Source organism: Zoogloea sp. JDB1, from assembly GCF_056724025.1.
Genome location: NZ_CM161496.1, coordinates 349,801 through 811,173 on the forward strand (window position 1 = coordinate 349,801; position 461,373 = coordinate 811,173).

Annotated in this window: 378 protein-coding genes, 1 tRNA gene, 1 pseudogene, 3 CRISPR repeat arrays and 1 other annotated feature (2 of these 384 cut by a window edge); of the genes and pseudogenes, 203 read left to right on the forward strand and 177 right to left on the reverse strand. The window is 65.3% G+C overall.

Annotated features, from left to right (window positions below; translation table 11 throughout):
• The 3 genes from AC1PPK_RS01635 to AC1PPK_RS01645 all read left to right on the forward strand — a co-directional run.
• Positions 1 to 28: the 3' portion of a hypothetical protein gene (locus tag AC1PPK_RS01635; RefSeq protein WP_481116107.1), read on the forward strand. Its footprint begins 176 nt before the window's first position; 28 of the gene's 204 nt are visible here — the last part of the coding sequence; the start codon falls outside the window, past its left edge; its stop codon occupies positions 26 to 28.
• A 176-nt stretch (positions 29 to 204) separates the two neighbouring features.
• The gene (radC, locus tag AC1PPK_RS01640; RefSeq protein ID WP_481118175.1) at positions 205 to 816 is read left to right on the forward strand and encodes a RadC family protein; all 612 of its coding nucleotides are present in this window, start codon (positions 205 to 207) and stop codon (positions 814 to 816) included.
• 28 nt (positions 817 to 844) lie between these two features.
• Positions 845 to 2,029 carry a tyrosine-type recombinase/integrase gene (locus AC1PPK_RS01645; RefSeq protein ID WP_481116108.1) on the forward strand — a complete coding sequence of 395 codons (1,185 nt, stop codon included), beginning with the start codon at positions 845 to 847 and terminating at the stop codon, positions 2,027 to 2,029.
• Between the two features lie 49 nt (positions 2,030 to 2,078).
• On the opposite strand, the gene AC1PPK_RS01650 is transcribed toward AC1PPK_RS01645, so the two are convergent.
• From AC1PPK_RS01650 to AC1PPK_RS01670, 5 genes are all read right to left on the reverse strand, one after another.
• On the reverse strand, positions 2,079 to 2,336 hold the full coding sequence (locus tag AC1PPK_RS01650; RefSeq protein ID WP_481116109.1) for a helix-turn-helix transcriptional regulator: 258 nt from the start codon (positions 2,334 to 2,336) through the stop codon (positions 2,079 to 2,081).
• A 19-nt stretch (positions 2,337 to 2,355) separates the two neighbouring features.
• On the reverse strand, positions 2,356 to 3,546 hold the full coding sequence (locus AC1PPK_RS01655; protein WP_481116110.1) for a tyrosine-type recombinase/integrase: 1,191 nt from the start codon (positions 3,544 to 3,546) through the stop codon (positions 2,356 to 2,358).
• 167 nt (positions 3,547 to 3,713) lie between these two features.
• Complete coding sequence (locus AC1PPK_RS01660) at positions 3,714 to 4,538, reverse strand: hypothetical protein (protein ID WP_481116111.1); 825 nt, start codon at positions 4,536 to 4,538, stop codon at positions 3,714 to 3,716.
• Positions 4,535 to 6,394, reverse strand: coding sequence for a hypothetical protein (locus AC1PPK_RS01665; RefSeq protein WP_481116112.1), 1,860 nt, complete (start codon positions 6,392 to 6,394; stop codon positions 4,535 to 4,537). Before AC1PPK_RS01665 ends, AC1PPK_RS01660 begins: the two co-directional genes overlap by 4 nt.
• A 60-nt stretch (positions 6,395 to 6,454) precedes the next feature.
• A complete protein-coding gene (locus tag AC1PPK_RS01670; RefSeq protein ID WP_481116113.1) occupies positions 6,455 to 6,700 on the reverse strand; it encodes a hypothetical protein in 246 nt (81 codons plus the stop codon).
• A gap of 59 nt (positions 6,701 to 6,759) precedes the next feature.
• Here AC1PPK_RS01670 and AC1PPK_RS01675 point away from each other — a divergent pair, with 59 nt between their 5' ends.
• Complete coding sequence (locus tag AC1PPK_RS01675) at positions 6,760 to 7,752, forward strand: hypothetical protein (protein WP_481116114.1); 993 nt, start codon at positions 6,760 to 6,762, stop codon at positions 7,750 to 7,752.
• Between the two features lie 313 nt (positions 7,753 to 8,065).
• Here the strand turns inward: AC1PPK_RS01675 and AC1PPK_RS01680 are convergent, their stop codons facing one another.
• On the reverse strand, positions 8,066 to 10,762 hold the full coding sequence (locus AC1PPK_RS01680) for an ankyrin repeat domain-containing protein (protein WP_481116115.1): 2,697 nt from the start codon (positions 10,760 to 10,762) through the stop codon (positions 8,066 to 8,068).
• 151 nt (positions 10,763 to 10,913) lie between these two features.
• Here AC1PPK_RS01680 and AC1PPK_RS01685 point away from each other — a divergent pair, with 151 nt between their 5' ends.
• Positions 10,914 to 11,831 carry a viperin family antiviral radical SAM protein gene (locus AC1PPK_RS01685; RefSeq protein ID WP_481116116.1) on the forward strand — a complete coding sequence of 306 codons (918 nt, stop codon included), beginning with the start codon at positions 10,914 to 10,916 and terminating at the stop codon, positions 11,829 to 11,831.
• A 596-nt stretch (positions 11,832 to 12,427) separates the two neighbouring features.
• On the opposite strand, the gene AC1PPK_RS01690 is transcribed toward AC1PPK_RS01685, so the two are convergent.
• The gene (locus AC1PPK_RS01690; protein WP_481116117.1) at positions 12,428 to 13,312 is read right to left on the reverse strand and encodes a hypothetical protein; all 885 of its coding nucleotides are present in this window, start codon (positions 13,310 to 13,312) and stop codon (positions 12,428 to 12,430) included.
• A 295-nt stretch (positions 13,313 to 13,607) separates the two neighbouring features.
• Between AC1PPK_RS01690 and AC1PPK_RS01695 the strand changes: the two genes are divergently transcribed.
• Genes AC1PPK_RS01695 through AC1PPK_RS01705 form a run of 3 tightly spaced genes read left to right on the forward strand, consistent with a single transcriptional unit; the run spans position 13,608 to position 14,661 of the window.
• Complete coding sequence (locus tag AC1PPK_RS01695) at positions 13,608 to 13,889, forward strand: type II toxin-antitoxin system TacA family antitoxin (RefSeq protein WP_481116118.1); 282 nt, start codon at positions 13,608 to 13,610, stop codon at positions 13,887 to 13,889.
• On the forward strand, positions 13,886 to 14,398 hold the full coding sequence (locus tag AC1PPK_RS01700; protein WP_481116119.1) for a GNAT family N-acetyltransferase: 513 nt from the start codon (positions 13,886 to 13,888) through the stop codon (positions 14,396 to 14,398). The genes AC1PPK_RS01695 and AC1PPK_RS01700 overlap by 4 nt, the downstream gene beginning before the upstream one ends.
• Positions 14,399 to 14,439: 41 nt before the next feature.
• Positions 14,440 to 14,661 (forward strand): hypothetical protein, encoded by a 222-nt coding sequence (locus AC1PPK_RS01705; protein WP_481116120.1) that lies wholly within the window; start codon positions 14,440 to 14,442, stop codon positions 14,659 to 14,661.
• A gap of 30 nt (positions 14,662 to 14,691) precedes the next feature.
• Here the strand turns inward: AC1PPK_RS01705 and AC1PPK_RS01710 are convergent, their stop codons facing one another.
• The 4 genes from AC1PPK_RS01710 to AC1PPK_RS01725 all read right to left on the reverse strand — a co-directional run bounded on the left by AC1PPK_RS01710 (position 14,692) and on the right by AC1PPK_RS01725 (position 17,749).
• On the reverse strand, positions 14,692 to 14,925 hold the full coding sequence (locus AC1PPK_RS01710; protein WP_481116121.1) for a hypothetical protein: 234 nt from the start codon (positions 14,923 to 14,925) through the stop codon (positions 14,692 to 14,694).
• A gap of 412 nt (positions 14,926 to 15,337) precedes the next feature.
• Positions 15,338 to 16,114: a hypothetical protein gene (locus tag AC1PPK_RS01715; RefSeq protein WP_481116122.1), complete on the reverse strand. Its 777-nt coding sequence runs from the start codon at positions 16,112 to 16,114 to the stop codon at positions 15,338 to 15,340.
• A gap of 142 nt (positions 16,115 to 16,256) precedes the next feature.
• On the reverse strand, positions 16,257 to 17,120 hold the full coding sequence (locus AC1PPK_RS01720; protein WP_481116123.1) for an HNH endonuclease: 864 nt from the start codon (positions 17,118 to 17,120) through the stop codon (positions 16,257 to 16,259).
• A 26-nt stretch (positions 17,121 to 17,146) separates the two neighbouring features.
• Positions 17,147 to 17,749 (reverse strand): AAA family ATPase, encoded by a 603-nt coding sequence (locus AC1PPK_RS01725; RefSeq protein ID WP_481116124.1) that lies wholly within the window; start codon positions 17,747 to 17,749, stop codon positions 17,147 to 17,149.
• A gap of 78 nt (positions 17,750 to 17,827) precedes the next feature.
• Here AC1PPK_RS01725 and AC1PPK_RS01730 point away from each other — a divergent pair.
• Positions 17,828 to 19,050 (forward strand): IS3 family transposase gene (locus AC1PPK_RS01730; protein ID WP_481113787.1). Its coding sequence is split into 2 segments (ribosomal slippage): positions 17,828 to 18,110 and positions 18,110 to 19,050, totalling 1,224 coding nucleotides; the frame shifts between segments, so codons are not numbered across the junction.
• Positions 18,106 to 18,222: a sequence feature (AL1L pseudoknot), on the forward strand. Its footprint overlaps the gene before it by 117 nt.
• On the opposite strand, the gene AC1PPK_RS01735 is transcribed toward AC1PPK_RS01730, so the two are convergent.
• From AC1PPK_RS01735 to AC1PPK_RS01745, 3 genes are all read right to left on the reverse strand, one after another.
• Positions 19,032 to 19,913 (reverse strand): hypothetical protein, encoded by an 882-nt coding sequence (locus AC1PPK_RS01735; protein ID WP_481116125.1) that lies wholly within the window; start codon positions 19,911 to 19,913, stop codon positions 19,032 to 19,034. The two genes, AC1PPK_RS01730 and AC1PPK_RS01735, sit on opposite strands and share 19 nt — an antisense overlap.
• Before the next feature lie 965 nt (positions 19,914 to 20,878).
• On the reverse strand, positions 20,879 to 21,307 hold the full coding sequence (locus tag AC1PPK_RS01740; RefSeq protein ID WP_481116126.1) for a hypothetical protein: 429 nt from the start codon (positions 21,305 to 21,307) through the stop codon (positions 20,879 to 20,881).
• Between the two features lie 420 nt (positions 21,308 to 21,727).
• Positions 21,728 to 22,039, reverse strand: coding sequence for a helix-turn-helix transcriptional regulator (locus AC1PPK_RS01745; RefSeq protein WP_481116127.1), 312 nt, complete (start codon positions 22,037 to 22,039; stop codon positions 21,728 to 21,730).
• Positions 22,040 to 22,463: 424 nt separating this feature from the next.
• Here AC1PPK_RS01745 and AC1PPK_RS01750 point away from each other — a divergent pair, with 424 nt between their 5' ends.
• The 6 genes from AC1PPK_RS01750 (at position 22,464) to AC1PPK_RS01775 (ending at position 26,034) form a co-directional block, all read left to right on the forward strand.
• On the forward strand, positions 22,464 to 23,060 hold the full coding sequence (locus AC1PPK_RS01750; RefSeq protein ID WP_481116128.1) for a hypothetical protein: 597 nt from the start codon (positions 22,464 to 22,466) through the stop codon (positions 23,058 to 23,060).
• On the forward strand, positions 23,044 to 23,406 hold the full coding sequence (locus AC1PPK_RS01755) for a hypothetical protein (protein WP_481116129.1): 363 nt from the start codon (positions 23,044 to 23,046) through the stop codon (positions 23,404 to 23,406). Before AC1PPK_RS01750 ends, AC1PPK_RS01755 begins: the two co-directional genes overlap by 17 nt.
• An 87-nt stretch (positions 23,407 to 23,493) precedes the next feature.
• On the forward strand, positions 23,494 to 23,820 hold the full coding sequence (locus AC1PPK_RS01760) for a hypothetical protein (RefSeq protein WP_481116130.1): 327 nt from the start codon (positions 23,494 to 23,496) through the stop codon (positions 23,818 to 23,820).
• A gap of 3 nt (positions 23,821 to 23,823) precedes the next feature.
• Entirely contained in the window at positions 23,824 to 24,027 is a 204-nt protein-coding gene (locus tag AC1PPK_RS01765; protein ID WP_481116131.1) for a hypothetical protein, read from the forward strand.
• A 182-nt stretch (positions 24,028 to 24,209) separates the two neighbouring features.
• Positions 24,210 to 24,815 (forward strand): JAB domain-containing protein, encoded by a 606-nt coding sequence (locus tag AC1PPK_RS01770; RefSeq protein ID WP_481116132.1) that lies wholly within the window; start codon positions 24,210 to 24,212, stop codon positions 24,813 to 24,815.
• Between the two features lie 28 nt (positions 24,816 to 24,843).
• Positions 24,844 to 26,034, forward strand: coding sequence for a tyrosine-type recombinase/integrase (locus AC1PPK_RS01775; RefSeq protein WP_481116133.1), 1,191 nt, complete (start codon positions 24,844 to 24,846; stop codon positions 26,032 to 26,034).
• A 49-nt stretch (positions 26,035 to 26,083) separates the two neighbouring features.
• Here AC1PPK_RS01775 and AC1PPK_RS01780 read toward each other — a convergent pair whose 3' ends face one another.
• From AC1PPK_RS01780 to AC1PPK_RS01810, 7 genes are all read right to left on the reverse strand, one after another.
• Positions 26,084 to 26,341, reverse strand: a complete 258-nt coding sequence (locus AC1PPK_RS01780; RefSeq protein ID WP_481116134.1) for a helix-turn-helix transcriptional regulator — start codon at positions 26,339 to 26,341, stop codon at positions 26,084 to 26,086.
• Between the two features lie 19 nt (positions 26,342 to 26,360).
• Positions 26,361 to 27,551 (reverse strand): tyrosine-type recombinase/integrase, encoded by a 1,191-nt coding sequence (locus AC1PPK_RS01785; protein ID WP_481116135.1) that lies wholly within the window; start codon positions 27,549 to 27,551, stop codon positions 26,361 to 26,363.
• 339 nt (positions 27,552 to 27,890) lie between these two features.
• Complete coding sequence (locus AC1PPK_RS01790) at positions 27,891 to 29,747, reverse strand: DNA polymerase (protein ID WP_481116136.1); 1,857 nt, start codon at positions 29,745 to 29,747, stop codon at positions 27,891 to 27,893.
• The gene (locus tag AC1PPK_RS01795; RefSeq protein WP_481116137.1) at positions 29,744 to 30,604 is read right to left on the reverse strand and encodes a hypothetical protein; all 861 of its coding nucleotides are present in this window, start codon (positions 30,602 to 30,604) and stop codon (positions 29,744 to 29,746) included. Before AC1PPK_RS01795 ends, AC1PPK_RS01790 begins: the two co-directional genes overlap by 4 nt.
• A gap of 72 nt (positions 30,605 to 30,676) precedes the next feature.
• The gene (locus AC1PPK_RS01800; protein ID WP_481116138.1) at positions 30,677 to 30,940 is read right to left on the reverse strand and encodes a hypothetical protein; all 264 of its coding nucleotides are present in this window, start codon (positions 30,938 to 30,940) and stop codon (positions 30,677 to 30,679) included.
• A 107-nt stretch (positions 30,941 to 31,047) separates the two neighbouring features.
• A complete protein-coding gene (locus AC1PPK_RS01805; RefSeq protein ID WP_481116139.1) occupies positions 31,048 to 32,040 on the reverse strand; it encodes a hypothetical protein in 993 nt (330 codons plus the stop codon).
• A gap of 514 nt (positions 32,041 to 32,554) precedes the next feature.
• Positions 32,555 to 33,892 (reverse strand): YopA family protein, encoded by a 1,338-nt coding sequence (locus tag AC1PPK_RS01810; protein WP_481116140.1) that lies wholly within the window; start codon positions 33,890 to 33,892, stop codon positions 32,555 to 32,557.
• 294 nt (positions 33,893 to 34,186) lie between these two features.
• On the opposite strand from AC1PPK_RS01810, the gene AC1PPK_RS01815 reads away from it, so the two are divergent.
• Genes AC1PPK_RS01815 through AC1PPK_RS01825 form a run of 3 tightly spaced genes read left to right on the forward strand, consistent with a single transcriptional unit; the run spans position 34,187 to position 35,930 of the window.
• Entirely contained in the window at positions 34,187 to 35,218 is a 1,032-nt protein-coding gene (locus tag AC1PPK_RS01815) for a restriction endonuclease (protein WP_481116141.1), read from the forward strand.
• 41 nt (positions 35,219 to 35,259) lie between these two features.
• On the forward strand, positions 35,260 to 35,559 hold the full coding sequence (locus tag AC1PPK_RS01820; protein WP_481116142.1) for a hypothetical protein: 300 nt from the start codon (positions 35,260 to 35,262) through the stop codon (positions 35,557 to 35,559).
• Positions 35,556 to 35,930 (forward strand): HVO_A0114 family putative DNA-binding protein, encoded by a 375-nt coding sequence (locus AC1PPK_RS01825; RefSeq protein WP_481116143.1) that lies wholly within the window; start codon positions 35,556 to 35,558, stop codon positions 35,928 to 35,930. Before AC1PPK_RS01820 ends, AC1PPK_RS01825 begins: the two co-directional genes overlap by 4 nt.
• Before the next feature lie 447 nt (positions 35,931 to 36,377).
• On the opposite strand, the gene AC1PPK_RS01830 is transcribed toward AC1PPK_RS01825, so the two are convergent.
• Both AC1PPK_RS01830 and AC1PPK_RS01835 read right to left on the reverse strand, forming a co-directional pair.
• The gene (locus AC1PPK_RS01830; protein WP_481116144.1) at positions 36,378 to 37,076 is read right to left on the reverse strand and encodes a hypothetical protein; all 699 of its coding nucleotides are present in this window, start codon (positions 37,074 to 37,076) and stop codon (positions 36,378 to 36,380) included.
• A 17-nt stretch (positions 37,077 to 37,093) separates the two neighbouring features.
• A complete protein-coding gene (locus AC1PPK_RS01835; RefSeq protein WP_481116145.1) occupies positions 37,094 to 40,300 on the reverse strand; it encodes an ATP-binding protein in 3,207 nt (1,068 codons plus the stop codon).
• A 911-nt stretch (positions 40,301 to 41,211) separates the two neighbouring features.
• Here AC1PPK_RS01835 and AC1PPK_RS01840 point away from each other — a divergent pair.
• The 4 genes from AC1PPK_RS01840 to AC1PPK_RS01855 all read left to right on the forward strand — a co-directional run bounded on the left by AC1PPK_RS01840 (position 41,212) and on the right by AC1PPK_RS01855 (position 43,508).
• On the forward strand, positions 41,212 to 42,162 hold the full coding sequence (locus AC1PPK_RS01840; protein ID WP_481116146.1) for a hypothetical protein: 951 nt from the start codon (positions 41,212 to 41,214) through the stop codon (positions 42,160 to 42,162).
• A 125-nt stretch (positions 42,163 to 42,287) separates the two neighbouring features.
• Positions 42,288 to 42,623 (forward strand): VapC50 family PIN domain-containing toxin, encoded by a 336-nt coding sequence (locus AC1PPK_RS01845; protein WP_481116147.1) that lies wholly within the window; start codon positions 42,288 to 42,290, stop codon positions 42,621 to 42,623.
• The gene (locus AC1PPK_RS01850) at positions 42,620 to 42,931 is read left to right on the forward strand and encodes a DUF5710 domain-containing protein (protein ID WP_481116148.1); all 312 of its coding nucleotides are present in this window, start codon (positions 42,620 to 42,622) and stop codon (positions 42,929 to 42,931) included. The genes AC1PPK_RS01845 and AC1PPK_RS01850 overlap by 4 nt, the downstream gene beginning before the upstream one ends.
• A gap of 154 nt (positions 42,932 to 43,085) precedes the next feature.
• Entirely contained in the window at positions 43,086 to 43,508 is a 423-nt protein-coding gene (locus AC1PPK_RS01855) for a bacteriohemerythrin (RefSeq protein ID WP_481116149.1), read from the forward strand.
• A gap of 72 nt (positions 43,509 to 43,580) precedes the next feature.
• Here the strand turns inward: AC1PPK_RS01855 and AC1PPK_RS01860 are convergent, their stop codons facing one another.
• The 11 genes from AC1PPK_RS01860 to AC1PPK_RS01910 all read right to left on the reverse strand — a co-directional run bounded on the left by AC1PPK_RS01860 (position 43,581) and on the right by AC1PPK_RS01910 (position 59,103).
• The gene (locus tag AC1PPK_RS01860; protein ID WP_481116150.1) at positions 43,581 to 44,177 is read right to left on the reverse strand and encodes a hypothetical protein; all 597 of its coding nucleotides are present in this window, start codon (positions 44,175 to 44,177) and stop codon (positions 43,581 to 43,583) included.
• A gap of 130 nt (positions 44,178 to 44,307) precedes the next feature.
• Positions 44,308 to 45,282, reverse strand: coding sequence for an efflux RND transporter periplasmic adaptor subunit (locus AC1PPK_RS01865; RefSeq protein ID WP_481116151.1), 975 nt, complete (start codon positions 45,280 to 45,282; stop codon positions 44,308 to 44,310).
• A gap of 220 nt (positions 45,283 to 45,502) precedes the next feature.
• Positions 45,503 to 46,993, reverse strand: a complete 1,491-nt coding sequence (locus tag AC1PPK_RS01870) for an efflux transporter outer membrane subunit (RefSeq protein ID WP_481116152.1) — start codon at positions 46,991 to 46,993, stop codon at positions 45,503 to 45,505.
• A 162-nt stretch (positions 46,994 to 47,155) separates the two neighbouring features.
• Positions 47,156 to 47,824 carry an RluA family pseudouridine synthase gene (locus tag AC1PPK_RS01875; protein ID WP_481116153.1) on the reverse strand — a complete coding sequence of 223 codons (669 nt, stop codon included), beginning with the start codon at positions 47,822 to 47,824 and terminating at the stop codon, positions 47,156 to 47,158.
• Complete coding sequence (locus AC1PPK_RS01880) at positions 47,815 to 49,998, reverse strand: UvrD-helicase domain-containing protein (RefSeq protein WP_481116154.1); 2,184 nt, start codon at positions 49,996 to 49,998, stop codon at positions 47,815 to 47,817. Before AC1PPK_RS01880 ends, AC1PPK_RS01875 begins: the two co-directional genes overlap by 10 nt.
• An 84-nt stretch (positions 49,999 to 50,082) precedes the next feature.
• A tRNA-Val gene (locus tag AC1PPK_RS01885) sits at positions 50,083 to 50,159 on the reverse strand.
• 107 nt (positions 50,160 to 50,266) lie between these two features.
• Positions 50,267 to 51,388 carry an HD domain-containing phosphohydrolase gene (locus AC1PPK_RS01890; RefSeq protein ID WP_481116155.1) on the reverse strand — a complete coding sequence of 374 codons (1,122 nt, stop codon included), beginning with the start codon at positions 51,386 to 51,388 and terminating at the stop codon, positions 50,267 to 50,269.
• 66 nt (positions 51,389 to 51,454) lie between these two features.
• Positions 51,455 to 54,199: a response regulator gene (locus AC1PPK_RS01895; protein ID WP_481116156.1), complete on the reverse strand. Its 2,745-nt coding sequence runs from the start codon at positions 54,197 to 54,199 to the stop codon at positions 51,455 to 51,457.
• Positions 54,200 to 54,208: 9 nt separating this feature from the next.
• On the reverse strand, positions 54,209 to 55,078 hold the full coding sequence (locus tag AC1PPK_RS01900) for a phosphate/phosphite/phosphonate ABC transporter substrate-binding protein (protein ID WP_481116157.1): 870 nt from the start codon (positions 55,076 to 55,078) through the stop codon (positions 54,209 to 54,211).
• A 171-nt stretch (positions 55,079 to 55,249) separates the two neighbouring features.
• Positions 55,250 to 57,685, reverse strand: coding sequence for a two-component system response regulator (locus tag AC1PPK_RS01905; protein WP_481116158.1), 2,436 nt, complete (start codon positions 57,683 to 57,685; stop codon positions 55,250 to 55,252).
• A complete protein-coding gene (locus AC1PPK_RS01910; protein WP_481116159.1) occupies positions 57,682 to 59,103 on the reverse strand; it encodes a sensor histidine kinase in 1,422 nt (473 codons plus the stop codon). The genes AC1PPK_RS01905 and AC1PPK_RS01910 overlap by 4 nt, the downstream gene beginning before the upstream one ends.
• A gap of 108 nt (positions 59,104 to 59,211) precedes the next feature.
• Here AC1PPK_RS01910 and AC1PPK_RS01915 point away from each other — a divergent pair, with 108 nt between their 5' ends.
• The gene (locus AC1PPK_RS01915; protein ID WP_481116160.1) at positions 59,212 to 59,541 is read left to right on the forward strand and encodes a YnfA family protein; all 330 of its coding nucleotides are present in this window, start codon (positions 59,212 to 59,214) and stop codon (positions 59,539 to 59,541) included.
• A gap of 17 nt (positions 59,542 to 59,558) precedes the next feature.
• Here AC1PPK_RS01915 and AC1PPK_RS01920 read toward each other — a convergent pair whose 3' ends face one another.
• On the reverse strand, positions 59,559 to 62,972 hold the full coding sequence (locus tag AC1PPK_RS01920; protein ID WP_481116161.1) for a PAS domain S-box protein: 3,414 nt from the start codon (positions 62,970 to 62,972) through the stop codon (positions 59,559 to 59,561).
• Between the two features lie 150 nt (positions 62,973 to 63,122).
• Here AC1PPK_RS01920 and AC1PPK_RS01925 point away from each other — a divergent pair, with 150 nt between their 5' ends.
• A complete protein-coding gene (locus AC1PPK_RS01925) occupies positions 63,123 to 64,064 on the forward strand; it encodes a zinc dependent phospholipase C family protein (RefSeq protein ID WP_481116162.1) in 942 nt (313 codons plus the stop codon).
• Here AC1PPK_RS01925 and fumC read toward each other — a convergent pair.
• The 3 genes from fumC to AC1PPK_RS01940 all read right to left on the reverse strand — a co-directional run bounded on the left by fumC (position 64,004) and on the right by AC1PPK_RS01940 (position 67,205).
• A complete protein-coding gene (gene fumC, locus AC1PPK_RS01930; protein WP_481116163.1) occupies positions 64,004 to 65,395 on the reverse strand; it encodes a class II fumarate hydratase in 1,392 nt (463 codons plus the stop codon). The two genes, AC1PPK_RS01925 and fumC, sit on opposite strands and share 61 nt — an antisense overlap.
• A 73-nt stretch (positions 65,396 to 65,468) precedes the next feature.
• Complete coding sequence (locus AC1PPK_RS01935) at positions 65,469 to 65,993, reverse strand: phosphatase PAP2 family protein (RefSeq protein WP_481116164.1); 525 nt, start codon at positions 65,991 to 65,993, stop codon at positions 65,469 to 65,471.
• A gap of 3 nt (positions 65,994 to 65,996) precedes the next feature.
• Positions 65,997 to 67,205 carry a glycosyltransferase family 4 protein gene (locus AC1PPK_RS01940; RefSeq protein ID WP_481116165.1) on the reverse strand — a complete coding sequence of 403 codons (1,209 nt, stop codon included), beginning with the start codon at positions 67,203 to 67,205 and terminating at the stop codon, positions 65,997 to 65,999.
• Positions 67,206 to 67,347: 142 nt separating this feature from the next.
• Here AC1PPK_RS01940 and AC1PPK_RS01945 point away from each other — a divergent pair, with 142 nt between their 5' ends.
• The gene (locus AC1PPK_RS01945) at positions 67,348 to 67,812 is read left to right on the forward strand and encodes a ribonuclease HI family protein (RefSeq protein WP_481116166.1); all 465 of its coding nucleotides are present in this window, start codon (positions 67,348 to 67,350) and stop codon (positions 67,810 to 67,812) included.
• Here AC1PPK_RS01945 and AC1PPK_RS01950 read toward each other — a convergent pair.
• The 12 genes from AC1PPK_RS01950 to AC1PPK_RS02005 form a co-directional block, all read right to left on the reverse strand.
• Complete coding sequence (locus AC1PPK_RS01950; protein WP_481116167.1) at positions 67,787 to 68,344, reverse strand: Gx transporter family protein; 558 nt, start codon at positions 68,342 to 68,344, stop codon at positions 67,787 to 67,789. The two genes, AC1PPK_RS01945 and AC1PPK_RS01950, sit on opposite strands and share 26 nt — an antisense overlap.
• Positions 68,325 to 68,732, reverse strand: coding sequence for a NusG domain II-containing protein (locus tag AC1PPK_RS01955; RefSeq protein WP_481116168.1), 408 nt, complete (start codon positions 68,730 to 68,732; stop codon positions 68,325 to 68,327). The genes AC1PPK_RS01950 and AC1PPK_RS01955 overlap by 20 nt, the downstream gene beginning before the upstream one ends.
• Positions 68,729 to 69,568, reverse strand: a complete 840-nt coding sequence (rapZ, locus tag AC1PPK_RS01960; RefSeq protein ID WP_481116169.1) for an RNase adapter RapZ — start codon at positions 69,566 to 69,568, stop codon at positions 68,729 to 68,731. Before rapZ ends, AC1PPK_RS01955 begins: the two co-directional genes overlap by 4 nt.
• Before the next feature lie 309 nt (positions 69,569 to 69,877).
• Entirely contained in the window at positions 69,878 to 70,279 is a 402-nt protein-coding gene (locus tag AC1PPK_RS01965; RefSeq protein WP_481116170.1) for an MBL fold metallo-hydrolase, read from the reverse strand.
• Positions 70,280 to 70,288: 9 nt separating this feature from the next.
• The gene (locus tag AC1PPK_RS01970) at positions 70,289 to 70,468 is read right to left on the reverse strand and encodes a DUF1289 domain-containing protein (protein ID WP_481116171.1); all 180 of its coding nucleotides are present in this window, start codon (positions 70,466 to 70,468) and stop codon (positions 70,289 to 70,291) included.
• 9 nt (positions 70,469 to 70,477) lie between these two features.
• Entirely contained in the window at positions 70,478 to 70,678 is a 201-nt protein-coding gene (locus AC1PPK_RS01975; RefSeq protein ID WP_481116172.1) for a DUF1289 domain-containing protein, read from the reverse strand.
• Positions 70,679 to 70,744: 66 nt separating this feature from the next.
• On the reverse strand, positions 70,745 to 71,329 hold the full coding sequence (locus AC1PPK_RS01980) for an LOG family protein (protein ID WP_481116173.1): 585 nt from the start codon (positions 71,327 to 71,329) through the stop codon (positions 70,745 to 70,747).
• A gap of 11 nt (positions 71,330 to 71,340) precedes the next feature.
• Entirely contained in the window at positions 71,341 to 71,943 is a 603-nt protein-coding gene (locus tag AC1PPK_RS01985) for a DsbA family protein (protein ID WP_481116174.1), read from the reverse strand.
• Positions 71,944 to 72,043: 100 nt separating this feature from the next.
• Positions 72,044 to 72,664: a DsbA family protein gene (locus tag AC1PPK_RS01990; protein WP_481116175.1), complete on the reverse strand. Its 621-nt coding sequence runs from the start codon at positions 72,662 to 72,664 to the stop codon at positions 72,044 to 72,046.
• A 16-nt stretch (positions 72,665 to 72,680) separates the two neighbouring features.
• Entirely contained in the window at positions 72,681 to 73,121 is a 441-nt protein-coding gene (locus tag AC1PPK_RS01995; RefSeq protein ID WP_481116176.1) for a PaaI family thioesterase, read from the reverse strand.
• A gap of 111 nt (positions 73,122 to 73,232) precedes the next feature.
• On the reverse strand, positions 73,233 to 74,375 hold the full coding sequence (gene can / locus AC1PPK_RS02000; protein ID WP_481116177.1) for a carbonate dehydratase: 1,143 nt from the start codon (positions 74,373 to 74,375) through the stop codon (positions 73,233 to 73,235).
• 196 nt (positions 74,376 to 74,571) lie between these two features.
• Entirely contained in the window at positions 74,572 to 75,009 is a 438-nt protein-coding gene (locus AC1PPK_RS02005; RefSeq protein WP_481116178.1) for a MerR family transcriptional regulator, read from the reverse strand.
• A 127-nt stretch (positions 75,010 to 75,136) separates the two neighbouring features.
• On the opposite strand from AC1PPK_RS02005, the gene AC1PPK_RS02010 reads away from it, so the two are divergent.
• From AC1PPK_RS02010 to AC1PPK_RS02025, 4 genes are all read left to right on the forward strand, one after another.
• Positions 75,137 to 76,159 (forward strand): MBL fold metallo-hydrolase, encoded by a 1,023-nt coding sequence (locus AC1PPK_RS02010; RefSeq protein WP_481116179.1) that lies wholly within the window; start codon positions 75,137 to 75,139, stop codon positions 76,157 to 76,159.
• A gap of 16 nt (positions 76,160 to 76,175) precedes the next feature.
• Positions 76,176 to 78,002 carry a PHA/PHB synthase family protein gene (locus tag AC1PPK_RS02015; protein WP_481116180.1) on the forward strand — a complete coding sequence of 609 codons (1,827 nt, stop codon included), beginning with the start codon at positions 76,176 to 76,178 and terminating at the stop codon, positions 78,000 to 78,002.
• A gap of 83 nt (positions 78,003 to 78,085) precedes the next feature.
• Positions 78,086 to 78,583 (forward strand): putative toxin-antitoxin system toxin component, PIN family, encoded by a 498-nt coding sequence (locus AC1PPK_RS02020; protein WP_481116181.1) that lies wholly within the window; start codon positions 78,086 to 78,088, stop codon positions 78,581 to 78,583.
• A 61-nt stretch (positions 78,584 to 78,644) separates the two neighbouring features.
• Positions 78,645 to 79,463, forward strand: a complete 819-nt coding sequence (locus AC1PPK_RS02025; protein ID WP_481116182.1) for a mechanosensitive ion channel family protein — start codon at positions 78,645 to 78,647, stop codon at positions 79,461 to 79,463.
• Positions 79,464 to 79,476: 13 nt separating this feature from the next.
• Here the strand turns inward: AC1PPK_RS02025 and AC1PPK_RS02030 are convergent, their stop codons facing one another.
• Complete coding sequence (locus tag AC1PPK_RS02030) at positions 79,477 to 80,298, reverse strand: helical backbone metal receptor (RefSeq protein WP_481116183.1); 822 nt, start codon at positions 80,296 to 80,298, stop codon at positions 79,477 to 79,479.
• Positions 80,299 to 80,398: 100 nt separating this feature from the next.
• On the opposite strand from AC1PPK_RS02030, the gene ald reads away from it, so the two are divergent.
• From ald to AC1PPK_RS02055, 5 genes are all read left to right on the forward strand, one after another.
• On the forward strand, positions 80,399 to 81,514 hold the full coding sequence (gene ald / locus AC1PPK_RS02035; protein ID WP_481116184.1) for an alanine dehydrogenase: 1,116 nt from the start codon (positions 80,399 to 80,401) through the stop codon (positions 81,512 to 81,514).
• Positions 81,515 to 81,619: 105 nt separating this feature from the next.
• Entirely contained in the window at positions 81,620 to 82,102 is a 483-nt protein-coding gene (locus AC1PPK_RS02040) for a MarR family winged helix-turn-helix transcriptional regulator (RefSeq protein ID WP_481116185.1), read from the forward strand.
• A gap of 109 nt (positions 82,103 to 82,211) precedes the next feature.
• Complete coding sequence (locus tag AC1PPK_RS02045; protein WP_481116186.1) at positions 82,212 to 83,633, forward strand: efflux transporter outer membrane subunit; 1,422 nt, start codon at positions 82,212 to 82,214, stop codon at positions 83,631 to 83,633.
• 23 nt (positions 83,634 to 83,656) lie between these two features.
• A complete protein-coding gene (locus AC1PPK_RS02050; RefSeq protein WP_481116187.1) occupies positions 83,657 to 84,907 on the forward strand; it encodes an EmrA/EmrK family multidrug efflux transporter periplasmic adaptor subunit in 1,251 nt (416 codons plus the stop codon).
• Positions 84,908 to 84,910: 3 nt separating this feature from the next.
• Complete coding sequence (locus tag AC1PPK_RS02055) at positions 84,911 to 86,464, forward strand: DHA2 family efflux MFS transporter permease subunit (RefSeq protein ID WP_481116188.1); 1,554 nt, start codon at positions 84,911 to 84,913, stop codon at positions 86,462 to 86,464.
• A gap of 21 nt (positions 86,465 to 86,485) precedes the next feature.
• Here AC1PPK_RS02055 and AC1PPK_RS02060 read toward each other — a convergent pair whose 3' ends face one another.
• The 4 genes from AC1PPK_RS02060 to argS all read right to left on the reverse strand — a co-directional run bounded on the left by AC1PPK_RS02060 (position 86,486) and on the right by argS (position 90,517).
• Positions 86,486 to 87,253, reverse strand: coding sequence for an SDR family oxidoreductase (locus AC1PPK_RS02060; RefSeq protein ID WP_481116189.1), 768 nt, complete (start codon positions 87,251 to 87,253; stop codon positions 86,486 to 86,488).
• A 73-nt stretch (positions 87,254 to 87,326) separates the two neighbouring features.
• Positions 87,327 to 87,968 carry a thiol:disulfide interchange protein DsbA/DsbL gene (locus AC1PPK_RS02065; protein ID WP_481116190.1) on the reverse strand — a complete coding sequence of 214 codons (642 nt, stop codon included), beginning with the start codon at positions 87,966 to 87,968 and terminating at the stop codon, positions 87,327 to 87,329.
• Positions 87,969 to 87,997: 29 nt separating this feature from the next.
• Positions 87,998 to 88,765 carry an SPOR domain-containing protein gene (locus tag AC1PPK_RS02070; protein ID WP_481116191.1) on the reverse strand — a complete coding sequence of 256 codons (768 nt, stop codon included), beginning with the start codon at positions 88,763 to 88,765 and terminating at the stop codon, positions 87,998 to 88,000.
• 18 nt (positions 88,766 to 88,783) lie between these two features.
• Positions 88,784 to 90,517, reverse strand: a complete 1,734-nt coding sequence (argS, locus tag AC1PPK_RS02075; RefSeq protein WP_481116192.1) for an arginine--tRNA ligase — start codon at positions 90,515 to 90,517, stop codon at positions 88,784 to 88,786.
• A gap of 154 nt (positions 90,518 to 90,671) precedes the next feature.
• On the opposite strand from argS, the gene AC1PPK_RS02080 reads away from it, so the two are divergent.
• The 5 genes from AC1PPK_RS02080 to AC1PPK_RS02100 all read left to right on the forward strand — a co-directional run bounded on the left by AC1PPK_RS02080 (position 90,672) and on the right by AC1PPK_RS02100 (position 96,953).
• Positions 90,672 to 91,328, forward strand: a complete 657-nt coding sequence (locus tag AC1PPK_RS02080; RefSeq protein ID WP_481116193.1) for a hypothetical protein — start codon at positions 90,672 to 90,674, stop codon at positions 91,326 to 91,328.
• Positions 91,329 to 91,400: 72 nt separating this feature from the next.
• The gene (gene ubiB / locus AC1PPK_RS02085) at positions 91,401 to 92,936 is read left to right on the forward strand and encodes a ubiquinone biosynthesis regulatory protein kinase UbiB (protein WP_481116194.1); all 1,536 of its coding nucleotides are present in this window, start codon (positions 91,401 to 91,403) and stop codon (positions 92,934 to 92,936) included.
• Positions 92,937 to 93,074: 138 nt separating this feature from the next.
• Positions 93,075 to 95,204 carry an ornithine--oxo-acid transaminase gene (gene rocD, locus AC1PPK_RS02090; protein WP_481116195.1) on the forward strand — a complete coding sequence of 710 codons (2,130 nt, stop codon included), beginning with the start codon at positions 93,075 to 93,077 and terminating at the stop codon, positions 95,202 to 95,204.
• Positions 95,201 to 95,551 carry a YajD family HNH nuclease gene (locus AC1PPK_RS02095; protein WP_481116196.1) on the forward strand — a complete coding sequence of 117 codons (351 nt, stop codon included), beginning with the start codon at positions 95,201 to 95,203 and terminating at the stop codon, positions 95,549 to 95,551. Before rocD ends, AC1PPK_RS02095 begins: the two co-directional genes overlap by 4 nt.
• Before the next feature lie 139 nt (positions 95,552 to 95,690).
• A complete protein-coding gene (locus tag AC1PPK_RS02100) occupies positions 95,691 to 96,953 on the forward strand; it encodes an Hsp70 family protein (RefSeq protein WP_481116197.1) in 1,263 nt (420 codons plus the stop codon).
• Between the two features lie 137 nt (positions 96,954 to 97,090).
• On the opposite strand, the gene accC is transcribed toward AC1PPK_RS02100, so the two are convergent.
• The 4 genes from accC to scpA form a co-directional block, all read right to left on the reverse strand.
• Positions 97,091 to 99,094, reverse strand: a complete 2,004-nt coding sequence (gene accC, locus AC1PPK_RS02105; protein ID WP_481116198.1) for an acetyl-CoA carboxylase biotin carboxylase subunit — start codon at positions 99,092 to 99,094, stop codon at positions 97,091 to 97,093.
• A 20-nt stretch (positions 99,095 to 99,114) separates the two neighbouring features.
• On the reverse strand, positions 99,115 to 100,650 hold the full coding sequence (locus tag AC1PPK_RS02110; RefSeq protein WP_481116199.1) for an acyl-CoA carboxylase subunit beta: 1,536 nt from the start codon (positions 100,648 to 100,650) through the stop codon (positions 99,115 to 99,117).
• A gap of 36 nt (positions 100,651 to 100,686) precedes the next feature.
• Entirely contained in the window at positions 100,687 to 101,679 is a 993-nt protein-coding gene (gene meaB, locus AC1PPK_RS02115) for a methylmalonyl Co-A mutase-associated GTPase MeaB (protein ID WP_481116200.1), read from the reverse strand.
• 67 nt (positions 101,680 to 101,746) lie between these two features.
• Complete coding sequence (scpA, locus tag AC1PPK_RS02120; RefSeq protein ID WP_481116201.1) at positions 101,747 to 103,909, reverse strand: methylmalonyl-CoA mutase; 2,163 nt, start codon at positions 103,907 to 103,909, stop codon at positions 101,747 to 101,749.
• Positions 103,910 to 104,193: 284 nt separating this feature from the next.
• Here scpA and AC1PPK_RS02125 point away from each other — a divergent pair, with 284 nt between their 5' ends.
• Complete coding sequence (locus tag AC1PPK_RS02125; protein ID WP_481116202.1) at positions 104,194 to 104,862, forward strand: GntR family transcriptional regulator; 669 nt, start codon at positions 104,194 to 104,196, stop codon at positions 104,860 to 104,862.
• Between the two features lie 128 nt (positions 104,863 to 104,990).
• On the opposite strand, the gene AC1PPK_RS02130 is transcribed toward AC1PPK_RS02125, so the two are convergent.
• Together AC1PPK_RS02130 and AC1PPK_RS02135 are read right to left on the reverse strand one after the other, a co-directional pair.
• Positions 104,991 to 106,655 carry a cation acetate symporter gene (locus AC1PPK_RS02130; protein ID WP_481116203.1) on the reverse strand — a complete coding sequence of 555 codons (1,665 nt, stop codon included), beginning with the start codon at positions 106,653 to 106,655 and terminating at the stop codon, positions 104,991 to 104,993.
• On the reverse strand, positions 106,655 to 106,990 hold the full coding sequence (locus AC1PPK_RS02135; protein WP_481116204.1) for a DUF485 domain-containing protein: 336 nt from the start codon (positions 106,988 to 106,990) through the stop codon (positions 106,655 to 106,657). Before AC1PPK_RS02135 ends, AC1PPK_RS02130 begins: the two co-directional genes overlap by 1 nt.
• A gap of 225 nt (positions 106,991 to 107,215) precedes the next feature.
• On the opposite strand from AC1PPK_RS02135, the gene AC1PPK_RS02140 reads away from it, so the two are divergent.
• Both AC1PPK_RS02140 and AC1PPK_RS02145 read left to right on the forward strand, forming a co-directional pair.
• Positions 107,216 to 107,998, forward strand: a complete 783-nt coding sequence (locus AC1PPK_RS02140; protein ID WP_481116205.1) for an enoyl-CoA hydratase/isomerase family protein — start codon at positions 107,216 to 107,218, stop codon at positions 107,996 to 107,998.
• A gap of 228 nt (positions 107,999 to 108,226) precedes the next feature.
• The gene (locus tag AC1PPK_RS02145; protein WP_481116206.1) at positions 108,227 to 108,688 is read left to right on the forward strand and encodes a bacteriohemerythrin; all 462 of its coding nucleotides are present in this window, start codon (positions 108,227 to 108,229) and stop codon (positions 108,686 to 108,688) included.
• Positions 108,689 to 108,794: 106 nt separating this feature from the next.
• On the opposite strand, the gene AC1PPK_RS02150 is transcribed toward AC1PPK_RS02145, so the two are convergent.
• The gene (locus AC1PPK_RS02150; protein ID WP_481116207.1) at positions 108,795 to 109,598 is read right to left on the reverse strand and encodes a sulfite exporter TauE/SafE family protein; all 804 of its coding nucleotides are present in this window, start codon (positions 109,596 to 109,598) and stop codon (positions 108,795 to 108,797) included.
• Between the two features lie 16 nt (positions 109,599 to 109,614).
• On the reverse strand, positions 109,615 to 110,091 hold the full coding sequence (locus AC1PPK_RS02155; RefSeq protein WP_481116208.1) for an EVE domain-containing protein: 477 nt from the start codon (positions 110,089 to 110,091) through the stop codon (positions 109,615 to 109,617).
• Positions 110,092 to 110,289: 198 nt separating this feature from the next.
• On the opposite strand from AC1PPK_RS02155, the gene AC1PPK_RS02160 reads away from it, so the two are divergent.
• From AC1PPK_RS02160 to AC1PPK_RS02250, 19 genes are all read left to right on the forward strand, one after another.
• Positions 110,290 to 110,523 carry a hypothetical protein gene (locus tag AC1PPK_RS02160; RefSeq protein WP_481116209.1) on the forward strand — a complete coding sequence of 78 codons (234 nt, stop codon included), beginning with the start codon at positions 110,290 to 110,292 and terminating at the stop codon, positions 110,521 to 110,523.
• Positions 110,520 to 111,377, forward strand: coding sequence for a DMT family transporter (locus tag AC1PPK_RS02165; protein WP_481116210.1), 858 nt, complete (start codon positions 110,520 to 110,522; stop codon positions 111,375 to 111,377). Before AC1PPK_RS02160 ends, AC1PPK_RS02165 begins: the two co-directional genes overlap by 4 nt.
• A gap of 13 nt (positions 111,378 to 111,390) precedes the next feature.
• Complete coding sequence (gene ruvC / locus AC1PPK_RS02170; protein WP_481118176.1) at positions 111,391 to 111,945, forward strand: crossover junction endodeoxyribonuclease RuvC; 555 nt, start codon at positions 111,391 to 111,393, stop codon at positions 111,943 to 111,945.
• A 171-nt stretch (positions 111,946 to 112,116) separates the two neighbouring features.
• A complete protein-coding gene (locus AC1PPK_RS02175) occupies positions 112,117 to 112,686 on the forward strand; it encodes a Pvc16 family protein (protein ID WP_481116211.1) in 570 nt (189 codons plus the stop codon).
• Positions 112,683 to 113,687 (forward strand): hypothetical protein, encoded by a 1,005-nt coding sequence (locus AC1PPK_RS02180; protein WP_481116212.1) that lies wholly within the window; start codon positions 112,683 to 112,685, stop codon positions 113,685 to 113,687. The genes AC1PPK_RS02175 and AC1PPK_RS02180 overlap by 4 nt, the downstream gene beginning before the upstream one ends.
• A gap of 26 nt (positions 113,688 to 113,713) precedes the next feature.
• Complete coding sequence (locus tag AC1PPK_RS02185) at positions 113,714 to 115,672, forward strand: phage tail sheath family protein (protein ID WP_481116213.1); 1,959 nt, start codon at positions 113,714 to 113,716, stop codon at positions 115,670 to 115,672.
• 77 nt (positions 115,673 to 115,749) lie between these two features.
• Positions 115,750 to 116,184 carry a phage tail protein gene (locus AC1PPK_RS02190; protein ID WP_079435316.1) on the forward strand — a complete coding sequence of 145 codons (435 nt, stop codon included), beginning with the start codon at positions 115,750 to 115,752 and terminating at the stop codon, positions 116,182 to 116,184.
• A 32-nt stretch (positions 116,185 to 116,216) separates the two neighbouring features.
• Positions 116,217 to 116,660, forward strand: a complete 444-nt coding sequence (locus AC1PPK_RS02195; RefSeq protein ID WP_481116214.1) for a phage tail protein — start codon at positions 116,217 to 116,219, stop codon at positions 116,658 to 116,660.
• Between the two features lie 13 nt (positions 116,661 to 116,673).
• On the forward strand, positions 116,674 to 116,835 hold the full coding sequence (locus tag AC1PPK_RS02200) for a DUF5908 family protein (RefSeq protein WP_481116215.1): 162 nt from the start codon (positions 116,674 to 116,676) through the stop codon (positions 116,833 to 116,835).
• Positions 116,836 to 116,838: 3 nt separating this feature from the next.
• Entirely contained in the window at positions 116,839 to 117,507 is a 669-nt protein-coding gene (locus AC1PPK_RS02205; RefSeq protein WP_481116216.1) for a CIS tube protein, read from the forward strand.
• 73 nt (positions 117,508 to 117,580) lie between these two features.
• The gene (vgrG, locus tag AC1PPK_RS02210; protein WP_481116217.1) at positions 117,581 to 119,275 is read left to right on the forward strand and encodes a type VI secretion system tip protein VgrG; all 1,695 of its coding nucleotides are present in this window, start codon (positions 117,581 to 117,583) and stop codon (positions 119,273 to 119,275) included.
• 19 nt (positions 119,276 to 119,294) lie between these two features.
• Positions 119,295 to 119,567, forward strand: a complete 273-nt coding sequence (locus AC1PPK_RS02215) for a PAAR domain-containing protein (RefSeq protein ID WP_481116218.1) — start codon at positions 119,295 to 119,297, stop codon at positions 119,565 to 119,567.
• Positions 119,568 to 119,578: 11 nt separating this feature from the next.
• Positions 119,579 to 120,004: a GPW/gp25 family protein gene (locus tag AC1PPK_RS02220; RefSeq protein ID WP_481116219.1), complete on the forward strand. Its 426-nt coding sequence runs from the start codon at positions 119,579 to 119,581 to the stop codon at positions 120,002 to 120,004.
• A 6-nt stretch (positions 120,005 to 120,010) separates the two neighbouring features.
• Positions 120,011 to 123,106, forward strand: a complete 3,096-nt coding sequence (locus AC1PPK_RS02225; protein WP_481116220.1) for a hypothetical protein — start codon at positions 120,011 to 120,013, stop codon at positions 123,104 to 123,106.
• Positions 123,106 to 125,814: a hypothetical protein gene (locus AC1PPK_RS02230; RefSeq protein WP_481116221.1), complete on the forward strand. Its 2,709-nt coding sequence runs from the start codon at positions 123,106 to 123,108 to the stop codon at positions 125,812 to 125,814. Before AC1PPK_RS02225 ends, AC1PPK_RS02230 begins: the two co-directional genes overlap by 1 nt.
• The gene (locus AC1PPK_RS02235) at positions 125,807 to 128,557 is read left to right on the forward strand and encodes a hypothetical protein (RefSeq protein ID WP_481116222.1); all 2,751 of its coding nucleotides are present in this window, start codon (positions 125,807 to 125,809) and stop codon (positions 128,555 to 128,557) included. Before AC1PPK_RS02230 ends, AC1PPK_RS02235 begins: the two co-directional genes overlap by 8 nt.
• A gap of 13 nt (positions 128,558 to 128,570) precedes the next feature.
• The gene (locus AC1PPK_RS02240; protein WP_481116223.1) at positions 128,571 to 130,406 is read left to right on the forward strand and encodes a contractile injection system tape measure protein; all 1,836 of its coding nucleotides are present in this window, start codon (positions 128,571 to 128,573) and stop codon (positions 130,404 to 130,406) included.
• Between the two features lie 10 nt (positions 130,407 to 130,416).
• Positions 130,417 to 131,811 (forward strand): ATP-binding protein, encoded by a 1,395-nt coding sequence (locus AC1PPK_RS02245; protein WP_481116224.1) that lies wholly within the window; start codon positions 130,417 to 130,419, stop codon positions 131,809 to 131,811.
• A gap of 107 nt (positions 131,812 to 131,918) precedes the next feature.
• Entirely contained in the window at positions 131,919 to 135,098 is a 3,180-nt protein-coding gene (locus AC1PPK_RS02250; protein WP_481116225.1) for an eCIS core domain-containing protein, read from the forward strand.
• 3 nt (positions 135,099 to 135,101) lie between these two features.
• Here AC1PPK_RS02250 and AC1PPK_RS02255 read toward each other — a convergent pair whose 3' ends face one another.
• Positions 135,102 to 135,860: a sulfite exporter TauE/SafE family protein gene (locus AC1PPK_RS02255; protein ID WP_481116226.1), complete on the reverse strand. Its 759-nt coding sequence runs from the start codon at positions 135,858 to 135,860 to the stop codon at positions 135,102 to 135,104.
• A gap of 178 nt (positions 135,861 to 136,038) precedes the next feature.
• Here AC1PPK_RS02255 and AC1PPK_RS02260 point away from each other — a divergent pair, with 178 nt between their 5' ends.
• The 4 genes from AC1PPK_RS02260 (at position 136,039) to AC1PPK_RS02275 (ending at position 142,687) form a co-directional block, all read left to right on the forward strand.
• The gene (locus AC1PPK_RS02260; protein ID WP_481116227.1) at positions 136,039 to 138,927 is read left to right on the forward strand and encodes a CHASE domain-containing protein; all 2,889 of its coding nucleotides are present in this window, start codon (positions 136,039 to 136,041) and stop codon (positions 138,925 to 138,927) included.
• 53 nt (positions 138,928 to 138,980) lie between these two features.
• Entirely contained in the window at positions 138,981 to 140,273 is a 1,293-nt protein-coding gene (locus AC1PPK_RS02265) for a cyclic di-GMP phosphodiesterase (protein WP_481116228.1), read from the forward strand.
• Entirely contained in the window at positions 140,270 to 142,195 is a 1,926-nt protein-coding gene (locus AC1PPK_RS02270; protein WP_481116229.1) for a PAS domain-containing hybrid sensor histidine kinase/response regulator, read from the forward strand. Before AC1PPK_RS02265 ends, AC1PPK_RS02270 begins: the two co-directional genes overlap by 4 nt.
• Positions 142,196 to 142,375: 180 nt before the next feature.
• Positions 142,376 to 142,687, forward strand: coding sequence for a hypothetical protein (locus tag AC1PPK_RS02275; RefSeq protein WP_481116230.1), 312 nt, complete (start codon positions 142,376 to 142,378; stop codon positions 142,685 to 142,687).
• Here the strand turns inward: AC1PPK_RS02275 and AC1PPK_RS02280 are convergent.
• From AC1PPK_RS02280 to rarD, 4 genes are all read right to left on the reverse strand, one after another.
• A complete protein-coding gene (locus AC1PPK_RS02280; RefSeq protein ID WP_481116231.1) occupies positions 142,653 to 143,024 on the reverse strand; it encodes a hypothetical protein in 372 nt (123 codons plus the stop codon). The two genes, AC1PPK_RS02275 and AC1PPK_RS02280, sit on opposite strands and share 35 nt — an antisense overlap.
• Positions 143,025 to 143,117: 93 nt before the next feature.
• Positions 143,118 to 143,798, reverse strand: a complete 681-nt coding sequence (locus AC1PPK_RS02285) for an MOSC domain-containing protein (RefSeq protein WP_481116232.1) — start codon at positions 143,796 to 143,798, stop codon at positions 143,118 to 143,120.
• Positions 143,795 to 144,712: an ROK family protein gene (locus tag AC1PPK_RS02290; RefSeq protein WP_481116233.1), complete on the reverse strand. Its 918-nt coding sequence runs from the start codon at positions 144,710 to 144,712 to the stop codon at positions 143,795 to 143,797. Before AC1PPK_RS02290 ends, AC1PPK_RS02285 begins: the two co-directional genes overlap by 4 nt.
• 59 nt (positions 144,713 to 144,771) lie before the next feature.
• Entirely contained in the window at positions 144,772 to 145,665 is an 894-nt protein-coding gene (gene rarD, locus AC1PPK_RS02295; protein ID WP_481116234.1) for an EamA family transporter RarD, read from the reverse strand.
• 10 nt (positions 145,666 to 145,675) lie between these two features.
• On the opposite strand from rarD, the gene AC1PPK_RS02300 reads away from it, so the two are divergent.
• Positions 145,676 to 146,125: a DUF1840 domain-containing protein gene (locus AC1PPK_RS02300; protein WP_481116235.1), complete on the forward strand. Its 450-nt coding sequence runs from the start codon at positions 145,676 to 145,678 to the stop codon at positions 146,123 to 146,125.
• Between the two features lie 64 nt (positions 146,126 to 146,189).
• Here AC1PPK_RS02300 and AC1PPK_RS02305 read toward each other — a convergent pair whose 3' ends face one another.
• Positions 146,190 to 146,789 (reverse strand): cysteine hydrolase family protein, encoded by a 600-nt coding sequence (locus AC1PPK_RS02305; protein WP_481116236.1) that lies wholly within the window; start codon positions 146,787 to 146,789, stop codon positions 146,190 to 146,192.
• Positions 146,790 to 146,912: 123 nt separating this feature from the next.
• Between AC1PPK_RS02305 and AC1PPK_RS02310 the strand changes: the two genes are divergently transcribed.
• Entirely contained in the window at positions 146,913 to 147,800 is an 888-nt protein-coding gene (locus AC1PPK_RS02310) for a LysR family transcriptional regulator (protein WP_481116237.1), read from the forward strand.
• On the opposite strand, the gene AC1PPK_RS02315 is transcribed toward AC1PPK_RS02310, so the two are convergent.
• A complete protein-coding gene (locus AC1PPK_RS02315) occupies positions 147,773 to 149,563 on the reverse strand; it encodes a serine hydrolase domain-containing protein (protein WP_481116238.1) in 1,791 nt (596 codons plus the stop codon). The two genes, AC1PPK_RS02310 and AC1PPK_RS02315, sit on opposite strands and share 28 nt — an antisense overlap.
• 164 nt (positions 149,564 to 149,727) lie before the next feature.
• Between AC1PPK_RS02315 and AC1PPK_RS02320 the strand changes: the two genes are divergently transcribed.
• Positions 149,728 to 150,543 carry an EAL domain-containing protein gene (locus tag AC1PPK_RS02320; protein WP_481116239.1) on the forward strand — a complete coding sequence of 272 codons (816 nt, stop codon included), beginning with the start codon at positions 149,728 to 149,730 and terminating at the stop codon, positions 150,541 to 150,543.
• Positions 150,544 to 150,555: 12 nt separating this feature from the next.
• Here the strand turns inward: AC1PPK_RS02320 and AC1PPK_RS02325 are convergent, their stop codons facing one another.
• The 4 genes from AC1PPK_RS02325 to AC1PPK_RS02340 all read right to left on the reverse strand — a co-directional run bounded on the left by AC1PPK_RS02325 (position 150,556) and on the right by AC1PPK_RS02340 (position 156,563).
• Complete coding sequence (locus AC1PPK_RS02325; RefSeq protein ID WP_481116240.1) at positions 150,556 to 151,977, reverse strand: hypothetical protein; 1,422 nt, start codon at positions 151,975 to 151,977, stop codon at positions 150,556 to 150,558.
• Positions 151,978 to 152,016: 39 nt separating this feature from the next.
• Positions 152,017 to 153,306, reverse strand: a complete 1,290-nt coding sequence (locus AC1PPK_RS02330) for a cytochrome-c peroxidase (protein WP_481116241.1) — start codon at positions 153,304 to 153,306, stop codon at positions 152,017 to 152,019.
• Positions 153,307 to 153,696: 390 nt separating this feature from the next.
• On the reverse strand, positions 153,697 to 155,538 hold the full coding sequence (locus AC1PPK_RS02335) for a nitric oxide reductase activation protein NorD (RefSeq protein WP_481116242.1): 1,842 nt from the start codon (positions 155,536 to 155,538) through the stop codon (positions 153,697 to 153,699).
• A 242-nt stretch (positions 155,539 to 155,780) separates the two neighbouring features.
• Positions 155,781 to 156,563 (reverse strand): 3-hydroxybutyrate dehydrogenase, encoded by a 783-nt coding sequence (locus AC1PPK_RS02340; RefSeq protein WP_481116243.1) that lies wholly within the window; start codon positions 156,561 to 156,563, stop codon positions 155,781 to 155,783.
• A 186-nt stretch (positions 156,564 to 156,749) separates the two neighbouring features.
• Between AC1PPK_RS02340 and AC1PPK_RS02345 the strand changes: the two genes are divergently transcribed.
• From AC1PPK_RS02345 to cas7c, 5 genes are all read left to right on the forward strand, one after another.
• Positions 156,750 to 157,727, forward strand: a complete 978-nt coding sequence (locus AC1PPK_RS02345; RefSeq protein ID WP_481116244.1) for a helix-turn-helix transcriptional regulator — start codon at positions 156,750 to 156,752, stop codon at positions 157,725 to 157,727.
• A gap of 136 nt (positions 157,728 to 157,863) precedes the next feature.
• Positions 157,864 to 160,401, forward strand: coding sequence for a CRISPR-associated helicase Cas3' (cas3, locus tag AC1PPK_RS02350; RefSeq protein WP_481116245.1), 2,538 nt, complete (start codon positions 157,864 to 157,866; stop codon positions 160,399 to 160,401).
• Complete coding sequence (gene cas5c, locus AC1PPK_RS02355; RefSeq protein ID WP_481116246.1) at positions 160,394 to 161,191, forward strand: type I-C CRISPR-associated protein Cas5c; 798 nt, start codon at positions 160,394 to 160,396, stop codon at positions 161,189 to 161,191. The genes cas3 and cas5c overlap by 8 nt, the downstream gene beginning before the upstream one ends.
• Positions 161,188 to 163,137, forward strand: coding sequence for a type I-C CRISPR-associated protein Cas8c/Csd1 (cas8c, locus tag AC1PPK_RS02360; protein WP_481116247.1), 1,950 nt, complete (start codon positions 161,188 to 161,190; stop codon positions 163,135 to 163,137). The genes cas5c and cas8c overlap by 4 nt, the downstream gene beginning before the upstream one ends.
• A 24-nt stretch (positions 163,138 to 163,161) precedes the next feature.
• Entirely contained in the window at positions 163,162 to 164,025 is an 864-nt protein-coding gene (gene cas7c / locus AC1PPK_RS02365; protein WP_481116248.1) for a type I-C CRISPR-associated protein Cas7/Csd2, read from the forward strand.
• Positions 164,026 to 164,143: 118 nt separating this feature from the next.
• Here the strand turns inward: cas7c and AC1PPK_RS02370 are convergent, their stop codons facing one another.
• The gene (locus AC1PPK_RS02370) at positions 164,144 to 164,392 is read right to left on the reverse strand and encodes an addiction module protein (protein ID WP_481116249.1); all 249 of its coding nucleotides are present in this window, start codon (positions 164,390 to 164,392) and stop codon (positions 164,144 to 164,146) included.
• Positions 164,393 to 164,439: 47 nt separating this feature from the next.
• On the opposite strand from AC1PPK_RS02370, the gene cas4 reads away from it, so the two are divergent.
• From cas4 to AC1PPK_RS02395, 5 genes are all read left to right on the forward strand, one after another.
• Positions 164,440 to 165,075 carry a CRISPR-associated protein Cas4 gene (gene cas4, locus AC1PPK_RS02375; RefSeq protein ID WP_481116250.1) on the forward strand — a complete coding sequence of 212 codons (636 nt, stop codon included), beginning with the start codon at positions 164,440 to 164,442 and terminating at the stop codon, positions 165,073 to 165,075.
• 3 nt (positions 165,076 to 165,078) lie between these two features.
• Positions 165,079 to 166,107 (forward strand): type I-C CRISPR-associated endonuclease Cas1c, encoded by a 1,029-nt coding sequence (cas1c, locus tag AC1PPK_RS02380; RefSeq protein WP_481116251.1) that lies wholly within the window; start codon positions 165,079 to 165,081, stop codon positions 166,105 to 166,107.
• 10 nt (positions 166,108 to 166,117) lie between these two features.
• Entirely contained in the window at positions 166,118 to 166,408 is a 291-nt protein-coding gene (gene cas2, locus AC1PPK_RS02385; RefSeq protein ID WP_481116252.1) for a CRISPR-associated endonuclease Cas2, read from the forward strand.
• Between the two features lie 186 nt (positions 166,409 to 166,594).
• Positions 166,595 to 173,317: direct repeats of the CRISPR family, unit length 37 nt; unit sequence GATTCGTCCGTTAGCAATAACGGACGTGGATTGAAAC.
• Positions 173,318 to 173,458: 141 nt separating this feature from the next.
• Positions 173,459 to 174,583, forward strand: coding sequence for an ISAs1 family transposase (locus AC1PPK_RS02390; protein ID WP_481113589.1), 1,125 nt, complete (start codon positions 173,459 to 173,461; stop codon positions 174,581 to 174,583).
• 40 nt (positions 174,584 to 174,623) lie between these two features.
• A CRISPR array of direct repeats spans positions 174,624 to 176,830; the repeat unit is 37 nt; unit sequence GATTCGTCCGTTAGCAATAACGGACGTGGATTGAAAC.
• Between the two features lie 878 nt (positions 176,831 to 177,708).
• Complete coding sequence (locus tag AC1PPK_RS02395) at positions 177,709 to 178,254, forward strand: hypothetical protein (protein WP_481116253.1); 546 nt, start codon at positions 177,709 to 177,711, stop codon at positions 178,252 to 178,254.
• Here AC1PPK_RS02395 and AC1PPK_RS02400 read toward each other — a convergent pair.
• Together AC1PPK_RS02400 and AC1PPK_RS02405 are read right to left on the reverse strand one after the other, a co-directional pair.
• Positions 178,215 to 180,632 carry an EAL domain-containing protein gene (locus AC1PPK_RS02400; RefSeq protein WP_481116254.1) on the reverse strand — a complete coding sequence of 806 codons (2,418 nt, stop codon included), beginning with the start codon at positions 180,630 to 180,632 and terminating at the stop codon, positions 178,215 to 178,217. The two genes, AC1PPK_RS02395 and AC1PPK_RS02400, sit on opposite strands and share 40 nt — an antisense overlap.
• Positions 180,629 to 181,498 (reverse strand): PhnD/SsuA/transferrin family substrate-binding protein, encoded by an 870-nt coding sequence (locus AC1PPK_RS02405; RefSeq protein ID WP_481116255.1) that lies wholly within the window; start codon positions 181,496 to 181,498, stop codon positions 180,629 to 180,631. Before AC1PPK_RS02405 ends, AC1PPK_RS02400 begins: the two co-directional genes overlap by 4 nt.
• 264 nt (positions 181,499 to 181,762) lie before the next feature.
• On the opposite strand from AC1PPK_RS02405, the gene AC1PPK_RS02410 reads away from it, so the two are divergent.
• Positions 181,763 to 182,572, forward strand: a complete 810-nt coding sequence (locus AC1PPK_RS02410) for an alpha/beta hydrolase (protein WP_481116256.1) — start codon at positions 181,763 to 181,765, stop codon at positions 182,570 to 182,572.
• 28 nt (positions 182,573 to 182,600) lie between these two features.
• Here the strand turns inward: AC1PPK_RS02410 and AC1PPK_RS02415 are convergent, their stop codons facing one another.
• The 5 genes from AC1PPK_RS02415 to queF all read right to left on the reverse strand — a co-directional run bounded on the left by AC1PPK_RS02415 (position 182,601) and on the right by queF (position 186,104).
• Positions 182,601 to 183,083, reverse strand: a complete 483-nt coding sequence (locus tag AC1PPK_RS02415) for a hypothetical protein (protein ID WP_481116257.1) — start codon at positions 183,081 to 183,083, stop codon at positions 182,601 to 182,603.
• Positions 183,084 to 183,113: 30 nt separating this feature from the next.
• Positions 183,114 to 183,473 carry a cupin domain-containing protein gene (locus AC1PPK_RS02420; protein ID WP_481116258.1) on the reverse strand — a complete coding sequence of 120 codons (360 nt, stop codon included), beginning with the start codon at positions 183,471 to 183,473 and terminating at the stop codon, positions 183,114 to 183,116.
• Between the two features lie 88 nt (positions 183,474 to 183,561).
• Positions 183,562 to 184,128: a hypothetical protein gene (locus AC1PPK_RS02425; RefSeq protein ID WP_481116259.1), complete on the reverse strand. Its 567-nt coding sequence runs from the start codon at positions 184,126 to 184,128 to the stop codon at positions 183,562 to 183,564.
• An 81-nt stretch (positions 184,129 to 184,209) separates the two neighbouring features.
• Positions 184,210 to 185,262 (reverse strand): UDP-N-acetylmuramate dehydrogenase, encoded by a 1,053-nt coding sequence (murB, locus tag AC1PPK_RS02430; RefSeq protein WP_481116260.1) that lies wholly within the window; start codon positions 185,260 to 185,262, stop codon positions 184,210 to 184,212.
• Complete coding sequence (queF, locus tag AC1PPK_RS02435; RefSeq protein ID WP_481116261.1) at positions 185,259 to 186,104, reverse strand: NADPH-dependent 7-cyano-7-deazaguanine reductase QueF; 846 nt, start codon at positions 186,102 to 186,104, stop codon at positions 185,259 to 185,261. Before queF ends, murB begins: the two co-directional genes overlap by 4 nt.
• A 118-nt stretch (positions 186,105 to 186,222) precedes the next feature.
• Between queF and AC1PPK_RS02440 the strand changes: the two genes are divergently transcribed.
• Positions 186,223 to 186,618, forward strand: a complete 396-nt coding sequence (locus AC1PPK_RS02440; RefSeq protein ID WP_481116262.1) for a response regulator — start codon at positions 186,223 to 186,225, stop codon at positions 186,616 to 186,618.
• On the opposite strand, the gene AC1PPK_RS02445 is transcribed toward AC1PPK_RS02440, so the two are convergent.
• Both AC1PPK_RS02445 and polA read right to left on the reverse strand, forming a co-directional pair.
• Positions 186,541 to 187,803, reverse strand: a complete 1,263-nt coding sequence (locus AC1PPK_RS02445; RefSeq protein WP_481116263.1) for a lytic murein transglycosylase — start codon at positions 187,801 to 187,803, stop codon at positions 186,541 to 186,543. The two genes, AC1PPK_RS02440 and AC1PPK_RS02445, sit on opposite strands and share 78 nt — an antisense overlap.
• Before the next feature lie 127 nt (positions 187,804 to 187,930).
• On the reverse strand, positions 187,931 to 190,654 hold the full coding sequence (gene polA, locus AC1PPK_RS02450; RefSeq protein WP_481116264.1) for a DNA polymerase I: 2,724 nt from the start codon (positions 190,652 to 190,654) through the stop codon (positions 187,931 to 187,933).
• A 60-nt stretch (positions 190,655 to 190,714) separates the two neighbouring features.
• On the opposite strand from polA, the gene AC1PPK_RS02455 reads away from it, so the two are divergent.
• Together AC1PPK_RS02455 and AC1PPK_RS02460 are read left to right on the forward strand one after the other, a co-directional pair.
• A complete protein-coding gene (locus tag AC1PPK_RS02455) occupies positions 190,715 to 191,440 on the forward strand; it encodes an LOG family protein (RefSeq protein WP_481116265.1) in 726 nt (241 codons plus the stop codon).
• A 46-nt stretch (positions 191,441 to 191,486) separates the two neighbouring features.
• A complete protein-coding gene (locus tag AC1PPK_RS02460) occupies positions 191,487 to 191,825 on the forward strand; it encodes a DUF2782 domain-containing protein (RefSeq protein WP_481116266.1) in 339 nt (112 codons plus the stop codon).
• Between the two features lie 78 nt (positions 191,826 to 191,903).
• On the opposite strand, the gene sppA is transcribed toward AC1PPK_RS02460, so the two are convergent.
• Complete coding sequence (gene sppA, locus AC1PPK_RS02465) at positions 191,904 to 193,739, reverse strand: signal peptide peptidase SppA (RefSeq protein ID WP_481116267.1); 1,836 nt, start codon at positions 193,737 to 193,739, stop codon at positions 191,904 to 191,906.
• An 87-nt stretch (positions 193,740 to 193,826) separates the two neighbouring features.
• Between sppA and AC1PPK_RS02470 the strand changes: the two genes are divergently transcribed.
• The 5 genes from AC1PPK_RS02470 (at position 193,827) to AC1PPK_RS02490 (ending at position 197,763) form a co-directional block, all read left to right on the forward strand.
• On the forward strand, positions 193,827 to 194,240 hold the full coding sequence (locus AC1PPK_RS02470) for a CoA-binding protein (RefSeq protein WP_481116268.1): 414 nt from the start codon (positions 193,827 to 193,829) through the stop codon (positions 194,238 to 194,240).
• A complete protein-coding gene (dapF, locus tag AC1PPK_RS02475) occupies positions 194,237 to 195,076 on the forward strand; it encodes a diaminopimelate epimerase (protein WP_481116269.1) in 840 nt (279 codons plus the stop codon). Before AC1PPK_RS02470 ends, dapF begins: the two co-directional genes overlap by 4 nt.
• A gap of 31 nt (positions 195,077 to 195,107) precedes the next feature.
• Positions 195,108 to 195,758 (forward strand): DUF484 family protein, encoded by a 651-nt coding sequence (locus tag AC1PPK_RS02480; protein ID WP_481116270.1) that lies wholly within the window; start codon positions 195,108 to 195,110, stop codon positions 195,756 to 195,758.
• Between the two features lie 171 nt (positions 195,759 to 195,929).
• Entirely contained in the window at positions 195,930 to 197,114 is a 1,185-nt protein-coding gene (locus tag AC1PPK_RS02485) for a class I SAM-dependent rRNA methyltransferase (RefSeq protein WP_481116271.1), read from the forward strand.
• A gap of 118 nt (positions 197,115 to 197,232) precedes the next feature.
• Complete coding sequence (locus tag AC1PPK_RS02490; protein ID WP_481116272.1) at positions 197,233 to 197,763, forward strand: hypothetical protein; 531 nt, start codon at positions 197,233 to 197,235, stop codon at positions 197,761 to 197,763.
• Here the strand turns inward: AC1PPK_RS02490 and ruvB are convergent.
• From ruvB to AC1PPK_RS02525, 7 genes are all read right to left on the reverse strand, one after another.
• Positions 197,760 to 198,836 (reverse strand): Holliday junction branch migration DNA helicase RuvB, encoded by a 1,077-nt coding sequence (gene ruvB / locus AC1PPK_RS02495; RefSeq protein ID WP_481116273.1) that lies wholly within the window; start codon positions 198,834 to 198,836, stop codon positions 197,760 to 197,762. The two genes, AC1PPK_RS02490 and ruvB, sit on opposite strands and share 4 nt — an antisense overlap.
• Positions 198,833 to 199,912 carry an AI-2E family transporter gene (locus AC1PPK_RS02500; RefSeq protein WP_481116274.1) on the reverse strand — a complete coding sequence of 360 codons (1,080 nt, stop codon included), beginning with the start codon at positions 199,910 to 199,912 and terminating at the stop codon, positions 198,833 to 198,835. Before AC1PPK_RS02500 ends, ruvB begins: the two co-directional genes overlap by 4 nt.
• Before the next feature lie 121 nt (positions 199,913 to 200,033).
• Positions 200,034 to 200,624, reverse strand: a complete 591-nt coding sequence (ruvA, locus tag AC1PPK_RS02505) for a Holliday junction branch migration protein RuvA (protein WP_481116275.1) — start codon at positions 200,622 to 200,624, stop codon at positions 200,034 to 200,036.
• Positions 200,625 to 200,655: 31 nt separating this feature from the next.
• Positions 200,656 to 201,267: a glutathione S-transferase family protein gene (locus AC1PPK_RS02510; RefSeq protein WP_481116276.1), complete on the reverse strand. Its 612-nt coding sequence runs from the start codon at positions 201,265 to 201,267 to the stop codon at positions 200,656 to 200,658.
• Complete coding sequence (locus tag AC1PPK_RS02515) at positions 201,264 to 201,611, reverse strand: hypothetical protein (protein ID WP_481116277.1); 348 nt, start codon at positions 201,609 to 201,611, stop codon at positions 201,264 to 201,266. Before AC1PPK_RS02515 ends, AC1PPK_RS02510 begins: the two co-directional genes overlap by 4 nt.
• A complete protein-coding gene (locus tag AC1PPK_RS02520) occupies positions 201,611 to 202,297 on the reverse strand; it encodes an HAD family hydrolase (RefSeq protein ID WP_481116278.1) in 687 nt (228 codons plus the stop codon). Before AC1PPK_RS02520 ends, AC1PPK_RS02515 begins: the two co-directional genes overlap by 1 nt.
• Positions 202,294 to 203,256, reverse strand: a complete 963-nt coding sequence (locus AC1PPK_RS02525; protein WP_481116279.1) for a UbiA family prenyltransferase — start codon at positions 203,254 to 203,256, stop codon at positions 202,294 to 202,296. Before AC1PPK_RS02525 ends, AC1PPK_RS02520 begins: the two co-directional genes overlap by 4 nt.
• A gap of 139 nt (positions 203,257 to 203,395) precedes the next feature.
• Here AC1PPK_RS02525 and AC1PPK_RS02530 point away from each other — a divergent pair, with 139 nt between their 5' ends.
• From AC1PPK_RS02530 to AC1PPK_RS02555, 6 genes and pseudogenes are all read left to right on the forward strand, one after another.
• A complete protein-coding gene (locus AC1PPK_RS02530) occupies positions 203,396 to 205,801 on the forward strand; it encodes a hypothetical protein (protein ID WP_481116280.1) in 2,406 nt (801 codons plus the stop codon).
• A 135-nt stretch (positions 205,802 to 205,936) separates the two neighbouring features.
• Positions 205,937 to 206,344: pseudogene (locus AC1PPK_RS02535) on the forward strand (acetyl-CoA C-acyltransferase); the annotation flags it as partial.
• Positions 206,345 to 206,382: 38 nt separating this feature from the next.
• Positions 206,383 to 207,234 (forward strand): 3-hydroxybutyryl-CoA dehydrogenase, encoded by an 852-nt coding sequence (locus AC1PPK_RS02540; RefSeq protein WP_481116281.1) that lies wholly within the window; start codon positions 206,383 to 206,385, stop codon positions 207,232 to 207,234.
• 76 nt (positions 207,235 to 207,310) lie between these two features.
• Positions 207,311 to 208,090 carry an enoyl-CoA hydratase/isomerase family protein gene (locus AC1PPK_RS02545; RefSeq protein WP_481116282.1) on the forward strand — a complete coding sequence of 260 codons (780 nt, stop codon included), beginning with the start codon at positions 207,311 to 207,313 and terminating at the stop codon, positions 208,088 to 208,090.
• Between the two features lie 208 nt (positions 208,091 to 208,298).
• Positions 208,299 to 209,882 (forward strand): tetratricopeptide repeat protein, encoded by a 1,584-nt coding sequence (locus AC1PPK_RS02550; RefSeq protein ID WP_481116283.1) that lies wholly within the window; start codon positions 208,299 to 208,301, stop codon positions 209,880 to 209,882.
• Positions 209,883 to 209,970: 88 nt separating this feature from the next.
• A complete protein-coding gene (locus tag AC1PPK_RS02555; RefSeq protein ID WP_481116284.1) occupies positions 209,971 to 212,946 on the forward strand; it encodes a PAS domain-containing hybrid sensor histidine kinase/response regulator in 2,976 nt (991 codons plus the stop codon).
• On the opposite strand, the gene AC1PPK_RS02560 is transcribed toward AC1PPK_RS02555, so the two are convergent.
• The 11 genes from AC1PPK_RS02560 to AC1PPK_RS02610 all read right to left on the reverse strand — a co-directional run bounded on the left by AC1PPK_RS02560 (position 212,943) and on the right by AC1PPK_RS02610 (position 225,949).
• Positions 212,943 to 213,851 carry a Pnap_2097 family protein gene (locus AC1PPK_RS02560; RefSeq protein WP_481116285.1) on the reverse strand — a complete coding sequence of 303 codons (909 nt, stop codon included), beginning with the start codon at positions 213,849 to 213,851 and terminating at the stop codon, positions 212,943 to 212,945. The genes AC1PPK_RS02555 and AC1PPK_RS02560 overlap by 4 nt on opposite strands.
• Before the next feature lie 29 nt (positions 213,852 to 213,880).
• Complete coding sequence (locus tag AC1PPK_RS02565; RefSeq protein ID WP_481116286.1) at positions 213,881 to 215,185, reverse strand: MSMEG_0569 family flavin-dependent oxidoreductase; 1,305 nt, start codon at positions 215,183 to 215,185, stop codon at positions 213,881 to 213,883.
• Between the two features lie 64 nt (positions 215,186 to 215,249).
• The gene (locus tag AC1PPK_RS02570) at positions 215,250 to 215,543 is read right to left on the reverse strand and encodes an MSMEG_0570 family nitrogen starvation response protein (protein WP_481116287.1); all 294 of its coding nucleotides are present in this window, start codon (positions 215,541 to 215,543) and stop codon (positions 215,250 to 215,252) included.
• Positions 215,536 to 216,777: an MSMEG_0565 family glycosyltransferase gene (locus tag AC1PPK_RS02575; protein ID WP_481116288.1), complete on the reverse strand. Its 1,242-nt coding sequence runs from the start codon at positions 216,775 to 216,777 to the stop codon at positions 215,536 to 215,538. Before AC1PPK_RS02575 ends, AC1PPK_RS02570 begins: the two co-directional genes overlap by 8 nt.
• Entirely contained in the window at positions 216,774 to 217,769 is a 996-nt protein-coding gene (locus tag AC1PPK_RS02580; protein WP_481116289.1) for a sll0787 family AIR synthase-like protein, read from the reverse strand. The genes AC1PPK_RS02575 and AC1PPK_RS02580 overlap by 4 nt, the downstream gene beginning before the upstream one ends.
• Positions 217,766 to 218,326 (reverse strand): MSMEG_0567/Sll0786 family nitrogen starvation N-acetyltransferase, encoded by a 561-nt coding sequence (locus AC1PPK_RS02585; RefSeq protein WP_481116290.1) that lies wholly within the window; start codon positions 218,324 to 218,326, stop codon positions 217,766 to 217,768. Before AC1PPK_RS02585 ends, AC1PPK_RS02580 begins: the two co-directional genes overlap by 4 nt.
• Positions 218,323 to 219,432 (reverse strand): MSMEG_0568 family radical SAM protein, encoded by a 1,110-nt coding sequence (locus AC1PPK_RS02590; protein ID WP_481116291.1) that lies wholly within the window; start codon positions 219,430 to 219,432, stop codon positions 218,323 to 218,325. Before AC1PPK_RS02590 ends, AC1PPK_RS02585 begins: the two co-directional genes overlap by 4 nt.
• Entirely contained in the window at positions 219,392 to 220,405 is a 1,014-nt protein-coding gene (locus AC1PPK_RS02595; protein ID WP_481116292.1) for a Nit6803 family nitrilase, read from the reverse strand. Before AC1PPK_RS02595 ends, AC1PPK_RS02590 begins: the two co-directional genes overlap by 41 nt.
• 22 nt (positions 220,406 to 220,427) lie before the next feature.
• The gene (locus AC1PPK_RS02600; protein WP_481116293.1) at positions 220,428 to 220,910 is read right to left on the reverse strand and encodes an MSMEG_0572/Sll0783 family nitrogen starvation response protein; all 483 of its coding nucleotides are present in this window, start codon (positions 220,908 to 220,910) and stop codon (positions 220,428 to 220,430) included.
• A gap of 428 nt (positions 220,911 to 221,338) precedes the next feature.
• Entirely contained in the window at positions 221,339 to 222,736 is a 1,398-nt protein-coding gene (locus AC1PPK_RS02605) for an aminotransferase-like domain-containing protein (protein WP_481116294.1), read from the reverse strand.
• Between the two features lie 75 nt (positions 222,737 to 222,811).
• Positions 222,812 to 225,949 (reverse strand): ATP-binding protein, encoded by a 3,138-nt coding sequence (locus tag AC1PPK_RS02610; protein ID WP_481118177.1) that lies wholly within the window; start codon positions 225,947 to 225,949, stop codon positions 222,812 to 222,814.
• A gap of 263 nt (positions 225,950 to 226,212) precedes the next feature.
• Here AC1PPK_RS02610 and AC1PPK_RS02615 point away from each other — a divergent pair, with 263 nt between their 5' ends.
• Positions 226,213 to 226,539, forward strand: a complete 327-nt coding sequence (locus AC1PPK_RS02615; RefSeq protein ID WP_481116295.1) for a hypothetical protein — start codon at positions 226,213 to 226,215, stop codon at positions 226,537 to 226,539.
• Positions 226,540 to 226,682: 143 nt separating this feature from the next.
• On the opposite strand, the gene AC1PPK_RS02620 is transcribed toward AC1PPK_RS02615, so the two are convergent.
• Positions 226,683 to 227,129: a bacteriohemerythrin gene (locus AC1PPK_RS02620; RefSeq protein WP_481116296.1), complete on the reverse strand. Its 447-nt coding sequence runs from the start codon at positions 227,127 to 227,129 to the stop codon at positions 226,683 to 226,685.
• A 110-nt stretch (positions 227,130 to 227,239) separates the two neighbouring features.
• A complete protein-coding gene (locus tag AC1PPK_RS02625; protein ID WP_481116297.1) occupies positions 227,240 to 228,700 on the reverse strand; it encodes an NAD-dependent succinate-semialdehyde dehydrogenase in 1,461 nt (486 codons plus the stop codon).
• Positions 228,701 to 228,832: 132 nt separating this feature from the next.
• On the opposite strand from AC1PPK_RS02625, the gene AC1PPK_RS02630 reads away from it, so the two are divergent.
• Both AC1PPK_RS02630 and AC1PPK_RS02635 read left to right on the forward strand, forming a co-directional pair.
• Entirely contained in the window at positions 228,833 to 230,035 is a 1,203-nt protein-coding gene (locus AC1PPK_RS02630) for a response regulator (protein ID WP_481116298.1), read from the forward strand.
• Positions 230,036 to 230,181: 146 nt separating this feature from the next.
• Entirely contained in the window at positions 230,182 to 231,048 is an 867-nt protein-coding gene (locus AC1PPK_RS02635; protein WP_481116299.1) for a hypothetical protein, read from the forward strand.
• Positions 231,049 to 231,078: 30 nt separating this feature from the next.
• Here AC1PPK_RS02635 and AC1PPK_RS02640 read toward each other — a convergent pair whose 3' ends face one another.
• The 3 genes from AC1PPK_RS02640 to AC1PPK_RS02650 form a co-directional block, all read right to left on the reverse strand.
• Positions 231,079 to 231,411, reverse strand: coding sequence for a zinc ribbon domain-containing protein YjdM (locus AC1PPK_RS02640; RefSeq protein ID WP_079435169.1), 333 nt, complete (start codon positions 231,409 to 231,411; stop codon positions 231,079 to 231,081).
• A gap of 27 nt (positions 231,412 to 231,438) precedes the next feature.
• Positions 231,439 to 232,533: a tRNA (uridine(54)-C5)-methyltransferase TrmA gene (gene trmA / locus AC1PPK_RS02645; RefSeq protein WP_481116300.1), complete on the reverse strand. Its 1,095-nt coding sequence runs from the start codon at positions 232,531 to 232,533 to the stop codon at positions 231,439 to 231,441.
• A 166-nt stretch (positions 232,534 to 232,699) separates the two neighbouring features.
• Complete coding sequence (locus AC1PPK_RS02650) at positions 232,700 to 233,305, reverse strand: TetR family transcriptional regulator (RefSeq protein ID WP_481116301.1); 606 nt, start codon at positions 233,303 to 233,305, stop codon at positions 232,700 to 232,702.
• Between the two features lie 107 nt (positions 233,306 to 233,412).
• Between AC1PPK_RS02650 and AC1PPK_RS02655 the strand changes: the two genes are divergently transcribed.
• The 11 genes from AC1PPK_RS02655 (at position 233,413) to AC1PPK_RS02705 (ending at position 257,484) form a co-directional block, all read left to right on the forward strand.
• The gene (locus tag AC1PPK_RS02655) at positions 233,413 to 234,630 is read left to right on the forward strand and encodes an efflux RND transporter periplasmic adaptor subunit (protein WP_481116302.1); all 1,218 of its coding nucleotides are present in this window, start codon (positions 233,413 to 233,415) and stop codon (positions 234,628 to 234,630) included.
• 13 nt (positions 234,631 to 234,643) lie between these two features.
• Positions 234,644 to 237,772, forward strand: coding sequence for an efflux RND transporter permease subunit (locus tag AC1PPK_RS02660; protein ID WP_481116303.1), 3,129 nt, complete (start codon positions 234,644 to 234,646; stop codon positions 237,770 to 237,772).
• The gene (locus AC1PPK_RS02665) at positions 237,769 to 239,175 is read left to right on the forward strand and encodes an efflux transporter outer membrane subunit (RefSeq protein ID WP_481116304.1); all 1,407 of its coding nucleotides are present in this window, start codon (positions 237,769 to 237,771) and stop codon (positions 239,173 to 239,175) included. The genes AC1PPK_RS02660 and AC1PPK_RS02665 overlap by 4 nt, the downstream gene beginning before the upstream one ends.
• 72 nt (positions 239,176 to 239,247) lie before the next feature.
• Positions 239,248 to 239,829 carry a YkgJ family cysteine cluster protein gene (locus AC1PPK_RS02670; RefSeq protein WP_481116305.1) on the forward strand — a complete coding sequence of 194 codons (582 nt, stop codon included), beginning with the start codon at positions 239,248 to 239,250 and terminating at the stop codon, positions 239,827 to 239,829.
• 313 nt (positions 239,830 to 240,142) lie between these two features.
• Complete coding sequence (cas1f, locus tag AC1PPK_RS02675; RefSeq protein WP_481116306.1) at positions 240,143 to 241,120, forward strand: type I-F CRISPR-associated endonuclease Cas1f; 978 nt, start codon at positions 240,143 to 240,145, stop codon at positions 241,118 to 241,120.
• Positions 241,117 to 244,473, forward strand: a complete 3,357-nt coding sequence (gene cas3f, locus AC1PPK_RS02680) for a type I-F CRISPR-associated helicase Cas3f (RefSeq protein WP_481116307.1) — start codon at positions 241,117 to 241,119, stop codon at positions 244,471 to 244,473. Before cas1f ends, cas3f begins: the two co-directional genes overlap by 4 nt.
• Before the next feature lie 277 nt (positions 244,474 to 244,750).
• Positions 244,751 to 246,061: a type I-F CRISPR-associated protein Csy1 gene (gene csy1 / locus AC1PPK_RS02685; protein WP_481116308.1), complete on the forward strand. Its 1,311-nt coding sequence runs from the start codon at positions 244,751 to 244,753 to the stop codon at positions 246,059 to 246,061.
• Positions 246,054 to 247,109, forward strand: coding sequence for a type I-F CRISPR-associated protein Csy2 (csy2, locus tag AC1PPK_RS02690; protein WP_481116309.1), 1,056 nt, complete (start codon positions 246,054 to 246,056; stop codon positions 247,107 to 247,109). Before csy1 ends, csy2 begins: the two co-directional genes overlap by 8 nt.
• A gap of 2 nt (positions 247,110 to 247,111) precedes the next feature.
• Positions 247,112 to 248,170, forward strand: coding sequence for a type I-F CRISPR-associated protein Csy3 (gene csy3 / locus AC1PPK_RS02695; protein WP_481116310.1), 1,059 nt, complete (start codon positions 247,112 to 247,114; stop codon positions 248,168 to 248,170).
• An 11-nt stretch (positions 248,171 to 248,181) separates the two neighbouring features.
• Positions 248,182 to 248,745 carry a type I-F CRISPR-associated endoribonuclease Cas6/Csy4 gene (cas6f, locus tag AC1PPK_RS02700; protein WP_481116311.1) on the forward strand — a complete coding sequence of 188 codons (564 nt, stop codon included), beginning with the start codon at positions 248,182 to 248,184 and terminating at the stop codon, positions 248,743 to 248,745.
• Positions 248,746 to 248,876: 131 nt separating this feature from the next.
• A CRISPR array of direct repeats spans positions 248,877 to 256,779; the repeat unit is 28 nt; unit sequence CTTCACTGCCGAATAGGCAGCTCAGAAA.
• A 438-nt stretch (positions 256,780 to 257,217) separates the two neighbouring features.
• Entirely contained in the window at positions 257,218 to 257,484 is a 267-nt protein-coding gene (locus tag AC1PPK_RS02705) for a hypothetical protein (RefSeq protein ID WP_481116312.1), read from the forward strand.
• Between the two features lie 20 nt (positions 257,485 to 257,504).
• Here AC1PPK_RS02705 and AC1PPK_RS02710 read toward each other — a convergent pair whose 3' ends face one another.
• The 6 genes from AC1PPK_RS02710 to cobA form a co-directional block, all read right to left on the reverse strand.
• Positions 257,505 to 261,299, reverse strand: coding sequence for an ATP-binding protein (locus AC1PPK_RS02710; protein WP_481116313.1), 3,795 nt, complete (start codon positions 261,297 to 261,299; stop codon positions 257,505 to 257,507).
• Between the two features lie 69 nt (positions 261,300 to 261,368).
• Positions 261,369 to 262,394 (reverse strand): diguanylate cyclase domain-containing protein, encoded by a 1,026-nt coding sequence (locus AC1PPK_RS02715; protein WP_481116314.1) that lies wholly within the window; start codon positions 262,392 to 262,394, stop codon positions 261,369 to 261,371.
• An 86-nt stretch (positions 262,395 to 262,480) separates the two neighbouring features.
• The gene (locus tag AC1PPK_RS02720) at positions 262,481 to 263,398 is read right to left on the reverse strand and encodes a transglutaminase family protein (protein ID WP_481116315.1); all 918 of its coding nucleotides are present in this window, start codon (positions 263,396 to 263,398) and stop codon (positions 262,481 to 262,483) included.
• A 7-nt stretch (positions 263,399 to 263,405) separates the two neighbouring features.
• Entirely contained in the window at positions 263,406 to 265,934 is a 2,529-nt protein-coding gene (locus tag AC1PPK_RS02725; protein WP_481116316.1) for a circularly permuted type 2 ATP-grasp protein, read from the reverse strand.
• Positions 265,935 to 266,083: 149 nt separating this feature from the next.
• Positions 266,084 to 269,464, reverse strand: a complete 3,381-nt coding sequence (locus tag AC1PPK_RS02730; protein WP_481116317.1) for a transglutaminase family protein — start codon at positions 269,462 to 269,464, stop codon at positions 266,084 to 266,086.
• 252 nt (positions 269,465 to 269,716) lie between these two features.
• Entirely contained in the window at positions 269,717 to 270,622 is a 906-nt protein-coding gene (gene cobA / locus AC1PPK_RS02735) for a uroporphyrinogen-III C-methyltransferase (RefSeq protein ID WP_481116318.1), read from the reverse strand.
• A 152-nt stretch (positions 270,623 to 270,774) separates the two neighbouring features.
• Here cobA and AC1PPK_RS02740 point away from each other — a divergent pair, with 152 nt between their 5' ends.
• Together AC1PPK_RS02740 and AC1PPK_RS02745 are read left to right on the forward strand one after the other, a co-directional pair.
• Positions 270,775 to 272,496: a cytochrome D1 domain-containing protein gene (locus tag AC1PPK_RS02740; protein WP_481116319.1), complete on the forward strand. Its 1,722-nt coding sequence runs from the start codon at positions 270,775 to 270,777 to the stop codon at positions 272,494 to 272,496.
• A gap of 62 nt (positions 272,497 to 272,558) precedes the next feature.
• Complete coding sequence (locus AC1PPK_RS02745; RefSeq protein WP_481116320.1) at positions 272,559 to 272,873, forward strand: c-type cytochrome; 315 nt, start codon at positions 272,559 to 272,561, stop codon at positions 272,871 to 272,873.
• Positions 272,874 to 272,928: 55 nt separating this feature from the next.
• Here the strand turns inward: AC1PPK_RS02745 and AC1PPK_RS02750 are convergent, their stop codons facing one another.
• Positions 272,929 to 273,540 (reverse strand): IMPACT family protein, encoded by a 612-nt coding sequence (locus AC1PPK_RS02750; protein ID WP_481116321.1) that lies wholly within the window; start codon positions 273,538 to 273,540, stop codon positions 272,929 to 272,931.
• 151 nt (positions 273,541 to 273,691) lie between these two features.
• Here AC1PPK_RS02750 and AC1PPK_RS02755 point away from each other — a divergent pair, with 151 nt between their 5' ends.
• From AC1PPK_RS02755 to ahbB (AC1PPK_RS02775), 5 genes are read left to right on the forward strand one after another with little or no spacing between them, the layout of a single operon-like run.
• Positions 273,692 to 274,039 carry a c-type cytochrome gene (locus AC1PPK_RS02755; protein ID WP_481116322.1) on the forward strand — a complete coding sequence of 116 codons (348 nt, stop codon included), beginning with the start codon at positions 273,692 to 273,694 and terminating at the stop codon, positions 274,037 to 274,039.
• Between the two features lie 2 nt (positions 274,040 to 274,041).
• A complete protein-coding gene (locus AC1PPK_RS02760) occupies positions 274,042 to 275,220 on the forward strand; it encodes a cytochrome D1 domain-containing protein (RefSeq protein WP_481118178.1) in 1,179 nt (392 codons plus the stop codon).
• Between the two features lie 14 nt (positions 275,221 to 275,234).
• Entirely contained in the window at positions 275,235 to 276,224 is a 990-nt protein-coding gene (ahbB, locus tag AC1PPK_RS02765) for a siroheme decarboxylase subunit beta (protein WP_481116323.1), read from the forward strand.
• A complete protein-coding gene (locus tag AC1PPK_RS02770) occupies positions 276,221 to 276,700 on the forward strand; it encodes an Lrp/AsnC family transcriptional regulator (protein WP_481116324.1) in 480 nt (159 codons plus the stop codon). Before ahbB (AC1PPK_RS02765) ends, AC1PPK_RS02770 begins: the two co-directional genes overlap by 4 nt.
• Positions 276,697 to 277,194: a siroheme decarboxylase subunit beta gene (gene ahbB / locus AC1PPK_RS02775; RefSeq protein WP_481116325.1), complete on the forward strand. Its 498-nt coding sequence runs from the start codon at positions 276,697 to 276,699 to the stop codon at positions 277,192 to 277,194. Before AC1PPK_RS02770 ends, ahbB (AC1PPK_RS02775) begins: the two co-directional genes overlap by 4 nt.
• A gap of 143 nt (positions 277,195 to 277,337) precedes the next feature.
• Here the strand turns inward: ahbB (AC1PPK_RS02775) and AC1PPK_RS02780 are convergent, their stop codons facing one another.
• Positions 277,338 to 279,266, reverse strand: coding sequence for an AsmA family protein (locus AC1PPK_RS02780; RefSeq protein ID WP_481116326.1), 1,929 nt, complete (start codon positions 279,264 to 279,266; stop codon positions 277,338 to 277,340).
• A gap of 138 nt (positions 279,267 to 279,404) precedes the next feature.
• Here AC1PPK_RS02780 and AC1PPK_RS02785 point away from each other — a divergent pair, with 138 nt between their 5' ends.
• On the forward strand, positions 279,405 to 280,799 hold the full coding sequence (locus tag AC1PPK_RS02785; protein WP_481116327.1) for a CHASE3 domain-containing protein: 1,395 nt from the start codon (positions 279,405 to 279,407) through the stop codon (positions 280,797 to 280,799).
• A 28-nt stretch (positions 280,800 to 280,827) separates the two neighbouring features.
• On the opposite strand, the gene AC1PPK_RS02790 is transcribed toward AC1PPK_RS02785, so the two are convergent.
• Positions 280,828 to 281,463 (reverse strand): response regulator, encoded by a 636-nt coding sequence (locus tag AC1PPK_RS02790; protein ID WP_481116328.1) that lies wholly within the window; start codon positions 281,461 to 281,463, stop codon positions 280,828 to 280,830.
• A gap of 218 nt (positions 281,464 to 281,681) precedes the next feature.
• On the opposite strand from AC1PPK_RS02790, the gene AC1PPK_RS02795 reads away from it, so the two are divergent.
• The 3 genes from AC1PPK_RS02795 to AC1PPK_RS02805 all read left to right on the forward strand — a co-directional run bounded on the left by AC1PPK_RS02795 (position 281,682) and on the right by AC1PPK_RS02805 (position 282,768).
• On the forward strand, positions 281,682 to 282,023 hold the full coding sequence (locus AC1PPK_RS02795; RefSeq protein ID WP_481116329.1) for a BON domain-containing protein: 342 nt from the start codon (positions 281,682 to 281,684) through the stop codon (positions 282,021 to 282,023).
• 67 nt (positions 282,024 to 282,090) lie between these two features.
• Entirely contained in the window at positions 282,091 to 282,348 is a 258-nt protein-coding gene (locus AC1PPK_RS02800; RefSeq protein ID WP_481116330.1) for a hypothetical protein, read from the forward strand.
• Positions 282,349 to 282,357: 9 nt separating this feature from the next.
• Complete coding sequence (locus tag AC1PPK_RS02805; RefSeq protein ID WP_481116331.1) at positions 282,358 to 282,768, forward strand: response regulator; 411 nt, start codon at positions 282,358 to 282,360, stop codon at positions 282,766 to 282,768.
• A gap of 231 nt (positions 282,769 to 282,999) precedes the next feature.
• Here AC1PPK_RS02805 and AC1PPK_RS02810 read toward each other — a convergent pair whose 3' ends face one another.
• From AC1PPK_RS02810 to AC1PPK_RS02820, 3 genes are all read right to left on the reverse strand, one after another.
• Positions 283,000 to 283,311, reverse strand: coding sequence for a BON domain-containing protein (locus AC1PPK_RS02810; RefSeq protein ID WP_481116332.1), 312 nt, complete (start codon positions 283,309 to 283,311; stop codon positions 283,000 to 283,002).
• 177 nt (positions 283,312 to 283,488) lie between these two features.
• Positions 283,489 to 284,373, reverse strand: a complete 885-nt coding sequence (locus tag AC1PPK_RS02815; protein ID WP_481116333.1) for a ketopantoate reductase family protein — start codon at positions 284,371 to 284,373, stop codon at positions 283,489 to 283,491.
• 5 nt (positions 284,374 to 284,378) lie between these two features.
• The gene (locus AC1PPK_RS02820; RefSeq protein ID WP_481116334.1) at positions 284,379 to 286,772 is read right to left on the reverse strand and encodes a penicillin-binding protein 1A; all 2,394 of its coding nucleotides are present in this window, start codon (positions 286,770 to 286,772) and stop codon (positions 284,379 to 284,381) included.
• 316 nt (positions 286,773 to 287,088) lie between these two features.
• On the opposite strand from AC1PPK_RS02820, the gene AC1PPK_RS02825 reads away from it, so the two are divergent.
• Positions 287,089 to 287,976 (forward strand): tetratricopeptide repeat protein, encoded by an 888-nt coding sequence (locus tag AC1PPK_RS02825; protein WP_481116335.1) that lies wholly within the window; start codon positions 287,089 to 287,091, stop codon positions 287,974 to 287,976.
• A gap of 199 nt (positions 287,977 to 288,175) precedes the next feature.
• Positions 288,176 to 288,400 (forward strand): hypothetical protein, encoded by a 225-nt coding sequence (locus AC1PPK_RS02830; RefSeq protein ID WP_481116336.1) that lies wholly within the window; start codon positions 288,176 to 288,178, stop codon positions 288,398 to 288,400.
• A gap of 158 nt (positions 288,401 to 288,558) precedes the next feature.
• Here AC1PPK_RS02830 and trxA read toward each other — a convergent pair whose 3' ends face one another.
• A complete protein-coding gene (gene trxA / locus AC1PPK_RS02835) occupies positions 288,559 to 288,885 on the reverse strand; it encodes a thioredoxin TrxA (protein ID WP_481116337.1) in 327 nt (108 codons plus the stop codon).
• Positions 288,886 to 289,003: 118 nt separating this feature from the next.
• On the opposite strand from trxA, the gene AC1PPK_RS02840 reads away from it, so the two are divergent.
• Positions 289,004 to 289,933 carry a LysR family transcriptional regulator gene (locus AC1PPK_RS02840; protein ID WP_481116338.1) on the forward strand — a complete coding sequence of 310 codons (930 nt, stop codon included), beginning with the start codon at positions 289,004 to 289,006 and terminating at the stop codon, positions 289,931 to 289,933.
• Positions 289,934 to 289,969: 36 nt separating this feature from the next.
• On the opposite strand, the gene AC1PPK_RS02845 is transcribed toward AC1PPK_RS02840, so the two are convergent.
• Positions 289,970 to 291,055 (reverse strand): zinc-dependent alcohol dehydrogenase family protein, encoded by a 1,086-nt coding sequence (locus tag AC1PPK_RS02845; protein ID WP_481116339.1) that lies wholly within the window; start codon positions 291,053 to 291,055, stop codon positions 289,970 to 289,972.
• The gene (locus AC1PPK_RS02850) at positions 291,052 to 293,739 is read right to left on the reverse strand and encodes a cation-translocating P-type ATPase (protein ID WP_481116340.1); all 2,688 of its coding nucleotides are present in this window, start codon (positions 293,737 to 293,739) and stop codon (positions 291,052 to 291,054) included. The genes AC1PPK_RS02845 and AC1PPK_RS02850 overlap by 4 nt, the downstream gene beginning before the upstream one ends.
• Before the next feature lie 292 nt (positions 293,740 to 294,031).
• Here AC1PPK_RS02850 and AC1PPK_RS02855 point away from each other — a divergent pair, with 292 nt between their 5' ends.
• The 4 genes from AC1PPK_RS02855 (at position 294,032) to blaOXA (ending at position 298,829) form a co-directional block, all read left to right on the forward strand.
• Positions 294,032 to 296,071, forward strand: a complete 2,040-nt coding sequence (locus AC1PPK_RS02855; protein ID WP_481116341.1) for a methyl-accepting chemotaxis protein — start codon at positions 294,032 to 294,034, stop codon at positions 296,069 to 296,071.
• Between the two features lie 47 nt (positions 296,072 to 296,118).
• A complete protein-coding gene (locus AC1PPK_RS02860; protein WP_481116342.1) occupies positions 296,119 to 296,556 on the forward strand; it encodes a hypothetical protein in 438 nt (145 codons plus the stop codon).
• 42 nt (positions 296,557 to 296,598) lie between these two features.
• Complete coding sequence (locus tag AC1PPK_RS02865) at positions 296,599 to 297,825, forward strand: hypothetical protein (protein WP_481116343.1); 1,227 nt, start codon at positions 296,599 to 296,601, stop codon at positions 297,823 to 297,825.
• 230 nt (positions 297,826 to 298,055) lie between these two features.
• Positions 298,056 to 298,829 (forward strand): class D beta-lactamase, encoded by a 774-nt coding sequence (gene blaOXA, locus AC1PPK_RS02870; protein ID WP_481116344.1) that lies wholly within the window; start codon positions 298,056 to 298,058, stop codon positions 298,827 to 298,829.
• A gap of 90 nt (positions 298,830 to 298,919) precedes the next feature.
• Here the strand turns inward: blaOXA and AC1PPK_RS02875 are convergent, their stop codons facing one another.
• Positions 298,920 to 299,195, reverse strand: coding sequence for a hypothetical protein (locus AC1PPK_RS02875; protein WP_481116345.1), 276 nt, complete (start codon positions 299,193 to 299,195; stop codon positions 298,920 to 298,922).
• Between the two features lie 970 nt (positions 299,196 to 300,165).
• Between AC1PPK_RS02875 and AC1PPK_RS02880 the strand changes: the two genes are divergently transcribed.
• The 3 genes from AC1PPK_RS02880 (at position 300,166) to AC1PPK_RS02890 (ending at position 305,259) form a co-directional block, all read left to right on the forward strand.
• Positions 300,166 to 301,149 (forward strand): restriction endonuclease, encoded by a 984-nt coding sequence (locus tag AC1PPK_RS02880; protein WP_481116346.1) that lies wholly within the window; start codon positions 300,166 to 300,168, stop codon positions 301,147 to 301,149.
• A gap of 172 nt (positions 301,150 to 301,321) precedes the next feature.
• Positions 301,322 to 302,101: a hypothetical protein gene (locus AC1PPK_RS02885; RefSeq protein ID WP_481116347.1), complete on the forward strand. Its 780-nt coding sequence runs from the start codon at positions 301,322 to 301,324 to the stop codon at positions 302,099 to 302,101.
• Between the two features lie 8 nt (positions 302,102 to 302,109).
• Complete coding sequence (locus AC1PPK_RS02890) at positions 302,110 to 305,259, forward strand: DEAD/DEAH box helicase (RefSeq protein WP_481116348.1); 3,150 nt, start codon at positions 302,110 to 302,112, stop codon at positions 305,257 to 305,259.
• Positions 305,260 to 305,429: 170 nt separating this feature from the next.
• On the opposite strand, the gene gstA is transcribed toward AC1PPK_RS02890, so the two are convergent.
• Complete coding sequence (gstA, locus tag AC1PPK_RS02895; protein ID WP_481116349.1) at positions 305,430 to 306,035, reverse strand: glutathione transferase GstA; 606 nt, start codon at positions 306,033 to 306,035, stop codon at positions 305,430 to 305,432.
• 307 nt (positions 306,036 to 306,342) lie between these two features.
• Between gstA and AC1PPK_RS02900 the strand changes: the two genes are divergently transcribed.
• From AC1PPK_RS02900 to AC1PPK_RS02915, 4 genes are read left to right on the forward strand one after another with little or no spacing between them, the layout of a single operon-like run.
• Positions 306,343 to 308,508: a TonB-dependent receptor gene (locus AC1PPK_RS02900; RefSeq protein ID WP_481116350.1), complete on the forward strand. Its 2,166-nt coding sequence runs from the start codon at positions 306,343 to 306,345 to the stop codon at positions 308,506 to 308,508.
• A 52-nt stretch (positions 308,509 to 308,560) separates the two neighbouring features.
• The gene (locus AC1PPK_RS02905) at positions 308,561 to 308,833 is read left to right on the forward strand and encodes a hypothetical protein (RefSeq protein WP_481116351.1); all 273 of its coding nucleotides are present in this window, start codon (positions 308,561 to 308,563) and stop codon (positions 308,831 to 308,833) included.
• Between the two features lies 1 nt (position 308,834).
• Positions 308,835 to 309,125 carry a hypothetical protein gene (locus AC1PPK_RS02910; protein ID WP_481116352.1) on the forward strand — a complete coding sequence of 97 codons (291 nt, stop codon included), beginning with the start codon at positions 308,835 to 308,837 and terminating at the stop codon, positions 309,123 to 309,125.
• A 14-nt stretch (positions 309,126 to 309,139) separates the two neighbouring features.
• Positions 309,140 to 310,795 (forward strand): PepSY-associated TM helix domain-containing protein, encoded by a 1,656-nt coding sequence (locus AC1PPK_RS02915; protein WP_481116353.1) that lies wholly within the window; start codon positions 309,140 to 309,142, stop codon positions 310,793 to 310,795.
• A gap of 33 nt (positions 310,796 to 310,828) precedes the next feature.
• On the opposite strand, the gene AC1PPK_RS02920 is transcribed toward AC1PPK_RS02915, so the two are convergent.
• Complete coding sequence (locus AC1PPK_RS02920; RefSeq protein WP_481116354.1) at positions 310,829 to 311,680, reverse strand: SDR family oxidoreductase; 852 nt, start codon at positions 311,678 to 311,680, stop codon at positions 310,829 to 310,831.
• A 91-nt stretch (positions 311,681 to 311,771) separates the two neighbouring features.
• On the opposite strand from AC1PPK_RS02920, the gene AC1PPK_RS02925 reads away from it, so the two are divergent.
• Positions 311,772 to 312,200 (forward strand): winged helix-turn-helix transcriptional regulator, encoded by a 429-nt coding sequence (locus AC1PPK_RS02925; RefSeq protein ID WP_481116355.1) that lies wholly within the window; start codon positions 311,772 to 311,774, stop codon positions 312,198 to 312,200.
• Positions 312,201 to 312,203: 3 nt separating this feature from the next.
• Here the strand turns inward: AC1PPK_RS02925 and adeC are convergent, their stop codons facing one another.
• Genes adeC through AC1PPK_RS02940 form a run of 3 tightly spaced genes read right to left on the reverse strand, consistent with a single transcriptional unit; the run spans position 312,204 to position 317,982 of the window.
• Entirely contained in the window at positions 312,204 to 313,601 is a 1,398-nt protein-coding gene (adeC, locus tag AC1PPK_RS02930) for an AdeC/AdeK/OprM family multidrug efflux complex outer membrane factor (protein WP_481116356.1), read from the reverse strand.
• Between the two features lies 1 nt (position 313,602).
• On the reverse strand, positions 313,603 to 316,767 hold the full coding sequence (locus AC1PPK_RS02935) for an efflux RND transporter permease subunit (RefSeq protein WP_481116357.1): 3,165 nt from the start codon (positions 316,765 to 316,767) through the stop codon (positions 313,603 to 313,605).
• A 12-nt stretch (positions 316,768 to 316,779) separates the two neighbouring features.
• Complete coding sequence (locus AC1PPK_RS02940; RefSeq protein ID WP_481116358.1) at positions 316,780 to 317,982, reverse strand: efflux RND transporter periplasmic adaptor subunit; 1,203 nt, start codon at positions 317,980 to 317,982, stop codon at positions 316,780 to 316,782.
• 206 nt (positions 317,983 to 318,188) lie between these two features.
• Here AC1PPK_RS02940 and AC1PPK_RS02945 point away from each other — a divergent pair, with 206 nt between their 5' ends.
• From AC1PPK_RS02945 to AC1PPK_RS02955, 3 genes are all read left to right on the forward strand, one after another.
• Positions 318,189 to 318,851 (forward strand): TetR/AcrR family transcriptional regulator, encoded by a 663-nt coding sequence (locus AC1PPK_RS02945; protein ID WP_481116359.1) that lies wholly within the window; start codon positions 318,189 to 318,191, stop codon positions 318,849 to 318,851.
• Positions 318,852 to 318,950: 99 nt separating this feature from the next.
• Positions 318,951 to 319,445, forward strand: coding sequence for a phasin family protein (locus tag AC1PPK_RS02950; RefSeq protein ID WP_481116360.1), 495 nt, complete (start codon positions 318,951 to 318,953; stop codon positions 319,443 to 319,445).
• A gap of 302 nt (positions 319,446 to 319,747) precedes the next feature.
• The gene (locus AC1PPK_RS02955) at positions 319,748 to 321,727 is read left to right on the forward strand and encodes a multiheme c-type cytochrome (protein ID WP_481116361.1); all 1,980 of its coding nucleotides are present in this window, start codon (positions 319,748 to 319,750) and stop codon (positions 321,725 to 321,727) included.
• 165 nt (positions 321,728 to 321,892) lie between these two features.
• Here AC1PPK_RS02955 and AC1PPK_RS02960 read toward each other — a convergent pair whose 3' ends face one another.
• Together AC1PPK_RS02960 and AC1PPK_RS02965 are read right to left on the reverse strand one after the other, a co-directional pair.
• A complete protein-coding gene (locus tag AC1PPK_RS02960) occupies positions 321,893 to 322,339 on the reverse strand; it encodes an SRPBCC family protein (protein ID WP_481116362.1) in 447 nt (148 codons plus the stop codon).
• Positions 322,340 to 322,402: 63 nt separating this feature from the next.
• The gene (locus AC1PPK_RS02965) at positions 322,403 to 322,642 is read right to left on the reverse strand and encodes a hypothetical protein (RefSeq protein WP_481116363.1); all 240 of its coding nucleotides are present in this window, start codon (positions 322,640 to 322,642) and stop codon (positions 322,403 to 322,405) included.
• 300 nt (positions 322,643 to 322,942) lie between these two features.
• On the opposite strand from AC1PPK_RS02965, the gene AC1PPK_RS02970 reads away from it, so the two are divergent.
• Entirely contained in the window at positions 322,943 to 326,089 is a 3,147-nt protein-coding gene (locus tag AC1PPK_RS02970) for a hybrid sensor histidine kinase/response regulator (protein ID WP_481116364.1), read from the forward strand.
• On the opposite strand, the gene AC1PPK_RS02975 is transcribed toward AC1PPK_RS02970, so the two are convergent.
• Both AC1PPK_RS02975 and AC1PPK_RS02980 read right to left on the reverse strand, forming a co-directional pair.
• Positions 326,079 to 327,734, reverse strand: a complete 1,656-nt coding sequence (locus tag AC1PPK_RS02975) for a response regulator (protein WP_481116365.1) — start codon at positions 327,732 to 327,734, stop codon at positions 326,079 to 326,081. The two genes, AC1PPK_RS02970 and AC1PPK_RS02975, sit on opposite strands and share 11 nt — an antisense overlap.
• A 653-nt stretch (positions 327,735 to 328,387) precedes the next feature.
• Positions 328,388 to 328,588: a hypothetical protein gene (locus AC1PPK_RS02980; protein WP_481116366.1), complete on the reverse strand. Its 201-nt coding sequence runs from the start codon at positions 328,586 to 328,588 to the stop codon at positions 328,388 to 328,390.
• A gap of 196 nt (positions 328,589 to 328,784) precedes the next feature.
• Between AC1PPK_RS02980 and AC1PPK_RS02985 the strand changes: the two genes are divergently transcribed.
• Both AC1PPK_RS02985 and AC1PPK_RS02990 read left to right on the forward strand, forming a co-directional pair.
• A complete protein-coding gene (locus AC1PPK_RS02985) occupies positions 328,785 to 329,423 on the forward strand; it encodes a hypothetical protein (protein ID WP_481116367.1) in 639 nt (212 codons plus the stop codon).
• A 153-nt stretch (positions 329,424 to 329,576) separates the two neighbouring features.
• Positions 329,577 to 330,185 carry a hypothetical protein gene (locus AC1PPK_RS02990; protein WP_481116368.1) on the forward strand — a complete coding sequence of 203 codons (609 nt, stop codon included), beginning with the start codon at positions 329,577 to 329,579 and terminating at the stop codon, positions 330,183 to 330,185.
• Between the two features lie 58 nt (positions 330,186 to 330,243).
• On the opposite strand, the gene AC1PPK_RS02995 is transcribed toward AC1PPK_RS02990, so the two are convergent.
• Entirely contained in the window at positions 330,244 to 330,624 is a 381-nt protein-coding gene (locus AC1PPK_RS02995; protein WP_481116369.1) for an Hsp20/alpha crystallin family protein, read from the reverse strand.
• Positions 330,625 to 330,642: 18 nt separating this feature from the next.
• Positions 330,643 to 331,074 carry an Hsp20/alpha crystallin family protein gene (locus AC1PPK_RS03000; protein ID WP_374479361.1) on the reverse strand — a complete coding sequence of 144 codons (432 nt, stop codon included), beginning with the start codon at positions 331,072 to 331,074 and terminating at the stop codon, positions 330,643 to 330,645.
• 182 nt (positions 331,075 to 331,256) lie between these two features.
• On the opposite strand from AC1PPK_RS03000, the gene AC1PPK_RS03005 reads away from it, so the two are divergent.
• Positions 331,257 to 332,408: a S1C family serine protease gene (locus AC1PPK_RS03005; RefSeq protein ID WP_481116370.1), complete on the forward strand. Its 1,152-nt coding sequence runs from the start codon at positions 331,257 to 331,259 to the stop codon at positions 332,406 to 332,408.
• 40 nt (positions 332,409 to 332,448) lie between these two features.
• Here the strand turns inward: AC1PPK_RS03005 and nfsB are convergent, their stop codons facing one another.
• From nfsB to AC1PPK_RS03035, 6 genes are all read right to left on the reverse strand, one after another.
• Complete coding sequence (gene nfsB / locus AC1PPK_RS03010; protein ID WP_481116371.1) at positions 332,449 to 333,102, reverse strand: oxygen-insensitive NAD(P)H nitroreductase; 654 nt, start codon at positions 333,100 to 333,102, stop codon at positions 332,449 to 332,451.
• A 234-nt stretch (positions 333,103 to 333,336) separates the two neighbouring features.
• On the reverse strand, positions 333,337 to 333,966 hold the full coding sequence (locus tag AC1PPK_RS03015) for a response regulator (protein WP_481116372.1): 630 nt from the start codon (positions 333,964 to 333,966) through the stop codon (positions 333,337 to 333,339).
• A complete protein-coding gene (locus AC1PPK_RS03020) occupies positions 333,941 to 337,555 on the reverse strand; it encodes a PAS domain S-box protein (protein WP_481116373.1) in 3,615 nt (1,204 codons plus the stop codon). The genes AC1PPK_RS03015 and AC1PPK_RS03020 overlap by 26 nt, the downstream gene beginning before the upstream one ends.
• Positions 337,556 to 337,639: 84 nt before the next feature.
• Positions 337,640 to 339,052, reverse strand: coding sequence for a sensor domain-containing diguanylate cyclase (locus tag AC1PPK_RS03025; protein ID WP_481116374.1), 1,413 nt, complete (start codon positions 339,050 to 339,052; stop codon positions 337,640 to 337,642).
• 174 nt (positions 339,053 to 339,226) lie between these two features.
• Entirely contained in the window at positions 339,227 to 339,757 is a 531-nt protein-coding gene (locus tag AC1PPK_RS03030) for a hypothetical protein (RefSeq protein WP_481116375.1), read from the reverse strand.
• A 76-nt stretch (positions 339,758 to 339,833) separates the two neighbouring features.
• Positions 339,834 to 340,088: a hypothetical protein gene (locus AC1PPK_RS03035; protein ID WP_481116376.1), complete on the reverse strand. Its 255-nt coding sequence runs from the start codon at positions 340,086 to 340,088 to the stop codon at positions 339,834 to 339,836.
• 376 nt (positions 340,089 to 340,464) lie between these two features.
• Between AC1PPK_RS03035 and AC1PPK_RS03040 the strand changes: the two genes are divergently transcribed.
• The 8 genes from AC1PPK_RS03040 (at position 340,465) to AC1PPK_RS03075 (ending at position 348,282) form a co-directional block, all read left to right on the forward strand.
• Positions 340,465 to 340,704 carry a hypothetical protein gene (locus tag AC1PPK_RS03040; RefSeq protein WP_481116377.1) on the forward strand — a complete coding sequence of 80 codons (240 nt, stop codon included), beginning with the start codon at positions 340,465 to 340,467 and terminating at the stop codon, positions 340,702 to 340,704.
• Between the two features lie 497 nt (positions 340,705 to 341,201).
• Positions 341,202 to 344,057: a TonB-dependent receptor plug domain-containing protein gene (locus AC1PPK_RS03045; RefSeq protein WP_481116378.1), complete on the forward strand. Its 2,856-nt coding sequence runs from the start codon at positions 341,202 to 341,204 to the stop codon at positions 344,055 to 344,057.
• Positions 344,058 to 344,390: 333 nt separating this feature from the next.
• Complete coding sequence (locus tag AC1PPK_RS03050; protein ID WP_481116379.1) at positions 344,391 to 344,819, forward strand: DUF6152 family protein; 429 nt, start codon at positions 344,391 to 344,393, stop codon at positions 344,817 to 344,819.
• A gap of 19 nt (positions 344,820 to 344,838) precedes the next feature.
• On the forward strand, positions 344,839 to 345,342 hold the full coding sequence (locus AC1PPK_RS03055; protein WP_481116380.1) for a DUF6644 family protein: 504 nt from the start codon (positions 344,839 to 344,841) through the stop codon (positions 345,340 to 345,342).
• Between the two features lie 5 nt (positions 345,343 to 345,347).
• Positions 345,348 to 345,821, forward strand: a complete 474-nt coding sequence (locus AC1PPK_RS03060) for a DUF6644 family protein (RefSeq protein ID WP_481116381.1) — start codon at positions 345,348 to 345,350, stop codon at positions 345,819 to 345,821.
• Between the two features lie 11 nt (positions 345,822 to 345,832).
• Positions 345,833 to 346,432 (forward strand): hypothetical protein, encoded by a 600-nt coding sequence (locus AC1PPK_RS03065; protein WP_481116382.1) that lies wholly within the window; start codon positions 345,833 to 345,835, stop codon positions 346,430 to 346,432.
• A 53-nt stretch (positions 346,433 to 346,485) separates the two neighbouring features.
• Positions 346,486 to 347,274, forward strand: a complete 789-nt coding sequence (locus tag AC1PPK_RS03070; RefSeq protein WP_481116383.1) for a hypothetical protein — start codon at positions 346,486 to 346,488, stop codon at positions 347,272 to 347,274.
• Between the two features lie 18 nt (positions 347,275 to 347,292).
• Positions 347,293 to 348,282, forward strand: coding sequence for a hypothetical protein (locus AC1PPK_RS03075; RefSeq protein WP_481116384.1), 990 nt, complete (start codon positions 347,293 to 347,295; stop codon positions 348,280 to 348,282).
• 7 nt (positions 348,283 to 348,289) lie between these two features.
• Here AC1PPK_RS03075 and AC1PPK_RS03080 read toward each other — a convergent pair whose 3' ends face one another.
• A complete protein-coding gene (locus tag AC1PPK_RS03080; protein ID WP_481116385.1) occupies positions 348,290 to 349,756 on the reverse strand; it encodes a sensor domain-containing diguanylate cyclase in 1,467 nt (488 codons plus the stop codon).
• 241 nt (positions 349,757 to 349,997) lie between these two features.
• Positions 349,998 to 350,177 carry a hypothetical protein gene (locus AC1PPK_RS03085; protein ID WP_481116386.1) on the reverse strand — a complete coding sequence of 60 codons (180 nt, stop codon included), beginning with the start codon at positions 350,175 to 350,177 and terminating at the stop codon, positions 349,998 to 350,000.
• 384 nt (positions 350,178 to 350,561) lie between these two features.
• On the opposite strand from AC1PPK_RS03085, the gene AC1PPK_RS03090 reads away from it, so the two are divergent.
• From AC1PPK_RS03090 to AC1PPK_RS03100, 3 genes are read left to right on the forward strand one after another with little or no spacing between them, the layout of a single operon-like run.
• Complete coding sequence (locus AC1PPK_RS03090) at positions 350,562 to 350,900, forward strand: P-II family nitrogen regulator (protein ID WP_481116387.1); 339 nt, start codon at positions 350,562 to 350,564, stop codon at positions 350,898 to 350,900.
• A 10-nt stretch (positions 350,901 to 350,910) separates the two neighbouring features.
• On the forward strand, positions 350,911 to 352,404 hold the full coding sequence (locus tag AC1PPK_RS03095) for an ammonium transporter (protein WP_481116388.1): 1,494 nt from the start codon (positions 350,911 to 350,913) through the stop codon (positions 352,402 to 352,404).
• A gap of 58 nt (positions 352,405 to 352,462) precedes the next feature.
• The gene (locus tag AC1PPK_RS03100) at positions 352,463 to 354,208 is read left to right on the forward strand and encodes a methyl-accepting chemotaxis protein (protein ID WP_481116389.1); all 1,746 of its coding nucleotides are present in this window, start codon (positions 352,463 to 352,465) and stop codon (positions 354,206 to 354,208) included.
• Positions 354,209 to 354,308: 100 nt separating this feature from the next.
• Here AC1PPK_RS03100 and AC1PPK_RS03105 read toward each other — a convergent pair whose 3' ends face one another.
• The gene (locus AC1PPK_RS03105; RefSeq protein ID WP_374479395.1) at positions 354,309 to 354,911 is read right to left on the reverse strand and encodes a helix-turn-helix domain-containing protein; all 603 of its coding nucleotides are present in this window, start codon (positions 354,909 to 354,911) and stop codon (positions 354,309 to 354,311) included.
• Between the two features lie 146 nt (positions 354,912 to 355,057).
• Here AC1PPK_RS03105 and purU point away from each other — a divergent pair, with 146 nt between their 5' ends.
• From purU to folB, 11 genes are all read left to right on the forward strand, one after another.
• Positions 355,058 to 355,918: a formyltetrahydrofolate deformylase gene (purU, locus tag AC1PPK_RS03110; protein ID WP_481116390.1), complete on the forward strand. Its 861-nt coding sequence runs from the start codon at positions 355,058 to 355,060 to the stop codon at positions 355,916 to 355,918.
• A 24-nt stretch (positions 355,919 to 355,942) separates the two neighbouring features.
• A complete protein-coding gene (locus AC1PPK_RS03115) occupies positions 355,943 to 357,184 on the forward strand; it encodes an FAD-dependent oxidoreductase (RefSeq protein WP_481116391.1) in 1,242 nt (413 codons plus the stop codon).
• Positions 357,185 to 357,213: 29 nt separating this feature from the next.
• A complete protein-coding gene (locus AC1PPK_RS03120; RefSeq protein ID WP_481116392.1) occupies positions 357,214 to 357,471 on the forward strand; it encodes a sarcosine oxidase subunit delta in 258 nt (85 codons plus the stop codon).
• The gene (locus AC1PPK_RS03125) at positions 357,468 to 360,368 is read left to right on the forward strand and encodes a 2Fe-2S iron-sulfur cluster-binding protein (RefSeq protein WP_481116393.1); all 2,901 of its coding nucleotides are present in this window, start codon (positions 357,468 to 357,470) and stop codon (positions 360,366 to 360,368) included. The genes AC1PPK_RS03120 and AC1PPK_RS03125 overlap by 4 nt, the downstream gene beginning before the upstream one ends.
• On the forward strand, positions 360,368 to 360,970 hold the full coding sequence (locus tag AC1PPK_RS03130) for a hypothetical protein (protein WP_481116394.1): 603 nt from the start codon (positions 360,368 to 360,370) through the stop codon (positions 360,968 to 360,970). Before AC1PPK_RS03125 ends, AC1PPK_RS03130 begins: the two co-directional genes overlap by 1 nt.
• A 35-nt stretch (positions 360,971 to 361,005) precedes the next feature.
• Entirely contained in the window at positions 361,006 to 362,334 is a 1,329-nt protein-coding gene (glnT, locus tag AC1PPK_RS03135; protein ID WP_481116395.1) for a type III glutamate--ammonia ligase, read from the forward strand.
• Between the two features lie 24 nt (positions 362,335 to 362,358).
• Complete coding sequence (locus tag AC1PPK_RS03140) at positions 362,359 to 363,267, forward strand: class II glutamine amidotransferase (RefSeq protein ID WP_481116396.1); 909 nt, start codon at positions 362,359 to 362,361, stop codon at positions 363,265 to 363,267.
• Entirely contained in the window at positions 363,255 to 363,944 is a 690-nt protein-coding gene (locus AC1PPK_RS03145; protein WP_481116397.1) for a protein glxC, read from the forward strand. The genes AC1PPK_RS03140 and AC1PPK_RS03145 overlap by 13 nt, the downstream gene beginning before the upstream one ends.
• A 97-nt stretch (positions 363,945 to 364,041) precedes the next feature.
• Positions 364,042 to 365,403, forward strand: a complete 1,362-nt coding sequence (locus tag AC1PPK_RS03150; protein WP_481116398.1) for an FMN-binding glutamate synthase family protein — start codon at positions 364,042 to 364,044, stop codon at positions 365,401 to 365,403.
• Positions 365,404 to 365,495: 92 nt separating this feature from the next.
• Positions 365,496 to 366,413, forward strand: a complete 918-nt coding sequence (gene folD / locus AC1PPK_RS03155; protein ID WP_481116399.1) for a bifunctional methylenetetrahydrofolate dehydrogenase/methenyltetrahydrofolate cyclohydrolase FolD — start codon at positions 365,496 to 365,498, stop codon at positions 366,411 to 366,413.
• A 69-nt stretch (positions 366,414 to 366,482) separates the two neighbouring features.
• Positions 366,483 to 366,878: a dihydroneopterin aldolase gene (folB, locus tag AC1PPK_RS03160; RefSeq protein ID WP_481116400.1), complete on the forward strand. Its 396-nt coding sequence runs from the start codon at positions 366,483 to 366,485 to the stop codon at positions 366,876 to 366,878.
• Positions 366,879 to 367,036: 158 nt separating this feature from the next.
• Here the strand turns inward: folB and AC1PPK_RS03165 are convergent, their stop codons facing one another.
• The gene (locus AC1PPK_RS03165) at positions 367,037 to 367,489 is read right to left on the reverse strand and encodes an SRPBCC family protein (RefSeq protein WP_481116401.1); all 453 of its coding nucleotides are present in this window, start codon (positions 367,487 to 367,489) and stop codon (positions 367,037 to 367,039) included.
• Positions 367,490 to 367,643: 154 nt separating this feature from the next.
• Here AC1PPK_RS03165 and AC1PPK_RS03170 point away from each other — a divergent pair, with 154 nt between their 5' ends.
• A complete protein-coding gene (locus AC1PPK_RS03170) occupies positions 367,644 to 369,377 on the forward strand; it encodes a sensor domain-containing protein (RefSeq protein WP_481116402.1) in 1,734 nt (577 codons plus the stop codon).
• A 17-nt stretch (positions 369,378 to 369,394) separates the two neighbouring features.
• Here AC1PPK_RS03170 and AC1PPK_RS03175 read toward each other — a convergent pair whose 3' ends face one another.
• Positions 369,395 to 370,030 carry a MarC family protein gene (locus AC1PPK_RS03175; RefSeq protein ID WP_481116403.1) on the reverse strand — a complete coding sequence of 212 codons (636 nt, stop codon included), beginning with the start codon at positions 370,028 to 370,030 and terminating at the stop codon, positions 369,395 to 369,397.
• Positions 370,031 to 370,210: 180 nt separating this feature from the next.
• Here AC1PPK_RS03175 and AC1PPK_RS03180 point away from each other — a divergent pair, with 180 nt between their 5' ends.
• Positions 370,211 to 370,975, forward strand: coding sequence for a metallophosphoesterase family protein (locus AC1PPK_RS03180; RefSeq protein WP_481116404.1), 765 nt, complete (start codon positions 370,211 to 370,213; stop codon positions 370,973 to 370,975).
• Positions 370,976 to 371,000: 25 nt separating this feature from the next.
• Here AC1PPK_RS03180 and AC1PPK_RS03185 read toward each other — a convergent pair whose 3' ends face one another.
• The 5 genes from AC1PPK_RS03185 to AC1PPK_RS03205 form a co-directional block, all read right to left on the reverse strand.
• Positions 371,001 to 371,942, reverse strand: coding sequence for a c-type cytochrome (locus tag AC1PPK_RS03185; RefSeq protein WP_481116405.1), 942 nt, complete (start codon positions 371,940 to 371,942; stop codon positions 371,001 to 371,003).
• Positions 371,943 to 371,991: 49 nt separating this feature from the next.
• On the reverse strand, positions 371,992 to 372,729 hold the full coding sequence (locus AC1PPK_RS03190) for a c-type cytochrome (RefSeq protein WP_481116406.1): 738 nt from the start codon (positions 372,727 to 372,729) through the stop codon (positions 371,992 to 371,994).
• Between the two features lie 109 nt (positions 372,730 to 372,838).
• Positions 372,839 to 374,899 carry a c-type cytochrome gene (locus AC1PPK_RS03195; protein WP_481116407.1) on the reverse strand — a complete coding sequence of 687 codons (2,061 nt, stop codon included), beginning with the start codon at positions 374,897 to 374,899 and terminating at the stop codon, positions 372,839 to 372,841.
• A gap of 95 nt (positions 374,900 to 374,994) precedes the next feature.
• Positions 374,995 to 375,630: a response regulator transcription factor gene (locus AC1PPK_RS03200; protein WP_481116408.1), complete on the reverse strand. Its 636-nt coding sequence runs from the start codon at positions 375,628 to 375,630 to the stop codon at positions 374,995 to 374,997.
• Positions 375,627 to 377,435: a sensor histidine kinase gene (locus AC1PPK_RS03205; protein WP_481116409.1), complete on the reverse strand. Its 1,809-nt coding sequence runs from the start codon at positions 377,433 to 377,435 to the stop codon at positions 375,627 to 375,629. Before AC1PPK_RS03205 ends, AC1PPK_RS03200 begins: the two co-directional genes overlap by 4 nt.
• Before the next feature lie 184 nt (positions 377,436 to 377,619).
• Between AC1PPK_RS03205 and AC1PPK_RS03210 the strand changes: the two genes are divergently transcribed.
• The 5 genes from AC1PPK_RS03210 to AC1PPK_RS03230 all read left to right on the forward strand — a co-directional run bounded on the left by AC1PPK_RS03210 (position 377,620) and on the right by AC1PPK_RS03230 (position 388,058).
• Positions 377,620 to 378,954 carry an amidohydrolase gene (locus tag AC1PPK_RS03210; RefSeq protein WP_481116410.1) on the forward strand — a complete coding sequence of 445 codons (1,335 nt, stop codon included), beginning with the start codon at positions 377,620 to 377,622 and terminating at the stop codon, positions 378,952 to 378,954.
• A gap of 368 nt (positions 378,955 to 379,322) precedes the next feature.
• The gene (gene sbcD / locus AC1PPK_RS03215; protein WP_481116411.1) at positions 379,323 to 380,549 is read left to right on the forward strand and encodes an exonuclease subunit SbcD; all 1,227 of its coding nucleotides are present in this window, start codon (positions 379,323 to 379,325) and stop codon (positions 380,547 to 380,549) included.
• The gene (locus AC1PPK_RS03220; protein WP_481116412.1) at positions 380,546 to 383,995 is read left to right on the forward strand and encodes an AAA family ATPase; all 3,450 of its coding nucleotides are present in this window, start codon (positions 380,546 to 380,548) and stop codon (positions 383,993 to 383,995) included. Before sbcD ends, AC1PPK_RS03220 begins: the two co-directional genes overlap by 4 nt.
• Before the next feature lie 138 nt (positions 383,996 to 384,133).
• Positions 384,134 to 387,043, forward strand: a complete 2,910-nt coding sequence (locus tag AC1PPK_RS03225; RefSeq protein ID WP_481116413.1) for an MHYT domain-containing protein — start codon at positions 384,134 to 384,136, stop codon at positions 387,041 to 387,043.
• Positions 387,036 to 388,058, forward strand: a complete 1,023-nt coding sequence (locus tag AC1PPK_RS03230; RefSeq protein ID WP_481116414.1) for a response regulator — start codon at positions 387,036 to 387,038, stop codon at positions 388,056 to 388,058. The genes AC1PPK_RS03225 and AC1PPK_RS03230 overlap by 8 nt, the downstream gene beginning before the upstream one ends.
• A 1-nt stretch (position 388,059) precedes the next feature.
• Here AC1PPK_RS03230 and AC1PPK_RS03235 read toward each other — a convergent pair whose 3' ends face one another.
• The 3 genes from AC1PPK_RS03235 to AC1PPK_RS03245 all read right to left on the reverse strand — a co-directional run bounded on the left by AC1PPK_RS03235 (position 388,060) and on the right by AC1PPK_RS03245 (position 391,470).
• Entirely contained in the window at positions 388,060 to 389,100 is a 1,041-nt protein-coding gene (locus AC1PPK_RS03235) for an NAD(P)H-dependent flavin oxidoreductase (protein WP_481116415.1), read from the reverse strand.
• A gap of 12 nt (positions 389,101 to 389,112) precedes the next feature.
• The gene (locus AC1PPK_RS03240) at positions 389,113 to 390,375 is read right to left on the reverse strand and encodes an HD-GYP domain-containing protein (RefSeq protein WP_481116416.1); all 1,263 of its coding nucleotides are present in this window, start codon (positions 390,373 to 390,375) and stop codon (positions 389,113 to 389,115) included.
• 75 nt (positions 390,376 to 390,450) lie between these two features.
• On the reverse strand, positions 390,451 to 391,470 hold the full coding sequence (locus AC1PPK_RS03245) for a quinone oxidoreductase family protein (protein WP_481116417.1): 1,020 nt from the start codon (positions 391,468 to 391,470) through the stop codon (positions 390,451 to 390,453).
• 101 nt (positions 391,471 to 391,571) lie between these two features.
• Between AC1PPK_RS03245 and AC1PPK_RS03250 the strand changes: the two genes are divergently transcribed.
• Positions 391,572 to 392,489 (forward strand): LysR family transcriptional regulator, encoded by a 918-nt coding sequence (locus AC1PPK_RS03250; protein ID WP_481116418.1) that lies wholly within the window; start codon positions 391,572 to 391,574, stop codon positions 392,487 to 392,489.
• A 156-nt stretch (positions 392,490 to 392,645) separates the two neighbouring features.
• Here the strand turns inward: AC1PPK_RS03250 and AC1PPK_RS03255 are convergent, their stop codons facing one another.
• Entirely contained in the window at positions 392,646 to 393,134 is a 489-nt protein-coding gene (locus tag AC1PPK_RS03255) for a DUF3617 domain-containing protein (RefSeq protein ID WP_481116419.1), read from the reverse strand.
• Between the two features lie 388 nt (positions 393,135 to 393,522).
• On the opposite strand from AC1PPK_RS03255, the gene AC1PPK_RS03260 reads away from it, so the two are divergent.
• Positions 393,523 to 395,658 carry a methyl-accepting chemotaxis protein gene (locus AC1PPK_RS03260; protein ID WP_481116420.1) on the forward strand — a complete coding sequence of 712 codons (2,136 nt, stop codon included), beginning with the start codon at positions 393,523 to 393,525 and terminating at the stop codon, positions 395,656 to 395,658.
• A gap of 21 nt (positions 395,659 to 395,679) precedes the next feature.
• Here the strand turns inward: AC1PPK_RS03260 and AC1PPK_RS03265 are convergent, their stop codons facing one another.
• Positions 395,680 to 396,348, reverse strand: coding sequence for a hypothetical protein (locus AC1PPK_RS03265; protein ID WP_481116421.1), 669 nt, complete (start codon positions 396,346 to 396,348; stop codon positions 395,680 to 395,682).
• 5 nt (positions 396,349 to 396,353) lie between these two features.
• Positions 396,354 to 396,860, reverse strand: coding sequence for an acyl-CoA thioesterase (locus AC1PPK_RS03270; protein WP_481116422.1), 507 nt, complete (start codon positions 396,858 to 396,860; stop codon positions 396,354 to 396,356).
• A 190-nt stretch (positions 396,861 to 397,050) separates the two neighbouring features.
• Between AC1PPK_RS03270 and AC1PPK_RS03275 the strand changes: the two genes are divergently transcribed.
• Positions 397,051 to 398,340 (forward strand): ATP-binding protein, encoded by a 1,290-nt coding sequence (locus AC1PPK_RS03275; RefSeq protein ID WP_481116423.1) that lies wholly within the window; start codon positions 397,051 to 397,053, stop codon positions 398,338 to 398,340.
• Positions 398,341 to 398,423: 83 nt separating this feature from the next.
• Here AC1PPK_RS03275 and AC1PPK_RS03280 read toward each other — a convergent pair whose 3' ends face one another.
• Positions 398,424 to 399,305 (reverse strand): TorF family putative porin, encoded by an 882-nt coding sequence (locus tag AC1PPK_RS03280; protein WP_481116424.1) that lies wholly within the window; start codon positions 399,303 to 399,305, stop codon positions 398,424 to 398,426.
• A 184-nt stretch (positions 399,306 to 399,489) separates the two neighbouring features.
• Here AC1PPK_RS03280 and AC1PPK_RS03285 point away from each other — a divergent pair, with 184 nt between their 5' ends.
• From AC1PPK_RS03285 to AC1PPK_RS03320, 8 genes are all read left to right on the forward strand, one after another.
• Positions 399,490 to 401,178, forward strand: coding sequence for an APC family permease (locus AC1PPK_RS03285; RefSeq protein WP_481116425.1), 1,689 nt, complete (start codon positions 399,490 to 399,492; stop codon positions 401,176 to 401,178).
• Between the two features lie 11 nt (positions 401,179 to 401,189).
• On the forward strand, positions 401,190 to 401,771 hold the full coding sequence (locus tag AC1PPK_RS03290) for a dimethylamine monooxygenase subunit DmmA family protein (RefSeq protein ID WP_481116426.1): 582 nt from the start codon (positions 401,190 to 401,192) through the stop codon (positions 401,769 to 401,771).
• On the forward strand, positions 401,768 to 402,718 hold the full coding sequence (locus AC1PPK_RS03295) for a PDR/VanB family oxidoreductase (protein ID WP_481116427.1): 951 nt from the start codon (positions 401,768 to 401,770) through the stop codon (positions 402,716 to 402,718). Before AC1PPK_RS03290 ends, AC1PPK_RS03295 begins: the two co-directional genes overlap by 4 nt.
• Positions 402,719 to 402,749: 31 nt before the next feature.
• Positions 402,750 to 403,826: a heme-dependent oxidative N-demethylase family protein gene (locus AC1PPK_RS03300; RefSeq protein WP_481116428.1), complete on the forward strand. Its 1,077-nt coding sequence runs from the start codon at positions 402,750 to 402,752 to the stop codon at positions 403,824 to 403,826.
• Between the two features lie 56 nt (positions 403,827 to 403,882).
• A complete protein-coding gene (locus AC1PPK_RS03305; RefSeq protein ID WP_481116429.1) occupies positions 403,883 to 405,265 on the forward strand; it encodes an acyl-CoA dehydrogenase family protein in 1,383 nt (460 codons plus the stop codon).
• A 14-nt stretch (positions 405,266 to 405,279) separates the two neighbouring features.
• Positions 405,280 to 405,810: a flavin reductase family protein gene (locus AC1PPK_RS03310; protein WP_481116430.1), complete on the forward strand. Its 531-nt coding sequence runs from the start codon at positions 405,280 to 405,282 to the stop codon at positions 405,808 to 405,810.
• On the forward strand, positions 405,807 to 407,711 hold the full coding sequence (locus tag AC1PPK_RS03315; RefSeq protein ID WP_481116431.1) for a DUF1989 domain-containing protein: 1,905 nt from the start codon (positions 405,807 to 405,809) through the stop codon (positions 407,709 to 407,711). Before AC1PPK_RS03310 ends, AC1PPK_RS03315 begins: the two co-directional genes overlap by 4 nt.
• A gap of 484 nt (positions 407,712 to 408,195) precedes the next feature.
• Positions 408,196 to 408,639 carry a GNAT family N-acetyltransferase gene (locus AC1PPK_RS03320; protein ID WP_481116432.1) on the forward strand — a complete coding sequence of 148 codons (444 nt, stop codon included), beginning with the start codon at positions 408,196 to 408,198 and terminating at the stop codon, positions 408,637 to 408,639.
• 304 nt (positions 408,640 to 408,943) lie between these two features.
• Here AC1PPK_RS03320 and AC1PPK_RS03325 read toward each other — a convergent pair whose 3' ends face one another.
• Together AC1PPK_RS03325 and AC1PPK_RS03330 are read right to left on the reverse strand one after the other, a co-directional pair.
• A complete protein-coding gene (locus AC1PPK_RS03325; protein ID WP_481116433.1) occupies positions 408,944 to 409,783 on the reverse strand; it encodes an HDOD domain-containing protein in 840 nt (279 codons plus the stop codon).
• A 189-nt stretch (positions 409,784 to 409,972) separates the two neighbouring features.
• On the reverse strand, positions 409,973 to 410,764 hold the full coding sequence (locus AC1PPK_RS03330; RefSeq protein ID WP_481116434.1) for a helix-turn-helix domain-containing protein: 792 nt from the start codon (positions 410,762 to 410,764) through the stop codon (positions 409,973 to 409,975).
• A 74-nt stretch (positions 410,765 to 410,838) separates the two neighbouring features.
• Between AC1PPK_RS03330 and AC1PPK_RS03335 the strand changes: the two genes are divergently transcribed.
• The 7 genes from AC1PPK_RS03335 (at position 410,839) to AC1PPK_RS03365 (ending at position 420,047) form a co-directional block, all read left to right on the forward strand.
• Positions 410,839 to 411,702: a bile acid:sodium symporter family protein gene (locus AC1PPK_RS03335; protein WP_481116435.1), complete on the forward strand. Its 864-nt coding sequence runs from the start codon at positions 410,839 to 410,841 to the stop codon at positions 411,700 to 411,702.
• A gap of 323 nt (positions 411,703 to 412,025) precedes the next feature.
• Positions 412,026 to 413,849: a DUF1302 domain-containing protein gene (locus AC1PPK_RS03340; protein WP_481116436.1), complete on the forward strand. Its 1,824-nt coding sequence runs from the start codon at positions 412,026 to 412,028 to the stop codon at positions 413,847 to 413,849.
• Positions 413,850 to 413,871: 22 nt separating this feature from the next.
• A complete protein-coding gene (locus tag AC1PPK_RS03345; RefSeq protein ID WP_481116437.1) occupies positions 413,872 to 415,617 on the forward strand; it encodes an arylsulfatase in 1,746 nt (581 codons plus the stop codon).
• A gap of 19 nt (positions 415,618 to 415,636) precedes the next feature.
• On the forward strand, positions 415,637 to 417,856 hold the full coding sequence (locus AC1PPK_RS03350) for an ammonia-forming cytochrome c nitrite reductase subunit c552 (protein ID WP_481116438.1): 2,220 nt from the start codon (positions 415,637 to 415,639) through the stop codon (positions 417,854 to 417,856).
• 160 nt (positions 417,857 to 418,016) lie between these two features.
• The gene (locus AC1PPK_RS03355; RefSeq protein WP_481116439.1) at positions 418,017 to 418,571 is read left to right on the forward strand and encodes a cold shock domain-containing protein; all 555 of its coding nucleotides are present in this window, start codon (positions 418,017 to 418,019) and stop codon (positions 418,569 to 418,571) included.
• Positions 418,572 to 418,600: 29 nt separating this feature from the next.
• Positions 418,601 to 418,927, forward strand: a complete 327-nt coding sequence (locus AC1PPK_RS03360) for a hypothetical protein (RefSeq protein WP_481116440.1) — start codon at positions 418,601 to 418,603, stop codon at positions 418,925 to 418,927.
• Between the two features lie 25 nt (positions 418,928 to 418,952).
• Positions 418,953 to 420,047, forward strand: a complete 1,095-nt coding sequence (locus tag AC1PPK_RS03365; protein ID WP_481116441.1) for a GNAT family N-acetyltransferase — start codon at positions 418,953 to 418,955, stop codon at positions 420,045 to 420,047.
• A gap of 556 nt (positions 420,048 to 420,603) precedes the next feature.
• On the opposite strand, the gene AC1PPK_RS03370 is transcribed toward AC1PPK_RS03365, so the two are convergent.
• Complete coding sequence (locus tag AC1PPK_RS03370) at positions 420,604 to 421,353, reverse strand: SDR family NAD(P)-dependent oxidoreductase (RefSeq protein WP_481116442.1); 750 nt, start codon at positions 421,351 to 421,353, stop codon at positions 420,604 to 420,606.
• 163 nt (positions 421,354 to 421,516) lie between these two features.
• On the opposite strand from AC1PPK_RS03370, the gene AC1PPK_RS03375 reads away from it, so the two are divergent.
• Positions 421,517 to 422,422 (forward strand): LysR family transcriptional regulator, encoded by a 906-nt coding sequence (locus AC1PPK_RS03375; protein WP_481116443.1) that lies wholly within the window; start codon positions 421,517 to 421,519, stop codon positions 422,420 to 422,422.
• Between the two features lie 253 nt (positions 422,423 to 422,675).
• Here the strand turns inward: AC1PPK_RS03375 and AC1PPK_RS03380 are convergent, their stop codons facing one another.
• From AC1PPK_RS03380 to AC1PPK_RS03420, 9 genes are all read right to left on the reverse strand, one after another.
• Entirely contained in the window at positions 422,676 to 423,197 is a 522-nt protein-coding gene (locus AC1PPK_RS03380) for an IS4 family transposase (RefSeq protein ID WP_481118179.1), read from the reverse strand.
• Positions 423,198 to 424,055, reverse strand: a complete 858-nt coding sequence (locus AC1PPK_RS03385) for an HNH endonuclease family protein (protein WP_481116444.1) — start codon at positions 424,053 to 424,055, stop codon at positions 423,198 to 423,200.
• Positions 424,052 to 425,656 carry an AAA family ATPase gene (locus tag AC1PPK_RS03390; protein ID WP_481116445.1) on the reverse strand — a complete coding sequence of 535 codons (1,605 nt, stop codon included), beginning with the start codon at positions 425,654 to 425,656 and terminating at the stop codon, positions 424,052 to 424,054. The genes AC1PPK_RS03385 and AC1PPK_RS03390 overlap by 4 nt, the downstream gene beginning before the upstream one ends.
• A complete protein-coding gene (locus AC1PPK_RS03395) occupies positions 425,646 to 427,226 on the reverse strand; it encodes a restriction endonuclease subunit S (RefSeq protein ID WP_481116446.1) in 1,581 nt (526 codons plus the stop codon). The genes AC1PPK_RS03390 and AC1PPK_RS03395 overlap by 11 nt, the downstream gene beginning before the upstream one ends.
• A complete protein-coding gene (locus AC1PPK_RS03400; RefSeq protein ID WP_481116447.1) occupies positions 427,219 to 428,295 on the reverse strand; it encodes a PDDEXK nuclease domain-containing protein in 1,077 nt (358 codons plus the stop codon). The genes AC1PPK_RS03395 and AC1PPK_RS03400 overlap by 8 nt, the downstream gene beginning before the upstream one ends.
• A complete protein-coding gene (locus AC1PPK_RS03405) occupies positions 428,292 to 429,875 on the reverse strand; it encodes a class I SAM-dependent DNA methyltransferase (protein ID WP_481116448.1) in 1,584 nt (527 codons plus the stop codon). Before AC1PPK_RS03405 ends, AC1PPK_RS03400 begins: the two co-directional genes overlap by 4 nt.
• A gap of 17 nt (positions 429,876 to 429,892) precedes the next feature.
• Entirely contained in the window at positions 429,893 to 433,303 is a 3,411-nt protein-coding gene (gene hsdR / locus AC1PPK_RS03410) for a type I restriction-modification system endonuclease (protein ID WP_481116449.1), read from the reverse strand.
• Positions 433,304 to 433,648: 345 nt separating this feature from the next.
• Positions 433,649 to 433,939, reverse strand: a complete 291-nt coding sequence (locus AC1PPK_RS03415) for a hypothetical protein (RefSeq protein ID WP_481116450.1) — start codon at positions 433,937 to 433,939, stop codon at positions 433,649 to 433,651.
• 384 nt (positions 433,940 to 434,323) lie between these two features.
• Positions 434,324 to 435,859, reverse strand: coding sequence for a diguanylate cyclase domain-containing protein (locus AC1PPK_RS03420; protein ID WP_481116451.1), 1,536 nt, complete (start codon positions 435,857 to 435,859; stop codon positions 434,324 to 434,326).
• A gap of 483 nt (positions 435,860 to 436,342) precedes the next feature.
• Between AC1PPK_RS03420 and nirB the strand changes: the two genes are divergently transcribed.
• From nirB to AC1PPK_RS03460, 8 genes are all read left to right on the forward strand, one after another.
• Complete coding sequence (nirB, locus tag AC1PPK_RS03425; RefSeq protein WP_481116452.1) at positions 436,343 to 438,880, forward strand: nitrite reductase large subunit NirB; 2,538 nt, start codon at positions 436,343 to 436,345, stop codon at positions 438,878 to 438,880.
• Positions 438,881 to 438,891: 11 nt separating this feature from the next.
• Positions 438,892 to 439,230 (forward strand): nitrite reductase small subunit NirD, encoded by a 339-nt coding sequence (gene nirD, locus AC1PPK_RS03430; protein ID WP_481116453.1) that lies wholly within the window; start codon positions 438,892 to 438,894, stop codon positions 439,228 to 439,230.
• Positions 439,231 to 439,260: 30 nt separating this feature from the next.
• Positions 439,261 to 440,073, forward strand: a complete 813-nt coding sequence (locus tag AC1PPK_RS03435; protein WP_481116454.1) for a formate/nitrite transporter family protein — start codon at positions 439,261 to 439,263, stop codon at positions 440,071 to 440,073.
• A gap of 28 nt (positions 440,074 to 440,101) precedes the next feature.
• A complete protein-coding gene (locus AC1PPK_RS03440; RefSeq protein WP_481116455.1) occupies positions 440,102 to 441,823 on the forward strand; it encodes a bifunctional protein-serine/threonine kinase/phosphatase in 1,722 nt (573 codons plus the stop codon).
• Between the two features lie 28 nt (positions 441,824 to 441,851).
• The gene (locus AC1PPK_RS03445) at positions 441,852 to 442,529 is read left to right on the forward strand and encodes a L,D-transpeptidase family protein (protein ID WP_481116456.1); all 678 of its coding nucleotides are present in this window, start codon (positions 441,852 to 441,854) and stop codon (positions 442,527 to 442,529) included.
• Positions 442,530 to 442,620: 91 nt separating this feature from the next.
• Positions 442,621 to 443,871, forward strand: coding sequence for a nucleoside recognition domain-containing protein (locus tag AC1PPK_RS03450; RefSeq protein WP_481116457.1), 1,251 nt, complete (start codon positions 442,621 to 442,623; stop codon positions 443,869 to 443,871).
• A gap of 77 nt (positions 443,872 to 443,948) precedes the next feature.
• A complete protein-coding gene (locus AC1PPK_RS03455; protein WP_481116458.1) occupies positions 443,949 to 444,569 on the forward strand; it encodes a glutathione S-transferase family protein in 621 nt (206 codons plus the stop codon).
• A gap of 106 nt (positions 444,570 to 444,675) precedes the next feature.
• The gene (locus AC1PPK_RS03460) at positions 444,676 to 445,368 is read left to right on the forward strand and encodes an MgtC/SapB family protein (RefSeq protein WP_481116459.1); all 693 of its coding nucleotides are present in this window, start codon (positions 444,676 to 444,678) and stop codon (positions 445,366 to 445,368) included.
• A 5-nt stretch (positions 445,369 to 445,373) separates the two neighbouring features.
• Here the strand turns inward: AC1PPK_RS03460 and AC1PPK_RS03465 are convergent, their stop codons facing one another.
• Positions 445,374 to 445,973 carry a response regulator transcription factor gene (locus AC1PPK_RS03465; protein WP_481116460.1) on the reverse strand — a complete coding sequence of 200 codons (600 nt, stop codon included), beginning with the start codon at positions 445,971 to 445,973 and terminating at the stop codon, positions 445,374 to 445,376.
• A complete protein-coding gene (locus AC1PPK_RS03470) occupies positions 445,970 to 448,108 on the reverse strand; it encodes a sensor histidine kinase (protein WP_481116461.1) in 2,139 nt (712 codons plus the stop codon). Before AC1PPK_RS03470 ends, AC1PPK_RS03465 begins: the two co-directional genes overlap by 4 nt.
• A 198-nt stretch (positions 448,109 to 448,306) precedes the next feature.
• Here AC1PPK_RS03470 and AC1PPK_RS03475 point away from each other — a divergent pair, with 198 nt between their 5' ends.
• Both AC1PPK_RS03475 and gshA read left to right on the forward strand, forming a co-directional pair.
• A complete protein-coding gene (locus tag AC1PPK_RS03475) occupies positions 448,307 to 449,665 on the forward strand; it encodes an MFS transporter (RefSeq protein ID WP_481116462.1) in 1,359 nt (452 codons plus the stop codon).
• A gap of 294 nt (positions 449,666 to 449,959) precedes the next feature.
• Positions 449,960 to 451,546 carry a glutamate--cysteine ligase gene (gene gshA / locus AC1PPK_RS03480; RefSeq protein WP_481116463.1) on the forward strand — a complete coding sequence of 529 codons (1,587 nt, stop codon included), beginning with the start codon at positions 449,960 to 449,962 and terminating at the stop codon, positions 451,544 to 451,546.
• A 136-nt stretch (positions 451,547 to 451,682) separates the two neighbouring features.
• Here gshA and AC1PPK_RS03485 read toward each other — a convergent pair whose 3' ends face one another.
• Positions 451,683 to 454,412 (reverse strand): M16 family metallopeptidase, encoded by a 2,730-nt coding sequence (locus tag AC1PPK_RS03485; protein ID WP_481116464.1) that lies wholly within the window; start codon positions 454,410 to 454,412, stop codon positions 451,683 to 451,685.
• Between the two features lie 217 nt (positions 454,413 to 454,629).
• On the opposite strand from AC1PPK_RS03485, the gene AC1PPK_RS03490 reads away from it, so the two are divergent.
• The 5 genes from AC1PPK_RS03490 to AC1PPK_RS03510 all read left to right on the forward strand — a co-directional run bounded on the left by AC1PPK_RS03490 (position 454,630) and on the right by AC1PPK_RS03510 (position 457,600).
• Positions 454,630 to 455,025, forward strand: coding sequence for a c-type cytochrome (locus AC1PPK_RS03490; RefSeq protein WP_481116465.1), 396 nt, complete (start codon positions 454,630 to 454,632; stop codon positions 455,023 to 455,025).
• 73 nt (positions 455,026 to 455,098) lie between these two features.
• Positions 455,099 to 456,028, forward strand: coding sequence for a metallophosphoesterase family protein (locus AC1PPK_RS03495; protein ID WP_481116466.1), 930 nt, complete (start codon positions 455,099 to 455,101; stop codon positions 456,026 to 456,028).
• Positions 456,025 to 456,399: a cupredoxin domain-containing protein gene (locus AC1PPK_RS03500; protein WP_481116467.1), complete on the forward strand. Its 375-nt coding sequence runs from the start codon at positions 456,025 to 456,027 to the stop codon at positions 456,397 to 456,399. Before AC1PPK_RS03495 ends, AC1PPK_RS03500 begins: the two co-directional genes overlap by 4 nt.
• Before the next feature lie 6 nt (positions 456,400 to 456,405).
• Positions 456,406 to 456,942 (forward strand): sigma-70 family RNA polymerase sigma factor, encoded by a 537-nt coding sequence (locus AC1PPK_RS03505; RefSeq protein WP_481116468.1) that lies wholly within the window; start codon positions 456,406 to 456,408, stop codon positions 456,940 to 456,942.
• 1 nt (position 456,943) lies between these two features.
• A complete protein-coding gene (locus AC1PPK_RS03510) occupies positions 456,944 to 457,600 on the forward strand; it encodes an anti-sigma factor family protein (protein ID WP_481116469.1) in 657 nt (218 codons plus the stop codon).
• Here AC1PPK_RS03510 and rtcA read toward each other — a convergent pair.
• From rtcA to AC1PPK_RS03530, 4 genes are all read right to left on the reverse strand, one after another.
• Complete coding sequence (rtcA, locus tag AC1PPK_RS03515) at positions 457,597 to 458,634, reverse strand: RNA 3'-terminal phosphate cyclase (RefSeq protein ID WP_481116470.1); 1,038 nt, start codon at positions 458,632 to 458,634, stop codon at positions 457,597 to 457,599. The two genes, AC1PPK_RS03510 and rtcA, sit on opposite strands and share 4 nt — an antisense overlap.
• Positions 458,635 to 458,661: 27 nt before the next feature.
• The gene (locus AC1PPK_RS03520; protein WP_481116471.1) at positions 458,662 to 459,477 is read right to left on the reverse strand and encodes a nucleotidyltransferase domain-containing protein; all 816 of its coding nucleotides are present in this window, start codon (positions 459,475 to 459,477) and stop codon (positions 458,662 to 458,664) included.
• A 53-nt stretch (positions 459,478 to 459,530) separates the two neighbouring features.
• Positions 459,531 to 460,757, reverse strand: a complete 1,227-nt coding sequence (locus tag AC1PPK_RS03525) for an RtcB family protein (protein ID WP_481116472.1) — start codon at positions 460,755 to 460,757, stop codon at positions 459,531 to 459,533.
• A gap of 401 nt (positions 460,758 to 461,158) precedes the next feature.
• Positions 461,159 to 461,373, reverse strand: partial view of a vWA domain-containing protein gene (locus AC1PPK_RS03530; protein ID WP_481116473.1) — the 3' end only. 1,360 nt of this gene lie beyond the right edge of the window; the window shows 215 of its 1,575 coding nt (coding positions 1,361-1,575); its start codon lies off the right edge, out of view; its stop codon occupies positions 461,159 to 461,161.

Sequence of the window (461,373 nt, forward strand, 5' to 3'; positions counted from 1 at the left end):
CGAACGCCGGAAGAGCTCACCGCGATAGCGCCTCAGGCGTCGCCCGAAACACCAGACATGGACCAGCGCACGGCGTCGGTCCATCCCACCTTCAACGACGAATCCCACGATGCCTTGCCCCGCCTCGATTCATGCGGGTCTGCGGCAGGCGGCAATGGCCTGCGCCGGGGATTCGTACTTCTTCGCACCGTTTTTGTGAGGAGCATCGCCATGACTTCAACACCGCTCCGGCACTGGCCGGACTTTGAGCTGCTGCGCCTCGTGCTCGGCGATGAGGCGGCAGCCACGCTCACCAATCTGCCGCTTGCCGACCTCTTCCATCTCCATGCCGGCACGGCAGCCCTCCAGGAAGGCATCGCCCATTACGGACCGCTTCGCATCCTCGACGCCGCCCAGGAGTTGATGGCGCGCGCGCTGACCTGCCACTTGGCAGATCGGGATTGCCTGACCAGCCCGAGCGCCGTTCGGGATCTGCTGCGCATGAGGCTGGCAGGACTACCGCATGAAGTGTTCGCGGTGCTGCTGCTTGATGCGCAGCACCGGCTGATCGACTGCGTCGAGCTCTTCCGCGGGACCTTGACCCAGACCTCCGTCTATCCGCGGGAGATCGTAAAGCTCGCGCTGCAGCACAACGCAGGCGCCGTCATCTTCGCCCACAACCACCCGTCCGGGAGCGTCGAGCCGAGCCAGGCCGATGAAGCGCTGACGCGGGCCTTGAAACAGGCCCTGGCGCTGGTGGACGTGCGGGTGCTCGATCACTTCATCGTCGGCGGCACGACGACACCCCTCTCCTTCATGGAGCGGGGCCTGCTGTAACCCCAATCCTCACCCGGAGCCCAACACCATGAAACGTCAGTTCCGATTCACAAAACGCAGCCTCGACGCCCTACCGCCGTGCCCGGCCGATTCGGCCAGCAAGGAGGTGGAATACTCCGACCTCGACATCGGCGGCCTGCGGGTCCAGGTCAATCGGCAGGGCAGGAAGAGCTTCCTGTTCCGCTACCAAATCCACGGCAGAAAGCGTGCGATGAAGGCCGGCGGCTATCCCGAGACGAGTATCGAGGCAGCCCGCCAGCAGGCCATCGAGTGGAAGGCGCTGCTCGCCAAGGGCATCGATCCGCAGGAGTCGCGGGACGCACTGCGCGAAACGAGCATCACTTTCCAGGCATTCTTCGACCAATACCTGTGGCCGCACATCGTCAGCACGAAGCGGAGCGCCCGGGCGGACGCCAGCCGCTTCCACAATCACATCCTTCCGGCCTTCGGCCACCGGGAGATGGCGAAGATCACGACGCTGGAGTTGCAGCGCTTCCATAACGACAAGAAGGGCGAACTGGCGGTGGCGACCAGCAACCGAGTCTTCGAGCTGATCCGCCACGGCTTCAATCTCGCCCTGAGCTGGGGCTTGATTCCACCGGGGGTGAGGCCCTGTGATGGGATCAAGCTGCACAAGGAGAACAACAAGCGGCAGCGCTACATCGACCCCGCCGACGAGCTCCCGCGGCTGATGAAGGCGCTGGACGCCGAGCCGTCCCGCGCGGCGGCGGATCTCTTCCGCTTCCTGCTGGCGACGGGTGCCCGGCGGGAGGAGGCCGTCCAGGCGAAGTGGGAGCACATCAGCCTGGAGCGGCGGCAGTGGCGCATGCCGATGAGCAAGTCAGGGATGGCCCGCGTCGTGATCCTCAACGACATGGCGCTCGACATCCTGGCAGGCAGGCCGCGTATCCGGGGCAATCCCTTTGTCTTCACGGGGAAGCTGCCGGGGCGACCGATTTCCAACCCGACGCGCGCCTGGAAGCGGGTGCTCAAACGGGCGGGCATCGATCCGAAGACGACCCGCCTGCATGATCTTCGGCACACGCATGCGTCCTACCTCGTCGGCGTCGCCAGCCTGCACGAGATCGCGGGCATCCTAGGTCACAGCAACACATCGACGACCCAACGCTACGCGCACCTCAACGACGACCGGCTTCGGGCCGCCAGCAACCACGTGGCCGACCTGATGCGCTCGGCGGCGGAGAACCGCTAAACGCGCAAAGCCCGGCTTCGGCCGGGCTTCGCGCTCCTTCATTTTTTGGTCACTCTGCCGCAGGGACAGCGCGGGACCCATCGATCTGATACGCATGGCGGTCGAGCCATTGCTCCACGTCACCGCGACGGTAACGGATGCTGCGCCCAACCTTGATGAAGGGCGGGAAGTCGCCGATGCGGGTCGAACGGGCCTTTTCCAAGGTACAGCGGCGAATGCAAAGCCACGTAGCAACCTCGTCCGTGGTCAGGAGTTTTTCGGGAGTATCGGCAGTCGTATCCAACTGCGCGCGGTGCGGACTGTTCATCGTTACTCTCCTCTAAGGATCAAGCGGCTTTCGGCGGCATGAAGAGGCCGGCAATCAGCTCATTGGCCGCCGTCAAATTTTCGAGTTGGGCATGGGAGTAGATACGCGTCACGACGGGGCTGGAGTGCCGGGCGCCCTGGCTCATGATCTCGAGGGGGACCCCCGCATTGACCCCGGCGGAAATCCATCCATGCCGAAGATCATGAGGCCGGTACCCATCGGGGATCCCCGCTTGTTTGCACAGGCGACGAAATACCCGGATGCCGCGGCCGGAGCGCTCGTTTCCACGCTGACCGGGGAAGACAAAATCGTTGCAACGAAATGCCTCCATACGCCGGATCACATCTTTCGCAGCCGAGGAAAGGTAGATCTCCCCGGGGCGACCTGATTTCTGATCGGGCAGGCTCCAGATACCCGCCTCCAAATCGATCAGATCCCATCGGCAGTAATCGGTGAGCTCTCCCTGTCGTGCGCCAGTGAGCGCCGCCAGCACCAGCTTGGAACTAGCGATGACATTCGGGTCGTTTTGAGCGGCTGCACAGAACGCCCTGATCTGGTCGGCAGTGAGGAACTTTTCGCGACGATTGTTCACTCGGGGAGTACGTACCCCCCGAGTAGGGTTGCGGCTGATGATGTCGAGATCAACCGCCAATCCGAGGACAGTTCGAATCTGCCCCACAATGGTACGGATCGTGGACGGGGCAAGACCGGCCTCGATCATTTTGACCACCAGTTGGTGGATATGCGACTTGTTGATCTCAGTGACGGCGAGATCGTCGAGGGCAGGGCCAATCCAGTTTTGGTGTCGGGAAATGTCCGTATCGATCGTTTTTTTGCCTCGGCTGCGACATTGAACGACGTAGTGATCCCAAAACAAGGTCTTGAAAAGCATCGGACGCGTCTTGGGCTGTCGCGGGTTTGTACCCTGAGCAGCAAGAACGCGGTTAGCCCGATGCTGTTGCTTGGCTTGCTCAATTGAAATGAGGCCAAGCTCGCCCAGTTTGACGCGGTCGGTGACGCGAAGAAGCGAATAGCGAGAGTAGAAGACGACTTTGCCCGTACCGTAGATCATGGCCTGCAGGCCGGGCTCGGTGTCGCACGTGAACTGGACTTGCGTTAGTCCGAGGTCACGAACTCGGACAGCCTCCTCACGCAGTCGGCTGACCGTAAACGGGATACGCGTCGGAAACGCGTGCTTGCGGAGTTTCATGCGGCGACCGTTTGATTCTCAACAGGGGTTACATACGGGCTTACGCATATGCGTAAGCCCTACCTAGGCAACGTGGGCGCTGCTCTGCGAGCACCGCCCACGTTGCGGTGGCGGTCTCGATGGGAGACTTCAAATCGAGGCGGCGGCGTGCGCCTGGAACGCTGTATTCACCCCTCGAAAAAGAAGGGCTTGACCGACAGCCCCGGGAAGCGTCGAGTCAGCTTCTTCCACATCAGCTGAGTTCGCGGAGTTCGGGGAACGACTCCCGGGATCAACGCACCTTTGCGAGCGTTCTTCACATCGAACAGGCTGGTGTCGCACCCGCAAGCCGTCACGTGTTCTGCGAGGTCGCTATCCGACAAGGACCGCTTCAATCCCCACGCCCCGCGAACATAGGCCCGCAGGAAAACCCGCTGGAGAATGCCGACGCTTCCCGTTTTCGTGACCTGCAGTCCGTGGCGACGGCCTAGGCGCTTCGACAGCATCAAGGCACGGTGCGCCCCATAGAAGTCCTCCCAGTCCGCCCAGTCGTCGAGCGTCTTCAAACAGCGCGCCTTCCGCCATATATCGAAGAGACCGCGGGCGAGTTCCGCCTCCATCACATTGGGCCAAGGCACCGTAGCAAAGGCCAGATGTTCGCCGCCCGGGTACGTCACCATCCGGGGATTGATCGGCCGGCGTTTGAAGTCGAACTCGAGGTTCATCGTCGTCAGTCGTTCCAGACGAACCACATCGCGACCATGGACCATTTGATCGCGGATCGATACAAAAGGCCGCGTCATGGTTTTCTGGCCGGCCTGACGATTGGCATAGAGCTCGACCATGTAGGCATTCCGGTCCGTCACGGAATCAGGCGGCGAGATCGACCCCTTGGCAAGCAGCGCGCCGTACCTCTCCTTGTCCGCGGCGTCGATCATCAGGGTCGCGACAGCCCGAGTGCGCATCGGCAGAACCTGGATCGCCGAATGCTTGACCTTCAGCATCTGAGTCACGCTTCCACCCTCCGACACAGGTCGAGATAGCGCTGGCAAAGCGGACCCGACAGATCGATTTCATCCTCACGAGCATTGGTCAGAAAGCCATCTGTCGTGGCCGAGGCCACCAAGCGGTGCTCCGGAATGCCATGCAACATTTCGCCGATGACGGCGCGAACAAACCCCGTCACATGGGCGGCAATGGGCGCATTGGTGATCGCGGAGGGACCGATCTTGCGACCATTAAGCGCACTAATGTCAAACGCATTTCGATCACGCAAATTTTGTGCCCCCTTGCCGAAAACGGAATTCCCCAGCAACTTGCTGTATTCGTCGAAGACGGCGTCGTCCGCGTATGCTTTGCGCAGCGCCCGTATCTCGCGGACAAATGGCTCGAAAATTCTAACGTCATCATGATCATCCTCCCACGGCCAGATGACCCCTCGGCGAATCTTGATCTGGCAGCCCTGACGGACGGCCAGGGCAATTTCCGGCGCCGTCGCGTAGGTCTGGCCAGCAAGCGGGTAGATCAGACCACGTTCGTCCGATCGCACCGCCAAGCCCGGGAAACGCAGCGGCTTCGGATAGCGGAAGTCGATCCATGCCACACCCAGCGCATCCTCAAGGAAGTCCTTCAACCGCCGGGTTTCAAATGACTTCCGGAAAGCGATACGGCGAACCGAGACCATGCCGGTCGTGTAAGCACCAACCATATCAACGTCAATCCATCGATCGGGGTCGCTCGGTCCGCAGAGGTAACACTCGTTGCGCCCACCGTGGAAGCCTTCCACGGCGAACTGCTCATGAAAAGCGCGATCCGCGCCGACGACCATTTGTTTCCGGGTACGGCGGCGGTTCGTTGTCACATCCCACTCGATGACGTCCTTTTCGTGGACATCAAAGATCGTGGCGTAGTCGAGGCCTGCTTCAGCCATCGTCTTGCGACAGAGTTGAACGGCGAGTGCCCCAGCCGACACGGGGGCATCGTCAACCTCGACGACCTCCTGAGCAAAAGCAACGATACGCAGCCAGTAAAGCAAGGTGATCTCTGCGTCGCGCATGCCGTAGCGGCGGAAATAGTCAAAGTGATCCCGCCGGACGAGGTCCATGCGCGACTTCGTATATCCCGGCAGATCGTTTTCGAGATCGAGCTTCTTTACGCCGAGCGTCTCGCCCAGCTTCGCCAGCGCCGTTCGAGGCGGGGCATGCAAGCTGATGTCGACGAAACGGGTCGAGACGACGAAGGAGGCCTCGCCCTGCTGAACACTCAAAGCGGGCGGCGTCATCAACCTTCTGACATCTTCAAGCTTGTGGACGACCTCGAAGTCGACACCCCTTGCTGCAGTAGCGACCTTCCCCCCAACGTTGGTCAGTTGGCGTTTGTAGGCCGGCAGGTCCGCAGTGACCGCAAGGTCACTGCGGAGCGTGAAGCCCGCGACTACCTGCTTCCTCGGGATGGAAACGATGCAGCCGGTTTCCAGAGACAGTCTCACGACCTCACCGAGCATCTCCACGAGGGTAAGCCGGTCCTCAAGGGCGGACGAGTTCGGGTAGCAGATGACAGCCAAATCGCCACCGGGACCGCAGCCATAGAACTGGTACGACTCGACACCAAGCACGCTGTCCGTGACCGCGGTCCATTCCGCATCGTAACCAACGTAGAAGATCTCGCCCGTACCGAGGAGCGGGTGACTGGGATCGGGTCGGTCAATTCGCGCCTCAGCCTCCGCCATATAGCTCATGGCAAGGACTTCGAAAACCACATCGTCAGCGAGACGATCAAGCGCGTTGGGGTGACTCCCTTCGCCAACGATCAAGCAATAGTCGATGGCAAAGGGCTTGTCGGTTTTGGATTCAATCCGGGTAAATTCCACGATGTATCTCCAAGAGCCCCCCCTGTGCCCATTCGAGCACAGGGGGCTGGTGTCGTCCGCCTATTCGGTGACACTCCGGATCAGCTTGTCGAAGTCCGGCTGCTTGAAGCCCTTGCCAGCGTCGAGGCAGTCCATGATCGCCTCGGAAACGCGCTGCTGAGCGAGCGGATCAGACGTCTCGACCTTGCCGAGCAGGTTGTTGTTGCTGTCATAACAAGCAACCCCGCCGTCGTCGATCGTCACTTGAGCGATCACCCAGGTACGGCACCCGCTGCCGTTCGGAAAACGCAAGATGCAGATGGCCATCGGCCTATCTCCCAATGCGGAAAGAGCTCCGCCAGGCCACCCCCCGAAGAAGTCAGGAGGTGGCGCAAAGATATCGACGTTGGAACTTCGCAGAGAAAGCTGCCAAACTCGCCAAAAAGTTTGACAGCTTGAGATCAACGACCAAATCTGTGATAAGCGACCTGAACCCTCATTACGACGTGCGCGACCTTGAAACAGATGCAGACCGCGTGCTGAACCCTGTCTGGCGAGACGCATTTCTAGCGTTCATGAACCTATCCCATCTGCCACCCGAACGGCTTCTGGTATGGGCACAGGCAGCGTTACAGGCCTATCCCGCAAATCCGATGGAGGTTGACCGCCGTTATCCGGTTTCCGTCGAAGAGCTCGCACGCTGGGCGAGCAAGATGCGCACATGCCGGAAGAGCACCGAGCACTACGAGTGGGCGGCAAAGATGGAAGAGACGAAGGCGTTCGCGTGTTTTATCTCCACGGTCCCGATCATCTGGAATCACGAAGACGGGGATTACACGCTGGGGTCGCTAATCGTCGCATTCGAGCGCATGAGCGAAACCTTGGTTCACCACATCGTTCGCCATACAGTGACCGCCGGCGACGTGATGCACGTCGCACAAAAGTTGGTGGAGAACGCGTCAAAAAAACTTGCATCAGATCGCTTCGAAGTACCACGCTACTTGTTGCTACCCGACATCGGCTGGAATAAAGACTGCTACAAGGAATTGCGTCAATTATTCAGAATGAACTTGCAAGAGAAGAAGCACCCGACACAGACTTTGTGCTTGCCATCCGGCTTCACCCTGATTGAGCGCTCTCGGGTGCTGGAGATCAGTCTGCAGGGCCGTCCGTTCAGGACAAGACACGATCTCTGGTTGCCTTTCGACTACACGGTTCGCCACCCACCGGAAGAGATCAATTGCTCGAACGAGCATGGCTGTAATGCCGTGCACGATTTGCTTGCAAAGGCCTCACGGACGATGCGGCGTTTGATGAAAAAGCTAGTGGGTACCGGAGCCTGCCCCCCGACTTGGCACGGGCTCAGTCGATCGCGGTAGTAGCCAGCCGCATAGACAGCGGGTTACCTACCGATCAGGGAGAATGCAATTTCGAACGGCAGGTACAGGGAACAAATCCGGCATTGGAGAGCGCAAATAGAAGTGCCCGGCTTCTCCTATTCCTAGACATGCCCACCTACGATTTCCACCGGCGCAGCTCGCGCCAAAGGGGGCGGAGCCGCCGTTCAGGAGGAGTAACTTTCTTGTTCTATCCCCCACAAACAGGATCACTCCCTAAATCCACACCTCTCGCATGCCCCTCCCTAGGGAGGGGCTGAAACGAGGGAGCTTCAAACGATCTCAGCTCCCCTCTTTATACCAGCCCAAGTTCGACCGCACATGTCCGATAGTCGGCATCTGTCCCGGTCTTCCGTCTCTTTCTCCGCATCACATCCCGCCAGCCAGAGAGATCGCCAAGAATATCAACCATCATCTGCCCAGGAGTCAGGTCAGCGTGATTGGTCTGCTTAACGAGCTCAGGCGTATTCAACAGCCGCACAATGGCGGGGTATCCCATCCTGACGGCCGTGTGAAGCACGCTATTACCCTCGGCCGTCGATACCCGGGTGAAGTCAGGTTCCCTAGCGAGACAGGCTGACACACAATCCGGAGAACCCCCAGTGACCGCCGAATGAAGCGCAGTCCGGCCGAGATAGTCCTGGAGATCCAAGTCCGCTCCAGCCTCAAGAAGAACCTTCACCATCGACAGGTCACCTCGGTCTGCTGCAAGCATCAGCGGTGTCTGTCCCTTGAAATCTTGCAGGTTCGCCTGCTCAGGCCAATTGTCGATCAGCAGATAGATAGCCTGACGCCACTTGACGGTGTGCGCCCTCATCTTGGCTACCTCCCCTTGAGTCTCCCAAGGCACCAGAGCGGCCAGCTCGGGCAATTTATCTTCAACCATATGGAGCATCTTCAGCCAGATCATCAAGAGGCTATCGCCGCGCACATCCCTGAGCTGCCTCTTGCGGAAGTGCCCGGCGTTGCTCTTCAACCAGACGCGCAGTCCCTCCCAGTCTGCACGCGCGATCAAGTCCATGGTTTCGCCGACGATCTTTTTGGCCTGTGCCACAGCTATCGGCCTCTTAGATGGGTAAGAAGGATAGGGCCGGTAAAGTGTATCCCAGAAGTGCTCGGCGGCTCCCGCCGCAACGTTCTCAAGGCATGCCTCTTCGCCCTCGACCATTCCGTTCACGAGCATGTGACGATAGGGCTTTTCGTGGTTACCCGGAACGAGCCGACTATCGGCCACTTCGACGCCCAGCAGATCCCGCGCGATTTCGCCACGCGACGAACCAAACTGCTGGCCTGCTCCCACATCGAGCGCCTCGCGGAACAACTTCTTCGCAGACTCGAAATCATTGCGCGCGAGATGATGCTTGGCTTGGTACTGCAGCAGGACAGAAGCGTACTCTTGGCAAGCCGGATTGGCCTCGGCCTCGGAAAGCAGAGCCGCTACGCGGTGTTCAAGGTCTTTTGGCCGGTTACGGCCCTCAGTATCAAACGCTATATGAAGTTCGATGAAAACAGCGCCAATCGCATGCCAGGGCGTCGATGCCAGTTCGCGCATCCGCTGGGTAGCTGCCGCACGAGCCTTGGCCGGCAGGCTTGCTGTTTGCGCCACTTGGCTGACAACCCAATAGTTGTCCACCGAATGAAGAACGCGCCATGCTGACGAACGGCGAATACGGCCCAGCACCTCCTCAAACTGCTGACTCTCGTCCACATCCGATTCAAACTGTTGTGATCGATACGTAAGGATTCGCGGCAAGTCCGCCTCGGCCACGGGCACCAGATCCATCAGCGGCGCATTGGGCTCCAGTTCTGCAAAACGCCGGGTCAGGAACCCGCCAATCTCCCGGTAGGCCGTGCCGAAACGAGACGGCAGGATCGAGAGGAATAAGGTGGCCGCGTCCAGAGGCGCGATCTGCGCTTCAAACCACTCATTCTCCTCTTGTACGTTTTCACCCCGTTTGTGGGCTTCAAGCGTCAAGTTGAAGACCATCTTGAAGAGCTCCAGCAGTTGCAGCACCTTGTTGCGGTACGGATCGGGGCAAGTCGTCTCCACCCCGGGGCACAGGAATCCGACCAAGCGTTCATAGGCATCTTGCATCATGCGCGCGACGCGTAGCCGCTGGCGGACAGTGCGCATCGCCGGCCTGGCATAGCGCGTGGCAAGGCGATCGACAAAGGTCTGCTGCTCATCGTCTGCCGCGATACCGGCCAGGATTGCCTCGAGCCGGCCAGGCTGAGTCATCGGGATCTGAGACCTCAGCGTCTCCGCATCCAGGCCCTTCCGCTCCACAAAAGCCAGTGCGGCACCAAACCGCTCGGCATCCGTCAGTCCGGACGCCAGTTCGAACACACCGTCAAAACGCAACACCGCATCGTCGGGAAAGTATTTCTCGATGGACTTGGTATCCAGAGCCTTGCCGGCCTTCCAGTTGTAGATTGAGCGTTCCATCGAATCGTGGGCATCAGCGCGCTTGGCCCGCGCTCCGCCAAGATCCTTTTTGATTTCATCCATGGGCAACCCGAGGAGATCCATCAACCAAGCCAGCACATGCTGCACCGGCAGGCTGACCCCTCGCCGGTCCTCGTCCAGCATGGGCAGAAACCAGAACTCCCCGCCAGGCATACCGGGGTCAAACGCTTCCCCCAGATTCCAGTTGGCGACCAACCTTCCCAGCGCAGGGGCATAGATGTAGGCGCTCATATGCCACACGACCTGTTGCAAGCTCGCCCGACAGGTCCAGATATTCTGGGCTACGGCCTGATTGAAACTCGCCCAATTAAGAATGTTGAAACTGATATCCCGCCGGGCTGCGGGGTCCATCTCGAGGACCTCGAAGACGGCGTCGAACTCAGCGGCCATCATTGTGCGGTGAGTTGCGAGCGACAGACCGTAGTCACGGAAATCATCGTTCTTATCAGTGGAGTAACGGTTCTTGAGCCCAAGACTCTTCCTGATCTCCAGCAGGAGGGCTTCAAGATTCGGGATGGCAGCCATGATGAAATTAGGGTGTATTGATGACGTTAAGAAGTATGTTGGGCCCGCCCGCTTCGAGCCAGTGAAACGTCACGTCCCTCCCTAACGGTCCGGTTGAGGCAGCCGAAGACCCCCGGCACAGTGGGGCTTCGATCAACACAGGACTCCTCTCGTGCCCCTCAACTCTGCCCCTGATAACGAACTCGTCATCAACTGGCACATCACCGAAGCTTGCAACTATCGCTGCCGTTACTGCTACGCAAAATGGGACAAGGCAAACGACCAGCGCGATCTGATCCACGACCAAGCACGCAGCACGAAGCTGCTGGAAGCATTGGCAGTCTTCTTCAGTCCCGGCAATTCGCGCAATCCGCTGAGTCAGGCTCTGGGTTGGAGATCCCTGCGCCTTAACCTCGCGGGCGGCGAACCTCTGCTGTACCCCCGGGAGGTGCTGCACATCACCCACGAGGCGCGCCGGCTGGGTTTTGCTGTCTCGATCATCACCAATGCCAGCCGCCTGGACCACGATCTGATGGGTAAGCTGGCAGGCCAGCTATCGGTGCTTGGGATCAGTATCGATTCGACGGACGCTCTGCGAAACCAGCAGATCGGCAGGATGGATCGGCATACTCAACGCCTGGAGACCGCCGCGCTCACTCGGGTCGTGGCCCTCGGCCGCCAGCTGAATCCCGCACTGCACCTCAAGATCAACACCGTCGTCAATACCCTGAACCACAGCGAAGACATGGCGCCACTGCTCCACACACTTGCTCCGGAGAAGTGGAAAGTTTTGCGGATGTTACCCAGCGTCACCGACGAACTTGCCATCTCCACGGCACAGTTCGACGCCTTCGTGAGTCGGCACCGCTCGGCCGGCCTCCCCATGTATGTCGAAGACAACACCGACATGAGAGAGTCATACATCATGATCGACCCGGGGGGACGCTTCTTTCAGAACTCTCCGACTCGTCGCGGCTACCGCTACAGTCCGCCAATTTTGGATATCGGCGCGGCCGCGGCCTTCAATTACATCCAGCTGACTCCTGCCAAATACCTTCAGCGCTACAGATCGGCAGAGACTTCCAAATAAGAGCCGCGCCAACAATCATACCCTCAAGGCCCCCGGTCACTGGGAATCAGCAAGCAAGGCCTCAAGGTCACTACATGTTCAAGTCACCCCACCGAAAAATGCCTCCACAGTCGCCACAACATCCTTCGGCGCGCGTCGTTCGACTTCATTTAAAGGGGCTGGTAACAGGTCGGACGTACTACCCCAAACCCGTGAGTGCATTTACCAGATGACCCCCTTCCCAGCCGATACCTCGGTTGCGGTGCTGACGCTTGCCGGTGACGCGGTGTCGTAGGTCCTAGATGCGGCCGAGCGTGCATAACAAGCGAGGCCGGCCGTTACGGCCGGCCTCGCTGGCGTATCGCCTACATCAACAAGTCATTCATCATTACTTGCTTGAGCTTCACCGGAACCGCCACAATCTGGACACACGTCCAAGGTGACCACGCCTTCGCCATAACACTCGTGGCACTGCGCGAAGGGATTGTCTTCATTCGGGTCATACCCGGTGCCTGCACAACCTGGGCAGGTGACGTCAACATCGCAGCCTCGGCCATGACATGAGGGGCAACCGGAGTTCAAGCGGTTTTCATTGAAATTCATCATCGGCCCCCGAGTCATGCAAACCACGTGCGATGGAAGTCCGGGCTCCTGTCGGACAGGTATTGCGACGTAACAATACCAGCCCCCTTAAGTGGGCCTTCATAAAGGACGACCAAGATCCCTTCGTCATTGACGTCAACATAAAAAGACTTTCGCTCGTCGGTCACTCGGCAAGTCATGAAGCGCTCGATCACAAAAACAGACTCCCGCTGGAGCAAATCGCGCTTTGCTTGAAGTTCATCTAATGCAGGACGAGCACTCGACTGAGCCGCATGAACCTCAGACAAGTGATCCATGTAGCGAGTAGCAACGCAGATCGTGGCGTACGAGGGGAACCCCATGTCTATGGCTTCATCATCCAAGCGGTGCACGAACGCCTTGAGCGCCTCTACATTGGGGAACCCAAGGTGGCGGGCAAAGTGGTTCAGCTGTCCCGAATGTCCAAGCACGAAGAATTCGCGATCAGCCTCATACTCCAACGCGGCTTTAGCGATAGCGGTTCCACCCAATCCGAAGCGCTCGAACTGCTCCCGTGTGAAGGGATCGTTGTCATCAAGGACAATCGTTATCCCGCCGCCAAACATCCTGCCCACCCGCCGCTGCTGGTCGTTAAAGGCCAAGGCCACCTCGGCAAACCTCTTGATGCGTGCGGAGAGCGTCTTAGGGTACGGCCCATCCTTTTTGACGCGATCTTTGATCGTACGCTCGTCGAACGGGTAGATGACGTGCCCATGCATCGCAGCCAAGCAAACGTGCCGCGGATCCTTTGCGGAAAAAACGGACGGGGATACCAGGGAGGCTTTGGACAAGCCCATCAGTCCTTGGTTGTACGGAACGCTAACGTAAGCTTCGTAGAACTCGTCGTAGCCGAAATCGATACTATCTTGAGATGTAGACATATTTTCTCCATGCAAAAACACCACTCCAACGGAGAGCGGAAAGTTTTAGCTGGAGCAAGTGTCCTTGGCAACCTCAGACGAACGGAGGTTGAGACGGCGCGCTTATCAGCACCGGGATCGAATTATAGCAGGAGACATCGGCCTGCTCATGTTCATGAGTTTACGCTGCAAAGTAAGGCTTGGACACCCCTACGGCGGGAGTTGGACAATGGCCACTGGCGGGATCGGAGCAGCGCCAACAGATGAAACGTACGGCAATTTGCCGTATAATTCCCCCCAAAGGAGAAACAACGCCATGCCCGCAGCCAACACCACCGCCCGGCTTGAAGCCAGAATCAGCACCGACCTACACACGATGCTCAAGCGCGCCGCTGAACTGCAGGGGCGAACCATGACCGATTTCGTGGTTTCCGCCGTGCAGGACGCTGCCCAGCGTGCCATCGAACAGGCTGAGGTCGTCCGGCTTTCACTGGCAGACCAGGAGTGCTTTGCCCAGGCGCTACTGTCGCCGCCCCAATCCGCGCCGGCCCTGGACCGTGCCTTTGAGCGCCGTCGCAAGCTCCTGCAGGCCGAATGAGCGGGCCCCCCTTCCGCGTCGCGCCGCTCGATGCAGCCCATGAGCGCGAGGAATTCCGCTGCGGTTCCGCTGCGCTCGACCGGTATCTGCGAGAGCAAGTCACCCAGGATATCCGGCGCCGCATCGCTGCTTGTTTCGTTGCGCTGACCGGTGAGCAGCGCATCGCGGGCTACTACACCCTCGCATCAGCAAGCCTGCTGCTGGCCGACCTGCCCCCGGGCATCGGCAAGAAGCTGCCCCGCTACCCGACCGTGCCGGCCATTCGCATGGGGCGCCTGGCGGTCGATGAAGCCTTCACTGGGCAGGGCCTGGGCGGCGCACTACTCGCCGATGCACTTGAGCGGGCAATCCGCTCGGAGATTGCGGCCTACGCCCTGATGGTCGATGCCAAGGATGACAAGGCCGCCACCTTCTACCGACACCACGGCTTCATCCCGCTGCCAGACACGCCATTTACGCTGTTTCTTCCGCTGGCAACCGCGCAGGCATCGCGGAAAAGGGGCGACTAGACGCACTGATCTGCGCGCGGTTCAAACCGGATCCGGCAGACGTGGTGAAGCTGATCACCACCGCACGGCTGGCCCTGTTCCATGCCATCATCTCGGAGCGCCTCCACTGCGACCGGAATGCGGTCAAGCGCGATGTGGATGAGTCGGCGCGGGCGGGGCTGGTCACTGTCTCGGAGAAGGTGCTGCCGGGCCACGGTCGGATGAAGGAAGTCCGGGCGGACAGCGCAGCGCAGCGCATCAGCCTGATGGCGGAAGTCGCCTGACGGGCAGACCAAGCGGGACCGTCCGTCTGGTCACGTTCTGGTCACCGCTGCGTCAAGCTCAAGCAATCCAGATCCGAAACCAGAGTCCATGGAGCGACGATCCGGAGCTTGCCCCTTCTCGGTAAAACCGTTGAGGATCAAGGGAAAACCGATTAAAGTCTCGCCCCGGATGCCGGTCATCGGGCCTCGAAGCATGCTCTGCTCCACGTTTTCGATTCCCATCGCCCGCTCCACATCGAATTCCGGCAGGTCGTTGATCTGCAAGCAAAAAAGCCAACCGAGACCGGTTGGCTTTTTTGTTGTCTGGTCGATATCTGGTCGGAGGTGGGTAGGGTTCGGTCGAGACCCATCAAGCGCGTTCCAACAGGCCGGTCATCGGCCAATCCGGACGTTGGCCGATTGCGGTGCGTCAGGCCGCAATGTGACGCTTACCTGCCGTTGGGGTGCGGATCTGCCCTGAACGTGAGCTTCCCGAACGGCCGAATACACCTTGCCGACCCAAAGCGGAACTTAGATGCACTGTCTTAGCGTGTCTGCTTGAATGGTCAGTTTACCGGCTGCCGGAGACCAACAGACGGGGCCGAAACTGTCCTGTATTGTAAAGGGGCGACCTACCTGCTATCGATCAGGTTTGTCCATTTCGCTAAGTTAACGGCATTACCTACCAGGTGCTTTTCTACCAACCAACAAATGACGATAGATGAACTTCAGGGTAGTTGTATTTCAGAAACTGCAAAAATTCATAGTGTCTTTTACTGAAAATTATTAGACGTTGGTGAACCTCCTGCTCGACCTCTTGTCGTTGCTCGTAGCTCAAATCCCGCGATAGATAGAGGTTGTTGGAATATCCGCTATCGCTGGTGCTATAGAGTGCTTTGCCGTTGTAGTTGGTCGCTCTAATGTAGTTATTCAAATGACAAAGATCAGACCAGAAACCATAGAAGTGATTTTCCAAGTTCGGATCAAAGAAGGGCCGGCAGTGAGGAAAATCTTTGCCAAAGTTCTCACAAGTTTCTTCAACGTAAAACAGATTCATGTTGAAGCTTGTCGCCAACCCATTAAGCATTCCAGGAACTTGAGTAAGCGGTAGGTATTGCATTAAGCCCACAAGGGCGCCGATATCCATTTCGCGCGCTTGCGATTGACGCTTGAAAACTTGGTCGACATAGTATTCATGCTCGTTCTTTAGACGATGCAGCTTCTCAGGAGGGTAGCTAGCTTCGTCGTTATCTACTTCTGTATGGTGGTTAGGGCACAGAAGAATAAGGTTCTCATAGCCGTCCCTGTGGCCTACCAAGGGAAGGCTTCCCCGCGTCCCAGCTGTGCTCTTGGCAATGATGTGAGCCATCTCGCCAATTTTTACGCGCCGTTCAACAACGGGAATCTTGCAGATGCTGCATCGTCCCGCTGCCAAGCCAAATAGTTTGGAGACCGTATTATTTGTTAGAGCCACTATTCAACTCCTATGCTCCGAGATTTTCTTGCAAACGGCAGTTAATCGACGTATTGCAGCCTATCGATGGCCAGAGCCACAAGGTCAGCTTCAGGCTTATCTGCGTCTTTCATGTTCAGCGGGCCAATGACTGCTGAGGTCATCACCTGCCATTCACCGGAACGACCGTGACTCGTCGCGCTATCAGTGGTATCGACGCTCGCAAGGCCTGATACATGCCTCTTGACCAGTGATTGACGAAAGGTGCCTTCCTCTCACCCGGATCCAAAATGGTCCTGACGATAAACGCATCGTCAAGCCCAGCCTCTCGCAACGCCTCAATCTGATCCAACGTCACACCCACCATCTCAGCTGCTTGAGTCGCGTACTTGTCGGCAACTCCGAACTCTTCAAAGTGTCGCTGCGCGCGCGCCTTGTCAACCGCAGGCCAGTTGCCAGGTGGGCTGACGCAGTACTCAATATGGCTCGGCTTCGAGCCCTGCGCAGGAACAAACATTCCTGAGATCCACTGCTCATCAAAAAACCGCGCGTGGTCAACGTAGGGTTGGATGATCTGTTCCGACTGCACGGCGGCGTAGCTATCTGGTTCGCCATCCATGTTGCAATCCCGACAGGCTGGGACAAGGTTGAGAGGCAAGATCGAGAACTGCGGGAAAAAGGCGATCGGCAGGTGATGATCGAGATTCCGCGTAGCGCCCAATCCACCGCAGTAGGGGCACTTTCCACCTGCTGCGCTCATGATCGCGTTGTAGATGGCGCGTCCATCGACCTTGCTACGAAGGTAGTAGTCGTAGAGCTTCTTGAAGTGAGACTTGCTTAGCGTCCCGACGATGATTGGGTCGCCGGCTGTCAGCAATGCGGGAATCGTCGCCAGTCCTTCCGCGGCGACGATGGTGGAGTATTGAGTTTCCAGCGCAACCAGCCACGCAGTGTTCGCTTGCACGCCGTCTCTAAGAGCGTTGTTTCCCGTTATTCCCTTGAGGCACGCGACGACTGTAGTGGCCATGTCGTGAGGAGGTCGCTCCAATCGCATCATGAGTTGGCCTTCTTTCGATCCCGAGCCGCGATCAAGATGCCAAGAATGGTGCGGCCTTCCACGCCGAGTTGATCCGCATACGAATCGACAATGTCCTCATACGAGCCGCCGGTCTCCACATCGTGCTGAAGCATCGCGTGAAAACCTGATTGCCTGACCTCAAGGTTGAACACCTCACTGGTCAGCTGCCCGACGTTCTCCGCGAAGGTCTCAATGCTGGGGCGGCGTGTCAACAAGGAATCGCCGAACCGATCGAACTTCCAAACACATGCTGCGGGAATCTCCTGCAGGACAACGGGCGAATGCGTGGCAATGATTGCGACGCCGTTCAAATCGAGAAGCAGATCCGACAACGCCCGGATGAACGCTGAGAGCAGCGGCGGGTGAAGATGACTCTCCGGCTCGTCCAATATCACAAGCGTCTTCTCTTCAATGGTTGCCACCAGGCGCGTCATCGTCAGCAGGATGATTGCGTGGCCCGAACTCATCTGCGCAATGCGCGGCTGCACGCTAGTAATGAAGCGCTGGCTGAGCTCCTCTTCGGCCGTAGTGCTTTCCAGCAAATCATCGAAGATCTCGGCGAACTGTTTGAGCAGCATCCGCTCAAAGTTCTCGTCCGAGCTGAGCTGAATCGCCCCGGGTTTCGCGGAGGCTCCTACTCTTGAGAAGATGGAGCCATGAAAAAGACAACGAAATACGCCCCGGAAGTACGTGAGCGTTCAGTGCGGATGGTGTTCGAGCAGCGCAGTGAGCACCCGTCGCAATGGGCAGCGATCCAGTCGATTGCAGCGAAGATCGGTTGCACGGCCCAGACACTGCACGCCTGGGTTCGGCAGCACGAGCGGGATACCGGACAGCGGGACGGGGTCAGCAGTGCCGAGACCGCACGGATCAAGGAACTGGAGCGGGAGGTTCGGGAGCTGAAACGGGCCAACGAGATCCTGCGCCTGGCTAGCGCATATTTCGCGCAGGCGGAGCTCGACCGCCGCAACAAGTGACCCACGACTTCATCGACATGCACCGGGAGCGTCTCGGGGTCGAGCCGATCTGCAAGGTCTTGCAGGTTGCCCCGTCGGCGTATCGACGCCGGGCGGCACGTCGGCGCAACCCTGATCTGCGTAGCGCCCGGGCGCTGCGCGACGAACGCTTGATCGGGGATATCCAGCGGGTCTGGCAGGCCAATCTGCGGGTGTATGGCGTGCGCAAGGTGTGGCGGCAGTTGCAGCGGGAAGGCATCGAGGTGGCTCGCTGCACCGTCGAACGTCTGATGCGGGCCGAGGGACTTGTCGGCGCCCGGCGTGGAAGCGCCGTCCGCACGACTCGCGCGGATCCCGCTGTGCCTTGTCCGCTGGACCGGGTCAATCGGCAGTTCGTGGCCGAGCGCCCGAATCAGCTCTGGGTCTCCGACTTCACGTATGTCTCGACCTGGCAGGGATTCGTGTACGTCGCCTTCGTCGTCGATGTGTTTGCCCGCTACATCGTCGGCTGGCGCGTCAGCCGCTCCATGCACACCGAGTTCGTGCTGGACGCACTGGAGCAAGCCTTATGGGCACGCCAGCCCCAGCGGGATGCCCTGATCCATCATTCGGATAGAGGGTCGCAATACGTGTCCATCCGCTACACCGAGCGACTCGCCGAGGCGGGCATCGAGACGTCGGTTGGCAGCAAGGGGGACAGCTACGATAACGCCTTGGCCGAGACGATCAACGGACTCTACAAAGCAGAGTTGATCCATCGCCGTGGCCCATGGAAAAGTGCTGAAGCGGTGGAACTGGCAACCCTCGAGTGGGTGGCCTGGTTCAACCATCATCGGCTGCTCGCCCCTATTGGCTACATGCCGCCGGCTGAAGCTGAGGCAAACTATCACCGCAGTCAAACCGCTCAGGCTGTCATGGCCTGACTTAAACCAAATGGCCTCCGCGAAACCCGGGGCGATTCAAGCTTGTCAATCGCTTCCAGCCACCGAACCCGCTTCTTGCTGTGGCGGAGGCATTGGATGAGGGCAGCAATACAGTCAGAGTGCAATTCAGGAATCGTGAGGTGTCGGTCGCTTTCAGAGCTCTTCAGGCCGATGTAGTGATAGCAAGTCCCCTTTGACGGGTCAGGCTGATCCAGTGGCGGAGTAAATGGGTCGAAGGCGCTGAAGGAAACGGATACCAAACTGCTGAAGTAGCCACTGTCAATCGGAGCGTCTCCAGAACCGAGGTCCCTAAACTCTCCTGCTTGCTTGGTTCCGGCGATCGCATCGATCATCCCGTTCAGCAAAGTCGTCTTTCCAATGCCATTGCGGCCGATCAATGCGTGGATGTTGGTGCTGGGCCGCGAAGCAACCTTGACCTTGAACGTCAGATCAACGGCACTGCGCTCATGTGTGGCTGGGCGTACGAACTTGAATTTGAACGGAGTCTGCTTGGAGAGCCCATTCATCGCACGCGAGAATTGGCCCTGGATCGACGTCAAGCTGACTGTCCGAAGGAGAGACCTGTTGAAGACTGTCTCCGAAGAAGCCTCGGTAAGGATTGCCGGTGTAGCAACCACGTCCCGCAGTGCCTCCAAGACTTCCCTGCCTTTGTCGGCCGGCAACTTGGCCAGAGTCTCGTAGTAGCTGACGTCCTGACCGACTGAGAAGAACTCGGAATCAAGCGGTCCGAAATATCCCTGTGGAAGCTTCTGGTACGTGTCAATGGCGATGGTCTGTCCCTTGAAACCAATCTTCACCGCGCCAACTTGCGTGATGCTGTCGTCCTTCAGACGCACGCTCATGTCAAACTGCGTAATGAACGAATAGTCGTTCCACCGGTCTACGGACAAGCAAATGGAGTCGTCCGCATGGCTCCAGTCGGTCCCATGTCCATCAACAAATATTTTCATCGCCTACCAATCAATGGTTTTCCCTGAAGCGCCACCGGGGTGGATCACCTGACCCGATTCCAGGGGCGCGGTACGTCATTTTGCTATAGAGCCGAATCTGCAGTCTAAACTCCATTCTACGCACGCAGAGGAGTCAAGCTGGGGGTCCGACCGGATGTGGATCAGGAGGACCCACGCATTCGTGCCGACAGCGAAGATGATGAGAACCGCTGACGGCATGTACCGCGCGCGAGCATCATCTGTCAGGGTGATCGTTTGCTAGCTCGACAAAGAGGTCCACCAGGGTGGCAGCTGACAGGCGGTTCAGGAATGCTGAGAGGTCTTCTCGAGCAATCCTGGCTTCGAGGCACGGTTCGCAGGCCAATGTGGGGCCGCCAAGGCTGATCTGAGTGGTTCGTGCCGAGGCATTGGACGACAGCAACCTCGCTGCCCCGACATTGATCGCCAGCAGCGTCGATGACCGGTGGACAGTCGACAGTGTGACTTGAGCGTCGTAGGGCGAAGGACCGCACCCGCTTCAAAGCAGTCTTTACCCATCGAAGACTGAATGGCCGCAATGGGTCGGGTCCGGCTGTAGTGTCGATCAAGATGCGGTCGTTCAACGCCATCAGAGACTGAAGGGCGGCTTACCTTCCCATTGCCACCCGACACCGAGCAAGTGGCCAGCGGCAGCAAAGGCCGATGAACGGCCGATCCGATCAATAGCCCATAAGAACCCCGCCTTCCCCAAGACGGGGAAAGCGGGACTCTGAAGCTGTCGCCTAATCAATCCTCAGCTGCGACCAACACGCTGATCAAGCGCTTCCGAAAAGCGCGTCGCTCGCCCTAGTCGAGCCCCCTCCACGTCGAAGACCCTTCTAATAAGAAACGTCCTCGATTTCCATGTTCTTCCGCAGGTCCACGACCAAGCAATTCACCTCATAGGGCTCAAGCCCAAAAAACTTCGGCACCACGGCGTAGTCGATCGGCGTATCGAGCAAGTCCTCGCCCAGCGGGATCCCGCTCTGTTGGAGCACCGCACGGACATGGTCCAGCATCTGCTCAGCCACAGCCTCGCGGTACGCAGCCCAAGACCGCTCCACGAGCAGCATTTTGTAGATATTGAGAACCTTCTTACCCCGCGCGGGATCGCCAGCCACTTCTAGCACGAGCTCTTCGACAGGCCATTGCAGCGCGTTTTCAGCCGCATGGTGCGCCCACAAGAGCCATTTCAAACTGCGCCGGTACTCCACGAGACTTTCATCGGGGAACGCACCTTCGGCGCCCGGAACCAACCCTAACGTCATGATCAAGACTCCTTGAGAATGGAGGACGGGAAACATCAGGCCACCAAGAGGACACCCACTCAAAGCGACTGCGCGGGTCGATCCTCCCGGAGACGGTGCCGCTCCTCCCAGCGCGGCGTCACTCATATCCCCTTGGCAAAGCCACTTTGGACTGGCGGGAACGAGACATCGCGGAGGCAGATAGCGGCACGCATCGGTTTGTTCGCACCGGTGGGGGCACTTGAGGGGCAAATCACCAATCCGCAGGTGACTCGGGATGCCGGTCGGCCTGATCTCATCGACGCCATCGCGATTCCTCTCCTCCTCGGGCTGACTCCCCCAAGTGACCCACGGCACAACGGGACACCAGTTCCCGTGCGCGTCTAGATAAGCTGCCTTTCCCCTAAAGGGGAAAGGCAGCTTATCTATACAGCATGATGCTCAGTTAGCGCTGGCGACCGCCGGGACAACGCGCCCCTTGCCGATCCATCTGCGCAGCGCCTCGGAAGGCGGGGATGAAGGGGCGGCCGCCATCGCCTCCTTGACGACCGGCATCTCGCCTACAGAAGCCTGCATCCGGGCCTCCAGCCAGGCCTCAACGACCGCTTCGTCATAGCGGATCGTCTGCGGGCCGATGACGACATGAGGTGGGAGATTGCGGTCACCGCGGGCGCGCAGGCGCTCGATGGTGGAAACCGAGAGTCCTAGCCGCTGGGCGAGCCAGCGTGTGGGTTGAAGCGAGCGGATGGGCATGGACAACTCCTGATGGACAGTTGCGGGGGTCTCTACTCGATTGTTCGCACCCGTGCCGACCGCTGCGGACACTTGCGAGCAGCCTGTTTCGACCGTCACAGCCCCTACCCTGCCCTGCATATCATGACCTTGGGATTTGATCGGCTGCGACAGCATCGATCAACACGACCACCCTGACCATCACGAGGAGATTCACCATGCTGAGCACCGTACTTGAGAACTGGCCCGACCTGACCTTCCCGGACACCTTCGACTTCGATCTGGAAATGCACATCCATATCCAGCGCTGACGACCACACACACACCTCTCAGGCGTTACGGGGACCGCATGGACGCCATCGCCTGACAGTGCTGCCGACCTTCTCGATGGGCCCTCGATCTTCACGGATCGAGGGCTCTTCTCTTTTGTGTCACGGAGACCTTCATGTTCGACCCGATCACCTATCTGTGCATCCGTACCGGCACGGCCCGCAAGGCCGGCCTCAACGCCACCGGCACCTTGAGCTACGCGATCCTGAAGGACGCGGATTCGACGGAAGCCTATTTCATCGTCACCGGCAACAGCAGCTCGGGCTACTACTCCCGGGTCGCCGTCCCCTTCTCCGGCATCGAGGCCAGCCTCGCCGCGCTCACCGAGGATCAGGCCTTCCCGGCCAAGACGCTGAAGCCGGCCTTCCCCAGCGGCAAATCCGCCAACGACGCCGGCTTCCTGCTGGCCCTCCTCAGGCACGAAGGCCTGCTCGCGCCCGCGCCGGAAGGCGCGCACCTGAATGTGCGTTCCGGCGACTGGTCGGCATGGCGGGACGCCGTGCTGACCGAAGCGGGCGAGCCCTTCGAACTTCCCACCAAGCAGATCAAGACCGCCATGAACACGACCGAATCCAGCACGACCACGTCGATCACCGCCGCGCCGCCCGTCGTCCTCCACAAGGGCAAGAAGGGACGCAAGGATCGGCCTGCCGACCATGTCCATCCCGAGATCAACGCCAGCGAGGAGGACAAGCATGATTCACCTACGTGATCCGGGCGACCTGATCCTCATCGTCGATACCACGCTCGAAGCGCTGATCGCCCAGCGCTTCGAGGACTTCGCCCAGGGCGAACCCTATGATCCGGAGCTGCATGCCCAAGCTTTCCTGGCGCAAGCGGGCGACACCGTCGAGGCCCTCGAAACGGCTGCGGGCTGCCACATCACACCGGAGCGCTTCGACGTGCTGGAAGAGCACGACACCTGCTTCGAGCTGGTGTTTGCCGAAGGAGACGCCGGCACGGTGATCTTCATCCCGAAGGCGGCCGGTATCGATTCGGCCTTGCTCGCCTTCTGCCAGTGTCACGCAGTCCCCGCACCGGACCTCAACGCCGCCTGACGTTCGCCCTCATCACCCTACAAACCCTCGCCGCAGCCGGAGCCCTCCATCGGAGGCTTCGGCTGTTTTGCTTTCTGGAGCCCAATCATGCAAACCCGTCACAACGAAGATCCCATCGGGAGCCCGCCCCCGCCCAACGTCACGCCGAAGTTCGATCTCGGGCAGGTCGTCGCGACGCCTGCCGTCCTCGATACGCTGACCGAACACGGCGTCACGCCGATCAGCCTCCTGTCGCGTCACGTCGGCGGCGACTTCGGAGACATCGACGCCGAGGACTGGCAAGCCAACCTCGCCGCGTTGCGATACCGCAATCGGATCGTCTCGGCCTACGCCCTCGCCCCCGATGCCGTCATCTGGATCATCACGGAGGCGGACAGGTCGGTGACCACCCTCCTCCTGCCCTCGGAGTATTGAGCCGTGAGCGGCCCGACATACAAGGCGCCCCTCAACCCGCAGATCGCCCAATGGCTCGCCGGACTCGATGACGACGCCAATGAGTTCTTCCAGGAGCGGGCGGCCATCCGGGAGCACATGGGCGGCTTCAAGCGGGAGGAAGCCGAGAACCTCGCCTGGGCCGAGACCCAGCGCTACGTCGAGCGCCGGAAGGCCTCGCCGCGATAGCGCCTCAGCCGTCGCCCGAAACACCAGACATGGACCAGCGCACGGCGTCGGTCCATCCCACCCTCAACGACGAATCCCACGATGCCTTGCCCCGCCTCGATTCATGCGGCTCTGGGGCAGGCGGCCATGCCCTGCGCCGGGGATTCGTACTTCTTCGCACCGTTTTTGTGAGGAGCATCGCCATGACACCCACCCCGATCCGGCATCTGTCGGACGCGGATCTCCTGCACCTCGTCCTGGGCGACGAGGCCGCCGCCACGCTCACCAATCTGCCGCTCACCGACCTCTTCCGTTTCGATGCCGGCACGGCAGCCCTCCAGGAAGGCATCGCCCATTACGGACCGCTTCGCATCCTCGACGCCGCCCAGGAGTTGATGGCACGCGCGCTGACCTGCCGCTTGGCGGATCGAGATTGCCTGACTAACACGAGCGCCGTTCGGGATCTGCTGCGCATGAGGCTGGCAGGACTGCCGCACGAAGTGTTCGCCGTGCTGCTGCTCGATGCCCAGAACCAGCTGATCGACTGCGTCGAGCTCTTCAGGGGGACCTTGACCCAGACCTCGGTCTATCCGCGGGAGGTCGTAAAACTCGCGCTGGAGCGCAACGCGGGCGCCGTCATCTTCGCCCACAACCACCCGTCCGGGAGTGTCGAGCCGAGTCGGGCCGATGAAGCACTGACGCGGGGCTTGAAACAGGCCCTGGCGCTGGTGGACGTGCGGGTGCTCGATCACTTCATCGTCGGCGGCACGACGACACCCCTCTCCTTCATGGAGCGGGGCCTGCTGTAACCCCAATCCTCCCCCGGAGCCCAACACCATGAAACGTCAGTTCCGATTCACAAAACGCAGCCTCGACGCCCTACCGCCGTGCCCGGCCGACTCCGCCAGCAAGGAGGTGGAATACTCCGACCTGGACATCGGCGGCCTGCGGGTCCAGGTCAATCGGCAGGGCAGGAAGAGCTTTCTGTTCCGGTACCAGATCCACGGCAGGAAGCGTGCGGTGAAGGCCGGCGGCTATCCCGAGACGAGTATCGAGGCGGCCCGCCAGCAGGCCATCGAGTGGAAGGCGCTGCTCGCCAAGGGCATCGATCCGCAGGAGTCGCGGGACGCACTGCGCGAAACGAGCATCACCTTTCGGGAATTCTTCGACCAATACCTTTGGCCGCACATCGTCAGCACGAAGCGGAGCGCCCGGGCAGATGCAAGTCGATACCGCAATCACGTGCTTCCGGCCTTCGGTCACCGGGAGATGGCGAAGATCACCACGCTGGAGCTGCAGCGCTTCCACAATGACAACAAGGCCAAGATGGCCCCAGCAACCAGCAACCGGATCTTCGAGCTCATCCGCCACGCTTACACCCTGGCGGGAAGCTGGTCCCTGCTCCCGCCGACGGTTCGCCCCTGCGACAGCATCCGCCTGCACCGGGAGAACAACAAACGGGAGCGCTTCATCGAGCCCGGCAGCGAGCTGCCGCGACTCCTGAAAGCACTCGATGCGGAGCCCTCGAAGTCAGCAGCTGACCTCTTCCGCTTCCTGCTGGCAACCGGCGCCCGCCGGGCGGAAGCCATGTATGCGAAATGGGAACACATCAGGACCGAGCGGCAGCAGTGGTACTTGCCCACCAGCAAGTCCGGCAAGGCGCGGATCGTGATCCTCAACGAGGTGGCGATGGAGATCCTGAACGGGCGACCGCGCATCCGCGGCAACCCGTACATCTTCACCGGCACGCGGCCCGGGCAGCCCATCGGCAACCCCACCCGCGCCTGGAAGCGGATTCTGCGACGGGCAGGGATCGACCCGAAATCGACGCGGATCCACGACTTACGCCATTCGCATGGAAGTTATCTGGTCGGCGTGGCGAGCCTGCAGGAGATCGGGGGCATTCTCGGCCATGCCCAAGGATCAACGGCCGTGACGGCAAGGTACGCTCACCTCAATGATGATCGCCTGAGGCAGGCCAGCAACCATGTGGCTGACCTGATGCGAGCCGCTGCGGAGAGCCGCTAAAAGCACAAAGCCCGGCTTCGGCCGGGCTTCGCGCTCCTTCATTTTTTGCTCACTCTGCCGCAGGGACAGCGCGGGACCCATCGATCTGATACGCATGACGGTCGAGCCATTGCTCCACGTCACCGCGACGGTAACGGATGCTGCGCCCAACCTTGATGAAAGGCGGGAAGTCGCCGATGCGGGTCGAACGGGCCTTTTCCAAGGTACAGCGGCGAATGCAAAGCCACGTAGCAACCTCGTCCGTGGTCAGGAGTTTTTCGGGGGCATCGGCAGTCGTATCCAACTGCGGGCGGTGCGGACTGTTCATCGTTACTTTCCTCCAAGGATCAAGCGGCTTTCGGCGGCACGAAGAGGTCGGCAATCAGCTCGTTAGCTGCGACCAAATTCTCGGGCATAGCATGACTGTATATGCGAGTGACATTAACACTTGAATGACGATCGCATTGACTCAAAATTTCGATTGGAATTCCCGAGTTTGTCCCGGCCGATATCCAGGCATGCCGTAAATCATGGGGTCGAAATCCATCGGGGATGCCAGCCTTCTTACATAGGCGGCGGAAGACCCGGATGGCGCGGCCAGAACGTTCATTACTGCCTTGGCCGGGGAAGACGTAATCATTGCAACGGAACGCTTCCATGTGTCGAATCACATCTTTGGCAGGGGACGAGAGATAGATCTTGCCCGGGCGCCCGGATTTCTGATCGGTCAGCGACCAGATTCCGGCCGCCAGATCGATCTGATCCCATCTGCATTGATTGGTCAGTTCTCCCTGGCGGGCACCCGTCAGGGCCGACAGCATCAGCTTGCGGCTACCAATAACGTTCGGATCATTTTGAGCCGCCTCGAAGAACGCTCTGACCTGATCAACCGTCAGGCACTTTTCGCGACGATTGTTCACTCGGGGGGTACGTACCCCCCGAGTAGGGTTGCGGCTGATGATGTCGAGATCAACCGCCAATCCGAGGACGGTTCGAATCTGCCCCACGATTGTGCGGATCGTGGACGGGGCAAGACCGGCCTCGATCATTTTGACCACCAGTTGGTGGATATGCGACTTATTGATCTCAGTGACGGCGAGATCGTCGAGGGCAGGGCCAATCCAGTTTTGGTGTCGGGAAATGTCCGTATCGATCGTTTTTTTGCCTCGGCTACGGCATTGAACGACGTAATGATCCCAAAACAGGCTCTTGAAAAGCATCGGACGCGTCTTGGGCTGTCGCGGGTTTTTACCCTGAGCAGCAAGAACGCGGTTAGCGCGATGCTGTTGCTTGGCTTGCTCAATTGAAATGAGGCCAAGCTCGCCCAGTTTGACGCGGTCGGTGACGCGAAGAAGCGAATAGCGAGAGTAGAAGACGACTTTGCCCGTACCGTAGATCATGGCCTGCAGGCCGGGCTCGGTGTCGCACGTGAACTGGACTTGCGTCAGTCCGAGGTCACGAACTCGGACAGCCTCCTCACGCAGTCGGCTGACCGTAAACGGGATACGCGTCGGAAACGCGTGCTTGCGGAGTTTCATGCGGCGACCGTTTGATTCTCAACAGGGGTTACATATGGGCCTACGCATATGCGTAAGCCCTACCTAGGCAACGTGGGCGCTGCTCTGCGAGCACCGCCCACGTTGCGGTGGCGGTCTCCATGGGAGACTTCAAATCGAGGGGGCGGCGTGCACCTGGAACGCTGTATTCACCCCTCGAAAAAGAAGGGCTTGACCGACAGCCCTGGGAAGCGTCGAGTCAGCTTCTTCCACACCGCACGCTCGGCGGACCGTTATCGCCATTGATCTGAGGCCCCGTCGCCCCTCCAGCGGTTGAGGAGTCAGTGTAACTAGGCTGTTTACCATTCCCCTTCCCCCGAGTTACACCGCCACCGGCAAGGCCGGCAATTCAACAGCCTCGCCGACAAACTTCGCCACGTCGAGATCGGGGAACTGGCTACGCAACACTGCGAGCAGCAGCAGGACGTCATCAGTCACCGAAACAACGTTCTCGACGAGCTTGGCACGGCCCGCGTTCTTAAGCTCCATCACGGTCGTTGGATACCCGCTCTCGGTCAGCCAGAGCGACAGCTCAAGGTAGCTCAACGTACGCGTCACCCCCCAAGCCTGCTTGGCGTAGGCCCGCAGGAAGACCCGGCGCAAGACGCCGACTTCCCCCTCATCGGTCCGCCGGATACCCGCACCTCCGGTCTTCCGGTGCCCCCGGCGCTTGATCACCCCAGCGGCGAAGTCCCACCAGTGCCGCCAATCCTCCAGGTTCTTGAGGCAATGCTGACGGCGCCAGCCCGTGAAGACCGCACGGACCTTCTCAGCTTCTTCCATGGTGTCCCACGGAACCGTATCAAACGCGATATGCGCCCCCGCGCCGACCTCGACCATGCGCGCCTCAACCGGCCGCCGCTTCATGTCGAATTCCAGCCCGAGACGGACCGAGCGCTCAACGCGGAAGACATCCAAATCCTCCAGCCACTGCTGTCGCAAGCTGATGAAGGGCCTCATGACCGTCTTCGATTCGGGCGTGCGGCTCAGGTACAGATCGACCATGTACTCGTTCTGCAGGCGCTTGATCTGGTCTTTTGTAACCCCGTCCTCCGGCAGCGTGATCGCAGGCGTGACGTTGCCCTTCGCAAGCACGATCCGCGCATCCGCCTTAAGTTGCGGGTCGGGATCGGTCTGGGTCGTGAATTGGGCGCGGATGCGTGCAGAGAGGATTTGTTGAACCCGATGCTTCACCTCCAGGATCGGCTTGCCCGGGGCTACACGCTCGGTAGCAGCCTTGAACCGACTGGAGATCGGGCCAGACTGATCCACCTCTTCGAGGGGTGCATCAGTCAGGAAACCGTCGGTCGTCACGCTGACGATCCGGCGGTGGCGCGGAACACTATTCATCAACTCTGCGATCAGGGCTCGTACGAACCCCATCACAAAACTGAAAAAGAGTTCGTTAGTCACGGGCGATTCTTCAAGCTCAATGCTCCGCATCTCCCCGGCATCAAAAACCCGCTTCTCCTTTAGGCCCTGCCCGGTCTTACCGAAAAGGCCGTTGCCGACGAGCTTGATATATTCATTATCGAAGCTCCCCTTGGGATGCTTGGCCCGCTCGTCGCGGATCGTTGTGACGAAGGGCTCGAAGGGCCGAACGTTCTCGTCGAGCCACGGGTAGATCACCCCATGAAGGATATCGACCTCGTAGCCGAGACTAAGGGCGACTTCGATCTCGGCCGCCGTGCAGTACGACATCCCAGTGCGGACAAAAAGAAGGTTTTGACCGTTCCCCTCCATCGGAAAAACCGGGTAGCGAACCTCAGCCGGGCAGTGCTTGATGTCGACCAGCGCGAAGCCGAGGACATGCCCCCGGAAGGCCTCGGGATCGAGACATACTCGTGGATGGTCATAGTCAACCAGTCCGAGCATGCTCAGAACCGTGGTATATGCGCTGGCAATATCGATGTCGTAGTAGGTGCCAATCGGCGTCGGACCCGCGTAGTAACACTCACCGCGGCCGCCGTGCGCGGTCCGCGTGATGAAGTCCGAGAAAATCGCCCGCATCGGCACAGGCTGCTCCTCTTTGACGGTCACGAGCTTGCCAGCCCCGTCATTCCAGAAAGTCTGCGCCTGAGACTCCTTCCCGAAGACCATCCGAAAGGCGAGTCCACGCTCATCCAGGGTCTTTTTGAACAGGCTTACCGCCACGCCACTGCTGGTCAACGGGATCATGTGCGCGTCTCCAGAAGGCCACCGATAACCTCCTTCACGCGATGCAGGAAGTAGACCGCGATGAGGGCATCCTGCGCGGCATACTCGGCATAGCGCTCGGGATCTTCTGCCAGCAGTCGGTCCATGTGCTCGATAGCACCCGGCGGCAGTTCGATCTTAGGCTGGCCAAGCAGCGCACCAACGTCCGCTAGAGTGGTACCGACCGGCACATGGCGGACAAGGTCGATGAACTTCACCCGCAATTCACGGCTGTAGTCCTCCACATGGGCGACAAAGCGCCTCGCCTTGGTGAGCCGCTCGATATCCCGGGGCTCAAACGCCACGTCAAACGAGATCCCATCGCTCCGAGTGCCGACGCTGCGCCCGACGGAATCCAGGCGGGTCTTAAACTGAGCAAGATCGAAGGCAGTCAAGTCCGCCCTGAGGAAAAAAGCAGCGGCGTTTACTCTCGCAGGCCACTCCAAAACAGCACCGTTCTCAACCGCCATCGCAATGACCTTGGCGAGGAGTTTGGCGAATTCCGGGCGGTCTTCACGGCCCGCCTTCAGGTACTCGATATGAGAAAACTCGCCGCACTCGCCGACCACATGGAACTGGATCGAGAGGATGCGGTTGGTGCGCGTGACCGGATCATGGACCCACTCAGCATCGAGCCCGATCGACACATCCGGACCGGTACCCGGCACAGGCGTGCCAGGCGGAGTAGAGAGGAAGGCCTCCAGTTCCCGATGTTCAGCTTCGCATTGACGCTCAAACATCTTCTCGGGGTCATGGACGATGTCGGAGACGGGCGGGGAGTAAGGCTTTTCGGTGCCGGCAGGGACGTTCGAGCACGTTTGAGTTTCGTTACAAACCATGGGGTTTCTCCGCAATATGGAAAAGTAGGCACGGCGGTCAGGCCGTGCCCAGTGACTTAGTGCGGAAAAAACTCAGGCGGACAGCAGAGACCAGTCCGGGTCGGGCGCGTTCTCAGGATCGAGGAGAATGCGGACCAGTTCGTCCTGAATGTAGCGCAGCTTTTCAGGCGACCAGCCCTCGTAATAAGCGACGATCCGGACACCTTGTTTAATGACAACAGCACGATCCTTGATCATGCCGATGCTGAGTCCCTCATTCAGGGACACGACCCCTCCATCGGGGCCAAGGACAGGACGGGAAAAATGCTTGGGGCGGTGATGCGGTTGAAAGGACATGTTTGTGCTCCGGCAAAGGGTTGAGGGACATCGAACGGCCTCATTGCCCATTCGATGGAGCGAGTATCCCCATCACTCCCCCGTGCCTTACACCGCGTTTTCGGCCCCTAACTACCCCTCGAAACGCGCTTGACAGCACCACTACGATGAGCAGTTGCCCGCCACGTCCCGCGCCATGGGGAATCCGTGACACAGGGTCGGTATGGATCCTCCAGACGGGTTAGTGGCAACCGCGGATAAAACTCGTATCGCTTGTGCTCATACCTTTCCACCCTCTCACGCGCCTTTTTCGACTGCTCCCCGTACCACTTGTTGTCGAGTTCCTCCTTAGGCCCCTCCAAATCAGAGAGAAGCACAGACAGTACCCCCGCACCACAGTGACCCAAGTGCCGCCAGGCAAGCTCAGCCACGTCCTGCGCCACCGTCCGGAACTTCATGTCACCGCTCTTGTTTTTGTAGGGGTAGAGTTCGCTCGCATCCACTACCTCAAAAGTCTCGATCAACCCTGGAAGCGCTTCGTGTAGCATTTGCAACATCGGCACCTCCTGCGGGGCCAGCGCCATCAGCATACGGGGATCAACCAGCAGGGCACTCAGTGCGTTTTGGACTTCCGCAGCACCTGCGACGAACTTCTGGGCAGCAAGTTGCGCGGTTTTCGGCACCTTCAGCACCGTATCATCGGAGAGAATCTTGTCGCAGGTTAGGGCGTACTGGCTCCAGAACCGCCAGGCCCTTTCCTTCCTCATGAGTGCCTGCACTGCGTCGGACGTTGCCCACGCCTCTTGCACCCACCCTTTTTCCAAACTCTTGACCCACACCGCATTCAACGCCTCGTCGTTGCGACACTTTCCGACAACCCATTCGCACACTGGCTGTGCCTTAACCCCACTAAGGCGATTATCGGCGTCAACAAAGCCACCCTCCTTGTCTACCTGGGGCGGGATCATCACATCGTCCAATATCTTCTTCACCTCTGGAGGATATGGCTCTCCCGCCTCCTGACGTGCTTGAGAAATATCCCAAAGGCTTCCGTCGAACAGATTGCAGAATTGCTCAAACTCAGTGGCGGTGTAGCAGCAAGGAAAGGTTTTCGTAGTCATACGCGGTCTTAGTTAACTGGATCCAAACCGAGGTTATCGGCCGCGGAGCCCGCGCTCTTGACGAGGGCATCACCCCCCAGGGCGGAACGGCACAAGTGGTAAAAGAACGCAGAGCGGATCTACGCCCGAGCGCTTTCAGCGCACGGGCTACTTAGGCCAAGCGCGCGCCGCTCAATGAGCGGCGTGCGCCCGGCGGGTCGTCGGCAACCCCAACTTTCAACGGAGCCCCTACAGCTACCCTAGGCGTCAGGCTGGCCGGAGCGGTGTAAGTGCGCTGTATACCATCCCCTTCCAACGAGTTACACCATCATCGCATTGGAACTTTCGGCACCTTCCGACAAGTCCCTAGCAATACCAGTCACGCCCGGCGCAGGTCCCTCCATCCTGCGCCGTGCTTGGGGAAGAGATGGATATGATGGTGCTGAGGGTGACCGAGTCGGATGGAGCAAGGGCTCCAACTTTGGCGGCTATACGCCCCTACGGCGGGAGTTGGAGGACGGTCAGACCATGTCGCTCATCCTGCGTTTCCCCATGGCACTCGCTCTGATTGGGTCACGTATTTCGCCGTCAATCGACTGGTATAGGTGTCGTTGTAGCCGCACAAGGCCAGCACAGACAACTCCAGGTACCACAGGCTCAACTTCCATGCGTCAATGAAGCAATCGGAAACCTGCTTCTTGCTGGCCGGATGAACCAGTTCGTTACGGATGTCAGTCAGGGCATGAGGCGCATCCACCCACTTGCAGCTCGGTGCAGCCTTCTGAATGTCTAGCGTTGCGGCACTAATCCCGACAGGAAGATTCAAGCTGGAAAAAAGCAGCCGCAAGCGGTCAGACGCCTTCAGTCGATCGAGCCCTTCGAGGGAGATCATCTTCCTGTCAACGACCAAATGGTGATGCGCCAATCGCTCCAAGGCGGATTGCGCCAGAATGATAGCCGCATCGATGCCTGGCGAGCTCCCATTCGTGTTGGCCTGCACATACCAGTAGATAGCCGAACGCAGACAATCCTTCCATTCCTCCGACTGCTGCCAACGCTTCACGAATAGGGGAAACAGGACCTCAGCCTGGCTCGCCTTGAATGGGGTAAACCACGAATATGGCGGGTTGCTGACGTATGGGGAAGCAAAGGTCTCCCAGGTTTTTTCGCCCGCCGCATCGAATCCCACTTCACACGAGGTCGAGCACCGCCCACCCTTAGTGAATGAGAGGAAGTTGGCCAGGAGAAGGCGTTGCTCGCGGGCCTCTTCCCCGGAGAAAGGCTTGCCGTCCTTTCGCTCCAACTTCGCCACATGTGTCAGATAACAGCCGCCTTCACTCCTTATTCGCTCCCATGCCTGACAGGTGGCGTCGTTCGGCAATGATTGGAGGGAAACGCGCCACTCCTCTGACTCCAGCACAAGCAACGCACACTCCGCAGGAGCTGCAGTGGCTTGATGCTGCCCACCCTGGAAGTCAGGGAAGTTAAAGAGGTGAAGGATTGCCGCAACTGAAGTCTTGGACTGCATGTCACACAACACCACAGGCTCGGATTTGGGGTGCCAATCCAATGCCAAGATATCGGAATTAGCCCTCCACTTTCCACGGAATCCTTCTATCTTGTGGCCGTTGAATAAGAAGTACGAAGGATCGTCTGGGGTGTAGAAGAACAAGGGAAACCCTGACTCTCGCGCCCCTTGGACACTTGCGTGAAAAACAACCCGCGGGCTGGGAAGAAATCTCAGCAGCAGATCAGCCGTCCCGGAAAAACGGTCATCACCAAAGCCCGCTTCCGCTGTTCCCTCAAACAAGCAGACAGGTTCAGGTGCAGAGGAGAAGTCGTACGCTGGCTGCAAAGGTTCAGGTCGGTTCATGCTTTTTTCCTTGAAGTGCTCTTCTTCGCCGCTTCTTCAGTCATTTTCAAGCAAAGATTGAACTCCAGAACAATGCGTGACTGAGAAAACCCTGCTTGCGCTTTGGCCTAGCCCGGCAGGACACCCGGACGCCTCGCGATAAAACCGCCCATCACCGGTCACCTCCAGAGTACTGCAGAGGTGATTGCCCACTGCTCCGCTGAGTAAAACGTCGAGCATAAGGGCTCGGGAGAGCGATCTCCTAAGCCCTCTTCTTTCAGTCTCATGTAAAGGCTCCCGCTCGAAGGAAACACGATGCGGGCGCTTGCGCTACCATCCGTGATGTCTGTGGATGTTGAATCCATAAATACCCTACCATCATCCATGTTCGTTATGGCCATCCCCGACTATCAAACCTTGATGCTTCCGCTCTTGAGGCTGGCCGCTGACGGCAACGAGCATCGTTTCCGCGATGCAGTCGAGCAGCTGGCGGCTAAGTTCGAGTTGTCCGATGAAGAGCGTGCCACGATGCTTCCCAGTGGTACGGCACCGATGTTTGACAACAGGGTCGGGTGGGCGAAGACCTACCTTAAGCAAGCTGGTTTGATCGATGCAACTCGACGAGGCTACTTCCGGATCACGCTGCGGGGCTCCGAGCTTCTCGGAACAAACCCGATCCAGATCGACACCTCTACGCTTGAGAAGTATCAGGAATTCCGGGCATTCAGGTCACGCAGAAGTGAGGGTAACGGCGCGCAGCAACCAGACCTCCCAATCACCTTGCCGTCTCCGTCCCAGATCACGTCATCGCCGGCACCAGAAGCCACACCAGAGGAGCTTTTCTCACAGGCTTATCAGCGCCTGCGCAGCAATCTGGAGGCCGAGGTGCTGGAGCAGGTCAAGGCCACCACACCGGCCTTCTTCGAGCGCCTGGTCATCGATCTGCTGGTCGCCATGGGCTACGGCGGCTCGCGCCAAGATGCGGGCAAGGCGGTAGGCCGAAGCGGCGATGGCGGCATCGACGGGATCATCAAGGAGGACAAGCTGGGGCTCGACGTGATCTACGTGCAGGCCAAGCGATGGGAGGGGACCGTCGGGCGTCCGGAGATACAGAAGTTCGCTGGAGCCCTTCAAGGACAGCGTGCGAACAAGGGGGTTTTCATCACCTCATCAGGATTCTCGCGAGAGGCCCACGAATACGCGGGGATCATCCCATCGAAGATCATCCTTGTTGGAGGTGAGCAGTTGGCCGCCTTGATGGTCGATCACAACGTCGGGGTTTCACCCGTCAGCCGCTTTGAGATCAAGCGGGTTGACTCGGACTACTTCGAGGGGGACACCGTCTGAGTGTGACCGTCCCAGCAAAGCCAGCCATGCTATATTAAGTCATGGCTGATACGAAGATCATCGATGAGTCCCACAAGATTTCCGACAAGCGGGGCAACGGCAAGCTGCGCCGGGAGATCTGGGTCGATTCGATCACGGGCAAGGTCACCCGCTACAACCTTGCGTACATCAACCACAGGCTGTACGCGGGAGACAACGGACGCGTCGTGGGTTACGACAACGCCCACGATGGTCACCACCGCCATTACTTCGGGGTGGTGGAACCCATCGACTTCGTGAGCTTCGAAGACATCGAAGAGCGCTTCGAGCAGGACTGGATCATCTTGAAGGATTGCAAATGAGCAAGCTGACGATCAAAACGGGAACCGAAGAGGATTTCTTCCAGCGAGGCCGGCAACTGGCACGCGCAGCGGATCGCGGCGAGGCGCTGCCCAGCGAGAGCACGATCAGTTTCGAGGACCCGGCAGACGTCGTGAAGCTGATCACCACAGCGCGGCTGGCCCTGTTCCGTGCCATCAAGGAGATGCCCGGCTCAATCACTCAGATCTCTGAGCGCCTCCACCGCGACCGTAGTGCGGTCAAGCGCGATGTGGATGAGCTGGCGCGGGCGGGGCTGGTCACTGTCTCGGAGAAGGTGCTGCCGGGCCATGGCCGGATGAAGGAAGTCCGGGCAACAGCGCAGCGCATCAGCCTGATGGCGGAAGTCGCCTGACGGGCACACCAAGGGGGACCGTCTGATCACGTTCTGGTCAGCGCTCCGTCAAAGCCGGTCCAATCAGATCCTGATGCGGGGACTGCTGGAAGCAAAGATGCGCCTGTCCGCGCCGACTACGCCTGCCTGCATAACCCTGTTGCGGACCAAATTGCGATACGGTTACTCAAAATATGTCAATGTCACAATATTGGAGCACAAAGCTCAATTGAGAATAACCAGCCGGGGGTTCTTAATTGACTTCGTGGGTGGCGTGCTGGGCCACCGAAAAACTCACCTTGCTAAGCAAGCGCTGCCCAACTAGCCCCAGACTGTTAAGCTTTTGGCCGAGCCGCATCCCATCACCAGCATTGCCAGCAGCAGCGAAGCGTTACGACGGGATGGGCGCTTAGTCCGGCATAGTGCGATGGGATATCGATGATCGCGAGTCAGCCACCAAATTATCATTTACTTTAGCGTGGGCAGTCTCAGATAGTGCCGCAGCGCGTGAAGGACCTCAACGAGGTCCTTCACGTTCGCTAGATCCGCGTGCCTATTGCAGAACCGCACAAGTTGGCTCTTGCCGTCGCGTGTGAGTTCGCGGTGGATAGCGCCTGATACGTTGTACTCGCGCACCATTGCTGTTGGGTACTCCTTCAGAAACCGCATCATAAGAGGCTCGCCGATGAGGTCTTCAAGTTCCCAGGTCAAACCTTTGAACGCTACATTCTCCTTATCAAAGCTCCGCTGAAGTGCTGCAAGGTCGAGGCTGCCACTCGTCGGCATGACCGGTCGAAGTCGGAAGACGTCACGATACTCAAGGATTGAGGCGTCGAACGTTCGTGCGCCAGTCACTGCCTTTTGCCCCGCCGTGTCATTGTCGAACAGCCCGATTATGCGATAAACCGGATGCCCCGCCGGCGACAGGTAAGCGGTCACCAAGTTGTGGAGGACCCCAAGTTCGCGAACGACACCATGCGTGCCGCCGCGGTCGCCCTCCCCGGCTGCGATAATCGCAAGGTCGGCAAGAAGGTTCTTGCCTGAATCCCGGCGGAAGTGGTCAGCCGCTAGCTCAAAGAGCGACACATCAGATGTGCCCTCCACTAACACCGATCGGGGTAACAGGCTCCAGCCCTTCGACGCACCGTACCGAGCGACGATGTCCATCTCCTTGTCCGCCATATTCAGTGCCGCGGCGCGTTGACAGGCCGGAGGAACGGCCCGTTGTGACCGAACGATACGTGCGCGGAAAACACCGTCCCCGATCGGTGCTCGCGTACGCCGAACTCCTGCGGCCGGTAAGGCACATCGAAGCGAGCGAACTCGCGAACCCGCGCCATTGCCCTATGGCCGTGATCATAGGAGGAGACTGCGGTCACCACACGCCTCTGATCGCTGCCAGGCTGAAGGAGCCAGCGAAGGCGATCCGGAACCTGTGCGAAGATGTCCGTCTCGTGCCACAGCACGCGAAGCGTTTTGAACTGGCGGTCGGCCTCTTCCGTTCGCATCTGCTGGAACAGTAGCAGTGCATGCTCAAGTCGGAGTTGCGGCGGCAACCGGTAGTCCGTAGCGACCAGCAAGTCGAGCACCTGAAGTTGACCTTCGAAGTCGAGCGGAGCCACAGCCACCAACACTTGGTAGCGTAGCCTAGCAACCTGTGCGTTACCGGCCCCGGCCGGGTGGTCGAGTTTGCGCAAAACCTCCGTCAGCACGTCGAACGGGGCCTGGTCAAGCGACACCGGTGCGCGGCCATCGAGGGTCGCAGCCAACGCGATCCAGGCATCCAACAACACCTCCGTCGGGCTCCCAGGTTCCCCACTGCGGCGACTCCCAGTGCCTGTCGCCATTAGGACAACCACGGCGCGGTCCGCGAGTGCCGCGAGCGCATGTCGGCGGAGCTCGTTGCGATCATTACGAATTGCCTCGTACACGATCTCGAGCGCCTCTATGCAATATCTTGGGGCCGTCTCCTCCGACTCCTCGGCTGAAGCTATGAGGCTCTTCACATGCGTCTCGACGACGTAGGGGCTGGACGGGCTCTGCTCATACGCGTGGCGCGTCGCGTCTGACGCTAACCCCCTCAGTTCGGCAAGTTCCTCGCTAGGTGCACCTTGGTCGGCACGAACCCGCGCGAGATCGAAGTAGGCGTTGGCGAGCGAGTTGTAGAGATAGACGTCCGGCTCGTCGCTAGATGTCCCGTCGATCGATTGGAGCGCGTAGGAGATGTCGGCGGCGGCCCGTTCAAGAAGGGCCACCTTATCGGCGCCCGACACGCCGTAGGCAGCCTCGTCCAGCCACGCGATACGTCGACGAGATATTGCAGTGTGGTGCCTAAACACGCGGCTGCTGTTCCTAAGAGCAGCAGGCATATCGTCGAGCGCACCGAGCACTTCGCGCCAGAGGTGAGTCCAACTGCCCCGGCCCCGATCAGGGTCAACTTTAAAGATCGTGGTGGCAAACTCCTCGCCGAAGTCGCGTTCCGCGGCCTCTCCGAGCACCGGCTTGCACGAAACCTCCCGTAGGATGAGGAAGCGCAGGTGCAGAGCGTCCCTCGCGTCCGCAAACCCTAGTGAGCAGCGAGCATCGTGGTCGTAGAAGAGAGCATTGATGAGGAGGCGGCCTAGAATGTCATGCGCCATGGCCCAGTATTTCCTCCCGGCATTCGAAAGGCGCAGGAGCCCGAGCGAGGAAAGATCTCCGCGCCTATCATCGAGCAACAGAGAAACCGGCCAAGTGCTCCCCCCCTGTTCAATGAGAGATTCAGGCATCGGCAGACGCTCCGCACCAAGCGCAGCTATCTGCACAATTGCCCTTCTAACGTCGGGGGTGTCCGCGCACTTCTTGAACGCCCGGTAAACCCAATCCTGGATCGAATCATTGAGATCGCACTGGGTCTGTAACCAGAAGGCCAAGGTAATCCAGAAGGTCGCCAAACCCTCCAAGTAACGCACCGAGTGTGCTTCCTGGAAATTGCGCCATTGCCACTCCGGACGTTCTTTACGGTAGCCACGCAAGAAGCGGTTCAAGTGCCGCCCCAACCCCAACGTCTCTTCTTGGTCGAGCACGTGGTGGAGTTCCGCCAATTGCTTGAACCGGGACTCGTCGAAATACAAGAGTTCCCTCTGAGGCCCAGTCACTACCAGTATGCAGACCGGACGCCCCGCCCGCTCGATCTGCTGCAGAAAACGGCGCAGTTCGGCAGCGCGGAATTCCCAATGAACACGGTCGAAGACGAGCAGCCATGGCGTCTCATACAAACGTGCGTCCGGCTCGGCACGCTCCTCAGACTTGAGTTCTTCACTCTTCTGCTTGACGCGCGTGAGAAAGTTGATAAGCGGAAGGGCGTCAGGGGTGAAAGGAATTCCCTTCGCAACGAGGGTTGGATAGCCTGCCCGCGCAGCAGTAAATGCCAGATAGCGGGCGAGCGTCGTCCCCCCAGCTCCGGCCTCCGAAACGATATAGGTTATCCGGCTCTCCGATGACCCGGCTGCATCAAGGCGCCTAAGCTGGGCCTGCAACCCACGCCACGTACTATCATCACGGATCCACGGCAGGCCGGCTGCGAACGCACGCCAGTCAACGAACTCGCCCCGGAAGAAAGCGTTAAACGCGTCTTCGGAAAGCTCGTCCGTCCCTGCCGAGACAAAGTCTCGGTCCAGGATGAGGTCGTAGCTCTCAAGGAGGGGGCGTTCGGGATCATCAATGTCGGTGAAGTCAACTTGGCAGATGGTGCCAGTCTCATCGCGCTGACGGACGATCAAATGCTCGTCCTCGTAGGAGGAGGCAAACGAAGCAGTAAGCCTCCGCGCGAACTCCTCCACAGAAAAAGAGACGATGGAAGCTGTCGGACCTTGGCCGTTCTCGTCGAGCCACTCTCCGAGCTGTCGTGTCGCGTCGGCGTCCTCATCGACCACAACCAGACGGGTACGAAAACCGGAGGCCCAGATATCATTGAGGGCGGTGGGAGCCGCGCTGTCCGCATTACCGACTACGACGAGCTGTCGCACGCAAGACCGCCGCAACTCCTCCAGCATCGTCATCCCCCGCAACTGCCGCTCAAACCTCGAGCCCTGCCCGGTTCGGCCCGCCATCAAGAAAATCGGCAGCGCCCGCGCAGGCAGATCCATCCGGGAGGGGTCGGAGTCAATGACGTGAATAAATCCACGCCGCCTAACTAGCGAACCGCTATCCGGCAACTCGAGCGCCACTACAAGTCGCGAGTCAGTCTCCTCGACGAAGACATGCTTCCAGGGCAGACGCAGCATGGAGGCCAAAGCTTCGATCTGGGCAGCACTGTCCACCGATCCGCGCACCCAGATAGAGACGTCGCGATCAGCCAACCCCGCGATAAGACTGTCCGGAATGGACTCACAATGTGGCACTATCTGCACGTTTCTCTCCAATATTCCCATGTGTGCGTCTGGCATGGGAGCCCTGCGAATGAATCTTTTCAGCATAAAATATTAGGAACGAAGCCACAAGGTGAGGGATGTTGGAAACCCACTGCCCAGTAAAGAAAGAGGGTGATCACAGCTCTCTGGTCACGCTCTGGTCACCGCTGCGTCAAGTTCGAGCCATCAAGATCCGAGACCAGAACCCCCATAGTTGAACCGCGGAGAGGCAACCCATCCGGCAAATCCGTTGAGTGCCAACGGAAAACCGGCTAAAGTAAGGCTGGCGATGGAAGTGATGAGGCTGCGAATAATGCACTGCTCCACGTTTTCGATTCCCATCGCCCGCTCCACATCGAATTCCGGCAATCGTTGATCTGCAAGCAAAAGGGCCAACCTGAAGAGGTTGGCCCTTTTGCTTTTTGGTCAATATCCGGTCGCGGGCGGATAGGGCCAGATCAAGTAGTGGCCGGTACGACAAGGCCTGTCGCCTCAAATACCTTTCATGGTCGTCTCCGGCGACACCCCCCCTTACTTCACCGTACTGGCCACCTTCGTGTCGGAACCCAGCGATGAGGCCGCCCTCCTCTTCCGACCCGGAAATATTCCACTGCAATGATGACTACCAAGACCGAAGATGTGACACCCCATCCAAAAGCAATATGCCTTTGAATTCATCAGCTGCAATACACAGATTCCTGCTTCAATCTCGGGAGATTGGAAGATTGTTCCGCTCGATATTTCTGGCCCTCGTAATGACGGCCGTGCTTTCGGCATGTGGCGGTAGCGACTCCGCGCAACAGGTAGCTTCGACACCTCCTCCGGCAGCGCCCGCTCCATCGACACCTGCTCCGGAAGCACCTGCACCATCGGCTCCAGCTCCGGAAACGCCTGCTCCAGAAGCGCCATCGGTGACCGAATACATGGCCTTGCTGAGCGAAGCTGCCCAAAAGCAGGCGGAAGTGGAATCCCTCGTGAGCACCACCCCGTGCACGGCGTCATCGCAATGCAGCACCCTGGTTCTTCGCGCCCAGACCCGCCCCTGCCCCTTCACTCAGCGCTACGACTACTCCCTGGCCTCGACAACCGCAGCTGCGGCCCGTGCCGCTGCTGACGCATACAACAAGCTCTCTGTCCAGGCTGCCGCCATCGAGCCACCGAACAATCTCAGTGGCACCTGCTTCGAAATGGTGGATTTCACACCCCTGAGTTGTGTCGCCAATAAATGCGTGCGGCAGTTCGTATTCGACGGCCCTCCCGCCGGTCCACCACCGGAGGGAATCTGGGTTTCGGGAACTCTGCAGCTCTTTGTCTCCGTGGCAGACGTCGTCTGGGCCGTTGACACGGCTGCGGCCACGCCGACGCTCTACACAGGTCCCTTGGCGCGACAGGGGACGAATCTGACGGCAACGCTGAGTCAGATTGTCGGATCCAGCGAAACGAAATCAAGCCTGGTGGCGACAATTTCGAACACCCCGACCTCATCGATCCGCATCGAAAGACTCGACGGAATCACACACCTGCCTATGACGCTCGCCCCGGTCACGAGTTACTTCTCGCCCTCCACCCTAAGCCAGATCGCGGGCAACTACGACCTCAGCTCTGGGGAGCGAATCGTTGTCGACGCGAACGGCGGCGTTCGCAGCACGGAGCCGGGGTGTACGATCCAAGGAAGCATCGAGGCCCCCTGGACAGATCGCAATGTCTATTATCTTGGAATCACCTTTGGGCCGGCACCCTGCAAGACCCCCATGGCCTTCATCGAGGGAATCCTCGCACCACGTCCTGACGGCCAATTGTTTGCAGCAATCCGGCGCGTGGCCCCTGATGTTGCAGCCCTGAATATGGCCCGCGTGAATTGACCGTCACGCATCCAGGCTTTTGGGATCCAGAGAGTCGCCGCGGCACCTTGCGAGCACACGAACGGAATCGTTCAGCCAATCTGACAAATTTTCCAGGCGAGTTGATCGACCCATACGATATCGAAGTGATCGATCCAGATCGCTTCATCATCAATCACCGGGGGTTTGACCCGATTCACGCTATCGCAGCCGTCAATGCCATGCGCACCAGATGGAAGCGAACGGGGGCCTCGCCCTGGGATTTCGCCGCAGCCTTCGATCAGTCCGGCCTCTTTGCAATTGCCCAAGGGCTTCGAGAAGTAGCTGGAACGTCATTAGCGCCACGGAAATCGGACATGGCAAGGTCCGAGTCTGGTCATGTTCTGGCCTTCTGGCTGTCCGTAGCCGGGACGGAGGTCATGACGATTCGCCCGAGTCCTGTCAGACTGAGCAGCCCATCGCCACTACATGACGTGCAATGAGAACCAACCTGAAGGTGCCCTTCGCCGAGAAGGACGACGCCAAGCGCCTTGGCGCGCGCTGGGACCCGGCCAACAAGACTTGGTACGTGAAGGACGCCGAGGATTTGACCAGCTTCGCCCGCTGGCTCCCCGCGCCCGGGGAAGCCGCAGCCACGCCACCGACATCCCAGCCTGCCACCCGCAGCAGGCCCGCCACGGCGGCGGCCATGGTGAAGGTCGGGGCGCGCTACTTCGAGCTGGCCTGCGACTGCCTGCCGTGGGAAGGTTGCGCGACGTGTCGAGCCATTGTCGCCGCGAAGGATTGGTGAAACGACGCCGCCGCCGGCGGCTCTGAACGCTCAGTAACGCGTCCACGCCCAAATTGTCCATTTTCGGTACAAATCCATCTGCCCCGTGGATTTGTATCCCTGTATCCTCACGTGAAAGAATGAGACACACCAAAACAAAAGAGGGGACAAGCAAATGGAGATCGTCAGACCGGGATTGATCACCGGAAACCAGGTCATTGACCAGCAACACCAGGAGATATTGACCCTTGCCAAGGAGGCCATGAGTCGCTTCGACGAAAGCCGTGGCGGCAACTCGAGCGAGTTTCACACCCTGCTCAACAACCTCGCCACGCTGGCAGCCAGGCACTTCCAAACCGAGGAAGCTTTTCTGCGTCGGAATGGCTGCCCGACGCTGGAGGAGCATCAGAAGGAACACGCCGCTTTCAGCGAGCGGATCCTCGACCTGTTGATGAAGGCCATGGCCGGAAACCTGGACCGCGGCGGGCTATTGAGCGTCATGGAAGACTGGACGACCCATCATCTGCTGGTGTCGGATGCCGCCTGCAGCCCGTACCTGCAGGAGCGCAAGCGAAGCAGCTCCGCCCGCACCGAGTAAAGACGTATCCGGAAGCAGCCTCTGCAGGCACGCCGCTTCCGTGATCTGCGCAGCCCTGCCCGGGCAAACGACCTACATCAACACCGGCTCGATGCGTTCGCCGGTCGACTCCATGCGTGCGGCTACCTGGGCCTTGGACGGCGCGGGCTTCTTGCTGGTGTCTTTCGACTCCGCCGGAGACTTCATGCCGCGCCCCAGGCGCGCACCGAAAAAGCCGAACAAACCACCGAACACGCTGGCCACCAGCGAGCCGATGATCGGCACCGGCGAGGCCGGCAGGACGGCCGGAGTCACCGGTGCCGCATGGGCTCGTTTCAACTCGGAATGGGCCTGGCTGAGGCCGCTCAGCTGACGCCCCAGCTCCTCGACCCGGCCCTCCAGTTGCCGATTGGAGTTTTCCAGTTCGGTCATCCGCCGGATGACTTCCGGCGGAATCACCGGGGCCGGCGCCGGCGTACTCTTCCTGGCGACGGGCGGCGACGCCTTTTCCTTGTGCTCCTTGTGGAGAGCGAGCTTCACGGCAGCCTTCTTTGGTCCAGCCTTGGCGGTCTTGCTAGCCGAAGCACTCTTGGCTGCGGGAGCCGCGTGATGCGCGGTTTCATGCGGAGCGGCCTGGGCGCCAAGGGAAACGGCCAGCGCCAGGCCCGGAAGGAAGTGACGATAAAGCATGGACTTCTCGTGCAAACGTTAGATGCGGGCCGCCGGACCTGCCTGGAACAGGCCCCGAGCCACGAATGTGACGTCCATTCCCGTACAGAACGCGGGCGAACGCCGGAAGATTGGTTGCGAAGACGTGATTCTAAGCCTGATCATCGGACACCGGCTTGACCACATCGCCGACGTGGAGCTCACTCTGGGATTTGATCACGACGCGGCTGTGCTCATCGACCCCGGAGGTGATTTCAACCCAGTCGTCCCTGGTCCGGCCGAGGCCGACTTCGACCGCCTGGATTCTATTGTCCGCATCGACGACCAGTACCCGCGCGCTGCCTTTCTGGCGCTGCACCGCTGCAACCGGCACGGCGAGAACCTTGCGGCGGCCGAGCAGGATGCTGCCGGAGACGTTCAAACCGGCTTTGAGATCGGTATCCGCCGGCAGATCCACATAGACAAGGCCGTTGCGGCTCGTCAGGTCGATGGTCGGCGACACCAAGCGGATGCGCCCCTTCACGTCGGGCCCGAGGGGACTGTCGACGGTGACCTCCTGCCCGCGCGCCAGCTTGCCGAGCAACTCGCCCTTCACCTCGGCGCGCCATTCCAGGCGCCCCTGACGGATCAGGCGGAACAACTCGCTACCGGCCTGCACGATGGTGCCCTCGTTGGCGAAGCTGGCCGAGATCAGGCCATCGTCCGGCGCCAGCAGCGTCGCGTACTGCATGCGCAGTTGCTGGCGCCGCTCCTGCGCCCGTGCGGCATTCACGCGGGCCTCGGCGGTGTGTTTCTGGGTTTCGTAGAGCGTCAGCTCCTGCTGGCTGACGCCCCCCGACGGCGCCAGACGCTTGCCGCGCTCCAGCGTCGCCACCGCCTGGGCCAGCGTCGCCTCAGCCTCGGCCACCTGGGCCTTGGCCGCATCGATGTCGGTTTCCACCGTGGCCGTATCCAGGCGCGCCAGCACCTGCCCCTTCTTGACCTGGTCCCCGACATTGACCAGCACGCTGGACAGGCGCAGCCCGCCCACTTCGGCGCCGATGCGTGTCTCCTGCCACGGCATCACGTTGCCGCTGGCGTGGATCAGGTCGGGCCACACGGCGGACTTGGGATTCAGCCAGGACACCGCACGCGGCGGCGGAGGTGGGGGTGGTGTCTGAACCACCGGCGGCGCTGCAGGTGCTTTAACCGGCGGAGCAGGACTCGCGGGCTGAGGTGTAGCTACCGGCTCCGCACTCGAGAATGACGCGGAACCGAGCAGCAAAGCCAGCGGCGCGGCCAGAGCCAGCGCAGAGACCGTACATTTCTTCAGGAAAGATTGATTCGTGAAAGACAACATTGGAACCTCAATTCGGAGCCGGCGCGTCAGCCGCCGCGGTGCGGTGGGTCGGCTCGGCCGCGGACGCATAGTGCGCCCCGCCCCCGGTCGCCCGGTTCAGCGCGATCCACGCTTGCAGGCGTTCCTGCTGGACGCTCAGATAGGTTTGCTGGGCATTGAGCATGGAGCGCCGGGCATCCTCCAGCTCGAGCAGATTACTGGCCCCCTCGCGGAAGCGGACTTCGACGGATTCGAAGAAGCGCTGGTACTCGCTGCCGGATATGCGTGCATTTTCTGCTCTTTCATGGGCCGCCGCATACCGGGTAAGGCCATCTTCCATCTCCTGGATGGCCAGGCGGATCCGCGCCTTGTAGTCGGCCAGCGCCTCGTCGTAGCGGGACTTGGCCAGCTCCACCGCCGCCTTGCGCCGCCCGCCGTCGAAGATCGGCAAGCTAACCGAGGGCCCGAAGGACCAGGACCCGAAGGACACGCTGCCGGAGCCACCGCCCTTGTTCGTCGTGAAGCCAAAGTCCCCGTTAAGGGTAAGGCGCGGATAACGATCCGCCTCGGCCAGGCCGATGTCCGCCGACGCTGCCGCCAGGCTGCGCTCGGCGGAGCGGACGTCCGGCCGCTGCATCAACGCATCGCGGGGAATCGAAATATCGAAATGCTTGGGCACTGGCAGGCGCTCCAGCCCGGTCGGCTTGTCGGCCATCGCCAGCATCAGCTCCGGCCGCGGAATGCCGGTCAGGCGCGTCAGCTGGTTTTCCAGGCGCTCGCACTGGGCCCGCGTCGCCGCCAGCTGGGTGCGTGCCTCGGCCACCGACGCAGTGCTGCGGATGGCCTGATAGGGCGCGGTGAAGCCTTCCTTCACGCTGGCCTCGGTCAGCCGTGCAGTAGCCTCCCGCGAGGCTACGTCCTGCTCGCTGAGCGCCGCGTAGGACTGGCAGGCCCGGTAGCTCAGGTAAGCGTCCGCCACATCCGCGGCGAGGCTGACCCGCGCATCGGCCAGCGTCGCCGCCTGGGCTGCCTCCCGCGCCAGCGCCCCTTCCCGGCCGCGGCGCACGGCGCCGAACAGGTCGATCTCCCAAGAGGAATTCATCGACAGCCAGGACTGAGTGAAGCTCCTGCTGTTCGACGCGCCGGAGGCTTGCACGCCGCCGGAGCCATCTACTGTCGGCCCCGCCGCCGCATTGGCCTGCCCGGTCAGTGAGCGGGACTGATTGAGCTTGGCCATCGCCGCCTCCAGTGTCGGGCTGCCCGCAAAGGCCTTCTCGACCATATGGTCGAGCACCGGGTCGGACAGCTCCGCCCACCAGTTGACCGGCATGTCCTTCACCCCGGCGCCCTTCACGGACGCGGGCGCCGGCACGTCCGAGCGGGACGTCCATTTGCTCGGCACGTCCGCTGTCGACAGCTCTGGAGACATGTAATTGGGCCCTACCGCCGTACATCCGCCGAGCACGCACAAGCAGGCCAGCGAGGTCCAGCGAATGTCCTTCAGGGCTTGAAACAGCATGTTCTTGAACTTCTTACCTTCGACTGCGCCGGGGTCAGGGCCCGCTCGCCAATGCGCGGGAAAACTACCCCGCGCCAGACCGGCGAGAGTGCTAGCCCCCCCTCCCTGCTTCAAGTGAACTTTTGAAACAGCATGTGTCGGACTGGTGGGAGGGAAATGGGTTCAAAACGGCACCACGCTCTCGAAGCCCAGCGGCACGCGCCGCTGCGGGTGGATCAACGTAATGGCGGCGGCGTGCAGATGCAGGCGGCGGTGGCGCTCGGCGCTGTCCGGCGGCGCATAGAGGGGATCGCCGAGGATGGGATGGCCGAGGGACTGGAGATGCACGCGCAGCTGGTGGGTGCGCCCGGTGACCGGTTTCAGCTCGACTCGGGTGACGGCGTCCGGCCCGGCGCCACCGCGTTCGACGACCCGGTAGCGGGTCAGCGCGCGGCGGCCATGCTGCCGGTCGACGATCTGGTGCGGATTGCGCTGCGGGTCGGCGGCCAGCGGCAGGTCGATCTCGCCGGCGTCCGGCCCTATATGCCCATGCACCAGCGCTTCATAGCGCTTGCCGACGATGCGCTGCTCGAAGGCGAGGTTCATGCGGCGCTGCATCTCGGCACCGCGGGCCAGCAGGATCAATCCGGAGGTCGCCATGTCGAGGCGATGCAGCGGCAGCGCATCGGGAAATTTCGCCTGCACGCGGGCCACCAGGCAATCCTGCCGGTCCTCGCCGCGGGCCGGCATGGACAGCAGGCCGGACGGCTTGTCGGCGACGATCAGCGCGTCGTCGGCATGCACGATGACGACGACGAGCGGCGGCACCAGGTCCGCGTCCCTCAGTTCCATTGGCCGGTGGCCAGCTGGTGGCGGCCGCGCAGCACGGCCTTGTCGATGCGCATCGCCTTCACGTAACGGCTGACCCGCTCGGCCGCCTCCGGCACATAGAGGTGCAGCTCGTCGCGGGCGCGGGTGACCGCCACGTAGAAGCGGTTGCTCTCCTCCTGGGCATCGCTGCCGGCCAGCGGAAAGGCGCCTTCCTCCAGGAAGGGCAGCAGCACAGCCTCGAATTCCTGGCCCTTGGCCGCCTCGACGGAGCACAGCAGCACGGTGTCGGACTTGCGCAGGCGCTCCGCCTTGGTCTCCGCCTTGTGCAGCCAGCGGGCGAAATCGCGTAGCGGCAGGTTCTGGCGACGGGCCACGTCGATGAAGCCGTCGATGGAGCGGGCCACCAGCGCCGCCGTGGCCGGCGCCAGGAACAGCCGGCGGGCCACGCCCTTCAGGTCGAGCAGGCTCACCGTCTGTTCCAGCAGCGTCGCCACTGGGGTCTCTGGCGGCGCGGCGCGCAGCGTGGCCAGCGTGTGGCCGAGGCGTTCGCGGGCGCTGCGCTGGGCCGGGCTTTCATCGACGGTCTTCGCTTCCGCCTCGCGCAACTGCTGCAGCGCATTGGCCTCGTGGTGCTGGCCGCTGTGGCGCAAAGCCTTCAGCTTGTCGAGGAAACGGAACTCCTCCTGCAATTGCGCCTCGCCGGACTGGCCGGCGGCGCGCTTGTCGGCGCGGGTCTGGGGCTTCAGCAAGGTGCCGTCGAGGAAGGCCTCGAACAGCGAGGGCTGGGCGGCGGCGATCTTCAGCGCCTCGTCGTCCAGGCGTTCGGCGCCCCATTCGAACTGCTGCCATTGCAGCAGGGCCCGCAGCACCTGCAGGCGCTTGTCGACACCGGGGATGGACTCGTAGTCCTGCAGCGCGAAGGCGATGACGCCGCGCAGCATCAGCACCTCGGAGCGCAGCAGGTAGCTCGTCAGACCTTCCATACGCCAGCCGATGCCGGCCTCCAGCAACGCGTTCTCGATCGGGATCGACTGGTAGGGCGCGCGCAGGATCACCGCGCAGGCAGCCGGACGGCCGCCATTCTTCTTCCACGCGGCCAGATCCGCCGCCACCTGCGCGGCGACGGCCCGGTGGTCGACGCAGGGCTGCACGCGCAGCACCGTCTCGTGTTCGCGCCCGGAATCCACTGCCTTGTCCTTCAGCGCCGCAGTGGCCGCCGCCAGCGGCGGGCCGTAGCGGTAGCTGCGGGTCAGCGGCAGGCGCACGACGCCCGGCCAGCCCTGGCCGAAACGGGTGTGCAGGAAATCGGTGCCGGCGCCGGCCCAGCGGTGGATCACCTGGTCGAAGTCGCCGGCGCCGGTGAAGAAGGCCTTGCCGCGCATCAGCAGGGCTTCCAGCACCGCGTAGCTGGCCGGGTTCATGTCCTGCAGCTCGTCCACCACGACGATGCGGTAAGCGGGAAGATCAATCGGGCGATCGGTATCGCTCAGGCGGCGGGCCAGGTCATAGGTCGCGTCGAACTCGGCGCGCCAGCGCGGCACATCCTCAAGGCCCGAGCGCAGCGCCTCCAGCGCACCGTGCAGCAGAAAGGCGGCCAGCGGTACACCGAAGCGTTCGGCGCACTCCTCGACGCTTTCCTCCTCTTCTTCGTCGCCGCCTGGCGGCACCAGGCGCGCCTTGAGGCGGCGCGACAGCTCGAGGAATTCGAAGATCGGTTCGTTGTGCTCAGGCAGCCACAGCTCCCGCGGATGGCGCCGCGCCGCATTGTCGGCCTGCAGCCTTGCCGCCGCAATGCGCACCTGGGGCGCCAGGGCTTCCGGCGTATCGAGCCGCGGCGCCTCCGCCCCTTCGGCCTGCAACAGCACCTGACGGGCAAATGCATCGAAGCTCAGGCATTTGACGCGCCGCGCCGTGCGCTCGTCCACGCCGATGTCCACCAGGCGGGCCTGCAGCACCCGCGCCGCCTCTTCGGAAAAGGTGAGGGCCAGAATGCTCTCCGGCCACACCCCGCGGGTGATGGACTCGGCGATGCGCAGCGCCAGCGTGGTGGTCTTGGCCGCCCCGGCATTGGCCATGGCGATCACGTAGCGCGCGCGGCAGGTCTGGATCTCGCGCTGCTCAGCGGTGGGAACGATGCCGACGGGCACGAACTGGGGCGCGGAAGGCGGGCTCGGCGAAGTCGAAGTACGGGTCATGGCGGATCGTCGGCAGGGCCGTGGCGGAGACGGAACCGGACTGTAGCGGGACGCGTGTTCGGGGGAAAGCGGGACAGAAGAGAATGGTGCGTCCTGACGGAGTCGAACCGCCGACCTCCACGATGTCAACGTGGCGCTCTAACCAACTGAGCTAAGGACGCATACCCTGGCAGTGACTGCCTGTGCTTGGCGCTGACGGCCTTGCACTGGGGAAGGGCGCGCATTATAGCCGCTAAATGCTGCTTTGCAAGCATTCTGCCGAAAATTTTCAGCGACTGAACCCCGCGTCCTTGTGACTCAAGGCAATCTGCTCGAACTGATCGGCGACCCGCAGGAAGGCGTCCACCATGTCCGGATCGAACTGCCTGCCGCGCTCCCCGGCTATGATCGCGACAACCTTGGGATGCGGGAAGGCCGGCTTGTAGACCCGTCGCGAGATCAGTGCGTCATACACGTCGGCCACCGCCATCAGGCGTGCCGATAGCGGAATCTCCGCACCTTTGAGGCCCTGCGGATAGCCCTCGCCATCCCAACGCTCGTGGTGGCTGTAGGCGATCTCCAGCGCATAGTCGAGGTAGGAACGGTTGCCGGCGGTAGCACCGGTAATCGCCTTGGCAATGGCGTCACGCCCGTAGGCGCAGTGGCTCTGCATGATCAGCCGCTCCTCGGCATCCAGGCGCGCGGGCTTGAGCAGCACCGCGTCGGGAATCGCCACTTTGCCCACATCATGCAGCGCAGCCGATTTGGTGATCAACGCAATCGCCTCGTCGTCGAGGAGGGGCGCAAAGGCTGGATGGCCCTGCAGCGCCCGCGCCAGCACACCGACGTAGGCCTGGGTACGCAGGATGTGGTTGCCGGTTTCGTTGTCGCGCACCTCGGCCAGCGTGCACAGCGCGGTGATGATCGCGTCCTGGGCGTCGATCAATTGCTGGCCGCGGCGTACCACCTCGCGGGTGCGTTCAGCGACCAGTTCCTCCAGTTCCTCGTTGCGCCGCAGTAGTTGCCGGCTGGCATCCGCGAGAGCCAGATGATTGCGCACCCGCGCCAGCACCACCGGCGGCGAGAAGGGCTTGTGGATGAAGTCCTCGGCGCCGAGGGACAGGCCGTAAGCCTCGTCGGTATCGCTTTCGAGACTGGACAGGAACAGGATTGGTATATCGCGGGTCGCCGCGTCGGCCTTCAACTGGCGACACACCTCGAAGCCATCCACCTCCGGCATCATCACGTCGGTCAGCACCAGGTCGGCGCGGCCTCCGTCCTTGACGTAGTCGAGCAGGCCACGGCCGTCGGCAAAGGCATGCACCTCGAAACGTTCCTCGAGCATTTCTTCGAGCACCAGCAGGATGGCGGGCTGGTCATCGGCGATCAGGATGTGGCGCTTGTAGGGCATCACCGATTCTCACGAGGCACGGACACAATCAGCTTTTTTGCCAGTATACGCCCGACCCAGGCCCCATCAGCCTTGCGGCTGGCTGGATTCGGCAGCGCCGTGTGTCAAATACACGCCGATCTCGACTTGCAGGCGCTCCAGGCGCCGGGCCAGCGCGAGCGCCAGCTCCAGCGCTTGCGGATTACCGTCGCGTGCGGCCAGCTCCGTCTCCCTGGCCTGCTTGACGAGCGGGTCCAGCAGGATGCTGCCGGCCATGCCTTTCAGGCCGTGGGCGGCCTTGGCCAGCGCGACCAGATCCCGTGCCTCGACACACTGGCGCAGCCGCGCAGCATCGCCCGGCAATTCCTGCTGCACGGTACCGAGCAGCCTGGCAACAAAGGCCGGTTTGGCCTGGTAACGGGCTTCCAGCTTGCCGAAATCCGCCTCGCCGGCAGGCATTGCGACGTCAGGAGGCGGTTCGGACGGGGCCGGCGCGGCGAGCGGCAGCCACGCGGACAGGATCGTGTACAGCCGATCCGGCTCGACAGGCTTCGGCACATGGCCGTTCATACCGGCGGCGAGGCACTCTTCCCGGTCCTCTGCAAAGGCGTTGGCGGTCATCGCCAGGATCGGCAGGCTGCGCCCTGCCTCCAGCTGGCGAATGCGCCGGGCCGCTTCCAGCCCGTCCATTACCGGCATCTGGATGTCCATCAAGATCAGGTCGAAATGGGCACCGCTGGCCATACGCTCGACGGCCAGCGCACCGTTGTCGGCCACCTCGACCTGCAGTCCGACCTCTTCCAACAAATCCCGCGCCACCTGCTGGTTCACCACGTTGTCTTCCACGAGCAGGATGCGCGCCCCGGACTTGGCCGCGTCGAAGCCGGCGTCGACCGAAGCCTTCACGCCCTCTACTCCGCCGGCATGGGGCGTCAGGACCCGCGCCAGGGCCTCGGTCAGCTGCAGGCGCTGCACGGGCTTGGCGAGCACGCCGTCGAAATGCACCGCGGAGACCCCATCGGGCGGCAGTTCGGCACCGTAGGCGGTCACCATCAGGATCAGCAGCGGCGCCCCCAGCGGCAACTCACGGATCCGCGCGGCCACCTCGTAGCCGTCCATGCCGGGCATGCGCCAGTCGAGCAGGGCCACGCGGTAGGGCACGCCGGCACTGTCGGCGGCGGCGATCAGCTCCAACGCCTCGGGCCCCGAGGCCGCCGTATCGACCTGCAGGCCCAGGCTTTCGAGCAGCACCTGCAGCATCTCGCGGGCATCAGGCAGATCGTCCACCACCAGCACACGTTCGCCGGCAAAGTGCACCAGCCTCACGATGGCCTTACCGTCCCCCGGCTGCAGGTGGATCACGCACCAGAAGGTACTGCCTTCTCCCGGCGTGCTGTCCACGCCGACCTCGCCGCCCATCAGCACGGCCAAGCGCTTGACGATAGCCAGCCCGAGGCCGCTGCCGCCATAGCGGCGGGTCGTGCCGCTGCTGGCCTGCTCGAAGGCCTGGAACAGGCGTGGGCGCAGCTCCGCCGGTACGCCGACGCCGCTGTCCTGCACCTCCAGGCGCAGGCCGAGCAGCTCGCCGCGCCGCGACTGCAGGCGGGCGCGGAGCGCGATGCTGCCGTGCTCGGTGAACTTGACCGCATTGTTGGCGAAATTCAGCAGGATCTGCGCCACCCGCAGCGCGTCGCCGCGGAGCACTCGCGGGATGGCCGGGTCCACCTGGCAGACCACCTCGACACCCTTTTCCGCCGCACGGGCCCCGATCAGCGCGGCGGCGTTCTCGAAGATTGACTCCAGTTCGAAGTCCGCCGATTCCAGCTCGATCTTGCCGGCCTCGATCTTCGAGAAATCGAGGATGTCGTTGAGGATACCGAGCAGGTTCTGGGCTGAGTCGGCGATGGTGGCAAGCTGCTGCAGCTGACGCGGCTCCTGCACATGGCGCTGCAACAGGTGGGTGAGGCCGACGATGGCGTTCATCGGGGTGCGGATCTCGTGGCTCATCGTGGCCAGGAAGACGCTCTTGGCACGGCTTGCCGATTCTGCCGTCTCCTTGGCAGCGACCAGCTCGGCAGTCCGTTCGACGACCTGCTCCTCCAGGTGCTGGCGATGCTCGCGCAAGGCCTGCTCGACCTTCTCCCGCTCACCGATCTCGCCGAGCAGCTCCTCGTGATAGGCCTGCAGTTCCTCGCGCATCGCGGCGAAACTGGTCACCAGATCGCCCACCTCGTCGCGCCCCGCAGGCGGCAAGGCCACATCGACCCGGCGCTGGGCCAGCGCCTTGGCCGCCCTGGAGAGGCGCAACAGCGGGCGCAGCACGATGCCCTCCACCATCACACTCCACGTCAGACCCAGCAGGGCCACGCAGCCGGCCAGCATCAGGCTCAGCTGGCCATGCTGAGCATGGCGTTTGGCCAGCCAGCGGCTCAGGTCGATCTGCACCCGCAGGTGGCCGGCCGGCACACCCAGGTAAGCGATGTCCTTGTCCATCACCTGCATGGCCGGATGGGCGGTGATAGCCGGCGGCATACCGAGCATCGGCGGGTAGATCTGCCGACCACCTGCATCGCTCAGGCGGATCTCGTGCCAGTCTGGGTTCTTCTTCTGCAGCTCCCCCAGGTTCTCGGTAATGATGTCGAGCTGGTTGGCCAGCATCAGCGGGATCAGGCCCTCGATGACGCTGTCCAGGTGGTGATTGACCTCCTCCAGGTACTCGACGCGCTGGTCTTCCAGGTAGCGCGGGGTCCATACGAAGTTGAGGCCGGCCAGGATCACCACACTGCCGAGCAGCAACGGCAACAGCAGTTTCCAGCGCAGGGAACGGCTCACGGCGGCGACCTATTTGCGATCGGTGATCCAGTATTTTTCCAACCCCCATTGGCGCATCGGCAGATAGTCGTCGAGGGAGGTCGTCACCGGCCGCGGCATCGGAATGTCATCGAGCAGCGCCTTGCCGGTCGGGCTGGCGCCGATGGCCAGCAGGGCCTGGCGCACGGCATCCCGCACCGTGGGTGGCACGCGCGGATGGGCGGCGACCGGATGGGACGGCATGTCGCGGGTCGTGTACAGCACCCGCAGCTGGGCCTGGATCGCCGGCGCCTGCTCGGCGAGGGTCTTCTGCACGCCGCCGCCGGCTTCGGTGAGGCCATTGAGCACGTGCAGATAGACGGAACTGTGGGTCTTCACGTTGAGCATCTGCACGCGCACCCCATGCAGGCGTTCCAGTTCGGCACGCGCCAACAGGCTCGCCCCCACGGAATTCGGCGACGGCACTGCAAGGGTCTTACCGTCCAGTTCCTTCACGCTCTTCAACGGACTGTCCTGGCGCACCACGATGATGCCGCGCAGCGCCTCCTCGTCACGAACCAGCGGAATATAGCCCTGGGAATCCCGCACCTTCAGAATGTGATAGGGGTTGGCATACACGAAGTCGAAACTGCCCGCCTCCACGGCGGCCTCGAACTCCGGCACTGACAGGGTCACCACGAGCTTGAGATCGAGCCCGGTACGGCGGGCCAACTCATCAATGAGCGGTTTCCAGATCGCGAACAGCTTGCGCTGCTCGAACTGCGGCACGACGCCAAACGTGTAGGTGGTGCCCGCAACGGCCAATTGCGGCACTGCCAGGCCGGTGGCGGCCAGCGCCGCCAGCACGTGCAGGCAGCGGCGTCGGCCGGGCCGATGACTGTGGTCATGCAACGGACTCATGCCGAACTCCCTGGATCCAGCCATGGCGTCGGACAAGGCACAATCTGTCGGGCTGGGCGCCATGGCCCACGTGTTTTTTTCTCGTGTGCCTGGGCCGCATGATGGCACTTTGCCCCGTCCGCGTACACGAATGCGCGGACGGGGCAGCACACCGCAGTGTGCGGCGGGATTTCAGTCTGGACCTGCCAGCAGGTCGAGCAATTGCAGATGGGGCACCGGACGGCTGAACAGGTAGCCCTGCCCACCACCGCAGCCCAGCCCCAGCAGCAGCGTCGCCTGCTCGCGGCGCTCGATGCCTTCGACGATGATCTCCATGCCGAGGGAGCCGGCGAGGGCCACGATGGCCTCGATGATGGCCATCCCTTCGCGCCTTTCCGGCAGATGGACGATGAAGGAACGGTCGATCTTGATGCGGTCGATCGGCAGGTCGCGCAGTACGCTGAGGGACGAATAGCCGGTGCCGAAATCGTCGATGCTCACTGCAATGCCATGCCCCTTGAGGGCAGCCAGAATCTCCGTGCTGCGCTCAATCGTCTGCAGCGTGCTCTCGGTGATCTCGAGCTCCAGCGCCGAGGCCGGAAAACCGGTCCGCTCCAGCGTGGCCAGCACGCTGGCGATGAAGTCCTCGCGCATGAACTCCCGCGCCGACACATTGACGGCCAGGCGCAGCTGCTCGCCGCTGCGCTGGCACAGGCCGGCCACCTCGCGGCAGGCCCGCTCCAGCACCCAGCGCCCGAGGCTGTCGATGACGCCGCTCTCCTCGGCCACCGGAATGAAGCGCACCGGCGGAATCATGCCGTGCTGCGGATGGTTCCAGCGCACCAGCGCCTCGACGCCGACGATGCGCCCGTCGGCCAGTTCAACCTGCGGCTGGTAGTGGAGCAGCAGCTGGTCCTCCTCGATGGCGCGGCGCAGGCCCTGCTCCAGGTTCAGGCGCTCGTTGCTGCGCTCGGCCATCTCCGGCGAATAGAACTGGTAACGGTTGCGCCCTGCAGCCTTGGCCGAATACATCGCGATGTCGGCAGCCCGCATCAGCGCGTGGCGGTCGCTGCCATCCTCCGGGTAGACGGCAATACCGATGCTGCCTGACACGGTGATGCTGTCCCGCCCGAGGCGGACCGGCGCGCTGACGGTCTGCAGGATCTTGCTGGCCAGTTCGGCGGCGTACTCGGGGCTGCTGCAGCCGGTGAGGATCACGAACTCGTCGCCACCCAGCCGGGCAATGGTGTCAGTACCGCGTAGCGCACCGCGCAGGCGGCCGGCAACGATGCTCAACAATTCGTCGCCGACCACGTGGCCGAGGGTGTCGTTCACCACCTTGAAGCTGTCCAGGTCGAGGAACAGCAGCAGGCAGTGCTGCTGGCTCCGCCGTGCCTGCTCGATGATCTGCTCGATGCGGTCGTCGAACAACAGGCGGTTCGGCAGGCCGGTGAGCGGATCGTGGTGGGCCAGGTGGTGCAGCTTCTCCTCGACGACATGCATCTCGCTGACGTCGGAGAAGGCGATCACGTAATTGCCGACCTGCGCCTGGGCATCTCGCACCACGCTGAGGCTCTGCCAGGCCGGAAAAGCCTCGCCGCCGCGCCGCCGGCAACTCACCTCGCCCTGCCAGTAGCCTTCCGGATTGGCCGCCAGCTCAGCGAAGAAGGCGCCGCTGCCCTGCTCTCCGCGATGGATGCGGAGCAGCACGTCCAGGTCGAAGCCACGCGCCTCGGCCTCGTTGTAGCCGGTGATGCGCGTGAAGGCGGGATTGACGGCGCAGATGCGCCGCTCCCGGTCGGCAATCAGGATTGCCTCGGCCGCGGTATGGAAAACCACGCTCGACTGGCGCAGGCGTTCTTCGGTCTTGTGTCTCTCGGTCACATCCTGCAGCACACCGACCACCCTGCGCACCGGCCGCGACGCGTGCCCCTTCACGTGGGCCTCGATGTAGTGGGCCTCGCCGTTGTCACGGGCGGTCCGGAACTCGATGCACCGCGCGTCCTCGCTGAGCAGGGCGGCCTGCAGGCCGGCGGCCACCCGTTCACGGTCATCGGGGCTGACGCGTGCCAGGAAGGACGCCTCCCGATCCCCCTCTGCAACCAGGCTGCCCTCGCCGAACAGGGCACTGGGGCAGCCGTCGCCCTGGACGCGGTGCTGCGCGGGCTGCCATTCGAATACCCCCAGCGCCGCCGCATCCAGGGCCAGCTTGAGGCGCAGCTCGCTGCGCTCCACGGCCACCTCCACTTCCCGGCGGGCCAGTGCCATCTGGATCGAGGCGTGTAGTTCGCGCACGTCCCAGGGCTTCACCAGGTAACCAAAGGGCCGGCTGTCGAGGGCCCGGCGCAGGGTGTCATCTTCGGCAAACGCGGTCAGGTAGATCACCGGGATCCGGTGGCGGACCTGGATCTCGGTGGCCGCCTCGACCCCGTCCATGTCCCCCTCCAGGTGGATGTCCATCAGCACCAGATCGGGCGCCACATCGGCCACCTGGAGCACCGCCTGTTCACCGCTCCCCACCATCGCCCCCACGCGGTAGCCGAGGGCTTGCAACTGGTTCTTGAGGTCGAAGGCGACGACGCGTTCGTCTTCGACGAGCATCAGGTTGATCGGCTTGTCGGCAATCATCGGGTTCTCCGGATCGGCAGGGCCAGCGGGAAGCGTAGCGCGAATCGGGCCCCCTCGCCGCTCCCCACGGTAAACCGGCCACGCAACTGGTCCGCCAGCAGCGGCACCAGCTGAAGACCGAGGGACGTCACGCCGGCGAGGTCGAAACCCTCCGGCAGACCGATGCCATCGTCGGTCACCGTCAGGTCGAGCTCTGTGCCCACCGCCTTCAGCTCGATCTGCACGGCGCCTTCCCGACCAGCCGGGAAGGCGTGCTTGAAAGCATTGGTGACCAGCTCATTGACGATCAGGCCGCAGGGCACCGCGCGCTCCAGGTCGAGGAATTGCGGCTCGCCCGGCAGCACGCAGCGCAGCGCGATGCGGGCGCTATCTTCCCGGTAGCTGCCGAGCAGCAACTGGGTGAGGCGGTCGAGGTATTCGCCCAGGTCGATGCGCGAGAAATCCTTGCGCTCATACAGCAGCTGGTGGGTCAGGGCCATCGCCCGCACGCGGCGCTGGCTCTCGGCCAGGATGTTGCGCAAGCGCGGATCGCTGGCGTGGGTGGACTGCAGGTTGAGCAGGCTGGAGATAACCTGCAGGTTGTTCTTGACCCGGTGATGCACCTCGTTGAGCAGCACCGTTTTTTCCTGCAGCGCATTCTCCAGGGTCTGCTGGACGCGGCGCCGCTCGGTGATGTCCACGATGGAGGCCAGCACCATCGGCCCTTCATCGGTATCGATGGGGTTGAGGCCGATTTCCACCGGGAACTCGGAGCCGTCGGCGCGCCGCGCGAACAGGTCTCGGCCAACCCCCATCGGCCGGGCCAGCGGCGCGTGAAAGAAACCGCTGCGGAACTGCCGGTGCTCGCCGCGCAGGCGTTCGGGCACGAGCATCTCGACGGCCTCGCCGATCAAGACCTCGCGGGAATAGCCGAACAGCTGCTCGGTCTGGGCGTTGACCAGCACCATGCGCCCCCCCCGATCCACCATCACCATCGCGCTCGGCGCAAACTCGACGACCCGCCGGAAACGTTCTTCCTGCCGCTTGCGCTCGGTGATGTCCACCACCGCCGCCAGCACCATGAAGCTGCCGCCGGCCTCGATGGGCGTCAGGCCGATCTCCACCGGAAACTCGCTGCCATCCCGGCGCCGCGCGAACAGATCACGCCCGCTGCCCATCGGCCGCGAATGCGGATCGGCAAAGAAACTGGCCCGATAGGCGGGATGATGGCCCGCCATGCGGGTCGGCACCAGGCGGTCCACGGACTCGCCCAGCAACTCGTCGCGGCTGTAGCCGAACAGGCGCTCCGCCTGAGCATTGACCAGCACGATGCGGCCTTCGCGGTCCACCATCACCATGGCGGTCGGCACCCACTCGACAACTCGGCTGAAGTATGCATCGCCGGCCGGAAAGGGCTCGCTACGGGAATTCTCGTTCATGGACGACTCTCCGATGGGCCAGCCTGCAGGAATTGGATCGTCGCCGAGGGACACGGTTCCTGCTGTGACGGGTTACGCTGTGATCCACATTCATCCCCCCAGTTGACCATGTCCGAGCTCAAGACCCTGGCCCTGTTCACCCTCACCGCGCTGGCCGAGATCCTCGGCTGCTACCTGCCCTGGCTGTGGCTGCGGGAAGGCCGTAGCGCCTGGCTGGTGCTGCCGGCCGCGCTGAGCCTGGCCGCCTTCGCGTGGCTGCTGACCCTCCACCCCACCGCCGCCGGTCGTACCTACGCGGCCTACGGCGGCGTCTACATCGGCGTGGCGCTGCTGTGGCTGTGGGCGGTGGACGGCATACGCCCGACCCTCTGGGACGCCGTCGGTGGCAGCGTTGCGCTGGCCGGCATGGCGATCATCATGTTCGCGCCGCGCACCTAGAGGCCGCCCCCGGCGGCCTATAGCGTTGCGACCACAGACGGTCGGGCATGTCTGAGGATTACCCTCACCAACAGTTCCGGATCCACCGGTTTAGCGATATGGGCCACCATCCCCGCCTCCAGGCAACGTGCCTTCTCTTCTTCAAAGGCATGCGCGGTCTGCCCGATGACCGGCAGCGTGGGCGCCAGCGCATGAATTTCACGGGTCGCCGCGTAACCATCCATCACCGGCATCTGGACGTCCATCAACACCACCTGGAAGGCCGCGTCACCGCTGGCGCGCACCCGTTCCACCGCCTCCCGGCCATTGCTCGCCAGCGTGACGCAGGCGCCTTCTTCCTCCAGCAGGGCTTCCAGCACCATCTGGTTGACCTCGTTGTCCTCGACGACCAGCACCGGCATGTCCACCAGGCGGGTACCCGGCAGCACATCCTCGGCCAGCAAGGGCTGCGCCGGTCCCATTCCAGGCGGCAGCGGCTCACAGGGAAGACGCACCTCGAAGGTGCTGCCACAGCCCGGCTGGCTGTCGACCCTGAGCATGCCGCCCATCAGCTCAACCAGCCGATACGTGATCGCCAGCCCCAGGCCGGTGCCGCCGAAACGGCGGGTCACCGAGTTGTCGGCCTGCTCGAAGGGCGCGAAGACCTTGGCGATCTCCTCCTCACTCATGCCGATGCCGGTGTCGCTGACCCTCAGTATCAGCTGCCCATCGGCAAATTCGGCGCTCAGCGTGACGCTGCCCTTTTCGGTGAACTTGATCGCGTTGGACAACAGGTTGAGCAGGATCTGCCCAATCCGCAGCGGATCAGTGACGCAGCGCTCCGGAAGCGGCGTGCCCCGGCGGAAGCGCAGCACCAGGCCCTTGGTCTGGGCCCGCGCCTCCATCAGCGCCAGGCTCTCGCCAATGACGCTGGCGAGCTCCACCGGAATCGCCTCGATATGCAGCTTGCCGGCCTCGATCTTCGAGAAATCGAGGATGTCGTTGATGATGCCCAGCAACAACTGGCCGGACGCCACGATGCGTGCAAAAGTGTCCCGCGCCCGGTCGCGGCCGCGGCTCTCCCGGTAACCGACATGGGCCAGGCCGAGCACGCCGTTGAGGGGGGTGCGGATCTCGTGGCTCATATTGGCGAGGAACTCGCTCTTCGCTTGCGCCAGGCGTTCGGCTTCCGCGCGGGCAGCCACCAAGTCGGCGGTGCGCTCCGCCACCAGTTCCTCTAGATGATCGCGATAGCGTGCCAACTCCTGGTCCTTCAACACCCGCTCGGTGATGTCCTGCAGGATCGCAATGCCGCCGACCAGCCCGCCGGCCGGATCGCGTAGCGGCGAACAGTGCATCGCGATGTTCAGTTCCTTGCCTGCAAAGGTCGTCCGGTAAGGCCCCTCGTATTCGCCGAGACGCCCCTCCAGCGCCGCCTGCAACGCCGGCAGCACGCGCTGGTCGCTGAGCTTGCTGCAATCCACGTGCACCATATAGTCGTAGGGCACCTGCATGATCTCGGCAAACTGGACGTTGCAGTAGCTGACCTTGAGTTCGGTGTCGTACTGCAGGATGCCCACCGGGGAGAACTGCAGCAGCAGCCGGTAACGCGCCTCACTTTCGCGCAGCGCCAGTTCGGCGCGCTTGCGGTCGGTGATGTCGGACTGCACCCCCTCCCACAGGATGTCGCCATCCGGCAGGCGCGTCGGGCGCGACAGAAGCGACATCCAGCGTAGCTCGCCATTCACCTCCACGCGCCCTTCCCAGTCGAAGGGCCCCGGCCGTTCTCGCACGGCCCGGCAGCGCGCCGCGTAGCCGGGATAGTCGTCGGGATGGATCTTCCGCGTGACGCTGCGGGGATCGGCCAGGATCGTCTCCTCGTCGATGCCGATCTGTTCGCAGAAACGCGGACTCACGTAGATGAAGTGGAAGTCCCCGTCAGCGCACACCCGCTGCTTGAAGACGCCAGCGGGCATGCGCTCCACCAGCTTTTCGTATTCGTTCAGGGCGTCCTGCAGGGAGGCCTGTACCTGCTTGCGCTCGGAGATATCCAGCGAGACCCCGTGCACGCTGACCGGCCGACCATCGGCATCCAGGTCCACCCCGCCAATGCCGTGGATCCAGCGGATAGCACCGTCGGGCAGCCGGATCCGGTATTCCTCGTCGAAGGGTTCGCCACGCTGCATCAGGCCCTCGCGGAAGCGGGACACGACCCGCTCCCGGTCATCTGGATGGAGGCGCTCGACCCAGCTGTCGACACTCAGGACTTCATCCGCCTGTCCGCCCAGGATCCGGCGCAACTGCGCGGAGCTGTAGGCCTCGCCGCTATGCAGATCGATGGAAAACACGCCCAGGCCGGCGACCTGCTCGGTGGCGCTGAGCACCTGGTCGCGACTGCGCAGATCGGCGAGTGTCTCCTCCAGGCGGGCATGGCTCTCCCGCAGCTGTTCGGCATTCAGGAACTGGTGGCGGTACAACCGGCCGATCAGCACCGCAGAACCCAGCGACACCAGCAGAAAGACCGCAAGCAGTTCGACGGTATGGCGTACCGCCTCCTTCCAGTCGGCCAGGTAGTCGTCGGTGGCCATACCGACCACCAGCACCAGGGGCAACCCCTCGACCCGACGGAAGGTGTTGAGGCGCTCGATGCCATCCGACGCGGTGACCGTGCGGTAGCTTGCCTCCGGCCGCCCGCTGGCGACGAGTGCCCGCAGCTCATCGGATACCGCGGTGCTGCCGATCATCCCCGCTGGCCCGGGAATCGACGGCACACGCATGATCAGACTCAGATCTTCGTAGCGCAGCGTGGCGCCGCCCTGGGGGCCGAGTTGCTGCCGGGGCAACAGCCGGTTGAAATGTTCGAGCGGCACCACCGCAGTGACAACGCCCGCAAAGGTCCCGTCCTCATGCCGCAAGCTGCGTGCGAAGGTGATCACCCAGGTGCCGGTCACCCGGCTCAGCACCGGGCGAGCAACGAACAGGCCGCGCTGCGGATCGTCGCGCTGCACCTTGAAGTAATCCCGGTCGGACACGTCGATGCCGGCCGCCGAACCGCTCCGGCTGAACCACCAGCGCGGCCGCCCATGGCTATCGTAGACGCGCAGGCCGTCGATCTCCGGCAGCCAGGATTTGTAACGCGCCAGCAGGTCCAGCAACTCGGCATTGGACAGATGGCCGGCGCCCCCGCGCTCGGCCCGCTCGATCTCGTCCACCAAGGCCAGCAACACCACATCAAGGGTGCGGGCGGTGCTGACCAGGCTGTGCTCGACGGCTTCGACCAGGTTGCGGGTCGTCAGCGTCGCCAATGCCTCCGCCTTGTTCTGGCTCTGGTTAAGGTTGAAGATCGCCAACGCAATGGCCGCCATATTGGTCAGCACCACGGCCGTCAGCAACAGGCGCTGGAACCGACCTGGAACGGAAGCGGAGAAGAACGCGAACGACGGCAATTTCATGAACGGACCCAAAAAGCGCCGCAACTGAAGAACATCAAGAACGGCGTGACAGGCGCTAACGGCAGGCACCCGCCAGTCTGAAGGCAGCTGTCACGGCATTGACACCCCGACTCCACGGTTTCGTCACAACCAGCGTGCACATTGTCACGCATGGACATCTTCCCCCTGCGCTCCACCCGCCGGCGGCTCGCCACGCACACGCTGCTGTGGCTGCCGGCCCTGCTGCTGACCAGTGCCGACGCGCTGGCCTGGGGGCTGTACACCCATGTCTATTTCGCCCAACTGCTGCTGTGGGCGATTCCCCTCGCCGATCCGGCCCTGCGCCGTCTGGCGCGCCGCCACCCGAAGCTGGTGATGGCCGGCGCCTGCCTGCCCGATGTGGCCCTCACCGCCCGCAGCGCCGGCGCCGAGGCGCTGGCCACCAGCCACCGCTGGCCCCAGTTGCACGCGCTGATGGACGCCGCCCGCGGCGACGCCGAACAGGCCGCGGTACTCGGCTACGCCAGCCACCTGATGGCCGACATCATCGCCCACAACCATTTCGTACCTGCCCATGAGCGGCTGTGGTTCGAGTCGGAGCTGGCCACCCACGTGGCCGTTGAATGGGCCATGGACCGCCACGTGGCATCCCAGCTGTTCGCCCGTCCGGCGGACCTGATGCGCAGCGAGCGTGACGTTCTCTCACCACTGATGGGCCGCGCCTTCCACTGCCATCCGGATAAGGTCGGCCAAGCCCTGGCCACCCTCACCAAGGGTGAAACCTGGCTGCGCAACAGCGGCCTGCACGCCGGCCTGTACCACGCGGCGCGCTTCATCGACCGCCGCGTGCAGCGCCGCTTCAACCTCTACCTCGGCCACACCGGCCGCCGCCTCGGCCAGCTCGGTCGCCTGCTGGAGGGCGAGCAGCCCAGCTGGCTGGCCGAAGTCGAACCGATCGAAGCCCGCGCCAAACTGATCACCGCGCCGCGCCGCCTGCTGCGGGCCTGTCTGCCGCTGCCGGAAGACCTGTTCGTCGCCCAGGCCCACGCGAGCTACTGCCCAACCATCGCCTCTGCCCGCACCCACGCGTCGAACTCCTCCGCCGTCACGTAACCCAGCGCCAGCGCCGCCTCGCGCAGCGTGGTGCCGCGGTGGTGGGCCAGCTTGGCGATCTCACTGGCGCGGTCGTAGCCGATATGTGGGCTCAGCGCCGTCACCAGCATTAGCGAACGCTCCACCAACTCGGCGATGCGCGGGCGGTTCACCGCGATGCCCCGCGCGCAGTGCGCGTCGAAGCTGGCCATGCCGTCCGCCAGCAGGCGCGCGCTGCCGAGGAAGTTGTGAGCGATCAGCGGCTTGAAGACGTTCAGCTCGAAGTTGCCGGAAGCGGCGCCGAGCGTCAGCGCCACGTCGTTACCGAAGACCTGGCAGCACAACATCGTCAGCGCCTCGCACTGGGTCGGGTTGACCTTGCCGGGCATGATCGAGCTGCCCGGTTCGTTCTCCGGGATCAGCAGCTCGCCGAGACCAGAGCGCGGCCCCGAGGCCAGCCAGCGCACGTCGTTGGCGATCTTCATCAGCGCCGTGGCGAGCTGCTTGAGGGCCCCGTGGGCGCCGACCAGCGCGTCGTGGCCGGCCAGCGCGGCGAACTTGTCGGGCGCGCTGCGGAAGGCCAACCCGGTACGCCCGGCCAGCTCGGCGGCGACCCGCTCGCCGAAGCCCGGCGGCGCATTGAGCCCGGTGCCCACCGCAGTGCCACCGACGGCCAGCGCCTGCAGTGCCGGCAGGCTGGCGGCAATGGCCTCCTCCGCAAGGTCGAGCTGGGCCACCCAGCCGCCCATCTCCTGGCCAACCGTCAGCGGTGTAGCGTCCTGCAGATGGGTGCGGCCGATCTTGACGATGTCGGCGAACTCCACGGCCTTTGCGGCCAGGGTCGCCGACAGCGCGCGCAGCGCCGGCAGCACGCCGTCGGCCATCATCTGCACAGCCGCCACGTGCATCGCCGTCGGGAAGACGTCGTTGGACGACTGGCTCAGGTTCACATGATCGTTCGGGTGCACCCGCCGCCCCATGCCGCGCTCGCCACCGAGCAGTTCAGAGGCGCGGTTGGCGAGCACCTCGTTCATGTTCATGTTGGTCTGGGTGCCGGAACCGGTCTGCCACACCGATAGGGGAAAGGCGTCCGGGTGGTCGCCGACCAGCACCTCGCCGGCCGCCGCGACGATAGCCGCGGCCTTGTCGGCGGCCAGCACGCCGAGTTCCCCATTGACCACCGCGCAGGCGCGCTTGACCTCGGCCAGCGCGGCGATCAACGCGGCCGGCATGCGTTCGATGGAAATCGCGAAATGGTGCAGCGAGCGCTGGGTCTGGGCGCCCCACAGGGCGCTAGCGGGAACATCGATGGGACCGAAGGCGTCCCGCTCTGATCGGGTCGGCGTGCTCATGCGCATCTCCTGGCTGCCGGGGATGCTTCCAGTCTAGTCCCTCGCCGGCAGCATGGCCGGCGGCGAACCTGCTTTAGAGCAGCGTGATGGCGCCGTAGGCCAGCGTGGCGCCAATCGCGCCGCCAGCCAGCACGTCGCTGGGGTAGTGCAGGCCAAGCACCGGGCGGGACACGGCCACCAGAGCCGCGAAGCCGAACACCGCCGGCGCCAGCAGCGGGAAATGCTGGGCCAGCACCAGGGAGAAGCTCACCGCGTGCAGTGTGTGGCCGGACGGGAAGCTGAACTTGTCGAGGGGCGAACCGGCGCACACCACGTCGCGGACCACCTCGAAGGGGCGCGGGCGCAAGGTGCGGATCTTGAGGATCTTGTAGACGATCACCCCGACCACGCCGGCCGCCAGCATCTGGCGCAGGGCCGGCAGGGCCTCGGCGCCGAACAGCGCGAACAGGCAGGCCGCCAGCGTGTACCACGCCACGCCGTCGCCGAGCCGGCTGACTGCACGCATCAGGTCGCGCAGCCCGCGGTAACGGGACAGGCGGTTGGAGCGGACCGCCAGGCGGTCATCGAGCAATTGCAGGCGGGCGGGCAACACGAACATGGTTTACCTCCGGGCGGCGACGGGGGAACTCAGGATGACCTGGCGCTGCAGGGCGACCAGGCTATCGACGATGGCGTGCCAGGCCAGGCGGGCTACCCGCTCCCGCGCAGCGAGACGCTGGCGGGCGCGCAATTCGGGGGCATCGGCGAGGGCCACGGCGCCTTCCACGAAGGCCGCCTCGTCACCCGGCTCAGCCAACCAGCCATGGACATGATGACCGACCAGCTCCTGGGCGGCGGCGTCCCGGTAGGCAACCACCGGCAGGCCGCTGGCCAGCGCCTCGGCGACCACATTGCCGTAAGTCTCGGTGAGGCTCGGAAAGAGGAACAGGTCGCCGCTGGCGTAGTGCTCGGCCAGCGCCTCGCCAGTCTGCGGGCCAGCAAAGATGGCCCGCGGCTGGCGTCCCCGGATGGCGGCCATGGCCGGGCCGCCGCCCACCATGATCAGGCGGGCCCGCGGCTGGCGGGCGTGGATCGCCTCGAAGGCTTTTTCCAGCAGGGCCAGGTTCTTTTCCGGGGCGATCCGGCCGACGTACACCACCGCCAGATCATCCGGCTCCAACCCCCAGCTGCGGCGCAGCATGCCGCTGCGACGGGCTGGATCGAACAGGCGCGTATCGACGCCGCGGGACACCACATCCACCCGCGGAATGCCCTGCCCGGCCAGTTCGTGGCACAGGGCGCGGGTCGGCACCAGGGTCAGGTCGGCCCGGTTGTGGAATTTGCGCAGATATGCGGCGATCGGGCGCTTCAACCAACCGACGCCGTAGTGGCCGCTGTAGCGATGGAAATTGGTGTGGAACTCGCTGATCACCGGCAGGTTCAGCTTGCGCGCCGCGGTCAGCGCTGACCAGCCCAGCGGGCCTTCGGTCACCACCTGCACCACGTCCGGGCGCTGATGGGACCAGCGACGCAGCAGCACCTTGCGGGCTGGCAGGCCGAGCTGCAGGTTGGCGTAGCGCGGCAGCGGAATGCCACGGGACAGCATCTCCTCGACTCCGTCGCCACCGCCGGCGATGGCGCCGCCCTCATGGGCCTGGCGCGGGCGGATCAGATCAACCCGATGGCCCGCGGCGACGAGGCCATCGACCATGCGTCCAGTGGTCATCGCCACGCCGTTGATTTCGGGTGGATAAGTCTCGGTCACCACGGCCACCCGGAGGGAGGTCAGATGACTGGCGAGTTCCTGGCAGATAAGTCCGGCGTGGTCCATCCCGCAAGTGTTGCGGCGGCATGCTGCACCGGTGTTACGACGAAGTGATGGGTGGATGACGAACGGCAGCCTTTTCGCCCACGCCAATTTGCCGCATGCTGACGGCCCGGCCTCCGCGGGTGAAGGAACCCGCCCCCATCCCATGGACTCGCCCCCTCACCTCACCACCAAATGGCAGCTCTGGTTCGACGGCTCGGCCTACCCCAATCCGGGGCGGCTGGGACTGGGAGTGATCGTGCATGGCCCGGACGGGCAGCACATCGAGTTGTCGACCACCGCCCACGGCACAGGGTGCAACAACGAAGCCGAGCTGCTGGCCCTCGAACAGGCCCTGCTGCTGGCCCGGGAGGCAGGCGCCACCCATCTGAGGGTGCGCGGCGACAGCGACTTCGTGGTGCGCCACCTGAACGGCGACGCCCATACGGACATCGCCCGCCTCGGCGCCATCATCATGCGGCTGCGGATCCAGCTGGATGCTTTCGCCAGCGTAAGCCTGGAATGGGTACCGCGCCACCGCAACCCGGATGCCGACCGCCTCTCACGGGCGGCCCTTGGCCTGCCGGATAAACCGGCGCCGCGCCCTATTTCGCGACGTCGGCGGCGCTGACGCCCTCCTCAGACAACTCCTCTGACAACAGGCGGGCGGCGATCAGACCGTTGGCGAGGCCGAACACCGTCGCCGCCAGCGCAAACACCGGCACCAGATAGAACACCCCATCGTGGGGCACCAGCCACACGCGGGCCACCAGCACCTGGCCGCCTATGTGGGCAAAGGCCGCTAGCACGCTCTGGCTGACCGGACCGAACCAGCGCTTGGGCAGATGCATCGCGACGCCCAGCACGACCAGGCTCATCACGCCGCCGGTCAGGCTCAGGAAGAAACCCGGCGCCAGAAACTGGCCGAGCAGCAGGCTACCGACCAGCACCCGCAGCAGCGCCACCCAGGCGGCCTCGCGCCAGCCCCAGCGGGCCAGCACGACCAGCGTGATGATGTTGGCGAGGCCCGGCTTGATGCCCGGCAACGGCAGCGGGATGGCCGCTTCGGCGACGGTCAATACGATGGCCGCCGCGGCATGGCGGGCCACCCGGTGGTCGTCCGCGGTCGGCTTGAGTTCGATCTCAGTAGTTGAGGGAGTCATAGTCGGCATTGCGTCCAGACAAGGACAGGCTGACTTCGTTGGGGGCGCATATCGCCACCGCGCCGGCGCTGTTCAGCCAGCCCTGACGCACGCAGTACTGGCGCGGGCCGGGGTCGGACGCGACGCGGGCACGGCCCGGCTGCACCTCGATGCGGGTGGTGCCGATCGGGCCCGGCACGTCGACGATTCGCGGCGCATTGAGATCCACTTCAGCAAAGACGCGGCCGCCAGCGCGGATGACGGCCTTGTCCGGATGGCCGCCCTGCCACAGGGTCAGCGCCGACAGCACGCACACCGCCAACGCGCCGCCGAGGACAAGGAAGTCGCCCGCCCGCAGGTAGACCGCCCAGGCGACCAGCCAGCGCTGCAGGGCGACGACCCGCTTCATTTGAAGGACCGGTGGCGTATCTGCACCCGCACATTGTCCTGGAAGCGCGCGGCCAGCTGCTCGGCCACATACACCGAGCGGTGCTGGCCGCCGGTACAGCCGATGGCGATGGTCAGGTAGCTGCGGTTGTCATTGACATAGGCCGGCAGCCAGGACGCCACGAAGGCATAGATGTCGTCCACCATCTGCCCCACTTCAGGCACTTTCTCGAGAAAGTCGATGACCGGCTGGTCGCGCCCGGTCAACGGCCGCAGCAGCGGGTCGTAATGGGGGTTGGGCAAGCAGCGCACGTCGAATACCAAGTCGGCGTCCACTGGAATGCCGTGCTTGAAGCCGAAGGACTGGAACAGCACGGCGATCTGGCTACCTGCTTCCAGATCCATGAAACTCTTGATCCAGTTGCGCAGCGTGTTGGCCGCCAGGTCACTGGTGTCGATGCGCTGGCCCAGCTCGGCGATCAGCGCCAGCTCCTCGCGCTCGCGGGCGATGGCTTCCCCGAGGGTGCTGTAAGCGTCGCCAAGGGGGTGGCGGCGGCGGGTCTCCGAGAAGCGCGCGATCAGCACGTCGTCACGGGCATCCAGGAACAGGAAGCGCAGGTCGTCCACCATGCCGCGCAGCGCCTCGACCTGTTTCGGTAGCGAGGCGATACCAGCCCCCGAGCGCACGTCGACAGCCACCGCAATACGCTGGTAGCCAGCACCCCGCAGGTGAGACACCAGTTGCGGCAGCAGCGCCGACGGCAGGTTGTCCACCACGTAGTGGCCACAATCCTCCATGACATTGAGCGCGACACTCTTGCCGGAACCGGACAGACCACTGATCAGAACGAGTTGCATGACTTCAGACAATCCTGTTTCTAGAACGACAAGGGGCTGCGGAGCGCAGCCTTACACAGCTTCATGACGGGAAAATCATGGATACAAAAATAGCATAAACAATTCCCAGCACGAGAACCACGTCTATTTTGTAGATTTCGTCAATTTTGACAAATCAAAACGCATACAGAAGCTATCCCTCCAGCGTCGCGACGCCGGCACCCAGAAGCTCACGCAGCAACCATTCGACCAACTCCCCGAAGCTTAGACCGAGAAAGCGCTCATTGGCTTCCTGATAAAGCGGCACGCTCGCCAGATAGCCCCGGCAGGCTATCGATATCCAGGCTCCGTCGCTCCAGCAGCGTGAAGGTGAAGCACACGCGGACGCATTGCGGGCCATCCGCACGCCATCGTCTGCGAAGGCACGCAGGCGGGCGAACGCGGACTCCAGCGTGGATCGCGCGCCCTCCAACCCGCCACCGGCACGCCGAAGGCGCGCTGCACCGCGGCATTGTCGCCGATGTGCTCGGAATAGGAATGGGTGCTGATGAGGCGGCCGAGGTGCCGTCCGTCCAGGGCCTCACGCAGCAGCGCGACGGCCTGCTCGGAGTGGGTCACGTAGCCGCGGTCCACCAGCGTCGCCGTGTCCCCGTCGAACAGCAGCACGTTGTTGGCGGACAGCCAGCCCCGCTCCAGCACCCGGTTGCCGGGCGGCAAGGGACAGGCGGACATGCCCGGCCCTCAGTCGGACTCGTCGGCCGGCTGGCCGGCGACAGGCTTCAGGCTGCCGGTCGCGCTGTCCTGCCCGTCGGCAGAAGAGTCGGTCTCGCCGAAGATCTCGTCGGCACCGCGACCGCAGCCGATGCAGTAGCCGCTTTCGTCGATCTGGCAGATGCCGACGCAGGGATTGTCGTCGCTCATCGTGGTCTCTCAGGCGGGCTGCGCACTGGCCGTCGGACCATCGAACAGGGCCGCCTGGCGCACAGCGATCAGGTCCAGGATCTCCTGCTTGCGGGCCTCGCTGGCGCCGCTCCATTCGGTGATCTCGGGAATGGTACGGAAACAGCCTTCGCAATAGGCGTTGGCCTCATCCATGCGGCAGACGTTGATGCAGGGGGAAGGAATACTCATGGAACACTCTCTGGGTAAAGACATGCCCGCCACTGCGTGGCGGCGGGTCGTGGTTGGGGTAGCCGTTTACAGCTGCTTTTCGTCGCGGATGCGCTTGCCGACGGCCGGCGGATGGTGCTGGCCCATGGCCCGCAGCAGCGCCACGACGTTGTCCTCGATCTGCAGCAGGCCGCGGTTCTCGGCCTTCATGAAACCCTCGGCAATGCCGCGGTCGAGCATCTGGATCAAGGGCGAATAATAGCCGTCCACATTGAGCAGACCGACCGGCTTGGCGTGGAAGCCCAGCTGGGCCCAGGTCAGGATCTCGAAAAGCTCCTCGAAGGTGCCCAGTCCACCGGGCAGCGCGATGAAGCCGTCGGCCAGTTCGGCCATCCGCGCCTTGCGGGTGTGCATGGAGTCCACAACTTCCAGGCGGGTCAGGCCCTCGTGGCCGACCTCCCATTCCAGCAGCGCGCGCGGGATCACCCCCACCACCTTGCCACCGGCGGCCAGGCAGGCATCGGCGACGGTACCCATCAGGCCGACATTGCCGCCGCCATAGACCAGCTCGATGTTTCGTTCGGCCAGGGTCTGGCCGAGCGTCTCAGCCACGTCCCGGTATACCGGCCGGCCCCCCATGCGGGAACCGCAGAATACGCAGAGATGCCGCATCTCCCTGCTCCTCAATACGGCCCCTTGGCCAGCCAATGCTCAAGTTGGGGCAGGCGGTCGTTGCCCCAGAAGCCCTCGCCTTCGACGATGAAGAAGGGCGAGCCGAACACGCCGCGTGCCTCGGCCAGATCGATCTCGGCCTTCAGGCGGGCCTTGGTGCCGGCGTCCGCGAAGGCCGCCGAGATGTCATCCCGGTCGAGGCCCCGTGCATCGGCGATCTCGACCAGCACCGCGGTCTCGGCAATGTTGCGGCCGTCTACGAAGTAGGCGCGATACACCGCGTGGGCGAACTCCCGCGCTTCATCCGGGTTGCGGTCACTGAGCCACTGGAAGGCGCGGGCCGCATGTTCGGTGTGCAACGGATAGGGGCTGGGCTCCTTGAACGGGATCTCGAAGAAGGCCGCTGAACGCTCCACATCGCGCCGCACGTACTCGGAGCGCATCAGCGCGGACGGAATGCGCATGCCGCCCTGGGGCTGGTAGTGAGCGTCGAGCACGATGGCGTGCCACATCACGGTACGACCGTACTTTTCCGCGATGGCATCGATCTGTTCGGAAGCCAGATAACCGTAGGGTGAGGAAAAGTCGAAGTAGAAATCGATCGGGGCGGACATCCAGGTCTCCGGGGTCGTGGGGCGGTGTTCAAGGCCCCGCATTATCCATGGCCGGCGCCTGAAGATTGGCAACAGGCCCGCGGCCAAGTTCCATGCGGATTCAGAATCCGCCTTCGGCGAGCCATTTCTCGATCTGCGACAGGCGGTCGGCGCCCCAGAAGGCCTCGCCGTCCACGAAGATGTAAGGAGAACCGAATACGCCACGGGCAAGCGCCAGTTCGCTCTCGGCGATCAGGCGGGTCTTGATCTCGGCGCTGCCAAGCACGGCGGACAACTCGTCCCGATCCAGGCGCAGGCCGGCGGCGACATCGAGCACCACCGCCAGGTCGGAGATGTTCTGGTCATCGACGAAATAGGCGCGGTAGATCGCCAGACCAAACTGCCGGGCCAGCGCCGGATCCCGGTCGTTGATCCACAGGAAGGCGCGGGCGGCATGCTGGGTCGGCAACGGGAAACTGCTCGGCTGGCGGTAGGGCAGGCCGAAGTAACGCGCCGAGCGCTGGATGTCGTGCAGGGAATAGGCGCCCTTCAGCGGGATGCTGGGCAGAGGCCCGAGGCCGGTGACCTTGAAGGTGGCGCCGAGCAGGAAGGGATGCCACAGCACGCTGCGCCCATAGCGGGCGGCCAACTCGTCGATCTTCTCGGCAGCGAAGTAACCGTATGGGGACGAGAAGTCGAAATAGAAATCCAGCGGGGCGGCGGAACGTTGCGGAGTATTCACGACAAGGCTCTCCCGTTCAGGCGGCCTTCGGCCACAGGATCATCTGGGTGCAGCGGAACAAGGCCAGGCGCCGGTCGCTGCCGCCACTCCGCACTTCGGCATCCCACACGTGGGTGTTGCGGCCGAGATGCACGGCCGTCGCATCGCACAGCAGCATGCCCTCGGTCTGGGTGCCCAGGAAATTGCTCTTCAGCTCAATGGTGGTGAAGCTCTGCGCCCCATCGGGCAGATGGGCGACGGTGGCGTAACCCGCCGAGGTATCGGCCAGCGCGATGATCGTCGCGGCGTGCAGGAAACCGTTGGGCGCCAGCATCTCCGGACGGATCAGCAGCCGCGACGACAGCTTGCCGGGCTCCAGCGCCACGGCCTCGAAGCCGAACCAGCCCGGCAGATGGCCGACACCGCGGGCGTTGAGGGATTCCAGACTGATGCCTTCGCGTAAGCGGATTGCGGCCATGCGTGTTCTCCTCCCGTATCGGCCGGCTGTCCCGGCTCCTTGTCGTTCAGTTCGTCGTGCCAATGCTGCCGGTGCATCGCGGTGAATGCGCCAGCAGCCCGCGGGTGAGGCTCAGCCGTCCAGTGCCTCGAGGGCAGCCAGATAGCGCGGTGTGAGGTCTTCCGGCCGACCGACATTGATGCCGAGGTCGCGGATCAGACCGTCCTTCAGGCCGTAGGCCCAGCCATGCACGGTGAGGGATTGACCACGCCGCCAAGCGTCCTGTACGACGATAGTCTGGCAGACGTTGACCACCTGCTCCAGCGCGTTGAGTTCGCACAGGCGATCCTGGCGCAGTTCCGGCGGCAGCGCATCGACGCGCCGGGCGTGCTTCACATGTACGTCCTGCACGTGGCGCAGCCACAGGTCCACCAGGCCGACGCGCTCGCGGCGCAGCGCCGCACCGACGCCCCCGCAGCCGTAGTGGCCAACCACCATGATGTGCTTGACCTTCAGCACCTCGACGGCGAACTGGATCACCGACAGGCAGTTGAGATCGGTGTGCACCACCACGTTGGCGACGTTGCGATGGACGAAGACTTCGCCCGGCAACAGGCCGATGATCTCGTTGGCAGGCACGCGGGAGTCGGAACAGCCGATCCACAGGTATTCGGGGGCCTGCAGCGTGGACAGCTTCTCGAAGAAACCGGGGTCCACCTGGCGCATGTGTCTGGCCCAGGCCTGGTTGTAGTCGAAGAGATGGAACAGGTTCTCGTTCTTGACCTCGGCCTCGTTCCAGTTCTCGAGATCGAGAGCGAAGAACATGGTGCCTTCGAATGGCGCCGGGTAATAGGCCGGCGCTTCCATGAAGCCCAGCTCACGGTATAACTTGACGGCGATGCGCATCGCCGGCTGGGTGTCGAGCAGGATCCGGCGATAGCCCAGGCTCTTGGCCGCCTTGATGGCCGCCAGTGCCAGCTCGCGGCCGACGCCATTGCCGCGGAGCTCGGGCTCCACGTACAGGCGCTTCATCTCGCAGACGCCCTCGGTGAAGGGACGGATACCGACGCAACCGGCAGGCTGGCCATCGAGTTCGGCGAAGAACAAGCGGCCGGCCGGTGCCGAATAGGCACCCGGCAGGCTGGCCATCTCGTCACCGAAATTCTGGAACGCCAGATCCACCCCCAGCCATCCGGCATAGTTGCGGAAAAACTGGCGGACATGTTCAAGTTCGGCGGTGTTATCGGAGCCGAGAACGCGGAGGGTTACTGCCATCGATCTTATCTTCCTGTGAAAACGGAACTGGCCGATACGATACCCGTCCTCGCCCCCTGTTTCACCTCTGCAGCCCTCAGGTAGATGCGTCAAAAAAACTCACCTGCTTCGCCGCACAAGGCCGGTATCACTTACTGGGCAAGGGTTTCGACACAATAAATTACGCTTACGTTAACGTAATTTTCCTGCTAAAAATTTATGGTGCGTCGCGCAAACGTGCTGCCAGCTCCGCCCGTGCCGCCGCTGCACCGGCAGGGTTTTCGGCAAGGAGCTCGGTACATTGCTTTTCGAGCATGGCAATTTCTCCCAGCACGGCCTCAATGTCTTCGCGCTGCTGTTCGATGGCCCGGCGCCGGTCAGCCAGCACGTCGAGAAAGCGCTTCAGCTGGGGAGCGGAATTGCGCACGCCGTCGTACATGCCGAGCAGTTCGCCGATCTCGGCCAGCGACAGGCCCAGGCGCTTGCCGCGCAGGATCAGGCGCAGCCGGGTACGGTCGCGACGCACATAGATGCGGTTGCGGCCGGCACGGGTCGGCGCCAGCAGGCCTTCGTCCTCGTAGAAACGGATTGCCCGCGGGGTTATCCCGAACTCGCGGGCAAGATCGGTGATGGTGTAGGTTTGTTCCTGGCTCATGAGTCGAGTCGGACGCGGCATACGGCGTCAGGGCACGGAATGGCGCGCAGTAGATCAGATTTCACCTGTGCGGGCAACGCGGGCAATTCCCAATAAACATTACAAGACCCAACTAGGAGAAAAGCATATGAGCGAGACGCTGGAATATCCCTTCGACACGCTGCCGGCCGAAGGGGCTACGCTGGAGGTGGCACCCGGAGTGCATTGGATCCGGATGCCGCTGCCCTTCGCCCTCAACCACATCAACCTGTGGCTGATCGAGGACGGCGAGGGCGTGGCGATCGTAAACACCGGCTTCGGCCTGGAAGCCACTCAGCAAGCCTGGCAGCGCATCCTGGCGGACGTCGGCAAACCGGTGACGCGGATCATCGTGACCCATTTCCACCCGGATCACTTGGGCCTCGCCCAGTGGCTGTCGGACCGGACCGGTGCCGACATCACGATGACCCACGGCGAATACCTCAGCGGCCACGCGGTGTGGCACCAGCTGGGCGGCTACGGCACCGTACCGATGGTGGCCCAGTTCCGCCGCAACGGCCTCGACGAGGAACGCTGTCAGGCCCTCGCCGACCGCGGCAACGCCTATGAACGTGGCGTACCGTCGCTGCCGTCCCACTACGAGCGCGTGGTGGACGGCGAGCACCTCCATATCGGCGGCCGCGACTGGGAGATCATCGTCGGTTACGGCCATTCGCCGGAGCACATGTCCCTGTATTGCGCGGATGCCGGCATCCTCATTTCCGGCGACATGCTGCTGCCACGGATCTCCACCAACGTCAGCGTTTTCGCAGTCACGCCGGATGACGATCCCCTCGGCCGCTTCCTCGATTCGATCCGTAAGTTCAAGCGATTGCCGGTAACAACGCTCGTGCTACCATCACATGGCAGTCCTTTCCGCAATATTGGTTTGCGCGTGGTTCAGCTCGTCGAGCACCACGACGCCCGCTGTGCGGAACTGCTCGATGCCTGTGACGTGCCACGCTGCGCGGGGGAATTGCTGACGACGCTGTTCCCGCGGCCGCTCGACACACATCAGGTCATGTTTGCCATGGGGGAAGCCATCGCCCACCTGAACCATCTCGAGCGCAAAAGGGAGGTGTGCCGGTCGGTGGATAGCGATGGGATAGTCCGTTTCGTCAAAAGCCAATAACCAGGAGAGCCCACGAATGGCTGCGCCAGAAAAAGAAACCGTCAAGTCCGAACTGCCGGACCCCAAAGAAGTCGCCAAGACCTACGCCGAAGTCGCGCAGCGGGCCTCCAAACTGCTCGCCGACCATATCCAGAAGCAGGTCAAGAAGGGCCTCAGCACGCCGTCCGACGAACTGGGCATTGCTCAGGCCTTCATGGACATGATGGGCAAGCTGCTCGCCAACCCGTACCGGCTGGCCCAGGCCCAGATGAACCTCGTCTGGGACTACTTCTCCCTGTGGCAGCACTCCGTCATGCGCTTCACCGGCATGGGCGGCAGTCCCGTGGTCTCGCCGGCCAAGGACGACAAGCGCTTCAAGGACGAGGAATGGCAGGAGCACTTCCTGTTCGACTTCATGAAGCAGTCCTACCTGATCGCCGCCCGTCACATCCATGACACGGTCAGCAGCGTGGACGGCCTCGACGACCAGAGCCAGAAGAAGGTCAACTTCTACACCCGTCAGTACATCGACGCCCTGTCCCCGTCCAACTTCGCGCTGACCAATCCGGAAGTCTTCCGCGAAACCGTCAAGAGCCATGGCCAGAACCTCATCAAGGGTCTGAACAACCTGCTGCGCGACGTCGAGGACGGCGATGGCAACCTGCGCGTCAAGATGACCGACACCTCGGCCTTCGAGCTGGGCAAGAACGTCGCCACCACGCCAGGCAAGGTCGTCTTCCAGAACGACATGATGCAGCTGCTGCAATACACGCCGAGCACCCCCGAGGTCTCCAAGCGTCCGCTGCTGATCGTGCCGCCGTGGATCAACAAGTTCTACATCCTCGACCTGCGCGAGAAGAACTCCTACATCAAGTGGTGCGTGGACCAGGGCCACACCGTGTTCGTGATCTCCTGGGTCAACCCGGACGAGCGCCTGGCCGAGAAGAGCTTCGACTCCTACCTGCTGGAAGGCACGCTGGCCGCGGTGGACGCCATCGTCGAGCAGACCGGCGCCAAGGAAATCAACGCCGCCGGCTACTGCCTGGGCGGTACCCTGCTTGCCACCACGCTGGCCTACATGGCCGGCAAGCGTGACAAGCGGATCGCCTCCGGCACCTTCTTCACGACCATGACCGACTTTGCCGATCCGGGCGAGCTGGGCGTGTTCATCGACGAAGGCCAGGTCTCCAGCCTCGAGAAGAAGATGTTCGAGCGCGGCTACCTGGAAGGCTCGGAGATGGCCGGCACCTTCAACATGCTGCGTGCCAACGACCTGATCTGGTCCTTCGTGGTCAACAACTACCTGATGGGCAAGGATCCCTTCCCCTTCGATCTCCTGTACTGGAACTCCGATTCCACGCGCATGCCGGCGAAGATGCACAGCTTCTACCTGCGCAATATGTACATGAAGAACCTGCTGAAGGAAGCGGGCGGCATCGAAGTCGGCGGCGTCGCCATCGACCTCGGCAAGATCAAGGTCCCGACCTACTTCATCTCCACCATCGAAGACCACATCGCCCCGTGGAAGAGCACCTACTCGGGTGCGCGCAACTTCGGCGGCCCCGTGCGCTTCGTGCTGGGCGGCTCCGGCCACATCGCCGGCATCGTCAACCCGCCGGCAGCCAACAAGTACGGTTTCTGGACCAACTCCAGCGCCAAGTTGCCCGACACCGCCGACGAGTTCTTCACCGGCGCCGAGCAGCAACCGGGCTCCTGGTGGACCGACTGGCAAGCCTGGCTGCTCGGCCAGGACGCCAGCAAGGTTCCGGCCCGCGACCCCGTCAAGGGCACCCTCAAGGTCCTCGAGGACGCACCGGGCTCCTACGTCAAGACCCGTCTGGACGCCACGAAGAAGGCAGCCTGAACGGACGTGTAGCACCGTAACGACAGGAAGGGGGCTTCGGCCCCCTTCCTGTTTTATCCCGCCCCTCTGCTCCGCCCCTTTCCGTGGCCACCTATCCCCTAGAAGCCCCCCTGCCCCATGGCCTGCCGGTCGTCCTCGACACCAACGTGGTGCTGTCCCTGTGGATGTTCGAAGACCCCAGCCTGGTCCGCCTTCGCGCAGCCGTCGAGAGCGGCGCACTGCGTCCCGTCAGCCGCGAGGACTGCCTCGACGAACTGGCCCGCGTGCTGGCCTATTCCCAGTTCAAGCAGACACCGGAACACCAGGCGGAGATCGCCGCGGCCTACCGGGCCCGCTGCATCCTCATCGCACCGGCAGCCCCACCCGCCTGCGAACTCCCGAAATGCCTCGACCGGGACGACCAGAAGTTCCTTGAAGTCGCCCGGGACAGCAGCGCCCGGGCCCTGCTGTCCCGTGACAAGCTGGTCCTCAAGCTCGGCCGCCGCCCGGCGATCGCCGCCCGCTTCGCGATCCTCACACCGGAAAAACTGCAAACCCTGCTGCCTGACGACGGCACGCCACAAAAAATTAATCCGGCATGACCGCAAATGCCATGCCGTAAGGCTAGACTGGCTCTACACCTGTTCATTACGGAGTATGACCATGGCGCTCGACAGCGGTTTCGATCTCGGCAGTCTCGTCACCAACTATCTCATTCCCTTCGGCTGGAAGCTCGCCGGCGCCATCGCCTTGTGGATCATCGGGGGCTGGCTGATCAACGCCATCGGCAATCTGTCGAGCCGCAGCATGACTCATCAGAAGGTCGAACCGACCCTGATCCGCTACGTGGAGGCCACGTTGCGGGTCATCATGCGCATCGTGCTACTGATCGTCATCCTGTCGGTGTTCGGCATCGAGACGACCAGTTTCGCGGCGCTGATCGCCGCCGCCGGTGTGGCCATCGGCGTGGCCTGGAGCGGCCTGCTGTCCAACTTCGCGGCCGGCGCCTTCCTGATCATCCTGCGTCCGTTCAAGGTCGGCGACTTCATCAGCGGCGCCGGCATCACCGGCACGGTGAAGGAGATCGGCCTGTTCGCCACCACCATCGACCAGCCCGACGACGTGCGTACCACCGTCGGCAACAACAAGCTGTTCTCCGACAACATTGTGAACTACACCGCCAACCCGTCCCGCCGCGTCGAACTGTTCGCCCAACTGGCCCACAGCGTCGCGCCGCAGCAGGCGATGGAACTGATCCGCAACCGCGTCGCGCAGATCCCCAATGTGCTCGCCACGCCGGCACCGGACGTGGAAATCCTCGAATTCAACGCCGCCGGCACGCGTCTCGTGGTGCGCCCCCATTGCCACAACGACCATTACTGGCAGGTGTACTTCGACACCAACAAGATGCTGGCCGAGATCGGCAGTGCCAACGGCTGGCCGGTACCCGCGCCGCACCAGGTGCTGCGCCAGCAGGTCTGACGCACGACCGTCGTCAGGCGGCCAGCTCCCGCCGCAGCGCTGCCAGGTAGCGCAGCCCGGCGGCGGCGCGGCTGCCATACCAGGACGTCATTTCCCCGTCGATCAGCCTGGCCGGCCGACGAGCCAGTCCGGCCACCTCGTCTACGTGCTGGTCGCCAAACCGATAGGGCTCCGACGACAGGAACACCCGGCTCACTTCCGCCAGCCACGGCGCGTCCCAGTCGAAGGCCGGATAACGCACACCGTCTCCGAGTGCCGGCCAGCAGTCCCAGCCGACCAATGCCAGGCTCGCCGCGATGTAGGTGTCAGGCGCCACCGTCATCCACGGTTCGCGCCAGATCAGGTACAGGATCTTCTCCCGCGGCAGCTCACGGCCGGCCGCCTGCGCCAGTGCGATCGCCTCCACCAGCCCGGCAGCCAGCTCAGCGGCCTGTTCCTCACAGCCGAACACCGCACCGAACAGGCGGTACAGCGGCAGGTTGTCCTCGGGCCGGCACGGATGAGTGACGATCACATTGGGCACGAAGCGGGCGATCTCCGCCACGCAGTCCTTGCGGTTCTCGTCGATATTGACGATCACGTGAGTCGGCGCCAGTTCCCGCAGGCGGGCGAGGTTCACGTCCTTCGTCCCCCCGACTTTAGGGATACCCTTCAAGGTCACACTCGGATGAATGCAAAACCCGGTACGCCCAACCAATTGGTCAGCCAGCCCGAGCGCACACACCAGTTCGGTCAGCGACGGCACCAGCGACACGATGCGGGCCGGCCCCACCCACGGACGGTGGCGCTGCCCGGCCGCATCCACCAGGAAATCGACATCATTCTCGTTCATCATCCGTCTAGTATCTCAAGACCCGTATCCTTGTTGGAAGCCGGCGCAAGTCGCGGTAATCTCGGGCGCTAAGCAGCAGCCGCACCATATAACGGAGAAAATCATGAAAGTCGGCGTCCCAAGGGAAACCAAGAACCACGAATACCGCGTCGGCCTGACCCCCGCTTCGGTCCGCGAACTCGTCGCCCACGGCCACGAGGTCTTCGTCGAGTCCGGTGCCGGCCACGGCATCGGCGCCAGCGACAACGACTACGAGCGGGCGGGGGCCAAGGTAACCCTGAGTGCCGACGACGTCTTCGGGGAGGCCACTCTGATCATCAAGGTGAAGGAGCCGCTGGCCGAAGAGCGCGCCCGACTCAAGCCCCATCACGTGCTGTTCACCTATCTGCACCTGGCGCCGGACCCGGGCCAGGCCGAAGACTTGATTGCCAGCGGTGCCACCGCCATCGCCTACGAGACCGTCACCACACCCGGCGGAGGCCTGCCGCTGCTCGCGCCGATGTCAGAGGTCGCCGGTCGGATGAGCATCCAGGCCGGAGCCGCGGCCCTCGAGAAATCCCACGGCGGCCGTGGCGTGCTGCTCGGCGGCGTGCCGGGCGTTGAGCCGGGCCGCGTGGTCATCCTCGGTGGCGGCACGGTCGGCAACAACGCTGCGCATACAGCGGTCGGCATCGGCGCCGACGTGACCATCCTCGACAAATCCCTGCCGGTACTGCGCCACCTGGACGAAGTCTATGGCGGCCGCGTCAAGACGCTGTATGCCACCCGCGACGCCATTGAACGCCAGGTCCTGCAGGCCGACCTGGTGATCGGCGCAGTGCTGATCCCTGGCGCTACCGCCCCCAAGCTGGTGACCCGCACGATGCTCGCCGCGATGAAACCCGGAGCGGTCATTGTGGACGTGGCCATCGACCAGGGCGGCTGTTTCGAGACCTCCCGGCCGACCACCCACGCCGACCCCACCTACCTGGTGGACGGCATCGTCCACTACTGCGTATCCAACATGCCCGGCGCCGTGGCCCGCACCGCCACCTACGCACTCAACGCCGCCACGCTGCCCTTCGTACTGGCCATCGCCGACAAGGGCTGGAAGGAAGCCCTCAAGGACGACGCCGGCCTGCGCGCCGGCCTCAACATCTGCGCCGGCAACGTGACCCACCCGCAAGTCGCCGAAGCCCTCGGCAAGAAGTACCTGCCGGCCATCACCCAGCTTGCCTGAGTTTCCCCGATTACCGTCACGGGTCTTTCCCCGTGACGGCCACCTGTTGACATAGGCGGGAAAAAGGCGAACTATCTGCCTATGCAGTAATTGCCTTTGCCGTAAATGCCCAATACAAGCAATCCATCCCAGGCCCAGCCCTACACCGTCGAGAACTACAGCCAGGAGGACAGCCTCGGCTTCCTGCTGCACCAGGCCAAGATCCGCCTGGCCCAGGCCCTCGACGACCGGATCGGCGACCTGGACATCACCTCCGCCCAATGGACGGTGCTCAAGCAGGTCGCCCTGCGCAACGGAGAAACCGCCTCGGCCCTGTGCAAGTGCATGGGCTGCGACACCGGCTCGATGACCCGCATGATCGACCGCCTCGAAGAGAAGGCACTGATCCGCCGGGAACGCAGCACCACCGACCGGCGGGTCGTGCAGCTGCATGTGACGGACAGCGGCAAGGCCCTGCTCCCGCTGATCGTGCCGCGGGTGGTGGACGTCCTCAACCAGGCACTGACCGACTTCACGCCCGAAGAGGTCGCACTGACCAAGCAAGTGATCACACGCATCGTCGCCAACCTGGACAAGCGCGACGAGTGAGCCGGACTGCGCTCCGGCGACGCGGCGGACTCCGCCGCTTTTTTTGAAATAAATATCTGCCTTGGCAGATACAGCACAGACAGTCTCAGCCCAATACAGGAAATTCCGTATGAAGCGACATCTTGCCCTCCTGTTACCGCTGCTCGGCCTGCTTGGCGCCTGCGCCAACCCTGGCGGGCTCGCCCCGCACACCGCGCCCCTAACGCCGGAGCAGCTGGCTGGCCAGCGCAGCCTGGCCGCGGCCGCCGTTGGCAACTGGCCCACGGACGCCTGGTGGACCGCCTACGGCGACCCGCAGCTCGACCGCTTGGTTACCGACGCGTTGCGCGACAGCCCCAGCCTGGCCCTCGCCCGGGCCCGCCTCGACCAGGCCCGCGCGCTGGCCGACCTGACGGCCTCCGCCGAGGGTATTCAGATCGGCGCCAACGCAGAGGGCGCCCAGCAGCGCCTGTCGGAGAACTACATCTTCCCGCCCGGCCTGGGAGGCCGCTACACCAGCCTCAACCGGGCCGCGCTGGATTTCAGCCTCGATCTGGACTTCTGGGGCCGCAACCGCGCCGCACTGGACGCCGCCATCGGCCAAGCCCGCGCCGCCGAAGCTGAAAGCGAAGCCGCCCGCCTGATCCTGAGCAGCGCGATCACCCGCGCCTACCTGCAGTTCGACCGCCTGCACCAACTCCGGACCATCGCCGACGCCACCGTCACCCAACGCGAGAAGCTGCAGGAGCTGGTCCGTCTTCGCCTGAAGGCCGGCCTTGAGAACCAGGCCGACCTGCGCCAGGCCGACGGCAGCATCTCCGCCGCCCGGGCCGAACGCAGCGCCCTCGACGTGCAGCTGGCGCTTGTCCGCAACCAACTGGCCGCCCTCGCGGGCCACGGCCCCGACGCCGGCCTCGACCTGACCCCGCCGGCCTTGCGCGACGTCGCCGCGGCGCTGCCGAGCCAGCTGCCGGCCGACCTCCTCGGCCGCCGGCCCGACGTGAATGCCCAGCGCTGGCGCGTCGAGGCCAGCCGGCGCGAATCCGACGCGGCCCGCGCCGACTTCTACCCGAACGTGAATCTCAACGCCTTCGTCGGCCTGCAGTCCATCGGCCTGTCGAACCTGTTCGAAGGCGGCAGCCGCATGCTCGGCATCGGCCCGGCGATCCACCTGCCGGTGTTTGACAGCGGCCGCCTGCGCAGCCGCCTGGCCGCACGCAACGCCGAACAGGACGCGGCCATTGCCCAGTACAACGCGACCCTCGTCGACGCCCTGCGCGACGTGGCCGACCAGCTCGCCAGCTGGCGCGGGGCCGACATCGAAGGGCGCGACCAGCAAGCCGCGCTGGCCCGCTACGAAGACGCCTGGCGCCTCACCGAAGTGCGCTACAAGGCTGGTCTCGCCAGCTACACGGCGGTCCTGGCCGCCGAAACCCCCTTGCTCGCCCAGCGGCGCCTCACCGCGGAGCTGCGCACCCGCCGCCTCGACGCCAGCGCCGGCCTCGCCCGCGCGCTGGGCGGCGGCTACCTACCCTCCGACACGTCCCACTGATCCCGCCAAGAAGGAGCCGGACCATGACCACCCCCGACAGCAGCACCGCTGCAAACGCCACCAACGGCAAGCGCAAGCGCAGCCTCGTCACCATCGCCGTCGCCTGTGCGCTGGCCGGCGCCGCCTGGGGCGGCTGGTGGATGACCCACGGCCGCTACCTGGAACACACCGACGACGCCTACGTGGCCGGCAATGTCGTGCAGATCACCCCGCAGGTGGCCGGCACGGTGGTCGCCATCGACGCCGACGATACCCAGCTGGTGAAGGCCGGCCAGCCGCTGGTCCGCCTCGACGACGCCGATGCCCGCGTCGCGCTGGAGCAGGCCGAGGCCCAGCTCGGCCAGACGGTGCGGGAAGTGCGCGCGCTGTACGCCGGTGGCGGCGCCCTCGATGCGGCCGTGAAGCAAAAGGAGGCCGACCTCGCCAAGGCCAGGGACGACCTGGCCCGCCGCCAGCAGGTGGCCGGCACCGGCGCCGTCGCCGCCGAAGAGATCGAACACGCCCGCGCCGCCCTGCGCGCCGCCGAAACCGCGGTGCAGACGGCCCGTGAGCAGCTCGCCACCAACCGCGTGCAGACCAGTGGCACCCGCGTCGAAAGCCACCCCAACGTGCTGCGGGCTGCCGCCAAGGTCGAGGAGACCTACCTGGCCTTCGCGCGCAGCGTGGTGCCGGCGCCGCTTGGCGGCCTCGTCGCCCGCCGCGCGGTGCAGGTCGGCCAGCGGGTGGCCGCCGGCGCGCCGCTGATGGCGGTGGTGCCGCTCGAACAGGTGTGGGTGGACGCCAACTTCAAGGAAAGCCAGCTCGGCCGCATGCGCATCGGTCAGCCGGTCAGCCTGAGCGCCGACGTGTACGGCTCCAAGGTGGAATACCACGGCAAGATCGCCGGCCTGGCTGCCGGCACCGGCGCCGCCTTCGCGCTGCTGCCGGCCCAGAACGCCAGCGGCAACTGGATCAAGGTGGTGCAGCGGGTGCCGGTGCGGATCAGCCTCGACCCTCAGGAACTCGCCGCCCATCCGCTGCGCATCGGCCTGTCGATGCAGGTAGAAGTAGATCTCCACGAGGACGGCGACGGGCCTCTCGGCGTCGCTCCAACCGCGCCGGTCGCCCAGACCGACGTTTTCGCCGACTTGGGCAAGGCCGCCCACGAACGCATCCGCGCGATCATCTCGGCCAACAACGGTGGTCAAGCCGCCGAATTGCAGCAGCCCGAGCTCACGTTGCCGAGCATCCCCCCGGCGGCGGCCCTGGCTACCCCGCGCCGCACCCGGGCCTGAGCCATGAGCGCCGCCCCCGCTCCGCTGCCGCCCCTTGAACCGGGGGCGCGCCGGCTGGCCACCGTGGCCCTGTCACTAGCGACTTTCATGAACGTGCTGGACACCACCATCGCCAACGTGTCCCTGCCCAACATCGCCGGCGATCTGGGCGTCAGCCCGACCCAGGGCACCTGGGTCATCACGTCCTTCGGCGTCGCCAACGCCATCGCGGTACCGCTGACCGGCTGGCTCAGCCAGCGCGTCGGCCAGGTGCGCCTGTTCGTCGCCTCGGTGGTGCTGTTCGTGCTCGCCTCGTTGCTGTGCGGTCTGGCCGGCAGCCTGGAGGTGCTGATCGCCGCACGGGTGCTGCAGGGCGCCGTCGCCGGGCCGATGATCCCGCTGTCCCAGGCGCTGCTGCTGCAGGCCTACCCGCGGGAGAAGTCCGGCATGGCGCTGGCGATGTGGTCGATGACAACCCTGGTCGCGCCGGTGATGGGCCCCATCCTCGGCGGCTGGCTGTCGGACAACCTGTCCTGGCCGTGGATCTTCTACATCAACGTGCCGGTGGGCATCGGCGCGGCCTGGATGAGCTGGCAGCTGCTGAAGCACCGCGAGACGCCGACCCGCAAGCTGCCCATCGACAAGGTGGGCCTGGCTCTGCTGGTAATCTGGGTCGGTGCGCTGCAGATCATGCTCGACAAGGGCAAGGAGCTGGACTGGTTCGAATCCGGCGAGATCATCGCGCTGGCGGCGGTCACGGTGGTGGGTTTCGCGCTATTCGTCGCCTGGGAGCTGACCGAGGAACACCCGGTGGTGGACCTCACCCTGTTCGCCCGCCCCAACTTCCTGTTCGGCGTCATCGCGCTGGCCACCGCCTACGGGGTGTTTTTCGGCAACGTGGTGGTGCTACCCCTGTGGCTGCAACAGTACATGGGCTACACCGCCACCTGGGCCGGGCTGGTGACGGCACCGATCGGCATCCTGGCGCTGCTGCTGTCGCCGGTGGTCGGCAAGATTCTGCCGCACACCGACCCGCGCCGCCTGGCCACCGTGGCCTTCCTGGTCTTCGCGCTGGTGTCCTTCATGCGCTCGGGCTTCTCCACCGACATCGCGCCGGGCAGCATCGTCGTGCCGCAGTTGATCCAGGGCATCGCGATGGCCTGTTTCTTCATCCCGCTGGTGTCCATCACCCTGTCGGGCCTGCCGATGGAGCGCGTGCCATCAGCGTCGGGGGTGTCGAACTTCGTGCGGATCACCTGCGGGGCCTTCGGCGCATCGCTGATGACCACCCTGTGGGAGCGCCGCGCGGCGCTGCATCACGAACAACTGGCGGCCCAGGTCAGCGCTTACAACCCGATCGCCAGCGAGACCCTCGGCCAGCTGCAGGCCCAGGGTTTCGATCTGGCCCACGGCCTCGGCGTACTGGAACGGCAAGTCAATGTGCAGGCCTTCTCACTGGCCGCCAACGACGTGTTCTGGGCGTCGGGCTGCCTGTTCCTGCTGCTCCTCGTCAGCGTGTGGCTGACCCGTCCGGGCCACAGTCGTCCGGCCGCAGCCAGCGGCGACGCAGCGCATTGACCCCGCGGCGACCGGCGCAGGCTACAGCGGCAAACCCCGCGGCTTGCGTCCGGCCCGCGCGAACAGGCGGTCGAACAGCGGATTGGGCAGAAGGCGCAGCAGCTTGGCCACCACGCCCATCTGCCAGGGGATGACGGTGTAACCGACGCCCGCCTCGATGGCCCGCGCAAAGCGCCGCGCAGCCTCGTCGGCGGGCAGCAGGAAAGGCATCGGATACGGGTTGATGGCGGTCATCGGCGTGTCGATATAGCCGGGAGCGATGGTCACCACCTTCACGCCGCTGCCATGCAGTTCGACGCGCAGGCTCTCGAGATAGGCGATCGCCGCCGCCTTCGACGCACTGTAGGCACCGGCGCCGGGCAGACCGCGGATACCGGCCACCGACGCGATACCGACCAGGCGCCCGCGGCCACAGCGCCGCAGAGGCGCGACAAAGGGCTGGAAACTGGCAACGATACCCAGCACGTTGGTGCGCAGCACGCGCTCGAAGGCCGCCAGATCGTCAGCCTCCTCGGTCAGCGTCCCTACCGATACGCCGGCGTTGGCAATGACCACGTCGGGCACGCCGAAACGGACCATGAAATCCGTGGCGGCATCTGCCAGCGCCCCCGCCTCCGCCACGTCGAGGCAATACACGGCATGCGTGCCAGGCAGGCTGGCAGCCAGCCCGTCCAGCGCGTCGCGACGCCGCCCGACCAGGCCCAGGCTGGCCCCGGCTGCGGCGTAATGGCGTGCCAACGCGGCACCGATGCCGCTGGAGGCGCCGGTGATGAAGACGCGGAGAGCCACGGAAGAGAGAAAGGGAGAAGGAAAGAAGGCTGAGGCCGCGGCACGATCGCACCGCGGCCCGAATGAAAGGAGCTTACTTGCGGCCCTGTTCGCCGCGGGCGCGGACGATCAGCTGGTCGGCCACCTTCAGGGAAGCCTCGTGGGAGCCGGCGATGGAGGCGGAAGTGAAGTACTTGCCGTCGATCGCAAGGGTCGGCACGCCCTGGATCTTGTAGTCGCGGCCGAGCTTCTCGACACGCTGCAGGCCGACCTGCACGCCGAAGGAGCGGTAGGCATCGAGGAACTTCTTGCTGTCGACACCCTTCTTGACCGCCCATTCCTGCGCGCCAGCCTCGGTGTGCAGCGGCTGCTTGTCGGTCTGCACCGCCTCGAAGACCTGCCCGTGCAGGCGGGCCAGATCGCCGGTGGCCGCCAACGTCAGGTGCAGGCGGGCCAGACCGGTCAGCTGGGGATTGCCCCAGGTCACCGGCACGCGGTGGAAATACACGTCGCCGGGCAGCTTCTTGACCCATTGCTCCAGCAGCGGATCGAAGGCGCGGCAGTGGGGGCAGCCGTAATGGAAGAACTCGATCACCTCAACCTTGCCCTTGACTTCGGTCGGCTGCGGCGGCGAAACCAGTTCGAAACCGCTGCCGCTCTGGGCCAGGACGGGCCGCCCAACGAGGCCGATGGCCACTGCGGCGGAAAGCTGTTTGAGGACATCACGACGCTGCATTACGGTTTCTCCTTGAAGCGGCAAAGCTCTCATTGAGCAGTGGCGGCCGGCTTTGGTTCCTTGGGTTTGATGCGGACGATGGCGGCGTTGATGCCGCCGGTCGCCAGCTGCTGGCGGGCCTTGTTCATTTCATCGGCACCGAGGTAGGGACCGGTCCGGACCCGGTGTACGGTGCCCTTGTCAGGCACGTCCACCTTCTGCACGCTGGCCTCCACACCCATCAACGCAAGACGCGCCTTCAGGTTGTCAGCCTCGGATGGATCTTCGAAGGAGCCCGCCTGCAGATAGTACTTCTCGGGCGCCAGCGGCCTGTCGAGCAGCGCCGCCTCGGCCTTGGCATGCTCGGCGTCGGCCTTGGCCTTGTCGCCCTTCTGTGCCTCTTCCGGCTTGGTCGTGGCAGGCTTGTCGGTCTTGGCCGGCTTGTCGCTCTTTTCGGGCTTGGCCGGCTTGATGTCCTCGGTGGTTTCCTCTGGCTTGCCCGGTGCCGGCAGCGCATCGGTGCCCTTGGGCAGCACGTTGTAGAAGTCGAAGCGCGGCTTCTCCACCGGCTTGTCGCCGGCCTTGCCGGGCAGCGCGATGGGTTCGCTGCTCTGCGGCTTGGGCGGCGGCGGCGGAGCCACCGGCTTTTCTTCCTGCTTCGATTTCTGGAATGGCGACGCCGACGTGAAGTACAGCGCGATCCCCGCCGCGACCAATGCGCCGAGGATCAGCCCAACAAAGATGCCGACCAGGGTGCTGCCCCGGCTACCCGATTTCGGTTTGTTGGTCTGCAGACGAGGTTTCAGATCACGGCTCATGAACGACGGGTCCGGCAATTACATGGATTCAGGGGCGGAGACACCAAGCAGACGCAGGCCGTTGCGGATCACCTGGCGCACCGCGGCAGCCAGGGCCAGGCGGGCCAGCTTGAGGCCTTCGTCGTCCACCAGCATGCGCTCCGCGTTGTAGTAGCTGTGGAACTCGCCAGCCAGGTCCTTCAGGTAGAAGGCGATCTGGTGCGGGGCGTAGTCGGCGGCGGCGCTGCGGATAATCTCGGGGAAGGCGGTCAGACGCGCGCAAAGGGCCAGCTCGCGCTCGTTGTCGAGGCGGGCGAGGTCGGCCTCGAGCAGGTCAACCGGCGTGCCGTTCCACTGGTTGAGCACCGAGCACTGGCGGGCGTGGGCGTACTGGATGTAATACACCGGGTTCTCGTTGCTCTGGCTCTTGGCCAGGTCGAGGTCGAAGTCCAGGTGCTGATCGGCCTTGCGCAGCACGTAGAAGAAGCGGCAGGCGTCGTTGCCGACCTCCTTGCGCAACTCGCGCAGGGTGACGAACTCGCCGGAGCGGGTGGACATCGCCGCCTTCTGGCCGTCACGGTAGAGCACCGCGAACTGCACCAGCGCCACGTCGAGCTTCTCCGGCGGCAGGCCGAGGGCCTGCAGGGCACCCTTCACGCGCGGGATGTAGCCGTGGTGGTCGGCGCCCCAGATGTCGATGATGCGGTCGAAGCCGCGCTCGTACTTGTTGGCGTGGTAGGCGATGTCGGACGCGAAGTAGGTGTACAGGCCGTTCTCGCGCTGCACGACGCGGTCCTTCTCGTCACCGAAGGCGGTGGAACGGAACCACTTGGCGCCGTCCTGCTCGTACAGGTGGCCGCCGGCTTCCAGCGCGGTGACGGCCTTCTCGACCAGGCCGGTATCGAACAGGGAGCGCTCGGAGAACCACTTGTCGAAGCTCACGCCGAACTCGGCGAGATCCTCGCGACCGTCGCCGAGCTGCTCGGTGAGTGCAAAGCCATGCACCCACGCGTAGTCGGAGCCGAGCAGGTTCTTGGCGTTGGCGATCAGCGCATCCAGGTGGCCTTCCTTGTCGACCTCGACGGACGGCGCACCGGCCAGCACGTCGGCGGCGGACACCTTGGCGAAGCGGTCTGCATGGGACTCCTTGATCTGCGCCGCCATGTCCTTCACGTAATCGCCCTGATAGGCGTTGGGCGGGAAGGCCACGGCGATGCCGAACAGGTCGAGATAACGCAGCCAGGTAGATAGCGCCAGAATGTCCATCTGCCGGCCGGCATCGTTGATGTAGTACTCGCGGGTGACTTCGAAACCGGCGAAGTCGAGCACGTCGGACAGGGATGCTCCGTAGGCCGCACCGCGGCCATGGCCGACGTGCAGCGGGCCAGTCGGGTTGGCGGAGACGAACTCCACCTGCACCTTGACGCCGCTCTTGTCGCCGCGGCCGAAAGCCTCGCCGCGCTCCAGCACGCTGCGCACAACGGCAGTCTTGGCGTCGGAAACCAACGTGAAGTTGATGAAGCCGGCTCCGGCCACTTCGGCCTTGGCTATCAGGTCTGACTTGGGCAGCTCGGCCAGCAGCAGGTTGGCCAGTTCGCGCGGATTGCGCTTCAGCGGCTTGGCCAGCTGCAGCGCCAGGTTGCTTGCAAAATCACCATGGCCTGCCTGCTTCGGGCGTTCCAGGTTGATGGGGGTTTCGGCCTGTTCGGGGGCGACGCTCAACAAGGCGGCGCGCAGGAGGTCGGCAAGCTGGGTTTTGGAATCGGCGCTCATGGCAAACACTGCGACTAAAAGCACAGGATTATATCCAAGCAGGCGTTACCACGGCGGGACGCCGGTGCGGCGGCGGTAACAAAGTACGACCGGCATGGCAAAAAAGATGTCCTTGCCCTATCTTTGCACCCTGTATGCGCTGCCGGAACCGACCGTGAGCCTCTTCCGACCGACCATCCTCCTCGCCAGCCTGCTGGCCGCCGCGGCTGCCCGCGCCGAGCCCGCCACACTGCACTGGCCGGTGCCGATGCCGGCCGGTGCGGGCTGGCGCATCGTCGATCTGCGCGAAGGCCAGGGCATCCGCCACGAGGAATACCTGCCCCGCGGCCAGGGCCTGGAAGACTATCGCGACCGCATCTTGGTGCAACGTTTCGCCGCCCAGGACATGAGCCCTGACGCCTACCTCGCTACCATCGCCGCCGGACTGGCCCGGCATTGCGCGGGCTTCACCACCAGCGGGATGGTCAGCAGCGTCCGCGATGGCCTGCCCAGTGCCACCCGCACGGCCTATTGCAGTAACTTCCAGAACCGTCCCTACGGCTATGTCATCACCCAGAAGGCGATCCGCGACGGCGAGCACCTGTTCGTCGTTGAGCGGGAGTGGCGCGTGCCGCCCTTCTCTATCGACGACGCCGGCATGGCCAGCCTGAATTTCGGCAGCCCGGCCGAGGACGAGGCGCTGAAGCGGGAAATTCATGCGGCAACCCGCTGGCTGCTGGAGCAGGTGCAGCTGGGCCGCAGTGCCGCTGCACCGATCGCGACGCCACCCACGCCGCCAACAGCACCGACGCGCCCCGCCAAGCGGCGCTGACGAGGGGCCTTGCCGGCTTTCGTCGCCCAGTCTTTCCGGGCACAATCCGCGTTTTCCTTTTCTACTGCCGCCGTGCGTCTCTTCCGACTCGTCAAGATCGTCTCCGTGAGCCTGAAATACGGGCTCGACCAGATGGTCCTCTCCAACGAGCCGACCGGCCGCCTGGCCTGGCTGGCCAAGCTCACCCGCTTCCGCCGGACCTTCAACGAACCTTCCGGCGTACGTCTGCGCCAGGCCCTCGAATCCCTTGGCCCGATCTTCGTCAAGTTCGGCCAGATGCTGTCCACCCGCCGCGACCTGCTGCCGCCGGCCATCGCCGAAGAGCTGGCCCGCCTGCAGGACCGGGTGCCTCCGTTCTCCAGCGCGGAAGCCCTCGCCCAGCTGCAGGAAGCCTACGGCAAGCCCGTGGACGAGGTCTTCGCCCGCTTCGAACGGGAACCAGTCGCCTCGGCATCCATTGCCCAGGTGCATTTTGCCGAGCTGCCCGACGGCACCGAAGTTGCGGTCAAGATCCTGCGCCCCGGCATCGCCCCGGTGATCGCCCACGATCTGGCCCTGCTCGACGCGGCCGCCACGGTGCTCGAGAAGGTGTGGCCGGAAGGCCGCCGCCTCAAGCCGCGGGAAGTGGTCGCCGAGTTCTCCAAGTACCTGCGCGACGAGCTCGACCTGATGCGTGAGGCCGCCAACTGCTCCCAGCTGCGGCGCAACTTCAAGGACTCCGATCTTCTCGTCGTCCCCGAGGTGCACTGGGACTTCTGCTCCACCAACGTGATGGTGATGGAGCGCATGAAGGGCATTCCGATCTCCCAGCTCGAGGCCCTCAAGCAGAACGGCATCGACCTCAAGCACCTGTCCCGTGCGGGCGTCGAGATCTTCTTCACGCAGGTCTTCCGCGACGGCTTCTTCCACGCCGACATGCACCCCGGCAACATCTTCGTGGCCACCGACGGCCCGGCCCGCGGGCGTTACATCGCGCTGGACTTCGGCATCATCGGCACCCTCAACGACTCCGACAAGAAGTACCTGGCCACCAATTTCCTGGCCTTCTTCCAGCGGGACTACCGGCGCGTCGCGCTGGCCCACATTGAGGCCGGCTGGGTACCATCACACACCCGCGTGGACGAGTTCGAAGGGGCGATCCGTGCGGTCTGCGAGCCGATCTTCGACCGCCCGCTGAAGGACATCTCCTTCGGCAAAACCCTGCTGCGCCTGTTCCAGACCGCCCGCCGCTTCGAGATGGAAGTCCAGCCCCAGCTCGTGCTTCTGCAGAAGACCCTGCTCAACATCGAAGGCCTCGGCCGCCAGCTCGACCCCGACCTCGACCTGTGGAAGACCGCCAAGCCCTTCCTCGAACGCTGGATGAACGACCAGATCGGCTGGCGCGCGCTGCTGCGCCACATCAAGGACGAAGCCCCGTCGTGGGCTGCCACCCTGCCACAGCTGCCGCGCCTGATGCACAAGGCCCTGGCCCAACCGGTGGCGGAGGACCATCGCGCCGAACTGGCCAGACTCGTCGTCGAAAGCCGACGCACCCGCTACTGGCTGATCGGCTGCACCGTACTGCTGACCGCGCTGGCCGCCATCGAAGCCTGGCACCTGCTGCATTGAACGGGGGCGCAGGGCATGGCGGCGCAACTCCATCACACCCCGCACTCCGCCTGCCGCGGCGACGCTGAACGAAGCCACCACTGCCCGCTCAAACAGGCATGACGGCCATCTCGGCCCAACCGCCTTCGGAGGAAGACCATGCCCGCCCCGCTCGCGCCCGTCCGCCCGGTCAGCATCATAGGAGTCGGATCCTGCCTCGGCGCACCGATCTTCGGCCCCGCCGCCGGCCCGCGCACCCTCAAGGATCTCGGTCTCGACGCCCAGTTGCGCAGTCGCGGCATCCCGGCCCGCTGGCAGTCCCTTCACGAACCGAGCGCCCCAAAGCCGCCTCGCGCATCGCTGCCGGAACGGCTTGGCAACGTCAGCGCGCTGCTCCATGATCTGGCCGACGAAGTGGCGGACCTGTGTGCCGACGGCACGGTACCGCTGGTGCTCGGCGGCGATCACGCGATCGGCGCCGGCACCTGGCGCGGCGCCTCACGGGCACTGGAAGGGCGCGGCAAGCTGGGCCTGATCTGGATTGACGCCCATCTGGATTCGCACACCCCGCAGACCAGCCATAGCGGCAACATCCACGGCATGCCGCTGGCCAGCCTGCTCGGCATCGGCGACGCGAGCATGACCGACATCCCCGGCCCCCATCTCGATCCGGCCCATGTGACCATCGTCGGAGCACGCTCCTGGGAAGCGGAAGAACTGGCCCTGCTCAAGCGCCTCGGCGTACGCATCTTCTTCATGCCCGAGGTCAAGCGCCGCGGCTTGCCGGCCGTGCTGTGCGAGGCGATGAGCATCGCCCGCGAGGGCACCGCCGGCTTCGGCGTGTCGGTCGACCTCGACTCCGTCGATTGCGCGCTATTGCCAGCCACCACCTGTCTGGAACCGGGCGGCCTCGACCCGCAGGAGCTCGCCGACAGCCTGCACGGTCTGCGCAGCTGCGCAGACCTGGTAGCGCTGGAGATCGTCGAATACGTGCCCGAGCGGGACCGGGACGGCAGCGGTGCAGCCTGGGTGCGGGATTTCGCGGCAGCGGCCCTCGGCCCGACCACCACCAACCTGCTGGCCCGCGAGCACGCTTTCGGCGCCCACAACTACGCTCCGCTGCCAGTCGTATTCACCCGCGGCGAAGGTGTCTGGCTGTGGGACGTGGAGGGCCGGCGCTACCTGGACATGATGAGCGCCTACTCGGCGGTCAGCTTCGGTCATAGCCACCCGCGCCTGGTCAAGGTGCTCACCGACCAGGCCCAGCGCCTGGCGCTGACTTCCCGCGCGTATGCCAACGACCGTCTGCCGCTGATGCTGGAGCGCCTGTCGGCGCTGCTCGGCTACGACCAGGCTCTACCGGTGAACACCGGTCTGGAAGCCGTCGAAACCGCCCTCAAGGCGGCCCGCAAATGGGCCCACAAGATCAAGGGCGTGCCAGAGGGACAGGCCGAGATCATCGTCTGCGCCGACAACTTCCACGGCCGCTCGACGACCATCATCGGCTTCTCGTCGGAGGCCCAGTACCGGGACGGCTTCGGCCCCTTCGCACCGGGCTTCCGCAGCATCCCCTTCGGCGACGCCGAGGCCCTTGCTGCAGCAATCACACCACGCACCGCCGCCTTCCTGTTCGAACCGATACAGGGCGAGGGCGGCATCCACGTGCCGCCGGACGGCTGGCTCGTCCGCTGCGCCGAGATCTGCCGTGCCAACAACGTGCTGCTGATCGCTGACGAGGTGCAGACCGGCCTCGGCCGCACCGGCCGCCTGCTGGCCTGCCAGCATGACGGCGTGCGCCCCGACGGCGTGATCCTCGGCAAAGCCCTCGGCGGCGGCCTGCTGCCCGTATCGGCCTTCCTCGCCGACGAGGCGGTGATGCGGGTCTTCCGCCCCGGCGACCACGGCTCCACCTTCGGCGGCAATCCGCTCGGTGCAGCCGTCGCCGCCGAAGCCCTGGCCCTGCTCAGCGAGGAGAAATTGGTCGAACGCGCCGACCGCCTCGGCGCAGCCTTCATGGCCCGCCTGCAGGCCATCCGCAACCCGCTGATCCGCGAAGTGCGCGGCCGCGGCCTGCTGATCGGAATGGAGCTGGACATCCGTCGCGTCAATGCCCGCACCGCGGCAGAATGGCTGCTGGCCCGCGGCCTGATGACCAAGGACACCCACGACTCCGTGCTGCGCTTCGCCCCACCGCTGGTGGTGACCGAAACCGAGCTGGACTGGGCGGTCCGCGTCATCGAAGATGCGCTGGCCGACCTCGAAACACGCCTTTCCGGAAACAAACCATGAGCGACAAACTCGACCGCCTCGTCCTCGAAGCCCGCCGCGCCGCCGACAAGCGCGCGGAGGGCTACCGCGAGAAAGCCCTGAAGATCTACCCGTGGGTGTGCGGCCGCTGCGCCCGCGAATTCACCGTCACCAACCTGCGCGAGCTGACGGTGCACCACCGCGACCACAACCACGACAACAACCCACCCGACGGCAGCAACTGGGAGCTGCTGTGCGTGTACTGCCACGACAACGAACACCAGCGCCAGCTCGAAGCCACCCAGGGCAACGTGGCCGCCAAACAGCCCGGCAAGGCCGCCACCCATTCGCCATTCGCTGGGCTGGGGGCACTGATCAAGAAAGACTGAACCCGGGGGGCGCAAACGCCCCCACAGCGCAACTTCGCCGACGTGCGGTATCGGCCACCCCGACCGACCGCTATCGCCGTCTTCACCCCACCCGCCAACGGGCGTAGCATTCGGCCCCTTGTCTTCCCCCCGCGTCACCATGAGCTCCAGCCCTGCCCGCGCCTGCGGCATCGACTTCGGCACTTCCAACTCCACCGTCGGCTGGCTGCGACCCGGCCTGCCGACCCTGCTGTCCCTTGAAGACGGCAAGGCGACGCTACCGTCCGCCGTGTTCTTCAATGCCGACGAGGAAACCACCCATTACGGACGGGATGCGCTGGCGGAATACCTGGAGGGCTACGAAGGCCGCCTGATGCGGGCCATCAAGAGCCTGCTGGGCAGCAACCTGATGGACGGCAGCACCGAGGTCGGCGGCCGCGCGCTGCGCTTCCGCGACCTGCTGGCGAGCTTCATCGGCGAGCTGAAGAGCCGCGCCGAGGCTGAGGCCGGGCGCAGCTTCGAGCAGGCGGTGTTCGGCCGCCCGGTGTACTTCGTGGACGATAACCCGGCCGCCGACCAGCGCGCCCAGGACACCCTGGAGGCGATAGCCCGCCAGGTCGGCTTCAAGGACGTCAGCTTCCAGTTCGAACCGATCGGCGCGGCGCTGCACTACGAGGCCGGCCTCGACCGGGAGGAGCTGGTGCTGATCGCCGACATCGGCGGCGGTACCGCCGACTTCTCGCTGGTGCGCCTGTCGCCGGAACGGGCCCGGAGCGTCGACCGCCGCGAGGACCTGCTCGGCAATGCCGGCCTGCATGTGGGCGGCACCGATTTCGACCGGGCGCTGAGCCTGGAATGCGTGATGCCGCTGCTCGGCTATAAAGGGCTGATGAAGAACGGTGCCGAGGTGCCATCCGCCCTGTTCTTCCAGCTTGCCACTTGGCACACCATCAACTTCGCCTATACGCGGCAGGCCTTCGCCGACTTCCAGGCCATCTACCGGGACGCGGCGGCCCGCCAGGAGCTGGACCGCCTGGCCCGCCTGATCGGCCAGCGTGAAGGCCACTGGCTGGCCCTGCAGGTCGAACAGGCCAAGATCGACCTGTCCGCTGCCAGTACGGCCCACATGGAGCTGGACCGCCTGGAACCTGGGCTCGCCCACGAGATTAGCCGCGAGGCCTTCACACTCGCCACCCGCAGCCTGGTCGAGCGCGTCGCCGCCACCGTCGGCAAGCTGCTCGACGAGGCCGGCGTGGGCCGCGATCGGGTGGACACCCTCTATTTCACCGGCGGCGCCAGCGGCGTGCCGCAACTTCGCGAGCGCATCGCCGCCGAACTGCCCAACGCCCGTGCGGTGGAGGGCGATCTGTTCGGCAGCATCGGTGCCGGCCTGGCCGTGGAGGCGGCGCGCCGCTACGGCTGACAAAAAAAGGGGCCGTCCTGAGACGACCCCGCTCCCTCGACAGGAACCCGCTTTTCGAGCGGATCTCCCTCCCCATCGAACGAAAACCAACTGTGACCGCGCCCGGCCGGGAGAGCCTGAGCGCGGCGTTGAATGGCTTACTCGAACTCGATGATGACTTCGTCCACCGACAGGCTTGCACCGGCTGAGGCGGAGATCTTCTTGACCTTGCAGTCCTGCTCGGCCTTGAGGATGTTCTCCATCTTCATCGCTTCAATGACCGCCAGCTTCTCGCCGGCCTTCACTTCCTGGCCGACCTGCACGGAGACTTCGCGCAGCAGGCCCGGCATCGGGGACAGCAGGAACTTGGACAGGTCGGGCGGCAGCTTCTCGGGCATCAGCGCCAGCAGTTCGGCGGCACGGGCGCTCATGACCATGAAGTCGGCGCGGGTGCCCCAGTGGAACAGGCTGTACTTGATCTTGTGGCGCTCGACCTGGAGGGTGAACTCCTCGCCGTTGCAGGTGCCGTTGAACAGGGACTCACCGAGCTTCCAGTCGGACTTGATCTCGTAGCTCTCGCCCTTGTATTCCACGTGGTAGCCGCCGTCGATCGGACGGGCGACGACCGGGTGATGCTCGTTGCCGTCCTTGTTCAGGCGGATCACCATCCAGTGGTCGTCCACGATGCGCTCATGGCCTTGCAGCTGGCCGGTGATCGACGCGGAACGGTCGGTGAAGGCGCGGTACACGTAGGCCGCGACGGAGACCAGCAGGGCCGGATCGTCGTGGGGCACCATCGAGGCGTCGAAGCCCGTCGGGTAGTGCTTGGGGATGAAGCCGGTGTCGAAGATGCCGGAATGGAAAACCGGATGCTGCATCAGCGCGGCCTGGAACGGGATGTTCGAGGAGATGCCGCGAATGACGAAGCCGTTCAGCGCGTCACGCATGCGGGAAATCGCCTGCTCGCGGGTAGCGCCGTGCACGATCAGCTTGGCGATCATCGAGTCGTAGTACATCGAGATCTCGCCGCCATCGTACACACCAGTGTCCACGCGCACCTGGCCCGCCACTTCCTTCGGCGGCTGGAACTTGACCAGACGACCGGTGGACGGCAGGAAGCCACGGAACGGGTCTTCGGCGTTGATACGGCATTCCATCGCCCAACCGTTGATCTGCACGTCGGCCTGGGTCAGCGGCAGCTTCTCTCCGTAGGCGACGCGGATCATCTGCTCGACCAGGTCGAGGCCGGTGATCAGCTCGGTGACCGGGTGTTCCACCTGGAGACGGGTGTTCATCTCGAGGAAGTAGAACTCCTTGGTCGCGCCGGACACCACGAATTCGACGGTACCCGCGGATTCATAGTTCACCGCACGGGCCAGGGCCACGGCCTGCTCACCCATGGCCTTACGCATTTCGGGATCGACGAAGGGGCTCGGCGCCTCCTCGATGACCTTCTGGTGACGGCGCTGGATCGAACAATCGCGCTCGTTCAGATACACGTAGTTGCCGTGGCTGTCGCCGAGCACCTGGATTTCGATGTGGCGCGGCTCGAGCACGTACTTCTCGATGAAGACGCGGTCGTCGCCGAAGGAGTTGCGCGCTTCGTTGACGCAGGAAGAGAAACCTTCATGCGCTTCGGCGTCGTTGTACGCAACACGCAAGCCCTTGCCGCCGCCGCCGGCGGAGGCCTTGATCATCACCGGGTAGCCGATCTTCTTGGCGATTTCCACAGCGGCATCGGGGCCATCGATGGCGTCGTTGTAGCCAGGGATGGTGTTGACCTTGGCTTCGATGGCCAGCTTCTTGGACTCGATCTTGTCACCCATCTTGGCGATGGAGTAGTGCTTCGGACCGATGAACTTGATGCCTTCCTCTTCCAGACGACGGGAGAACTCGGCGTTCTCGGACAGGAAGCCGTAACCGGGGTGGACCGCTTCGGCACCGGTCTGCTTGCAGGCGGCGATGATCTTGTCGGCGACCAGGTAGGATTCCTTGGAAGCCGCCGGCCCGATGCACACGGCCTCGTCGGCCAGGTCCACGAACAGGGCATCCTTGTCGGCCTCGGAATAGACGGCGACGGTCTTGATGCCCATCTTGCGGGCAGTCTTGATGACGCGGCAGGCGATTTCGCCGCGGTTTGCAATCAGGATCTTGGTAAACATGTCTTGGGCGTCCTCGGCGATCACAGCGGAATGTTGCCGTGCTTGCGCCACGGGTTATCGAGCTGCTTGTCCTTCAGCATCGCCAGCGAGCGGGCGATCCGCTTGCGGGTGGCATGCGGCATGATGACGTCGTCGATAAAACCGCGGGCGCTGGCCACGAACGGGTTGGCAAACTTTTCCTTGTACTCGGCTTCGCGCTCGGCGAGCTTGGCCGGGTCGTTCTTTTCTTCGCGGAAGATGATCTCCACGGCCCCCTTCGGGCCCATCACCGCGATTTCGGCGGACGGCCAGGCGAGGTTCACGTCGCCGCGCAGGTGCTTGGAGGACATCACGTCATACGCGCCGCCGTAAGCCTTGCGGGTGATCACGGTGACCTTCGGTACGGTACATTCAGCGTAGGCGTAGAGCAGCTTGGCGCCGTGCTTGATGATGCCGCCGTATTCCTGGGCGGTACCCGGCATGAAGCCCGGCACGTCCACGAAGGTCACGACCGGAATGTTGAAGGCGTCGCAGAAACGGACAAAACGGGCGGCCTTGATGGCGCTCTTGATGTCGAGACAACCGGCCAGCACCAGCGGCTGGTTGGCGACGATGCCCACCGGGCTGCCGTCGACGCGGCCGAAACCGATGATGATGTTCTTGGCGTAGTCGGGCTGCAGCTCGAAGAAGTCGCTGTCGTCGACAACCTTGACGATCAGCTCCTTCATGTCATACGGCTTGTTGGTGTTGTCCGGCACCAGGGTGTCGAGGGAGTAGTCGTAACGGGCGACCGGATCGTTGGTCGGCGTGACGGGAGGCAGCTCCCGGTTGTTGGCCGGCAGGAAGTTCATGAAGCGGCGCAGCATGGACAGCGCCTCGACATCGTTCTCGAAGGCCAGGTCGGCCACGCCGGACTTGCTGGTGTGGGTGATCGCACCGCCCAGTTCCTCGGCGGTGACGTCTTCGTGGGTCACGGTCTTCACGACTTCCGGACCGGTCACGAACATGTAGGACGAGTCCTTCACCATGAAGATGAAGTCGGTCATCGACGGGGAATACACCGCACCACCGGCACAGGGGCCCATGATCATGGAGATCTGCGGCACGACGCCGGAGGCCATCACGTTGCGCTGGAACACATCGGCATAGCCACCGAGGGAGGCTACGCCTTCCTGGATACGGGCGCCGCCCGAGTCGTTGAGGCCGATCACCGGGGCACCGACCTTCATGGCCTGGTCCATCACCTTGCAAATCTTCTCTGCGTGGGTTTCGGACAGGGAGCCACCGAACACGGTGAAGTCCTGGGAGAACACGAAGACCAGGCGACCATTGATGGTGCCGTAGCCGACGACCACACCGTCACCCGGGGTCTTTTCGGCTTCGTTCATGCCGAAGTCGACGCAACGGTGCTCCTTGAACATATCCCATTCCTCGAAGGAATCCGGGTCGAGCAACAGCTCGATACGTTCGCGGGCCGTCAGCTTGCCCTTCTTGTGCTGGCTGTCGATACGCTTCTGGCCGCCACCCAGGCGGGCCGCTTCGCGCTTCTTTTCCAGCTGGTGGATGATGTCGTGCATTTACAGCCTCCAGTCAAAAATCGGGATTTATTTGTTTCAGCCCAGATAGCCCAGCAGCCGCTGCGCGGCCGCCGAAGGCGTCGTCTGGCCGGCCTCGACGGCCGCTTGTAAACCGGGCAGGTCCTGTTGCACCCGGGCGTGACTTGCAAACCGGGCCCGCAGGCCCTGGTCGATGAGTTCCCACATCCACGCGCGAGCCTGTTGGCAACGGCGGGCCTCGAACTCCCCGCTCCGTTTCATGGCGGAACGGTAATCGTTGATGGTATTCCAGAATTCGGCGATACCCTGCTTCTGCAATGCAGAAAGCATCAGCACCGGCGGCGTCCAGTTGGGCGACGCATGGCGCAGCATGCCCAGTGCGCTCTTGATCTGTCCGCGTGCCACGTTGGCGGCCTGCGGGTTGATGTCGGCCTTGTTGATGACGATCAGGTCGGCGATCTCCATGATCCCCTTCTTGATCGCCTGCAGGTCGTCGCCGGCGTTGGGCAGTTGCAGCAAACAGAAGATGTCGGTCATGCCGGCGACCGCGGTCTCGGACTGGCCGACGCCGACCGTTTCGATGATGATCACGTCGAAACCAGCGGCCTCGCAGACAAGCATCGCCTCGCGGGTCTTCTCGGCGACACCGCCGAGGCTGCCGGCCGACGGGCTCGGACGGATGAAGGCCTCGGTCCGCTGGGACAGCAGCTCCATGCGGGTCTTGTCGCCGAGGATGGAACCGCCGGTGACGCTGGACGACGGATCCACCGCCAATACCGCCACTTTGTGGCCCTGCTCGATGAGATACAGGCCGAGGGCCTCGATGAAGGTGGACTTGCCGACGCCGGGCACGCCGGAGATGCCGACGCGCATCGACTTGCCGGTGTGCGGCAGCAGGCCTTCCAGCACGTTGCGGGCACGCTGCTTGTGGTCCGCGCGCTGGGACTCGATCAGCGTGATCGTCTTGGCCAGCGGGCGCAGCTGGTGCTTGAGGACACCATCGACCAGGGCCTGGTCGGCAGCATCCCGTTGCGGAAGATCGGCGGGCATGTTCATGGGCTCGATAATGACCTGTGCGCCGGCCATGGCCGGCGCACTTGCGGACTTCGGTCGCGGATCAGGCCTTGCGGGCGGCGCGGATCTGCTTCAGCACTTCACGGGCGGCGGTCGGGATCGGGGTACCCGGTCCGAAGATGCCGGCCGCACCGGCCTGGTACAGTGCGTCGTAGTCCTGGGCCGGAATCACGCCACCCACGAAGGTGATGATGTCGTCGGCGCCCTGCGCCTTGAGGGCCTTGATGACGGCCGGCACGAGGGTCTTGTGGCCGGCGGCGAGGCTGGAACAGCCCACTGCATGCACGTCGTTCTCGATGGCGTGGCGGGCGGCTTCTTCCGGAGTCTGGAAGAGCGGCCCGATGTCGATGTCGAAGCCCAGATCGGCAAAGGCGGAGGCCACCACCTTGGCGCCACGGTCGTGACCGTCCTGGCCAAGCTTGGCGATCATGATGCGCGGACGGCGGCCTTCCTCGGCGACGAAGGCGTCGATGTCGGCCTTCAGGGCCTGCCAGTCTTCGTTGCCTTCGACCACCGAGTTGTAGATGCCGGTGACGGCCTGCGGGTTGGCGCGGTAACGGCCGAAGACCACTTCCAGCGCGTCGGACACTTCGCCGACGGTGGCGCGCAGACGGATCGCCTTGACGGTCAGGTCGAGCAGGTTGCCTTCGCCGCTCTTGGCGGATTCGGTCAGCGCGGCCAGCGCGGCATCGACGGCGGCCTGATCGCGGGTGGCACGGATGCGCGCCAGGCGCTCGATCTGGGCTTCACGCACGACGTGGTTATCGATATCGAGAATGTCGATCGGGTCTTCCTTGGCCAGCTTGTACTTGTTGACGCCGACGATGACGTCCTTGCCGGAGTCGATGCGGGCCTGCTTCTCGGCGGCGCACTCCTCGACCTTCATCTTGGCCCAGCCGGATTCGACGGCCTTGGTCATGCCGCCCATCGCCTCGATCTCCTCGATCAGGGCCCAGGCCTTGTCGGCCATGTCCTGGGTCAACTTTTCCATCATGTAGGAGCCGGCCCACGGATCGACCACGCTGGTGATGTGGGTTTCTTCCTGGATGATGATCTGGGTGTTGCGGGCGATACGCGCCGAGAACTCGGTCGGCAGCGCGATGGCTTCGTCCAGCGCATTGGTGTGCAGGGACTGGGTGCCGCCGAACACCGCCGCCATCGCCTCGATGGTGGTACGCACGACGTTGTTGTACGGGTCCTGTTCGGTGAGGGACCAGCCGGAAGTCTGGCTGTGGGTCCGCAGCATCATGGACTTCTGGCTCTTCGGCTCGAACTGCTTCATGAGGCGCCACCACAGCATGCGCGCGGCGCGCATCTTGGCGATCTCGAGGTAGAAGTTCATGCCCACCGCCCAGAAGAAGGACAGGCGGCCGGCAAAGGTGTCCACGTCCATGCCCGACTTGATACCGGTGCGCACGTATTCGACGCCGTCGGCCAGCGTGAAGGCCAGCTCGATAGCCTGGTTCGCGCCCGCTTCCTGGATGTGGTAACCCGAGATCGAGATGCTGTTGAACTTGGGCATGTTGGCCGACGTGTACTGAAAGATGTCGGCGATGATCTTCATCGACGGCGTCGGCGGGTAGATGTAGGTGTTGCGGACCATGAACTCCTTGAGGATGTCGTTCTGGATGGTCCCGGACAGCTTGTCCTGCGAGACGCCCTGCTCCTCGGCGGCGACGATGTAGCCGGCCAAGATAGGCAGTACGGCGCCGTTCATGGTCATGGAGACGGAGATCTTGTCGAGGGGGATCTCGTTGAAGAGGATCTTCATGTCCTCGACGGAGTCGATCGCCACGCCGGCCTTGCCGACGTCACCGACCACGCGGGGATTGTCGGAGTCGTAGCCGCGGTGGGTGGCCAGGTCGAAGGCCACCGACACGCCTTGGCCGCCGGCGGCCAGGGCCTTGCGGTAGAAGGCGTTGGAGGCCTCGGCCGTGGAGAAGCCGGCATATTGGCGGATGGTCCACGGACGGGCCGCGTACATGGTGGCCTGGGGGCCGCGCAGGAAGGGCTCGAAGCCAGGCAGGGTGTTGGTGTACTTGAGGCCTTCGAGGTCGGCTGCGGTATACAGCGGCTTGACCGTGATGCCTTCCGGCGTCACCCAGTTCAGCTTGGCGACATCGCCTTCAGGAGCCGATTTGGCGGCAGCCTTGTTCCAGGCGGCCAGATCAGGTTGCGGGAAGGTCGGTTCGGTGTTGTTCGCCATGGCTTTTCTACCCTCACGTAGCTGGGCTGTTTACTGCAACCCTTGATAATTAGTGACGTCAGTACCGGCCGTGACCCCTGGCCACGGCCGGCTGCCGTGTCCCGCGCAGGGAAGTTTTCTCCCTCCCTCTGTTTTTGTGGCCCGCCGGCCTTTCGGCGGCGGATCCGCACAAGGGTTACATCCTGCGCAGGAACTTGACTTGCTGTCTTGTAGATAATACTTTATCCATAATTATGGATGCAACCACTGCCGACAACGCTCTGACAAAACTTTCGACCGAACCCATGAATGCCGGCCGGATCGCCCCCCTCGCCCTGTACCAGGAAGTCGCGGAACGCCTGCGCCAGCGCATCTTCTCCCACGAACTGCCGCCCGGCACCTGGGTGGATGAGCAGGCGCTGGCAAGCCAGTATGGCATTTCGCGCACCCCGCTTCGTGAAGCTTTGAAGGTGCTCGCCGCCGAAGGCCTGGTGACCCTCAAGCCGCGCCGCGGCTGCTACGTGACGGAGATTTCAGAGCGTGACCTGGACGAGATCTTCACCGTGTTGGCCCTGCTCGAGGGACAGTGCGCGGTCAACACTGTGCATAAGGCCAGCGAGGCCGACCTGAAGCGCCTGGCCGCGATCCACCAGGACCTCGAACGGGCCGCCGCCGCCAGCGACATCGACGGCTTCTTCGAGGCCAACCAGGCCTTCCATCAGGAAGTCCAGCTGATCGCCGACAACCGCTGGCTGACCCAGGCCATCACCGACCTGCGCAAGGTCATCAAGCTGTCGCGCCATCACTCCCTGTTCATAGAAGGCCGGCTGGAACAGTCTCTCGCCGAGCACCGGGCCATCCTCGATGCCCTTGATCAGCGCGATGTGACGGCCACCGAACTGGCGATGCGCGACCATATCTCCAGCGGCCGCGCAGCCCTCGCCAAGCTCGCCCACCGGGACAAATCGGCCTGAGCATCTCACCGGGGCAAACCTCACCGCAGGGCCGAGTGGATTCGCCCCAACAATGAAAAACCCCCGACCGGGCGAGCCCGAGCGGGGGTTTTTCGTTTCAGCCCGGCGCCCCGCAGGGCGCAGCGGCATCAGTGGGCGCTGGCTTCAGCGGCACCGAAGCCGGTCTGGGCACGCACGTACTGGTCGTCGAACTGCGCGCGTTCGGCCTGGGCCTCGGCGCTGTTGTCGAGCTTGGAGATGATGATCGTCACCAGGAAGGCCAGCGGCATCGAGAACAGGGCCGGCTGGTCGTACGGGAACAAGGCCTGGGCGTTGCCCAGCACGGTGACCCACACGGACTTGGACAGCAGCACGAACAGCACCGCAGCCACCAGGCCGGAGTAGCCGCCGACCACTGCGCCACGGGTGGTCAGGCCCTTCCAGTACATGGAGAGGATCAGCACCGGAAAGTTGGCGGACGCGGCGATGCCGAAGGCCAGCGCAACCATGAAAGCCACGTTCATCTTCTCGAAGGCGATGCCGAGGATGATCGCCACGATGCCCAGGCCGATCGAGGACAGCTTGGAAACGCGCAGTTCCTCGGTCTCGGTGGCCTTGCCCTTGCGGAGCACGCGGGCGTAGATGTCATGGGAGATCGACGCCGCGCCGGCCAGCGCCAGGCCGGACACCACCGCCAGGATGGTGGCGAAGGCCACCGCCGACAGGAAGCCGAGCAGCAGGTTGCCGCCCACCGCCTTGGCCAGGTGCATGGCGACCATGTTGCCACCACCAATGATCTTGCCGCCGATGTTGCCGCCTTCGAAGAACTCGGGGTTCTGGCCGACGATGATGATCGCCGCGAAGCCCATCAGCAGGATCACGTTGAAGAAATAGGCAACGAAGCCGGACGCGTAGAGCACCGACTTGCGGGCTTCCTTGGCGTTGGTCACAGTGAAGAAACGCATCAGGATGTGCGGCAGGCCAGCGGTGCCGAACATCAGGCCGAGGCCCAGGGACAGTGCGGTGACGGGATCCGGCAGCAGGGAGCCGGGGAACAGGATCTTCTCGCCCAGACTGTGCACCGAGATGGCCTTGGTCATCAGGTTCTCGAAGCTGAAGCCGAACTGTGACATGGCAAGGATCATCACCAGGGTGCCGCCAGCCAGCAGCATGCAGGCCTTGATGATCTGCACCCAGGTGGTGGCAACCATGCCGCCGAAGGTCACATAGACCATCATCAGCGCGCCGACGACGAACAGCGCAATGGTGTAGTCGAGGCCGAACAGCAGCTTGATCAACTGGCCGGCGCCGACCATCTGGGCCACCAGGTAGAAGCACACCACGGTCAACGAGGACACCGCCGCCATCGTCCGCACCTTGCTCTGGTTGAGGCGGTAGGAGGTGATGTCGGCAAAGGTGAACTTGCCCAGATTGCGCAGGCGCTCGGCCATCAGGAACAGGATGATGGGCCAGCCGGCGAAGAAGGCGATCATGTAGATGTAGCCATCGACGCCCTTCGCATACACCATCGCGGTGAGGCCCAGCAGGGTTGCCGCCGACATGTAGTCGCCGGCGATCGCCAGACCGTTCTGGAAGCCGGTGATACCGCCACCGGCGGTGTAGAAGTCAGCCGCCGACTTGGTGCGCCCGGCTGCCCACTTGGTGATGCCCAGGGTCATGCCGACGAAAACCACGAACATGCCGATGGCGTGCAAATTGAGGGGTTGCTTCTCGGTGGCGGAAATCGCGTCACCGGCGAAGGCCAGGGCCGGCGCCAGCAGGCCCAGCAGCAGAACATTCAGACGGGCCAGCATCACTTCACCTCCTTGGACGCGTCACGGATGATTTCGGTGGTGATGTCGTCGAACTCGCCATTCGCGCGCTTTACGTAAACGGCAGTCAGCACCCAGAAAAAGATGAACATGAACAGCTCGGCGGCAATGCCGACCGTCACGTAGGAGCCCTCGGACAGGCGCTGGCCGATCACCTTCGGCGTGAAGGCCACGACCATGAAGAAGCCGTAGAAGATCGTCAGGACGACCACCGACAGCAATGTGGCAAAACCCTGGCGCTTCGAGACCAGCTCGGCGAAGCGCGGGTTGCTCCGGATACGTGCGTAGACCGCACGTTGAGATGAAGTGCTCGACATGAATTCCCTCCCTAGAGAACGTCAGTGGATGCGGCGCGATCTGCCTGTTGGTGTTGTAATGCGGCGATCGGTATAGCTTTTTTAGTGTGGCGCCTCGGCGGACGAAGCCGCGCCATTACTTCGCCCGATGCGATGATATAACATATATATGACTCCATACCACAACGTACGGCGGGTTTTTTGCGCACCGCAACAAAAACCTACTGCTCCACTATGGAAACCCCAATGCCCGGTGAAATCCTCTTCAGCCAGGATGGCGGTGTCGCCACCCTGATCCTTTCCAATCCCGACAAACTCAACGCCGTCGATGCTGGCATGTGGCGCGGCCTGCATGCCCGCATGACGGCCGTCAATGTGGATCCCGACGTGCGTTGCGTGATCCTGCGTGGCGCAGGTGAAAAAGCCTTCGCGGCGGGCGGGGACATAGAGGAATTCATTACCGTCCGCGCCACCGTCGACGACGCCCTGCATTACCACGAGGAACTGGTCGCCGCGGCCCTCGACGCGGTGCGCGCGTGCCCGGTGCCGACGGTGGCGATGATCCGCGGCGCCTGCGTCGGCGGCGGCCTGGAGATCGCCGGCTGCTGCGACATCCGCATCGCCGGTGAATCGAGCCGTTTCGGCGCGCCGATCAACAAGCTGGGTTTTTCCATGTACCCCGGCGAGATGGCCGGCCTGCTCGAACTGGTCGGCCCGGCAGTGCTCCTCGAGATCCTCCTCGAAGGCCGTATCCTCGGCGCCCGCGAGGCCTTGTCCAAGGGCCTGTTGACCCGCGTGGTGGACGACGAGGAAGTGGAGAAGGAAGCCCTCGCCACGGCCGAGCGCATCCTCAAGGGCGCGCCGCTGGTGGCGCGCTGGCACAAGCAGTGGGTGCATCGCCTGATGCAGGGCCAGCCTCTCAGTAACGCGGAGAAGCGTGCCGCCTTCGACTTCCTCGCCACCGAGGATTACCAAGAAGGTCTGGCCGCCTTCCTCGCCAAGCGCACGCCGGTTTTCAAGGGACGCTAAGCCCCCTGCCCGAGCACCGCGGACACTCGTTCCGCGGCGGCCGACTACCCTGCTCGGGAAACTTTCCTTGCACTTTGTCTGTCACTCGGTAGGCATAGGCGATTAACATACTGCCCTGCACTCCCCAGCAGATACTCCCCGCACGACCGCCCCTCGACCCACAAAGCCGTCCCCATGCTCCGGACGGCATGTCGCCATTGGTGGCGTGCGCCCGCACAAGGAAAAACAATGGCATATCTCTCGTGGTCTCCCGACCTGGACACCGGCATCCTGGAGATCGACAACCAGCACAAGCAGATCATGGATTTCATCAACCGCCTGCATGACGCGCGGCAGCACGCCGACCGCCTCGGCGTCATCGCGGTGGTGGACGACCTGGTGGAATACACCCTGTCCCACTTCGCCTTCGAAGAATGCCTGATGGAAGACGCCGGCTACGAGTTCGTGCGCGGCCACAAGAAGGTGCACGAACTCTTCGTGCGGCGTGTCAGCGGCTTCCACGAGCGCATGAAGAAGGGCGAGGACATCTCCCACGAACTGCACAGCCTGCTGCACCGCTGGCTGTTCAGTCACATCCGCCACGACGACCACGCCTACGTCGCTGCCGTGCGCCCACAAATGAAAGCCCTTGCCGAGGAAAGAACCCCTGAAGGCTGGTTCAGCCGCTCGCTGAAACGCTTTTTCGGCTGACCGACCTTCGGGCGCGTGAATCCGCCACAAAACGGATAGATGTCCTGTCCGCTACCGCCCCCTCACGGGGGCGAATACCTTGCCTCACCCCGCCGCTGTACGCTCCTCAGCCCAGCACCGTGTGCAGCATCTTCAGGGACAGCAGCACCAGCAAGCCGGCAAAGATCTTCTTCAGCGTCGCCACCGGCAGGCGATGGGCCAGGCCGGCGCCGATCGGCGCGGTGAAGGTGGACACCAGGCTCACCAGCACCAACGCCGGCAGGTTCACGAAGCCCACCGTCCATTCGGGCAGGCCGGGAGCCCCCCAGCCATTGATCAGGTAGCCCAGCGCGCCGGCCAGCGCAATCGGCAGGCCGATGGCCGCCGAGGTGCCGATGGCGTTCTGCATCTTCACGTTGCACCAGGTCATGAAAGGCACCGACAGGGAGCCGCCACCGATCGCCACCAGAGCCGAGATGCCGCCGATCACCCCGCCGACCCCGGCCAACCCGGCCGCACCGGGCAACTCCCGCGACGGCTTGGGTTTGACGTTGAGGATCATCTGCACCGACACATAGGCCATGAAGCAGCCGAAGAAGATCGCCAGCGGCGCTGTCGCCACCCGCGACGCGATGAAGGTGCCGCCGAAGGTGCCAGCCAGCACGCCCGGGGTGATGCCCTTCACGATGTCCCAGCGCACGGCGCCATGGGCGTGGTGGGCGCGCAGGCTGGAGATGGAGGTGATCACGATGGCCGCCATCGACGTGCCGAGGGCCACATGCACCAAATGCTCGCGCGCAAACCCTTGGGCGGCGAACAGCGTGGTCAGCATCGGCACCATGATGCCACCACCGCCCACGCCGAGCAGTCCTGCAAAAAATCCCACGCAGCCCCCCAGAAGCAGGTAGGCCGCCAGCCATTCGATACCCATGGTCAGCTTGTCGTATTCAGATCAGATCGATTGCGCCGAGCAGTTGCCCGACGATGAAACGCCACTCGGTCGGCTCCACCGGCGTGATCGACAGCCGGTTGCCGCGGGCGAGGACGCGCATGTTCTCCAGTTCCGTGTGGCGGCGCAACTCGGGCAAACCCACAAGCCGCGTCTTGCGCACGAACTGCACGTCCACGTGCAGCCAGCGCGGCTGCTCCGGCGTTGCCTTGGGGTCGTAATAGCGGCTGGCCGGATCGAACTGGGTCGCATCCGGGTAGGCGGTGCTGGCCACCCTCGCGATGCCGGCGATTCCCGGCTCGGCACAGCCGGAATGGTAGAACAGCACCCCGTCGCCAATCTGCATGCCGTCGCGCATGAAATTGCGCGCTTGGTAGTTGCGCACGCCATACCACGGCACGGTCTGGTCCGGGCGCTTCTGCAGGTCGTCGATGGACACGTCGTCCGGTTCGGACTTCATCAACCAGTAACGCATGATTCTTCACTCCACGAGCGGCGCCCGGCCGGGCACAGAAGTCCGCATATTGCCCAGCCGACAGCCCCGCGCCAAGCCGGAACGCCCCGCCCGCGGCGGGGACGGGCCGGCGCCGGGCCCGGCAGCCCAGGCCGCCTGAGGTATCATCGGGACCTGCCCGCACACTCCATCTTCCCGCCGATCCCCTGGAGCCCCCGCATGAACACCCCCGTCGAACGCCGTAAGAACCTCAGCCTGCGGGAGCTGGTCGACAAGGCCTACGTCCTCATCGAGCCTTTCTTCGATCCGGCCAACGCCTGGAACGGCCAGACCCTGGAACACCTCGCCTACCGCGTGCTGCGCGAGCAGTTGCCGGGCATCCCGGCGCAGGACGCACAGATCATCGTCTCCACCGCCACCCGCATCTACCGCAGCAAACACGGGCAGCAATGACGCGTCTGTATCCGCTGCTCTTCGTCGTGCTGTGGAGCACCGGCTTCATCGGTGCCAAGTACGGCCTGCCCTATGCCGAACCCCTCAGCTTCCTGTGCGCCCGCTACGGGCTGGTGATCCTGCTGATGGGACTGGTCGCCGTCGCCACCCACGCGCCGTGGCCGCGGGAGCCACGCCAGTGGCTGCACATCGGCGTCAGCGGGATGCTGGTCCATGCGGTCTATCTGGGCGGCGTATTCACCGCCATCCGCCACGGCCTGCCGGCCGGCATCACCGCGCTGGTGGTCGGCCTGCAGCCGCTGCTCACCGCCCTCGGTGCTGGCGCGCTGCTCGGCGAAAAGGTGCTGCCGCGCCAGTGGGCAGGGCTGGCCCTGGGCTTCGGCGGCGTCGGGCTGGTAGTCGCCCACAAGGTGGCCGCCGCGGCCGGCACGCCCGAGCTGGCGGCCATGCTGCTGCCGGCCGTCGCCGCCCTCCTCGGCATCACCGCCGGCACCCTGTACCAGAAGCGCTTCTGCCCAGCCTTCGACCTGCGCACCGGCTCAGTGATCCAGTTCCTGCCCACCCTCGCCCTGTCGCTGCTGGTCGCCAGCCGGACCGAAACGATGGTCATCGACTGGAGCGCCCCCTTCGTCTTCGCGCTGCTGTGGCTGGTGCTGGTTCTATCGGTCGGCGCGATCAGCCTGCTCAACCTGCTGATCCGCAGCGGCAGCGCGGTGAACGTGGCCAGCCTGTTCTACCTGACCCCGCCCACCACCGCGCTGATCGCCTGGGCCGCCTTCGGCGAGACCCTCACCGGTCTGGCCCTGGCCGGCATGGGGCTGACGGTCTTCGGCGTGTGGCTGGCCCGCAAGTGAGGGGCCGGTGAAGATCAACGGCCCCTCCGCGTCGGCCAGCGTCGCGACGCGCATCCTCGGCATCGACCCGGGCCTGCGCAGCACCGGCTTCGGCCTCATCGACACCCTCGGCAGCCAGCTGCGCTACGTCGCCAGCGGCTGCATCAAGACTGGCGAAGGCAGCCTGCCGGAACGCCTGAAGATCATCCTCGACGGCATCCGCGAGGTGATCGCCACCTACCAGCCCGACCAGGCGGCGGTAGAGATCATCTTCGTCAACGTCAATCCCCAGTCCACGCTGCTCCTCGGCCAGGCCCGCGGCGCGGCAATCTGCGGCGCCGTATCGTGCGACCTGCCGGTGGCCGAATACACCGCGCTGCAGGTCAAACAGGCGGTCGTCGGCCACGGCAAGGCCGCCAAAGAGCAGGTCAGCCACATGGTGCAACGCCTGCTCACCCTCGAAGGCGCCCCGTCGTCGGACGCCGCCGACGCCCTTGCCTGTGCAATCTGTCACGCTCACGGCAGCCGCGGGCTGGCGGCAATCGCCGGCGTCGGCACCCGCAAGCGCGGCGGCCGCCTGACCGACTGAGCGTTCCACGACTGCAGCGCACCACACCCTTCATTGCAGGAAATCACTGGAGATCCGCATAAAGACATTGTGATTTTTGTCACACATGCCATAGTGAAGCGTACGACGGTTTCGCTTTTGGCATAGGGACGGCATAGATCGCCCCGCCTGAACGGGAGGAGGGACGCGACGATGATCGATGTTTCGCTCAAGTTCCTCGTCGACGAAGTCAACACCTACCTGCAGCGGAGGCTCAACTCCGACTTCGGCAAGGTCGAGCTCGGCGCCCTGGTCGATGACAAGGGCAACTGGGTCGTCACCAAGGACAGCGTCCGCCTGACCCTCTTCCAGATCGAAGAAGAACGCCACGCCCGCGCCCAGGTGCCTCAGCAAGTCATCGTGGACGGGCGCAGCGTAAGCCTGCCACCGCCGCTGGCAATCAACCTCGTCATCCTCTTCGCCGCCAGCTTCACCACCTACGGCGAGGGCCTGCGCCAGCTGTCCCTGCTGCTGACCTTCTTCCAGGCCCATCCGCTGTTCACGCCAGCCGACTACCCGGCACTGCCGCCCGGCGTTGACCGGCTGGCCGTCGAACTGGTCAATTACGGCCCCGAGCAGGCCAACCAGATGTGGACCTGCCTCGGCGCCAAGCACCTGCCGTCGGTGGTCTATCGCATCCGCATGCTGGTGCTGCAGGACCAGGAGCCCGGCGCCACCGGCACGCCGATCCTCGACATCCACACCCACGCGGGCCTGAAATGAACAGCGCCTTCCGCCGTCTGTGGACGGTGGCCGTCAGCCATGATTTCCGCGGCGGCCCCTGCGACGATCTGGCCTTCGTGGTGCCGCCAGCCACCCGCGACGCACTGGCCGGCATGCACGCACTGGTACGCGAGTTCGACGGCGTACTGCACGTGCTGATCGCCGTGGACGAGGACGGCAACCCGCTCGGCGACTGCGTCGGGCGGCGCCTGCTGTTCGGCCTCGCGCCGCGCAGCCCGAGCTTCACGCAATACACGCAACTGCCGGCCCTGCCGCCCGGCGAGACGCCGCTGTTTGCCAACGAGGCATCTGCCGACGCTCTCGACGCGATGCCCCGCGGCGTCGAACTGGCCGGCCCCGCCGCGCCAAGCATCGCACCGCGCCTGGCAGCCCGCCCACTGGATCTGACCATCACCCGCCCGGACGGCACGCCGCTGGCCGGCGCTCGCCTCGGCCCGACGGACACAGGCTGGGTGTTCCGCTGCGCCGACGCGGGTGAGTTCGTCGTCAGCGAGAGCGCCGCCAGCGGACTCACCGCCAACCGCCGCCTGCTCGTCGACGCCGGCCTCGCCGCCGAGGCGCCGTGGGGCGTGCTGAGCCTCACCGCCAGCGCCGGCCACGTCGCCAACGGCCACGCCTTCACGCTTGCCTTCGCCGCCCGCAGCGCGCTGCTGCGCTACTACGTGGTGGTCAAGCCGGCCAGCGAGGCGGACTTTGCCAGCATCCAGGTGGAAGACCATGGCGCCGCCGGCGACGCCCGCCCGCCGGTCGCCTTCACCCGCCTGCTGCCGCCCTTCGGCGGCGACCGGCTCGCCCCGGCCCTGCTCGACCCGGGCGGAACCCGCAGGATCGTGCTCTTCGAAGCCCAGACCCCGGTAGCCCGGCGCGCCGCGGGGCCGCACGGATTCGAGCTGCACCGCAACGGCGAGGTGCTCATCGGCAACCTGCCGCAACCCGGCGCCGAACGCAGTGACGCCCAGTTCGTCGTCCACCTGAGATAAAGAACTTAGAGAGGAGCGAAGCCGCCATGCCCACCTACCGCACGCCCGATGTGTACGTCGAAGAGATTTCGGTGTTTCCCCCCTCGGTCGCAGAGGTGGAAACCGCGGTGCCCGCCTTCGTCGGCTACACCGCCATGGCCACCCGCATCACTGCCAGCGACCTGAAGAACGTGCCGACCCGCATCACCTCGCTGCTCGAATTCGAAACCCTGTTCGGCGGCGCGCCGGAACTCGACCTCGACCACGTGGACCTGGACGCCGGCAACCGTTTCCAGAGTGCCACGCTGGCCGCCACCAACACCAAGTACCTCTACGACAGCCTGCGCCTGTTCTTCGACAACGGCGGCGGCAAGGCGTGGATCTGCGCGGTCGGCAAGCACACCGACGCGGTAGACAAGACCCAGCTGATCGCCGGCCTGGCGCGCATCGCGACGGTGGACGAACCGACCATCCTGCTCTTTCCCGATGCCGCCGGCCTGCCCGCCGACGACCTGGCCGCCGTGCAGATGGCGGCCCTCAACCAGTGCGGCAAGCTCGGCGACCGGGTCGCCGTGCTCGATACCCGTCTCGCCACCGACAAGACCGGCCACACCGCCGTGGTGGAAGAGCTGCGCAACCGCATCGGCATCAACAGCCTCAAGTACGGCGCCGCCTACGCGCCGTGGCTGCAGCTCAACTACCCGAAGAACGTCGGCTACGCCGACATCAAGAGCAAGCTGAAAAAAGGCGGCGTAGCGGTGACGCTGAACGCGCTAACCGGCGACGCTGGCGTGCTGGCGCTGCTGCAAGGCCTCGACCAGGCTCTGATCGACCTGGCCGGCCTGCCGGCCCGCCATGCCACCGTCAGCGCCACCGCCGACAAGGCCATCTCGGACACCTTCGGCGCCACCCTGCTGGCCTACCTGGGCACCCCGGATTCCACGCACATGCAGGACCTGTTCGCCTTCGTCTACAAGATCGCCCCGCTGGTGGACGGCATGGCCAGCGGCGCTGGTTCCTTCACCCATGCGGGCCTGAAGGGCGACGCAGGCAGGGCGATCACCCACAGCTTCATCCCGGCGATGAGCGAACTGATCGCCCTCGAGCGAGAACTCGACGGCAAGCTCACCGCCGCCTATGTCGCCCAGTACACTGCCATCGGCGCCCTCACCACCGCCGGCTGGGCGACCCTGTTCGGCGCCGATGCACCGGTTGCCTCCACCACCGCAATCAGTGCCGCGGCCGACGACGTCGGCCGCCTGGCCGCCGCGCAGGCGGCGATCCAGCGCATCTTCGGCACCCTGTCGTCGGCACTGGCCAACCTCGACGACGCGGCGGGCGCCTACGCCGCCAACATCGAGGCCAACCTGCTCGACAGCTTCGCCACCTACCGGGACATCGTGCGCGGCGTGAACAACACCCTCACCTTCTGCCCGCCGTCCGGCGCCATCGCCGGCATCTATGCGCTGGTGGACGGCCAGCGCGGGGTCTGGAAATCCCCCGCCAACGTCAGCCTGACCGGAGTCATCGCCCCCAGCTACGCGCTCGACAGCGACGACACCGACAACCTCAACGTGGACACCACCGCCGGCAAGTCGGTCAATGCGATCCGCAGCTTCGTCGGCAAGGGCACCCTGGTGTGGGGCGCCCGCACGCTGGCCGGCAACGACAACGAATGGCGCTACGTGTCGGTGCGGCGCTTCTTCAACATGGTCGAAGAATCGGTCAAGAAATCCACCTACTGGGCGGTCTTCGAGCCCAACGACGCCAACACCTGGGTCAAGGTGCGCGGCATGATCGAGAGCTACCTGACGCAGAAATGGCGCGAGGGCGCGCTGGCCGGCTCGACCACCAAGGATGCCTTCTTCGTGCGCTGCGGGCTCGGCACCACGATGAGCAGCCAGGACGTCCTGGAGGGCCGCATGTACGTGGAAATCGGCATGGCGGTGGTCCGTCCGGCCGAATTCATCATCCTGAAGTTCTACCACAAGCTCCAGACGTCCTGACCGGCGCTGCCGGGGCCGCGCCCGCCTGAGCCCCCCGGCCCGCCCGCATCCCGCCACCGAATGCGAAAGGAACCGACATGCCTGCCCAGTATCCCCTGCCCGTCTTCCACTTCACCGTCCAGTGGGGCGGCACCCGCATCGGCTTCTCCGAGGTCACCGGCCTGACCCAGGAGAACCAGGCCATCGAGTACCGCGACGGCTCCTTCCCCGAGTACTCGTCGATCAAGATGCCGGGGCTGCGCAAGTTCAGCAACGTCACCCTCAAACGCGGCATCGTCAAGTCGGACAACGACTTCTTCAAGTGGCTGTCGACGATCAAGCTCAACACCGTCGAGCGCCGCGACCTCACCGTCAGCCTGCTCAACGAGAGCCACGAGCCGGTGATGGTGTGGAAGGTGCACAACGCCTTCCCGGTCAAGGTCGAGGGGCCGCAGCTGAAGGCCAGTGCCAACGAGGTGGCCATCGAGTCCATCGAACTGGCCCACGAAGGCCTCGAGCTGCAGAACGAGTGAACGCCACCGGAGCGCGCCGCTGAGGCCCCGCCATGTACACACCCCCCGTCGGATTTCACTTCAAGGTGGAAGTCCTCGGCCTCGATCGCGCCGTCGATGACGACGTGCGCTTCACCGACGTGGGCGGCCTGTCGCTGGAAGTCGCCACCGAGGAGGTGCCGGAAGGCGGCGAGAACCGCTACATCCAGCGCTACCCGGTGCGCAGCAAGTACCCGGATCTGGTCCTCAAGCGCGGCTTGCTGAAGGACTCGGCGATCTGGGACTGGATCCGCGACGGCATCGAGAACCTCGACATCAAGCCGAAGAACGTGGACGTCAAGCTGCTCAACGACAAGCACGAGCCCCTCGTCACCTGGCACCTGGTCGGAGCCTGGCCGGTGAAGTGGGCGGTCAGCGACCTGTCCGCCAGCGCCAACGCCATCGTCGTCGAGAGCCTGCAGCTGGCCTACCAGTACTTCACCGTGGACAAGTCCTGAAACGGAGCCCGTCATGCCCATCATCATCGATGAAGTGGTGATCTCGGTGGAAGTCAGCAATGCCGACTCCGGCGGCGCGGCCAGCCAACCGCCAGAGCAGCTCGATAAGCAAACCCTGATCGCCGAATGCGTCGCCCAAGTGCTGGAGATCCTGCGCCAGCAACAGGAGCCCTGAGCCATGCCGGAACGCGGACAGCTCGAGCGCCTGCGCATCGACGCCTACACCAAGCCCGACTACAGCGGCGCCGCCATCGGCAGCTTCGAGGCCTATGTGAACCCGGCCGAGATCACCCTCGCCTACGAGATGGAATACGACAGCGGCCAGGGCAGCGGCACCACCGGCAGCCGCATGGACTTCAAGAAGGTCAAGCCGGGCGACCTCAACCTGGTGTTCTTCCTCGACGGCACCGGCGCCAACGGGCGACCCCTCGACGTGCAGCAGAAGGTCGAATCCTTCCAGACCGTCACCGGCTACAACGGCGACATCCACCGCCCCAACTACCTCAAGGTGATGTGGGGGCGCATCCAGGTGAAGCGCTGCGTGCTCAAGAGCGCCTCCATCGTCTACAAGCTCTTCAAACCCAGCGGCGTGCCGCTGCGGGCGGTGATCACCGCGGTGTTCACCGACAACTCGGACGACCAGACCCGCGTCGCGCTGGCCCAGGACGCGTCCCCCGACCTGACCCACGTGCGCATCGTGCACGCCGGCGAAACCCTTGCCGCGCTGTGCACCGCCATCTACGGCGATCCGCGCTACGCCCCCTGCGTGGCGCGGGCCAACGGGCTGGACGGCTTCCGCCACCTGCCGGCGGGCACCCGCGTGGTCTTCCCGCCCCTGGAGAAGTGAAATTTCCCCCGCCCGCACTCTCCCCATCGCCGCGGACCACCGGGAGTTCACCATCAAGGTGGGCGGCAGCCCCGTGCCCCGCAGCCACCAGCTGCTGTCGGTGAGCGTCGTGAACACCGCCAACCACATCGCCTTCGCGCGCCTCGCTTACCAGGACGGCAGCGCCTCCGGCGGCGACTTCCCGCTCAGCAACGACGCGCTGTTCACCCCCGGCGCCGAGGTCGAGGTGCTGGCCGGGGCCGGCAACCAGCCCGACCTGCTGTTCAAGGGCCTGGTGGTACGCCAGCGCCTCAAGGTGCGCGAGGGCAGCCCGCCGCAGCTCATCGTCGAATGCCGCCACGCCGCCACCAAAATGAGCCTCAAACGCCGCGGCGCCACCTACCTGGACATGCAGGACGGGGACGTGATCGGCCAGCTGTGTTCCGACGCCGGCGTCAACATGACCGCCGCCAGCACCACGGTCAGCCACAAGCACCTGGTCCAGTACGACTGCACCGACTGGGACTTTCTCGTCACCCGCGCCCAGGCCAACGGCCAGTTGGTGCTGACCCGCGGCGCCGACCTGGAAACCCGCGCGCCGGACGCCAGCGCTGCCGCCGTGGCCAGCCTCGCCTACGGCGCGACCCTGCTCGAATTCGACGCCGAGGTGGACGCCCGCCAGCAGACCCAGGCGGTCAAGACCCTCACCTGGAGCGCCGCCGACCAGGCCGTGCACAGCCTCGACGCCAGCCCGCCGTCCTTCAGCGGCCCTGGCGACCTGAAGCCCGACGACCTCGCCTCCGCGATGGGCGTGGACACCCTCGAACTGCGCCACACCATGCTGCCCGACGCCGAGGCCACCGCCGCCGCCGCCGCCCGTTTCGCCCGCGCCCGCCTCGACCAGGTGAGTGGCCGCGCGATGTGCATCGGCCTCGGCCAGGTGCAGCCCGGCGACGTGGTCGAACTGGCCGGCGTCGGCCAGCACTTCAGCGGCAAGGTACTGGTCACCGGCGTGCGCCATGAGATGGACACCGTGCAGGGCTGGCGCACCCACCTGCAGTTCGGCGGCGTACCGGAGGACCCGGCCCGCCGGGAACGCCTCGAGGCGCGCCGCAGCACCAGCCTGCTGGCGCCGGCCCACGGCCTGCAGATCGGCGTCGTCACCGACAACGAGGACCCGGAGAACGAGTTCCGCGCGCGCGTGCGCCTGCCCCTCGTCGATCCGTCCAGCGACGGCGTGTGGGCACGGGTCGCCGCCGGCGATGCTGGCGACCAGCGCGGCGTGATGATCCGCCCGGAGATCGGCGACGAGGTGGTGGTCGGCTTCCTCGACGACGACCCGCGCGCCGCGGTGATCCTCGGCATGCTCCACAGCAGCGCCAAGGCCGCGCCCCTCACGCCGAGCAACGACAATCACGAGAAGGTCTTCGTCAGCCGCAGCGGCATCAAGCTGCACATCAACGATGACAAGGTGGTGCTGACCATCACCACCCCCGCCGAGCAGCAGCTGGTCTTCGACGACGACCAGGGCTCGGTGCTGCTCAAGGACAAGAACGGCAACAGCATCAAGCTCGACAGCGACGGCATCACCGTCGAGAGCGCCAAGGCCCTCAACATCAAGACCGGCACCGACACCAAGCTCGACATCGGCGCGGCCGGCGAGATCAAGACCGCCGCAGCCCTCGACATCAAGGCCGGCGCCGCCCTCAAGCTGGAAGGCAGCGGCGGGCTGGAAGCCACCACGCCGGCCATCGCCAAGCTCAAGGGTTCGCTGGTGCAGATCAACTGAACGCACGCCCGAGGACACCATGCCCAATGCAGCCCGCGTCACCGATCTGAGCGTCCATGGCGGTACCGTCACCGGCCCCGGCGTGCCCACCGTGCTGATCGGCGGCCTGCCCGCCGCCGTGCTCGGCGACCTGCACAGCTGCGTGATCCCGCCGCCGCACCCGCCGGTCACCCCCTTCGTGGCCGGCAGTGCCACGGTGCTGATCGGCGGCAAGCCGGCCCTGCGGGTCGGCGACAGCTGCGGCTGCGGCGCCAGCCCGGCCATCGGCGAGCCGACGGTGCAGATCGGCTGAGGAGGCCCGCGATGAGCGATACGCCCTCCTTCCTCGGCCGCGGCTGGTCCTTCCCGCCGGCCTTCGCCAACGGCAGCGTGCGCATGACCGAGGACGAAGCCGACATCCAGGCCAGCCTGCACATCCTGTTCGGCACCACGCCGGGCGAGCGCTTCCTGCAGCCCAAGTACGGGCTGGACATGCACGAGCTGATGTTCGAGCCTCTCAGCACCACCCTCGTCAGCGTCCTCAAGGATCGCATCCTCACCACCGTACTGGTCTATGAGCCACGCATCCGCGTGGACGCGCTGGACATCGACGACAGCCGGCTGATGGAAGGCGTGCTGACGATCCGCCTCGACTACCGGGTGCGCAGCACCAACTCGCGCTTCAACCTGGTCTTCCCGTTCTACCAGGGCGAGGCCAGCGAAGCGCTGCGCGCGGTCCGCCGGGGGTAAACGACCATGGCCCGGCACGAGATCCTCGCCGCCCTCATCGCCGCCGCCGGCACCCGCCAGGCGGACCGCCGCGACCCGCATCTCGATCCGGCCTCGGCGCCGCTGGACAACCGCGACGTCGGCGGCCTGCTGCGCGCCGCCGCCGCGCTGGCCGGCCATCTCAACTACTACGGCGCCGACCCGCGCCTGCCATCCGGCGACTGGAGCGACTTCCTGCCGCAACAGGCCAGCGGCGAAAGCGACGCTGCCTACGAGGCCCGCCTCGCCGCGCTGGCCGACGACGACAGCGGCACGTTACCGCCGCATCTGGCGCTGCTGGTCGCCGCCTTCCAGGTCGCCGCCCACCCGCGTGCTCTGCTCAACGACTTCACCCGCAAGCACCTGGATTTCCAGATGCAGACGGTGCTCGGCCTCACGCCGCGCCCGCCGGTGGCCGACCACGTACATGTGCTGGTCGAGCTGAAGAAGGGCGCAACGCCGCTGGAGATCGGCACCGACGCGCGGCTGGCGGCCGGCAAGGACACCCGCCAGCAGCCGCTGTTCTACCGGCCGGTCCGCACTATGGTCGCCACCCAGGCGCGCATCGCCAGCCTGCGTAGCATCGCCCTCGGCAGCGACGGCCGGCTGCGCTTCGCGCCGGTGGCCGATTCCGCCAACGGTCTCGGGGCCAAACTGGCCACCGATCCGCCCAGCTGGCACCCCTTCGGCGTGCGCCACGGCATTGATGCCGCGCTGCCCGACGCGCCGGTCGGTTTCGCCCTCGCCTCGGCGGTGCTGCGCCTCGCCGAAGGCAGCCGGCAGATCGACGTGAGCCTGGAGCTGGACGGCATCGACTCAAACCATAGCGGCGAGCAGCTCGCCGACGCCTTCGAGGCGCGCCTGTCCGGCCCCAAGGGCTGGCTCGGCCCCTTCCCCATCGCCCGCGCCGACTCCACCCTGGCCGCCGGCAGCTGGACCTTCAGTCTGCGCCTCGACGCCACCCAGCCGGCCATCGTCAACGCCAGCCCGGCCCTGCACCAACAGGCCTTCCCGGCCGGGCTGCCGGTGCTGCAACTGATGCTGAAGGAAGGCTCCGCCGCCTTCGGCCGCCTCGCCGGCCTCAAGCTGCGCCGGGCGCGCATCAGCGTGAAGGCGGACGGCCTGCACGGCCTCGCCCTCGAAAGCGATTTCGGCCAACTCGACCCGAAGAAGGCCTTCCTGCCCTTCGGCCCGCAGCCCGGCGTCGGCACGCGCTTCTACGTCGGCTGCGCGGAAGCCCTCGGCAAGCGCCTGTCGGCCCTCAGCCTGCAGATCGGCTGGCAGGGCGCGCCGACCACCCAGGCCGCGCTGACCGCGCTTTATGCCCACTACTCCGGCCAGGGCAATCTGGCCAGCGGCGTGTGGGCCCAGGCGGAATGGGCCGACGCCGCCGGCGCCCATCCCGCCGGGCGGGTCTGCCTGGCGCCGGCCACCGGTGGCCGCGCCACGCTGGACCTGAGCACCAGCAGCCGCGCCGGCCTGCCCCGCCCCTACCGCTGGCTCACCGTCTACGAAGCCTTCGCCCGCGCCGGCAGCGCCTATGCCCGCCGCGAAGCCGGCTTCCTGCGCCTGCGCCGCGGCGTGGCCTCCGACGCGCCGGCCGCCAGCGCGCCGCGGGCCGGCTTCATCACCCTGGCGCTGGACACCGATCTGCTCCACGCGGCGTGGCGCAGCGAGGCCGTCGCCGGCCTGCTCGCCACACCGAAAGTGATCCTCGGCGAACCATGGACACCCAAGGCCCAGGAGATCAGCCTGTCCTACCAGGCCGACGCGGGGCCGAGCCGGGTGGACGACGACAGCGATGCCAGCTTCGCCAACGCCGAGGTGGAGTTCTTCCACGTGGACGCCTTCGGCGTGTCGCGGGAGCATGCTTGGCTCACGGGTCGCCACCCGTGGCTGGCGGCCGGCGCTACTGGCACCATCCCGCTGCTGCCGCCCCACCGGGACGCCGGCGAGCTGCTCATCGGCCTGTCCGGCCTCGCCCCCGGCGATCCGCTGAGCCTGCTGTTCCAGGTCGCCGAGGGCAGCGCCGATCCCCTCGCCAACGCCCAGCCCCTGAGCTGGGCGGTGCTCGCCGACAACGCCTGGCGGCCCCTCGCCAGTGGTGCCGAGCTGACCCTCGACACCAGCCGCGAGCTGCGCGCCAGCGGCCTCGTCAGCCTGGTACTGCCCACCGACGCGACCACCGACAACACCCGCCTGCCGGCCGGCCTGATCTGGCTGCGGGCCGCCATCGCGGCACAGCCGGAAGCCACCTGCCGCCTGGTCGGCGTGCATGCCAACGCCTTCGAGGCGGTTTTCGAGGACCACGCCAACGCGGCCGACCATCTGGCCAGCGCACTGCCGGCCGGCAGCATCACGCGCTTCGTCGCGCCGGCGCCGACGCTGAAGGCGATCAGCCAGCCCTACGCCTCCTTCGGCGGCACGCTGCAGGAAGACGCCACAGGGCTGGCCCGCCGCGCCGCCGAACGCCTGCGCCACCGCAACCGGGCCATCGCCCGCTGGGACTACGAGCGTCTGGTGCTGCAGGCCTTCCCGGCCGTCGAGCGGGTCAAGTGCATCCCCCACGCCAGCGATACCTCCTGGCTGGCCCCCGGCCACGTGCGGGTCGTCGTGGTACCGGACCTGCGCAACCGCAACGCGGTGGACCCGCTGCGGCCGCGGGTGGACCTCGACACGCTGGAACGGATCAAGGCCTTCCTGCTGGCCCGTGCGCCGATGGGGCTGGACGCCACCACACTGGCGGTACGCAACCCAGCCTACCGGGCCGTGCAGGTGGATTTCAAGGTCGCCATGCGGCCCGGCTACGCCTTCAGCTACTACCGCGCGCAGATCAACCAGGCCCTGCTGCATGCCCTGTCGCCGTGGGCCTTCGACGCCAGCACAGCCCTCGAATTCGGCGGCCGCGTGCTGCGCTCGGCGCTGGTGGATTTCGTCGAAGGCCTGCCGTGGGTGGATTACGTCACCGACTTCCGCCTGTGCTTCGCCGACCGCCCGGATGAAGACCGGCCCGAGCTGGCCCCCGACACGCCGGACATGATCCTCGTCTCCGTGCCCGAACACCTGATTGCCGAGGTGAGCTGATGGCCGCCCTCCTGCCCGCCCCGACCACGCTACCCCGCGCCCCCGAGCCGGCCGGCCGCGACGCCCAGGCCCTCTACGACGAGGGGCTGGCCCTGCTGCGCCGCCTCGCCGGCGCGACGTGGACCGACCACAACCTGCACGACCCGGGCATCACCATCCTCGAACTGATCACCTGGGCCCAGTCCGAGCTGGGCTACCGGGCCGAGCTGCCGCTGGAAGACCTGCTGACCCCGCCGCCCGGTGCGCCGCTCGCCCTCGCCGACCGCTTCCACCGGGCCCGGCAGGTGCTGCCGACACGCCCGCTGACCGCCCTCGACTGGCGCAAGCAACTGATCGACCTGCCCGGCGTGAAGAACGCCTGGGTCATGCCCGCCGACGCGCCGCCCCTGTACGCCGACCTGCTGCAGCGCCAACTCGCCCGTACCCCACCGGCCCACGGCCACTACCGGGAAGTGCGCATCAGCGGCCTGTACCGGGTCGCCATCGATTTCATGGACGCGGTGAACACCCAGGCCGAGCGCGAGCCGGTGCTGCGCGCGGTACGCGCCACGCTGGAGGCCAATCGCAACCTGTGCGAGGACTTCGTCGCCATCGAACCGGTGCCGACCGAGAGATTCGCCCTGTGCGCCGAGCTGGATCTGGAAGCCACCGCCGACGTCACCGAGACCGCCGCCCGCCTGCTGTTCGCCGCCGCCCAGGCCATCGCCCCGCCGGTGCCGAGCTACAGCCTGGTGCAGATGCGCACGCGCCCACTGGCCGACGGCCGCCCGCGCGGCGTGGACGACATCTTTGACGGCCCGGCGCTGCAGGACGGCTTCATCGACGAGGCCGACCTGACGGCCTCCGAGCTACCCGCCGAGCTGCGCCTGTCCGACCTGATCGGCGTGCTGATGGACGTGCCCGGCGTCCGCGCGATCACCGACATCGTCCTCAATCCCCTCGACAGCAGCGGCAACCCACAGCCGGTGCCCAACCGCTGGCGGGTGCCGGTCAGCGCCGGCCACCTGCCGCGCCTGGCCATCTCCACCGACGGCGAGACACCGGCCGGCCGGCTGGTGTTCCGCAAGCGCGGCCTGCCGGTAGCCGGCTGGAACCTCGCGCAGATGCCCACCGCCGTGCGCGAGCGCCTCGACGCGCTGCTCGACGCCGCCCGCCAGGCCGTCGAAACGCCGCGCGCCGAAGACCTGCCGGTGCCCGACGGGCGCTGGCGCGAGCTCGCCGCCTACCGCTCGGTGCAGCTCGACTTCCCGCCCCTCTACGGCCTCAGCCAAGCCGGCCTGGGCGGCACCCCGGACGCCCAGCGCCAGGCCCAGGTGCTGCAGCTGAAGGCCTATCTCAGCTTCTTCGACCAGCAGATCGCCAACGACCTGGCCCAGCTCGCCCAGGCCGCCAGCCTGCTGTCGGTGGCGCCAGCCGAGCTCACCGCCACCGCCGACCGCTTCGACGGCCTGCCCGACGACGCCCACGTGCTGGCCGCGCAGACGGTGGACAGCATCGTCGGCCACGACCAGGTGTACGCCGCCGACGTCACCCCGACCCTGCTCGCCAACCTGCAGGAGACGCCGGCCGAGGCGGCCATCCGCCAGCACCGCCTGCTCGACCACCTGCTGGCCCGCCTCGGCGAGGACTTCTCCGAGTACGCCGCGGCGATGGCCTCCGCCTTCGCCCACACCGACGACGAGGTGATCGCCGACAAGTGCGACTTCCTGGCCGACGCCGCCGAGCTGTCGGCCAACCGCGCCGGCGCCTACGACCAGAGCCTCGACGGCCCCACCGACCTGTGGAACAGCCTCAACGTCAGCGGCCTCGAAGAGCGTCTGGCGCGCCTCTTGGGCATCGCCGACTTCAGCCGCCGCAACCTCGGCGCGGTGTCCTACGAGACCTACGCCGAGATCGACACCACCCCCGGCGACGAATTCCGCTTCCGCATCTATCGCGCCAGCGACAACAAGATCCTGCTGTCGTCCACCGCCAACTTCACCACCCGCGAGGACGCCCGCGCCCGCATGGTCGCCGCGATCATCCGCGGCCAACAGGCCGACGACCAGCACTACCGCATCATCCAGGGCAACGACCAGCGCTTCTACTTCAGCGTCATCGACACCGACGGCCAGCGGCTGGCGCGGCGCGTCGAGGGCTTCCCCAGCGAGGCGGTAGCCCGCAACGTGATCGCCGACCTGGCCGACTACCTGCGCGAGCACTACAGCGGCGAGGGCCTGTACCTCATCGAGAACCTGCTGCTGCGCCCCGGCCAGGACGACGACCCGCTGCTGCCGATCTGCGTGGACAGCGACTGCAGCGACTGCGCCGACGCCGACCCTTATTCCTGGCGCCTGCAGATCGTGCTGCCGGCCTACGCCGGGCGCTTCCAGCAGATGGATTTCCGCAACTTCGCCGAGCACGTGATCCGCAGCGAAGTGCCGGCCCACCTGCTGCCCAAGATCTGCTGGGTGAACGCCGACGACATGGCCCGCTTCGAGCTCGCTTACCGGGACTGGCTGTCCCTGCACGCCGGCGTCACCAGCGCCGACCGGCAAGCCAAGCTGCAGGCGCTGATCGACGCCCTCACGACGATGAAGAACATCTACCCGCAGCGCACCCTGTTCGACTGCTTCGCCGAATCGCCCAAACCGCCCTTCGTCCTCGGCAGCACCGCCCTCGGCAGCGCCCCCGACCACGTCATCAACCAGGAGACGGACCATGGCTGATCCGATCAAGGTCCTGCAAAGTCTCGCCGCGCCCCTCGCCAGCCAGTACGCGGTCTTCGAGCGCGACCAGGTCCTCACCCACACCCAGCTCAACGAAGTCACCAGCTGGCTCGACCAGCAGGACCGCCTGTCCCGCGTCACCCTGGTCGGGGCCGGCATCGTCGCCGGCTTCGCGGTGAGCAGCGACGGCGCCAGCGTGACCGTCGGCGCCGGCCTCGGCCTGACCTGCGACGGCGACCTGGTCCGCCTCGATACCGCCACCACCTATCCGCGCCTACGTCCTTACGACGCCACAGCGCCCCGCTACGAGCCTTTCTTCGATACGGCCAGCGGCGTGCTGCTGATCAGCGGCGAGCTGACCTCCGGCGACGACCCGCTCGGCGTACCGCTCACGGCCGGTGCGCTGGACGGCCAGGCGGTGATCCTGCTGGCGGAAACCACCGTCAGCGACCCCGACCTGTGCACCGGCGCCGACTGCGACAACCTCGGCCGCGAGCGCCAGCAACGCCTGCTCGTGCTGCTCGCCAGCCGCGACACCGCCGCCCGCCTGGCCGCCGGCCCGCTGACGCTGGCCGAACAGGCCCGCGAGTTGCCCGAGCTGATCGCCTGGCGCCCACAGCTGGGCAGCGACCTGGCCACCGCCGAAGTGCTGATCGCCCGCTACCGGGACGCCGCCGGCAAGACCCTGGCCGGCCTGGTGGACGCCCTGAAGAACTTCGCCGAGGGCTTCCCCGGCGTGCTCGCCACAGTGTTCCGGCGCAATCCCGTTGCCGACTGGATCGCCACACTGCAGCGCCAGCAAGACACCTCGGCCGGCGCGGTGCTGCCCTTCCACGATTTCCTGAAAGACCTGTGTGAAGCCTGGAACGCCGTCCGCGACGTGCTGCTGGACGCCGACGCGCTGCCCGCCGGCCCGCTGCCGGCAGCCTTTCCCAAGCACCTGGCAGCCGGCACCCTGGCAGCCCCCGACGACACCCGCACGGGCTTCTACCCGGCCGCCGCCGACGGCTACAGCCGCAGCACCGCCGCCGAGCTGGGCCTGCTGCTGAGCCGCTTCGACCAGCTGATCGCCAACTACGCGCCGCCCGCCGATACCACGCTGCGCGTGACCCCCAGCCACGGCGAAGAGCGCCCCCTCGGCGAACGGGCCATCCCCTGGTACTACACCGCCGCTATGAGCGCCGCCTGGAACCCGCGCCTCGCCGCCCGCCGCCTCGGCAACCACAACCTGGGCTACCGGGCCGCCGAGTACCAGGGCAGCCCGCGCGCCCTCGATCCGCTGGCCGGCAGCATCGCCGCCCACGACTTCTTCCGCGTCGAAGGCCACCTCGGCCGGCCGGTGGACGACGTGCGCACCGAGCTGAAGAAGCTCATCGCCGACCGCAACCTGCCCTTCGAAGTCCACGCGGTGCTGGTGCATAACCGCAAGGAGCTGATCAAGATCCGCCCCGGCATCCGCTACACCGACCTGCACCGCTTCCACTATCTGCTGCGCCAGGACGTGTCCCTGCGCCTCGACGAAAGCGACATCTTCTCCGGCCAGTACCTGGACAACCTGAAGTCTGCCATCGACAGCAAGGACATCCCCGACCAGACCGACACCGGCGTATCGGTCATCGCCGCCGCCAGCGAGGCCCGCAGCGCCGTCAGCAGCCTGGCCGACAACGCCAGGCCGGCCCTCGACCAGCCCACCTACAGCGCCTACCGGACCACCACCGAAAGCAGCCGCTGGAACAATGGCATCGCCGAAACCCTGCGCACCGTCGGCACCGCGCGGGTCAACCTGGGCAAGCTGTCGCGCAGCGACTTCGTGTCGCCGGTGGACTCCCTGATCCAGACCACCCACCCGATCTGGCTGGACTGGCTCGACAACCTCATCAAGGCCAAGGACGACAAGGCCGACGACAAGCTGTTGCTGGCCCGCTTCGCCACCGACAACCCCGGCCTCGACCACCTGGGCGGCGTGTGGCGCGGGGGCTGCTTCGTGCTGGCCTACGACGACAGCGGCAAGGTCGTCGCCGACTTCACCCTCGCCTACCCCTGCGCCGAGGTGGACGAAGCCGAGCCCGTCGAGCCGCCGCTGCCGCGCCCGCCGCAGCGCAGGCCGCCCATTGATGTCCTCCCGATCAAGGTCGTCAGACCGGTGGACCTGGTCGTGAGCACCCTGGTCGGCAGCGTGGTCAGTACCCAGTTCGACACCGCGCGACAGGCCCTCGCCGCTGACCTGAAGGCCGTGCAGACCGACATCCGGGCCAGGCTGGACACCCAGACCGCCAACGTGGAAGGCCTCGTCAAGGGCGCCTTCAGCACCAAGGACGCCACCGCCGCCGGCACCGTCGGCATCAAGACCGTCGCCACCGGCGACGTGGTGCTCGACCAGATGGTCAAGGACGTGGAGTACAAGCGCCAGACCGTGCAAAACCTGGTAGACATGGTCAGCCAGGGCAACCTGTCGGACGACAACCTGAAGCAGGCCCAGGCCATGCTCACCAAGGCCCAGACGGAACTGGGCGATGCGGTCGCCGACACCACTACGCGGGTCGTCACGCAGAAGGTGGACACCTCCACCGGCGCTGCCGCCGGCGTGGCTTCGGTGCTGGCCAACAGCACGGTGTATGTCACCGACGCAGCCGTCGCCGCCAATCTGGGCAACAAGCTGGAGGCCCTCAAGGGCAGCGCCGCGGTGCCGGCCCAGGCGGTGCTGATCAGCAATCTGCAGAACCTCAACCGCCTGAAGCGCTGACGCGGACACCGCCATGAGCAACATGCCCTTCCCCCACCGCATCCGCCGCCTGCTGTGGCTGGCGCGGGCGCCCACGCCGGCGGCAGCCTTCACGCTGCGCGGTGTTCTGCGGGATGCTGCCGAGCCGGTGCTGGCAGCCCTCGCCGACAGCCTGTCGGCCCACGCCCCCGACGACCGGGTGGTCCGCCTGCCACGCCTGGAACTGACGCTGCAGCTCGACAGCACATCGGGTGCGGACGCGCTGCCGGCCCAGGTTGCCGCCGCCGCCAACGCCGCCCTGGCCGGGCTGGCCCTGCAGCAAGCCGAGACACCACCAACCGGCCAGCCCGACCCGACCGACCGCACCCCGCCGACCGCCGCCCCCGGTAGTTTCCCCAGCCGTGCCGAATCCAGCCCCGCCGACACCGCGCCGCTGCTGCTGGCCTGGCGGTACAACGCGCTGGGCGAGCTGCGCACGGCAGTGCGCACCGCCCTCGCCCGGGTCGATGCCGAAGCCGGCCATAGCCAGCCACCGCCGGGCGCGACGCTGGACCTCGGCGGCGAGCCGCTGCCCCTGCCGGTCCCGACGCTGCGCGAGCTGGCCCGCCAGCTGGACACCCTGCCCACCGAAGACCACGCCCCGGCGGCGCCCCTTGGCACGATCGATCAGCCCCCCGCCCAACCGGCCGCCGCCGACATCCAGGCCCAGGCCGGGCTGGCCGCCTACCTGCATCACGGTAGCCCGGACTGGCCGCTGGCCGGCCTGCCGGACGACAGCCTGCGCGCGCTGCTGGCCGAAGCCGCGCTGGCCTGGGCCAGCCTCGGCTGCGTGCCGCCGGACATCCATGCCCAGTCCCGCACCGAACGGCTCGGTGGCCTGAGCCGCTGGCTGGCCTTGCTGCCGGCGGCCTGGCGCCGGCACGTGGTGAGAACCCATGCAGCCACCGCGCCCCACCATCCGCTGAGCCGCGCCCTGCTGGCCCTGCTCGCCGCCACCGCCGACCGGGACGACGGCGACAGCCTGTATGCCCAGGCCCTGTGGCTGGCGTGGACGCTGGAGGGCGAGCAGCCCACCGCCGACGGCCGCCACCCCTGGCTGCCGGTCGCCCGCGCCTGGCTCAGCGCACTGTTCGCCGCACGCACGCCGGAACTCCACTGGCAGGCCGTCCTCGACCTGCTGGCCGGGACGCCATTCCCGTCGGACAAGCCGGCAGCGCCGGTGCAGTCCATCGACACGCTGCCAAGCCAGGCCCCGCAGGCATTGGCCGCGTCCCGTTTGGCCTCCGTGCTCCCAATGCCCGCGGCGCCAATCGGCGCTCCCCTCGATTTCGACCAGCGCCCGGCCGCTCGCAGCACCGCCGGCCTGCTCGTGCCTGAGGCCGGGCTGGTGTTGCTGCATCCCTACCTACCACGCCTGTTCGAAGCCACCGGGCTGGTGGCTGCCGGTCACCGCGGGCCCCTGCCCGATGCCGTCGTGCCGCGCGCCGCGGCACTGCTGCACTGGCTGGCCAGCGGCACGGCGGCCCTCGAATTCGAACTGCCCTTCGCCAAGCTGCTGCTCGGCCTCACACCGGACACACCGTTCTCCCATGCGCTGCCCGGCCTGACGGAGGCCGAGCGTACCGAGGCCGAGGCCCTGCTGGCCGCCGTGCTGGTCCACTGGCAGGCCCTGCGCGGCACTACCACGGACGGCCTGCGCACCGCCTTCCTGCGCCGCCGCGGCCAACTGCGTCGGCAAGACGAGGCCTGGAAGCTGCGCGTCGAGCCGGAGCCCTTCGACATGCTGCTGGGCCTGCTGCCGTGGAGCATCGGCCTGGTCCGCCTGCCGTGGATGCCGTGGCCGCTGCTGACCGAGTGGGACACGCCATGAGGGGCGCCCGATGAACAGCCACGATCTGCCCTGGCGCCCCACCGATGGAGAGCCGGCGGACAGCCTGCTGCAGGCCGCCGCCGCCACGCTGGAGGCCGAGCTGGAATGGCTGGCCGACAGCCTGCGCGTCCGCCTGCAGACCTACTTCGGCCAGCCGCCCGGCTCGCCGCCGCTGCCCGCCGACGCCCCGCCCCTGGACCGGGCGGGCTGCCCGTATGCTGCCGCCGTGCGCCGCCGCGGTCTCGACCCGGCCGACCGGTTGCTCGTCGCGCTGGCCCTCGCCCCGCTGCTGCGCCCGCAGCTGCTCGATGTGCTGTGGTCGCGCAACGAGACGACCCAGCGCCCGTTTACCGAGTTCGGTGGCCGTGCCGACGGCGCCAGCTTCCAGCCCAGCGGCGAGACGGCCTGCTTCCTGCTGGCCGGCGACGCCCTCGAGCTGCGCCTCGCCGCGATCCGCCGCCTCGCCCCGGAAGGCCGGCTGGCGAGCGAGGACGTGCTGCGCCTGAGTCCGGCGGCGGCCGGTGACGGGCCGGCCAGCCCCTTCGGCGGCCCACTGCTGCTGTCGCCGCGTTTCCTCGCCGAAGCCCTGCCCGGCCTGCCGCTGCCCACCGGCGGCGAAGCTGGCATCCCGGCGCGGCGGGTCTTCACTGGGCTGGACTGGAGCGATCTGGTGCTGCCCGCCCAGACTCTCGCCCAGCTCGAGGACATCGGCCTGTGGCTGGTCCACGGCCGCACGCTGATGGAGGACTGGGGCCTGGGGCGGCGCATCGCACCGGGCTATGTGAGCCTCTTCCACGGCCCGTCCGGCACCGGCAAGACCCTGTCGGCCTGCCTGCTCGGCCAGCGCTGCGGACGCGAGGTGTACCGGGTGGACCTGTCCCAGGTCAGCTCCAAGTACATCGGCGAGACCGAGAAGAACCTCGCCCGCCTGTTCGAGGCCGCCGAGCAGGCCGGCTGGATCCTCTTCTTCGACGAGGCCGACGCGTTGTTCGGCAAGCGCAGCAGCGTCTCCGATGCCCACGACCGCTACGCCAACCAGGAAGTGAGCTACCTGCTGCAGCGCATCGAGGCTTTCACCGGCGTGGTGATCCTCGCCTCCAACCTGCGCCACAACATCGACGACGCCTTCCTGCGCCGCTTCCAGTCGGTGGTGGCCTTCCCGCTGCCGCGCCCGGCCGAGCGCCTGCGCCTGTGGCGCGAGGCCTTCCCGGCCCCGGTGCGCCTCGACCCGGCCCTAGACCTCGCCCAGCTGGCCCGCCAGCACGAGATCTCCGGCGGCACAATCATGAACGTGGTGCGCTACGCCTGCCTGCAGGCCCTCGGCCGCGGCGACGGCTCGGTGAGCGCGGCGGCGGCGGACGAAGGCCTGCGCCGCGAACTGCTGAAGGAGGGCCGGGCCAGCTAGGCCGGCGGCGCGATGCGCACCCCGCCGGATCTCCGCTGCCCGGCTACCGCCCCAGGCGTCACCTGTGGAGGTGAATCCGTCCCCGCACCCACTGGCGGAACGCAGCCATGAACGCGCCCCTGTCCCGCCACATCCTGCGCACGCCCGAGCACCGGGCCATGGCGGCGCCAGTCAGGACGCCGGCGCCCGTCATGCCGCAGCGTGCCACGGTCGGCGGGCTGATGGTGTCCAGCCCCCACGACGCCGCCGAGCGGGAAGCGGTGCAGGTCGCCCGCCGGGTGGTCAGCCTGCCGGCCGTGCCGGTGTCGGCCAGCGCCACCCGCTTTACCGGCCTCGTGCCGGCGTCCGCCCAGCGCACACCGACTGTGGCGGCTGCGGCGACCGCCGCCGCACCACGGCCGCCCCCCGCTGCGGCCGCCCTGCCCACCGGCGGCCAGCCGCTGCCGCGCAGCCTGCGGGATTTCATGGAGCCGCGCTTCGGCGCCGACTTCTCGGCGGTGCGCATCCACACCGGGCCGCAGGCGGCCCAGGCCAGCCGCCAACTCAATGCCGCCGCCTTCACGGTCGGGCGCGAGATCTTCTTCGGCCGCGACGCCTACCAACCCGACAGCAGCGCCGGCCGCGAGCTGATCGCCCACGAACTGACCCACACCATCCAGCAGGGCGCCGCACCGCAGGCACCGGCCCAGGTGCGGCGCAGCCTGCTCCCCGGCGTGGTGGAGCACAGTCCACCGGCAGTGCAGCGCCTCGGCATCAGTGATGCGCTGGACTACTTCGCCGACCACGCCAACAACCTGCCCGGCTTCCGCATGTTCACGCTGGTGCTGGGGGTGAACCCGATCAACATGCGGGCCGTCGAGCGCACCCCGGCCAACCTGCTGCGGGCGGTGGTGGAACTGATGCCCGGCGGCGCGCTGATCACCCAGGCCCTCGACAACCACGGCATCATCGACCGGGTCGCCGTGTGGGTGCAGCAGCAGATCGCCACCCTCGGGCTGATCGGCAGCAGCATCCGCCAGGCGGTGGACCGCTTCCTCGACAGCCTGGGCTGGCGCGACATCTTCGACCTGGGCGGGGTGTGGGAACGGGCCAAGCGCATCGTCACCGAGCCCATCTCGCGCATCACCAGCTTCGTCGGCAACCTGGTGTCCGGCGTGCTGCAGTTCATCCGCGACGCGATCCTGCGCCCGCTGGCCGGGCTGGCCGCCGGCACCCGCGGCTGGGACCTGCTGTGCGCGGTGCTTGGCAAGAACCTGATCACCGGCGAGCCGGTGCCGCGCAGCGCCGAAAACCTGATCGGCGGCTTCATGAAGCTGATCGGCCAGGACGAGGTGTGGGAGAACATCCAGAAGGGCAACGCCATCGCCCGCGCCTGGGCCTGGTTCCAGGGCGCGCTTGCCGGGCTGATGGGCTTCGTCACCGCGCTGCCGGGGATGTTCATGGACACCCTGCGCAGCCTCGGCGTGGCCGACCTGCTGACCCTGCCGCAGACCTTCGTGCGCATCGCGCGGGTCTTCGGCGACTTCGCCGGGCGCTTCTTCAGCTGGGCCGGCCAGCAGGTGATCAGCCTGCTGGAGATCATCTTCGAGGTGGTCGCCCCCAGCGTGATGCCCTACCTGCGCCGCACCGCCGGCGCACTGCAGAGCATTTTCCGCAACCCGATCGGCTTCGTGCGCAACCTGGTACGGGCCGCCAAGGCCGGCTTCGAGGGCTTCGTAGACCGCATCGGCACCCATCTCAAGACCGGCCTCATCGAATGGCTCACCGGCTCTCTGCCGGGCATCTACATCCCGCAGAAGCTGGAGTTGCAGGAGATCCTCAAGTTCGTGCTGTCGGTGCTCGGCCTGACCTGGCAGAACATCCGCCAGAAGCTCGTCACTGCCGTCGGCGAGCCGGTGGTGAAGGCCATGGAGACCGGCTTCGACGTGGTCGTCGCGCTGGTCACCGGCGGGCCGGCGGCCGCCTGGGACAAGATCAAGGAAATGCTCGGCAACCTGAAGGACATGGTGATCGGCGGCATCAGCGACTTCGTCATCGACATGGTGGTGAAGAAGGCCGTGCCCAAGCTGGTGGCGATGTTCATCCCCGGCGCCGGCTTCATCTCGGCGATCCTGTCGATCTACGACACGGTGATGGTCTTCGTCAGCAAGCTGGCGCAGATCGCCCAGACCGTGAAGGCCTTCGTGGACTCCATCGTGGCCATCGCCGGCGGCGCCATCGACGCGGCGGCCAAGCGCGTGGAATCCACATTGGCCAACCTGCTGTCCCTGGCGATCAGCTTCCTGGCCGGCTTCATCGGCCTCGGCAAGGTGGCCGACAAGGTGATGGCGGTGATCCAGAAGATCCGCGCCCCCATCGACAAGGCCCTCGACTGGCTGGTCGGCTGGATCGTCAAGATCGGCCAGGCGCTGTACGGCAAGGCCAAGGCGGCGGTCGGCAAGGTCGTCGAGTGGTGGAAGGAACGCAAACCCTTCCGCACCGCCGGCGGCGAATCCCACGAGGTGTATTTCAGCGGCGACGAGAAGAAGCCGGTGCCGATGGTGGCCAGCAAGGATCCCAAGCCGATCCTCAGCAAGCTCGACCAGTACGCGGCGATGGCCAAGGAGGCCGACGCCAGCAAGGCCCGCAAGAACGCCGTGGCGGTGATCGGGCGGGTGCGCCAGACCCTCGCCACGACGCCGGAAGCGCCGACCGTGGTGGCCGACATGAAGACCCTCTTCGAGGCCTTCGAGGAGGTCGGCACGCCGAAGAAGACCAGCTTCCTGAGCCAGGTGCAGACCGGCCTCGGCGGCAGCCAGGTGGCGGTGCACATGAGCGTCGACTGGCTCGACGCCAAGTACGCCGGCGCCCACGGCAGCGGCCCGGCCTCGTCGGCGCTAGCGACAGTGATGAACCAGCTGGTCACCGATCCGGGCGAGAGCGCCGAACGCAAGTACATCAAGGGCCACCTGCTCAACGACAAGCTGGGCGGCGAAGGGGACGACAAGAACCTGTTCCCGATCACCGCCATCGCCAACAGCCGCCACCGCTATTCCACCGAATCGACGGTGCTCGGCTGGCTGAAGAAGAAGAACAGCTGGGTGTGGTACGAGGTGAAGGTCGGCATCGTCGCCTCCAGCTTCCCGGTGCCCGGCAAGAAGAGCCTGCGCAACTTCGTGAACGCCGACTTCAACTGCTACGCGATACGCAAGAACGAGGATGGCGAGCAGCAGGAGGCCTTCACCAGCACCATCGCATCGCGCCAGGGTGCGCGGCCGGAGGCGGAGGTATTCGACCTCGGCAAGTAAAGCTCAGCCGGCCAACGCATCCCACAGCAGCTTCACGCCGGAAAGGCCCAGCGCCGCCGTGGCGAACAGGTAGAAGCCGCGCTCCGGCAGCCTGGCCAGCACGCGCATGCCGGTCCACACGCCGATCGGCACCAGCGGCAGCAGCATCGCCGACATCAGCAGGGTGTCACGGGAGAACAGGCCGAGTCCCAGGTAGAAGGGCAGCTTGGCCAGGTTGATGAAGGCGAAGAAGAACACCGAAGTGGCCACGAAGACCTGGCGCGGCTGGCCGCGGCTGAGCAGATAGACCATCACCGGCGGCCCTCCTGCGTGGGCCAGCGTGCTGGTGAAGCCGGCCCCGGCGCCGCACAGCCACGCAAAACCGCGGCGCGGCGGCTGGCCGCCCGTGCCGGCGGCCGGGCGATTGCGGCGCAACACGCGATCCGCCGCGAAAGCCACTGAGATCAGGCCCAGCGCCCCTTTCACCATCGTCTCCGACATTACCCCGAAGGCCAGCGTGCCGGCGGCAATACCGACCACCGCGGCGGGGATCAGCAGGCGCAGGTCGGCCCAGTCGGCTTTTCCACGCCACGCGCGGATGCCGACCATGTCCATGCAGATCAGGATAGGCAGCATCACTGCCACAGCGTCCCGCGGCGACAGCCACATGGACATGAAGGGCACGGCCAGCCCGCCGAGGGCGCCACCGAGACCGGATTTCGAGATGCCGGTGAGCAGGACGGCGATCGCGGTGACGATCCAGCCGGCGGCATTCATTTCCATCGGAACAAGGGGCAACGGATCGGGGAAGGGAGCGCCGCAGCATAGCAGGCAATGTGAATCCATGTTGCAGGACAGCACCGTCCCCCCCAGCCTATGCCTTAAGTAGTACATTTTCCACTTCCGGCCGGTTTGTTCAGGCCAACTGATCCGCCGCCTCCCTCGTGGCCCCTGTCCGAAGATGTTGAACGCCACGCCCAGCAGACTCCTGCTCGTTGCCGCCGGCTACCTGGCCCTCGGTGGACTCGGGCTTCTGTTCGCGATTGCCCCCGGCTACGCCAGCCCGATCTTCCCGGCCTCTGGCCTGGCCCTGGCGGCCGCCCTGTGCTTCGGCCGCAGCGCGCTGCCGGGCATCTGGCTCGGCTCGGCGAGCCTCAACCTGGGTCTGGCTTTCCTCAGCCACACGCTCGATCCGCGGACGGCCGTCGCGGCGAGCCTGATCGCCTGCGGCGCGACCGCCCAGGCCTGGCTTGGCCAGGCCCTGGTGCGGCGCTGGGGCGGCAACAGCTGGCATGCGCTGGAGCACGAGCGGATGGTGCTGCACTTCCTGCTGATCGGCGGCCCGTTGTCCTGCCTGGTATCGCCGTCCATCGGTATCGGCAGCCTGGCGGTGCTGCAGGTCATGGCCACACCTCAGCTGGCCTTCGCATGGTGGAACTGGTTCGTCGGCGATGCCCTCGGCGTGCTCACCTTCGCTCCCCTGTGCCTGTGCTTCTTGATCCGCTCCAACCGCCTGTGGCAGACCCGCCGACGCCAGATCAGCGCGCCGATGCTGCTGACCCTGCTGTTCGTAGGCATCGCCATCTACGCCACCGCACGCTGGGAACAGAACGGCCAACAGCGCCGTCTGGAGGCCGACGGTGCACAGATCCAGAAGCGCATCGAGGATCGCCTGCAGACCCACCGCGAAGCCCTGCTGTCGCTGCGCCGCCTGCTCGAAGTGACACCCAACATCGGTCCAGCCCAGTTCGAGGCCTTCACGCTGTCCACGCTACAGGACAACCCGGACCTGTCGGCCTTCAGCTTCAATGCCTACGTGCTCAACGCAAACCGCTCCAGCTTCGAACATGGCATGCAGCAACGTCTGCACGATGCCGACTTCGGCATCCACGAAAAGAACGCGCAGGGCCAACGCATCCCGGCCTCGCGGCGCGAGGCCTACGTGCCGGTGACCTACATCTCGCCGGCGCCCCCGAACCGGCTCGCCCTGGGCTTCGATCTTGCCTCCGAGAGCGTGCGCCGGGACGCGGTGCGCCGCAGCCGGGAACGGGATACCGAGATTTCCATCAGCGCACCGCTGAAGCTGGTCCAGGACAATACCGACGGGATCGCCGTGCTAGCCCTCGCCCCGGTCCATGGGCACGGAGAACAGCCGGTCAGGACGGACCCGCTGCGTGGCTTCGCCGTCGCGGTCATCAAGATGGACCAGCTGGTCGCCACGGCCATCGGCGACGGGCTGCCGCCGGGGCTGCACCTGGAACTCGTCGACCCCGCCGGCAGCCACGGGCCGCAGCGCCTCGACAGCCCCAACACGCCCGTCGACGCGACGGGTACCCGCGCCGTGTGGAGCGGTCAGATCCACACCGGTGACCGGGAGTGGTCGCTGCGGGTCTTCGCCGACGACCACTACCTGGCCCTCAACCGCCCCTGGATCGCCTGGGGCGTCGGCGTCGTCGGCCTGCTCTTTGCCACACTGCTGCAGACCCTGATGCTGGGCATGACCGGCCGCACGGCCATCATCGAACGCCGCGTCGAGCGTCAGACCCAGGATATCGCGGCGGCCAACATGGAGCTGGCGCGCCACCGGGACCATCTGGAAGAGCTGGTCGCCGCCCGCACCGCCGACCTGTCCATCGCCAAGGAGGCCGCCGAAGCCGCCAACCGCGCGAAGAGCAGCTTTCTGGCCAACATGAGCCACGAGCTGCGCACGCCGATGAATGCCGTCATCGGCCTCACCCACATCCTCAGCCGCAAGAACGCCGACCCCGACCAGCGTGAGCGCCTCGGTCGCATCTCCCGCGCCGCCGGCCACCTGCTGCAACTGCTCAACGACGTGCTGGAACTGTCGCGCATCGACGCCGAGCGGCTGCCGATCGAGGAAGTGCCCTTCCAACTGAAAACCGTGATCGCCAATGTGGACAGCTTGGTCGGAACCGAAACGGCCACGCGTGGCCTGCAATTCCACGTAAACCTGGCGCCGGGACTGGCCGAACTGCCGCTGCTCGGCGATCCCCTGCGCCTGCAGCAGGTGCTGCTCAACATCGTCGGCAATGCGATCAAGTTCACTCCGCAGGGGAGCGTCACGCTGGGCATCAGCAGCACCGATGAAGACGCGGACGGCCTGCTGCTGCGCTTCGAGATCCGCGACACCGGCATCGGGATCCCCGCCGACGCGCAGCAACGCATCTTCCAGCCCTTCGAGCAGGCCGACAGCTCCACCACCCGCCGCTTCGGCGGCACCGGCCTGGGGCTGACGATCTGCCAGCGCCTGGTGCGCCTGATGGGCGGCGAGATCGGCGTGGCCAGCCAGCCCGGCGAAGGCAGCACCTTCTGGTTCACGTGCCGCGTACGCCGCACCACGCACACCGTCGAGACCGCCGAAACCCCGCTGCCGGACGGCACCGACGCTGAACAGCGACTGCGCGCCCGCTTCGGCGACCGGCGCATCCTGCTCGCCGAGGATGACTGGGTGAACCAGGAGGTTGGCCTGGAGTTGCTGCGCGAGGTCCTTGGCCTCTCCGCAGATCTGGCCGAGAACGGTGCGGAGGCGCTGCAGATGGCCGAGCAGACGCCCTACGACCTGATCCTGATGGACATCCAGATGCCGGTGATGGACGGTCTCGCCGCGGCCCGTGCGATCCGCGCGCTGCCGGCCCACCGCCACACGCCGATCCTGGCGATGACCGCCAACGCCTTCGAAGAAGACCGGCTGGCCTGCCGCGCAGCCGGCATGGACGACTTCATCGCCAAGCCCGCCGACCCGGACCTGCTGTTCCGCGCCCTGCTGCGCTGGCTCGAAAAACGGCCTGAACTACTGAACACGGGAGCCACCGATACGCAAGGCGGCTAAACTTCGTCATTTGCCGGCCGAAATAGCAGGAACCGTCCGCCGCCTGACCTCCGATGCCAGACACCCCGTCCCAGGATTTCGTCGTCACCCCTGACCAGCTCTGCATAGGGTTGTTCATCCATATCGACCTGCCCTGGTTCAGCCACCCGTTCAGCTTCAACAGCTTCAAGATCCGCAGCGCCGACCAGTTACAGACCCTGCGCGCGCTGGGCCCGAAGCACTTCCGCTACGACCCTGACCGCTCGGACGTGCTGCCGCGGGGCATGGTGACGACTCTGCCGGTGGAGCTGCCACCCGCCGCGCCACCCGTCGAGGATACGACCACCAACGCCGCGCTGGCCAGCAAGCATGAGCGCATCGCCCGCCTGGCCCAGCGCAAGCGCCAGGTCATCGAAGTGGAGAAGGCCCTGGTCAAGGCCGCCGGCGTGATGCGCAACATCAACAAGAACCTGTTCGCCCGCCCGAAGGAATGTCTGGAGGAAGTGGACGAGCTGGTCAATCAGATGGTCACCGCGTTCCTCGACCAGCCCGACGTGGCGCTGCACGTGATCGGCGAACACGCCGGCGGCGAGGAAACCTACTATCACGGCCTCAACACCTCGATCCTGTCGATGATGCTGGCCAAGGACCTGGGCTTCAACCGGCCCGCCTGCCAGTTGCTGGGGGTCGGCGCGCTGCTCCACGACGTCGGTCTCAGTGACGTGCCCGACCGCATCGCACGACCGCGCCAGGAACTCACCACACCGGAGCGCAACCTGCGCCAGTTGCATTGCGAATACGGGCTGCGCATGGGCAAGCAGCTCGGCCTGCCCGAACCGGTGCTGCGCATCATCCTCCAGCACCACGAACTGTCGGACGGCAGCGGCTACCCCAACAAGCTCAAGGGCGACCAGATCGATCCGCTGGCGCGCATCGTGTCGCTGGTCAATTACTACGACAACCTGTGCAACCCGCCCGACCTGGCCAAGGCGATGACGCCCCACGAGACGTTGTCGCTGATGTTCGCCCAGCGCCGCGCCAAGTTCGACGGCAAGGTGCTGCAGGTGATGATCCGCTGCCTGGGTGTCTATCCGCCGGGCACCGTGGTCAAGCTGTCCAACGACGCGCTGGCGCTGGTGTCCTCGGTAAACCCGGCCAAACCGCTGCGCCCATGGGTCACCGTCTACGATCCCAGCATTCCGAAGGACGAAGCGATCCTGCTCGACCTGGAAGAAGAGCCGGACATCAACATCGCCAAGGCCCTGCGCCCGATCCAGCTGCCGCCCGAGGTCTATGAGTACCTCAGCCCGCGCAAGCGCGTGACCTACTATTTCGACTCAGATTCGCGCAAAGGGCGCCGGCAATGAGCGACCGCTACCAGGACCTGCTGTTCGCCGCTGCCGAGGAGATCCTGCTCCTCGTCGACCCCGAGTCCCTGGTCATCCTCGCCGCCAATCCTGCTGCTTCGCGCCTGCTCGGCTACCCGGCCGGCAGCCTGCCCGGCCAGTCGATCACTGACATCGAATGCGCACTGACCGACCTGTTCTTCTGGGAAGAGATGCGGGCCGGCGGCGGCACCGAGGATCAGGTTCTGGAAGGCCTCTACCGGCGCGCCGACGACAGCCTGCTGTCGGCCCGCAAGACGGTGCGGCGGATTGCCGAGGGCATCCTGGTACGTGCCACCGACATCGGCGCGCAGAAACGCGCCGAGGACCAACTGGCGCTGATGGCCTCACGCCTGCGGGCGACGCTCGAGGCCACCGCCGACGGCATCCTGGTGCTCGACCGCAGCGGTCACGTCACCAACATGAACCGGCGCCTGGCGCGCCTGTGGAACCTGCCCGAGGAACTCCTCGCCCGCCACGACGACAATGCAATCCTTCAGTACATGGCCAACGCGGTGGAAGGCGGCACCGACCTGCACGCGCTACTGACCCGTCACAGCCAGGACCTGAAGGAGACCTTCGACATCCTGCCGCTGCGCGACGGCCGTATCTTCGAGGCCAGCTCACGGCCGGCCCGCCACGACGAGGAGGTCATCGGCCGGGTGTTCTGCATTACCGACGTCACCGAACGCCACAAGGCCGAGCAGGCCCTGATCGCCGCCCGCGACGCAGCGAACGCCGCCAACCGGGCCAAGAGCGACTTTCTGGCGATGATGTCCCATGAGATCCGCACCCCGATGAACGGCATCATCGGCATGGCTCAATTGCTCGAGATGTCGCCGCACACACCCGAACAGCAGGAATACATCGCCACCATCCAGAGCAGCGGCGACGCGCTGCTGGGCATCATCAACGACATCCTCGACTACTCGAAGATCGAGGCCCGCAAGCTGAGCCTCGAGAAGATCGGCTTCGACCTGCGCCCGCTGGTCGCCGACGTGGAGAAACTGTTCCGCGCCCGCGCCGCGGAAAAATCCATCGTGTTCACCGCGACGGTGGCCGACAGCGTGCCGCGGGTGGTTGTCGGCGATCCGACCCGCCTGCGCCAGATCCTCATGAATCTGGTCGGCAATGCCTTCAAGTTCACGGCCCACGGGCAGATCGGCGTACATGCCACCTCTGCGCCGCTCGGGCCCGGCCGGATCAGCCTGCGCGTCACCATCAGCGACACCGGTATCGGCATCGCAGCGGACAAGTGCACGCACATCTTCACGCCCTTCGAGCAGGCCGACATGTCCACCACCCGCCGCTACGGCGGCACCGGGCTGGGCCTGGCGATCTGCCGCATGCTGTGCGAACTGATGGGCGGCCAGATCGGCGTGGACAGCCAGGAAGGGGCCGGCTCACGCTTCTGGTTCACCGCCGAACTGGAAACCGGCATCGGCGAGGAAACCCACACCCCCGACGCGCCTCGCGCAATCCTGCGCAAGAACACGCGCATCCTCGTCGTCGAGGACAACCCGATCAACCGCACCGTGCTGGCGCGCATGCTGGAACGATTCGGCGCCCAGGACGTGGCCTTCGCCGAGGACGGCGAGGACGCGCTGGCCCGCTGCGCCGCGGCCGACTACGAGCTGATCTTCATGGACGCCCGCATGCCGCGCCTGGACGGCCTGGTTGCCACCCGCAGACTGCGCGAGCAGGGCTACAAGGCCTACATCATCGGCGTCAGCGCCGATGCGATGCCGGAGGAGCGCCGCGATGCGCTGGCCGCCGGCATGGACGACTACGTGATCAAGCCGATTGCCCGTGACGCACTGGCGGCGGCCATCGAGCGCTGGCGGCAGACCCTGATCGCCGCCTACCGGGCCGGCCTGGCAATCAAACCGCCCGAGGAAGTGTAAGCGGGCATCCGGGCAGCATCGGCCCGCCACAGCAAGAAGCCCCGCGAATGCTGGTTTTCTCCGCTGGAAGCCACAGTGCAGGCGCATAAATTTTCTTACAAAGCCATGCAAGGACAGTGCAAGGCCAGCAGCTATCCTTGAAACGTACCGCGCTCCCGCGGGCGCGCCAAGGAGAACACCATGCTGAATACCCGCCAATGGATCACCGCTGCCCTGATCGGCATTGCCGGCCTGGGCCTGTCTGCCACCGCCAGCGCTGACCGCGGCGAAGGCCACGGCTGGGGCCACCGCGGAGAATGGCACGGCCACCACCATCATCACGGCGGCCGCGGCTACGGCCCGGTGTATTACGCACCGCAGCCCGTCTATGTGGCGCCCCCGCCGGTCGTCTATGAACGTCCAATCATCTATGCGCCACAGCCGGTATATGCCTACCCGAGCCGGCCATCAGTGGTGGTCAGCGTGCCGCCGCTGGTCTTCCCGCTGCGCTGACACACCCGATCTTCGGCACCGCCTGCCCCCGCAGACAGCACAGGTAGGCGGCAGTCAGTTCGTCCAGGTAGTTGCGATAGATCGTCGCCCAGCCTTCCGCCCCCGCCTCGAGGAGCAGATCGAGGCGGGCTTGGTGCGTGACGCGATCGCGCTCGTCGAGCACATCGTCCCGATTCAACGCCTGCGCGCGCAGGCGGTTTTCCGCCGTCCCCACGATGAGACGGCTGCCGAGGAAGTGCATGCGCTGCACCACATCGGCGTGGGCCAGCCACAGGCGCCCCAGCAAGGCCCCCTGGCAGAGGGTGGCGCAGCTCAGCGCCGTCGGTAGGAATCCCATTTTTGTAGTCGCTCTCTGTTGAGGCGGGCATCGTTGCCGACCTGTCTATCGTTTTAGCCGAGCAGTCAGCAGACGCAAGTTTTGGCCCCAGCTTCAGCAGGGCGGCACATCCTGGCTGAGCAACCAGGCGGCCCGGTCGCGCAGGCGCCGGCTCCACGCATCGTTGAGGCCCGCCGCCGCAGCGAGAAGCTGCAGGTCCCGCGGGTCGGCCCGGTGCTGCTGGCAGACCGCCCACAGGCGCGCCAGGCTGCATTCCGGCGCCGGCCGCTCGACCAGTTCGAGCACGTCACCGGCAGCCATCTCCCCTTCCTGCAGCACGCGGAAATACCAGCCGGTCCACCCCTTCGCAGCGATCAGCCGGGACATCGGTGGATGATCCAGCTTGTGGCTGATCTTCCAGCACGGCTGGCGCGGCTGGCTGACCTGCAGACGGCAGCTGCCCAGCGCAAAGACATCGCCGATGCACACGTTCTGCTCGGTAAGCCCCTGGGCCGACAGGTTTTCGCCGAGGGCGCCGGGGTGCAACAAGCCGGCTCGCTCCGGCACCTCCGCCGCCAGCCCGGCATAGTGTTCGGCGGGGTAGTAATGCACGGCCTTCTCGGGCCCGCCATGGACCCGGCGATCCGCCTGGGCATCGCCAGCCAAGCCTTCCCGGCCGACCGCCACGCGTCCCGCGACAGCGTTCTTGAAGATGCCGGTCTGCTGGCCCTCCGGCGGCAAGGGGCGCAGGCGGCCGGTGTACACGGAATCGACGACGGCTTTCACGAAGATCATCCCTCCCAGGTTTGCCCGGCCACCGGCCATAGCCAGGCCGCCCCGCGCACGCCCGACGAATCCCCATGGACGGCCGGGCACAGGCGGGTCGCCACCGCGTCGGAGAAAACATGTTGTGCCCACAGCAGCGGCACCTGCTCGTACAACCGGCCGAGGTTGGACAGGCCGCCGCCGAGCACGACCACGTCCGGATCGAGGATGTTGATGACACTGGCCAGCGCCCGCGCCAGACGCTTCTCGTAGCGCTGCAGGCTGGCCTCGCAGGCGGTATCGCCGGCCAGCGCGGCGGCAACGATGGCTTCCGGCGCCAGCGCCACGCCGCTGCTGCGCAAATGGTCGGCCGCCAGTCCTGGCCCGGACAGATAGGTTTCGACGCAGCCCGCCCGCCCGCAATAACAGGCCGGCAGCGGCAGATCGGCGCCCTCCGGCAGGGGCAGCGGATTGTGTCCCCACTCGCCGGCAATCGAATTGATACCCGACAGGAGTTGCCCGCGCACCACGATGCCGCCGCCGACGCCGGTGCCGAGGATCACCGCGAAGACCACCTCGGCCCCCGCCGCTGCGCCGTCCACCGCCTCGGACAGGGCCAGGCAGTTGGCATCGTTGGCGGTACGGACCTCGCGGCCGAGCAGGCGGCGCAGGTCATCAGGCAACGGCCGGCGATTCAGGCAGGTGGAATTGGCGTTCTTCATCAAACCGCTGGCTTTGGACACCGCGCCGGGCGTGCCGACGCCGACGGTGCCACGCCGGCCGAGCTCGGTCTCGATCGCGTCGACCAGCCCGGCCACCGCCTGCAGCGTGGCGGCGTAGTCACCCTGCGGCGTGGCCACGCGGCGCCGGGCCAACGTGTGGCCCGCGTCGTCGAGGGCGATGATTTCGATCTTGGTGCCGCCGAGGTCGATACCGATGCGCAAGGGGAAGCTCCGCCGAAAGATGGCCTGTATTGGGGCCAATGATAGCCCGCGGCGCGCCCTCAGTCCGGCTTGGCCTGGCGATACTTGGTCCACCCGCTCCAGCTGTACAGCAGCAGGCCGGCCCAGATCAGCCCGAAGGTGCCGAGGCGGGCCGGCTGCAGCGGCTCGTCGAAGATCAGCACCGCGGTGAGGAACTGCAGCGTCGGGTTGATGTACATCAGCATGCCGACGGTGGCCAGGTTGAGACGCTGGGTCGCCGCGGCGAACAGCATCAGCGGCAGCGCGGTCAGCCCGCCGGCAGCGACAAGCAGCACCTGAGTGAGCCCGTCGAAGCCAGTCAGCACACCATGGCCGTGGGCCGCCTGCCACAGGGTATAAGCGCCGAGCAGCGGCATCAGGGACAAGGTCTCCAGCCACAGCCCGGAGATCGCATCCACCGCCACCTGCTTGCGCACCAGCCCGTAGAGACCGAAGCTGCCGCCGAGGAACAGGGAGATCCACGGCAGGCTGCCGAGGGTGAAGAACTCGTTGCCGACCGCCGCCACCGCCAGCGCCACCGAGCCCCATTCCTTGGCGTTGAGGCGCTCCTTCAGCACCAGCATGCCGAGCAGCACATTGACCAGCGGCGTCAGGAAGTAGCCCAGGCTGCAGGCCACCACCTGGCGCTGATCCACCGCCCACAGGAAAGCCAGCCAGTTGGCACCGACCAGCAGCGCAGCCAGCGTCAGGCGCCACAGCGTACCGGGGCGCCGCGCCGCCGCCAGCGTGCTGGCCCAGTGGCGGCGCGCGGTAAGAACCACGCTGACGAACACGCAGCCCCATACCGCCCGGTTGCACAGCAAATCGAGAGGTGCCACGTGGCCGAGCTGGCGGAAAAACAGGGGAAAGAAGCCCCAGATACCGTAAGCACCGAGGCCAAAGCCGATGCCGGCGAGGGTCTTGCCTTTATCCACGGGAAGAATCGTGCATACCAAAAGCCTGCACGGTAACACCGCCTGCTGCACCGCACCCTTGGGGTTTTCCGCCGCCACCACCCGGCGGCGCGCCTACAATGGCGCCATTCCCATCCGAAAGACAGGCAAGACGATGTTGATCATCTTCAAATCCCCCGCCAGTGGCGACGTGATCATGTTCGGAAAGAACGGTAAGGAGATGCTGGAAGTGCTCGGCAAGGACAAGGAGGACGCCAAGGGCATCTTCACCGTCGAGCAACTGCCCGCCGCCATCGACACCCTGAAGGCCGCCATCGCCGCCGACAAGGCGCACCAGACCGACAAGGACGACGACAATGAGGACGAACAGGACGTGAAGCCCGGCGGCAGCGGCGTGAGCTTCTTCCAGCGCGCAGTACCGCTGCTCGAACTGCTGGAACGCTCGCTGAAAGACAAGGTGCCGGTGACCTGGGGCGTCTGAGCGGGAACACCACAACCCACCCGGCGCCGGCGTGGGCTGCACCTGTCAGCCCCCGGCCCTGTCATCAGTCCGGAATCTCTTCCCCGCTCACCACGACCACGCCAAACATGTCGGCCAGCGTCGCCAGCACCGAGACCTGCAGAGCCTCGGCAGTCACCACGCCGCCGCCGAGGGCAGGCAGGCTGCGGGTGGCCGTGCAGTCGGCCGGCACCGTCACCCCGTAGCCCAGGCTGTAAGCGCCGCGGGCGGTGGAGTTGACGCAGTTGTGGGTCATGAAGCCGATGATCAGCAGGTTCTTCGCCCCCTTTTCCTTCAGCAACACCTCCAGCTCGGTGCCGACGAAGGAATTTGGGAAACGCTTCACCACCACCGGCTCGCCGTCCACCGGCGCAACCTTGTCGGCAATCGCACCGATCTCGGCGCGGATGTCGAACAGGCTGCCGGGACCGGCATCGTGCTGCACGTGGATGACCGGCACGCCGAGGCGGCGGGCGCGGGCCAGCAGGCGCGCGCAGGCGTCGAGGGCCGGCTCGATACCTGTCAGTTCCATCGTGCCGCCGCGGTAGGTGTTCTGCGCGTCGATGATGATCAGCGCGGTTTCGGACAGTTGCGGCGGCGTCATCGGTTTGCCGGCGAGCTGGCGGAGCAGGAAGGGTGCGGACATGGATTTTCTCCAGAACGTTTAGAGGTGGAGCCAGCTTAGGCCGCTGGAATACCTGCGTAAATCGACATACATGCAACCCATTCCTGCAAAAATGCAGGCCATCATGAATCAGCGGAATACGCAATGAACTGGGACGACCTGCGCTTCGTCGTCGAGATCGGCCGCGCCGGCACCCTCGCCGCCGCGGCCCGTCGCCTGAAGGTGGATCAGACCACCGTCGCCCGCCGCCTGCGCGCGCTGGAGGAAGAACTGGGCGCAGCCCTCTTCGAACGCGGTGACGGACACTGGCAGCCGACCGCCGTCGGCAACGCCGTGCTGCAGCGCGCCGGACGCATCGAGGAGGACGTGAGCGCCCTGCTGCGCGTAGCGGAAGCCGGTGCCGGCGCGGTGAGCGGCCTCGTGCGCGTCACCGCGGTCGGTACCCTCATCGGCGACTACCTGGCGCCGCGGCTGGCCGGCCTGTACGCTCGCCACCCGAACCTGAGTGTCGAGCTGATCGCCAGCAACGACAACTTCAACGTAGCCCGCCGCGAAGCCGACATCGCGATCCGCCTGGCCCGCCCGACGCGGGGCGACTTCCTGATCCGCAAGCTGGCCGACAGCGGCTTCGCGGTCTATGGTTCGGCCAGCCTGGGCGGTGAAGCAGCGAACGACTGGGTCGCCTACCTGGACGACCTCGCCCACACACCGGAGATGCAGGCGCTGGAAAGCCTGCGCGGCGGCGGCCGGATCCGCCTGCGCTCGGGCAACATCCGGGGCCTGATGCGGGCCGTCGCCGCCGGCATCGGCTGCGGCATCCTGCCGTGCTTCCTGGCCGACCCCGAGCCGGGAGTACAGCGCCTGTCCGGCCCCCAGCCGCTACTGAGCCGGGAGATCTGGCTGCTGGTGCATCCGGACGCCCGCCAGCAAGCCCGCGTCGCAGCCACCGCCGACTGGCTGGCCGAGTGCTTCGCCAACGACGCAGCGGCCTTCCGCGGCGAGCTTCAGTCGCCGACGCGGGTCAGCACATAGCCGGCGAAACGGCACTCCACGGTGGCGTCGGCTTTCCGGCAATGCACCGTCTCACCGCTGTCCGCCAGTTGACCAAGAATCAGGGCCTTGTCCTCGCCCTGGGGCAGCAGCACCTGGCGCACCGGCGGCCCTTCCAATACCTGTACCTCCAGTAACGGATAGCCATTGCTCTCGCGGACCCGGATCTCCTTGAACAGCAGGACGTCCTTGCCCTTGTTGCTCAGCGCGTAGCGCCCCAGGTAGGGCCGGACCCAGCCGGGCCGCGTCGGCGGCGGCAGCTTCTCGCCGACCAGCGCCTCGCTCCCCAGGCGCTCGCCGACCAGCACTTCCCGCCCGGCGACCGTGCGCCGGCTGATGCCATACTGACCGATCTCGCCGAGGCCGATCGGGAACAGGCCGAACAGGCGATAACCCAGCCCCAGACGCCCGTCGGCCCGCGGCTCCAGGTCGAGGCGCGTGCCCAGCACGTCGGCCGCCAGCGCGTTGCCGCGGCGTTCCACGTGCACATGCCCGAACAGCGTGGCGTAGTCCCCTTCCCAGCGGACCGCCTCGGCCTCCGCCAGAGGCGCCGCCGCCGCGGGCACCGTGGCGGGCGGCGGCCGCAAGCCGCTGCGGGCCTCCAGCGCCACCGACAACACTTCGGTAGCGATCCGTTCCACCACCGCCCCCGACCCGGCGCTGTTGCTGAGCACCACCACCGCCAACTTGTGTTCCGGCAAGGCCACCAGCGACGAATGGAAGTTATAGGTTGCGCCGCCATGGAGTATGACCTTGCCACCGTGCTTGAGCGGCGGCCGGCCGATGAACCAGCCGATGCCGACGCGGCCGTCCAGGTCCAGCGGCACGTCCGCATTCTGCGGGCGCAACATCTCGGCCACCGTTTCCGCCTTCAGCACCCGCCCGCCGCGGACGTCGCCGCCAGCAAAGAACATCGACGCGAAGCGCGCCAGGTCCGCCACGCTGGCGTTCAGGCCGCCCGCCGGCACGTCGCGCAGGGCCGGCTCGTCCCTCACGTTCCCCTTGTGATAGCCGCGGGCCATCAGCGGCGAGGCGGACGGCCCGGCACTGAAGGATGCGGAGCTCATTCCCAGCGGCGTCAGCAGGGCTTTCTGCATGTGTTCGGCGAAAGGCTCGCCCGCCGCCCGCTCCACCGCCGCGCCGACCAGCGTGATGCCCAGGTTGGAATAGGACAGCACGGTGTCCGGCGCATAGGCCATATCGGTATCGGCCAGCAGCGGAATCACGCTGGAGAAGGGCGGCGGCGTCTCGGTGAAGAAATCCTTCAGGTAGTCCCGCGGCAGGCCGGCGTGGTGGGTCATCAGGCGGCGCAGGGTGATCGGCGGCGCGTCGGCGAAGCGGCTGCGGATCGAAAAGCCCGGCAGCGTGCGGGCCAGCGGCGCGTCGATGTCGAGGCGGCCCTGCTCGGCCAGCCGCATGGCCGCCGTGTCGGTGAACAGCTTTGAGATGGAGCCGACGCGATACAAGGTATCCGGCGTCGCCGGAAGCGCCTTTTCCTTGTCGGCGAAACCGAAGCCCCGCGCCCACAACAGCTGCTGGTCGTCCACCACGGCCACGCTCAGGCCGACGATGGCCTGCTGGCGCATCTCGTACTCGATGAGGCGGGTCGCGTAATCCTGCACCCGCGCATCGTCGTTGCGCGCCAGCTGCGGCGGACGCGACGGTGCCGCGGCACAGCCGGCCAGCAGCGCAACGGCCACCACCAGGGTTCCGGCTCTTGCCGGGGAGAATCCACATGCAGCCATCGAAATCATTCCTTTGGAATACAAAGGAATGACCCTAGCCTATTCGACAGCCCACCATCAAGCCCCGGCGGGGACACCATGAAGCGTCACAAAAGCTTAATTCAAATGGCGTGAATCGCTGACCACAATGGCGGTATTACGTTCTGCCAAGCCGTCCCGCCACCATGTACCTCAGCGGTCTGATCGTTCACCTCCGTGAACTGCTCGCCAGCGAAGCCCTCAGCTGCGTCTTTCAACCGATCTTCGATCTCCGCCGGCGGACCGTGCTGGGCTACGAAACGCTGATGCGTGGCCCGGAAGCCTCCCCGCTGCACACCCCCGAACAATTGTTACGCGTCGCCCGCGAGGCCGACCTGGGCCTCGAGCTGGAGCGCCTGGCCACGCGCCTGGCGGTCGCCGCCTTCGTGACCGCCAAGCTGCCCGGCCGCCTGTTCATCAACCTGAGCATGGCGATGGTCGCCGACCACGTGGAAAGCGGCGATCTGCCGAAGCTGCTGGCCGACGCCGGACTGACGCCCGACCGGCTGGTCATCGAACTGCGCCAGCAGTCGGACGACGACCGCAGCCGCCTCACCGCCACGCTGGAGGCCATCGCGGCGCAGGGCATCGGCTTGGCCTTCGACCGCCTCGCGCCGGCCACCGACAACAGCGCGCCACGGCCCGACTTCATCAAACTCAGCCCGCTGCAGGTCCGCCAGATCCACACCAACCTACCGCGCCAGCAGGAAGTGGCGGCCTGCCTCGAACGGGCCGAGGCGCTCGGCGTGCAACTGGTCGCCGAAGGCGTCGAGGACGCCCGCGAGCTGGCCGCCCTCAACGCGCTGGGCTGCGCCTTCGCCCAGGGCTTCCTGCTCGGCCGGCCGTCCACCGAGCCCTTCCGCCAGCTGTCCCGCGGGGTCAGCGGCATCCTCGATGCGCAGCACCAGTTGTCGCACGTGCACCTGCCGTCGGCGGCCCCCGCGACCACCTTGCTGCACTGAGTTCCTCCGGCCTCAGTGGGCCATGCTGCCGCTGCCGCCGGCATAGACGACGGTGATCGACTTGATGCCCTGCTGCAGGCGCTCGCCCACGTCGATCCACGGGTTGCATTTCCACACCAGGCTCGCGCAGTTGGACGGCATCGGATACCAGCGCCCGAAGGGAATGAAGGGGAGCTTGTCCTCGGTGGAGACCAGCGCGATGAACTGGTAGTTGATGCGGTCGCCGTTGGCATCCATCGCCACCGTGTAGCCCAGCGCATCGCCGGCATTGGTCTTGGTGCAGGTGCTCAGGTCGTTCCAGCAGGTCATCATCATGTTGTTGCCGGTGCCCTGGCGGAAGTCGTCGGTGACCAGCAGCACACCCTTCGAGCGGCCGCGGTTGCCCACTCCGGCGAGCCCGTCGCCGACGCCGACCTGGGAGTTGTACAGCTCCCCGCAGGAAAAGGTGGCGTGCTGGTTGTTGGCGTTCTTGATGACCACGAAGCAGCGGTTCTTCTCGTTGGGGTAGGCCAGGCCGGCGGTGTCGAGCACGTCGGTCAGGCGGATGCCCTGGCCGAACCAGTAGTTCATGTGGCGCGGTCCGTACTCCTGGAAGTAGTAGGTGGGGAAGGCGCTGGTCGCCTTGCTGCCGATGCGGTCCACCGCGTAATAGCCCTGGGACGAGCTGGCCGACAGGGTGGCGGCGGACACGGTGATCGGCGTGGCCACGTCGCCGCCGACCTGGAAGGCGACATCGCCGGGCTGCAGCGCCGGAGAGGTGGCCGCCGAGGCAAGCGTGTAGCTGGTGGCCTCGAAATCGTTGCGCACGTGCAGTTCGGACAGGCGTGGCGTCTTGCGCAGGGCCGGGTCGGTGTCGTTGCCGGCGATGACCTCCATGCTGCCCTCGCTGTCCGGCAGCGCGCTGCCGTTCTTCTCGTAGGCGACGATGGTCTTGTCGCCATTGCCGGTGCGGATCAGCTCGGTGAACGAGAAGGCCGACATGCGTCCGTCCAGGCCGACCGCGATCACCGCGGTGGTGGCTCCGAAGGCGCCGGTGTTGTAGTCGGCCGGGCGGAATCTGGTGGCCCGCACGATCACGTCGGCGAGGCGGTAGCCCTTGTAGGTGTCGCTGCCGACCGTGACCAGCACCGGGTTCTCGACGGCCGGGAAGGTCGTCGCGTCGTTCATCAAGGTCTTCAGGTCGGTGACGGTGATCCCCGCCCGGGCCTGAAAATAGGGCGTCGAGCCCGACGGGCTGTTGACCGGGTTGGTCGGGTCCTGGGCGGTGGACAGATCGGCCGGCATCAGGCTCTGGGTGCCACCCTGCTTGATGTCGAAAGACGCCGACGGCTTCAGCGGCGTGCTGCCCCCACCACCACCGCCGCTTCCGCAGGCATTGAGGAACACGGCGGCCGTCAGCGGCACGATCAGCGTCCGGATGAAAGATCGGTTCACGGGATGACTCCTTTCTGATTTTTGAGTGGGCGATGGCCCTCAGCGCACCGAGTTGTTGCTGCCGTTGGTGAGCTGGTTGAGGAAAGCAATGAGGTCGGCGAATTCACTGTCGCTGAGCTTCGGGGGACTCTTCAGCGCTGGATCGAGGCGGGCCACCAGGTCCGCGTAGAGCACTGGTGCCGTCGTGCTGTCCTGGCACGGCACCACGTTGCCGCCGCTGCGCAGCGCGTCGCTGCAGCGGAAGGCCATGGCCGAGGCGGCCGGGTCCAGGTGATGGCGGACCGCCTCTTCCAGCGTTGCGAACACGCCGTTGTGGAAATACGGCCAGGTGTTCTTCACCTCCCACAGGGACGGGGTCAGAAAGGCGTACTTGTCCGCGTCGCTGCCGGTGACGCCATGGCGGCCCAGGTCGCGGGGCGGCGTCATCGCGGCGCCGGCACCAAAGCCGGGACCGATCTGCGGGACGGCGAGGTTGTGGAATTTCTGGTCGCTGAGCAGCGGGCCGCCATGGCATGCGGCGCACCCGGCCTTGCCGAAGAACAGCAGCCCGCCGCGCTTGGCGCTGTCCGGAATGTCGAGCACACCAGCCATGTAGCCGTGGAAATAGGTCTTGGTGCCGAAGGCGTACCAGCGGCGGGACTCGAAGGCCGCCAGCCCGTTTCCAACGGCCGAGATGCCGATGGCGGACAGCGGCGTATCCGGATAGGCCTGCTGCAGCAGGCCTGCGATCTGCGTATCGGCGCGCAGGCGGGCCATGATGCCGTTCCAGACGGGCAGCGGGTCCTGTTCCACCGTCGCGCCAGCCGGGTTCAGGTCGGCCAGTTCGTTGGCATCGGCCGGGTCGTTGTAGCCCAGCATCTCGGGGCGGGACAGCAGCGGGAACAGGGCCTGGACCGCGGCCAGGCTGCCGAGCCCGACGGGCAGCGCAGCGCCGGCCGGGCTCGCATAGACACCATCGCTGACGCTGACCCGACCGTCCCAGAACATGAAGCGCGGATTGCCGACCACCTTGTTGAGCAGGTCCGGCGCGTTGCGGTGGATCAGCGGCGAACCGGTACGGTTGGGCGGCGTGCCGCTACCGTTGACGCCGATGGACAGCACCAGGTTGTCGAGGCCTGCATTTCCGATGGGATGGCAGCTGGCGCAGGACACGCTGCGCGTACCGGACAGCAGGGTGCTCTGGAAGAGCACCGAACCCAGGTTGTACAAGGCGTCGGAAACCGCCGGCTCGGCTGGCGCGATGACGCCGTTACTGGCCAGGTAGGCACGCAGCGGCGTATCCAGGTCCATCGCCGTGCCACTTGTCGTACCCGTGCCTGTGTTTGTCAACGTTCCCGCCGATGTCCCGTCAGCACTGCCCCCACCGCAACCCGCGAGTTGCACAGCGAGGGCCAGCGCGCCGCCCATCCACAATTTCCGCATATCGACTCCCTGCCGCCTCGCGGACGGCAATTCACTATATCTTTTTGTATATAACGACAGTCACAAAAACCCTGTCAGAACGATGCAAGGATAGTGAATGCAATATCCGTACCGGCCTCTGGGATACGGGAAGAGGAACAAGCGGAATCAGGTGAAAACGGGTCATACATCAGTGACAGCCTGGCGCGGCGCGGCACTTCCAGCGGTACCGAACGGCATCGCATGGAAAATCATCGTTGTATTATTAACTACACAACGAATCAGGTCGTCGTAAGCACGACACCCCTGCGGCAGACCTCAAACGGCCGTCAGCTGGGCATACAGCTTGGGCAGGCGGGCCGGCAGTTCGGCCGGATTGCGCAGGATGGTGTAACCGGCCGGGCCGAACAGGTGCGGCAGATAGCCCTGGCCTTCCTTGTCGATGGTCACGCAGAACGGCCGCACGCCCTCCTGGCGGGCGGCGTTGAGGCTCATCCGGGTGTCCTCGATACCGTAGCGCCCCTCGTAGTGGTCCACGTCGTTGGGCTTGCCGTCGGACAGGATCAGCAGCAGGCGCAGCGCCTCCGGCCGCTTGGCGAGAATCTGCGTGGCGTAACGGATGGCGGCCCCCATGCGGGTGTAGAAGCCCGGCTTGAGGGCGCCGATGCGGCCGCGGATGCGGTCGTCCACCTTCTCGCCGAAGTCCTTGATACGGTGGAAACGGATGTGGTCGCGCCGCCGCGACGAGAAGCCGTACAGGCCAAAGGGATCGCCGGTGGCGCCGAGGGCCTCGGAGAACAGCCACAGGCTGTCGCGGATCACGTCGATGACGCGCTGCTCGTCGCTGACCCAGGTGTCGGTGGACAGGGACAGGTCGGCCAGCACCAGGCAGCACAGGTCACGCTCGCGGCGCTCGCAGGACAGATAACCGCCGCTCGCCGCCACATGGCCGGTGCGCCGGTCGGCGAAGGCCCGCACACAGGCGTCGATATCCAGCTCGGGGCCGTCGGGCTGATTCTTCAACCAGCGCCTGGCCGGGGTCAGCGCCTCCAGTTGACGGCGCAGGCGCCGCGCCGGGCGCACCAAGTGTGCCGGCAAAGGGCCGGGCGTCGCGTCGCGGGGATCGAGCAGCATCACGCTGCACATGTCGCGCTTCAGCACCTGTTTCTTCCAGTCCCACTCGGGCAGCAGGATGCCCGTTTCCAGCGGCACGTCGTCGGCCGCCGCGGACGGCAGATCCAGGTCGAAGCGCACCTTGGAGGCGGTGTCGTGGCCGTCCTGGGCCACCGCGATCTTGTCCATCTCGCTGGCCGCCCGCGGCGCGTCCTCGCCATCGCCCTCCTCGTGGCCGCGATTGACCTTCACGTATTCGGCGAAGGACAGCAGGCTCTCGGCGCGGAAGGGCAGGATCAGGCCGTTGCGGCCGTCCGGCATGTCCTCCCGCTGGGCCTGGCGGCGTCTCTCGGTGGCATCCTCGGTCTTGCCTCCTTCCCGCTGTTCGGCCGGCGTCTGATTGGCCGCGTTCTGGCGACGATCGATGGCCACCGGCGCCGGGTACAACCACAAGGCCACCGGAACCGGTGGACGGCGTGTCGTCGGCAACGCGGCGACGCTACCCGGTTCGACCAGCGCACGCCGGATCGCCGTCTCCACCGCCGCCTCGTCGGCCGGCAGCTTGCGCGGATCAGGCCGCTCCGCAGTGATCGCTTCCACCAGCCGCCGGTAGCGCGAGCCGAAACCGGGAAAGGCCGCCAGCGTGGCCGCGCTGGCCTGCTGGTTGGCGACGATCCAGTTGTCGGCAGCCAGGTCGGCATGGTCCAGCGCCGCGCCCTGGGCGATCAACCACAGGTAAAGGTCACGGTTGAGGGCCCGCTCGGGGAACAGCGCGATCTCCGCCGGCAGGCGCAGGGTTTCTTCGTCCCGCGTCGCATGGGCAATCTTGTCGCCAGTGTGGGCAATGCGTGCCAGCCAGCCGCGCCGGGCGCCATGTTCGGTCTCGGCGGCCGGCGCCACGCGCAGGCCTGGATCGCCACCCAGCGCACGAAACAGGATGCCGGCGCTGCGCTCGATGTCCGCCAGCCGCACCGCCGCCTGCGGATACGTGCGCGTTGCCGCCCGCGTGATGAAACGGTGCCACAGGCCACCGACAAACTCTTCCATGTCCGCCCTCCGCCAAGACTGTCACCGGCTCCCGACGTCGATACGACAGCGCGGGAAACCGGGACGACCCCGACTGTACGGGGCACCCCGGCAACGCGTCCCTGTCCTGGCTCAATTTCCGGCGCAGGCCGCTGCCGGTGCCGCCCGTGGGAGCGGATACACTCGCCGGGGGGACTTGCTCAACCGGCTGTGTGCGGGCGAATCCGCCTCCGCACAAGGACTGAATCAGGGCAGCACGGAACTTAGCGGGCCGTCCACCCGCCGTCGATCAGCTGCACCGAGCCGGTCACCGACTTGGCCGCATCGGAGCACAGGAACACCGCGAAGGCCGCCACCTCGTCCGCTTCGACGAACTGCTTGGTCGGCTGGGCGGCGAGGATCACCTCGCGGATTACCCGGTCTTCCGGCAGGTTATGCACCTCCGCCTGGTCGACCACCTGCTTCTCGATCAGCGGCGTGCGCACATAGCCCGGGCACAACGCGTTGCAGGTGATGCCCTGCTCGGCCACTTCCAGCGCCACCGCCTTCGAGAAACCCACCACCGCGTGCTTGCTGGCCGTGTAGGGTGCCTTGAAGGGCGACGCGACGACACCATGCGCAGAGGCAATATTGACGATGCGCCCCCAGCCCTGCTCCTTCATCCCCGGCAGCGCCGCCTTGGTGGTGTGGAACACCGCCGACACGTTGATCGCCATGATCTGGTCCCAGCTCTCGTCCGGAAAGGCATCCACCGCCGCCACATGCTGGATGCCGGCATTGTTGATGAGGATGTCCAGGCCCCCAAAAGCCGCGACGGTGGTTTCCACCAGCCCCCGCGCCGAAGCCGGATCGGCCAGGTTGGCCGGCGTATAACCCACCTCCACGCCGGACTCGGCCGCCAGTTCGGCCCGTAGCGCCTCCGCCTCGGCCGCCGGCCGCGAACCGTTGAGCATCACCTTCGCGCCGGCCTTCGCCAGGGCCCGCGCAACAGCCAGCCCGATACCCGAAGTGGAACCCGTCACCAACGCCGTCTTGCCTGCAAGCATCACCGCTCTCCTCTGTTGTGTTGTTGATTGCATGCGGGGCGAATGCACCCGTCAGGCAGGGATGCTAGCGCAGCAACAATTTGCCAACCACTTCACAGCCACCGAGCGCCCCGCATCACAAATCGGCAGCATGCACATGGCTATGATCGAACACGCGTTCAACATATGCCCAATGCGAGCACTTGCGTGATTCCAACCGACCGTCTGCACCAACTACTGCGCCTGCTCAGCCACCGCCGGGCAATTCCCGCCAATGACCTGCTGTACGAACTCGGCATCTCCCGCCCGACCCTCACCCGCTATATCCGGGACTTGCGTGACGCGCTCGGCGCACCGGTCGAGTTTGACCGGGAACAAGGCGGCTACCGCCTCACCCACGACCGCCACCAGCTCGGCCCGCAGTTCGAGCTCCCCGGCCTGTGGTTCACCGCCGAGGAAATCCACGCCCTCCTCACCATGCAATACCTGCTTGCCAACCTGGATACCGGCGGCCTGCTCGGCCCGCATATCCGTCCGTTGCAGACCCGCCTCGGCCACATCCTCGGCAGCGCCGACGATTCCGCCACCGAGGTCGCCCGGCGTATCCGCATCCAGACCGTTGGCGCCCGCAGCTTCCGTCTCGAACACTTTCAGGCGGTGGCCTCCGCCACCCTGCGTCGACGACGTCTGGTCATCGAATACCACGCCCGCGGCAAGGACCAGCTCACCCGCCGGGAGACCTCGCCACAACGCCTCATCCATTACCGGGACAACTGGTATCTGGATGCCTGGTGCCACCTCCGAGGCGAACTGCGCAGCTTCGCCGTGGATGCCATCCAGCGGGCGGAAATCCTCGATCAGCCGGCCCGTGACATCGACGACGCCACCCTCGACCGGGTGCTCGGCAGCGGCTACGGCATCTTCGCCGGTGCCGACGTGGAATGGGCCGTGCTGCGCTTCAGCCCCGAACGCAGCCGCTGGGTCGCCACCGAGAAGTGGCATCCCGACCAGCAAGGACGCCCCCTCGACGAAGGTGGCTACGAATTGCGCGTCCCCTACAGCCAGGAACCCGAACTGCTGATGGACATCCTGCGCCACGGCCGCCACGTGGAAGTGCTCGAACCGGCGGCTTTGCGGGAGGCGGTCCGACGGGAGCATGAAATAGCGGGAAAGAACAATTCATGATGATCAGGTTTTGAGCATGGGGAAGATGAAAATGGCGTCACCTACGGAAGCAACATAAATTTTTCTGCATGACCGGCATGCATTGCTTCACAAGAGACGAACATCCGGAATAAAGCATCGGCCGAAAGATATTGCGATGAGTGAAACAAAAAACATTTCAGAGACGAACAACCCAACCATCCCAAGAGACCATGGTGGCCGGGCAATCGCCCACTGGAGACAGTCAGATCAAACTCCTCAATATCTGTCCTGCCATCTAGAAAACGTCGCAGCACTTTCAAGGAACTTCAGCAGAAAGCTTCGCTTCGAAACCGCGGGCGAACTAATTGGATTGCTTCATGATCTGGGCAAGTACAGCGATGAGTTCCGCGCCTACATTCACTCCGCTCTCGGCCTACTTGATCCGGACGAAGACGATTACGTCGATTCGACGGCACTGAAAGGCAAGGTTGATCATTCATCGGCTGGCGCCCAATTCGCTTGGAAGGAGTTGGCCAAGAAAGGAGCGCAAGGCGCCCTCATTGGCCAGTGGGTAGCACTCTGCATTGCATCCCATCACTCAGGCTTAATCGACAGCCTAGCCCCTGAAGGGATCGACGTCTTCGGCAAGCGCATGCAAAAACCAGAAGTAAAAGTTCATCTTGACGAGGTGAAGCTGCACGCAGAAAAGGAAATACTTGATCGAGCACATGCATTGCTTGACTCGCCCGCACTGATCGATGAACTACGGCGTCTGCTTTCAAGCATCAAGCACTACGAGAAAAATCCAAGACCTCTAAGTCAGCATCTTGGTCTAGCACTCCGCTTTTTATTCAGCAGCCTGATTGACGCCGACCGAATCGATACCGCTAACTTCGAGCATAAGAAAGTGGCCTCCTATCGCCCACAAGGGGATTACGTGCCTTGGCAGGTACTTATCGAACGTTTGGAGAAAAAACTATCCGCATTTACTCCACGTCATCCGATTGATAATTTGCGGAAAAAAATTTCCGATGAATGTCTTTACGCGGCCAATCGAGCGTGTGGGATTTATACGCTAACCGTCCCTACCGGAGGTGGGAAAACCCTGGCCAGTTTGCGCTTTGCTTTACATCATGTCGCACATCGCAAGTTGGAAAGAATCATCTACATCATTCCCTTTACATCCATCATCGATCAAAACGCCACTGTCGTACGCAACATTCTTGAGCCCGAGGATTGTCCGCGGGATAGAGGTAGAGTCGTTCTGGAACATCACTCTAGCGTCACACCAGAAGTACAGACTTGGCGCGAAAAGATTCTCTGTGAAAACTGGGATGCTCCTGTGGTTTACACCACCATGGTTCAGCTACTGGAAAGTCTATTTGGAAGTGGTACGCGCGGAGCACGCCGCATGCATCAACTGGCCAATGCCGTTCTAATATTCGACGAGATTCAAACAATTCCCATCCGCTGCGTTCATCTCTTCAATAACGCGATCAACTTTCTTAGCGAACAGTGCAACAGCACCGTGGTGCTGTGTACAGCCACACAACCTTTGCTAAACAAGGTGGCAATAAACGAAGGGGCCATTCGTCTCTCAAGCGGGCATGAAATAGCTAGCAATGTGCGACAACTCTTTACCGACCTCAAACGCGTAACCATTCACGATCAACGCCGTACAAACAGCTGGAGCTTTGAAGAAGTAGCCAATCTGGCCCGGAATGAAATTCAGCAGGCAGGAAGTTGTCTAGTCATCGTTAACACGAAAGATGCGGCAAAGCAGATTTTCTTGGCCTCCAAGACATCAGACTACTCCAGCGACGCCTTATTCCACCTCAGCACCGACATGTGCCCAGCACATCGCAAAGCCGAATTGGCAACCGTGAAATCACGGCTCGAAGCTGGATTGCCGACACTTTGCGTATCCACACAATTGATTGAAGCCGGAGTTGACGTGGACTTCGGCGTTGTAATTCGCTCCATGGCGGGGCTGGATTCCATCGCGCAGGCGGCTGGACGCTGCAATCGCAATGGCCGACCTGAACCCGGGCGTGTCCATTTAGTCAATCTGTCAGAGGAACGAGTAACACGTGAAACCCTACTGGACATCGCCATCGGGCGTGAAAAGGTCGCCACGATTCTCGACTCCTTCCGTGACAATCCGGCTCGTTATGACCATGACTTGCTCGGCCCACAAGCCATGACTGATTACTACACCCACTATTTCTTTGAGCGGCAGTCCGACATGGCTTATCCAGTTTCCGAAAAAGAAACGAAGGATATCGGTCGTCATGACTCTCTGCTGAGCCTTCTATCGGAAAACAGGCTATCCCTCGAGGAATCGGTTCGCAAAGGGAATCAACCTCCTTCGCATGGTCTACTGAACCAGTCATTCATGTCGGCCGCCAACGCCTTCAAAGCTATAGATTCGCCCACCCAGGGGATCATCGTGCCGTTCGATAAAGCCGGGGCCAATCTGATCAGCGAACTATATGCGGCATACGATCTTTCTCTTGAATTCGACTTGTTGCGCAAGGCTCAGCAATTCACCGTCAACGTTTTCCCTCATATATTTAAGAGGCTATCTGACGCCGGGGCCTTACATGAAGTTAAGGATGGCCTGCGTATCTACAGCCTCGACTCCCGCTACTACAGCAAGCAGTTTGGTCTTTCGACCGAACCGGTTTCTTTGATGGAGACACTCAATGTCTAACACCCGGCGCAACAGTATCGAATTTCGTCTATGGGGCCGATACGCCCTGTTTACCGATCCACTGACCCGCGTCGGCGGCGAAAAGTGCTCATACCACATCCCGACCTATGAAGCCCTTAAAGGAGTTGCCAAGTCGATCTATTGGAAACCGACGCTTATATGGGTCATTGACGAAGTACGGGTGATGAAGCGTATTCGCACCCAAACCAAGGGCACCAAACCACTAAATTTAAGTGGAATATACCCTCGGGAGCGAGACTCTTCAAAGAAAGAGGAACCTTTTAATACGCTAGCGATTTATACCTTCCTCTCCGACGTAGAGTATCAAGTACGAGCCCATTTCGAGTGGAACATGCATCGTCCAGAATTGGCGGATGACCGCATAGAAGGCAAGCACTACGACATCACGAAACGTATGTTGGAGCGAGGAGGCAGACAAGACATTTTTTTAGGAACCCGCGATTGCCAAGGCTATGTCGAGCCATGCGAGTTCGGCTCAGGCCCCGGGGATCTCGATGCCGATGGCGAGCTCGGGTTCGGTCTGATGTTCCACAGTTTCGATTACCCCGACGAAACCGGCCCAGATATGGACGGAAAGCACAAGCTTTTCACGCGTAGTTGGCAGCCGAGGATGGTGAATGGTGTGATCCGTTTTGATCGACCGGAGGATTGCAAGGTACGTCGCTTTGTCCGTGAAATGACTCCAAAGGTCTTTGAACTTAGTCGGAACCATCACCCTATTGGTGATGAGGAGGCTAATTTGGCGCTGCCACTCGAGGGACGGCCATGAGTTGGATCGATAAGCTTTATAAGACTTACGAATATTGCGTTGGACATGAGCCGGAAGGATTCACTCCATTGATGCCCATTTGCCATACCACGCAACAAGCTCAGATTGAAATCGTGCTTGACGCACGCGGTTACTTCAAACGAGCAGTTGTGCTCGAAAAATCTCAAGCCACAACACTGATTCCCTGCACCGAAGCTTCTGCCGGACGTACAGGTCAAAAACCAACCAACCATCCTTTTGCCGACAAACTGCAATACATCGCCGGAGATTTTTTATTCTATGGCGGAGCCGTGACGTCAGGTTTTGCCAAAGAACCGGAAGTTCCTCATCAGGCCTATCTGACTACTTTACGCAACTGGGCAAAGTCAGAATGGCCACATCCCAAGCTAAACGCTATTTTGGCCTACGTAGAAAAGGGGAATATCGTCCAGGATTTGGTTCGAGCTGATATTTTACCAACTGGGGCGGACAGCAAACTCCTCAAAAAGTGGAGTGATGAGCAACATCCGGCACCTGCCATTTTCAAAGTCATCCAAAACACTCAATCCCCGGAAGATGCCTTTATCCGCTGGAGAGTGGAAAGTTCGCCTGAAGACCCTTTATCTGCACCGTGGCAAGACACGGCTTTGATTGCCTCGTGGATTGCATATTACCAACACACCCAATCATTATTTGGGATATGTGCCGTGACCGGACAAAAAAGTTCACTCGCACTCCAGCACCCCGCAAAGCTGCGTCACTCAGGAGACAAAGCTAAGCTGATTTCTGCCAACGACAATTCCGGCTACACCTTCCGTGGGAGATTTCTAGAAGCAGAGGAGGTCGTATCGGTTGGGTTCGATGTCACCCAGAAAGCGCACAACACCTTGCGTTGGCTACTTGCACATCAAGGGTACCGAAAGGGTGACCAGGCCATTGTGAGTTGGGCTGTCTCCGGAGCCCAACTTCCCGATCCGATCAAGAACTCTTTTGAACTATTGGAGCTTGATACGTCTGACATCGTGACCACCACCAGTACCGTCAGCACAGATCAAAATTTTGCGCTCCGTCTCAAGAAGGCCATCGCCGGCTATGGCTCCAAGCTCAGCCCCAACGAAGATGTCATGGTTATCGGACTGGACTCGGCTACACCTGGACGCATGGCGATCAGTTTCTACCGGGAACTGAAGGGCTCCGACTTTCTTTCTCGCATAGAGGCCTGGCATACCCGTTATGCCTGGCACCAAAACTATGGCAAGGATTCGCACTTTATTGGGGCACCGGCACCTCCCGATATTGCCGAGGCAGTCTATGGCCGCCGCTTGGACGAAAAGCTCAGAGGCTCAACGGTTGAACGCCTTCTACCCTGCATCATCGATGGCTGGAATGTGCCACTTGATCTTGTTCAAAGCCTGGTACGACGAGCAAGCAATCGGGTCGGGCTGGATCATTGGGAGTGGGAAAAAACGCTGGGAATCGCATGCGCGTTGTTTAGGGGATATCACACACAAAGGAACTACCAAATGAGTTTGGATTTGGAACGAGCGAGCCGCGATTACCTGTATGGGCGCTTACTGGCGATTGCGGACAGCATTGAAGGCTATGCGCTGTCATTGACAGACGAAAGCAAAAAGCGGGAGACCACAGCGGGACGACTCATGCAGCGCTTTGCAGACCGCCCCTTCTCAACCTGGCGGACCATCGAACTGGCGCTCAAACCCTACGAGGCCAGGATGCAGGCGGGAAGCGATAGATCGGTTGCCACCTTGGTAAAACGCCGCAAGTTACTCGATAACGTCATGAGCTTACTGGACTCAATCGAGGGCAGAACCAGTGATGCGCCGCTAAGTGGCGAATTTCTGCTCGGCTACCACTCACAACGCAAGGATTTCTGGCCATCGGCTGACTCGGACAAGAAGTCCGACGAGAGCGAAAGCTCTGCTGATACCAGCGTTCAAAATAGCTAACAGTCTTTCTAAAAGGAAACTCATATGAGCCCCCTACAAAACAAAATCGATTTCGCCCTTATTATCCGCGTACATCATGCGAATCCGAATGGCGACCCACTCAACGGAAATCGACCGCGTACTGACTACGGAGGTTTCGGGGAAATTACCGATGTATGCCTCAAGCGAAAATTGCGTGACCGGCTGCAGGAATCTGGTCATTCCATTTTTGTGCAGTCAGATGATAGAAAAGTGGACGGGGAAAGCAGCCTGCGTAATCGTGCCGAGTCGGAAACCAATGGCTTGGGAAAGGACGCCTGGAACCCGAAGAAATCAAAAAAAGACGAAACCGCAAGAAAGGCCTGCGCCAAGTGGTTTGACGTGCGGGCATTCGGTCAGGTTTTTGCCTTCGGTAAAGAAGGTGACGCCAGCGGAGTCTCCATTCCTGTTCGTGGTCCGGTGACAGTGCAATCCGCTTTCAGCAAGGAAATCGTCAACATCGCCAGCACCCAGATTACCAAGAGCGTGAGTGGTGAAGGTGATGGCAGCAAGCGTGGCTCGGACACGATGGGCATGAAGCATCGCGTCGAGTTAGCCGTTTATGAATGTTATGGCAGCATCAATCCGCAACTCGCAGAACGAACCGGCTTTGGCGATGCCGATGCAGAGATACTTAAGAGCATTCTTCCCAAGATTTTCGAGAACGATGCTTCCTCAGGGCGTCCGGACGGCAGCATGCGAGTGTTGAATGTTGTCTGGTGGAAGCACAACTGCAAGGCAGGGCAATACTCCTCCGCTAGGGTCCATGACTCTCTGAGGAACTTACTCAAGAACGATGGCAGTTTTGATCGAGACACCTTATTGCAGGCTCTTCCCGGACTGACTCCGGAAATCATCGAAGGCTTTTGAGACCACGTTGCTCAGCGCCGCCCTCCCCAATAGCCCGGGCGGTGGCGCTGATGATGACTTCTCCCGCAGCGCGAACCGCCTCCTCAAGCGCCAGCGGATGAAAGGAGAAACGCATGCATCAGCGCGAGCCGATAGCCGCAGCACGCAGGCGTGCAAGCGCCTCGTCACCGTCGACCCAGGCGACTTCTCCTCGCTCCATTGCGTCGACACGGCGTTCGGCCTCCTCGGCCCAGGCCGTTTCGATCTCTTCAGGCGTAACCCCCGGATCGGCATCACGATGCGCGAGCAGGCTCACGATGAGCGCATCCAGATCGTCCAGCGGGAGTTGCAGGGCTTCGGCAACCAGGGCCTGCAGGGGCATGCTCATGACAAATCCTCGACGTCGATAACGACTTCAATCTTAGCAGCCACCCCATGCCGGAACCACTCGACCCCATTCCCCTCTCCGCCCTCCAGCACTGGGCCTATTGCCCGCGCCAGTGCGCGCTCATCCACCTCGAACAAGCCTTCGAGGACAACGTGTTCACGCTACGCGGACAGGCCGTCCATGCCCGTGCCGACCAGCCCGGCGTGGAGGTGCGTGCCGGCTTGCGGGCCGAGCGCGCGCTACCGGTGTTCAGCGACCGCCTCGGTCTGATCGGCAAGGCCGACGTGGTGGAGCTCCAGCCCGACGGCACACCCTACCCGGTGGAATACAAGCACGGCTCGCGCAACAAGAAGGCGGCCATTGCCGCCTGCGACGACCTGCAACTGGCCGGGCAGGCCCTGTGCCTGGAAGAAATGAGCGGCAGAGCGGTACCCGAAGGGGCACTGTTCTACGCGACCTCCAAGCGCCGCCGGGTCGTACCGATCACGCTGGCGCTACGCACCGCCGTCGAGACCGCCGTGATCGAGATCCGCACCATGCTGGCCGGCGGCCAGACTCCGCCCCCGGTTAACGACGAACGCTGCCATGCCTGCTCCCTGCGCGACCTGTGCCAACCAGCAGCACTGTCCCACACCGCCGAACGGGATGCCCTTCACCAAGCCCTCTTCGACCCGGATACCTGACCCATGCAACTGCTCAATACCCTCTACGTGACCCTGCCGGAGAGCTATCTGCATCTGGAGAACGACACTCTGCGCATCGAGGTGGAGCACGAAACCCGCCTGCGCGTACCGCTGCACCATGTGGGCAGCGTGGTGTGCTTCGGCAACGTCAAGTTGTCCACACCGCTGATGCACCGGCTGGCCGACAGCGGTATTGGACTGGTCCTGCTCGACGGCAATGGCCGGTTCAAGGCCCGGCTGGAAGGCCCCGTGTCCGGCAACGTGCTGCTGCGCCAGGCCCAGCATGAACGCAGCCGCGACGCAGGTTTCGCCCTCTGCATCGCCCGCTGCTGCGTGGCCGGCAAGATCAAGAATGCCCGCCAGGTGCTGCAGCGCGGCGCCCGGGAAGCCAAGGAGCCTGCCGATGGGGCCAACCTGACCCGCGCCGCGGATGACCTCGCCGCCGCCCTGCGTGCCCTTCCCGCCGCTACCGACCTGGACACCCTGCGCGGCATCGAGGGCGAAGCCGCCCGCCAGTATTTCGCCGGACTCAACCTGGTCGTCCGCCCCGAAGCCCGCGCCGCCTTCCAAATGGATGGCCGCAGCCGGCGCCCGCCCCGCGATCGCATGAACGCGCTGCTGTCCTTCCTGTATTCCATGCTGATGAACGACTGCCGCTCGGCCGTCGAAGCCGCCGGCCTCGACCCGCAGGTGGGCTTCCTGCATGCCTTGCGTCCAGGGCGTGCGGCCCTGGCCCTCGATCTGATGGAGGAATTCCGCGCCGTCGCCGACCGTGTCGCGCTGACGCTCATCAATCGCGGTCAGATCGGCGCCGACGACTTCGTCGAGCGGGAAGGCGGCGCCGTACTGCTTGAAGGCGACGCCCGCAAAGCCGTGGTTGTCGCCTGGCAGGAACGGAAACAGGAAGAACTGACCCACCCACTCCTCGAACAAGCCATTCCACTCGGCGTCGTCCCCTTGGTCCAAGCCCGCCTGCTGGCACGCAGCCTGCGCGGCGAAATGCCCGAATACCTGCCCTTCGTGATCCGCTGAAAGTACCGCCATGCTCGTCATCGTCTGCTACGACGTGAATACCGAAACCAAGGCCGGCCGCCGACGCCTGCGCCGGGTTGCCAAGGTCTGCGAAGGCATCGGCCAGCGCGTCCAGAAATCCGTCTTCGAATGCCAGGTCAACCTGATGCAATTCGAATCCCTCGAACGGGAACTCCTTGCCGAAATCGAATTGACCGAAGACAATCTCCGCCTCTACCGCCTCCCTGAAAGCCGCGGCGCCGAAGTCCGCGAACACGGTACCTTCCGCTCCACCGACTTCAACGGGCCTCTGGTGCTGTAACATCCCAAACGCGAACCCCAAGCGCCCATCGTTTCCCCGCCGGGTTCGCGCACGTACCAAGTGTTTGTATTGGAAAGATAAGCCTTTAAGCATTCCCTCCATGAAACGCCAGCCATCGCACCCTACGCGCAGGTTCGCGCAAAGCGACCTTTTTCCCGTGATGGCTCAGACCTTTGCGCGCGAAGGGATTCGTCCGTTAGCAATAACGGACGTGGATTGAAACACGCCGGACCAGCCGACGACCTACACAGCCGGGGGATTCGTCCGTTAGCAATAACGGACGTGGATTGAAACAGCTCTGCGCTTCTCCCACATCCGGTTTGCCTTCTGATTCGTCCGTTAGCAATAACGGACGTGGATTGAAACATCCAGTCGTCAGTGCCCAACGCGTTCATGTCGCGATTCGTCCGTTAGCAATAACGGACGTGGATTGAAACTCTTCGCGGAACCGCTCTACCCACCGGGACAGCAGGATTCGTCCGTTAGCAATAACGGACGTGGATTGAAACATCCCAAGGCTTAGGCAGGCGCGGCATCCATGCCGATTCGTCCGTTAGCAATAACGGACGTGGATTGAAACCCGCAAAGCCGACTCATAAGACACATCGAACACCGATTCGTCCGTTAGCAATAACGGACGTGGATTGAAACTTGCGGAAGGCATCCTTTGGCATGCGATCAACAACGATTCGTCCGTTAGCAATAACGGACGTGGATTGAAACCGTCTTGCGCCCCGCGCAGTTGCAGGCAGCCGAGATTCGTCCGTTAGCAATAACGGACGTGGATTGAAACCGGGTCTATCGAGCGCAACGATCCCAATGCTAGCTGATTCGTCCGTTAGCAATAACGGACGTGGATTGAAACTTGCTATTGGCGTGGCACTCTACCTGGCTTCCGAGATTCGTCCGTTAGCAATAACGGACGTGGATTGAAACCTGGCTCAAGGTTTCGAGCTGCTGAATGGGCTTTGATTCGTCCGTTAGCAATAACGGACGTGGATTGAAACAACTACCACAAGGGCTCGACCAACAACGTCGAGGCCGATTCGTCCGTTAGCAATAACGGACGTGGATTGAAACCACCATCGTGCCGTACTTCCCGTACTTCCGGCGCGGGATTCGTCCGTTAGCAATAACGGACGTGGATTGAAACTGGACGACGCGCGGCCTGTGCCGGGCGGCGCCCTGATTCGTCCGTTAGCAATAACGGACGTGGATTGAAACTTGTCGACGATGTCGAACTTGGCGCCGGTCAGCGGATTCGTCCGTTAGCAATAACGGACGTGGATTGAAACGACTTCGATGCTAAGGAAGCGCAGGCCGCCGAGGGATTCGTCCGTTAGCAATAACGGACGTGGATTGAAACGACATCGGTGTGTCCGTCGATATGCTGGGAAACGGTGATTCGTCCGTTAGCAATAACGGACGTGGATTGAAACCACCCGAGGCCATTGATCCCGACGCGGCCGCCGGCCGATTCGTCCGTTAGCAATAACGGACGTGGATTGAAACAAGGGTGTGCGTGTCTAGTAAAACTTAGCCTGTCGATTCGTCCGTTAGCAATAACGGACGTGGATTGAAACGACCCTTTACACGCTCTTTCCGGGGTGTCGGGTTCGGATTCGTCCGTTAGCAATAACGGACGTGGATTGAAACATTCAATCCCACTTCGCGTTCTCATTGGCCAATGGATTCGTCCGTTAGCAATAACGGACGTGGATTGAAACACGCCGGACTGACCACCATGGAAACCGCAGCCCTGATTCGTCCGTTAGCAATAACGGACGTGGATTGAAACGAGCCTATAGGCGCCACTTACAATCAATTCACGAGAGATTCGTCCGTTAGCAATAACGGACGTGGATTGAAACGTCGGTAGAGCACGGGCGGCTCCTGATGCGGGACGGATTCGTCCGTTAGCAATAACGGACGTGGATTGAAACTCGTTCCTGTCGTTGTCGGGGCTGGAAAAGCCAACGATTCGTCCGTTAGCAATAACGGACGTGGATTGAAACAGCTCGGCCGGCACATCGTCCTCATAGGTATCGACGATTCGTCCGTTAGCAATAACGGACGTGGATTGAAACCCACCGATCATGGCCATCATCCCAATGCGTCGCGCGATTCGTCCGTTAGCAATAACGGACGTGGATTGAAACCCGATCACTGACGCCAGCTTCCCGAATGGCCTGCCGGATTCGTCCGTTAGCAATAACGGACGTGGATTGAAACATGTCAGCGAGCGCGGTACCGAGTTGATCGTCGAGATTCGTCCGTTAGCAATAACGGACGTGGATTGAAACCTTATTTCATAAGGTGTTTTGATGGGTAACACAAGCGATTCGTCCGTTAGCAATAACGGACGTGGATTGAAACCTCCATGTGACCGCGATAAAGAGTTCGGACCGGGGATTCGTCCGTTAGCAATAACGGACGTGGATTGAAACACGGGTTCATGGCACCGAATCCGGGCGTGATGCCGATTCGTCCGTTAGCAATAACGGACGTGGATTGAAACACCGAGACGAACAAGACGGTCTCGCTGGGCAACGTGGATTCGTCCGTTAGCAATAACGGACGTGGATTGAAACAACGAGCCACAGATCGGCGCCAGGAAGACCCAGCCGATTCGTCCGTTAGCAATAACGGACGTGGATTGAAACCGCTGCGATCTTCTGCAGCTCCTCGAGCGTCTTCGCGATTCGTCCGTTAGCAATAACGGACGTGGATTGAAACCTGCGGCTTGAAGTGGTGGCGGATTTCGGCGATGGGGGATTCGTCCGTTAGCAATAACGGACGTGGATTGAAACTGGAAACAACCTGATGTTGCCGGCTACACCGGCCGATTCGTCCGTTAGCAATAACGGACGTGGATTGAAACCACCACCAGGGTCGGCTGCGTGGCATAGGCGTCGAGATTCGTCCGTTAGCAATAACGGACGTGGATTGAAACGACTCCGCCACCGGTCTTCCACCACTCCGACTGCTGATTCGTCCGTTAGCAATAACGGACGTGGATTGAAACGATTCGGGATGTGGCGCTCACAGCACACCCCCAAGATTCGTCCGTTAGCAATAACGGACGTGGATTGAAACATCGTGTAACGTTACATCGTCGTTACTGCAACGCAGGATTCGTCCGTTAGCAATAACGGACGTGGATTGAAACCGGCTCGGCGTCGCCGATGTGGCGCCAGTGCTCGGGATTCGTCCGTTAGCAATAACGGACGTGGATTGAAACATATCCTTGGTCTGGTGATCAGCGCGGACGCTGGCGATTCGTCCGTTAGCAATAACGGACGTGGATTGAAACAACGCGGGTGCGCTCACCCTCGGCACCGCCCACACGATTCGTCCGTTAGCAATAACGGACGTGGATTGAAACAGATCATTGATGTGCCCGCAACGTGGGCACTTGATGGATTCGTCCGTTAGCAATAACGGACGTGGATTGAAACCTTCATCGGCCTTGCGGAGGGCCCAGATGGAGCCGGATTCGTCCGTTAGCAATAACGGACGTGGATTGAAACGTCCGAAGAGCCCTACCTGCGCTGCAGCTGGTGGGATTCGTCCGTTAGCAATAACGGACGTGGATTGAAACCCTGCGTCGCCAGGGCAGCAATGCGCTGGCTGAAGATTCGTCCGTTAGCAATAACGGACGTGGATTGAAACCGGCATCACGCTGCGCTGCGAAATCGACCGGCTGCGCGATTCGTCCGTTAGCAATAACGGACGTGGATTGAAACAAGGTCTACGGGAACGAGGCGACGGCGCTCTCCATGATTCGTCCGTTAGCAATAACGGACGTGGATTGAAACAAAGCCGACGCCAGCGCCAACATCTCCAGCGTCACACCGATTCGTCCGTTAGCAATAACGGACGTGGATTGAAACGATCTGGTCCCGCTTGGGGTTGTCGATGATGGTCGATTCGTCCGTTAGCAATAACGGACGTGGATTGAAACGTCGGTCACATCTCTTCCGACCCATTCAAGGAATGATTCGTCCGTTAGCAATAACGGACGTGGATTGAAACGTTTATCCGGCACGCCGGAGATAACTCCTTCCCTGGGATTCGTCCGTTAGCAATAACGGACGTGGATTGAAACTTTGGGCGCGACTATGCCCACACGGGAAATTCTAGATTCGTCCGTTAGCAATAACGGACGTGGATTGAAACAAGGTTGGCAATCGCTTCAAGACGCTGGGCGAGGCGATTCGTCCGTTAGCAATAACGGACGTGGATTGAAACGCAATGGCCGTTTTCGCGTAGGGCAGAATCAGCGCGGATTCGTCCGTTAGCAATAACGGACGTGGATTGAAACGCCGTCGCCACCATCGAGCAGGTCAACTACCGCGGATTCGTCCGTTAGCAATAACGGACGTGGATTGAAACCTCGCTAGTCAGACGGTGCCCGTACCATTCGACCGATTCGTCCGTTAGCAATAACGGACGTGGATTGAAACTGACATCACGGTGGCGAACTTGTAGAGCGCCTCCGATTCGTCCGTTAGCAATAACGGACGTGGATTGAAACGGCCTGCGCCGCGCGGGCCTGCTCTGCGACCTGTGATTCGTCCGTTAGCAATAACGGACGTGGATTGAAACGAACGTCAGCCCGTTGTCGGACTCATGGACGATTGATTCGTCCGTTAGCAATAACGGACGTGGATTGAAACGGCGATGGTGAAGGCCGGAACGATCCAGCCTGATGGATTCGTCCGTTAGCAATAACGGACGTGGATTGAAACAAGCGTGCAAAGCCGATTGATTCGGAGGGCGCGGGATTCGTCCGTTAGCAATAACGGACGTGGATTGAAACTGATGATTGTTGTCGAAATGGTGCACTTCCTGATGATTCGTCCGTTAGCAATAACGGACGTGGATTGAAACGGCGTCAAGGACGACACATCAATGTCGTCACCAGCGATTCGTCCGTTAGCAATAACGGACGTGGATTGAAACTTTGGTCTTTACACGGTAGCCAAAACGCTTGGCTTTGATTCGTCCGTTAGCAATAACGGACGTGGATTGAAACGTCATAACAAACCCTCCTAGGGCGGTGCCTCACCAGGATTCGTCCGTTAGCAATAACGGACGTGGATTGAAACCGGCGCAAGTACTACCTCAACGGGAGCCATGCGGGGATTCGTCCGTTAGCAATAACGGACGTGGATTGAAACTCCCTTGGCCTGCGCCCCTTCTTCGGCGGCGACGGATTCGTCCGTTAGCAATAACGGACGTGGATTGAAACCTGCGCTCTTCGGCGCCGCCTGCTCGACATCGCCGATTCGTCCGTTAGCAATAACGGACGTGGATTGAAACAGCTCACAGACATCGATGTTGCCCAACTCACCGAGGATTCGTCCGTTAGCAATAACGGACGTGGATTGAAACTCACGAGCCTGCTCAACCTGGAGGCCCGCGGGGTGATTCGTCCGTTAGCAATAACGGACGTGGATTGAAACTGCTCGATGGCGTCCCAATGACTGTCGCGCCACAGAGGATTCGTCCGTTAGCAATAACGGACGTGGATTGAAACCATTACGAGTACCAGGGCGAGGGCGAGCAGCTCATGGATTCGTCCGTTAGCAATAACGGACGTGGATTGAAACTGGGCGTCTATACGCCCGACGAGATTGAAACGATCGATTCGTCCGTTAGCAATAACGGACGTGGATTGAAACAGTTTCAAGCGGTCGCGTGCTTACCAGAAACGCCGGATTCGTCCGTTAGCAATAACGGACGTGGATTGAAACAAACGGCCCGGCCGTGGACAGCATCGCTGGAAGCGATTCGTCCGTTAGCAATAACGGACGTGGATTGAAACGGTAATCAGTCGATGGGCGGAAACGGGACTTTCGATGATTCGTCCGTTAGCAATAACGGACGTGGATTGAAACCTGATATGGCCGGTTGTCCATCTGGAGCACTGTCGATTCGTCCGTTAGCAATAACGGACGTGGATTGAAACCCTGAACGCCGCGCTTGAGCAAGCGGCCGCCATCGATTCGTCCGTTAGCAATAACGGACGTGGATTGAAACGACAATGTGTCGAACAAATACGCTGTCGCAATCCGATTCGTCCGTTAGCAATAACGGACGTGGATTGAAACAGCTTGCGCGCCTTCGTCAGCGCATCGGCTGGGTGGATTCGTCCGTTAGCAATAACGGACGTGGATTGAAACCTTGGGGTGCGTGACGCGGCGATCATGGGGCTGCGATTCGTCCGTTAGCAATAACGGACGTGGATTGAAACGGGTTGAGGGCACGGCCAGCTCCCCCGGCAATGGATTCGTCCGTTAGCAATAACGGACGTGGATTGAAACAGCGTGAAGAACACAGCCGGCACCACGACCTATGGATTCGTCCGTTAGCAATAACGGACGTGGATTGAAACACCGAGGAGATCGAGGCCGCGAAGGCCTTGATCAACGATTCGTCCGTTAGCAATAACGGACGTGGATTGAAACTCGGGCTTGGGCCGAGGAGATGGCGTGGCGCGTGTGATTCGTCCGTTAGCAATAACGGACGTGGATTGAAACTCGATGGTCAATGACCGCCTCCAGGCGGCAGCCAATGGATTCGTCCGTTAGCAATAACGGACGTGGATTGAAACCGGGTCTGGAGGGTGAGTTCGTAAACATTCGAGAAAGATTCGTCCGTTAGCAATAACGGACGTGGATTGAAACTGGCTGCGGTCGATCAGGTGATCGACACCGGTCGGATTCGTCCGTTAGCAATAACGGACGTGGATTGAAACCGCCATGGGATGTGGCTGAAGCTCGGCTGGCCGGCGATTCGTCCGTTAGCAATAACGGACGTGGATTGAAACAGGTGCTGACCGAAACCATCCAGTCCGACGCCGGCCGATTCGTCCGTTAGCAATAACGGACGTGGATTGAAACACCAACAGCGGTGGCCCCCCCACCACAGGGCAATCGCACCTACTTTGCATAGTGAAACGCCCCTCTTAAAACGCAACAAATTCGTGACGTGACTGTTCACCGCGGCCCAAATTGTGTAGTTTCCTGCCTTTTTGGGCATCCGATGAAAATGGGAAACGTCATGCCGCTGACGCAGGTATTCGTCTCGATCTCCGACCCGCGCAGTGCGCGCCATACCCGCCATGACCTGGCCGAATTGCTGACGGTGGCGGTCTGTGCGGTGCTCTCGGGCGTGGACGACTTCGTCGACATCGAGTTGTGGGCCGAAGCCAAGCTCGACTGGTTGCGCGGGTTCATCGCGCTTGAGCACGGCATCCCGTCTCACGACACGATGGGGCGCGTGTTCGGCATGATTGCCCCCGACGAGTTCGAATCCGCCTTCCGACGCTGGGTCGGCATGGTGGTGCCCGCATTGGCCGAAGAGACGGTTGTCGCCATCGACGGCAAGACCAGCCGGCGCACGGGCAGCAAGACGAAAGCCGAGGCCGCTCCGCTGCATCTGGTCAGCGCGTTCGCCGCCGGCATGGGCGTTGTATTGGGCCAGATGGCCACCGACGAGAAGTCCAACGAGATCACCGCCATTCCGGAACTGCTCGCCAGGCTGGCACTCGAGGGCTGCGTGGTGACGATCGATGCGATGGGAACGCAGACAAAGATCGCGCGCACGATTCGCGAACGGGGCGCCCACTACGTGCTGTGCGTGAAGGAGAACCATCCGAATCTGTACGATTCGATCCTGTTCGCCGGCCTCGATCCCCGAGCCCCCCTAAGGCCCCATTCCACACACGAAACCACGACCCAGGATCACGGGCGCATCGAAGTACGCCGATGCCGGGCTTATGAGGGCGTCGGCCGGCTCTACCAGAGCGACGCCTGGCAGGATCTGGCCAGCTTTGCGGTGCTCGAACGCGAGCGCACGGTCGGTGGCCACACCAGCACCGAGCGCCTCTTCTACATCAGCAGTCTGCCCGCCGATGCCGAGCGCATTGCACGGGCCGTGCGCAGTCACTGGGAGGTGGAGAATCGGCTTCACTGGTGTTTGGATGTGCAGTTCAACGAGGATCAGTCACGCGTACGCAGCGGCTACGCCGCCAACAACCTGGCCATCGTCCGCCACATCGTCATGAACCTGCTGCGACTCGATACGACGCGCAAGGCCAGCATCAAGTCCAAGCGCATGCTCGCAGCCACTGTCGATGCGTTTCGCGCCCAGCTGCTGGGGGTATGACGTTAAGGTGCGATTGCCCTGCCCCCCACCATGCGTTGCGGATTCGTCCGTTAGCAATAACGGACGTGGATTGAAACTCGATGATCTGCAGGCGGATGACGGTCGCGTCGTCCGATTCGTCCGTTAGCAATAACGGACGTGGATTGAAACTGACGCTGAATGCTCGCCTCGACGATCTGCGCCAGGGATTCGTCCGTTAGCAATAACGGACGTGGATTGAAACACGCAGAGGGCGGTGGCACAAACTACGGCCCATTCGATTCGTCCGTTAGCAATAACGGACGTGGATTGAAACTTGCGATGCGCTGCCATTTTGAGCACAGCCAGCAGTGATTCGTCCGTTAGCAATAACGGACGTGGATTGAAACTCATGCAACGACGCCCGCCACCGGCAGAAGCCTTGATTCGTCCGTTAGCAATAACGGACGTGGATTGAAACACATCAATGCCTTTGGCAGCCCGTGTCAGGTAGCGATTCGTCCGTTAGCAATAACGGACGTGGATTGAAACTCGAGGATCTTCTGCCCGCACTTGAGAACGCGGCGGATTCGTCCGTTAGCAATAACGGACGTGGATTGAAACTAGATGTATAAACAGGATCTGTTCCACTTGGGATAGTGATTCGTCCGTTAGCAATAACGGACGTGGATTGAAACCTCTTATCAGTCAGGATCAGCAGTTATCAATGCCGATTCGTCCGTTAGCAATAACGGACATGGATTGAAACGTCATCGATGCACATCGTCCCGACGTGGATAGCGAGGATTCGTCCGTTAGCAATAACGGACGTGGATTGAAACCCTGCAAGCTCCAGGCGCAGCACCCGCGCCCGGAGTGATTCGTCCGTTAGCAATAACGGACGTGGATTGAAACCGAAGCGCAAGCGTGGATACAGCGTCGGCGTGACCATGATTCGTCCGTTAGCAATAACGGACGTGGATTGAAACATCTTCCGAAGCTGGCGTCGCAAGCGGCAGTCGAAGGATTCGTCCGTTAGCAATAACGGACGTGGATTGAAACATGGGACGAGTGACGGCGGATCACGGCCGCAAACGATTCGTCCGTTAGCAATAACGGACGTGGATTGAAACTTCGCCGTCACCCAGCCATACCCAGCGTCCGCATCACCGATTCGTCCGTTAGCAATAACGGACGTGGATTGAAACTCCAAGGTCGGCAACGTCCAGGACTTCACGCCCGGATTCGTCCGTTAGCAATAACGGACGTGGATTGAAACCGGCAATGGCCAGGTACATGGCACCGCTGCCGGTGATTCGTCCGTTAGCAATAACGGACGTGGATTGAAACTATTGAAGATACTGTAAAGACTTTTGAAAAGATTAAAGAGGATTCGTCCGTTAGCAATAACGGACGTGGATTGAAACTATGAGTCGTCTGCAGGGCTTGGACTCAAGAAAGATTCGTCCGTTAGCAATAACGGACGTGGATTAAAACGGATCCGATCGCCTGCAGCTCATCGCCGAGGGCGATTCGTCCGTTAGCAATAACGGACGTGGATTGAAACTGCGACGACGAGCCAGGTCACGACAGGCAGCACTTGATTCGTCCGTTAGCAATAACGGACGTGGATTGAAACCGAGCGGCGCAAGGCTGCCGGCTACAGCAGCGGCGCGATTCGTCCGTTAGCAATAACGGACGTGGATTGAAACCTGCAGCAGATCAACATGGTCGGCGTCACCGAACGATTCGTCCGTTAGCAATAACGGACGTGGATTGAAACATGTCGGTAGCTGGTGCGGCTGTCATGATGGGCGGTGATTCGTCCGTTAGCAATAACGGACGTGGATTGAAACAGCAACTCAACGCCCGCTACAGCGCTGCCGCCATTGATTCGTCCGTTAGCAATAACGGACGTGGATTGAAACATTTTTGCCTAAATGCTCTCGGGTCCGGCTACCCGATTCGTCCGTTAGCAATAACGGACGTGGATTGAAACGGCGAGCAGCACGCTCACCTGGTTGAGCGCCTCGGAGATTCGTCCGTTAGCAATAACGGACGTGGATTGAAACGAGTTCGACCTGGGCGAGGCCGAAGATCTCGCGCGATTCGTCCGTTAGCAATAACGGACGTGGATTGAAACGAAGACGTGCAGCTGGCAATGATGGAGGCGCCAGGGGATTCGTCCGTTAGCAATAACGGACGTGGATTGAAACATCGCCCAGGCCATGCCGTGGATCGATCCGCTCAAGGATTCGTCCGTTAGCAATAACGGACGTGGATTGAGACCTGATGGGCTACCAAGGAAGGGCCCTGCGCCCCGCCTGCTACGTCTGCGCACCCTGATCGACCGGGACGACGACACCGAATTGGTCCTCGGAGCGACAGCATGAGCGCCGCCTACGACGGCTTACGCTCCCGACGCCCTCAAGGCGTCCATGCAGACCCGCCTCTCCCGCAAGCCGCGCAGCGGCGCCGGGCCGGAAGCCTGATCGCCCCTCCGCCAGCCGGCCGTCCGGCGCACCCTGCCGCCACCCACGCTCATCCGCCCGCCCCCCGCCGAAGCGCTCCGCACAGGCAGTCCGCCCCACCGGACACCCCCGGTAGCCGATCCGGCAAGCGCGAACCCCGTCCCGACTATCCGGAAGTTCCTCGCGAGGAGCCCGGCAAGTGTCCTGCCCCATCCGCGAGTCCCTCGCGAGTACCTCCGGGACAGACCGTCCCAATCCCGCCGAGACACCCACCCTGTCCGGGAGCTCCTCGCGACGAGCCCGGAGATACTCGCGAGAGTCGCCGGGATAGGGGCCGCCTGTCCGGGAGAGGGTGCCGAGCAGCCCTGAGACAGCCCTGTCCTATCGTCCATACTCAAGCGAGAGCTTCCGCTACAGGACGGACCACCCCGGCGAGGGTCGCGAGTATCTCCGGGATGGTCGCGACTACCTCGGCAGGGGTCGCGAGTCATGCGGCGGCGGGGAAGAGCGTGGCGTCAAGACTGAGGAGAACCTCCATCTGGCGGCCGGGCAAGCCCGCGCACAAGCCGATGAGCCGGATGGCCGGCGCGACCTCGTCGCGCCCGCTGAACGCCGGCAGTCCAACACGACAGGCCCCGATGCAAGCTTTTTGCGTTATACCTGCCGCTCCCTCTGACTGGCTCGCCGGAGTTGCTCGTGAATCCGCTCCTCAGTATCGCCCTCGCCCTGGGTCTTGCCGGGCTCTTGTTCTTTGCCTATCGCCGCATCGGCGCCGCCTACGGCCTGCGCGGCGGGCTGGCGCTGATTGCGCTGGTGCTGCTGGCCGTCAATCCGCTCTACCGAATGGCAGCGGTCGGCTATCTGCAGGTGATCGCCAACCAGCATCCGGCCATCGTGGCCAATCCGTACTGGGATCTCTACTACACCTTCACGATCTTCCTGACCGCGGCGGCGCTGGTGCTCAGCGTATACGGCGGTGTCGGCGTGCTGACCGGGCGCCGACGCTCGATCGTGTGGCGTGCGCTGATCGCGCTGTGGGTGTCGGGGCCGCTGGTGAATGCGCTCTACCTGTTCGTCGCCGGCCGGGTGGCCGTGCTGGCGGCCGTGCCGGCGCCGGACTTCATGCTGGGCATGCTGCCGCCGCTGGCCACCAGCCTGCTGGCGACGGCCTACCTGCTGGCGGCAGCGCAGGTACGAGCGGTCTATGCCGACGCGGCCGAGATCGAGACACCTTCGGCCTGAAGCGCCACCGCGTCGAACACCGGCACGGTTTCCGGCAGCGGCGACGGCACATGCACGGCGAAGCCCTGGGCGTAATCCACGCCCAGGCTCTGCACTACATCAAGGACCGCCTCGCTGCCGACGAATTCGGCGATGGTGGCGAGGCCATGCACCTGGGCGACCCGCACCATCGATTCGACCACCGCGTGGTCGGCGGCGTCGCTGTCCGCGTGCTTGACGAACATGCCGTCGATCTTCAGGTAATCGACCTTGAACTGCTTGAGGTAGCCGAAGGACGACAGGCCACTGCCGAAGTCGTCCAGGGCCAGCGCGCAGCCCAAGCTGTGGGCGAAGTCGATGAACTCGAAGGCCCGCTCGACGCGTGCGATGGCGCAGCTCTCGGTGATTTCGAAGCTGATGCAGGCCGGGTCGATCGCATGGCGCGCGAAGGTATCACGGATGAAATCCGGCAGCTCCTCGTCAGCCAGCGTCGCACCGGAGAGGTTGATCGCCACCCGCGGCAGCGCAGTGGCGCCAGCCGCCACCCAGCCGGCAATGGCGCGGCAGGTGTTCTCGATGACCCAACGGTCCACGAATGGCATCAGGTTGTAGCGCTCGGCGGCCGGGATGAAATAAGCCGGTGCGATGATCCGGCCATCCTCACCGACCATGCGGACGAGGATCTCCAGGTGGTCCCGGTGCCCCGGCCGCAGGGAACGGTAACGCTGGTGATACAGCGCAAAGCGGCCCTGCTCCAGCGCCGCCGAGATCTGCGGCAAGGACATGAACTCCGCTTGCCGAGCACGGAAGTAGTCGTCGGTCGGCACGAAGACCTGCACCCGGTTGCGGCCGCGCTCCTTGGCCGCGTAGCAGGCGGTATCGGCGGCGATCAGCAGATCGGTGATGGTGGCGAGGCTGGGTGAGGATTCGACGATGCCGACACTGGCGCCGATGCGGAAGACCTTGCCTTCCCACGTGAAGGGTATTGCGCGGATGTCATCGATGATCAGCTGGGCGCGACGCACCGCTTCGTCGAGGCTCACGTCGCGCATGATCAGGCCGAACTCGTCGCCGCCCAGGCGGGCCAGGTAGCCGAAGGAGAAGCGGGTCTGCATCGCCTGGGCCAGGTTCTGCAGCAGGCTGTCGCCGGCCGAATGGCCGCAGGCGTCGTTGACGGCCTTGAACTGGTCCAGGTCGATGTAGACCAGGATCACCTTTTCGCGGCTGTGCGCCGCCTCTTCCAGCGAGCGGGTCAGCTGGTTCTCGAAGGCGCGCCGGTTGTAAAGCCCGGTCAAAGGATCGTGGGAAGCGTGGAAGGCCAATTCCTCGGTGACGAAGTGCTGCACCGTGATGTCGCGCAGGCTGGAGCGGTAGCCCAGGCTGCTGCCGTCGTCGGCATGGATCGGCTGCCAGGACATGGCCACCCAGATCACCTGGCCATCCTTGCGCTGCACACGGAACTCCAGGTCCTGCCCGGTCTGGCCGGCGAGCGCCCACTGGTGCTGGTTGTGCACCAACTCTCGGTCGTCCGGCAGCACCAGCGGCAGCGGGAAATTCTCCAGCGCCAGACATTCCGGCGGCGTGTAGCCGGTCAGGCGCTCCACCGCCGGGTTCACCCAGCGCAGCCGGCCATCAGGCCCAAACCAGTTCTCCCATGCATAGGTGTGGTCGGCAATGGCGCGGAAACGCTGCTCGCTGTCGCTCAGCTCGGCGATGCGTTGGCGCACCGCATCGGTCATCGCATTGAAGCTGTGGGCCAGCAGGCCCACCTCGTCGCGGGTGCGGTAATCGAGCCTGACACTGAAATCCCCATCCGCCACGCGTGCGCTGGCCTCGGCCAGATTGACCAGATGGCGGGTCAGCCAGTAACCGGTGGCAAGCAGCAGCAGAAAGCTCAGGCTCAGTTCGACCAGCGCGATCAGACTGCCCTGACGGAATAGCGCCGCCTTGGCTGCCTCGATGTAGGACGTGGACAGACCGTAATGCACTGCTCCATAGACCTGCCCTTGCAGCTCTACGTCGAAGACCACGTGATAAACGCCGCTGCCATTGAAGTCATGCGACGCCTCCGGCAAGCCACCGGTGCCATCCCAGCCTGAAGCGGCCAGCACCTGACCGCGGGGGTCCGTGACGGCCAGGTAGCTGACGTCGGCGGAGACCTGCCAGCCGTCGAGGATGTCGCGCAGCGTGGCGTAGTCGCGTGCTGCCAGCGGCACCGCAACCGCCGTTTTGTAGGCCAGCTCGATGGCCTGGATGCGCACTTCGAGCTGGTGTTCCAGCTGGGTCTCGATCAGGCGCACGCCGTTGCCGACCAACAGCGCCAGCATCGTCGCCTCGATCAGCAGGCTGGCCAGCAACAGCTTGCTGCGCAGGGAGCGGAAGAAAGGCACGCGGATCATTGCGGACGGCTCTGCTCCATGAGCTGTCGCAAGGTGGCCAGGTAGGGCTTATAGACCGCCAGTTCGCCGGCATCCAGGTCTTCGAAACCGATGTAGGAAGTCTCCCGGAAGAAGGCCTGGCCCTCCGGCGCGCTCTCGAAGGCGCGCAGCGCGTCCTTGAGGCGCTGCAGCTCGGCCGGCCCCAGCCGCTTGTGGGCCATGAACAGCACATGGGGCAGCCGGATCTCCGACGAGAAGTAACGCAGGCGCTGGCGCACGTCCTCCGGCACCTGGCCGAGCAGCGTCGTCGTCGTGATCGCGCCATCCGCATCGCCGACCGCCACCGCGGCGATCGCCGCGCCATGGGTGGGACGCTCCTGCAGCACGAAGTCCTTGTCCGGGCGCATGCCCTTCTCGCCCAGCCACTTGAGGCCGGCGATGGAGGCAAAGGCGATGCGGTTGGCGATCGCGATACGCCGTCCACGCAAACCCTTCGCGTCGGCGGCCGCATCGTCCTTGCGCACCACCATGATCGGCTCCATACGGGCCTTGTAGTGGTACAGCGGCACATAACCCTTGTCGAGCGCCATCAGACCGAAATGCGGCGGGGTGATCATCAGGTCGTAGTGGCCGTCCAGCTGTTCGCGCAGGAAGCTCTGATAGTCCGGTGCGGTGAAGATTTCAACCGGCCGCCCGAGGCGCGTCTGCAGGAACTGGCGCAGGGGCTGGTGGGTCTTCATCAACGCCAGCGTGCTGTTGAAGGGCAGGATGCCGAAACGCAGGGCCGTCCCGTCGACGGCCAGCGCCGGGACGGCCAGCATCATGAAGACCAGCAGTAGCCACGTACGCCAGACCTTCGCACATACCCCACTGCATTGCGCTGTCATCTCGCCACACTCCATTCGTACAATGGGACTCACTCGAGGGGTCGCAGGACCGCTGCGTCCGAAAAACAGACATGCAAGGCCTATCGGCCGGGCCGCTTGCAACTTGATTGCCGTAACGGCAATTGCTGCAGTGCAACCGCGCGGCATCCGTCATGGCGCGCAGCTTACCGATTCGGCCTGCCACCCCCCATGCAGGAATCCACGACCGGCACGATTTACCTGCCGGCTACCGACTTTTCGATGCCATCCGGACCATTCATCCCCATGTACCCACGTCGTCTGAAAATCCACCACCATCCCGCAACGCACACCACGACCCGTCCGCCGCTGCTGTTCGTGCACGGCGGGTATACCAACGCCCTGTGCTGGGAACACAATTTCATTCCGTATTTCAACCAGCGTGGTTATGACGCCTACGCGCTGGACCTGTCCGGCCACGGTGGCAGCGAAGGGCGCGAGCGGCTGGACGAGTTCAGTCTGGCCGACTTCGCCGACGACCTGGCCCAGGCGGTGGAAAGCCTGCCCGCCACGCCGGTTCTGATCGGCCACTCGATGGGCACCCTGGTGGTGCAGCGCTACCTGGCCCACGGCCCGGCGGCCGGGGTGGCGCTACTGGCGCCGGTGCCACCCACCGGCACCGGCGGCTCGGCCGGACGGCTGGCCCTGCAGCAGCCGGATTTCTTCCGCGAGCTGCCCAACGTGGTGGCCGGCCGGCCGACGGAGCACACGCTGCGCATCATGGCGGAGGTGTATTTCTCGCCCGACATGCCACGCCAGGACGTGCTGCAGTACATGCCGATGATCCAACCCGAATCGGAACAGGCGATTGCCGAGATGGTCGCGCTGCCCTTCACGCCGGCGGGGCGCCGGCCGGATATTCCGGCGCTGGTGATGGGCGGGCGGGAGGACGCGGTGTTTCCGGCATCAATGCTGTTCTTCACCGCACTGCAGTGGAAAGCCCGCCAGGTGGTCATCGACGGCGCCGGCCACATGCTGATGCTCGACCCCCAGTGGCCGCAGGCCGCTGCGGCGCTCGGCGACTGGCTGGACACGATTCCGTCGGCACAGGCTTGAACCCGGCCGGCGGACTCCGCGCAGGAATCTACGGACGGAGGAAACCGCCCTCGACCCAGGCCGCCGCACTGGCCCGGTTGAGCTTGAAGCCGGCCTCCACGCGCACTTCGGCGATCACTTCGCCGAAGGCGTCGTGGGCGGCCAGCGTGGCATAGGGTTCGTAGTCGTCGGGCACGATGTCGAGGGTCACCTCCACCGGTCCGTCCCCGGTGCTCACCGTCATGCGCTTGTGCAGCAGCGCGTGCAGATGCTGCTCATGGCGGCGCAGCACCTCGGAGGCGGTCTTGACCAGGGTGTTGAAGGCGGTGGCGTCGAGGGGCTTGGGGTTCTTCTTGTCGCGGCCCATGGTCCACGGCCCGACCAGCGCCGGCTCGGCCTCGCCATGCTTGATCATCGCCACGGCCCAGCCGTCGTCGTCCTCGTTCTTGATGACCTTGGCGGTCCATCCGTTGTCGCACCACAGGCGGTCCTCCCGGACCACCTCAGGCAAATCGTCAGCATCGTGTGTCATCGGCGCATTTTAGCCTGCGCCGGGCCGCCCTCAGGCGCGGTCGAGCATCACGTAGCGCTTGCTGACCCGCTCCAGCACCTCGAAGGTGCCGGTAAAGCCAGCAGGGATGATGCCGGCATCGCCGGGGCCGAACTCCCGCGCCACACCTTTGGCATCGACGATGCGCAGGCGACCGCTGATCACCTGGAAGAACTCGTGGCGCCCGGGATGGAAGGCGATCCGCCAGGCGCCCGGCTCGCAGCTCCAGTCGCCGATGGACAACGCGCCGTTGTCGGCAACATAGCGCTCGGCGGTCAGGCGCCGCGGCGGCATGCCGATTGCACGCTCGGCGGCGGGATGGTCTTCGACCGCGGCGGGTGCCGGGTCGGCAAAATGGATCACGGACGGCACGGGAGATTCTCATGTGCAGGCGGGTTCATTCGCCCGCTGGCGGGTCAAGGGGAAATCCGATGGCGCATGGATTCACCCCTACGGGTGTTCAGAACAGTTCGACGTCGTCGCCCTTGTCCTTCATTTCGGCCTTGTAGTGGCTCAGGGCTTCCTTCACCGGCACGCCCTGCATCACCGCGTTGAACATCTCCACCTCTTCGCGGGTGGAATACTTGGCGCGGATCTTCTCCTGCAGCGCAACCCACTCGAAGGGGTTGTAGAGCTTGCGCTGGTCGGTGACGAGACTGGACAGGGCCTCCAGGCTGTGGGAAACGTGGGCCAGGCGCTGGCTGAGCTTGTCGTAGAACTGGAAGGCCATGATGGACTTCTGGACGCGCCCCGCCACCTCGCCGGCATGGCCGATGAGGGATTCCTTCAGTTGGGCGGTGGCCGGCGTGTCCGGCAGTTGCTCGAGGGCGGAACCCATCATGCGCATGTAGCCGGCCATCGACGTGAAGGAGTCGGTCAGCACCTCCACCGAGCTGTTGCCTTCCTTCATCGCCGACTCGATCTGCCCGACGGCCAGTTCGAGCAGCAGCACCGTCTCTCGGACCTGGCTCCAATCCAGGTCGGGGGCATGGGCGCTGGTGCCGCGGCGTTCTTCTGGTGCAGTCATGACATTCTCCGGAGACCGGTTAATTAATGGCGAATATTCGGCACGGCGCCGAAAAGCTTTAGGACAGGCAGGGCGGGGATGCTACGCCGAAGCGCCGGCAAAGACCGGCTCCGGCTCCAGATTCACTCCGAAACGGGCCAGCACATCGGCCCGCACCGCGTTGCTGATGGCAACCACGTCGGCACCGGTGGCCCCTCCGTGATTCACCAGCACCAGCGCCTGCTTCTCGTAGCAGCCCACCGGGCCGAGGCGGCGCCCCTTCCAGCCGGCCTGGTCGATGAGCCAGCCGGCTGCGAGCTTCACGCGGCCATCGGCCTGCGGGTAATGGGGCAGGCCGGGATGCCGCTCCGCCAGGCGCGCGTAGGTTTCGGCGTCGACCACCGGATTCTTGAAGAAGCTGCCGGCGTTGCCGATCTCGGCCGGGTCGGGCAGCTTGTGGCGGCGGATCGCGATGACCGCGTCCGACACTTGCAGCGGAGTTGGCGAGCTGATGCCCTGGGCGTCGAGCTCCTTCGCCACGTCGGCATAGCCAGTGACGGCCTTCCAGGCCTTGGGCAGGCGGAAGGTGACGGCGGCGATCAGATAGCGACCCTTGCCGGCCTGCTTGAAGAAGCTGTCGCGGTAACCGAAAGCGCAGTCGCGCTTGTCGAAGCCCACCGTTTTGCCGGTTTCCAGGTCGTAGGCGCGCAGGCTGTAGAAGTGCTCGGCCATCTCGAGGCCGTAGGCACCGATGTTCTGCACCGGCGCGGCACCGACGGTGCCGGGGATCAGCGACAGGTTCTCGAGGCCCGGCCAGCCCATCTCCAGCGTCCACCGCACGAAATCGTGCCAGTTCTCGCCGCCACCGGCACGGATGTAGAAGGCGTCAGCGTCCTCCTGCACACGGCTGCGGCCGTGGAAGGCCACATGCAGCACGAGGCCGGGGAAATCGCCGGTCAGCACCAGATTGGAGCCGCCCCCAATGACCAGTTTCGGCAGGCCGGCGATGCGCGGATCGTCGAGCACCGCGCGCAGCGCATCGACGTGGTCCACAGCAGCGAACCAGGCCGCGCGGGCCGGCAGGCGCAAGGTGTTCAGCGTATCGAGGGAAACGTCCTGGCGCAGCAGGTCGAGGGCGTTGGTGACGTGGCTCATTGGCGGACCTCGGCGACGGGCGCCGGCGCCAGCAGACCCGGCGTGCGGCGGTAGGGATTGATGTCCAGCCCGCCGCGGCGGGTGTAGCGCGCCCACACGGACAGCTTGGACGGCCGGCACTCGCGCAGGATGTCCACGAAGATCCGCTCGACGCACTGCTCGTGGAACTCGTTGTGCTGGCGGAAGGACACGATGTAGCGCAGCAGCGCCTCCCGGTCGATCGGGGCGCCGTAGTAGCGCACCACCACCATCGCCCAGTCGGGCTGGCCGGTGACCAGGCAATTGGACTTGAGCAGGTGGGAATACAGGGTCTCGCCGACCTCCGGCGCGCCGTGGTCGGCCTTCAGCAGGGACGGATCGGGCGTGTAGCGGTCGATATCGATGTCGAGGGTGTCGAGCAGCACGCCGTCGGGATAGCCAATGGCCCGTTCCGGGCGGGTACTGAGGGGCTCGACCTGCACTGTCACCTGCGCGCCGACGGCGTCCGACAGATCGCGGGCCAGGGTCTTGCCGAGGTCGGCAACGCTGTCCACACGGGTCTGGTTGAAGGAGTTCAGGTACAGCTTGAAGGACTTGGACTCGACAATATTCGGCGAATCGGCCGGCACGCGGAAGCTGGCCAGCGCCACCACCGGCTTGCCGCGGGGGTCGAGCCAGGACAGCTCGTAGGCGTTCCACAAGTCTTCGCCGACGAAGGGCAGCGCGCCGTCGGCCAGGCCGATCTCGTCACGCTTGCCCTGGCGGGCGATGGGGAAGAGCAGTTCCGGCGCGTAGTGCTCGGCGTAGGCCACCGGCTTGCCGAGGGGCGACGCGTCGGGATGGGCGGGGTGTTTCGTAGACATTCTCGTATTGTACTGGCTCAGGCCAGCAGCAGCCGGCCGGGAGAGCAGGACACAATCTTTTCAAGCTCGGCCGCCACGGCTCCGTTAATGTGGCAAATCCGCCTACCTGCTTCACAGAATGACTTACAAGGTCCTCATCGTCGACGACGTTGCGACGATCCGCGGCTTCGTGCGGGCTGCCATCGCCCCGCTGAACTACTCGATCCTCGAAGCCCACAACGGGGCACGGGCGCTGGAACTGTGCCGGCAGGAACAGCCCGACCTGGTCGTCACCGACTGGAATATGCCGGGCATGCGCGGCGACGAACTGATCAAGCACATCCGCGCCGAGGACCCGGAAACCCACATCATCGTCCTCACCGCCGAAGGGGCTCGCGGCCAGGTCAGTGCGATGCTGGCCCTCGACATCCAGGGCTATGTGTTGAAGCCCTTCCAGCTACCGGCCCTGCGTCGGCGCATCGAGGCCGTCCTGTTGCAGCGGCTGCCCCGCGCTGCCTTCCCGTCGCAGGGCTGACAGCAGCTTCTGGCCGCCGCGCCCATCCACCGGCTGACCGAGGCGCTGCTGCTCGATGCGGATCGCAGCCCGGCTAGCGTCGCCGAGCATGCCGTCCACGGTACCAATGGCGTGGCCACGGGCGATCAGCAGGGTCTGCAGCTCGCGCCGCTCGGCGCGGGACAGACCGGCGTCGTCGGTCGGCCAAGGCGTAACAAAGGGCCCGCCGCCGCGCAGGCGATCGGACAGATGGGCAATGGCCAGCGCATAGCTCTCGGCGGCGTTGTAGCCGTAGATCGCATCGAAATTACGGAACACCAGAAAGGCCGGCCCCTTCGGCCCTGCCGGCAGCAGCAGGCCGGCGTTGCCGGCGCCATCCAGCGGCGTGCCGTCGACACGCTTCACCCCGCGGGCGCTCCACGCCGCCAGCGGCTGCTTGTTGCGCCGCCCGGCACCGCTGGCGTCGAAGCCATCCGGCAGACGCACCTCGTAGCCCCACACCTCGTCTTCGCGCCACCCCGCCTTGCGCAGGAAGTTGGCGGTGGACGCCAGCGCGTCGGGAACGCTACCAACCAGGTCCCGACGGCCGTCGCCATCGAAGTCGACAGCCAGACGCAGGAAAGTGGACGGCATGAACTGGGTGTGACCGAAGGCCCCAGCCCACGAGCCGGTGAGCTGCTCGGCGCTGACATCACCGCTATCGACGATCTTCAGTGCGTCGTAGAACTCGCCGCGGAAGTAGGCCTGGCGCCGCCCGTAGCAGGACAGCGTGGATAGCGACGTGAGCAGAGGACGGGAACCGAAATTGCGGCCGAAGTTGCTCTCCACGCCCCACACCGCAACGACCGTGGCCGGGTCCACATGGAAGCGCGCCGCCACGGCCGCCAGCGTGTCGCCCCACTGGGCGAGCCTGGCCTGGCCGTCGGCGACGCGCTCGTCGTCCACCAGGCCGGCGAGGTAGTCCCAGATCGGGGTGCGGAACTCCGGCTGGTAGTCGAGCAGATCCAGCACCTTCATGTCCGGCACGAGGCTGACTGTGAGGCGCTCATAGCCTTCCGGCGACACGCCGCGGGCCACTGCTGCGGCCTTCAGGCCGGCCACGCAGGGCGCGAAGCTGGCCGGATCGGGCGCGGCCTGGGCATGGGCGGTGGCCGTCACCGCCAGAATGAGCAACGGCACGGCAAAGATGGCAAACCGGGTGCTCACGCAGGCACCCGCGGATTTATTTCGTTTCATCGATCAGCGAACACTGTTTGATGGGAGGACGATTGAGCCGACCGCAGCGATCACCTCGTCACGCGCCTGCCAAACGCCACGAGACATCCACAAGGGATCAGTGAGCCTCATCCCAGTTGGCGCCGACACCCACTTCGGCCACCAAGGGCACCGAAAGTTGCGCCACGCCGGCCATCAGCTTCGGCAGCTGGACGCGGATCAATTCCACCTCGTCGTCCGGCACTTCGAGCACCAGTTCGTCGTGGACCTGCAGGATCAAGCGCGACTTGACGCCGGCCTCCTTCAGCCAGGCCGAGGTGGCGATCATCGCCTTCTTGATCAGGTCGGCGGCGGTGCCCTGCATCGGCGCGTTGATCGCCGCCCGCTCGGCGGCCTGGCGGCGCCCCACCTGCTGGGCACGGATGTCCGGCAGGTGCAGGCGGCGGCCGAACACCGTCTCGACGTAGCCCTTGGTCTTGGCCTCCAGGCGGGTGCGCTCCATGTAGGCGGCGACGCCGGGATAGCGCGCGAAGTAGCGGTCGATGTAGTTGGCCGCGGCGGCCCGCTCGATGCTCAGGTTCTTGGCCAGGCCGTGGGCGCTCATGCCGTAGATCAGGCCGAAGTTGATCACCTTGGCGTAGCGGCGCTGCTCGCTGCTGACTTCCAGCGGGGTCACGCCGAAGATCTCGGCGGCGGTGGCGCGGTGTACGTCCTCGCCGTGGGCAAAGGCATTCAGCAGCCCCTTGTCGCCGGACAGGTGGGCCATGATGCGCAGCTCGATCTGCGAGTAGTCGGCCGACACGATCTTGTGTCCGGCCGGGGCGATGAAGGCGGCGCGGATGCGGCGCCCTTCCGGCGTGCGGATCGGGATGTTCTGCAGGTTGGGCTCGGAGCTGGCAAGGCGGCCGGTAACCGCCACCGCCTGGCTGAAGCTGGTATGCACACGGCCGGTCTTCGGGTTGACCATCAGCGGCAGCTTGTCGGTGTAGGTGTTCTTCAGCTTGGCCAGGCTGCGGTGCTCCAGCAGCAGCTTGGGCAGCGGGTAGTCGTCGGCGAGCTGGGACAGCACGTCTTCGTCGGTGGACGGCTGGCCGGTGGCGGTTTTCTTGACCACCGGCAGACCCAGCTTGGTGAACAGGATTTCGCCGAGCTGCTTGGGCGAGCCCAGGTTGAAGGGCTGGCCAGCCAGCTCATGGGCCTGCAGCTCCAGTTCGTGCAGGCGGCGGCCGAGCTCCTCGGAGTGCTGGGCGAGCAGGAAGTCGTCGATCAGCACGCCGTTGCGTTCCATCTCGAAGAGCACCCGCGCGGTGGGCAGCTCCACTTCCCGGTACAGCGCTGCGAGGCCCGGTTCGGCAGCCAGCTGGGCGGCCAGCGCGTTATGCAGGCGCAGCGTGATGTCTGCGTCCTCGGCGGCGTACTCGGTGGCGCGGGCCAGCTCGACTTCGCCGAAGCCGATCTGCTTGGCACCCTTGCCGCACACCTCGGCGTAAGTCAGCGTCTTGAGGCCCAGATGGCGGCTGGCCAGGGAATCCATGTCGTGGGACTTGTCGCTCTCCAGCACGTAGGACTCGAGCAGCGTGTCCTCCGCGATGCCGGCAAGCGCGATGTCGTGGTTGGCCAGGATGTGGGCGTCGTACTTGAGGTTCTGGCCGAGCTTGCGGTGGGCGTTGGACTCCAGCCAGGGCTTCAGCTTCGCCAGCACCTCGGCCAGCGGCAGCTGGGCCGGCGCGTCGGCGTAGGTGTGGGCCAGCGGCAGGTAGGCCGCCTCACCCTCGACCGTGGCGAAGGACATGCCGACCAGGGTGGCGACCATCGGGTCGAGACCGGTGGTCTCGGTGTCGAAGGCGGTGAGTTCAGCGGCGGAGATTTTCGCCAGCCAGGCGTCGAAAGCCGCCCAGTCGAGCAGCGTCTCGTAGCCCATGCGGTGGGCGCCCGGCTCGCCCTGGGGTGCGACGGCCTCGGGCGCCTCAGCGGCGGCCGGTGCGGCGCGATGCACGCCCTGCTCCAGCTCCTTCAGCCAGCCCTTGAATTCCATGCGCCGATAGATCGCCGCCAACGCCTCCTTGTCGTCCTCCCGCGCCGGCAGGTCGGCGGGGCCGACCGGCAAGGGCAGGTCGGTAACTACGGTGACCAGCTTGCGCCCGAGGGGCAGGAAATCCAGGTGCTTGCGCAGGTTCTCGCCGACCTTGCCGCCGACCTTGTCAGCGTTGGCCACCAGGTTATCCAGGTTGCCGTACTCGGTGAGCCACTTCACCGCGGTCTTGGGGCCACACTTCTCGACGCCGGGCACGTTGTCCACGGTGTCGCCGATCAGGGTCAGGTAGTCGACGATGAGATTCGGCGGCACGCCGAACTTAGCGGTCACGCCGGCCTCGTCGAGAACCTCCTCACTCATCGTGTTGACCCAGCGCACGCCGGGCTGGACGAGCTGGGTCAGGTCCTTGTCGCCGGTGGAGATGACCACCTCCCAGCCGGCCTCGACGGCGCGGCGGGTCAGTGTGCCGATCACGTCGTCGGCCTCGACGCCCTCCTCCATCAGCAGTGGCCAACCCTCGGCCTTGACCGCTTCGTGCAGCGGCTCGATCTGGGCGCGCAGGTCGTCCGGCATCGGCGGGCGTTGGGCCTTGTAGTCGGGGAACCAGTCGTCGCGGAAGGTCTTGCCCTTGGCATCGAATACGCAGGCGCGGTATTCCGCCTTGTAGTCGGATTCGAGCCGACGTAGCATGGAAAGGACTCCGCGCACCGCGCCAGTCGGTTCTCCCGACGAATTGCGCAGGTCGGGCAAGGCATGAAAGGCACGGTACAGGTAACTGGAACCGTCTACGAGCAACAGGGTCGGCATGGGTTCGCGAGGCAGAGCAGGCGGAACCTCACCCCTCACCCCTCACTCCTTACAAGAAAAATGACTGCAAAAGACAAACTCCCCCGGATGATGCCGAACACGGCAGCGCAGAACTTCACGGCCAGGGAGTCGTGGCGGATTTTCGGAATTATGGCAGAGTTCGTCGAGGCCACTGAGCGCCTCAAGCCGATCCGCCCGGCCGTCTCGATCTTCGGCAGCGCCCGCACCAAGCCCGACCATCCGTATTACGAGAAAACCGAACGCATCGCACGCCTGCTGTCCGACGCCGGCTTCTCGGTGATTTCCGGTGGCGGCCCCGGCATCATGGAGGCCGCCAACAAGGGCGCCTATTTCGGCAAGTCGCCGAGCGTCGGGCTGAACATCCAGCTGCCGATGGAACAGCAGGCCAACCCCTATCAGGACATCTCCCAGACCTTCCAGCATTTCTTCGCGCGCAAGTTCATGTTCGTGAAGTTCGCGGTGGCCTACGTGGTGATGCCCGGCGGCTTCGGCACGCTCGACGAACTGCTTGAGGCGATGACGCTGATCCAGACCGGCAAGAGCCGCAATATCCCGGTGATCCTGGTCCACGAGCCTTTCTGGCGCGGCCTGATCGACTGGTTCAAGGACCGGCTGGTGGAGGAAGGGATGATCAACCCGGACGACCTCAACCTGGTTCAGGTCATCGACGAACCCGAGAAGGTGGTGGACGCGATCTTCACCCATTACCAGAGCCGCGGCTTCCTGCCGCTGCCGGAAGAGCACGAGCTGATGCTCAACCTCTGACGGCCGCCGCCGCAGCTTACAATCACGGCATAGTCAGGAGACCTTCATGCCCCGCGTTAGCCATTTCGCCACCCTGCTGATCGCCGTCACCGCCTCCGCATGGGCCCAGCAGCCCCCGAAACTCGAACCCCTGCCCGAGCCGCCCCCGCCGCCGCCCGGCATGGAGCTGGACCAGGAGCAGGAGCCCCAGGTCACCATCGTCAAGAAGGGCGAGGACACCGTCGAGGAATACCGCGTCAACGGCCAGCTCTACATGATCAAGGTGACGCCGCCCAACGGCCCGTCCTACTACCTGTACGACGACGTCGGCCAGGGAGACTTCACGCGCCGCAGCGCCCAGGACAGCGGCCTGCGCGTACCGAAGTGGGTGATCAAGCGCTGGTAAGGCGCCCAAATAGCAAAGCACCAGAAAAAACGGGGCAGCCAGCAGGCTGCCCCGTTCCGCATTTAACTCCTGCCGCCCTTACGGCGCGTCGCACAGGCAATGCAGATAGACATGGCCAGGGTCGTTCCACAGGGCCAGGCCGGCCAGTTCGCTGCGGATCTTCGCCACGGCCTGGTCCACCACCGACGCCGGGCGCGTTACGCCGCGGGCTTCTTCCTCACCACTGTCGAGCAGGCGCAGCAGCAGCTGGTCACGGGGCGACAGAGGCTTTTCCACGTAGCTCACGTCATAGTCCTTCAGACCGGCCCGCGCGGCGGCAGCCTTGAGGGCTGCGTCGAAGTTGCCGAGCTTGTCCACCAGGCCTTTTTCGCGGGCCTGGCTGCCCATCCACACCCGCCCCTGGGCGACATGATCCACCGCCTCGACCGTCATCTTGCGGTTCTTGCCGACCAGTTCGACGAAGCGCCGGTAGCCGAATTCGATGTTCTGCTGCAGCAAGTTGGCGACCTGCGGGTCGAGGGGCCGGCGCGGGTCGAGGCCGCCGGCCAGCACGGTGGTGCCGACGCCATCCACCGTCAGGCCCAGCTTGGCCATCGGGCCGGAGATGTCCGGCATCATCGCGAAGATGCCGATCGAGCCGGTGATGGTGGTCGGGCTGGCCCACACTTCGTCGGCCGCCATGCTGATCCAGTAGCCACCGGACGCCGCCACCGAGCCCATTGAGACAATCACCGGCTTGCCGGCCTCGCGGGTCAGTTCCAGCTCACGGCGGATCACTTCGGACGCCGTCGCGCTGCCGCCCGGACTGTCCACGCGCAGCACCACCGCCTTGATCGCCTTGTCCTCGCGGGCCTGGCGGATCAGGCCGGCCAGCGTGTCTCCGCCGACCACGCCGGGCGGCTGCTCGCCATCGACGATCGCACCCTGAGCGACGATCACACCGATCTTGTCGGCCGGGTGCGGCTGCTCGTCGCGCACACGGGCCACATAGGTGGCCAGATCCACGTGGCGATAACCCTTGTTATCGTCCGTCGCACCGATCTGCTGCTTCAGGAAGTCGCGCCACTGGTCCGCGGTCTTCAGGCCATCCACCAGCCCGGCGTTGTGCGCCATCTTGGCCGCATCGCCGCCGGCTGCCGCCAGTTGTGCCGGCGCGTCGCCGATGTAGGCGGCCAGGTTGGCCCCCGCCTTCGGACGGGCCGCGGCGATATCCGCTTGATAGGCCTGCCAGGCCGCGTCCAGGTAAGCCTTGGTGGCCTCCCGGTCCTCCGGCGACATGTCGCCGCGAGTGTAGGGCTCGACGAAGGACTTGTAGGTGCCGACGCGGAAGACCTGCATCTTCACGCCGACCTGGTCGAACAAACCCTTGAAGTAGGTCGGGAAGCGCGCGAAGCCGGACAGCAGCACGTAGCCGTCGGGGTTCACGAAGACCTCGTCGGCCCGGGACGCCAGGTGGTACTGCCCCTGATCGAAGCGCTTGCCGTAGGCATAGACCTTCTTGCCTGCCTTGCGGAACTCGCCGATGGCCGCGGCGATCTCCTGTAGCTTGGCCAGCCCCGCACCGGACAGGCCGTCGGTCTCGATGACCAGCGCCTTGATGCGCGAGTCGGTGGCGGCAACACGGATGCCGTCCACCACGTCGCGCAGCAGCACCTGATGGATACCCTCGACGCCCTGCAGCACGCCCATCGGACTGCGCGCGCTGCGCTGTTCCACGAGCTGGCCGACCGGCGCCACCAGCAGCGCCGCATCGGTGGGCAACGGAGCCGGCCGGGCCGCCCACCAGCCGCCCACCACGAACACCACCACGGCGATGAACAACACGTTGAGACTCACCTGCCGCAGGCGGTCCACCGCCCGCCAGACCGACGAGAATCCCCTTCTCACGACACCAGGCCGTGCATTGCGCTCCATTGCATTCTCCAAACCGGGCCACCTGGCCCTATTCCCTGCGGACATCCGCAGGCTTTCTGCACCCCACCAATCCGGTAGAATCCCGCCATGTTTACCAATCCCCCGCCCGACCAGATCCGCCGCCTGCTGCAGGAAGTCAAGACGATCGCCGTGGTCGGCCTGTCGCCGCGTCCGGATCGCCCGAGCCACAGGGTAGCCAAGGGCATGCAGGGTTTCGGATACCGAATCGTACCGGTTCGGCCGGCCGTTGCCGAAGTTCTCGGTGAAAAGGCCTATCCGCACCTCTCCGACATTCCCCACCCGATCGACCTGGTGGACGTGTTCCGCGCCGCCGACCAGATCGACCCGATCGTCGATGAGTGCATCGCGATGGGCGTCAAGCGCCTGTGGCTGCAGGACGGCGTGATCAACGAAAAAGCCGCCGAGCGGGCCTGCGCGGCGGGCATCGTCGTCGTGATGGACCGCTGCGTGTGGCGTGATTACCTGGATCTTATCCCATGAGCAAGAAACTCGCCTTTACCAAGATGCAGGGCCTCGGCAACGACTTCGTGATGATCGACGCCGTGCGCCAGGACATCCAGCTCACCGAGGAACAGGTCCGCCACCTGGCCGACCGCCACTTCGGCGTCGGCTGCGACCAGCTGCTGGTCGTCGAACCAGCCCAGGCGCCGGGCGTGGACTTCCGCTACCGCATCTTCAACGCCGATGGCGGCGAGGTGGAACAGTGCGGCAACGGCGCCCGCTGCTTCGCCCGCTTCGTTTTCGACCAGGGCCTCACCGACAAGCGGGAGATCCGCGTCGAGACCAAGAAGGGCATCATCGCGCCGCGTCTCGAAGCGGACGGCAACGTCACCGTCGACATGGGCGTACCGGTCCTCAAGCCGGCCGACGTGCCCTTCGTCAGCGACTCCGACGCCCACGTGCAGCCCCTCGACGTGGCCGGCACGGCCGTCGCCATCACCGCCGTCAGCATGGGCAACCCCCACGCGGTGCAGGTGGTGGCCGACGTGGATACCGCCCCGGTGGCCGTCCAGGGCCCGCTGATCGAAAACCATCCGCGCTTCCCGGCGCGGGTCAATGCCGGTTTTTTGCAGGTCGTCGATGAACATCGGGTACGCCTGCGGGTCTACGAACGCGGCGCCGGCGAAACCCTGGCCTGTGGCACGGGGGCTTGCGCCGCGGTGGTGGCGGGCATCCTGCGCGAGCTGGTGGTCTCTCCCGTCACCGTCGAAACCCGTGGCGGCGAACTCACCATCGCGTGGAACGGTGTCGGCACCCCGGTCCTGATGACCGGCCCGGCCGTCACCGTCTTTTCGGGTGAGCTGACGCTCCCCTGAACCCTCACCTGCGCCCTCCGGCCCGAACGCCATGAACCCTTCCGACGTCGTCCAGTTCCTGCAGGAGCATCCCGACTTCTTCGACGAACACTCGACCCTGCTGACCGACCTGACGGTGGGCCACCCGCACACCGGTCACGCGATCTCCCTCACCGAGCGCCAGTTGATCGCACTGCGCGACCGCATCGCCCATCTGGAGGACAAGTTCGCCGAGCTGCTGGCCTTCGGTGAGGAGAACGACGGCATCAGCGCCAAGGTCCACCGTCTGACCGTCTCGTTGCTGGAGGCCGAGGATTTCGAGGCAATCCGCCGGGTCATCTACCTGCACCTGCAGGAGGACTTCGCCGTGCCCCACGTGGCCTTTCGCGTGTGGAACAGCGTGCTGACGCGCAACGGGCCGGAGTTTCTGCCGGTCGGCGAGGAAGTCCGCTTCTTCAGCGGCGACCTCATGCAGCCCTACTGCGGCACCCCGGCGCTGCGCGAGGCCACCGGATGGTTCGGCCCGGCCAGCCGACTGATCCGCTCGGTGGCGCTGGTACCCCTGCGCCGCGATGAGCAGACCTTCGGCATGCTCGCAATGGGCAGCGAAGACCCGGAACGGTTCTATCCTGAGATGGGCACGCTGTACGTCACGCGCATCGGCGAGATGGTCAGCGCAGCCCTCATTCGCCAACTGGGCTAGGGGGCATAAGGCTACTGCGCCACCCGATCTCGCAACTGCGATGCTCGCCGTACTCTAGTACGGCTGCGCTTCTCGTTGCGACCTCGGGCGGCTCGCTACGCCTTCTGTCCCCCTAGCCGGGGACTATTGTTTTTTCTCTTTGTCTTTTTCCTCTTTCACTGCGCCACTGTCATGACCGATCTCATTCTCAAGCCCGGCAAGGAACGTTCCGTGCTCCGTCGCCATCCCTGGATTTTTGCCGGCTCTGTGGATCGGCTGGAGGGGCGGGCTCGGCCGGGGGATACGGTGCTGGTGAAGGACGCCGACGGGCGGGCGCTGGCGCGGGCGGCGTGGTCACCGGAATCGCAGATCCGTGCGCGGGTATGGACCTTCGACTGCGATCAATCGGTGGACCATGCCTTCATCAAGCGCACGGTGGCCGCATCGGTGGCGCGACGGGCAACCCACCCGTGGCTGGCCGGACAGGACGGCGTGCGCCTGATCCACGGGGAGTCCGACGGGCTGCCGGGCGTCATCGCCGACCGTTTCGGTCCCGTCGTCGTCGTCCAGCTGACCAGCGCAGGTGCTGACAAATGGCGCGATGCGATCGTCGCCGGCCTGGTCCAGGCCACCGGCTGCAGTACCGTCTATGAGCGTTCCGACTCCGACGTGCGCAAGCTCGAAGGCCTCGGTCCGGTCACCGGCCTGGCCCATGGCGAGCTGCCGGCAACCCTAAGCATCGTCGAGAACGGCGTGCGCATGGAGGTGGACGTGGTCGGCGGTCACAAGACCGGCTTCTATCTCGACCAGCGTGACAACCGCCTTCTCACCGGCCAGCTGTCGGCCGGCCGCGACGTGCTCAACTGCTTCTGCTACACCGGCGGCTTCTCGCTGCAGGCGCTGGCCGGCGGCGCGAAGAGCGTGATCTCCATCGACTCGTCGGGCCCGGCGCTGCTCACCGCAGCCCGCAACCTGACCCTCAATCCGCAACTAGACGCCAGCCGCGCCGAATGGCGCGAGGACGATGTATTTCAGGCCCTGCGCAGCTTCAAGGCCGAAGGTCGCAAGTTCGACCTGATCGTCCTCGATCCGCCCAAGTTCGCGCCGTCCGCCGCCCACGCCGACCGGGCCGCCCGCGCCTACAAGGACATCAACCTGCTGGGCTTCCGCCTGCTCAATCCGGGCGGCATCCTGATGACCTATTCATGCTCAGGCGGCATCGGCCAGGAACTGTTCCAGAAAATCGTTGCCGGAGCAGCTGCAGACGTCGGCGTCGAAGCGCGCATCCTGCACCGCCTTTCCGCAGCCCCGGACCATCCCATCGGGCTAGCCGTACCCGAAGGCGAATACCTCAAGGGACTGGCCTGTCAGATATAGAAAAACCCAAAACGGGTAGTTTTTCGGCATACGAGTGGCAAGAGGTGTGTATGCTCAAGCCACTGAAAAGTTAAATAGTGTTTCAGCATTCCGATTGACTATTCCGATGGAGCTACCGATGGACACCCCCTTGCCCCCTGGCTCCCGCGAGTCGATTTTCCTCGCTCCCCCCATGGCGAGCGATGACGGGGCCCTCGCAGGCCCCGACCGACGCGCCGCGGCCCTCCTGCTTTCCCGCTACAACCTGCGCTACCTGGTGCGCCTGTATGCTGCCTTCGACGGCGATCTGCTGCTGCCGATCGTCCTTGGCGAAGTCGGCCTCTACAACATCGGCGGTCTCGGCCTGGACGACCAGACCCTGACCTCGATCATCCGGAGCACCGCCGACGACGACTTCCGACAGTTGCCATTGCGCCCATGCAATGCATTCTCGATCAGCTCGTCCACCGGCATCCCACGGGAAACCGTGCGCCGCAAGGTCAGCAACCTGATCCAGCAGGGCTGGATCTCCCGGGATCAGAAAGGCGGCCTGACGATCACCGCCAAGGCCGCCAATCTGTACATACAGCCCCTCGACCAGGAAAACCTCGACGACTTCCTGAGCACCGCCGAACGGGTGCACACCACCCTGGACCGTTCCGACGGCTAGGCTTCGCCCTCCCACAGGCTGCCGCTGCCCGCTGCGCCGGGCGGCAGCAGCCCGAAATGCTGCCAGATCGACGCGGTGGCCATGCGGCCCCGCGGCGTACGCTGCAGGTAGCCCTGCTGGATCAGATAGGGTTCCAGCACGTCCTCGATGGTGTCGGACGATTCGCCGATCGCCGCCGCCAGGTTGTCCAGGCCCACTGGGCCACCACCGAACTTCTCCAGCATCGCCCCCAGCAGCTTGCGGTCCATCAGGTCGAGGCCCAGGTGGTCCACGTCCAGCATGGTCAGCGCCGCATCCGCCACCCCGGTGGTGATGCGGCCGTCGGCGCGCACCTCTGCATAGTCGCGCACCCGGCGCAGCAGGCGGTTGGCGATGCGCGGCGTACCACGCGCGCGGCGGGCGATCTCGAAGGCGCCGGTGTCCTCGATCTCCACCTCGAGCAGGCCGGCCGAGCGGCTGACGATGTAGGACAGCTCCTGCGGCGTGTAGAACTCCAGGCGGGCGACGATGCCGAAGCGGTCGCGCAGCGGGTTGGTCAGCATGCCGGCGCGGGTCGTCGCGCCGACCAGCGTGAACGGCGGCAGGTCGAGCTTCACCGAGCGGGCCGCCGGGCCTTCGCCGATCATGATGTCGATCTGGAAGTCCTCCAGCGCCGGGTAGAGGATTTCCTCCACCACCGGGCTCAGGCGGTGGATCTCGTCGATGAACAGCACATCGTGAGGTTCGAGGTTGGTCAGCAGCGCCGCCAGGTCGCCGGCGCGCTCCAGCACCGGGCCGGAGGTCTGGCGCAGGTTGACGCCCATCTCGGCGGCCACGATGTGGGCCAGCGTGGTTTTGCCGAGGCCCGGCGGGCCGAACAGCAACACGTGGTCAAGGGCCTCGCCGCGCCGCTTGGCGGCTTCGATGAAGATGTCCAGCTGGTCGCGGATTTTCTGCTGGCCGACGTAGTCGTCGAGCCGCTTGGGGCGCAGCGCGCGCTCCAGCGCCTCTTCCTGGTTGCTGGCGCGCTGGGCGGTGATCAGGCGGGCGGAAGGATCGGGCTGGCCGCCCTTGATATCGTCGGTGTGGATCATGAACGGCCCTCCGGGGCCTCTGCGGGTTCAGCGGCCGGCACATCAGCCGACTGGCTGACGGTCCAGCTGGTGAACAGGGCCTGACCGAGGGCCAGGAAAGTGGGTCCAAGGAAGATGCCGATGAAGCCGAAGGCCAGCACGCCGCCGAAGGCTCCGAGGGCAATCAGCAGGATCGGCAGGCTGGACGTACGGCTGATCAGGATCGGCTTGAGGAAATTGTCTACCGAACTGATCGCCAGCAGGCCCCACAACACCATGAAGATCGCCCAGCCGTTCTCGCCCTGCTGATACAACCAGAAAGCCGCGCCGCCCCACACCAGCGGCGGCCCCACCGGCACCACAGACAGGAAGAACACCCCCGCCGCCAGCAATAGCGCGCCCGGCACACCGGCCATCAGGAAACCGACCAGGGCCACCAGGGCCTGGGCCGCGGCAGTGCCGACGATACCGATCATCACCGCCTTGACGGTGCTGCCGGTCAGATGCAGCAGGTCGCCCCATACCGGCCCGCCCAGGCGCGCCGCGCCGATTTCAAGCTGGGCCTCAATGCGCGCCCCGTCCCGGTACAGGAAGAAACCGATGAACAGCACCAGCGAGATCTGCAGCAAGCCTTGGCCGACCACGCCGCCGAGGCCCAGCGCGAACTTGCGCGCCGGTTCGATGGCCTCCAGCGCCAGCTTGCGCACCTCGGTCTGGCTATGGGCCAGCTTGCGCACATAGGCGTCGATGTCGTGGCCGACCAGCGGGATGTCCTTCAGCCAATGCGGCGGCTGGCCATCGGACTGCTCGATGAGGCCGCGCACGTAGTCCACCAACGTCACCACCGAATCGGTCAGCGACGCGGCCAGGCCGATCATCGGCAGCAGCAGCACCGCAGTCAGCAGCAGCGTCATCGTCAATGCTGCCAACCCGTCGCGGCGCCCAAGGCGCCGGTGCAGGGCCTGGTACAACGGCCAGGTGGTCACGCACACCGTGCCGGCGAACAGGATGGCCGCGAAGAAGGGGCTGAGCACGAGGGCGCAGCCGAGGATCAGCACGGCGGTGATGGCCAGCTGGGCAGTGCGTCGGGGAGTCATGGGCGCCCTCTCGGATGGAATAGCGGAATTATCCCTGATCTTTTAGACAGTGCCACGTCCACCGTTCCTGGGCGACCTCGCCGCCCGCAAGGGTCAGAGCCCCGCGCCGCCAGCCGCGGCGTCAGGCCTTCGACAGGCCCTTCAGCGCCTGGCGGATGCCGTCCGAGACGCCGACGCCTTCCGGCAGGTTCTTGACCGCGCCGAGCGCTTCCTTCTCGTTATAACCGAGGGCCAGCAGCGCATTGATGATGTCGGCCCGGTCGTCGCCGGGCAGGCTGGCGGCGACGCTGCCGGCCACCGTCGGCAAAGCCTTGGCGAGCTTGTCGCGCAGTTCCAGCAACAGGCGCTCGGCGGTCTTCTTGCCGATGCCGGGAATCTTCACCAGGCGGCCGCTCTCCTGCAGTGCCACCGCCTGGGCCAGATCGGCCACCGACAGGCCCGACAGCACCGCCAGCGCGGTGCGCGCGCCGATGCCGGCCACCTTGAGCAACTGGCGGAAGGCAGCCCGCTCGTCCTCAGTGGCGAAGCCATACAGGAAATGCCCGTCCTCGCGTACCGCCATGTGGGTGGACAGGCTTACGGCCTGGCCGGTGGCGGGCAGGCCGTAGAAGGTGCTCATCGGGACTTCCAGTTCGTAGCCGACGCCATTCACGTCGACCAGGATCTGCGGCGGGTTCTTTTCGGCCAGGCGGCCGGTGATACGTCCGATCATCGAATCTCGCGGGGAAAGGGGGTCACTGAAGTTAGCTGTAGTCGGCCGCCATGAAGGCCGGCAGGGCCTCGGCGTTGGCAGCCAGCGCGGCGAGGGCCGGGTAGTCGCTGTCGGCAACCAGGCCGGGGGCCGAATAATGCGTGAAACGCCAGGCCACCGCCACGGTGATGTCGGCCTGGGTCGGCCGCGCGCCGCACAGCCAGTCACCATCGCCGACGTGCTGTTCGAGCATGCCATATGTGTCGCGGATCTGCCCTTCGACACGACGCAGCCAGTCCGGGTCGCGGTAGTCCTTCGGGCGCACCTTCATCTCGTAGACCCGGTGCACGCTCTTTTCGGCCGCCGCCAGCCCCAGGCTGGTGAGCTGCAGGCAGCGCCGCAGGCCGGCCGCATCGGACGGCATGAGGCTGTTGCCCGGAGGCGCGATACGCTCCAGCCAGGCGATGATGTGGGTGCTGTCCACCATCACCTCGCCGTCGTCGAAGACCAGCGTCGGGGCCTTGACCAGCGGGTTGATGGCATGGAATTCGTCGAAATTGCGGAAGACCGACAGGGACTGGTGCTCGAAGGGGATCCCGAGCATCCGGGCGGTAATGAAGGTTCGTCGTACGAAGGGTGAATCCAGCATGCCGATGAGTTTCACGGAGTTCCTCCCAGGTTGGCCGAATTGGCCGGGTTGACTGAATGTGATCTGGCACAGGCAGCGGCCGTACGGCGCAGGCTGGCGAAGAGCGCATCGCTCTCCTCGCGCCCCTTCACCGGGATGCGCGCCTCATGGCCGCTGCCCAGGTTGCCGCCGCAAAAATAGATCCGGACCTCGTCGGCGCGGACATCCAGGTACTGCACGATGCCCAGGTTGATCCAGCGCTGCACGCCGCTGTCGGACGGCAGGGGAAACAGGCAGAAGGCCGTCGACGCGGCATCGTCCGCCAGCACGGGCAACGCCGGCAGGCTGGCCGCCAGCAGTAAAAGGACTCGACGCATCATCAGCCGCTCCTCGTCACCAGAAAGCCGGCAATGTCGTGGAGGCTGGCCGCCACCGGCACGCCGGCCGCCCGCACGTCGTCGGCGGGCTGCAGCAGGTCGGGCACCATCACTACCCGCGTGCCGGCCGCCAGCGCACCACGCACGCCCGCGTTGGAGTCTTCCAGCACCAGGCAGTTCGCCACCGGCACGCCCAAACGCTCGGCCGCCGCGAGGAAGATGTCCGGCGCCGGCTTGCCGCGACTCACCTCATCGCCACACACCATACCGTGCACCCGCGGCAGCAGGCCCACCGCCGCCAGCTTGGGCTCGGCACGGGAACGACGCGTCGAGGTGGCGACCACGCGGCCAAGGGACAGGCCGTCGAGCACGTCGAACAGCTCCACCACGCCGCTCTTCAGCGGAATACTGCCGGCGGCGATGGCCGCTTCGTAGATGCGCCCGAAAGCATCGTAGAGATCGGCCACCGGATAGTCCTCGCCCAGGTGGCGGCGGATCACCTTCGGGCCGTCCTGCGAGTTGAGACCAACCATCGCCAACCCCACTTCGGCACGCCATTCCAGCCCCAGCTCGGCTGCCGCTGCGGCGACGGTGGCGAGGGCCACGCGCTCGCTGTCCAGCAGCAGGCCATCCATGTCGAAGATGATGCCGTGAATGTCCGCGGCAGCGAAGGGTAGCTCGAAACTCATGACAGGGCTCCCGGCCAACGTCCGAACGCCAGTGTGGCGGCGAGGACCAGACCGTGCAGGTTGGCGGCGACGATGGTCAGCTTGAGGGCTGGCGCCAGCTCGACCGGCTCACTGGCATGGATCAGCAGATAGCGGGCGGCGCGGAAGGAAAAGATCAGCGTCAGCGCGGCCGCGGCGGCGCCTCGCGGCAACACATTCTGCCCGACCATCAGTACCAGCCAGCCGTAGGCCAGCAGTACCAGGCCGAGGTAGGCCCACTTGGCAGTGTGCGGCCCGAGGCGGACCACAAGCGTGCGCTTGCCGGCCGCTTCATCACCGCGCCGATCGGGGAATTCGTTGATGAACAGGATCGCCGCCACCAGCAGCGCATAGGACAGGCCGGCGATGGCAGGCACGAGGGAAAAACCGCCACGCTGCACGAAGTCAGTGCCGACCACCACGATCAGCCAACCCGCAGCTACCGCCAGCTCGCCCAACCCACGACAGACCAGCGCCAGCGGTGGCGCGGTATAGGCCCAGCCGAGAAACAAGCCGGCCAGGCCGATCAGGATCAGGCCCGGCGCCGATGACCAGGCCAGCCACAGCCCGGCCGGCACCACCGCGGCCAGCAGGCCGAAGCCCAGACGCCCGGCCTCGGCCTCGGACAGCACACCGTTCTGGATGAAGCGGCTACCACCGGTGAAGGGGAACAGGCGCTCCTCATTGGCCGCGTCGGCACCACTGCGGGCGTCGTAGTAGTCGTTGAGGACATTGATGCCGGCATGGGCGACGAGAGCGAAGAAGATCGTCAGCCCGGCCTTCAACCCGTCGATAGCGACGCCATTACCGTGGGCCACCGCCAACCCGATCAGGCAGGCAAACAGCGTCACGCCGAGAAAGGCTGGGCGGGTAGCCTGCACCCGCATCAGCAGGGGCCGGCAACGCAGGGCGGGGGTAGGTTCCAGGGGTACGGACGACATGGTTCGAAACATGGGGTGACAGGTCGCCATGCTGCGGCGCTCAGGCGGACCGGTCAAGGACGGCAACGCCCCGACAGACGGGACAAGCCCGCGGTCAATCAGTTAGCATCCGGCCGACCGGTTCCAGCCCTCATCCATCGTGCCTCCTGCTGCTGTCCGCCCCGTTCCCGCCCGGGCGCGCCTGTACGGCGTGCTGATCGCCCTCCCAGCCCTGGCCGGTCTGACCGCCTGGCTGTACACCTACCCCCTTGCTCCCCTGCTGGCAGGCGGCCTGCTGGCCGCCTACATGGCTGCGGTAACACGTTGGCCGGGCCTGTGGCTGACCCTGCTGCCCGCCCTCTGGCCAGTGGCCGACCTAGCGCCGTGGAGTGGCCACATCTATGCGACCGAAAGCGATGCACTACTCCTCGCGACCCTGGCAGCCCTGGGCCTGCACGAGACGTTTGCCGCCCAACCGAGTACCAGCAGCGAGTCAGCGCCCGTCCGCCTCAACCCGGGCGCCCTCGCCAGTTTCGGGCTGCTGGCAGCCAGTGTGGGCATTTCGGGCGTGCTTGGTCTCCAGGGAGTCGGTGGCGCCGACCCGGGGGACCTGATCAGCTACGCCTCCCCCCTCAATGCCTTGCGGATCGGCAAAGGCTTCGTGCTGGCCTTCCTGCTCATCCCTTTCCTGCACCTGAGCATCCGCCGGGAAGGCGAAACCGCCCTGACCCGCTTCGCCCTGGGCATGACCCTCGGCCTGACCACTTGCAGCCTGGCCGCCCTATGGGAGCGGATCAGCTTTCCGGGCTTCACCAATTTCTCGGCGGATTACCGGAGCAGCGCGTTGTTCTGGGAAATGCACGTAGGCGGCGCACTCCTCGACGCCTGGCTGGCCCTGACCCTGCCCTTCGCCCTGCTGCTCACCACCCACCGCCATCCAGCCCTCCGCATCGTCGCAGCGGTGGCCTCCACGCTGGGGATCTATGCGATCTTCACGACTTTCTCGCGGATCGTATATGCCGCGGTCGGCCTGTCCCTGCTCATCATGTTCGGGATGCAGCTGCTGAGCCGGCGCCCTGCCCGTCAGGACGCGCCACGGCTCCACCTGCTCCCGACGCTGCTGCTGGCCGGACTGGTGGTCGCGGGCTGCCTGGGCAGCTTCAGCGGCGGCGGCTACCGGGGTCTGGTGGCCTTCGTCGGCCTGGTCGTGCTGGGCCACCAGGCCGGCGGTGCCATTCACCGCATGTCGCCGGGACCGCTCGTTGCCAGTGTGCTGGCCGGCCTGGCACTGCTGGCGCTGACTCCGCTGGCCCAGTTCTGGTTGCCCAAGGGCGTCTATCTGGCCTACCTGCTGGCGGCGGGCACGACCGCCACGGTCCTGTTGCTGCAACGGCGCAACGGCCCGAGTCCGGCCCTGATGCTCGCCCTGCTGACCTGGACGGCCGGCAACACCGCCTGGGTCAGCATCCATTGGGGCGGTCCGGCGGCCCTGCCCGGCGCTGCCCTGGCGGCCGGGGGCGCCTTTGCCGTCCTGCTGTGTCAGGCCCGGCTGCCCCGCCCCCTGTGGCTTCCGAGCACGCTCCCGCTGCCCACCGTGCTGGCCTTCACGGCCATCGGAGGCCTTGGCGTGGCCACCATCACCAGCTCCTACATGGGCGAACGCATGGCGATGAGCAGCCAGGACCTCAGCGGACGCATGGCTCACTTCCGGGCCAGCGCAAACATGGTCCACAGCCCGCTGGAGCAGCTCGTCGGCCTGGGGTTGGGACGGTTTCCCGAGGCTTTCTTCTGGAATCTTCCCGACGAGGGCCTGCCCGGCACGGCCCATCTGCGCCGGGACGCCAGCGGACGTCAGCTCGAACTGGGGGGGGCCCGTCACACGATCGGCTACGGGGAAGAGTTGCGTGTGTCCCAACGGGTCGCTACGGACGCTACGGTCCCGTTCCGCTTCCGGCTAAGGGTGAAGAGCAGCGCGGAGGCCACCCTGCTGATCAGCCTGTGCCGGAAACACCTGATCTATTCCGCGGACTGTGTGGGCCACGGCTTTACGGTCAAGGGCAAGGACGGCTGGCAGACCATCGAAGGCGTCTCCGACCCCGGAACCCTTACTCCTGGCTTCCCGCCGCGGCCGGCCGTGGCATCCCTGTCCCTGTCCTCCCCGGGACGGGTACTGGTGGATGACCTTGAGCTCATCGCCGCCGACGGCCGCTCCCTGCTCGCCAATGGCGACTTCGAGCATGGGGTCGACCACTGGTTCATCACCTCCGACCGGGACCACTTGCCCTGGCACGCCAAGAACCTCCTCGTCCATCTGTACGTGGAGCAGGGCTGGCTGGGCATCGCCGCGCTGCTCACCGCCCTGGCTTTCATCGGCCTGCGCCTGCTCCGCAGCACCACCCGCGCCATGCCCTTCGCCCGGGCACTGATGGGCGGGCTGAGCGGACTGATGGTCGTGGGGATGGTGGACAGTCTGCTGGACATGCCCCGCCTGAGCGTCTTCGTCTGCCTGGTGCTGTGGCTGGGACTGACCCTCAGCCCCAGCCCCCCACGTCGGTCACCGGGCTGAACGACTCCCGGTTTCAGCATCACCAGCCTTTTTCAGGATGTGCCGCGCCAGGCTCCAGCAGTGCACTTCCAGCGGACCGTCGTCGATGCCGAAGGCCTGGCGCTTGCGCGCATAGGCGGCCTCTACATCGTGGGCGCGGTGGGCCTGACCGAGGCGAAACGCGCGGCAGCGCTCGGTCTCAAGCCGCTGACCCGACTTGTCGGGTATGCTCACGCCGGCGTCGAACCGCTGTACATGGGTATCGGCCCCGTTCCCGCCACCCGCCTGGTGCTCCAGCGCACCGGGCTGTCCGTCGCAGATCTGGACGTCATCGAGGCCTTCGCGGCCCAGGCCTGCGCCGTGACACGGGAACTGGGCCTCGATCCGGCCCGCGTCAATCCCAACGGCTCGGGGATCTCCCTGGGCCATCCGGTGGGGGCGACCGGGGCCATCATCACCACCAAGGCCATCTACGAGCTCCACCGCACGGGGGGCCGTCATGCCTTGGTGACCATGTGCATCGGCGGTGGGCAGGGCATCGCCGCCATCTTCGAACGCGTTTAAAAAAGTCTTTAAAAAACTACGCAAACAGGAGCAACAGCATGGCAATTCAAAACATCGGCGTGATCGGCGCCGGCACCATGGGCAACGGCATCGCGCAGGTCTGCGCACTGGCTGGCATCAACGTGGTCATGGTGGACATCTCCACCGAGGCCGTCGAGCGCGGCGTCAAGACCGTCGCCGGCAGCCTCGACCGCATGGTCAAGAAGGAAAAGATCAGCGCCGCCGACAAGGACGCCGCACTGGCCCGCATCCGCGGCACCACCGCCTACGCCGACCTGGCCGCCACCGAGCTGGTCATCGAGGCCGCCACCGAGAACGAAGGTCTCAAGCTGCGCATCCTCAAGGAAATCGACGCAATCGTGCCGGCCACCACGCTGATCGCCACCAACACCTCGTCGATCTCCATCACCAAGCTGGCCGCCACGGTGTCGTCGCCGGAGCGCTTCATCGGCATGCACTTCTTCAACCCGGTGCCGATGATGGCCCTGGTCGAGCTGATCCGCGGCCTGCAGACTTCCGACGCGACGCTGGCCACCGCGCAGGAGTTCGCCACCGCCATCGGCAAGACCCCGATCACCGCCAAGAACAGCCCGGGCTTCGTGGTTAACCGCATCCTGTGCCCGATGATCAACGAAGCGATCTTCGCACTGCAGGAAGGCCTCGCCACCGCGGAGGACATTGACGCCGGCATGAAGCTCGGCTGCAACCAGCCGATCGGCCCGCTGGCCCTCGCCGACCTGATCGGCCTGGATACCATGCTGGCCGTGATGGAAGTCTTCTACGACGGCTTCAACGATCCCAAGTACCGCCCGGCCCCGCTGCTGAAGGAAATGGTGGATGCCGGCTACCTGGGCCGCAAGAGCGGCCAGGGCTTCTACAAGTACGACTAAGCGCGTCACCGGCGGACGCCGGTCGATCCTTTCGGTCGGCGCCCGCTGCAAATAAAAAAATATCAGGAGACAAAGCATGAGCAGCCCCCCGATCATCGAAAGCCGCGACGGCGGCATCCACCGCCTGCACTTCAACCGCCCGAAGGTCCTCAACGCCATCGATACCGCCACCGCCCAGGCGCTGCTGGCTGCCCTGCAGCGCCTGCAGGACGACCCGGCACTGCGGGTGCTGATCCTCAGCGGCGAAGGCCGCTCCTTCATGGCCGGCGGCGACATCGCCCAGTTCCGCGACGATCCGGCGGCGGTACCGAACACACTGATCGCGCCGCTCAACGAGAGCATGCAGATCATCGCCGGGCTGCGCGCGCCGGTGATTGCCAGTATCCAGGGCCCGGTGGCCGGCGCCGGCATGAGCATGGCGCTGGCCTGCGATTTGGTCGTCGCCGCCGACACCACCCGCTTCAACTTCGCCTACGTCAATCTGGGCACCTGCTGCGACCTCGGCGCATCGTGGAGCCTGCCGCGCACCGTCGGCCTGCACAAGGCTCTGGAGATCGCGCTGCTGTCCGACCCTATCGATGCCACCGAAGCCCAGCGCCTGGGCCTGGTGAGCCGCGTCGTGACGGCCGATCAGTTGACCGAGGAAACCGACAAGCTGGCCCGCCGTCTGGCCGCCGGCGCACCGATCGCCCAGGGCACGCTCAAGCAGCTGATGCGCCGCTCCATTGAACGGGACTTCGCCGGCCAGCTGGAGGCCGAACGCCAGGGCTTCGCCACCTGCGCGGCGACAGAGGACTTCAAGGAAGCGGTCGATGCCTTCCTCGAAAAGCGCCCAGCCACCTACACGGGGCGCTGAGATCACCCTGCCCATACGCCGACGCGCCTGGCAACGAGATCGGCCCGCTCATGCGGCACCGCCAGGCGCCCGCTGGGCGGAGTGAATTCCACCCCATGGGGTGGGGCCTGCCTTGCTTGTTTCGTGCTCGACCGCACCCGCTTGGCAGCACGGCGTCCACTTCCTATGCTGTGCGTCCCCTTCACTGTTCCCGCACCGGGCCCAGCCCATGGACAACCCCTTCGTCGCCCAGGCGGAACTCGCGCTGCTGGCAGACAACCCACGGGACGCGCTGCGCATCGCCCGCATGGGCCTGAGTCTCGGTGGCGACGACCCGGCGCTGCTCCAGATTGCCGCCGAAAGCGCCAGCCAGCTCGACCAGAACACCGACGCCGCCCACTACTGGCAGCGCCTCGGCGAACTCGCGCCGGACGATGCCCAGGCCTGGAACGGCCTCGGTATCGCGCTGCAGCGCCTCGGCGCCGTCGATGAAGCCGAAGCCGCCTGGCGCCGGGCCCTCGCGCTGCTGCCGGACGACGCCAACCTGCACACCAACCTGGGCCTGCTGCTGGAGGAACGCGGCGCGCTGGCCGAGGCCGAGCAGTACCAGCGCCGCGCCGTGGCCCTCGCCCCCGACTCGGCGCCCATCCTCACCAACCTCGGCGACCTGCTCGCCCACCACGGCCGGTCCGACGAAGCCCACGACCTCTATCGCGCCGCTCTCGCCCGCGCCCCGGACTTCGCCACCGCCCACTGCAACCTGGGTGTTCTACTCGCCGACCAGAACAATGCCGCGGATGCAGAGGCAGCCTTCCGCCACGCCCTCGCACTACGGCCCGACTTTCCCCAATGCCGCGTCAATCTGGCCCAGCTGCTGCTGGTCCAGGGGCGCTTCGACGAAGGCTGGCCGCTCCATGAAAGCCGGCTCGCCCGGGCCCGACAAAAGGGCGAAGTCCCCTCCTCCGCCACACGCCAATGGCAGGGCGAGCCGCTGCAGGGACGCACGATCATCGTCCTCCCCGAGCAGGGCTACGGCGACGAGATCCAGTTCTGCCGCTATATCCCGTGGTTGAAGTCGCTCGGCGCAAGCCGGGTCACGCTGGCCTGCCGCCCGGAACTCACACCCTTGATGCAGACCCTCGCCGGTGCCGACCAGGTGGTCGACCAGGACCAAGGCCTGGCCCTGCTCGACCAGCACGATTACTGGACCGTGCTGCTGAGCCTGCCGCTGCATGCCGGAACCCGGCTGGACTCCATTCCCGCCGGGCAGCCCTACCTGCATCCCGATCTGCAGCGGGTCCGGCGGCTGGCCCCGCTACTGGACGCGGCCAGCGACGACGGCGCCCTGCGGATCGGCCTCGTGTGGCGCGGCAATCCCAATCACCGCAACGACGAAGCGCGCTCCCTGCCGACCCTGGACACCCTCGCCCCCTTATGGACGGTGCCGGGCGTCCGCTTCTTCAGCCTGCTGAAAAGCCGCCTGCCATTGCCGACCGCCCCGCAGGCGCTGCCGCTGGTCGATCTGGCGCCCCATCTGGGCGACTTCGCAGACACCGCGGCCCTGCTCGCCGGCCTCGACCTGCTGATCAGCGTGGATACCTCCGTCGCCCACCTGGCCGGAGCCCTCGGCCGCCCCTGCTGGGTTCTGCTGCCGGCCCGCAAGACCGACTGGCGCTGGCTGCACGCGCGCACCGACAGCCCCTGGTACCCCACCGTGCGGTTGTTCCGCCAGCCGCAGCACAGTGACTGGCACACACCAGTGGCAGCGCTCGCTGCCGCGCTGGAACAACTTCGCGCAGCGTGGAAAACTTGATTGAAGTTTGCGGCCGACCTGCCGATGATGGCCCCGGTCGGCATACCGACCGCCGTGCCTCCAGACACCGTTTGCTGCCGAGATTTCCATGACAGGACCCCCAGCCGAAGAACGCCCGCACATCCTGAAAGTCGTCGCGATCTACGTCCTCTTCGCTTCGGCGTGGATCCTGCTGTCCGACAAGGCGCTGGAAGCCCTGCTCACCGATCCCACGCAGATGACCTTCGCCAGCATCGTAAAGGGCTGGGTCTTCGTCGCAGTCACCGCCGTGCTGCTGTACACGCTGATGCAACATGCCTGGCAGCGCACGTCCCGCGCCCGCAGCGAGCGCCAGCAGACGCTGCAGCTGCTGGAAGCGATTGCCGAGAGTTCCCAGGACGCGATCTTCGCGAAAGACCTGGAAGGCCGCTACATGTTGATCAACCGGGCCGCCAGCCAGATCCTCGGGCATCCCGCCACCAGCGTGCACGGCCAGAACGACTACGCCTTCTTTCCTCCCGAGCAGGCAGAGCGCCTGATCGCCATCGACCGGCAGATCATCGCCACCGGTGAAACTCGGACCTACGAGGAGAGCGTTGCAACCCCGCTGGGCATACGCGTCCTGCATGTCACCAAGGGGCCCCTGGGCGGCCCCGACGGCCGCGTGATCGGGGTCTTCGGCATCTCCCGCGACATCACCGAGCGCCAGCACACCGCCGACACCATCCGCCAGCTGAATGCCGAGCTGACCGCCACACTGCAGGCCATTCCCGACCTGCTCTTCGACATCGACAGCGAGGGCGTCTACCGGGGCATCTGGGCCCAGAACCCGGCCCAGCTGGCCGACCAGAAAAGCCGCCTGCTCGGGCGCAAGGTCACCGACGTGCTGCCCGCCGATGCCGCTGCTGGCGTGCTGGCGGCGATCCGCGAAGCCATCGCCAAGGGCCACTCCTATGGTCAGGTGATCCGCCTCGGTCGCGGCAGCAACAGCAAATGGTTCGAGCTGTCGGTCGCCCGCAAGGGCAGCAACAGCGGCCCCGACGCGCACGTCATCATCCTGTCCCGCGACATCACCGAGCGCTACCGGGCCGAAGCGGCACTGATGGAAAGGGACTTCAAGTTTGGCGCGATCGTCCGCCACAACCCATCAGCCCTGACCCTCAAGACGCCGGACGGCCGCTATGCGCTGGCCAACCCCAATTTCCAGGCCATCCACGGGCGCAGCGAGGACCAGATCGTCGGCAAGACCGATTTCGATCTCTACCCGGCGGACACCGCCGAGATTTTCCGCGCCAACGACGCCCGCGTGCTGGAAACCCTGCAGCCCCATGCGATCGAGGAGAACATGCTGGTGGACGGCCAGCCGCACACCTTCATGTCGCACATGTTCCCCATCCTCGACGCATCGGGCGCGGCCCGCTTCGTATGCCGCATCTCGCTGGACATCACGGAGAGCAAGAAGGTCGAGGAGCAGCTACGGAAGCTGGCCCAGGCCGTGGAGCAGAGCCCGGGCAACATCTTCATCACCGGCCTGGACGCCTGCATCGAATACGCGAACGAAGCCTTTCTGCGCAACACCGGCTACAGCCGCGACGAAGTGCTGCACCACAACCCGCGTTTCCTGCAGTCCGGCCGCACGCCGCCGGCGACCTTCCAGTCCCTGTGGCGCGCGCTCCAGCATGGCGAAACCTGGAAGGGCGAGCTGTTCAATCGCCGCAAGGACGGCAGCGACTACACCTCCCTGTCCATCATCACCCCGATCCGCCAGGCCGATGGCCGCATCAGCCACTACGTGGCGGTACAGGAAGACGTCACCGAAAAGCAGCGCAACCTGGAAGAGCTCGACCGCTACCGCCACCATCTGGAAGAGCTGGTCGCCACCCGCACCCTTGAGCTGGCCGAGGCCAAGTCCGCCGCGGAGACTGCCAACGTCGCCAAGACGGCCTTCCTGGCCAACATGAGCCACGAGATCCGGACCCCGCTGAGCGGCATCATCGGCATGGCCCACCTGATCCGTCGCAGCCACGTCAACAAACGCCAGGCCGAACAGCTCGACAAGATCGCCGCCTCCGGCAGGCACCTGCTGCAGATCATCAACGACATCCTCGACCTGTCGAAGATCGAAGCCGGCAAGCTGGCCCTCGACGAACGGGACTTCCGGCTGCACGACATGCTCGACGCCACGCTGGCGGTCACCGGCGACGCGGTGGCGGCCAAGGGGCTGCAGCTCCACACCGACTTCACGGGCCTGCCGGAGGTGCTGCACGGCGACCCGACGCGCCTGTCCCAGGCGCTGGTCAATTACATCGGCAATGCGCTGAAATTCACCGAGCACGGCACGATCAACCTGCGCGGGCAACTGCTTGCGGAAGACGCCAGCGGCTATCTGCTGCGCTTCGAGGTCAGCGACACCGGCATCGGCATGTCGGCGGAACAGCAGGCCAACCTCTTCGAGGCCTTCGAGCAGGCCGACAACTCCACCACCCGCAAATATGGCGGCACCGGCCTGGGCCTGGCGATCACCCGCCACATCGCCCAACTGATGGGCGGCGAAGTCGGCGTACGCAGCGAGGCGGGGGCCGGCAGCACCTTCTGGATGAGCGGACGCTTCGGCAAGCCCGGCGACATGCACCCCGTCGCCGCCAGCCCCTCCGACAGGCATCTGGAAGCCAGGTTGAGCCGGAACCATGCGGGCACCCGCGTGCTGCTCGCCGAGGACAACCCGGTGAACCAGGAGGTCGCCCTGCTGCTGCTCGGCGACGCCGGCCTCAACTGCGACCTGGCCGAGGACGGCGCCGAAGCCCTGCGGCTGGCCGGCGAGCAGGATTACGCGCTGATCCTGATGGACATCCAGATGCCGGTGATGGACGGACTGCAGGCCACGCGGGCGATCCGCAGCCTGCCCGGCCACCGCGCCGGGGTGCCGATCCTGGCGATGACTGCCAACGCTTTCGCCGAGGACCGGGAGAACTGCCTGGCCGCCGGCATGAACGACTTCATCGCCAAGCCCTTCGAGCCGGACGCCTTGTACGCGATCCTTCTCAAATGGCTGGAGCAGCCGGCCGCGGCTGACGCAGCCTCCTAGCGGCCCGGTTCGAACAAGGTTTCGAGAAAGTCGCCCTGCTCCCGGCGCGGACTGCGCCGCGTGAACACGTCGGCGAGGGGGCGCTTGTCCGCCTGGGCCAGCAGCTGGCAATGGTGATGCAGGCCCGCCGCCCCCTGCTCCACGGCACTCAGCTGCACCGACAGCGCGCCGCCCACGTCGGCATTGCCGTGATACAGCAGATGCCTCTCGGTCGTCACGCAGGCCGCCGCGCGCGGGCCGAACCAGCCCCATTCGGCCTGATCGACCAGCTCATGGAAGCGCGCGAAATACAGGAAGCCCGCCCCGTTGAAATGCAGCGACGGACAGGGATGCAGGGTAAACGGCGCATAGCTGTGCCCGCCACGCGAAGAGCGACCCGGCTCCCGCTCCTGCGGCGCCTGGGCCACGCGCCGGTTGAGCTCGGCAAAGCGCAGCCCCTCGTCAAGCGCCGGCACATGCTCCAGCCCCGCCACCGGGCTGCGCACGGCCGAGGTATTGAGCCCGGCCGTCTCCCGCGCGACGAACACCGACTGCATCTCCACCACCGCGCACAGGCCGCTGCCGGCCGACACCAGGTGCTTGCTGTAGAACTGGGTGCGGCTGACCCGCCCGAGCTGGCTGGCGAACACCAGCTCGTCGTCCTCCGCCACGCTGCCAAGGCGGCCATGGCGCAGACGCACCGCGCGGAAGGCCGGATAGACCCGCCGTCCGCCGCCGTCGCGCAGGCGGGACACCGGCATGCCGGCCGCGGCGGCCAGCAGCTGCCAGTGGCGATCGCCGCAGTCGGCGAGCAGCCAGCTCTCGGACAGGCCGTTCAAGGCCAGCTGCGGCATGCCGACCCGCTGCCGGCCGCGCAGGGCCGGGGCGCTCGGGCAGGATGCGGCGGACAGGGCGAGATCGAGCATGGGCTCCCTCCTTTCGCGGCGGCCGCGACTCAGGCCACCGCCGCTTCGGGCGGCACAGCCTCGGCCCCTTGTGCGACGCGCTCGGCGATCACCACGGCCAGGTGGCGGGCATCATCGGCGATACCCAGGAAACGCCCGGAACCCCAGGTGTGCAGCCACGGCAAACCCAGGAAGTACAGCCCCGGCACCGGCGACACGCCGCGCTGGTACTTGGGATGGCCGCGACCGTCGAAGGCCGGCAGCTCGATCCAGCGGTAATCGGGGCGGAAACCGATGGCCCACACGATGGTGGTGATGCCGGCCGCCGCGCAGTCCAGGCTCAGCGGATCGGCCTCCGGCACCCACGCCTTGGTGAAGGCCGGCTCTTCCGGCGCGTCGATGCCGTGGGCGGCGATGTACTTGTCGATGTCGTTGCGGATGCTGACATACACCTCGTCGGCGTCGTCCAGGTTGGCGGTCAGGTCGGGCAGGAACTCCAGCGTGCTCCCCTGGATGTTGGCCAGGCTGCCGTACAGCCTGACCCCGTCCCGTGCGAACTTGCGCAGGTCGATCTCGTGGCCGCCGTCGCGCCCGGTCATGTAGTGGTTGGTCTTCTCGCGGGCCTTCTCGCCAAGGGGGTGGCGATCCACGGTCAGCTCGTAGTAGCCCATGTCCATCAGCCACTCGGTCGCCTCGCGGCCGCGATAGACGCGCGGCGAGCGCGGCGCCGGACCGACGCACAGGTGCACCTTGCGGCCGGCCAGATGCAGGTCTTCCATGATCTGCACGCCGGACTGGCCGGAGCCCACCACCAGCACCTCGCCCGCCGGCAGGGATTCCGGGTTGCGGTAATCCACCGAATGGACCTGGTGGATGTGGGCCGGCAGGCTGGCCGCGTAGGCCGGCACGATGGGAATGTCGTAGCCGCCGGTGGCCACCACGATATGGTCGGTGGTGAAGTGGCCGGCGCTCGTGCTCACCTCCAGCCGCCCGGACGGGCCGCGCACAACGTGGTTGACCGCCACACCCTCGACGATGGGCGGCGCGATCTTGCGGGCAAAGGCCTCCACGTAATCGACGATCTGGTCCTTCAGCATGAAGCCCTGGGGGTCGTCGCCCGGGTAGGGAAAATCGGGCAGGCGGCACTGCCAGTTGGGCGTGACCAGGCAGAAGGTGTCCCAGCGGTCGTTGCGCCAGGAATGGGCGACCCGGTTCTTCTCGAAAATGATGTGGGCGATGCCGTGCTGTTGCAGGAAGTGGCTGGTGGACAGGCCGGCCTGGCCGCCGCCGACGATCACCACGGGGTAATCGCGACGGGCCAGCAACTGGGTGGATTGGGGAAACAGGGTGTTCATGACGGCTCCTTGAAAATTGGCTGGAATGCGGGGATGGATGCGAAAGACGGGAACGGGCGGCGGCTCAGCGCGCGCCGGGCTGGAAGGACTCGACCTGCACCGCGCCGTCGGTGCCTTCGAAACTTCGGGCCACCTCGTGGATGCGCCCGAGCTGGTCCATGGCGCTCGAGCAGAAGTAGCCGTACTTCTGCTGAACCCGCGCGCTGGCCTCGCCGAGGGCCTGCTCGCAGCGCTGCACGAAGTCGGCCACTGGATAGCTGTGGCCGGGCTGCAGGAAATCGCCGATCACCAGCGACGGCGAGTAGCAGCGCTCCTCGCGGCCGTCGGGCCAGCGGACGTGGAAGTACATTTCAGGCATGGTTGAACTCCTTGGAGGGGTGGGAGACGGGGAGCGGCAGGCCGGCCACCGCCCGGTAGGCCGGCAGGTGGCCGCGGGCGCAGGTCGGCCAGTCGTGGCGGGCGGCCACCTGGAAGCCGCGGGCAACGATGCGCTCGCGGGTGCCGGGCATCAGCGCGCGGCACATGGCCTTGGCAATGGAGTCCGGATCGTCGGGGTCGGCCCACAGGCAGTCCCCGTCGGCGAGGAAATCGGTGAAGGGAGCGATCTGCGATACCACCGTCGGCGTGCCGCAGGCCATCGCCTCGACGATGGCGAGGCCGAAGCCCTCGACGCGGGACGGAAAGACCAGCGCGTCGGCGAGCCGGTACAGCGGCGCCATATCGGCGTCCGGCAGCACGCCGGCGAGGATCACCGGCACGTCCGGCGGCAACGGCATACCGTCGTCGGGCAGGCTCGCCGCGGCGAGCCCTTCCCGCACCAGCACGGCGTCGAAGTCGCGCCGGCAGGCACCGTGGTCGAGCAGGCTGGCGCCGCCGGCTACCACCAGTTGGGCCTTGCCGAGGGTGGCGCGCAGGCGGGCGAAGGCGCGCAAGGTGGCGACGGTGTTCTTGCGCGCCTCGATGCCGCCGACGGCCAGGAACACCGGCCCGCCGCCGAGGCCCAGGCGCAGCCTCAGCAGGTGATCGCGGGCCCCCGCGGCGGGGCCGAAGCGGCGCAGGTTGACGCCGTTGCCAACCACATCCGCCGGCCGCCCGCAACGCTCCGCCAGCCGCGCCGCCCAGCTCGGGCTGACGCACAGCAGGCGTACCGCGCCGGCGATGGAGCGGCGTTCGAGGAAGTCCAGGCGCGCGTCGCCGTAGCTGTCTTCCAGGTGATGGACGGTGCGCACGTAGCCCGGCAGCACGCCGCGCGCCTGCAGCGCGTACAGCGCGTTGGCGCCGATGCCGTCGTGGGCATGGAAGACATCGAAATCAGCGTGGCCGGGCTGGGAAAACCATTCGGTAAAGGTGGCGATGCGCCGCTCGACGCGCTCGCGCAGATCGCCGCCGGCCGGTGTCTCGGGGATCAGGCACAGCTGCGCGGCGGTGCTGCGGAACAGGCCGGCGCCGGGCGCGGCCGGTGCGTGCAGGGTGACCTGATGGCCGAGAGTGACCAGCGCGTCGGCCAGTTCCACGCAATGCACGACGCCGCCGCGCGGGTTGGTGGAATGAGTCAGCAGCGCGATGCGCAGCGGGCGGTTCTCGTGCTTCATGCCGCGCCTCCCTGTGCCACGGCGCCGGGCTGCGGCCCGACCCCCATCAAGGGCTCGACGGCCAGATCGCGGAACAAGCCCTCGGCCTCGCCCTGGCCCAGCATCAGGCGGTGGCCGTCAGTCAGCGTGCCGATACATGCGGCGGCGATGCCGCGGGCGTGGAAACGCGCGCACAAGGCCTCCGTCTGCGCCGGCTGACAAGCCAGCACGTAGCCGAAGCTCGGGAAGGAGCGCAGCCAGCGCGCCAAGTCCACGCCGGCCGGGCGCGGCACGGCGTCCAGGTCGACGCGGGCACCGACCGCGGAACACTCCAGCAGCATCAGCACGGTGCCGAGCAGGCCGGCCTGACTGATGTCCTTGGCGGCGTGGGCGAGGCCGGCCTCGGCGATCTCTGGCAGCAGCGCCAGGTCGCCGCGCAGGCGGGCGGGGTCGGCGGCGGTGGCCGCGTCCCAGTTGTCGAAGGGTTCCCGGTAGGCGCCGCGCAGGTCCACCGCCATAACCAGGCTGTCTCCAGGCCGGCCGGCGAAGCTGGTGAGCAGGCGCGTCGCCTCGCCGAGCACCGCCACCGCCAGCTGGGCACGGTCGCAACGGGTGTTGCTGTGTCCGCCGACCAGCGGCACACCGAAAGCCGCCGCCGCGTCGGACAGGCCGCGCATCAGGGCCTGGGCCTGGGCCTGGCCGTCGCTCCACAGGGCGTCCACCACCGCCAGCGGGCGGCCGCCCATCGCGGCGATATCGCTGAGGTTGACCATCACCCCGCACCAGCCGGCAAACCACGGGTCGTGGGCGACGAACTCGTTGATGAAGCCTTCGATGGCGAACAGCAGGTGGCCGTCGCCGCGAGGCAGCGCGGCGCAGTCGTCGCCGAGCCAAGCAGCGGCCTCCGGCAGGTGGCGGCCGGCCAGGGCCGCCAGCACGCCGTCGATGTCGCGCTTGTGGGCAATGCCCTTGTGGCCGCGCAGGGTGTCGATGAGGGCAGGCAGTTCCATCATGCCACCCGCTTCACGTGGACCTGCATGGCTTCACCGGCTGCGAACGGCGGGTAGTGGGCCAGGTCGGCTTCCATCAGGTGGTGGGGACGCCCGTGCAGCACGATCTCGCCGGTGCTGCGCCAGTGCAGGCGCTGGAACAGCGGCACGTTGGCAGCCTGCACCTGGGCCACGAAGCGCGTGCAGCCCAGCGTGGCGGCGCTGCGCACGGCGAGCTGGATCAGCGCGCCGCCAAGGGCACCGACGCGCCGGTACTCGGCGGCGACGGCCAGCCGCGAGCCCTGCCAGACGTCCGGCGCGAGGCGGTGGATGCGTACCGTGCCGACCACCGGCGCCGGCCCGCCACTATCCACGCCATCCAGGCAGGGGCGGGCCACCAGCAACAGCGCGTCGGCGTCGATGGCGTCCGCGTCGCTGCCATCGAACAAGCCCTGCTCGGCACAGAACACCGCCCGGCGCAGGGCCAGGGCCTCGATACGGGCGGCCGCATTGGCATGCTCCACGCGGTAGTGGCGCGGCAGGCGCAGCCGCGCGGCGAGGGCGGGCAGCGCGGCGTTCATGGCCGGGCCTCGTAGCGGGACTGGGCCGAGCAGGCACCGCATTTGCCGCAGCCGGCCTTCATCGCCACGCCGCTTAGGCCGCCGGCCTGGAGCAGCCCGGCCAGCGGGGCCAGCACAGCGTCCATGAAGGCGGCGTCGGGCGCCGGGTGGTCTTCCAGTGGCGTGCCGGAGATCGGCACGAAGGGCACCACGAAAGGGTAGACGCCGAGGTCGATCAGCCGCGCGCAGGCCGTCAGGATGGTCTCGCGACTGTCGCCGAGGCCGGCCAGGATGTAGGTGGACACCTGGCCGCGGCCGAAGACCTCCACCGCCGCGGCGAAGGCCTCGTCGTAGCGTTCCGGCGGGATCGCCGCCTTGCCGGGCATCAGGCGCTGGCGCAGGGCCGGGGTCAGCACTTCGAGGTGCATGCCGAGGCTGTCCACGCCGGCCTCGCGGACGCGGCGGAACCACGCGAAATCGTCAGGCGGCTCGAACTGGGCCTGCAGCGGCAGATCCACCGCGGCGCGGATCGCCGTCGCGCTGTCGCACATCACGCGGGCGCCGCGGTCGGGGGTCGGCGGCGTGCCGGTGGTCAGCACCATATGGCGCACGCCGTCGAGCAGCACCGCTGCGCGGGCCACCTCGGCGAGCTGCTCCGGCGTCTTGTGGGCGATGGTGCGGCCGGCCGCCAGCGACTGCCCGATGCTGCAGAACTGGCAGGCCTTGGCGCGGCTCTGGTAGCGGGTGCAAGTCTGCAGCACGGTGGTGGCCAGCACGTCGGTGCTGTGCAGCGTGGCGATGTGGCTGTAGGGCACGCCGTCCAGGGTCTGCAGGCGGTAGAAGCGCGGCTGGCGGGCGAAGGCGATGCGCGCCACGGGCTGCCCGTCGCGGCTGAGGGTGGCCTCGCCGGCGGCATCCGGGCGGGACGCCACGAAGGGCGAGTGCAGTGCCCGGCCGGTGTGCAGCGGCACCATCGCCGGCTGGCCGTCGATGAGGATGGCCGCGTGGTCCGACGGGCCGGCGCCACCGCGCCGGCTGTGCAGGCCGCCGGCCGCGGCGTCGAGCCGGAAGCCGTGGCTCTGCAGCTCAGAGATCAGGTGTTGCGGGCGCAGCGCTGTCATGGACATGATCGACTCCTGCGGTTGCGGGGAAGGGGGAAAGCGTGTCGCGCGAGCCCTGCAGCGGCGCCTTGGGCGCCAGGTCGGCCTGCAGGGACAGCAGCTCGGGGCGGGCGTAGTGGCCGACCGAGTCCATCATTCGCTTGCGCTTGGTGATGAGGGCCATGTCCAGGTCGGCGATCAGCATGCCCTCGCCTTCCCGCAGGGGTTCGCCCAGGTAGTTGCCCTCGGGCGTCACGATGGCGGTGTGGCAGCCGCCACGCAGGGCCCGCTGCATGGCCGGGTCGGGGGTGATCGCGGCGACCTGCTCGTCGCTCAGCCAGCCGGTGGCATTGACGACGAAGCAGCCGGACTCCAGCGCGTGGTGGCGGATCGTCACGGCGATCTGCTCGGCGAAGATGTTGCCGACCATCGAGCCGGGGAACTGGCTGGCGTGGATCTCCTCGTGCTGGGCCATCAGGGTGTAGCGGGCCAGCGGGTTGTAGTGCTCCCAGCAGGCCAGCGCGCCGATGCGCCCGATGCCGGTGTCCACCACCTTGAGGCCGCTGCCGTCGCCCTGCCCCCACACCATGCGCTCGTGGTAGGTCGGGGTGATCTTGCGACGCTTGAGGATCAGGCTGCCGGTTTCGTCGAAGACCAGCTGGGTGTTGTAGAGGGAACCGTGGTCCCGCTCATTGACGCCGAGCACGACGACCGCCCCCGCCCGCCGGGCCGCCTCGCCGACGGCTTGGGTCACCGGCCCCGGCACCGTGACGGCCCGCTCGTACAGCTTGAGGTGCTCCCCCCCCATCGCCACCGCCGGCTGGACGAAGGAGAAGTACGGGTAATAGGGCACGAAGGTCTCCGGAAAGACCACCATCCGGGCCCCCTTCTCCCCCGCCTCCAGGATGGCGCGGCAGACCTTGTCCACCGTGCCGGTGGCGGACGTGAGGTCCGGGCTCATCTGCACCGCGGCCACGCGGACGATTCGTTCGGTCGTCATGCTCGTCTCCTTGGCGTGGCGCTCAGAGCGTCCAGCTGTTGATGACGAAGGCGTTGTCGCGCTTGTGGAGGAGCTGGATGTCCATCACGTCGAGCGGGCTGATCGGGCGGATGCCGGGGATCAGCGAGGGTTCACCGTGGCCGTACAGGGCCTGCAGCGCGAAGCGGCACGCATAGACCTTGCCGCCCTCCTCGATGAACTTGGCGAGCTGCTTGTTCATCGCCAGGTGACCCGGGAAGGCCTCGTCGCCGAGGCGCGGGAAGCCGCGTTGCAGGCCGAGGGTGACGCCTGGGCCGTAGAGCAGGATGGTGGTGTCGAAGCCCTTGCGCAGCAGGCGGGTGGCCTGCAGCAGGTTCACCAGGCCGATGGAGCCTTCGAAGGCGACGGTGTGGAAGGTGACCAGGGCTTTCTGGCCGGGTTCGGCCTTCACGTCTTCGAAGACCTTCTCTTCGTAATCGACGAAGAAATCACCGGTGGTGTGGGGGGGCAGGGTCACAGCGGGCATGTCAGATTCCTCATGGTTGGGATTCGAGATGCGCACCGCGGGGTGTCATGGACCTCTGTACCGATGTCAACCGCCGGTGGTGCGCAGCATCAATTCAGCAACAGACGTGCCATCAATTTACTTTTATTGTATGCATACAATAAAAGTACGAAGAATCATTTTCTTGGATTTAAAGGGTGGTTTGGGGCGCTGCACAACAGCGGTAAAATGCTGACAGATCAACGCACTTGGCCAGTGCGTCGACAGCATGGCGCGCACCCGCAGCGTGCATGCATTGAATGCATACAATGTGCAAAAAGTGTGTCACCCACGCTCAACGGCTCGCAGGGGAGCCATCGGTAGACAGGGCGTGGAGAAGAGGCGTCCGGACGGACGGCGGATGGTCCGCGCCACCGGGACGCAGGCGCGTCCACGGCGGCCAGACGCACTCAGACGATGGAGGAGTAAATCGCCGGCGGGTGGGACAGGGCCGCGCCGACCAGGTCCATGGCGTGCTGCACGTCGTCGCGGCTGGCGGCGCCGCCGAGGCAGATGCGGACCGCCTCCACCGCCGCGCCGCCGACCAGAAAGGCGTCGCTGGTCACCACACCGATACCGCTGTTGCGCAGATGGGTCGCGAAGCTGACCCGGCTCCAGCCCTCCGGCAGCGGCAGCCACAGGTGAAAGCCGTCGGGCGAGGCCTGGAAGGTGGCCGGGCCGAGGGCCGCCGCGGCCAGTTGCTGGCGCACCCGCGACTCCTCGCGGATGAAACGGACCAGCTGCTCGGCGGTGCCGTCGAGCACCCATTCGGTGGCGATGGCCGTCGAGATCGGCGGCGTCATCACCGACACCGCACGCAGGATGCCGCTGACCCGCGGCAGCTGGCGGGCGTCCGGCAAGGCCAGGTAGGCCACCCGCAGACCGGCACCGACGGTCTTCGACAGGCCGCAGACGTGGTAGGTGAGCTCCGGCAGCAGGGTCTTGAAGCTCGGCGGCGGCGCCTCCGGCAGCAGGCCGTAGGGGTCGTCTTCGATCACCGCCACCTGGTGGCGGGCGGCGATCTCGGCGATCGCCTCGCGGCGCGCGGCGGACATCGTGGTGGTGGTCGGATTCTGGATCGTCGGGTTGAGGTAAAGGGCCGCCGGCTGGTTGTCGCGGCAGCAACGCTCGAAGGCATCGGGCAGGATGCCGTCCGCGTCTGACGGCAGGCCGAGCAGGCTGACCCCGTGGATCGCCGCCAGCGCGCGGATGCCCGGATAGGTGATGTTGTCGCAGCAGATGCGGCCGCCGCCGGTGCCGACCAGGGTACTCAGCAGCGCATTGAGCACGCTGTGGGTGCCCGGACAGACCAGCACCTTGTCGCTGCTGGTCGCGATGCCACGCCGCGCCAGCCAATGCATGGCAGCCTCCCGGTCCTCGGTGCTGCCGCCGAAGGGCTGGTAGCGCAGCAGTGAATTGATGTCGCCGCACAAGCCGCGCAGGCCGGTTTCCATGCGGGCCAGCAGCTCGGGCTGGTCGGGCTCCGGCGGCAGGTTCATCGACATGTCGATCAGCCGCGCACGGGCGGCGGCGTGGCGGACCCGCGGACAGGCCTCCGGACGCACGCGGGTACCCTGCCCGACCCTGGCATCGAGCAGGCCGCGACGCTGGGCCTCGGCGTAGGCGCGGCTGATGGTCGTGAAATTGAGGCCCAGCACGTGGGCCAGCTGACGCTGCGGCGGCAGCCGGGTGTCCGGGGCCAGGCGGCCGTCGCGGATGTCCGCGGCGATGGCGTCGGCGATGGCGATGTAGGCAGGTTTGTGCGGGTCGAGGTCGATCGGCCGCCACGAAGGCGTGTTGGAGGGCATGGGATCAATCCAGGTCGTCGGAGCGAGGATTGTATGCATTCAATCCACCGCCGTCACGGCGCCGCCTGAGCGGGCTCAACGCGCCGCCAGCCAACGCAGCAATACCGCGTAGAACACCGCCGGCTCGACCGGCTTGGCGACGAAATCGTTCATACCGGCAGCGAGGCAGTGCGCGCGGTCGTCGGCGAAGGCATTCGCGGTCATCGCCAACACCGGCAGCTTGGCCTTGCCCGGCAGCAGGCGGATGCGACGGGTCGCTTCGAGGCCGTCCATCACCGGCATCTGCATGTCCATCAGCACCAGCGCGAAGTCTTCGACAGCAACGCGGGCCACCGCTTCCGCGCCGTCTCCGACTGTGGTCGTCTGCAGACCGCATTCGTCGAGGAAGAAGCGGGCGACCTCCTGGTTCAGTGGCTCGTCCTCCACCAGCAGGATACGGGCACCGGCGTGATCGCGGCGCAGGATGGCTTCAGCCGGCAGGTTTTCCCCCGACGCGGCATCGACGGAAGAAGCCGCCGACGCGTTCGCGCGGCGGAGGCGGGCCGTGAGCCAGAAAATGCTGCCGGCCCCCGGCGTACTGCTGGCACCAGCCTCGCCTCCCATCAGGCGGGCCAGACGGCGGGTGATCGCGAGCCCCAGGCCGGTGCCGCCATATTTGCGCGTCGTCGAATCATCGGCCTGTTCGAAGGCCGTGAACAGGCGCGGCAAGGCCTCGGCGGGAATGCCGATACCGGTGTCCACCACGTCGAAGCGCAGCAGCAACCCCTCGCTGCCCTCCTCCACGATCCGCACGCGCAGGGTGATGCCGCCGCGCTCGGTGAACTTCACCGCGTTGCCCAGGTAGTTGAGCAGCGCCTGGCTCAGACGCACCGCATCGCCGTTGAGCCAGCCGAGTCCGGCGGGAGTGTCGAAGACCAGGTCCAGGCCCTTTTCCCGCAGGCGCTCGCCGAGCATCGAGCGGATGCGCGCCAGGATCGCCTCGAACTCGAAGTCGGCACGTTCGAGGACCAGCTTGTCGGCTTCGATCTTGGAAATGTCCAGGATGTCGTTGATGACGCCCAGCAGGTGGTCGGCGGAACCCTGGATCTTGTCCAGCATGCCGGCCTGCGCCGCGTCGATGCCGGTACGGCGTAGAGCGTAGGTGAGGCCGATGATGGCATTCATCGGAGTGCGGATCTCGTGGCTCATGTTGGCGAGGAACACGCTCTTGGCGCGGGTGGCGCTCTCCGCCTCGGCGGCGCGGCGGGCAAGCTCCTGGTTCAGCGCCTCGATCTCGCTCTCCTTCTCCTTGGCTGCGGTGATGTCCGAGGCCAGCGCGAAGAAACCACGCACGACGCCCTCTTCGTAGTCGGGGATGTACTGCACCTGCGTCCATCGCCGCACGCCGCGGACATCAACCAGCGGGCGCTCGAAGGCGCGCCCTTCGCCGCGCAACACCGCATCCAGGTGGGGGCGGGTCATCTCGAAGGCCTCGGCGCCGATCACCTGCCGCAGGTGCAGCCCCTTCAGTTCCGGCGGCCTCAGTCCGAACATGGCCTCGAAAGCGTTGTTGGCAAACTCGTTGTGCAGGTCCCGGTTCCAGTAGGCGATCAGCGCCGGCACGTTGTCGAGCACGCCGTGCAGCAGCGCCTCGCTCTTGCGCAGCGCCAGCTCCAGCGCCTTGCGCTGGCGGTTGTCGAAAACGGTGGTGCGCGACGCCACAAAGCGCCCGGCCGCGTCGCGGATCGCCGTGGAATTGATGAGCACCGCCATCGTGCCGCCATCCTTGCCCCGCAGCTCCCACTCCAGATCCCGCACGAAGCCGTCCCGCTGAAATCTGCCGAAGTAGGCTTCGAAACGTCGCGCCAGCTCGGGGGGAAGAACGTCGGTCAGGCGCAGCTTGCCGACAACCTCTTCGCGCTGGTACCCCAGCCACTCCAGTTCCGTATCGTTGATGCGCAGGAAGACCCCGTCGCGGTCCACCGAGTGGTAGCCGCAGGGCGCCCGGTTGTAGAGGTCCTCCACCTCCGCCGAGCGCTGGCTCAAGGCCGCATTGACGGCCCGCAGTTCGGCAGTGCGCACCGACACCTCCCTCTCCAGGCGATCCCGCTCCTTGCCGATAAAGTCCTGTTGTTCGGCAACCCGCGCCTGCAGCACATTGAAGTTGTGCAGCAACAGGCGGATCTCCCGGCTGCCGGCCTCTTCCAGTTGCACGGCCGGCAGGTCACCGGCAACGGACTCGCCGATCCGCTGCGTCGCCCGCTCGAGGGGAATCAACGCACGGCGCAGGCCAAACCAGATCAGCAGGCCCGCCAGCAACGCAGCCAGCGCCGCGCCGCCATAGATGCGCGTGTTCGCCGCCCGCAGCGGCGCGAAGGCTTCGGCGGTAGGCAGGTAGGACACCACCAGCCACTGCCCGTCCATCACCGGCGCCGCGGCGCTGATCAGGTCCACCCCTTTCGAATCCACCGTACGCCCCGGCGCCAGATAGCCCCTCAAGCGGCGGTCGAGCAACGGATTGACGCCCTCCTCGGGCAAGGGGCGCAGAACCCGGCTCGCATCCGTGCTGGCGGCGAAGATGCGCTGCTCCAGGGCATACACGTGGAAGCCGCCGGTCTGTCCATTCCGGACCTCCTCGGTGAGGTGAAAATGGCTACCTTTCTCGATCAGCTCGGCCCCGCACATTGCACCGAGCAGATTTCCGTGGCGATCGATGATCGGAACGACAACCAGCAACACAGGCTGCTGTGCAAAACGTCCGAACCAGACACGGATCACCGGCTTGCGACTCGCCATCAGGCGGGTGAAATAAGCCGCATCCCGATACTGGCTGCCGACATGCCCACGCACCGGGCTCTCGGCGATACGCTCCCCGTCGCTCCGGATCACATAAACATCGCGGGTGAACAGGCGGTTGGCCATCGGCTGGGTCAGCAGATAGTCCTGCACGGCGCGGGGAGACGGCTCCGGCAGCGCGGCGATGTGCTCCGCCATCACCTTGAGCGTATCGAGGCGGAAACGCAGCTCGGCATCCAGCGTACGGGCCAGGAAGCCCGCTGCGGTGGCCTGCTCATGGCCGATCAGGGCTTCGAAGTCCTCGTGCAGACCGCGGGCCACATCCCAGGCCAGCGCCCCGATCCCGGCAGTGAAGACGAGCACCGACAGCAGCGCAGCCTTGATCTTCAATGGCAGGGCCGAGAACGCATCTGTCCAGACGCCGGCTCGCAGATGCATCGACACGTTGCGTCACTCCCCCACCTTCGCCTCCGCACGCCTGCGCCACGGATGGGCTTAGCCAATACAATGCGGAAGCAACCAAGCCCGCACTTTCACGTGCAGAGAGACTCTCCCAGGTGCTTGGCCAACGCTATGCGACACTTCACAAACCACCGGGTTGCGACATTTTTTTGCCAGCATCCTGCGCGAGGATGAAGATTCCACGCACAACCGTGCCAGCACGCCGGTCCCGCCAATCAATTCAGATCGACACACTGCCCATGGACCTGCAAAAGCAATTTCGCGATGACGAGCTTGAAAAGATCGTCGACGAGGCCACGCTGTACATGTGTGCCTGCCCTGGGCAAGTAGCTTCGGAACTCTTCAGCCTGCGCGACCTGATCCGCTACCAGCGCAAATGCCTCGAGAACAGCGACACGGCGCCGGCGGCCCATCACACGATCGCCGATGCGGCGCTGCAGGCACACCAGTTGATGGAAGACTGCCTTGCACGCGTACTGGAACTGGAAGGCTGGGACCGGGAAACCCTGACCATGCCGGAAGGTCTGCGCCAACGCCGCAACGCGCTGATCGACAGCAGCGACTGACCCTCAGGAGATCATCCGACGCCCAGTGCGACAGGGCCCGTCGGTACGAGGCCAGTCCGACGTGATGTCCATCACGGCGCCAGGGGCGACGGACGTGATGGCCCCCCCTTCGCAGGTCGGGCAGTTCGCCTGCCGGGCTTGCCTTACTCGCCCAGCGTCACCTTCCGCCGCAGCACCACCGGCTTGCCGCCGGCGCTTTTCTTGACCAGCCAGTGGGCCAGCGCGGAATCCAGGTAATCGGCGTGACCGGGGAACCAGCGCGCCAACTCGGCCGCAAACTCGCGACCGATCTCCAGGTTGCCGGCCGCCACAAGCGGCTCGACCTCGCGGGCCGAAGCCAGCACCGCGTTGTGGTCGTCCACGTGGCAGTCGGTAGCCGGGAAACCGCTCGCCTCCATCCACGCCTTCTCGTCGGCAAAGTGTTTCTCGGCATGCTCGACAAAGGCCCGCACGCGGCTGGCCAGCTCGGCGTCGGTACAGGTGAGCATCGCGTTCACCACGTCCACGAACTCCCGGTGGGTGTCATCCATTGGCGTGTAGCCGAGCAGGTAATTGTCCGTCCAGGGCAGGCCGCTCGTTTCGTCGCTCATTGCTGTCTCCGTTTGATCTTGTGTTGTGCTTTACGGCCTCAGTATCCCAGAGCGGCCAGTTCCTTGACCAGTTAGGGCAAGCCTCGACCGCACACAGCGGCCGGCGCCGCTCACGGCCGCTGGCCGCCCATGCACAGGTACTTGATCTCCAGATACTCGTCGATGCCGTGGCGGGAGCCTTCCCGGCCGACGCCGGATTCCTTGATGCCGCCGAAAGGCGCCATCTCGTTGGAGATCATCCCTTCGTTGATGCCCACCATGCCGTATTCCAGCGCCTCGGCGACGCGCCACACGCGGTGGATGTCGCGGGAATAGAAGTAGGCCGCCAAGCCGTAGGGCGTGTCGTTGGCCAGTGCGATGGCCTCCTCCTCCGTCGAGAAGCGGAACAGCGGCGCCACCGGGCCGAAGATCTCCTCGCGGGCGATGCGCATGTCGGCGGTGATGCCGGCCAGCACCGTGGGCGTGTAGAACAAGCCGCCGCGCGGGTGGGGCGTGCCGCCGGTTACGAGTTGGGCGCCCTTGGCCAGCGCATCACCGACCAGGCCTTCCACCTTGGCGAGGGCGGCGGCGTTGATCAGCGGGCCGACCTGGGCGCCGGCAGCCAGGCCGTCGTCCACCTGCAGCGCCGCGGCGGCCTCGGCCAGGCGCGCTGCGAAGGCGTCGTAGATGCCGTCCTGCACCAGGATACGGTTGGCGCACACGCAGGTCTGGCCGGCATTGCGGTACTTGGAGGCCATCGCGCCGGCCACCGCGGCGTCCAGGTCGGCGTCGTCGAAGACGATGAAGGGCGCGTTGCCGCCGAGTTCCAGCGACAGCCGCTTGACCGTGTCGGCACACTCGGCCATCAGGCGCTTGCCGACCGGCGTGGAGCCGGTGAAGGACAGCTTGCGCACCACCGGGCTGGCGGTGAGCACGCCGCCGACCGCTGCCGGTCGCGCGGTGGTGACGACGTTCAGCACGCCGGCCGGAATGCCGGCCCGCTGGGCCAGTTCGGCCAGCGCCAGCGCGCACAGGGGCGTCGCCTCGGCCGGCTTGACCACCGAGGTACAACCGGCCGCCAGCGCTGGCGCCGCCTTGCGGGTGATCATCGCGATCGGGAAATTCCACGGCGTGATCGCCGCGGTGACGCCGACCGGCTGGCGGATGGCGATGAGGCGCTTATCCGGCGTCGGCGCCGGGATCGTCTCGCCATACACGCGCTTGCCCTCCTCGGCGAACCACTCGACGAAAGACGCGCCGTAGGCCACCTCGCCGCGCGCCTCAGCCAGCGGCTTGCCCTGTTCGCTGGTCATCAGGAGCGCCAGGTCTTCCTGGTTGGCCAGGATCAGCTCGTACCAGCGGCGCAGCAGCACCGCCCGATCCTTGGCCGAGCGGGCACGCCAGGCCGGCAGCGCCCGCGCCGCGGCATCGATGGCCAGTTCGGTCTCGTCGGCCCCCATGTCGGGCACCCGGGCAATCTCGGCGCCGGTGGACGGATTCACCACCGCATGAGTCGCCCCATTGAGCGCGTCGGCCCAGGCACCGTCGATGAAAGCCTGCTGCCGCAGCAGGGACATGTCCTTGAGTTTCATTATTTTCCTTTCGCGAGATGCAAGCGCATTAGCACATGCAGCGAATGTGATACACGCACTCTTTCCGTGCACGTCACCCCATTAAAATCGGTGTCGATTGTCCAACGAGAAGAAACGCAAGGAAACAGCGCCATGCACAGATATGCTCCCGGCAGGACCGACGCACAAGGCCAGGTGGTCGATGAAGGCGAAGAACCCGGCGGCCGCGTGCTGGTCGTGGACGACGAAAGAGTCACCCGTGCCCTCCACCGCGCCATCCTGGCCCAGCAGTTCGACGTGCTGACAGCCTCATCCGGCAGCGAGGCACTGGAACTGTGCGCCGGACAGACGCCGGACCTGATCGTGCTCGACGTGGAGATGCCTGGCATCGACGGCTACGAGACCTGCCGCCGCCTGCGTGCCTTCACCAGCCTGCCGATCGTTTTCGTAACGGGTCACCAGTCTCTCGAAGAGCACCTGAAGGCCTTCGATGCCGGCGGCACCGACCTGATCACCAAGCCGGTCAACGCCGAGATCTTCCAGCGCAAGGTGTCCGTGGCGATCCGCCAGTACCGCGCCGCCGCCGCGCTGGCCGACGAGAAAAAAGCCCTCGAGCGGATGGCGATGGGCTTTCTGTCGAGTGTCAGCCAGACCGGCATCCTGCTCGACTTCATGCGCAAAAGCATCGCCAGCCACGACTACCACGCGCTGGCCGACAGCCTGCTGTCCGCGATCCAGGAACTCGGCCTCAAGTCCTGCGTACAGGTTCGCCACCTGGACGGCCCAGCCACTGCGGTAACGGACCATGGCGAACCCACGGCCCTCGAGCAATCCATCCTCGATCACGTCTCGGAGATGGGCCGCCTGTTCCAGTTCAAGAAACGCCTGGTCGTGAATTACGACCGCGTGTCTATCATCGTCTCCAACATGCCCGACGAGGCGGAAGAGCCAGAGCGGGCCGGCATCCTGCGCGACAGTCTGGTAATCCTGGCGGAATCGGCGGAAGCCCTGTCCGTCAATGTGGACATTCGCCAGGAAGGCCAGAAGCGCGCCGAACAGTTGCAGATCGCCCTCAGCGAGGCAGAAGTGGCGCTGACGGACCTCGGCGAACAGAACAAGGCCGCAATGCGCGACACCCGCCTGCTGCTGCAGGAGATGGTGGACAACATCGAAAAAACCTACGGCTGGCTCAACACCAGCCAGACTCAGGAATCGACGATCACCTCTGCGATGGAGCAGGCGATCCAGCGCATCCTCGAACGCCTGGCCAGCGGCGGCGACTTCGACACCCAGTTCGCACAGGTCATGCAAGCCCTCAACGCCGGCCGCAGCCACAACGCGGTGGAGTTGTTCTAGGCGGGCGACACCGCATCATCGCAGGGCCCGGAAGATACGCCTCCATCCCACGGAGCGTTCCGCACAGTCGTTTTCTCTTACCTGGATCAAACCCGCAGCAGACCTTCCTTGACGGGGGCGCATTAGCATCCTAGCGTTACCCCATCATGACACTCAGCGTATTTTCGTGGTGGTCGCTGCTGTGCGCAGTGGCCGGGCTCAACATCCTGGCCTGGCTGTGGTCTGCAGCAGCCCTCAACCGGCGCCAGGGCCTGCTGTCGGCCGAGGCCTATGGCTGGCGACGCTGGCAGCTGCTGCTGTCGGCGGGCTATGTGTTCGGCTGCGCCTACCGCTCCTTCCTGCCGGTCTTCGACGTGCCACGCCTGTGCCTGTTCGACTCCTGGCTGTCCAGCGTGATCGTCGGCCGCTCGGTGGCGACCATCGCCGAGCTGTGCTTCGTCACCCAGTGGGCGCTGATGCTGCGCGAAGCCTCCCAGGCCACCCGCAGTGCGCCCGGCCGGCTGGCGTCGAATGTCATCGTGCCGCTGATCGTGGTAGCCGAAACCTGCTCCTGGTATTCGGTGTTGACCACCGCCAACCTCGGCCACGTCATTGAGGAATCCCTGTGGGGCGTCAGTGCGGCGCTGCTGGTAACCGGTCTGCTGACCGTGTGGCCGCGCCTGGCCGTGGCGCAGCGGCCGCTGCTGGCCCTGTGGTGCGTGGCCGGCGTGGGCTACGTGTTCTATATGTTCGGCGTGGATGTGCCGATGTACTGGGCCCGCTGGCTGACCGACGAAGCCCACGGCCGTCCCTACCTGAGCCTCGCCCAGGGCGTGCTGGATGCGTCCAGCCGCTGGGTGGTGTCCCACCGCTTGGCCGACTGGCACGGCGAGATGGTATGGATGTCCCTCTACTTCAGCGTCGCGGTGTGGCTCAGCATCGCGCTGATCCACGCCCCGACGCCGGCCCCGGCGCGCGCCCTGCTGCGCCTGGCGGCGAGCCGGCATCCAGTGGGGCGGGCGCTGCGCTACTGACGGCCGTAACGACCGTCAGTCAAGCCCCATTCAGGCTTTCTTCACAAACTCCGACTTCAGCTGCATCGCGCCGAAACCGTCGATCTTGCAGTCGATGTCGTGATCGCCGTCCACCAGGCGGATGTTCTTGACCTTGGTGCCGACCTTCACCACCGAGGACGAGCCCTTGACCTTCAGGTCCTTGATCACGGTGACGCTGTCGCCGTCCTGCAGCACGTTGCCGTTGGCGTCACGGACGACCTTCTGTTCCTCGGCCGGGGCCGCCTGCGGCCATTCGTGGGCGCATTCGGGGCACACGAAGTTGGCGCCGTCCTCGTAGGTGTATTCGGAGCCGCACTGGGGGCACTTGGGCAGACTGCTCATGGAAATTTCCTGTATCGGTTATGGAGTTCAGGCGCTGCGCTTCTTCAGCAGCACGCCGCACTCCAGGTGGTGCGTGTAGGGAAACTGGTCGAAGGCCGCGGCGGCGGCGATCGCGTGACTGTCCTGCAGCGCGGCGACATTGTCGCGCAGGGTCTCCGGGTTGCAGGAGATGTACAGGATGTTGTCGAAGCCGCGTGCCAGCTCGACGGTCGGCGCGTCGAGACCGCTACGCGGCGGATCGAGGAACAACGTGGTGAAGTTGTAGCCCGCCAGGTCCACGTCCTTCATGCGGCGGTATTCGCGGCCGCCGGCCAGTGCATCGCTGATCTCGTCGCTGGACATGCGCACCATCGCCACGGTGTTGATGGCATTGGCTTCGAGGTTGTAGTGGGCGGCATGCACCGACGACTTGCTGACCTCGGTGGCCAGCACGCGGCCGAAATGGGGCGCCAGCGCGATCGTGAAATTACCGTTTCCGCAGTACAGCTCCAGCAGGTCGCCGCCCAGCCCGCGGGCCTGGGCGCAAGCCCAGCCGAGCATCTGGCGATTAACGCCGCCGTTGGGCTGCGTGAAGCTGCCCTCGATCTGCTTGTAGCGCAGCGTGCGGCCGTCCAGTTCAAAGGATTCGAGCAGCCAGTCGCGGCCGATGACGATCTTCTGCTTGCGACTGCGGCCGATCACCTGCACGCCCATATCGGCGGCCAGCTCGCGGGCGGCGGCTTCCCAGGCTTCGTCGAGGGGGCGGTGGTAAACCAGGCAGATCATCAGCTCGCCGCTCAGCGTGGCGAGGAAGTCCACCTGGAAGATCTTGCGCTTGAGGGCCTCGCTGGCCATCAGGTGCTCACGCAGCACCGGCATCGCACGGGCGATGGGCTCACAAGCCGGCGGGAAGTCGTCGATGACCACCGGCACCTTGGGTGCGTCCGGGTCGAACATCGCGTAATCCACCCGCGGCCCCATGTGCCACATGCGGAACTCGGCGCGCAGCCGGTAGTACAGCGGCGCGGAGCGGAACACGTCCGGCTCGGGCAGGCCGAAGGGCGCGAAATCCTGCTTGAAGCGCGCGACCTTGGCGGCCAGCTGGGATTCGTAGTCAGCGGGGTTGAAACTGGGCAAGGGCATGGTGTTCGGGCACGTCCAATACGCCCCGGCCATGGGCCGGCCGGTAGCGGAGGACGGACTATACGCCTGTACCCCTGCCCAAGGTAGGGTCAGCGAGCAAGCCGAGCGATCAGCCGGCCAACGGCTCACTGACCTTGCGCAACAAGGAATCCAGGGTAGATAAGCTTCAGGCGCGGCGTAGCGCAATATGGGTGCAGATCAGTGCCAACGCACCGGCCCGGAAGCACTCGTCCGGCTCGCTGCACAGCCAGTGCTTGATGAGCCCACCGACGAACACGAAGGTATCCTGGGCGACGATCGTCGGATCGAGACCGGCCCGCAGCAGGCCCTTCGCCGCGGCACGCTGGTAGGCAGCAGTGAGGCCGGCCAGGAACTCCAGTTGGCCCTGCGTGCGCTGGCGCAGACCACTGAACTCGTCCACGTACTCGCACTTGAAACTCAGGATCTCGATGGTCTCCCGCGTCTCCGGCTCGTCTTCCATGATATGGATCATCTCGCCCAGCGCACGCTCGATGCCCTGCAGCGGATCAACATCAGCCTCGTCGAAGATCATCCGGTCCACGAAAGGCAGGATGGCCTGCTCGCGCATGGCAAAGAAAAGATCCGTCTTGTTCCTAAAATGCCAATAGACTGCACCACGCGTCACCCCGGCTGCAGCCGCAACCTTCTCGAGGGTGGTCCGCGCCACACCACACTCAAGAAAAACGCGTCGGGCAGCGTCGAGGATATGGCGTCGGGTGAGCTCCGCTTCTTCTTTTGTCTTACGAACCATTCGGGTTATCCGATATCTGAAATGAGACGCGGCGCTATTTACATACATCCGTGATTGTATAAACTTTTCACAATCAAGACCAAAAATCCAGCCCCCGGAATTCATCCATGAACGCCACCCCGACCGCTTCCTGTACGTTCGCGCGCCGCGCGACCCTGCCCACCCTCGTTGCCACAGTCCTGCTGCTGGGCGCCTGTACGAGCAAGGACCAGCAGGCCGGCCCACCGCCGGGTGCCGGCCAGGCCCTGCCGGTGACGGTGCTGGCGGTGCAGCCGACCCGCATCGAGACCAGCGTCGAAGCGGTGGCACAGACCGAGGGATCGAAGGAAGTCGAGGTGCGCGCCCGGGTCGGCGGCATCCTGACCAAGCGCATCTATGAAGAAGGCACTGCCGTGAAGGCCGGCCAACCGCTGTTCCAGATCGACCGCGAGCCTCTCGACGTGGCGGTTGCCCAGGCCAAGGCCCAACTCGCCCAGAACAAGGCCCGTCTCGAACAGACCGCCCGCGAGGCGGCCCGCCTGAAGGCCCTGCTCGCCCAGCAAGCGATCAGCCAGCGCGAATACGACACCGCCGCCTCCGACGACGCAGCAGCTCGCGCCGCCGTCCAGGCTGCCGACGCGGCGCTGCGCCAGGCCGAACTGAACCTCACCTGGTCGTCGGTCACCGCGCCGGTGTCCGGCATCACCGGCCGCGCCGCGGTGTCTGAAGGCAACCTGATCAGCACCGGCGGGCTGCTCACCACGGTGGTTCAGGTGAACCCGATGTGGGTGCGCTTCTCGGTGGCGGAGAACGAACTCAACGCGGCGATGCCCGGCGGACGCTTCAAGCCCCAGGCGGTGCGCGGCGTCGAGTTGGTGCTGCCCGATGGCAGCACCTACCCGGTTCGCGGCAAGCTCAACTTCGCGGCCAGCCAGATCAACCCCGGCCTCGGCACGCTGCAATTGCGCGGCGAGTTCCCCAACCCGGACGGCAGCCTGCTACCCGGCCAGTTCGTGCGTGCGCGCCTGCTCACCGGCGAACGGGACGGCGTCTTCAAGGTACCGCAGAACGCGGTGGTGCAGACCGACAAGGGTGCCGTCGTGATGCTCGTCGGCGCCGACAACAAGGTCGAGCCGCGCCCCGTGCAGACCGGTGCCTGGAGCGGCAATGATTGGATCATCCTGGGCGGCCTGAAGGCCGGCGACAAGGTCATCATCGACAACCTGATCAAAGTCCGTCCGGGCGCCCCCGTCGCCCCCCACGCGCCAGGCGAAGGCCCCGGCGCCGCCGGCAAGCCGGGCGCCTCCCCTGCCGCTGCACCGGCAGCTACGCCGGCCAAGGGTTGAGGGGGCACGGTCCATGTCGCGTTTCTTCATCAGCCGTCCGATCTTCGCATCGGTCATCTCGATCGTCATCGTGATCGCCGGCCTCATGGCCTCGCTCACACTGCCGGTCGCCCAGTACCCGGAGATCACACCGCCGACGGTGATCATCTCCGCCACCTTCCCCGGCGCCAACGCCGAGACCCTGTCGCGCACCGTCGCCGCCCCGATCGAGGAGCAGCTGTCGGGTGTCGAAGGCCTGCTGTACTACAACTCCCAGAGCACCTCGAACGGCACGGTCAGCATCACCGCCACCTTCGAGGTCGGCACCAACCCGGACACCGCGCTGATCGCGGTCAATAACCGCGTCAAGGTGGCCGAGCCGCGCCTGCCGGACGACGTGCGGCGCACCGGCGTGCTGGTGCAGAAGCGCTCCAACAACATCCTGATGTTTGCGGCCCTGCGCTCTCCCGACAACAGCTACGACGCCCTGTATCTGGCCAACTACGTCGCCATCAACGTCATCGAGGAAATCCGCCGCATCCCCGGCGTCGGCGATGCCCAGCAGTTCGACCCGCTGTACGCGATGCGGGTGTGGCTGAAGCCCGACGTGATGGCCAAGCTCGGCGTCACCACCACCGACGTGGCCAACGCGATCAAGGTGCAGAACACCCAGAACGCAGCCGGCAAGATCGGCGCCGAACCGGTGGTAAACGGCCAGCAACTGACCTACACCGTATCCGCCAAGGGCCGCCTGCTGACGCCAGAGGAGTTCGGCAATATCGTGCTCAGCGCCAGCGGCCCCAATGGCACGGTACGCTTGAAGGACGTCGCACGCCTCGAACTGGGTGCCGACAACTACGACCGCAATGCCAAGGTGAATGGCGCGCCGGTATCCGGCATGGGCATCTACCTGCAATCCGGCGCCAACGCGCTGGAAACGGCCAAGGCCGTGCGGGCACGCCTGGACGAGATGCAGAAGCGCTTCCCCAAGGGCGTCGAGTATTTCGTGCCTTATGACACCACCCGCTTCATCCAGGAATCCGCCAAGGAGGTGGTGCACACCCTGATCGAAGCCGCCATCCTGGTGATCGGCGTGGTCTATCTGTTCCTGCAGAACTGGCGCGCCACCTTGATCCCGATCGTGGCGGTGCCGGTGTCGCTGATCGGCACCTTCGCCGGCATGTGGCTGTTCGGTTTCTCCATCAACACCCTGACGCTCTTTGCGCTGGTGCTGGCCATCGGCATCGTCGTGGACGATGCGATCGTCGTGCTGGAGAACGTCGAGCGCCTGATGAGCGAGCAGAAGCTCTCACCGAAGGATGCCGCCATCGAGGCGATGCGCGAGGTGTCCGGTGCGGTGGTGGCCATCGTGCTGGTGCTGTGCGCGGTGTTCATCCCGGTAGCCTTCCTTGGCGGCATCGCCGGCAAGCTCTACCAGCAGTTCGCGGTGACAGTCGCAGTCGCGGTGGTGATCTCGGGCATCGTCGCGCTGACCCTCACGCCGGCCTTGTGTGCGCTGCTGCTCAAACCGACCCACGAGGAGAAGCCGCTGTTCCGCCCCTTCAACCGGCTGTTCGAGCGCTTCACCCGCAGCTACACCAACACTGTCGGCCTGACCCTGCGCCATGGCGTCATTGGTGCCCTGGTGTTCGGCCTGACCATTCTGGCCGCCGCCGGCCTGCTGCGCACAGTACCGGGCAGCTTCGTGCCGGCCGAGGACCAGGGCTATCTGTTCGGCTTCGTGACGCTGACCGACGGCGCCTCGGCGCAGCGCACCGGCGTGACCGCCGAACAGATGCGCCAGCGCATCATGTCCGACGACATCGAGAACATCTTCTTCATCAACGGGGCCGACTTCATCACGGGTAACAACCGCGCCAGCGTGGCGACGACCTTCATCGTCTTCAAGCCTTGGGATCAGCGCCAGGCAAGCACCACCGACATGGTCGGCAAGTTCATGGGCATCGGCATGAGCCTGTCCGACGGCCTGGGCCTGGTCTTCAACCCGCCGCCGATCCAGGGCCTCGGCACCGCCGGCGGCTTCGAGGTGTACGTGCAGAACCGTGCCGACGGCGACCCACGTACGCTGGCAGCCGTCAGCGCCCAATTTGTGGAAGCCCTCAAGAAGCGTCCCGAGCTGACCGGCATCAACACCTTCTTCCGCGTCTCCGCGCCGCAACTGTATGTGGAGGTGGACGAACCGAAGGCGCTGGCAATGGGCCTTCCGCTCGATTCCATCTATGCCACGCTGCAGGCCAGCACGGGTACCTTGTACGTCAACGACTTCAACCGCAGCGGCAAGACCTTCAAGGTCCAGGTGTCGGCAGATGCCGCTTACCGCATGAAGCCGGACGACCTGCTCAAGCCTTATGTGCGCAGCACGAGCGGAGCCATGGTGCCCTTGTCGGCGGTGGCCACCGTCAAGACCATCACCGGCCCCGAGATGGTGGAGCGCTTCAATGGCTTCGTCGCCGCCAAGGTGCTCGGCAACTCCGCTCCCGGCTACAGCTCCGGCGACGCCATCAAGGCTGTGGAGGAAGTGGCGCAGGCCGCCCTGCCCGAAGGCTACCGTGCAGAATGGGTCGGCCAGGCCTTCCAGGAGAAGCGCACCGGCACGGCCTCGATCATCGCCTTCGTGTTCGGCATCATCATGGTGTTCCTGATCCTCGCCGCCCAATACGAGAAGTGGTCGCTGCCGCTGGCTGTGATCATGGCGGTGCCCTTCGCGATGTTCGGCGCGCTGATTGCAGTAATGATCCGCAACATGCCCAACGACATCTACTTCCAGATCGGCCTGGTTGTACTCGTCGGCCTGGCGGCCAAGAACGCGATCCTGATCGTCGAGTTCGCCGCCCAGAAACAAGCCGAAGGCATGAAGATCGTCGATGCGGCCATCGAGGCGGCGCGCCTGCGCTTCCGCCCGATCGTGATGACCTCGCTGGCCTTCGTGCTCGGCGTGCTGCCGCTGGCCATCTCCTCCGGGGCCGGCGCCGGCGCGCGCCGTTCGATGGGTACCGGCGTGGTCGGCGGCATGCTCGCCGCGACCTTCATCGCGACGATCTTCATTCCCCTGTTCTTCAAGTGGCTCAGCCGCGGCAAGGTCCGCCACCCGGCCGGTGACCTGCCGAAGAACCACTCCACCCATGACGAGGTGAAGCCATGAACCGCCCCCGACTGACCGGCCTGCCGCCCCTGCTGGCGCTGGCCCTCGCCCTCGGCGGCTGCGCCCTCGGCCCCGACTACGTGCGCCCCGATGCCGCCGTCGCGCTGCCCGAGGCCTACACCGCCGCCGCGCCGGTGGCCCAGAGCCCCAGCGTAGCCAGCAACTGGTGGACCCTGTTCGGCGACAGCCAGCTCGACGAGCTGGTCAAGCAGGCCCTGGCCAGCAGCCCTGACGCCCGCCTCGCTGCCGCCCGCATCGAGGAGGCCGACGCGGTGCTGGCCCAGGTGGACGCCGCGCTGCTGCCCCAGGTGGACGGCAACGCGTCGAGCACCCGCAGCCGCACCGTACTGCCCAACACCCACCCAGCCCAGAACCTGACCCGCACGGTCAACAAGCTCGGCCTGTCCACTTCCTTCGAGCTGGACGTGTGGGGCAAGCTGCGCCGCGCCTCCGAAGCCGCCCGCGCTCAAGCCCTCGGCACGCGCTACGCCAGCGACACCGTATCGCTCAGCCTGGCCGCCTCGGTGGTGCAGGCCTACCTCAACCTGCGCGCCATCGATGCCCAGCTGCTGGTCACCCGCGACTCCCTCGCCGCCCAGCAGCGCAGCACCGAACTCACCCGCAACCGCTTCACCGGCGGCATCGCCTCCCGCCTCGACGTGGAACAGGCCGAAGGCGCGCTGGCCAGCTACACGGCCACGCTGGTGCAGCTCGACAAGAGCCGCGCCCTCGCCGAGAACCTGCTCGACCTGCTGGTCGGCCAACCCGGCCTGAAGGTCGCATCCGGCGATCTGCGCAGCCTGCCGCTGCCACCGGTGCCGCCGGCCGGCCTGCCGTCGAGCCTGCTCGAAGCCCGGCCCGACGTGCAGCAGGCCGAAGCCACGCTGATCGCTGCCAACGCCAAGATCGGCGTCGCCAAGGCCGCCCTGTTCCCAAGCATCACCCTCACCGGCAGCTTCGGCCGCGAAAGCTCGGACCTCTCCAAGCTGTTCGATGCGCCGGCCTCCGTGTGGTCCTTCGGTGCCGGCCTGACCCAGCCGATCTTCGAGGGTGGCCGCCTGCGCGCCCAGGTGGATCAGGTCACCGCCCAGCAGAAGCAGAGCCTCGAAAGCTATCGCAAGGCAGTGCAGACCGCCTTCCGCGAAGTGAACGACGCACTGGTCAGCGTGCGCCAGAACGGCGAAGCCGAAGATGCCTACACAAAGGCGATGGAAGCCGCCCGGCGCGCCCTGCAGCTGGCCCAGACCCGCTACGAGCACGGCTATTCGGCCTACCTCGACGTACTGGTCGCCCAGCGCACCGCCAACGACGCCACGCTGGCCTGGGTGCAGAACCGCCAGGCCCGCCTCAGCTCGACGGTGGACCTCTTCAAGGCCCTCGGCGGCGGCTGGAAGGCTGGCTGACCGCCAGCACCAAGCCGCACGACGGAAAGGCCAGGGCCCGCGCCCTGGCCTTTTTGTTGGCCGACGGGACGCATGCCAGAATGGCGTCCCGCCACCGCCACCGACACCCGCTCAGCCCAGCCCATGTCCGCCGACCGCCCCGCCCTCGTCCAGCTTCACACCGACATCGACACCCGCATCGCCGGCATCCGGGCCGACCACCCCGACTGGCTGTGCGCCAAAGGCTGTGCCACCTGCTGCCGACGCCTCGCCGACGTCCCACAACTCACCGCCGCCGAATGGACCCTGCTGAAGGAAGGCCTCGCCGCCCTGCCAGCCGAGCGCCAGCAAGGCATCACCACCGCAATCGCCGCCCTCGGCGACCACCCGCCGCGCCCCGTCACCTGCCCGCTGCTCGACCCGGCCACCGACGCCTGCCTCGTCTACGCCCACCGCCCGGTGGCCTGCCGGACCTACGGCTTCTACGTGCAACGGGACAAGGGGCTGTATTGCAAGGACATCGAAACCCGCGCCACGGACGGTGCGCTCGACAACGTCGTGTGGGGCAACCACGACGCGGTGGACCGGCAACTCACCGCGTTCGGCGAGAGCCGGGGGCTGACGGAGTGGTTCAGGGAGTGGAGGGACGATTCGGATAACGAAGGCCCGTGCTGAGGCTGGCCAGAAAAGGATATTTCCGCGCAGTCCGATCCAACGGACTCCTGAAGATGCTCCTATCCCTTCGCAATACCGGGCCATACGGAAAGTGATGCAGTTCGCTGCATAGCGGAGAGCCTGCCGTCATGCTGACCAGAACATTTCTGGAGCATGGCCTTATGCGCAGAACCGGACAGATTCAACGCACACTTCCCACGTCGGCTCAAACCTTCCCTCCATATCACCCTCGTATCCCGAAGGCACTGACAACTGCATTGCTGCACGGCCCTGCCGCTGATCGCAGCTCACCATAAAGTCAAGGACCACCTTTATGGATCAGTTCACGCCGTCCGACCTCAAGACGATTCTCCATTCCAAGCGGGCCAACCTGTATTACCTCCGGCATTGCCGGGTACTGGTGAATGGAGGCCGGGTCGAATATGTGACCGACGAGGGCGACCAGTCCCTCTACTGGAATATCCCCATCGCCAATACCACCGTGCTGCTTCTCGGCACCGGCACGTCGATCACCCAGGCCGCCATGCGGGAGTTGGCCAAGGCCGGCGTGATGGTTGGATTTTCGGGCGGCGGGGGCACGCCCCTCTACAGTGCCAACGAGATGGATATCGAGGTCGCCTGGTTTTCGCCGCAAAGCGAATATCGCCCGACGGAATACCTGCAGCACTGGGTGCGCTTCTGGTTTGACGATGCCCTGCGCCTGGACGCGGCCCGCGCAATCCAGCGCGCCCGCCTGGGCCTCATCGCGGACTACTGGATCGATAACCGTCAGCTGACGGACAACGGTTTCACATTGCCCGCGGACCGATTGCGCTCGGCCCTGGATGCATCCCGCGCGCAGATCGATCTGGCCCCTGACAACACGGCCCTGCTGACCGAGGAAGCACGCCTCACCAAGAAGCTCTTCAAACTCGCCTGCGATGCCACCGATTACGGTGATTTTGTCCGGGCCAAGAATGGGGGCGGTACCGACGCAGCCAACCGCTTTCTCGATCACGGCAACTATTTGGCCTACGGCCTCGGAGCCACCGCCGCCTGGGTGCTCGGCTTGCCCCACGGTCTCGCGGTACTGCACGGCAAGACCCGCCGCGGCGGTCTCGTCTTCGACATCGCCGATCTCGTCAAGGACGCCCTGATCCTGCCCCAGGCCTTCGTCTCGGCGATGCGGGGCGATGACGAGCAAGGTTTCCGGGACGCCTGCGTGACCCGTCTGGTTCAAGCCGAAGCGCTGGACTTCATGATCGACACCGTGAAGTCCATTGCCCTCGACCTGGGCCGGCGGGCGCAATGAACGTCCTGCTGATCTCCCAGTGCACCAAGAATGCGCTCCTCGAAACCCGGCGGATCATCGACCAGTTCGCCGAACGCCGGGGAGAGCGCACCTGGCAGACGCCCATCACCCAGGCCGGCCTCGACACCCTGTATCGCCTGCTGCGTAAGACCGCCCGCAAGAACACCGCCGTGGCCTGCCACTGGATACGCGGCAAGGATCACAGCGAATTGCTGTGGGTCGTTGGCGATGCCCGTCAGTTCAACGCCCAGGGCGCGGTGCCGACCAACGCAACCAAACGCAACATCCTGCGCAGCCACGACGAGAACGACTGGCATTCTGGCGAGGACATCCGCCTGCTGGCCCGCCTGGCGGCCCTGTTCCACGATCTGGGCAAGGCCAACCAGGCCTTCCAGGACAAACTCGCCAGCGGTCTGCCCATCGCCGACCCGTTTCGCCATGAATGGGTGTCCCTCCGCCTGTTCGAAGCCTTTGTCGGCAAGGACTGCAGCAGCGACCGGGCGTGGCTGCAACGTCTGATCGACCTGGACGGTAAAGAATCGGCTCAGATTCTGGCGACGCTCCTGAAAGACGGCCAAGGCAGTCCGATGGGGCCCTTCGCCACCCTGAAGTTGCCCCTGGCCCGGATGGTCGGCTGGCTGATCGTCAGCCACCATCGCCTGCCCACGCCCGTCATCGACAACGATCAAGAACGGCTGCTCAAACCCCAGGGCCTAAACGCGCTGCCGGGCGGCATCGCGCATGGCTGGTGCGGCAGCCGGCTCGACGACACCGACGCCAAGTTGCAGGCCGCCTGCTGGCGCTTCAAGGCCCTGCCCTTCGACAGCCGCCATTGGCGGGAACACGTTGGGAAAACCGCTAGCGCCATCCTCAAACGGCCCACCTTGCTGGATGCCGGTGCCGAAGCAAGCCTGGCCAGCCCCTATGTCATGCATCTGGCACGGCTGGCCCTGATGCTGGCCGACCATTACTACTCCTCCCAGCCAAGCCACGCCCGCTATGGAGACCCGCTCCGCCGGGGCAGCAAGCCCCTCTACGCCAACACCCTGCGCGAGGAAGGCGCCCCGCCCCGTCTCAACCAGCGCCTCGACGAGCATCTGATCGGCGTCGGCGTCAATGCCAGCCGGCTCATGCACAGCCTACCGAGGATGGAGCGCAGTCTTCCGCGCATCGCCCGCCACAAGGGCTTCCGGGGGCGCAGTGCCGGCGCCTTCCGCTGGCAGAACGCCGCTTTCGATCTGGCAGAAAGCCTGCGCGACAAGTCGGCTGAACACGGCTTCTTCGGGATCAACCTCGCCTCCACCGGCTGCGGCAAGACCTTCGCCAACGCCCGCATTCTGTACGGCCTGGCCGACCCACAGCTGGGGGCACGCTTTACCGTGGCGCTCGGCCTGCGCAGCCTGACCTTACAGACGGGGGACGCCTACCGGGAACGCCTCCGCCTCGGCACGGAAGATCTGGCCGTACTGGTCGGCGGCGCGGCCAGCCGTTCCCTGCACGAGTATTACAAGGCCCGCTCCCGCGACCTTGCCGCTGGCGGCAGCGAATCCGCCCGCGAGCTGTTGCCGGAATACAACCACGTCCGCTACGAAGGCAGCCTTGAAGATGGACCGCTCAAACGCTGGCTGCAGCAAGGCCGACAAGGTGCCCAGGCAGGCAGCCTGCTGAATGCGCCAGTCCTCGTGTGCACCGTCGACCACCTGATGCCAGCCTGCGAGAGCACCCGCGGCGGACACCAGATCCTGCCGATGCTGCGTCTCATGTCGTCGGACCTGGTGCTCGACGAGCCCGACGACTTCGACGTGGCGGACCTGCCCGCGCTGACGCGCCTGGTCCACTGGGCGGGCATGCTGGGCAGCCGGGTTCTGCTGTCGTCGGCCACCCTGCCGCCAGCGCTGGTGCAGGGCCTGTATCTCGCCTACTGCGCCGGCCGTCGCGAATTCCAGCGCCACCGGGGACGCCCCGGCCTCGGGTCGGACGTATGTTGCGCCTGGTTCGACGAATTCGGCGCCACGACCAGCAGCCACGGGGAAGATCCAGATGGCACGGGTTTCCTGGGCAGTCATACGACCTTTGTCAGCAAGCGCATCGCCCGCCTGGCCGCCGCAAAGGAAGTGCGCCGCCGCGGCGCCATCCTCGATCTACCCGCGATCCCGACTAAGGCGCTGGACCCGGCTGGCCGTCAGGCCGAAATCGCCCAGCAGCTCGCCGCCATCCTCCGCGACGAAGCGCTGGCGCGCCACCATCACCATCACGACAGTGACGCTGCCACCGGCAAGCGGGTGAGCTTCGGCCTCATCCGCATGGCCAACATCGACCCACTGTTCGACGTGGCCCGCGGCCTGTTTGCACTGGGCGCGCCCACGGATTGCCAGATCCACCTGTGCGTCTATCACGCCCGCCATCCCATGCTGGTCCGGGCCGAGATCGAGCGGGAACTGGACGTCACGCTCAAGCGGCATCAGCCCGAAGCGGTCTTCAGCCTGGCTGGCATCCGCGACAAGCTGGACGGTAGCGCCGCCACCGATCACCTCTTCATCGTGCTGGCCACCGCGGTGGCGGAAGTCGGCCGCGACCACTGCTACGACTGGGCCATCGTCGAACCGTCGTCCATGCGCTCCATCATCCAGCTGGCCGGCCGGGTCAAACGCCATCGCCCTTTCGACTGCCCGCCCGAACACGCAAACATCCTGCTGCTGGACAGCAACTTCAAAAGTCTCAGGCAGGATGGCGCAGGCCCCACGTTCTGCCAGCCGGGCTTCGAAAGCCGGGAGTTTCCCCTCAAGACCCACACCCTGCGCGAGCTGCTCACACCCGAGCAATGGCAGACCATCGACGCCCGCAGCCGTATCCAGGCCCGCGCAGCACTCGACGCATCGGGCAGCCTGGTCGATCTCGAACACGCCCGCCTCGCCGACCTCATGCTGGGCACCAGAGACACTGCTCAACGACAACTCCCGGTCCACTGGTGGTGGACAACCCGTGCCCACCTCTCCGGCGCACTGCAGAAGAAGACCCGCTTCCGCGCCGATCCCGAGGGGCATCAGACCTTCTTCCTGAAACCGGATGAAGACGGCGACCGCACCGAGTTCACATGGCTGGAACCGACAGGCAAGGAACTCCCGGTGGAGTCCAACCTGCTCCAGCTTATCGCGGATGCCGACTTGCGAAGCGGCACCGGCATCGACTGCTGGGCCACACCCGACTACCTGAGCGCGCTGCAAACCCTGGCCGAAAACCTCGGCATGGACCCGCTTGATTGCGCCCGCCACTTCGGCACGGTCGACCTCCCTGGCCGCCAACCCAAACGCTGGCGATACCACCCGGCACTGGGATTCAGCCGGGCTGGGTGATTGTAGAGATGGCGCTGAAGCCTAAGGCCTCAGCGCCACATGCTGCCTATCCGGCAGTAAAGGAAGTTGCCACCTAGTAACCACTATTTCTGAGCTGCATCTCTGCAGTGACGGAATTATCACACTCACTCTTGCAAGGGTGTTCGCTCGACAAACCCCTTGCCTCTCGGAAAAGCACTGAGTTATAGTCATCCATTAACCAACTAGTAATCACTAGGTAAAAAATTAAGAAGAATGTTGCAGCCCGGTCAAACAGACTTTGGAAGGAGCCCCCACTATGGCCTTATCTCAGATTGCTATCAGCGAACCCGCTCGTATCAAACAAGCCATCACCGAGTTTCTGCAAGGCCGTCTCCAGCCCAAGCTGGACAAGCTGAAAGCCGACGATGACGGCGCGCGGCAGAAGCTGCTGGTCGAACACCAGTTCGACACCTGGATCGCGGATGCCGCCCGGCGGGTGGGACAAATCCAGCAGGTCACGCATGCCATCAAATTCACCCATCCGTCGGCCGATGGCGCCAGCCTGTCGAGCCGGGGCAATTCGGCCGCTGGAGACGGAGAAGTCGGCACCCACGTGCTTGGCGACAGCATGGCGGCCGACGTGGTGGGCAATGCGGCGGCACTCGATGTCTATAAATTTCTCCGGCTTGCCGTCGATGGGCGCAGCTTGCTGGAGCGGGCGATCGCACACGATCCGGCCTTCGCTGAAGCACTGTCTGCCGACCCCGGGACCGCCGCAGCTTTGATGGAAGCCTTTGCCGGGCTACCGGAACCGAAAGGCTCCCCTGCTTCCCATAAGCTCGCCAAACAACTCTACTGGCCCGTACAAGAAGGCACGTATCACCTGCTGGCGCCGCTGTTTTCCTCATCGCTGGCCCATGCGGTCTACAAGCGCATCAACGATGACCGCTTTTCGGACGAAGCCAAAGCCGCGCGGGACGCCCGACGAAACAAGGAACTCTTTTCCGGCACCAGCCGCGACTATCGCAACCTGGTCATCCAGAGCTTCGGGGGCTCGAAGCCGCAGAACATCAGCCAGCTGAACAGCGAACGCCGGGGTGAGAACTACTTGCTGGCGTCCCTCCCCCCAACCTGGGAGTCGCCTGCCCTCCGCGCTCCCCTCAAAATCGACACGGTCTTCTCCCGCTATTTCGAGCAGCGACGGGAAGTTCGCCGTCTGACCGAAGCCCTCCGCGACTTTCTGAAGCGGGTGGCGAAGGCCGACAGCAATCTGCGCATCCGGCAAACCCGTGCCGAACTGGTCGCTGATCTGTGCGGCGAGGTCCTGTACTTTGCCGCCGAGTTGCAGCGTTACCTGGAACCCGGCTGGTCTGCCTCCGCTGACTGCCGGCTCAACCTGGCCGAGCGCTGCTGGCTGGACCCCGTACGCAGCCGGAACGATGAGGACTTTGCCGCCCATCGCCGGCAAGGGGACTGGAAAGACGAGGTCTGCCTGCGCTTCGGCAACTGGCTCAATGCCCGCCTGCAAACTGACCAGACCCAATTCGGCGCCCCGGAGGCCCTCGCCTGGCAGGCCGTTCTGGGCAGCGAACTCCAACTGTTGCGCGAGGAATTCGATGATGAGTGACCCCTTCGCCCAGCCCGACGGGCTGCTGGTCCTGCCCCGCCTGAAGGTCCAGAACGCCAATGCCATCTCCAGCCCCCTGACCTGGGGCTTTCCGTCACCAACCGCGTTCCTCGGTTTCGTCCACGCACTGGAACGACACCTCGCCGCGGCATTCAATGTGACTTTCGGCGGAGTGGGCATCGTCTGCCATGCCTTCGAGGCCCAGACCTTCCAGCCGAATCGTCGCCAGCACCGGGTCTTCACTCAGACCCGCAACCCGGTTTACCTGAAGCGCGACGCGGGCAAGTTCATCGCCGAGGGCACGCCGGCAGCCATCGTCGAAGAAGGCCGTGCTCATCTCGAAGTGAGTCTGGTCATCGGCGTGCAGGGATACTTCGAGGAAGCACTGCAGGAGCAGGCGTTTGCGGACGCCGCATACGACGCGGCCCTGGACATGCGGATCGCGGGCGGCAGCGTACTGCCCACATCCGGCACTCGAGGCAGCCGCCCCGAATGGATGAGCTGGCCTGCAGTGGAGGAGAACCGCCGCAAGACCTTTGCACGCTTGCGGCGGCGCCTTCTGCCGGGCTTCGCTCTGGTCCACCGGCCCGACCTACTGGGCGAACGCCTGGATGCGCTACGCCAAACCGACGCACAAAACACCGCACTCGACGCCCTGCTCGATCTGACGCGTCTCAACTACACCCCTGCGCAGCCGGCGGACGGAGCCCTCGCCAATGACGGCAAAGTGGAATGGCTGACGGAAAAGCGACCTGGCTGGCTGGTTCCGCTACCCATCGGTTACGCCGGAATCTCCCAACTCTACGGGCCGGGAGAAGTGGGCAGTGCCCGTGACGACACGACGCCCTTCCGCTTCGTGGAAAGCCTGTACTCCCTCGGGCAGTGGATCGGTCCCCATCGCCTGAACCAGCTCGACCAACTGCTGTGGCATAGCGACGTCGAGCCCGAAGCCGGGCTCTACCGCTGCGTCAATCGCTACGCCAACCTGATCGAAACGCCCCCTGCCGTCCCCGACGCCCCCGAATCCAATCCTCTTCAAGGAGCTTAAGCATGGCCAAGACCGAACTCTCCACCGCCTCCGTTCTCGCCTTCGAACGCAAGCTCGACCCTTCCGACGGCCTCTTCAGCGCCGGACGCTGGCATGACGCCGCCAATGGCGCCCAGTGGCCGGCCGTGGGTATCCACGAGAAATCCGTGCGCGGCACCATCTCCAACCGTCTGAAGACCAAGGATCAGGATCCGGCCAAGCTCGACGCCTCGATCCAGTCACCAAACCTTCAGACCGTGGACGTGGCAACCCTGCCCAACGACGCGGACACCCTGCGCCAGCGCTTCACCCTGCGGGTACTCGGTGGCGCCGGCGTTCCCGCCGCATGCAACAACGCCGCCTACCAGGCCAAGCTGGAGACCACCCTGCAAAGCTACAAGGACGCCCCCGGTTTTGGCGAGTTGGCCCGCCGCTATGCGATCAACCTGGCCAATGGCCGCTTCCTGTGGCGCAACCGGGTCGGAGCCGAGCAGATCCTGGTCGAAGTCCGCCATCTGCATCAAGGCCAGGTCCGGCAAGCATGGTCCTTCGACGCCCTGAACTTCAGCCTGCGGGATTTCAGCGTTCCGAATGGCGCGGAAGACGCCATCACCCAACTGACAGCTGTCATCGAACAAGGCCTTGCCGGCCAGGGTCATACACTGCTTGAGGTCGTGGCCTACGCACGCGTCGGCGACGGGCAGGAGATCTACCCGTCCCAGGAGTTGATTCTCGATAAGGGCGACAAGAAAGGACAAAAGAGCAAGACCCTCTACGCCGTCGGTGACGGCAAGAACCGTGTAGCCGCCATGCACAGCCAGAAGATCGGCAACGCCCTGCGTACCATAGACACCTGGTATCCCGTGGAAGACGGTGAAACCCTGGGGCCTATTGCCGTGGAGCCCTACGGCTCGGTGACGAACCAGGGCAAGGCCTATCGGCAACCCAAGGCCAAGGCGGACTTCTATTCGCTACTCGACGGCTGGGTCCTGAAGGACAAGGCACCCTCAGAAGGCGACCGGCACTTCGTCATGGCAATCTTCATCCGTGGCGGCGTCTTTGGCGACAGCGACAAAGAATGACGGAGGCACCAATGGATGCTTTTGTTGACCTCCGTCTTCTGCCCGACCCGGAGTTTCCAGCCACAACACTGATGAACGCACTATTCAGCAAGTTTCACCGGGGCCTCGTACACTTTGGCGAGGGCAGCATTGGCGTGAGCTTTCCTGAGGTCGGGGACGGCGCCCGCAGCCTCGGCACCCGGCTGCGCCTGCACGGCAAAGCGGACGCATTACAGCGCTTCATGGACAGCAACTGGATGCAAGGCATGCGTGATCACGTTCAGATCGGCAGCCCCGCGCCGGTTCCAGCTGGCGCATACCACCGCATCGTGCGACGCGTGCAGGCCAAGAGCAGCCCAGAACGGCTACGCCGACGCCTGATCGCCCGCAAGGGAATCTCGGAAACCGATGCCCATCTAGCCATCCCGGACAGCGCCGCCGAATCCCTTGCATTGCCCTTCGTCCTGCTCAAGAGCCAAAGCACCGGCCAGCAGTTTCGACTGTTCGTAGAACACCTGCCCCTGCAGGAGCAAGCCCAGCCTGGAGTATTCAGCGCCTACGGCCTCAGCACCAACGGAACCATCCCCTGGTTCTGACCCTTTTTTTGCCCCCTCCAGCAAGCCATTGATTTTAAATGCCTTACTGGAGGGCATTTGTCTTAGGGGTAACGAGGCAAACGAACGGGTTTTTCTTTAAAAATCAGGATCAAAGGCTGAGGTAACATCTACTTCACTGCCGAATAGGCAGCTCAGAAAATGACGCCCGAGACGAGCTTGCTCACACCCAACTTCACTGCCGAATAGGCAGCTCAGAAATTTCGCCACCACGCACAGCCCAAGGTTGCTCGCTTCACTGCCGAATAGGCAGCTCAGAAATACAGCCGCGAACCCATCGTCACTACCAGGAGCTTCACTGCCGAATAGGCAGCTCAGAAAAAGGTCGCCGCCGAGCACATCAGCCGGAAATACTTCACTGCCGAATAGGCAGCTCAGAAACTGCTGTACGGAGATACTCCCGTCTAACAGACCTTCACTGCCGAATAGGCAGCTCAGAAAAGGGCGGCGGATGCCCTGGGCGGCCGATCAACCTTCACTGCCGAATAGGCAGCTCAGAAACAGCGTATTCTCCGACCATGGGATATGTATAACCTTCACTGCCGAATAGGCAGCTCAGAAACCAGTCCACTTCGTGCGCGGCGCGCGTGCTGGTCTTCACTGCCGAATAGGCAGCTCAGAAATGGTACGCGGCCCCGTCCGGGGCCTCGCCCTCCTTCACTGCCGAATAGGCAGCTCAGAAATTCAAGGAACTGGGCATCAAGACCAAGGACGCCTTCACTGCCGAATAGGCAGCTCAGAAACTTGGCCCTTGGGATAGTGAGGAACTTGTCATCTTCACTGCCGAATAGGCAGCTCAGAAATAATATTCGGGAATGACTTACGACCAAGCCATCTTCACTGCCGAATAGGCAGCTCAGAAATGATGAGAAACGCCGCGCAGCGATAGCGTGAGCTTCACTGCCGAATAGGCAGCTCAGAAAACCGGCATCCGGCTTCACGAAGGCATGCTCGGCTTCACTGCCGAATAGGCAGCTCAGAAATACGGCGCCAAGCTGCCCGATGCCCGGCTCGACTTCACTGCCGAATAGGCAGCTCAGAAATTAACGGGGTCCATGGTCTCGGTGTCCGGCTTCTTCACTGCCGAATAGGCAGCTCAGAAATGACCCATTATCTGAATATTGGTTTGGCCCGGCTTCACTGCCGAATAGGCAGCTCAGAAACATCTCGTTGGGCTTCAGCGACAGCATCGCCATCTTCACTGCCGAATAGGCAGCTCAGAAAAATGAGGACCGGGCCTCCGTGGCGCGCAGTCTCTTCACTGCCGAATAGGCAGCTCAGAAAAGTACGGGTCGATCGCCGACGAGCTGGGTGTCCTTCACTGCCGAATAGGCAGCTCAGAAATGACGCATCACGCAAAATCTGTAGGCCTACAACTTCACTGCCGAATAGGCAGCTCAGAAATAAGATCCCGACCAAAACCAAAAGCCCGGCATCTTCACTGCCGAATAGGCAGCTCAGAAAGTTTAGCGCGCCCAGCATGGTGATGCTGGCGACTTCACTGCCGAATAGGCAGCTCAGAAATTCGGGAAGAGTGGCGCCAGCACGTCATACGTCTTCACTGCCGAATAGGCAGCTCAGAAATCGAGGAGTTTGCTGACTTCGCTCTGTGCCAGCTTCACTGCCGAATAGGCAGCTCAGAAAAAGATGGCCGAGACTTCCGTCAAATATCTTCACTTCACTGCCGAATAGGCAGCTCAGAAATTGCCGGCCTCGAAGCCGCGCATCAGGCTGTCCTTCACTGCCGAATAGGCAGCTCAGAAAGCATCGGCCGAAGCCGACCTGGTGCAGTTCACTCTTCACTGCCGAATAGGCAGCTCAGAAAAAATTGCTGACTTGTGTCGGGCTTGGTCGCATCTTCACTGCCGAATAGGCAGCTCAGAAAGCCGACGCCGTTGGGGTCGGTCATCTGGCCGTCTTCACTGCCGAATAGGCAGCTCAGAAAAATCTCCGCATCGCAATAAACCGAGTTCGCCCCTTCACTGCCGAATAGGCAGCTCAGAAAAATAACAACATGCGCCAGACCCACGGCGGTTGCTTCACTGCCGAATAGGCAGCTCAGAAACGTGGAATGGCCGGTGGTCGTGAAGATCCCGAACTTCACTGCCGAATAGGCAGCTCAGAAAGTGGCCTAGACGCTCGCGAAGGCCGATACAGACTTCACTGCCGAATAGGCAGCTCAGAAAAACGAGGACCGGTCCTACGTGGCGCGCAGCCTCTTCACTGCCGAATAGGCAGCTCAGAAAAGAAGATCAGCGACTCCGAGCTGTTGGCCCGCCTTCACTGCCGAATAGGCAGCTCAGAAAAACGAGTGGGCCTGGAACAAAGACCCGACAGGCTTCACTGCCGAATAGGCAGCTCAGAAACGAACAGATCCCACTTGCGCGCGATGACGCGCCTTCACTGCCGAATAGGCAGCTCAGAAAAGACGCGTAGGACACGCCCACGTACTTCCGGACTTCACTGCCGAATAGGCAGCTCAGAAAGTGCATCTCGCACGTCGCCACCTCTTCGGCGACTTCACTGCCGAATAGGCAGCTCAGAAACCGATGCTGTTGGCTGTTGCCGTACGCGTCACCTTCACTGCCGAATAGGCAGCTCAGAAAGACAAGATCACAGGCGCCCTGTACCACCCGGACTTCACTGCCGAATAGGCAGCTCAGAAAACAACACCAGCCGCCACCGGCCGGCCCGCGTCCTTCACTGCCGAATAGGCAGCTCAGAAAGCTTCGGCCATCTTGCTGATTGCTGATTTGATCTTCACTGCCGAATAGGCAGCTCAGAAACTGTTCCGCCGCTGATGCTGATCGAGGACGGACTTCACTGCCGAATAGGCAGCTCAGAAAAGACGCTGTGGGGCATCAGCACGGTCCTCTCTCTTCACTGCCGAATAGGCAGCTCAGAAAGCCGAGGCCGACAGCATCATGGATGCGGTCACCTTCACTGCCGAATAGGCAGCTCAGAAAAGCGGCGCCTGGCGCAGGCGGGCAGGCCAGGGCTTCACTGCCGAATAGGCAGCTCAGAAATTGTCCGTGCTGGCCTTCAGGTCCACGCCAGCCTTCACTGCCGAATAGGCAGCTCAGAAATCAAGGCTTGCGCCGTGTATCTAGAATATGTTCTTCACTGCCGAATAGGCAGCTCAGAAAATACCGACGCCCGGGCGCAAGTGCCGCCCGACCTTCACTGCCGAATAGGCAGCTCAGAAACGCGCCGAATCCACCAAGCAAAAGAGTTTCCTCTTCACTGCCGAATAGGCAGCTCAGAAAAAGAACCTCAACCTGAATGTGGCCGACGAGGTCTTCACTGCCGAATAGGCAGCTCAGAAATTTGCCTTGCCACGCTTCTTCGGCTTGTCGGTCTTCACTGCCGAATAGGCAGCTCAGAAATTGGTATCGACTCGAAGCCTTCGGCGTTGCTGTCTTCACTGCCGAATAGGCAGCTCAGAAATGGTACGTCGTTGCAAAGTCGTCCTGCCACCACTTCACTGCCGAATAGGCAGCTCAGAAAAGGAGTAATCCATGTCCAACATATTGGCCTCGCTTCACTGCCGAATAGGCAGCTCAGAAATGTTCGATGGGCGCGAAGCCGTGGCCAACACCCTTCACTGCCGAATAGGCAGCTCAGAAAGACAGCAAGTATTACGGCGTACAAGATGCCGACTTCACTGCCGAATAGGCAGCTCAGAAATCGTCTCGGCTGCGGCCAACGCCCCGGGCAAGCTTCACTGCCGAATAGGCAGCTCAGAAAAACCGATATGCCTCTGCCTGGCTCTTCCCTCCCTTCACTGCCGAATAGGCAGCTCAGAAACTCCGGACGGCCTCATCGCGGTGGTGTACTCAACTTCACTGCCGAATAGGCAGCTCAGAAAAGCAGCTTGCCGATATCACGAAACGGCCCGTCCTTCACTGCCGAATAGGCAGCTCAGAAACGTGTAAATCTGCATACGAAAGCCCTTTCCAGCTTCACTGCCGAATAGGCAGCTCAGAAAGAGATCGAACGAGGCCGCGGCGGTCGGCGAGGCTTCACTGCCGAATAGGCAGCTCAGAAATGTTCCTGCTGGCGAGATCAATAAGCTGGAGACTTCACTGCCGAATAGGCAGCTCAGAAACGCACGCATCTCCGACGCATACCGCTCAGTTCCTTCACTGCCGAATAGGCAGCTCAGAAAACATCCATTCCGGCTGCGGCAGCGGCCGTCGTCTTCACTGCCGAATAGGCAGCTCAGAAATCGGCGCGATCAATATCAAGGCGCTAAATCGTCTTCACTGCCGAATAGGCAGCTCAGAAAAGCAAGATCACGACCATGTCCACGGAGCGCTTCTTCACTGCCGAATAGGCAGCTCAGAAAGACATCGATGCCGCGAAGACAGGCGCTGTCGTCTTCACTGCCGAATAGGCAGCTCAGAAATTCTCCGCGAGGCACTCCGGGCAGGTAGCGCCCTTCACTGCCGAATAGGCAGCTCAGAAATTCGCCATCTCGTTGAGCTGCCCCGTCGTCGTCTTCACTGCCGAATAGGCAGCTCAGAAAATCCGGCAATGTCGGAGTGCGTCGCCGACTTGCTTCACTGCCGAATAGGCAGCTCAGAAATGGTGTTGCCGGATCGGTGAGCTCCGTTATGTCTTCACTGCCGAATAGGCAGCTCAGAAAACGCAGACCCGCAACAGCATGGTCGCAGCCAACTTCACTGCCGAATAGGCAGCTCAGAAACGGCATTACGAATAACAAGTTGTATTTCATCGTCTTCACTGCCGAATAGGCAGCTCAGAAATGTACGCCGCGGCCAGCGGGGTAGCCCGCATGCTTCACTGCCGAATAGGCAGCTCAGAAAACGAGCAGCCGGTATCCCGCAAACGGAAGGTCCTTCACTGCCGAATAGGCAGCTCAGAAACTTCGGCGGCCTCATACATTCGGGCCTCGAGACTTCACTGCCGAATAGGCAGCTCAGAAATACGGCCAGTCCCGTGGCGGAATCAGTATCCCCTTCACTGCCGAATAGGCAGCTCAGAAATTCACGCGCGCCGTCACCCATGACTACCCGGCCTTCACTGCCGAATAGGCAGCTCAGAAATCAACGCCGGCCCCGAGTGGGCTGGTGTGCTGTCTTCACTGCCGAATAGGCAGCTCAGAAATATCAAGCTATGGGCCTGTCTAACAAGGCTGATCTTCACTGCCGAATAGGCAGCTCAGAAAGGGACCGTACGGACACTGCACCTGGCATTGCCCTTCACTGCCGAATAGGCAGCTCAGAAAACGCACAGCCCAAGATCGCTCGGGTCGCGCGGCTTCACTGCCGAATAGGCAGCTCAGAAAAGCGCCCGCACCGTGTCCTCGGAGAACTCCTGCTTCACTGCCGAATAGGCAGCTCAGAAATGGCTGCCGGGGATGTAGGCCCGCAGGCCAACCCTTCACTGCCGAATAGGCAGCTCAGAAAGACGATCCACGTAGGCAGCTGCACGCCAGGATCTTCACTGCCGAATAGGCAGCTCAGAAAGGATTCGGCCAACCGCCGCATCCACCGCCTAACTTCACTGCCGAATAGGCAGCTCAGAAACTGCGTCGCGCCGCGGGGGCACACCTCGAAAACTTCACTGCCGAATAGGCAGCTCAGAAAACACGCGAGCGGCTGTTCCAGATTGCCAGCCGTCTTCACTGCCGAATAGGCAGCTCAGAAAGCTGCTCGAGAAAGGTGTTGGTGCCGTGCTGGCTTCACTGCCGAATAGGCAGCTCAGAAATTCTGCGAAGGCGCTGATGATTTCCCGCTCCGCTTCACTGCCGAATAGGCAGCTCAGAAAAAGCAGCGAGGGAACAGCCTTCGTCTTGTCTCCTTCACTGCCGAATAGGCAGCTCAGAAATCGGGGTCACACCGGTCTGCGCTGTCGAGTACCTTCACTGCCGAATAGGCAGCTCAGAAAAAAGACTGGGCAGCGCTTTCCGTTGCGCGGGCCTTCACTGCCGAATAGGCAGCTCAGAAAATCCCGGATACGCATGGGTGACGATAGCGTCCCTTCACTGCCGAATAGGCAGCTCAGAAATTCTCGACGGCATGCTGCACGACGGTTATCCCCTTCACTGCCGAATAGGCAGCTCAGAAAAGCAGACCCGAAGCCCATCTGAGCGCGGACGGCTTCACTGCCGAATAGGCAGCTCAGAAAAGGCGGGCCTGCGCATCACGATTGCCGTAGGCCTTCACTGCCGAATAGGCAGCTCAGAAATAGATCACACGATGATCGAGCCGGGCTCTGTACTTCACTGCCGAATAGGCAGCTCAGAAAGTCAGCGGTCTCGGTCATCTTTTTCGCGGCAACTTCACTGCCGAATAGGCAGCTCAGAAAAGCTCCGCACCGTCATGCAGATCGATGGCCGGCTTCACTGCCGAATAGGCAGCTCAGAAATATTTGCTTTACTTCTGCTAGACGAATAGCCGACTTCACTGCCGAATAGGCAGCTCAGAAAGAAATCCCGCTTGCTGTCGGCTTGAGCAAATGCTTCACTGCCGAATAGGCAGCTCAGAAAAAGGAGCGGGCCGATGCGCCGCGGCCCCGATCGCTTCACTGCCGAATAGGCAGCTCAGAAACAAGGCCTTGGATTCTGCCGATCTGGCCACTACTTCACTGCCGAATAGGCAGCTCAGAAAGAGGTGGGTCGGCGGATACGTGATCGGGTGCTCTTCACTGCCGAATAGGCAGCTCAGAAACGCAAGTCTGGGCAACCGCGCTGCCTTGTGATCTTCACTGCCGAATAGGCAGCTCAGAAACCCATCTGGTGCTCATCACCCGCGCCTCGGCCCTTCACTGCCGAATAGGCAGCTCAGAAACCCAATCCACCGCAGAACGGCTGGCAGCAGAGCTTCACTGCCGAATAGGCAGCTCAGAAAGTGCGCGTGCGGGTGACGTATGACCCGTTATGCTTCACTGCCGAATAGGCAGCTCAGAAAACGCCACGCCGGCCCCTTCGGGGGAATACCTCCCTTCACTGCCGAATAGGCAGCTCAGAAAGCTGCCGATTCAGATCGCGATTGCCTCTGACGCTTCACTGCCGAATAGGCAGCTCAGAAATAACCGGCCGTATGCCTGTGTCTCGCGGAGGTCTTCACTGCCGAATAGGCAGCTCAGAAAAGGTAAGCGTCCACAGCAGTGGTGACGCTCTTCTTCACTGCCGAATAGGCAGCTCAGAAAGGGGGCGGCGTGGGCCTTGTCTGTGTCGTCGGCTTCACTGCCGAATAGGCAGCTCAGAAAGTGGAGGCGCAGACGTGGGAAATGATTTCGCCCTTCACTGCCGAATAGGCAGCTCAGAAAGCCTGCGAGCCGTGCAATCTCGGGAAGGGTGCCTTCACTGCCGAATAGGCAGCTCAGAAAAGCTGCTCCGCCGGCTGCAGGAACGCCGAATCCTTCACTGCCGAATAGGCAGCTCAGAAAATCACGCTGAGGTCGTCATCTGGAAAGACCCGCTTCACTGCCGAATAGGCAGCTCAGAAAAAGGTGGCGCGCAATCTGCACCAGCGCATGACCTTCACTGCCGAATAGGCAGCTCAGAAAATCGTCAAATACAATCCCCCCATCCCCGGAGCCTTCACTGCCGAATAGGCAGCTCAGAAATGGTACAAAGCGTTGGGTGGCACCGGTAAGGACTTCACTGCCGAATAGGCAGCTCAGAAATTCACAAGAGGCTGTTGCTGCTGGGCAAAATGCTTCACTGCCGAATAGGCAGCTCAAAAAAGTCTGCGGCGGTCGCCTGCCTGCCGGAAGCGCTTCACTGCCGAATAGGCAGCTCAGAAATCACCGATGGTGACCGTGCTCACGCTGACCGACTTCACTGCCGAATAGGCAGCTCAGAAACAACGCTCCGGCGCCGCCTCCTCACCCAGAGACTTCACTGCCGAATAGGCAGCTCAGAAAAGCCCAGGGCCGGGCGAGTATGTGGCGTCGTTCTTCACTGCCGAATAGGCAGCTCAGAAACACCGGCAAAGCAATTGTCGCGATGCCAAAGACTTCACTGCCGAATAGACAGCTCAGAAAATATCCGGTGCCGGACAATCCCACACGGATGACAATCGAAGACCTTGACCCCCGCCTCCGCCCGAGCCGATACTGCACCCGTCACCCAAACAACGGTGACCGGGTGTGGAAACCCGGAACGACATAGGCCGATACGATCAGGCCGCGCCATGCGCGGTCTTCTCATTTCGGCGCATGGCTACGCCTGTTCAATGGCGGTCCGTGCGGGGCAGCCGCGAGGCTGGCCGGTTCCTATGTCCCGGTATTTCCACCCCCGCACGGTTCCGCCGCCCACCGTGGAAAGTGGGTCGCGGAGATGCAGACCGCTGACATAGGAGCCACCACCATGCACTACTTCACACCGGACCGAGTTGTCCAAGCCACGTCTCTTTGCGCCTGCCAACCTGCCATTGCTGTCCTGGCAGCACCTCGTCCGGCCATCCGCGGAAGGAGTGCCACATGAGCACCCCGATGCGTTTCCCCGCCACAACCGATCCGCTCTATCTGCTCAACGACGATGTTGGCGCCATGGCCCTCATCGACCAGCTCTCCGCCCGGCAGATGCAGCTCCAGGCGCTGCTTGCGCGGACCTTCGGCGACTCGGGCGACGCCTTCCGCCGCCTGAATCCCACCCTGCAGGACAATTACCTGTGGGCCTGTTTCATGATCGCCGAGGAGATGCGGGGGCTGTCCGAGGCGCTACGGGCACGGAACCACGGGGCATAGGACGCGAGCCTCGCCTGGCCTCAGGCGTGGGCGCGCAGCCGCGCTGCCGCCTCGGCAAAGCGCAGGCTGTCGATGAGCTGGCCCAGCGCATCGACTTCGTCGGCGCCGACGCGCGTGGCGAGGGCGGAGCGGAGGTCATCGAAGATCCGCAGCGCATCCACATCCTGCTCAGCCAGGGCGGTGAGCAGGGCCTGCAGTGCGTCGCGATCCAGCCCGGCGGGGCGCCGCTTCTCCGCCTCGCCGACGACCTCCGCCGGGGCATCCAGCAGCGGCGCCAGATCCGCCTGCAGCCGGGCCATCTCGCTCTCCAATGCGTCGAGCAGGGGTGCCGGGTCGGCAGGGGACGCTGCTCTGAAGAGGGATTCCAGCTGCCCGGCCAGTCCGGACACCGCCTTGGCCGCCATGTTGCCGGCCAGGCCCTTCAGCTTGTGCGCCCGCTGGGCCGCCGCCTCCCGGTCGCCGTGGGCCAGATCGGCGCGCAGCCGGGCGACCACGTCGGAAAACTCATCGCGCAGGCCGCGCAAGGCCCACAGGAACAAGTCGCGATCGTCGAGGAAGCGGCCTCTGGCCTCCACGTCGTCGATACCGGGAATGACCGGGAAGGCGTCACCTGGCACCAGCGCAGCCGGCGGCGCGGCGATGGCGGCCGGGGCCGGTCGCTCCCGGCGGACCTTGTCGCCCACGTGGCGCAGGATCGCCGCGACCATCGCGTCCAGCTCGAAAGGCTTGGTCAGGAAACCCGACATCCCGGCTGCAAAGGCGCGCTCGCGCTGGCTGGGCAACACGCCGGCGGTCAGCGCGATGACCGGCAGCTCGGTGAGGCCGAGATCGCTACGGATCCGCCGCGTCGCCTCCAAGCCGTCCATGACGGGCATCTGCACGTCCATCAGGACCAGATCGAAGGCGGCCGGCTCGACGCCCAGCAGGGCGACGGCGGCCTCGCCGTTGTCCATCACCTCCACCGTAGCGCCCTCGAACTCCAGCAGGCGGCGGGCCACGTCCTGGTTCACCGTGCTGTCGTCCACCACCAGCACGCGCAGGCCGCCCAGCCGCGCATGGGCCGGGCCGCTCGGGCCGGGCTCTTCCAGCACGTCGGCCATTTCGGCGATGTCGAAGGGGAGCTCGAACCAGAACTCGCTGCCCTCCCCCGGCTGGCTGTGCACCCCGATCTGGCCGCCCATCAACCCCACCAGCTGGCGGCAGATCGCCAGCCCCAGGCCGGTGCCGCCAAACTGCCGGCTGGTGGACGCATCGGCCTGCACAAAGGCGTCGAACAGGCGCGCAATCTTGTCGGCGGGAATGCCGATGCCTGTATCGCGCACCGTGAAGCGCAGGCGGACATGCCCGGCGTCCCGGCTGATGACGCCAACCGCCAGCACGACCTCGCCGACGGCCGTGAACTTGATCGCGTTGCCGGCCAGGTTGTGCAGGATCTGTGACAGGCGCTGGGCGTCGCCGACCAGCGCATGCACATCGGCCGGCAGCGGCGCCAGACGCAGGGTCAGCCGCTTGCCAGTCGCCGAGGCGGTGAACACGTCCACCACGTGGCTCATTACATTGGCCAGCACGAAGGGCTCCGGCGCCAGTTCGAAATGGCCGGCCTCGATCTTGGAGAAATCCAGGATGTCGTTGATCACTGCTACCAGGCCGCGGCTGGCGGTCTGGACAGTGCTCACCAGATGGCGCTGCTCGGCGTCGAGCCGCCCCCGGGCCAGCACCTGCACCGTGCCGACGATGGCGTTGAGAGGGGTACGGATCTCGTGGCTCATGTTGGCGAGGAAGTCGCTCTTCGCCCTGTTGGCGCTTTCGGCCTGCTGCCGCGCCTCCTGCAGGCCCCGCTCGGCTTCCCGGTGCTCGCTGATGTCGGTATAGGTCAGCAGCGTCCACCCGTTGGGCAGCGGCGTCCCCTCGATTTTCAGCGACACGCCGTTGAACTGGGTCCGCTCGAAGACCACCGGCTGCGCACCCTCCATGGCCTTCACGAAGCCCGCCAGCACCTGCTCCCCATCCGCCTCCCCGTGGTCGCCGCGGGCCACGTTGAACCGCACGAAATCGTCGAAGCGCACGCCGGCACGCCCGCACAGAGCCGGCGGATAGACCAGCAGCGACGCGAACAAGCGGTTCTGCAGGACCAGATTGCGCTGTTCGTCGTACACCACCAGACCGAAGGGCAGGCTCTCGATCACGCCCCGCAGCAGGCTGGTCTGCCGCTCCAGGCTGCGATTGGCCTCCTCGCTCTCCAGGCCGCGCACGCGCAACTCGGCATTGGCTGCTTCCAGATCCTTCTGGACGTGCTTGAGGTCGCTCACGTCGACGAAGGTTGCCAGGAAGACGCCATCCAGCGACACGCCCGACACTTCCACGTCGCGCTCGCTACCATCCAGGCAACGCACGCGGATCTCCAGCGGCGTGGTGGCGCGCTGCTCGGCGAGGCCCTGCTGCACGGCCGCCGCCCACCTCGCCCGCGCCCAGGCCTGGTAATCGGGATCGGGCACCGCCTGGCGCCACCAGTCGTCGAGGCTGCGCACCTGCCTCTCGGTGTAGCCGAACAGGCGCATGAACTGCTCGTTGCGCATGGTGATGCGCTGGTCCTCGATCAGACCGATGGCGATCGGGGCGCACCGGATGAAGTTGCGGAAACGGTTACGCGCGTCCTCCAGCTCCCGGGTCCGTTCGGAGACCCGCGTCTCCAGGCCTGCCGCAGCCTCACGGAGCGCCTCCCGCCGGGTCAGCAGGCTACGGGTCATCGCCTGTACCGCATCGGCCAGGTGGCGGACCTCCGTGGTGCGCGAACGCACTTCGGGCAGCAATTCCTCCTCGCCCTGCTGAACGCGCCGGGCAGAATCGGCCAGTTGCTCCAGGGGCTGGCTCAGGCGGCGGGCGAACAGGAAGACGACGCCCCCCAGGCCCAGCGTTGTCAGAACGGCCAGCAGCCACTGGGCCTGGCGCAAGGCGGCAACCGGCGCCAAAGCCTTGTCCACCGGCTCTCGCACCACGATCTTCCAGCCGAGGGATGACGCCACGGGGCTCGGCAGCAAGGCGGCAGCGGTGAAGAAACGCCCCTCCCCGCCCCACGCCACCTGGGTATAGCCCACGTCCCTGGGCAGCTCCAGCGGCACCTCGCCGGCACCGACCGCCTGGTAGGGGTACAGCACGGCGTTGCTGCGGCTGAGGACATACACCTCGACCCGATCGTTTACGGCCTCCGCCGGCAGGGCCGTGGCAATGATGTGTTCGACCCAGCTCCAGTGGGAATGGCTGGCCAGAATGCCACGCCACTCGCCCCGCTCGTCATAGATCGGCGCGGCGAAGTCGATGAAGCGCAGGGGCTCGCCGGAGCGCTGCTGCGGCAGGTGCTTGGCCAGCAGCAAGGCTTCGTGGATGTCGCCGATGTAGGCCCGCTTCTGGCCCTCGATGAACCACGGGCGCTTCTGCACGTCTGCACCGGCCAGCACCCCATCCGCGGAATTGAGCACGACGCCATCGGGGCTGGCGACGCCGATCCACGCGTACTGCGGGTGGGAGTGCTTCATGCGCTCCAGCACGCCGCGCAGGTCGCCCGCCTGCAGGCTGCCGCGGGTCATCGCAGGCGACTGGGCCAACAGGGTGATTTCCCGCGCCCGCTCCTGGATGTTGCCATCCAGCTGGACCGCGATCGCATGGGCCAGATCGCGCAGCGCAGCACCCCGTTCCCGGGTCAGTGCCGCCGTCGTGATCTGCTCCAGATAGAGGCTGTGCCCCAGCGCGACGGCCAGCGACAAGCCACCGAACAGCAGCGTCAGACGGACGCGGAAGGAATAGAGCCAGGCTGGCATGGAGCTCCGAACATTAAGGGCGAGGCATGGCCGACAACCCGTCGCGCCATGATCTCAGCATAGCCTGGATCAGTCACCCGATTCGATCAGGGAATCCTCATCGTAGCCGGGCCCGACGGTCCCGACCCGGTTGACGACCCGCGCCCGACCCGCGGCCTTGGCGGCGTACAGGGCTTCGTCGGCCAGGGCCAGCAGCGCCTCCGGCGCGGCCAGGCGGCGGGACGGCTCCACACCGTCGCAGGGCAGGACCAGCGTGGCGACCCCGACACTGACGGTGACGTGCGCAGCGACGGCCGACGCGGCATGCGGGATTGCCAGCGCCGCCACGCTCTGGCAGAGGCTCTCGCCGAGGCGGAAGGCGTCGGAGGCATTGGTGGCCGGCAGGAACAGCGCGAACTCCTCACCGCCGTAGCGCGCCACCAGGTCGCCGGCCCGCCGGGCGATGCCCGCCAGCACGCGGGCCACCGCACGCAGGCAGGCATCGCCGGCCGGATGCCCGTAAGTGTCGTTGAAGCGCTTGAAGTAATCCACGTCCACCATCAGCAGCGACAGCGGCGCATGGCTGCGCAGCGCGCGCCGCCATTCCAGTTGCAGACCGTCGTCGAAGGCGCGCCGGTTGGCGATGCCGGTCAGCGCGTCGGTGGCGGTCAGGCGGCGCAGTTCGTCGCTCTGGCGCTTGAGGGCCAGATGGGTGCGGACCCGTGCCTGGACCACCGGCGGGTTGAGCGGCTTGGGGATGAAATCCACCGCACCGATCGTGAGGGCATGGGTCTCCGACGCGGTGTCGGTGTGAGCGGTGACGAAGATCACCGGCACATGGGCCAGCGCCGGGTCGGCCTTGATCCGGCGGCAGGTCTCGTAGCCGCCCAGACCGGGCATCTCGGCATCCAGCAGCACCAGGTCCGGCGGGTTCTGGCAGATCTGCAGCAGCGCGTCCTCGCCGCTGGTGGCGAAATGGATGCGCGCCATTCCGGTCAGCAGGCGGCTCAGGAGGCGAACCATGCTCGGGTCGTCATCGACGACCAGCAGGCGTTGCGCGGGATCAGCGGGTTCCGGGTTCAGTCCATCCACGACCAAGGTTCTCGTCTGGCTCATCGTCAGACATATCGTAGCGGAAGCGGGACCTGCCGACAGTCAGGAATATCCGATGTGTCGTCCTCTGCGGCAGGCGGGCACAGACACTAGACAGGTTCGCCCTGCTCGGCGTCCGGCATCACGGTGACGCGAACTTCCGGCGCCTGGGCCAGGCCGCCGAGGATCACGCCGCGCAGCGGCGACACGTCCTGGAAATCGCGCCCCCAGCCGAGGGTTACGTGGCGCAGGTCGGGCTGGATGCCGTTGGTCGGGTCGTATTCGACCCAGCCGTTGTGCGGGCACCACACCGCCACCCAGGCATGGGAGGCGTCGGCGCCGATCAGGCGCGGCTTGCCCGGCGGCGGATCGGTGAGCAGATAGCCGGACATGTAACGGGCCGGCAAACCGGCGGACCGCAGCGCGGCGATCATCAGGTGGGCGAAATCCTGGCAGACGCCGCGCTTGCGCTGCAACACCTCATGGACCGGGGTGTTCACCTCGGTGGCTTTGGCATCGAAGGTAAAGGTCTCGAAGATCAGCGCCATCAGCGCCTGCGCGCCGGCGAGCACGGGCACCCCCGGCTTGAAGGCTTCGCCGGCAAAGGCCGCCAGCGCGGCGCTGCACGGAACCCGCGGCGAGGCGTACAGGTAACGCAGCGCGTCGAGGGAGTCCGCATCGCGCGGCTCCGGGTGGTAGCGCAGGCTGTCGCGCACCGTCTCCCATGGCGGCGAATCCTCTGGGTCCGGCAATTCCCGGCTCATCACCGTGACATGGCTTTCGGCGCGCACCAGCAGACCGTCGTGGGGCGTGTCGAGGGACAGCCAGGCGACCGGGTTGCCGAAGGCGTCCTCGCCCTCGGTCAGGTGGGCCAGGTCCGGTTCGACAACGATGCGCCCGGATTCGCGGCTCTGCCACGGCAACTCGCGGGGAATCAGGTGCAGCAGGTGCTGGGCCAACGACACCGGCACGCCGCAGGGGGCGTACTCGGTTTCGTGGAGGATGGTGTAGGCGGCGGAACGAGTCATGGGGCCTTCAGGCGGCAAAGGTGGCCTGGCCGGTCTGGCCGACGTGGCTGAAGAAGCGCATCGCCAGGCGGTCGGACAAGGTGCGGCCGGCGCTGCCGAGACGGTCGAAGAGCCCGGCCAGCTGCTGGCTGGCATCGACCCGCTCGAGGGCCGGACAGACTGCCTCCAGGCGCCCCCACGGGAAGGCGCGGATTGCCGCGAAACTGGCCTCCAGCTCGGCCACGCCAAGGTCGACCTTCTCGTCGGCTTCGAAACGGGCCAGGTAATTGCTGGCCATGCGCACCTGGAAGGCCAGCGCATGGGGGTTGCCGTCGTCCGTCGTCAGCATGTGCAGCGCCGGCAACAGCTCGGGCTGGGCGCGGTAGCGGGTACGGTAGGTGATGATCGAATCGCACAATTCCAGCAAGGCCTCCACCGCCAGCTCCCGCTGCAACGGACCGTTGATGTCGCCATAGGCGCGCAGGAAGCGCGCCAGCGTGCGGGCCAGGTAGTCCAGGCGCTCGACGCGGCGGCCGACGATGTGCAGGCGCCAGCCGGTGTCTCGGGTCATGTTGTCCATCGCGAAGCCGGACAGGGACACGAAGGTGGTCAGCGCGCCATCGAGGAATTCGAGCAGCGCCGATACATCGGTGACCGTCGCGCGGGCGGCCTCCAGCTCAGAGGACAGGCGCTTGAGGGCGTGCCAGTGGTCGAGGGACAAGTGCTCGCGGGCCTGCGTGGCACACCACATGAGACGTTGCAGGTTGGCTGCCAGGCCGCTGTCGGAGCGGCGATCGAGCACTGCGCGGAACAGATCCAGCTCGGCCTTGGCGATCGGCAGGTTACCCACTCGGGATTCGATCAGGCCGGCCCCCGCTGCCAGTTCAAGCATCATCGTCAGGGCGCCGGCACGCTCCGAGCGCCGCCCCTCCGAGAGCCGCGACAAGGCCAGGCGGGCCAGACGTGCGACGGCATCGCAGCGTTCACCATAGCGGCCGCACCAGAACAGGTTCTCGGCCAGACGCGACGACAGGGTGCCGGTTTCCTTGATCAGATCGCCGACGCGGATGTTGTTGTTGAGCAGGCTGAAGCTGGCCACCGGGCCGTCGGACAACACCCAGGTGTCCTTGCTGCTGCCGCCCTTCTGCATGGTCAGGATGCGCGTGTTGTCCACCCCGGCGACGCGCGCCAGCCCGCCGGGCAGCACGTTGTAGCCTTCCGGCGTGATCGCCGCGTAGACCCGCAGGCCCATCGAACGGGTCAGCAGCTTGCGGCGCTGGCCGCCGCCCCAGGCCGGCGCACGGGACAGCTTGACCAGTTCCTGGGCGACGAAGGCCGAGGGTTCGGCCTCGATGCGCCGGGTGACCTCGTCGAACTGGTCCTCGGCGAGCTGGTCGCCGAAGATGACCTCGTTGCCGCCGCCTGGAAAGGTCTGCTTGATGACCAGGCTGCGCAGGTTCTCCAGCACCTCCTTGCGGGCCGGCCCCTCGCCGCACCACCAGGTGGCCACCGACGGCATGGCAATCTCCTCACCGAGCAGGTGGCGGCAGATGCCCGGCAGGAAGCCCGGCAGCGCCGCCGATTCGAGCAGGCCGCTACCCAGCGCGTTGGCCACCAGCACACGGCCGGCGCGCACCGCACCGAGCAGGCCGGGCACGCCGAGGGCCGAGTCGGCACGTAATTCCACCGGATCGCAGAAATCGTCGTCGAGGCGGCGCAGGATCGCATGCACGCGCTTGAGACCGGACACGGTCTTCAGGAAGACCGTATCGTTGCGCACTGTCAGATCCTGCCCCTCGACCAGCGGGAAACCCATGTTGCGGGCCAGGTAGACGTGCTCGAAATAGGTTTCGTTGAACGGCCCCGGCGTGAGTAGCACCGTCAGCGGCGGCTCGCCGTCGGTCGGTGCCTGGTTCGCCAGACTGCGCTGCAGGCCACGGAAGAAGCCCGACAGGCTGCGCACCTGCATGTCGCGGAACAGGTCAGGGAAGGCCCGCGACACCAGCTGGCGGTTCTCCAGCGCGTAGCCGGCGCCGGACGGGCTCTGGGTACGGTCGGCGATGACCCACCAGCGGCCATCCGGCGAGCGGGCCAGATCGGCAGCATAGAGGTGCAGGTAGGCGCCACCGGGCGGTTTGAGGCCGGAGCACGGCCACAGGAAGCCCTTGTGGCCATACACCAGCTCCGGCGGCAGCAGGCCCTCGGACAAGGTCGTCTGGGCGCCGTAGAGGTCGCCGAGCAGCGCGTTGAGCAGGCGCGCCCGCTGCGTGATCGCCGCCGAGATGCCGCGCCACTCGTCGGCGGGCAGGATCAGCGGCAGCAGATCCACCGACCACGGACGGTCGGTGCCGCGAGGGTCGGCATAGACGTTGTAGGTGACACCGTTCTGCTGGATGCCGCGGGAGAGCTGGGCAGCCCGCAGCTTCAGGGTGTCGGCACTGGATTCGTCGATGTGATCGAGGAATTCCTGCCAGTGCGGGCGCACGCCATCTTCACCGAACAGCTCGTCGTAGCTGTCGGGTCGATAGGGGTAATGGGCAAGGATGGAGCTGGACATCTTGCGAAACTAGCACACACCGACCGGACCTCCGTGCTACGGACGGCACGGAAGTTGTTGATTTTGGTAAAGCGGGCAGGGGCCACCGTGGGAGCGAACGAGTTCGCCCCCAACGTTTGAATCCCCCCGAAGAGACCGGGAAGCCGCCGTCAGCGCCGCAGATCAAGCGTGAAGGGGAACTCCTTCTCCACCGGCGAGACCTGCACCGCCGGTTCGCCCGGCGTGTGGCCCATGCGGAAGAAACGCGCCAGGCGGCGGCTCTCCGCCTCGAAGGCGTTGATCGGGAAGGTCTCGAAGCTGCGCCCGCCCGGGTGCGAGACGTGGTACTGGCAGCCGCCGAGGGAGCGGCCGGTCCAGGTATCCACCAGATCGAAGACCAGCGGCGCGTGGGACGGGATGGTCGGGTGCAGGCAGGACGGCGGCTGCCAGGCCCGGTAGCGCACGCCGGCGACGTGCTCGCCGACGGTGCCGGTGGGCTGCAGCGGGATCGTGCGGCCATTCACCGCCAGCAGGAAGCGGTCGTCGGACATGCCGGAGACCTTCACCTGCAGGCGCTCGACCGACGAATCGACGAAGCGCACGGTTCCGCCGATGGCCCCCTCCTCGCCCATCACGTGCCACGGCTCGAGGGCGCCACGCAGCTCCACGTCGATGCCGCGCACCGCGAAGTCGCCGATCTTCGGGAAGCGGAATTCCAGATGTGGCGCGAACCACTCCGGCTTGAAGCCGAGGCCGTGGTCCTGCATGTCCTCCATCACGTCGTTGAAGTCCTGCTCGACGAAGTGCGGCAGCAGGAAGCGGTCATGCAGCTCGGTGCCCCAGCGCACCAGCCGCTGCGGCTGGTAGGGGGTTTCCCAGAAGCGCGCCAGCAGGCCGCGCAGCAGCAGTTGCTGGGCCAGCGACATGCGCGCGTGGGGTGGCATCTCGAAGGCACGCAGTTCGAGCAGACCGAGGCGGCCGGTGGGGCCATCCGGCGAGTACAGCTTGTCGATGCAGAACTCGGAACGGTGGGTGTTGCCTGTTACGTCGATGAGCAGATTGCGCAGCAGGCGGTCGATCAGCCACGGCGGCACCTCCTCGCCGGCCTTCGGGAACTGGCGGAAGGCGGTCTCGATTTCATACACCGAGTCGTTGCGCGCCTCATCGATGCGCGGCGCCTGGCTGGTCGGGCCGATGAACAGGCCGGAGAACAGGTAGGACAGGCTCGGGTGGTTGTGCCAGTAGGAGATCAGGCTGCGCAGCAGGTCCGGCCGGCGCAGGAAAGGCGAATCGGACGGGGTGGCGCCGCCGAGCACGAAGTGGTTGCCGCCGCCGGTGCCGGTGTGGCGGCCGTCCACCATGAACTTCTCGGTGGTCAGGCGCGAGTAGTGGGCCGCCTCGTAGAGGTGGGTGGTGCGGTCCACCAGCTCTTCCCAGTTGCTGGCCGGATGGATGTTCACCTCGATCACGCCGGGGTCGGGGGTGATGCGGAAGTGGGTCAGGCGCGGGTCGGACGGCGGCTCGTAGCCCTCGATGACGACCGGCGTGCCGAGTGCCTCGGCGGTCGCCTCCACGGCGGCGACCAGCTCCAGGTACTTCTCCAGGCTCGACAGCGGCGGCATGAAGATGTGCATCGTGCCGTTGCGCGGCTCGGCGCACATGGCGGTGCGGACGATCCAGTCGGCGGACTTGAACGGCTCCGGCTTGCGGTCGGTGGGGCTCAGCTTCTCGGCGTCGCGAGCGGCCTTCAGCGCGGCGGCGGCGCGCGCCGCGGCGGACGAACCGAAACCGGCCTCGCCATCCTTCAGCGCGTTGAGCACGGCGGTCTGGCCGCCCGGCAGCTGGCGGCGGATCGCGGCGTACTCCGGCAGCGGCGGGAAGACCTGGTGGTGGTCCGGCGGATTGACGTAAGGGTAGTCGCCCTTGGCCACCCACGGCTGAGAGTCCAGCGGCAGGCGGTAACCCACCGGCGAATCGCCGGGGATCAGGTAGCAGCGCTCTTCGCGCAGGAACCACGGCCCGGTCTGCCAGTCGCCCGTGTAGCTGTTGAGGCTGACCGGCAGCACGTAGCCGACCGGGTTGGGCAGGCCGTGCTCATAGACGCGGCGGATGCGGTCGCGCTCCAGCGGGTCGTCGAGGCGGGCGTCGAAGGGGTCCACGTTGCCCGGCAGGCGGCGCTCCCGCCACAGGTAGTAGAAGGCATCCTCGTAGGCCGGGAAGACCCGTCGCGGGTCCAGTGCCAGCCGTTCGGCAATGCCGGCCAGGAAAGCGTTGGCCTGGGCGGCATCCACGTCGCCCGGCGCCGACGCGTCGGCGATCAGGTCCGGGTTGGTCCACACCGGCTGGCCGTCCTTGCGCCAGAAGCAGGTCAGCGACCAGCGCGGCAGCTGCTCGCCCGGATACCATTTGCCCTGGCCGAAGTGGGCCAGGCCGTGGGGGCCATATTTCTCACGCAGGCGGTGATAGAGGTCTTCGGCACGGACGCGCTTGGTCGGGCCCATCGCCTCGGTATTCCACTCGGCGCCGTCCGGATCGTCGATCGACACGAAGGTCGGCTCGCCGCCCATCGTCAGGCGCATGTCGTTGGCGTCGAGATCGGCGTCGATGAGATGGCCGAGGGCTTCGATCTCGGCCCACTGCTCCTCGGTGTAGGGCTTGGTGACCCGCGGCGCTTCCTTCACGCGGGTGACCTTCATGAGGTGCTCGAACTCGCACTCGCACTCGTCGATGAGGCCGGAGATCGGCGCTGCCGACGACGGGTCGGGGGACGCGGCCAGCGGGATGTGGCCTTCCCCGGCGAACAGGCCGGAGGTCGGGTCGAGGCCGACCCAGCCGGCGCCCGGCAGGTAGACCTCGGTCCACGCGTGCAGGTCGGTGAAGTCCACCTCGGTGCCCGACGGACCGTCGAGGGATTTGACGTCGGCCTTCAGCTGAATCAGGTAGCCGGACACGAAGCGCGCCGCCAGGCCCAGGTGGCGCAGCAGCTGGACCAGCAACCAGGCCGAGTCGCGGCACGAGCCGGTGCGCTTGGCGAGCGTCTCTTCCGGCGTCTGCACGCCCGGCTCCATGCGGATCACGTAGCCGATGTGGTTTTGCAGGTCGGCATTGAGCTTGACCAGGAAGTCCACCACCCGGGTCTTGTCGCGGGAGATGCCGTCCAGGTACGTCTTGAATTCGGGGGTGAGCTCTTCCTTCAGGCGGTACGGGGCCAGTTCGTGGCTGAGGGCACCGGCGTATTCGAACGGGAAGTTCTCGGCCTCAGGCTCCAGGAAGAAGTCGAAGGGATTGATCACCGACATCTCGGCGACCAGGTCCACCTCCACGCTGAACTCGGTGACCTTCTCCGGGAAGACCAGGCGCGCCAGGTAGTTGGACTGCGGGTCCTGCTGCCAATTGATGAAATGGGGCTTGGGCAGCACACGCAGGGAGTAGGACAGGATGCGCGTGCGGCTGTGGGGGGCGGGCCGCAGACGGACGACTTGCGGGCCGAGGTTGATCGGCCGGTCGTACTTGTAGGAGGTCAGGTGATTCAGGGCGACATGGATGGTCACGGGATACTCCGTTCTTGGGGCGCGGTTTGCAGACTAGTTGTCTGAGTTAGCAAGCTTCACGCCAAGCGGTTTACGCCGCTCCTGTTGCGTGGATGTTGCGATCCTGCATCAAACCAAGGCTTTTGGAGTATCAAAACGGGGATGGGACGTGCTGACCCGGCGACAGCCCACCGTGCACGCACCAAAATGGACACCGGGATATGCACCAATAATGTGCATATCCCGGTGAGAAGGTCGCGGAAGCTTATGGCGCTAGGCCACGACGGCGGTCCCGGCATCCGCCATGGCACCGTCGAACCAGGCCAGCTTGCCGGCCAGGCTGACCACCTCGCCGACGATCAGCAACGCCGGCGGCTTGATGCCGGCAAGCAGTGCCCTGTCCGGCAGCGTCTCGAGGGTGGCGGTGACGATGCGCTGGCGCGGCGTGGTGCCGTTCTCGACCAGCGCCGCCGGGGTCTGCGGGGAACGACCGTGGGCGATCAGCGCCGCGCAGTGGGACAGCAGCATGCCGACCCCCATGTAGATCACCGCGGTCTGGTGCGGGCGCGCCAGCGCCGTCCAGTCCAGCGCCGATTCGCCGGCGCGGCGATGGCCTGTGGCGAACACCACCGACTGGGCGTAATCCCGGTGGGTCAGCGGAATGCCGGCATACGCCGCCACGCCGCAGGCGGCGGTGACGCCCGGCACTACCTCGAAGGGGATGCCGGCGGCCAGCAGTTCCTCCAGCTCCTCGCCGCCGCGCCCGAAGATGAAAGGGTCGCCGCCCTTCAGGCGGACGACGCGACGGCCGTCGCGGGCCAGCTCGACGAGCAGGCGGTTGATGTCTTCCTGCGGCAGGGTGTGATGGCCGGCTTCCTTCCCGACGTAGATGCGCTCCGCATCGGGCCGGGCGAAATCCAGCACGCCGTCGCCGACCAGGTGATCCACCACCAGTGCGTCGGCCTCGCCGATCAGGCGCGCAGCACGCAGCGTCAGCAGCTCGGGGTCGCCCGGCCCGGCCCCGACCAGTGCCACCCTGCCCGGCGGGCGAATGCCGGTGGCAAGCGGCTTGAACGTCTCGGCCGGAGCGCTGCCGCGGCCACCGACGAGCTGGTCGACAAAGGCACGCAGGGTGCCGGCGGCAGGCAGGCCGAAGCTGGCGGTGGCAGATGGAGGCATGGCGGAACTCCCGGAATCATGACGACCGCAATCTATCAGCCGGCCACCTTTTTCGAACTTGACCCGAGTCAAGGAAGGGGAATAGCCCGGAAGCGCACTCTTCGCCGCAAGCGGGATAGGCCGCTCGTTGGGTTCATAAAGGGAGATGCACGATGAGTATGTGGAAAACCGGAGCGATTGCCGTGGCCTTGCTGCCGCTGGCCCTGTCGCACGCCTTCGCGGAAGAACCGAAGACATCGACGAACGATCCCGCCGCCAAGTACCAGGCGGCCGGATCGCCGCTGGCCAACGTGGAGATGTACCAGGACATCAACCCGAAGGCCCCGCCGATGAGCAAGGCGGAATTCGACAAGGCACGCCAGATCTACTTCGAACGCTGCGCCGGCTGTCACGGCGTGCTGCGCAAGGGCGCCACCGGCAAGCCGTTGACGCCGGACAAGACCCTGGCCGCCGGCACCGACTACCTGAAGGTCTTCATCAAGTACGGCTCTCCCGCCGGCATGCCCAACTGGGGCACCTCCGGTGAATTCGACGATGACACTGTCAACCTGATGGCCCGCTACGTCCAGCAGACGCCTCCGCAGCCGCCGGAATACGGCCTGAAGGAAATGAAGGCGACCTGGAAAGTCATCATTCCGCCCGAGCAGCGGCCGAAGAAGAAGATGAACAGCTACAACATCGAGAACATCTTCTCGACCACCCTGCGCGACGCGGGTGAGATTGCGCTCATCGATGGTGACACCAAGAAGATCATCAACGTCATCAAGACCGGCTACGCGGTGCATATCTCCCGCGTCTCCGCCTCCGGCCGCTACCTGTTCGTGATCGGCCGCGACGCCAAGATCAACATGATCGACCTGTGGATGGAGAAACCCGACAACGTCGCCGAGATCCGCACCGGCCTGGAAGCCCGTTCGGTCGAGACCTCCAAGTTCAAGGGCTACGAAGACAAGCTGGCCATCGCCGGCTCCTACTGGCCGCCCCAGTACGTGATCATGAACGGCGACACCCTCGAGCCGCTGAAGATCATGGCCACCCGCGGCATGACCGTCGGCGATCAGGAATACCACCCCGAGCCGCGCGTCGCCTCCATCGTGGCGTCCCACTTCAAGCCCGAGTTCCTGGTCAACGTGAAGGAAACCGGCAAGACCCTGCTGGTCAACTACACCGACCTCAATGCCGTCTCCACCAAGGAGATTCCGGTCGCCAAGTATCTGCATGACGGCGGCCTGGACAGCAGCAAGCGCTACTTCATGGTGGCCGCCAACCAGTCCAACAAGATTGGCGCGATTGACATGAAGGACGGCAAGCTGGCCGGCCTCATCGACGTGGGCAAGATCCCGCACCCGGGCCGCGGCGCCAACTTCATCCATCCGAAGTACGGCCCGGTGTGGTCTACCGGCCACCTGGGCGACGACAGCATCGCGCTGATCGGTACCGACCCGGCCAAGCACCCGCAATACGCCTGGAAGATGGTCGAGTCACTGAAGGGCCCGGGCGGAGGCGCGCTGTTCATCAAGAGCCATCCGAAGTCCAAGCACCTGTACTCCGACGCACCGCTGAACCCGGATCCGAAGATCTCCCAGTCCATCGTGGTGTATGACGTCAACAACCTGGCCGCCGGCTACAAGACCCTGCCGATCGGCGAATGGGCCGGCCTGAAGGACGACGGCGCCAAGCGCGTGGTGCAGCCCGAGTACAACAAGGCGGGCGACGAGGTGTGGTTCTCGGTGTGGAGCGCCAAGAACAAGGAATCGGCAATCGTCGTCGTGGATGACAAGACCCTGCAGCTGAAGACCGTCATCAAGGATCCGCGCATCATCACGCCGACCGGCCACTTCAACCTCTACAACACGCAGCACGACATCTACTAAGCATCCTGCCCCACCGCCCCCGGAGCGTCCGAGGGGCGGTGCCTTCGCCAAGGAGACAAGAAATGAAGAAACGCTTCCTGCTGCTCGCCCTGATGACTACCGCCGCCAGCGGCAGCGTCTTCGCCGACCCGGCTGCGTCGGCCCAGAAGGCCGGCTGCCTGGCCTGCCATTCGATGGACAAGAAGCTGGTAGGCCCGGCCTTCAAGGACGTCGCCGCCAAGTACAAGGGCCAGGGCGACGCCATCGCCAAGCTGACCGACAAGGTTCGCAAGGGCGGTTCCGGCAACTGGGGCCAGATCCCGATGCCGCCCAACCCGGCCGAAAAGATCAGCGACGCCGAACTGAAGGACGTGCTCGGCTGGGTCCTGAAGGGCTGAGCAGGCTCGTAACCAGGGGATGGGGTGACTTGAGGGGGCGCATTCATGCGCCCCCTCAATCATTTCCTTCCTGCCCCGGATCCTCGCCCAGCCACGCCAGACGCCCATGGCAGGCTTCGTCGAGGCGGGCCACCAGTTGCGCCGCCGCATCCACGGGCAGGCTGAAGGCGAATTCGACCTGTTCTCCGTGGCTCACACCGAGCAGCACCGCCCCGACGCCCTCCAGCGCCCGCCGTACCTGCCCTTCCTGCGCATAGGGCACCGTACAACGCAGGGACGTGCTGCGCACGATGGCCACCTTTTCAGCCACCAGCAGCGCCTGCGCCACGCTGTCCGTATAGGCCCGCACCAGGCCGCCAGCCCCCAGCTTCACGCCGCCGTAGTAGCGCACCACCGTCGCCAGCACGCCTTCCAGATCCTGGTGGCGCAACACGTCGAGCATCGGCCGCCCGGCGGTGCCGCTCGGCTCCCCGTCGTCCACCGCCGCCGACTGTCCGCCGGCCAGCAAGGCCCAGCACACGTGGGCGGCGCCCGGATGTTCCGCCTTCAGCGCCGCCACCACGCGTTGGGCCTCGGCGCGGTCGGCCATCGGCTGCACGCAGCCGAGGAAGCGGCTCTTCTTGATCAGCAGTTCACTGTGGGCGGGCGCGGCGAGGGTCTGGGGCATCGGACGACAACAAGGGCAGGCACGGGAACGAGGGCGCAAGGATAAGGCCAAGCCCGACCGGGCGCACGGCGGCCCGGCCTTCTTGATGCCCATCAATGACCCTGCCGGCGGGTCAACCTACTGTGAGGGCGTCGTCAAAAGGAGTTCTGCGATGGACCGCTCGTTGTTGATCCACGTGGCCGTGCTGCTCGGCCTGACCGCCCTGGCGGTGAGCGCCGCCCCCGCCGCCGAGCCGGCACCGACGCCGGAGCGCCAGCAGACGCTGGTACACATGGTCCGTCAGGACTGCGGCTCCTGCCACGGCATGCGCCTGGCTGGCGGCCTCGGTCCGGCCCTGCTGCCGGAACGGCTCGCCGAACTGCCCGATGATGCCCTGGTTGCCACCATCCTGAACGGCCGCCCCGGCACCGCGATGCCCGGCTGGAACCGCTTCATGGACGAAGCGGAAGCCAGCTGGATCGTCGCCCGCCTGAAGGAAGGCTTCCCGAGCCTGCAATGACCATGCGCATCCTCTCCTCCCTCAGCACCCTCGCAGCCGCCCTCGCCCTCACCGCCTGCGCCAGCGCACCCACCGAGCTGCGCGGTACCGGCGACCTCGGGGTGGTCATCGAACGCGCCGCCGGCCGCGTGCAGATCGTCGAACACAGCCACGACAGCAGCCTTGGCAGCGTGGACGGCCTCGGCGACCTGTCCCACGCCCACGTGGTCTTCTCCCGCGACGGCCGTTACGCCTACGTGTTCGGCCGCGACGGCGGGCTGACCAAGGTGGATCTGTTGACCCGCCGGATCGCCAAACGCATCATCCAGGCCGGCAATTCCATCGGCGGTTCGATATCACAGGACGGTCGCCTGATCGTCGCCCAGAACTACGAGCCGGGCGGCATCAAGGCCTTCGACTCCGACACGCTGGAACTGCTCGCCGAGGTGCCCGCCGAATACGCGCCGGGCAAGTTCTCCCGCGTCGTCGGGCTGGCCGACGTGCCGGGCCAGCGCTTCGCCTACGCGCTGTTCGACGCGGGCGAGATCTGGGTCAGCGACTTCAACGACCCGCGCAAGCCGGTCACCACCCGCTACCCGGCCGGCAAGCAGCCCTACGACGGACTGGTCACCCCGGACGGCCGCTACTTCCTGGCCGGCCTGTTCGGCGAGGACGGCATCTCCCTGCTCGACCTGTGGCACCCGGAAGCCGGCAGCCGCAAGATCCTGTCCGGCTACGGCCGCGGCGAGGAGAAGCTGCCGGTCTTCAAGATGCCCCACCTGCGCGGCTGGTCGCTGGCCGCCGGGCAGGCCTGGCTGCCGGCCGTCGGCCGCCACGAGGTGCTGGTCGCCGACGCCCGCAGCTGGCAGGAGACGGCGCGCGTCCCGGTCAAGGGCCAGCCGGTGTTCGTGATGGCCCGCCCCGACGGCCGCCAGGTATGGGTGAACTTCGCCTTCCCCGACAACGAGTGGGTGCAGGTCATCGACACCGTCGAAAAACGCGTGATCCACACCTTCAGCCCCGGCAAGGCGGTGCTGCACCTGGAATTCACGCCGCGCGGCGAGGAGGTCTGGCTGTCCTCGCGGGACAGCAACCGGGTCACGGTGGTGGACACCGCCAGCTTCGCGGTGCGCAAGGAGCTGCCGGCCGACGCCCCGTCGGGCATCTTCTTCACGTCCCGCGCGCAGCGCATCGGCTTTTGACCCGGAGCCTGGCCATGATCGCCGCCGACCCGCGTGACTTCCAGCTCCTCAACGACTTCCAGCGTGGCTTTCCACTCGCCCCGGAACCCTGGGCGGCGGTCGGCGCGCAGGTCGGCTGCAGCGCCGACGAAGCCATGGCGCGCCTGGCCTGCCTGCGCAACGCCGGCAAGATCAGCCGGGTCGGTGCAGTGTTCGCGCCGCGCCGCCTCGGCGCCAGCACCCTCGCCGCGATGGCCGTGCCCACCGACGCGCTGCCCCGCGTGGCGCGCATCGTCAGCGCCTTTGCCGGCGTCAATCACAACTACCGGCGCGAGCACCGCTACAACCTGTGGTTCGTCGCCAGCGCCCACGACGAAGCCGCGCTGGCCGACCTGCTGGTCGAGATGGGCGCCTCCACCGGCTGCCCACCGATCGCGCTGCCACTGCTCGAAGAATTCCACATCGACCTGGGCTTCGACCTGGCCAACGGCCGGCGCACCCGCCACGCCGCAGCGGCCAGCCCGCGCCAGCCGCTGGGCGATGCCGACTGGCGCCTGGTGGACGCCCTGCACGACGGCCTGCCATGGGTCGCCCGCCCCTTCCGCGCCCTCGGCCACGCCGCCGGCCTTGGCGAAGACGCCGTGCTCGACACACTGGAACACTGGCTTGCCGACGGTACGCTGCGCCGCTTCGGCGTCGTCGTGCGGCACCGGGAACTGGGCTGGCAGGCTAATGCGATGTGCGTTTGGGCGGTACCGGAAGCGCAAGTCAGCGCCCTCGGCCACGCCCTCGCCGGCCAGGACGGGGTGAGCCTGTGCTACCGTCGGCGCACCGCCCCCGACTGGCCCTACAACCTGTTCTGCATGATCCACGGTCAATCCCGCCCTGCCGTCGAGGCGCGCCGCGCCGAGCTGGCCGACGCCGTCGGCCTGGCCGCCTTCCCGCACGCGGTGCTGTTCTCCACCGACTGCTACAAGCAATGCGGCGCCCGCTACCAAGCGCCGCAAGGCCTCGCCGCCGCATGAACGCCCCCTCCCGTCGCCCGGCGCCGGCCGTCCTCGACGAACTCGACCGGCGCATCATCAACGCGCTGCAGGGCGGCTTCCCGATCGGCGACGAACCCTACCGGGAGGTCGCCGGACAACTCGGCACCACCGAGGCCGACCTCCTCGCCCGCCTGCAGCGCCTGCTCGACCAACGTGTGCTGACCCGCTTCGGGCCGATGTTCCAGATCGAGCGCCTCGGCGGGCGCTTCGTGCTGGCCGCACTGGCGGTGCCGGAAGAACGCTTCGACGAGGTGGCGGCGGCGGTCAATGCACTGCCCGAGGTGGCCCACAACTACCGCCGCGAGCACCGCCTCAACATGTGGTTCGTGCTCGCCACCGAGACGCCGGACGGCATCGCCGCCGCGACGGCACGCATCGAGGCCGCCACCGGCCTGCCGGTGTTCGCCTTTCCCAAACGGCGGGAGTTCTTCGTGGACATGAGGCTGAAGGCATGAGCAACGCCCCGCCCCCGGACGATTTCGAGCGCCGCCTGATCATCGCAACCCAGGCCGGCCTGCCGCTGGTACCGCGCCCCTACGATGCGCTGGCCGAACAGCTCGGCGTCGATGCGGAACGGGTCAAGGCGCAGCTCGCCGCCATGTTGCAGGGCGGCCGCATCCGCCGCATCGGCGCGGTGCCCAATCACTACGCCCTCGGCTACACCGCCAACGGCATGTCGGTATGGGACGTGGACGACGCCCGCATCGGCGAACTCGGCGAAGCGGTCGGCCGGCTGGACTTCGTGACCCACTGCTACGAACGCCCGCGGGCCCTGCCCGACTGGCCCTACAACCTGTTCGCGATGGTGCACGGACGCGACCGCGACACCGTGCTGGCCCACGTGGAGGAGATCGCCACGCTGCTCGGCGCCGCCTGCCGCGCCCGCGACGTACTGTTCTCCACCGCCATCCTCAAGAAGACCGGCCTGCGCATCGGCGGCGACGGCTGAGCCTGTCGACCACGCGTGGCGTACCTTCAAGCCCGTCAGCCAGGCATGCCTTCCGGCCAACCAGGCCGGCATCTCCTGAAGCCGGCCCCGGCGCTGGCTTGCTCTCGAACCGACCCTTGCAGCTGACGCACCGCCAAGCCGGCTCAGGGCTGACGCACTTTCGCACCGACCCGCGCGAGCATCGTTCCGCAGGGGCTGCTCCCCTTGCCAATTTCGCCAATCTCGACCAACGGCAGCAGGGCCAGCGGCGGCAGCACCAGACCGAGGCCCACGCTGGCCGCAATGCGCCCGCCCAGCGGCAGCGGCTCCGGCGCCACCGACGGCGCGGCGAAGCTGCCCTCCACCTTCAGCGGCCCGCGCAGGGCCAGCAGACTGCCGTCCTTGCCGGCGGCGCGCAGGCGCAGGTCGAGGGCCTCGTCGCGCAGGCTGATCGTTCCCTCGCCGCGGATCAGCATGCGCTGGCTGTCCATCAGCAGGTTCTGGGTCTTCAGCACGCCGGCCTGGGCGCGGAAGTCGCCGATCACGCAGTGGATGTCCTCCCGCTGGCCACCGGCCAGCCAGGCCATCAGCCCGTTGGCCACGTCCAGGTTGGCGAGGCGGACCAGCAGCAGGCTGGTGCTGCCACCATCCATCACGAAGGCCGCCTCCCCGTCGGCGCTGCCCAGCAGCTCGGCCACCGACACGCCGCGCATGGCAAGCTTGGCCCGCCCGCCGAGCAGGCCGGTGGTGAGCTTGCGGGTGTCCTCGGCGGGCATCAGGTCGCGCAGGCGCAGACGCGACGCCTGCACGTCGAGGTGGGCCGACGGCACGGCCTGGCGCGTGTCGAGCTCAAGCAAACCTTCCACGCGGCCATGGGCCAGCCCCAGCTTAAGGGGTGACAGGCTGACCAGGCGATCGTCGATGCGCAGCCGGCCCGCCGCCGTGTCGAGGGGCAGGCCGCTGCTGCGGATCTCGTCGGCGACGAATTCCACGTCCACGTTTGCCGCAGCAATCTTCTCCAGGCCCAGCGGCCGCGACGGCAGGACCTTGCCCGGCCGCGGCGCGACAACCTGCCCGGATTCGCGGCGGGCGCCGATGAAGCCGGACAGGTCGGCCAGGTCCAGGCGGCGGAAACGCAGCGTACCGGCGATGCGCTGGCGCGACGCGCTGCGGTCGATGCTCAGCGTACCGGCCATGTCGGTGCGCCCGACCCGCCCGTCGATGTCGCGGAACGTCCATAGCTTATCCTGATGGAACAGGCGCGCCGCCAGCCGGAACGGCGGTGTGGCCGGCAGCGGCACCCCGGTCGGGGAGTACAGCTCCGCCAGGCTGCGCCCGGACAGGCTGAAATCCACATCCAGCCCAGCCAGCGCCAGCAGGTTGGTGACGCGGCCGTTGAGCGTGAAGCGGGTTTCCCCCATGCTGCCCTTCGCCTCGACCGGGTAAGGCTGGTCAGCGCGCTCCAGGTCCAGCAGGCTGCCGGCCTGCCCCTCGGCCTGCACGGCCTGACCGCGCCAGTGGCCGGCAAGGCCGAAACGCACGCGGCGGGCCACTACGTCGGAGGCAATGCTCATCTGCAGGTCGGTCTGCAGCGACGGCAGCATCGCCGACACCTCGCCGTCGCGGATCAACAGCGTGCCGACGCGGAGCCTCGGCGCAACCGGCGTGGCATCGGCATGAGCGCCCAGCCGCCAGTTGCCCTGCCCGTGGGCATCCTCTTCCAGTTGCAGGCGCGGCCCGTCGATCTCCAGCCGCGGCAGCACCAGCTCGCCGCGCAGCAGGCGGATGAGGTCCACGCTCACCGTCAGCTCCCGCACCGTCAGCATCTGCGGCGCCTTGCCCCAGCTCGCGTTGTCCAGCTGCACGTTGCCGGCCGACACCGACGGCGTCAGGCTCCACAGTTCCACGTCCAGCGGTCCGGCGATGCGGAAACCGCGCTGCAGGCGGGCCGACACCATCTCGCCAATGGGCCCGCGCAACATGTTCCAGTCGAACAGGACCATCCCCAACAGCGCCGCTGCCAGCACGGCCAGCCCCCACCGGCGGCGGCGTCGGCGCGGTGGCGGCAGATCGTCACGTTCGGTTTCCGTCATTTGCATTTCCCTCGTCCCGTCCCACCCGGCCGCGCGGCAGCCCGACAGGAACCGTCACGCCGCCGGTACTGTCCGACATGCACGCGCACGATGGCAGGAAAGCCCGCCCCGCACCTCCTCCAGCCGGCTGTAGAAATCATGCCCAATCCCCTTTCCAGCGGAAAACCCCGTTTCGCCGACCTGCGCGCGCACATGCGGGCACTGCGCTACTGGCCCTTCGCACTGCTGCTGGCCGGCTGCACCATCGTGCTGACGCTGCTGGCGACCAGCCGCGACCACTCCCGCCTGGGCCTCGAAGCCGTCCACACCGTACAGGAGAACCGCGCCCGACTGGACCGCCTGGACCTGTTGCTGCTGACCATGGTGGATGCGGAAAGCAGTGTGCGCGGCTACATACTGACCCACAACAACGACTACCTGGAACCCTACCGGGACAGCGAAACCCGCGTCGACCATCTTCTGGCCGCGATGGAAGACGACTTTCCAGCCGACAGCGCCGACCGCGACGAGTTCGAGGTACTCAAAAAACTGGTCACCCTCAAGCGCCAGCACCTCGCCCAGGCCGTCGCCTCCGGCGACATCGAGGACACGGGAAGCCCCGAGCAGGCCGGCCCCGGCAAGGCCTTCATGGACCAGATCCGCCTGTCGATCGCCACGCTGCACGAGCGCCGCGCGGTCAGCAACGCACAGCTGACCCGCGACTCCCTGCAGCGCCTGCAACACATGCAGACGGCCGTCACGGCCCTCGCCGTCGGCGCCCTCGGGCTGCTCATCATGCTGTTCGGCGTCCAGCAGCAACAAGCCCGCCTGCGCGCCCGCATCGCCCGGCTGCTGGCCGACGAAAACAGCATGCTCGAATCGACGGTCAGCCAGCGCACGCGGGAGCTGAGCGACCTGGCCAGCTACCTCACCAATGCCCGCGAAGCGGAGCGCGGCCGGTTGGCGCGGGAACTGCACGACGAGCTGGGCGCCCTCCTCACCGCCGCCCGCATGGATGCGGCATGGCTGCTGCGCAGCCTCGGCCCGACCGCCGGGCAGGACATCCGCGACCGTTTCAAGCGCCTCATCGACACCATCGGCTCCGGCATCACCCTCAAGCGGCGCCTCATCGACGACCTCCGCCCGCCACTGCTGCAGGGCCTCGGCCTGGTGGAGGCGTTGCGCGCCCTCGCCGACGACTTCAGCCGCGAAGTCCCGGTGGAACGCCTGCTGCCCGACACCGATCCCGACCCGACCGAGGACCAGGCCCTGGCGGTGTTCCGCATCGCCCAGGAAGCCTTCACCAACATCCGCAAGTACGCCCATGCCGCCCACGTGGAACTCGGCCTCGACGTGGCGGACGGCGAGCTGCAGCTGTGGATCCGCGATGACGGCGTCGGCTTCGACGCCGACTCGCCGATGCTCAACCGCCATGGCCTGGCCGGCATGCAGCACCGGGTGCAGATGTTCGGCGGCCGCCTGACGGTGACGGCGGCACCGGGCAAGGGCTGCACGATCGAGGCCTGCATGCCGCTGCAGCCCCGCCCGGCCTGACACGGCGGCGTGCCGCAGTCGCACCCCGTCAGGCCACCATCAGGCCGTGCTGCAGCGCGTAGGCCGCCAGCTCGGCGTTGCTGGCCAGGGCCAGTTTTTCGAGCAGGCGCGAGCGATAGGTGCTGACCGTCTTGACGCTCAGGTTCAGCGCCTCGGCGATGCCCGATACCGATTCACCGCGGGCCAGCCGCAGGAAGACCTGCAGCTCCCGCTCCGACAGGCTCTCGTGGGCCGGCGCGGAGGACTCCCCGGCCAGGTCGTCGGCCAACAGTTCGGCGGTGCGACCCGAAATGTAGCGCCGCCCCCGTGCCACCGTCTGGATGGCCTTCAGCAACTCGTCCCGTTCGCAGTCCTTGCACAGGTAGCCGTTGGCCCCGTGGCGGAGCATCGGCAGCGCGTAGCGCTCCTCCGGAAAACCGCTGAGCACCAGCACCTTCAGGTCGGCGTGGCGCTGGCGCACCACGCGCAGCACATCGACACCGCTCTTGCCGGGCAGGGACAGGTCGAGCAGCAGCACATCGCACTCCTGCTCGCGCAGCTTCTCCAGCGCCTCCTCGCCGGAGGCCGCCTCGAAGGCAATGTGGACGCCCAGTTCGTCCACCAGCATTTCCCGGAAGCCGGCACGCACAATGCTGTGATCATCGACGATGGCCAAGCGGAGCATGGTGTCCTTTCAGCATATTCAACAGTTTCCATTGTAGTCAGCCCGCACCCACGGCACAGCCCATGGACTCCGACATGCGTGCCAGCGCAGTCCTACACGGCCTTCCGCCCTTGTCGGACAGCCCGCTGCGCAACCGCCGCATAAAGTGGAAACCGTGGAAGCGCGGCAGTCCCGGCCGCCTCCCGGACATACCCACTCGATATGCAAGGAGAACCGCCATGTACAGCAAGCCCTTCGCCCGACTGCTCGTCGCCACGACCCTGAGCCTGGCCGCCGCCGGCCTCGCCCAGGCCGCCGAACCCCAACCGGTCGCCCACGAGACGGACAAGTCCTCTACGGCCCAGTTCATCGACGACGCGTCTATCACCGCCAACGTCAAGGCCCGCCACGCCGAGGACAAGACCGTGCGGATCACCGCGATCGGCGTCGAGACCCACAACGGCGTGGTCCAGCTGTCCGGCTTCACGCCATCGGCCAAGGAGAAGATGCGCGCCGAGGAAATCGCCCGGAGCACCCAGGGCGTGAAGGACGTCAGGAACGACATCATCATCCAGCGTTAAACGCGGCGGCCGGCCAGCCCGGCCGCTTGCCGTCCCCGTCCCCGTCCCATTCTTCCTGGAGACGACCATGATCCACGCCACTTTCCCCCGCCTCGAACGCGGCCATGCCTGGGCTCCGCCCGGCGAATGGGACTGGACAGTACACGCCTGCCTGCTCGGCAGCCTGCTACTGTGCGGCGGCATGTTGTTCGGCAGCAGCCGTCATATGCCCGCCACGAACCCACCGGAGCCCTGCGTGCGTGACATCGGCGCGGTGTACCGCATGCTCGGTCCATCGGCCTGGAGCGTGCTGCAGGAATGCCGCTCACCTGGGGCCCTTTACTGAGCCGCCATCATGGCCAGCGCCCACAGACCCGTGCGGGTCGTGCTGATCGAGGATTCGCTCGCCCTGCGCGACCTGCTCGCCGAGATGCTGGCGGACGCCGGCGGCGTCGAGATCATCGGCTCCGCCGACAATGAGCCGGCGGCCATCGACCTCCTGCGCCAACTCCACCCCGATCTGGCCATCATCGACCTGGAGCTGCGCGGCGGCACCGGCCTGAAGGTGCTCGCCGCGCTGCAGGGCATGCCGGCCTGCGCGGACGTGCCTCGCGCCGTGGTGTTCTCCAACCATACCCACCCCCTCGTCCGCGAACGCTGCCGCATGCTCGGCGCACAGGCCTTCTTCGACAAATCCTTCCAACTCGACGAACTGCTCGCCTACGTGCACGCCGCCGCCGACGAGCCCGGCTCCCATCCTGGCTGATCGACGCATTCCCCCTTACTCCCCCTTACTCCCCTGTGGGGGCAAGTTCACTCGCCCCCACAGGGTCCTTGTTCATAGTCGCCACCTTCGGCGCCCTGTGCCGCTCGGGGCTGACCCACGGCACGCTCCTGGCTGCCCCCAAAAAAGCGCCGGCGACTCTTCGAGCGCCGGCGTCCTTATTTGGGGGCCTTCCACAACCTGGAGCGATCAGGCCGCCCCAGGCTGGAAGCGTCACGGCTTGATGACGATGTCGTTGATCACGCCCTTCACGCTCGGCGTACCACGCGCGAGCTCTTCGGCCCGGCCCCGCTCGACGGCGGTTTTGGCGAAGCCGGACAGCTGTACGACACCCTTCAGGGTTTCCACCCCGATAGCCATGCCGCTCACCTTCGGATCCTCGGCGAACTTGGCCTTGACGCGGGTGGTGATCGTTGCGTCGTCCAGGTATTCACCCACGGTGGATTGTTCACGGGTCACCGCGCAACCCACAGCGGTAATACCCAGCAGGCCGGACAGTACAAGCGTGGCGATGGTGTGCTTCATTGCTGCCTCCTTGGAATGTGGCATCGCGGAGCGCCGGGAGACGAATGTACCCGGCACGCGATGCCGGTCAGGGTGACTTGAATATAGGGCCTGGCGTAGCAATGCCCTGTCCGACGCAGCCGATAGCGATGTAGGAGGAGTCCTGCCTGTACGGCGGCCGCCAGTGGCCCCGGAGACTCAGGAGAACGCCGGAGGGCGACCTTCGAGGCGCTTCACCAGCGTGAATACCGCCTGATGGGTCGGCACCTGGATGCCTTGTGCCGCCGCCATGGCCAGTAACGTGCCGGTGATCGCGTCGATCTCGGTGCGCCGGCCGGCCAGCACGTCCTGCAGCATGCTGGCCCGGTTGCCGGCGGTGGCCGTCGCCACGGCGTGGACCCGCGCGCGTGCAGCCGCCGGGTCAAATTGCAGGCCGACAGCGCGCAGCACCGGCCAGGCTTCGTCCACCAGCGCGTCGAGCAGCACCCTGTGCGGCGCCTCCAGCAGCGCGCCGTTGGGCACCCGGAACAGGGCTGCCAACGGGTTGATGGCCACATTCACCAGCAGCTTGGCGAGGCGCGCAGCGGCGATGTCCGGCTCGATGCGGGCGCTGAAGCCGGCTGCCGCCAGGGCCGCCGCAACTGCCTCGAAGCCCGGCGGCAGCAGGGTTTCCCCCGCGCCGGACGGCACCACGCGCTCACCGTCGCGGAAGGCACCCTCGGTAGTGATGCCCTGGTCGGCCGGGATGGCACCGCAGCCCGCGGCCAGCATTTCACCAATCAGTCCGTTCTGCAGGGACAGCACGCCCCGCGGTGCCATCGCCCGCGCCGTACGGGCCGCGTCCGCCGTGTCGGCGGCCTTGACGAGCACCAGCACCCAGTCGGCGGCGGGCGCGTCCTCCGGTGCAAAGACGTCCGGCACGTAACGCTGTGCGCCGATCTCCACGCCGGCCCGCAACACGGCCGCCCGCTGCTCGTTGCGCGCAACGACGGCGACCGGCCCCTGCGCCGCCAGGCGGGCCGCGAAATGCAGGCCCAGCGCGCCGGCACCGATGATCGCAAGGGGAAAACGGAATGTGCCCATGCCGCTCAGTGCCCGGACGACGGGTCGAGGCTGGGCACCGTCGGCGGCGGCGCTGCCGGCGTGTCGGCAGGCGGCGCGGGCGGTGTGCTGTCCGGCGACGGCTCCGGCAAGGCCGGCACGGGCAGCGGCTCATCGGGCGGCGGCACCGCTGGCACCGGCGGCGGGGCCTCCGGCTCGACCGGCTTGATGCGGTGCGGCGGTGCCTCGGGCGCTGGCTCGGGCCGCTTGAACAGGCCCTGCCACCAGTCGCGCAGCCCCGTCGACAGCCACTCCCAGGCCCGCGCCAGCAGGCCCGGCTGGGCCTTCGACTCGAAGCGCTCCTTCGGGTCGATGAGGCGGCTGCGCAGCGCGTAGCCGAAGGTATCGCCGACTATCGGCAGCGCGCTGTGGGCGCCCTGCCCCCAGTAGTCGCTGCGCAGGGTCACCCGATTGTCGTTGAAGCCGACCCAGGCACCGGCCACCAGTTGCGGGTGCATCAGGATGAACCAGCCGTCGGTGTTGTCCTGGGTGGTGCCGGTCTTGCCGGCCACGTCGGCGCGGATGCCGAACTGGTTGCGGATGCCGACGCCGGTGCCGCGGTTCACCACGCCGCGCATCACGTCGATCAAGGTGTAGGCGGTGGCCGGCGGCAGCACCTCCTGCGGCGTGGCCGGGGCGAACTCCTCCAGCACCTTGCCTTCGCTGTTCTCGACGCGGGTCACCAGCATCGGCTCGATGAAGCTGCCGCCGTTGGCGATGCTGCCGTAGGCCGTGACCATCTCCTTCAGCGTCACCGGGCTCGTGCCGAGGGCCAGCGACGGCACCTCTTCCAGCGGGCTCTGGCGCACGCCCATCGCCCTGGCGAGCTTGGCCACACGGGCCGGGCCGACCTTCTGCATGAGCTGGGCGGTGATGGTGTTCTTCGAATAGGCCAGACCGTCGCGCAGGCTCATGGCCCGCCCGCTCGGTGCCCCATCGTCGCTGGGCCGCCACACCTCGCCGCCGGGCAGCGGGATCTCGACCTCCTGGTCGACAATGGTGTCGTCCGGGCTCATGCCCTTGTCGAAGGCCGCGCCATACACGAAGGGCTTGAAGGTCGAGCCGGGCTGGCGGCGCGCCTGGGCCACGTGGTCGAAGGGGTCCTGCACGAAGTCGCGGCTGCCGACCCAGGCACGCACCTGACCGTCCCGCGGGTCGAGGGCCATGAAGCCGACCTGCACGCGGGTCTTGTCCCGGCGCAGGGCGTCCATGAAGGCGCGGTCGGCGCGCAGGCGCTTTAGGGCATCCTCCGGCGCCTGGCCGGCGGCCAGCGCGCTGCGGTATTCCTTCGACTCCTTGATGAAGGCGTCCACCAGCTCCGGGCTGCCGGTCCAGCCGCGCCGACCGCTCCAGGCCTGATCGGCCAGCACCTGCAACTGGCGGCCGCGACGCTGCACAGCCTGGTTGGCCTGGGCCTGCAGGCGGGAATCAATGGTGGTGCGCACCACCAGGCCGTCGGCGTAGACGTTGTAATCGTTGCGGTCGGCCCAGGCGATCAACCACTTGCGCAACTGCTGGGCGAGGTGCGGTGCGGCGCCGGGCGCCTCCAGCTGGCGCTCGAAGTCGAGGCGCAGGGGCTTCTTCTGCAGGGCGGCCAGGCGGTTCTCGTCGAGCTTGCCGTGCTTGACCATCTGCGCCAGCACGGTGTTGCGGCGGGTCGCTGCGCGCTCCGGGTTGATCACTGGGTTGTAGTAACTGTTGCCCTTCAGCATGCCGACCAGCGTCGCACTCTCGAGCACATCGAGGCTCTTGGCCGACTTGTCGAAGTAGGTCCGCGCCGCCATCTCGATGCCCCACGCGTTGTAAAGGAAGGGCACGGTGTTGAGATAGGTCTCGAGGATCTCGTCCTTGGAGTACAAGGCCTCGATCTTCAGCGCAGTGATCGCCTCCTTCAGCTTGCGGGTCAGCGTCGGCGCACGGCCGATGTCGTCAGGAAACAGGTTGCGGGCGAGCTGCTGAGTCAGCGTCGAGCCGCCCTGCTTGTCACCGGAGAAGGTGCGCAGCGCCGCACCGCCGAGACGGTAGAAGTCGATGCCGTGGTGTTCGTAGAAACGGTGGTCCTCGGTGGATATGAGGGCCGCGGTAACCTGCGGTGAGATGTCAGCCAGCCCCACCCACTGGCGGTTGGCCCACTTGAACACTGCCAACTCCTTGCCGTCCGCCGACAGCACCCGCGCCGGCTGCTCCACCTTGGCCTTGCGGATGTCGCTGATGCCCGGCGTGAAGGGGATCAGGATCAGCGCGTAGGCCAGCAGCAGCGCCGGCGGTGCAGCCACCGCCAGCAGCACGCCACGACGGGTGGGATGGCGCAGACGTTCGACGAGGGGACGGACACGGGCGACGGCCTGCGTCAGCAAGGCGGAAAGAGCGGGTAGAGGCATCAGGGGCGAATCACGGACTGTGCTCGGGTGGAACGCGTTTTAACACAGATCGGGCACCCCTTCGCCGCCCATGTGTGGCGGAAATGAGGCGCCGCCGAATTCACTGCCATCCCATGCTGCTGGCTGCCCATGGCGCGTTCACACGCCAGCAGGCGCACTGCCCACCGCATTGCAGCACACGTTTTGTTGCAAAACCCATCTTGAGTCCGGCTCCTTGCGTCCTTATTTTGCGAAATGCACGGTACCGTCGGTTGACGATGCCCTCGGGCGCCACGCTGCGCCCCCGCGAACCCGGAACGACAGGAAGGAAACCTCGATGTCCCGAAAAACCCTGATCGGCCTGATGATGCTTGCCGCCACCACCTTCATGAGTGGCACCGTCCTAGCCGCTGAACCCAGCCTGCACCAGGTTTACCAGGCCGCCGAAGCCGGCAAGCTGGACGACGCCCAGTCGATGATGCGCGAAGTCCTGCAGGCTCACCCCAACAGCGGCAAGGCCCACTACGTGGAGGCCGAGCTGCTCGCCAAGCAAGGCCAGCTGCACAAAGCCGAGAGCGAACTGCAGACCGCCGAGAAGCTGGCCCCCGGCCTGCCCTTCGCCAAACCCCAGGCGGTGCAGGAGCTGAAAGGCATCCTCGGCGGCAGCCACAAGACGATGGGAGGTGGCGCCAGCGCCGCCCCGTTTCAGCCGGCCGCGCCCGCCGTCGCCCACTCCTCCGTCCCGTGGGGGCTGCTGCTGACCGGTGTCGGTTTGATCGCCTTCATCGTCTTCGTGGCCCGCTTCATGGCACGCCGCAACGCGGAGCCCGCCATGGGCGGCGCGGCCTACGGTGGCGGCTTGCAGCCCTATGGCGCAAGTGGCGCCCCCTATGGCGGCGGCGGCGGAGGCTATGCCGGCGGCTACGGCGGCGCCCCGGCACCCAGCCAGCCCGGCCTCGGCTCGCGGGTCATGGGCGGCCTCGCCACCGGCGCGGCGGTCGGTGCAGGCATGGTGGCCGGCGAGGCGCTGATGCACCACTTCCTCGACAAGGACGGCAAGCCCGTGTCGCGCGACCCCGCCGTGTCGCCGGACAACAGCAACCTGGGCAATCTGGACCTGGGCACGCCGGAGGTGGACCGCAACGACATGGGCGGCACCGACTTCGGGGTCTCCGACAACTCGTCGTGGGACGACAGCTCGGGCGACGACAGCGACTGGAACTGAGCCCCCGTGGGGAGGCAAGGAAACCTGGGGCGGCCCGACGTTGCCATGAGAGGCATGCGGCCCGCTTATGACGCGATCTGCCATTTCAATGAAAAAACGGCCACATTCGTGTCAACGTCAGTCACCCAGGCGCGTTTGAACAGGCAGGCACCGCGTTTCGACGGTGCCACAAAAGATCAACCGTTCAAGGAGAACTTCCATGATCAACAAGCTCGTCGCTCTTGCTATCGCCGCTGCCTTCTCTTCCGTCGCCCTGGCTGAAGCCCCCGCCGCTGCCCCGGCTGCCGACGCTGCCGCCGCCGCTCCGGCTGCTGCCCCGGCTCCCGCCAAGAAGGCCCCGGCCAAGAAGAAGCACAAGAAGGCTGCTGCGAAGAAGGCTGAAGCTGCTGCCCCGGCTGCCGCTCCCGCCGAAGCTGCCAAGTAAGACAGCTTGTACCGCGGGTTTTGCGGGAGATCCTCCCGGCAAGACCCGCTGGAAGAACAAAGGCCCGTCCATTCGACGGGCCTTTGTTTTTTTGTGCTGCCTGCGGCCACCCACGGGTAGCCGCGATCGGCGGGCCATGGCCCGCCGGCCAGCCAGTCTTACAGGTTGGCTTCGATGAAGGCAGCCAGCTGGGACTTGGACAGCGCGCCGACCTTGGTCGCCACGACCTGGCCTTCCTTGAACAGCATCAGCGTCGGGATGCCGCGCACACCGTACTGGCTGGGGACTTGCTGGTTCTCATCGATGTTGATCTTGGCGATGTCCAGGCGGTCGGCGAAGGTCACGGCCGCATCATCCAGTGCCGGGGCGATCATCTTGCAGGGGCCGCACCACTCGGCCCAGTAATCGACCAGAACCGGCTTTGCCGACTGCAGGACATCGGCTTCGAAGGAAGAATCGGTAACGTGCTTGATTGCGTCGCTCATGCTGTACTCCGTTGAAGAGGGGGAACCGGTGTCTTGAACCGGAAGGCCCCCAGTCTATTGTTCGTGTTTTATCGATTCAACAGGCAAAACCCGAATTGATCATTCAAAATACTGAACAATGAACAAGCTGCAGGCCATGGAAGTCTTCGTCCGCGTCGTCGAAAGCGGCGGTATCACCCGTGCCGCCGACAGCCTGCGCCTGCCCAAGGCGACAGCGACGACGCTGATCCAGAAGCTGGAAGCGACCCTCGGCGTCAAACTGCTCAACCGCACGACGCGCCAGATCAGCGTGACACCGGACGGTGCGGCCTATTACGAACGCTGCGTGGCAATCCTCGCCGCCGTGCACGAGACCGAGGAATCCCTGGCCCAGCGTCACGCCACGCCGAGCGGGCAGCTGCGCGTCAACGTGCCGACGCTGATCGCGCGCTCGGTGATCGTGCCGGCGCTGCCCGGCTTCTTCGAGCGCTATCCGGAGATCGAGCTTGAGCTGGGCTGCAGCGAACGCCGCGCCGACCTGATCGAGGAAGGCATCGACTGCGCGCTGTGGACCGGCGAACTGGAAGACTCCAGCCTCGTCGCCCGTCGCATCGGCGAACTCTACTTCGCCACCTGCGCGGCGCCGTCCTACCTGGCCAGGCACGGCACGCCACGCCATCCGGACGACCTGACGCAGCACCGCTGCATCAACCACTTCCTGCCGCGCACCGGCAAGATCATCGACTGGGTCTTCGCCAAGGGCAGCCAGCGCATCCAGGTGTCCCTTGATGGCCATATCGCCCTCGACGACGAGAACAGCTACGTGGCGGCCGCCGAGGCAGGCCTCGGGATCGCGCAGATCCCGGCCTTCGTACTGAAGGACGCGATGGAGCGCGGCAACCTGGAGCTGGTGATGGCCGACTGGTTTCCCGAGCCGGTGCCGCTCAACCTGGTCTATCCGCAGAACCGCCACCTGTCGGGCAAGATTCGTGTCTTCGTGGACTGGATCGCCGAACTCTTCGGCGAGCACGACGGCATCCAGCTGCGCTCCACGCTGCGCCGGCCCTGAAACGGCGGGGAACGCGGCGGGCCGGCCTTCCCTCCGTCAGTCTTGCAGCCTCAACACCGCCGCACCCTGCAGCTCGCCGCGGCGCAGGCGCGCCAGCGCCGTATTGGCCTCTTCCAGCGGAAACACCGTCACCGCCGTCTTCACCGGAATGCGCGGCGCCAGTTCGAGGAATTCGAGGCCGTCCTGGCGGGTCAGGTTGGCCACCGAGCGGATGAGCCGCTCGCCCCACAGGTCGGCATACGGAAAGCCGGGGATATCGCTCATGTGGATGCCGGCGCAGACCAGCCGCCCGCCTTTCTCCAGATGACGCAGCGCCGCCGGCACCAGTGGCCCGGCCGGCGCAAAGATCAGCGCCGAATCCAGCGGCTCGGGCGGCATCTGGCTCGCGTCGCCGACCCAGCTCGCGCCGAGCTGGCGCGCGAAAGCCTGGCTGTCCACATCACCGGGGCGGGTGAAGGCGTAGAAGCGGTGCCCCTGGTGGCGGACCACCTGGGCGATGATGTGGGCCGCCGCGCCGAAGCCGTAGATGCCGACCCGCTCGGTGTCGCCGGCCAGGCGCAGCGCCCGGTAACCGATCAGCCCGGCGCACAGCAGCGGCGCCAGATCGGTGGCTGCCGGCAACACCGCCGTGTCGGCCAGCGGGAAGCAGTAGCGGGCATCGGCCACGGTGTAGTCGGCGTAGCCACCGTCGATCTGGTAGCCGGTGAAGCGCGCCGCGTCGCACAGGTTCTCGCGGCCGCTGGTGCAGTAGCGGCAGGTGCCGCAGGTCCACCCCAACCACGGCACGCCGACCCTTTGGCCCGCCTGGAAGCCCGCCACGCCGTCGCCGGTCAGCACCACGCGGCCGACGATCTCGTGGCCCGGCACGATGGGCAGGCGCGGCTCGGGCAATTCGCCGTCGATCAGGTGCAGATCGGTGCGGCACACGCCGCAGGCTTCCACGCGGATCAGGATCTGCCCTGGGCCGGGACGCGGCACCGGACGGCGCTCCAGACTCAGCGCCTCACCGGGACGGTGCAGGACCATGGCGCGCATGGTGGCGGGAAGGAATTCGGTCATCGCGATGGCCTCCAGATCATGAAGGGATAAGACGGACAAGGACGGAGCGAGCACGCCGCTCATGGCAGTTGCCGCAGCGCCAGCCAGCGGCGGAGCGCGTACTTCCGGACCTCCTCCACCACCAGCATGCCGGCAGCCCACGGCAGCAGATCCAGCCACACCGGCCAGGGCAGCGGCGCAGTGCCGAACAGCGCGTTGCCCCATGGCGTGCAGGCAATCAACGCCAGCAGGCCGGCCTCCAGCGCCACGCCCCACAGGATCAGCGGATTGCCGCCGAGCCCGGTGGCCCACACCGAGCGCACCGCGCTGCGGCACAGGAAGACGTTGACGATCTGCAGCAGCACGATGGTCGCCAGGCTGGCGGTGGTGGCCTGGCGGTACAGCAGACTGCCGGCCGGCAGCTCGACGCCATAAGTCCACCCGCCGCCATGCAGCACCTGGAAGAACACCGCGAGCAGCGCCGCGGCCTCGAACAGGCCAAGGAACAGGTAGGCGCGCAGCGCCACGGCCAGGCTCAACAGGCGTTCCTTGCGGGAGCGTGGCGGATGCTGCATCAGAAAGGGATCGCCGCGCTCGACGCCGAGGCCCAGCGCGGTCAGCGAGTCGGTGCCCATGTCCACCGCCAGCGCCTGCACCGGCGTCAGCGGCAGCGGGATGCGGAACAGCGCAAAGGCCAGCGTCGGCACCAGCTCGGCCACGTTGTGCACCAGCACGTAGGTGAGGAACTTGCGGATGTTCTGGAACACCGCGCGGCCTTCCTCGATGGCATTCACGATGCTCGCGAAGTGGTCGTCGAGCAGCACCATGTCGGCGGCCTCCTTGGCCACGTCGGTGCCGCTGCGCCCCATCGCGATGCCAATGTGGGCAGCGCGCAGGGCCGGCGCGTCATTGACGCCGTCGCCGGTCACCGCCACCACCTGGCCCTTGGCCTTCAGGGCCTCGACGATGCGCAGCTTCTGGTCGGCGGCGACGCGGGCGAACAGGATCTCCGGCGCGTCAAGGGCCAGCTGCAGCTGGGCCCGGTGCAGGCGGCGCAGCTCGGCGCCGGTGACCACCCGCGGGGCCTCGCCGCGCACCAGGCCGATGCGCCGCGCGATGGCGAGGCCGGTGGAAGGATGGTCGCCGGTCACCATGATCACCTTGATGCCCGCCGCGTGGCAGGTGGCGATGGCGCTGTCCACGTCGGTCCGCGGCGGATCGGCGATGCCGGCCAGGCCGGCAAATATGAGCTGGCTCTCCATCTCGTCCCGCGGGCAATCCGCCGGCGGCCGGCGGAAGGCCAGCGCGATGACCCGCAGGCCTTCGCCGGCAAGGGCCTCCTGGGCACGCTGGATGGCGGCGCGGCCAGCCTCGTCGAGGGGCGACCCGCCGTCCGCCCCGTGGATCTCCGAGCACAGAGGCAACACGCTTTCCAGCGCCCCCTTGCACACCAGCAGGCGGCCGTCCGGCGCATCGAACAGTACCGCCTGGCGCATGCGCTCCGAATCGAAGGGCCATTCGTCGCTGCGCAGCGATGCGGCGGGCTGGGGCGCGTGGCGCTCGGCGAGCTCGGCCAGCGCGATCTCCAGCGGGTCGCCGCTGAAGACCGGCACGCCGGCGCCGCGGCTTTCACCCAGATCGTTGCACCAGCGCGCAACACGGAAGAACAGCGCGTGCCCAGCCACCTGGCCCGGTGTCAGTGCATCCAGCGGGATGATCTGCCCGCCGAGGTACAGACGCTCGACACGCATGCGGTTCTCGGTGAGCGTGCCCGTCTTGTCCGTGCAGATCACCGTCACCGAGCCCAGCGTCTCCACCGACGGCAGATGGCGGATCAGCACGTTGCGCCGCGCCAGGCGCTGGGCGGCCAGCACCAGCGCCAGGGTCAGCGTCGGCAGCAGGCCCTCCGGCACCAGCGCGATGATGATGCCGAGGGACAGGATGGTGTCGCGCCAGAAGGGCACGCCGGTGATGCGTCCGACTATAAAGAAGCCGGTGCCCATGGCCAGCGCCAGCAGCGCGATGCCGCGGCTGAGACGGGCGATCTCCCGGCGCAGTGGCGAATCTTCGCCGACGCCCGACTGGGTCAGGTGGGCGATGCGCCCGAACTCGGTGTGCCCGCCGGTCGCGTAGACCACCGCCCGCCCCTGCCCGGCCACTACCGAGGTGCCGGCCAGCAGGATGTTGCGCGCGTCGAAGGCCTGCTCCTCGGTGGACGGCCCGGGCTCGCAGCTGCGCGGGCGCGACTCGCCGGTCACCGTCGCGCGGTTGAGGCGCAGGCCGAAGGCTTCGATGAGGCGGCAGTCGGCCGGCACGTTATCCCCCTGGGCGAGGGCGATCACATCGCCGGGCACCAGGCTTTCGGCCGGCTCGCGGACGAGCTGCCCGCCGCGCAGCACATCGACCTGCTGCGGCAGCAGACCCTGCAGCGCCGCCAGCGTGCGCTCGACGCGCAGTTCCTGCCAGAAGGAGAACAGCCCCGACACCAGGATCACCAGCACCACCGCCCAGCCGACGCGGGCCATGCCCTGGCTCGGGTCGAACCAGTCGGCCAGGAAGGCCAGCCCGGCGGCGACCCACAGGATGATCGAGAACAGGTGCGTGAATTCCTTCAGCAGGCGCAACCAGGCCGGCTCCGTCGCCAGCGGCTCGACCCGGTTCGGACCGTACTCGGCCAGCCGCAGCGCCGCCTCGGCCGCGTCCAGCCCCTGCGCCGAACTGCGCACACTGGCGAGGGCATCGGAAACGGACAGTTGATGGATTTTCATCGCAGGCGCACCGGACGGGAGCGGACCAGCGCCTACTTTACGACTAGCCGCACGCGGCCGATACGACCTGCGTCAACACCGCAAAGCCTCGTGTACGACATATTCCCGGGTCGCGTGAATTTCCGATAAATACGAAGGAAATGCTAAAGGTGACAGTTTCACTGCCGAAAAAGCGCCGGGCAGTGAGCTTGCGGCAGGTAATCCAGCCGCAGATTCCTGTAGGGGACAGGAATTCGCCACGCAGCGACAGGCACGCCGACAACATAGAAAGAACAACACGATGCTTGCACGAATGAGTCTGCGTCAGAAACTGCTGACGCTCGGGGCGGTGGCCATCGTGGCCCTGATCATCGCGGTCCTGACCGGCCTGGCAGGTATCCGCGAAGGCGTGAGCGGCGTCAAGGAGCTCGGCCGCCAGCGCCTGCCGGCGGTGATCGCCATCCAGGGCCTGCGGGAGGTCCAGGTCGCCCTCAAGTCGAGCACCTACGAAGTCGCGCTGTGGGAAAGCGATCCCGACGCCCAGGACCAGTTCGAAGCCATCGCCCGCGACAAGCAGACCCTGTGGGCCAACGTCGAAGGCGTCTGGAAGCGCTACGAGGCGATTCCCCGCTCAGCCGAGGAAGAAGCCCTGTGGCAGGCCTTCGTGAAGGAATGGACGGCCTGGAAGAAGGTGGACCAGGACATCATCGAGCTGATCCGCACCCTTGCCGCCAATCACGACGCGGCACGCCAGAAGGAACTCTTCCAGAAGTACTACCTGCTCGGCGGCGCCCAGCGCAAACCCTATCTGGCCGCCGAAAAAAACCTGATGCAGCTGGTGGACATCAATGCCCGCAATGTCGCCAGCCAGACCGAATCGGCCGAACGGGCCACCGAACTCGCCCAGCAGGGCATGCTCGCGGTCGGCGCAGGAGCGACGCTGGCCGTGTTGGTACTCGGCGCGCTGGTCGCCATCAGCATCCTGCGCCAGATGGGCGGCGAACCGGCCTACGCGGCCGAGATCGCCCGCCGCATCTCGGAGGGGCAACTCGGTGTGGACGTGCAGATCGGCCGCGACGACCGCAGCAGTCTGCTGTTCGCCATCAAGACCATGCGCGACCGGCTGGCCGGCATCCTCCGCGAGATCGAGGAATGCAGCCGCCACATGGGCCAGTCGGCCTACCAGATCTCCAAGATCTCCAACGAAATCTCCGGCGTCAGCCGCCAGCAGGGCAGCCGCTCCGACGAAGTGTCCGGCGCCATGCTGCAGCTGCACCAGATCTCCGCAGAAGTGCGCAGCCAGGCCAGCCAGGCCGCCGAGCGCGCGTCGGTGGTCGAAGCCCTGTCCCGCGACGGACTGGCCAGCGTGCGCCAGAACATCAGCTCGATGCAGCAGACCACGGCGCAGGTCAGCCGCGCCGCCGGCGAGATCCTCGAACTCGAAGAATCCGCCCGCCAGATCCACTCCATCGTCAACACGATCAAGGAAATCGCCGCGCAGACCAACCTGCTGGCCCTCAATGCCGCCATCGAGGCCGCCCGCGCCGGCGAGCAGGGACGCGGCTTCGCCGTCGTCGCCGATGAGGTGCGCAAGCTGGCCGAGCGCACCACCGCGTCGGCCAGCGAAGTCGGCCTGATCATCGACCAGCTGTCCACCAAGGTGCAGCAAGTGTCGGGAACGATGAACGAGGTCGTCCAGCAGGTGGACCTGACCCAGGACGAGGCACACAAGACCAGCGGCTCCATCGAGGGCATGGCCAGCAACGCGGTGGATTCGGCGCAGGCGATCCAGGGCATCGCGTCGTCCAGCCACCAGCAGCTCGACCGCTTCTCGCTGCTCGAATCGACCACCGAGACCCTCTTCTCGACGCTGCGCGAGAGCGCCACCAAGGTGGACACCACGGCGGCCATCGGTGAAGACCTCCGCGACGTAACAAGCCGCCTCACCGACATCATGGCCGGCTTCAGCTTCGCCAGCGGCACCCAGATCCTGCCGGTGGAGAACGAGCAGCGCCGGGCTCCACGCGCACGCCATGGCCTGCTGATCAAGGTCGAACAAAGAGGCGTCCGCCAGGAGGGCGTCTGTGCCGATTTCTCCCTCGGTGGCCTGCGCCTCAGCCTGAGCCAGGCGGTTGACCCGCAGCAGCCGGTGAGCCTCGGCCTCTTCGTACCCGACGACAACCTGGAGCGCTACGCCAGCCAGGCGCCGGTGCGCCTCACCGGACGCATCGTGCGTAGCGGCCGGGATGGTGCGAAGCACGAGTACGGCATCGAATTCACCGGGGTCGGCGAAGCGGAACTCGACACCATCCGCCGCTGTTTCGACTTCTTCAAGAAGAACGCCAGTTTCTGATACCAGCCTGCCCGCGCGGGCAACAACAACGCACACAAGGGAGTGTCATGTTTCTAGACGGATTGCAGCGCAAGCTGCAGACGGGCCTGTGCCTGCTGGGCATTCTTGCCGCCCACGGCGCCGCGGCCGAAATGGTGGTGATCGTCGGCAAGGGCGGCCCCGATGCGATGACCAAGGAGCAGGTCGCCGATGTGTTCCTCGGCAAGGCCGCCAGCCTGCCCGGCGGCGCGGCCGCCGCACCGCAGGACCAGCCCGAGGCGAGCCCGCTGCGCGACGAGTTCTACACCAAGATCACCGGCAAGTCCGCCGCCCAGGCCAAGGCCTACTGGTCCAAGCTGGCCTTCACCGGCAAGGGCACGCCACCGCCCGAGGCGGCCAACAGCGCGGCGGTCAAGAAGGCCGTCGCGGCCGCCCCCGGCGGCATCGGCTATGTCGAGAAAGCCGCCGCCGACGCCACCGTCAAGGTCGTCCTGACCGTCCACTGAGGCCGCGCCGCGTCCTTTACCGAATTCGCATCTGGAGGTTCCATGTCTTTCCGCAACATCCCCTGCGCCGCGGCCCTGTCCGTGGCGGTACTGCTGTGCGCCAGTGCGCCGGCGTCGGCCGTCGAAGTGGGCGGCGTCGATTTCGCCGGCTCCGGCTTCATGACCCTCGGCCTGGGCCACATGCTGGGCGGCACCCCGGGTACCGTCAGCGACTTCAAGAAGCCGGTCTTCGTTTCCGACTACGCCCAGGGCGGCGTCTATGAGGGCAAGGGCGGCGTGCAATGGAAGCCCGACTCCAAGCTCGGCGTGCAGGGCGTCGCCACCTTCCCCGACCGGCGCTTCTCGGTCACCGGCCAGCTGGTCTCCCGCGGCGCCCGCGAGGGGGCCATCAACCTCGAATGGCTGTACGCCAGCTTCAAGGTGAACGACAGCTTCACGCTGCAGGCCGGCCGCAAGCGCATCCCGATGTTCTACTACTCGGACACCCAGGACATCGGCGTGGCCCTGCCGTGGACCCACTTGCCGCCGCAGCTGTATGGCTGGGAAGCGGTCAACTACAACGGCATGAACCTGGCCTATCGCGGCCAGTGGAGCGGCTGGGACGCCAACGCCAACCTGCTCGCCGGTTACGAGGCGAAGGACCGCAGCGGCTACTGGAAGGTCTACCGTGGCCGCAACAACCGCACCGATGTGCGCTGGGACAACATCGTCGGCGGCGACCTGACCCTCACCAAGGACTGGTTCGAGACCCGCCTCGTCTATCTGCAGTCGAAGGTCCGCCAGAAGAACGTCAGCGGCTCCCTCGACGCCGATCCGAGCTCGCCGACCTTCGGCAGCTACATCGACGCCGATACGTCCTTCAGCTCGCCGGCCGGCAAGCAGCAGATCTACGGCGTGAGCTTCAACGTGGATTACGAGAACGTGCTGGTGCGCAGCGAGTTCATCCGCATCGCCCACAACGACGTGATGGGCTACACCGACCGCGCGCAGATCCTCGGCGTCGGCTACCGCCTCGGCAAGTGGACGCCGATGGTCACCGTGTCCAACTACCGCAGCCAGGCCGAGATCTCCGCCGGCGCCGACCCGGACGGCCAGGAAGCCCACCGCACCGAGTCCCTCACGCTGCGCTACGACCTGACCACCTCCAGCGCCGTCAAGGTCCAGCTCGACTTCCAGAAGGACCGCAGCGGCCCCAACTACACCGTGGACGGCTTCAACCGTTTCGGCAACGCGCGCCTGCTCACCGCAACCTACGACGTGGTGTTCTGATTCGACGCCCCCGGCAACGCGCCGATCGAGCGGCTACACGCCTCAAACCAGCCCGAGCTGCAGCGCAAAGCGCGTCAGCCCGGCGCTGGAGGCGATGGCGGTCTGAATCCGGGGGAGCCGCGTCGGACATGCACGCCTCCAGTCAAATCGGCAAAATGTGAACTGTTCCGTAGCGGGCGCGCCGGATGCCGTGCGATACATCCCCGATCGCCACGACATAGCCGTACGCAATGAAACCCCTGCTGCTGATGTTCGCCCTCGCACTCCCCATGCTGGCCCAGGCCGAAGACGAGGGCATCGCCAGGATCTTCCAGGCCCACGGCGTGGAAGGCACGATGATCGTCACCGCCCTGCCCAGCGGCCAGACCTACATCCATAACGACGCCCGCGCCGCCCGGCGCTATCCACCCGCCTCCACCTTCAAGATCCTCAACACGCTGATCGCCGCCCAGGAATGGGTCGTCGCCGACCGCGACACCCCCTTCAAGTGGGACGGCCGCGAGCGCGAGATGCCCGACTGGAACCGGGACCAGACCCTCGCCTCGGCCTTCAAGGTCTCCTGCGTGTGGTGCTACCAGGGCATCGCCCGCAAGGTCGGCACCGACACCTACCGCCGCTACCTCCGCCAGGTCGGCTACGGCGTTCTCGCCGAACCCTTCGACCTCACCACCTTCTGGCTGACCGACCAACTACAGATCAGCGCACAGGAACAAGTCACCTTCCTGAAAAAAGTCTCGCAACGGCAACCCCCCTTCGGCGCCCACGCCTACCAGGTGCTGCAGGACGTGATGCTCGTCGAACGGGCCCCCAGCTACCGCCTTTACGCCAAGACCGGCTGGGCCGCCCGCAGCCAGCCGCAGATCGGCTGGTACGTGGGCTACGTGGAACGCCAAGGCGAAGTCTGGCTGTTCGCTACCAACCTCAACCTGCGTTCCGACAAGGACCTGCCCCTGCGCCAGGCCATCACCCGCGCCGCGCTGGAGGAAAAGGGCGCCTTCCGCTGATGGCGGGCGGATGCTCTCCGCCCACCCTGCAGCCCGCGGCGCATCGATTGCAGATGCCCGCGCACCGCGCCAATCCCGGCCCTCTGCCGGTCAGTCGAGTGGATCTCCCGACTGCCTCGCCCGCAACGCAGCAAACAGATCCCCCACCTCCCGGGCCATCATCGAGCAGGCCCACAGGTAATTGTCCTGCAGCGTCGGATTGAGCCGGCGGAAGGCGTCGCCCGCATCGCCATAGGTCATCGCCAGCAGGGACTGCAACTGCACCTGACGGGCGGACAACTGATCGACGAGGGCCAGCGCATTGGCATCCTCTGCCAACAGGTAGAGCGGACCGGCAGGCGCCGGAAAACTGAGCGGCGTACTCATCGCAGCGCTCTCCCCTCGCTCCACACGCGTTGCCGAGGCAACGGGAAAATTACGAAGGCATGATGCACGGGCGCGTGCGGACCGGCGCACGCCGAGATGGACAAAGCCATGATGCGGGACTCCTAGGATATGGATTCATCCGCCTCCCGCTGCGAAACGGGGGGCGGGCCAAAGCGGGGTTCGCAGACCGGCATCCTAGGAACCGGCAGGCCGAAGCCTCCCCGCCCGGCCCGCCATTGAGGGCGCACCAAGGGCGTACGAACGAAAAAAGCCGCGGCGCGGCTTGAATTGTCCGCCTAGGAATGGTCGGGCTGCGAAACCCGTTCGCTGTTGTCTCAGCGACGGCCGGAGTATCGGCCGGGGATCGCCGAAGCGTCAAGGAAAGGTGCGGACAGGTTTCGGCGCCCAGTGAGGTGCACGCCGTTCCGATTTGAACTCTCGCCCCTCCGGGCACCGAGAGTTCAAATCGGCGTTGAACCGGTTCAGCCCGCACTTGAACCGGTTCAAGTCCGGACTGCACAAGTTCAAATCACCGCATCGACAGTTCAAATCCACGCCCCGCGGGTTCATGTCGGCGCTGCGAAAGTTCAAGTCCGAGGGACGAAAGTTCAAATCGGAGGGACAAACGTTCAAGTCCGCGCAGCTCAAGCTCAAATCCCGGCATCAGAAGTTCATCTCTGAGCACCGACAGTTCAAATCGGCGCATCAAACAGCCCACAGCGCCCCTCGCGAGGACGACGAAAACACCAAACCCCTGCCGTCTCTGCCAAATTCAAGAAATGTGAAATGTTCCGTAGCGAGGCGACCGCATGCCGTGCGATATCTCCCCCATCGCCACGACATACCCGGATGCAATGAAAGCCCTGCTGCTGCCGCTCGCCGCCCACATCACACTGCGCTCCGAGCAGGATGCGCCCCTGCGGCAAGCCATCACCGGCGCCGTGCGGCGGAGAAAGGGAATCCTCCGCTGATGGCCCGCAAACGCTACCGCAAACACTCCGCGCTGGCAGACCTGCTCAACGCCCCATGGCCGGTGAGTGCGGTACTGGCCGTGGTGGTCTATGCCGGCCTCAAATGGGCCCTGCCCGCCTACGGCGCCGGCAACATGTTCCTCCAGCCACTGGCCCTGGCCTTCTCGTCCTTCGCCGAACTGGCCGGCGGCGCCCTGCTGCTGATTTCCCTGCTCGCCTATATCCGCGCCGTCATCATCGCGAAGAAGGCCGCCGAAGCCGCCGCTCCCACCCCCGCGCCGAAGCCGGCAAGCGGCCCCGTGCATGCGCGAGTCTTCTACCATAAGGAGCCCAGCCTCCAGCACCCGGCCACAGAGGACGACAGCCCCGTCATCTCCGCCACCGCGCTGGAACCCCAGGCTGCCGACGCCTGCCCCACCGCCTGGAGCATCGGCCTGATCCGCGACCTGGAATGGAAACGCTTCGAGGACGTCTGCCAGCGCTTCTACGCCGGCAAGGGCATCCGCAGCGCCACCACGCCCCTCGGCCCGGACGGCGGCATCGACATCCGCCTCTTCCAGAACGCCACCGAAACCGATAAAGGCAAATGCACCGCCATCGTCCAGTGCAAGGCCTGGGGCGAACGCCTCGTCGGCGTCAAACCCGTGCGCGAACTGCTCGGCGTGATGACCCACGAAAAGATCCCCAAAGCCTTCTTCATGACCAGCGGCGGCTTCACCCCCGACGCAAAAGAAATCGCCAAAGCCAACCGCATCACGCTGATCGACGGCGAGATGTTCCTGATGATGATTCTTCGCTTACCGGAGGGTGTGCGGCAGGAGCTGCTTAATTTCGCAATTGAAGGGGATTACAAGGTGCCGACCTGCCCGAGCTGCGGGATAAAGATGCGGGCGGTGGCGGGGAGCAAGGGGAAGGCGGGGTTTTGGGGGTGTTTTAATTATCCGCGGTGTCGGCAGACAATTGGGATGAGGAGGGAGAGGTGAAGGGAGAATCAGATGGAGTCCGATATTCGGCCTAAGCAACCATTTGTCGCATTCATGATTGGCTTCCGCTTAGCTTAAGTTCTCAGACGCACGCTATTTTGAGTCTTTTGACACTCAGAAGCCCTAAAAAATCACCACTCGATAAACAGCTACTTGGTAACATTGTGGGATTATGCGTACCCCAATTTATGGAAACTCCATTAATACAACAAGTTGGCAAGGGCTGCAGCTTGACGATGGGGAGGAGTTCGACAAATTCATAGCGAATGAGGTCAAGCCGCGCCTGCATGATGACATTGGCAAAATTGATTTCGCCACGCACTTGAATAGTCTTGCCTCTACTGGATTTGCACATGACAGTCTGCAAGTCATATTGGAAGCCGAACAACCCGAAGAGCGTGACTGGGCGGTAGGCGAGGCTGTGGCCGAGGCTTGGCTTAGCCGCGAACATCGTATGGTCTGGCCATGGAATATGGAGCGCGATAAACGTACGCCACTGGCGAGCCTTCCCGGCGCTGACCTGGTGGGATTCGTAACCTATGGTAGTGAGACGCGACTGGCGTTGGGCGAAGTTAAATGCTCTTCCGACAGCAGTACTCCACCGAATGTCATGACTGGTCGCCATGGCATGCCCCACCAGTTAGAAAGTTTGGTAACGGATATCGGCATATTGCATACGCTGATTCGATGGTTGCAGCCGCGCTGCCGTGGCAATGACAATGAACCCCACTTTAATGCGGCGGTCAGTTTGCTGCTTCAGTCTGGCAATAAGGCAATGTCGCTATTTGGCGTATTGGTGCGTGACACCCTGCCCGACGAAAAGGATCTTCACAGTCGCGGCAAGCATTTGGGAGCCATCGTCAAAGAACCCGCCAAGTGTCATTTGCTGGCGCTTTATCTTCCTTGCACGATTGCCAGCCTTCCTACTCGGATTCAAGGTGGCGTGTTATGAGCCACTGGATGCTCGAATCTCTCGGTGAAATGCGAGGAAAAGCCTTGCACGAGGCTGCACGCGCGCAAGTCTTGATTGAACTTGCGAGCTTGCCGCAGGAGTTCGATTACGTATTGATCGAGCGCGTTGCCCTGACCATGGAAACCGTGGTGATGGACTTGCTACTGAACCCCGCAGCCGAGGTAGCACAATTGAGTACGCTACGGCAATGTGCTGCCGATGCTTATCGGCTCTATCGCGTACTACCCGCAAAGGATGCCACGCTGCTTGAGGCCGAACTGCGCTTGCGGCAGTCTGCGTTGGCCGTGTTGGGCGATCTGGGCGCAGATGCTGCGCGCAACTTGCGCGAGCGGCCTTGGCCGACATTAGAGCTTGAGTCGCAGGATTGGCGGATGCGCACATTGAGTACGATCTCCGATATTTGGCTGCGATTGATTCGCAAGCGAGGGTGGGAAGACCGGGATGCTGTACTGGAACGCATCAAGATATTGCGCCAGGCGCAGGGAACTTTCGAGTCGACCTATCTCAATGGCGCCGAGGCTCACGGAGCCAAAGCCGCAGCACTGGAATTGATGGCGCTGTATCACCTGGCGAAAGCGGCAGAAATACTTGCCCTCTATGTAACCGATGGCGTCGTTGAGGGTAATTATCAGGTTCACAATCTCCTCGATATGCACTTCGACCGCGCCATAGCGATATGCGAGCGCGGCACACCTTTTCAACTGGAGCCTCTCGCCCGTTTGCTGGCAGCAACAGCGCGACAACTAGCAGACAATTCCATCTGGACAGTCACTCGCGCGGTCAATTCGCGTGTCACAAAATTTGTCCGCAGCCTTGTTGAAAAAGGTAGAGGGGACAAGGTGTTGTTTGACGTCTTACCGCCTCAGCGACGTGCATTGGCAGAGCAGGGTTTGCTTGGTTCTAGTCGCCGTGCCGTAGTGGTAAGCCTGCCGACATCCAGCGGGAAAACTTTGATCGCCCAGTTCCGTATTCTGCAAGCGTTGAACCAGTTTGATCTTGAACGTGGCTGGGTAGCTTATCTTGCACCCACACGCACCTTGGTTCGTCAGGTTGCACGAAGGCTCCGGCGTGATTTTGAACCGCTCGGGGTGGCGGTAGAGCAAGTTAGTCCGGCGCTTGAGGTTGATGGGGTGGAGTCGGAATTGCTTTGCGAAAGGGACGAAGCTCGCGAGTTTCGTATTCTTGTAACTACGCCCGAAAAGCTTGACCTCATGTTGCGTCAGGGATGGGAAGCAAAGATAGGCCGTCCGTTGACGCTCGTGGTGGTAGATGAGGCTCATAACATTCAGGAAGGAGCACGAGGCCTCAAGCTGGAGTTGTTACTGGCAACGATCAATGCTGAGTGCCGGATGGCCCAGTTTCTGTTATTGACCCCATTCATCCGCAATGCCCGCGAAGTGGCTCGCTGGCTTGGAGATACTAATTCAGACGACATCAGCCTCGCTATGGATTGGCAGCCGAATGATCGAGTCATCGGTGTTGTGAAACCCGAAAAAGGTGCTCTCCTGAAAGGAAAAAGCTACGACTATCAGCTCAATCTGGAGACGGTGCATACCACTCGTGCCACATTGGCGATTGATGAGTTGATACCGTTAGATAAAGATCCGAATTGCAAAAAAACTTTCCGTCAAATTTCAAGCCAGACTGAAGTGGCGGTAGCTGCCGCACACCAACTCAAGAAGCGAGGCCCGGTAATTGTTATGCACTCGCGGCCTGACTGGGTTTGGTCGTTGGCCATAGCCATGAAGAACGGCGCAAACCGTCGCCCAGCACCTTCTGAACAGGTGAAGTTGGTGCAGGAGTTTCTTGCGCTGGAAATGGGGCAAGACTTCCCGTTGGTGGATTTGCTCAGCCATGGCATAGGTGTGCACCATGCCGGTTTGTCTGACGACACGCGGGCATTGATGGAATGGTTATTTGAAAATGAGGAGCTGGATTATCTGGTAGCAACGACGACGATTGCCCAAGGCGTCAACTTCCCTGTATCAGGAGTTGTCATGGCGTCGCACCAATATCCATACGGGCAAGATATGCCTCCGGCAGATTTCTGGAACATTGCGGGTCGTGCAGGTCGTGTTGATCAAGGCAGCCTAGGGGTGGTTGCTCTAGCAGCAGATGGTGACGTCAAAGCCACCAAACTTAAAGACTTTATATGCGCACAAACCGGCGATCTTAATTCGGCGTTGATTAAACTTGTGGCAGAAGCCGGAGACCTTCTTGATGACCTCGGCCTCATTGTTTATCACAAGCCTGAATGGTCGGCATTCGTTCAATATCTGGCGCATACCTATCAGCAAATGGGGTGCCCCCAATCCTTCCCCGATCAAATGGAGCAGATTTTGCGTGGCACATTTGGGTTCGGAAAACTTAGGGCAGCGAATGCAAACCAGGCCACGCGCTTACTTGACAGCATCCGCACCTATGCAGATTATTTGAGCCAGCCACGACAGCCCTTGAAGTTGGTGGACAGCACGGGGTTTTCATTGCAAAGCATTAAGACGGCAATGAGCGCAGCTGGACAAGAGGGTATTGGAAGGGATGCCTGGAACCCCCAAACATTGTTTGGAAGCGGGAGCGATACGCTAGAAAAAATGATGGGTGTATTACTAAAGATTCCAGAGCTGAGGGGTAACCTTGAAGAAGTAACTGGCAGCACAGGGCCGAATGGGGATAAGTTAGCTTTGATTCTCAAGGACTGGGTGGGAGGCTCAACGTTACCCGATATTGCTCAGCGACATTTCTCCAAAGATGGGCGAGACGAGATCGAAGCGCTAACCAAATGTGGGCAGAACCTATTTGGCAAGCTTACGCAAACCGCAGCATGGGGATTGGGTGCGCTATTGTCTATCACTGGTGGTGACATACCCGAAGGTGAGCGGCAACTATTGAATAACCTAGCTTCGCGAGTTTATTACGGAGTATCTGACGAGGATGCCATCGCTTTACGATTACTGGGTATCCCACGCATGGCAGCGGAACCCTTGGCTTTTCAGATGAGGGCTAACGGCCATCGCCCACTGACTGAAGTTCGTGACGTACTCCGCAGTTCTGATGCATCCTTCTGGACTAGTGCCCTTGGCTCAGACAAGGGGCGAGTCTATCGAAAGATATGGCGCATTCTGGAAGGCTTAGATTGACAAGTAGGAGCGCTAAATTGGTTCCAGTTCGCTAAATACCTACTCCTGACAGTCCGGAATTTTGTGTAAAGCAGCCATGGTCAGCCGTATTTTGGAAAGTCCGTTCAAGCCGAGAACCCACCATTTCCCAAAAAGCCGGCGCTTCCGCGCCGGCTTTTTCATTCCTTAAATCAAACCAACCCTTCCGCCTTCATCGCCGCCTGCACGGCAGGACGCGCACCCACACGTTCCTGAAACGCGATCAGGTTCGGATACGGGCTGAGGTCGAAGTTGATGATCTTCATCCAGCCCAGCACGGTGAACAAATAGCCGTCGGCGACGCTGAAGTCTTCGCCGAGGAGGTAGGGCTTGTCGGCGAGTTGTTCGTTCAGGTAGCCGAAGCGGCGTTCCAGGTTGAGCTTGGCGGCGGCTTTCCAGTCGTCCTTGCTCAGCGGGTTGAAGAAGGCGGTGGCGGACTTGTGGAGTTCGGTGCCGATGAAGTTGAGCCAGCCTTGCAGGCGGTAGCGTTCGATGCTGCCGTTGGGGGGCGCGAGCTTCTTTTCCGGGGCGAGGTCGGCGATGTACTGGACGATGGCCGGGCCTTCGGTGAGGACTTCGCCGGAGTCGAGGAGCAGCGCGGGCACGTAGCCCTTGGGATTGACTTCGAGGTAGTTGGCGCCGCTGCCGGTGACCTTGGTGGCGAGGTCGACGCTTTCGGATTCGTACCGGAGGCCGGCTTCTTCGAGGGCGATGTGCGGGGACAGGGAACAGGCGCCGGGTTTGAAATAGAGTTTCACTTAGTCTCCTTGGTGCGCGCGGGGCGCGGTTTTTGTGGTTTGGGATTGGAACCGGCCGGCCGCCATCCGGATGGGATGCGCAGCCGACCGGCGCCTAAGATAGCAGCGGATCGGGGCGCGGTGCAGACCACAACGCTTGCCAGGCCGTAAGCGCGGCGACATCCGGGGCTTTTGTTGATAACTATTCTCGTTTAGAATCTTCGCATGATCTCTGACGGTCATCGACCGGGACATCCAATCTGAACAGGTAACCACAGCACACAAGCCAGCCCTCGCCAGCCAGTGTTTATTCAACAGGAGAAACACGATGCGGCGAATGACTCCGCTCGCGCTGGCCATGAGCATGCTTGCGCAGTCCCCCTGGGCGGCGGCACAAGCGCTCCCCAATGCAGTTACGGAAAACGAGGCGACGCTGCCGGCGGTGAAGGTTGCCGCCAGCGCGGAACGCCCGTCCGACACGCCGACGCCCTACACCGGCGGCCAGGTGGCCAAAGGCGCCCGCCTGGGCGCGCTGGGCAACCAGGACGTCATCGATACGCCGTTCAACATCACCAGCTATACCGCCGAGCTGATTGCGAACCAGCAGGCGCGGACCCTCTACGATCTGATGGCCAACGATCCCTCGGTGCGCTTCACGACATCGAACGGCCACGCCTATGAGAATTTCCGGGTGCGCGGTTTCGACGTCAATTCGTCCGACCTCGCCATCAACGGCATGTTCGGATTGGCGCCGGTGGGCCATGCGCCGCTGGAGGCCGTCGACCGGGTCGAAGTGCTGAAGGGCCCCAGCGCGCTGTTCGGCGGGATGCCGCCGGGCGGCGGCGTCGGCGGGGTGATCAACCTGGTGCCGAAACGGGCGACCGACGATCCCCTGACGCGCCTGTCCGTGGGCTACCAGTCCGAGGGGCAGTTCGGCACCAGCATCGATGCCGGGCGCCGCTTCGGGGAGCGCAAGGCGCTGGGGGTGCGCATCAACGGCGCTTTCAGCGACGGCGATACGGAGCTGGACGGCCAGTCCAAGAAGCGCGAGTTCCTGTCGGCGGCGGTGGATTACCGCGGCGACGCGCTGACCGCGTCCCTCGACGCGTACTACAGCAAGGAGTCGTTTGCGGGCGGCACGCCGGCGATGTACTGGTTCCAGAACACGACCCGGGTGCCGAAGGCGGTCGATCCGCGCACCAACCTGTTCCGCGGCGCGAGCGGCACGCTGGAGAGCAAGGCGGCGATGGCCCGCGCGGAATACGCGTTCAGTCCGCAGCTCTCGGCCTTTGCCGGCGTCGGGGTGCTGAACTTCGAGTCCGCGGGCTTCATCAACGGCACCCATGCGCGGACGATCGCCGCCAACGGCAACTTCACCGCGGCGACCAACGGCACGCGGAGCTACACCGACAGCGTCTCGGCCGAGGCCGGGTTGCGCGCGCGCTTCGGCACCGGCAGCGTGGCCCACGAGCTGGTCCTGCACGCCACCAACCTGGAGCAGGAGAGCGGCTCGGCCACCAACTCGGCCAGCGCCACGTCGAACATCTACAACCCGGTCACCACGCTGGCGATGCCGACGCCGCCGGGCGTGGCGCCGAAGACCAGCGACACGACGCTGTCCAGCCTGGCCCTGATCGATACGCTGTCGCTGCTGGAGGACCGCCTCCGGCTGACCGTGGGCCTGCGCAACCAGAGCATCAAGACCACCAACTACAACGCCACGACGGGCGCGGTGAGCGCCCAGTACGACAAGAGTGTGGTGACGCCGGCGCTGGCCGTCGTCGTCAAGCCGTGGGGGCCGGCGGTCTCGCTGTACGCCAACTACGTGCAGGGCCTGAGCAAGGGCGACACGGTCACCGATACGCTGGCGACCAACCGGAACTTCGTGTTCGCACCCTACAAGACAGACCAGAAGGAGGCCGGTGCCAAATGGGATGCCGGCGCCTTTGCCTACACCGTCAGCCTGTTCGAGATCACCAAGCCCTCGATGGTCGCGCTCGGCAGCAGCAGCAACCCGACCTACACCGACGACGGCGAGAAGCGGGTCCGCGGGCTGGAGTGGAACACCTTCGGCAGCTTGACGCGTACCGTCCGCCTGCTCGGCGGCGCGACCTACTCGCAGGGCGAGCAGACCAAGACCGCCTACGGCCAGTACGACGGCAACGTGGCCATCGGCACGCCCCGCTGGCAGGGCAACCTGGGCGCCGAGTGGGACGCGCCGTGGCTCGCCGGGCTGACCCTCAGCAGCCGCGTCGTCAGCACCAGCAGCCAGTATCTCGATGCCGCCAACCGGCAGCAGATCCCCAGCTGGACCACCCTCGACGTCGGCGCGCGCTACGCCACGACGATGGACGGCCGCAAAGTGGTGCTGCGCGTGAACATCAACAACCTGTTCGACAAGCACTACTGGTCGGGCAGCTTCAGCGACAGCTATTCGATTGCGACCCTGGGCGCGCCGCGGACGATCTCCGCGTCCGCGACGATGGACTTCTGACGGCCGCCAGGCCCTCGACGAGCCGCTTCGACCCACGGCCGACACACTCACCATGCAGACATTCACCTTGATCGGCCTGGCCGCGGCGCTGCTCGGCTGCGCCGGCCTCTACCTGGCCTCCCCCAACCAGCGGCTGCTCGCGGCGCGCTGGCCGGCCCGCCCGACGCGGATCGCCGGTGCAGCCTTGCTGGCTGCCGGCTGGCTGGGCTTGGCCCGCGACATGCAGGCCCTCACCGCCACCTTCACATTCGTGGTGGTGCTGATGCTGGCGTTCGCCGTGCTGCCGTATGCCGGCGCGCTGCTGGGCAGCGGGCGGGGGCGCTGAGATGGCCGCCGCGAACCTTCCACCGATCCGCCGCGACTGGCTGTCCAAGACCCTCGCCGGCTTCGTGCTGGGCGCCGTGCTGGCGCTCGGCTGCAGCGGCCTGTTCCTGCAGTTCAACGCCGACATGCCGCTCTCCGTGCGCGGGCAGCTGGCCATGTGGATGGTGCCCCCGGTCTGGCTGGGCGTGCTGGGTGGGGTCTTCTTCTTCGCCAGTGGCCTGCGCGCCTGGCTGTGGCTGGGCGGCGCCGGGGCGCTGGTGCTGGGCGCCCTGTCCGCCCTGCGTCTTTCCTGACCGGACATCACACCATGAGAAGCGAGTTCGTCCGCATCTACAAGGCGGTCCATACGTGGACCGGCATCGTCGCCGGGATGGCCTTGTTCATCGCCTTCTACGCCGGCGCCCTGACCGTCTTCAAGGAGCCGCTCACGCGCTGGGCCTCGCCGCCGGGTGAAGTCCGCCCGGTGGCGCTGGCGGACGCGCAGCAGCTGATCGTCAAGACCCTGGCCGCGCATCCGGACGCGGCCAAAGACTTCACCCTCTACGTGCAGGACGCCGAGAACGTGCCGGCCCGCCTGGGCTGGCAGGTACGCAGCCCGGACGCCGACGAGCACGACGACAACCAGGTCCGCCACTACGCGGCGACGCTGGATGTGCACGGCGCGGCGCAGGTGGCGGAGACCCATCCGTCGCGGCTGGCGGCCTTCATCGACACGCTGCACCGCGTCGTCGGCCTGCCGGTGGATAGCGATCCGAATCGCTGGGTGATGGGCGTCATCGCGGCCCTCTACGCGCTGGCGCTGGTGTCCGGCGTGGTGGTGGTGCTGCCGTCGCTGGTCAAGGATTTCTTCGCGCTGCGGGTCGGCAAGAACCTGAAGCGCATGTGGCTGGACGCCCACAACGTGGTGGGCATCGTCAGCCTGCCCTTCCATCTGGTGATGGCGCTGACGGCGGTGGTCTTCGCCTATCACGACGGCATCTATGCGGTGCAGGACAGGCTGCTGCACGACGGCAAGTGGTCGACCGCCTTTCAGCGGCAGCGTCCGGCGCCCGGCGCCGCCGAACGCGATCCGGCGACGATGCTGCCTCCGCTGGAGATCCTGGCCCGGGTGCAGGAACAGGCGCCCGGCTTCGAGCCCACCCTGCTGCAGTACCAGCAGGCCACCGGGCCGCGCGCGGTGGTGCGGGTATGGGGCAAGGATGCGGCGGCCGTCTCGCCGCGGGCGCGGGGCGGGTTTGCGGCGGTCGATCCCTACAGCGGCAAGATGGTCGGCAGCGATTTCCTGCCCGGCCGGCAGAGCACACCGAACCTGTTCGTCAGCAGCTTCTTCGCTCTGCACATGGCGGCCTTCGGCGGCACGCCGGTGCAGTGGATGTACTTCCTGCTCGGTCTGGCCGGCGCCTGGCTGTTCTACAGCGGAAACCTGCTGTGGGTCGAAAGCCGCCGCAAGAAGCAGGCACGCCAGGGCGGGGAACTGCCCGTGCAGCGGCTGGATGTGCGCTTGATGGCCGCCGCCACCGTCGGCGTCTGCCTGGGCTGCGTATGCGGTGTCTCGCTGGCGATTGTCGGTAGTAAATGGCTGCACGGCCTGGCCGGCAATGCGAACGCCTGGCTGCCCGCGCTGTATTACGGCGCCTTCTTCGCCAGCATCGGCTGGGCCTTCCTGCGCGGTGCGGCACGCGCGTCGGTCCATCTTCTATGGCTGGCGGCGGCGCTCACCGCAGCCATTCCGCTCACCTCGCTGCTGGCGTGGAGCCTGCCGTCCCTGGGCCTGTGGGCGCACGGCTCGGCGGCAAGTCTGGGTGTGGATGCCACGGCGCTCGCCGGTGCCGGGGCCTTTGCGTGGATGGCCCGCGCCACCGCGCGGCGCGTCCGCTATGGGACGCCGGACAGCGTGTGGTCCGCCAGCGGCGTCCAAGCCAAGCCGACGGCCGGCGTGCCGTCGGTGCAAACACCGCGCTGACGGGCCGGCGCGGACACCGGCCCGCGGCGCGGCTTATTGCAGCGCAGCCTTGACCAGGCTTGCCAGGCCGATGGTCGGGCGGCCGATCAGCTGGCTGAGCTGGTGGCCGTCGTCGAACAGGCCGCCCTTGGAGGCACCGATGTCGGACTCGGCCAGCAGCGCGGCGAGGCCTTCCGGCAGACCGGCGCCGAGCAGCGCGGCCTTGAAGTCGGCTTCGGGCAGGTTCTGGTAGGCCACCGCCTTGCCGGACTGGCGGGCGATCTCGGCGGCCAGCTCGGCCAGGGTGTAGGACTCGTCGCCGGCCAGTTCATACACCTTGCCGGCCTGCCCGTCGCGGGTGAGGACGGCAGCGGCGGCGGCGGCGTAGTCGGCACGGGCGGCGGAAGCGATGCGCCCTTCGCCGGCGCTGCCGAGCACCACGCCGTATTGCAGCGCGGGCGGGATGCTGGCGAGGTAGTTTTCGGTGTACCAGCCATTGCGCAGCAGCACCGCCGGCAAGCCGGCTTCGGCGATGAGCTGTTCGGTGGCCTTGTGTTCGACAGCCAGCGGCAGCGGCGAACTGTCGGCGTGCAGCAGGCTGGTGTAGGCGATCAAGCCGACCTTGGCACGCTTGGCGGCGTCGATCACCGCACGGTGCTGGGGCAGGCGGCTGCCCACTTCGCTGGAGGAGATCAGCAGCAGCTTGTCGGCGCCGGCAAAGGCGCTGTCGAGGGTTTCGGGGCGGTTGTAGTCGGCCTCGCGGACCTGCACGCCGCGGGCGGCGAGGTCGGCAACCTTGGCTGGCGTACGCACGGCGGCGACGATCTCGCCGGCGGGAACGGTCTGCAGCAGGTTTTCGATGATGAGGCGGCCGAGCTGGCCGGAGGCGCCGGTAACGACGATCATGATGCGACTTCCTTTATCTGGGAGGGAGGAAGCGGCAGAATATCCGCCTGACTAACTTTTAGTAAGTACGCACCAAAAGGTAAGTTCCATCATGAACACAGACCACGACGACGGGGCCGAGGCCCGCCCGACCCTGGCCGAGATGATGCGGCGCGGCGACGTGTTCGCCGAGAAGTGTCCGTCCCGCGAGGTGCTGAAGCACGTGACCAGCCGCTGGGGCGTGCTGCTGCTGGTCGGCCTGCTCGGCGGCATGCATCGCTTCAGTGACCTGCGCCGCAAGGTGAACGGGATCAGCGAGAAGATGCTGGCGCAGACGCTGCAGCAGCTGGAGAGCGACGGCTTCGTCGCGCGGGTCTCCTACCCGGTGGTGCCGCCTCACGTGGAATACACGCTGACGCCGCTGGGCGAGCAGATCGGCCGCAAGGTCGAGGCGTTGGCCGACTGGATCGAGCTGAACCTGCCGGAAATCCTGGCCGCCCAGCAGGCACGGGCAGGCCAGGAAGAAGGCGTGGCGGCCTGAGGCTTACCTGGCGCCGCCGCCGAGCACCTTGTACAGCGTGACCTGATTGCTCAGCCCGGCCAGCCGGACGGTGATCAGGCTCTGCTCGGCGCTGTACTGGGCGCGCTGGGAGTCAAGCACCGCCAGGTAGCTGTCCACGCCCTTGTCGAAGCGCGCCTTGGACAGCCGGTAGCTGGCCGCGGTGGCATCGACGAGGGATTGCTGGGCGGCCAGCTGGCCTTCCAGCGGGGTGCGCAGCAACAGCGCATCGGCGGCTTCGCGGAAGGCCGTCTGCACGGCCTTTTCGTACTGGGCCAGGCTGATCGCCCGGTCCGTCTCGGCCACCTTGAGGTTGGCGCTGATCCGCCCGGCGTCGAAGATTGGCAGGCTGATCTGCGGCGAGAAGCTCCACGCACCGGCGCCACCCTTGAACAGGTCGGACAGCTGGCTGCTGGCCACGCCGCCCTTGGCGGTCAGCGTGATGCTCGGGAAGTAGGCCGCCCGCGCCGCACCGATGTTGGCGTTGGCGGCCTGCAGCGTGCGTTCCGCCTGCAGCACGTCGGGGCGCCGTTGCAGCACGTCCGCCGGCACGCCGTCGGGCACGCCGGCCAGCGCCGAGACGCTGCCCAGCCCGCCCGGCTGGGCCAGCTCGTCGGGCAGCGGCCCGCCGAGCAGCAGCGCCAGCGCGTTGCGGTCCTGGGCCAGCTGACCGGTGTAGCGGGCCACGTCCACGCGCGCCGAGTCGACGCTGGTCTGGGCCTGGCGCAGGTCCAGCTCGGACGCGCTGCCGAGCTCGAAGCGGCGCTTGGTGAGGTCGTAGGAGCTCTGCTGGCTGACGCGGGTTTCCTCGGCCAGCTTCAGGCGCTCGTTGTCGGCGACCAGCGTCAGGTAGGCGCTGGCGACCTCGGCCACCAGGCTGATCTGCGCGCTGCGCCGGGCTTCCTCGGTGCCGAGGAACTGGTACAGGGCCTGGTCCTTGAGGCTGCGGATGCGGCCGAAGAAGTCCAGCTCGTAGGACGCGAAGCCGAGGCCGGCGGTGTACTGGTGCGTTGTCATCGCCTGGCCGGTGGTGGACAGGCTGGCCGGCGTACGCTGGCCGGTGCCGCCGGCCGTCGCCTGCACGGTCGGGAACAGATCGGCCCTCTGGATCTGGTACTGGGCGCGGGCCTTCTCGATGTTGAGGGCAGCGACGCGGAGATCCCGGTTGTTGTCCAGGGCCAGCGCGATGAGCTGGCGCAGGCGGGCATCGGTGAAGAAGTCCTGCCAGCCGATGTCGGCGGCGGTGGTGCCGGTGGCACCCGCGTCGGCCGGCCATTGCTGCGGCACCGGCGCGGCCGGCCTGGCGTAGTCGGGGGCCAGCGTGGCGCAGCCGGCCAGCACGGCGGAGGCCAGCGCCGCGGCGAGAAGAGTCATGCGGGGCATCTCAGCGCACCTCCTGGGCGGGGATGGATTCGGCCTGGGCGGTGTCCGTGGCAGTCTTGCCCTTGAACACCCGCCGCACGGCCACGAAGAACAGCGGCACGAACAGCACGGCCAGCACGGTGGCGGACAGCATGCCGCCGATCACGCCGGTGCCGATGGCGTTCTGCGCCCCGGAACCGGCACCGTTGGAGAGGGCCAGCGGCAACACGCCGAGGATGAAGGCCAGCGAGGTCATGACGATCGGGCGCAGGCGCAGGCGCACCGCTTCCAGCGTCGCGTCGATGAGGCCCTTGCCGTGCTCCATCTGCTCCTTGGCGAATTCGACGATCAGGATCGCGTTCTTCGCCGACAGGCCGATGGTCATCAGCAGGCCGACCTGGAAGTACACGTCGTTGGACAGCCCGCGCATCATCGCCGCCAGCAGCGCACCGATGATCCCCAGCGGCACCACCAGCATCACCGCGAACGGGATGGACCAGCTCTCGTACAGCGCAGCCAGGCACAGGAACACCACCAGCAGCGAGATCGCGTACAGGGCCGGCGCCTGGGAGCCGGACAGGCGCTCCTGGTAGGACAGGCCGGTCCATTCGAAGCCGATGCCGTCCGGCAGCCTGGACGCCATGTCTTCCATGGCCACCATCGCCTCGCCAGTACTGTGGCCGGGCGCCGCGGAACCCATGATCTCCGCCGACGGCAGGCCGTTGTAGCGCTCCAGGCGCGGCGAGCCGTAGGTCCAGTGGGCCGACGCGAAGGACGAGAAGGGCACCATGTCGCCGTTGCTGTTGCGCACGTACCACTTGTTCAGGTCCTCCGGCTGCATGCGCGCCGACGCGTCGCCCTGCAGATAAACCCGCTTGACGCGGCCCTTGTCGATGAAGTCATTGACGTAGGAACTGCCCCAGGCGGTCTGCAGGGCGTTGTTGATGTCGGCCAGCGAAAGACCCAGCGCGCCGGCCTTGGCATGATCGATGTCGAGCTTGTACTCGGGGGTGTCGTCCTGGCCGTTGGGGCGCACACCGACCAGCAGCGGGTTCTGCGACGCCATGCCGAGCAGCTGGTTGCGGGCGTCGATCAGGGCCTGGTGGCCGAGGCCGGCGCGGTCCTGCAGCTGGAAGTCGAAACCGCTGGCGTTGCCCAGCTCGACCACCGCCGGCGGCGCGAAGGCGAAGGCCATCGCATTGCGGAAGGTGGAGAAATAACCCATCGCCTTGCCGGCCACCGCCGTCACTTTCAGGTCGGGGCGCTTGCGCTCGCTCCAGTCCTTCAGGTTGATGAAGGCGATCCCGTTGTTCTGGCCGCTGCCGGCGAAGCTGAAGCCGGTGACGGTGAAGATGGACTCCACGGCCTCCTTCTGGTCTTCCATGAAGTGGTGCTCGACCTTCTCCATCACCGCCAGCGTGCTTTCGGCGGTGGAGCCGGCCGGCAGGATCACCTGGGACATCAGGAAGCCCTGGTCTTCTTCCGGCAGGAAGGCGGTTGGCAGACGCAGGAACAGCGCGCCCATGCCGACCACGATCAATGCGTAGATCACCAGGTAGCGCTTGCTGCTGCCCAGCATGCGGGCGACGACGGAGCGGCTGCCGGCGTTGCTGCGCTCGAAGGCGCGGTTGAACCAGCCGAAGAAGCTGCCCAGCAGGCCGCCCTCGCCGGCCGTGTGGCCCTGGGCCACCGGCTTCAGCAAGGTTGCGCAGAGGGCCGGCGTGAGGATCAGCGCCACCACCACCGACAGCACCATCGACGACACGATGGTGATCGAGAACTGGCGGTAGATGACGCCGGTGGAACCGCCGAAGAAGGCCATCGGCACGAACACCGCCGACAGCACCAGGGCGATGCCGATCAGCGCGCCGGTGATCTGGTTCATCGACTTGCGGGTCGCCTCCTTCGGCGACAGGCCTTCCTCGCTCATCACCCGCTCGACGTTCTCCACCACCACGATGGCGTCGTCCACCAGCAGGCCGATGGCCAGCACCACGCCGAACATGGTCAGCGTGTTGATCGAGAAGCCGGCCGCGGCGAGCACGCCGAAGGTGCCGAGCAGCACTACCGGTACCGCGATGGTGGGGATCAGCGTGGCGCGGAAGTTCTGCAGGAACAGGTACATCACCAGGAAGACCAGCGCGATGGCTTCCACCAGGGTCTTCACGACCTCCTCGATGGAGACCTTCACGAAGGGCGTGGTGTCGTAGGGCGTCACCGCCTTCACGCCCTGCGGGAAGAACTTGGACAGCTCGTGCAGCTTGGCCTTCACCGCATCGGCGGTATCCAGCGCGTTGGCGCCGGTGGCCAGTTTGACCGCCAGGCCGGTGGCCGGCTTGCCGTTGTAGCGCGCCACCACGTCGTAGGATTCGCCGCCCAGCTCGATGCGCGCCACGTCGCGCAGGCGCACGGAGGCGCCGTCGGCGGTGGTGCGCAGCAGGATCGCGCCGAACTGCTCGGGCGTCTGCAGGCGGCTCTGGGCGGTGATCGTCGCGTTGAGGCGCTGGCCCTTCGGCGACGGCATGCCACCGAGCTGGCCAGCGGAGACCTGGGCGTTCTGCGCGGTGATCGCGGCGCTGATGTCGGCCGGGGTCAGCTTGTAGTTGTGCAGCTTGGCCGGATCGAGCCAGATGCGCATCGCGTACTTGCTGCCGAACAGCTGGGTCTCGCCGACGCCGTTGATGCGCGAGACGATGTCCTGCACGTTGGAGGCGACGTAGTCACCCAGGTCGATGTCGCTGAGGCTGCCGTCTTCGGAGACGAAACCGACCACCATCAGGAAGTTGGTGGTGGCCTTGGCGACCTGCACGCCCTGCTTCTGCACTTCCTGCGGCAGCAGCGGGGTGGCCAGCGCCAGCTTGTTCTGCACCTGCACCTGGGCGATATCCGGGTCGGTGCCGGCGTCGAAGGTCAGGGTGATGGTCACCGAGCCCGACGAGTCGCTGGCCGACGACATGTAGGTCAGGTGGTCGATGCCCTTCATCTTCTGCTCGATCACCTGGGTGACGGTGTCTTCCAGGGTCTTGGCGGACGCGCCGGGGTAGGTCGCGCTGATCGACACCGCGGGCGGGGCGATCGGCGGATATTGGGAGATTGGCAGCGTGCGGATCGCCAGCACGCCGGCGAGCATGATGACGATCGCAATGACCCACGCGAAGATGGGCCTGTCTATGAAGAAGCGGGACATGCGCGTACTCCCTTAGCCTGCGGTGGCAACCGCTGCCGCCTTGGCGGGGGCTTCGGCCTTCGGCGCCGTTGCCGGCACCGGCTTGACCGGGGCGCCCGGATGGATCTTCTGCAGGCCGTCGACGATCAGCTTGTCGCCAGCCTTCAGGCCATCGCTGACCAGCCACTTGTCGCCGAGCGTGCGGCTGGTCTTGAGGGTGCGCAGCTCCACCTTGCCGTCGGCGCCCACCACCATCGCGGTCGGGTTGCCCTTGGTGTCGCGGCTGACGCCCTGCTGCGGCACCAGGATGGCCTGCTCGTCGACGCCCTCTTCGAGCACCGTGCGCACGTACATGCCGGGCAGCAGGTCGCCCTTCGGATTGGGGAAGACCGCGCGCAGCGTGATCGTGCCGGTGCTCTGGTCCACCGTCACGTCGGAGAACTGCAGTTTGCCGGCCAGCGGATAGGCGCTGCCGTCCTCCAGCACCAGCTTGACGGCTGCCTGGCCGGCACCGGCCTTCTTGAGCTGGCCGCTCGCCAGGTCGCGCTTGAGGCGCAGCAGCTCGGCGCTGGACTGGGTCACGTCCACATAGATCGGATCGAGCTGCTGTACGGTGGCCAGCGCGTTCTGCTGGCTGGCCGTCACCAGCGCGCCCGGCGTCACCGTCGAACGGCCGATGCGCCCGGCGATCGGCGAGGCGACCTTGGTGTAGGCCAGGTTGATGCGCGCCGTCTCGACCGCCGCCTTGGCCGCCGCCACATCGGCCTGGCCCTGCTTGAGGGCGGCCTGGGTGTCGTCGTAATCCTGCTGGCTGACCGCCTTGATGGCCACCAACTCCTCATAGCGGGACGCCTTGCTGCGCGTGCTCGCCAGGTTGGCTTCGGCCTTGGCGAGGCTGGCGCGGGCACTCTCATAAGCCGCCTGGTAGGTGGCCGGATCGATCTGGTACAAGGGCTGGCCGGCAGCGACGTCGCCACCCTCGGTGAACAGCCGCTTCTGGATGATGCCGCCGACCTGCGGCCGCACCTCGGAAACCATGTAGGCCGCGGTGCGGCCGGCCAGCTCGGTGGTCAGCGCGACTTTCTGCGGCTGGACCTCCACCACGCCGACTTCGGTCGGCCCCATCGGGTGCTGTTCACCGGCGGCCTTCGGCTCGCCGCAACCGCTCAGGATGACGCTGCCCAGCGCCAGCAGAAGCCCGGCGGAACACACCGCCTTGTTCATTTCGATCTGCATATTCAAAACCTTTCCTGCCTAGAGTGGGCACGAAACCAGCCCGTTGGGGAGAGCAAAATGTATTCGGCGCACACAAAAGAATGAACGCTCATTCTAGTTTGAGCGCTCATTCTATATTAGAATCTGCCGTATAAGCAAACGCCTGCAGATGGCAGACCCTCAACGCAAGGGTTGCCCCAGGACGCCAGGATGAGGAGAAAACAGCCATGAACACACAGACTTACGCCCAGCAGGAGCAACCCCGCGCCGAAGCCCGCAAAGCCCAGGTGCTCAACGCCGCCACCAACTGCTTCCGTCGCCAGGGCTTCCACGGCGCCAGCATGGCGCAGATCTCGAAGGCCGCCGGCATGAGCGTCGGCCACATCTACCACTACTTCGAGAACAAGGAAGCGATCATCGCGGCGATCGTCGAGCGGGATTTGCTCAACCTGCTGACCATCACCCAGCGCATCCGTTCCGCCAGCGCCGACGGCGACATCCTGCGGGCCATGGTGGACGACGTTCAGCACTGCACCGCGGACCTCGACAACGACGACGCGCCGTTGATGCTCGAGATCGTCGCCGAGGCGGCGCGCAATCCGGGTGTCGCCACCATCGTGCACACCGCCGACCGCACGGCCCGCGAGCGCCTCGTCGAACTCATCCGCGAAGGCCTGCAGTTCCGCGGTGTGAGCTGCACCGACGCCCAGATGGAAGGGCCGCTGGAAGTGCTGTACGCGGTCTTCGAGGGCCTCACGGTGCGCATGATCCGCAACCCGGACCTCGATCCGCAGATCCTGCTGGCACCGCTGCGCAGCGTGATGGAACATATCCTCGAAGAACTGATCGTCAAGGCCGCCAGCAAGACGGCCGGCGGCGAAGGAGCCTGAGCTGAGGCGTGGCGCGCACGCTCATTGATATCGAGCAAGCACCGCCCATCGGAAAGCGCGTAGCGTGAGGGCTCCCATGCTCACATCGCGGAGGTGCCCATGTTTCCGCTACCGAACGTCCACGCGCACGCTGGCGCGGGCCGGCACAACGATCTGTTGTCCTTCTGCCAGGGTTCGCTCGTCTGTGCGCAGCGCCTGGTCTCCCTCAACCTAAAGGCTGCGCAGTCGCTGATGGAAGGCAATCTGGAAACCGTCCAGACCCTCGCCCGGGCCCGCGACCTGCAGAGCTGGAACGAGGCCCAGCTGGCGCTGACCAAGCATGTCATCGACCAGGTCATCGGCTACGCCGGCGATTTCAATGAAGTGGTCGCCGCCAACCAGCACGAGATGGCCGAGCTGCTGAACCTCAACGCCGATACGCCGGCCAAGACGCAAGCCACACCGCCACTGGCGCTGGCCGCCGGCCCCGCCTTCGTCGGCGAGATGTTCCGGACCCTGCTCGACGCCGCCGTCAAATCCCGCGACGCGATGCTCGACATGGCGCTGCAGGCGGATGCCAGCCTGCAGCGCAAACCGGCCCGCAAGCGTTCCTGATCGCACCTCTGAAAGCGTGGTGAGTGAGCCCTGGCGGTTCCACTTGCCAGCTTCAATTGTTACCAGATATTCAGAATATAAGAATATTTGTAATTACGATTGAACCAAATTGAGCGCACATCTAAAATCAACACCACACTGGCGTCATGGTATTGATTTTCACTGCTCAAGTGGATTTACCACCTGACTTCAGCTGACAAGAAGGCTTGAACGCTGAAGTCACGACCGTGTCACTCCGTCGTGCGCCGCCACAAGCCCGTTCGAATCCATTGCGATCCAACCAGCCAAAGGCGGGAGCATCCATGCACACGACAAATCCACCGGCGAGGCGCAAGCGGCACCTCGGCATCACCCTGACCTTTCTTGCAGCCAGCACACTGGGCGGCCTGGCCTACGCAGACATCACATGGCTGCAAACGCTGTTCACCAGCACCGGCGTGCAGCAGACTCAAACCTCGGAACGCGGTGCCCGGACGAGCGGCACCACGACAGCGAGCAGCAAGCGCAGCGACGGCGCCTCCAGCAACAACTGGTCCGGCTCCGCCAACCCCTTCCTCGGGACCACGTCGGTCTCGTCGGCGGGCGCAACCACGCTGAGCGCCAGCAGCACGACGACCACTGTCACCGCGGCTGCCACAACCGGCAGCTTTGCGTCCCGCTACGCGCTGCTGGCCTGGAACGACCTGGGCATGCACTGTGTGGACGGCAAGGACTACTCGATCATGTCCATCCTGCCGCCCTACAACAACCTGCACGCCCAGCTGATCGACCGTCAGTCCGGCAAGCAGGTCACCTCCGGCGTGACCTTGAGCTACGAGTCGCTGCGCGATCCATCGGGCTCCATCAACACCTCATCAGCCGGCAAGACCAACTTCTGGCAATACGTCAAAGCCCTCTACGGCGGCGCGCCGGCACCCAACCGCGGCCTCAATTTGAGCAACCCGGCGGTCAGCAACCCAACGCCGAGCACCCAGCCAGCCGCAATGAGCTACAACCAGGTGCAGAGCTGGTACGAGGCCGAAGGCCTGCCCATCCTGCCCTACGACGACACCCTGACCAGCAACGGGTACAACAAGAACTACTACCCGATGGTGAAGGTCGTTGCCAAGAGCAGCACCGGCACCGTGCTGGCCAGCACCCAGACCGTGCTGCCGGTGTCCGACGAGATGACCTGCATCAGCTGTCACGCCAGCAATTCCAACAAGGATGCGGCCAAGCCGCCCCTGCGCGGTTGGGCCAACTACAGCGCCGATCCGGAAAAGGACTGGAAGAAGAACGTGCTGCGCCTGCACGACGACAAGCACGCCAACGACCCGGTCTACCAGGCTGCCCTGCTCAAGCTGCAGCCAGTGGCCAGCGGCGGCCTCGCCCAGCGTGCCGACCAAGGGACGCCGACCCTATGCGCCTCCTGCCACGGCTCCAACGCCCTCGCCTCACCGGGCTTCACCGTCACGGCCAACGGCCAGAGCGTGAAGATCTCCGCCCTTACCTCGGCGATGCACCGCATGCACGGCCAAGTGAAGGACCCGCTCAAGCAGGTCACGCTGGACAGCATCGGCAACCGGGACTCCTGTTACCAATGCCACCCGGGCTCCGTCACCAAGTGCTTGCGCGGCGCGATGAGCGACACGCCGGGCCTCGACTGCCAGAGCTGCCACGGCAATCTGGGCGCGGTCGGCAAGGCCAGCCGGGTCGGCTGGCTGCAGCAGCCCAACTGCCAGGCCTGCCACCACGACGGCAAGCGTGAAACGGCCGCCGTCACCGACGTGACGACCGGCGCGCTGCGCGTGGTCACCGACACCCGCTTCGCCACCAATGCCAACACGCCGAAGACCGGCTTCTCCCTGTTCCGCTTCAGCGTCGGCCACGGCAAGACCCAGTGCGAAGCCTGCCACGGCTCCACCCACGCCGAGTACGCATCGAAGAACCAGACCTGGGCGAGCAGCCACGACAACGACCTGCTGCAGTCGAAGGCCATCCAGGGCTACGCCGGCACGATCACCGAATGCACGGTGTGCCACGCCAAGGTGCCACTGACCAAGAACGGCGGCCCCCACGGCATGCACACCATCGGTCAGAGCTGGGTCGATGCCCACGGCGACATGGTCGAATCCGGCGGCGCATCATCCTGTACTGCCTGCCACGGCAACGACTACCGCGGCAGCCCGCTGTCCCAGGTGAAGATCGCCAAGACCTTCACCCACGACAGCAAGTCCTACGCACTGGCCGCCGGCACCAAGGTCGGCTGTTACACCTGCCACAACGGTCCGAAGGGAGACTGAAACCCGCTCTTGCCTTCCACCGGTCAGCACAAGGGGCGCGCAATGCGCCCCTTTTTACTGGCCTGCCGTCACCGCGGCCTGACCGGCACGCACACCTGACAGTCGAAGATGCCAGCGGCCGGATCGTAATTCGAAGAAAAAAAGCAGCGGCGGCCCAGCGCGGAATCAGCCGGGGATATCGGCTTCGACCAGCTGCGCGAGCAGTTGCAGCGACTCCTGCCAGCCCAGGTAGCAGGCCTGCGCAGGGATGATCTCGGGGATGCCTTCCTGCACGATGTTCAGCTCGGTGCCGCAGAACACCGCGCTGAGCACGACCGTGGTCTGCATCTGACCGGGCAGGTTCGGATCGTCGAAGACCGCCGTGTAGCGGAGCCGCGCCGCCGGCTCCAGCTCCAGATAGGTCCCGCCGAAGCTGTGGCTGTGCCCGTTGCCGAGGTTCGTGAAGGACATGCGGTAGGCGCCGCCGACCTGCGCATCGAGCTGATGCACGGTGCCGGTGAAGCCATGGGGCGGCAGCCACTTGGCCATCGCCGCGGGATCGAGAAAAGCCCGGTAGATGCGCTCCGGCGGCGCGCGCAGCACACGGTGCAGGCGGACGGTATGGGTGCTCATGCTCACTCCTGGGTGGAAGGGGTTCCTGAACTGTAGTCGATGGCGTCCGATGACGCCGACGGTTCACTTGCCAAGCGTCTCGATGCGGAAGCGCATGTCGAAGATGGCCGCCTGCAGCGCCTGCTCTGCGCCACTCCGTCCGCCGGACCGGTCCGGATAGTCCGTCCAGTCCCCGTAGCGCAACTGCCAGCCGTTCAAGGACGCGTCATCCACCCGCAGGATCAGCTCGGGCACCAGGAAGACGTCACCGGCCGCGGTGACCTGCTCGCGCAGCGGAACCTGATCGGGAGACTCGATGAACATGGCGGGGTACTCCGTGCAAGGACACAAGGCGCGCAGCATACCGTGTCGGCGGGCACGGGATCAGCGCTGCCGTACGGTCGGCGCAGAGCACCTGGCACGCCCCGCCCCGGCCACCCGGCGCCGGCCGCTCGAACGGAGCGCGGCATGTGTCAGATGGTGACAAAGTCCCTCCATCGCACCCACATCTCCCTCACCGCCACCGGAATCGGAAACAATACGCAGCCGCGGCTGCCATAAGGCCCCGCTCCCGGCGGAACCAAGGGAGGAACGGTGTTCCAATCGCTCACGTTAAGAAAACAATTGCTTCTCGTCGCCACGGTGGTGTGCGCCCTTTTCGTGGGCCTGGCCGTCCTCGTCTGGAGCGCGACGCAATCGATCATCGATGCCGCCCACGGCATGGCCCAGGGCAAGGACGTCATCGCCGATGTGCTGCCGCCGCCGCTGTACGTCATCGAGGCCCAGCTGACGGCCCTGCAGCTCGGGCAGGCCCAGGCGGGAGAGCGCCCTCCGCTGCTGGACAAGCTGACGACGCTCAAGCGCAAGTACGACGAACGCAACGCCTACTGGGCGGGGCAGGCCCTCACCCCGGAGCTGCGTGACGCATTGCTGGCAACCGAGAAGCACACCGCCGACGCCTACTGGCGCTTCCTGTTCGACGACTACGTCGCCGCCCTCCAGCGCGACGATACGGCAAAAGCCGTCGAACTCCAGCGGACACTGGTGGAGCGCTACGAAGCCCACCGGGCCGCCGTCGATGCGACGGTGAAGATCGCCTCGGCCTTCGCCGACCGGACCTCCAACAACCTTTATCTGACGGCAGGGCGCGTCCGCCTGCTGGTTGGCGTACTGACCCTCGGCGGCGTACTGCTGGCGGGCGGCCTGATGTTGCTCAGCGCCCGCGCCATCCTGCGTCGCCTTGGCGGCGAACCCATTGCGATGCAAAAGGTGGCCCGCCGGATCGCCATGGGTGACCTGGACACGGAAGTGGATATCGCCTATGGCGACGAGCAAAGCCTCGCTGCCTCCATCCTGCACATGAAGGACAGGCTGCGCGAATCGATCGCCCTGCTCGAACAGGAACGCCGGCAGCTGCGCACGCTGATCAACACCCTGCCCGATCTGGTCTGGCTGAAGGATCCTGAAGGCGTCTTCATCACCTGCAACAACAAGTTCGAACGTCTTCTCGGCGCCTCCGAAAGCGAAATCGTCGGCAAGACGGATCGCGACTTCCTCCCCGCCGAACAGGCCGACGCGTTCCGGCGCCACGACCTGCATGCCATCGAGACAAGACAGGCCTGCGTCAATGAAGAGACGGTGACCTACCGGGACGATGGCCACGAGGAAATGCTGGAGACGATCAAGACGCCGATGTACGACGACGCCGGCCACCTGGTCGGCGTGCTCGGCATCGCCCGCGACGTCACCCGCGCCCATCGCCTGATGGCGGAACTCGAGGCTGCGCGCCAGGACGCCCTCAAATCGAACACCGCCAAGAGCGCCTTCCTGGCCAACATGAGCCACGAGATCCGGACCCCGATGAACGCCATCATCGGCATGGCCGACCTGGCGCTGGCAACCCACCTGAGTCCCCGACAGGCCAACTACGTCGGCAAGATCAGGGCGGCCTCGGAGAACCTGCTCACCATCATCAACGACATCCTGGACTTCTCGAAGATCGAAGCGGGCAAGCTGGACCTCGAACACACCCCGTTCGTGCTGGAGACCGTCTTCGAACAACTGTCCGGCATCGTCGCCCTGCGCGCCGAGGAACAGGGCGTCGAACTGCACTACGACATCGACGACGACTCCCGCTTGCTCGAGGGCGACGCGCTGCGGCTCGGCCAGATCCTGACCAATCTGGTGTCGAACGCCCTCAAGTTCTCGACCGGCGGCAACGTGGTCGTGGCGGTGGAGACCGGCCCGACGGAACAGGACGCGGTCGAACTCCACTTCTCCGTCAGCGACGAAGGGATCGGCATCAGCGAGGAGCAGGTGGCACGCCTGTTCACGCCCTTCACCCAGGCCGACACCTCGACCACCCGCCGTTATGGCGGAACCGGCCTCGGCCTGGCCATCTGCCGCCAGCTCGTCGAAATCATGGGTGGCCGCATCTGGGTGGACAGCACCCTGGGCGCCGGCAGTACCTTCCACTTCACCGCCCGCTTCAAGGCGATCGGGCCCGATCGCCGGCGCGGCATCGGTGAATTCGGGCAACAGCTGGCGGCCCATGCCGCTCGCCCCGTGCTGGTGATCGACGACAACCCCGTAGCCCGGCACATCCACGCCCATCTGTGCCAGCAACTGGGCTTGCAGGTGGAACTCGCGGGCAGTGGCGACGAGGTCCTGGCCCGCATGGAATCAGCACCGCCGCCCGACTACCTGCTGTGTCTTGTGGACTGGCGCATGTCTGGGCTGGACGGCGTCGAAACGATCCGGCGCCTCAAATCGGTCTATCGCGACCACCGGATGAAATGTCCGCCGATGCTGCTGGCCACCGCCTTCAGCCATCACAAGGAACTCGACGCCATCGCCGACGAGATCGACGGTCTGCTGGCCAAGCCCGTCAGTGCCCGCCACCTGTACGTCGAGATCGCCAACAGCCTCGGCTTTCCGGACCAGGGCACCCCGGTGATCGAGCGGCGTGGCGCCACCACCCGACAATGGTCGCGTTTCCACGGGCTGGACGTCCTGATCGTCGAGGACGTGGAGATCAATCGGGAGATCATCGGCGAACTCCTCGGCAATGTGGGCCTGACGGTGCGCTTCGCGGCCAACGGCCAGCAAGCGCTGGCTGCCGTCGCCGCCGCACGGCCCGACCTGATCCTGATGGACGTGCAGATGCCGGTGATGGATGGCTTCGCCGCGACACGCCTGCTGCGGCAGCAAGCCGACTGCCGGGATCTGCCGATCATCGCCCTGACCGCCAACACCATGGCCGACGAGAAGGAAGCCTGCCGGCAAGCCGGCATGAACGCCCACGTGGCGAAACCGATCGACATGGATACGCTGTTCGACGAGATAGCCACCCACGTGCCAGCCGAACGCATCGCCGCCGCAGTGATCGTCGAGGAAGAACAGCCGGTCGCCGTCTATCCCGAACTGCCAGGGATCGACGTGGCAGTCGGCCTCACCTACATCAAGAAAGCAAAGTCGCTATACCGCCTGCTGGCCAAGTTCCGCGACACCCACGGCAAGACCTTCGAGCCCAGCTTTGCGCAGGCCATGGCGGCCAACGACTGGGGCAGCCAGATCCGGCTCGCCCACACCCTGAAAGGCATCGCCCGCACCCTGGGGGCTTACGATCTCGGCGAGGCGGCTGCCGCCCTGGAGGCCGCGGCGACCGACAAGGATCACGAAACTACCGCGGCACGCTTTGCACAGACCGTGGATCGGCTCCAGCACGTCACCGGCGGATTGCAGGGGGTGGAGGCGCTGATCACGGCATAGTTTCGTGAGGGGGCCCAGAGCGGCCCCCGGCATCCCCGGCGGCCTGCTCCAGCCAGCGGTCCAGCAGCGCGAACAGCACGTCCGGCGCCACCGGCTTGGCGATGAAGTCGTTCATGCCGGCTTCCAGGCAGCGCGCCTTGTCCTCGGCGAAGGCGTTGGCGGTGAGGGCCAGGATCGGCACGGCCTGCCGGCCGGGCAGCGCGCGGATGCGGCGCGTGGCTTCGAGGCCGTCCATGCCGGGCATCTGCATGTCCATCAGGATCAGCGCGTAATCGTTGGTGGTCGCCATGTTCAGGCCCTGCACGCCGTCCTCGGCGGCATCCACCAGCAGCCCCACATCACCGAGCAGGCTCAGCACGATCTCCCGGTTGACCGGCTCGTCCTCCACCAGCAGCACCCGTTGCCCCGCGTGGCGGCGCGCCAGACTCTGCTCCGCCGCCTCGGGCGCACCGGCCAACCCCGCCGACAGGTCCTGCCCCCCCTTGCGCAGGCGGGCGGTGAACCAGAAGGTGCTGCCCTGCCCGGGCACGCTGGTGGCGCCTGCATCGCCACCCATCAGCTGCGCGATCTTCTTCGTGACGGCCAGCCCGAGGCCGGTTCCTCCGTACTTGCGCGTCATGCTGTTGTCGGCCTGCTCGAAGACGTTGAACAGGCGCGGCATGGCCTCCGCAGCAATACCGATACCGCTGTCCTCGACGACGAAGCGCAGCACGACGCTGTCCGCCCCCTCCTCCAGCGTATCGACGCGCAGCGCGATGCCACCGGACTCGGTGAACTTCACCGCATTGTTGGCGTAGTTGAGCAGGGCCTGTTGCAGGCGGGTCGCGTCGCCGAGCAATACACAGGCCGGCAACTGGAGCTGCACATCGAGCCGCAACTGGCGCTCCTCCGCTTGCCCTCGAATCATGTCCACCACCGCAGCGACGATGCGCTCCACCTGCAGCGGCACCTCGTCCATGCTGAGTTTGCCGGCCTCGATCTTGGTCAGCTCCAGCACCGCATTGATGATGTGCAGCAGGTGCACGCCCGCCGCCTCCAGCTTGCCGAGCTGCTGGGTCTGGCGCACGTTCAGGCCGCCGCGCCGCAGCAGGTGGGCCATGCCGATGATGGCATTGAGCGGCGTGCGGATCTCGTGGGACATATTGGCCAGGAAGGCGCTCTTGGCCAGGTTGGCCCCCTCCGCCGCCCGCGTGGCCTGCAGCAGTTCACCGGTGCGCCGGGCCACCGTGTATTCCAGGTCCTGCCGATAGCGGATCTGCCGCCACAAGAGCATCCCAAGCAGGGCCAGACAGGCCAGCGTGGACACTGTCGAGATCAATGCCGTACGCCGCCACTCGGCGAGGAAGTCGCTCGTCGCCAGCCCCACCGCCACATAGAAAGGATAGACACCAACGCGCTTGTACGCGTAGATGCGCTCCTGCCCGTCGAGCGCCGCCTGGAAACGGATGATCCCCTCCCGGTCGCCCTGCTTGATGCGCATGTGCATCGGGTTGTTGATGATCGCCTGATTGACCGCTTCCGGGCGCGGCGGGATGCGCATCACCAGCCGCGCATCGTCGCTGCGCCGCCAGGTGACGGCACCGTGCTTGCCGAGGTCGATGGCGTTCACCAGCGTGGACAGGTAATCCAGTTCGAGCGGCGCCATTGCCGCCCCGACGAAGCGCCCCTGGGCATCGCGGATCGGCAGCGCGGATCGGCAGCGCGGCGAAGAGCTGCGGCCGATGGCTGATGCGTCCGACGCTGACCTCGGAAAAAAACAGCGGATGATCCGGCTGCTGCTTGAGGATCTCGAAATAGCTGCGTTCCCGCGCACTGGGTGGCGTACCCGTAGCAATACCCTCAGAGAGGTACAGCACGTTGCCATCCCGGTCGATCAGGCGCAGCCCGCTGATCTCTGGAAAGCGCTGGGCCCACGCGACGAGCTTGCGGTGCAGGTCCGGCGCATGGCGCTCCCGGGCAGCCAGATCGAGGGCCTCGACGGGGACTTCCTCCGCCAGCGCCGCGAGGGTCGTCTCGGTACGCCGCAGGGACACATCCAGCCGCGCCTCAAGTATCTCGACGAGATTGCGCGCATTGGCAGTCGCCAGCCGGATCTGGCCCTGGTAGCCCTCCGCCAGAAAGAAACCGAGCAACACCAGCACCGCGACAGCGAACAACAGGAAACCGCCAAGGGACTTGCAGCTGGACAGCCTGGATGCGGCTCTTGGACTTTCACACTTCGGCTGCTTGGACAACGACTGGAAAGTCCGCATGGGGATCGACTGGGCCTCGGAATCTCGGGATCAAAATGCCGACCGATCATAACGCCCCGGTCATCCCCTTGCACGCCACCGCGCCGCGCGTATCCATTGTTAACCCGCCGATATCGAACATTTGGCCGGCCATGTCCATCTCGCAGCCGTGCACGTTCAACATTGGCGCGTGCACGATCAACTCAGCCGGCCCGAAGTTCTTCGTGCACGCGTGCACGAAGAACTTCACCCGGTGCACGATGAACATTCCCGCACGAAAGATGAACTACGCGCCGTGCACGAAGACCTTTCACCCGTGCACGGTCTTGTTCACGGCGGCAAAGTTGATCGTGCACCGGTGTGAGAAGACCGTGCACGCGTGCACGAAGATATCTGGCCGGCGCAGTGGAAGCCGGGCGATAGTGCATGCTAACTTCCGCCCCCCGTTCAATCGCTCCACCACCATGGCCCCGTCCGCCGCCCTGCTACCGCCCGTCGTCGCCCAGCGCCTGCGCGACTTCGCCGGCGGCGCGCCCTTGCGCATCCGCCACCGGGGCGCCGGCGAAGCCGGCAGCGACGTGTATTGCCACGCGGTGGTGCGCGACACGGTGGCGGCGGAGGGCGGACGCCAGTGTTTCGGCTGGCTGCACAGCCTGCCGAAACACGCCGGGCCGCAGCAGGGCGCCCACGGCTTCACCTTCCATTCCGTGTGGCTGGCGCCGGACGGGCAGCTGGTGGACGTGGCGCCCCACGCCTTCTCGCGGGATGGCTGGAGCGTCTTCGTCCCGGACCGCCGGCGGCGTTACGACTTCGCGCAGGACATGGGCTACAACGCGCTGGTCATTTACACGGACACTCGCGTCAGCGACTACGCACGCAAGCTCAGCGGCCTACCGGTGGCGCCCGGCGAGCTGTACTGGACGTCCCACCTCTACCTGTTGCCGGTGACCACCTACGAGGGACGCTTCCGCCGCGCTTCGCGCTACCTGTCCGAGATCGAGCGGCGCTACGGCCTGCGCAGCGACGGCAAGCGCCTCGTCGGGCTGGAAGGGCTGAACCGCAGCCAACGCATCGAACTGGCCTTCAACTACGGCGTGTATTGAGCTGCGCTGCCGCGCATCCCGATGCCGGAACGGCCAAGCGGTTGACCTGGCGCAAACAAAGTCGGATTGCCATCGTTCCGACACCATCCCGTTACCGTACTGTCATCCTGCGTGCGCAGAGTGCCCCCATCCAAACCACGAGAGGGCGGCCAGATGCATGATTTCCTTGAAAAACTGCGCACACTGCGGTGGGACGACCACCGCTACTACCACCAGTGCCGGATCAACCAGACCCTGCACCTGATCAGCGCCTTCAGCTTCCTATGCGCCTACGGCCTGCTCTTCGTCGATCCGGCCATGGCGGGCCTGGTGGGCTGGCTGGTGGGCATGGTGTCGCGCCAGTCGGGGCACATCTTCTTCGAGCCGCGGGAGTTCGACCGGGTGAACAACACCAGCTACGACTACAAGGAATCGATCAAGGTCGGCTACAACATGCGCCGCAAGGGCGTCCTGATCGGCATCTGGCTGAGCATCCCGGCCCTGCTCTACGTACAGCCGACGCTGTTCGGGCTGTTCGACGCGCAGGCTGCCTTCCTGCACAAGCTCGGCCTGGTGTGGCTGGGGCTGGGCATCGGCGGGCTGCTGTTCCGCACCGTGCATCTGTTCTTCCTGCGCAGCCCGGCGTGGGGCCTGGCCTGGATGTGCAAGATCCTCACCGATCCCTTCCACAACGTGGACATCTACTGGAAGTCGCCGGTGTGGCTGCTGCGCGGCCAGCGCCTCGACCCGCTCGAGCACGATCTGGAAGAAGCGGCGGCCTGAGCCGCCCGTAACACCCAATCGGCGGGACGCAAGCGAGACGCGCGCCCCGCCGATCGTCTTACAGCACCTGTACCTCGATACGCCGCGGCTGGGCGTGCTCGGCCTTGGGGATGCGCAGGGTCAGCACGCCGTGCTCGAAGCTGGCCTTCACCTTGCCGGCGTCGAGCTCCTTCGACAGCGTGAATTGGCGGTGGTAGCGCGGCAGGCCCACTTCGGTGTGGGTCAGCTCCATGCCTTCCGGCGCCTCCAGCACCACTTCGCCGTCGATGGTCAGCACGTCGGCTTCCACGTGCAGGTTGAGGCGCTCCTTCGACACGCCCGGCAGATCGGCGTACAGCGTGATGCCGCTGGCGTCCTCCACCACATCGACGGGGGGCAGCAGCGCGGCGTCCTCACGGCGCGCATCGGCGGTCTTGGGGGCTTCGTTCTTGTCGCTCATGGTCTGTCCTCCGGAGGCTTACTGGATGCTGATGCGGCGCGGCTGGGTTTCTTCGCGGCGCTGCACGCTGACGTGCAACACGCCGTCGCGGTACTTGGCGACGATGGAATTGGGGTCGATGTCGTCGGGCAGGGACACCACGCGGCGGAAACGCCCGGCGAAGCGCTCGCCGATATGCACGGTGGCCTGCTCGGAGACGGCCGGCGCCTTGCGCTCGCCGGCAATGGTCAGGATGCCCTTCTCGAGCTGCACGTCCAGCGTGGCCGGGTCGAGGCCCGGCGCGAAGGCGTAGATCTCCACGGCATTCGGTGTGCCGCCCACGTTGAGGGCGGGGTAACCGCGCTTCTGGCCGCGAATGCTCGGCCCCGGTTCGACGGTCTGCGGCACCTCCCGCTGCAGCCGCTCGAGTTCGGCGAGCAGATCGCGGGGGAACATGGATCGGTAGTACATGCGAGCCTCCTGGAAGTAGGGGAAAAGCGGCGCCGGGCGCCCATGCCCCCATAGCTGAGTGCGCACCATGCCGATTTCAAGGCCTTGAAGTTGACGCCCGCATCCCCCATCTTTCGCGCTAGCGCGTGCGAGCCGAGCCGGCCCTCACGTTCCGTGACAGGTCACAGCGACGGGCAGCCAGCATGCGATACGACGACGATCCCCTCCGCCAGCAGCAGCGCTTCGTGCAGCGCTGGCTCATCATCACCGCCTGCGTGGGCGCGCTGATGCTGCTGTGGCATTTCCTGCCGGCGCTGGAGTCGGCCTTCAGCCCCCAACAGGCCAGCGAGCGCGTCGTGACGCCGCGCGGCGACTTGGCCGCCGACGAGAAATCGACCATCGAGCTGTTCGAGCGCTCCCGCAATTCGGTGGTGTACATCACCACTTCGCAGCTGGTGCGCGACAACTGGACCCGCAACGTGATGTCGGTGCCGCGCGGCACCGGTTCGGGCTTCATCTGGGACGACGCGGGCCACGTGGTGACCAATTTCCACGTCATCCGCGGCGCCTCACAGGCCACCGTGCGCCTTGCCGACGGACGCGACTACCAGGCGGCGCTGGTGGGTGCCAGCCCAGCCCACGACATCGCGGTGCTGCGCATCGGCGTCGGCTTCAAGCGCCCACCGCCGGTGCCGGTAGGCACCAGCGCGGACCTGAAGGTCGGGCAGAAGGTCTTCGCCATCGGCAATCCCTTCGGCCTGGACTGGACGCTGACCACCGGCATCGTGTCGGCGCTGGACCGCAGCCTGCAGGGCGACGACGAGGGACCGTCGATCGAGCATCTGATCCAGACCGACGCAGCGATCAACCCCGGCAACTCAGGCGGCCCGCTGCTCGACTCGGCCGGCCGCCTGATCGGCATCAACACGGCGATCTACAGTCCATCCGGCACTTCGGCGGGCATCGGCTTCTCGATCCCGGTGGATACGGTGATGCGCGTGGTGCCGCAGCTGATCCGCAGCGGCAAGTACCTGCGTCCGGCGCTCGGCGTGGAGCTCGACGAGGACCTCAACCAGCGCCTCTCCCGCGGACTGGGCGTCGAAGGGGTGGTGATCCTGCGCGTGCCGCGCGGCTCGGCGGCCCACCAGGCCGGGCTGCGGGGCATCACGCAGAACCCGGACGGCAGTCTGGTGCCGGGCGACATCATCGTCGCGGTGGAAGGCAAGCCAGTGGATTCGGTGGCCCGCCTGGCGGCGCGCCTCGACGACTTCAAGGTCGGCGACAGCGTGTCGATCGAGATCCTGCGCGGCCGCAACCGCCAGACGGTGACGGTCACGCTGCAGCCGGGCAGCTGAGCGTCCGCAAAAAAATCGGGGGCCGCAGCCCCCGTGTCGATTACAGCTCGGTGAACAGCGCCGCGTCGGGCAGGCGCGACTTGGGCAGCTTGGCGTTGAAGTCGTCCGCGCCGCTGTAGCCGAGGGCCACCAGCACCACGCCGGTGAGGCCGCGCTCGGCGAGGCCGAGGGCCTCGTCCAGCGCCTTGGCGTCGAAGCCTTCCATCGGACAGGCGTCGATGTCCAGCGCCGCGGCGCCGAGCAGCAGGGTGCCGAGGGCGATGTAGACCTGGCGCTCGATCCAGCTGCGCTCGTCCTGCAGCTCGGTCTGATGCAGGTTCACGTAGAAACGCCGGCTCTTGTCCTGGTTGGCCCTGGCCTCGTCGGTGGCGAAACGGCCATCGGCCTGCTCGGCGTCGAGCACCGCCGACAGGTGGGCGTCGTCCAGCGTCGTACGGGCGCACAGCACGACCACGTGGGAGGCCTTGCGGACCTTCGGCTCGTTGTACGCGAAGCCGCCCTGGGTAGCCCGCGCGACGCGGGCCTTGGCCTCCGGCGTGGCGGCGATGACGAAATGCCAGGGCTGGGAATTGACCGACGACGGGGCGTTGCGCAGCAGCACGCGCAGCTGCTCGACGAGGTTCTCGGGGATCTGACGGTCGGCGTCGAAGGCCTTGGTGGTGTGGCGGGTCTGGGTGATGCGGGCGATATCCATGAGCGTGCGGGTCCTTGCGTTCTCGGTTGTCGGACAGCGCGCCGCCACTGTGCGGGAGGGCGTTTGCGGCGCTGCCGCATTGTAGAGGGCGACACGCTGCGGAAAGTTCATGGACGACACGCACGGGAGGGGAGCCGACTTGCCGTGGGGGACTCGTAGCGGTTGGCGGCCAGACTGTGGGGGCGAATTCATTCGCCCCCACAAGGTTCACTGCCCCTTGAACCGGTAGCCCGCTCAGCCCAGGCGGTGCTCGATGACGTAACGTGTCAATTCCGCGTTCGACTGCAAGTCGAGCTTCTCGAGGATGCGGGCCCGATAGGTGCTCACCGTCTTCACGCTGACATGGAGACTCTCGCCGATCTTGGTTAGCGACGTTCCCCGGCTGAGCATCAACAGGACTTCGGCCTCCCGCCGGGACAGGGCTTCGTGGGGCATCCGCCGGCCTGTCGGCGCAACCCCCGCCAGCAGCTTCTCGGCCAGAGTCGGACTGACGTAGCGGGCACCGCTGATCACCGTGCGGATCGCGGTCAGGATATGGCTGGGCCGGCTATCCTTGTTGAGATAACCCGAGGCGCCGGCTTCAAGGGACGGGATGGCGAACTCGTCCTCCGAAAACATGCTGAAGATCAGCACCGGCAGATCCGGGCGCAAGCGCTTGATTTGCTTGAGCACCTCCAGGCCGCTCAAGTCCGGTAACGCAATATCCAGCAGAACCAAGCTCCAGTCGGACTCTTGCACCAGGACCACCGCCTCGGCTCCGGTCGCCGCCTCCGCGGTAATTTCCAGGTCCTCGGTATCGGCCAGAAATTGCCGCAGCCCCCCTCGAACCACCGCATGGTCATCGACTATCAATATCGTCGCCATCGTCAGCCCTCCTGTTGTCGGTCCGATCTTCCAGCGGAATGTGCAGTGTCACCAGCGTCCCTTCGCCCGCCGTGCCCTGAATGGACAGCCATCCCCCCAAATGCCGGGCCCTCTCGTGCATCCCGATCAAGCCGAAGGAATCACGCTTGCGCCAATCGCTCTCGACGGTGCCGACACCATCGTCGCGCACATCGACGATCAGATAGTCCCCATGCTTGCGCATCGCAATGGTGACCTTGGTGGCCTGCGCGTGCTTGGCGACATTGGTCAACGCCTCCTGAACGATGCGAAAGACGGCGATATCGCGCATCGGCGAAAGCCGGAGGTAGCTTGGCATGTGCAGCTCTATCGCAATTCCGGTCATGCGTGAGAACTCTGCCGTATACCAGTTTACCGTGGCGATCAAACCAAGGGTGTCGAGCGTCGCCGGCCGCAAACCTGCGGAAATGCGCTTCACCGTCGTCAGCGCGGCATCGACCTGCGAAAGCAACTGATCGAAGCGGGCCTGCAGCGGCGCGGCAAGGGTCAGGCTATCGACTGTCGTGGCCAGGCCGAGCTTGAGCATGGTCAGCGTACCGCCGAGTTCGTCGTGCACCTCACGGGCGATCTTCGCATTCTGTTCCTCGCGTACGGTCTCCAGATGGGCCGCCAGTCCCTTGAGGCGCGTGGCGCTCTTGGCCTGCTTTTGGATCAGCAGCTTGCGTTCGGTGATGTCCTTGTGCACGGCCACCATACGCACGGGCCCGGCCCCCTGAAAACAGCTCAGACTCAGCACAAACCAGCGTCGCTCACTCGGGGAATCGCACGCGTATTCAATCGAGAAATCCTTTCGCCGCCCTGCAATGGCGGCACGAATTGCGGTAGCCACCTTGGCGGCCGAACCCTCGACACACGCAGCCGCGTCACAGATCGCCAGATAATTGGCCCCCTCGCTCATCAGTTCGGGCTGACCGCCATTGGCCAGGGAAAACTCGCGCCAGGCCCGGTTCACCGCAATGATGGAGCCGTCGGCTTCCATGACGCACAGCGACGAATTGAGTGCGTCGATGGTGCCACGCGTCAAACGTTCGGATTCGAGCAAAGCCCGAGCCCGCTCCTCTGCCTCGAAGGTCCGCTCGGCCACCTTCTCCTCGAGCGTGTCGTTCAAACGCATGAGCGCGGCTTCCGCATCCTTGCGCGCGCTGATGTCCGTCAGGCTGCCGACCACGCGCACCACCCGCCCGGAGCCGTCACGGATGATGCGGGCACGATCGGAAATATGCACCCAGTGCCCGTCGCTGTGTCGCATGCGGTATTCCATCTGCACGCGGTCACGGCGCGCTCTTATGCAGCGGACGACCTCGGCCCGGATCTGGCGCAGATCTTCCGGATTGACCCTCATCCGCCACCAGTGCCGACCGAATTGTGATTCAGCGGCATTTCTTCCGAAAACACGGTGGAGCCCGACCGAGCAATAGGCCGAATCGGCGTGTCGATCCCAATCGTAAACCAGGCCGGATACCGCCTCCATGGCCAGCCGGAAGCGCGACTCACTGGTTTCAAGGGCCGCATCGGTGCGCTTGCGCTCGGTAATGTCCTGGGTGCTGCCGACCCCCGCGAGCAACTTGCCATGGGCGTCGAACTGAAGTTCGACCCGTTCACGCACCCACCTGACCTCGCCGTTTGCGATGACCCGGTGTTCGATGCAGTAAGGCTCCCCGCGCATGGCGGCGTGCCAGGATTCATCGACGAAGGCCCTGTCGGCGGGATGAATCGCCGACAGGAAGGTTTCGTAGGTCAGCGGCCCACCCTTCGGAACACCGAAGATCCGATGGTTTTCATCGGACCAGCGCAGTTCGTTGCTCCGGACATCCAGCCGCCAACTACCGGTTTGGGCAACGGTCTGGGCGAGTTGCAGATCCTGCTCGCTATCGCGCAGCGACTGTTCAACCTGCTTGAGACGACTGATGTCGAGGTGGATGCCTGCCCAGTGCGTGATCTCGCCGCGCTCGTTGCGTACCGGCACGCCTCGTGCCAGCACCGCATGCCAGGCACCATCGACCCCACGGACGCGATATTCGGCATCCCAGTTCGCACCGCTGCGAACACTCTCCATCCACGCGCCGAAGGCGCGCACCGCATCGTCGGGATGCACTACGGACACCCAGCCGAAATCCGCGCATTGTTCCTGGCTCAATCCGACCAGCTTGAGAAAGGACTCGCTGGTATAGCGGTTCCGGCCGGCGGGATCGGCCACCCAAACGCCATAGTCGATCGACTCGCCGATGGCGCGATAGAGCCGCTCGCTGTCGCGCAACGCGGTTTCCATCCGCTTGCGTTCAGTGATGTCCCTGAGGAAGCCGTGCCAGAGGATGCTTCCGTCCGGCTCGCACTGGGGCATGGAGTGACCTTCGATCCACAGTTCGCCTTTACTCGGATGGTGGACGCGGTACTCGGCCCGCCAGGCCGTCATGGTCCTGGCCGACGCCTCGATGGTTTCGCTTACATGGTCGAGGTCGCCGGGGTGAATCCGGTTGAGGATCGGGGTCGCGTCCTCGCATACGTCCTCGGGCTCGAGCCCGTAGATTGTTTCCAGTTCGGCACTGGCATAAGGCATGCTGACCGAACCATCCGGCCGCAACCTGAACGAGCAGATCACGCCCGGTACCGTCGCGGCGGTCTTCATCAGGCGGCCCTGCAATTCGAGCTTCTCGCCCATCACCGCCTCGGCCTCTTTGCGGACCGTGATGTCCTGGATCACCGCCAGCACGCGCAACACCCGGCCCTGATCGTCGCGGAGAGGCGTCATCTGGACATTTACCCAGACGATCCCGCCGGTCTTGCGGACACAGCGCTTGTCGATGTTGAGGCCGTCTGCTTGGCCGGCAATCGCGTCGCGGTAGCTTTGCCAGCTGGCAGTGCGATCGTCCGGATGCGTAATATCGATGAAGGATTTTGTCAGCAGCTCGTCCGCGTCGTAGCCGGTGATGTCACACAGCTTGCGGTTCACCCGCAGCAGGCGGCCCGTCTCCGGATCGGCTTGGGCACTGCCCACCATCGACAGATCGAACATGCTGCGGAATTCCGCTTCACTGCGATACAAAGCCGCTTCCGTGGCCTTGCGCGCGCTGATGTCGCTCAGCGCGATACGGAGTTCCGGCACACCGGCGGCGTCCCATGCGGCGCTGGCCTCCAGGTGAGCCCAGAACTGGCTACCGTCGTGCCTGAGCATCCTCAGCTCGAACTCCTGAAGCTCCCGATTTTCCGCGAGCGATCTATGGCGCAGGGAAAAGGCTTCCCGGTCTTCCTTGGCGATGAACCGGGAAATCCGCTGCTGTACCAAAGCCTCCCTGCCGACACCCAGCAGTTTGGCGACACGGATATTGCCCTGCAGTATCAGCCCCCGCTCATTGAGCGTCAGGAAACCCACCGGCGCCAGTTCGTAAAGTTCGGAATAGCGTGCGCGCACGGCCTCAAGCTCGAGATGCGTTCGACGCAGTTCGTCGTTCTGCAGCTCCAGTTCGATCTGGTGCACCTGCAATTCATGCACAAGGCGCAGCGAGTCGGCCGGCCCAGCAGGCGGCTGACTGTGTTTATCCTTGTCGGTCATTCGGCCCGTCCATCGTTCACACCGGCGGCAATTGTGGTGCTCATTCTCCTTCACCCTGCAGCCGGAAGTGGAGTGCCGTGCGCGTCAGACCGGGCTTGCTCCTTGATGCACCACCACCTGGTTGCGTCCCTGGCGCTTGGCGGCATAGCACGCCGCATCGGCGGCCTTGAGCAGATCCGTCTTGTTGGTCACGCTTTCATCGATGTGCGTTACCCCGATACTGACGCCCACATGGAAGCATTCATCTTCCCAATGAAATGACAAACCGGCGATCGCCTCACACAAGCCCATGGCGATGCTCTTTGCGTCGTCACGGGTGCAGCCACGCAGAATGAGGGCGAATTCGTCACCACCCATGCGGCAAATCAGATCCTGGGCACGCAATCGATGCTGGATCAACACCGCAATTTCGCACAGCAATGCGTCCCCCGCCGCATGGCCGCCTGCATCGTTGACGAGCTTGAAGTTATCGAGATCCATGAAGCACAGGGCACTCTGGTCGGCGGCGCGCCGCGAAGCCAACATGACCTCGTCCAGCGCTTCTTCAAATGCCCGCCGATTCGACAGGCCGGTCAGTGGATCATGGCGCGCCTGATAGGCCAGGATGCTGGTCGTTTCTTCGATTCTCCTGTGCATCGTCCACCGCAGGTTGGCGATGGCCCGGCCCAGGGCGTTCACGTCATCCTGCAGGGTCTGTAGCTCGGGACTGACGGCGTCAATGGGAACACTCACATCGACATCCCCCATCAGCATGCGGCGCATTGCACGGGTCAGCTGGGCAACCGGGTCACCCACCTGGCGGGCCAGGCGCAATGCAGAGTAAGCACTGAAAATCAGCGTCGCCAATGCAAGCAGCAGGAACAGCAGCATGGCACTGTTTTCACGCTGGGCACTGGCACTGGTATCGAGTTCCACATAGACCCAGCCCATGGTGTCCGGTGCGCGCGTGGCAGCGGCCGACGTGTCCTCCGCCACGATCTCGTCGAGCACAACAGGCGTGGTCGTCACCGGCGCAGCGAAGGACATGCGCCCGTTCCGTTCTTCCATGAAGCGCGCCCGAGTTGCGGTAACAAGCAGACGCGGTGCGGCAACTTCCGGGCGCCCCCCTTCGACGATCACCTCGCCGGCGTGGTTGTATATGACCACCGCCGCCACGTCGTGCTGATCGAGCACGGTCTGCAACAGGTAATTGAGATGCGGCGGGCTGCGGACGGCAATGCCGAACTCGGCGGCCGGCGCCAGCAATTGGACAATGGCCTGGCCACGCTCCTTGGCCGCATCTTCGAAGCTGCGGCTATAGGCATCGCCCGTCAGACGGAAGAGCAGGAGAATTGCGACCGCCAGCAAAAAAAAGGGCGTCAGGGCGACCCGCAGAAGGTGCTGCTTCAGCGACAGACCGCGGAACCATTGCGCAATGGAGTCCCGCAAGGGATGCAGCCATTTCCCACCGCGAACGGAGTTGAACGGTTCCATCGCCGGCATCGATTTCTGTCGCATCTCCAAAGCGCCGCTGTCAGACACCCGGAGCGCCGCTAAATTGACTCGGGGATGCCCTGCTCCGATCCGTTGAACAAGGGATGGCATCGTCCGACCATCAATGACGTCCAACCCCGCCGCGTCACCGGGTCCGGATGAAAGCCCCAATGACACGACGGCGCATGGCGAGCACGACTAAGCCGTCTTTCTGGCCGCCTTGGTGGCGGTATTGGCAGCCGTCTGCCCAAGATGCGTCGCGACCATCAAACTGGACTCGGTAATCTGGCGTGAGGTATCGACGATCTTCTCGTAGGTCGTACCGGCGGTACTCAATGCCGACGTCAGCCAATCCGCTAATTTGGCGTTATCCAGCGGATGCTGCTGAAGCAAGGCCTCGAATTCAGCGATGAAGTTCTTGGCGATCTCTTCCGCACTCTGCGCCCCCACCTTGAACACTTCAGCTTGCGTCGTAGTGCAGATATCGCCGATTTCGCTGAAATATTCGCTCGAGCGTTCGAGGTACCGGGCATAGGCGCCGGCCAGATCATGAAGATCCAGCCCATCTTTGCGATGCCCACCGGCTTCGGCAAATGCACGGACGAATTCACTGTTGCGAGAATAGATTTGCTGGACCGCATTCAGCGAAATCTCGTAAATCGACTTGAAAGCAGCGCCGCTCATGGTCGCCGTGTCGACGACCTTTTGCAGATTGGTAGCAGAACTCATGTGAGACCTCCTTTGTTGTAATAAAGAAATTCATTTCCCGAGGGGCGCGACCGCCCGATGACCCAATGCCCTATCCTCACGGGATCGAATCCGACTCCAGCAATCCCAAGGCACAAGCACTTGTACGGATGAAATCCGCAACATGGGGATGGATATAGGGACCAAATGCACGCGGGGCTCTTTCTTTCTGCTTCTTCTGCCTCCTCGGCAAAAAGAAGTAATACCCGTCAAATGCGAAAACTTTGTGATCGGCAGGCAATTTGTCAACCAGTTGGAACATGGCGACATGCCCGGTCGGTCTCCTGATGACCTGGACTGGTGCTGCATGCAAGGCTGTCTCCTCCACTCATTGCATTTTTTGACCATACCGCGCCCTGAATAAACGAGTTCCACACCCCGGCTTTCTACGAAACCATTCATGGGCTGCGGCTGTTTATTCACGAGCTTGATAGTCCCATTCATCTGGCTGGCCGTCTGTCGGTGCCCTGCTCTACACATGACAGAACTCCCGAAGGCCAGGGTCGGATTTTTCCTACGCACACCATCGACACTGACGATCAATGTCCTGTGCGTTGCGCCCGGAGCCCTGACCGATGGGCTGTCATCGCCGTGCAATCTTGGGTACGCATGCTGACATGCGGAGTCTGGAGGCACGCCTGCCCCGACCAGGCGTGCAATTTCATGTGCCAAGCTGTGACGAGGTGACCGTGACGACCAAAGTCTATTGCTACCACTGCATGACCTACCACCCCCCCGAATCGATGCAGAAGATCATGACCCGCGCTGGTGAGCGCTGGCGCTGCATCCGTTCCATCAAAGCCGCGCAGAACAACATGGCAATGCGCGACGCCTTTGGGGAACACCAATCGGAACTCAATAAGGCCCGCGCCCGCTCAATCCAGGAAAGCACAATGCTCGGACGCCGCCTGAGCGGGCTCGCCTTGTAAGCAGTTCCCCGCCCTCACAGCGGGCCTTCCGCCCAGCTGCCGGCATCCCTTTCCGGAACGATGCCGGCAGTGATTTACCCTTCATCCATCCGGTGACCGCATGCTGCCTTCACGGCAAATAACATCATTTCCATTTTTATTCCATGCACGACGCGCTGTTGAACAAGCATCAGCCATGCTGGAATTGAAACAGCCCACCCGTCGCCTATTCACCGCTCACACAAGGGTGTCGGACTTATTCGGGCATCAGGTTCACGCCATTTTCCGTCAATCTCAGGCCACGCCTTTCGCTACGGAAAGCGGACTATCCGTCGGGACACGGGATTTATTGCAACACATTGTTAACAAAACAATTAATCAAGAAAAATCACGGAAAACAAGTCAATAAATCGCCATTAAAAGGAAGCACATAGGAATAATCATCGCCGACCAATGGCATAGGCTTTGCTCAAACCGACGCTCTCGAACATTTATTTACATTCGGAGCGCCGTCATTCATGAGCAAGCACAGGATCCCCAGGCAACACGACCCTGCACGAATCACCAACCGCCCCCACGGCTTCCGGCTTTCCCCGATTGCCGCCCTTTTCGCCGGCATGACGCTGTTCTCGGTACTGCCGGTACAGGCCCAATCCCTGAGCGACGTACAGGCCGAGAACAAGCGTCTCGCCGCCGAGAACGAGCGCCTGCGCCAGGCTCTGGAGCAACAGAAGCAGCAGGCCGGCAACAGCGCGCCCACAGCACCCGCGGCCAGGCCGGTCACGCCGACAAGCGGCGCCGAAACCGCCAGCGCCCCGCTGGCCCCCAACAAGGGCGACGCGCTGCTGCTCGAAGCCGTATCGGTGAAGAACACCAAGCTGAAGGAAATCCCCAAGTCCGTGTCGGTGGTCACCGGCGAGGAGCTGGAGAAATTCCACGTCAATAACTTCCGCGACATCGTCAACCGCATCGGCAACGTGCGAACGTCCTGGCAGAACCCCAACACCGCGTCGATCTTCATCCGCGGCGTGGGTTGGGCGGCCGGGGCCGGCGTGCTGGAACCCAGCGTCGGCGTAAACGTAGATGGCGTGAGCTATGGCATCAGCTCGATCACTGCACTGGGCAACTTCCTCGATATCGAGTCGGTGGACGTCACCCGCGGCCCCACCGGCGTGGATGGCGGCCGCGCGTCCAACGTCGGCCGGGTGTCCATCAACACCCGCAAGCCGAGCTTCGTGCCGGAGGCCCGCGCGTCGGTCACCTACGGCGAGTTGAACACCGCCATCGCCACCGCGGTGATCGGTGGCCCGATCCAGGACGACGTGCTGGCCTACCGCCTGACCGTCAACCGGGAAACCGCCGACGGTCCCTACGACAACAAGAACGACAGCCACTACTCGTGGCGCAACACCGACCGCACAAACATCCGCAGCCAGTTCCTGCTGACTCCCAACAAGGACCTGGAAGCCCGCCTATCCCTGGACTTCACGCCGAAAGGCCGCGAGATCTGCGAGAACTGCTTCGCCTTCCGCCTGAAGACGCCGGCCAACTACGACCGCCTCAATTCGGCCGGCCAGCCGATCCCGGTCAATTACGCGGAGGACAACTTCGGCAAGATCAACCGGCGCTGGTTCGGCCAGAAAACCGACTACACGGTGGCCGACTACTATGCCAAGGAGATCAACACCCTCGGCGAGTATCCCAACACCTACGCCACCAAGGGTGTGACCGCCGACGTGAAGTACAAGCTCAACGACGCGAACACGCTGACCTTCGTCACCGGCTACCGGGACTACGACTTCTCCCAGGGCGCCGGCACCCACACCCAGTTCGAATGGCTGCGCGCACCGCGCGGCACGCAGACCGAGTACAAGCAGCTCAGCCAGGAGATCAAGCTCGACAGCAAGCTGAGCGACACGCTGCGCTACCAGGGCGGCCTGTATTTCTTCCAGAGCCAGTTCCCGAACACCAGCCAGACCGAGCGTTACGGCTCCGACGGCGGTGCCTGGTACGCCAACGCAGCCCAGTACGCGCTGCTCGACCCGGTGAACCCTTTGCTGCCCAACGCCACCGACTCCGCCGGCCGCGCGCTGCTGCTCAACTCCCTCGACGGCCTGATCACCAAGGTCCGCAACCGCCTCGACAACAAGACCCAGGCGGCCTACTCCAACATCATCTGGGATGCCACCAGGGAACTGAGCCTGAGCGCCGGCCTGCGCCTCAGCCGCGAGTCCCGCAAGACCTCCGGCAGCAGTGTCATCGACTCCAACGGCTTCGGCGCCGAGCTCAACCCGGCCTCGGTCAACAACGTGCAGCTCAACGGCTTCGCCAACAACGCCAACGGCGTGCTGGCCGCATCGAACAACGCTGCCCAGCTGGCCCTGGCCGACCTTGTGGCGCAGAAGTACTTCGGTGTCGCCACCTACGGCGCACTGTCGGCGGACCAGAAGAAGCAGGTCGCCGCCGCCAAGGCGATCCGTGCCGGGCGTATCGGCGCGCTGTACCAGAACACCGTCGCCCAGTCCTACCTGGAAACCCTGCCGACCATCGAGTTGGGCTCCACCTACCGCTTCAACACCGCCCACACCGGCTTCGTCACCTGGAAACACGGCGAGAAGGCCGGCGTGTCGCAGATCGTCGGCGGTACGGTGTTGGGCGGCAAGTCGGTACCGGCAGACACGGAAAAAACCGACGCCTACGAGCTGGGCCTGAAATCCTTCTTCCTGAACAAGACCCTGTCGGTGACCAGCGCGCTGTTCCTGCAGAACATCCGCAACTACATCCAGCCGGTATATGTGTTCGACGAGGTGCAGACCCGCCTCAACAACAACGGCCTGCCGGCCTACCTGTCGGCCCTCGGCAACGTGCCGAAGGTGCAGACCAAGGGCCTGGAGCTGGACGTGGTGTATTCGGGCCTGCCCTACACCACGCTGCGCTTCGCCGGCGCCTACACGGACGCCCGCTACAAGGACTTCAAGTTCGCCGCCAACCCTGGTGAGCTGGGCGGCGACCCGAACCAGCCCTACTTCGACGCCACCGGCAAGACCCTGGCCGGCGCACCGAAGTTCAGCGGCAACCTGTTCGGCGACTTCTCCTATCCGATCCTCGGCAACAAGGTCTTCCACACCAACCTCAACTACAACTTCCAGAGCAGCTACTACGCCGACCCGACCCTGTCCCGCTATTCGAAGACCAAGAGCTTCGGCGTGGCGGACCTGGCCGTCGGCGTCGGCCGCCAGGACAACAAGTTCGATGTGAGCTTCGTGGTGAAGAACCTCTTCAACGAGGACACCAGCCTGCAGCCGACCTGGAACAGCTACAAGCCGGGCATCCCGCGCTGGTTCGGCGTGACCATCAGCGCCTCGCTGTACTGAGCCGCCCATCCCGCCGCCCCTCTTCCCCGCGGGAGAGGGGCTTTTCGCTCGCCGGCATACCACCAAGCGTTCTATGGGCCATGCGGCCCGGGTGTTGAAATCCACGACAAAAAGATGCCGTTGTGTTTTCCAGGCAACAGCGCGGCGCCAGCCAGATGCATGCCGGCACGCCCACGCCGTCGCGGTTATCGCCCTAACACACTGAACAAAAACACATTTTCGACAAGATCCGGCCATCCGGCGCAATAACCCAGCATGAGTTACACGCCCGGCACGATGGCCCGCTACTTGCGAAAGACGGGGGCGCTCCCCCGTCGCAAACAGGAGAATTCGATGCACACCCCTCTCAAGCCTTCCCGCTCCCACCTGGGCGCGCTGGCCACCCTCGTGCTGCTGGCTGCCGCCGGCGGCCCCGCCCATGCCCATCACGCCTTCGCTGCCGAATTCGACGCTGACCAGCCGATCGAGCTGAAGGGCACCGTCACCAAGGCCAAGTGGGTCAATCCGCACAGCTGGCTGTATTTCGACGTGAAGAACGCCGACGGCAGCGTGACCAACTGGGGGGCCGAGTTCGGCACCCCGCTGGCCCTGCAGCAGAAGGGCCTGACCCGTACCGAGCTGCAGGTCGGCTCGGAAGTGCGCATCAAGGGCTACCGCGCCAAGAACGGCGGCCCCCTCGGCTACGCGGTCAGCGTGACGCTGGCCGACGGGCGCAGCTTCTTCACCGGTGGCGCCGGCGACGCGCCGACGGCGACCCGCTGAAACACGAGTCCTCCCGTCCATGGCTTCCATCCTCGAACTCGCCCAGTCCATCGAAGGCACCCGCATCGGCCTCGCCATCGCCGAGTCCGCGCTGGCCTTCCCGATCATCGAAGGCATCCACCTGATCGGCCTGTCGGTCTCGGTCGGGCTGATCTTCCTCACCGACCTGCGCCTGCTCGGCGTCTTCCTGCGTCACGTGCCGCTCAACGACGTGCTGCACCACCTGCGCCCCTACGTGCTGGGCGGCTTCGCGGCGATCTTCATCTCCGGCGGCCTGCTGTTCTTGGCCGAGGCGGCGACGCTGGTGGCGAGCCCACCCTTCCCGTTCAAGCTGGCCTTCATCGTGCTCGGCGGCCTCAACGCGCTGTACTTCGAATTCGTCATCGCCCGCCAGCCCGCCGTGCAGAACGCCCAGCACGGCGCCCTGCCGGCCAACGCGCAGTTGGCCGGGCTGGCTTCGCTGGTGCTGTGGACGCTGGTGATCGTCTGCGGCCGCCTGATTCCCTACATTCCTGCCTGGTAACTGCGATGCCCATCCGCGAACTCCTCACCGATCTGCAGAACAGCGCCTTCGCGCACTCCGTCAGCAAGGCCGACCACCTGGTCGGCGCCGGCCTGCAGATCATCCACGTGCTCGGCTTCGTGCTGCTGCTGGCCTCCCTCGCGCTGGTCAGCCTGCGCGTGCTGGGCCTGGCCTTCGGGCGCCAGACGCTGCCCTCCGTCGCCCGCGAGGCCAACCGCCTGATCTGGCTCGGCCTGGCACTGGCCGTGGCGAGCGGCATCCTGATGTTCTCGGCGAGCCCCCTGCTGTATTTCTACAAGCCGGTGTTCATCGCCAAGCTCGGGCTGCTGGCCGCCGCGGTGCTGATCCAGTTGCTCCTGCTCAGCCCGGTCAGCCGCAGCGCCCGGCCGTCGCCAGCGCGGGCCCGCGCCACCATCGTGCTGAGCCTCGGCGCGTGGTTCGGCGCCGCGCTGGCCGGCCGCATCATCGGCTTCGTGTGAGGCGCCCGGCCATGATGTTCAAGCCCACGCTATCCGCCCTCGCGCTGCTGGCCGCCATTGGCCTCGACGGCTGCCGGGACGATGTACCGAAGGCAGCCGCCGAGCCGACCTTCCGCCCGACCGCGTCGATCCAGGAAATCATGCAGTCCATCGTCGATCCCAGCGCCGACGCGCTGTGGGAGTCCGTCTCCAGCACCGTCACCGCCAAGGGCGTCGAGGACAAGCAACCGCGCACCGACGAGGAGTGGACCGCAGTCCGCCACCTGGCCATCCAGCTCGCCGAGGCCGCCAACCTGCTCGCCGTCGAGGGCCGCCCGCTAGTCCATGCCGGCAAGCAGCTGGAAGACGCCCACGTCGCCGGCATCCTCAAGCCCGACGAGATCGGCACACTGATCGGCAAGGAGCGCCCACGCTTCGTCGCCCACGCGCGCCACCTGCAGCAGGCCGCCGAGGAGGCACTGGCCGCCATCGACGCGCGTAGCGTGGAGCGCCTCACCGTCGCCGGTGGCTCTATCGACCAGGCCTGCGAAGCCTGCCACCGGGTCTTCTGGTATCCCAACGACAAGCGCCCGCCGGAGCTAGCCGGCACAGCGGCCCCCATCACCAGGTAAATGCGCGGCGACCCGTGCCGCCCTGCCCCACCGTTCCACAGGAGATAAACGTCTTGACCGACGCACCGATCCCCGCGCGGCCGCCCCGTGGCATCCGCCTGTTGACCGCCGGCCTGATGCTGCTGGCCAGCCAGCTGGCCTTCGCCCACGACGCGATCCCGCGCCTGCCCAATGGCAAGCCCGACTTTTCCGGCATCTGGCAGACCCTCACGCCGGCCGACGACGACCTCGAACCCCACGCCGCGCGCAAGGACGCGCCGCCGGGTGCCGGCGTCGTCGAGGGCAAGTTCATCCCCTACCTGCCCCAGGCCCTGGCCCAGAAGAAAAAGAACTTCGAGGCCCGCGAGACGGCCGACCCGCGCACCAAGGGCTGGACCCTCGGCGTGCCGCGCGGCATCTACTACCCGGAACCCTTCCAGATCTTCCAGCGCCCGCGCGACCTGAAGCTGGTGTTCCAGTTCGGCCATACGGTCCGCACCATCCACACCAACCAGACCGAGCATCCGGATGTGATCGGCGACCTGTTGTCCGGCGATTCCCGCGGCCGCTGGGACGGCGACACGCTGGTGGTGGACTCACGCAGCTTCACCGACCAGACCTGGCTCGACCGGGCCGGCAACTTCCACAGCAGCGACCTGCACGTGGTGGAGCGGTGGACCTACCTGGACGCCAACACCATCGAGTACAAGGCGACCCTCGAAGATCCGCAGGTCTACAGCCGCCCATGGACCCTCGGCGTGATCCTCCATCGCCACCGGGAAAAGGACTTCCAGCTGATTGAGGACTACCGCTTCACCCTCGATTTCGACCAGTACTACCCGCCCAAGCGCGACAAGAACTGAGGAAGGAAACCGCCTGCGATGAACACCAACATGACCAACCGCAGCTCGCCCCGATCCCGCTACCGCAGCGCCGCGCTGCTGCTGGCCTCAGCTGGCTTGCTTACCGCCGGCGCGGCCAATGCCCAGACTACCCCGGCCCAGCCCGCCGCCACGGCACCGGTGGTAGACAAGAGCATCCCAAAGATCCCCGCCGGACCCTGGCAGGGCCCGCGCCTGCCCGACGGCCAGCCCGACGTCACCGGCTTCTGGGGACCGGCCTTCGGCAGCTACCTCAGCCTGACCGACCCGGAAGGCATCTCCAGCGGCGAGCGCCAGCGCAATCTGCCGCCGCGGGAGCAGCGCGCCCCGAGCCGGGTCAGCGAGCCCCCCGACGGCCAGGTGCCCTACCAGCCCTGGGCCCGGGCCAAGGTCGAGGAGTACCAGACCTATTACTCCAACCCGATAAAGCCCCAGTACGTGGACCCGCTGGCCCGCTGCGCGCCGCCGGGCATCCCGCAGGCCTTGTACATGCACGGCCACGAGATCTACCAGTATCCGGGCTACGTCGTGTTCCTGTTCGACCAGGGCACCCGCATCATTCACCTGGACAACAAGCCCCGGCTGGCCGACAACATCAAGCTGTGGAATGGGGATTCCCGCGGCCGCTGGGAGGGCAACACGCTGGTGGTCAGCATCTCGAACTACAACGGCAAGTCCAAGTTCGGGCGCAGTGGCGAGTTCGTCAGCGAGAACGTGAAGATCGAAGAACGCTACACCTTCGACACCAATGGCAAGCGCTACAACTACGAGGCGCGCATCACCGATCCGACGGTGCTGACCCGCCCGTTCACGGTGACGGTGCCGATCCGCAAATACACAGAGGCCGACAAGCCGCGCCCGGTGGTGTACGCAGTGCGCGAGGCCAAACACGCCGGCAAGGACGTGATCATCGAGTACGCCGAGGAACGCGCCTGCATCGAGTTCAACAGCGGCCACGCTCACCTGCCCGGCGACGCTGCCTCCAGGTAAGGGCCCATCAGCCGACCAGCGGCTCCGCCGCCACGACCACCCGGTTACGGCCTGCCTCCTTGGCGGCATACAGCGCCCGGTCGGCGCACTCCACCAGATCGATACCGACCGCGCCCATCGAGTGCTTCGGATTCTCTACCGGCCAGGCTGGGCGCAGGCAGGCCACGCCGATGCTGACGGTGACCTGGCTGGTTTCCAGCGTGCCGCGGTGCACGATGCGCAGCGCGGCCACCGCACTGCGCAGGCGCTCGGCCACCTGGGCGGCGGCGGTTTCATCAGTGCCGGGCAGCAGCGCCACGAACTCCTCGCCGCCGTAGCGGGCCACCATGTCGGCGGCGCGGACCGCCGCGACGTTGAGGGTCCTGGCGACCATCTGCAGACAGCGGTCGCCTTCCACGTGGCCGAAATGGTCGTTGAAGTCCTTGAAGTGATCCACGTCGATCATCAGCACCGACAGCGGCTGGCCGCTGCGCATCGCCCGGCGCAGTTCCAGGTCGAGGGAGCCGTCGAAAGCCCGCCGGTTGCCGATGCCGGTCAGCGCGTCCTGGGCGGTCAGACGCCTGAGGGTCTCCGTCAGCTGCACCAGCTTGCGGTACAGGATGCCGCTTTCCACCAACAGTACCAGCAGCACGAAGCTCGCCGCCAGCAGGCCGTATACACGACCGGCATAGAACCCAAGATCGAAGCGCTCGCCGTTGAGCATCGCCGACAGCGCGATATCGATCAAGGATGCACCAATCATGATCATCAGCCACAGGTCGAGCACCGTATGGGGCCGGCTGAACCACAGCACAACCAGCGCCAGCAGGCTGCTGGCCCACGTCGAGGCGACCACGAGCGACATCGACGAGCGGTAGCGGTTGCCGTCCATGATCGCCGGCAGCAGGTCCTGCCCGACGGTGGCCAGCGCGGTGAAGCCGGCGCTCAGCGCCACCATGCCGACCCCGGCGGCCAGCAGCGGCAGACGCGGACGGCGCGGCAGCACGGAAGACACGCAGTCCCGCCCCTTGAAACGCGCATAGGCGACGACGAACAGCGGGAAGACGCCGTGCCAGAACATGTACAGCCAGGCCGTGCTCTGCGGGCCGGCACCCAGCAAACCGGTGGAGGTGAACAACCCCGGAAAAGTCAGCGCATGGGCAACGGTCATGCAGGCCACGTACAGATAGCCGCAGCCGAGCATGAACAATGCGCGGGAATTGAACGAAAGATACTGGCTGAACAGCAGCGCGGCGGTGATCAGGTCGGTGGCCACCAGCCAGGACTCATAGCACGGAATGAAGCCCCAGATCGGAAGCAACGGCACCCGTGCATACGGGGCGAGCAGTGCAAAGACCAGCAGGGAGAACACCAGGACCGTCAGCGCCACACGCTTTTCGCGCGGACTGGCCGTCAGCGTCGACAGGAACAGGGCACCGCCGTCGGATGGATCAGCGGGAACGCTGTCAGTGAGCCCAGGCGCAGTCAAGGACATGATGGATCCCCGCTCGCGGTCGAATTTGACCATGAATAGGAATCTAGAATAAGACCTGAGCCTCCGTAGCCGTGCGTGAAATAAATCACGCTACGTACATCGCACCGCCCCCTCTCCTCGGTGTCGGATTTGCCGGCAACAGCGAGATGTTTTGCCGCGACGGCACCCGAGAAACAAGACCGACTCGCCACGCTCCCAGCGTGCATTCACACGCCGGGATGCGGGCGGGTGTGCCCTCTTCTCAACGCCAGCCCCCGAGCTGCTGCATGTGCAGGCCGTCGGCTCCCGCATCCTGCTCGGTGGGGCCTTGCAGGCCCATCGTCGCGAGGCGCGCCGAACGGGAATTGCTGGTTGTCTCGGAGATCCAGGCCTGGCCGGCACGCAGATGGGCCAGGCAGTACTGCCAGAGTGTAGAGAACATGTCGCAACCCTCCTCAACATAGATACGGTTTTCTACAAGCAAACGGCATACCAGTATTACCGTATTACGTACCAAGCAGGATACAACCTGTCTTTCACGCCGGTTCGCGACTTTTCTCTCGTTCTCCCGACGCCTCCCCGACGCTTTGCCTCTCCATTTCCGCTGCCCGACTTGGTGCAGTTTTGACCCCTGCGCCGTGTTTTAGTGCATGAATTTTATTTTCATTTTGTTAAACCCCTTCATTTATAGGGATTGCGGCTTGGCATAGCTCGTGCTTTTCTTTGCATGAAACTTTTGTTCTTTACATGCAATACCGCCTATGAAAAACCCGCCCACATCCCGTCCGGCTTCCTCGCGGTTGCCGGGCCTCCCTTGGAGGTTCCAATGAAATGGATTAGCGCAATCATCAAGCCGTTCAAGCTCGACGAGGTCCGCCTGGCCCTCAATGCCGTCGGCGTGAACGGCGTCACCGTCACCGACGTGAAAGGCTTTGGCCGCCAGAAGGGGCACACCGAGCTGTACCGGGGTGCCGAGTACGTAGTGGACTTCCTTCCCAAGGTGAAAGTGGAGGTCGCCGTGCCCGACGACGTGGTGGAAAGCGCGATCGCCGCCATCGAGCAGGCCGCCGCCACCGGCAAGATCGGCGACGGAAAGATCTTCGTCTTCGACCTCGAGAAGGCCGTCCGCATCCGCACCGGCGAAGCCGGTCTCGAAGCCCTTTAGGAGCGCTCCCATGAAACGCATTCTTGCCCTGGCAACCCTGCTTTTCGCCCTCTGTTTCGCGATGCCCGGCTGGGCCGACGACACGCCGGCCGCTGCGGCGACCGTCAGCGCCGCCACCGACGCAGCCACCACCCCGGCGGCAGCGAGCACAACGGCCGCCGCAGCAACCCCGGCAGCCCCGGCCGCCGCCGCTCCCGTGCCCAACAAGGGCGACACCGCCTGGCTGATCACCGCCACGCTGCTGGTGGTGATGATGGCCGCCCCCGGCCTCGGCCTGTTCTACGGCGGCATGGTCCGCTCGAAAAACATGCTGTCGATCCTGATGCAGTCGCTGGTGATCTTCTGCCTGCTCGGCGTGCTGTGGGCCGTTTACGGCTACAGCCTGGCCTTCACGGACGGCAATGCCTTCATCGGCGGCTTCGACAAGCTGTTCATGAAGGGCGTGACGCCGGACACCGTGGCAGCCACCTTCAGCAAGGGCGTCGTGCTGCCGGAGTACATCTTCGCGTCCTTCGAGCTGACCTTCGCGGCGATCACTCCGGCACTGATCATCGGCGGCTTCGCCGAGCGCATCAAATTCACCGCGGTGCTGGCCTTCATGGTGCTGTGGTTCACCTTCTCCTATATCCCGATGGCCCACATGGTGTGGTACTGGGCCGGCCCGGATGCCTTCACCTCCGCCGAAGCGGCCGAGAAGGCGGCTGAAGTGGGTGGTTTCCTGTTCAACAAGGGCGCCCTCGACTTCGCTGGCGGCACCGTGGTGCATATCAACGCCGGTATTGCCGCGCTGATCGGTGCCTTCATGATCGGCCCGCGCCTCGGCTACCGCCGTGAATCGATGGCCCCGCACAGCCTGACGATGACCATGGTCGGCGGCTCCCTGCTGTGGGTCGGCTGGTTCGGCTTCAACGTCGGCTCGTCCCTGGAAGCCGGCGCCACCGCCGGCCTGGCCTTCTTCAACACGCTGGTGGCCACCTGCGCGGCAACCGTCTCGTGGACGCTGATCGAAGCCATCTTCAAGGGCAAGCCGTCGATGCTCGGCGCGATCTCCGGCGCCATCGCCGGCCTCGTCGTGATCACCCCGGCCTGCGGCCTGGTCGGTCCGATGGGTGCCATCATCATGGGCCTGCTCGGCGGCGTGGTGTGCTACTGGGGCGTCAATGGCCTCAAGCGCATGCTCGGCATGGACGACACCCTCGACGTGTTCGGCGTGCATGGCGTCGGCGGCATCCTCGGCGCGCTGCTGACCGGCGTGTTCGCCTCCCCCGAACTGGGCGGTACCGGTGTCTACGACTATGTCGCCAACGCCGTCGCCCCCTACGACATGGGCGCCCAGCTGGTCGCCCAGGCCTGGGGCGTGGGTACTGCAGTGGTGTGGTCCGGCGTGGTGTCCTACATCGCCTTCAAGCTGGTCGACCTGACCATCGGTCTGCGGGTCGGCGAAGAAGCCGAGCGCGAAGGCCTCGACCTGAGCACCCACGGCGAGTCCGCCTACCACGACTGAGCCCACGTCGATGAATCGTTTTATGAAGGGCCTGTTCGGGCCCCGCGGAAACGACTTCATGGCCGCCGACGACGCCGTCGGCGGCGGGGCCCCGGAGCCCGTCGCGGCTCCGCCGGCCCCGCCGTCGCCGGGCCGTCGCCTGGCCCTGTGGGGTCGCCACATCGCCCATCTGATCCGCCACGGCATGAACGCCGAAACCGCCCACGCCGCCCACCTGGGCGAAGTGGAAGCGCGCATCGGTGCGATGACCCTGGAGATCGAACGCGGCCAGCGCCGCATGCTGAACGGCAGCGAGGAAGCCCACGCACTGCGCGAGCAGGCCGAGGCCACCCTCGCCGCCACCGCCGGCGACATCGACGCCGGCCTGGCCGAACTGGAAGCCACCCTGTCGGCCAAGGTCGCGCGCATCGGCGAAGTGGTCAAGGTGCTCGAGAAGATCGGCCGCGACCTCGACCTGCTGGCCCTCAATGCCGCCATTCAAGCGGCCAGCGCCGGCGAACAGGGCCGTGCCTTCGCGGTGGTCGCCGACAACATCCGGGCCCTCGCCGGCGACACCGTCGCCAACGCCAAGAGCGCCTCCCAACTGCTCAACTTTGCCGATTTCCAGCAGGGCCTGCAGGGCTTCCGCCAGAAGAGCGCGGCCAGCGTGGCCCGCTCCAACCAGGAAACCGGCGCCGCCTTCACGCGTATCGAAGAAACCTTCGCCGGGCTGCGCGATGCCCTTGCCACCCTCAACGAACACGGGCGGGTCATCTCCGCCATGCACACCCTCAACCAGTCCACCTTCGACCGCCAGCGCCTCAAGCTCGAATGGGCGGAGCGCCTTAGCCTGGACCTGACCGGACTGGAGAAACAGCCCTACGACAACATCGTGCCGGTACTCGACCGCCTGCTCGGCAAGGAAGGCCTCACCGCCGACGCCGACTACGACCGGCTGGCCGACATCCGCCAACGCGGCCGCCTGCGGGTCGCCATCGAACCCGCCTTCAAGGGCCTGTCCTTCCGCCTGCAGCCCGGCGCACCGCTGCGCGGACTGGACGTGGACTACGCCCGCGCCTTCGCCAAACACCTGGGCGTGGCGGTGGATTTCGTCGAACACCCGTGGGACCAATGCACCGAGCTGCTGCAGGCCGGCCGCCGCCCCGGCGAGCCCGCGGCCGACCTGGTGTGGAGTGCACTGCCGCCGAATGCCGCCTACAAGGGCGTGGCCTTCTCGGAGAGCTACACCTACCTGAATTACGTGCTGGCGCGCCGCCACGGCGATACACGCATCGACGGCGTGGCCAGCCTGGAAGGCAAGGTCCTCGGCTGCATCAACGACCCGGCCGCCTTCGCCGCGCTGGAAGCCGCCGGCCTGCGCTGGAGCAAACACACCCGCAAGGAACCAGGCACCGTGCGGCTGGCCAACCTGATCGGCTATTCCGACCAGGGCGTCATCCACGATGCGCTGGCCAACGGCACCGTGGATGCCTTCGCGGTGGATCACCCGATCTTCGCGTGGGCCTGCTACGGGCCGGACAGCCCGTGGCGCGGGCGCATCGAGATCCTGCCCGCCCCCTTGTCCCGCCAGCCCTGGTTCTACGCGGTCGGCGTCGCCGACGAGCCGTCGTCGTGCCGCCTGCTGCAGGAAATCAACCGCTTCATCGCCGGCTTCACGAAGAGCCGCGAGCGGGAGCAGATCGAGAAGACCTGGCAGTTCGCGGTGCTCCGCGGCACCGGCAGCTATCGCGACGAAGCCGGCAAGCTGCGCGGCGAGGATGCGCTGGCTGCCGACCTGGCCCGGCTGGTGCCGGGCGAGCCATGAAACACCCCGTGGGGGCGAATGAACTCGCCCTCACGGATTCTGTGCCCCTCAAAACAAGGACATCAGTCCGGCCGGCCCCGATAGGGAACGCCGCAACGACTCAGCCTGCCTCGCCCGGGTTCGGATACATCAGCACGCTGAGGAAGCGGATCGGGCATTTGCTGAGCTTCTCCGGCCCATGGGGAATGTCGGCGCGGAAGGTCAGCGCGTCGCCCGGCTTCAGCACATAGGTGTTCTGGCCATGGCGGTACTCGATCTCCCCTTCGAGCATGTAGATGAACTCGGTGCCCGGGTGCTCGAAGATCGGAAAGGTCTCCGACTCGTGGTCGATGGTGATCAGGAAGGGCTCGAAGACCTTGGTCGGCCCCTGGTCGTAGGCCAGCAGGTGATAGGTGTGCCCCTTCTTGGTGCCGCGCCGCACCACTTCCATCCCCTCGCCGTCCTTCACCAGCTGCGCGCTGCCGTCGCGCACGTCGTAGCCGCGGAACAGCGTGGCGATCGACACGCCGAGGGCGCCGGCCAGCCGCGACAAGGTGTCCAGGCTGGTGGCCGTCTGGGCGTTCTCGATCTTCGACAGCATGCCGCGGCTGATGCCGGCCAGGTTGGCCACATCCGCAATGGTGAGGCCGTGCTTCTGGCGCAGGTCGCGGATCGTATTGCCCAGGTAGCGCTCCAGGCTGCCGCTGCCTTCTTGTTCGCTCATGGGGGTTCTCCCACCTAAATCTCGATGACGAAATTATTGCACAGGCAAGTGTTTCATACGAGGAAAAAATAGTTGACACGATTCACCTTGAGATGCACCATGTGCAAAAATAATTCTCTACATGAACTTCCAGCGGAGTTGAGAGCATGTCATCCAGCCGTCGCTACACCCTGTCCCTCTCCTGTCCCGACCGGGTCGGCATCGTCGCCGCGGTAAGCGGCTTCCTCGCCAGCCATCAGGGCTGGATCACCGAGGCGAATCACCACGCCGACGACGAGGCGGGCCGCTTCTTCATGCGCCAGGAAATCCTCGCCGACTCCCTGCCCTTCGGCATCGACACCCTGCGCGACAAGTTCGCCCCCATCGCCGCCGAGTTCGGCATGGACTGGCGCATCTCCGACAGCGCCCGCAAAAAACGCGTCGTCATCCTCGTCTCCAAGCAAGAACACTGCCTCTACGACCTCTTCGCCCGCTGGCAGTCCGGCGACCTGGACATCGACATCCCCTGCGTGATCTCCAACCACGAGACCTTCCGCGGCTTCGTCGAGTGGCACGGCATCCCCTTCCACCACGTTCCCGTCACCCCCGACAACAAGCCCGCCGCCTACGCCAAGGTCGAAGAGTTGTTCCGCGAGGCCGACGGCGACGTGATGGTCCTGGCCCGCTACATGCAGATCCTCTCCCCGGAGCTGTGCACCAACTACCCCGGCCAGATCATCAACATCCACCACAGCTTCCTGCCCAGCTTCGTCGGCGCCAAGCCTTACCACCAGGCCCACGCCAAGGGCGTCAAGCTCATCGGCGCCACCTGCCACTACGTCACCAGCGAACTCGATCAGGGGCCGATCGTCGAGCAGGACGTCATCCGCGTCGATCACTCCGACGCTCCCGACGACCTCGTCCGCTACGGCAAGGACATCGAGAAGGCCGTGCTCGCCCGCGGGCTGCGCTACCACCTCGAGGACCGCGTCCTCGTCCATGGCAACAAGACCGTCGTCTTCCGCTGAAACACCGGAACTAGAGGAACCACCATGCCCTGGCGTCTCCTGCGCTTCGCGCTCAACAAGAAGCACCCGGAACCCCGGATGTTCACCTTCCACGAAAAGCTCAAGCCGAGCTACGACGTGGTCATCATCGGCGGCGGCGGACACGGCCTGTCGGCCGCCTACTACCTGGCCCGCGAGCACGGCATCACCAATGTCTGCGTGCTCGAGAAGGGCTACATCGGCGGCGGCAACACCGGCCGCAACACGACCATCATCCGCTCCAACTACCTGACCCCCGAGGGCGTCCAGTTCTACGACGAGTCGGTGCGCCTGTGGCAGGACCTGTCGGAAGACTTCGACCTCAACCTGTTCTACGCCAACCGGGGCCACTTCACCCTCGCCCACACCGATTCGGCACTGCGCACCATGCGCTGGCGTGCCGAGGTGAACAAGCACTACGGGGTCGCCTCCGAAGTGGTCGGGCCGGAAGTGGTGAAGGAAGCCGCGCCGATGATCGACATCACCTGCGCCGGCCACTCCCCGATCCTCGGCGCGCTGTACCACGCACCCGGCTCGGTGGCGCGCCACGACGCGGTGGCCTGGGGCTATGGCCGCGGCGCCGACCAGCGCGGCGTCGAGATCCACCAGCAGACCGAAGTGCTGGGCATCGACGTGGAAGGCGGCAAGGTCAAGGGCGTGCGCACCAGCAAGGGCTACATCAGCACCGGCAAGGTCCTGTGCGCGGTGGCCGGCTCCACGCCGCGCATCCTCAAGATGGTGGACGTCAAGTCGCCGATCTACATCCACCCGCTGCAGGCGATGGTCAGCGAGCCGGTCAAGCCCTGGCTCGACCCGATCCTGGTGTCCGGCAGCCTGCACGTCTACATCAGCCAGTCGGCCCGCGGCGAGCTGGTGATGGGCGCCTCCCTCGACCCCTACGAGCTGCACGGCACCCGCTCCACGCTGGACTTCGTCGAAGGCCTCACCAGCCACATGCTGGAGATGTTCCCCTTCCTCTCCAACGTGAAGGTGATGCGCCAGTGGGCCGGCATGGCCGACATGACCCCCGACTTCGCGCCGGTGATGGGCAAGACCCCGGTGGACGGCTTCTACCTGGACTCCGGCTGGGGCACCTGGGGCTTCAAGGCCACGCCGGTGTGCGGCAAGACCATGGCCCACACCATTGCCACCGACACCGCCCACCCGCTGATCACCGGCTTCTCCCTCGACCGCTTCCGCAACTACGCCCTCACCGGCGAAAAGGGCGCGGCCTCGGTCGGCCACTGACCAGGCCCCGGAGAAAAAGGAAAACCGCCATGAAGATCATGACCTGCCCCCTCAACGGCCCGCGCCCGGTATCGGAATTCTTCTACTGGGGCGAACTGCGCCCAATGCCCAACCCGGCCACCGCCAGCGACGACGCCTGGGCCGACTACGTCTTCAACCGCAACGGCGCCCCCGGCCTGAAGAAGGAATGGTGGTGCCACACCCCCAGCAACACCTGGTTCATCGCCGAGCGGGACACCGAGAAGGACGTCGTGCTCAAGACCTATTTCTACGAGGGAGATCAATGATGCGTTTGCCCGCCACCCGCGGCGAGTGGATCGACCGCTCCCGCCCCGTCGAATTCAAGTTCGAAGGCCAGACCTACAAGGGCTACGCCGGCGACACCATCAGCTCCGCCCTGTGGGGCGCCGGTGTGCGCGTGCTCGGCCGCAGCTTCAAGTACCACCGTCCGCGCGGCGTGCTGTCCCTGGCCAACCATGACGTCAATGCGCTGCACCAGTGGGGCGACAAGCCCAACGTGCGCGCCGATGTCACGCCCCTCGCGGCCGGCATGGACCTGACCGCCGTCAACACCTTCGGCAGCCTGGCCGACGACAAGGGCCGCTTCCTCGGCAAGCTGTCCGCCGTCCTGCCGGTCGGCTTCTATTACAAGGCTTTCCACAGCAAGCGCCTGTTCCCGATGTGGGAGCGCATGTTCCGCGCCATGACCGGCCTCGGCAAAGTGGACCTGAAGAGCCCCCACAAGCGCACGCCCAAGGCCTACGACTTCTGCGACGTGCTGGTCATCGGCGCCGGCCCGTCCGGCCTGTCCGCCGCGCTGGCCGCCGCCGCCCAGGGCGCCGACGTGACGGTAGTGGACGAGAACGCCCAGGCCGGCGGCAGCGCCGGCTACCAGCTCGGCAACGACAACGGCCGCCGTCAGCAGCATGCCGACCTCCTCGCCAAGGTCGCCGCCGAGCCGCGCATCCGCGTGCTCACCGGCACCTACGCCGCCGGCTACTACAAGGACCACTGGATTCCGCTGGTCAGCGCGGAGCGCATGCTCAAGATGCGCGCCGGCAGCGTGGTCGTTGCCAGCGGCGCCTTCGAGCAGCCCGCCGTTTTCCACAACAACGACCTGCCCGGCATCATGCTGGCCTCCGCCGCCCAGCGCCTGGCCTACCGCTACGGCGTCAAGCCGATGGACAAGGCGGTGCTGCTCACCGCCAACGCCGACGGCTACCGCGCCGCGCTGGATCTGCTGGCCCTCGGCACCGCCATCGCCGCGGTGGTGGACCTGCGCGCCACCCCCGGCAAGGCCGAGCCCCTGGCCCACCTGCTGCGCCAGTCCGGCGTCGAGGTGCTGAGCGGCCACTGCATCGTCGAAGGCGTGCCGGGCAGCACTGGCCTGTGCGCCGGCGCCCGCGTCGCCGCGCTGCGCGCCGACGGCACCCCCGCCGCGCAGACCCGCGACATCCCCTGCGACGGCATCCTGATGAGCACCGGCTGGGCCCCCGCCGCCAACCTGCTGTACCAGGCCACCACCCGCATGCGCTTCGACCGGGCGGTGGAACAGTTCGTCCCCGACGTCCTGCCCGACGGTGTGTTCGCCTGCGGCCGCGTCAATGGAGTCTTCGAGCTCGAACGCAAGCTCGCCGACGGCACCCGCGCCGGCAGCCACGCCGCCGCCGCGGCCGGCTTCGGCAACGCCAGCGGCGCCGCCCTGCCGCCGGAAGCCGAGAGCCCCAGCCACCCGTGGCCGATCATCGACCATCCGGCCGGCAAGAACTTCGTCGATTTCGACGAAGACCTGCAATACAAGGACTTCTGCAATGCGGTGCAGGAAGGCTTCGACAACATCGAGCTGCTGAAGCGCTTCTCCACCAACGGCATGGGCCCCAGCCAGGGCAAGCACTCCAACATGAACGGGCTGCGCATCCTGGCCCGCCTGACCGGCAAGGAACCCCAGCAGGTCGGCACCACCACCGCGCGCCCCTTCTTCCATCCGGTCCCGATGTCCATCCTGGCTGGCCGCGGCTTCCACCCGGAGCGTCGTACCCCGCTGCACAGCCGCCACGACGCCCTCGGCGCCAAGTGGATGCCGGCCGGCGTGTGGCAGCGCCCGGAGTATTACCAAGTCGCCGGCAAGAGCCGCCTCGACTGCATCCGCGGCGAAGCCCTGGCGGTGCGCAATGGCGTCGGCCTCATCGACGTCGGCACCCTCGGCAAGCTGGAAGTCATCGGCCCGCAGGCCGCCGAATTCCTGGAGCGCGTGTATACGTCCAACTACGCCAACCTCAAGGTCGGCATGACCCGCTACGCGGTGATGTGCGACGAGTCCGGCGTGGTCATCGACGACGGCGTGGTGGCCCGCCTGGCGGACGACCACTTCTACTTCACCACCACCACCTCCGGCGCGGCGACGATCTACCGCGAGCTGTCCCGCCTCAACACCATGTGGCGGCTGGACTGCGGCATCGTCAATCACACCGGCGCCTTCGCCGCGGTGAACCTGGCCGGGCCAAAGTCCCGCGAGGTGCTGCGCAGCCTGACCGGCCTCGACCTGTCCGCCGCCGCGTTCCCCTACCTAGCGGTGCGCGAGGGCGAAGTAGCGGGCATCCCGGCGCGCCTGATGCGCGTCGGCTTCGTCGGCGAATGGGGCTACGAAATCCACGTGCCGGCCAGCCACGGCGGCGCCCTGTGGGACGCCCTGATGAAGGCCGGCGCCAGCCACGGCATCCGCCCCTTCGGCGTGGAAGCCCAGCGCCTGCTGCGCCTTGAGAAGGGCCACATCATCATCAGCCAGGACACCGACGGCCTCACCACCCCGCTGGAAGTCGGCATGGAGTGGGCGCTGAAGATGAACAAGCCCTTCTTCGTCGGCCAGCGCAGCCTCACCGCCGTATCCCACAAGCCGCGCAAACAGCAACTGGTGGGTATCAGCTTCCCGGCCGGCCACGAAGGCCCGGTGCCGCTGGAGTGCAACCTGCTCATCGAGGGCGGCGACATCGCCGGCCGCGTCACCAGCATCGCCTGGAGCCCGACCCTCAAGCGCCACATCGGCCTCGCCTTCGTGCGCCCCGACCTAGCCAAGCCCGGCCACACCGTGAGCATCCGCCTCACCGGCGGCTCGGTGGTCGAGGCCCAGGTCAGCGCCACCCCGTTCTACGACCCGGACAACCTCAAGCAGAAGGAGGCCGCGTGATGCCCACCAACGCCCTCGCCGTGAGCCCGGTGGCCGACATCGCCACCCTGCCCGACCCCGCCGCCCAGAAGGCCGCCGTCGCCAACCTCGGCATCGCCGACCAGTCCCTCACGCCGCGCCACGGCTGCAAGGGCCCCGGCGCCGCCGCCTGGCTCGAAAGCCTCGGCCTGACCATCCCGCCGCAGCCCAACAGCTGGCTGCCGGTGGACGGCAGCGGCCTGATCGCCCGCCTCGGCTTCACTGAGTTCCTGGTGGAAGGCCCGGCGACGCTGATCGCCCGCCTCGCCAGCACGCCGCGCAGCGCCGGCGTCTATCCGGTGCTGCGCCAGGACGTCGCGCTGCTGCTGGGCGGCGCCAGGCTCGACGAGCTTCTGCGCCAGACCTGCAACGTCAATTTCCGTCCCCTCGACCTGGCGGCCCGCCCGGTGGTGCTCACCTCGATGGTCGGCGTCGGCGTGACGGTGATCCCGGAACTGCGCAACGGCCAGCCGGCGGTGCGCATCTGGAGCGACGGCAGCTACGGACACTACCTGTGGGAGACCCTGCTCGACATCGCCGTCGAACTGGGCGGCGGCGCCGTAGCCCCCCACAGCTTCAACTGACCCCCCGCCCCCCCACCCCTATCAGGAGAACGGCAATGACGCCCACAGAAGCAAAGAAGTTTCTCGCCGACAACGACGTCAAGTATGTCCTTGCCCAGTTTGTAGACATCCATGGCACGGCCAAGACCAAGTCGGTCCCGGCCGCCCATTTCGAGGACATCCTCACCACCGGCGCCGGCTTCGCAGGCTTCGCGGTGTGGGGCCTCGGCATCGAACCCAACGGCCCGGACTTCATGGCCGTCGGAGATCTGGACACCCTCAGCCTAGTGCCCTGGCAGCCCGGCTATGCCCGCATCGCCTGCGACGGCCACGTGAAGGGCGAGCCCTGGCCGCTCGACACCCGCGTGGTGCTGAAGGAGCAGATCAAGCGCCTGGACGCCAAGGGCTACACCTTCTTCACCGGCCTGGAGCCCGAGTTCTCCCTGCTGAAAAAGGATGAGGCCGGCCACATCATCCCGACCGACCCGACCGACACCCTGCCCAAGCCCTGCTACGACTACAAGGGCCTGTCGCGCAACCGCCAGTTCCTCGAAACCCTCACCGACAGCCTGCGCGCGGTGGATGTGGACGTCTATCAGATCGACCACGAGGACGCCAACGGCCAGTTCGAGATCAACTACACCTACGCCGACTGCCTGACCTCCGCCGACCATTACCTGCTGTTCAAGATGGCCGCCTCGGAGATCGCAAACGACCTGGGCATGATCTGCTCCTTCATGCCCAAGCCCTTCGCCAACCGGCCGGGCAACGGCATGCACATCCACATGTCCCTCGGCGACGGCAAGACCAACCTGTTTGCCGACAAGACCGACAAACACGGCCTCGGCCTGTCCAAGCTGGCCTACCAGTTCCTCGCCGGCATCCTGGCCCACGCCCCGGCCCTGGCCGCCATCTGCGCGCCGACGGTCAACAGCTACAAGCGCCTCGTCGTCGGCCGCTCCCTCACCGGCGCCACCTGGGCCCCGGCCTACATCAGCTACGGCGACAACAACCGCTCGTCAATGGTGCGCATCCCCCACGGCCGCCTCGAACTGCGCCTGCCGGACGGTGCCTGCAACCCCTACCTGGCCACCGCCGCGGTGATCGCCGCCGGCCTCGACGGCATCGAGCGCGACCTCGATCCGGGCCTGCCGCAGAACCAGAACCTCTACGCCCTGAGCCCCGAGGAACTGAAGGCCGCCGGCATCGAGATCCTGCCCCAGAACCTCCACGAAGCCCTGCTCGCCCTCGAAAAGGACACCGTGCTGTGCAAGGCCCTCGGCCCGGTCGCCCCCGAGTTCCTGCGCCTCAAGCACATGGAGTGGGTCGAGTACATGCGCCACGTGTCGGACTGGGAAATCAAGAACTACCTGGAATTTTTCTAAGAACTGAACGAAGGAGAAACAACTATGTGTGGAATCGTCGGATTGCTGGTCAAGACGCCAGCCCTGCGGGAAAAGCTCGGCGAACTGATGGTGCCGATGCTGATCGGCATGACCGAGCGCGGCCCCGACTCCGCCGGTCTGGCGGTGTTCGGCAACCCCCTCGCCGAAAGCCAGCGCAAGATCAGCGTGTATTCCGGCCTCACCGAGGACGGCGCCGACTTCAACTGGCTCGGCCTCAGCCATGAACTCAAGGCTCACCTGGGCGTGCCGGTCGGCATCGAAATCAAGGGCAATCATGCGGTGCTGACCTTCGACGTGGCCCCGGCCATCGTCAAGCGCTGGATCGCCGAGCACCACCCCAAGCTGCACATCCTGTCCACCGGGCGCAGCATCGACCTCTACAAGGACATCGGTACCCCGGCCGAGGTGGCAGCCCGCTACGACTTCAGCAAGCTGACCGGCTCCCACCTGGTGGGCCACACCCGGATGGCCACCGAATCCGCCGTGACGCCGGACCGTGCCCACCCCTTCACCGCCGGCGAGGACTTCTGCCTGGTCCATAACGGCTCCCTGTCCAACCCCAACGGCATCCGCCGCATGCTGGAGCCGCGCGGCATCCACTTCGAGACCGACAACGACACCGAGGCCGCCTGCCGCTTCCTGGAATGGCGCCTGCGTGAAGGCGACGACCTGGAAACCGCGCTGCAGAAGGGCTTCGAAGAGCTCGACGGCTTCTTCACCTTCCTGATGGGCACGCCGGACAAGCTGGCCCTGATCCGCGACCCCTTCGCCTGCAAGCCGGCCGTCGTTGCCGAAACCGACGACTACGTGGCCATCGCCTCCGAGTTCCGCTCGCTGGCCCACCTGCCCGGCATCAAGCACGCCACCGTTTTCGAACCCGCGCCCGAGGAGATGTACGTATGGAACGCCTGACCTTTGACCTCGCCACCCAGCCCCTGCGCGAGCTCAACACCTTCCTGCACAACGACGCCAAGGACGGCAAGGCCCGCCATGTCACGGTCCTCAACCCGGACGGCGCCCACAACATCGCGGTCGGCCTCGACTGCCCGGTGGAAGTCGAGATCGTCGGCCACGCCGGCTACTACGCCGGCGGCATGAACAAGAGTGCCAGCGTGACGATCACCGGCAGCGCCGGCACCGGCGTCGCCGAGAACATGATGAGCGGCAAGGTGCACGTGAAGGGCTTCGCCTCCAACGGCGCCGGCGCCTCCGCCCACGGCGGCCTGCTGGTCATCGACGGCGATGCCGGCCTGCGCTGCGGCATCTCCCTGAAGGGCGGCAACATCGTCGTCGGCGGCTCGGTGGGCAGCTTCTCGGCCTTCATGGCCCAGGCCGGCCGCATGGTGATCTGCGGCGATGCCGGCGACGCCCTCGGCGACTCCCTGTACGAAGCAGTGCTCTACGTGAAGGGCAACGTCAAGTCCCTCGGCGCCGACGCCCAGTACGAACCGATGAGCGACGAGGACCTCGCCACCGTCGCCAGCATGCTCGACCAGGCCGGCCTCGACCACGACCCGAAGGCCTTCAGACGCATCGCCTCCAAGCGTTCCCTCTACCACTGGAACGCCGACGCCAACCAGGAATATTGATCCCGCGCCCCGTCCGGGGCGGAGCGCCGAACCCGCCTCCGCCCCCCATCAGGACGACGCCGACGGACTTAGCCGACGAATATTGAGGAGTTCCCAAATGGAAACCAAACCCGTGCAATTCAAGAACCTCTCCCGCGAGGAATCCTACGGCTACGACCGCAAGACCCTCGACTACATCCGCAACGCCGCCGCCCACGGCCTGTATGAAATCCGCGGCATGGGCGCCAAGCGCAAGTTGCCCAATTTCGACGACCTGGTCTTCCTCGGCGCGTCCATGTCCCGCTACCCGCTCGAGGGCTACCGCGAGAAGTGCCTGACCAAGACCGTGCTGGGCACCCGCTTCGCCAAGAAGCCGATCGAACTCGACATCCCGATCACCATCGCCGGCATGAGCTTCGGCGCCCTGTCCGCCAATGTGAAGGAAGCGCTGGGCCTGGCCGCCACCGAGATGGGCACCTCCACCACCACCGGCGACGGCGGCATGACGCCGGAAGAGCGCCGCTCCTCCAAGATCCTGGTGTACCAGTGCCTGCCGTCCCGCTACGGCTTCAACCCGGACGACGTGCGCAAGGCCGACGCCATCGAGGTTGTCATCGGCCAGGGCGCCAAGCCGGGCGGCGGCGGCATGCTGCTGGGCCAGAAGGTGAACCCGCGCGTCGCCAAGATGCGCACCCTGCCAGAAGGCGTCGACCAGCGCTCCGCCTGCCGCCACCCGGACTGGACCGGCCCGGACGATCTGGCCATCAAGATCCAGGAGCTGCGCGAGATCACCGACTGGGAAAAGCCGATCTACGTGAAGGTCGGCGCCACCCGCACCTTCAACGACGTCAAGCTGGCCGTGCATGCCGGCGCCGACGTGGTGGTGGTGGACGGCATGCAGGGTGGCACCGCCGCCACCCAGACCTGCTTCATCGAACACATCGGCATCCCGACCCTGGCCGCCGTGCGCCAGGCCGTCAATGCGCTGGAAGACCTGGACATGAAGGGCAAGGTCCAGCTGATCGTCTCCGGCGGCATCCGCACCGGTGCCGACGTGGCCAAGGCGCTGGCGATGGGCGCCGACGCGGTAGCCATCGGCCAGGGCGTGCTGGTGGCCCTCGGCTGCAACGGCGAAACCTACTTCCAGAACGGCGCCCACCACGACGCCATCGCCGACTACAACGCGCTGGGCACCGCCCCCGGCTTCTGCCACCACTGCCACACCGGCAAGTGCCCGGTCGGCGTGACCACCCAGGACGCCATCCTGGAGCAACGCCTGACCCCGGCGGTCGGCGCCAAGCACCTCAAGAACTACCTCAAGACCCTGAACATGGAGCTGACCACCATCGCCCGGGCCTGCGGCAAGCAGAACGTGCATCACCTGGAGCCGGAAGACCTGGCAGCCCTGACCATCGAAGCCGCCGCCATGGCCGGCATCCCGCTGGCCGGCACCAACTGGATCCCCGGCAAGGGTTTCTGAGCAGCAAGAGTTTCTCCCTCTCGCCCCGCAAGGCGTTTCGCCGGGGCGATCCGACCACGGATCGCCCCGCTTTTTTCCAGGAGACTGAATCCGTGACCGCCCAGATCATCGACGGCAAGGCCCTCTCGAAGCAGCTGCGCGAGGGCTTCCGGGAACGCGTCGATCACCTCGCCGACCAGGGCGTGCAGCCCGGTCTGGCCGTCATCCTCGTCGGCGACAACCCGGCCTCCCGCGTCTACGTCGGCAACAAGATCAAGGCCTGCGAGGAGTGCGGCGTGCGCTCCTTCCACATCGCCCTGCCGGCCGACACGCCCCAGGCCGAGGTGCTCGCCACCATCGCCCGCCTCAACGCCGATCCGGCCGTGCATGGCATTCTGATCCAGTTGCCGCTGCCGCCCCACATCGAGCCGCGCAGCGTGCTCGAAGCGATCTCGGTGCACAAGGACGTGGACGGCTTCCACCTCTACAACGTCGGCGGACTCGTCGTCGGCAACACCATCTTCCCGCCCTGCACGCCCTACGGCGTACAGCTCTTGCTCGACACCACCGGCACCGACGTGGCCGGCAAGAACGTCGTCGTCGTCGGCGCCAGCAACATCGTCGGCAAACCGATGGCCCTGATGCTCCTGCAGCGCGAGGCCACCGTGACGATCTGCCACGCGAAGACCCGCGACCTCGCCCAGCACACCATCCTCGCCGACATCCTCATCGTCGCTGCCGGCAAACCGGGCCTGATCGTCCCGCAGATGGTCAAGCAGGGCGCCATCGTCATCGACGTGGGCATCAACCGCCTCACGGACGGGCCTCATGCCGGCAAGATCGTCGGCGACGTGGATTTCGACGGCGTCAAGGAGAAGGCCAGCTGGATCACCCCGGTGCCCGGCGGCGTCGGCCCGATGACCGTCACCATGCTCATCGAGAACACCCTGCGCTCCGCCGAACGCGCCCTGCGCATGCGCCAGGCCGACGATTTTCAGGAATGGGAAGCACCAACCCTCAAGAATGGCTGACAATGCCGCCCTCGACGCGCCGGATGGATGTCCGGCGCCGCACCCAACCACCGCCGCCGGAGCTTGCCCATGTCCACCGATGATTGCCTGATCCGCCTCGAAGGCCTTGCCCTCGACGCTTCCATCGGCATCTACGCCCACGAACTCGCCGCCCGCCAGCCACTCGAGATCGACCTCACCCTGGCCATCGACGGCACGCTGGCCGCCCGCAGCGACGACATCCGCCACACGGTGGACTACGACCGGGTCGTCGAATGCCTGGAAGAACTCCTCGCCAGCCGCCACTTCAACCTGCTGGAAAACCTCAGCCAGGCCATGCTCGATGCCATCGGCGCGCGTTTTCCGGTGCGCCGCGCCGAGATCCGCATCGCCAAGCCGCTGGCGGTGCCCAAGGCCCGCCGTGTGTCGGTGAGCCGCAGCTGCGAATGGAAGCGCGAGACGATCAAGGCCGTCGCCGCCGGCTGATCCACTGATCCACCGTGGCGGTGGATTATCCCCGCCCGGCGTGACCAAGCCTGTGGATAAGATGTGGGGGCCAGACACAAACCCCTGACACGGCAGGATTTTTATCGACTGCCTAAAAAATAGGCAGCAACGCGCGCCATTGCCGCCCCGAGCCAGCCTCAGCTGGCGTTGAAGGCCAGCTCCTCTTCCGGCAGGTTTTCCGCCTGCCACTTCAGCCCGCTCGCCTCCATGGCGAGGAAGCGCTTGGTCACGTGGCGCATCAGGAAACCGATCACGCCGCCCAGCAGGCCCTCGTACACCACGCACAAATCGACGACACAGCCGGACGCGGTGGGCGTCACCATGTGCTGCGCGACGGCCTTCATGCCCGGGCTGCGGGACTCCCACACGAAATGCACGCCGGGCTCCAGCGCGGTGACCGTCCATATGGCCGCCGGAAAGCCCGGCTGGGACAGGCGCACGCTCGATCCGACCGCCAGCGGCAGGGGTGTCAGCGCTTCCACGCTGGACACCGACCCCGTCCATTCCGGCCAACGTGCCACGTCGGTCTGAATCTCCCAGACATGCTCCGCCGGGGCCCTGATTTCAGTCGATGTCTGGAAAGTGCGCATGGCTCGTCCCCGAATCGGAGGTGATGACATAGTAATAGCACCCGATCCCCCCCTTGTCACCCTTCCCCTTTCCTTGAACTAGAATGATTTGAAACACCAAAAACACCGAAAATGCCGCACAAATGAGAGGCGATAATCCGGAGGCCGCTCAGACATGCAGGATTGCGACGAGGCCAAGCGCCCCCTCGGTAGCCAGTTGCACGCGTTGCGCGGTGTGCTCGACGGGCTGGGCGCGCTGATCTTCACGAAGGACCGGCACGGGATCTACACCTACGCCAACCAGCGCTTCTGCGAAACGCTGGGCACATCGCTGGACGCCATCATCGGGCGGAGCTCGGCCGACTTCTTCGATGCGGACACATCCGGGCGGCTGCAGAGCGATGACCGGCAGGTTCTCGAAACCGGCTGTCGCATCTCCCGCCGGGAGCTGCGCCTGAGCAAGGACAATCACGAACAACGCTGCTACCTGGCCGTCAAAGCGCCGGTCTTCGACACCGACGGCCATATCTCCGGCCTGTCCGGCGTGCTGATCGACGTCACCGAACACGCCCGTACCGAGCAACAGCTGAGGGAAAACCAGCAGCTACTCATGACGGTGCTCGACAACGTAGACGGCTTTGTCTTCATGAAAGGACCAGATCGGCGCTATCGCTACGTGAACCGGGCCTTTGCCGATCTATTCCTGCTCCCTGCCGAAACCGTCGTCGGGCAGGACGACTACGCACTGATGCGGGCCGAAGACGCCCGCCGTATCCGCGATATCGACGACAAGGTCTTCGCCACCGGCGTGCCAATCGCCGTTGAAGAGCAAGTCACCGACGGACAGGGCCAACTGCGCCACTGGTGGGTCAAGAAGCTCCTGCTCCACGGCCATGGCGACGCGCTGCTCGGCTTTGCCACCGATATCACCGAACTCAAAGCGGCCGAGGAAGAACTGAAGCGCTCCGAAGCCCGCTTCCGGGTACTCTTCGAGGCCAGCCATGAGGCATTGGTGGTCTTCGACGAGGCACACCTGATCGACTGCAATCAGAGCACCCTGGACCTGCTCGGCGTACCCAGTCGTGAAGCCTTCCGCAGCTTGACCGGCGGCATGCTGGCTCCGCGGTTTCAGCCTTGTGGCGGCGCATCGTCCAAACTGGCCGCACGCCACATGGAGGCCGCCCGCCGCAACGGCCATCACCAGCTGGAATGGACCGTGCAGCGCCACGACAACCAGCTCGAAATACCGGTCGAAGTCACCCTCAGCGCGCTGGAACTGGACGGTCGGCCGGCCCTGCTGGCGACGATACGTGACCTGACGGAACGCAAGCGCTACGAGGAGCAGATCCACCAGCTGGCCTACTACGACGCCCTCACCGGCCTCCCCAACCGCCGCCTTTTCTTCGACCGCCTGGCCCAGACCCTGGCCCGCAGCCAGCGCAGCGGCCGCCACGGGGCAATCATCTACCTCGACCTGGACAACTTCAAACCGCTCAACGACCGCCACGGTCACAAGGCCGGCGATCTGCTGCTGCAGGAGGTCGCATACCGCTTGTCCGCCTGCCTGCGTGACGAGGACACCGTGGCCCGGCTCGGCGGCGACGAATTTGCGGTCCTGCTGGCACAGATCGACGACGGCCAGCCGGACAGTCAGCGGGACGCCACGCTGCAACATGCCAGCGACGTCGCAGAACGCATCCGCGATGCGCTGGCGCAACCCTATGTGCTGACAATGAACACCGGCGGCGCATCCACCGAGCAGGTGGAACATCACTGCTCGGCCAGCGTCGGCGTCACCCTCTTCCCGCCCTGCGAGATGGACGGCGAAGCCATGCTCCGACGCGCCGACGCCGCGATGTACGCCGCCAAGGCCGCCGGCCGCAACCAGATCCGCTTTGCCGACGAGTAAAACCCCCGACGCGCCGGCTATGCCCCTCCGAGCAGCGGAAACAACTGGCGAAGACCCGTGGCCATCATCTCGATGGCCATCGCCGACAGGATGAAGCCACTGACCCGCTCCACCACGTTCAGCGTGGCCTGGCGAACCTCCCGCCCGGCGCGGCAGGCAATGCGGAAACTGAGCCAGCACGACAACCCGACCAGGATGATAGGCAGCACCACATGGATCAGGTCCAGCCGGCTGTCCCACACGCTGTTGCCCATCACGTAGCTGAAGGCCGCCGGACCGGCCAGCAAGGGCACAGCCAGCGGCACGATGGACGCCTCGCGACGCTCCGGCGGACCGCCGTTGGCCGGAGAACCCTTGAAGCTCGTTTCCTTGCCGAGCACCATCGCAATCGCCAAGAGCAGCACGATGATCCCGCCGCCGACCTGCATAGCCCCCAGGGACACGCCGAGAAAACTCAGCAGCGGCAGGCCCAGGAAGGCCGCCACCAGCAGCGCCACCGTCACGCTCACCCCGATCGTCCGCGCAAAGCGCAACCGGGCCGGCAGATCCAGCCCGTCGGTGGCGGACAGGAAGATCGGAATCATCGACACCGGCCCCACCAGCGCAAACAGGGTCACGGTCTTCTTGATGGCGAGGGCGGCGATGGCGAGCATGGGGCGGACGGAAAGAGACGATGGCCGATTGTTGCCCGCCTGCCACAGGCCGACAACCGGGGTTTCCGCCAACACGGCGCCGCACGACCCGCACACACCCTGCACGCCGGCCGCTATGCTTGGCAATGAAGGCCGGCAGACACGTCCCCCGCCACCCACTTATTCCTTGAGACCGTAGCGATGAAACTCCAGATCGTCTCCGACCTGCACCTGGGGCTGGCGCCCTGCGACTTGCCCGACACCGGCGCGGACCTGCTGATCCTCGCCGGCGACATCCAGCGCCCGCAGGCAGCCCTGCAGTGGGCTATCGCGCTCAAACGTCCGGTGGTCTACGTGGCGGGCAACCACGAGTACTACGGTTCCAGCATCCCGGCCACCAACCGGTTGCTGCAGGACCTCAGCCGCGACAGCAAGGTGACCGTGCTCGACTGCAGCGAAAAGCGCATCGGCGACGTACGCATCCTCGGCGCCACGCTGTGGAGCGATTTCCGCATCGCCGGCGACGGCGCCGCCCGCGAGAGGGCCATGCAGGAAGCCGCCCGCTTCAGCCGCGACTTCAGCCGCATCGCCATCGCCGAAGAACGGGCGGACTGCCTGACCCCGCAGCACTGTGCCGCGCTGTTCGAGCGCCACGCGGACTGGCTGGCCAGCCGCCTCGCCGCCCCCTATGACGGTCATACCGTGGTGGTCACCCACTTCGCGCCGTCACCGCGCAGCATCGCCCCACGTTTCGCCGGCTCCCCGCTCAACGCCTGCTTCGTGTCCGACCTGGAAAACCTGGTCGCCAGCAGCGACGCCGCCTTGTGGATCCACGGACACACCCACGACAGCTTCGACTACCGGCTCGGTTCCACCCGGGTACTGGCCAACCCGCGCGGCTATGTACGCGACGGCAGCGCCGAGAACCCGGAGTTTGATCCCGGCCTGACCGTCACGCTGGACTGATGCCGCTGCCGCGGCACCCAGGGCCTCACTGCACGCCCTGCCCCAGCTTGCGGCCGTCCACCACCACGCCGTAGAGATTGACGCCATCGTCCGCGTGGTAGCGCTTGCGGGTCTCGTCGATGTCGCCATTCACCAGGCGCGGGTCCTGCGGGCGTTCGTGGGAATTGACGTAGGCGGCCACGTCCCAGGCCTCCTGGTCGCTCAGGGTCCGACCACGACCCAGCGGCATGTTGTGCTGGATGAAGCCGGCGGCGGTGTTGATGCGGTGCATGCCCGCCCCCCAGTTATAGGAATCCTTGCCCCACAGGGGCGGGAAGACCGAGGTGGCGCCGACCTTCTTGCCAGCGCCATCGTCGCCGTGGCACAGCGCGCACTGCTTGTCATACACCGACTTGCCGCGGGCGATGTCGTAACCACCCTTCGGCGGTGGCGGCTCGTCGAAGCCACGGCCCGGCTGTGCCTTGCCGAGATGGACGCCGGTGGACATCCAGTAGGCGTAGGCAGTCAGCGCGGTCATCACCTCGCTGTCCGCCGCCGGTGGCTTGCCGTTCATACTGAACTGGAAGCAGCCCTGCATGCGCTCGACGAAGCTGTTCACCTTGTTGTTTTTCTTGCGGTAGGCCGGATACATCGGGTACGCCGCCCACATTGGCCCCGAGTTGGCCTTGCGGCCCCGGTCGATGTGGCAATTGACGCAGTTCATGTCGTTGCCCACGTACTGGGGCGCGAGGGCCTTGGTGTTCATGAACAGGTCCTGCCCGCGGCGCACCAGATCGCCGAAGGCGTTGTGCGGAATGTCGGCCTCGGCCGGCGGTTGGAAATAGGTCTGGCCTGCAGGACGGACGGGCGCCTTGGGAAGCTGGGTCTGGTCGTCCAGGCGGGGGTTGTGGGCAGGATCAGCTGCCATCGCGTGGGCGACCAGCAGGGGCAGGAGCGCGGCACTCAGCCAGCGGAGGGTGATCTTCATAATGGCGGTTCCTTGATCGGTCACAGGGCGGGGCACGGATAACGACGACTCAGCGCAAACGGTGCTGGCTCTCATCGAAGGGCTCCGTGGATTCGCCCAGACCGGCGAAGTAGGCCGCGACAGCCTTGATCTCGGCTTCGCTGAGGTCCGCCGCGATGTGCCGCATCAGGCCGTTGGGATCGTTGCTGCGGGTGGGCGCGAGTGCCGCCACCGCCTTGGTCTTCCTGCCGGCGGATTGGGCCGGAGTGCCACGCCAGGCACGCAGCTGGGCCTCGATGTATTCCGCCGACTGGCCGGCCAGCGGCGGGAAGGCGTCACCGACACCGACGCCGGACGGGCCGTGGCACAAGGTGCATTCCGGGATATTGCGGTCCCAGGCACCGCGCAGGGCCAGCCAGGCCCCGCTGCCTTCCTTGGGCCGCTCCATCGGCCCGGGCTTGACGTTGACCTTGGGCTTGGCCGCATAGGCCTTGGCCACCGCGGCCACCTCGGCATCGCCGAGGGCCTGGGCGATGGGTTGCATCAGCGGATTTTCGCGGCGACCGGCCTTGAAGTCGGCCAGCTGCTTGGCAATGTAGGCCTCGGGCAGGCCAGCCAGGCGCGGAAAGCCGCCGGCGGCCATGCCCTTGCCGTCGGCGCCATGGCAGCTCATGCAGGGCATGGCTGCCGGGTTGGCGCCGCCCTGCTGGATGATGGCCTCGCCATCGGCCGCACCGGCCTGCAGCGGCAGGGCCAACAGGGATGCGGACATGCAGAAAGCAAGGGATCTCGTGGGGGATAAGGACATGGGATGACTCCAGGACTCGGGTGATCTCTCGTTGTCGGACCGCTCCGAAAGGGCGGAAAAAAAGGCCGCCCCGCGCGGGAGCGGCCCGGTTGCCCCGGAAGGGGCAGGTTCAGTAGCGGGCGTCGGCCGGCTTCTTGTCCTTCGGCCAGTCCTTCACCTTGTCGGGGAAGTCGGGGCGGGGCTGGTGGCTGAAGTACTCCGCCACGTCGACCGCATCCTGGTCGGACAGGCCGCCCTGGCCGAGGGGGAACTTGCCGTGGAAGCCGATCGGCATGTTGCGTTTGACGAAGGCCGCGGCGGTGTAGGTGCGGGCCATGCCGGCGCCGATATTGAAGGACGCGTCACCCCACAGCGGCGGATAGACGTAGCGGCCGTCCGCCTGCTTGAGGCCCTCGCCGTCCTGACCGTGGCAGACCGCGCATTGCTCGGCGTAGACCTTCTTGCCGTTTTCCGGATTGGGCTGGATCTTCGGGTCGATCTTGCCGACGCCGCGCCCCGCCACCTTGTCGCCAGGCTTGGTCTCGCGCTTCATCCAGTCGAAGTAAGCCACCATCGCCTTCATGTCGGCGGAGTCCGGCGGCAGCGGCTTGCCGTTCATGGAGCGCTTGAAGCAGCCGTTGATTCGGTCCTCCAGCGTGATCACCTTGCCGGCCCGCGGCGCATAGCTCGGGAAGAAGGCGGACACGCCGACGAAGGGCGAGCCGTCGGCCACCGTACCGGCGTTGAGGTGGCAGCTCGTACAGTTGAGGGCGTTGCCGACGTGCTGCGGCAACAGATCGCGGGTTTCCAGGTGCAGGCGCATGCCGCGCACCAGCTGCTGGGCGTTGGTGCCAGCCAGCATGTCGGCCAGGCGCGGAGTCTCGAAGGCGCTCATGTCGGTCTTCGGGTCCAGCGCGGCACGCATCTTGTTCACCTGCGCCGCGCTCACCGGCGTGCCTCCATGGCCCCAGCTGTCACGCACGAAGTTGAGGATCTCGGCCAGCTCCGCATCCTTCAGGCGCGCGAAACCGGGCATCGCGAAGACCCGCGGGTGGGCTGCCGTCGGCACCGTGTGGCCACCGGTCAGCACGATGTGCATCAGGCTGGCCGGGTCCTTGGCGGCGATCGCCGGATTGCCGGCCAGCGGCGGGAAGACCTTGGGCACGCCGCTGCCGTCCGGGCGGTGGCAATCGACGCAGAACTGCACATAACCCAGGCCGCCGCGGCTGCTGTATAGCTTGTCCGGTGCCGAGCCGGCCACCACCTTGCGCGGCGTGGCGGGCGCCGGCAGCTCGCCCTCGCCCGGCGGCAGGGCCTTGAGATAGGCGGCGATGGCCCGCAGGTCCTCGTCCTTCAGGTGCTGGGTGCTGTGCAGGATGACGTCGGCCATGTTGCCGGACGCGGCGGCGAAGCGGTTCTGCCCGGTCTTCAGGAACAGCGCCGTGTCGTCCACCGTCCACAGCCCGCGCAGGCTGAGCGCCCGCCAGTGCTCCACGGTCTCCCCGGCGAGGAAGTGGCGCCCCTTCGTGCCGGCGTCGCCCATCGCCTTTTCCTGGAAGGCGATGCCCCGCGGCGTGTGGCAGGCGCCGCAGTGCCCGAGGCCCTGGACCAGGTAGGCGCCGCGGTTCCACACCGCATCCTTCTGCGGATCGGCCTTGAAGGGCGTGCTGTCGAGGAAGGCCCAGTTCCACAGGGACAGGCCCCAGCGCATGTTGAAGGGCCAGCTCATGTCGGAGGGCTTGTTGGCCTGCTTGACCGGGGCCAGACCCTGCATCAGGTAGGCGTAAAGGGCCTGCATGTCGTCCGCCGTGATTTTGGCGTAGGACGGGTAGGGCATGGCCGGGTAAAGGTTGTGGCCGTCCGCCGCCACGCCCCTGCGCATGGCCCGGTCGAACTGCTCGAAGCTGTATTTGCCGAGGCCGGTGTCCCGGTCCGGCGTGATGTTGGTGGAGTAGAGCTTGCCGAAGGGCGTTTCCAACGCCCGGCCGCCGGCCATCGGCGCACCCTTGTCCGCCGTATGGCAGGCCACGCAATCGCCGGCCTGGGCCAGGTAGCGGCCGCGCTCGATGGTCTGGGTATCCGCGGCGGCCGCCTGGGCAAGCCCGCTGGTGGACACAAAAATGGCCGCGCCCATCAGGACGAGGCCGCTGGACGACCGGCGGATCCGCCGGCCCATGGCACTGCTCAACATGACGTTCTCCCTACTGCTTGTTTTGGGTACAAGTCTAGGGAGAGGCCCCGGATGCCACTATCCGGACATCGGGTTAACGCAATAACCGAAACCGTCTAGTCGAGGCCTCGGGGATCGGCCCGCAGGATCAAGCGTGCCAGGTCGGCGGCACTACCGGTGGCGGTCTTTTCCATCACGTGCTGGCGGTGCACATGCACGGTGTTGTCGCTGATGCCGAGCAGGCGCGCCACTTCCTTGTTGGCCAGGCCAAGGGCGAGCAGGCGGGCCACTTCCCGCTCCCGCGCCGACAGACGGCCCAGGATGTCCTGGGCCTCGCCCTGGCGGCGCTGGCTGGCGTGGCGTTCCAGGCTCACCTGCACGGCCCGCTCCACCGCGTCGAGAAAGAGCTGGTCCTTGAAGGGCTTCTGCAGGAAGTCGAGGGCGCCGTCCTTCATGGCCTGCACCGCCAGCTCCACGTCGCCGTGGCCGGTCATGAAGATCACCGGAAAGGACGAGCCTGCCGCCTGCAGACGACGCTGCAGCTCCAGGCCGCTGACCCGCGGCATGCGGATGTCGAGCACGATGCAGCCGCCGCCCGGCGGAAAGACCGGCGCGGCGGCGAGGAAGGCCTCGGCGGACTCGTGCCCCACCGCCTGCCAGCCCACCGATTCGAGCAGGAACAGCAGCGAGCGGCGGAACGGCGCTTCGTCGTCCACCACGTGGATCACGGGCATGTCGGGGGAGGCAGTCATGAGTTCTCTCGGGAATTGGCTGGCGCTTCGTCGGCCAGCGGCAATGTGAAACGGAAAACCAGGCCGGGGCCGGGTTCGGCCGCAGTGACCGTGATGTCGCCGCCGTGGGCCTCGACGATGGTCTTGCAGATGGACAAACCCAGGCCCAACCCATCGGACTTGGTCGTGAAGAAGGCTTCGAACAGGCGCTCGCGCTCGTCGGGTGGCAGACCCGGGCCGTGGTCGCGCACCTCAACGGCACAGCGCTCGCCGTCCCGCCCCAGGCTCACCTCGATGGGCGCGTCGCGGCCGGCAGCCTGTTGCGCATCCCAGGCATTCTTGAAGAGATTGAGCAGCACTTGCTGGACCTGCAGCGGGTCCACCCACACCTTCGGCCCGGCCGCCCCCGCATCCTGGCGGAGCCTCACCGCCGGCACGCCGGGCAGCATGCCGGCAAACAGCCGGCTGGCCTCACGAACCAGACTGGCTGGGTCGTGGGCTTCCCGCACCCGGTCGCGCTTGCGCGCAAAGGCGCGGATACCGCCGAGGATGCCGGCCGCCCGTTCCGATTCGCTGGCGATCTCCTCCGCCGCCTGGCGCAACGCGGCCGGCGCAAGCGTGCCGCTGTCCTGCCGGCGCAGCAGGCTGCGCGCGTAGTTGCCGATGGCCGCCAGCGGCTGGTTGAGTTCGTGGGCCAGCGTGCCGGACAGCTCGCCGAGGATGGACAGGCGCGACAGGTGATCCATCTGCTGCTGGCCCTCACGCACCTGCGCTTCCAGGCGTTGCCGTTCGTCCATCGCCGCGGTCAGCTCCCGCGTGCGCCGCTGCACCAGGTGCTCCACGTGCAGCGTGTAGGCGCCCCACGCCAAGAGCATCAGCAGCAGGCCGCTCACCCACGGCCAGTAACGCTCCCACAGGGACGGCCAGGCGGTTTCGCGCAGGAAGGCATAGGGGCCGATCTGCAAGTCCTGCAGCAACTCATGCACCGGATGGTAGTCCGCCGGCACGCTCCAGGACTGGCCGGCTGCGTCCGGCGACAGGGACAGCAGCGCCACCAGCACGTCCCGCGACAGGGCCGGCGACGTACCCGGCGCGGCGGCGAAGGCCCAGCCCGGATAGAGCGGCGCCGACACCCGGCAGCGCCGCACGTCGGCCCGCGGTGAAAGCACCCGCAGCTGCCCGGGCCGCAGGGTGCCGTCCTGCTCCAGGCGCTCCAGCAGGCAGGCGCGCAGCACGCCGGCGTCGGCATCGCCATTGAGCACTGCCTCCACCACCCTCGACATCGGAAAATCGGTAAACACCGGTTGCGGCTGGCCCTGCTCCGGGTTCAGCCCGATACGGCGCAGCTCGGCCCAGGCCACCTGGTAGCCGCCGAAGGCATCCTGCGACACCGCCGCCAAGGTTCGTCCCTTCAGGTCGGCCAGCGCCCGGATGTCCCGGCGCTCGTCCAGCACCACCACCGCAGAGCCCACCACGTGGGCCGGATCGGTGGATGCATCGGCGATCAGCGTGGCGATCCGGCTGACCCCGCTCCCCGCTTCCAGAAACACATAATGGCCCGGGTTGGTGACGACGAAATCCAGCTCCCCGGCCTGCAGCGCCGCCGCCATGCCGTCCAGGTCGAAATGGCGCAGCACCAGGTCACGGCCGGGCAGCTTGTCCTCCAGTTGGTCCATCAGCGCCGACCAGCGCACCTGCGCCTCCTCCGCGCCCTGCCAGGCCAGCACGCCGATGCGTACCTGCCGCGGCGGCTCGGTGGCCCAGGCAGTCAGCACGAACGAGACCGTCACCAACAACGCGGCAAGAAAGCGGAAGGGAGACTTCATGGACGGGAGTTTCCGCTGGATGAGGGAGCCGTGCCAAGCCTGCACCTGCAAACATAAGGGCGCACGAGCACGGGCCAGAGCCAATCGGAAACTGCTGACATGCAGCGCTTAGCGTGGTCAGTGGGCCACTTCCGTACTGATCTATAAAGGGAAGGATCCCACCGCAATCCGCTGGAGAACAAGAATGAACTCGAAATACCGCACATCACTGCTCTTGAGTTCGATGCTGTCGCTGGGCGCCGGAGCGGCCAGCGTCGGCGCAGCGGACAGCACCGCGCTGGAGACCGAGGTCCGTACACGGGCGGCGGCGGTCGAGACCCAGCTCATCGCCTGGCGCCGTGACATCCACCAACACCCGGAACTCGGCGACCAGGAGGTCCGCACCGCCAAGCTGGTGGCCGACCATCTGCGCAGCCTCGGCATCGAGGTGCAGACCGGTGTCGCCCGGCACGGGGTGGTGGGCATACTGCACGGGGCGCAGCCCGGTCCTGTCGTCGCCTTGCGGGCCGACATGGATGCACTTCCCGTCAAGGAGCCGACCGGCCTGCCGTTCGCTTCCATTGCCAAGGGCAACTATCAGGGCACCGAGGTCTCCGTGATGCATGCCTGCGGCCATGATGCCCACACCGCGATGCTGATGGCGACCGCATCCGTTCTCGCCGGCATGAAAGCGCAGCTGCCGGGCACGGTCATGTTCATCTTCCAGCCCGCCGAAGAGGGGCCGAGCCTGTTCATGCCGGGCCCGGGCAAGACTTGGGGGGCGCGCATGATGCTGGAAGAGGGCCTGTTCAAACGGCTCAAGCCCGCCGCCGTGTTCGGCCTCCACGTGATGCCGGGGCGCTCCGGCGAAATCACCTGGCGCGTGGGTTCGACCACGGCCAGCAGCGACACGCTCAACATCACCGTCAAGGGCAAGCAAGGTCACGGCGGCATGCCCTGGTTCACCGTCGATCCGGTGGCAACCTCGGCACTGATGATCAGCGGCCTGCAGACCGTCGTCAGCCGAAAGGCCAACCTCACGGTGTCGCCGGCCGTGGTGACGATCGGGTCGATCCACGGCGGGACTGGCCCCAACATCGTTCCCGAGAGCGTGGAGATGAGCGGCACCATCCGCACCTACGACCGGCAGGTGCGCAAGCAGATCGGCGAAGACATCAGACTGAGCGCCGAGAAGATCGCCGAGAGCAGCGGCGCCCACGCCGACGTGAGCATCGTCCCGATGTACGACGAAACCGTGAACGACGAGAACCTGGCGCGGCAGATGGCCCCGGTGCTGAAACGCGCCACAGACGGGAAGGTCGGTACGGCCGCACTGCCGGGGGCGGCAGAGGACTTCTCGTTCTACGCCAAGCAGGCCCCAGCCCTGTTCGTGTTCCTCGGCATCACGCCGGAAGGACAAGACCCCGCCAAGGCAGCCCCCAACCACAACCCACAGTTCTTCGTCGATGAAAAGGCGCTGGTGGTCGGTACGCGGGCGATGGCCTCGATGGCGGTGAACTTCCTGGCCCGGCAACCGTGATCCGGGCTCCCACTGACACTCCCAACCAACCCTCCGCAAACTCGTCGCGAGGAGCCCGGCGAGTGTCCTGCCCTATCCGCGAATCCCTCGCGAGCACCTCCGGGACTGTCGCTCCTATCAGGCCGACACACCCACCCTATCCCGGAGCTCCTCGCGAGCAGCTCCGGGATAGGGGCCGCCTGTCCGGGATACGGACCCGAGCAGCACGGAGATAGACCCGCCCTATCCCCGATGCCCGATCGAGGGCTTCCGATACAGGACGGAGGACTTCAGCGGGGGGCGCGAGTCCCTCCGGGATAGTCGCGAGGTCCTCAGCGGGGGTCGCAGTGGAGTAAATTAGCGCCCCTGTCGCCTTCCGCCCCGGTTCCATGCGCATCCTCCACAGCTCCGACTGGCACCTCGGCCAGCATTTCATCGGCAAGACCCGCCAGGCCGAGCACCAGGCGCTGATCGCCTGGCTGCTCGAACAGGTAGAGGAACAAAAAGTGGATGCGGTGCTGATCGCCGGCGACATCTTCGACACCGGCACGCCGCCGAGCTATGCGCGGGAGCTGTATTCGCAGCTGGTGGTGGGCTTGCACGAAGCCGGCGTGGCGCTGCTGCTGCTCGGCGGCAACCACGATTCGGTGGCGACCCTCGGCGAGAGCCGCGACCTGTTGGCCCGCCTCGGCGCCACGGTAGTGCCAGCCGCCGACGTGGCAGACGAGCAGGTCCGCGTGCTGCCCCGGCGGGACGGCACGCCAGGCTGCGTGGTCTGCGCGATCCCCTTCATCCGCCCCCGCGACGTGATCCGCAGCCAGGCCGGGGACAGCGCGGAGGACAAGCAAGCCTCACTGCAAGCGGCGATCCAGGCCCACTACCACGAGGTCTTCGCCGCCGCCGAGGCCCGCCGCAGCGCACTCGCCACCGAGCTGGGTCGCAGCCTGCCACTGATCGCCACCGGCCACCTGACCACCGTCGGTGCCAGCGCCAGCGAGTCGGTGCGCGAGATCTACGTCGGCGCGCTGGAGGCCTTTCCGACCAGCGCCTTTCCGCCGGCCGACTACATTGCCCTCGGCCACATCCACCGACCCCAGCGGGTCGGCGGACTGGATCACATCCGCTACAGCGGCTCGCCGATCCCGCTGTCCTTCGACGAGGCTGGCCAGCACAAGGAAATGCTGCTGGTGGACCTGGACGCCGCCGGCCTGCAGGTCGTCACGCCGCTGCCGGTGCCGCGCTTCCAGGCCCTTGCCAGCCTGACCGGCAACCTCGACGAACTGCAGGCCGCCGTCGCCGCCGCCGCACTCGACGGCAATCCTGAAAACCCGGTTTGGCTGGAAGTGGTGGTGCGCACCGACGACTACCTGGCCGACCTGCCGGCCCGCATCGAAAGCCTGACCGACGGCCTGCCGGTGGAAGTGCTGCGCATCCGCCGTGCCCGCGGCACCGCTGCCAGCCTGGTCTCCGAGGCCCGCGAGACCCTGGACGAGCTGACGCCGGACGACGTCTTCGCGCGCCGCCTGGCCCTGGAAGAGCTGTCCGACGAACTGCGCAACGCCCTCACCGAGCGCTTCCGCAGCGTGCTTGCCGGCCTCGAGGAGAACCCGGCATGAAGATCCTGCGCCTGCGCCTCAAGAACCTGAACTCACTCAAGGACGAGTGGAGCATCGACTTCACGCGGCCGCCCTTCTCCGACAACGGCCTGTTCGCGATCACCGGCCCCACCGGCGCCGGCAAGTCCACGCTGCTCGACGCCATCTGCCTGGCCCTCTACCACGAGACGCCGCGCCTCAAGAGCATCTCCGCATCGGCCAACGACATCATGACCCGCCACACCGCCGACTGCCTGGCGGAGGTGGAGTTCGAGGTAAAGGGCACGGTGTACCGGGCCTTCTGGAGTCAGCGCCGGGCCCGCAACAAGCCCGACGGCGCGCTGCAGGCGCCCAAGGTGGAACTGGCCGAGGTGGATGCCGCCAGCGGCGAAGGCAGGATCCTCAGCAGCCAGATCAACGACAAGCTGAAGCGCATCGAGGCCATCACCGGCCTCGACTTCGCGCGCTTCACCAAGTCGATGCTGCTCGCCCAGGGCGGCTTCGCGGCCTTCCTCAACGCCAGCGCCAACGAGCGCGCCGAGTTGCTTGAAGAGCTGACCGGCAGCGACATCTACGGCCTGATCTCGGAGCGCGTCTACCGCCAGACCCAGGAAGCCCGCCAGCAGCTCGACCACCTGAAGGCCCGGGCCGAAGGCGTAGAACTTCTGAACGCTGAAACCCGCGCGGAGAAGGAACAGGCCCTCGCCGCCCTCGCCAACGTCCAAACCGACACCCGCCGCGAACGGGACGCCACGCTGGCCCTGCGCCAGTGGCGAAGCGGCGTGGACGACGCCGAACGGGAGGCCGGCGTGGCCGCCACCCGTCTGCTGGCTGTCGACCAGACCATCGCCGAGGCCGCCCCACTGCTCGGCCGACTCGCCGCCGGCGAACCCGCCGAAGCCCTCAAGCCGGTGCATGAGCAATGGCAGCAGGCCGAAGCCGCCGTCCGCCACGGCGAAGCGCAGCTACAGCAACTCGCCACCGAGCGTCTCATGCTGGAAGGCGAGCAGGACCGCCAGCACGCCGCCGCCGACCAGCTGGCCCGTCACATCGCCGCCGCCACGCGCCGGCACTGGCAACAACTGCAGGACGAGCAACTCAGCCTCGACACCTTCTGCGCCAGCCATGCGCGCCGCGGCCAACTGGGCGAGCAACTCGGCGCCTGGCGCCAGCAGTTCGAGCAACGCCAGACGCTGCAGCAGGCCTTGAGCGATGGGCAACGCAGCGTCGACGCACTGGCCGCGGAAATCCTCCAGCACGAAACCCGGCTCGCCCAACAGACCCAAGCTCTGGCTACGGCCGGGCAGGCCCGGACGCAGGCCGAAGCGGAACTCAACACCGCCCAGGCGGCCCAGATCCAGCGCCTGGCCGGCAGCAGCCTCGGCGAGCTGCGCCAGCGCTGGCAGCACGCCCAGGGCGCCGTCGCCCTGTGGCAGCAGCTCGACGAGCTGGCCGGCCGGCGCCGCGAACAGACCGCCCGCCACGCCGAGCTGACCGGTCAGCTGCAGCGCGAGCAGGCCGTCATTGAAGCCCGCGACAAGGCCCTCGTCGCGCTGCGGGAAAAGCACGCCGTCCTCAAGGAACAGGTCGCCGACAAGCAAAAGATGCTCGACCAGGAACGGCGCATCCAGAGCCTGGAAGCCCACCGCCAGCACCTGCAGCCGGGCGAGGCCTGCCCCCTGTGCGGCGCCACCGAGCACCCGGCCGTCGCCGCCTACCAGGCCCTCGATGTCTCCACCACCGAGGCCGCGCTGAAAGCCCGGCAGGCCGAGCTGGAGGCGCTCATCGAGCAGGGCCAGAAAGCCCGCAACGAGCTGACCGCGCTGCAAACCCGCCGCGACGCTGCGCAGGCCGAGCACACCCGCCTCGGCGGCGAGCTGGCCCGCCTGGCCGCCGAGTGGTCCGAGCGCCACGCCGCGCTCGGCGATGCGCTGGCCACCAACGACTGGCAGCATCCAGAACGCCTGCAAGCTGCCCGCGCCACCGCAACTCAGGCCCTGAACCACCTCGCCGAGACCCTGCAGGGCGCCGAGCAAGGCGAGCGCCTCGTCCAGCAGGCCACCCAAATCGCCCACACTCGCAGCCAAGCCTGGCAGGCCGCAGGCAGCCAGCTGGAACTGGCCCGCCAGGCGCTGGCCACCAGCCGGACCCGCCACGCCGACAGCACGAGGCAGCTCGACGTACGCCGGCAGGAGCTGGCCGCCCTTGAGGACCGCCTCGGCGCCAGCCTGGCCGATGCCGGGTTCAGCCTGCCCAGCGAGCCCGGCCCGTGGCTGCGCGAACGCGACGCCGAATGGCAGGAGTGGCAAGCTGTGCAGCAACGCCGCCAGCTGCTGGCCACCGAACTCAGCCGCCAGCAGGCCCGCTGCGAGGCCGCCGATGCCGACGCCGCCCAATGGGAATCCCGCTGGGAAAAGCTGCAGGAGATGCGCGACACGGCCGTCGCCGAGCTATCGCCCCCCGGCGACGATGCCACCGCCGCGCTGGCCCGCTGCGCCGAACGGATCAGCAGCCTGGCCGCCGAACTCGCCGCACTGCACGGCCGCCGCCAGCAACTGGAACACAGCCTGGCAGACCAACACAGCACACTGATGACGGCCAGCGGGAACTGGCAAACCGCCCTCGCCGCCAGCCCCTTCGCCGACCGGGACGCCTTCCTCGCCGCGCTCTTGCCGGCCGACGAGCACCAACGCCTGCAGCAGCACAAGGACAAGCTGCAGCAGGCCCGCCAGCAGGCCGACACCCTGCTGCGCGCAGCCCGCGGCAAGCACGCCGGCCTGCTCGCCGAAGCCCGCACGGCGCTACCGTTGATCGAACTGGAACGCCTGCTGGCGGAACAGGAAAACCGGCTGCGGGAACTCGACGAACGCCACGGCGCCGAACGCGCCCTGCTCGACAGCGACGCCCAGCGCCGCCGCAGCCAGCAGGCCCTGTTCGCCCAGATCGACGCCCAGGCCGCCGAAACCGAGCTGTGGCTGCGCCTCGACGGCCTGATCGGCTCCGCCAAGGGCGACAAGTTCCGCAAGTTCGCCCAGGGCCTCACGCTGGACCACCTGCTGCACCTGGCCAACCACCATCTGGCCCGCCTGCACGGCCGCTACCTGCTGCGTCGCAGGACCAGCGGCGAACTGGAGCTGGACATCGTGGACAGCTGGCAGGGCGAAACAGCCCGCGATATCCGCACCCTGTCCGGCGGAGAGAGCTTCCTGGTCAGCCTGGCCCTGGCCCTGGCCCTGTCGGACCTGGTCAGCCACAAAACCTCCATCGACTCCCTGTTCCTCGACGAAGGCTTCGGCACCCTCGACGGCGAAACCCTCGACATCGCGCTGGACGCCCTCGATACCCTCAACGCCAGCGGCAAGATGATCGGCATCATCAGCCACGTGGAAGGCCTCAAGGAACGCATCCCCGCGCAGATCCGCGTGGACAAGGGCGGTGGCGTAGGGCACTCCCGGCTGGCGGTGTAGGCCGGCTATTTCCGAGGGGCGAATCCACGCCCCCTCCCGTACATCATATACAGGCAGCAAACAGGAAGACGCCTGTCCGGGATTTCAGTTTTTTCCGGTTTATGCCGTAATCAAGGGCCAACAAGACATAACCCTGGCATGTTTTCCCCCAGCGACTTCTTCAAACTGGATTCGGCTCCCGGCGTGCTGCTGTACAGCAGTTTCAGCCCGTGGATGATCGCACTGTCCGTAGCCATTGCGGTGGTTGCCTCCCTCAGCGCCCTCTACGCGGCGGGCCTGGCCCGGCGTGCCAATAACCGCAGACAACGCCTGATCCTCGTCGGCACCGGTGCCATCGCACTGGGCGGCGGCATCTGGTCGATGCACTTCATCGGCATGCAGGCTTTCGAGTTCTGCCCCCCGGTGAGTTATTCCCCCCCGCTCACGCTGCTGTCCATGCTGCCCGGCCTGGCGGCGGCGCTGGTTGCCCTGCATCTGCTTGCCCACAACCACATCAGCCGGCAGCAACTACTCGCCGGGGGCACACTGGTCGGTACGGGCATTGGCATGATGCATTACAGCGGTATGGCGGCGATGGTCATGGCCGGCAAGCTGCGCTACGACCCATGGTGGTTCGCGCTGTCCGTCGTGACGACCATCGTGCTGGCGGTTTGTGCACTGTGGCTGCGCTTCCGGCTGCGCCGCCTGCGCCACCGCCTGCCCAGTTGGGCCGGCATGCTGATCAGCGGCATCGTGCTGGGTTGTGCGGTAGCCGGCATGCATTACATCGGCATTGCCGCGGCACGCGTCGTCGTCGTCCCGGTGGCCGGAGACAATCCCGTCAATACCGACCCAAGCTTCCTGACGGTTGCAGTCACGCTGGCGACTCTCAGCCTGACCCTGCTGGTGGCGGTGGCCAATGGCCTGCTGCGCTACCAGCAGCTGTACCGCCAGGTCGAGTCGAAGGAAGCGCGGCTGCAGGCCATTCTGGACACCGCGGTGGACGGCATCGTGACCATCGACCGCCATGGGCTGGTGCGCAGCTTCAACAATGCCGCCGAACGGATCTTCAACTGGCAGGCGGAAGACGTGGTGGGCCGCAACATCAACATGCTGATGCCGGAACCCCATCGCACCCGCCACGACAGCTACCTCAGCAACTATATGGAGAGCGGCATAGCCAGGATCATCGGCACTGGCCGGGAAGTCACCGCCATGCGCCGGGACGGCAGCGTGTTCCCGATCCGGCTCGCCATCGGGCGAACCGAGGTACCGGGCGAAACCCTGTTCGTCGGCTTCATCACCGACATCAGCCAGTACAAGGAACTGGAACAGGCCTTGCGCGACTCCCGCGACCGCGCCGAACTGGCCGCCACCAGCAAGACGGCCTTCCTGGCCAACATGAGCCACGAGATCCGCACGCCGATGAACGCCATCATCGGCTTTACCGAGCAGTTGCTCGAGACGCCGCTGGACACCCAGCAGCGCCGTCACCTGGACACGGTGAGCCGCTCGGCCCGCTCCCTGCTGGGGCTGCTCAACGACATTCTCGATACCGCCAAGCTCGAACGTGGCGCGATGGAGATCGAGAACATGGATTTCTCGCTGCACGACGTCGTGTTCCAGGTTGCCGCCTCCCTGCGTCTCGGCGCAGAGGCCAAGGGGCTCACGCTGGACATCGATTACGCGCCCTCCCTCGGCGAACACTTCAGGGGCGACTCCTTGCGGATTCAGCAGGTTCTGACCAATCTGCTCGGCAACGCCATCAAGTTCACCGAACGCGGCAGCGTGAAGGTGTCGGCCGAGGGCGAAGCCGGGGCCGTGCGTCTGATCGTCGCGGATACAGGCATCGGTATACCGGCCGACCGGATCGCCCGCATCTTCGAGCCCTTTGCACAGGCCGACGCATCCACCAGCCGTCGCTTCGGCGGCACCGGATTGGGCACCACAATCGCCCGCCAGCTCATCGAGCTGATGCATGGGCGGCTGGACGTGGAGAGCGAAGTCGGGGTCGGCAGCCGCTTCATCGTCGAGCTTCCCCTCGAACGAGGCGGCCCGATTGCCAGTGCACCGGACTCCGCCCTACCTGCCCTGCCCCCCCTGCGCATCCTCGTTGCCGACGACGTGCCGCAGAACCTCGAACTGTTGACGCTGGCCCTCGGCCGGGCCGGCCACCAATTGGTCACCGCCAGTGACGGTGAGGAAGCACTGACGCTCTTCGTGGCCGGACGCTTCGACGTGGTGCTGATGGATGTCCAGATGCCGCACACCGACGGCCTCGAAGCCACGCGGTGCATTCGTGCCCACGAACGGCAGCACGGCCTCAGCCCTACGCCGATCATCGCCCTCACCGCCAGCGTACTCAACCAGGACCGGATTGCCGCGCGGCAGGCAGGAATGGATGGTTTCGCCTCCAAACCTCTGGACATACCGCGACTGCTGGCCGAAATTTCCCGGACCACCGGGCACACCGTCACCGGGCACCCTCCGGCCCACACGCCGGCGAGCTGCGACGCCATCGACTGGCAGCGCGGGATCGCCCTGTGGGGAAGCGCAGATGCGCTGGAGCAGGCGCTGCGCCGTTTTGTCGACATCCACGCCAGCGCACCTGAAGCACTGTCGAGGCTGGCCATGGACGCGGACCATACCTCGCTCGAACGCGCCGCCCATCGCCTGCGAGGAGCAGCCGCCAATCTGTGCCTGTCCGTCGTCAGCAGCGTCGCGGAACGCATCGAAAGCGAAGCCGGCGCGGCGCATTGCGAACACCTCGCTCCCTATTTCCACACCTTGCGGGATGCCATCGACGCGGTGGTTACGGAACTCTCGCGCCGCGGCCCCGGTCACCCTGAAGCACCGGCACCAAGCACCGGCCGGGCCGACGTCACTGCGCTGGCCAGCCAACTGCACGCTCTGCTTGAACATGGAGAGCTCGACGAGAACATGTTGCGGGAACTTCTCTCCATACTGCACGCCGATGGACGCCGCCCTGCCGCCGAAGGAATCGAGCGGGCCATCAACGACTTCGAATTCGAGACCGCCCAGCAGGAATTGCTGGCCCTGTATGACTGAACTACTCCACACCCCCACATCGTCCGGATGCGACCACCGTCCCAAGCTGCTCCTGGTGGATGATGAGCCCACCAACCTGCAGGTGTTGCGCCATATCCTGCAACAGGATTACCGCCTGCTCTTCGCCAAGGACGGCCCCCGTGCGCTCGAGCTGGCCAGCACAGAACAACCCGCGCTGATCCTCCTCGACGTGATGATGCCGGGCCTGACCGGGCTCGATACCTGCCGCCAGCTCAAGCAGAACCCCTGCACGGCGACGATCCCGGTGATCTTCGTCACCGCCCTGAACGACTCGACGAACGAGACGGAGGGCTTCGAAGCCGGCGCGGTGGACTACATCACCAAACCTTTGAGCGCCCCCGTGGTACGTGCCCGCGTGCGCACCCACCTGTCGCTGGTGCGGGTCGAGGAACTCGCCACCACCCGCCTGCAGGTCATTCAGCGCCTGGGACGGGCGGCCGAGTTCCGCGACAACGAGACCGGCCTGCACGTCATCCGCATGAGCCATTACGCCCGCATCCTGGCGCTCGGCGCCGGCCTGAGCGAGCAGGCCGCCGACGACATATTCCTCGCCGCGCCGATGCACGATGTGGGCAAGATCGGCATTCCGGACGCCATCCTGCTCAAGCAGGGCCCACTGGACGAGGCCGAGTGGAAGATCATGCGTCGCCACTGCGAGATCGGCGCCGAGATCATCGGCGAACATCCGTCCGGGCTGCTGTGCATGGCCCGCAGCATCGCCCTGAGCCACCACGAAAAGTGGGATGGCAGCGGCTATCCGAACGGACTGGCCGGCGAGGCCATTCCGCTCGAAGGCCGCATCGTCGCCATCGCCGATGTCTTTGATGCGCTGACCAGCGCACGCCCCTACAAACAAGCGTGGGACGTCAATGACGCGGTCGGCAGCCTGCGCCAGAACGCGGGCACGCACTTCGAGCCGGCTCTGGTGCAGTGCTTCATCGACAAACTGCCGGACATCCTGGCCATCAAGGCACGCTGGCCGGACGAACCCTGATTCAGCGCAGACCTTCGACCAGGCTCCGCGTCACCTCCGCCGCGCCAACCTCCCGACAGCCGAGCACGTTCTGGCCGCACCACAGCGGCGAGAAGTCACCGCTGCCGCGGCTCTCGGCGGCGGCACGCAGCGGGGCGATAGCCGAGGTGGCCAGCGGGAATTCCGGCGCCGCGGGGCTGAGCGGGCCGAGCTCGCGCATCACGCGATTGACGATGCCCCGCGCCGGGCGGCCGGTGAACAGGTTGGTGAGGGCCGTGTGGCCGGCGGCCGAGCTCTTGAGGGCAGCACGGTGCACGGCGCTGGTAGTGGCTTCGGGGCACAGCAGGTAGGCGGTGCCTGCCTGCACGCCGGCCGCACCGAGGGCCAGGGCCGCTTTCACGCCACGGGCGTCGACGATGCCGCCGGTGGCGATCACCGGCACCTTCACCGCATGGACCACACGTGGCAGCAGTGCAAAGGTACCCGACTGGACGCTCAGGTCGTGGTTCAGGAAATGGCCGCGGTGGCCGCCCGCCTCCAGGCCCTGGGCGATGATCGCGTCGGCGCCGTGGGCTTCGAGCCACAGGGCCTCTTCCACCGTGGTGGCGGACGACAGCACCTTGGCACCCCATTTTTTGACCCGCGCCAGCAGCTCGGCGGACGGCAGGCCGAAGTGGAAGCTGACCACCGGCGGGCGAAAGGCTTCAATGATGTCCGCCGTCTCGGCAGAGAACGGATTGCGGCCGGGGCCGGCCGGAATGCCCGCCGGGTCGATGCCGAACTCTGCGTAGTACGGCGCCAGCGCGGCGCGCCACGTGGCCTCCCGCTCGGCGCGGGGTTGCGGCGGGCGGTGGCAGAAGAAATTGACGTTGTAGGGCTTGTCGGTGGCCACGTGGATGGCCGACAGTTCCTTCTCCAGCGCCTCTGGGCTCAACATCGCGCAGGGCAGCGAGCCGAGGCCGCCCGCCTCGGATACCGCGATAGCCAGCGCGCTCCCCTGCACGCCGGCCAGCGGGGCCTGGATAACTGGCAGGGTGATGCCGAAAAGCTCGGTGATGCTCATCAGAAAATCTCCTTAAATGCCGAAATGCAGGCGGACGCGCTCGTCCAGCAACTGCCTGGCCTGGTCTTCATCGCAGTCGGCCAGGCGGTCAAAGACTTCCCGCGCGATGGGCCGGAAGGCGTCCATCACGGCGGGATCGAAATGGCTGCCGCTGTCTTTGTCCAGGATCGCCATCGCGGCCTCAAAACCCAGCGGGGCCTTGTAGGGACGTTTGGAACACAGCGCGTCGAACACGTCGGCGACCGCGAAGATCCGTGCGGCCAGCGGAATCGCCTCGCCGGCCAGCCCGCGCGGATAGCCGGCACCATTCCATTTTTCGTGGTGACCGGCCACCACCGCGGCGGCGCCTTCCAGCCAGCCGATGCCGGTGACGATCTCCTCGCCCTGCTGCACATGGGTACGCATGGTGTCGAACTCGTCTTCATCGAGCTTGCCCGGCTTGAGCAGGATCGCGTCGGGAATGCCGATCTTGCCGACGTCGTGCAGGAAGCTGCCGGCGATCAGGGCCTGCATGGCCTGGCCGTGCAGGCCCAGCCGCTCGGCGATGCGGGTGGCGATCCAGGCGACCCGGTAGTTATGGGCGCCGGTATCCGAATCCCGCTTGGCGATGGCGCGGCCGAGGGCGTCCATCATCGAGATGTGCGAGTCGAGTACCTCGCGGGCCTTGCGCTGGTTGTCCGCCGACAGGCGCACCACCACCGGATAGATCACCGCGCCGCACAGCAGCGATGCCAGCCCGGCCAGCAGGGCCGCACTCAGCGCATTGGCCCGCATCTGCTCACGCTGCCAGGCGGACACCACCCGCACACCCTCGAAATAGCCGCTGATGCGGCTCAAACCACCGGCTTCCGCCTCCTGCAAGGGCACGAAAACCCGCAACACCCACAGCGCATCGCCGAAGCTCAGGCTTTCATAGGAGGCCGCCTGGTAGGTCGGCCGGCCGTGTCCGGGCAGCCGCTCCTCCACGGCGGCGCCAGCGTCGGTCATCGCCTCGGCGAGCTTGTTGCCGTGTTCATCGTAGATCTCGGCGATGTCGAACAGCCCACCGGCGATGGTACGTGCCGCCTTGGCGGCCTTCTCCTGCGCCTTGGGACCATTCAGCGTGACGGCGTCGAAATAGCGCAGCAAACGGCGCGACTCCTCCATGGCCAGGGAAACGGTGGCTTCCTCCGCGTTTTCGCGGGCCACGAACCAGGCGATCGGGCTGGCGATCGCCGCCAGCAACAGGCTGACGGCGGCAATGCGAATGGCGGTACGCCTGTTGAACGTGTTCATGCCCACAACGATGCTTGTCTCTTGTGACGAGGACGCCATTATCGCCGCGAGGCCCATGCCACCGCCAATCGACCATCAGGGCCGCAACAGGATCGCTCCGTGACTGCGGCCGGACTCCAGCAGACGCTGCGCATCGGCGGCGCGGGCCAGGGGCAGCACTTCACCGACGCTGGCCTGCAGGCCGGACTGCAGACGGGCCAGCGTCGCCGCGGCGCCTTCCCGGTAACGCCCCAGATCGGCCATGAAGCGGAATACGCCGGGCCGCGACAGGGCGATGGAGCGGGCAGGACCGAGCTGGGCCAGATCCAGCGGACCGCTGTCGCCGGCCACTTGGCCAATGCTGGCCACCATGCCGTAAGGACGCACCACGCCCAAGGTCGCGGTCAGCGTGGCGCCGCCGATGCCGTCGATGGCGTAGTCCACACCCTGGCCTCCGGTCAGGTCCTGCACCGCGCCGACGAAATCCGCGTCCCGGTACAGGATGGCGTGATCCAGGCCATGGAGGCGCGCCAGCTCGGCCTTGGCCGGCGAACCGACGGTGCCGATGACCCGCGCACCAAGTGCCTTGGCCCACTGCACCAGCACCAGGCCCAGGCCACCGGCCGCCGCATGAACCAGCAGGGTGTCGCCAGCCTTCACCGGGCGAACGTGAGTCAGGAGCATGTGGGCGGTGATGCCGCGCAACAGCAAGGACGCAATGGTGTCGTCGGCCACATCCTCCGGCAGAGCCACGGCACGTGCCGCCGGCAGGTTGCGGGCCGTAGCGTAACTGCCGGCAGGCGGGCCCGCATAGGCGATGCGCTGGCCCACCTGGAGCCCTTCCACCCCAGCGCCGATGGCCTCGATGACGCCCGCCGCCTCGACGCCCAGCGCCGCCGGCAGGGCGGGCAACGGATACAGACCGGTACGGTGATAGACATCCACGAAATTGACGCCAATGGCCGTATGGCGCACGCGGATCTCGCCGGCCCCTGGCACGGGCAGGCGGACGGTTTCCAGTTCGATTTCCCCTGCGCCGCCATAGCAATGGATGACGGCTTGGGTGGCCGGGGCGAAGGAACTGCTGTCGCCCGACAATGCGGTGCTGCTGCTCATGATCTGCTCCTGGGAGTTTAAGTGGGCATCCCGATGGGATTGCAGGCACAGCGTACGGCGCGCAAAATCAATCAACAATTCCAAATATACAAACACTTTCTGTGCAAAAAAGCCCGATCAATCCGGCCGCCGCCGCGGTCCTGCAGTGGGACGACGTGCGCCACTTCCTGGCCCTGGCCCGCCACGGCAGCCTGTCCGGCGCCGCACGCCGGCTCGCCGTCGAGCACAGCACGGTGGCGCGCCGCGTGGAGGCGCTGGAACACGCCCTCGGCCTGCGCCTGTTCGACCGCCTGCCGCGGGGCTGGACGCTAACGCCGGAAGGGGAAGCCCTGGCCGAACAGGCCGGGCGCATGGAGGACGAGGCGCTGGCCTTCTCGCGCCTGGCCCTGGGCGTTGGCGCCCTGCAGGGCACGGTGCGCATTTCCGCACCGCCGGTGATCGCCAGCCATTTCCTGGTGCCGCGCCTGCTGCCGCGGCGGGAGGCCTGGCCGGGCATCACGCTGGACATCGTCGGCGAGAGCCGCGAAGCCAACCTGGCCCGCGGCGAGGCGGACCTGGCCGTGCGATTATCCCGCCCCAGCGCAGGCGGTCTGGTGGCCCGTCCCCTCGGGCAGCTCGGCTACGGGCTCTACGCCACCCCCGGCTACGCGGCGCGGCCTGCGGATGCCTGGCAGTTCCTGGGCTACGACGACAGCCTGAGCCAAGTGCCGCAGCAGAAATGGCTGGACGAGGTTGCCGCGGGGCGCCGTTTCATCCTGCGCAGCAACGACCTCGCCGCGCTGCTGCAGGGCGCCCGCAGCGGCCATGGCATCGCCGCGCTGCCCCATTTCCTGGGTGCCGGCGATCCCGCATTGGCGCCGCTGGCCGCCGGCCCCTGTCCGACGCTACGTCCGATCTGGCTGGTCATGCATCCGGACGTGCGCCGTTCGCCACGGGTGCGCGCGGTCGCCGACGCGCTGCTGTCAGTCTTCGCGGATGCGGCTGACCTGCTCAGCGGCGAGACCGTTAATGGAGCCTGACCCCCACTCGGCAACGAACACCTCCCGAAACTGACGCGGCCAGACCACACGCTGCTCGCCCAGGCGCCGGGCCGCCGTGGTGTTCATCAGCGCCGAACAGACCCGCGCATGATCCACGAGTTCTCAGCAGCTTGCCGCACCGAGACCACCACCGGCTCACAACTGCAGCATGTCCTTGGTGCACGCCCCTTCATACACCGAATCCATCGTGATACGGATCTGCACGTCCTGGCCACCCTTATGGACAAGCTGCTGGACCTCGGAACGCAGGTGACGCGGCGCCACGGTGTTGTGGATCTGCATCTCCACCGAATTGCCGTCGGCCATCGTGCAACTCATCTTCCAGCCAGCCTGGGCCTCGCTGCGGGTGGCATCCGAAATACGGCAGTGCGCGCCCTGCTTCTCCATCTTGTCCTGATCGATGCCAGGCGTCAGATAGGGATCGCGGGCCAGAAAGGCGGGTGTTAGACAGAGCTGCGTATTCATCTCCGATACGGTGCGGACCGGACTGGCCGGGGTTTCGCGCGCGGTGACCACCGTCTTGACCTTCCAGCCCCCCGGCTGAATGGTGGGACTGGCGAGCACAGGCACGCCAGTCAGAACCAAGGGCAGGACGACGGCGCAGTACAGGGTACGGACTGACATGGAAACCTCCGGCCGGGGAATGGATGAACGGAAGGATGGTGCCACGGACCGCCGGCTTCCGGCCCACGCCACAGGACGCCCGTCGGCCGTGACATTTTCCGGCCTGCCGGACCACCTGTCCGGCCGGGAAACCCCCGACGACACCTGGCACCATTGCGGTGCAAATACCCCTTTGTGGGTATCAAATACTGGATGTCGGCCAAAAACCGCACACATATGGTGCATATGTGTGAATTTCCGTGACGCCGGCAGGGGAAATATATTGCATAACGCAAAGTCCTAAGCACCTGATTCACCAAGGCGGTGCAGGCCGCTACGACTCTTTAGGGCAAAACAGGCGCAGCTCTTGCTAACGATCCTGCTTAGTTTTTGTAGCAGGAATCAGTCAATGCTCAAGAGTCAGAACATGTCCCTCAGCGGCGCGGAGAAAGCCTGGCTGCCGTGGTTCGGCCGGACCGGCAAGATCGCCATGGGCTGGGCCACGTCCCGCAACCGGCATCGCTACCCCGCCATCGAACAGACCTTCGAGGCCTTCGCGCAGACCCGCGTCCGTATCCTGAGCACCTGGGCCGACCAGCAGTGGGCCCACCTGGAAGGGCTGGCCCGCGAACTGGCCGGCAGCTGGCCGGACGTGGATGCCCGCCTGCTGCAACAGCGCCGCGAGCGCGCCGAGGACTTTTCCGAACTGTTCGTCGTCAACCAGCAGGGCATGATCATCGGCTCCACCGCCAAGGGCCGCGCCGGCTCCCGCGTGGCCGCCACCGCGCCGCTGCGCGCCGGGCTGGCTGGACGCTTCCTGCACGGCCCCTACCGCGACCCCGTCACCCAGAGCCTGCCCCAGTCCACGTCCCGCTTCCACGACGCGGTGACGCTGATGTTCTACCAGCCGATCAGCGTGGACGGCAGCATCGTCGGCGCCCTGTGCGGCCGCGTGCCCAACGACGTGATCGGCGACCTGATCCAGCGCGAGGCCGGCCACATCTTCCACGAGTCCGGCGACAACTACCTGTTCATGGTCAGGTCGGTGTTCGATCCGCAGATCGCCCCCGGCACGGCCCTGTCCCGCTCACGCTTCGAGGACGCCACCTTCACCGGCGGCGACAACCTGAAGGATGGTGTGCGCACGGCCTTCGGCACCGTGCGCGTGCAGGAACACACCGAGCTGGAGCTGATCTTCAACGACCCGGCCACCGGCCAGCTCCACCCCGGCGTGCGCGAAACGATCCGCAAGGGCGACAACCTCTTCGTCACCTACCCGGGTTATTCCGACTACCGCCATGTGCCGGTCATCGGCAAGGGCGTCACCTTCCGCCTGCCCGGCTCGCCGGACACCTGGGGGATGATGTGCGAGGCCGACCTGGAAGAGGTCTACCGCTACCGCAGCATCCCTTTCCGCCTGCTGCGCCTGTACATGGCGATCACCCTGGGCAGCTGGGGTGTCGCCGGCCTGCTCGCCGAGCTGGCCGGCCTCGGCCAGGCCGCCGTGCTCGGCACCGGGTTGGCGCTGCAACTGGTCGGTGCGGCGCTGTTCCACCAATTGGGCTGCATGCCGGTCAGCCAGCGGCTGCGCGAAGCGACCCGCGTGCTGCGTTCCACCACCGAAGGCGGCGGCAATCTGTCCCAACGCCTGCCGCGGGCCAGCGAACGTATCGACGAGGCCACCGTGCTGGCCCAGTGGGCCAACAGTTTCATCGACAACCTGGAACAGATGATCCGTCAGGTCGCCAAGACCACCAGCGAAATCGGCGATACCAACCGCAACATGCTGCAGAAGAACAGCCACGCGGACCAGGTGTCGACGAGCATGCAGGGCGCCATCGACGACATCCTCAACGCGATCCGTGTGCAGCTCAGCGAGATCGACGCCGCCACCACCAACACCGCTACCATGCAACAAGTCGTACAGCGCGTCAGCGAAGAGGCGCGCGAACAATTCGCGCTGGTCGAAGCCCGCAGCCAGGGCATCCGCAGCTCGGTCAACCTGTCGGCGACAACGATCCGCCAGCTCGAACAACGCGCGCTGGAGATTGGCCGCATCGTCACGCTGATCAACGAGATCGCCGATCAGACCAACCTGCTGGCCCTCAACGCAGCGATCGAAGCGGCCCGCGCCGGCGAGACCGGGCGCGGCTTCGCGGTTGTGGCCGACGAGGTGCGCAAACTGGCCGAACGCACCCGCGGCGCCACCGCCGACATCCGCGAGATGATCGACGGCGTGCAGAGCCAGGCCGAGGAAGCCGTGCGCACGATGGAAAGTGGCATGTCGGAGATGGAGGAAGGCCTGCGCCTGGCCACCGCCGCCAGCACCGACAAGCGGGAGATCGAGGCGGTCGTCGAGCGCCTGTTCATCACCATCAACCAGATCGCCGCGGCGACCCATGCCTACGGCGACCGGGTGGAGTCCATCTCCTCCGCCGCCGAGGCGATGCGCCACGCCACGCGGGAATCGGCGCGCAGCGCCGAACTCACCGGCTTTGCGACCGGCAAGCTGGAACAGACCATGGGCCAGTTCCAGGTCGCCTGAAGCGCGACCTGGAACCCGGCTTCAATCCGCCGCCGCCCCGTCGGCCCGCCCGGGCTCGACCGGCGGCAGCGGCGCGGCCTTGGGATGGGCATCGCCGCCGAGGGGCGGCTTGTGGGCGGCCCGGGTGATCCGCCGCACGGGAATGGACATGGCCACCACCTGCGGGTCCGGGTCGCGGATCAGTACCACGTTGAGCGTAAGCTTGCCGAGCGTTCCTGCCTCGATCAGGCCCTGCAGATCCGCTTCGGTGAGCCCGTCGTCGAAGGGCACATACGCAAACGCAGCATCCCGGTGGCGCAGCATGATGGTGGTGTAGCTCTTCCAGTCGCTCACCGCCCCCTTGGCGTCGATCGGCCGGAATTTGATCTCGTAGTCGCCCGTTGCGGTGTTGCCATGGGCCGCATTGCCCGCCTTGAGCCGGCGGCCGAAGCGGAAGTTGGGATTCAGCACCAGCAGCGGGGCGTCACGCAGATTGCGCACCTCGAAGTTGAGGGTATTCGGGTAGAGGGGATGCCCCGTGCCAACCGAGTAGGTGACATGCACCGAGAAGCCCGGCACCCGGCGGCGATACCAGGTCCGGATGAAGACGCCGATCGACACCGCCGCCAGCGTGGTGAGCATGTCCCAGATGCCATGGTCCGCCAACCACTTGAGGAGCTCCGCAACCTCCGCCGGAGAAAAGGGCAGCATGGGCGTCAGCCTTCGCCGCGCAGGCCTTCCACCAGGCCATCACGCAGCGCCGTGTAGCGCTGCTCCAGTTCCCTGCGCAGCTCCTTGCGGGCCTGGGCAGCCTGATAGCGGCGTTTCTCGTCTGGAGTGAAGGCACGCAGCGGCGGCACGCTGACCGGCTTGCGGTTCTCGTCCACGGCGACCATCGTGAAGAAGCAGCTGTTGGCATGGCGCACGACCTGGGTGCGGATATCCTCGGCGATGACCTTCACGCCGATCTCCATCGACGAGTTGCCGGTGTAGTTAACCGACGCCAGGAAAGTCACCAGTTCGCCGACGTGGATGGGCTGGCGGAACATCACCTGGTCCACCGACAGGGTCACCACGTAGCAGCCCGAATAACGCGCCGCGCAAGCGTAAGCCACCTGGTCGAGCAGCTTGAGGATGGCGCCGCCATGCACGTTGCCGGAAAAGTTGGCCATGTCCGGCGTCATCAGCACCGTCATGGTCAGCTGGTGAGCAGGGAAATTCATTGTTGTCTCCGTGGGGTCTGCAAGCATGGAGTTCAGGATAAACGCGGTCACGCGGGATGTCTCCCCGCACCGCGCGGAATCAGGCATCCTGTCGTGCACGAAACCTACAGACATGTCGACGGGCCGACCCCGCAGCACATGTCCCTCGAAAAACGGCACTACCTATTCCGCCAGCACCTTGGATGCCTCCATGAATGCCCAGGACAGCATGCAGCCTCCCCGCACCACCCGCAGCGTGGTGCTCGTCGTCGACGACGAGCCGGTGAACCGCCTGGTGCTGGGCCGCGTCCTCGAACCCTTCTACACGGTCATCAAGGCCGCCAACGGGACGGAAGCCCTGCAGGCGGCGGTCCAGGACCCGCCGCCCGACCTGATCCTGCTCGACATCATGATGCCGGACCTGGACGGCTTCGAAGTCCTCCAGCTGCTGCGCCGCGATCCCCGCACTGCCACCATTCCGGTGATCTTCGTCACCGCACTGATCGATGACGACAGCGAGCAGCGCGGCTTCGAGCTGGGCGCCTGCGACTACATCCACAAGCCGATCCGCGCGATCGTCGTGCGCGCCCGGGTGCGTGCTCAGCTGGAAGCCAAGGCCGCCCGCGACATGCTGGACAAGAACAACCAGCGCCTGCGGCACAAGGTGGAAGGCGGTGCCAAGGCCCTCGAAACCGCCCAGATGCAGTTGCTGCAGTCCGAGAAGATGGCCTCCCTCGGCCAGCTCGCAGCCGGTGTCGCCCACGAGATCAACAACCCGATCGGCTTCGTCGGCTCCAACCTGGGCAGCCTGGAGCGTTACCTGCAGGACTTGTTCGCCATCGTGGACGCCTACGAGGCGGCGCTGGCTACCAGCACGCCCGAGGCCGTTGCGGCCGTCGAGGCGCTGCGCCGCCAGCTCGACTATGACTTCCTGAAGGAAGACGCCCTACAACTATTGAAGGAATCCGCCGACGGCGTGGACCGCATCCGCAAGATCGTCAGCGACCTCAAGGATTATTCCCACACCGGCAGCGCCGACTGGCACTGGGCCGACCTGCACGCCGGCCTCGAATCGACCCTCAACATCGCCGCCAATGCGCTCAAGTACCACTGCTCGGTGGTCAAGGACTACGGCGAACTGCCGCAGGTCTATTGTCTGCCGTCCCAGCTCAACCAGGTGTTCATGAACCTGATCATCAACGCCGCCCAGGCCATCGAAGGCCAGGGCACGATCACCCTGGCCACCCGGCGCAGCGGCGACAACATGGTGCAGATCAGCGTCAGCGACACCGGCAAGGGCATTCCGCCGGAAGACCTGCAGCGTATTTTCGAGCCCTTCTACACCACCAAGCCGATCGGCAAGGGCACCGGTCTCGGCCTGTCCCTTTCATGGGGCATCGTCGACCGCCATCACGGCCGCATCGACGTGAGCAGCGAAGTCGGCAAAGGCAGCACTTTCACCGTCACGCTGCCGATCGAGGCGCCCACCGAGCACGCCTAGACGCCTCAGGTAAAAAAGACGGCCCGCTGTCACCAACGGGCCGAATCAGGTGCCAACTTGCCTGAGGAGAAACGGAGCCCGGATCAGAAGACCCGGTTGACCGACGCGATCCAGGTGCCGGCGTTCATGTCCTTGGTGGTGCCGTTGCCGGCCACGCTGGGGTAGTTCTTCCAGTAATCGGCACCGGCCGTCGTCGTATAGGCCAGGCCCAGCGTCCAGCTACCCGGCATGGCCTTGGTGACACCGACCTTGTAATCGGAATAGTCCAAGCCCTTCGAATTTGCAATGGTCTGACGACCGGCATGCAGCGTGGCGGTCCATGTCGGCAGGAACTCGTAGTTCACGTTGGCTTCAATGTACCAGGAGCCGGTGGTGTCCTTGCCGGTCACGCCCGCCCCCGGCTTGTTGGGGAAGGCGCCGGGGCCGGCGTTGTTGTCGGTGAACCCGAAGTAACCCACATTGGTCATCGCCCGCGAATACTTCAGGTTGAGCCACTGCCAGGTGCCGGAGAGGTAGAACTCGGTGGAGTCGTAGGTCTTCTTGGCATAGCTGCCGGCCGGCGTGATCTTGTCGTAGTTGGCCTGCGGGAAGATGAACTGCAGCACCCCCACGTCGTAGGCGAAATCGCCCACCGCACCGCGGTAGCCGCCATACAGGTCGACCTCGATGTTGGCGTTGGCGTAAAGGTTGCCGCTGGTGTTGGACATCCACGTACCCACGTAGAGGCCGGACGCATGGGCGTAATCCACGCCACCCTGGATCGCCGGGTTGCCCCAGGTTTGGCGGATGCCGCGGAACACGTATTCCGACACTACGCCGATGTTGCTGGTCAGTTCCGGAGCGGGCGCCGGTGCGTCCTCGGCATGGGCCGGCGCGGCCAGCGCGGCGGCGGCGATGGCCGGCAGCGCACAGTAGCCAAGGTGCCGGACAGCATTCCGTAGGGCGGTCTTCTTCGCGGGTTTCATGCCGGTTTTCATGCTTTTGCCTCTGTCGGTGTTGGGATGGCAGCCATTTCACGCCCGCGCGCCTACTCCCTCAATTCCCCCTCGGACCTACTCCCAAAGTCGAATTGTTCGCCCCCCGCCCGGCGGCGGACAGTGCAGGCCATTGCAGTCCCATCGCATTTTTTCGACATCGAGGAGTACGCAGATGAACACGACGACAGTGGATGCCGTAGCGAGCGGCATCGGCGGTGCGAGCGCAACGCTCCACCGCAAGATCGGCTGGGCCGGGGCCTTCTGGGTGGCCAGCGGCGTCCCGGCCCTGGTGCTGTTTTCCATCGGCTCCATTGCCGCCACGGTAGGCAAGCCGTCCTGGGCGGTGTGGATCATTTCCATCGCCTTCGGCTTCCTGCAGTCCTTCTCCTACGCGGAGATCGCTGGCCTGTTCCCGCACAAATCCGGCGGCGCCTCGGTGTACGGGGCGGTGGCCTGGGTGCGCTACAGCAAGCTGCTGGCGCCGCTGTCGGTGTGGTGCAACTGGCTGGCCTGGTCGCCTGTGCTGGCCATCGGTTCCGGGCTGGCGGCGGGCTACATCCTGTCGATCCTGTTCGCGCCGGACGCGGCCATCAACACCTGGCAAATCACCCTGCTCGACCTGGGCTTCATCAAGGGCGGCCTGTCCCTGCGCATCAACGCCACCTTCGTGCTCGGCGCGGCGGTGCTGCTTGCGGCCTTCGCCATCCAGCACCGCGGCATCCTGCAGGCGGCGCGCATGCAGATGGTGCTCGGCATCGCCGCGCTGGCACCGCTGATGCTGATCGGCCTGTGGCCGCTGCTCTCCGGTGATGTGCCGGCCGCCAACCTGACCCCGCTGTTTCCGCTGGCCAAGGACGCCGGCGGTGCGGTGATCGACGGCGCCTGGGACATGGGCGGCCTGACCCTGATGGCCGGCGGCCTGTTCATGGCGGCCTGGTCCACCTACGGCTTCGAGACTGCGGTGTGCTACACCCGCGAATTCCGCGACCCGCGCACCGACACCTTCAAGGCCATTCTGTATTCCGGCCTGCTATGCATCTTCGTGTTCACCGTCGTGCCGCTGGCCTTCCAGGGCAACATCGGCCTCGGCCAGCTGGTCACGCCGGAGGTGAAGGACGCCGCCGGCAACGTGGTCACCCCGGCGGTCTACGACGGCATCCTGTCGCCGGACATCTACAGCGGCATGGGCGTCGCCCACGCCATGGCCCACATGCTGGGCGGCGGCGCGCTGGTCGAGCACGTGCTGATGGCGATGCTGGTGCTGGCCCTGGTGCTGTCCATCATGACCTCGATGGCCGGCTCCTCGCGCACCCTCTACCAGGCTTCCGCCGACGGCTGGCTGCCCAAGTATCTGTCCCACGTGAATGCCAACGGCGCGCCGATCCCGGCGATGTGGACCGACCTCGGCTTCAACCTGATCCTGCTGCTGATGTCCGACTACGTCTTCGTGCTGGCCATCTCCAACGTCTGCTACATCCTCTTCAACTTCCTCAACCTCAACGCCGCCTGGATCCACCGCCTCGACCGCCCGAGCTGGCCGCGCCCGTTCAAGGCACCGCTGTGGCTGATCGCCATCGGCACCGTGCTGGCCTTCGCCAACCTGTGGCTGATGGGCATGGGCGCCGACATCTGGGGCGCCGGCACGCTGGCCTCCGGCCTGCTCGTCGCCGCGCTGATCGTGCCGGTCTTCCTGTACCGCCACTACGTCACCGACAAGGGCCAGTTCCCCGCCGCGATGCAGGAGGACATGCACCTTGGTAGCGAAGAAGGCGTCGGCACCCGCGCCGGCATCCTGCCCTACCTGACCCTCGCCGGCGGCGCCGCGGTGGTGGCCATCGCCCACGCCTGTGCGGTGATCTGAGGAGAACGACCATGCTGCATTCCGACATCAAGAGCCGCCCCATCTACACCCAGCTGGAGCCGGACCTGTCCGGCAGCCAGCACCTGCTGATCGTCGAAGGCGACACCGTGCTGCCGGGCCGCCTCGACTCCCTGGCCGGCACCTTCGCACCGGTGGAAGAACAGCTGCACACCTGGCTGGTCGGCACCCAGGCCGGCGGCCTGGGCCTCGGCAAGGTTTGGCGCCTGCCCGACGTGGCCGACGTGGTGGATGCCTTCGCCTGTGCCACCCGCGGCTACGGCATCGGCGACCGCCTCTACGTGCAGGGCACCGAGCCCTTCCTGTGGTCGGTGGCCAAGGCCGCGGCAATCATCGGCTTCAGCGCCGACCAGATCCACCTGCACCACGCCGGCAGCCTGCGCCGCCGGGTGTGGTGCACCCACTGCCACACCGTCACCGAAAACGTCACCACCAGCATCGCCAACTGTGCCGGCTGCCACCGCCACCTGCTGGTGCGCGACCACTTCTCCCGCCGCCTCGGCGCCTTCATGGGCGTGATGGTGGATGCGGAAGCCCCCGGCGAAGTGCCGGCCGTCGAGGAGAGCTTCGCATGATCGGCGAAACCCTCCGGCTCAAGGTGGCCGCCGCCAGCGCCATCTCGCCCAGCCTGCGCCACCTGCGCCTGGTGGCGGCGGACGGCGGCAAGCTGCCCCCGGCGGCGGCCGGCGCCCACCTCCAGCTCGTGCTGAACGGCGCCACGCGGACCCACCGCAACGCCTATTCGCTGATCAGCCGCCCCGGCGCCCGCGACGCCTACGAGATCATCGTGCGGCGCGTGCCCAGCTCCCGCGGCGGCTCGGCATTCATCCACGAGCAGCTCAAGGTCGGTGACGTGCTGGAAGCCGGCTGGCCCGGCAACCTGTTCGCCCCGGTGCGCACCGCCCGCCGCCACCTGATGATCGCCGGCGGCATCGGCATCACGCCCTTCCTGTCCTACCTGGCCGACTTCGCCTTCGGCGGCGCTGACTACGCGCTGCACCTGTGCTGCCGCGAGGACGAGCAACACGTCTTCGACCCCTGGCTGGCCGGCAAGAGCGGCGTCAGCGTGCACTGGGACGCCGACGGCCGCCGCCTCGACATCCCTGCCCTGCTCGCCGCCCAACCGGTCGGCACCCACCTCTATGTGTGCGGCCCGGCCGCCATGAATGACGAAGTGCTGGAACTTGCCGCAGCCGCCGGCTGGCCAGCCAGCCATGTCCATTGCGAGCACTTCGGCAGCGCCCTGTCCGGCGGCGAAGCCTTCCACGCCTTCCTCGCCAAGTCCGGCGTCGAGGTCAGCGTCGGCGAGGACGAGAGCCTGCTCGAAGCCATCGAGCGGATCGGCGTCAAAGCCCCCTGCCTGTGCCGCGGCGGCGCCTGCGGCGTGTGCGTGACGCCACTGCTGGACGGCGAAGCCGAGCACCGCGACCACTACCTGTCCGCCGCCGAGCGGGAAGCCGGCCGCCTGATCCTGCCCTGCGTGTCGCGGGCGCGGAGCGGACGGCTGGTTCTGGACCTGTGAAATTCCCCTGAGCGCCCCCGAGGAGATCGACATGAGCATCGCTTTCAAACCCGAAGAAACCTTCCGCGGCGACTACAGCTACCGCAACAGCGACGCCGCCGTGCTGCGCTTCCCCTTCCCCTTCCCGGAAGACCGCTACATGTACAGCGTCAACATCGAGCCGCACGTGCGCAGTGGCCCGAGCGACGTTTTCCTGCGCCCCTTCGACGTGGATGAGCACTACATCGCCGAGTGCCGCGACAAGGCCATCACGCTGGAACGCGACCCCGGCCGCTGCCAGGTGCTGCCGCACATGATGATGGCCCAGTGGGACACCCTGGAGCTGCTGATGGAAAGCCTGTCGGCCGACTATCCGGAGCAGTTCTCCCTGATCAAGGAAGGCGACGACTTCGGCAGCCGGTGGACCTGGATCAACCGCCCGCTGGGCATCGAGCAGAGCTTCGTCTTCGGCAACGCCGAGACCCTGCCCTGCGAACCCTTCGAGTACATCACCCGCCAGGCCCAGGGCGACTTCGCGATCTGCGACCAGCGCGACGACAACCTCTACATGGACGCCGGCATGGTCACCTCCCAGGCCGACTGGTCACTGGAGTTCGACGTCGGCATGAGCTTCATGGAATGGCATGGCCCGGTACCGCTGGCCCACCAGGCCGGCGTCTTCGAGCGCGCCTTGAAATACCTGCTGATGCTGCGCCTCGGCCAGCCGGTGCGCCGCCTCAATTGGACCATGAGCATCAACCCGCGCCTCGACACCTCGCCGGAGAGCTACCCCGAGTGGGGCCCGGACCGCGCCAGCGTCACCCCCGACAACGCCGGCCAGAAGGTGCACCTGCGCGTCGAGCTGCAGACCCTGTGGCGCCTGCCGCGCAGCAACGCAATCCTGTTCCCGATCCGCTGCTACCTGGCCTCCCTCGAAGACCTGGCCCGCGTGCCCAAGTGGGGCGCCCGCCTGCACCGGGTGCTGTCCACGCTGCCGCCCCAGCTCGTCGAATACAAGGGTCTCACCCGCTACCTCCCGGCCGCCCTCGAATGGCTGGCCCAGCACGACGACGGCCGCGAACTGCCCGTCGGCACGGAGGCCGGCATCACCACCCTCAGCCCCCGCTGAAACGCATCTGCAAATCCGCATTCCACGACACCCCGAAACCACAAAAGGAAACAGCCATGAACGCCATCACCCAAATGACTCCCACCGGCATCGGTTCCGAATGGAGCCCCCAGTGGCTGCTCACCCCCGAGCAGAAGGCCCTGCAGGCCGACCTGATCGCCCTGTGCGAAACCACGCTGCGCCCCAACGCCATCGAGAGCGACAAGAAGTACATCTACCCGCGCAAGAACTTCGAGGCGCTGGCCGCCATGGGCCTGATGAGCCTGACCATCCCGAAGGAGCTCGGCGGCCGCGGTGAAAGCCACCTGTGCGCCGCGATGGTGGTCGAAACCATCGCCCGCTACGGCTGCCCGTCCACCGCCATGTGCTACACCATGCACCTGGGCGCCTGCGCCGCCGCGCTGCTGCGCCACCACGACAACGAGCGCCTGAAGGACATCCTGCGCCGGGTAGATAAAGACGTGCTGATCGGCACCCTGTCCTACTCCGATCCGGAGACCGGCTCCCACTTCTGGTACCCGATGTCGTCCCGCGCCGAACGCACCGAGAACGGCTGGAAGGTCTTCAAGAAGGCGTCCTGGACCACCTCCGGCGGCTTTGCCGACTGGTACATCATCCAGACCACCTCGCCGGACTTCGGCGGCGACTACTCCAACCTGTCCTGCTTCCTGGTCACCAAGGACCAGATCCACGCCGACCCGGCCAACTGGGACGGCCTCGGCATGCGCGGCAACCAGTCCGGCCCGATCGCGGTGGACGGCGTCGAGATCGCCCCGGACGCGCTGGTCGGCCCGATCGGCGACGGCGCCAAGTCCAACGACGAAGTGGTCGACCCCTTCTTCCTGGTGTGCTCCTCGGCCTGCTGGAACGGCATCTGCCTCGCCGCGATGGACATCACCAAGAACCACACCACCCGCAAGGTGCATAACGACGTGGGCATGCGCGTGGCCGACTACCCGACCATCCAGGACTACGTCGGCGAGTGCCTGATCGACACCAACGCCAGCCGCAGCTACGTGTACCTGGCCGCCAAGGCGCTGGACGAGCAGACCAACAACTGCGACTGGTCCGCCCACGCCACCATCGACCACCTGCCGCGCACCGAGCTGCTCAACTGGCTGTGGCAGGTCAAGTTCTTCGCCTCCAAGAACGTCACCTTCGTGGTGGACAAGATGCTCCACGCCTGCGGCGGCACCGGCTACAAGCCGGCTCTCGGCATCGAGCGCCTGCTGCGCGACGGCAAGGCCGGCTGGGTGATGGGCCCCACCAACGAAGTGCTGCGCCAGTTCGTCGGCAAGGCCGCGCTGCTCGGCTTCGAGGTGCTGGACTACTGGAACCAGTCGGTCAACCAGCGCGTCCTCAACAACGAACTGAAGAAGATGAGCAAGGAAGAGAAGGCTGCCTTCGCCTCCAAGCTCCTCGCCGAGGCGCAAGCCTAAGGAGCCCCGCCGCCATGCACGCCACCACCAGCCAGCCCATCGCCGCCCACCGGGCACCCTTCGACGGGCGCCTGTTCCGCCGGGTCCTCGGCCTCTTCCCCACCGGCGTCACCATCGTCACCACCTGGGACGATGAGGGCCGGCCAGTGGGGGCGACCGTCAGCTCCTTCAACTCCGTATCCCTCGACCCGCCGCTGGTGCTATTCAGCCTGGCCAAGAACATGGCCTGCTGCGAAGCCTTCGCCGCCGGCGGGCCGCTGGCCATCCACGTGCTCGGCGACGAGCAGGAGTCCCTGTCCAACCGCTTCGCACGGGGTGGCGGCGACAAGTGGGTGGATCTTGTCTACGGCGCCGGCGAGCATGGCGCGCCACTGATCGAAGGGGCGCTGGCCACATTCGAATGCCAGCCCTTCGCCCAGTATCCCGGCGGCGACCACACCATCTTCGTCGCCGAAGTCCATCAACTGCGCTGCCGCGACGGCGAGCCGCTGGTCTTCGCCGGCGGCAGCTACCGGCGCCTGGCCGAGCGGGAGGTGTGCGCATGAACGACCTCGTCCCGCCCGCGGACGTGGCGCAGGAAGGCGACCCCTTCCTGCTCGCCGCCGAGGCCGAACCGCGCCTCGCCCAGGCCTTTCCCGAACCGCTGGCGGTGATCCGCGTCACCGCCGCCAGCGCCCGCGCCTTCACGGTGAAGGCCGGGCAATACATTCAGGTCATCGACGTGGACGGGCGCCAGTGCTCCGACCTCCTCGCCTTCGACGCCGCGGCCCTGGCCGCCGGCGAGGAATGGGGCCTCGACCCGACGGTGACGCGCACCCTGGCCGGCGCCGCCTATCCCCAGCCCGGCCTCCACGCCAAGTACTTCGACGCGCGCATGCAGCCGCTGCTCGAAACCGTGCAGGACACCGTCGGCCGCCACGACGCCTTCGCGCTGGCGTGCACCGCCAAGTACTACGAAGACGCCGGCTTTCCCGGCCACGCCAACTGCAGCGACAACTTCAACGCAGCGCTGACGGACTTCGGCATCCGCCCGCGCGCCGGCTGGCCGGCCATCAACTTCTTCTACAACACCTTCATCCAGCCCTGCGGCAGCCTCGGCTTCGCCGAACCCTGGTCCAGGCCCGGCGACTACGTGCTGCTCAGGGCGCTGAAGGACCTGGTGGTGGCAGTATCGTCCTGCGCCGACGACATCGACCCCGCCAACGCCTGGCAGCCCACCGACATCGAGGCGCGTATCTACGACGCTGCCCATTCCTTCCCCCGCGCGATGGCCCACCGCATGACACCCGACTCCCCCGTCCGCCTGACCCGGCCGACCGCCTTCGCGCCGGCGACCGAAATCCTCACCCGCGACTTCATCGACTACAAGGGCTACTGGCTGCCGCGCAGCTTCGTCGGCCACGGCACCCTCGCCGAATACTGGGCCTGCCGCGAGAAAGTGGCGGTCATGGACCTGTCGGCGCTGCGCAAGTTCGACGTCACCGGCCCCGACGCCGAAGCCCTGCTGCAGAAGGTGCAGACCCGCGACCTGCGCAAGCTGGCCGTCGGCCAGGTGGTCTACACCGCCGTCTGCCACGCCCACGGCGGCATGATGGACGACGGCACGGTGTTCCGCCTTGGCCGCGACGTATTCCGCTTCGTCTGCGGTGAAGACACCACCGGCCTGTGGCTCAAGGAACAGGCCGCCGCGGCGGGCTTCAACGTGCACATCCGCGAAGCCACCGACGCGCTGCACAACCTCGCCGTGCAAGGCCCGCGCAGCCGCGAACTGCTCAAGAAGATCCTGTGGACCGGCCCGCTGCAACCGACGCCGGACGAACTCGGCTGGTTCCGCTTCGCTTCCGCGCGCCTCGGCGGCCCCACCGGCATCCCGTTGATCGTCTCGCGCACCGGCTACACCGGGGAACTGGGTTTTGAGCTGTGGTGCGCCCCCAAGGACGGCCCCGCGCTGTGGAACGCCGTGATGGAGGCCGGCGCCCCGCTGGGCATCGTACCGCTCGGCTTCGACGCCCTCGACATGCTGCGCATCGAAGCCGGCCTCGCCTTCGCCGGCCACGAATTCTGCGACCAGACCGACCCCTTCGAAGCCGGCATCGGCTTCACCGTCGCACTGTCGAAGCCGGACGATTTCATCGGCAAGGCCGCCCTCGAAGAACGCAAGGCCCACCCCCGTCGCAAACTGATCGGCCTCGCCATCGCCAGCAACGAAGCCGCCAGCCACGGCGACGGCCTCTACGTCGGCCGCGCCAGGGTCGGCGAAATCACCAGCACCACCCGCTCACCGGTCCTCGACACACAGATCGCACTGGCGCGGGTGGATGTCGCCTATTCCGCCCTCGACACCGAACTGCAGGTCGGTCAACTGGACGGGCACCGGAAACGGCTGGACGCAAAAGTCGTCGCATTTCCGCACTACGACCCGACGAAATCGCGGGTCAGGGCTTGATGGTATCCGCTGCGTTGGGCACCTAGCCCGCCGCTCGGTTCATGTTGTCCCCCCGCGTCCCCAAGTGGCCATGGCTGCTTGGGGATGTTTGCTGTGAACGAAGGATGTTGCGGGCAGCGAGGTCTATGTTGCGTGGTGCACATTCGATGTCGGCTGGCGCGCACTCCATGTTGACGACGGAATGTTCGATGTTCAGTGCATCAAGTTCAATACTGTGTGGCCAACATCGAATGCACTGGGGCGCTATTAAGAAGTTGACGCTGGAATGGTGAGCAATGCGGCACTGATGCTCGATGCCGAAGACTCAACATCGATTGTTCACGCAACAAGATGAAGATAGCAGGACGCAGTGTCGTGACGGCGGGCAGTAAACCTGGATGTTGACGGACAATGACCTAGTCATACACCATAAAGATATCGATGCAGGTCCAGCCCAAGAACAACGGGCCCTCCATCTTCTACAAGCTGCAAACTGAAATCCATCATGAAAATCTTCCAGTGCACGCCGGAACATCTGCTCCCCGCTTCAGATTTGTTCAACAAGTACAGAATGTTCTACGAGCAGCCTAGCGATCTGGCCGGAGCAACCGCATTTCTCAAGGCCAACATCTCCGAAAACCGTTCGCTCGTGTTCCTGCTCCAGGACGATGATGGTCAAGTGGTGGCATTTTCCCAGCTTTATGCCACCTATTGCTCAACGTCCATGAAGCCCTTCCTGTATCTGTCGGATTTGTTCGTCGATTCTTCAGCGCGGCGCAAGGGCTATGCAAAAGTCCTGATTTCGTACCTGATTGAGCACGCCAAGGAGCAGGGATACCAACGCTTGACACTCGAAACCGCCACGACCAATACCTCCGCCCAACGGCTCTACACATCTCTCGGGTACGAAAGGGATCAGGTGTTCCTCACGTACCACCGGATTCTGTGAATACGCCCCTTGCGTCGGAGTCGTCCAATCCCCAAAGGAGCCGCTGAACGACTCCCTGCATAGCCTTTCGGTTCATCCGCACCATCGATCCCAGAGCCATGCCGCCAAGCTGATCACCTGACTCAGGGGATATGCTGCGAGCCAAACCTGCTCGCAGATCCATCTCGATTCAGGCATGAAAAAGGGGGGATGCACATCGGTTCTATGAGCACGAGAGCATGGTCAAGGCAGGCTTTCATTTCATCCAAAAAGTCGCGCTCAACAAGGGGCGCCGCGCGAGATACTTCGCACAGCACGGCGACGCTCATAGGTCGCAATAGCTTTCCTTGAGATCGCAGACGTCCTGCTCGGAGATGCCGAGGTGGGCCATCACTGCGGACTTGCCACGGCTCCAGTTGGTGTCATCGGTGAGGTAGCGCTGGCTGTGCGCGATATGCTCGGCAAGGGTCGCGAAGGACACCAGGGTGCGCGCCTGCGCGGCGGTATGGTCGGCATCGCCATCGAAGATCGACAGGTCATGATGCAGCAGCGTGGCTTTGCTGATCTCCTTGGGCAGGCCCCAGGTGCGCGTCAGGAAGTAGCCGACCGCGGCGTGGTTGGTCGCGTGGTGCGCTTCCTCGACGCTGGTGAAACTCTGGTCATAGGCCGCACTGGCACTCTCCAGCGTCTCGGTGTAACTCGGGAAGCGCTTCATCAGCACGGCGATACCGCAGTCGTGGAACAGGCCGAAGGAATAAGCCATCTCGGTCGGCACGCCCTTGAACTCGCGGCTCAGGTTCGCACACAAGCTTGCAACGCGCGCGGCGGAGTCCCAGAAGCGCTCGAGGTAAAGGCTGCTGCCACCGGAGAGCGCGGCGCGCAGCATGATCCCGGCCGTCAATGCGGAAAGCGCCCGCATACCCAATACCGACACGGCCTGGGAAATGCTGCCGACGTGGCGTGACAGGCCCAGAGCGGGGGAATTGGCGACCTTCAACACCGAGGCTGCCAGCGCAACGTCGGTGCCCACGATTTGTGCGATGCGCCCCAGCGAACCGTTCGGGGAGGCAATTTCCTGTTGCAGGGAGAGCAGAACCGCAGGACAGGGCGGGATGTCGACTCCGCGCAGAAGGCGGTCGAGCGTGGCGTGGTCGGGAGACTCCATGGCGACGCGGAATCCTGAAAAACGATAATTTTAACAAAAATACCATTTTTACAGAATAAAACTCGCAATCAGAGAACATCCAGCTTCATGCCCCCTGTAACCGTCATACCTGCCACACCTCGTTGGACTTGCACCGCTTCATCTGTGCGAGCGCCCGGCAACCGCTTTGGCACGAGGTAGAGCAAAGGCTCAGCTGACAGCAAGCGCTGCACCGATCGCCGTAGCCGACTCCTTCAGGTCGGCGAGATGGGCCTGGACCAGCTTTGCGCGGAGCTGGAACTTGCGCGGCCACAGCAGGCTGATGCAGGCGATCACGTCATCGCCATGGAAGATGGGTACGGCGATGGCGTCGAGCTGGTCGTCACGCAAGCTTTTGTCCAGGTCCGATCCGCCGAACAGTGGATCACGGGCGCCGTAACCCTGTGCGCGGGTCTCGGCAAGCATTGCGTCCAGTTCCCGTTCCAGCACCTGACGACTGCGGGGATTCGCAGGCGGGTTGGCGCGCGCGCGGGCAATCGCGGCCTCGCGCTGTTCGTCACGGCAAAAGGCAAGATAGGCGCGGCTGGGGGCCGCCAGGAACATATCGACCTTATAGCCCAGCTCGTATTCCGCGATACCGAGCCCGGCGTAGCGGCGCGAGGTTTCGACAAGTTCCAGGCAGCCCTCCCGAGGAACCGTCAGGTCGGAGGGCCAGATGACCTTTTTCTGCAACTGGACGAGAAACGGAGCGGCGATCTCGGCAAGCTGCAGGGTCCGTTCGTCCAGTTGCCGGCGCGCTGCAATCGAGATCGTGCGGCGATAGCATCCATCGCCCATCGCACGCCAGATGAAGCGGCTCTTCCGGAGGGTTTCGAGGATGCGGAGCAGCGTGGCCTTGGGGATGCCCGTTTTCTCGTACAGTTCGGCAAGGGACTGCCCGCGCAGCTCATCCAGTTCCTGAAGTACAAGCAGCCCGCGTTCCAGCGTGTTGATGGTCTTCATCACCGTCGGCCCGTTTGACAAATCTCGAGATTAAATCAGAAAATTCATCGACCCGGCCTCAGGAAGTCACGCCCATGCATGCCGATCTCCAAGCACTTCTGGTGGCCTGTGTCGTCACGATGATGCTCTGCGTCGGACTGGATTTTCCGCTGGCCTCCTGGCGATACCTCCTCAGAAATCCCTTGCCGCTATGGGTGGGGTTGGCGGCCCAGAATCTTGTCGTTCCCCTGGTGGGATTCACGGTCGCCCTGCTGTTTCACGATCAGAGCGAAATAGCGTTGGGCATTGTTTTGATTGTAGCCGCCCCCGGCGGGCCAATCGCGAATGCCATCGTGCATTTTGCCGGGGCACGCATCGACATATCCGTGTCGCTGACGGTGATCAATGCGCTCGTCAGCCTGGTCACCGTGCCCTTGATCGCCAGCGCAGGTTTTGCGCTTCTGGCCGAGGAGAACACAGCTATCCGCTTGCCTGTTGCAGAGACGCTGGCCCATATCGCCTTCATCATCGTGATGCCGATTGTCAGCGGCTTCGCCATTCAGCGTATTGCTGGCCGATCTGTTGAGCGGATCAGCAGATGGGCACGAGCCGGCACTGGCATCATGATGACGCTCATTCTCGTCATCGTCTGTATTGCAAACGCCCAGGTACTGATCGCCCATTTCAGCCAGATGGTCCCGGCGGCCCTGACGCTTTGTCTGGCCATGCTGGCCTGCGCCCACCTGTTTTCGCGTTTCAGCCGTCTCGCCCCCGACGCGCGCTTCGCCGTGGCCAACGAGTCCAGCGTGCACAATGTGCCACTGGCCTTGATCCTAGCGGAAGACATCATCCATCGCCCCGAGCTGGCCGCAATGATTGCCGTTTACGCGCAATCGATTGGCCTCCTGACGCTCGCCTGGGCGCTCATCTATCGGCGTCGGTTCACGCCCGCGGAATAGCCGGCCCCCTCCTCGCATGTAACCTGGCCGTAGCAAAAAGCCCCGACGCACACAAGTCGAGAAGCACGTGCATCGGTACATGGTTTCACCTGGTGACACGGACGCGCTTGTCGATTGTGCAAGCGACACATCGCTGAAAAACTGAATCCCACGAAAAGCCGTGGCTGATTAAGCCGGATTTTTCCGTGACACGGGCTGAATAAAAACAGCTTCATCGTCGCTACGTGGCAGACGGGCCTCTCACCGCAGGAAGGTGATCCCTCCAAAACGACAGACGATCGAATCAAGCGGCCCAAAAAACAAAATAACGAGGAGACAATCAGTTGAAGACCAAGCTGCCATGCGGGCGCCACGCCCTCAGGCCGGCGGATTTCATTCGCCTTGCCATTCCCTGCGGACTCGCGCTGAACAATGCCTATGCGGCGACAGACTTTGAAGTGGCCGGTGCGGCCGGAAGCTTCAAAGCCGACATGACAATCGGCACGCAATTCAGGACCTCGTCGCCCAGTGCCGAACTCCTCAATAACAACAACGCGGCAACCATCGGTCGCAGTGGAAATACGAGCGGCGCAACGGGGCGCAATAACGACGACGGCAACCTGAATTTCAAGCGCGGCGACCAGACCTCCACGATCGCGAAAGTTCTGCTGGAATCGTCCCTGAAAGGCGACGTATTCGAAGGGGTCGTCAAGGCCAAGGCCTGGTACGACTACCAGTTGAGCGACGGCGGCGTTCCCTATGGCAATTCGATCAACGGATACACAGCGGGCGAAGCGCTGGGCCAGCATGGCGCAAGTTCGCTGGCGCGGGCGTCGGGAATCAGCCTGCTCGATGCCTACGTGAAGGCCAAGATGCGGCTCGGCACCGTGGCCTCGGATGTCTCCATCGGCAATCAGGTATTGACCGGTTGGGGCGAGAGATTCGCTTTCGGCGGCGGCCTTTCTGCCCTCCAGCCGCGGGATTTCGCGGCGGCGGCCAGGCCTGGCGCCTTGCCCGGCGAAATCTTCCGTCCTTTCCCGATGATCGCGCTGAAGGCGGCATCGGCGGATCTGGGCAGCGTGGAAGCCTTTTACCAGTTGGGACGAGCCGAGAATGCGCTGCCCTTGTGCGGCACATTCGCCAGCCCCGCCGACTTTCAGGCGGATGGCTGCAACAAGGTCTATGTCGGACCGGGTTCGGATGCATCACGCGACCTCATCGGCCAGTATCTGACCCGCCCCGGCAATCTCCACGCCAGTGACCACGGCCAATACGGCCTGGCTTATCGCTTCACGCTGGAGCCGATCAAGACCCAGTTTTCATTGCATTACGCCAATTACGCCTCGCGCATGGGCCTGATCGGGGTGACGAAGAGCACGAACCCGACCAACCCGCTGATCAATGGCGATCCGTTCGGCTCGAACGTCAGCTATTTCCTGGAGTATCCGGAAGATATCAGGGTCTTTGGCCTGGGCTTCAATAGCCAGATCGGCAAGACGAGGATCTCGGGTGAATTGACTTATCGCCCCAACCAGCCCGTTTCCCTGAATGGCCCCGACATATTGAATGCTTTTGCCAGCTACAGCGCAGCGACACCGCTGCGTTCCGCTGCGCAGAATGCGCCGCTGGGACAGCCTTTCCACGGCTTCGACCGTTTCAAGGTCAGCCAATTGCAGCTGGCTGCCACGCACGCCTTCGACAATGTGATCGGTGCGCAGGAGTTCACGCTGTATGGCGAAGTCGGCGTCCGGCATGTGGATGGGCTGCCCGACGTCAATGAAATGCGTTATGGCCGGGCCACCGTATTCGGAATCGGCCCCATCGGCGGCGTCTGCCAGGGCGGCTCGACGAAGGGTTCGGCCCAGTGCAGCACCGACGGCTTTGCCTCGAGCACCATGTGGGGCTATCGCTTGCGCGGAAGCGCACGCTACGCCGGCGTAATCCCGGGAGCCGACCTGGTGCCGACGCTTTCATTCGGGCAGGACGTCAAGGGATGGTCCGACGAAGGCGTATTCAATCAGGGGCGCAAGATCATGAATCTCTCGGTGCGCGCCATCATGAACAAGAAATACTGGGTGGATGTGACGGCGCAGTCGGCATGGGGCGGCACGTACGACCCGATGCGCGATCGCGATTTCGTGAATCTGTCCATCGGTGCAAGTTTCTAACAATCAAAAGGAGACACAGTTCATGAAGCTCACCCGCCTTTTAGGGCTGTCATTGCTTTCCGCCGCGTTCGCATCCCCCTCATTTGGCGCCGACGCCCATCGTCCGAATATCCTGCTCATTCTCGCCGACGATCTCGGGCTGACGGACGTCGGCGCCTACGGATCGGAAATCTCGACGCCCAATCTCGACCGCCTGGCCAAGGGCGGCGCCCGCATGAGCAGCTTCTACGCCTCGCCGTTCTGTTCGCCGACGCGAGCGATGCTGATGTCGGGTACCGACAATCACCTGGCGGGCTTCGGCGACATGGCCGAACTCCTGTTGCCCGAACAAAAGGGCAAGCCGGGTTACGAGGGCTACCTGAACGAGCGGGTCCTCGCCATTCCGCAGGTCCTGCACGCCGCGGGCTATCGCACGGTCATGGCGGGCAAATGGCATCTCGGTACCGCCGAAAATCAAAGCCCGGCAGCCCGCGGTTTCGATCAGTCCTACGCGATGGTGCAAGGCGGCGCCAGCCATTTCGGGGATCAGACGGGTATCGTCGCGCTCGACGCAAACAAGCCGCCCAAGGCACTTTACCGGGAGAACGGAAAGTCCATCGATATTCCCCGGGAAGGTTTCTATTCCTCCGAGGTCTTTGCCAACAAGGTCATGGAATACCTCGACAAGACCGACGGCACGAAAAAGCCTTTCTTTGCCTACCTGGCCTTTACCGCGCCACACTGGCCTCTGCAGGCCCCCGATGCCGATATCCAGAAATACGTCGATCGCTACAAGGGCGGCTATGACGAGATCCGGCGCGAGCGCGTGGGACGCCTGAAGAAGGCGGGCTTGCTGAGTCCGAATACGCCGGTCTTCGAGGGCAATTCCCGTTGGCCGAAATGGGATTCCCTGTCGCCCGCAGAAAAGCGTGCGGAAGCCAAACGAATGGCCGTCTATGCTGCGATGGTGGACAACATGGACCGCCAGATCGGCCGCGTGCTTGCCTACCTCGAGAAGAAGGGAGAGCTGGACAATACAGTCGTGTTCTTCCTGTCCGATAACGGCGCGGACGGCAATTCTGTCTATGACGTGGGTGAAACGCGGAAATGGCTGCACCGGGACATGGACAACAGCATCGAGAACACCGGCCGCCCCGGGTCCTTTGTCGAATATGGACCGGGATGGGCGCAGGTCGGCATGACGCCGATGCGCATGTACAAGGCCTTCACCTACGAAGGCGGCATCTCGGTGCCGGCCATCGCCTGGGGCCCCGGCGTTGGCATCAAAGGCAGCGAGCGTGGCGCGCTGACCCATGTGTCGGATATTGCGCCGACCATTTATGAACTGGCCGGCACGCAACATCCGGGGACCGAGTATCGCGGCAAATCCATCCTGCCGGTGCGCGGCAAGTCCCTGCTGAGCTACCTGAAAGGGGAAGCCCCGAACGTCCATGACGCCAACGAGGCGATTGGCTGGGAACTGGGCGGACGCAAGGCACTGCGCAAGGGGGACTGGAAGATCGTGTATGCCAATCAGCCATGGGGTAGCGGTCATTGGGAGCTCTACAACATCGCCCAGGATCGCAGCGAAAGCCATGACCTCGCCGCCGCGATGCCGGACAAGCTGAACGAACTGCTGGCCGCGTGGAAGCAGTACGTCGCCGAAACGGGCACGCTGGAGATCGACGGGCTGGCCAACCGGCCGGGCTACAGCAACGCCGGCCGCTACTACGAGGATCTGGCCCTGGAGGCGGCGCAGAAGCCCAAGGCGCCGTCTGCCGCCAAGTAGGCTCCCGGCTGGCGTGCCCGTGACCTCCCTGCATCGATGGCTCCAGGTCCTGCTGGTACTGAGCGCCTTTGTGGCGCTCGGTGCCGAAGGGGCGCCATCCACGAGCACACTCCCCGGCTACGTGACGGAGCGGGTCTGCGCCGAATGCCATGCCGGCGTGACGAACGCGTGGCAGGCCTCCCACCACGCGTCGGCCATGCAAACCGCCACCCGCCGCACCGTGGTGGGCGATTTCTCGGCCGGCACCGTGAGCGATGGGGCCGACAGCGTGCGGCTGGCGCAGCAGGGCGATGCTTTTTACGCCTGGGCCAGGGATGCAGACGGCCAGCGCCGCAAACACCGCATCCTCTACACCCTCGGAGTGAGCCCACTGCAGCAGTACATGGTGGCCGCGCCGGGCGGGCGCCTGCAGACCCTCACCATCGCATGGGATGTACGGCAGCTGCGCTGGTTCAGCCTTGCCGAACCCGACGCGCTTCCCGGTGACGCGATGCACTGGAGCGGCCGCTACCGCAACTGGAACCTCATGTGCGCCGAGTGCCACACCACCGGCCTGCGCAAGGGCTACGACAGCGCCACCGATCGTTACCAGACCCGCTGGGATGCGCTCGGGGTCGGCTGCCAGGCCTGCCACGGCCCCGGACAAGCCCATGTGGAGGCGGCGCGACGGGGCAAAAAGGTGCCGATGCCCGTCCTGCAGACGACGCAGGGACACGCAGAAGGACAGGTCAACCTGTGCGCCCGCTGCCACACCGTCCGCAGCCGGTTGGTCGAGGCGGACCGGCCCGATCACCCCCTGCTCGACCAGTTCCGGCCTGAAGTGCTGCGCGAAGGCCTGTACTTCCCCGACGGCCAGCAGCAGGGCGAAGTCTTCGAAGCCGGCTCCTTCAAGCAGTCGCGGATGTTTGCCGCCGGCGTCGGATGCAACGACTGCCACGACCCGCACAGCGGAAAACTGAAGCGCGAAGGCAATGCCACCTGCACGCTGTGCCACAGCCCTGCCGGCAATCCGCGCTTCCCGACGCTGGCGCTGAAACGCTACGACGACGCCTCCCACCACGGGCATCAAGCCGGCACGCCGGGCAGTGCCTGCGTGGACTGCCACATGCCCACGCGCACCTACATGGGCGTCCATGCCCGTCGCGACCACGCGATCCGGATTCCGCGCCCGGACCTAAGCAGCGAACTGGGCACCCCCAACGCCTGCGACCAATGCCATGCCGGGCGCGGCCCGCGCTGGGCCGCGGACGTGCTCGCCAGCCGCCCAGTGCCTGCCGATACCCGGCACAACGCCCAGTATGACTTTGCAGGCACCTTCCTGCGCGCGCGCAAGGGCGATGTGGCCATCGCGGGTGAATTGACCCGTATCGTGGCCGACCAGACGCGCCCCGCCCTCATCCGCGCCACCGCCGTCGATCTGCTCGGCACCCTCGGCGCGGCAATTCCGGAATCGGCCCTCCGCGATGCCGACCCGCTGGTCCGGTCCTACGCCGCCGCCGCAGTCGCGGCAGGCCGTGGCAGCGGCAAAATACTGATCGACCTGCTGGACGATCCGGTACGTGCTGTACGCATGGCGGCAGCACGCAGCCTCCTCACCCTCGGGCAATCCATCCCGCCGGACCGCACCCTGGCGTATGCGGTGGCCCTCGACGAATACAAGCGGGCCCAGTTGGTCATGACCGACTTTCCGTCCGCACGCTTCAACCTTGCGCTGCTCGCCCGCGATCAAGGCGCCGTCGACACCGCCATCGACCATCTGCAGTCCACCTTGCGGATGGACAGCCGATTCGAGGCGGCCCGACTCGAACTGGCGCGATTGCAGGCCGCCCTCGGCGATGCCAGCAAAGCAGAAACAAGCTTGCGGGAAGGCCTCCCCCTCAGCGCCAAACCGATGGAATTGCAACTCGCCCTGGGCACCTTGCTGTCGAAGTCAGGCCGATTTGCCGAGGCCGAGCAGGCGTTTGCCGCCGCAGTACGTGCAGATCCCGCGGCATCGCGTGCCCGCTACAGCCACGCGCTGGTGCTGCTCCGTCTGTCACGCTGGACCGAAGCCGGCACGGAACTGCAGACACTACACGCGGAGTTTCCCGATAACGCCGACGTCGCCTACGCGCTCGCAGTGCTCTGGATCCAGAGCGGCCAAACTGCGACGGCCCGGGCCTCCCTTCCGGAACTGATGCGCGCCCATCCGGACGATCAGCGCTTGCGGCGCCTGTGGCTGCAGGTAGGTGCACCGTGACCCCGCGTAGGAACGAGCAGGCTCCTCGCTCGCTTCATATCGCGCCCCGAAATATCGAGCGGGCGGAGTAAGCGGCATCCGCATGAATGCCAATTGCGTTATCGACATGCTAAGGTATGTCTCCACGCAACTTGCATTACAACATCATTAGTCTTGTCCTATGCGTATCGAAGGCACTCTCACAAAATGGAACGATGATCGCGGTTTTGGATTCATTACCCCCGCCAATGGGGAGCCGGAAGTCTTCGTGCATATCTCGGTATTTCCGAAGGATGGACATCGTCCGACTGTCGGAGAACGACTGACATTCGAAATAGAGACCGACAATACCGGCAAGAAGCGCGCGCGAAATCTGCTCTGCCCTGACCGTCCCGCCACGCGCCCTGTACGCCCCCTCGCCCCACGCCGTCATAAAGAAGAAAAGCGAAGCCTGCTTGGCCGGATCGTTCCACTTTTCGTCATCATCGCGCTAGCCAGTTACGGCTACGACAAATACACACACCGCACCGCACCGCAGCCGGCGGTCTCTTCTGTGTCTGCCGATCAGACAGCCCCGTCGCCTTTCCGCTGCGATGGTCGGACCCATTGTTCGCAAATGGCGTCCTGCGCCGAAGCGACTTACTTCCTGCGCAACTGCCCCAACGTCCAGATGGACGGCAACCACGATGGAGTGCCATGCGAACAGCAGTGGTGTACCAGCCCTTTTGCCAGATAGCCCCTAAGATCACCTTCGCATGGAAGCCCATGAGCAACTTTGACGCGATAAAGAAGTGGTGTCGACAAGGCTATTGGTTCGACACCCCGCAGGGAATCTGTGCCTTCCTGTCTTTCCCAATCTGCTGGCTCGCGGCGCCCACGGCATTTATATGGCCGGTGGAATCAAGGCCCGTGTTCCTTTCCGCTGAACCCGTCCTATATTTGTTTGCACCAATACTGGCATTCCTCACCTTTCTGCGCCTTGGCCAGATCGGCGAGAAAAGGTATTCCTCATCCTTGCTTGCGACCATCGGCGTTTTGGTGATGGCGGCCATGCCTTTCTATACGCCTTATCTTCGTAGCCATGGCGGATGAGACGCCTTCTCGGGTTGCGGTCTCGATGCAGTACTTTATCGGTGGCGCCATGCACATTCACGTTGCGACAACGGATGCGGAAATTTCGGCCTGCTATCCGCTGATGCGGGAATTGAGACCGCATGTAGCAGAGCACAGCTTCCTTGCCCGCCTTCGTAGCCAGGAAGCGTCTGGCTATCGATTGGTCTTTTTGGGGACTCCCGACAATCCGCTGGCTCTTGCAGGATTCCGCATCGGCGAGAACCTGGCCTGGGGTCGCTTCTTGTATGTGGATGATCTTGTCGTTCATCCACTTCACCGATCCCAAGGCCATGGGGCCAAGCTGATGGCGTGGCTCCGGGAATACGCTGCAAGCCACGATTGCTCACAGATTCACCTCGATTCAGGCATACAGAGGATGGATGCACATCGGTTTTATGATCACGAGGGCATGGTGAAGGCAGGCTTTCATTTCACCGAGACCATCACGCTCAACAAAGTCACTGGAGAAACTCAACACAAAGGGAAGGAGCCCACGATGAGCATCGACCACTTCGCCCATAAGGCGGGCAGTTACGACGGAAACCCCAGCCGGGTAGACAACGTCGCGAACATTGCCGGAGCCATCCGGAATGCCATCACGCTCGACCGGTCCATGCATCTCATGGATTTCGGTTCGGGCACCGGCCTGCTGCTGGAGCGGATCGCGCCGTATGTCGGGAAGATCACCGCGGTGGATGTTTCCAGTTCGATGAACGCGCAACTCCTGGCAAAGCAGGCTGGCTTGGGCTGCGCGCTGGAGATCGTGGAGATCGATCTCGAAACGTCCGAACTCAGCGGCGCATTTGACGGCATCATTTCCTCGATGACGATGCACCATATCCGGGACACGGACGCGATGTTCCGGAAGTTCCACTTGCTGCTGAAGGACGGCGGCTTCATCGCCCTGTCCGACCTGGATCGGGAGGATGGCAGCTTCCATACGGAAGACACCGGCGTCCATCATTTCGGTTTTGACCGCAGTGAATTTGCGAAGTCCGCTGCAACGGCGGGGTTCCGGATGATTCAAACGTCTTCGGCCAGCGTGGTGCATAAGCCCCAGGGGGATTTCCCGGTGTTTCTGCTCACCGCACTTCGATAACCCGGCTATCCTGCCGCGCCCCAAGCGCGGTCCGCCCGTCCCCCGTCGAGCCGCTCCGCCGGACATCCCCCGCCCCCGTCCCGACCCTCCGCAAGCTCCTCGTGAGGAGCCCGGCGAGTATCCTGCCCTGTCCGCGAATCCCTCGCGAGTACCTCCGGGACAGACCGCCCCTATCCCTCCGATACTCCCGCCCTGTCCGAACGCTCCTCGCGAGGAGTTCAAAGCTGCTCGCGAGGACCACCGGGATAGGGACCGACTGTCCGGGATAGGGTCCCGAGCAGCCCGGAGACAGTCCCGCCCTATCCCCCGCACCCAATCGAGGGCTTCCGGTACAGGACGGCCCCCCTCGGCGGGGCTCGCGAGTATCTCCGGGATAGTCGCGAGTACCCCGGCAGTGGTCGCGAGCCCATTCGAGCATGCCAGGCCCATGCGTAGTCATGGGTGTAGTCAAAAAAATGGCCGATCTGCACACAGATCGGCCATACGCACTGTCGGGAGGGATGAAGCCAGGGGTGAAGCTGAACTACGCTGGCTTCTGCCCCCTATCCAATCCGCCTTAAACCTGCGCCATGCCGCCATCGACAAACAGCTCGATGCCGTTGATGAAACTCGCGGAATCCGATGCCAGGAAGGCGACTGCCTTGCCGATTTCCTGGGGTTCCCCCAGGCGACCCAGCGGGACTTGCGCGGCCAGATAATCGAACAGGCCTTGACGGCTCGCGTCATCCACCAGCCCGCCAAGGCCGGGGGTGCGGATCGGGCCGGGGCTCACCACATTCACGCGGATCTGGCGATCCTTGAGATCCAGCGCCCAGGAGCGGACGAAGTTGCGGACGGCGGCCTTGCTGGCGCTATAGACACTGAAGTTGGCCGTACCTTTAACGGAGACAGTCGATGCGGTCAGGATGATCGAGCTGCCGTTGACCAACAGGGGAAGCGCTTTTTGCACCGTGAAAAGCACGCCGCGCACGTTGGTTCCAAAGATGCGATCGAAGTGTTCTTCGGTGATGGCGCCCAGCGGCATCATGTCGCCGCCCCCTGCGTTGGCGAACAGCACATCGAGATGGCCGGCTTCCCTGGCGATTTGCGCATAGACCCGGTCCAGATCGCTCAAGACCGACGCATCCGCCCGGATGCCGGTGGCCGCCGGGCCGATGGCGGCGACGGCTGCGTCCAGTTCGGTCTGGCGGCGGCCGGTGATGAACACCCGGGCGCCCTGGGCGACCAGTTCCTGTGCCGTGGCCAGCCCGATCCCCGTGGTGCCGCCGGTGACGAGAGCGATTTTTCCATTCAGTGACGTGTTCATGATTCATCCTTGAGTCAGTTCGTTGATCGAGATGCCTGCCGTCAGTGCCAGGTGCATGACGTGCAGCGCATGGGTTGAACTGTATGGCCCCGGGATTTGTTGATAAAGTGAGCAAATTCGAAAACATTATCCATGCTCATGGATAATTATTGAGAGGTGCTCAATGGACCAGTTGCTGGCGATTCGCGCTTTTGGCCGGGTGGTCGAGGCAGGCAATTTCACGCGGGCGGCCGATTCGCTCGACATGCCCAACGCGACGATCAGCAAGCTGGTGCAGGAACTGGAAGCCCATCTGGGTGTGAAGCTGCTGCAGCGCACGACCCGGCGCGTAACGGTGACCCCCGAGGGGCAGGACTATTACGAGAAGACCGCCAGGGTGCTGGCCGATCTCGAAGATATCGACACGAGCTTTGCGGTGGCGCGCAGCAAACCGCGGGGGCATTTACGGATCGATGTCGGCTCTTCAACCGCCAGCGACGTGCTGATTCCCGCGCTGCCGGAATTCCTGGCGCGTTATCCCGATATCCGGATCGACCTTGGGGTATCCGACCGCTCGGTCGATCTGATCAGCGATAGCGTCGATTGCGTCATCCGGGGCGGCGTACTTGCCGAGTCGTCCCTGGTCGCCAAAGCCATCGGCCATGCCGACATGGTGACCTGTGCGTCACCCGCCTACCTCAAGCGCTATGGCGTGCCGGCCTATCCCGAGGAGCTGAAGAACGGGCATCGCCTGATTGCCTATGTGTCCACCGCAACAGGCAGGGCCATGCCGTTTCGATTCGAACGCGACGGCGTGAAATCCGAGATCAAGACCGAGCACTGGGTCGGGATCAACGAGAGCAATGCCCATGTGGCCGCCGGCGAGGCCGGTCTGGGCATCATCCAGACCTTTGTCTACTGCACGCGACAGGCGCTGCAGCGTGGCGAACTGGTCGAAGTGTTGAAGGAATGGCGGCCTTCGAGGTTTCCCTTTCATGCGGTATATCCGCAGAACCGGCATCTGACGCATCGCCTCCGCGTATTCATCGACTGGCTCGCGGAAACATTTCCGGTGCAGCTGAACAAATAGCCATGGATGCTGGCGGCAGCCGGAATTTCTCGTTCCGGGCGGAAAGTCGATGAAGTTCTCAGGGAATTTGTCTGCCGGTTCAGCGTGGCACTGACCTTGCGGTGAGGCGGAAGGGTTTGATGTCGCTCACGGCAAATCGCATCTCAACAGACGCTCAGTGGCAGGCGCACCATGCAGCTCCAGTCGCAGCCAAGGTACTTTCTGAAATTCAGGTGGAGGTTGCGTGGTGGTCGGTAAGCCCCCGGCGATTCTTTCAATTACCCACAACAATTTTGATACCAATTTGCGCTCCCAGGACAATGTCGTTCAGCTTGGATAAGCCTCTCCAGATAACAGTGTTTTCTGGGGGAGGGTCATGAGCCCGGTCCAGGTAGCCGCCAAGCTTTGCCAGACACACGAGGTACTCTGACAGTGCGGGCTTGATGCGACCGTACCGCGGCATCAACTCATTGAGGATCCGCACTTCCAGTGGAGTGAACACGAGTTCGGGTATGCCATTCGGTGCCGAGCAGTTCATCATGGTCATCCAGAAGATTCGCCAGCTCAGGACGCACAGGGCTGCAATCAGGTTCACCAGCCTTTCTGCCGTTCGCAGCCTCGACTCTTCGACCTTGCAGCCGGACTTGAGGATCTTGTGAAAGACTTCGATTTTCCAACGTAGCGCGTACCAGTTCAGTTTCTCGATGGCGTCCTCCGAGGTAACAACGGGCAGGTCTGTCAGCAGCTTCCAGTCGATTCTGTCATGTTCGCTCGGTGGCGCCTTCTCTCGGGCGATTCACCCCCCTGCCTGTTCGAGCCTGAGGCACAAGTCCTCGTACCCCATCAATTTGAGCTGAGCTCTCGCGGCCGACGCGAACGGTTGATCCGGCGTGCTTAGCCTCTGCAACATGTCCAGCTGACTATCAGCTCGTAGGTGCGTGGATACGAATGCAGACGCTGCATTGCTCAGTTCTGCAGCGGTTTTGTTCTGCTCAACGAGCTCCACAATCTCCTGGACCAAACGCATGGTCCGTAGCCGCGCCGAGACTAGGCCGGGCAGGTCCAGCCCCAGCAGCTTGACAGTGCCGTTGACACGGGCTCGCTCGTACTCACCCAAGCAGAACCGGGTCGGCCCCATCTTTCCGGTTGCGGTGACCTCGATGAGCCTCACGTCTGCCAACTTGGCGGGATCCAGCAGCACGGGGAGCTCATCGTCAATGCAACGTTCATCCCATGTCGCACGCTTACTGTCTTGCATCAGCGGGAACCAAGCACCCTTGCCAACTACTTCATCAGTGGCGTCGTTACGATTGATCTGATTCGAGCGCTGAGCCGAAAGCCTAAAGTTGTCCCACGAGAAGGCGAGCCAAGGGTAGCCCTCGTCACTCTCGGCGTCGGTACGTTTGGCCTGCTTTTTCGGGCGGTAGTGGTCCACGTCCTTGAAAGACTGAACACAGTCGCTCTCGGAATACCAGCACTTGCCGTACGACATCTTGGCCAGGTAGCGAGCAAACCCGCGCCACACATGGGACTTCTTCTCGATGAACTCCGCACGCATCTCCGGCGTGAGAGCATCCAGCTTTGTCTGCGCGCGCTCAGCGACGCGCAGCACCTTCTCCGGAATCAGGGCCGGATCTCGGCGGACGTAAATCACTGCTTGGCCTCCGAGGTAGTCAGTTGCTTGATCAGTTCCTTCATCGCGCGCTGCCGCGCCTCCACATCGGCGGATGTCAGGGGCGGCCTGTCTGCGTAGCGCAGGTCGTGCCAAGCGCGCAGGAAGTCCTGGTACAGCGGCTCTCGGTCTTCATTCAGGAAGCCGAGTCGGGCAAGCTGATCATTCAGCGCAATGAGCCGGCGCTGTTGCACACTGTTGCGCTCAGCAAGTTGCACAAGCTCGTTACGCTCATCGACCAGACGCTGAGTATCAACATCCAAGCTCGTCGCCAATCCGAAAATCTCGGTCAGCGTGGCCGTAAAGCCCATCCCCTTCGGATCAGCGTAAGGGGGGAAAACGCTGATTCGGCCATCATCTTCAGTAGTCATCACCCGCACTTCATCGCGCGTCAAAGCTGAAATGGTCAGCGGATTGTGCGAAGTCAGAATGATGTGGCAGTTGTCTGCATCCGCAGCAGTACCAGTCCATCTTTCAATGAGTCGGAGGTAGCTGTGCTGCCAATGCGGGTTCAGGTGGGTATCCGGTTCATCGAGAAGGAACAGGACTCGCTTCCCACGCGCAATGCGCAGCAACCCCATCACCATAAGGAGTTGTCGCTCTCCATCGGACAGGTCTCCGTACTCGATGTCACCGCTCGCATCGTTCTCACGCGTAACCCAGACATTCAAGTCGCGAATTAGATCAGAGACGTCTAGGGCCTCCAACGCGTAGAAGAGATCTGCATCGTCACTGAAAGCCTCCTTCAGCAACTGGATGACGGATGAATCTTTCAGAAAAGTGGCGAACTGGGTTTCGTCCTTTCGCTTATCGCGATAGTCGTCGATGGGATCGCCAGTAAGTCCGAAAGGATGGAAGGCCAATGACTTCAGCAGGTGCGCAGTCCGTCCCGCCGGACCATCTGCACCCCAAAAATCCCCGGCATCTTCACGCTTTTTGTCTCGCCCGCCTTTGGCATACCAAGGTTCCCGAAACAGGGCAAGAGCTGAGTGAAAACCGGTGATGCGCACTACATCTTTGAGCAGGCTATTGGCTTCAGCATCGGGAAAAACAAACTGCGCCAGCAAGGCCATAACGCCGTGGACATGACGGCAATAGAACAGCCGCCTTGCCAACAGAGCTTGGTAGCAAGCGTCTTCATCGTTATTACGTGCAATGGCCTTGTAGTAATTGGTTTGATGCTTGTCGAATACGCTCTCCAGCCGATGCCCGCTGCCGGAGTAGTACCCCAAGATGAGATCGGGAAACCACTCGGCCTTATTTCGCTCAAATTCCGCTCTCGTCACAGCCTTGCCATCGATCTCTATGGCAGCTTCTCCCGGCATGTTGCTCAGAACCACGCAGGCCAGTTCTCCGGCCTTAGCCTTGCGTGGCTGAATGCGATAGGTGACCCGATACCTGAATCGCAGGTTGGCACTGCGCAAATCCACATGACTAAATACTGCTGTCAGGGCCTCAATGAAATTTGATTTTCCTGTCCCGTTCTGGCCAATCACCACCGTCGTCAGGCGACTCTCATCGAAATCCGCCGTCAGTTGCTTCAAATTTTTGAAGCCGTCGATATAGACTTTGTCAAGCCGCATCACCCAACTCCAGCACTGTCTTGCCATCGCGCAAATGGCCGTTCGCTACTTCCCATGCAAGTTGCTTATAGAAATCAGCCACCGGCAATTCTGATGCCTTGAACAAGACCTCGGCTGGTGCTATCCCGCCGATCAGTCGCAGATGTCGGGCCAGATAGGGCTGGCCCTGCACGTCGTCATCCTGGCGACTTTTGGTCATGGCGGCATTCTCCTTGGGCGCACGGACGGGTTGGCGCCCGGCGGTTGATTTGCGTGGGCGTGGCTGGGCAGCAGCCTTCTCTCTCTCTGTCGCGATCCGTTCCAGCAATACGCTAGCGGGTTCATCGTTGGGGTCTTGCGGCACCAACTGACCGCGAAAGGCTTTGGACAGCAGCAGCGGGGAAAGGCGTTGGGCCTGAGCGCGTGCAGCAATGTAGCGAGCTTCGATCCGGTCGGCGAGCTTGAACAGGGCTCCGACGCGGCGGACGATTTCCATTTGTTCCGTTAGGGACGGGAGACGAAGACGCAGCGCTCGAAGTTCCTCCGCATTGAGGTTATTGACTCCGCTGGTGGATTTCGCTGTGCGTTCTATGTACTGGCGTTGTGCTGGTGCAGACAAGCACAGTTGGATGAATGCCGGCAGCGCCTGCGCTGGGTCAACTCTCAAACGCATGAGATAACCAGCAAAGAGCAAACCCGATTCAGAGACCGTTACAAGACTGGTCTTGCCTACCAAGTTGACACTGCCGTTGGAGCGAATAACCAGTAAATCACCTTCACGCAAGGCTAGCTTGCTTATTTCCTTGCTGTCGAACTCCGCACGCTTCAGGTCGCCAATGTCTATGCGCCCTTGGTCAGCAATGTTTGGGATACGCAGGACACCCGTACCGACAGATGAGTAATCGCACTTCTTGGAAGTTCCGTAACGCAAATCAACGGTGATTGAGCCGATAGTGGTATCGGGCCAACTGGCTCCAGGGTTATCACCATCAGTCAGCGCCCCGGATGTTGCTGCTACCAGTACCGCGTGCCGAAACCGTTTGAGCAAGGCGGGAATGGCGTCGAGGCGATTGTTGCAGGCCTGAATACGGGCAAGAAGTTTGTTGAGTTGGTCGGCGATACAGGTTTGCTCCGGACTCGGTGCAACCGGTATCTCTAGCCCACGAATATCTTCCAGCCGAATACCTTTGACAGTCGTTCCTGTGCCCATGGCCTGAATCTGCGACTCTTTGGCCCGCCAAGCGTACTCGATATAGGTTTTATCGATCCCCTCATGCAGGAAAAGTGCCTTCAGATCCTGGTTAATTGCAACTGGAATCCGTGGTCTAGCGACCTTGCCCAGCGACATGCGGCTTGCAACTACTAGCGTATCGGCAGGAATAAGGCTGCTGGCACTAGACTCAAGCGCCTGCTCGGTAATGTGATCCTGGGTGTCCGTGATAAAACGTTCATGCATGTCCTTGACAGTCATGAACGGAATGGAACCTTGGAAATAACCGGGGTTTGCCTTACTCGGCGTACCTCCGCCGACGATGGCAGAGAGCAATTCCCCCAACGGCGCAGTTATCCAGCTATCTGGCAAATCACTCATCTTCGCCCCCCGTTAACAACACGCCTCGCCTCGCCAACCTTTCCCGTGCCTCCAACAGCGCCGCATGCAGGCGCTGCTCCAGTTCCGCCTTGGGCGGCAGCTCGGTCCAGTATTCGGCGACGGTGATGCCGTCCTTGTGCATTTGCAGCAGTTCCACCTGTTCGCGGCTGGATTCGGCGCAGAGGATGAGGCCGATGGGGGCTTCTTCGTCAGGCTGACGCTCGTGCTTGTCCAGCCATTTGAGATAAAGCTCCATCTGGCCCTTGTGGGCGGCCTTGAAGCGGCCGAGCTTGAGTTCGATAGCGACCAGCCGGCGCAGGCGGCGGTGGAAGAAGAGCAGGTCGAGGTAGAAGTCCTCGCCGTCGATGACCATGCGTTTCTGGCGCTCGACGAAGGCGAAGCCGCGGCCGAGTTCGAGGATGAAGGCTTCGAGCTGGCGCAGGATGGCGGTTTCCAGGTCGGCTTCGTCGTGCCCCTGACGCAGGCCGAGGAAATCAAGGAAGTACGGGTCCTTGAAGACCTGTGCGGGCGATGTGCCGGCAACGGATGAGGCGGTGGTCGCAACCAAGGCGTTGATCTCGGGAGCCTGGGCGCTGGCAATGACCCGACGCTCGAAGGCCTTGCGTTCGATCTGCTGGCGCAGTTCGCGCACGCTCCAGCGCTCCAGGCTTGCCTGTTCGGCGTAGTGCTGTCGGGCTTCGGCCGACTTGAGCGGTAAAAGAGCGACCACATGGCTCCAGCTCAATTGTCGTGACAGCGTCGCGACAATTGAGGCTTCGGCAAAAGCCTGGGCAAACTGCACCATGCGGCGCAGATTCTTGGCCTCGAAGCCGCGGCCGAATTCGCCGGCCAGACGCTCGCCGAGGCGGTCCATCAACTGGGCACCGTAGCGGGCACGTTCGCCGCCCAGCACTTCGGTTGCCAGACGCTGGCCGATGCGCCAGTAGAGCAGCGTGAGTTCTGCATTGACCGTAGCAGCCAGACGTTGACGGCTGGTGGCGATCAGGTCGCGCAGTTCGTCGTGCAGGGGTTCCAGCGGATGCGCCGGGGGCGATGCCTGCTCGTTCATGCTGGAACTCCGCTATCGCTTTCCTCATCGTCGGGCAGGAGGTCATCCAGCGCCAGGTCGGGGTCTTCACCCAGTTCGTCGAGCAGGGCACGCAATTCGGAGATGGCGGCATTCAGTTCGCGCAGGGCGAGCCGAGCGACCAGGGCGGGCTCGTCACGCTGGGCGTCGGCGGCTTCCGCGCTGTCGTCCTTGAGCCAGCTGATGTCCAGATTGTCGCCACGGGCGGCGATCTGTTCGCGGGAGAATTTGCGCCAGCGACCGGTTTCACCAGTATCCACACGGAGAGCCAGTGCCTCGGGGCCCCCCAACGGGTCGGCACCGAAAACGTCCTCAAACTTGTCGCGGAGAACTTCGGCGGGCGCGTCGGCCGGGGTGCGGAAGTAGTTGCGGCTGAAAGGTGTGCGCTTGCCGAACTGGGGCATGTTGGCGCGCATGTCGTAGACCCAGACTTCCTTGGTGTTGCCTTTGTCCGTTTCAGCACGGGTGAAGAACAGCACATTGGTCTTGACGCCCTGGGCGTAGAAGATGCCGGTGGGCAGGCGCAGGATGGTGTGCAGGTTGCACTTGTCCATCAGGTCACGGCGAATATCGGTGCCGATGTTGCTTTCAAACAGCACGTTGTCCGGCAGTACCACGGCTGCCCGACCGCCGGGCTTGAGGCCACGGTAGATGTGCTGCAGGAAGGCAAACTGTTTGTTGCTGGTGATGTGGGTGAGGTCACCACGGGTGGGCAGACCACCGCCTTTCTTGGTGCCGAAGGGCGGATTGGACAGGATCAGCGAGGCCGGCGGGAGCTCTTTGTAGTCGTCGCTGAGGGTGTCACCGTAGATCACGCCGCCTTCGATGCCGTGCAGGAGCATGTTCATCAGTGCCAGGCGGTGGGTGTCTTGCACCAGCTCCATGCCGTAGAAGGTGTCACGACGGTAATGGCGCTGCGCGGTGTCGTCGAGGCCATCGAAGTCATTGTGGCTGCGCAAGTAATTGTTTGCTGCAATCAGGAATCCGCATGTCCCGGCTGCCGGATCCTGAATCACGTCGGTGAGTTGCGGCTTCATCGTGGCGACGATGGCGTCAATCAGATGACGGGGCGTGAAGTACTGGCCGGCACCACTCTTCTTTTCGCCCGCGTTGCGCTCCAGCAGATCTTCATAGAGGTCGCCCAGGTCATCGCGGTCGACGCTGTACCAGTCCAGCGCGTCAATATCCGTCACCAGCTTGCTGAGGGTGGCAGGTTTGGTAATGAAGGTGTTGGCATTGGCGTACACCTCCTGCACCGCACCGCGGCCGTGCAGCCCGTAATCCAGCAGCATTTCCTTGTAGGTATCCAGACGCTCAGGGGCTGAAGCATTCAGCAGGTCGTCCCATCGGGTGCCGGGCTGTTCGACTGGCGCTTCATTCTTTTTGGGCCGCTTCCACACCTTTAGCCTGTCTTCCTGGCCCGTTTCCTTCATCATCTTCAGGAACAGGAGGTAAGTCAGCTCGCTGAGGTACTGGTGGTAGGTCACCCCATCGTCGCGCAGCACATGGCAGAGCGACCAGAGTTTTGCGCCAATGTCGATGGCGGCTGTACGGTTGGTCATGGTTGTTACGGTGTATCTCAGGCAGATTTGGGTTGGGTGGCCCAAAGCGCGTCATTGAATGCGGCCAGCACGGGCTGGAGCTGACCGTTGAAAATCTTGTCGAGGCGACTGAAACCACCGCCTTCGCGTTTGAAGATGAGGTCAGGGTCGTCCAGGGCGGCGCAGTCTACCAGCACATTGGCCTTGGTCTGGGCAGCGATGCGCTTGAGCCAGTCCCGCTGCGGTGTGGTCCAGGACAGACCACCGGGCGGCTGGGCCAGCAAGTGCTGCAGCGCGCGGTCGACACGCTCCCCATAGGGCAGCAAGGGGTCACCAATGGCGGCCTGGCGGATGTAGCCGACGATGCGGGCGGCGATGTCCTGGTTGGTGAGTTCGCGCCAGGCGGTGGCGAGACTGGTTTCAGTGAAGCCGGCGGCATCCAGCGCCAGCACCAGTTCACGCAACTGGGCGCGGGTCAGGTCTCGGGGGCGGGTGAGCACAGTGAGCAAAGCCGGGATTTCGTTGCCGTGGCTCTTGAGGTAATCGCCAAACTCGCGCAGGTAGTCTTCCGGCTTGTGCGCCTTGCCATAACCGCGCTCGGCACGCTCGAAACGGTCCGGGTGATCGGATACGTACAGGGTACGGGGCATACCGCCAGATTGACGGTCGAGCAGTTCGCCCAGGCCAGGGCGCTGGATGAACCAATTGGCCACGTCGGCCAGCGGCAGGGACTTCAACTGCTGGATGAAATCCTGGGGCGCCATGCCTGCCTTGGCTTCGAAAGCCTGCCGGTCCTGTGCCGAGAGGTGGCGTTTCTTGCGTTGCAGCTTAGCCAGAAACTGATCGCGGGCCAGAACAGTTGCCGCCTCATCCTGGAGGGTGGAGAGTTCTTTGGCCAATTGGGCAAAACCGATCTTGGGATTGGCGACCACCGGCTGCATGGCGGTCATCTCGCCCACGGCTTCAAAGATACGCACCGCGTCGAAGACGCGGAAGGACTCCTTGTCCTCAGCGCCGCCGAAATCGCACAGCCGGGTGGCGCGGCCAAGCATTTGGTCGAACAGGATGCGGCTGCTCACCTGCCGCAGGAAGACCAGATTGCAAATTTCAGGCACGTCCACTCCAGTGGTCAGCAGGTCCACGGTGACGGCAACATTGGGCAGGCGCTCGTTCTTGTAGCGGCGGATCAGCTGCAGGGGCTTGTCAGCAGCGCCGGTGATCTTGATCACGGCGTCGTCATCGACGCTACCGTATTGCTTTTCGAAGGCGTGTTTGAGGAGGTCAACCACCAGATCAGCGTGACTGTCGCTGACGCAAAAGATCAGTGTCTTGCGGCGTGATGCCGGGTCCAGCTCCTCGGCCAGGTAATCGCAAACGACTTCATTGAAGGCACGGGTGATGACCTTGCGGTTGAAATCCTCAACCTTGAGTTTGATTTCGTCGGGTGTCTTGAAGAGCTCGATCTGCTGGCGGCCGGTGTCGTAAACCTTGACCGGTTCGCCAACCCGCCAGGTCATCCCTTGCGTAGACAGCTCGGTGTGGATTTGCACCGGCGGTTCGTAATCGACCAGATAGCCGTCGATCACCGCTTCGCGGTAGCTGTAAGTGTAGGCCGGTGCACCAAAAATCTGCGTGGTATGCAGCGCTGGAGTGGCCGTAAGGCCGATCTTGACTGCATCGAAATAGTCGAGAATGCGCCGGTATTTGGAGATGTAGTCTTCGTAACCGCGGAAACTCAGCTCAGTTTCCGACAACTCACGATCCAGCAGATAGCCACGATGGCATTCATCGACGACGATGCAGTCGTATTGATCGATGGGGGGCGGCGCGACATCTTCCGCCGTGTACAGAACACGCTGGACCATGCCCTGCACGGTGGCGATATGTACAGCGGTATCGTCGTCCGGGTGTGGATGCTCCAGTTCCTTAATGCCAAATATGTCAGCGAAGGTCTGCAGCTTTTCCATTCGCGTGTCCTTGAACGCATTGGCCGCCTGTTCCCCAAGGGCGGAACGATCAACCAGAAATAGGATGCGACGGAAACGCTGAGCCTTGAGCAGGCGATAGATGAGCGCGATGCAGGTTTTGGTCTTGCCGGTGCCGGTGGCCATGGCCAGCAGAATGGCGTGCTGGCCGTCAGCGATAGCCGCCTCCGCAGCACGGATGGCGTTCTCCTGATAGGGACGCAAGGGAAAACCGTAGTCGAAGGCAGTTCGATCGAGTTCGGCATGCGCACGGGCACTATCTTGCTGCAGCAGGGCCTTGAGGCCTTCGGGCGTATACCAGCCGTCCAAGGCGTGGCTCAGGTTGTTCGGCCGGCGCAGGTCACAGAACCAGACGCCGCTCTGTTGCGCCAACTGGCGAAGATAGGGGCGACCATTGGATGAAAAGGAAAACGGCACGCGAAAAGTACCGTCGGCGCCATAGTTGGTGGGCGGCAGCTCGGTTTCGGACGACGGTTTGAAACCGCGGCTGTAGCGCTTGGCCTGCTGAAGGGCAGCGGAAACGTCGAGGTGTTTGCGCTTGGCTTCAACGACCGCGACCGGCTGCAATCCAATGAACAGCACGTAGTCTGCCGGCCCAGTTTCGGTTGGCCACTCGGCGATCGCCATATTCTGGCCGCGTTGCGGCCGCGCACCCCTGCTAAAGGTCAGACGGGTTGAATCCGCAGTCCAGCCGGCAACAGCAAGCTGTTCGTCAATGATCTTGCGGGTATCGGCTTCGCTCAATTTGAGCGTGATCGCCGCGTTGTTGGCTGCCTCAACCAGTCGCGCCACCGCTTGCGGCGGCTGCGCACTGGCCTGCGCCTGCATCGCCTCGAGACGTTGCACCAGTTCATGTTTGGCTGTCTCTGCCTCGACCGCCATCGCTTCCCAGATGGCGCTCTCTTCCTCGGTCCGCTGCACACGCGCCTGCGTTGCCGCCAGCGCCAATGTCGCATCCTGGTGGGCGGCCCGGAACGCATCGAGCTCCCGCTGCAGGGCCTCAAGCTCACTCTTGAGCTCGGAGCTTTCATCAGCCGGTGGCGACGGCGGAATAAAGGGGCCGGACTTGAACCCAGGATCCTTGAACGTTCGGTGAAACCAAACACCCAATTGCCAGGCCAGGCGCATCGCCATTAGGGCAGTACGATGGTCTCCTCCCAGATTGTGATTTGCATCGTTGCCAGCTTTACGAATCTCGTGGAAGAGCCCGCCGACTTCACGGGGCAGAATTCCATGGTCTTGCAGGCGGCGCAGCAGATCAATCTGCCTTTCATCCGCTGAAGTGAATATGCCGACCCGGGAAGCCAGCGACTGGGACATGCCCTCCGCGAGTTGGCGAAGTTTCAGGAGACAGGTATTCGGGTCATCGGCGAAGTAGCGCTCGGCTAGCAAGCCCAATCTCTCAAGCTGCTCGTCGTGCGCCTTGAGCTGCGAAAAATTGCTTTGACGGCCAAGACTGGTCATGAATGCCCTCTATCTGAACTCGCGCCAGACATCCAAGGCAATGCCATGAAGGTCCACGCAGCCTCCATCTACTCGTGCCCGAAAATACGGTGTGGGCGTTTTGCGATTTCCATTGGTCCGTCGAATTGCATCGCACTTAGTGATGCAACCATGCTCACGTGTGAACTCAACGACCATTCATCTGAATGGCATGCAAGGAACTCGTGGATGGCGATACTACATCCATTGACATCCATCCACTTGGGCGATCTGTCACACCCAGAATGCGTAACGCCTCCTTTTGGACAGATGGCAGACCCGTACAGCTCTCGTCCTGCCATCCCTCTCACTTGAAGCGCTGGGAGTTCAGCGCTCTATCTCCGCCCCTGCGCGCCAACCACCCTCCCGACGCTGAATCAGCACCATCAACTCCCTGGCCTCGTCCACGATCATTCCGCAGGCCCACAGGTAGTTCTCCTGGAGTTCGGCGTCCATGCGCCGGAAGACCTCGCCGGCGTTGCCGCGGGTCATGGCGAGAAGGGCCTGGAGTTGGGCCTGCCGGGCGCTGAGCTGGTCGGTGAGGGTGAGCGTATCGGCATCGTCGGCGAGGACGTAGAGGCGGTCTCCGGGCGCGGGGAAGTTCATCGCTGTGCTCATTGCGGTGCCCTCCCCTCATTGGGTTTGCAGCGCGGAGGCAGGTAATCGGATGGGGACCTGGTCGAAGCGGGGACGGATGCGTGCGGGCGTGCGTACGCCAGGGCGATGAAAGCCATGGTGCAAAACTCCTTTGTCGAAGGGCATTTCCGCTCCCCGTCGCCAAACGGGGGGCGGGCCAAAGCGGGGTTGGCGAACCGGGACAAAGGAACCGGCAGGGCCGAAGCCCTCCCCACCCGGCCCGCCATTGATCATGAGCGCACCAAGGGTGCACGGACAAAAAAAGCCGCATTGCGGCTTACGTCCGCCTTTGTCGGTCCGGGTCGCCAAACCCGTTCGCTGTTGTTGCAGCGACGGCGGCGAGTATCGGGTGGGTGACGGAGAGCGTCAAGCCTGCGCGAAGATCCGCACCCGGTTGCGGCCGGCGCGCTTGGCCTCGTACATGGCTTCATCGGCATGCTTGAGCAATTCGATGCTGCCGAGGCCGTGCTCGGGATAGAGGGCGATACCGATGCTGGCGGAGATCGTGATGGCATGGCCGTCGATCTCGAAGGGCGCGGCGAGGGCTGCGCCGAGTTTTTGCGCGACGGCCAGGGCATCGGGCGCGTCCGTGATGTTGCGCAGGAGCAGGATGAACTCGTCGCCGCCCACCCGCGCCACGGTGTCGGATTCGCGCAGGCTGTGGCGCAGGCGGAGGGCGACCTGCTGCAGCAGGCAGTCGCCGATGCAATGCCCCAGGTTGTCGTTGATCTGCTTGAAGTCGTCCAGATCCATGAACATGACGGCCAGCAGCTGGCCATCGCGCTTCGCGTTGGCCAGAGCCTGCTCGAGGCGGTCGGAAAACAGCGCGCGGTTGGGCAGGTCGGTCAGCGGATCGTGCTGCGCCAGATGACGGATGTGGCCCTCCGCGGCCCGGCTCTCGTCGAGGGCGCGGCGCAGGCGGTGGTTGATACGGTAGATGTAGACGGCCAGGGCACTGACGCCGGCCAAGAGCCCTAGCGCGATGTACAGCGTCGTCGGGTCGCGCGGGGCGTTGGGCTCGTAAAGGAAACCATTCAGGGAGTAGTTGCCGGGCAGCAGCCCGATTTCGGCATAGGTGTCGGCGATATGGCGCCAGCGCCCGCGGTTCATGTAGCCGACCTCAACCAGATCGGTGCGCATCAGCGAGGCCATGCGCTGGGCCTCGAAGAGATAGAAGCCGCGCGGATGCTGCGTGGAGTACCTGGCCAGGATCAGATCGGCGATCTCCTCCTGATGCTGCATCGCATACTGCCAGCCGCGCAGGCTGGCCTCCCGGAAGGCGCGCACGCGCTCCGGATGGGCCTTCAGCTCCTGCTCGGTGGTGAACAGGTTGTCGCCGTAGAAATCGATACCGCCGGCCCGGGGCGTATAGACCTGGTAGTCGAACCCGGCGCGGTCCAGGTAGTAAGGCTCGTTGCTGACGTAGGCGGAAATGGCGTCGACCCGGCCTTCGATCAGGTCTTCCGGCTTGAAGCTGTGGGGCAGCTGGACCAGGCGATCCAGCGTGATGCCTTCCTGTTTGAGGTAGGCGACCAACTCGTCCGACTGCGGCTCGATCATGACGCGCTTGCCAACGATGTCATGGATGGCCTGGGTGCCGTTGTCCGCGCCGTTCTGGCGCGCAATCAGGACCAGCGGGGAATGCTGGAAGATCACCGCCAGCACGACCACCGGCTTGCCCGACCTGCGGGCCAGCAGCAGGCTGCTGGTGCCAACGCCGTACTGGGCCTGATCGGTCAGCACCGCCTGCAGCGGGTCGACACCCGGCGTGGCCTCACGCAACTGGACATCCAGGCCGGCCTCCCGGTAATAGCCCTTCTCCAGCGCCGCGTAATAGCCGGCAAACTGGAAGGCATGGCTCCACTTGAGCTGCAGGGAGACTTTTTCCAACGCCCAGACCATGCCGGGAGCCCCCAGCAGGGTAGTGAAAAGCAGGGGCCACAGGCAACGACACAAAACATGACAAGGCATTTGCACAATTATGCGCTGGGTGCTGCCTCACTCCGGCAAACTTTGGTGTCACACCGGCCCTCAAGCCGCCTCGCTCCAAACCCGTGCCCCCTGCACCAGCCAAGTGCATCCTCCAGCGCTTTTCCACCCCCAAGCCCCGCTCACCGCCCATTTTCCGCGTAATCCGGGGCTGGCCCACCTCTTGCTAGAGAGAAACCAGACCCCGGCTGGCAACGCTGCCGAAGGGGAAATTTGCCTCCGCCAACGACGGCGGGATTCGAGTGAGCAGGATGCCTCTGTTGGCGCCGCTCGCCAGTTCCAACCCGAGTTTGAGCCGCGTTCTGCGGGGGCCCTTGATGCGCCGTGCCATTCACGTCCGTGAATCGTCGGTGATCCTGTGAGGCTTCCGGTGGAGCCGGACTCGCAGGATCGAATATGAAAATCATCGTTGTTGGCCACGGCATGGTGGGCCACAAGTTCCTCGAAGAACTTCACCAACTGGCATCCGTCCCCACTGAAGTCAGCGTCCTGTGCGAGGAGCCGCGCGCGGCTTACGACCGGGTCCATCTGTCCGAATTCTTCGCCGGCAAGAGCGCCGACGAGCTGTCCCTGGTGGCGCCCGGCTTCTTCGACGAGAGCGGCTTCGCGCTGCGCCTGAAGACCCGCGCCAGCGCCATCGACCGCCGCAAGAAGACGGTGACCACCGCCGACGGCGAGGTGCTGCCCTACGACAAGCTGGTGCTCGCCACCGGCTCCGTGCCCTTCGTGCCGCCGCTGCGTGGCGCCGACCGGGCCGACTGCTTCGTCTATCGCACCATCGAGGACCTGGAGGCCATGACCGAGTGCGGCAAGCGTTCGCGCACCGGCGTGGTGGTCGGCGGCGGCCTGCTCGGCCTGGAATGCGCCAAGGCCCTGCGCGACCTGGGCCTGGAGACGCACGTGGTCGAGTTTGCGCCGCGCCTGATGGCGGTGCAGGTGGATGACGACGGCGGCCGCATCCTGCGCAACAAGATCGAGGAGCTGGGCGTGCATGTGCACACCAGCCGCCACACGACGGAGATCACCGACGGCGCCCGCGCGCGCCACCGCATGGTGTTCGACGACGGCACCTATCTCGAGACCGACATGATCGTGTTCTCCGCCGGCATCCGCCCACGCGACGAGCTGGCCCGCCAGAACGCGCTGGCCGTCGGCGCCCGCGGCGGCATCGCGGTGGACGACCACTGCCGCAGCACCGATCCGGACATCTACGCGATCGGCGAATGCGCGGCGTGGAAGGACCAGCTGTTCGGCCTGGTCGCCCCCGGCTACGACATGGCCCGCGTAACTGCCCGCCACATCTGCGGCCAGACCGACGCGGCCTTCGGCGGCGCCGACATGAGTACCAAGCTCAAGCTGATGGGTGTGGACGTGGCGAGCATCGGCGACGCGCAGGGCCGCACGCCCGGCTGCCGCAGCTTCCGCTACATGGACGAGGTGAAGCAGATCTACAAGAAGATCGTCACCAGCGCCGACGGCAAGCAGCTGATCGGCGCGGTGCTGGTCGGCAACGCCGACGAGTACGGCACGCTGCTGCAGATGGCCCTCAACGGCATCGCGCTGCCGGCCGACCCGGAATTCCTGATCCTGCCGTCCAGCGACGGCAAGGCCAAGCCCGGCCTGGGCGTGGATGCGCTGCCCGACAGCGCCCAGATCTGCTCCTGCAACAACGTCAGCAAGGGCCAGATCTGCGCGGCGGTGGCCGACGGTGCCACCACCATCGGCGCGCTGAAGGCCTGCACCAAGGCCGGCGCCACCTGTGGCGGCTGCGTGCCGCTGGTGACGCAGGTGATGAAGGCCGAGATGGGCCGCCTGGGCATGGCGGTGAACAACCACATCTGCGAGCACTTCTCCTACTCGCGCCAGGAGCTGTTCCACCTCATCAAGGTCGGCCAGATCAAGACCTTCGACGAGCTGCTGGCCAAGCACGGCCAGGGCCTCGGCTGCGACATCTGCAAGCCGGCCGCGGCGAGCATCTTCGCGTCTTGCTGGAACGAGTTCGTGCTGAAGAAGGAGCTGGCCGGCCTGCAGGACAGCAACGACTACTTCCTCGGCAACATCCAGAAGGACGGCAGCTACTCGGTGGTGCCGCGCATGCCGGGCGGCGAGGTGACGCCGGACGGCCTGATCGCCGTCGGCCAGGTGGCCAAGAAGTACGGCCTGTACACCAAGGTCACCGGCGGCCAGCGGGTGGACCTGTTCGGCGCCCGTGTCGAGCAGTTGCCGCTGATCTGGGAAGAGCTGATCGCCGCCGGCTTCGAATCCGGCCACGCCTACGGCAAGTCCCTGCGCACCGTGAAGAGCTGCGTCGGCAGCACCTGGTGCCGCTACGGCGTGGATGACAGCGTCGGCCTCGCCGTTGAGCTGGAGAACCGCTACAAGGGCCTGCGCGCGCCGCACAAGATCAAGTTCGGCGTGTCCGGCTGCACGCGGGAATGCGCCGAGGCCCAGGGCAAGGACGTGGGCATCATCGCCACCGAGAAGGGCTGGAACCTCTACGTGTGCGGCAACGGCGGCATGAAGCCGCGCCACGCCGAGCTGCTCGCCGCCGACCTGACCAAGGACCGGCTGGTACAACTGATCGACCGCTTCCTGATGTTCTACGTGCGCACCGCCGACCGCCTGCAGCGCACCAGCACCTGGCGCGACAACCTGGACGGCGGCCTGGACTACCTGAAGGACGTGGTGGTGAACGACAGCCTGGGCCTCGCCGCCGAGCTGGAAAGCCAGATGCAGCACGTGGTGGACACCTACCAGTGCGAGTGGAAGACCGCCGTCACCACCCCCGAGGTGCGCCAGCGCTTCCGCTCCTTCGTCAATAGCGACAAGGCCGACGAGCACATCATCTTCGTGGAGGAGCGCGGCCAGATCCGCCCCGCCCGCGCCGATGAGCGCCCCGCCGCCGAGCTTGACGACACCGCCATTCCCGCCTGAGGAGACCCAATATGTGCATCGACTCCCTCATCTGGACCACCGTTTGCAAGGTGGACGACATCCTGCCCGATACCGGCGTCTGCGCGCTGGTGGAAGGCCGCCACGTGGCGGTGTTCCGTGTCGGCCAGTCCGACTTCTACGCCATCGACAACGTGGACCCGAAGTCCGGCGCCAGCGTGCTGTCCCGCGGCCTGCTGGGCAGCCTCGGCGAGCACGTCGTGGTCGCCTCGCCGCTCTACAAGAACCACTTCGACCTGAACACCGGCGAGTGCCTGGAGGCCCCTGAACACTCGGTGCGCGCCCACTCGGTGCGCATCGACGACCAGCGCGTGCTGGTCGCCCTGGGTTGAGCCCCGCCTCGCATTCAGAAAGGAACTGACATGGCTTATATCGCTCCCGCCGAGTTCGTCACCAAGATGGTGGACGCCGGCGAATCCAAACTGCTGATGTCCACCCGCGACACCCTGATCCGCGCCTACATGGCCGGCGCGATCCTGGCCCTCGCCGCCGCCTTCGCGGTAACAGTGTCGGTGAACACCGCCAACCCGCTGATCGGCGCGCTGCTGTTCCCGGTCGGCTTCTGCATGCTCTACCTGATGGGCTTCGACCTGCTCACCGGCGTGTTCACGCTGGCCCCGCTGGCGGTGCTCGACAAGCGCGCCGGCGCCACCTGGGGCGGCGTGCTGCGCAACTGGGGCCTGGTGTTCACCGGCAACTTCGCCGGTGCGCTGACGGTGGCGGTGTTCATGGCGATCATCTTCACCAACGGCTTCTCCGAGGCGCCCAACGCCATCGGCCAGAAGATCGGCCACATCGGCGAAGGCCGTACCGTCGGCTACGCCGCCCACGGCGCGGCAGGCATGCTGACGCTGTTCGTGCGCGCGGTGATGTGCAACTGGATGGTGTCCACCGGCGTGGTCGCCGCGATGATGTCCACCAGCGTGTCCGGCAAGGTCATCGGCATGTGGATGCCGATCCTGGTGTTCTTCTACATGGGCTTCGAGCACAGCGTGGTGAACATGTACCTGTTCCCGTCGGGCCTGATGCTGGGTGGCAACTTCACCTTCATGGACTACCTGATCTGGAACGAGATCCCGACCGTGCTCGGCAACGTGGTCGGCGGCCTGACCTTCGTCGGCGCCACGCTGTACTCCACCCACTACAAGACCGCCCCCAAGCGTCGCGCCGCCTGATCGGCCCGGACGCACAAACCGCCGCCCCATGTCGGCAACCCTGCGCGTGAGTCTCGGCCAGGCCTCCCTGGCCGGGACCCACGACGCCAACCAGGACTTCCACGGCGCCGTGCTGCCCAAGGGCAGCCAGCTCGCCGGCAAGGGCATCGCGCTGGCGATTGCCGACGGCATCAGCTCCAGCCGGGTTAGCCAGCTGGCCAGCCAGACCGCCGTCCGCTCCTTCCTCGAAGACTATTACGCCACCTCGGAGGCCTGGTCGGTGCGCCGGGCCGCCGAGCGGGTGCTGAGCGCGGCCAACTCCTGGCTGCATTCCCAGACGATCGGCAGCGACGCCCGCTTCGAGAAGGACCGGGGCTATGTGTGCACCTTCAGCGCGCTGATCCTCAAGGGCCGCGACCTGCACCTGTTCCACGTCGGCGATTCGCGCATCTTCCGCGTCCATGCCCAGGCCCTCGAACAACTCACCGAGGACCACCGGGTCCGGCTGTCGTCCGTCGAGTCCTACCTGGGCCGTGCGCTGGGCACCGGCCCGAACATCGAAATCGATTACCGCAGCTGGGAGGCTGAGGCCGGCGAGCTCTACCTGCTCGCCACCGACGGCGCCTATGCCCAGCTGGACGCCACGACGGTGCACGACGCGCTGCAGCGTCATCCACAAGACCTGGACGCCGCCGCGGCCTGGCTGGTGGAGCAGGCCCGCCTGCGCGGCAGCAGCGACGACGCCACGCTGCAGCTGCTACGCATCGACGCGCTGCCCGAGGCCGGCGCACCGCGCGCCGACCTGCGCCGCGACGGGCTGGCGCTGCCGCCGCTCCTTGCGCCGCAGATGGCCTTCGAGGGCTTCACCATCGTGCGGGAGCTGCAGGTCAGCGCCCGCAGCCACGTCTTCCTCGCCGTCGATGACGCCAGCGGCGCGGCGGTGGTGCTCAAGGCGCCATCCGTCGACCGGCGCGAAGACGCCGCCTACCTGGACAGCTTCGTGCTGGAGGAATGGGTCGCCCGCCGCGTGGACAGCCCCCACGTCATCAAGGCCTGGGCCGGCGAACGGCCGCGCGGCCACCTCTACGTGGCGATGGAATACATCGACGGCCAGACCCTCGCCCAGTGGATGGTGGACCACCCGCAGCCGACGCTGGACAGCGTGCGCGGCATCGTCGCGCAGCTGGGCCAGGGCCTGCAGGCCTTGCACCGGCGCGAGATGGTGCACCAGGACCTGCGCCCCGAGAACGTGATGATCGACCGGCACGGCACCGTCAAGCTGATCGACCTGGCCACCGTCCACGTCGCCGGCCTGGCCGAGGACCGCCCCGACAGCCACGCCGACGCGGCCCCCGGCACGCTGCAATACCTGGCGCCGGAATGCCTGCTCGGCCACCCCGGCAGCCCGCGCACCGACCTCTACGCCCTCGCCGCGCTCACTTACCGAATACTCAGCGGCCAGCTGCCCTACGGACTCGATGCGGCCCGCGTGCGCAGCCCGCAGGACCTGCGCCGGCTGCGCTACGTGCCGCTGCGCCACCACCGGCCCGATCTGCCGCCGTGGGTGGACGCGGTGCTGGGCAAGGCGCTGCAGGTCAATCCCGGCAAACGCCAGGAAGTCGTCTCCGAATTCGTCCACGACCTGCACGCCCCCGGCCAGCAGTTCCGCGACCAGCGGACAACACCGCTGATCGAGCGTAATCCGGTGCTGTTCTGGAAGTGCACTACGGTTTTTCTGATGCTCGTGGTAATAGTGCTGGCCGTACGTTAGGCGGCCGGGGTTACAAAGACACCCGGCAATGAACCCGGTGATTCCTGCAAGTTCCACCCAATTGCTGCTGTGCCTTTCCCCTGACTGGAACGCGCCGGCCGGTCACCTGCAGCGCTTCGAACGGAGCGCCAACGAGGACTGGCAGGCGGTGGGCTCGCCGATCCCGGTGACGCTCGGGCGCAGCGGCATGGCGTGGGGGCGCGGCGTACATCCGCCGGTGGACGGCCCCGGCAAATGCGAGGGCGATGGCCGGGCACCGGCCGGAGTGTTTGCGATAACGGGGCTGTTCGGCTACGCGGCGGCGGGCGACGGGTGGACGGCTGGGCTGCGCCTGCCCTACTTCGCCGCGCGGCCTGGGCTCAAGTGCATCGACGATCCGGCCTCGGCCCATTACAACTGCCTCGTGGACCAATCCGCGGTGGCGGTCAACTGGGCCTCCTGCGAGGACATGCTGCGCCTGGATCGGCGCTACGAGGTCGGCGCAGTGGTCGCCCACAACAGCTCGCCACCGCTGCCGGGGGCGGGTTCGTGCATCTTCCTGCACGTGTGGGAAACGCCGGACACACCGACAGCGGGCTGCACCGCCATGAGCCTGGCCGACATGCAGACCGTAGCCAACTGGCTGGACGGCGCCCGCCAGCCGCTGCTGGTGCAGCTGCCCGACGCAGAATTCGAGCACTACCGACAGGCCTGGAGCCTGCCCTAGCGGTGACAGGCGCCGGCACCGCCGATAGACTGCCGGCACTTCAATCCTTCCCCGCCCACGCCCTGCAAGGCGCCGGGCCACTCCCGTCATCGTGCTCAACCGGATCTGGGTCGCGTTTGTCCTCGTCGGTTTCGTCGCGGCCCTGGTCCAGACCGTCCAGGGCGATTTCGACATCTTCTCTCGCCTGCTGACCGGTCTGTTCGACACCGCCAAGAGCGGCTTCGAGATCGCCCTCGGCCTCGCCGGCGTCATGAGCCTGTGGCTGGGCGTAATGAAGATCGGCGAGAAAGGTGGCCTGATCCAGCTCTTCGGGCGGCTCGTCGCGCCCTTCTTCCGCCACGTGTTCCCGGACATTCCGCCGGGCCATCCGGCCAGCGGCAGCATCGTCATGAACTTCAGTGCCAACCTGCTCGGCCTGGACAACGCCGCCACGCCGCTGGGCCTCAAGGCAATGCAGGAGCTGCAGGAGATCAACCCGCGCAAGGACACCGCAAGCAACCCGATGATCATGTTCCTGGTGCTCAACACGGCGGGCATCACACTGATCCCCACGTCGGTGATCGCAATCCGCCAGAGCATGGCCGTGCAGCAGGGGCTGACCCATTTCAACGCGGCGGACATCTTCTTGCCGACGCTGATCAGCACCTTCATCTCCTTCTGTGCCGGCCTGGTCGCGGTGGCCGCCTGGCAGCGCATCAACCTGCTGTCCGCCCCGATGCTGGCCTTCTTCGCCGGCTTCGGGCTGCTGATGGGCGGCCTGTACGCATGGCTGGCGCCGCTGCCACCGGCCGAGATGGCGCAGATGATCGGCCTGCTCGGCAGCGGCATCATCGTCTCGCTGATCGTGCTGTTCGTCGGCGTCGCCGCGTGGCGCGGTGTGGACGTTTACGAGTCCTTCGTGGAGGGCGCCAAGGACGGCTTCGGCGTCGCGGTGCAGATCATTCCCTACCTGATCGCCATGCTGGTGGCGATCTCGATCTTCCGCAGCAGCGGTTGCATGGCCTACCTGATCGGCGGCATCCGCCATGTTGTGGTGGCCCTCGGCATCAATGCGGACTTCGTGCCGGCCTTGCCGGTCGGCCTGATGAAGACCCTCAGCGGCAGCGGCGCCCGCGGGCTGATGGTGGACGTGATGACGACCTACGGCGTCGACTCCTTCCAGGGCCGCCTCGCCGCCATCATCCAGGGCTCGACCGAAACCACCTTCTACGTGCTGGCGGTGTATTTCGGCAGCGTCAACATCACCCGCACCCGCTACGCCGTCGCATGCGGCCTGATCGCCGATTTCGTCGGGCTGGTGGGGGCAATCATCGTGGGTTACCTGTTCTATCACGGTGGGTGAACGGGCCGGATTTGCCGGTTGCCATGCACCGGCAAACCATTCAGCATTTCCCCTCCCCATCACGCCGAGGAAAAACGATGAGCAGCACTGCTTCGATCACCCTGTACGGAACCCCGCCGTCGGGCCATGCCCACCGGGTCGAGGTTTTCCTGACCCTGCTGGGTCTGCCTTACACCTATCAAACGGCGACAGCCGATGTGCGCAAGACGCCGGAATTCCTGGCGCTGAACCCGCTGGGGCAGATCCCGGTGCTGGTGGATGGCGACGCGGTGATCTGCGACAGCACCGCGATCCTCATCTACCTGGCGGAGAAATACGCACCGGACAGCCCGTGGCTGCCGCGCGATCCGCTGACCCGCGCCGAGGTACAGCGCTGGCTGTCGATCGCCTCCGCCGAGGTCCGCTTCGGCCCGGCTATCGCGCGGGCGATCAGCCAGTGGAACCTGCCCGGCGATCTGGCCGCCGCCAAGGCCATCGCCGCACGCCTTTTCGGTTTCATGGAAACCTATCTGGCAGATCGCAGCTTCCTCGCCGCGGACCACCCGACGCTGGCCGATCTGGCTTGCCACGCCTACATCGCCCACGCGCCGGAGGGCGGCATCAGCCTCGCCCCCTACCCCAACATCCGGGCCTGGCTGGCCCGCGTGGCGGCGATCCCAGGCTTCAAGGACATGGACCCGCTGCCGATCCCCGGCTGACGCGCGCCGGGGATCCACTGACGGGCCGCGATCCCCGGTTGCCCCCGCTGTCACACGAACTTAACATGACTGTCATGTACCCATCCTGACCAGCAAGGAGGCGTCCATGACGAGCGACATCGAACCCATCGCCCTGCATCTCTTCGGAGCCGTACTCGCCGGCGGCATCATCGGCATGGAACGCAGCTTCCACGCCCGACCGGCGGGCTTCCGCACCCACACCCTGGTGTGCCTCGCCTCCAGCCTGCTGATGCTGGTGACGCTCTACCAGTGGAACTGGCTGCCCGGCGTGGCGATGGACACGATACGCACCGACCCGACCCGCATGGCCCAGGGGATCATGACCGGCATCGGTTTCCTCGGGGCCGGCGTGATCTTCAAGGAAGGGCTCAGCGTGCGGGGGCTGACCACCGCGGCGTCGATCTGGATCACCGCGGCGATCGGCATCCTGATCGGCGTCGGCTTCTACCTGCCCGCCGTGCTGGCGACGGCGCTGACCCTCGGCGTGCTGTCGGCCTTCCGCTGGATCGAGGCGCGCCTGCCGTCCCATTCCTACGCCCATCACTACCTGCGCTTCAACCGCGACGACGTGATGCCGGAGAGCGAGGTGCGCAGCTTCCTGGACCAACACGGCTTCACCATCGCCAACATGAGCTACCGCGTCACCGACGACGGCCTGTCCTTCGAATACAAGATGGTCATCCGGACCACCCGCGCCGAGAACACCGCCCGGCTCGTCGAGGCCCTGCGCGAGATGCCACGGCTGCGCACCTTCCGGGTGTCGCCGACCGGCGACTGAGGTCGTCAGGCCAGCCAGGGATGGGACGCCAGCCAGCGTCCCAGTTCGTTGTCGTTGGCCACCTGCAGCTTGGCGAAGAGGTTGGCCCGGTGGGTTTCCACCGAGCGCGGGCTGCACGGCGGCACCAGCAGGCGGGCGATTTCCTTGTTGGGCTGGCCGACGCCGACCAGGCGGGCCACCTCCCGCTCCCGCGGGGTCAGCTCGGCCCACAGGCGCAGCGCGGTGCTGCGGGCCCGCGCTTCGGCCATCGCGGCGGGCAGTTTCTGCAGCAGCTGCTGGGTGTCCGGCTTGACGACCCAGTCGTAGGCACCATTGCGCATGGCCTCCAGCGCGGTGGGAATGTCCCCGTGGCCGGACAAGAACAGCGTCACCAGCGGGCTGTGGCCGAGGCGCAGGCGCTCCAGCACCTCCAAGCCGCTGATGCCGCCCATGCGCAGGTCGAGGATCACGCAGCCGGGCTGGCGCATGTCCACCGCTTCCAAGAAGGCCTCGCCGGACTCGAAGGCCTGCACTGCCAGCCCCTGGGAGAACAGCAACATCAGCAGCGAGCGACGCAGGGCCTCGTCGTCGTCCACCACGTAGAGGGTCAGCGGCGTGTCTTTCATGGGCTTGTCGGCAGCGTGAAGGTGAAGGCGGCGCCGCCGCCGGGACGGTTGGCCACCGCCAGATGGCCGCCGTGGGCCTCGACGATGGTGCGGCAGATGTTGAGGCCCAGCCCCAGGCCATCGGATTTGGTGCTGAAGAAGGCCGAGAAGACCTGCTCCAGCTGCTCGACCGGGATGCCGGGACCGCTGTCGGCCACCGTCACCTCGACGGCTGGCCCGGCCTGGCGGGCCGTCAACTCGATGCGGCGCCGCGCCGGCGGCGTGTCGTGCATGGCCTGCACGGCGTTCTGGATCAGATTGACCAGCACCTGCTCCAGCAACACCCGGTCGCCACGTACCGGCGGCAGGCCGTCCGCCAGCGCGCTGTGGATCGCCACGCGGCTGCGCTGCAGCTCGGGCTGCAGCAGCGCCAGCGAATGGGCGATGACGCCGTCGATGGCCAGCCCCTCGTAGCTCCCCCGCTGGGGATTGATGAAGGCGCGCACCCGCTTGACGATCTCGCTGGCCCGCGTGGCCTGCTCGACGATCTCGTCGAGGGCCGTCACCAGCATGTCCTGCGGGCAGTGACCGATCATCGCGCGGGCGGCGACCGCGAAGTTCGACAAAGCCATCAACGGCTGGTTGAGCTCGTGGGCCAGCGTGGACGCCATCTCGCCGACGCTGGCCAGGCGCGCGCTGCGCTGCAGCTGACGCTCCTGCTCGCGCTGGCGGGCCTCGGCCTGCTTCTGGGCGGTGATGTTGACGACCGAGCTCATCCAGCCCTGGTGCTCCCCCTCGGCATCGATCAGCGGCGCGGTGTAGACCATGGTGACCACGTCGTGGCCGTCCCGGTGGCGGACGCGCGACTCGAAGCCGTGGGGCGCGGCGCGGCCCTGCAGCGCGTCGTCGCTCTCGCGCATGTGCTTGTCCAGGTCGTCCGGGTGCCAGTAAGGGTAAGGCGGCGTGCAGCCGAGCAGCTCCTCCTGGCTGTAGCCGACCATCTCGCACAGGGCCGGGTTCACGTAGATGATGCGGCCCTGCGGGTCGCGGGCGCGCATGCCGATCAGCAGGGAATCCTCCATCGCCTTGCGGAAAGCGTGGGCCTCCTGCAGGTCGTGGGTGCGCTCCTGCACGCGGCGTTCGAGTTCGAGGCGGGCCTGGCGTTGCTCCGCATAGCGCTTCTCGCGCAGACGCCAGTACAGCACGCCGAGCAGCAGCAACGCAGCAGCCAGCGTGGCGATGGCCAGGGCCTCCTGGCGGGCCTGGCGGACCTCCATCAGATCGCTGGTGACGGTCAGCGTCCAGCCCAGCTCCGGCAGCGTGGTCTGCACCGCGAGATAGTCCCGGCGGCGGTTCTGCAGGCTGGCCTGCAGGGTGAAACCGTCCCCGTCGCCATTGCGTTCGAGCTGCCACGGCAGGCGCTCATAGCGCTCCCGTGCGCCGTACTGGCCGTGCTGGCGCAGCCAGTCCAGGTCGGCACGTTGCAGTGGCCGGTCGCTGTGGTACAGCCATTCCGGCACCGAGCTCAGAAAGACGATGCCGCGGCTGTCCTGCAGCACCACCGGATCGACGCTGCGCGACCAGGTCTGCTCCAACCTCTCCAGCCCTAGCTTGACCACCGCCACGCCGACGATGGCCGCCCCGCTGCGCACCGGCTCGGCGATGAACAGGCCGGGCTGGCCGGTGGTCAGGCCGAGGCCGTAGAACAGCCCCCGCCGCCCCTGCAGCGCGTCCTCGAAATACGGCCTCTGGCGGTAGGACTGGCCGACGAAGCTGGTCGCCGTGCCCCAGTTGCTGGCCGCCAGCGTCTGCCCGTTGGCATCCACGACGAACAACGCCGCGGCGCCGGTGCGCTGCTGCAGGTCGGCCAGGTAGCGATTGACCCGGTCCGGCAGCGCCGCGTCGGCCGGGTGCAGCAGCAGGCCCAGCACGTCAGGATGGCGCGCCGCCACGTAGGGCAGGTAGTCGTGCTTCTCGACGATGCCGCGCAGGCCCAGCGCATGCGCGGCAGCGGCCTGGCGCAGGGTGGCGGCCTTGAGCTGGAACTCGCGGTGCTCCGCCCAGCGCCCCACCGCCACGATCAGCAGCAGCGCGGCCAGGGCGGCGAGGCCCCAGCGCCAGTGGCGCAGAAAGGAAAAACGGGCGGTCGGCGTCATCGCGGCAGCGGCATTCGGGATGCGTTAACGATAGCGCGTCTGCCGCCCACAACGGGGCAGGCAGACGCGCTCTGCGTAGTTCTACGGAGGGGCCGGGGGTGAATGCTGCGGATGTGCCCGTCCCGCCGCCTGCGGATACTCGCCCCATAACGCGAACCTCCATTTCGGGGGCAGACGCGGTTCCACAGGAGACAAGACATGAGCACTGGCACGGCACAACTGGCCCTGGAGCGCCCGCTGGCGGCGGCCCGTGGCGAGCGCATCAGCGGGCAACGCCTTCGCGCGATCGTCGTCGGCTCGGCGGGCAACCTGGTCGAATGGTTCGACTTCTATTGCTACGCGGCCTTCGCCCTCTATTTCGCCAATTCCTTCTTCCCGGCCCAGGACCCGACCGCGCAGATGATGTCCACCGCCGGCATCTTCGCGCTGGGCTTCTTCATCCGCCCCCTCGGCGGTGTGCTGTTCGGCCACATCGGCGACCGCCACGGCCGCAAGGTGGCGCTGATGCTGTCGGTGCTGCTGATGTGCTTCGGCTCCCTGCTGATCGCCTGTGCGCCCACCTACGCCACCGCCGGCATCCTGTCGCCGATCCTGCTGCTGCTGGCCCGCCTGCTGCAGGGCCTCAGCCTCGGCGGCGAATACGGCGCCAGCGCCACCTATCTGTCGGAGATGGCCGACTCGCGCCACCGCGGCTTCTACGCCAGCTTCCAGTACGTGACGCTGATCGGCGGCCAGCTGCTGGCCCTGCTGCTGCTCCTCGTACTGCAGAACTTCCTGCTCGACGCCGAGCAGCTGCGCGCCTGGGGCTGGCGCATCCCCTTCGTCGTCGGTGCCTGTCTGGCCCTGCTGGCCCTGCGCATGCGCCACGACCTGCCGGAAACCCAGTCCTTCGAGAACGCCCGCAAAAAGTCCGCGGCTATGGGCGGCCTCAAGCAGCTCGCCAAACACCCCCGCGAAGTGCTGCTGGTGGTCGGCCTGACGATGGGCGGCACGCTGGCCTTCTACGTCTATACGACCTACATGCAGAAGTTCCTGCGCCTGTCGGTAGGCCTCACCGACGCGCAAACCACCGCCGTGTCGGCGGCCTCGCTGATCTTCGCGATGTGCCTGCAGCCCCTCTACGGCGCGCTGTCCGACCGTATCGGCCGGCGCCCGCTGCTGGTCGGCTTCGCGCTGCTCGGCACGCTGTTCACCGTGCCGCTGCTGACCGCCATCCGCCACGCCAGCGGCCCGTGGGAAGCCTTCGGCCTGATCGCCTGCGCCTGGCTCATCGTGTCCGGCTACACCTCCATCAACGCGCTGGTGAAGGCCGAGATGTTCCCGGCGTCGATCCGCGCCACCGGCGTCGGCGTGCCCTACGCCTTCGCGGTGTCGGTGTTCGGCGGCACCTCGGAGTACATTGCCCTGTGGTTCAAGCAGTCCGGCCTGGAGAGCGGCTTCTACTGGTACGCCACCGCGGTGATCGGCTGCACGCTGCTGGTGTGCTGGTTCATGCGCGACACCCGCGCCAGCTCGCTGATCGAGGCGGAAGCCCAGCTGCAGCCCGCACAAGCCTGATCCCTGACGCGGATGCCCCGGCATCCGCTACTCCTCAGCCTCCCCGCCAGCCCCGGCGCGGAGGCTTTTTTGCGTCACGCTGCCACCAACGCCGGGAACCAACACGGCGCCCGGCTATCCCACTGCGGGAACCCCCGGTCCCCAGCTCCATATAGAGCGCGCACAATAAGCGTGCATACACCGGCTTCCTTCATAATGCCGCCCGATACTGGAGGATGAAGCCGCGCTGCGTGCCCCATCGCGACGCGGCCACTGCATCCGTCCCAACTGAATCTGTCCCAAGGAATCCGACTTTTGAGCGATCCCCTGCTGCGCCGCTTGGCCCTCTTCGACCGTGCCGACCAGCACGCCCTGCTGCGTCACTGCCGACATGGCGTGGAGCGGGAGAGCCTGCGCGCCGATCCCGCCGGCGACCTGGCGCTGACGCCCCATCCTCCAGCCCTCGGCTCGGCGCTGACCCACACCCAGATCACCACCGACTACTCCGAAGCGCTGCTGGAGTTCATCACCGACGCCCGCGAGGATGCCGCCGACACGCTGGACGAGCTGGACGCCATCCACCGCTTCGTGCAGGCCCACCTCGGCGAAGAGCGGCTGTGGCCCAACTCCATGCCGTGCCGGCTGCCGGACGAAGCCACCATCCCGATCGCCGACTACGGCAGCAGCCACGTCGGCCGCCTCAAGCACGTCTATCGCAAGGGCCTGGCGGTGCGCTACGGCAAGACGATGCAGTGCATCGCCGGCATCCATTACAACTTCTCGCTGCCCGAGGCCCTGTGGCCGCTGCTGCAGCAGGAGGAAGGCGACACGCGCTCCGCGCAGGACTGGCAATCGGCCTGTTACATCGCGCTGATCCGCAACTTCCGCCGCTACAGCTGGCTGCTGCCCTACCTGTTCGGCGCCTCGCCGGCGGTGGGCGCCAGCTTCTTCCGCGGCCAGCCGCACCGCCTCGACACGCTGGACGCCGAGACCCTGTACCTGCCGTGGGCAACCAGCCTGCGCATGAGCGACCTGGGCTACCAGAGCGAGGCCCAGGCCAGCCTGACGCCCTGCTACGACAGCCTGGACAGCTACCTGGAGAGCCTGCGCCGCGCCGTGACCACGCCTTATGCGCCCTACGCTGCGGTCGGCACGCAGCGGGATGGCGAGTGGGTGCAGCTCAACACCAACGTGCTGCAGATCGAGAACGAGTACTACTCGACGATCCGCCCCAAGCGCGTGATCAACAGCGGCGAGCGGCCGCTGCAGGCGCTGGGCGCCCGCGGCGTGCAGTACGTGGAAGTGCGCTGCCTGGACCTCAACCCCTTCCTGCCGCTGGGCATCGACCTTACCGAGACGCGCTTCCTCGACGCCTTCCTGCTGTTCTGCGCGCTGGAGGACGGCCCTGGCCTGATCTCCGGCGAATGCGGCGAATGCACCGGCAACTTCACGCGCAGCGTCAATGAAGGCCGCAAGCCGGGCCTGCAGCTGAAGCGCCACGGCAAGCCCATCGGCCTGCAGGCGTGGGGATTGGAGCTGCTGGAACGCATCGGCGCCTGTGCCGACCGCCTCGACACCGCCTTCGGCCACGACCAGCACCGCCGCGCCCTGGACGCCCAGCGGGCCAAGCTGGAGGACGTGTCGCTGACCCCGTCCGCCCAGGTGCTGCAGAGCCTGCAGGACGACGGGATCAGCCTGTTCGCCTTCGGCCGCCGTCAGGCCGAGCGCCACGCCGAATGGTTCCGCCAGCACCCGCTGGACGCCGCCACGGAAGCCCGTTTCGAACAGGCCGCCCGCGACTCCCTGGCCGCCCAGGCCAGGCTGGAAGCGGAGCAGCAAGGCAGCTTCGAGGACTACATGGCGCACTACCTGGGCGCCATCCACGCCGAGCCCGCCGCTTAAAGCCTCTCAAGGAAACACCGGGCCGCCCCAGGCGACCTCGCCCTCGCGGGGGCGACTGGACGCAGCCCGGCCTTGGGAGTGCTCAGATCGAGCCGCGGCCCCCGGCCGCCAGCTCGACAAACCGGCGATAACGCGCCTACTCGCCGCGGCCGACCGACCACACCAGCGGCGCGCCCTGCAGGTACTTGCGGAACACCGCGGTCACGTCGGCGGCGCCGAGGCGCGCAATCTGCGCGTCGTACTGGGCGATCCACGCGTAATCGTGGCCGTTCTCCAGGCCGGCGGACAACACGCCGACAAAGCCCTTCTCATTGCGCAGCCCGGTCTTGCGCTCCTCCAGCCAGGTGCGCTTGGCGCGTTCCACTTCCTGCTCGCTGAAGCCGTCCTTGAGCGCACGGGCCAGCTCGGCCTTCAGGCTGGTCAGCGCGGCCTCCGCCTGCGGGCTGGCCGCCGAGGCCTGCAGCCGGAAGCTGCTGCGCGGATCGAAGCTACGCCCGGCAAGGCTCACGCCGGCCCCGTAGGCCAGGCCTTCCTTCTCCCTCAGACGCTGCCAGATGCGGCTGTCCGCATCGCCGCCGAGCACCTTGGCGGCAATACGCAGGGCCGGAAAGTCCGGCGAATCGTCGGTGATCGGCAGCAGGGCCTGGCCGACCACCGACGCGTTCGGCTTGGCCGGCATGCTTACGACGATGGGCGCCGTATCGACCTCGGCCGGCGCCGCCTCCTCGCGGACGCGTTCATAGGGCACGAGCGATTTCGGCAGCCTGGCGACCTTGTCCCACACGCCCTGCACGTCGCCCGGCGTGAAGTCCCCGACTGCCGCCAGGCGCAGCCTGGCGATGCCGTGCAGGTCGGCGACGCACTGGCGGGCCTGCTCGTAGGTGGCGGCCCGCACCGCGGCCAGCTGGCGCTCCAGCGACCAGGGCTGGTTGGGATGCTCGTCCGGGTAGTTGTCGAAGCGCAGCGCGGCCTGGCTGGACGCCACGGAGGCCGGGTCCTTCAGCGCGGCCTCCAGACGGGCGATGGACGCCGCCTTCATGCGCTCGAACTCGTTCTGCGGCAGGCTCGGCTTGGCCCACACGGCCAGCAGGATATCCAGCGCGGCCTCGGCGTTCTTGCGCGGCACTTCCAGGGTGATCTCGCCGAGGCCGAGGGACCACTGGGCCTGCAGGGCTTCGAGCCTGGCGTCGAGCTGGTCCCGGTCGAGACCCGCACCGCCGTAGGCCAGCAGGCTGCTGCCGAAGTTGCAGGCCACGCGGCGGCCGGTGAAGGCCTGGGTGTTGCCGTAGTCATTGTTGAGGCTGATCCACGCCAGCGCGCCCTGGGTCTTGCGGGAGATCAGCACGGCCTTGGCCGTCGCGCTGGGCAGCGGCACCACCACGCTGGCCTTGGCGAGTTCGGCCGCGCTGGCGGGGATCGGGTCGCTGGCCTGGGCGAGCACCGGCCAGTTGCCGTTGGCAACCAGTGCCTGCGCCGTCGGCGCGACGGTCCATGCCGGCACCTCCGGCTGGTCGCCGTGGCGCAACAGCACGTCGGCCCGGTTGGTGGGCACCACCCACTTGCGCAGCGCCGCGTTCACCTCGTCCAGCGTCACGTCGCGGGCCATGTCCCGCTGCCAGAAAAACAGCCGCCAGTCGCCGGCCACCTCGGCGCGGGACAGCAGGCTGGCCACGCTCTCGTGGTTGCTGGCCAGGCGTTCGTAGCCGTTCAGCTCGGCCTGGCGGGCGCGCTCCAGCTGCTCGCTGGTGATGCCCTGGCGCGCCGCCGTCTCCAGGTGCTCACGCAGCGCGCGGCCAAGGGCCTCGGCGTCGGCATCCTTGCCGGCCGACGCGCTGCCGACCAGCAGGCTGTAGTCGGGCTGCAACTGGGTGCGGCACTGGGCCGACACTGCCAGCTTGCGCTCCAGCACCAGGTCCTTGCGCAGGCTGCCCCAGTCCTGCGCGCAGATGGCGCTGACGCCCAGATCGAAGGCATACAGACTGCGGTCGCGCATGCCCGGCAGCTTCCAGCCGCTGGCGGCGATGGTGGTGCCGGCGGGCAGGAACAGCTCGCTGCGGTTGATCACGGCGCGCGGCTCCTCCCGCGTCCACGTGGTGGGCTTTGGCCCGGCCGGGTTGCGCGCCTCGGCGAACAGGCGGCTGGCCAGCGCCAGCACCCGCTGCGTGTCGAACTTGCCGGTCACGATCAGCGCCGCGTTGTCCGGCCGGTAATACTTGTCGTGGAAGGCCTGCAGCGCCTCGAAGGGCGCGTCCTCGATGTCGCTGCGCGCGCCGATGGTCGGCCGCCCGTAGCCATGCCAGAAATAGGACTGACGCTGCAGCGCGCGCATCACCACGCTGCCCGGATCCGTGTCGTTGCGCTCCAGCTCGTTGCGCACCACCGTCATCTCGCTGGCCAGGTGGGCCTTGGTGAAACTGGCGCGAATGAAACGGTCCGCCTCCAGGCGCAACACCTCGTCCAGCTTCTCCGGCTCGGCGGCGACCACCTCGAAATAGTTGGTGCGGTCGGTGGACGTCGTGCCGTTCCACGTCGCACCGAGCGCGGTCAAGTCCCGCTTCAGGTCTGCGCGCGGGCCGGCGCTCTTGAACAGCATGTGCTCCAGCAGGTGCGCCATGCCCGTCTCGCCATAGCCCTCCTGTTTGCTGCCGGTCTTCACCAGCAGTTCCACCCGCACGCTCGCCGCCGACGGAAACGGCGCCAGGATGATCTTGAAGCCGTTGGCCAGCCGGTACGACGCAAACCCGCCCGCCTCGGCCTCCGGCTTCGGCACGGCCACCTCGGTTTTCCCCGCGGCCTCCGCGGCGGGCATCAGCATCTGTACGGCCAGAAAGACGGCCAGGGGCAGGCGACGGGGGATCAGGGACATGGTGGTGCGGGGCTCGGAAACGTCATGCAGGGGCGCTGATGATAACGCGCGGGGCTGGGGCGAACCTTGCGCGGAGGGGGCCGTGCTTATGCGAATTTCTGCGATCTTTAGAGCGAACGCGCCCTTCGAAGACAAGCCCGCCATGGGCTCCGGGAATAAATCCGGCCCTCGCCCGGTATTGCAAGGCAGGACATCCCGTTCGAGAAGGGAGCACCCCATGGGGCACGACATTCCGAAATTCACTGTCGTCCTGCGCGCTGGCCTCGCCGGGCTGGGCCTGCTGGGGCTGGGCGCGGCCCTGGCCGCCGGCGACGCGGAGCGAGGCCAGGCGCTGTACAAGGAGCGCTGCTCGGCCTGCCATTCGATCCGTTACAACGGCCAGGGGCCGGCCCACGCCGGCGTGGTGGGGCGCGCCATCGGGCGGGCGCCGGGCTTCGACTACTCCCCGGCGCTGCGCAACGCCCAGGGCGTATGGACCGAAGAGAACCTGGACCGCTGGCTCACCGATCCGGAGCGCTTCCTGCCCGGCCAGCGGATGAATGTGAGCGTGGAGGACGCCCGCGACCGGGCCGACCTCATCGAATTCCTCAAAAGCCAGGGCAAGCGGGAATAAACCACGGCCCGGCACGGTATGCAGTGTATGGAGACGCCCTTCCCGGGCGTCCCGACCCACGGAGAGGACCACCATGAACACCATGGATCGCAGGCGGTTTCTGGAATTGTGCGGGCTCGGCGGCGGCGCGGTATTCGCGTCCGCGCTGGCCGGCTGTTCCGGCATGGGCGCCGCAAAGAACGCGGACGCCGCGGATTTCTATTTCGTCCAGCTGTCGGACGTGCACTGGGGCTTCCGTGGCCCCGAGAACCCCGACCCCACCGGCACGCTGCCGAAGGCCGTGGCGGCGGTAAACGCCCTGCCCCGGCAACCGGATTTCATCGTCTTCACCGGTGACCTGACCCACACCACCGACGACCCGGAGGAACGGCGGCGGCGCATGGCCGAATTCAAGGACGTGGCGGCCGCGCTGAAAGTACCCACCGTGCATTTCATGCCCGGCGAGCACGACGCGTCCCTCGACCGGGGCGCCGCCTTCCAGGAATACTTCGGCGCCACCCACTACACCTTCGACCACAAGGGCATCCACTTCATCGTCCTCGACAACGTGTCGGACCCTGGCGCCCGCGTCGGCAGCGCGCAACTGGAGTGGCTGAAGGCAGACCTGGAGCGGCAGGACAAGGATGCCCCCATCGTGCTGTTCACCCACCGCCCCCTCTTCGATCTGGTGCCCAAGTGGGACTGGGCCACGCGGGACGGCGCCGAGGTGATCGCCGCGCTGATGCCCTACCGCAACCTGACCGTGTTCTACGGCCACATCCACCAGGAACACCACCACCTGACCGGGCACATCGCCCACCACTCGGCCAAGTCCCTGATGTTCCCGCTGCCCGCCCCCGGCTCCCAGGAGAAGCGCACGCCGCTGCCGTGGAACCCGGCGGTGCCTTACCAGGGCCTGGGCTTCCGCGAGGTGGACGCCCAGGCCCTGGGCTTCCGCGAGGTGGACGCCGAGCCCCGCGCGGCCCGCCTGGCGATCCAGGAATTCCCGGTGGTGTCGACATGAAGCGGCGCGACGTCCTGCGCCGCCTGGGGGGCGTGGCCGTGGCGCTGCCGCTGCTGGAACTGGGCGTCGGCCACGTGCGGGCCGCCGAGGGCGAAGGCCGGGTCATCGAGCTGGAGGCGCGGCGCTTCCGCTACACGCCCAACGAGATCCACGCCCGCGCCGGCGAAACCCTGACCCTGGCCATCCGCTCCGTGGATTTCGTGCACGGCTTCAGCATGCCCGAGCTTGGCCTGCGCAGCGATCTGCCGCCGGGCCGGGTGACGCGCATCCGCGTGGCCGATCTGCCTGCCGGGCGATGGACCTTTCTGTGTGACAATTTCTGCGGCGAAGGCCACGAGGAGATGAACGGCATGCTGATCGTGGAAGCCTGACGGGCCATGGCGCACAAGCGGGATTTCGAAGCGCTGGTCCTGCCCCACCTGGACGCGGCCTACAACCTGGCACGCTGGCTGGTGCGGGACGAGCACGTGGCCGACGACATGGTGCAGGACGCCTGCCTGCGGGCCTACCGCTACTTCGACGCCCTGCGCGGCGACGCCGCCAAGCCCTGGCTGCTGGGCATCGTGCGCAACAACTGCTACGCCTGGCTCGAGGAACAGCGCATGAGCGCCCGCTGGGTAGCCCGCGGCGAGGACGACGAGCTGCTGGCCGCCGTGCCGGTGCCGCCGGACAGCCGCGGCGCCACGCCCGAGACCGAGCGGTGGCACGCCTACCGCCGCCAGACTGTGGACGCGGCGATCCGCGCACTGGAGCCGCCCTACCGGGAAGTGATCGTGCTGCGGGAGCTGGAAGACCTCTCCTACGCGGAGATCGCCCAGGTCGCCGCCATTCCCATCGGCACGGTGATGTCCCGCCTGTCACGCGCCCGCGCAGCCCTGCGCACCGCGCTGGCGGATTTGCTTGGAACGGAATGACATGAACGAAGAAGACGCCGACCGGGCCGTGGGCCGCCTGCTGCGGGAACACGCGACCCGCCACCGGGCCGGCGACGCGCTGCAATCCGCCGTGCGCACCGAGATCGCCCTGGAAGCGGCCGGCCAGCGGCGCCAGGCCGCCCCGCCGCCCGCCCGCCACTGGCGCTGGCCCGCCTGGGGCCTCGCCGCCGCCGGTTTCGCCTGCGGCGTGCTGGCCAGCGTGCTCACCCTGCAGCTGCTGCCGCCGGCGGACGGCAACCGCGGGCTGGAGCAGGAACTGGCCAGCAGCCACGTGCGCGCGCTGATGGTCGCCCACCTCACCGACGTTGCCTCCTCCGACCAGCACACCGTCAAACCCTGGTTCCAGGGCAAGCTGGACTACTCACCGCCGGTGAAGGACCTCGCCGGCGACGGCTACCCGCTGATCGGCGGCCGCCTCGACTACGTGGCTGGCCGCCCGGTGGCAGCCCTGGTCTACCGCCGCCACGGCCACCTCATCAACCTCTTCATATGGCCCGCCGACGGCCAGACCGCCCCGACCCTGCACAGCCACCAGGGCTACCAGCTCGCCCACTGGCGCAACGCCGGCATGCAGTTCTGGGCCGTGTCCGACCTCAACGGCGAAGAACTCCAGACCCTGGCCCGGCTGATTCCCTAGGCGAACTTTGCGCTGACTCTCCAGCCGTTTCCGGACGGCACGCTTGAGAATTTCACCGGCAGAAAGCGCTCGATCACTTCGAAGTTGGTCTTCGCGTGGGGCGTCAGGGCCGTGCAGGTGTAGGAAGCCTCGCTGCGACGCTTCCAGACGGCGAGGGCCAGCGGCAGCGCCCATTGATCGGCCAGATACGAACCGCACGCGGCTTCGCTCAGCCGATACGCCCGCACTTGCCGCATCAGGTTGTGCGCGACCTTTTCGGCGCTGACCCCCTTTTCACCAAACTCGGTGAAGACCTCGGTGAGGTTTTCATACGCCAGGGTCGCCAGCAAGGCATTGCCAGGGCCTTCGTGCTGACGGGTGGGTGCCTCGCGCAATTGATCGCCGCTCCAACCGAGGGCTGCTCCCAGGTGCTCGAGTTCGCGCCGGGCGACGGAGCGCGGCAGCGCTGGCGCAAAGCATTCGGCGTAGCCTTCCAGCCTGGCCCCACGGTCATTCAAGTCAAAGGGCTGCAGCGTTTCCTCCGCGGGCCAGATGGTCACCTCGATCTCCCCGCCGCCAGCCGGATAGAAGCCCAAGCGACGCAGGTTCAGCTCGGCATTGGCGCCGAGCCTTCGCATCAGCGGCGCATAGCTGCGCGCCAGGAAGTGAAACGGCGGGGCCATCGGGTTGTGGGTCCCGCCGCCCAGCTTCAGGCGGCTTGGCGCCTCGGCCATCAGCAGGGCCGGCCAGACGGTCTGCAGCACCAGCGTGCAACTGCCTGCGGTGCCGACGTTGAAATGGTAGTCGCCCGCGCGCACCTGACCCGGCGTGAAGCTCAGCGACTGGGCGTTCAGCTCGGCCCCCTGGACGTCAGCGCCGCAGACCTCGGCCGCGGCGTTCACACAGGTCAGGTGTTGCCGCATCAGGCCGGGTTTGGCGCGGCCGGCGCGAATCCGGGTCAGTGCGAAGGGCTGGCCCGTGCACATGGACAGGGCCAGCGCGGTGCGCAGGATTTGTCCGCCGCCTTCGCCGGCAGCGCCATCGATTTCGATCATGTTCTTCCCTCGTCTCTTCTTGTTGTTCTAGGCCTGGGCATCGAAATGCAGTACCGCGTCATGCAGGTATCGGTCGAGCCCTTCCCTGTCCGCCTTCGGCCCCTTATCAGGCCTGTGTGCCATGGCAACGGCCAGCTCGCGCTCGATGAAGGCATGGATACCGACCCAGCGCGGGCTGGTCGCCGACTCTCCGGCGCGCATCTTGACCTCGAGCAGCGCGTTGATCTCGTCGAGCAGGCTTTGGTCCGTCAGCGTCCGACTCGCCAGCTCCGCAAAACGCATCGGCGGAACCCCACGCCCTTCGCGTATCCAGCGGGCGGCCAGCAGCGGGCGCAGGACGTAGAGGTATTTCTTGTAGCGGACACGCTCGCCATACAGATGCTCCCGCAGGTTCTTCCGGGCCATGGACACGTAGTGGTGATAGCCCCGTACCGGCGAAAAGCCCTCTTCGGCGAGCCTCTGCAGACGCTCCACCCAGGCTGTCTCCTGCCGGTAGACAATGGGCGAGCGCAGCCATTCGAGCAGGGTCGGATTGGACTCCCGCAGCAAGTGCAGCGCCTTGCGCAGATCCCAGCCGCTGATGTCCAGCTCACCGCTGATGGGCTGTTCGATGACATCACGGCCGGGCTCGACGGCCAGGTACCAGGGCAACCGATTGACATACACGAAGCGCACGTCGTAATCGCTGTCGGGCGATGCAAAGCCCCAGCCACGGCTGCCCGATTCGCAGGCAAACAACACCTTCACCCGGTGCCGGCGCTCCAGCGCCGCAAGCTCTTCGAGCACGGTGGCCCGCATCTCGTCCGAGACCGGATGCGCGCTCAGAACAGTCTCTTCTTGCATGCTCTCCCCAATGCCTTCCTTTGCGCGGGTGAGAGCACTGCGCCCTCACCCGATCAACCTTTCACGCACACCACCTGCTTCAAGGTGTGCACCACTTCGACCAGATCCTTCTGCGCCGCCATGACAGCATCGATATCCTTGTAGGCCATCGGGATTTCGTCAATGACATTGACGTCCTTGCGGCACTCGACGCCGGCTGTCGCCCTGATCTGGTCCTCGACGGTGAACGTCTTCTTGGCCTTGGTACGGCTCATCACGCGGCCGGCACCGTGGCTGCAGCTCTCGAAGCTCTCCGGGTTGCCCAGGCCGCGCACGATGTAGCTGCGCGCGCCCATGCTGCCCGGGATGATGCCCAGCTCGCCGCGCTTGGCACTCACCGCGCCCTTGCGGGTCACGAACACGTCCTGCCCGAAATGGCGCTCCTGTTGCACGTAGTTGTGGTGGCAATTCACCGCCTCCACGTGCGACTCGAAGGGCTTGTGGATGACCTTGCGCACCGTGGCGATCAGGTTGGCCATCATCACCTCACGGTTGCGCGCCGCGAATTTCTGCGCCCACGACACACCCCGCACGTAGTCATCGAAGTGCTGGGCGCCTTCCTCGAAGTAGGCCAGGTCCTTGTCGGGCAGGTTGCGCTGATGGCGCTCGGCGTCCTTCTTGGCCAGTTCGATGAAGTGCGTACCGATGGCGTTACCCACGCCGCGCGAGCCCGAATGCAGCATGAACCAGACGAAACCCGCTTCGTCGAGACAGACCTCGATGAAGTGGTTGCCCGTTCCCAGGGTTCCCAGGTGCTTGCGGTTGTTCGTGTTCTTCAGGCGCGGGTGCAGTTCGCACAGGGCGTCGAACTCGTCGGCCAAGGTGGCCCAGACCTGGTCCACCGCCACCGGCGGGTTCTCCCAGCTGCCGGGGTCGCGGCCGCGGTGCCGGGGTACGGAACCGTGCGGCACCGCCTGCTCGATGGCCGAGCGCAGCGGTCCCAGGTTGTCCGGCAGGTCCTCAGCACGCAGCGTGGTCTTGGCGGCCATCATGCCGCAGCCGATATCCACCCCCACCGCCGCCGGGATGATGGCCTTGAGCGTCGGGATCACCGAACCGACGGTGGCTCCGATGCCCAGATGCACATCCGGCATGGCCGCGATGTGCTTGAACACGATGGGCAGACGCGCCGCGTTGGCCAACTGCTGCCGTGCTTCGTCCTCAATCGGGACGCCCTTGGTCCACAGCTTGACCGGCACACCGCCGGCGACTTCTTCCAGGTTGTAGTTCTGGTCTGACATGTTCTTCTTCTCCATGAAGGGAGCGGTGACAAGGCTTGAAAGAAACAGGCGATGCCATGTTGCGACAAGGATTGGTGAAACATCGTGCTCTACCACTGAGCTACGGCCCCCCTGATCTGGAGCCGGCGGGATTCGAACCCGCGACACCGAGCGTTACATGCTGTAGTTCCGCCTGCATTCGCAACAAGACATCTCAAAAGCGCGCGACAAGAGTCGGCAAGACAATGCCAGGCCGGTCTCCCGGCTGGGGATTCGAACCCCGCGGCTCCCGATGTAGTCCTGCCAGCATTCGCGCATGACCCGCCAGCCCCCGTGACGACAAACAGTTGGTGAGACTCCGTTTTGGATGTAGAGCCGCACCGCATTCGTCCGGGACGCTTGTTACTCGTTTGATCGTGGCCCTACTGCGCGGCCAACGACACGTTCTCGATCTCGCCGACCCAATGCCCGGCGTCCATCTTGCCGGCGGCGAAGTTCGCCAGCATGGCGAACACCGCATCCGAGAAGCCGCCGACATTCAGGATGTCGTGACGCTCGGCCGCCTGCGTGGTCGCCGTCGGCTGGATGTCGATGCACACCAGGCGCGCCTCCGGGTTGCGGCGCTTCAGCACTTCCC

Excerpts from the sequence above, each read along its gene's own strand:
- AC1PPK_RS01655 (WP_481116110.1), bottom strand. The coding sequence starts at position 3,546 with ATGAAACTCCGCAAGCACGCGTTTCCGACGCGTATCCCGTTTACGGTC.
- AC1PPK_RS01780 (WP_481116134.1), bottom strand. The coding sequence starts at position 26,341 with ATGAACAGTCCGCACCGCCCGCAGTTGGATACGACTGCCGATGCCCCC.
- AC1PPK_RS03330 (WP_481116434.1), bottom strand. The coding sequence starts at position 410,764 with ATGAAGACCATCAACACGCTGGAACGCGGGCTGCTTGTACTTCAGGAA.
- AC1PPK_RS02265 (WP_481116228.1), top strand. The coding sequence starts at position 138,981 with ATGCCAGACACCCCGTCCCAGGATTTCGTCGTCACCCCTGACCAGCTC.
- AC1PPK_RS03475 (WP_481116462.1), top strand. The coding sequence starts at position 448,307 with ATGAGCACTGGCACGGCACAACTGGCCCTGGAGCGCCCGCTGGCGGCG.
- AC1PPK_RS02335 (WP_481116242.1), bottom strand. The coding sequence starts at position 155,538 with ATGGAAGAGTTTGTCGGTGGCCTGTGGCACCGTTTCATCACGCGGGCG.
- AC1PPK_RS01900 (WP_481116157.1), bottom strand. The coding sequence starts at position 55,078 with ATGAGTCCGTTGCATGACCACAGTCATCGGCCCGGCCGACGCCGCTGC.
- AC1PPK_RS03355 (WP_481116439.1), top strand. The coding sequence starts at position 418,017 with ATGCGTATCGAAGGCACTCTCACAAAATGGAACGATGATCGCGGTTTT.
- AC1PPK_RS02935 (WP_481116357.1), bottom strand. The coding sequence starts at position 316,767 with ATGTCCCGCTTCTTCATAGACAGGCCCATCTTCGCGTGGGTCATTGCG.
- AC1PPK_RS02860 (WP_481116342.1), top strand. The coding sequence starts at position 296,119 with ATGTTTCTAGACGGATTGCAGCGCAAGCTGCAGACGGGCCTGTGCCTG.
- AC1PPK_RS02480 (WP_481116270.1), top strand. The coding sequence starts at position 195,108 with ATGAACCCTTCCGACGTCGTCCAGTTCCTGCAGGAGCATCCCGACTTC.
- AC1PPK_RS02925 (WP_481116355.1), top strand. The coding sequence starts at position 311,772 with ATGAACACAGACCACGACGACGGGGCCGAGGCCCGCCCGACCCTGGCC.
- AC1PPK_RS01645 (WP_481116108.1), top strand. The coding sequence starts at position 845 with ATGAAACGTCAGTTCCGATTCACAAAACGCAGCCTCGACGCCCTACCG.
- AC1PPK_RS03315 (WP_481116431.1), top strand. The coding sequence starts at position 405,807 with ATGAACGACCTCGTCCCGCCCGCGGACGTGGCGCAGGAAGGCGACCCC.
- AC1PPK_RS02850 (WP_481116340.1), bottom strand. The coding sequence starts at position 293,739 with ATGAAAATCCATCAACTGTCCGTTTCCGATGCCCTCGCCAGTGTGCGC.
- AC1PPK_RS03200 (WP_481116408.1), bottom strand. The coding sequence starts at position 375,630 with ATGACTGCCTCCCCCGACATGCCCGTGATCCACGTGGTGGACGACGAA.
- AC1PPK_RS03080 (WP_481116385.1), bottom strand. The coding sequence starts at position 349,756 with ATGTCCTTGACTGCGCCTGGGCTCACTGACAGCGTTCCCGCTGATCCA.
- AC1PPK_RS02155 (WP_481116208.1), bottom strand. The coding sequence starts at position 110,091 with ATGCGTTACTGGTTGATGAAGTCCGAACCGGACGACGTGTCCATCGAC.
- AC1PPK_RS03490 (WP_481116465.1), top strand. The coding sequence starts at position 454,630 with ATGGGGCACGACATTCCGAAATTCACTGTCGTCCTGCGCGCTGGCCTC.
- AC1PPK_RS02670 (WP_481116305.1), top strand. The coding sequence starts at position 239,248 with ATGCCAGAATGGCGTCCCGCCACCGCCACCGACACCCGCTCAGCCCAG.
- AC1PPK_RS02720 (WP_481116315.1), bottom strand. The coding sequence starts at position 263,398 with ATGACTCGTTCCGCCGCCTACACCATCCTCCACGAAACCGAGTACGCC.
- AC1PPK_RS03235 (WP_481116415.1), bottom strand. The coding sequence starts at position 389,100 with ATGAGCATCACCGAGCTTTTCGGCATCACCCTGCCAGTTATCCAGGCC.
- AC1PPK_RS02400 (WP_481116254.1), bottom strand. The coding sequence starts at position 180,632 with ATGATCCGCGTGCCTTTCTTCCGCTCCCTGCGCAGCAAGCTGTTGCTG.
- AC1PPK_RS02560 (WP_481116285.1), bottom strand. The coding sequence starts at position 213,851 with ATGCTCGATCTCGCCCTGTCCGCCGCATCCTGCCCGAGCGCCCCGGCC.
- AC1PPK_RS03025 (WP_481116374.1), bottom strand. The coding sequence starts at position 339,052 with ATGCGACAGAAATCGATGCCGGCGATGGAACCGTTCAACTCCGTTCGC.
- AC1PPK_RS02885 (WP_481116347.1), top strand. The coding sequence starts at position 301,322 with ATGCGTACCCCAATTTATGGAAACTCCATTAATACAACAAGTTGGCAA.
- AC1PPK_RS02065 (WP_481116190.1), bottom strand. The coding sequence starts at position 87,968 with ATGCAGCGTCGTGATGTCCTCAAACAGCTTTCCGCCGCAGTGGCCATC.
- AC1PPK_RS03245 (WP_481116417.1), bottom strand. The coding sequence starts at position 391,470 with ATGAGCAGCAGCACCGCATTGTCGGGCGACAGCAGTTCCTTCGCCCCG.
- AC1PPK_RS03105 (WP_374479395.1), bottom strand. The coding sequence starts at position 354,911 with ATGAGCGAACAAGAAGGCAGCGGCAGCCTGGAGCGCTACCTGGGCAAT.
- AC1PPK_RS02555 (WP_481116284.1), top strand. The coding sequence starts at position 209,971 with ATGACAGGACCCCCAGCCGAAGAACGCCCGCACATCCTGAAAGTCGTC.
- AC1PPK_RS01920 (WP_481116161.1), bottom strand. The coding sequence starts at position 62,972 with ATGAAATTGCCGTCGTTCGCGTTCTTCTCCGCTTCCGTTCCAGGTCGG.
- AC1PPK_RS02195 (WP_481116214.1), top strand. The coding sequence starts at position 116,217 with ATGTACACACCCCCCGTCGGATTTCACTTCAAGGTGGAAGTCCTCGGC.
- AC1PPK_RS03415 (WP_481116450.1), bottom strand. The coding sequence starts at position 433,939 with ATGAGCACAGCGATGAACTTCCCCGCGCCCGGAGACCGCCTCTACGTC.
- AC1PPK_RS02875 (WP_481116345.1), bottom strand. The coding sequence starts at position 299,195 with ATGAGTACGCCGCTCAGTTTTCCGGCGCCTGCCGGTCCGCTCTACCTG.
- AC1PPK_RS03230 (WP_481116414.1), top strand. The coding sequence starts at position 387,036 with ATGACTGAACTACTCCACACCCCCACATCGTCCGGATGCGACCACCGT.
- AC1PPK_RS02830 (WP_481116336.1), top strand. The coding sequence starts at position 288,176 with ATGATCAACAAGCTCGTCGCTCTTGCTATCGCCGCTGCCTTCTCTTCC.
- AC1PPK_RS02425 (WP_481116259.1), bottom strand. The coding sequence starts at position 184,128 with ATGACTGCACCAGAAGAACGCCGCGGCACCAGCGCCCATGCCCCCGAC.
- AC1PPK_RS02615 (WP_481116295.1), top strand. The coding sequence starts at position 226,213 with ATGGACCTGCAAAAGCAATTTCGCGATGACGAGCTTGAAAAGATCGTC.
- AC1PPK_RS02235 (WP_481116222.1), top strand. The coding sequence starts at position 125,807 with ATGGCTGATCCGATCAAGGTCCTGCAAAGTCTCGCCGCGCCCCTCGCC.
- AC1PPK_RS02270 (WP_481116229.1), top strand. The coding sequence starts at position 140,270 with ATGAGCGACCGCTACCAGGACCTGCTGTTCGCCGCTGCCGAGGAGATC.
- AC1PPK_RS03310 (WP_481116430.1), top strand. The coding sequence starts at position 405,280 with ATGCACGCCACCACCAGCCAGCCCATCGCCGCCCACCGGGCACCCTTC.
- AC1PPK_RS02945 (WP_481116359.1), top strand. The coding sequence starts at position 318,189 with ATGAACACACAGACTTACGCCCAGCAGGAGCAACCCCGCGCCGAAGCC.
- AC1PPK_RS01725 (WP_481116124.1), bottom strand. The coding sequence starts at position 17,749 with ATGCTGCTCAAACAGTTCGCCGAGATCTTCGATGATTTGCTGGAAAGC.
- AC1PPK_RS03455 (WP_481116458.1), top strand. The coding sequence starts at position 443,949 with ATGAGCAGCACTGCTTCGATCACCCTGTACGGAACCCCGCCGTCGGGC.
- AC1PPK_RS02540 (WP_481116281.1), top strand. The coding sequence starts at position 206,383 with ATGGCAATTCAAAACATCGGCGTGATCGGCGCCGGCACCATGGGCAAC.
- AC1PPK_RS02940 (WP_481116358.1), bottom strand. The coding sequence starts at position 317,982 with ATGCAGATCGAAATGAACAAGGCGGTGTGTTCCGCCGGGCTTCTGCTG.
- AC1PPK_RS03520 (WP_481116471.1), bottom strand. The coding sequence starts at position 459,477 with ATGCAAGAAGAGACTGTTCTGAGCGCGCATCCGGTCTCGGACGAGATG.
- AC1PPK_RS02150 (WP_481116207.1), bottom strand. The coding sequence starts at position 109,598 with ATGGGTATCGAATGGCTGGCGGCCTACCTGCTTCTGGGGGGCTGCGTG.
- AC1PPK_RS03485 (WP_481116464.1), bottom strand. The coding sequence starts at position 454,412 with ATGTCCCTGATCCCCCGTCGCCTGCCCCTGGCCGTCTTTCTGGCCGTA.
- AC1PPK_RS03170 (WP_481116402.1), top strand. The coding sequence starts at position 367,644 with ATGCAGGATTGCGACGAGGCCAAGCGCCCCCTCGGTAGCCAGTTGCAC.
- AC1PPK_RS01795 (WP_481116137.1), bottom strand. The coding sequence starts at position 30,604 with ATGGTTTGTAACGAAACTCAAACGTGCTCGAACGTCCCTGCCGGCACC.
- AC1PPK_RS01910 (WP_481116159.1), bottom strand. The coding sequence starts at position 59,103 with ATGAACGAGAATTCCCGTAGCGAGCCCTTTCCGGCCGGCGATGCATAC.
- rocD (WP_481116195.1), top strand. The coding sequence starts at position 93,075 with ATGCCCGCCCCGCTCGCGCCCGTCCGCCCGGTCAGCATCATAGGAGTC.
- AC1PPK_RS01670 (WP_481116113.1), bottom strand. The coding sequence starts at position 6,700 with ATGGCCATCTGCATCTTGCGTTTTCCGAACGGCAGCGGGTGCCGTACC.
- argS (WP_481116192.1), bottom strand. The coding sequence starts at position 90,517 with ATGAGCGCCGATTCCAAAACCCAGCTTGCCGACCTCCTGCGCGCCGCC.
- AC1PPK_RS02770 (WP_481116324.1), top strand. The coding sequence starts at position 276,221 with ATGAACGCCCCCTCCCGTCGCCCGGCGCCGGCCGTCCTCGACGAACTC.
- AC1PPK_RS03495 (WP_481116466.1), top strand. The coding sequence starts at position 455,099 with ATGAACACCATGGATCGCAGGCGGTTTCTGGAATTGTGCGGGCTCGGC.
- AC1PPK_RS01785 (WP_481116135.1), bottom strand. The coding sequence starts at position 27,551 with ATGAAACTCCGCAAGCACGCGTTTCCGACGCGTATCCCGTTTACGGTC.
- AC1PPK_RS01775 (WP_481116133.1), top strand. The coding sequence starts at position 24,844 with ATGAAACGTCAGTTCCGATTCACAAAACGCAGCCTCGACGCCCTACCG.
- AC1PPK_RS03470 (WP_481116461.1), bottom strand. The coding sequence starts at position 448,108 with ATGACGCCGACCGCCCGTTTTTCCTTTCTGCGCCACTGGCGCTGGGGC.
- AC1PPK_RS01740 (WP_481116126.1), bottom strand. The coding sequence starts at position 21,307 with ATGACGTTAGGGTTGGTTCCGGGCGCCGAAGGTGCGTTCCCCGATGAA.
- AC1PPK_RS03305 (WP_481116429.1), top strand. The coding sequence starts at position 403,883 with ATGAACGCCATCACCCAAATGACTCCCACCGGCATCGGTTCCGAATGG.
- AC1PPK_RS02005 (WP_481116178.1), bottom strand. The coding sequence starts at position 75,009 with ATGAGCCAGGAACAAACCTACACCATCACCGATCTTGCCCGCGAGTTC.
- AC1PPK_RS02130 (WP_481116203.1), bottom strand. The coding sequence starts at position 106,655 with ATGCTGGCCCGTCTGAATGTTCTGCTGCTGGGCCTGCTGGCGCCGGCC.
- AC1PPK_RS02050 (WP_481116187.1), top strand. The coding sequence starts at position 83,657 with ATGACCACCCCCGACAGCAGCACCGCTGCAAACGCCACCAACGGCAAG.
- AC1PPK_RS01690 (WP_481116117.1), bottom strand. The coding sequence starts at position 13,312 with ATGTCTACATCTCAAGATAGTATCGATTTCGGCTACGACGAGTTCTAC.
- AC1PPK_RS01720 (WP_481116123.1), bottom strand. The coding sequence starts at position 17,120 with ATGGCCACTACAGTCGTCGCGTGCCTCAAGGGAATAACGGGAAACAAC.
- csy2 (WP_481116309.1), top strand. The coding sequence starts at position 246,054 with ATGAGTGACCCCTTCGCCCAGCCCGACGGGCTGCTGGTCCTGCCCCGC.
- AC1PPK_RS02755 (WP_481116322.1), top strand. The coding sequence starts at position 273,692 with ATGGACCGCTCGTTGTTGATCCACGTGGCCGTGCTGCTCGGCCTGACC.
- AC1PPK_RS01815 (WP_481116141.1), top strand. The coding sequence starts at position 34,187 with ATGCGGGCGCTTGCGCTACCATCCGTGATGTCTGTGGATGTTGAATCC.
- AC1PPK_RS03405 (WP_481116448.1), bottom strand. The coding sequence starts at position 429,875 with ATGACCAACCGTACAGCCGCCATCGACATTGGCGCAAAACTCTGGTCG.
- AC1PPK_RS02780 (WP_481116326.1), bottom strand. The coding sequence starts at position 279,266 with ATGACGGAAACCGAACGTGACGATCTGCCGCCACCGCGCCGACGCCGC.
- AC1PPK_RS03265 (WP_481116421.1), bottom strand. The coding sequence starts at position 396,348 with ATGCTGCCCTTTTCTCCGGCGGAGGTTGCGGAGCTCCTCAAGTGGTTG.
- AC1PPK_RS02145 (WP_481116206.1), top strand. The coding sequence starts at position 108,227 with ATGGCATATCTCTCGTGGTCTCCCGACCTGGACACCGGCATCCTGGAG.
- rapZ (WP_481116169.1), bottom strand. The coding sequence starts at position 69,568 with ATGCAACTCGTTCTGATCAGTGGTCTGTCCGGTTCCGGCAAGAGTGTC.
- AC1PPK_RS03270 (WP_481116422.1), bottom strand. The coding sequence starts at position 396,860 with ATGAATTTCCCTGCTCACCAGCTGACCATGACGGTGCTGATGACGCCG.
- AC1PPK_RS01810 (WP_481116140.1), bottom strand. The coding sequence starts at position 33,892 with ATGAACCGACCTGAACCTTTGCAGCCAGCGTACGACTTCTCCTCTGCA.
- AC1PPK_RS01760 (WP_481116130.1), top strand. The coding sequence starts at position 23,494 with ATGCAAACCCGTCACAACGAAGATCCCATCGGGAGCCCGCCCCCGCCC.
- csy3 (WP_481116310.1), top strand. The coding sequence starts at position 247,112 with ATGGCCAAGACCGAACTCTCCACCGCCTCCGTTCTCGCCTTCGAACGC.
- AC1PPK_RS02950 (WP_481116360.1), top strand. The coding sequence starts at position 318,951 with ATGTTTCCGCTACCGAACGTCCACGCGCACGCTGGCGCGGGCCGGCAC.
- ahbB (WP_481116323.1), top strand. The coding sequence starts at position 275,235 with ATGATCGCCGCCGACCCGCGTGACTTCCAGCTCCTCAACGACTTCCAG.
- AC1PPK_RS03095 (WP_481116388.1), top strand. The coding sequence starts at position 350,911 with ATGAAACGCATTCTTGCCCTGGCAACCCTGCTTTTCGCCCTCTGTTTC.
- AC1PPK_RS02600 (WP_481116293.1), bottom strand. The coding sequence starts at position 220,910 with ATGCCCGCTGTGACCCTGCCCCCCCACACCACCGGTGATTTCTTCGTC.
- AC1PPK_RS03395 (WP_481116446.1), bottom strand. The coding sequence starts at position 427,226 with ATGAGTGATTTGCCAGATAGCTGGATAACTGCGCCGTTGGGGGAATTG.
- AC1PPK_RS02275 (WP_481116230.1), top strand. The coding sequence starts at position 142,376 with ATGCTGAATACCCGCCAATGGATCACCGCTGCCCTGATCGGCATTGCC.
- AC1PPK_RS02725 (WP_481116316.1), bottom strand. The coding sequence starts at position 265,934 with ATGTCCAGCTCCATCCTTGCCCATTACCCCTATCGACCCGACAGCTAC.
- murB (WP_481116260.1), bottom strand. The coding sequence starts at position 185,262 with ATGAGCCACGTCACCAACGCCCTCGACCTGCTGCGCCAGGACGTTTCC.
- AC1PPK_RS02225 (WP_481116220.1), top strand. The coding sequence starts at position 120,011 with ATGGCCCGGCACGAGATCCTCGCCGCCCTCATCGCCGCCGCCGGCACC.
- AC1PPK_RS02055 (WP_481116188.1), top strand. The coding sequence starts at position 84,911 with ATGAGCGCCGCCCCCGCTCCGCTGCCGCCCCTTGAACCGGGGGCGCGC.
- AC1PPK_RS01905 (WP_481116158.1), bottom strand. The coding sequence starts at position 57,685 with ATGATTGCCGACAAGCCGATCAACCTGATGCTCGTCGAAGACGAACGC.
- cobA (WP_481116318.1), bottom strand. The coding sequence starts at position 270,622 with ATGCCTCCATCTGCCACCGCCAGCTTCGGCCTGCCTGCCGCCGGCACC.
- AC1PPK_RS02110 (WP_481116199.1), bottom strand. The coding sequence starts at position 100,650 with ATGCACGACATCATCCACCAGCTGGAAAAGAAGCGCGAAGCGGCCCGC.
- AC1PPK_RS01935 (WP_481116164.1), bottom strand. The coding sequence starts at position 65,993 with ATGTTCGTGTTGCCCGCCCGCCTGCAATTGCTCGATGACCGCCTGGCG.
- cas2 (WP_481116252.1), top strand. The coding sequence starts at position 166,118 with ATGCTCGTCATCGTCTGCTACGACGTGAATACCGAAACCAAGGCCGGC.
- AC1PPK_RS02310 (WP_481116237.1), top strand. The coding sequence starts at position 146,913 with ATGAACTGGGACGACCTGCGCTTCGTCGTCGAGATCGGCCGCGCCGGC.
- hsdR (WP_481116449.1), bottom strand. The coding sequence starts at position 433,303 with ATGACCAGTCTTGGCCGTCAAAGCAATTTTTCGCAGCTCAAGGCGCAC.
- AC1PPK_RS03335 (WP_481116435.1), top strand. The coding sequence starts at position 410,839 with ATGCATGCCGATCTCCAAGCACTTCTGGTGGCCTGTGTCGTCACGATG.
- AC1PPK_RS03500 (WP_481116467.1), top strand. The coding sequence starts at position 456,025 with ATGAAGCGGCGCGACGTCCTGCGCCGCCTGGGGGGCGTGGCCGTGGCG.
- AC1PPK_RS03060 (WP_481116381.1), top strand. The coding sequence starts at position 345,348 with ATGCCCATCCGCGAACTCCTCACCGATCTGCAGAACAGCGCCTTCGCG.
- AC1PPK_RS02630 (WP_481116298.1), top strand. The coding sequence starts at position 228,833 with ATGCACAGATATGCTCCCGGCAGGACCGACGCACAAGGCCAGGTGGTC.
- AC1PPK_RS02785 (WP_481116327.1), top strand. The coding sequence starts at position 279,405 with ATGCCCAATCCCCTTTCCAGCGGAAAACCCCGTTTCGCCGACCTGCGC.
- queF (WP_481116261.1), bottom strand. The coding sequence starts at position 186,104 with ATGTCTACGAAACACCCCGCCCATCCCGACGCGTCGCCCCTCGGCAAG.
- AC1PPK_RS03440 (WP_481116455.1), top strand. The coding sequence starts at position 440,102 with ATGTCGGCAACCCTGCGCGTGAGTCTCGGCCAGGCCTCCCTGGCCGGG.
- ahbB (WP_481116325.1), top strand. The coding sequence starts at position 276,697 with ATGAGCAACGCCCCGCCCCCGGACGATTTCGAGCGCCGCCTGATCATC.
- AC1PPK_RS02440 (WP_481116262.1), top strand. The coding sequence starts at position 186,223 with ATGACTTACAAGGTCCTCATCGTCGACGACGTTGCGACGATCCGCGGC.
- csy1 (WP_481116308.1), top strand. The coding sequence starts at position 244,751 with ATGGCCTTATCTCAGATTGCTATCAGCGAACCCGCTCGTATCAAACAA.
- AC1PPK_RS02750 (WP_481116321.1), bottom strand. The coding sequence starts at position 273,540 with ATGCCCCAGACCCTCGCCGCGCCCGCCCACAGTGAACTGCTGATCAAG.
- AC1PPK_RS02390 (WP_481113589.1), top strand. The coding sequence starts at position 173,459 with ATGAAAATGGGAAACGTCATGCCGCTGACGCAGGTATTCGTCTCGATC.
- AC1PPK_RS03130 (WP_481116394.1), top strand. The coding sequence starts at position 360,368 with ATGCCCACCAACGCCCTCGCCGTGAGCCCGGTGGCCGACATCGCCACC.
- AC1PPK_RS01790 (WP_481116136.1), bottom strand. The coding sequence starts at position 29,747 with ATGATCCCGTTGACCAGCAGTGGCGTGGCGGTAAGCCTGTTCAAAAAG.
- AC1PPK_RS03050 (WP_481116379.1), top strand. The coding sequence starts at position 344,391 with ATGCACACCCCTCTCAAGCCTTCCCGCTCCCACCTGGGCGCGCTGGCC.
- AC1PPK_RS03020 (WP_481116373.1), bottom strand. The coding sequence starts at position 337,555 with ATGACCGACAAGGATAAACACAGTCAGCCGCCTGCTGGGCCGGCCGAC.
- AC1PPK_RS02825 (WP_481116335.1), top strand. The coding sequence starts at position 287,089 with ATGTCCCGAAAAACCCTGATCGGCCTGATGATGCTTGCCGCCACCACC.
- AC1PPK_RS01980 (WP_481116173.1), bottom strand. The coding sequence starts at position 71,329 with ATGCGGCATCTCTGCGTATTCTGCGGTTCCCGCATGGGGGGCCGGCCG.
- AC1PPK_RS03445 (WP_481116456.1), top strand. The coding sequence starts at position 441,852 with ATGAACCCGGTGATTCCTGCAAGTTCCACCCAATTGCTGCTGTGCCTT.
- AC1PPK_RS01970 (WP_481116171.1), bottom strand. The coding sequence starts at position 70,468 with ATGAGCGACGACAATCCCTGCGTCGGCATCTGCCAGATCGACGAAAGC.
- scpA (WP_481116201.1), bottom strand. The coding sequence starts at position 103,909 with ATGGCGAACAACACCGAACCGACCTTCCCGCAACCTGATCTGGCCGCC.
- AC1PPK_RS01830 (WP_481116144.1), bottom strand. The coding sequence starts at position 37,076 with ATGGACATCGTCGCTCGGTACGGTGCGTCGAAGGGCTGGAGCCTGTTA.
- AC1PPK_RS02025 (WP_481116182.1), top strand. The coding sequence starts at position 78,645 with ATGGCGCTCGACAGCGGTTTCGATCTCGGCAGTCTCGTCACCAACTAT.
- AC1PPK_RS02515 (WP_481116277.1), bottom strand. The coding sequence starts at position 201,611 with ATGATGCGTCGAGTCCTTTTACTGCTGGCGGCCAGCCTGCCGGCGTTG.
- AC1PPK_RS02610 (WP_481118177.1), bottom strand. The coding sequence starts at position 225,949 with ATGCATCTGCGAGCCGGCGTCTGGACAGATGCGTTCTCGGCCCTGCCA.
- AC1PPK_RS02740 (WP_481116319.1), top strand. The coding sequence starts at position 270,775 with ATGAGTATGTGGAAAACCGGAGCGATTGCCGTGGCCTTGCTGCCGCTG.
- AC1PPK_RS03320 (WP_481116432.1), top strand. The coding sequence starts at position 408,196 with ATGAAAATCTTCCAGTGCACGCCGGAACATCTGCTCCCCGCTTCAGAT.
- AC1PPK_RS02715 (WP_481116314.1), bottom strand. The coding sequence starts at position 262,394 with ATGAGCCAGACGAGAACCTTGGTCGTGGATGGACTGAACCCGGAACCC.
- AC1PPK_RS02640 (WP_079435169.1), bottom strand. The coding sequence starts at position 231,411 with ATGAGCAGTCTGCCCAAGTGCCCCCAGTGCGGCTCCGAATACACCTAC.
- AC1PPK_RS03065 (WP_481116382.1), top strand. The coding sequence starts at position 345,833 with ATGATGTTCAAGCCCACGCTATCCGCCCTCGCGCTGCTGGCCGCCATT.
- AC1PPK_RS01750 (WP_481116128.1), top strand. The coding sequence starts at position 22,464 with ATGTTCGACCCGATCACCTATCTGTGCATCCGTACCGGCACGGCCCGC.
- AC1PPK_RS02565 (WP_481116286.1), bottom strand. The coding sequence starts at position 215,185 with ATGAACACCCTGTTTCCCCAATCCACCCAGTTGCTGGCCCGTCGCGAT.
- AC1PPK_RS02550 (WP_481116283.1), top strand. The coding sequence starts at position 208,299 with ATGGACAACCCCTTCGTCGCCCAGGCGGAACTCGCGCTGCTGGCAGAC.
- cas7c (WP_481116248.1), top strand. The coding sequence starts at position 163,162 with ATGAGCCCCCTACAAAACAAAATCGATTTCGCCCTTATTATCCGCGTA.
- AC1PPK_RS02200 (WP_481116215.1), top strand. The coding sequence starts at position 116,674 with ATGCCCATCATCATCGATGAAGTGGTGATCTCGGTGGAAGTCAGCAAT.
- AC1PPK_RS01950 (WP_481116167.1), bottom strand. The coding sequence starts at position 68,344 with ATGACTCCCTCAACTACTGAGATCGAACTCAAGCCGACCGCGGACGAC.
- AC1PPK_RS01755 (WP_481116129.1), top strand. The coding sequence starts at position 23,044 with ATGATTCACCTACGTGATCCGGGCGACCTGATCCTCATCGTCGATACC.
- AC1PPK_RS01700 (WP_481116119.1), top strand. The coding sequence starts at position 13,886 with ATGAGCGGGCCCCCCTTCCGCGTCGCGCCGCTCGATGCAGCCCATGAG.
- AC1PPK_RS02965 (WP_481116363.1), bottom strand. The coding sequence starts at position 322,642 with ATGTTCATCGAGTCTCCCGATCAGGTTCCGCTGCGCGAGCAGGTCACC.
- AC1PPK_RS02815 (WP_481116333.1), bottom strand. The coding sequence starts at position 284,373 with ATGGGCACATTCCGTTTTCCCCTTGCGATCATCGGTGCCGGCGCGCTG.
- AC1PPK_RS02220 (WP_481116219.1), top strand. The coding sequence starts at position 119,579 with ATGAGCGATACGCCCTCCTTCCTCGGCCGCGGCTGGTCCTTCCCGCCG.
- AC1PPK_RS02230 (WP_481116221.1), top strand. The coding sequence starts at position 123,106 with ATGGCCGCCCTCCTGCCCGCCCCGACCACGCTACCCCGCGCCCCCGAG.
- AC1PPK_RS02705 (WP_481116312.1), top strand. The coding sequence starts at position 257,218 with ATGAGCACCCCGATGCGTTTCCCCGCCACAACCGATCCGCTCTATCTG.
- trmA (WP_481116300.1), bottom strand. The coding sequence starts at position 232,533 with ATGCCCTTGCCCAGTTTCAACCCCGCTGACTACGAATCCCAGCTGGCC.
- AC1PPK_RS02800 (WP_481116330.1), top strand. The coding sequence starts at position 282,091 with ATGATCCACGCCACTTTCCCCCGCCTCGAACGCGGCCATGCCTGGGCT.
- AC1PPK_RS02710 (WP_481116313.1), bottom strand. The coding sequence starts at position 261,299 with ATGCCAGCCTGGCTCTATTCCTTCCGCGTCCGTCTGACGCTGCTGTTC.
- AC1PPK_RS02790 (WP_481116328.1), bottom strand. The coding sequence starts at position 281,463 with ATGCTCCGCTTGGCCATCGTCGATGATCACAGCATTGTGCGTGCCGGC.
- AC1PPK_RS02580 (WP_481116289.1), bottom strand. The coding sequence starts at position 217,769 with ATGATGGAACTGCCTGCCCTCATCGACACCCTGCGCGGCCACAAGGGC.
- AC1PPK_RS03325 (WP_481116433.1), bottom strand. The coding sequence starts at position 409,783 with ATGGAGTCTCCCGACCACGCCACGCTCGACCGCCTTCTGCGCGGAGTC.
- AC1PPK_RS02140 (WP_481116205.1), top strand. The coding sequence starts at position 107,216 with ATGCCCGGTGAAATCCTCTTCAGCCAGGATGGCGGTGTCGCCACCCTG.
- AC1PPK_RS02625 (WP_481116297.1), bottom strand. The coding sequence starts at position 228,700 with ATGAAACTCAAGGACATGTCCCTGCTGCGGCAGCAGGCTTTCATCGAC.
- AC1PPK_RS01870 (WP_481116152.1), bottom strand. The coding sequence starts at position 46,993 with ATGCTGTTTCAAGCCCTGAAGGACATTCGCTGGACCTCGCTGGCCTGC.
- AC1PPK_RS02760 (WP_481118178.1), top strand. The coding sequence starts at position 274,042 with ATGCGCATCCTCTCCTCCCTCAGCACCCTCGCAGCCGCCCTCGCCCTC.
- AC1PPK_RS02305 (WP_481116236.1), bottom strand. The coding sequence starts at position 146,789 with ATGTCCGCACCCTTCCTGCTCCGCCAGCTCGCCGGCAAACCGATGACG.
- AC1PPK_RS02490 (WP_481116272.1), top strand. The coding sequence starts at position 197,233 with ATGGACACCCCCTTGCCCCCTGGCTCCCGCGAGTCGATTTTCCTCGCT.
- AC1PPK_RS01850 (WP_481116148.1), top strand. The coding sequence starts at position 42,620 with ATGAGAACCAACCTGAAGGTGCCCTTCGCCGAGAAGGACGACGCCAAG.
- AC1PPK_RS02135 (WP_481116204.1), bottom strand. The coding sequence starts at position 106,990 with ATGTCGAGCACTTCATCTCAACGTGCGGTCTACGCACGTATCCGGAGC.
- AC1PPK_RS03505 (WP_481116468.1), top strand. The coding sequence starts at position 456,406 with ATGGCGCACAAGCGGGATTTCGAAGCGCTGGTCCTGCCCCACCTGGAC.
- AC1PPK_RS03175 (WP_481116403.1), bottom strand. The coding sequence starts at position 370,030 with ATGCTCGCCATCGCCGCCCTCGCCATCAAGAAGACCGTGACCCTGTTT.
- AC1PPK_RS02030 (WP_481116183.1), bottom strand. The coding sequence starts at position 80,298 with ATGATGAACGAGAATGATGTCGATTTCCTGGTGGATGCGGCCGGGCAG.
- AC1PPK_RS03120 (WP_481116392.1), top strand. The coding sequence starts at position 357,214 with ATGAAGATCATGACCTGCCCCCTCAACGGCCCGCGCCCGGTATCGGAA.
- dapF (WP_481116269.1), top strand. The coding sequence starts at position 194,237 with ATGAGCAAGAAACTCGCCTTTACCAAGATGCAGGGCCTCGGCAACGAC.
- AC1PPK_RS03375 (WP_481116443.1), top strand. The coding sequence starts at position 421,517 with ATGGACCAGTTGCTGGCGATTCGCGCTTTTGGCCGGGTGGTCGAGGCA.
- trxA (WP_481116337.1), bottom strand. The coding sequence starts at position 288,885 with ATGAGCGACGCAATCAAGCACGTTACCGATTCTTCCTTCGAAGCCGAT.
- AC1PPK_RS02280 (WP_481116231.1), bottom strand. The coding sequence starts at position 143,024 with ATGGGATTCCTACCGACGGCGCTGAGCTGCGCCACCCTCTGCCAGGGG.
- AC1PPK_RS02575 (WP_481116288.1), bottom strand. The coding sequence starts at position 216,777 with ATGAAGCACGAGAACCGCCCGCTGCGCATCGCGCTGCTGACTCATTCC.
- AC1PPK_RS02650 (WP_481116301.1), bottom strand. The coding sequence starts at position 233,305 with ATGGTTCGTAAGACAAAAGAAGAAGCGGAGCTCACCCGACGCCATATC.
- purU (WP_481116390.1), top strand. The coding sequence starts at position 355,058 with ATGTCATCCAGCCGTCGCTACACCCTGTCCCTCTCCTGTCCCGACCGG.
- AC1PPK_RS03460 (WP_481116459.1), top strand. The coding sequence starts at position 444,676 with ATGACGAGCGACATCGAACCCATCGCCCTGCATCTCTTCGGAGCCGTA.
- AC1PPK_RS02240 (WP_481116223.1), top strand. The coding sequence starts at position 128,571 with ATGAGCAACATGCCCTTCCCCCACCGCATCCGCCGCCTGCTGTGGCTG.
- AC1PPK_RS02180 (WP_481116212.1), top strand. The coding sequence starts at position 112,683 with ATGAACAGCGCCTTCCGCCGTCTGTGGACGGTGGCCGTCAGCCATGAT.
- cas1f (WP_481116306.1), top strand. The coding sequence starts at position 240,143 with ATGGATCAGTTCACGCCGTCCGACCTCAAGACGATTCTCCATTCCAAG.
- rtcA (WP_481116470.1), bottom strand. The coding sequence starts at position 458,634 with ATGATCGAAATCGATGGCGCTGCCGGCGAAGGCGGCGGACAAATCCTG.
- ruvB (WP_481116273.1), bottom strand. The coding sequence starts at position 198,836 with ATGATCCACACCGACGATATCAAGGGCGGCCAGCCCGATCCTTCCGCC.
- AC1PPK_RS03140 (WP_481116396.1), top strand. The coding sequence starts at position 362,359 with ATGTGTGGAATCGTCGGATTGCTGGTCAAGACGCCAGCCCTGCGGGAA.
- AC1PPK_RS01860 (WP_481116150.1), bottom strand. The coding sequence starts at position 44,177 with ATGCTTTATCGTCACTTCCTTCCGGGCCTGGCGCTGGCCGTTTCCCTT.
- AC1PPK_RS01805 (WP_481116139.1), bottom strand. The coding sequence starts at position 32,040 with ATGACTACGAAAACCTTTCCTTGCTGCTACACCGCCACTGAGTTTGAG.
- cas1c (WP_481116251.1), top strand. The coding sequence starts at position 165,079 with ATGCAACTGCTCAATACCCTCTACGTGACCCTGCCGGAGAGCTATCTG.
- cas3 (WP_481116245.1), top strand. The coding sequence starts at position 157,864 with ATGAGTGAAACAAAAAACATTTCAGAGACGAACAACCCAACCATCCCA.
- fumC (WP_481116163.1), bottom strand. The coding sequence starts at position 65,395 with ATGAGCACGCCGACCCGATCAGAGCGGGACGCCTTCGGTCCCATCGAT.
- AC1PPK_RS02070 (WP_481116191.1), bottom strand. The coding sequence starts at position 88,765 with ATGAGCCGTGATCTGAAACCTCGTCTGCAGACCAACAAACCGAAATCG.
- AC1PPK_RS01890 (WP_481116155.1), bottom strand. The coding sequence starts at position 51,388 with ATGCCCTACAAGCGCCACATCCTGATCGCCGATGACCAGCCCGCCATC.
- AC1PPK_RS03370 (WP_481116442.1), bottom strand. The coding sequence starts at position 421,353 with ATGAACACGTCACTGAATGGAAAAATCGCTCTCGTCACCGGCGGCACC.
- AC1PPK_RS02880 (WP_481116346.1), top strand. The coding sequence starts at position 300,166 with ATGGCCCGCAAACGCTACCGCAAACACTCCGCGCTGGCAGACCTGCTC.
- AC1PPK_RS03145 (WP_481116397.1), top strand. The coding sequence starts at position 363,255 with ATGGAACGCCTGACCTTTGACCTCGCCACCCAGCCCCTGCGCGAGCTC.
- AC1PPK_RS02460 (WP_481116266.1), top strand. The coding sequence starts at position 191,487 with ATGCCCCGCGTTAGCCATTTCGCCACCCTGCTGATCGCCGTCACCGCC.
- AC1PPK_RS02920 (WP_481116354.1), bottom strand. The coding sequence starts at position 311,680 with ATGATCGTCGTTACCGGCGCCTCCGGCCAGCTCGGCCGCCTCATCATC.
- AC1PPK_RS02905 (WP_481116351.1), top strand. The coding sequence starts at position 308,561 with ATGCAGACATTCACCTTGATCGGCCTGGCCGCGGCGCTGCTCGGCTGC.
- AC1PPK_RS02165 (WP_481116210.1), top strand. The coding sequence starts at position 110,520 with ATGACGCGTCTGTATCCGCTGCTCTTCGTCGTGCTGTGGAGCACCGGC.
- AC1PPK_RS03365 (WP_481116441.1), top strand. The coding sequence starts at position 418,953 with ATGCAGTACTTTATCGGTGGCGCCATGCACATTCACGTTGCGACAACG.
- AC1PPK_RS03400 (WP_481116447.1), bottom strand. The coding sequence starts at position 428,295 with ATGAACGAGCAGGCATCGCCCCCGGCGCATCCGCTGGAACCCCTGCAC.
- AC1PPK_RS02900 (WP_481116350.1), top strand. The coding sequence starts at position 306,343 with ATGCGGCGAATGACTCCGCTCGCGCTGGCCATGAGCATGCTTGCGCAG.
- nfsB (WP_481116371.1), bottom strand. The coding sequence starts at position 333,102 with ATGGATATCGCCCGCATCACCCAGACCCGCCACACCACCAAGGCCTTC.
- AC1PPK_RS03210 (WP_481116410.1), top strand. The coding sequence starts at position 377,620 with ATGAACTCGAAATACCGCACATCACTGCTCTTGAGTTCGATGCTGTCG.
- AC1PPK_RS03005 (WP_481116370.1), top strand. The coding sequence starts at position 331,257 with ATGCGATACGACGACGATCCCCTCCGCCAGCAGCAGCGCTTCGTGCAG.
- AC1PPK_RS01650 (WP_481116109.1), bottom strand. The coding sequence starts at position 2,336 with ATGAACAGTCCGCACCGCGCGCAGTTGGATACGACTGCCGATACTCCC.
- AC1PPK_RS03125 (WP_481116393.1), top strand. The coding sequence starts at position 357,468 with ATGATGCGTTTGCCCGCCACCCGCGGCGAGTGGATCGACCGCTCCCGC.
- AC1PPK_RS03055 (WP_481116380.1), top strand. The coding sequence starts at position 344,839 with ATGGCTTCCATCCTCGAACTCGCCCAGTCCATCGAAGGCACCCGCATC.
- AC1PPK_RS03275 (WP_481116423.1), top strand. The coding sequence starts at position 397,051 with ATGAATGCCCAGGACAGCATGCAGCCTCCCCGCACCACCCGCAGCGTG.
- AC1PPK_RS01955 (WP_481116168.1), bottom strand. The coding sequence starts at position 68,732 with ATGAAGCGGGTCGTCGCCCTGCAGCGCTGGCTGGTCGCCTGGGCGGTC.
- AC1PPK_RS03030 (WP_481116375.1), bottom strand. The coding sequence starts at position 339,757 with ATGAGTTCTGCTACCAATCTGCAAAAGGTCGTCGACACGGCGACCATG.
- AC1PPK_RS02405 (WP_481116255.1), bottom strand. The coding sequence starts at position 181,498 with ATGACAGCGCAATGCAGTGGGGTATGTGCGAAGGTCTGGCGTACGTGG.
- adeC (WP_481116356.1), bottom strand. The coding sequence starts at position 313,601 with ATGCCCCGCATGACTCTTCTCGCCGCGGCGCTGGCCTCCGCCGTGCTG.
- AC1PPK_RS01880 (WP_481116154.1), bottom strand. The coding sequence starts at position 49,998 with ATGACCCGTACTTCGACTTCGCCGAGCCCGCCTTCCGCGCCCCAGTTC.
- AC1PPK_RS03345 (WP_481116437.1), top strand. The coding sequence starts at position 413,872 with ATGAAGCTCACCCGCCTTTTAGGGCTGTCATTGCTTTCCGCCGCGTTC.
- AC1PPK_RS02455 (WP_481116265.1), top strand. The coding sequence starts at position 190,715 with ATGACTGCAAAAGACAAACTCCCCCGGATGATGCCGAACACGGCAGCG.
- AC1PPK_RS02915 (WP_481116353.1), top strand. The coding sequence starts at position 309,140 with ATGAGAAGCGAGTTCGTCCGCATCTACAAGGCGGTCCATACGTGGACC.
- AC1PPK_RS02665 (WP_481116304.1), top strand. The coding sequence starts at position 237,769 with ATGAACCGCCCCCGACTGACCGGCCTGCCGCCCCTGCTGGCGCTGGCC.
- AC1PPK_RS02190 (WP_079435316.1), top strand. The coding sequence starts at position 115,750 with ATGCCTGCCCAGTATCCCCTGCCCGTCTTCCACTTCACCGTCCAGTGG.
- AC1PPK_RS02845 (WP_481116339.1), bottom strand. The coding sequence starts at position 291,055 with ATGAGCGGCGTGCTCGCTCCGTCCTTGTCCGTCTTATCCCTTCATGAT.
- AC1PPK_RS01695 (WP_481116118.1), top strand. The coding sequence starts at position 13,608 with ATGCCCGCAGCCAACACCACCGCCCGGCTTGAAGCCAGAATCAGCACC.
- AC1PPK_RS03465 (WP_481116460.1), bottom strand. The coding sequence starts at position 445,973 with ATGAAAGACACGCCGCTGACCCTCTACGTGGTGGACGACGACGAGGCC.
- AC1PPK_RS03260 (WP_481116420.1), top strand. The coding sequence starts at position 393,523 with ATGCTCAAGAGTCAGAACATGTCCCTCAGCGGCGCGGAGAAAGCCTGG.
- AC1PPK_RS03220 (WP_481116412.1), top strand. The coding sequence starts at position 380,546 with ATGAAGATCCTGCGCCTGCGCCTCAAGAACCTGAACTCACTCAAGGAC.
- AC1PPK_RS02975 (WP_481116365.1), bottom strand. The coding sequence starts at position 327,734 with ATGGCGCCGCTCGAACTGGATTACCTGTCCACGCTGGTGAACGCCATC.
- AC1PPK_RS02245 (WP_481116224.1), top strand. The coding sequence starts at position 130,417 with ATGAACAGCCACGATCTGCCCTGGCGCCCCACCGATGGAGAGCCGGCG.
- AC1PPK_RS01875 (WP_481116153.1), bottom strand. The coding sequence starts at position 47,824 with ATGGAACTGAGGGACGCGGACCTGGTGCCGCCGCTCGTCGTCGTCATC.
- AC1PPK_RS03420 (WP_481116451.1), bottom strand. The coding sequence starts at position 435,859 with ATGGTCTGGGCGTTGGAAAAAGTCTCCCTGCAGCTCAAGTGGAGCCAT.
- AC1PPK_RS03045 (WP_481116378.1), top strand. The coding sequence starts at position 341,202 with ATGAGCAAGCACAGGATCCCCAGGCAACACGACCCTGCACGAATCACC.
- AC1PPK_RS02585 (WP_481116290.1), bottom strand. The coding sequence starts at position 218,326 with ATGAACGCCGCGCTGCCCGCCCTCGCCGCGCGGCTGCGCCTGCCGCGC.
- AC1PPK_RS02805 (WP_481116331.1), top strand. The coding sequence starts at position 282,358 with ATGGCCAGCGCCCACAGACCCGTGCGGGTCGTGCTGATCGAGGATTCG.
- AC1PPK_RS03390 (WP_481116445.1), bottom strand. The coding sequence starts at position 425,656 with ATGCGGCTTGACAAAGTCTATATCGACGGCTTCAAAAATTTGAAGCAA.
- AC1PPK_RS02820 (WP_481116334.1), bottom strand. The coding sequence starts at position 286,772 with ATGCCTCTACCCGCTCTTTCCGCCTTGCTGACGCAGGCCGTCGCCCGT.
- AC1PPK_RS02370 (WP_481116249.1), bottom strand. The coding sequence starts at position 164,392 with ATGAGCATGCCCCTGCAGGCCCTGGTTGCCGAAGCCCTGCAACTCCCG.
- AC1PPK_RS02340 (WP_481116243.1), bottom strand. The coding sequence starts at position 156,563 with ATGCTTGCAGGCAAGACGGCGTTGGTGACGGGTTCCACTTCGGGTATC.
- cas4 (WP_481116250.1), top strand. The coding sequence starts at position 164,440 with ATGCCGGAACCACTCGACCCCATTCCCCTCTCCGCCCTCCAGCACTGG.
- AC1PPK_RS03015 (WP_481116372.1), bottom strand. The coding sequence starts at position 333,966 with ATGGCGACGATATTGATAGTCGATGACCATGCGGTGGTTCGAGGGGGG.
- AC1PPK_RS02595 (WP_481116292.1), bottom strand. The coding sequence starts at position 220,405 with ATGACGACCGAACGAATCGTCCGCGTGGCCGCGGTGCAGATGAGCCCG.
- AC1PPK_RS03115 (WP_481116391.1), top strand. The coding sequence starts at position 355,943 with ATGCCCTGGCGTCTCCTGCGCTTCGCGCTCAACAAGAAGCACCCGGAA.
- AC1PPK_RS02285 (WP_481116232.1), bottom strand. The coding sequence starts at position 143,798 with ATGATCTTCGTGAAAGCCGTCGTCGATTCCGTGTACACCGGCCGCCTG.
- AC1PPK_RS03290 (WP_481116426.1), top strand. The coding sequence starts at position 401,190 with ATGCTGCATTCCGACATCAAGAGCCGCCCCATCTACACCCAGCTGGAG.
- AC1PPK_RS01735 (WP_481116125.1), bottom strand. The coding sequence starts at position 19,913 with ATGAGCGTGCGTCTGAAGGACGACAGCATCACGCAAGTTGGCGCGGTG.
- folB (WP_481116400.1), top strand. The coding sequence starts at position 366,483 with ATGTCCACCGATGATTGCCTGATCCGCCTCGAAGGCCTTGCCCTCGAC.
- AC1PPK_RS03300 (WP_481116428.1), top strand. The coding sequence starts at position 402,750 with ATGAGCATCGCTTTCAAACCCGAAGAAACCTTCCGCGGCGACTACAGC.
- AC1PPK_RS02995 (WP_481116369.1), bottom strand. The coding sequence starts at position 330,624 with ATGAGCGACAAGAACGAAGCCCCCAAGACCGCCGATGCGCGCCGTGAG.
- AC1PPK_RS03285 (WP_481116425.1), top strand. The coding sequence starts at position 399,490 with ATGAACACGACGACAGTGGATGCCGTAGCGAGCGGCATCGGCGGTGCG.
- AC1PPK_RS02890 (WP_481116348.1), top strand. The coding sequence starts at position 302,110 with ATGCTCGAATCTCTCGGTGAAATGCGAGGAAAAGCCTTGCACGAGGCT.
- AC1PPK_RS02215 (WP_481116218.1), top strand. The coding sequence starts at position 119,295 with ATGCCCAATGCAGCCCGCGTCACCGATCTGAGCGTCCATGGCGGTACC.
- cas5c (WP_481116246.1), top strand. The coding sequence starts at position 160,394 with ATGTCTAACACCCGGCGCAACAGTATCGAATTTCGTCTATGGGGCCGA.
- AC1PPK_RS02980 (WP_481116366.1), bottom strand. The coding sequence starts at position 328,588 with ATGTTCATCGTGCACCGGGTGAAGTTCTTCGTGCACGCGTGCACGAAG.
- AC1PPK_RS01985 (WP_481116174.1), bottom strand. The coding sequence starts at position 71,943 with ATGTCCGCCCCGATCGATTTCTACTTCGACTTTTCCTCACCCTACGGT.
- AC1PPK_RS02255 (WP_481116226.1), bottom strand. The coding sequence starts at position 135,860 with ATGGAAATGAATGCCGCCGGCTGGATCGTCACCGCGATCGCCGTCCTG.
- AC1PPK_RS02865 (WP_481116343.1), top strand. The coding sequence starts at position 296,599 with ATGTCTTTCCGCAACATCCCCTGCGCCGCGGCCCTGTCCGTGGCGGTA.
- AC1PPK_RS03360 (WP_481116440.1), top strand. The coding sequence starts at position 418,601 with ATGAGCAACTTTGACGCGATAAAGAAGTGGTGTCGACAAGGCTATTGG.
- AC1PPK_RS02795 (WP_481116329.1), top strand. The coding sequence starts at position 281,682 with ATGTACAGCAAGCCCTTCGCCCGACTGCTCGTCGCCACGACCCTGAGC.
- ruvA (WP_481116275.1), bottom strand. The coding sequence starts at position 200,624 with ATGATCGGACGTATCACCGGCCGCCTGGCCGAAAAGAACCCGCCGCAG.
- AC1PPK_RS02635 (WP_481116299.1), top strand. The coding sequence starts at position 230,182 with ATGACACTCAGCGTATTTTCGTGGTGGTCGCTGCTGTGCGCAGTGGCC.
- AC1PPK_RS01680 (WP_481116115.1), bottom strand. The coding sequence starts at position 10,762 with ATGGCTGCCATCCCGAATCTTGAAGCCCTCCTGCTGGAGATCAGGAAG.
- AC1PPK_RS02250 (WP_481116225.1), top strand. The coding sequence starts at position 131,919 with ATGAACGCGCCCCTGTCCCGCCACATCCTGCGCACGCCCGAGCACCGG.
- AC1PPK_RS01925 (WP_481116162.1), top strand. The coding sequence starts at position 63,123 with ATGGACATCTTCCCCCTGCGCTCCACCCGCCGGCGGCTCGCCACGCAC.
- nirD (WP_481116453.1), top strand. The coding sequence starts at position 438,892 with ATGTGCATCGACTCCCTCATCTGGACCACCGTTTGCAAGGTGGACGAC.
- cas8c (WP_481116247.1), top strand. The coding sequence starts at position 161,188 with ATGAGTTGGATCGATAAGCTTTATAAGACTTACGAATATTGCGTTGGA.
- glnT (WP_481116395.1), top strand. The coding sequence starts at position 361,006 with ATGACGCCCACAGAAGCAAAGAAGTTTCTCGCCGACAACGACGTCAAG.
- AC1PPK_RS01965 (WP_481116170.1), bottom strand. The coding sequence starts at position 70,279 with ATGTCCGCCTGTCCCTTGCCGCCCGGCAACCGGGTGCTGGAGCGGGGC.
- AC1PPK_RS02655 (WP_481116302.1), top strand. The coding sequence starts at position 233,413 with ATGAACGCCACCCCGACCGCTTCCTGTACGTTCGCGCGCCGCGCGACC.
- sbcD (WP_481116411.1), top strand. The coding sequence starts at position 379,323 with ATGCGCATCCTCCACAGCTCCGACTGGCACCTCGGCCAGCATTTCATC.
- AC1PPK_RS02500 (WP_481116274.1), bottom strand. The coding sequence starts at position 199,912 with ATGACTCCCCGACGCACTGCCCAGCTGGCCATCACCGCCGTGCTGATC.
- AC1PPK_RS02175 (WP_481116211.1), top strand. The coding sequence starts at position 112,117 with ATGATCGATGTTTCGCTCAAGTTCCTCGTCGACGAAGTCAACACCTAC.
- AC1PPK_RS02415 (WP_481116257.1), bottom strand. The coding sequence starts at position 183,083 with ATGACACACGATGCTGACGATTTGCCTGAGGTGGTCCGGGAGGACCGC.
- AC1PPK_RS02605 (WP_481116294.1), bottom strand. The coding sequence starts at position 222,736 with ATGCCCTCCAACACGCCTTCGTGGCGGCCGATCGACCTCGACCCGCAC.
- ald (WP_481116184.1), top strand. The coding sequence starts at position 80,399 with ATGAAAGTCGGCGTCCCAAGGGAAACCAAGAACCACGAATACCGCGTC.
- AC1PPK_RS03190 (WP_481116406.1), bottom strand. The coding sequence starts at position 372,729 with ATGTCCTTATCCCCCACGAGATCCCTTGCTTTCTGCATGTCCGCATCC.
- AC1PPK_RS03510 (WP_481116469.1), top strand. The coding sequence starts at position 456,944 with ATGAACGAAGAAGACGCCGACCGGGCCGTGGGCCGCCTGCTGCGGGAA.
- accC (WP_481116198.1), bottom strand. The coding sequence starts at position 99,094 with ATGTTTACCAAGATCCTGATTGCAAACCGCGGCGAAATCGCCTGCCGC.
- AC1PPK_RS02570 (WP_481116287.1), bottom strand. The coding sequence starts at position 215,543 with ATGCCTGAAATGTACTTCCACGTCCGCTGGCCCGACGGCCGCGAGGAG.
- AC1PPK_RS03075 (WP_481116384.1), top strand. The coding sequence starts at position 347,293 with ATGAACACCAACATGACCAACCGCAGCTCGCCCCGATCCCGCTACCGC.
- AC1PPK_RS03205 (WP_481116409.1), bottom strand. The coding sequence starts at position 377,435 with ATGAAGTCTCCCTTCCGCTTTCTTGCCGCGTTGTTGGTGACGGTCTCG.
- AC1PPK_RS02745 (WP_481116320.1), top strand. The coding sequence starts at position 272,559 with ATGAAGAAACGCTTCCTGCTGCTCGCCCTGATGACTACCGCCGCCAGC.
- cas3f (WP_481116307.1), top strand. The coding sequence starts at position 241,117 with ATGAACGTCCTGCTGATCTCCCAGTGCACCAAGAATGCGCTCCTCGAA.
- AC1PPK_RS02485 (WP_481116271.1), top strand. The coding sequence starts at position 195,930 with ATGACCGATCTCATTCTCAAGCCCGGCAAGGAACGTTCCGTGCTCCGT.
- nirB (WP_481116452.1), top strand. The coding sequence starts at position 436,343 with ATGAAAATCATCGTTGTTGGCCACGGCATGGTGGGCCACAAGTTCCTC.
- AC1PPK_RS02620 (WP_481116296.1), bottom strand. The coding sequence starts at position 227,129 with ATGAGCGACGAAACGAGCGGCCTGCCCTGGACGGACAATTACCTGCTC.
- AC1PPK_RS02045 (WP_481116186.1), top strand. The coding sequence starts at position 82,212 with ATGAAGCGACATCTTGCCCTCCTGTTACCGCTGCTCGGCCTGCTTGGC.
- AC1PPK_RS02205 (WP_481116216.1), top strand. The coding sequence starts at position 116,839 with ATGCCGGAACGCGGACAGCTCGAGCGCCTGCGCATCGACGCCTACACC.
- AC1PPK_RS01745 (WP_481116127.1), bottom strand. The coding sequence starts at position 22,039 with ATGCCCATCCGCTCGCTTCAACCCACACGCTGGCTCGCCCAGCGGCTA.
- AC1PPK_RS02985 (WP_481116367.1), top strand. The coding sequence starts at position 328,785 with ATGGCCCCGTCCGCCGCCCTGCTACCGCCCGTCGTCGCCCAGCGCCTG.
- AC1PPK_RS01995 (WP_481116176.1), bottom strand. The coding sequence starts at position 73,121 with ATGGCCGCAATCCGCTTACGCGAAGGCATCAGTCTGGAATCCCTCAAC.
- AC1PPK_RS03435 (WP_481116454.1), top strand. The coding sequence starts at position 439,261 with ATGGCTTATATCGCTCCCGCCGAGTTCGTCACCAAGATGGTGGACGCC.
- AC1PPK_RS01975 (WP_481116172.1), bottom strand. The coding sequence starts at position 70,678 with ATGAGTATTCCTTCCCCCTGCATCAACGTCTGCCGCATGGATGAGGCC.
- AC1PPK_RS01945 (WP_481116166.1), top strand. The coding sequence starts at position 67,348 with ATGGACTCGCCCCCTCACCTCACCACCAAATGGCAGCTCTGGTTCGAC.
- sppA (WP_481116267.1), bottom strand. The coding sequence starts at position 193,739 with ATGGAGCGCAATGCACGGCCTGGTGTCGTGAGAAGGGGATTCTCGTCG.
- AC1PPK_RS02855 (WP_481116341.1), top strand. The coding sequence starts at position 294,032 with ATGAGTCTGCGTCAGAAACTGCTGACGCTCGGGGCGGTGGCCATCGTG.
- AC1PPK_RS02320 (WP_481116239.1), top strand. The coding sequence starts at position 149,728 with ATGTACCTCAGCGGTCTGATCGTTCACCTCCGTGAACTGCTCGCCAGC.
- AC1PPK_RS02960 (WP_481116362.1), bottom strand. The coding sequence starts at position 322,339 with ATGAGCACCCATACCGTCCGCCTGCACCGTGTGCTGCGCGCGCCGCCG.
- AC1PPK_RS02470 (WP_481116268.1), top strand. The coding sequence starts at position 193,827 with ATGTTTACCAATCCCCCGCCCGACCAGATCCGCCGCCTGCTGCAGGAA.
- polA (WP_481116264.1), bottom strand. The coding sequence starts at position 190,654 with ATGCCGACCCTGTTGCTCGTAGACGGTTCCAGTTACCTGTACCGTGCC.
- AC1PPK_RS03150 (WP_481116398.1), top strand. The coding sequence starts at position 364,042 with ATGGAAACCAAACCCGTGCAATTCAAGAACCTCTCCCGCGAGGAATCC.
- AC1PPK_RS03280 (WP_481116424.1), bottom strand. The coding sequence starts at position 399,305 with ATGAAACCCGCGAAGAAGACCGCCCTACGGAATGCTGTCCGGCACCTT.
- AC1PPK_RS03165 (WP_481116401.1), bottom strand. The coding sequence starts at position 367,489 with ATGCGCACTTTCCAGACATCGACTGAAATCAGGGCCCCGGCGGAGCAT.
- AC1PPK_RS03090 (WP_481116387.1), top strand. The coding sequence starts at position 350,562 with ATGAAATGGATTAGCGCAATCATCAAGCCGTTCAAGCTCGACGAGGTC.
- AC1PPK_RS03185 (WP_481116405.1), bottom strand. The coding sequence starts at position 371,942 with ATGAAGATCACCCTCCGCTGGCTGAGTGCCGCGCTCCTGCCCCTGCTG.
- meaB (WP_481116200.1), bottom strand. The coding sequence starts at position 101,679 with ATGCCCGCCGATCTTCCGCAACGGGATGCTGCCGACCAGGCCCTGGTC.
- AC1PPK_RS03000 (WP_374479361.1), bottom strand. The coding sequence starts at position 331,074 with ATGTACTACCGATCCATGTTCCCCCGCGATCTGCTCGCCGAACTCGAG.
- AC1PPK_RS02525 (WP_481116279.1), bottom strand. The coding sequence starts at position 203,256 with ATGTCGTCCGTACCCCTGGAACCTACCCCCGCCCTGCGTTGCCGGCCC.
- AC1PPK_RS02410 (WP_481116256.1), top strand. The coding sequence starts at position 181,763 with ATGTACCCACGTCGTCTGAAAATCCACCACCATCCCGCAACGCACACC.
- AC1PPK_RS02100 (WP_481116197.1), top strand. The coding sequence starts at position 95,691 with ATGAGCTCCAGCCCTGCCCGCGCCTGCGGCATCGACTTCGGCACTTCC.
- AC1PPK_RS02840 (WP_481116338.1), top strand. The coding sequence starts at position 289,004 with ATGAACAAGCTGCAGGCCATGGAAGTCTTCGTCCGCGTCGTCGAAAGC.
- AC1PPK_RS01800 (WP_481116138.1), bottom strand. The coding sequence starts at position 30,940 with ATGTCCTTTCAACCGCATCACCGCCCCAAGCATTTTTCCCGTCCTGTC.
- AC1PPK_RS02315 (WP_481116238.1), bottom strand. The coding sequence starts at position 149,563 with ATGGCTGCATGTGGATTCTCCCCGGCAAGAGCCGGAACCCTGGTGGTG.
- AC1PPK_RS03085 (WP_481116386.1), bottom strand. The coding sequence starts at position 350,177 with ATGTTCTCTACACTCTGGCAGTACTGCCTGGCCCATCTGCGTGCCGGC.
- AC1PPK_RS02010 (WP_481116179.1), top strand. The coding sequence starts at position 75,137 with ATGAGCGAGACGCTGGAATATCCCTTCGACACGCTGCCGGCCGAAGGG.
- AC1PPK_RS01855 (WP_481116149.1), top strand. The coding sequence starts at position 43,086 with ATGGAGATCGTCAGACCGGGATTGATCACCGGAAACCAGGTCATTGAC.
- AC1PPK_RS02040 (WP_481116185.1), top strand. The coding sequence starts at position 81,620 with ATGCCCAATACAAGCAATCCATCCCAGGCCCAGCCCTACACCGTCGAG.
- AC1PPK_RS03195 (WP_481116407.1), bottom strand. The coding sequence starts at position 374,899 with ATGTTGAGCAGTGCCATGGGCCGGCGGATCCGCCGGTCGTCCAGCGGC.
- AC1PPK_RS01825 (WP_481116143.1), top strand. The coding sequence starts at position 35,556 with ATGAGCAAGCTGACGATCAAAACGGGAACCGAAGAGGATTTCTTCCAG.
- AC1PPK_RS02015 (WP_481116180.1), top strand. The coding sequence starts at position 76,176 with ATGGCTGCGCCAGAAAAAGAAACCGTCAAGTCCGAACTGCCGGACCCC.
- AC1PPK_RS02990 (WP_481116368.1), top strand. The coding sequence starts at position 329,577 with ATGCATGATTTCCTTGAAAAACTGCGCACACTGCGGTGGGACGACCAC.
- cas6f (WP_481116311.1), top strand. The coding sequence starts at position 248,182 with ATGGATGCTTTTGTTGACCTCCGTCTTCTGCCCGACCCGGAGTTTCCA.
- AC1PPK_RS03295 (WP_481116427.1), top strand. The coding sequence starts at position 401,768 with ATGATCGGCGAAACCCTCCGGCTCAAGGTGGCCGCCGCCAGCGCCATC.
- AC1PPK_RS03525 (WP_481116472.1), bottom strand. The coding sequence starts at position 460,757 with ATGTCAGACCAGAACTACAACCTGGAAGAAGTCGCCGGCGGTGTGCCG.
- AC1PPK_RS02910 (WP_481116352.1), top strand. The coding sequence starts at position 308,835 with ATGGCCGCCGCGAACCTTCCACCGATCCGCCGCGACTGGCTGTCCAAG.
- AC1PPK_RS03240 (WP_481116416.1), bottom strand. The coding sequence starts at position 390,375 with ATGAACACGTTCAACAGGCGTACCGCCATTCGCATTGCCGCCGTCAGC.
- AC1PPK_RS02545 (WP_481116282.1), top strand. The coding sequence starts at position 207,311 with ATGAGCAGCCCCCCGATCATCGAAAGCCGCGACGGCGGCATCCACCGC.
- AC1PPK_RS01820 (WP_481116142.1), top strand. The coding sequence starts at position 35,260 with ATGGCTGATACGAAGATCATCGATGAGTCCCACAAGATTTCCGACAAG.
- AC1PPK_RS02660 (WP_481116303.1), top strand. The coding sequence starts at position 234,644 with ATGTCGCGTTTCTTCATCAGCCGTCCGATCTTCGCATCGGTCATCTCG.
- AC1PPK_RS02520 (WP_481116278.1), bottom strand. The coding sequence starts at position 202,297 with ATGAGTTTCGAGCTACCCTTCGCTGCCGCGGACATTCACGGCATCATC.
- AC1PPK_RS03255 (WP_481116419.1), bottom strand. The coding sequence starts at position 393,134 with ATGTCAGTCCGTACCCTGTACTGCGCCGTCGTCCTGCCCTTGGTTCTG.
- AC1PPK_RS02125 (WP_481116202.1), top strand. The coding sequence starts at position 104,194 with ATGAATGCCGGCCGGATCGCCCCCCTCGCCCTGTACCAGGAAGTCGCG.
- AC1PPK_RS02955 (WP_481116361.1), top strand. The coding sequence starts at position 319,748 with ATGCACACGACAAATCCACCGGCGAGGCGCAAGCGGCACCTCGGCATC.
- AC1PPK_RS03100 (WP_481116389.1), top strand. The coding sequence starts at position 352,463 with ATGGCCGCCGACGACGCCGTCGGCGGCGGGGCCCCGGAGCCCGTCGCG.
- AC1PPK_RS01940 (WP_481116165.1), bottom strand. The coding sequence starts at position 67,205 with ATGGACCACGCCGGACTTATCTGCCAGGAACTCGCCAGTCATCTGACC.
- AC1PPK_RS02810 (WP_481116332.1), bottom strand. The coding sequence starts at position 283,311 with ATGAAGCACACCATCGCCACGCTTGTACTGTCCGGCCTGCTGGGTATT.
- AC1PPK_RS02185 (WP_481116213.1), top strand. The coding sequence starts at position 113,714 with ATGCCCACCTACCGCACGCCCGATGTGTACGTCGAAGAGATTTCGGTG.
- blaOXA (WP_481116344.1), top strand. The coding sequence starts at position 298,056 with ATGAAACCCCTGCTGCTGATGTTCGCCCTCGCACTCCCCATGCTGGCC.
- AC1PPK_RS03225 (WP_481116413.1), top strand. The coding sequence starts at position 384,134 with ATGTTTTCCCCCAGCGACTTCTTCAAACTGGATTCGGCTCCCGGCGTG.
- can (WP_481116177.1), bottom strand. The coding sequence starts at position 74,375 with ATGGCAGTAACCCTCCGCGTTCTCGGCTCCGATAACACCGCCGAACTT.
- AC1PPK_RS02260 (WP_481116227.1), top strand. The coding sequence starts at position 136,039 with ATGTTGAACGCCACGCCCAGCAGACTCCTGCTCGTTGCCGCCGGCTAC.
- AC1PPK_RS02095 (WP_481116196.1), top strand. The coding sequence starts at position 95,201 with ATGAGCGACAAACTCGACCGCCTCGTCCTCGAAGCCCGCCGCGCCGCC.
- AC1PPK_RS01770 (WP_481116132.1), top strand. The coding sequence starts at position 24,210 with ATGACACCCACCCCGATCCGGCATCTGTCGGACGCGGATCTCCTGCAC.
- AC1PPK_RS02160 (WP_481116209.1), top strand. The coding sequence starts at position 110,290 with ATGAACACCCCCGTCGAACGCCGTAAGAACCTCAGCCTGCGGGAGCTG.
- AC1PPK_RS02590 (WP_481116291.1), bottom strand. The coding sequence starts at position 219,432 with ATGTCCATGACAGCGCTGCGCCCGCAACACCTGATCTCTGAGCTGCAG.
- AC1PPK_RS03180 (WP_481116404.1), top strand. The coding sequence starts at position 370,211 with ATGAAACTCCAGATCGTCTCCGACCTGCACCTGGGGCTGGCGCCCTGC.
- AC1PPK_RS01915 (WP_481116160.1), top strand. The coding sequence starts at position 59,212 with ATGTCCGAGCTCAAGACCCTGGCCCTGTTCACCCTCACCGCGCTGGCC.